383 protein-coding genes, 3 tRNA genes, 4 pseudogenes and 1 riboswitch (1 of these 391 cut by a window edge) are annotated in these 406,148 nt (G+C 71.4%); of the genes and pseudogenes, 237 read left to right on the top strand and 153 right to left on the bottom strand.

Going from position 1 to position 406,148, the window contains the following annotated elements; translation table 11 throughout:
* The first annotated feature begins 143 nt into the window (after positions 1–143).
* From ACGFIQ_RS13095 to truA, 40 genes are all read left to right on the top strand, one after another.
* Positions 144–4,031, top strand: a complete 3,888-nt coding sequence (locus ACGFIQ_RS13095) for a DNA-directed RNA polymerase subunit beta' (RefSeq protein WP_357080831.1) — start codon at positions 144–146, stop codon at positions 4,029–4,031.
* Positions 4,032–4,126: 95 nt separating this feature from the next.
* A complete protein-coding gene (locus ACGFIQ_RS13090; RefSeq protein ID WP_393243147.1) occupies positions 4,127–4,495 on the top strand; it encodes a hypothetical protein in 369 nt (122 codons plus the stop codon).
* A gap of 734 nt (positions 4,496–5,229) precedes the next feature.
* Positions 5,230–5,601, top strand: a complete 372-nt coding sequence (locus ACGFIQ_RS13085; protein ID WP_393243214.1) for a hypothetical protein — start codon at positions 5,230–5,232, stop codon at positions 5,599–5,601.
* 497 nt (positions 5,602–6,098) lie between these two features.
* On the top strand, positions 6,099–6,473 hold the full coding sequence (gene rpsL, locus ACGFIQ_RS13080; protein ID WP_007465318.1) for a 30S ribosomal protein S12: 375 nt from the start codon (positions 6,099–6,101) through the stop codon (positions 6,471–6,473).
* Between the two features lies 1 nt (position 6,474).
* The gene (gene rpsG / locus ACGFIQ_RS13075) at positions 6,475–6,945 is read left to right on the top strand and encodes a 30S ribosomal protein S7 (protein WP_030489583.1); all 471 of its coding nucleotides are present in this window, start codon (positions 6,475–6,477) and stop codon (positions 6,943–6,945) included.
* Between the two features lie 74 nt (positions 6,946–7,019).
* A complete protein-coding gene (fusA, locus tag ACGFIQ_RS13070; RefSeq protein WP_357080824.1) occupies positions 7,020–9,116 on the top strand; it encodes an elongation factor G in 2,097 nt (698 codons plus the stop codon).
* A 212-nt stretch (positions 9,117–9,328) separates the two neighbouring features.
* Positions 9,329–10,522 carry an elongation factor Tu gene (tuf, locus tag ACGFIQ_RS13065; protein ID WP_110563098.1) on the top strand — a complete coding sequence of 398 codons (1,194 nt, stop codon included), beginning with the start codon at positions 9,329–9,331 and terminating at the stop codon, positions 10,520–10,522.
* 350 nt (positions 10,523–10,872) lie between these two features.
* A complete protein-coding gene (gene rpsJ, locus ACGFIQ_RS13060; RefSeq protein WP_007073037.1) occupies positions 10,873–11,181 on the top strand; it encodes a 30S ribosomal protein S10 in 309 nt (102 codons plus the stop codon).
* Positions 11,182–11,192: 11 nt separating this feature from the next.
* Positions 11,193–11,858, top strand: coding sequence for a 50S ribosomal protein L3 (gene rplC / locus ACGFIQ_RS13055; RefSeq protein ID WP_393243144.1), 666 nt, complete (start codon positions 11,193–11,195; stop codon positions 11,856–11,858).
* On the top strand, positions 11,855–12,505 hold the full coding sequence (rplD, locus tag ACGFIQ_RS13050) for a 50S ribosomal protein L4 (RefSeq protein WP_110563096.1): 651 nt from the start codon (positions 11,855–11,857) through the stop codon (positions 12,503–12,505). The genes rplC and rplD overlap by 4 nt, the downstream gene beginning before the upstream one ends.
* Positions 12,502–12,804 (top strand): 50S ribosomal protein L23, encoded by a 303-nt coding sequence (rplW, locus tag ACGFIQ_RS13045; protein ID WP_007465304.1) that lies wholly within the window; start codon positions 12,502–12,504, stop codon positions 12,802–12,804. Before rplD ends, rplW begins: the two co-directional genes overlap by 4 nt.
* A 12-nt stretch (positions 12,805–12,816) precedes the next feature.
* Entirely contained in the window at positions 12,817–13,656 is an 840-nt protein-coding gene (gene rplB / locus ACGFIQ_RS13040; RefSeq protein WP_110563095.1) for a 50S ribosomal protein L2, read from the top strand.
* Between the two features lie 12 nt (positions 13,657–13,668).
* Positions 13,669–13,950: a 30S ribosomal protein S19 gene (gene rpsS / locus ACGFIQ_RS13035; RefSeq protein ID WP_007465299.1), complete on the top strand. Its 282-nt coding sequence runs from the start codon at positions 13,669–13,671 to the stop codon at positions 13,948–13,950.
* A gap of 41 nt (positions 13,951–13,991) precedes the next feature.
* Positions 13,992–14,450 carry a 50S ribosomal protein L22 gene (gene rplV, locus ACGFIQ_RS13030; RefSeq protein ID WP_007465297.1) on the top strand — a complete coding sequence of 153 codons (459 nt, stop codon included), beginning with the start codon at positions 13,992–13,994 and terminating at the stop codon, positions 14,448–14,450.
* Positions 14,450–15,319 carry a 30S ribosomal protein S3 gene (gene rpsC, locus ACGFIQ_RS13025; RefSeq protein WP_393243142.1) on the top strand — a complete coding sequence of 290 codons (870 nt, stop codon included), beginning with the start codon at positions 14,450–14,452 and terminating at the stop codon, positions 15,317–15,319. Before rplV ends, rpsC begins: the two co-directional genes overlap by 1 nt.
* A gap of 3 nt (positions 15,320–15,322) precedes the next feature.
* Complete coding sequence (rplP, locus tag ACGFIQ_RS13020; protein ID WP_053653940.1) at positions 15,323–15,748, top strand: 50S ribosomal protein L16; 426 nt, start codon at positions 15,323–15,325, stop codon at positions 15,746–15,748.
* Positions 15,748–15,984: a 50S ribosomal protein L29 gene (gene rpmC, locus ACGFIQ_RS13015; RefSeq protein ID WP_007465283.1), complete on the top strand. Its 237-nt coding sequence runs from the start codon at positions 15,748–15,750 to the stop codon at positions 15,982–15,984. The genes rplP and rpmC overlap by 1 nt, the downstream gene beginning before the upstream one ends.
* Positions 15,981–16,259, top strand: coding sequence for a 30S ribosomal protein S17 (gene rpsQ / locus ACGFIQ_RS13010; protein WP_030489590.1), 279 nt, complete (start codon positions 15,981–15,983; stop codon positions 16,257–16,259). Before rpmC ends, rpsQ begins: the two co-directional genes overlap by 4 nt.
* 97 nt (positions 16,260–16,356) lie before the next feature.
* The gene (gene rplN, locus ACGFIQ_RS13005; RefSeq protein WP_007465279.1) at positions 16,357–16,725 is read left to right on the top strand and encodes a 50S ribosomal protein L14; all 369 of its coding nucleotides are present in this window, start codon (positions 16,357–16,359) and stop codon (positions 16,723–16,725) included.
* Entirely contained in the window at positions 16,722–17,042 is a 321-nt protein-coding gene (gene rplX / locus ACGFIQ_RS13000; RefSeq protein ID WP_172899047.1) for a 50S ribosomal protein L24, read from the top strand. The genes rplN and rplX overlap by 4 nt, the downstream gene beginning before the upstream one ends.
* Positions 17,042–17,608: a 50S ribosomal protein L5 gene (rplE, locus tag ACGFIQ_RS12995; RefSeq protein ID WP_110563094.1), complete on the top strand. Its 567-nt coding sequence runs from the start codon at positions 17,042–17,044 to the stop codon at positions 17,606–17,608. The genes rplX and rplE overlap by 1 nt, the downstream gene beginning before the upstream one ends.
* A 1-nt stretch (position 17,609) precedes the next feature.
* Entirely contained in the window at positions 17,610–17,795 is a 186-nt protein-coding gene (locus ACGFIQ_RS12990) for a type Z 30S ribosomal protein S14 (RefSeq protein ID WP_007465272.1), read from the top strand.
* 116 nt (positions 17,796–17,911) lie between these two features.
* A complete protein-coding gene (rpsH, locus tag ACGFIQ_RS12985) occupies positions 17,912–18,319 on the top strand; it encodes a 30S ribosomal protein S8 (RefSeq protein WP_007465270.1) in 408 nt (135 codons plus the stop codon).
* 16 nt (positions 18,320–18,335) lie between these two features.
* Complete coding sequence (rplF, locus tag ACGFIQ_RS12980; RefSeq protein WP_266246314.1) at positions 18,336–18,878, top strand: 50S ribosomal protein L6; 543 nt, start codon at positions 18,336–18,338, stop codon at positions 18,876–18,878.
* Positions 18,875–19,264, top strand: a complete 390-nt coding sequence (gene rplR / locus ACGFIQ_RS12975) for a 50S ribosomal protein L18 (protein ID WP_151488126.1) — start codon at positions 18,875–18,877, stop codon at positions 19,262–19,264. The genes rplF and rplR overlap by 4 nt, the downstream gene beginning before the upstream one ends.
* Positions 19,265–19,297: 33 nt before the next feature.
* A complete protein-coding gene (gene rpsE, locus ACGFIQ_RS12970) occupies positions 19,298–19,912 on the top strand; it encodes a 30S ribosomal protein S5 (protein WP_007465263.1) in 615 nt (204 codons plus the stop codon).
* Entirely contained in the window at positions 19,912–20,094 is a 183-nt protein-coding gene (rpmD, locus tag ACGFIQ_RS12965) for a 50S ribosomal protein L30 (RefSeq protein WP_007465262.1), read from the top strand. Before rpsE ends, rpmD begins: the two co-directional genes overlap by 1 nt.
* Positions 20,094–20,537, top strand: a complete 444-nt coding sequence (gene rplO, locus ACGFIQ_RS12960; RefSeq protein ID WP_357080805.1) for a 50S ribosomal protein L15 — start codon at positions 20,094–20,096, stop codon at positions 20,535–20,537. The genes rpmD and rplO overlap by 1 nt, the downstream gene beginning before the upstream one ends.
* 233 nt (positions 20,538–20,770) lie before the next feature.
* On the top strand, positions 20,771–22,099 hold the full coding sequence (secY, locus tag ACGFIQ_RS12955) for a preprotein translocase subunit SecY (RefSeq protein WP_393243139.1): 1,329 nt from the start codon (positions 20,771–20,773) through the stop codon (positions 22,097–22,099).
* Positions 22,100–22,753: an adenylate kinase gene (locus tag ACGFIQ_RS12950; protein WP_007465256.1), complete on the top strand. Its 654-nt coding sequence runs from the start codon at positions 22,100–22,102 to the stop codon at positions 22,751–22,753.
* A gap of 87 nt (positions 22,754–22,840) precedes the next feature.
* Positions 22,841–23,692, top strand: coding sequence for a type I methionyl aminopeptidase (gene map / locus ACGFIQ_RS12945; protein WP_393243137.1), 852 nt, complete (start codon positions 22,841–22,843; stop codon positions 23,690–23,692).
* Positions 23,693–23,854: 162 nt separating this feature from the next.
* A complete protein-coding gene (locus ACGFIQ_RS12940; protein ID WP_393243135.1) occupies positions 23,855–24,406 on the top strand; it encodes a DUF1707 domain-containing protein in 552 nt (183 codons plus the stop codon).
* A 311-nt stretch (positions 24,407–24,717) separates the two neighbouring features.
* The gene (gene infA / locus ACGFIQ_RS12935; protein WP_007073013.1) at positions 24,718–24,939 is read left to right on the top strand and encodes a translation initiation factor IF-1; all 222 of its coding nucleotides are present in this window, start codon (positions 24,718–24,720) and stop codon (positions 24,937–24,939) included.
* Between the two features lie 91 nt (positions 24,940–25,030).
* A complete protein-coding gene (rpmJ, locus tag ACGFIQ_RS12930; RefSeq protein ID WP_043965539.1) occupies positions 25,031–25,144 on the top strand; it encodes a 50S ribosomal protein L36 in 114 nt (37 codons plus the stop codon).
* Positions 25,145–25,409: 265 nt separating this feature from the next.
* On the top strand, positions 25,410–25,790 hold the full coding sequence (rpsM, locus tag ACGFIQ_RS12925; protein ID WP_030329917.1) for a 30S ribosomal protein S13: 381 nt from the start codon (positions 25,410–25,412) through the stop codon (positions 25,788–25,790).
* Positions 25,791–25,877: 87 nt separating this feature from the next.
* Complete coding sequence (gene rpsK, locus ACGFIQ_RS12920; protein WP_030329919.1) at positions 25,878–26,285, top strand: 30S ribosomal protein S11; 408 nt, start codon at positions 25,878–25,880, stop codon at positions 26,283–26,285.
* Positions 26,286–26,298: 13 nt separating this feature from the next.
* Entirely contained in the window at positions 26,299–26,925 is a 627-nt protein-coding gene (gene rpsD / locus ACGFIQ_RS12915) for a 30S ribosomal protein S4 (protein ID WP_030489600.1), read from the top strand.
* A 98-nt stretch (positions 26,926–27,023) separates the two neighbouring features.
* Positions 27,024–28,046, top strand: a complete 1,023-nt coding sequence (locus tag ACGFIQ_RS12910; RefSeq protein ID WP_007465227.1) for a DNA-directed RNA polymerase subunit alpha — start codon at positions 27,024–27,026, stop codon at positions 28,044–28,046.
* Between the two features lie 34 nt (positions 28,047–28,080).
* The gene (rplQ, locus tag ACGFIQ_RS12905; RefSeq protein WP_357078696.1) at positions 28,081–28,638 is read left to right on the top strand and encodes a 50S ribosomal protein L17; all 558 of its coding nucleotides are present in this window, start codon (positions 28,081–28,083) and stop codon (positions 28,636–28,638) included.
* A 68-nt stretch (positions 28,639–28,706) separates the two neighbouring features.
* Positions 28,707–29,537 (top strand): tRNA pseudouridine(38-40) synthase TruA, encoded by an 831-nt coding sequence (truA, locus tag ACGFIQ_RS12900; RefSeq protein ID WP_393243133.1) that lies wholly within the window; start codon positions 28,707–28,709, stop codon positions 29,535–29,537.
* 22 nt (positions 29,538–29,559) lie between these two features.
* Here the strand turns inward: truA and ACGFIQ_RS12895 are convergent, their stop codons facing one another.
* On the bottom strand, positions 29,560–30,618 hold the full coding sequence (locus ACGFIQ_RS12895; protein WP_393243132.1) for a hypothetical protein: 1,059 nt from the start codon (positions 30,616–30,618) through the stop codon (positions 29,560–29,562).
* A 103-nt stretch (positions 30,619–30,721) separates the two neighbouring features.
* Here ACGFIQ_RS12895 and ACGFIQ_RS12890 point away from each other — a divergent pair, with 103 nt between their 5' ends.
* The 3 genes from ACGFIQ_RS12890 to ACGFIQ_RS12880 are packed head-to-tail and all read left to right on the top strand — an operon-like array spanning position 30,722 to position 34,046.
* A complete protein-coding gene (locus ACGFIQ_RS12890) occupies positions 30,722–31,327 on the top strand; it encodes a class I SAM-dependent methyltransferase (RefSeq protein WP_393243130.1) in 606 nt (201 codons plus the stop codon).
* A gap of 40 nt (positions 31,328–31,367) precedes the next feature.
* Positions 31,368–33,047 carry an ABC-F family ATP-binding cassette domain-containing protein gene (locus ACGFIQ_RS12885; protein ID WP_393243128.1) on the top strand — a complete coding sequence of 560 codons (1,680 nt, stop codon included), beginning with the start codon at positions 31,368–31,370 and terminating at the stop codon, positions 33,045–33,047.
* Positions 33,048–33,083: 36 nt separating this feature from the next.
* Positions 33,084–34,046, top strand: a complete 963-nt coding sequence (locus tag ACGFIQ_RS12880) for an aldo/keto reductase (protein WP_393243126.1) — start codon at positions 33,084–33,086, stop codon at positions 34,044–34,046.
* Positions 34,047–34,277: 231 nt separating this feature from the next.
* On the opposite strand, the gene ACGFIQ_RS12875 is transcribed toward ACGFIQ_RS12880, so the two are convergent.
* On the bottom strand, positions 34,278–34,805 hold the full coding sequence (locus ACGFIQ_RS12875; protein ID WP_393243125.1) for a hypothetical protein: 528 nt from the start codon (positions 34,803–34,805) through the stop codon (positions 34,278–34,280).
* Positions 34,806–34,876: 71 nt separating this feature from the next.
* Complete coding sequence (locus ACGFIQ_RS12870) at positions 34,877–40,720, bottom strand: ThuA domain-containing protein (protein WP_393243123.1); 5,844 nt, start codon at positions 40,718–40,720, stop codon at positions 34,877–34,879.
* A 310-nt stretch (positions 40,721–41,030) separates the two neighbouring features.
* A riboswitch (TPP riboswitch) is annotated at positions 41,031–41,140 on the top strand.
* On the opposite strand from ACGFIQ_RS12870, the gene thiE reads away from it, so the two are divergent.
* From thiE to thiC, 7 genes and pseudogenes are all read left to right on the top strand, one after another.
* Positions 41,135–41,761 carry a thiamine phosphate synthase gene (thiE, locus tag ACGFIQ_RS12865; protein WP_393243121.1) on the top strand — a complete coding sequence of 209 codons (627 nt, stop codon included), beginning with the start codon at positions 41,135–41,137 and terminating at the stop codon, positions 41,759–41,761. (Overlaps the previous riboswitch by 6 nt.)
* Positions 41,758–43,029 (top strand): glycine oxidase ThiO, encoded by a 1,272-nt coding sequence (gene thiO, locus ACGFIQ_RS12860; RefSeq protein ID WP_393243212.1) that lies wholly within the window; start codon positions 41,758–41,760, stop codon positions 43,027–43,029. The genes thiE and thiO overlap by 4 nt, the downstream gene beginning before the upstream one ends.
* Complete coding sequence (gene thiS / locus ACGFIQ_RS12855; protein ID WP_357521764.1) at positions 43,020–43,220, top strand: sulfur carrier protein ThiS; 201 nt, start codon at positions 43,020–43,022, stop codon at positions 43,218–43,220. The genes thiO and thiS overlap by 10 nt, the downstream gene beginning before the upstream one ends.
* Positions 43,217–43,996, top strand: coding sequence for a thiazole synthase (locus ACGFIQ_RS12850; RefSeq protein ID WP_357078728.1), 780 nt, complete (start codon positions 43,217–43,219; stop codon positions 43,994–43,996). The genes thiS and ACGFIQ_RS12850 overlap by 4 nt, the downstream gene beginning before the upstream one ends.
* A 119-nt stretch (positions 43,997–44,115) precedes the next feature.
* A pseudogene (locus ACGFIQ_RS12845) lies at positions 44,116–44,791 on the top strand (thiamine phosphate synthase).
* An 82-nt stretch (positions 44,792–44,873) separates the two neighbouring features.
* Positions 44,874–45,659: a bifunctional hydroxymethylpyrimidine kinase/phosphomethylpyrimidine kinase gene (thiD, locus tag ACGFIQ_RS12840; protein WP_393243118.1), complete on the top strand. Its 786-nt coding sequence runs from the start codon at positions 44,874–44,876 to the stop codon at positions 45,657–45,659.
* A 17-nt stretch (positions 45,660–45,676) separates the two neighbouring features.
* Positions 45,677–47,269 carry a phosphomethylpyrimidine synthase ThiC gene (thiC, locus tag ACGFIQ_RS12835; RefSeq protein WP_393243116.1) on the top strand — a complete coding sequence of 531 codons (1,593 nt, stop codon included), beginning with the start codon at positions 45,677–45,679 and terminating at the stop codon, positions 47,267–47,269.
* A gap of 160 nt (positions 47,270–47,429) precedes the next feature.
* Here thiC and ACGFIQ_RS12830 read toward each other — a convergent pair whose 3' ends face one another.
* The 4 genes from ACGFIQ_RS12830 to ACGFIQ_RS12815 all read right to left on the bottom strand — a co-directional run bounded on the left by ACGFIQ_RS12830 (position 47,430) and on the right by ACGFIQ_RS12815 (position 53,165).
* Positions 47,430–51,044 (bottom strand): hypothetical protein, encoded by a 3,615-nt coding sequence (locus tag ACGFIQ_RS12830; protein WP_393243114.1) that lies wholly within the window; start codon positions 51,042–51,044, stop codon positions 47,430–47,432.
* Between the two features lie 77 nt (positions 51,045–51,121).
* On the bottom strand, positions 51,122–51,430 hold the full coding sequence (locus ACGFIQ_RS12825; RefSeq protein ID WP_007465195.1) for a cupin: 309 nt from the start codon (positions 51,428–51,430) through the stop codon (positions 51,122–51,124).
* Positions 51,427–52,377: an LLM class F420-dependent oxidoreductase gene (locus ACGFIQ_RS12820; RefSeq protein ID WP_393243210.1), complete on the bottom strand. Its 951-nt coding sequence runs from the start codon at positions 52,375–52,377 to the stop codon at positions 51,427–51,429. The genes ACGFIQ_RS12825 and ACGFIQ_RS12820 overlap by 4 nt, the downstream gene beginning before the upstream one ends.
* Positions 52,378–52,379: 2 nt before the next feature.
* Positions 52,380–53,165 carry an ABC transporter ATP-binding protein gene (locus tag ACGFIQ_RS12815; RefSeq protein WP_393243112.1) on the bottom strand — a complete coding sequence of 262 codons (786 nt, stop codon included), beginning with the start codon at positions 53,163–53,165 and terminating at the stop codon, positions 52,380–52,382.
* 270 nt (positions 53,166–53,435) lie between these two features.
* Between ACGFIQ_RS12815 and ACGFIQ_RS12810 the strand changes: the two genes are divergently transcribed.
* Both ACGFIQ_RS12810 and ACGFIQ_RS12805 read left to right on the top strand, forming a co-directional pair.
* A complete protein-coding gene (locus ACGFIQ_RS12810) occupies positions 53,436–54,464 on the top strand; it encodes an ABC transporter substrate-binding protein (protein WP_393243110.1) in 1,029 nt (342 codons plus the stop codon).
* Positions 54,465–54,679: 215 nt separating this feature from the next.
* Positions 54,680–55,420: pseudogene (locus tag ACGFIQ_RS12805) on the top strand (ABC transporter permease); the annotation flags it as partial.
* Positions 55,421–55,567: 147 nt separating this feature from the next.
* On the opposite strand, the gene ACGFIQ_RS12800 reads toward ACGFIQ_RS12805, so the two are convergent.
* Complete coding sequence (locus ACGFIQ_RS12800; protein ID WP_393243108.1) at positions 55,568–56,746, bottom strand: ABC transporter substrate-binding protein; 1,179 nt, start codon at positions 56,744–56,746, stop codon at positions 55,568–55,570.
* A 444-nt stretch (positions 56,747–57,190) separates the two neighbouring features.
* Here ACGFIQ_RS12800 and ACGFIQ_RS12795 point away from each other — a divergent pair, with 444 nt between their 5' ends.
* From ACGFIQ_RS12795 to ACGFIQ_RS12780, 4 genes are all read left to right on the top strand, one after another.
* Complete coding sequence (locus tag ACGFIQ_RS12795) at positions 57,191–60,307, top strand: nitrate- and nitrite sensing domain-containing protein (RefSeq protein ID WP_393243106.1); 3,117 nt, start codon at positions 57,191–57,193, stop codon at positions 60,305–60,307.
* Positions 60,304–60,711, top strand: a complete 408-nt coding sequence (locus ACGFIQ_RS12790) for a roadblock/LC7 domain-containing protein (RefSeq protein ID WP_007465177.1) — start codon at positions 60,304–60,306, stop codon at positions 60,709–60,711. Before ACGFIQ_RS12795 ends, ACGFIQ_RS12790 begins: the two co-directional genes overlap by 4 nt.
* An 87-nt stretch (positions 60,712–60,798) precedes the next feature.
* Positions 60,799–61,164, top strand: a complete 366-nt coding sequence (locus ACGFIQ_RS12785) for a DUF742 domain-containing protein (protein WP_007465174.1) — start codon at positions 60,799–60,801, stop codon at positions 61,162–61,164.
* Positions 61,145–61,768, top strand: coding sequence for an ATP/GTP-binding protein (locus ACGFIQ_RS12780; protein ID WP_184178649.1), 624 nt, complete (start codon positions 61,145–61,147; stop codon positions 61,766–61,768). The genes ACGFIQ_RS12785 and ACGFIQ_RS12780 overlap by 20 nt, the downstream gene beginning before the upstream one ends.
* A 69-nt stretch (positions 61,769–61,837) precedes the next feature.
* Here the strand turns inward: ACGFIQ_RS12780 and ACGFIQ_RS12775 are convergent, their stop codons facing one another.
* From ACGFIQ_RS12775 to ACGFIQ_RS12755, 5 genes are read right to left on the bottom strand one after another with little or no spacing between them, the layout of a single operon-like run.
* Positions 61,838–62,926 carry a uroporphyrinogen-III synthase gene (locus ACGFIQ_RS12775; RefSeq protein WP_393243104.1) on the bottom strand — a complete coding sequence of 363 codons (1,089 nt, stop codon included), beginning with the start codon at positions 62,924–62,926 and terminating at the stop codon, positions 61,838–61,840.
* Positions 62,926–63,273 carry a nitrite reductase small subunit NirD gene (nirD, locus tag ACGFIQ_RS12770; protein WP_393243102.1) on the bottom strand — a complete coding sequence of 116 codons (348 nt, stop codon included), beginning with the start codon at positions 63,271–63,273 and terminating at the stop codon, positions 62,926–62,928. The genes ACGFIQ_RS12775 and nirD overlap by 1 nt, the downstream gene beginning before the upstream one ends.
* Entirely contained in the window at positions 63,270–65,807 is a 2,538-nt protein-coding gene (gene nirB, locus ACGFIQ_RS12765) for a nitrite reductase large subunit NirB (RefSeq protein WP_393243100.1), read from the bottom strand. The genes nirD and nirB overlap by 4 nt, the downstream gene beginning before the upstream one ends.
* Positions 65,804–67,243 carry an FAD-dependent oxidoreductase gene (locus tag ACGFIQ_RS12760; RefSeq protein WP_393243098.1) on the bottom strand — a complete coding sequence of 480 codons (1,440 nt, stop codon included), beginning with the start codon at positions 67,241–67,243 and terminating at the stop codon, positions 65,804–65,806. The genes nirB and ACGFIQ_RS12760 overlap by 4 nt, the downstream gene beginning before the upstream one ends.
* Complete coding sequence (locus ACGFIQ_RS12755; RefSeq protein WP_393243096.1) at positions 67,240–69,375, bottom strand: molybdopterin oxidoreductase family protein; 2,136 nt, start codon at positions 69,373–69,375, stop codon at positions 67,240–67,242. The genes ACGFIQ_RS12760 and ACGFIQ_RS12755 overlap by 4 nt, the downstream gene beginning before the upstream one ends.
* Positions 69,376–69,614: 239 nt before the next feature.
* Between ACGFIQ_RS12755 and ACGFIQ_RS12750 the strand changes: the two genes are divergently transcribed.
* The 9 genes from ACGFIQ_RS12750 to ACGFIQ_RS12710 all read left to right on the top strand — a co-directional run bounded on the left by ACGFIQ_RS12750 (position 69,615) and on the right by ACGFIQ_RS12710 (position 77,364).
* The gene (locus tag ACGFIQ_RS12750; RefSeq protein ID WP_393243094.1) at positions 69,615–70,310 is read left to right on the top strand and encodes a class I SAM-dependent methyltransferase; all 696 of its coding nucleotides are present in this window, start codon (positions 69,615–69,617) and stop codon (positions 70,308–70,310) included.
* Between the two features lie 89 nt (positions 70,311–70,399).
* Positions 70,400–70,657: a DUF6364 family protein gene (locus ACGFIQ_RS12745; protein WP_088950199.1), complete on the top strand. Its 258-nt coding sequence runs from the start codon at positions 70,400–70,402 to the stop codon at positions 70,655–70,657.
* Positions 70,647–70,940, top strand: coding sequence for a hypothetical protein (locus tag ACGFIQ_RS12740; RefSeq protein WP_151488090.1), 294 nt, complete (start codon positions 70,647–70,649; stop codon positions 70,938–70,940). Before ACGFIQ_RS12745 ends, ACGFIQ_RS12740 begins: the two co-directional genes overlap by 11 nt.
* A 144-nt stretch (positions 70,941–71,084) precedes the next feature.
* Positions 71,085–72,467, top strand: coding sequence for a nitrate/nitrite transporter (locus tag ACGFIQ_RS12735; protein WP_393243092.1), 1,383 nt, complete (start codon positions 71,085–71,087; stop codon positions 72,465–72,467).
* Between the two features lie 209 nt (positions 72,468–72,676).
* Positions 72,677–73,120: a 50S ribosomal protein L13 gene (gene rplM / locus ACGFIQ_RS12730; RefSeq protein ID WP_053653864.1), complete on the top strand. Its 444-nt coding sequence runs from the start codon at positions 72,677–72,679 to the stop codon at positions 73,118–73,120.
* Between the two features lie 20 nt (positions 73,121–73,140).
* The gene (gene rpsI, locus ACGFIQ_RS12725; protein WP_393243090.1) at positions 73,141–73,626 is read left to right on the top strand and encodes a 30S ribosomal protein S9; all 486 of its coding nucleotides are present in this window, start codon (positions 73,141–73,143) and stop codon (positions 73,624–73,626) included.
* A 118-nt stretch (positions 73,627–73,744) separates the two neighbouring features.
* Entirely contained in the window at positions 73,745–75,100 is a 1,356-nt protein-coding gene (gene glmM / locus ACGFIQ_RS12720; protein WP_393243088.1) for a phosphoglucosamine mutase, read from the top strand.
* A gap of 162 nt (positions 75,101–75,262) precedes the next feature.
* Positions 75,263–75,622 carry a hypothetical protein gene (locus ACGFIQ_RS12715; RefSeq protein WP_393243086.1) on the top strand — a complete coding sequence of 120 codons (360 nt, stop codon included), beginning with the start codon at positions 75,263–75,265 and terminating at the stop codon, positions 75,620–75,622.
* Positions 75,622–77,364 (top strand): caspase domain-containing protein, encoded by a 1,743-nt coding sequence (locus tag ACGFIQ_RS12710; RefSeq protein ID WP_393243084.1) that lies wholly within the window; start codon positions 75,622–75,624, stop codon positions 77,362–77,364. The genes ACGFIQ_RS12715 and ACGFIQ_RS12710 overlap by 1 nt, the downstream gene beginning before the upstream one ends.
* A gap of 124 nt (positions 77,365–77,488) precedes the next feature.
* On the opposite strand, the gene ACGFIQ_RS12705 is transcribed toward ACGFIQ_RS12710, so the two are convergent.
* Positions 77,489–78,235 carry an ABC transporter ATP-binding protein gene (locus ACGFIQ_RS12705; protein ID WP_393243082.1) on the bottom strand — a complete coding sequence of 249 codons (747 nt, stop codon included), beginning with the start codon at positions 78,233–78,235 and terminating at the stop codon, positions 77,489–77,491.
* Between the two features lie 2 nt (positions 78,236–78,237).
* Positions 78,238–81,063, bottom strand: a complete 2,826-nt coding sequence (locus ACGFIQ_RS12700) for an FtsX-like permease family protein (protein ID WP_393243080.1) — start codon at positions 81,061–81,063, stop codon at positions 78,238–78,240.
* A 74-nt stretch (positions 81,064–81,137) separates the two neighbouring features.
* Here ACGFIQ_RS12700 and ACGFIQ_RS12695 point away from each other — a divergent pair, with 74 nt between their 5' ends.
* A complete protein-coding gene (locus ACGFIQ_RS12695; RefSeq protein ID WP_393243078.1) occupies positions 81,138–81,788 on the top strand; it encodes a PadR family transcriptional regulator in 651 nt (216 codons plus the stop codon).
* A gap of 126 nt (positions 81,789–81,914) precedes the next feature.
* On the opposite strand, the gene ACGFIQ_RS12690 is transcribed toward ACGFIQ_RS12695, so the two are convergent.
* The gene (locus ACGFIQ_RS12690; protein WP_393243076.1) at positions 81,915–83,108 is read right to left on the bottom strand and encodes a pyridoxal phosphate-dependent aminotransferase; all 1,194 of its coding nucleotides are present in this window, start codon (positions 83,106–83,108) and stop codon (positions 81,915–81,917) included.
* A gap of 182 nt (positions 83,109–83,290) precedes the next feature.
* Here ACGFIQ_RS12690 and glmS point away from each other — a divergent pair, with 182 nt between their 5' ends.
* Positions 83,291–85,204, top strand: a complete 1,914-nt coding sequence (glmS, locus tag ACGFIQ_RS12685) for a glutamine--fructose-6-phosphate transaminase (isomerizing) (protein ID WP_393243074.1) — start codon at positions 83,291–83,293, stop codon at positions 85,202–85,204.
* Between the two features lie 4 nt (positions 85,205–85,208).
* Here glmS and ACGFIQ_RS12680 read toward each other — a convergent pair whose 3' ends face one another.
* A complete protein-coding gene (locus ACGFIQ_RS12680) occupies positions 85,209–86,816 on the bottom strand; it encodes an alpha/beta hydrolase (protein WP_393243072.1) in 1,608 nt (535 codons plus the stop codon).
* Positions 86,813–87,109 (bottom strand): hypothetical protein, encoded by a 297-nt coding sequence (locus tag ACGFIQ_RS12675; RefSeq protein ID WP_393243070.1) that lies wholly within the window; start codon positions 87,107–87,109, stop codon positions 86,813–86,815. The genes ACGFIQ_RS12680 and ACGFIQ_RS12675 overlap by 4 nt, the downstream gene beginning before the upstream one ends.
* Positions 87,110–87,283: 174 nt before the next feature.
* Between ACGFIQ_RS12675 and ACGFIQ_RS12670 the strand changes: the two genes are divergently transcribed.
* From ACGFIQ_RS12670 to ACGFIQ_RS12625, 10 genes are all read left to right on the top strand, one after another.
* Positions 87,284–87,652, top strand: a complete 369-nt coding sequence (locus ACGFIQ_RS12670; RefSeq protein WP_357078810.1) for a holo-ACP synthase — start codon at positions 87,284–87,286, stop codon at positions 87,650–87,652.
* Positions 87,653–87,707: 55 nt separating this feature from the next.
* Positions 87,708–89,177: an NAD(P)H-hydrate dehydratase gene (locus ACGFIQ_RS12665; RefSeq protein ID WP_393243068.1), complete on the top strand. Its 1,470-nt coding sequence runs from the start codon at positions 87,708–87,710 to the stop codon at positions 89,175–89,177.
* An 80-nt stretch (positions 89,178–89,257) separates the two neighbouring features.
* A complete protein-coding gene (gene alr / locus ACGFIQ_RS12660; protein ID WP_393243066.1) occupies positions 89,258–90,376 on the top strand; it encodes an alanine racemase in 1,119 nt (372 codons plus the stop codon).
* Between the two features lie 114 nt (positions 90,377–90,490).
* Positions 90,491–91,594, top strand: coding sequence for an alpha/beta fold hydrolase (locus ACGFIQ_RS12655; RefSeq protein WP_393243064.1), 1,104 nt, complete (start codon positions 90,491–90,493; stop codon positions 91,592–91,594).
* Positions 91,591–92,073 carry a tRNA (adenosine(37)-N6)-threonylcarbamoyltransferase complex ATPase subunit type 1 TsaE gene (tsaE, locus tag ACGFIQ_RS12650; protein ID WP_184178621.1) on the top strand — a complete coding sequence of 161 codons (483 nt, stop codon included), beginning with the start codon at positions 91,591–91,593 and terminating at the stop codon, positions 92,071–92,073. Before ACGFIQ_RS12655 ends, tsaE begins: the two co-directional genes overlap by 4 nt.
* 65 nt (positions 92,074–92,138) lie before the next feature.
* Positions 92,139–92,840 carry a uracil-DNA glycosylase gene (gene ung / locus ACGFIQ_RS12645; RefSeq protein ID WP_393243062.1) on the top strand — a complete coding sequence of 234 codons (702 nt, stop codon included), beginning with the start codon at positions 92,139–92,141 and terminating at the stop codon, positions 92,838–92,840.
* Between the two features lie 136 nt (positions 92,841–92,976).
* Positions 92,977–93,654 carry a tRNA (adenosine(37)-N6)-threonylcarbamoyltransferase complex dimerization subunit type 1 TsaB gene (gene tsaB / locus ACGFIQ_RS12640; protein WP_393243060.1) on the top strand — a complete coding sequence of 226 codons (678 nt, stop codon included), beginning with the start codon at positions 92,977–92,979 and terminating at the stop codon, positions 93,652–93,654.
* Complete coding sequence (gene rimI / locus ACGFIQ_RS12635; RefSeq protein WP_393243058.1) at positions 93,651–94,133, top strand: ribosomal protein S18-alanine N-acetyltransferase; 483 nt, start codon at positions 93,651–93,653, stop codon at positions 94,131–94,133. The genes tsaB and rimI overlap by 4 nt, the downstream gene beginning before the upstream one ends.
* Positions 94,126–95,172, top strand: a complete 1,047-nt coding sequence (gene tsaD / locus ACGFIQ_RS12630) for a tRNA (adenosine(37)-N6)-threonylcarbamoyltransferase complex transferase subunit TsaD (protein ID WP_030330026.1) — start codon at positions 94,126–94,128, stop codon at positions 95,170–95,172. Before rimI ends, tsaD begins: the two co-directional genes overlap by 8 nt.
* A 14-nt stretch (positions 95,173–95,186) precedes the next feature.
* Positions 95,187–95,441, top strand: a complete 255-nt coding sequence (locus ACGFIQ_RS12625; protein WP_053660576.1) for a hypothetical protein — start codon at positions 95,187–95,189, stop codon at positions 95,439–95,441.
* A 23-nt stretch (positions 95,442–95,464) separates the two neighbouring features.
* On the opposite strand, the gene ACGFIQ_RS12620 is transcribed toward ACGFIQ_RS12625, so the two are convergent.
* The 8 genes from ACGFIQ_RS12620 to ACGFIQ_RS12585 all read right to left on the bottom strand — a co-directional run bounded on the left by ACGFIQ_RS12620 (position 95,465) and on the right by ACGFIQ_RS12585 (position 103,065).
* Positions 95,465–96,205: a DUF4142 domain-containing protein gene (locus ACGFIQ_RS12620; protein ID WP_393243056.1), complete on the bottom strand. Its 741-nt coding sequence runs from the start codon at positions 96,203–96,205 to the stop codon at positions 95,465–95,467.
* Between the two features lie 151 nt (positions 96,206–96,356).
* Positions 96,357–96,653 carry a DUF1707 domain-containing protein gene (locus ACGFIQ_RS12615; protein WP_357078842.1) on the bottom strand — a complete coding sequence of 99 codons (297 nt, stop codon included), beginning with the start codon at positions 96,651–96,653 and terminating at the stop codon, positions 96,357–96,359.
* 19 nt (positions 96,654–96,672) lie between these two features.
* Positions 96,673–97,854 (bottom strand): ROK family protein, encoded by a 1,182-nt coding sequence (locus ACGFIQ_RS12610; RefSeq protein WP_393243054.1) that lies wholly within the window; start codon positions 97,852–97,854, stop codon positions 96,673–96,675.
* A 22-nt stretch (positions 97,855–97,876) separates the two neighbouring features.
* Positions 97,877–99,139 carry a sugar ABC transporter permease gene (locus tag ACGFIQ_RS12605; protein ID WP_393243052.1) on the bottom strand — a complete coding sequence of 421 codons (1,263 nt, stop codon included), beginning with the start codon at positions 99,137–99,139 and terminating at the stop codon, positions 97,877–97,879.
* Positions 99,136–99,954: an ATP-binding cassette domain-containing protein gene (locus ACGFIQ_RS12600; protein ID WP_393243050.1), complete on the bottom strand. Its 819-nt coding sequence runs from the start codon at positions 99,952–99,954 to the stop codon at positions 99,136–99,138. The genes ACGFIQ_RS12605 and ACGFIQ_RS12600 overlap by 4 nt, the downstream gene beginning before the upstream one ends.
* A 115-nt stretch (positions 99,955–100,069) precedes the next feature.
* Entirely contained in the window at positions 100,070–101,164 is a 1,095-nt protein-coding gene (locus ACGFIQ_RS12595) for a sugar ABC transporter substrate-binding protein (protein WP_393243048.1), read from the bottom strand.
* A 178-nt stretch (positions 101,165–101,342) separates the two neighbouring features.
* Positions 101,343–101,822: a Cys-tRNA(Pro) deacylase gene (ybaK, locus tag ACGFIQ_RS12590; protein WP_393243046.1), complete on the bottom strand. Its 480-nt coding sequence runs from the start codon at positions 101,820–101,822 to the stop codon at positions 101,343–101,345.
* A gap of 46 nt (positions 101,823–101,868) precedes the next feature.
* Complete coding sequence (locus ACGFIQ_RS12585) at positions 101,869–103,065, bottom strand: methyltransferase domain-containing protein (RefSeq protein WP_393243045.1); 1,197 nt, start codon at positions 103,063–103,065, stop codon at positions 101,869–101,871.
* Positions 103,066–103,324: 259 nt separating this feature from the next.
* On the opposite strand from ACGFIQ_RS12585, the gene groES reads away from it, so the two are divergent.
* The 4 genes from groES to ACGFIQ_RS12565 all read left to right on the top strand — a co-directional run bounded on the left by groES (position 103,325) and on the right by ACGFIQ_RS12565 (position 107,721).
* Complete coding sequence (gene groES / locus ACGFIQ_RS12580) at positions 103,325–103,639, top strand: co-chaperone GroES (RefSeq protein WP_030330046.1); 315 nt, start codon at positions 103,325–103,327, stop codon at positions 103,637–103,639.
* A 70-nt stretch (positions 103,640–103,709) separates the two neighbouring features.
* On the top strand, positions 103,710–105,350 hold the full coding sequence (gene groL / locus ACGFIQ_RS12575; RefSeq protein WP_393243043.1) for a chaperonin GroEL: 1,641 nt from the start codon (positions 103,710–103,712) through the stop codon (positions 105,348–105,350).
* Positions 105,351–105,477: 127 nt separating this feature from the next.
* Positions 105,478–107,208, top strand: a complete 1,731-nt coding sequence (locus ACGFIQ_RS12570; RefSeq protein ID WP_393243041.1) for a molybdopterin-dependent oxidoreductase — start codon at positions 105,478–105,480, stop codon at positions 107,206–107,208.
* A 231-nt stretch (positions 107,209–107,439) separates the two neighbouring features.
* Positions 107,440–107,721, top strand: coding sequence for a hypothetical protein (locus ACGFIQ_RS12565; protein ID WP_393243039.1), 282 nt, complete (start codon positions 107,440–107,442; stop codon positions 107,719–107,721).
* 343 nt (positions 107,722–108,064) lie between these two features.
* Here ACGFIQ_RS12565 and ACGFIQ_RS12560 read toward each other — a convergent pair whose 3' ends face one another.
* Both ACGFIQ_RS12560 and ACGFIQ_RS12555 read right to left on the bottom strand, forming a co-directional pair.
* Positions 108,065–108,625, bottom strand: a complete 561-nt coding sequence (locus ACGFIQ_RS12560; protein WP_393243037.1) for a hypothetical protein — start codon at positions 108,623–108,625, stop codon at positions 108,065–108,067.
* An 847-nt stretch (positions 108,626–109,472) separates the two neighbouring features.
* Positions 109,473–109,856, bottom strand: coding sequence for a WhiB family transcriptional regulator (locus ACGFIQ_RS12555; RefSeq protein ID WP_357067606.1), 384 nt, complete (start codon positions 109,854–109,856; stop codon positions 109,473–109,475).
* Positions 109,857–110,109: 253 nt separating this feature from the next.
* On the opposite strand from ACGFIQ_RS12555, the gene ACGFIQ_RS12550 reads away from it, so the two are divergent.
* The gene (locus tag ACGFIQ_RS12550) at positions 110,110–110,922 is read left to right on the top strand and encodes a response regulator transcription factor (protein ID WP_393243035.1); all 813 of its coding nucleotides are present in this window, start codon (positions 110,110–110,112) and stop codon (positions 110,920–110,922) included.
* Positions 110,923–110,934: 12 nt separating this feature from the next.
* Here ACGFIQ_RS12550 and ACGFIQ_RS12545 read toward each other — a convergent pair whose 3' ends face one another.
* A complete protein-coding gene (locus tag ACGFIQ_RS12545; RefSeq protein WP_393243033.1) occupies positions 110,935–111,354 on the bottom strand; it encodes a DUF5319 domain-containing protein in 420 nt (139 codons plus the stop codon).
* Positions 111,355–111,540: 186 nt separating this feature from the next.
* Between ACGFIQ_RS12545 and guaB the strand changes: the two genes are divergently transcribed.
* From guaB to ACGFIQ_RS12525, 4 genes are all read left to right on the top strand, one after another.
* A complete protein-coding gene (gene guaB, locus ACGFIQ_RS12540) occupies positions 111,541–113,103 on the top strand; it encodes an IMP dehydrogenase (protein WP_357526305.1) in 1,563 nt (520 codons plus the stop codon).
* 30 nt (positions 113,104–113,133) lie between these two features.
* Positions 113,134–114,252 (top strand): GuaB3 family IMP dehydrogenase-related protein, encoded by a 1,119-nt coding sequence (locus ACGFIQ_RS12535; RefSeq protein WP_393243031.1) that lies wholly within the window; start codon positions 113,134–113,136, stop codon positions 114,250–114,252.
* Positions 114,253–114,400: 148 nt separating this feature from the next.
* The gene (locus ACGFIQ_RS12530; protein ID WP_393243029.1) at positions 114,401–115,816 is read left to right on the top strand and encodes a M1 family metallopeptidase; all 1,416 of its coding nucleotides are present in this window, start codon (positions 114,401–114,403) and stop codon (positions 115,814–115,816) included.
* A gap of 98 nt (positions 115,817–115,914) precedes the next feature.
* Positions 115,915–117,369 carry a M1 family metallopeptidase gene (locus tag ACGFIQ_RS12525; protein WP_393243027.1) on the top strand — a complete coding sequence of 485 codons (1,455 nt, stop codon included), beginning with the start codon at positions 115,915–115,917 and terminating at the stop codon, positions 117,367–117,369.
* A 6-nt stretch (positions 117,370–117,375) separates the two neighbouring features.
* Here ACGFIQ_RS12525 and ACGFIQ_RS12520 read toward each other — a convergent pair whose 3' ends face one another.
* Entirely contained in the window at positions 117,376–118,491 is a 1,116-nt protein-coding gene (locus ACGFIQ_RS12520; protein ID WP_393243025.1) for an LCP family protein, read from the bottom strand.
* Between the two features lie 202 nt (positions 118,492–118,693).
* On the opposite strand from ACGFIQ_RS12520, the pseudogene ACGFIQ_RS12515 reads away from it, so the two are divergent.
* Both ACGFIQ_RS12515 and guaA read left to right on the top strand, forming a co-directional pair.
* Positions 118,694–119,013 (top strand): annotated as a pseudogene (locus ACGFIQ_RS12515) (GMC oxidoreductase); the annotation flags it as partial.
* A 21-nt stretch (positions 119,014–119,034) separates the two neighbouring features.
* Positions 119,035–120,591, top strand: a complete 1,557-nt coding sequence (gene guaA, locus ACGFIQ_RS12510) for a glutamine-hydrolyzing GMP synthase (RefSeq protein ID WP_357067627.1) — start codon at positions 119,035–119,037, stop codon at positions 120,589–120,591.
* A gap of 7 nt (positions 120,592–120,598) precedes the next feature.
* On the opposite strand, the gene ACGFIQ_RS12505 is transcribed toward guaA, so the two are convergent.
* Positions 120,599–121,006 (bottom strand): PspC domain-containing protein, encoded by a 408-nt coding sequence (locus ACGFIQ_RS12505; protein ID WP_393243023.1) that lies wholly within the window; start codon positions 121,004–121,006, stop codon positions 120,599–120,601.
* A gap of 143 nt (positions 121,007–121,149) precedes the next feature.
* Between ACGFIQ_RS12505 and ACGFIQ_RS12500 the strand changes: the two genes are divergently transcribed.
* From ACGFIQ_RS12500 to ACGFIQ_RS12490, 3 genes are all read left to right on the top strand, one after another.
* A complete protein-coding gene (locus ACGFIQ_RS12500; RefSeq protein WP_393243021.1) occupies positions 121,150–122,100 on the top strand; it encodes an NUDIX hydrolase in 951 nt (316 codons plus the stop codon).
* A gap of 751 nt (positions 122,101–122,851) precedes the next feature.
* Positions 122,852–123,847 (top strand): NUDIX hydrolase, encoded by a 996-nt coding sequence (locus ACGFIQ_RS12495; RefSeq protein WP_393243208.1) that lies wholly within the window; start codon positions 122,852–122,854, stop codon positions 123,845–123,847.
* 347 nt (positions 123,848–124,194) lie between these two features.
* A complete protein-coding gene (locus tag ACGFIQ_RS12490; protein ID WP_393243019.1) occupies positions 124,195–125,133 on the top strand; it encodes a CDP-alcohol phosphatidyltransferase family protein in 939 nt (312 codons plus the stop codon).
* Positions 125,134–125,190: 57 nt separating this feature from the next.
* Here the strand turns inward: ACGFIQ_RS12490 and ACGFIQ_RS12485 are convergent, their stop codons facing one another.
* The 3 genes from ACGFIQ_RS12485 to ACGFIQ_RS12475 form a co-directional block, all read right to left on the bottom strand.
* The gene (locus ACGFIQ_RS12485) at positions 125,191–126,444 is read right to left on the bottom strand and encodes a phosphatidylserine decarboxylase (protein WP_393243017.1); all 1,254 of its coding nucleotides are present in this window, start codon (positions 126,442–126,444) and stop codon (positions 125,191–125,193) included.
* A 170-nt stretch (positions 126,445–126,614) separates the two neighbouring features.
* A complete protein-coding gene (locus ACGFIQ_RS12480) occupies positions 126,615–127,265 on the bottom strand; it encodes a hypothetical protein (RefSeq protein WP_393243015.1) in 651 nt (216 codons plus the stop codon).
* On the bottom strand, positions 127,262–129,025 hold the full coding sequence (locus ACGFIQ_RS12475; RefSeq protein WP_393243013.1) for a PspC domain-containing protein: 1,764 nt from the start codon (positions 129,023–129,025) through the stop codon (positions 127,262–127,264). Before ACGFIQ_RS12475 ends, ACGFIQ_RS12480 begins: the two co-directional genes overlap by 4 nt.
* 156 nt (positions 129,026–129,181) lie before the next feature.
* On the opposite strand from ACGFIQ_RS12475, the gene ACGFIQ_RS12470 reads away from it, so the two are divergent.
* The 7 genes from ACGFIQ_RS12470 to ACGFIQ_RS12440 all read left to right on the top strand — a co-directional run bounded on the left by ACGFIQ_RS12470 (position 129,182) and on the right by ACGFIQ_RS12440 (position 137,443).
* Positions 129,182–130,447: a PspC domain-containing protein gene (locus ACGFIQ_RS12470; RefSeq protein WP_357067640.1), complete on the top strand. Its 1,266-nt coding sequence runs from the start codon at positions 129,182–129,184 to the stop codon at positions 130,445–130,447.
* Between the two features lie 2 nt (positions 130,448–130,449).
* On the top strand, positions 130,450–131,136 hold the full coding sequence (locus ACGFIQ_RS12465; RefSeq protein ID WP_357067889.1) for a response regulator transcription factor: 687 nt from the start codon (positions 130,450–130,452) through the stop codon (positions 131,134–131,136).
* Between the two features lie 579 nt (positions 131,137–131,715).
* The gene (locus tag ACGFIQ_RS12460) at positions 131,716–133,353 is read left to right on the top strand and encodes an ABC transporter substrate-binding protein (RefSeq protein WP_393243011.1); all 1,638 of its coding nucleotides are present in this window, start codon (positions 131,716–131,718) and stop codon (positions 133,351–133,353) included.
* Positions 133,354–133,501: 148 nt separating this feature from the next.
* Positions 133,502–134,428, top strand: a complete 927-nt coding sequence (locus ACGFIQ_RS12455; protein WP_393243009.1) for an ABC transporter permease — start codon at positions 133,502–133,504, stop codon at positions 134,426–134,428.
* On the top strand, positions 134,421–135,383 hold the full coding sequence (locus ACGFIQ_RS12450) for an ABC transporter permease (protein ID WP_393243007.1): 963 nt from the start codon (positions 134,421–134,423) through the stop codon (positions 135,381–135,383). The genes ACGFIQ_RS12455 and ACGFIQ_RS12450 overlap by 8 nt, the downstream gene beginning before the upstream one ends.
* 25 nt (positions 135,384–135,408) lie before the next feature.
* Positions 135,409–136,437, top strand: coding sequence for an ABC transporter ATP-binding protein (locus tag ACGFIQ_RS12445; RefSeq protein ID WP_393243206.1), 1,029 nt, complete (start codon positions 135,409–135,411; stop codon positions 136,435–136,437).
* Positions 136,430–137,443, top strand: coding sequence for an ABC transporter ATP-binding protein (locus ACGFIQ_RS12440; protein ID WP_393243005.1), 1,014 nt, complete (start codon positions 136,430–136,432; stop codon positions 137,441–137,443). The genes ACGFIQ_RS12445 and ACGFIQ_RS12440 overlap by 8 nt, the downstream gene beginning before the upstream one ends.
* Positions 137,444–137,546: 103 nt before the next feature.
* Here ACGFIQ_RS12440 and ACGFIQ_RS12435 read toward each other — a convergent pair whose 3' ends face one another.
* Positions 137,547–137,942, bottom strand: coding sequence for a chorismate mutase (locus tag ACGFIQ_RS12435; RefSeq protein WP_393243003.1), 396 nt, complete (start codon positions 137,940–137,942; stop codon positions 137,547–137,549).
* Between the two features lie 278 nt (positions 137,943–138,220).
* Here ACGFIQ_RS12435 and pcrA point away from each other — a divergent pair, with 278 nt between their 5' ends.
* Positions 138,221–140,626: a DNA helicase PcrA gene (pcrA, locus tag ACGFIQ_RS12430; RefSeq protein ID WP_393243001.1), complete on the top strand. Its 2,406-nt coding sequence runs from the start codon at positions 138,221–138,223 to the stop codon at positions 140,624–140,626.
* A 70-nt stretch (positions 140,627–140,696) separates the two neighbouring features.
* On the opposite strand, the gene ACGFIQ_RS12425 is transcribed toward pcrA, so the two are convergent.
* Together ACGFIQ_RS12425 and ACGFIQ_RS12420 are read right to left on the bottom strand one after the other, a co-directional pair.
* Positions 140,697–141,467, bottom strand: a complete 771-nt coding sequence (locus ACGFIQ_RS12425; protein WP_393242999.1) for a M23 family metallopeptidase — start codon at positions 141,465–141,467, stop codon at positions 140,697–140,699.
* A gap of 263 nt (positions 141,468–141,730) precedes the next feature.
* Positions 141,731–142,438 (bottom strand): M23 family metallopeptidase, encoded by a 708-nt coding sequence (locus ACGFIQ_RS12420; protein WP_393242997.1) that lies wholly within the window; start codon positions 142,436–142,438, stop codon positions 141,731–141,733.
* Positions 142,439–142,926: 488 nt separating this feature from the next.
* Between ACGFIQ_RS12420 and ACGFIQ_RS12415 the strand changes: the two genes are divergently transcribed.
* The 3 genes from ACGFIQ_RS12415 (at position 142,927) to sucD (ending at position 145,868) form a co-directional block, all read left to right on the top strand.
* Positions 142,927–143,331 (top strand): cobalamin B12-binding domain-containing protein, encoded by a 405-nt coding sequence (locus tag ACGFIQ_RS12415; RefSeq protein WP_088987674.1) that lies wholly within the window; start codon positions 142,927–142,929, stop codon positions 143,329–143,331.
* Positions 143,332–143,799: 468 nt separating this feature from the next.
* Positions 143,800–144,978: an ADP-forming succinate--CoA ligase subunit beta gene (gene sucC / locus ACGFIQ_RS12410; RefSeq protein WP_393242995.1), complete on the top strand. Its 1,179-nt coding sequence runs from the start codon at positions 143,800–143,802 to the stop codon at positions 144,976–144,978.
* A 2-nt stretch (positions 144,979–144,980) separates the two neighbouring features.
* Positions 144,981–145,868 carry a succinate--CoA ligase subunit alpha gene (gene sucD, locus ACGFIQ_RS12405; RefSeq protein ID WP_393242993.1) on the top strand — a complete coding sequence of 296 codons (888 nt, stop codon included), beginning with the start codon at positions 144,981–144,983 and terminating at the stop codon, positions 145,866–145,868.
* 73 nt (positions 145,869–145,941) lie between these two features.
* Here sucD and ACGFIQ_RS12400 read toward each other — a convergent pair whose 3' ends face one another.
* Positions 145,942–146,208, bottom strand: a complete 267-nt coding sequence (locus ACGFIQ_RS12400; protein ID WP_393242991.1) for a DUF4190 domain-containing protein — start codon at positions 146,206–146,208, stop codon at positions 145,942–145,944.
* 197 nt (positions 146,209–146,405) lie between these two features.
* On the opposite strand from ACGFIQ_RS12400, the gene ACGFIQ_RS12395 reads away from it, so the two are divergent.
* Entirely contained in the window at positions 146,406–147,728 is a 1,323-nt protein-coding gene (locus tag ACGFIQ_RS12395; RefSeq protein ID WP_393242989.1) for a DUF6350 family protein, read from the top strand.
* A gap of 110 nt (positions 147,729–147,838) precedes the next feature.
* On the opposite strand, the gene ACGFIQ_RS12390 is transcribed toward ACGFIQ_RS12395, so the two are convergent.
* Positions 147,839–148,384 carry a DUF4190 domain-containing protein gene (locus tag ACGFIQ_RS12390; RefSeq protein WP_393242987.1) on the bottom strand — a complete coding sequence of 182 codons (546 nt, stop codon included), beginning with the start codon at positions 148,382–148,384 and terminating at the stop codon, positions 147,839–147,841.
* A gap of 288 nt (positions 148,385–148,672) precedes the next feature.
* Here ACGFIQ_RS12390 and purN point away from each other — a divergent pair, with 288 nt between their 5' ends.
* Both purN and purH read left to right on the top strand, forming a co-directional pair.
* A complete protein-coding gene (gene purN / locus ACGFIQ_RS12385; protein WP_393242985.1) occupies positions 148,673–149,293 on the top strand; it encodes a phosphoribosylglycinamide formyltransferase in 621 nt (206 codons plus the stop codon).
* Complete coding sequence (gene purH, locus ACGFIQ_RS12380) at positions 149,290–150,861, top strand: bifunctional phosphoribosylaminoimidazolecarboxamide formyltransferase/IMP cyclohydrolase (protein WP_393242983.1); 1,572 nt, start codon at positions 149,290–149,292, stop codon at positions 150,859–150,861. Before purN ends, purH begins: the two co-directional genes overlap by 4 nt.
* A 136-nt stretch (positions 150,862–150,997) precedes the next feature.
* On the opposite strand, the gene ACGFIQ_RS12375 is transcribed toward purH, so the two are convergent.
* The 5 genes from ACGFIQ_RS12375 to ACGFIQ_RS12355 all read right to left on the bottom strand — a co-directional run bounded on the left by ACGFIQ_RS12375 (position 150,998) and on the right by ACGFIQ_RS12355 (position 156,899).
* On the bottom strand, positions 150,998–152,029 hold the full coding sequence (locus ACGFIQ_RS12375; RefSeq protein ID WP_393242981.1) for an ABC transporter ATP-binding protein: 1,032 nt from the start codon (positions 152,027–152,029) through the stop codon (positions 150,998–151,000).
* A complete protein-coding gene (locus tag ACGFIQ_RS12370) occupies positions 152,010–153,041 on the bottom strand; it encodes an ABC transporter ATP-binding protein (protein WP_393242979.1) in 1,032 nt (343 codons plus the stop codon). The genes ACGFIQ_RS12375 and ACGFIQ_RS12370 overlap by 20 nt, the downstream gene beginning before the upstream one ends.
* 7 nt (positions 153,042–153,048) lie before the next feature.
* Entirely contained in the window at positions 153,049–154,005 is a 957-nt protein-coding gene (locus ACGFIQ_RS12365; RefSeq protein WP_393242977.1) for an ABC transporter permease, read from the bottom strand.
* Between the two features lie 152 nt (positions 154,006–154,157).
* Positions 154,158–155,096, bottom strand: a complete 939-nt coding sequence (locus ACGFIQ_RS12360; RefSeq protein WP_393242975.1) for an ABC transporter permease — start codon at positions 155,094–155,096, stop codon at positions 154,158–154,160.
* A 201-nt stretch (positions 155,097–155,297) separates the two neighbouring features.
* On the bottom strand, positions 155,298–156,899 hold the full coding sequence (locus ACGFIQ_RS12355) for an ABC transporter substrate-binding protein (protein WP_393242973.1): 1,602 nt from the start codon (positions 156,897–156,899) through the stop codon (positions 155,298–155,300).
* A gap of 446 nt (positions 156,900–157,345) precedes the next feature.
* On the opposite strand from ACGFIQ_RS12355, the gene ACGFIQ_RS12350 reads away from it, so the two are divergent.
* Together ACGFIQ_RS12350 and ACGFIQ_RS12345 are read left to right on the top strand one after the other, a co-directional pair.
* On the top strand, positions 157,346–158,206 hold the full coding sequence (locus ACGFIQ_RS12350; RefSeq protein ID WP_088950132.1) for a bifunctional methylenetetrahydrofolate dehydrogenase/methenyltetrahydrofolate cyclohydrolase: 861 nt from the start codon (positions 157,346–157,348) through the stop codon (positions 158,204–158,206).
* 137 nt (positions 158,207–158,343) lie between these two features.
* Positions 158,344–159,294, top strand: a complete 951-nt coding sequence (locus tag ACGFIQ_RS12345; RefSeq protein WP_393242971.1) for a malate dehydrogenase — start codon at positions 158,344–158,346, stop codon at positions 159,292–159,294.
* A gap of 237 nt (positions 159,295–159,531) precedes the next feature.
* Here ACGFIQ_RS12345 and ACGFIQ_RS12340 read toward each other — a convergent pair whose 3' ends face one another.
* Positions 159,532–160,341, bottom strand: a complete 810-nt coding sequence (locus ACGFIQ_RS12340; RefSeq protein WP_393242969.1) for an MBL fold metallo-hydrolase — start codon at positions 160,339–160,341, stop codon at positions 159,532–159,534.
* Between the two features lie 138 nt (positions 160,342–160,479).
* Here ACGFIQ_RS12340 and ACGFIQ_RS12335 point away from each other — a divergent pair, with 138 nt between their 5' ends.
* Positions 160,480–161,697, top strand: coding sequence for an NADP-dependent isocitrate dehydrogenase (locus ACGFIQ_RS12335; RefSeq protein WP_393242968.1), 1,218 nt, complete (start codon positions 160,480–160,482; stop codon positions 161,695–161,697).
* Positions 161,698–161,995: 298 nt separating this feature from the next.
* Here the strand turns inward: ACGFIQ_RS12335 and galT are convergent, their stop codons facing one another.
* From galT to cysC, 3 genes are all read right to left on the bottom strand, one after another.
* A complete protein-coding gene (galT, locus tag ACGFIQ_RS12330; protein ID WP_393242966.1) occupies positions 161,996–163,072 on the bottom strand; it encodes a galactose-1-phosphate uridylyltransferase in 1,077 nt (358 codons plus the stop codon).
* A complete protein-coding gene (locus ACGFIQ_RS12325) occupies positions 163,069–163,893 on the bottom strand; it encodes a DeoR/GlpR family DNA-binding transcription regulator (protein WP_393242964.1) in 825 nt (274 codons plus the stop codon). The genes galT and ACGFIQ_RS12325 overlap by 4 nt, the downstream gene beginning before the upstream one ends.
* A 111-nt stretch (positions 163,894–164,004) precedes the next feature.
* The gene (gene cysC / locus ACGFIQ_RS12320; RefSeq protein ID WP_393242962.1) at positions 164,005–165,534 is read right to left on the bottom strand and encodes an adenylyl-sulfate kinase; all 1,530 of its coding nucleotides are present in this window, start codon (positions 165,532–165,534) and stop codon (positions 164,005–164,007) included.
* A gap of 203 nt (positions 165,535–165,737) precedes the next feature.
* Between cysC and ACGFIQ_RS12315 the strand changes: the two genes are divergently transcribed.
* The 5 genes from ACGFIQ_RS12315 (at position 165,738) to ACGFIQ_RS12295 (ending at position 169,911) form a co-directional block, all read left to right on the top strand.
* Positions 165,738–166,652: an ABC transporter ATP-binding protein gene (locus ACGFIQ_RS12315; RefSeq protein ID WP_357067697.1), complete on the top strand. Its 915-nt coding sequence runs from the start codon at positions 165,738–165,740 to the stop codon at positions 166,650–166,652.
* Entirely contained in the window at positions 166,645–167,550 is a 906-nt protein-coding gene (locus ACGFIQ_RS12310) for an ABC transporter permease (protein ID WP_393242960.1), read from the top strand. The genes ACGFIQ_RS12315 and ACGFIQ_RS12310 overlap by 8 nt, the downstream gene beginning before the upstream one ends.
* A complete protein-coding gene (locus ACGFIQ_RS12305; RefSeq protein ID WP_393242958.1) occupies positions 167,550–168,461 on the top strand; it encodes an ABC transporter ATP-binding protein in 912 nt (303 codons plus the stop codon). Before ACGFIQ_RS12310 ends, ACGFIQ_RS12305 begins: the two co-directional genes overlap by 1 nt.
* Before the next feature lies 1 nt (position 168,462).
* Positions 168,463–169,173: an ABC transporter permease subunit gene (locus tag ACGFIQ_RS12300; protein WP_357067703.1), complete on the top strand. Its 711-nt coding sequence runs from the start codon at positions 168,463–168,465 to the stop codon at positions 169,171–169,173.
* Between the two features lie 93 nt (positions 169,174–169,266).
* Positions 169,267–169,911 (top strand): hypothetical protein, encoded by a 645-nt coding sequence (locus ACGFIQ_RS12295; protein WP_393242956.1) that lies wholly within the window; start codon positions 169,267–169,269, stop codon positions 169,909–169,911.
* A gap of 46 nt (positions 169,912–169,957) precedes the next feature.
* Here the strand turns inward: ACGFIQ_RS12295 and valS are convergent, their stop codons facing one another.
* The 8 genes from valS to ACGFIQ_RS12255 all read right to left on the bottom strand — a co-directional run bounded on the left by valS (position 169,958) and on the right by ACGFIQ_RS12255 (position 181,228).
* The gene (gene valS / locus ACGFIQ_RS12290) at positions 169,958–172,576 is read right to left on the bottom strand and encodes a valine--tRNA ligase (RefSeq protein ID WP_393242954.1); all 2,619 of its coding nucleotides are present in this window, start codon (positions 172,574–172,576) and stop codon (positions 169,958–169,960) included.
* Positions 172,577–172,632: 56 nt separating this feature from the next.
* On the bottom strand, positions 172,633–174,513 hold the full coding sequence (locus ACGFIQ_RS12285; protein ID WP_393242952.1) for an ABC transporter ATP-binding protein: 1,881 nt from the start codon (positions 174,511–174,513) through the stop codon (positions 172,633–172,635).
* On the bottom strand, positions 174,510–176,363 hold the full coding sequence (locus ACGFIQ_RS12280; protein ID WP_393242950.1) for an ABC transporter ATP-binding protein: 1,854 nt from the start codon (positions 176,361–176,363) through the stop codon (positions 174,510–174,512). Before ACGFIQ_RS12280 ends, ACGFIQ_RS12285 begins: the two co-directional genes overlap by 4 nt.
* A gap of 36 nt (positions 176,364–176,399) precedes the next feature.
* Positions 176,400–176,909, bottom strand: coding sequence for a methylated-DNA--[protein]-cysteine S-methyltransferase (locus ACGFIQ_RS12275; RefSeq protein WP_393242948.1), 510 nt, complete (start codon positions 176,907–176,909; stop codon positions 176,400–176,402).
* Positions 176,906–178,438 carry a DNA-3-methyladenine glycosylase 2 family protein gene (locus tag ACGFIQ_RS12270; protein ID WP_393242947.1) on the bottom strand — a complete coding sequence of 511 codons (1,533 nt, stop codon included), beginning with the start codon at positions 178,436–178,438 and terminating at the stop codon, positions 176,906–176,908. The genes ACGFIQ_RS12275 and ACGFIQ_RS12270 overlap by 4 nt, the downstream gene beginning before the upstream one ends.
* A gap of 77 nt (positions 178,439–178,515) precedes the next feature.
* A complete protein-coding gene (locus ACGFIQ_RS12265; RefSeq protein WP_393242945.1) occupies positions 178,516–179,931 on the bottom strand; it encodes an FAD-binding protein in 1,416 nt (471 codons plus the stop codon).
* A gap of 245 nt (positions 179,932–180,176) precedes the next feature.
* Positions 180,177–180,722 (bottom strand): hypothetical protein, encoded by a 546-nt coding sequence (locus ACGFIQ_RS12260; protein ID WP_393242943.1) that lies wholly within the window; start codon positions 180,720–180,722, stop codon positions 180,177–180,179.
* Positions 180,719–181,228 carry a SigE family RNA polymerase sigma factor gene (locus ACGFIQ_RS12255; protein WP_393242941.1) on the bottom strand — a complete coding sequence of 170 codons (510 nt, stop codon included), beginning with the start codon at positions 181,226–181,228 and terminating at the stop codon, positions 180,719–180,721. Before ACGFIQ_RS12255 ends, ACGFIQ_RS12260 begins: the two co-directional genes overlap by 4 nt.
* Positions 181,229–181,369: 141 nt before the next feature.
* On the opposite strand from ACGFIQ_RS12255, the gene ACGFIQ_RS12250 reads away from it, so the two are divergent.
* Positions 181,370–181,888 carry a hypothetical protein gene (locus ACGFIQ_RS12250; protein WP_393242939.1) on the top strand — a complete coding sequence of 173 codons (519 nt, stop codon included), beginning with the start codon at positions 181,370–181,372 and terminating at the stop codon, positions 181,886–181,888.
* Between the two features lie 119 nt (positions 181,889–182,007).
* Entirely contained in the window at positions 182,008–182,742 is a 735-nt protein-coding gene (locus tag ACGFIQ_RS12245; protein WP_393242937.1) for a Type 1 glutamine amidotransferase-like domain-containing protein, read from the top strand.
* A gap of 24 nt (positions 182,743–182,766) precedes the next feature.
* Here ACGFIQ_RS12245 and ACGFIQ_RS12240 read toward each other — a convergent pair whose 3' ends face one another.
* The gene (locus tag ACGFIQ_RS12240) at positions 182,767–183,336 is read right to left on the bottom strand and encodes an exonuclease (protein WP_393242935.1); all 570 of its coding nucleotides are present in this window, start codon (positions 183,334–183,336) and stop codon (positions 182,767–182,769) included.
* Between the two features lie 96 nt (positions 183,337–183,432).
* Here ACGFIQ_RS12240 and ychF point away from each other — a divergent pair, with 96 nt between their 5' ends.
* Positions 183,433–184,518 carry a redox-regulated ATPase YchF gene (gene ychF, locus ACGFIQ_RS12235; protein ID WP_357558408.1) on the top strand — a complete coding sequence of 362 codons (1,086 nt, stop codon included), beginning with the start codon at positions 183,433–183,435 and terminating at the stop codon, positions 184,516–184,518.
* Positions 184,519–184,704: 186 nt separating this feature from the next.
* Here ychF and ACGFIQ_RS12230 read toward each other — a convergent pair whose 3' ends face one another.
* Both ACGFIQ_RS12230 and ACGFIQ_RS12225 read right to left on the bottom strand, forming a co-directional pair.
* Complete coding sequence (locus tag ACGFIQ_RS12230) at positions 184,705–185,049, bottom strand: hypothetical protein (RefSeq protein WP_393242933.1); 345 nt, start codon at positions 185,047–185,049, stop codon at positions 184,705–184,707.
* A gap of 646 nt (positions 185,050–185,695) precedes the next feature.
* Positions 185,696–187,177, bottom strand: coding sequence for a hypothetical protein (locus tag ACGFIQ_RS12225; protein ID WP_393242931.1), 1,482 nt, complete (start codon positions 187,175–187,177; stop codon positions 185,696–185,698).
* 148 nt (positions 187,178–187,325) lie between these two features.
* Here ACGFIQ_RS12225 and ACGFIQ_RS12220 point away from each other — a divergent pair, with 148 nt between their 5' ends.
* Complete coding sequence (locus tag ACGFIQ_RS12220) at positions 187,326–187,592, top strand: hypothetical protein (protein ID WP_393242929.1); 267 nt, start codon at positions 187,326–187,328, stop codon at positions 187,590–187,592.
* A gap of 144 nt (positions 187,593–187,736) precedes the next feature.
* Here ACGFIQ_RS12220 and ACGFIQ_RS12215 read toward each other — a convergent pair whose 3' ends face one another.
* Positions 187,737–188,336 carry a nucleoside monophosphate kinase gene (locus ACGFIQ_RS12215; protein ID WP_393242927.1) on the bottom strand — a complete coding sequence of 200 codons (600 nt, stop codon included), beginning with the start codon at positions 188,334–188,336 and terminating at the stop codon, positions 187,737–187,739.
* Between the two features lie 190 nt (positions 188,337–188,526).
* The gene (locus ACGFIQ_RS12210; protein WP_393242925.1) at positions 188,527–189,180 is read right to left on the bottom strand and encodes a phosphotransferase; all 654 of its coding nucleotides are present in this window, start codon (positions 189,178–189,180) and stop codon (positions 188,527–188,529) included.
* A 162-nt stretch (positions 189,181–189,342) separates the two neighbouring features.
* Between ACGFIQ_RS12210 and ACGFIQ_RS12205 the strand changes: the two genes are divergently transcribed.
* From ACGFIQ_RS12205 to ACGFIQ_RS12195, 3 genes are all read left to right on the top strand, one after another.
* Positions 189,343–190,491, top strand: coding sequence for a helix-turn-helix domain-containing protein (locus ACGFIQ_RS12205; RefSeq protein WP_393243204.1), 1,149 nt, complete (start codon positions 189,343–189,345; stop codon positions 190,489–190,491).
* Positions 190,492–190,662: 171 nt separating this feature from the next.
* Positions 190,663–190,830 (top strand): hypothetical protein, encoded by a 168-nt coding sequence (locus ACGFIQ_RS12200; protein WP_393242923.1) that lies wholly within the window; start codon positions 190,663–190,665, stop codon positions 190,828–190,830.
* Positions 190,820–192,010 carry a helix-turn-helix domain-containing protein gene (locus tag ACGFIQ_RS12195; protein ID WP_393242921.1) on the top strand — a complete coding sequence of 397 codons (1,191 nt, stop codon included), beginning with the start codon at positions 190,820–190,822 and terminating at the stop codon, positions 192,008–192,010. Before ACGFIQ_RS12200 ends, ACGFIQ_RS12195 begins: the two co-directional genes overlap by 11 nt.
* 25 nt (positions 192,011–192,035) lie before the next feature.
* On the opposite strand, the gene ACGFIQ_RS12190 is transcribed toward ACGFIQ_RS12195, so the two are convergent.
* Positions 192,036–192,410: a VOC family protein gene (locus tag ACGFIQ_RS12190; RefSeq protein ID WP_393242919.1), complete on the bottom strand. Its 375-nt coding sequence runs from the start codon at positions 192,408–192,410 to the stop codon at positions 192,036–192,038.
* A 116-nt stretch (positions 192,411–192,526) separates the two neighbouring features.
* Here ACGFIQ_RS12190 and ACGFIQ_RS12185 point away from each other — a divergent pair, with 116 nt between their 5' ends.
* Genes ACGFIQ_RS12185 through ACGFIQ_RS12175 form a run of 3 tightly spaced genes read left to right on the top strand, consistent with a single transcriptional unit; the run spans position 192,527 to position 193,778 of the window.
* On the top strand, positions 192,527–192,985 hold the full coding sequence (locus ACGFIQ_RS12185; RefSeq protein WP_393242917.1) for an SRPBCC domain-containing protein: 459 nt from the start codon (positions 192,527–192,529) through the stop codon (positions 192,983–192,985).
* The gene (locus ACGFIQ_RS12180) at positions 192,982–193,332 is read left to right on the top strand and encodes an ArsR/SmtB family transcription factor (RefSeq protein ID WP_393242915.1); all 351 of its coding nucleotides are present in this window, start codon (positions 192,982–192,984) and stop codon (positions 193,330–193,332) included. The genes ACGFIQ_RS12185 and ACGFIQ_RS12180 overlap by 4 nt, the downstream gene beginning before the upstream one ends.
* Positions 193,333–193,334: 2 nt before the next feature.
* On the top strand, positions 193,335–193,778 hold the full coding sequence (locus ACGFIQ_RS12175) for an SRPBCC domain-containing protein (RefSeq protein WP_393242913.1): 444 nt from the start codon (positions 193,335–193,337) through the stop codon (positions 193,776–193,778).
* A gap of 168 nt (positions 193,779–193,946) precedes the next feature.
* On the opposite strand, the gene ACGFIQ_RS12170 is transcribed toward ACGFIQ_RS12175, so the two are convergent.
* The 3 genes from ACGFIQ_RS12170 to ACGFIQ_RS12160 all read right to left on the bottom strand — a co-directional run bounded on the left by ACGFIQ_RS12170 (position 193,947) and on the right by ACGFIQ_RS12160 (position 195,635).
* A complete protein-coding gene (locus ACGFIQ_RS12170) occupies positions 193,947–194,678 on the bottom strand; it encodes a class I SAM-dependent methyltransferase (RefSeq protein WP_393242911.1) in 732 nt (243 codons plus the stop codon).
* Between the two features lie 234 nt (positions 194,679–194,912).
* Positions 194,913–195,275 (bottom strand): PH domain-containing protein, encoded by a 363-nt coding sequence (locus ACGFIQ_RS12165; protein ID WP_203147864.1) that lies wholly within the window; start codon positions 195,273–195,275, stop codon positions 194,913–194,915.
* A 51-nt stretch (positions 195,276–195,326) separates the two neighbouring features.
* Positions 195,327–195,635 carry a pterin dehydratase gene (locus tag ACGFIQ_RS12160; RefSeq protein ID WP_393242909.1) on the bottom strand — a complete coding sequence of 103 codons (309 nt, stop codon included), beginning with the start codon at positions 195,633–195,635 and terminating at the stop codon, positions 195,327–195,329.
* 183 nt (positions 195,636–195,818) lie between these two features.
* On the opposite strand from ACGFIQ_RS12160, the gene ACGFIQ_RS12155 reads away from it, so the two are divergent.
* The gene (locus tag ACGFIQ_RS12155) at positions 195,819–196,259 is read left to right on the top strand and encodes a (deoxy)nucleoside triphosphate pyrophosphohydrolase (protein ID WP_393242907.1); all 441 of its coding nucleotides are present in this window, start codon (positions 195,819–195,821) and stop codon (positions 196,257–196,259) included.
* A gap of 261 nt (positions 196,260–196,520) precedes the next feature.
* Here the strand turns inward: ACGFIQ_RS12155 and ACGFIQ_RS12150 are convergent, their stop codons facing one another.
* From ACGFIQ_RS12150 to ACGFIQ_RS12125, 6 genes are all read right to left on the bottom strand, one after another.
* Positions 196,521–197,582 carry a succinate dehydrogenase/fumarate reductase iron-sulfur subunit gene (locus ACGFIQ_RS12150; protein WP_393242905.1) on the bottom strand — a complete coding sequence of 354 codons (1,062 nt, stop codon included), beginning with the start codon at positions 197,580–197,582 and terminating at the stop codon, positions 196,521–196,523.
* The gene (locus ACGFIQ_RS12145) at positions 197,579–199,507 is read right to left on the bottom strand and encodes a fumarate reductase/succinate dehydrogenase flavoprotein subunit (RefSeq protein WP_393242903.1); all 1,929 of its coding nucleotides are present in this window, start codon (positions 199,505–199,507) and stop codon (positions 197,579–197,581) included. Before ACGFIQ_RS12145 ends, ACGFIQ_RS12150 begins: the two co-directional genes overlap by 4 nt.
* A gap of 12 nt (positions 199,508–199,519) precedes the next feature.
* Positions 199,520–200,326, bottom strand: a complete 807-nt coding sequence (locus ACGFIQ_RS12140) for a hypothetical protein (RefSeq protein WP_393242901.1) — start codon at positions 200,324–200,326, stop codon at positions 199,520–199,522.
* 229 nt (positions 200,327–200,555) lie between these two features.
* Complete coding sequence (locus ACGFIQ_RS12135; protein WP_393242899.1) at positions 200,556–201,962, bottom strand: TldD/PmbA family protein; 1,407 nt, start codon at positions 201,960–201,962, stop codon at positions 200,556–200,558.
* Between the two features lie 58 nt (positions 201,963–202,020).
* On the bottom strand, positions 202,021–203,457 hold the full coding sequence (locus ACGFIQ_RS12130; protein ID WP_393242897.1) for a TldD/PmbA family protein: 1,437 nt from the start codon (positions 203,455–203,457) through the stop codon (positions 202,021–202,023).
* A 32-nt stretch (positions 203,458–203,489) separates the two neighbouring features.
* Entirely contained in the window at positions 203,490–204,041 is a 552-nt protein-coding gene (locus tag ACGFIQ_RS12125; protein WP_393242895.1) for a Uma2 family endonuclease, read from the bottom strand.
* Between the two features lie 499 nt (positions 204,042–204,540).
* Here ACGFIQ_RS12125 and ACGFIQ_RS12120 point away from each other — a divergent pair, with 499 nt between their 5' ends.
* The 6 genes from ACGFIQ_RS12120 to ACGFIQ_RS12095 all read left to right on the top strand — a co-directional run bounded on the left by ACGFIQ_RS12120 (position 204,541) and on the right by ACGFIQ_RS12095 (position 211,129).
* Positions 204,541–205,611, top strand: coding sequence for an ABC transporter ATP-binding protein (locus ACGFIQ_RS12120; RefSeq protein ID WP_393242893.1), 1,071 nt, complete (start codon positions 204,541–204,543; stop codon positions 205,609–205,611).
* Entirely contained in the window at positions 205,608–206,636 is a 1,029-nt protein-coding gene (locus tag ACGFIQ_RS12115; protein WP_393242891.1) for an ABC transporter ATP-binding protein, read from the top strand. The genes ACGFIQ_RS12120 and ACGFIQ_RS12115 overlap by 4 nt, the downstream gene beginning before the upstream one ends.
* Positions 206,633–207,640: an ABC transporter permease gene (locus ACGFIQ_RS12110; protein ID WP_393242889.1), complete on the top strand. Its 1,008-nt coding sequence runs from the start codon at positions 206,633–206,635 to the stop codon at positions 207,638–207,640. Before ACGFIQ_RS12115 ends, ACGFIQ_RS12110 begins: the two co-directional genes overlap by 4 nt.
* 10 nt (positions 207,641–207,650) lie before the next feature.
* Positions 207,651–208,637: an ABC transporter permease gene (locus ACGFIQ_RS12105; RefSeq protein WP_357526204.1), complete on the top strand. Its 987-nt coding sequence runs from the start codon at positions 207,651–207,653 to the stop codon at positions 208,635–208,637.
* 141 nt (positions 208,638–208,778) lie between these two features.
* Positions 208,779–210,521, top strand: a complete 1,743-nt coding sequence (locus ACGFIQ_RS12100) for an ABC transporter substrate-binding protein (protein WP_393242887.1) — start codon at positions 208,779–208,781, stop codon at positions 210,519–210,521.
* Between the two features lie 236 nt (positions 210,522–210,757).
* Entirely contained in the window at positions 210,758–211,129 is a 372-nt protein-coding gene (locus ACGFIQ_RS12095) for a DUF805 domain-containing protein (protein WP_393242885.1), read from the top strand.
* Positions 211,130–211,174: 45 nt separating this feature from the next.
* Here ACGFIQ_RS12095 and ACGFIQ_RS12090 read toward each other — a convergent pair whose 3' ends face one another.
* Positions 211,175–212,350, bottom strand: a complete 1,176-nt coding sequence (locus ACGFIQ_RS12090) for an NYN domain-containing protein (protein WP_393242883.1) — start codon at positions 212,348–212,350, stop codon at positions 211,175–211,177.
* A gap of 159 nt (positions 212,351–212,509) precedes the next feature.
* Here ACGFIQ_RS12090 and ACGFIQ_RS12085 point away from each other — a divergent pair, with 159 nt between their 5' ends.
* The 6 genes from ACGFIQ_RS12085 (at position 212,510) to ACGFIQ_RS12060 (ending at position 216,885) form a co-directional block, all read left to right on the top strand.
* Positions 212,510–213,490 carry a sensor histidine kinase gene (locus ACGFIQ_RS12085; RefSeq protein WP_393242881.1) on the top strand — a complete coding sequence of 327 codons (981 nt, stop codon included), beginning with the start codon at positions 212,510–212,512 and terminating at the stop codon, positions 213,488–213,490.
* Entirely contained in the window at positions 213,487–214,131 is a 645-nt protein-coding gene (locus ACGFIQ_RS12080) for a response regulator (protein ID WP_393242879.1), read from the top strand. Before ACGFIQ_RS12085 ends, ACGFIQ_RS12080 begins: the two co-directional genes overlap by 4 nt.
* 60 nt (positions 214,132–214,191) lie before the next feature.
* Entirely contained in the window at positions 214,192–214,689 is a 498-nt protein-coding gene (locus ACGFIQ_RS12075; RefSeq protein WP_393242877.1) for a response regulator transcription factor, read from the top strand.
* A 71-nt stretch (positions 214,690–214,760) separates the two neighbouring features.
* Positions 214,761–215,474 carry a hypothetical protein gene (locus ACGFIQ_RS12070; protein WP_393242875.1) on the top strand — a complete coding sequence of 238 codons (714 nt, stop codon included), beginning with the start codon at positions 214,761–214,763 and terminating at the stop codon, positions 215,472–215,474.
* 131 nt (positions 215,475–215,605) lie between these two features.
* Positions 215,606–216,250: an alpha/beta fold hydrolase gene (locus ACGFIQ_RS12065; RefSeq protein ID WP_393242873.1), complete on the top strand. Its 645-nt coding sequence runs from the start codon at positions 215,606–215,608 to the stop codon at positions 216,248–216,250.
* A 95-nt stretch (positions 216,251–216,345) separates the two neighbouring features.
* Complete coding sequence (locus ACGFIQ_RS12060) at positions 216,346–216,885, top strand: AAA family ATPase (RefSeq protein ID WP_393242871.1); 540 nt, start codon at positions 216,346–216,348, stop codon at positions 216,883–216,885.
* Positions 216,886–217,007: 122 nt separating this feature from the next.
* Here the strand turns inward: ACGFIQ_RS12060 and ACGFIQ_RS12055 are convergent, their stop codons facing one another.
* Positions 217,008–217,475 (bottom strand): nuclear transport factor 2 family protein, encoded by a 468-nt coding sequence (locus ACGFIQ_RS12055; protein ID WP_393242869.1) that lies wholly within the window; start codon positions 217,473–217,475, stop codon positions 217,008–217,010.
* 226 nt (positions 217,476–217,701) lie between these two features.
* A complete protein-coding gene (locus tag ACGFIQ_RS12050; RefSeq protein WP_393242867.1) occupies positions 217,702–218,445 on the bottom strand; it encodes a helix-turn-helix domain-containing protein in 744 nt (247 codons plus the stop codon).
* A gap of 52 nt (positions 218,446–218,497) precedes the next feature.
* Between ACGFIQ_RS12050 and ACGFIQ_RS12045 the strand changes: the two genes are divergently transcribed.
* The 3 genes from ACGFIQ_RS12045 to ACGFIQ_RS12035 are packed head-to-tail and all read left to right on the top strand — an operon-like array spanning position 218,498 to position 219,925.
* Entirely contained in the window at positions 218,498–218,761 is a 264-nt protein-coding gene (locus ACGFIQ_RS12045; RefSeq protein ID WP_393242866.1) for a hypothetical protein, read from the top strand.
* Positions 218,751–219,731 (top strand): helix-turn-helix domain-containing protein, encoded by a 981-nt coding sequence (locus ACGFIQ_RS12040; RefSeq protein ID WP_393242864.1) that lies wholly within the window; start codon positions 218,751–218,753, stop codon positions 219,729–219,731. Before ACGFIQ_RS12045 ends, ACGFIQ_RS12040 begins: the two co-directional genes overlap by 11 nt.
* Positions 219,635–219,925 carry a hypothetical protein gene (locus tag ACGFIQ_RS12035; protein ID WP_393243218.1) on the top strand — a complete coding sequence of 97 codons (291 nt, stop codon included), beginning with the start codon at positions 219,635–219,637 and terminating at the stop codon, positions 219,923–219,925. The genes ACGFIQ_RS12040 and ACGFIQ_RS12035 overlap by 97 nt, the downstream gene beginning before the upstream one ends.
* A 29-nt stretch (positions 219,926–219,954) precedes the next feature.
* Here ACGFIQ_RS12035 and ACGFIQ_RS12030 read toward each other — a convergent pair whose 3' ends face one another.
* Complete coding sequence (locus tag ACGFIQ_RS12030) at positions 219,955–220,410, bottom strand: SgcJ/EcaC family oxidoreductase (protein WP_393242862.1); 456 nt, start codon at positions 220,408–220,410, stop codon at positions 219,955–219,957.
* A 117-nt stretch (positions 220,411–220,527) separates the two neighbouring features.
* On the opposite strand from ACGFIQ_RS12030, the gene ACGFIQ_RS12025 reads away from it, so the two are divergent.
* On the top strand, positions 220,528–221,016 hold the full coding sequence (locus ACGFIQ_RS12025; protein ID WP_393242861.1) for a MarR family winged helix-turn-helix transcriptional regulator: 489 nt from the start codon (positions 220,528–220,530) through the stop codon (positions 221,014–221,016).
* 63 nt (positions 221,017–221,079) lie between these two features.
* Here ACGFIQ_RS12025 and ACGFIQ_RS12020 read toward each other — a convergent pair whose 3' ends face one another.
* From ACGFIQ_RS12020 to ACGFIQ_RS12000, 5 genes are all read right to left on the bottom strand, one after another.
* A complete protein-coding gene (locus tag ACGFIQ_RS12020) occupies positions 221,080–222,066 on the bottom strand; it encodes a MerR family transcriptional regulator (protein ID WP_393242859.1) in 987 nt (328 codons plus the stop codon).
* A 131-nt stretch (positions 222,067–222,197) separates the two neighbouring features.
* Positions 222,198–222,581 (bottom strand): PIN domain-containing protein, encoded by a 384-nt coding sequence (locus ACGFIQ_RS12015; protein ID WP_393242857.1) that lies wholly within the window; start codon positions 222,579–222,581, stop codon positions 222,198–222,200.
* Positions 222,578–222,826 carry a type II toxin-antitoxin system Phd/YefM family antitoxin gene (locus tag ACGFIQ_RS12010; protein WP_393242855.1) on the bottom strand — a complete coding sequence of 83 codons (249 nt, stop codon included), beginning with the start codon at positions 222,824–222,826 and terminating at the stop codon, positions 222,578–222,580. Before ACGFIQ_RS12010 ends, ACGFIQ_RS12015 begins: the two co-directional genes overlap by 4 nt.
* Positions 222,827–222,927: 101 nt before the next feature.
* A complete protein-coding gene (locus ACGFIQ_RS12005; protein ID WP_393242853.1) occupies positions 222,928–223,848 on the bottom strand; it encodes an alpha/beta fold hydrolase in 921 nt (306 codons plus the stop codon).
* Positions 223,849–223,973: 125 nt separating this feature from the next.
* Positions 223,974–226,118, bottom strand: a complete 2,145-nt coding sequence (locus tag ACGFIQ_RS12000; RefSeq protein WP_393242851.1) for a prolyl oligopeptidase family serine peptidase — start codon at positions 226,116–226,118, stop codon at positions 223,974–223,976.
* An 86-nt stretch (positions 226,119–226,204) separates the two neighbouring features.
* Here ACGFIQ_RS12000 and mshB point away from each other — a divergent pair, with 86 nt between their 5' ends.
* The 3 genes from mshB (at position 226,205) to ACGFIQ_RS11985 (ending at position 228,332) form a co-directional block, all read left to right on the top strand.
* Positions 226,205–227,338: an N-acetyl-1-D-myo-inositol-2-amino-2-deoxy-alpha-D-glucopyranoside deacetylase gene (gene mshB, locus ACGFIQ_RS11995; protein WP_393242849.1), complete on the top strand. Its 1,134-nt coding sequence runs from the start codon at positions 226,205–226,207 to the stop codon at positions 227,336–227,338.
* 14 nt (positions 227,339–227,352) lie between these two features.
* Positions 227,353–227,802, top strand: a complete 450-nt coding sequence (locus ACGFIQ_RS11990) for a hypothetical protein (protein WP_393242847.1) — start codon at positions 227,353–227,355, stop codon at positions 227,800–227,802.
* Positions 227,803–227,867: 65 nt separating this feature from the next.
* On the top strand, positions 227,868–228,332 hold the full coding sequence (locus ACGFIQ_RS11985; protein ID WP_393242845.1) for a hypothetical protein: 465 nt from the start codon (positions 227,868–227,870) through the stop codon (positions 228,330–228,332).
* A 915-nt stretch (positions 228,333–229,247) separates the two neighbouring features.
* Here the strand turns inward: ACGFIQ_RS11985 and ACGFIQ_RS11980 are convergent.
* The gene (locus ACGFIQ_RS11980) at positions 229,248–230,285 is read right to left on the bottom strand and encodes a GNAT family N-acetyltransferase (RefSeq protein ID WP_393242843.1); all 1,038 of its coding nucleotides are present in this window, start codon (positions 230,283–230,285) and stop codon (positions 229,248–229,250) included.
* 79 nt (positions 230,286–230,364) lie between these two features.
* On the opposite strand from ACGFIQ_RS11980, the gene fdxA reads away from it, so the two are divergent.
* The gene (gene fdxA / locus ACGFIQ_RS11975; RefSeq protein WP_091422126.1) at positions 230,365–230,691 is read left to right on the top strand and encodes a ferredoxin; all 327 of its coding nucleotides are present in this window, start codon (positions 230,365–230,367) and stop codon (positions 230,689–230,691) included.
* On the top strand, positions 230,688–231,797 hold the full coding sequence (dapC, locus tag ACGFIQ_RS11970) for a succinyldiaminopimelate transaminase (protein ID WP_393243202.1): 1,110 nt from the start codon (positions 230,688–230,690) through the stop codon (positions 231,795–231,797). Before fdxA ends, dapC begins: the two co-directional genes overlap by 4 nt.
* A gap of 46 nt (positions 231,798–231,843) precedes the next feature.
* Here the strand turns inward: dapC and ACGFIQ_RS11965 are convergent, their stop codons facing one another.
* Complete coding sequence (locus tag ACGFIQ_RS11965; protein ID WP_393242841.1) at positions 231,844–233,685, bottom strand: M48 family metalloprotease; 1,842 nt, start codon at positions 233,683–233,685, stop codon at positions 231,844–231,846.
* Between the two features lie 231 nt (positions 233,686–233,916).
* Here ACGFIQ_RS11965 and ACGFIQ_RS11960 point away from each other — a divergent pair, with 231 nt between their 5' ends.
* From ACGFIQ_RS11960 to ACGFIQ_RS11950, 3 genes are read left to right on the top strand one after another with little or no spacing between them, the layout of a single operon-like run.
* Positions 233,917–234,936 (top strand): prephenate dehydrogenase, encoded by a 1,020-nt coding sequence (locus ACGFIQ_RS11960; RefSeq protein WP_393242839.1) that lies wholly within the window; start codon positions 233,917–233,919, stop codon positions 234,934–234,936.
* A 10-nt stretch (positions 234,937–234,946) separates the two neighbouring features.
* Positions 234,947–235,594, top strand: a complete 648-nt coding sequence (locus ACGFIQ_RS11955; RefSeq protein WP_393242837.1) for an SIMPL domain-containing protein — start codon at positions 234,947–234,949, stop codon at positions 235,592–235,594.
* On the top strand, positions 235,594–236,241 hold the full coding sequence (locus ACGFIQ_RS11950; RefSeq protein WP_393242835.1) for a nucleoside/nucleotide kinase family protein: 648 nt from the start codon (positions 235,594–235,596) through the stop codon (positions 236,239–236,241). Before ACGFIQ_RS11955 ends, ACGFIQ_RS11950 begins: the two co-directional genes overlap by 1 nt.
* 81 nt (positions 236,242–236,322) lie before the next feature.
* On the opposite strand, the gene ACGFIQ_RS11945 is transcribed toward ACGFIQ_RS11950, so the two are convergent.
* On the bottom strand, positions 236,323–236,880 hold the full coding sequence (locus tag ACGFIQ_RS11945; protein WP_393242833.1) for a sugar O-acetyltransferase: 558 nt from the start codon (positions 236,878–236,880) through the stop codon (positions 236,323–236,325).
* Positions 236,881–237,021: 141 nt separating this feature from the next.
* Here ACGFIQ_RS11945 and ACGFIQ_RS11940 point away from each other — a divergent pair, with 141 nt between their 5' ends.
* On the top strand, positions 237,022–240,372 hold the full coding sequence (locus ACGFIQ_RS11940) for a S8 family serine peptidase (RefSeq protein ID WP_393242831.1): 3,351 nt from the start codon (positions 237,022–237,024) through the stop codon (positions 240,370–240,372).
* A 51-nt stretch (positions 240,373–240,423) separates the two neighbouring features.
* Here the strand turns inward: ACGFIQ_RS11940 and dapD are convergent, their stop codons facing one another.
* Positions 240,424–241,383, bottom strand: a complete 960-nt coding sequence (gene dapD, locus ACGFIQ_RS11935) for a 2,3,4,5-tetrahydropyridine-2,6-dicarboxylate N-succinyltransferase (protein ID WP_357067850.1) — start codon at positions 241,381–241,383, stop codon at positions 240,424–240,426.
* Between the two features lie 78 nt (positions 241,384–241,461).
* Here dapD and dapE point away from each other — a divergent pair, with 78 nt between their 5' ends.
* From dapE to ACGFIQ_RS11895, 8 genes are all read left to right on the top strand, one after another.
* Positions 241,462–242,535: a succinyl-diaminopimelate desuccinylase gene (gene dapE, locus ACGFIQ_RS11930; RefSeq protein WP_357067852.1), complete on the top strand. Its 1,074-nt coding sequence runs from the start codon at positions 241,462–241,464 to the stop codon at positions 242,533–242,535.
* Between the two features lie 389 nt (positions 242,536–242,924).
* Complete coding sequence (locus ACGFIQ_RS11925; protein ID WP_393242829.1) at positions 242,925–243,788, top strand: TIGR00730 family Rossman fold protein; 864 nt, start codon at positions 242,925–242,927, stop codon at positions 243,786–243,788.
* The gene (locus ACGFIQ_RS11920; RefSeq protein WP_393242827.1) at positions 243,788–244,333 is read left to right on the top strand and encodes a TIGR00730 family Rossman fold protein; all 546 of its coding nucleotides are present in this window, start codon (positions 243,788–243,790) and stop codon (positions 244,331–244,333) included. The genes ACGFIQ_RS11925 and ACGFIQ_RS11920 overlap by 1 nt, the downstream gene beginning before the upstream one ends.
* A 270-nt stretch (positions 244,334–244,603) precedes the next feature.
* Positions 244,604–248,353 carry an ATP-dependent helicase gene (locus ACGFIQ_RS11915; protein WP_393242825.1) on the top strand — a complete coding sequence of 1,250 codons (3,750 nt, stop codon included), beginning with the start codon at positions 244,604–244,606 and terminating at the stop codon, positions 248,351–248,353.
* Positions 248,354–248,362: 9 nt separating this feature from the next.
* Complete coding sequence (locus tag ACGFIQ_RS11910; protein ID WP_393242823.1) at positions 248,363–251,797, top strand: ATP-dependent helicase; 3,435 nt, start codon at positions 248,363–248,365, stop codon at positions 251,795–251,797.
* 226 nt (positions 251,798–252,023) lie between these two features.
* Positions 252,024–252,227, top strand: coding sequence for a cold-shock protein (locus ACGFIQ_RS11905; protein ID WP_007464836.1), 204 nt, complete (start codon positions 252,024–252,026; stop codon positions 252,225–252,227).
* Positions 252,228–252,449: 222 nt separating this feature from the next.
* Positions 252,450–253,763 carry a DEAD/DEAH box helicase gene (locus tag ACGFIQ_RS11900; protein ID WP_393242821.1) on the top strand — a complete coding sequence of 438 codons (1,314 nt, stop codon included), beginning with the start codon at positions 252,450–252,452 and terminating at the stop codon, positions 253,761–253,763.
* Between the two features lie 187 nt (positions 253,764–253,950).
* Positions 253,951–254,151, top strand: a complete 201-nt coding sequence (locus ACGFIQ_RS11895; RefSeq protein WP_393242819.1) for a hypothetical protein — start codon at positions 253,951–253,953, stop codon at positions 254,149–254,151.
* A 107-nt stretch (positions 254,152–254,258) separates the two neighbouring features.
* On the opposite strand, the gene ACGFIQ_RS11890 is transcribed toward ACGFIQ_RS11895, so the two are convergent.
* The 4 genes from ACGFIQ_RS11890 to ACGFIQ_RS11875 are packed head-to-tail and all read right to left on the bottom strand — an operon-like array spanning position 254,259 to position 257,408.
* Positions 254,259–254,687 (bottom strand): RrF2 family transcriptional regulator, encoded by a 429-nt coding sequence (locus ACGFIQ_RS11890; RefSeq protein WP_393242817.1) that lies wholly within the window; start codon positions 254,685–254,687, stop codon positions 254,259–254,261.
* A gap of 3 nt (positions 254,688–254,690) precedes the next feature.
* Entirely contained in the window at positions 254,691–255,575 is an 885-nt protein-coding gene (locus tag ACGFIQ_RS11885) for an ABC transporter permease (RefSeq protein ID WP_393242815.1), read from the bottom strand.
* Positions 255,565–256,344 carry an ABC transporter ATP-binding protein gene (locus tag ACGFIQ_RS11880; RefSeq protein ID WP_393242813.1) on the bottom strand — a complete coding sequence of 260 codons (780 nt, stop codon included), beginning with the start codon at positions 256,342–256,344 and terminating at the stop codon, positions 255,565–255,567. Before ACGFIQ_RS11880 ends, ACGFIQ_RS11885 begins: the two co-directional genes overlap by 11 nt.
* Positions 256,341–257,408 (bottom strand): ABC transporter substrate-binding protein, encoded by a 1,068-nt coding sequence (locus tag ACGFIQ_RS11875; protein WP_393242811.1) that lies wholly within the window; start codon positions 257,406–257,408, stop codon positions 256,341–256,343. Before ACGFIQ_RS11875 ends, ACGFIQ_RS11880 begins: the two co-directional genes overlap by 4 nt.
* A 231-nt stretch (positions 257,409–257,639) precedes the next feature.
* Between ACGFIQ_RS11875 and ACGFIQ_RS11870 the strand changes: the two genes are divergently transcribed.
* The 3 genes from ACGFIQ_RS11870 to nudC are packed head-to-tail and all read left to right on the top strand — an operon-like array spanning position 257,640 to position 261,258.
* Positions 257,640–258,950 carry a M16 family metallopeptidase gene (locus tag ACGFIQ_RS11870; protein ID WP_393242809.1) on the top strand — a complete coding sequence of 437 codons (1,311 nt, stop codon included), beginning with the start codon at positions 257,640–257,642 and terminating at the stop codon, positions 258,948–258,950.
* Positions 258,947–260,302 carry a M16 family metallopeptidase gene (locus tag ACGFIQ_RS11865; protein ID WP_393242808.1) on the top strand — a complete coding sequence of 452 codons (1,356 nt, stop codon included), beginning with the start codon at positions 258,947–258,949 and terminating at the stop codon, positions 260,300–260,302. Before ACGFIQ_RS11870 ends, ACGFIQ_RS11865 begins: the two co-directional genes overlap by 4 nt.
* Entirely contained in the window at positions 260,299–261,258 is a 960-nt protein-coding gene (nudC, locus tag ACGFIQ_RS11860; protein ID WP_393242806.1) for an NAD(+) diphosphatase, read from the top strand. The genes ACGFIQ_RS11865 and nudC overlap by 4 nt, the downstream gene beginning before the upstream one ends.
* 129 nt (positions 261,259–261,387) lie before the next feature.
* Here the strand turns inward: nudC and ACGFIQ_RS11855 are convergent, their stop codons facing one another.
* The 3 genes from ACGFIQ_RS11855 to ACGFIQ_RS11845 form a co-directional block, all read right to left on the bottom strand.
* Complete coding sequence (locus ACGFIQ_RS11855) at positions 261,388–261,663, bottom strand: hypothetical protein (protein WP_393242804.1); 276 nt, start codon at positions 261,661–261,663, stop codon at positions 261,388–261,390.
* A gap of 211 nt (positions 261,664–261,874) precedes the next feature.
* The gene (locus ACGFIQ_RS11850; protein WP_357524815.1) at positions 261,875–262,114 is read right to left on the bottom strand and encodes a DUF397 domain-containing protein; all 240 of its coding nucleotides are present in this window, start codon (positions 262,112–262,114) and stop codon (positions 261,875–261,877) included.
* Between the two features lie 73 nt (positions 262,115–262,187).
* On the bottom strand, positions 262,188–263,168 hold the full coding sequence (locus ACGFIQ_RS11845; protein ID WP_393242802.1) for a helix-turn-helix domain-containing protein: 981 nt from the start codon (positions 263,166–263,168) through the stop codon (positions 262,188–262,190).
* Positions 263,169–263,386: 218 nt separating this feature from the next.
* Here ACGFIQ_RS11845 and ACGFIQ_RS11840 point away from each other — a divergent pair, with 218 nt between their 5' ends.
* Positions 263,387–264,691, top strand: a complete 1,305-nt coding sequence (locus ACGFIQ_RS11840; protein ID WP_393242800.1) for an MFS transporter — start codon at positions 263,387–263,389, stop codon at positions 264,689–264,691.
* A 67-nt stretch (positions 264,692–264,758) separates the two neighbouring features.
* Here the strand turns inward: ACGFIQ_RS11840 and ACGFIQ_RS11835 are convergent, their stop codons facing one another.
* Positions 264,759–265,001, bottom strand: coding sequence for a mycoredoxin (locus tag ACGFIQ_RS11835; protein WP_393242798.1), 243 nt, complete (start codon positions 264,999–265,001; stop codon positions 264,759–264,761).
* Between the two features lie 92 nt (positions 265,002–265,093).
* On the opposite strand from ACGFIQ_RS11835, the gene ACGFIQ_RS11830 reads away from it, so the two are divergent.
* The 3 genes from ACGFIQ_RS11830 (at position 265,094) to ACGFIQ_RS11820 (ending at position 268,123) form a co-directional block, all read left to right on the top strand.
* Positions 265,094–267,256: an ATP-dependent DNA helicase UvrD2 gene (locus ACGFIQ_RS11830; protein ID WP_393242796.1), complete on the top strand. Its 2,163-nt coding sequence runs from the start codon at positions 265,094–265,096 to the stop codon at positions 267,254–267,256.
* Between the two features lie 122 nt (positions 267,257–267,378).
* Complete coding sequence (locus ACGFIQ_RS11825) at positions 267,379–267,627, top strand: hypothetical protein (protein WP_393242794.1); 249 nt, start codon at positions 267,379–267,381, stop codon at positions 267,625–267,627.
* 130 nt (positions 267,628–267,757) lie between these two features.
* Entirely contained in the window at positions 267,758–268,123 is a 366-nt protein-coding gene (locus ACGFIQ_RS11820) for a WhiB family transcriptional regulator (RefSeq protein WP_328420094.1), read from the top strand.
* Between the two features lie 307 nt (positions 268,124–268,430).
* Here the strand turns inward: ACGFIQ_RS11820 and ACGFIQ_RS11815 are convergent, their stop codons facing one another.
* The 3 genes from ACGFIQ_RS11815 to ACGFIQ_RS11805 all read right to left on the bottom strand — a co-directional run bounded on the left by ACGFIQ_RS11815 (position 268,431) and on the right by ACGFIQ_RS11805 (position 271,272).
* Positions 268,431–269,777, bottom strand: a complete 1,347-nt coding sequence (locus ACGFIQ_RS11815; protein ID WP_393242792.1) for an ABC1 kinase family protein — start codon at positions 269,775–269,777, stop codon at positions 268,431–268,433.
* Entirely contained in the window at positions 269,774–270,886 is a 1,113-nt protein-coding gene (locus ACGFIQ_RS11810; RefSeq protein WP_393242790.1) for a hypothetical protein, read from the bottom strand. The genes ACGFIQ_RS11815 and ACGFIQ_RS11810 overlap by 4 nt, the downstream gene beginning before the upstream one ends.
* Positions 270,887–271,101: 215 nt before the next feature.
* A complete protein-coding gene (locus tag ACGFIQ_RS11805) occupies positions 271,102–271,272 on the bottom strand; it encodes a DUF5679 domain-containing protein (RefSeq protein ID WP_167457767.1) in 171 nt (56 codons plus the stop codon).
* 513 nt (positions 271,273–271,785) lie between these two features.
* Here ACGFIQ_RS11805 and ACGFIQ_RS11800 point away from each other — a divergent pair.
* Together ACGFIQ_RS11800 and ACGFIQ_RS11795 are read left to right on the top strand one after the other, a co-directional pair.
* Positions 271,786–272,316, top strand: a complete 531-nt coding sequence (locus ACGFIQ_RS11800) for a M48 family metallopeptidase (protein WP_357524826.1) — start codon at positions 271,786–271,788, stop codon at positions 272,314–272,316.
* Between the two features lie 192 nt (positions 272,317–272,508).
* On the top strand, positions 272,509–273,117 hold the full coding sequence (locus ACGFIQ_RS11795) for a hypothetical protein (protein ID WP_393242788.1): 609 nt from the start codon (positions 272,509–272,511) through the stop codon (positions 273,115–273,117).
* Between the two features lie 62 nt (positions 273,118–273,179).
* On the opposite strand, the gene ACGFIQ_RS11790 is transcribed toward ACGFIQ_RS11795, so the two are convergent.
* Positions 273,180–274,466, bottom strand: a complete 1,287-nt coding sequence (locus tag ACGFIQ_RS11790) for a zinc-dependent metalloprotease (protein ID WP_393242786.1) — start codon at positions 274,464–274,466, stop codon at positions 273,180–273,182.
* 115 nt (positions 274,467–274,581) lie between these two features.
* On the opposite strand from ACGFIQ_RS11790, the gene ACGFIQ_RS11785 reads away from it, so the two are divergent.
* The 6 genes from ACGFIQ_RS11785 to ACGFIQ_RS11760 all read left to right on the top strand — a co-directional run bounded on the left by ACGFIQ_RS11785 (position 274,582) and on the right by ACGFIQ_RS11760 (position 280,642).
* Complete coding sequence (locus tag ACGFIQ_RS11785) at positions 274,582–275,595, top strand: PDZ domain-containing protein (protein ID WP_393242784.1); 1,014 nt, start codon at positions 274,582–274,584, stop codon at positions 275,593–275,595.
* Between the two features lie 96 nt (positions 275,596–275,691).
* Positions 275,692–278,706, top strand: coding sequence for a UPF0182 family protein (locus ACGFIQ_RS11780; protein WP_393242782.1), 3,015 nt, complete (start codon positions 275,692–275,694; stop codon positions 278,704–278,706).
* 187 nt (positions 278,707–278,893) lie between these two features.
* Positions 278,894–279,403, top strand: a complete 510-nt coding sequence (locus ACGFIQ_RS11775; RefSeq protein ID WP_393242780.1) for a SigE family RNA polymerase sigma factor — start codon at positions 278,894–278,896, stop codon at positions 279,401–279,403.
* A complete protein-coding gene (locus ACGFIQ_RS11770) occupies positions 279,393–280,280 on the top strand; it encodes a hypothetical protein (RefSeq protein WP_393242778.1) in 888 nt (295 codons plus the stop codon). Before ACGFIQ_RS11775 ends, ACGFIQ_RS11770 begins: the two co-directional genes overlap by 11 nt.
* A gap of 84 nt (positions 280,281–280,364) precedes the next feature.
* Positions 280,365–280,438: transfer RNA gene (locus ACGFIQ_RS11765), tRNA-Met, on the top strand.
* Positions 280,439–280,568: 130 nt separating this feature from the next.
* Positions 280,569–280,642, top strand: a tRNA-Met gene (locus tag ACGFIQ_RS11760).
* Between the two features lie 119 nt (positions 280,643–280,761).
* On the opposite strand, the gene ACGFIQ_RS11755 is transcribed toward ACGFIQ_RS11760, so the two are convergent.
* A complete protein-coding gene (locus tag ACGFIQ_RS11755) occupies positions 280,762–284,520 on the bottom strand; it encodes a S8 family serine peptidase (RefSeq protein ID WP_393242777.1) in 3,759 nt (1,252 codons plus the stop codon).
* A 182-nt stretch (positions 284,521–284,702) separates the two neighbouring features.
* Between ACGFIQ_RS11755 and ACGFIQ_RS11750 the strand changes: the two genes are divergently transcribed.
* On the top strand, positions 284,703–284,957 hold the full coding sequence (locus tag ACGFIQ_RS11750) for a hypothetical protein (RefSeq protein ID WP_393242775.1): 255 nt from the start codon (positions 284,703–284,705) through the stop codon (positions 284,955–284,957).
* 61 nt (positions 284,958–285,018) lie between these two features.
* Here ACGFIQ_RS11750 and ACGFIQ_RS11745 read toward each other — a convergent pair whose 3' ends face one another.
* Positions 285,019–286,350, bottom strand: coding sequence for an ABC transporter substrate-binding protein (locus ACGFIQ_RS11745; RefSeq protein WP_393242773.1), 1,332 nt, complete (start codon positions 286,348–286,350; stop codon positions 285,019–285,021).
* 138 nt (positions 286,351–286,488) lie between these two features.
* On the opposite strand from ACGFIQ_RS11745, the gene ACGFIQ_RS11740 reads away from it, so the two are divergent.
* On the top strand, positions 286,489–287,322 hold the full coding sequence (locus ACGFIQ_RS11740) for a phosphoribosylaminoimidazolesuccinocarboxamide synthase (protein ID WP_393242771.1): 834 nt from the start codon (positions 286,489–286,491) through the stop codon (positions 287,320–287,322).
* A gap of 12 nt (positions 287,323–287,334) precedes the next feature.
* On the opposite strand, the gene glpK is transcribed toward ACGFIQ_RS11740, so the two are convergent.
* Positions 287,335–288,819: a glycerol kinase GlpK gene (gene glpK / locus ACGFIQ_RS11735; RefSeq protein ID WP_393242769.1), complete on the bottom strand. Its 1,485-nt coding sequence runs from the start codon at positions 288,817–288,819 to the stop codon at positions 287,335–287,337.
* A gap of 102 nt (positions 288,820–288,921) precedes the next feature.
* Between glpK and ACGFIQ_RS11730 the strand changes: the two genes are divergently transcribed.
* The gene (locus ACGFIQ_RS11730) at positions 288,922–289,860 is read left to right on the top strand and encodes a ribose-phosphate pyrophosphokinase (RefSeq protein WP_357524846.1); all 939 of its coding nucleotides are present in this window, start codon (positions 288,922–288,924) and stop codon (positions 289,858–289,860) included.
* A 277-nt stretch (positions 289,861–290,137) separates the two neighbouring features.
* On the opposite strand, the gene ACGFIQ_RS11725 is transcribed toward ACGFIQ_RS11730, so the two are convergent.
* Positions 290,138–290,593 (bottom strand): ATP-binding protein, encoded by a 456-nt coding sequence (locus tag ACGFIQ_RS11725; protein WP_393242766.1) that lies wholly within the window; start codon positions 290,591–290,593, stop codon positions 290,138–290,140.
* A 119-nt stretch (positions 290,594–290,712) separates the two neighbouring features.
* Between ACGFIQ_RS11725 and macS the strand changes: the two genes are divergently transcribed.
* A complete protein-coding gene (gene macS, locus ACGFIQ_RS11720) occupies positions 290,713–291,846 on the top strand; it encodes a MacS family sensor histidine kinase (RefSeq protein ID WP_393242764.1) in 1,134 nt (377 codons plus the stop codon).
* Between the two features lie 14 nt (positions 291,847–291,860).
* Entirely contained in the window at positions 291,861–292,514 is a 654-nt protein-coding gene (locus tag ACGFIQ_RS11715; protein WP_393243200.1) for a response regulator, read from the top strand.
* 4 nt (positions 292,515–292,518) lie between these two features.
* Here the strand turns inward: ACGFIQ_RS11715 and ACGFIQ_RS11710 are convergent, their stop codons facing one another.
* From ACGFIQ_RS11710 to ACGFIQ_RS11700, 3 genes are all read right to left on the bottom strand, one after another.
* Positions 292,519–293,091, bottom strand: a complete 573-nt coding sequence (locus ACGFIQ_RS11710; RefSeq protein WP_099848385.1) for a DUF5709 domain-containing protein — start codon at positions 293,089–293,091, stop codon at positions 292,519–292,521.
* Between the two features lie 80 nt (positions 293,092–293,171).
* Positions 293,172–293,942: an ATP-binding protein gene (locus ACGFIQ_RS11705; RefSeq protein ID WP_393242762.1), complete on the bottom strand. Its 771-nt coding sequence runs from the start codon at positions 293,940–293,942 to the stop codon at positions 293,172–293,174.
* Positions 293,943–294,001: 59 nt separating this feature from the next.
* The gene (locus ACGFIQ_RS11700; protein WP_393242760.1) at positions 294,002–295,000 is read right to left on the bottom strand and encodes an SDR family oxidoreductase; all 999 of its coding nucleotides are present in this window, start codon (positions 294,998–295,000) and stop codon (positions 294,002–294,004) included.
* Positions 295,001–295,223: 223 nt separating this feature from the next.
* Here ACGFIQ_RS11700 and ACGFIQ_RS11695 point away from each other — a divergent pair, with 223 nt between their 5' ends.
* On the top strand, positions 295,224–296,423 hold the full coding sequence (locus ACGFIQ_RS11695) for a glycosyltransferase (protein ID WP_393242758.1): 1,200 nt from the start codon (positions 295,224–295,226) through the stop codon (positions 296,421–296,423).
* On the opposite strand, the gene ACGFIQ_RS11690 is transcribed toward ACGFIQ_RS11695, so the two are convergent.
* From ACGFIQ_RS11690 to aroA, 4 genes are all read right to left on the bottom strand, one after another.
* Entirely contained in the window at positions 296,381–297,304 is a 924-nt protein-coding gene (locus tag ACGFIQ_RS11690) for a hypothetical protein (protein ID WP_393243198.1), read from the bottom strand. The genes ACGFIQ_RS11695 and ACGFIQ_RS11690 overlap by 43 nt on opposite strands.
* 59 nt (positions 297,305–297,363) lie before the next feature.
* The gene (hisN, locus tag ACGFIQ_RS11685; RefSeq protein WP_393242756.1) at positions 297,364–298,182 is read right to left on the bottom strand and encodes a histidinol-phosphatase; all 819 of its coding nucleotides are present in this window, start codon (positions 298,180–298,182) and stop codon (positions 297,364–297,366) included.
* Between the two features lie 28 nt (positions 298,183–298,210).
* The gene (rsgA, locus tag ACGFIQ_RS11680) at positions 298,211–299,221 is read right to left on the bottom strand and encodes a ribosome small subunit-dependent GTPase A (RefSeq protein WP_393242754.1); all 1,011 of its coding nucleotides are present in this window, start codon (positions 299,219–299,221) and stop codon (positions 298,211–298,213) included.
* 193 nt (positions 299,222–299,414) lie between these two features.
* Positions 299,415–300,713: a 3-phosphoshikimate 1-carboxyvinyltransferase gene (gene aroA / locus ACGFIQ_RS11675; protein WP_393242752.1), complete on the bottom strand. Its 1,299-nt coding sequence runs from the start codon at positions 300,711–300,713 to the stop codon at positions 299,415–299,417.
* Positions 300,714–300,815: 102 nt separating this feature from the next.
* Between aroA and ACGFIQ_RS11670 the strand changes: the two genes are divergently transcribed.
* From ACGFIQ_RS11670 to rsrA, 5 genes are all read left to right on the top strand, one after another.
* Positions 300,816–301,526: an SOS response-associated peptidase gene (locus ACGFIQ_RS11670; RefSeq protein WP_393242750.1), complete on the top strand. Its 711-nt coding sequence runs from the start codon at positions 300,816–300,818 to the stop codon at positions 301,524–301,526.
* Positions 301,527–301,722: 196 nt separating this feature from the next.
* Complete coding sequence (locus ACGFIQ_RS11665; RefSeq protein WP_357066666.1) at positions 301,723–302,115, top strand: WhiB family transcriptional regulator; 393 nt, start codon at positions 301,723–301,725, stop codon at positions 302,113–302,115.
* Between the two features lie 51 nt (positions 302,116–302,166).
* Complete coding sequence (locus ACGFIQ_RS11660) at positions 302,167–302,784, top strand: alpha/beta family hydrolase (protein WP_393242747.1); 618 nt, start codon at positions 302,167–302,169, stop codon at positions 302,782–302,784.
* Positions 302,785–303,019: 235 nt separating this feature from the next.
* Positions 303,020–303,844: a sigma-70 family RNA polymerase sigma factor gene (locus ACGFIQ_RS11655; RefSeq protein ID WP_393242745.1), complete on the top strand. Its 825-nt coding sequence runs from the start codon at positions 303,020–303,022 to the stop codon at positions 303,842–303,844.
* 1 nt (position 303,845) lies between these two features.
* Complete coding sequence (gene rsrA, locus ACGFIQ_RS11650) at positions 303,846–304,133, top strand: mycothiol system anti-sigma-R factor (RefSeq protein WP_030336658.1); 288 nt, start codon at positions 303,846–303,848, stop codon at positions 304,131–304,133.
* A gap of 121 nt (positions 304,134–304,254) precedes the next feature.
* Here the strand turns inward: rsrA and ACGFIQ_RS11645 are convergent, their stop codons facing one another.
* A complete protein-coding gene (locus ACGFIQ_RS11645; RefSeq protein ID WP_369814844.1) occupies positions 304,255–304,329 on the bottom strand; it encodes a 50S ribosomal protein bL37 in 75 nt (24 codons plus the stop codon).
* 220 nt (positions 304,330–304,549) lie between these two features.
* On the opposite strand from ACGFIQ_RS11645, the gene ACGFIQ_RS11640 reads away from it, so the two are divergent.
* Positions 304,550–304,771 (top strand): biotin/lipoyl-binding carrier protein, encoded by a 222-nt coding sequence (locus ACGFIQ_RS11640; protein WP_357067195.1) that lies wholly within the window; start codon positions 304,550–304,552, stop codon positions 304,769–304,771.
* Complete coding sequence (locus tag ACGFIQ_RS11635) at positions 304,768–305,277, top strand: GNAT family N-acetyltransferase (protein ID WP_393242743.1); 510 nt, start codon at positions 304,768–304,770, stop codon at positions 305,275–305,277. The genes ACGFIQ_RS11640 and ACGFIQ_RS11635 overlap by 4 nt, the downstream gene beginning before the upstream one ends.
* Before the next feature lie 37 nt (positions 305,278–305,314).
* Here the strand turns inward: ACGFIQ_RS11635 and ACGFIQ_RS11630 are convergent, their stop codons facing one another.
* Positions 305,315–305,890, bottom strand: coding sequence for a TetR/AcrR family transcriptional regulator (locus ACGFIQ_RS11630; protein WP_393242741.1), 576 nt, complete (start codon positions 305,888–305,890; stop codon positions 305,315–305,317).
* 112 nt (positions 305,891–306,002) lie between these two features.
* On the opposite strand from ACGFIQ_RS11630, the gene ACGFIQ_RS11625 reads away from it, so the two are divergent.
* A complete protein-coding gene (locus tag ACGFIQ_RS11625; protein ID WP_393242739.1) occupies positions 306,003–307,589 on the top strand; it encodes an MDR family MFS transporter in 1,587 nt (528 codons plus the stop codon).
* An 84-nt stretch (positions 307,590–307,673) separates the two neighbouring features.
* On the opposite strand, the gene ACGFIQ_RS11620 is transcribed toward ACGFIQ_RS11625, so the two are convergent.
* Entirely contained in the window at positions 307,674–309,506 is a 1,833-nt protein-coding gene (locus ACGFIQ_RS11620; RefSeq protein WP_393242737.1) for a tetratricopeptide repeat protein, read from the bottom strand.
* Between the two features lie 184 nt (positions 309,507–309,690).
* Between ACGFIQ_RS11620 and ACGFIQ_RS11615 the strand changes: the two genes are divergently transcribed.
* The gene (locus tag ACGFIQ_RS11615; protein WP_357554952.1) at positions 309,691–310,722 is read left to right on the top strand and encodes an SIS domain-containing protein; all 1,032 of its coding nucleotides are present in this window, start codon (positions 309,691–309,693) and stop codon (positions 310,720–310,722) included.
* Positions 310,723–310,747: 25 nt separating this feature from the next.
* Positions 310,748–312,340, top strand: coding sequence for a histidine kinase N-terminal domain-containing protein (locus ACGFIQ_RS11610; RefSeq protein ID WP_393242735.1), 1,593 nt, complete (start codon positions 310,748–310,750; stop codon positions 312,338–312,340).
* 257 nt (positions 312,341–312,597) lie between these two features.
* On the opposite strand, the gene ACGFIQ_RS11605 is transcribed toward ACGFIQ_RS11610, so the two are convergent.
* Complete coding sequence (locus tag ACGFIQ_RS11605) at positions 312,598–314,124, bottom strand: glycosyltransferase family 39 protein (protein WP_393242733.1); 1,527 nt, start codon at positions 314,122–314,124, stop codon at positions 312,598–312,600.
* Positions 314,125–314,160: 36 nt separating this feature from the next.
* Positions 314,161–315,186, bottom strand: a complete 1,026-nt coding sequence (locus ACGFIQ_RS11600) for an aldo/keto reductase family protein (protein ID WP_393242731.1) — start codon at positions 315,184–315,186, stop codon at positions 314,161–314,163.
* A 62-nt stretch (positions 315,187–315,248) separates the two neighbouring features.
* On the opposite strand from ACGFIQ_RS11600, the gene ACGFIQ_RS11595 reads away from it, so the two are divergent.
* From ACGFIQ_RS11595 to ACGFIQ_RS11575, 5 genes are all read left to right on the top strand, one after another.
* Positions 315,249–316,160, top strand: coding sequence for an ArsR family transcriptional regulator (locus tag ACGFIQ_RS11595; RefSeq protein ID WP_393242729.1), 912 nt, complete (start codon positions 315,249–315,251; stop codon positions 316,158–316,160).
* 293 nt (positions 316,161–316,453) lie between these two features.
* Positions 316,454–318,166: a nitrite/sulfite reductase gene (locus ACGFIQ_RS11590; RefSeq protein WP_393242727.1), complete on the top strand. Its 1,713-nt coding sequence runs from the start codon at positions 316,454–316,456 to the stop codon at positions 318,164–318,166.
* Positions 318,163–318,324: a hypothetical protein gene (locus ACGFIQ_RS11585; protein WP_393242725.1), complete on the top strand. Its 162-nt coding sequence runs from the start codon at positions 318,163–318,165 to the stop codon at positions 318,322–318,324. The genes ACGFIQ_RS11590 and ACGFIQ_RS11585 overlap by 4 nt, the downstream gene beginning before the upstream one ends.
* Positions 318,321–319,082 (top strand): phosphoadenylyl-sulfate reductase, encoded by a 762-nt coding sequence (locus ACGFIQ_RS11580; RefSeq protein WP_393242723.1) that lies wholly within the window; start codon positions 318,321–318,323, stop codon positions 319,080–319,082. Before ACGFIQ_RS11585 ends, ACGFIQ_RS11580 begins: the two co-directional genes overlap by 4 nt.
* Positions 319,064–319,876: a sirohydrochlorin chelatase gene (locus ACGFIQ_RS11575; protein ID WP_393242721.1), complete on the top strand. Its 813-nt coding sequence runs from the start codon at positions 319,064–319,066 to the stop codon at positions 319,874–319,876. Before ACGFIQ_RS11580 ends, ACGFIQ_RS11575 begins: the two co-directional genes overlap by 19 nt.
* Before the next feature lie 69 nt (positions 319,877–319,945).
* Here the strand turns inward: ACGFIQ_RS11575 and ACGFIQ_RS11570 are convergent, their stop codons facing one another.
* A complete protein-coding gene (locus ACGFIQ_RS11570) occupies positions 319,946–320,203 on the bottom strand; it encodes a WhiB family transcriptional regulator (RefSeq protein ID WP_088950012.1) in 258 nt (85 codons plus the stop codon).
* A 449-nt stretch (positions 320,204–320,652) separates the two neighbouring features.
* Positions 320,653–321,603: a diacylglycerol/lipid kinase family protein gene (locus tag ACGFIQ_RS11565; RefSeq protein WP_393242719.1), complete on the bottom strand. Its 951-nt coding sequence runs from the start codon at positions 321,601–321,603 to the stop codon at positions 320,653–320,655.
* Between ACGFIQ_RS11565 and ACGFIQ_RS11560 the strand changes: the two genes are divergently transcribed.
* Complete coding sequence (locus ACGFIQ_RS11560; protein WP_357554788.1) at positions 321,602–322,036, top strand: hypothetical protein; 435 nt, start codon at positions 321,602–321,604, stop codon at positions 322,034–322,036. The two genes, ACGFIQ_RS11565 and ACGFIQ_RS11560, sit on opposite strands and share 2 nt — an antisense overlap.
* A 24-nt stretch (positions 322,037–322,060) precedes the next feature.
* Here the strand turns inward: ACGFIQ_RS11560 and ACGFIQ_RS11555 are convergent, their stop codons facing one another.
* From ACGFIQ_RS11555 to sodN, 3 genes are read right to left on the bottom strand one after another with little or no spacing between them, the layout of a single operon-like run.
* Entirely contained in the window at positions 322,061–322,468 is a 408-nt protein-coding gene (locus tag ACGFIQ_RS11555; protein ID WP_355031264.1) for an ATP-binding protein, read from the bottom strand.
* The gene (locus tag ACGFIQ_RS11550; protein ID WP_393242716.1) at positions 322,465–323,067 is read right to left on the bottom strand and encodes a GNAT family N-acetyltransferase; all 603 of its coding nucleotides are present in this window, start codon (positions 323,065–323,067) and stop codon (positions 322,465–322,467) included. Before ACGFIQ_RS11550 ends, ACGFIQ_RS11555 begins: the two co-directional genes overlap by 4 nt.
* Positions 323,064–323,468, bottom strand: a complete 405-nt coding sequence (gene sodN / locus ACGFIQ_RS11545) for a superoxide dismutase, Ni (RefSeq protein ID WP_393242714.1) — start codon at positions 323,466–323,468, stop codon at positions 323,064–323,066. Before sodN ends, ACGFIQ_RS11550 begins: the two co-directional genes overlap by 4 nt.
* Positions 323,469–323,552: 84 nt before the next feature.
* Between sodN and ACGFIQ_RS11540 the strand changes: the two genes are divergently transcribed.
* The 3 genes from ACGFIQ_RS11540 (at position 323,553) to ACGFIQ_RS11530 (ending at position 326,285) form a co-directional block, all read left to right on the top strand.
* Positions 323,553–323,903, top strand: coding sequence for a S24 family peptidase (locus tag ACGFIQ_RS11540; protein WP_393242712.1), 351 nt, complete (start codon positions 323,553–323,555; stop codon positions 323,901–323,903).
* 142 nt (positions 323,904–324,045) lie between these two features.
* A complete protein-coding gene (locus ACGFIQ_RS11535; RefSeq protein ID WP_393242710.1) occupies positions 324,046–325,224 on the top strand; it encodes an NADP-dependent malic enzyme in 1,179 nt (392 codons plus the stop codon).
* Positions 325,225–325,322: 98 nt separating this feature from the next.
* Positions 325,323–326,285, top strand: a complete 963-nt coding sequence (locus tag ACGFIQ_RS11530; RefSeq protein WP_393242708.1) for a zinc-binding dehydrogenase — start codon at positions 325,323–325,325, stop codon at positions 326,283–326,285.
* A gap of 20 nt (positions 326,286–326,305) precedes the next feature.
* On the opposite strand, the gene ACGFIQ_RS11525 is transcribed toward ACGFIQ_RS11530, so the two are convergent.
* Both ACGFIQ_RS11525 and ACGFIQ_RS11520 read right to left on the bottom strand, forming a co-directional pair.
* Positions 326,306–327,271: an alpha/beta hydrolase family protein gene (locus ACGFIQ_RS11525; protein ID WP_393242706.1), complete on the bottom strand. Its 966-nt coding sequence runs from the start codon at positions 327,269–327,271 to the stop codon at positions 326,306–326,308.
* A 98-nt stretch (positions 327,272–327,369) separates the two neighbouring features.
* The gene (locus ACGFIQ_RS11520) at positions 327,370–328,419 is read right to left on the bottom strand and encodes an aldo/keto reductase (protein WP_393243195.1); all 1,050 of its coding nucleotides are present in this window, start codon (positions 328,417–328,419) and stop codon (positions 327,370–327,372) included.
* A 91-nt stretch (positions 328,420–328,510) separates the two neighbouring features.
* Here ACGFIQ_RS11520 and ACGFIQ_RS11515 point away from each other — a divergent pair, with 91 nt between their 5' ends.
* Together ACGFIQ_RS11515 and ACGFIQ_RS11510 are read left to right on the top strand one after the other, a co-directional pair.
* Positions 328,511–328,948 carry a MerR family transcriptional regulator gene (locus ACGFIQ_RS11515; protein ID WP_393242704.1) on the top strand — a complete coding sequence of 146 codons (438 nt, stop codon included), beginning with the start codon at positions 328,511–328,513 and terminating at the stop codon, positions 328,946–328,948.
* A 23-nt stretch (positions 328,949–328,971) separates the two neighbouring features.
* Positions 328,972–329,145: a hypothetical protein gene (locus ACGFIQ_RS11510; RefSeq protein ID WP_357066716.1), complete on the top strand. Its 174-nt coding sequence runs from the start codon at positions 328,972–328,974 to the stop codon at positions 329,143–329,145.
* Positions 329,146–329,205: 60 nt separating this feature from the next.
* Here ACGFIQ_RS11510 and ACGFIQ_RS11505 read toward each other — a convergent pair whose 3' ends face one another.
* From ACGFIQ_RS11505 to ACGFIQ_RS11475, 7 genes are all read right to left on the bottom strand, one after another.
* Positions 329,206–330,321, bottom strand: a complete 1,116-nt coding sequence (locus tag ACGFIQ_RS11505) for an acetate/propionate family kinase (RefSeq protein WP_393242702.1) — start codon at positions 330,319–330,321, stop codon at positions 329,206–329,208.
* Positions 330,318–332,387, bottom strand: coding sequence for a phosphate acetyltransferase (gene pta, locus ACGFIQ_RS11500; protein ID WP_393242700.1), 2,070 nt, complete (start codon positions 332,385–332,387; stop codon positions 330,318–330,320). Before pta ends, ACGFIQ_RS11505 begins: the two co-directional genes overlap by 4 nt.
* A gap of 103 nt (positions 332,388–332,490) precedes the next feature.
* The gene (locus tag ACGFIQ_RS11495) at positions 332,491–332,676 is read right to left on the bottom strand and encodes a DUF6104 family protein (protein WP_110561692.1); all 186 of its coding nucleotides are present in this window, start codon (positions 332,674–332,676) and stop codon (positions 332,491–332,493) included.
* 174 nt (positions 332,677–332,850) lie between these two features.
* Positions 332,851–336,624, bottom strand: coding sequence for a multifunctional oxoglutarate decarboxylase/oxoglutarate dehydrogenase thiamine pyrophosphate-binding subunit/dihydrolipoyllysine-residue succinyltransferase subunit (locus ACGFIQ_RS11490; RefSeq protein ID WP_393242698.1), 3,774 nt, complete (start codon positions 336,622–336,624; stop codon positions 332,851–332,853).
* A 276-nt stretch (positions 336,625–336,900) separates the two neighbouring features.
* Positions 336,901–337,713 (bottom strand): ABC transporter permease, encoded by an 813-nt coding sequence (locus tag ACGFIQ_RS11485; protein WP_393242696.1) that lies wholly within the window; start codon positions 337,711–337,713, stop codon positions 336,901–336,903.
* Complete coding sequence (locus tag ACGFIQ_RS11480) at positions 337,710–338,645, bottom strand: ABC transporter ATP-binding protein (RefSeq protein WP_393242694.1); 936 nt, start codon at positions 338,643–338,645, stop codon at positions 337,710–337,712. Before ACGFIQ_RS11480 ends, ACGFIQ_RS11485 begins: the two co-directional genes overlap by 4 nt.
* Before the next feature lie 144 nt (positions 338,646–338,789).
* Positions 338,790–339,437 (bottom strand): hypothetical protein, encoded by a 648-nt coding sequence (locus tag ACGFIQ_RS11475; protein WP_393242692.1) that lies wholly within the window; start codon positions 339,435–339,437, stop codon positions 338,790–338,792.
* Between the two features lie 160 nt (positions 339,438–339,597).
* Between ACGFIQ_RS11475 and ACGFIQ_RS11470 the strand changes: the two genes are divergently transcribed.
* The 9 genes and pseudogenes from ACGFIQ_RS11470 to ACGFIQ_RS11430 all read left to right on the top strand — a co-directional run bounded on the left by ACGFIQ_RS11470 (position 339,598) and on the right by ACGFIQ_RS11430 (position 348,625).
* A complete protein-coding gene (locus ACGFIQ_RS11470) occupies positions 339,598–340,419 on the top strand; it encodes a GNAT family N-acetyltransferase (protein ID WP_393242690.1) in 822 nt (273 codons plus the stop codon).
* Positions 340,416–341,360 (top strand): lysophospholipid acyltransferase family protein, encoded by a 945-nt coding sequence (locus tag ACGFIQ_RS11465; RefSeq protein ID WP_393242688.1) that lies wholly within the window; start codon positions 340,416–340,418, stop codon positions 341,358–341,360. Before ACGFIQ_RS11470 ends, ACGFIQ_RS11465 begins: the two co-directional genes overlap by 4 nt.
* 148 nt (positions 341,361–341,508) lie before the next feature.
* Positions 341,509–342,333 (top strand): DUF4097 domain-containing protein, encoded by an 825-nt coding sequence (locus ACGFIQ_RS11460; RefSeq protein ID WP_393242686.1) that lies wholly within the window; start codon positions 341,509–341,511, stop codon positions 342,331–342,333.
* Positions 342,330–342,941, top strand: coding sequence for a helix-turn-helix transcriptional regulator (locus tag ACGFIQ_RS11455; RefSeq protein ID WP_393242684.1), 612 nt, complete (start codon positions 342,330–342,332; stop codon positions 342,939–342,941). Before ACGFIQ_RS11460 ends, ACGFIQ_RS11455 begins: the two co-directional genes overlap by 4 nt.
* 86 nt (positions 342,942–343,027) lie before the next feature.
* The gene (locus ACGFIQ_RS11450) at positions 343,028–343,729 is read left to right on the top strand and encodes a response regulator transcription factor (RefSeq protein ID WP_355033347.1); all 702 of its coding nucleotides are present in this window, start codon (positions 343,028–343,030) and stop codon (positions 343,727–343,729) included.
* The gene (locus tag ACGFIQ_RS11445) at positions 343,726–345,282 is read left to right on the top strand and encodes a sensor histidine kinase (protein ID WP_393242681.1); all 1,557 of its coding nucleotides are present in this window, start codon (positions 343,726–343,728) and stop codon (positions 345,280–345,282) included. Before ACGFIQ_RS11450 ends, ACGFIQ_RS11445 begins: the two co-directional genes overlap by 4 nt.
* A 62-nt stretch (positions 345,283–345,344) precedes the next feature.
* Positions 345,345–347,051 (top strand): trypsin-like peptidase domain-containing protein, encoded by a 1,707-nt coding sequence (locus ACGFIQ_RS11440; protein WP_393242679.1) that lies wholly within the window; start codon positions 345,345–345,347, stop codon positions 347,049–347,051.
* A 134-nt stretch (positions 347,052–347,185) separates the two neighbouring features.
* Positions 347,186–347,409, top strand: a pseudogene (locus ACGFIQ_RS11435) (BON domain-containing protein); the annotation flags it as partial.
* A 160-nt stretch (positions 347,410–347,569) separates the two neighbouring features.
* Positions 347,570–348,625, top strand: a complete 1,056-nt coding sequence (locus tag ACGFIQ_RS11430) for a glycosyltransferase family 4 protein (RefSeq protein WP_393242677.1) — start codon at positions 347,570–347,572, stop codon at positions 348,623–348,625.
* A gap of 63 nt (positions 348,626–348,688) precedes the next feature.
* Here the strand turns inward: ACGFIQ_RS11430 and ACGFIQ_RS11425 are convergent, their stop codons facing one another.
* The gene (locus ACGFIQ_RS11425) at positions 348,689–350,281 is read right to left on the bottom strand and encodes a protein kinase (protein ID WP_393242675.1); all 1,593 of its coding nucleotides are present in this window, start codon (positions 350,279–350,281) and stop codon (positions 348,689–348,691) included.
* A gap of 165 nt (positions 350,282–350,446) precedes the next feature.
* Between ACGFIQ_RS11425 and ACGFIQ_RS11420 the strand changes: the two genes are divergently transcribed.
* The 7 genes from ACGFIQ_RS11420 to ACGFIQ_RS11390 all read left to right on the top strand — a co-directional run bounded on the left by ACGFIQ_RS11420 (position 350,447) and on the right by ACGFIQ_RS11390 (position 358,935).
* Positions 350,447–351,280 carry a patatin-like phospholipase family protein gene (locus ACGFIQ_RS11420; protein ID WP_357066752.1) on the top strand — a complete coding sequence of 278 codons (834 nt, stop codon included), beginning with the start codon at positions 350,447–350,449 and terminating at the stop codon, positions 351,278–351,280.
* Positions 351,280–352,296, top strand: coding sequence for a 1-acyl-sn-glycerol-3-phosphate acyltransferase (locus ACGFIQ_RS11415; RefSeq protein WP_393242673.1), 1,017 nt, complete (start codon positions 351,280–351,282; stop codon positions 352,294–352,296). The genes ACGFIQ_RS11420 and ACGFIQ_RS11415 overlap by 1 nt, the downstream gene beginning before the upstream one ends.
* 9 nt (positions 352,297–352,305) lie before the next feature.
* The gene (gene cutA / locus ACGFIQ_RS11410) at positions 352,306–352,626 is read left to right on the top strand and encodes a divalent-cation tolerance protein CutA (RefSeq protein ID WP_357066756.1); all 321 of its coding nucleotides are present in this window, start codon (positions 352,306–352,308) and stop codon (positions 352,624–352,626) included.
* A gap of 48 nt (positions 352,627–352,674) precedes the next feature.
* Positions 352,675–356,151 carry an SCO7613 C-terminal domain-containing membrane protein gene (locus tag ACGFIQ_RS11405; RefSeq protein ID WP_393242670.1) on the top strand — a complete coding sequence of 1,159 codons (3,477 nt, stop codon included), beginning with the start codon at positions 352,675–352,677 and terminating at the stop codon, positions 356,149–356,151.
* Positions 356,152–356,290: 139 nt separating this feature from the next.
* Positions 356,291–357,340 (top strand): fatty acid desaturase family protein, encoded by a 1,050-nt coding sequence (locus ACGFIQ_RS11400; RefSeq protein WP_393242668.1) that lies wholly within the window; start codon positions 356,291–356,293, stop codon positions 357,338–357,340.
* A 150-nt stretch (positions 357,341–357,490) separates the two neighbouring features.
* The gene (locus tag ACGFIQ_RS11395; protein ID WP_393242666.1) at positions 357,491–357,784 is read left to right on the top strand and encodes a 4a-hydroxytetrahydrobiopterin dehydratase; all 294 of its coding nucleotides are present in this window, start codon (positions 357,491–357,493) and stop codon (positions 357,782–357,784) included.
* A complete protein-coding gene (locus ACGFIQ_RS11390) occupies positions 357,781–358,935 on the top strand; it encodes an FHA domain-containing protein (RefSeq protein ID WP_393242664.1) in 1,155 nt (384 codons plus the stop codon). Before ACGFIQ_RS11395 ends, ACGFIQ_RS11390 begins: the two co-directional genes overlap by 4 nt.
* Before the next feature lie 109 nt (positions 358,936–359,044).
* On the opposite strand, the gene rocD is transcribed toward ACGFIQ_RS11390, so the two are convergent.
* The 5 genes from rocD to ACGFIQ_RS11365 all read right to left on the bottom strand — a co-directional run bounded on the left by rocD (position 359,045) and on the right by ACGFIQ_RS11365 (position 363,334).
* Entirely contained in the window at positions 359,045–360,259 is a 1,215-nt protein-coding gene (rocD, locus tag ACGFIQ_RS11385) for an ornithine--oxo-acid transaminase (protein ID WP_393243193.1), read from the bottom strand.
* A complete protein-coding gene (gene ddaH, locus ACGFIQ_RS11380) occupies positions 360,259–361,074 on the bottom strand; it encodes a dimethylargininase (protein WP_393243191.1) in 816 nt (271 codons plus the stop codon). The genes rocD and ddaH overlap by 1 nt, the downstream gene beginning before the upstream one ends.
* Positions 361,075–361,699: 625 nt before the next feature.
* Positions 361,700–362,635, bottom strand: a complete 936-nt coding sequence (locus ACGFIQ_RS11375) for a thrombospondin (RefSeq protein WP_393242662.1) — start codon at positions 362,633–362,635, stop codon at positions 361,700–361,702.
* 244 nt (positions 362,636–362,879) lie between these two features.
* Positions 362,880–363,167 (bottom strand): hypothetical protein, encoded by a 288-nt coding sequence (locus ACGFIQ_RS11370; RefSeq protein WP_393242660.1) that lies wholly within the window; start codon positions 363,165–363,167, stop codon positions 362,880–362,882.
* The gene (locus ACGFIQ_RS11365; RefSeq protein ID WP_393242658.1) at positions 363,164–363,334 is read right to left on the bottom strand and encodes a hypothetical protein; all 171 of its coding nucleotides are present in this window, start codon (positions 363,332–363,334) and stop codon (positions 363,164–363,166) included. Before ACGFIQ_RS11365 ends, ACGFIQ_RS11370 begins: the two co-directional genes overlap by 4 nt.
* A 225-nt stretch (positions 363,335–363,559) precedes the next feature.
* On the opposite strand from ACGFIQ_RS11365, the gene ACGFIQ_RS11360 reads away from it, so the two are divergent.
* The 3 genes from ACGFIQ_RS11360 to ACGFIQ_RS11350 all read left to right on the top strand — a co-directional run bounded on the left by ACGFIQ_RS11360 (position 363,560) and on the right by ACGFIQ_RS11350 (position 365,828).
* Positions 363,560–364,447 (top strand): helix-turn-helix domain-containing protein, encoded by an 888-nt coding sequence (locus ACGFIQ_RS11360; protein WP_393242656.1) that lies wholly within the window; start codon positions 363,560–363,562, stop codon positions 364,445–364,447.
* The gene (locus ACGFIQ_RS11355; RefSeq protein ID WP_393242654.1) at positions 364,440–364,640 is read left to right on the top strand and encodes a DUF397 domain-containing protein; all 201 of its coding nucleotides are present in this window, start codon (positions 364,440–364,442) and stop codon (positions 364,638–364,640) included. The genes ACGFIQ_RS11360 and ACGFIQ_RS11355 overlap by 8 nt, the downstream gene beginning before the upstream one ends.
* Positions 364,641–365,018: 378 nt before the next feature.
* Positions 365,019–365,828: an Fpg/Nei family DNA glycosylase gene (locus ACGFIQ_RS11350; protein WP_393242652.1), complete on the top strand. Its 810-nt coding sequence runs from the start codon at positions 365,019–365,021 to the stop codon at positions 365,826–365,828.
* On the opposite strand, the gene ACGFIQ_RS11345 is transcribed toward ACGFIQ_RS11350, so the two are convergent.
* Entirely contained in the window at positions 365,798–365,923 is a 126-nt protein-coding gene (locus tag ACGFIQ_RS11345; RefSeq protein ID WP_393242650.1) for a hypothetical protein, read from the bottom strand. The two genes, ACGFIQ_RS11350 and ACGFIQ_RS11345, sit on opposite strands and share 31 nt — an antisense overlap.
* Before the next feature lie 101 nt (positions 365,924–366,024).
* Positions 366,025–366,885, bottom strand: a complete 861-nt coding sequence (locus ACGFIQ_RS11340) for an aminoglycoside phosphotransferase family protein (RefSeq protein ID WP_393242648.1) — start codon at positions 366,883–366,885, stop codon at positions 366,025–366,027.
* A gap of 185 nt (positions 366,886–367,070) precedes the next feature.
* On the opposite strand from ACGFIQ_RS11340, the gene ACGFIQ_RS11335 reads away from it, so the two are divergent.
* The 4 genes from ACGFIQ_RS11335 (at position 367,071) to ACGFIQ_RS11320 (ending at position 370,850) form a co-directional block, all read left to right on the top strand.
* A complete protein-coding gene (locus tag ACGFIQ_RS11335) occupies positions 367,071–367,946 on the top strand; it encodes a TIGR03619 family F420-dependent LLM class oxidoreductase (RefSeq protein WP_393242646.1) in 876 nt (291 codons plus the stop codon).
* Entirely contained in the window at positions 367,943–368,368 is a 426-nt protein-coding gene (locus tag ACGFIQ_RS11330) for a nucleoside deaminase (protein ID WP_357066782.1), read from the top strand. The genes ACGFIQ_RS11335 and ACGFIQ_RS11330 overlap by 4 nt, the downstream gene beginning before the upstream one ends.
* A gap of 266 nt (positions 368,369–368,634) precedes the next feature.
* Positions 368,635–369,900: an AGE family epimerase/isomerase gene (locus tag ACGFIQ_RS11325; protein WP_393242644.1), complete on the top strand. Its 1,266-nt coding sequence runs from the start codon at positions 368,635–368,637 to the stop codon at positions 369,898–369,900.
* The gene (locus tag ACGFIQ_RS11320; protein ID WP_393242642.1) at positions 369,897–370,850 is read left to right on the top strand and encodes a carbohydrate kinase; all 954 of its coding nucleotides are present in this window, start codon (positions 369,897–369,899) and stop codon (positions 370,848–370,850) included. Before ACGFIQ_RS11325 ends, ACGFIQ_RS11320 begins: the two co-directional genes overlap by 4 nt.
* A 184-nt stretch (positions 370,851–371,034) precedes the next feature.
* Here the strand turns inward: ACGFIQ_RS11320 and ACGFIQ_RS11315 are convergent, their stop codons facing one another.
* From ACGFIQ_RS11315 to ACGFIQ_RS11305, 3 genes are read right to left on the bottom strand one after another with little or no spacing between them, the layout of a single operon-like run.
* Positions 371,035–372,048, bottom strand: coding sequence for a LacI family DNA-binding transcriptional regulator (locus tag ACGFIQ_RS11315; protein ID WP_393242640.1), 1,014 nt, complete (start codon positions 372,046–372,048; stop codon positions 371,035–371,037).
* Between the two features lie 26 nt (positions 372,049–372,074).
* Positions 372,075–373,454: an FAD-dependent oxidoreductase gene (locus ACGFIQ_RS11310; RefSeq protein ID WP_393242638.1), complete on the bottom strand. Its 1,380-nt coding sequence runs from the start codon at positions 373,452–373,454 to the stop codon at positions 372,075–372,077.
* Positions 373,455–373,478: 24 nt separating this feature from the next.
* Positions 373,479–374,615 carry a glutamate--cysteine ligase gene (locus ACGFIQ_RS11305; RefSeq protein ID WP_393242637.1) on the bottom strand — a complete coding sequence of 379 codons (1,137 nt, stop codon included), beginning with the start codon at positions 374,613–374,615 and terminating at the stop codon, positions 373,479–373,481.
* A 152-nt stretch (positions 374,616–374,767) separates the two neighbouring features.
* Here ACGFIQ_RS11305 and ACGFIQ_RS11300 point away from each other — a divergent pair, with 152 nt between their 5' ends.
* Both ACGFIQ_RS11300 and ACGFIQ_RS11295 read left to right on the top strand, forming a co-directional pair.
* A complete protein-coding gene (locus tag ACGFIQ_RS11300; protein WP_393242635.1) occupies positions 374,768–375,061 on the top strand; it encodes a DUF6412 domain-containing protein in 294 nt (97 codons plus the stop codon).
* A 101-nt stretch (positions 375,062–375,162) separates the two neighbouring features.
* Positions 375,163–375,909: a YidC/Oxa1 family membrane protein insertase gene (locus ACGFIQ_RS11295; protein ID WP_393242634.1), complete on the top strand. Its 747-nt coding sequence runs from the start codon at positions 375,163–375,165 to the stop codon at positions 375,907–375,909.
* Between the two features lie 4 nt (positions 375,910–375,913).
* Here the strand turns inward: ACGFIQ_RS11295 and ACGFIQ_RS11290 are convergent, their stop codons facing one another.
* Both ACGFIQ_RS11290 and ACGFIQ_RS11285 read right to left on the bottom strand, forming a co-directional pair.
* Positions 375,914–376,585 carry a DedA family protein gene (locus ACGFIQ_RS11290; RefSeq protein WP_393242632.1) on the bottom strand — a complete coding sequence of 224 codons (672 nt, stop codon included), beginning with the start codon at positions 376,583–376,585 and terminating at the stop codon, positions 375,914–375,916.
* 58 nt (positions 376,586–376,643) lie between these two features.
* Entirely contained in the window at positions 376,644–377,258 is a 615-nt protein-coding gene (locus tag ACGFIQ_RS11285) for a DUF1349 domain-containing protein (protein WP_393242631.1), read from the bottom strand.
* Positions 377,259–377,315: 57 nt separating this feature from the next.
* Here ACGFIQ_RS11285 and ACGFIQ_RS11280 point away from each other — a divergent pair, with 57 nt between their 5' ends.
* Positions 377,316–378,968 carry an alpha-amylase family protein gene (locus ACGFIQ_RS11280; protein ID WP_393243189.1) on the top strand — a complete coding sequence of 551 codons (1,653 nt, stop codon included), beginning with the start codon at positions 377,316–377,318 and terminating at the stop codon, positions 378,966–378,968.
* Positions 378,969–379,028: 60 nt separating this feature from the next.
* On the opposite strand, the gene ACGFIQ_RS11275 is transcribed toward ACGFIQ_RS11280, so the two are convergent.
* A complete protein-coding gene (locus ACGFIQ_RS11275) occupies positions 379,029–382,757 on the bottom strand; it encodes a S8 family serine peptidase (protein ID WP_393242629.1) in 3,729 nt (1,242 codons plus the stop codon).
* A 172-nt stretch (positions 382,758–382,929) separates the two neighbouring features.
* Between ACGFIQ_RS11275 and fabG the strand changes: the two genes are divergently transcribed.
* Positions 382,930–383,688, top strand: coding sequence for a 3-oxoacyl-ACP reductase FabG (gene fabG, locus ACGFIQ_RS11270; protein ID WP_393242627.1), 759 nt, complete (start codon positions 382,930–382,932; stop codon positions 383,686–383,688).
* Between the two features lie 84 nt (positions 383,689–383,772).
* Here fabG and ACGFIQ_RS11265 read toward each other — a convergent pair whose 3' ends face one another.
* The 3 genes from ACGFIQ_RS11265 to ACGFIQ_RS11255 all read right to left on the bottom strand — a co-directional run bounded on the left by ACGFIQ_RS11265 (position 383,773) and on the right by ACGFIQ_RS11255 (position 385,053).
* Positions 383,773–384,189: a hypothetical protein gene (locus ACGFIQ_RS11265; RefSeq protein ID WP_393242625.1), complete on the bottom strand. Its 417-nt coding sequence runs from the start codon at positions 384,187–384,189 to the stop codon at positions 383,773–383,775.
* On the bottom strand, positions 384,182–384,574 hold the full coding sequence (locus ACGFIQ_RS11260) for a hypothetical protein (protein ID WP_393242624.1): 393 nt from the start codon (positions 384,572–384,574) through the stop codon (positions 384,182–384,184). The genes ACGFIQ_RS11265 and ACGFIQ_RS11260 overlap by 8 nt, the downstream gene beginning before the upstream one ends.
* Before the next feature lie 116 nt (positions 384,575–384,690).
* Positions 384,691–385,053 (bottom strand): cupin domain-containing protein, encoded by a 363-nt coding sequence (locus ACGFIQ_RS11255; protein ID WP_393242622.1) that lies wholly within the window; start codon positions 385,051–385,053, stop codon positions 384,691–384,693.
* Positions 385,054–385,245: 192 nt separating this feature from the next.
* Here ACGFIQ_RS11255 and ACGFIQ_RS11250 point away from each other — a divergent pair, with 192 nt between their 5' ends.
* Positions 385,246–386,154, top strand: coding sequence for a Gfo/Idh/MocA family protein (locus tag ACGFIQ_RS11250; RefSeq protein WP_393242620.1), 909 nt, complete (start codon positions 385,246–385,248; stop codon positions 386,152–386,154).
* A gap of 73 nt (positions 386,155–386,227) precedes the next feature.
* Here the strand turns inward: ACGFIQ_RS11250 and ACGFIQ_RS11245 are convergent, their stop codons facing one another.
* Positions 386,228–386,419 carry a DUF2795 domain-containing protein gene (locus tag ACGFIQ_RS11245; protein ID WP_393242618.1) on the bottom strand — a complete coding sequence of 64 codons (192 nt, stop codon included), beginning with the start codon at positions 386,417–386,419 and terminating at the stop codon, positions 386,228–386,230.
* 128 nt (positions 386,420–386,547) lie between these two features.
* Here ACGFIQ_RS11245 and ACGFIQ_RS11240 point away from each other — a divergent pair, with 128 nt between their 5' ends.
* On the top strand, positions 386,548–387,804 hold the full coding sequence (locus tag ACGFIQ_RS11240) for an erythromycin esterase family protein (protein ID WP_393242616.1): 1,257 nt from the start codon (positions 386,548–386,550) through the stop codon (positions 387,802–387,804).
* Between the two features lie 31 nt (positions 387,805–387,835).
* On the opposite strand, the gene ACGFIQ_RS11235 is transcribed toward ACGFIQ_RS11240, so the two are convergent.
* From ACGFIQ_RS11235 to ACGFIQ_RS11225, 3 genes are all read right to left on the bottom strand, one after another.
* Positions 387,836–390,076, bottom strand: a complete 2,241-nt coding sequence (locus tag ACGFIQ_RS11235; RefSeq protein ID WP_393242614.1) for an MMPL family transporter — start codon at positions 390,074–390,076, stop codon at positions 387,836–387,838.
* Positions 390,076–390,663, bottom strand: coding sequence for a TetR/AcrR family transcriptional regulator (locus ACGFIQ_RS11230; RefSeq protein ID WP_393243187.1), 588 nt, complete (start codon positions 390,661–390,663; stop codon positions 390,076–390,078). The genes ACGFIQ_RS11235 and ACGFIQ_RS11230 overlap by 1 nt, the downstream gene beginning before the upstream one ends.
* A gap of 100 nt (positions 390,664–390,763) precedes the next feature.
* Positions 390,764–391,195 carry a helix-turn-helix domain-containing protein gene (locus ACGFIQ_RS11225; protein ID WP_357066816.1) on the bottom strand — a complete coding sequence of 144 codons (432 nt, stop codon included), beginning with the start codon at positions 391,193–391,195 and terminating at the stop codon, positions 390,764–390,766.
* Positions 391,196–391,274: 79 nt separating this feature from the next.
* Here ACGFIQ_RS11225 and ACGFIQ_RS11220 point away from each other — a divergent pair, with 79 nt between their 5' ends.
* The 5 genes from ACGFIQ_RS11220 to ACGFIQ_RS11200 all read left to right on the top strand — a co-directional run bounded on the left by ACGFIQ_RS11220 (position 391,275) and on the right by ACGFIQ_RS11200 (position 397,079).
* A complete protein-coding gene (locus tag ACGFIQ_RS11220; protein WP_393242612.1) occupies positions 391,275–392,738 on the top strand; it encodes an MFS transporter in 1,464 nt (487 codons plus the stop codon).
* 32 nt (positions 392,739–392,770) lie between these two features.
* The gene (locus ACGFIQ_RS11215) at positions 392,771–393,730 is read left to right on the top strand and encodes a DNA polymerase domain-containing protein (RefSeq protein WP_393242610.1); all 960 of its coding nucleotides are present in this window, start codon (positions 392,771–392,773) and stop codon (positions 393,728–393,730) included.
* 71 nt (positions 393,731–393,801) lie between these two features.
* Positions 393,802–394,251, top strand: a complete 450-nt coding sequence (locus ACGFIQ_RS11210; protein WP_393242608.1) for a helix-turn-helix transcriptional regulator — start codon at positions 393,802–393,804, stop codon at positions 394,249–394,251.
* Positions 394,252–394,256: 5 nt separating this feature from the next.
* The gene (locus ACGFIQ_RS11205; protein WP_357554848.1) at positions 394,257–394,667 is read left to right on the top strand and encodes a VOC family protein; all 411 of its coding nucleotides are present in this window, start codon (positions 394,257–394,259) and stop codon (positions 394,665–394,667) included.
* Positions 394,668–394,697: 30 nt separating this feature from the next.
* Complete coding sequence (locus ACGFIQ_RS11200; RefSeq protein WP_393242606.1) at positions 394,698–397,079, top strand: ATP-binding cassette domain-containing protein; 2,382 nt, start codon at positions 394,698–394,700, stop codon at positions 397,077–397,079.
* Positions 397,080–397,089: 10 nt separating this feature from the next.
* Here ACGFIQ_RS11200 and ACGFIQ_RS11195 read toward each other — a convergent pair whose 3' ends face one another.
* Positions 397,090–397,548 (bottom strand): hypothetical protein, encoded by a 459-nt coding sequence (locus tag ACGFIQ_RS11195; RefSeq protein WP_393242604.1) that lies wholly within the window; start codon positions 397,546–397,548, stop codon positions 397,090–397,092.
* A 45-nt stretch (positions 397,549–397,593) separates the two neighbouring features.
* Positions 397,594–398,019, bottom strand: a complete 426-nt coding sequence (locus ACGFIQ_RS11190; protein WP_393242602.1) for a VOC family protein — start codon at positions 398,017–398,019, stop codon at positions 397,594–397,596.
* Positions 398,020–398,131: 112 nt separating this feature from the next.
* Here ACGFIQ_RS11190 and ACGFIQ_RS11185 point away from each other — a divergent pair, with 112 nt between their 5' ends.
* Positions 398,132–399,100, top strand: a complete 969-nt coding sequence (locus ACGFIQ_RS11185) for a helix-turn-helix transcriptional regulator (RefSeq protein ID WP_393242600.1) — start codon at positions 398,132–398,134, stop codon at positions 399,098–399,100.
* 94 nt (positions 399,101–399,194) lie between these two features.
* Here the strand turns inward: ACGFIQ_RS11185 and ACGFIQ_RS11180 are convergent.
* The 4 genes from ACGFIQ_RS11180 to ACGFIQ_RS11165 form a co-directional block, all read right to left on the bottom strand.
* A tRNA-Arg gene (locus ACGFIQ_RS11180) sits at positions 399,195–399,266 on the bottom strand.
* A 92-nt stretch (positions 399,267–399,358) separates the two neighbouring features.
* A complete protein-coding gene (locus ACGFIQ_RS11175) occupies positions 399,359–400,051 on the bottom strand; it encodes a winged helix-turn-helix domain-containing protein (RefSeq protein WP_393243185.1) in 693 nt (230 codons plus the stop codon).
* Between the two features lie 326 nt (positions 400,052–400,377).
* Complete coding sequence (locus tag ACGFIQ_RS11170) at positions 400,378–401,049, bottom strand: DUF305 domain-containing protein (protein ID WP_393242598.1); 672 nt, start codon at positions 401,047–401,049, stop codon at positions 400,378–400,380.
* 8 nt (positions 401,050–401,057) lie between these two features.
* Positions 401,058–401,870: a DUF3105 domain-containing protein gene (locus tag ACGFIQ_RS11165; protein ID WP_393242596.1), complete on the bottom strand. Its 813-nt coding sequence runs from the start codon at positions 401,868–401,870 to the stop codon at positions 401,058–401,060.
* Positions 401,871–401,967: 97 nt separating this feature from the next.
* Between ACGFIQ_RS11165 and argS the strand changes: the two genes are divergently transcribed.
* The 3 genes in view from argS to ACGFIQ_RS11150 are tightly spaced (at most 8 nt apart) and all read left to right on the top strand, a layout consistent with a single transcriptional unit that may run on beyond the window.
* A complete protein-coding gene (gene argS / locus ACGFIQ_RS11160; protein ID WP_393242594.1) occupies positions 401,968–403,635 on the top strand; it encodes an arginine--tRNA ligase in 1,668 nt (555 codons plus the stop codon).
* 1 nt (position 403,636) lies between these two features.
* Positions 403,637–405,022 (top strand): diaminopimelate decarboxylase, encoded by a 1,386-nt coding sequence (gene lysA / locus ACGFIQ_RS11155; protein WP_393242592.1) that lies wholly within the window; start codon positions 403,637–403,639, stop codon positions 405,020–405,022.
* A gap of 8 nt (positions 405,023–405,030) precedes the next feature.
* Positions 405,031–406,148 carry the 5' portion of a homoserine dehydrogenase gene (locus ACGFIQ_RS11150; protein WP_393243183.1) on the top strand. Its footprint extends 193 nt past the window's final position, so 1,118 of the gene's 1,311 nt are visible here — the first part of the coding sequence; it begins with the start codon at positions 405,031–405,033; its stop codon lies beyond the right edge, outside the window.

Below are 406,148 nucleotides of genomic sequence, written 5' to 3'. Positions count from 1 at the left end.
GCGGTTGTGGGGGGGCCGGGGGGGGGGCGGGGGGGGTGGGGGGGGGGTGTTTTTGTGTGGGGGGGGGGGGGGGGGGGGGGGGGCCCCCCCCCCCCCGACCCCACCCGAGAATTAGCAGTACAGACGACGACATAGGGGACATAGTGCTCGACGTCAACTTCTTCGACGAGCTGCGCATTGGTCTCGCCACCGCCGACGACATCCGTCAGTGGTCGCACGGCGAGGTCAAGAAGCCTGAGACGATCAACTACCGCACCCTGAAGCCGGAAAAGGACGGGCTCTTCTGCGAGAAGATCTTCGGTCCGCAGCGGGACTGGGAGTGCTACTGCGGTAAGTACAAGCGCGTCCGGTTCAAGGGCATCATCTGTGAGCGCTGCGGCGTCGAGGTGACTCGCTCCAAGGTCCGTCGTGAGCGGATGGGGCACATCGAGCTCGCCGCTCCGGTGACCCACATCTGGTATTTCAAGGGCGTGCCGAGCCGGCTGGGCTACCTGCTGGACCTCGCCCCCAAGGATCTCGAAAAGATCATCTACTTCGCCTCGTACGTCGTGACGAGCGTGGACGCGGAGTCGCGTCACCGTGACCTCTCGACGATCGAGAACGAGATCCTGGCCGAGAAGCGGCAGTCCGAGAACAGCCGCGACTCGGAGATCGAGAAGCGGGCCGCCAAGCTCGAGGCCGACTTGGCCGAGCTGGAGGCCGAGGGTGCCAAGGCGGACGTCCGGCGCAAGGTCAAGGAGGGCGGAGAGCGCGAAATGCGCCAGATCCGCGACCGGGCCCAGCGCGAGATCGACCGCCTGGACGAGGTGCTGGACACCTTCCGCAAGCTGGAGCCGAAGCAGCTGGTCACCGACGAGCTGCTCTACCGCGAGCTGCGCGACCGGTTCGGTGAGTACTTCACCGGTTCGATGGGCGCGGAGGCGATCAAGGCGCTGGTCCAGAACATGGACCTCGACGCCGAGGCCGAGAGCCTGCGGGAGACCATCCGGTCCGGCAAGGGCCAGCGGAAGATCCGGGCGCTCAAGCGGCTCAAGGTCGTCGCGGCGTTCCTGAACACCCGCAACTCGCCGCTCGGCATGGTGCTGGACTGTGTCCCGGTCATCCCGCCGGACCTGCGCCCGATGGTGCAGCTCGACGGTGGCCGCTTCGCGACCTCGGACCTGAACGACCTGTACCGCCGCGTGATCAACCGGAACAACCGCCTCAAGCGGCTGATCGACCTCGGCGCGCCCGAGATCATCGTCAACAACGAGAAGCGGATGCTCCAGGAGGCCGTCGACGCGTTGTTCGACAACGGCCGTCGCGGCCGGCCGGTCACCGGTCCGGGTAACCGCCCGCTCAAGTCGCTGTCCGACATGCTCAAGGGCAAGCAGGGCCGGTTCCGCCAGAACCTGCTGGGCAAGCGCGTCGACTACTCCGGCCGTTCGGTCATCGTGGTCGGCCCGAAGCTCAAGCTGCACCAGTGCGGTCTGCCCAAGCAGATGGCGCTGGAGCTGTTCAAGCCGTTCGTGATGAAGCGGCTGGTCGACCTCAACCACGCACAGAACATCAAGTCCGCCAAGCGGATGGTCGAGCGTCAGCGCCCGGTCGTGTGGGACGTGCTGGAAGAGGTCATCGGCGAGCACCCGGTGCTGCTCAACCGGGCGCCGACCCTGCACCGCCTGGGCATCCAGGCCTTCGAGCCGCAGCTGGTCGAGGGCAAGGCGATCCAGATCCACCCGCTGGTCTGCACCGCGTTCAACGCCGACTTCGACGGTGACCAGATGGCGGTGCACGTGCCGCTGTCCGCCGAGGCTCAGGCCGAGGCACGGATCCTGATGCTGTCGTCGAACAACATCCTCAAGCCGGCCGACGGCAAGCCGGTCACCATGCCCACCCAGGACATGGTCATCGGTCTCTACCACCTCACCCACCTCACCGCCGGTGAGAAGGGCGAGGGCCGGGCGTTCAGCTCGGACGCCGAGGCGCGGATGGCCTTCGACAACGGCGAGCTGCACCTGCAGGCGCCGGTGAAGATCCGCCTGCGTGCCGTGGTCGGTGTCGACAACGGCGCCGGTGCCGAGACGTGGACCGCCCCGGAGGGCTGGGTCGAGGGTGACCCGCTGACCGTGGAGACCACCCTGGGTCGGGTGCTGTTCAACGAGACGCTGCCGCAGGGCTACCGCTTCGTGAACTACGAGATCCGCAAGGGTCAGCTCTCCGCGATCGTCAACGACCTCGCCGAGCGCTTCCCCAAGGTGGCGCTGGCCGCCACCCTGGACGGGCTCAAGGAGGCCGGTTTCCACTGGGCCACCTGGTCCGGCGTGACGATCGGCATGGAGGACGTCATCGCTCCGCCGCGCAAGGCGGAGATCCTGGCGCGGTACGAGAAGGAAGCCGACCAGATCGACAAGCAGTACCAGCGTGGTCTGATGACCGCCGAGGAGCGTCGCGGCGAGCTCATCACGATCTGGACCAGGGCGACCAACGAGGTCGCCAAGGAGATGGACACCGCGCTGCCGCAGGAGAACCCACTGTGGAAGATGATCAATTCGGGTGCCCGCGGTAACCTGCTCCAGCTCCGCCAGATCGCCGCGATCCGTGGTCTGGTGGCCAACCCGAAGGGCGAGATCATCCCGCGGCCGATCAAGGCCAGCTACCGGGAGGGTCTGTCCGTGCTGGAGTACTTCATCTCCACGCACGGTGCTCGTAAGGGTCTCGCCGACACCGCGCTGCGGACCGCCGACTCGGGTTACCTGACCCGTCGTCTGGTGGACGTCTCGCAGGACGTCATCATCCGCGAGGAGGACTGCGGCACCGACCGGGCGATCCCGATGCAGATCGGCGAGAAGCTCGACGGCAAGCTCGTCGTCCACACCCACGCCGAGACCAGCGTGCACGCCCGGACCCTGGCCGACGACATCAAGGGGCCGGACGGCACCGTGGTGGCCGAGCGCGGTCAGGACATCAACTCCATCGGGGTCGACAAGATCGTCGCCGCTGGCGTGGAGACGGTCCGCGTGCGCAGCGTGCTCACCTGTGAGTCGAAGCTGGGCGTCTGCGCGGCCTGCTACGGCCGGTCGCTGCCGACCGGCAAGTCGGTCGACATCGGCGAGGCGGTCGGCATCATCGCCGCCCAGTCCATCGGTGAGCCCGGTACGCAGCTGACGATGCGTACCTTCCACACCGGTGGTGTCGCGGGTGAGGACATCACCCAGGGTCTGCCGCGTGTGCAGGAGATCTTCGAGGCTCGGGTCCCGAAGGGTAAGGCGCCCATCGCCGACACCCCGGGTCGGATCCGGATCGAGGACGGCGAGCGCTCGCGCAAGATCATCGTGGTGCCGGACGACGGCAGCGAAGAGATCGTCTACGACAAGATCTCGAAGCGGGTCAAGCTCCGTACCCACGACGGCGGTCACGTCGCGGTCGGCGAGAAGCTGACCGAGGGCACCATCGACCCGCACGAGCTGCTGCGGATCATGGGTCCGCGGGCGGTCCAGGTCCACCTGACCAGTGAGGTCCAGGAGGTCTACCGCTCGCAGGGTGTGCTCATCCACGACAAGCACATCGAGATCATCATCCGCCAGATGCTCAAGCGGGTGACGGTCATCGACTCCGGCTCGACCGAGTTCCTGCCGGGTGTGCTCGTCGACCGGGCCCTGTTCGAGTCGGAGAACCGCCGGCTCGTGTCGGAGGGCGGCGAGCCCGCCGCCGGTCGTCCGGTGCTGATGGGTATCACCAAGGCCTCGCTGGCCACCGACTCCTGGCTCTCGGCGGCCTCCTTCCAGGAGACCACCCGGGTGCTGACCGACGCTGCGATCAACTCGCGCAGCGACTCGCTGGTCGGCCTCAAGGAGAACGTGATCATCGGAAAGCTCATCCCGGCCGGTACGGGCATCAGCAAGTACCGCAACGTCCGGGTGGAGCCGACCGAGGAGGCCAAGGCCAAGGTCTACTCGATGACCGGGTACCCGGAGACCGACTACGGCTTCGGGCCGGCCAGCGGGCAGGCTGTGCCGCTGGACGACTTCGACTTCGGGTCGTACCGCTAGGCACCAGGCGCACGACGAGGCCCCCGGCATCCGCCGGGGGCCTCGTCGTATCCCGGACCCACCCAGCCCTGGTCCGAGTTCGGCATGATGGGGAGATGACGACCGCACCCGGGCAGGTGTCCGTCGCGCAGCAGGGGCTGCGCCACCCGTTGGATCCGGATCCGGCCCGTGCCACGAAGGCTCGGGCGGTTTTTGCTCTCGGGCTGCTCGGCCTGCTGACCGGGTTGTTCATCGGCGGGGTGGTGCCGGCGACGGTGGCGCTGCAACTGGCCCGGCAGGCGCGCCGTGAGGCGTACTCCTCGGGGGGTTTCCTGACCGGCGGCGTCTGGCTGCGGCGCGGCGAGTGGATGGCGTGGGCCGGCCTGGTCCTGGTCGCGGTCAGCGTGGTGGCCATGGTGGTGATCGGCGTGGTGCGGTTGGCCGGCTCGCCGTTCGGCCACGACTACCCGGCGAACATGGACTGAGCCACCGCGCCCGGCACGGGCGCCGGCGCTCTCGGCGGTAGCCTGGCCGGTGTCCGTCGCGCGGGGTGGCGGCCTTTCGACAGGAGAACCTCGTGACGGATCCGGCGCGGCCCCCTGCGGACGAACCGGCCGACCAGCCGCCTGCGCCGGCACCGGCCGACCAGCCGCCTGCGCCGGCACCGGCCGACCAGCCGCCTGCGCCGGCACCGGCCGACCAGCCGGTTGCGCCGGCAACGCCGAGTGACTGGGCGCAACCGGGCCCGAGCAGCGAGCCGCATCCCCCCGCGTCCACGCCGGAGTGGGGCAGGCCGCACCCCGGCTGGGGTACGACGAGTCCGTCCGGCTCCGGTCAGCCCGACCAGCTCTCCGGGGTGCCCACCCCGACACCGCCGGGGTGGGGTGCGCCGTCGTCCGGGGCTGGTGTGCCGCCGGGTTGGGGTGCGCCGTCGTCTGGGCCTGGTGTGCCGCCGGGGTGGGGTCTGCCGCCGTCTGGGCCTGGTGTGGCACCGGGTTGGGGTGCGCCGTCGTCTGGGCCTGGTGTGGCACCGGGATGGGGTGCGCCGTCGTCTGGGCCTGGTGTGCCGCCCGGTTGGGGTGCGCCGTCGTCCGGGGCTGGTGTGCCGCCGGGATGGGGATCGCCGTCCGGTCCCGCACCTGCCGGGGCGGGAATGCCGGGCTATCCGGTGCCGCCGCCCACCGACGACCAGCGTCGGCCGCCGAAACGGGTGGAGGCGGTGCCCGGTACGCCGTTCGGCATCGTGCACCTGGACGTGGCGCCGGTCACCTCCGGGTTGTCCATCGGGTCGCTGGTGGCCGGGGTCGCGTCGGTCCTGGTGTCGCTGTTGGTGATCTGCTTCGGGGTCGCCTTCGCGAACGACGGCGGGGCCTGGGCCTCCGGGGCGTTCGCCGCACTCGGGCTGCTGGCTGGCGGGGCGGCCGTCGTCACCGGCCTGCTCGGTCAGCGGCAGATCCGCCGTCCGGTCGCGCCCCCCGCGGTCCGGTTCACCGGCCGCGGGCTCGCGCTGGCCGGGATCAGCTGTGGCGCGGCGGGAGCCCTGCTCAGCATCCTGGGTCTGGGCCTGGCGCTGCTTCTCGCCCTGACCTGAGGCAGGTCGCCGTCCGGCCCGGGCTCTCGCCCTCCGGCCGCTGCCCCACTCGGGGGCGACGGGTGGTCCCGCGGGGAAGCCGGTACACTTGTGTTCGTAGGTGCCCATCGCGGGCGACGGGGCAGGACGAGATTCGACCGGCGGGTGTGCAACAGTCGCCGGGCCCTTCCGTTTTGACCTGGGCGGTTGTGGTAGGTACTCTTTCCCCTTGTGCCCGGGCATGCCCGGGCAACTCGTGCGTGCGCTGTTTCCGGATCCCGGGCGGCGGCACGGCAAGCCAAGGATCCGGGGCGGGGCGACCCGCGCGCCGGTGACACAAACCCGATCGCACGCGCAAGCGTCCGCAACGGGACCGTGGGCAGGGCGACACGCCCGACCGCGGGTGCCGGGGTATCCGTGAGGTGACCCTGGTCGGAATGTAGGAGAGCCGGTCAGCAGGCCGGTTAACGAGCAGACGGCGCGGCCGCGAATGCGGCCGAAGGGAGCGGAGAAACCCGGTGCCCACCATTCAGCAGCTGGTCCGAAAGGGCCGTCAGGCCAAGACGACCAAGACCAAGACCCCGGCGCTCAAGGGGTCTCCCCAGCGGCGCGGCGTGTGCACCCGCGTGTACACCACCACCCCGAAGAAGCCGAACTCGGCGCTGCGCAAGGTCGCTCGTGTGAAGCTCAGCAGCCAGATCGAGGTGACCGCCTACATCCCCGGCGTCGGTCACAACCTGCAGGAGCACTCGATCGTGCTCGTCCGCGGCGGTCGGGTGAAGGACCTCCCCGGCGTGCGTTACAAGATCGTTCGCGGGTCGCTGGACACCCAGGGTGTCCGCAACCGCAAGCAGGCGCGCAGCCGTTACGGCGCGAAGAAGGAGAAGAGCTGACATGCCGCGTAAGGGACCCGCTCCGCGGCGGCCACTGGTCGCTGACCCGGTGTACAACTCGCCGCTGGTCACCCAGCTGGTGAACAAGATCCTGCTGCGCGGCAAGCGCCAGCTCGCCGAGACCATCGTGTACGCGGCCCTTGAGGGCTGCCGCGAGAAGTCCGGCACCGACCCGGTCGTCACCCTCAAGCGGGCGATGGACAACGTCAAGCCGACCCTCGAGGTGCGCAGCCGTCGTGTCGGTGGCGCCACCTACCAGGTGCCGGTCGAGGTCCGCCCGACCCGGGCGACCACCCTGGGCCTGCGCTGGCTGGTCACCTACTCCCGCGCCCGGCGCGAGAAGACCATGGTCGAGCGGCTCATGAACGAGCTGCTGGACGCGAGCAACGGCCTCGGTGCCGCCGTCAAGCGGCGCGAGGACACGCACAAGATGGCCGAGTCCAACAAGGCCTTCGCGCACTACCGCTGGTAACACCCTGGTTCCGGCGCCTCCGGGCGCCGGAACCGCCACCAGTTGAGTCGAGACGACGATAAGTAGGGATTGAAGTGGCCGCCGCAGACGCGCTCGCCAAGGTACGCAACATCGGCATCATGGCGCACATCGATGCCGGTAAGACCACGACCACCGAGCGAATCCTGTTCTACACCGGCATCACGTACAAGATCGGTGAGGTTCACGAGGGCGCTGCCGTCATGGACTGGATGGAGCAGGAGCAGGAGCGTGGTATCACCATCACCTCCGCTGCTACCAAGTGTGAGTGGAAAGACCACACGATCCAGATCATCGACACGCCCGGTCACGTCGACTTCACGGTCGAGGTCGAGCGGTCGCTGCGGGTCCTGGACGGTGCGGTCGCGGTTTACGACGGTGTCGCCGGCGTGGAGCCGCAGACGGAGAACGTCTGGCGGCAGGCCGACAAGTACAACGTCCCGCGGATGTGCTTCGTCAACAAGCTCGACCGGACCGGCGCCGACTTCTTCCGCTGCGTGCAGATGATGATCGACCGGTTGAACGCCACCCCGCTGGTGCTCCAGATCCCGATCGGGCTCGAGGGTGACCACATCGGTGTCGTCGACCTGATCGGCATGCGCGCGCTCACCTGGCGCGGGGAGACCCAGAAGGGTGAGGACTACGCGGTTGAGGAGATCCCGGCCGAGCTGGCCGACTCCGCGGCCGAGTGGCGCGAGAAGCTGATGGAGACCCTCGCCGACGTCGACGACGCGGTGATGGAGAAGTACCTGGAAGGCGACGAGATCTCCGTCGAGGAGATCAAGGCCGCCATCCGGCGTGCGACCATCGCCGGCAAGGCCAACCCGGTGCTGTGCGGCTCGGCGTTCAAGAACAAGGGCGTCCAGCCCATGCTCGACGCCGTGGTCGACTTCCTGCCGTCGCCGCTGGACGTTCCGGCGATCGAGGGTACGGCCACCGACGGCGAGACCCCGCTGCTGCGCAAGCCGTCCAACTCGGAGCCCTTCTCCGGCCTGGCGTTCAAGATCCAGACCGACAAGCACCTGGGCAAGCTCACCTACGTCCGGGTCTACTCCGGCACGCTCGATTCCGGTTCCCAGGTGGTCAACTCCACCAAGGACCGCAAGGAGCGGATCGGCAAGATCTACCAGATGCACGCCAACAAGCGGGAAGAGCGTCCGTCGGCGCAGGCCGGTGACATCATCGCCGTGCAGGGTCTCAAGCAGACCACCACCGGCGACACTCTCTCCGACCCGGCGAACCCGGTGATCCTGGAGTCGATGACGTTCCCGGAGCCGGTCATCTCGGTGGCGATCGAGCCGAAGACCAAGTCCGACCAGGAGAAGCTGGGCACCGCGATTCAGCGCCTGGCCGAGGAGGACCCGACCTTCCGCGTCCAGCTGGACGAGGAGACCGGTCAGACGGTCATCTCCGGCATGGGTGAGCTGCACCTGGACATCCTGGTCGACCGGATGCGCCGCGAGTTCAACGTCGAGGCGAACGTCGGTAAGCCGCAGGTGGCGTACCGCGAGACCATCCGCCGCAAGGTGGACAAGGTCGAGTACACCCACAAGAAGCAGACCGGTGGTTCCGGCCAGTACGCCCGCGTGATCGTGAGCGTGGAGCCGCTGCCGCTGGACAACGAATCGCCGACCTACGAGTTCGCCAACGCGGTCAGCGGCGGCCGGATCCCCCGGGAGTTCATCCCGTCGGTGGACGCCGGTGCGCAGGACGCGCTGCAGTACGGCATCCTCGCGGGCTTCCCGCTGGTCGGTGTGAAGCTGACCCTGCTGGACGGCCAGTACCACGAGGTCGACTCGTCGGAAATGGCATTCAAGATCGCCGGCTCGATGGTGATGAAGGACGCGGCCCGCAAGGCCGACCCCGCGTTGCTCGAGCCGATGATGGCCGTTGAGGTCACCACTCCTGAGGAGAACATGGGTGACGTCATCGGCGACCTCAACTCCCGCCGCGGCATCATCCAGGCGATGGAGGAGCGCAGCGGCGCCCGCATCGTGAAGGCTCTGGTGCCGTTGTCGGAGATGTTCGGCTACGTCGGCGACCTGCGGTCGAAGACCCAGGGCCGGGCTAGCTACAGCATGCAGTTCGACTCCTACGCCGAGGTTCCGCAGAGCGTCGCGAAGGAGATCATCGCGAAGGCAACGGGCGAGTAACGCCCTGAGCAGGTGATTCGTGGTTGGTCGCGGGAGGTTCAACCCGCCCGCGGCCACCACGATCGGATCGCGTGAGACCGGGCCTGTAGGCTTCATCGCCGCAGAACCCACAATGGCTTCCCGGCCGTCAGGCCGGAAAGGCTGTCGACAGAGTCCTAAGCGCCGACCGGCGCGCCGGGCGTACGAACCAAGAAGTCCACAGGAGGACACCAGTGGCGAAGGCTAAGTTCGAGCGGACTAAGCCGCACGTCAACATCGGCACCATTGGTCACATCGACCACGGTAAGACGACGCTGACGGCGGCCATCACCAAGGTCCTGCACGACCAGTTCCCGGACCTGAACCCCTACACGCCGTTCGACGAGATCGACAAGGCGCCGGAGGAGAAGGCCCGCGGCATCACGATCTCGATCGCGCACGTCGAGTACCAGACCGAGGCGCGGCACTACGCGCACGTCGACTGCCCCGGCCACGCGGACTACATCAAGAACATGATCACCGGTGCCGCGCAGATGGACGGCGCGATCCTGGTGGTCGCGGCGACCGACGGCCCGATGCCGCAGACCCGCGAGCACGTGCTGCTGGCCCGTCAGGTTGGTGTGCCGTACATCGTCGTGGCGCTCAACAAGAGCGACATGGTCGACGACGAGGAGCTCCTGGAGCTCGTCGAGCTCGAGGTCCGCGAGCTGCTCTCCTCGCAGGAGTACCCGGGTGACGACCTGCCGGTCGTTCGGGTCTCGGCGCTGAAGGCCCTCGAGGGTGACCCCGAGTGGACCGGCAAGCTGCTGGACCTGATGACCGCTGTCGACACCTCGATCCCGCAGCCGGAGCGCGAGGTCGACATGCCGTTCCTGATGCCGGTTGAGGACGTCTTCACGATCACCGGTCGTGGCACCGTCGTCACCGGTCGCGTGGAGCGCGGCGTTCTCCTGCCGAACGAGGATGTCGAGCTCGTCGGTATCAAGGAGAAGAGCTTCAAGACCAAGGTCACCGCGATCGAGATGTTCCGGAAGACCCTGGACGACGCTCGCGCAGGCGAGAACGTCGGCCTGCTGCTGCGTGGCACCAAGCGCGACGAGGTCGAGCGCGGCATGGTCGTCGTGAAGCCGGGCTCGAACACCCCGCACACGGAGTTCGAGGCGACGGTCTACATCCTCTCCAAGGAGGAGGGCGGCCGGCACACCCCGTTCTTCCAGAACTACCGCCCGCAGTTCTACTTCCGGACCACGGACGTCACCGGTGTCGTCACCCTCCCCGAGGGCACCGAGATGGTCATGCCGGGTGACAACACCACCATGTCGGTGAAGCTGATCCAGCCCATCGCCATGGAGGAGAACCTCAAGTTCGCGATCCGCGAGGGTGGCCGCACCGTCGGCGCCGGGTTCGTCACCAAGATCATCAAGTGAACTAGGTAACCCCGATTAGACCCGCCGCCGGTCGTGCGGCATACTAGTCAGGTTGCGTAACGACAGTTCGTCGCCTGTGTTCGGCATTCGCTGAACCTCCGGGTGGCGAGGCAGTCGAGCGTGGGGTGGTTGGCGGCCCAGTCGCCAACCACCCTCGCACGGCGTTCAGGTCGCGGTAATGCGATCGGCGCCTTGACCCACCGCGCGGTCAGCACCACTCCGGAACCACGGGGCGGAGCCCGGCCCGAGGGCGCGACACGCCCGACCGCGGGGGTCGGCGAAGTGGGCCTGTGCCAGCCGGTACAGGCGCCCGCAACACAGCGGCATCGAGAGAAGGAACAGAAGCCACCATGGCGGGACAGAAGATCCGCATCCGGCTCAAGGCCTATGACCACGAGGTCGTCGACTCCTCGGCTCGGAAGATCGTCGAGACGGTGACGCGCACCGGGGCGCAGGTCGCGGGCCCGGTGCCGCTGCCCACGGAGATCAACCGTTTCTGCGTTATCCGCTCGCCGCACAAGTACAAGGACTCGCGCGAGCACTTCGAGATGCGCACGCACAAGCGGCTGATCGACATCATCGACCCGACCCCGAAGACGGTCGACTCGCTCATGCGCCTCGACCTGCCGGCTGGCGTCGACATCGAGATCAAGCTGTAGGGACCGGACAAATGGACAGGCAAGTCAAGGGGATCCTGGGCGCCAAGCTCGGCATGACCCAGGTCTGGGACAACAACAAGGTTGTCCCCGTGACCGTGGTCGAGGCCGGCCCGTGCGTCATCAGCCAGGTTCGTAGCGCCGAGAAGGACGGTTACTCCGCGGTCCAGCTGGCCTACGGCACCATCAACCCGCGCAAGGTCAAGAAGCCGATCAGCGGGCACTACGCCAAGGCGGACGTGGCGCCGCGCCGGCACATCGTCGAGCTGCGCACCACGGACGCGGGGGAATACTCGCTCGGGCAGGAAGTCACTGTCGAGGAGTTCCCGGCCGGCCTCACCATCGACGTGACCGGCAAGACCAAGGGCAAGGGCTTCGCCGGTGCGATGAAGCGGCACGGCTTCCACGGTCTGGGCAGCAGCCACGGTGTCGAGCGCAAGCACCGCTCGCCCGGTTCCATCGGCGCCTGCGCCACCCCGGGTCGTGTCTTCAAGGGCACCCGGATGGCCGGCCGGATGGGTGGCGTTCGCTACACCGTGCAGAACCTGACCGTCCAGGCGGTCGACACGGAGAACAACCTCCTGCTCGTCCGGGGTGCCATTCCTGGCCCCAAGGGCGCGCTGGTTCTGGTCCGTACCGCGGCCAAGATCAAGGTGAAGAAGGGCGGTGCGGCCAAGTGACCACCGTTGACGTGCGCACCGTCGAAGGCACCACCAGCAGCTCCGTCGAGCTGCCGGCGGACATCTTCGACGTGCAGGCCAACGTCGCGCTGATGCACCAGGTCGTGGTGGCCCAGCTCGCGGCGGCCCGACAGGGCACGCACAAGACCAAGACCCGCGCCGAGGTCGCTGGTGGCGGCAAGAAGCCGTACAAGCAGAAGGGCACCGGTCGCGCCCGGCAGGGCTCGATCCGCGCGCCGCAGTTCGCCGGCGGTGGCGTCGTGCACGGTCCCGTGCCGCGCGACTACAGCCAGCGGACCCCGAAGAAGATGAAGGCCGCCGCTCTGCGGGGTGCCCTCTCCGACCGGGCCCGCGCCGGGCAGGTGCACGTCGTCGAGGCGTTCGTCTCGGGCGAGAAGCCGTCGACCAAGGCGGCCCTGGCCACGCTGACCAAGCTCACCGAGGCCCGTCGGGTCCTGGTCGTGCTGAGCAGCACCGACGAGCTGAACTGGGTGTCGCTGCGCAACGAGCCGCGCGTGCACCTGATCGAGTCCGGCCAGCTGAACACGTACGACGTGCTGGTGGCCGACGACGTGGTCTTCACCAAGGACGCCCTGGACGAGTTCCTGGGCGTGCCCGCCGAGACCACCGAGGAGGGTGGCAAGTGAGCACGATCGCCGACCCGCGCGACATCATCGTGGCGCCGGTCGTCTCGGAGAAGAGCTACAGCGAGCTGAACCGGAACTGGTACACCTTCCTGGTGCACCCGGACGCGAACAAAACCGAGATCAAGATCGCTATCCAGCAGATCTTCAACGTCCGCGTCCTGACGGTCAACACGCTCAACCGCCAGGGTAAGCGCAAGCGCACCAAGACCGGCTTCGGTCAGCGCAAGGCGACCAAGCGGGCGATCGTGAAGCTGGCTGACGGTGACCGCATCGAGGCCTTCGGCGGCCCGGTCAGCTGAGGGGTGTAGACAATGGCTATCCGTAAGTACAAGCCGACGACGCCGGGCCGACGTGGCTCGAGTGTCGCTGACTTCGCCGAGATCACCCGGTCCACGCCGGAGAAGTCGCTGCTGGTTCCGCTGCCGAAGAAGGGCGGGCGTAACGCCCACGGCCGGATCACCACGCGGCACCACGGCGGCGGTCACAAGCGCCAGTACCGTCTGATCGACTTCAAGCGGGTCGACAAGGACGGCGTGCCGGCGAAGGTCGCTCACATCGAGTACGACCCCAACCGCACGGCGCGCATCGCGCTGCTGCACTACGCCGACGGCGAGAAGCGGTACATCATCGCGCCGAAGGACCTGAAGCAGGGCGACCGCGTCGAGTCCGGTCCGGGCGCCGACATCAAGCCGGGTAACAACCTGCCGCTGCGCAACATCCCGGTCGGTACCACGATCCACAACGTGGAGCTGCGTCCGGGTGGCGGGGCCAAGCTGGCCCGTTCCGCCGGTGTCGGCATCCAGCTGCTCGGCCGTGAGGGCGCGTACGCGACCCTGCGTATGCCGTCCGGCGAGATCCGGCGGGTGGACGTGCGCTGCCGCGCCAGCGTCGGCGAGATCGGCAACGCCGACCAGTCGAACATCAACTGGGGCAAGGCCGGCCGCATGCGGTGGAAGGGCAAGCGCCCGACCGTCCGTGGTGTCGCCATGAACCCGGTCGACCACCCGCACGGTGGTGGTGAGGGTAAGACCTCCGGTGGTCGCCACCCGGTCAACCCGCAGGGTAAGCCCGAGGGCCGCACCCGCCGTAAGGGCCAGCCGAGTGACCGGCTGATCGTCCGCCGTCGCTACGCCACGCGTAAGCGCGGCTGAGGGAGATAAGACATGCCTCGCAGCCTGAAGAAGGGCCCGTTCGTCGACGACCACCTGCTCAAGAAGGTGGAAGTTCAGAACGACAAGGGCTCCAAGAACGTGATCAAGACCTGGTCGCGGCGCTCGACGATCATCCCCGAGATGCTGGGGCACACGATCGCCGTGCACGACGGACGCAAGCACGTCCCGGTGTTCGTGACCGAGGCGATGGTCGGGCACAAGCTCGGCGAGTTCGCGCTGACCCGCACTTTCAAGGGTCACGAGAAGGACGACCGGAAGAGCCGTCGGCGCTGACGCCGCGGGCATACGGATAGAGGGAACAAGGGGTTACAGCGATGCCAGGAAAGGGCGACGCTCCGGTGCTTCCGGGCGCGCGGGCGGTTGCGCGGCACGTGCGCATCTCGCCGATGAAGGCGCGCCGGGTGGTCAACCTCGTCCGCGGCCTGCCCGCGAAGGAGGCGCTAACGGTGCTGCAGTTCGCGCCGCAGGCTGCGAGCGAGCAGGTGTACAAGGTGCTCGCTAGCGCGATCGCCAACGCGGAGAACAACGAGCGGCTGGACCCCGACGCGCTGCTCGTCAGCGAGGCCTTCGTGGACGAGGGCCCGACGATGAAGCGGTTCCAGCCGCGGGCGCAGGGTCGGGCGTACCGAATCCGCAAGCGCACCTGCCACATCACCGTGGCGGTCGAAGCGGTCGCGCCGGCAGCGCCGAGGAAGGCCGCGGCGAAGAAGGCCGCCCCGGCCACGGAGGCCGCACCGGCCGAAGCGCAGAGCAAGACGGAGGACGCCGAGTAATGGGTCAGAAGGTTCACCCCACTGGGTTCCGGCTCGGCATCTCGACCGACTGGAAGTCCCGCTGGTTCGCAGACAAGCTCTACAAGGACTACATCGGCGAGGATGTCAAGATCCGCCGCATGATGTCCAAGGGCCTCGAGCGTGCCGGGATCTCCAAGGTCGACATCGAGCGCACCCGCGACCGGGTCCGGGTCGACATCCACACCGCCCGGCCGGGCATCGTCATCGGCCGTAAGGGTGCGGAGGCCGACCGGATCCGCGGCGAGCTCGAGAAGCTCACCGGCAAGCAGGTTCAGCTGAACATCATCGAGGTGAAGAACCCCGAGTCGGACGCTCAGCTCGTCGCGCAGGGCGTGGCCGAGCAGCTGTCCAGCCGGGTCAGCTTCCGTCGGGCGATGCGCAAGGCCATGCAGTCGGCGATGAAGAACCCGGTCTGCAAGGGCATCCGGGTTCAGGTCTCGGGTCGCCTCGGCGGCGCCGAGATGAGCCGGACCGAGTTCTACCGTGAGGGCCGGGTTCCGCTGCACACGCTGCGGGCCAACATCGAGTACGGCTTCTTCGAGGCCCGTACCACGTTCGGCCGGATCGGTGTGAAGGTCTGGATCTACAAGGGCGACGCCGTCCCGGGCCGGGAGGCTCCGGCCGAGGCCGGTCCGTCCCGCCCGCGTCGTGGTGAGCGTGGCGACCGTCCCGAGCGTCCGCGTCGTGGCCGGTCGGGTTCGTCCGGCACCACGGCCGGTGGCACCGAGGCCGGGCGGGCTGCTGCGACCACCATCGCGCAGCAGGCCGAGACGCCGAGTGGCGAGCCGGTCGACAGCGCAGCTGTCGCGGTCGCGGCTGCTCCGGCAGAAACGCAGCAGGAGGGCTGACAGATGCTGATGCCGCGCAAGCCCCCGAAGGGCTTCCGCAAGCCGCACCACCCGGACCGCAGTGGCGCGTCCAAGGGTGGTAACCGGGTGGTGTTCGGCGAGTTCGGGATCCAGGCTCTCGAGCCGGCGTACGTGACGAACCGGCAGATCGAGTCGGCACGTATCGCGATGACTCGCCACATCAAGCGTGGTGGCAAGGTCTGGATCACGATCTTCCCGGACCAGGCCCTCACCAAGAAGCCTGCCGAGACCCGGATGGGTTCCGGTAAGGGTTCGCCCGAGTGGTGGGTCGCCAACGTCAAGCCGGGGCGGGTTCTCTTCGAGATGTCCTTCCCCAACGAGCAGACCGCGCGAGAGGCCATGCGTCGCGCGATCCACAAGCTCCCGATGAAGTGCCGCATTGTTACGCGCGAAGTGGGTGAATCCTGATGGCAGCGGGCGTTAAGGCGACCGAGCTGCGTGAGCTCTCCGAAGAGGAGCTGGTCACGAAGCTGCGGGAGGCCAAGGCGGAGCTGTTCAACCTCCGCGTGCAGGCCGCAACCGGGCAGCTGGACAACAACCGGCGGTTGCAGGTCATCCGTCGGGAGATCGCCCGGATCTACACGATCATGCGTGAGCGCGAGCTGGGGCTCTCGGCCGCGCCGACTGAGGTGACTGCATCATGACCGAAGAGACCGCCACCGCCGCCGCGCGGTCGCGCCGCAAGGTCCGCGAGGGCCTGGTGATCAGCGACAAGATGGACAAGACCGTCGTCGTCGAGGTCGAGGACCGGGTTCGGCACGCGCTGTACGGCAAGATCATGCGCCGTACGGCCAAGCTGAAGGTGCACGACGAGCAGAACGCCGCTGGCACCGGTGACCGGGTTCTCATCATGGAGACCCGGCCGCTGAGCGCCACGAAGCGTTGGCGGATCGTGGAGATCCTGGAAAAGGCCAAGTAGCGAAGGCTCGAGCTCGCCCGGCGTTGCGTCGGGCGTAGGTTCCGCCAGGCTCCGGCCGCTACGGCGGCCGGAGAACCGGCAGACATAGGAGATAGACGTGATTCAGCAGGAGTCGCGACTGCGCGTCGCCGACAACACGGGTGCCCGGGAGATCCTGTGCATCCGGGTTCTCGGTGGCTCGGGTCGGCGCTACGCGAGCATCGGCGACGTCATCGTGGCCACGGTCAAGGACGCCATCCCGGGTGCCGGTGTGAAGAAGGGCGACGTCGTCAAGGCTGTCGTCGTTCGCACGGCCAAGGAGAGGCGTCGGCCGGACGGCTCGTACATCCGCTTCGACGAGAACGCCGCCGTCATCATCAAGGACGGCGGGGACCCGCGTGGTACCCGTATCTTCGGCCCGGTGGGTCGGGAGCTGCGGGACAAGCGGTTCATGAAGATTATTTCCCTCGCGCCGGAGGTGTTGTGACCGTGAAGGTCAAGAAGGGCGACACGGTCGTCGTCATCGCCGGCAAGGACAAGGGTGCCAAGGGCAAGGTCATTCAGGCCTACCCGCGGCAGGACAAGGTCCTGGTCGAGGGCGTGAACCGGGTCAAGAAGCACACCCGCATCAGCACCACCCAGCGTGGCGCCAAGACCGGCGGCATCGTCACTCAGGAGGCCCCGATCCACGTCTCGAACGTGCAGGTCCTGGACTCCGACGGCAAGCCGACCCGCGTCGGTTACCGGATCGACGACAACGGCCAGAAGGTCCGCATCGCGCGTAGCACCGGTAAGGACCTGTGATGACCACGGCTACCGAAAAGACCCTGCCGCGCCTCAAGGAGCGGTACCGCAACGAGATCGTGGCCCAGCTGCGCGAGCAGCGCAGCTACGGCAACCCCATGCAGGTGCCGCGGCTGGTCAAGATCGTCGTCAACATGGGTGTCGGCGAGGCTGCTCGCGACGCCAAGCTGATCGACGGCGCGGTCCGCGACCTCGCCACGATCACCGGCCAGAAGCCGCAGGTGCGGCGGGCGACCAAGTCCATCGCGCAGTTCAAGCTGCGCGAGGGCATGCCGATCGGTGCGAAGGTGACCCTTCGTGGCGACCGGATGTGGGAGTTCCTGGACCGGCTGCTGTCCATCTCGCTGCCGCGTATCCGCGACTTCCGCGGTCTGGACGGGCGCAAGCTGGACGGGCACGGCAACTACACGTTCGGTCTGACCGAGCAGTCGGTGTTCCACGAGATCGACCAGGACCGGATCGATCGCCAGCGGGGCATGGACATCACGGTGGTCACGACCGCCACGACCGACGACGAGGGCCGGGCGCTGCTCAAGCTCCTGGGCTTCCCGTTCAAGGAGAACTGAGATGGCCAAGAAGGCGCTGATCATCAAGGCGGCCGCGAAGCCGAAGTTCTCGGTTCGCGCGTACACCCGCTGCCAGCGGTGCGGGCGTCCGAAGGCGGTCTACCGCAAGTTCGGGCTCTGCCGGGTCTGCATCCGGGAGATGGCTCACCGCGGTGAGCTGCCGGGCGTGTCCAAGGCTTCCTGGTAAGGGCGACCGCGTCCCGGCCGTCGGCCGGGAACTCCTGCACCGATTAGGTATTGCTCTTCGCCGTAGGCCCGGGGCTGATGCCCCGGGAACCCCGGCGAGAAAGGCTGACGAAATCCATGACGATGACCGACCCGATCGCAGACATGCTCACGCGTCTGCGTAACGCCAACCAGGCGTACCACGATCAGGTGAAGATGCCCTACTCCAAGATCAAGGCGAACATCGCCGAGGTCCTGAAGGCCGAGGGTTACATCGCCACCTGGTCGGTCGAGGAGCCCGAGGAGGGTGCCGTCGGCAAGCGACTGGTCGTCGAGCTGAAGTACGGCCAGAACCGCGAGCGGAGCCTGGCCGGCATCAAGCGCGTGTCCAAGCCCGGTCTCCGGGTGTACGCCAAGTCGGACGGGCTCCCGCGGGTGCTCGGTGGGCTGGGCGTGGCGATCATTTCGACGTCCCAGGGGCTGCTGACCGACCGGCAGGCCCGCAAGCGGAGTGTTGGCGGGGAAGTCCTCGCCTTCGTCTGGTAACGGGAGACTGGTAGAAATGTCGCGAATTGGACGTAAGTCGATCCCGGTACCAGCCGGCGTCGACATCACGATCGACGGGCAGACCGTCAAGGTCAAGGGCCCCAAGGGCCAGCTTGAGCACACCCTCGCCGAGCCGATCACGGTCGAGCGGGCCGAGGATGGGCAGCTCAACGTCAACCGGCCGAACGACGAGCGCAAGGCCAAGGAACTCCACGGCCTGAGCCGTACGCTGGTTGCCAACATGATCGTCGGGGTCACCGAGGGCTACCGCAAGAGCCTGGAGATCGCCGGCACCGGTTACCGGGTCACCGCCAAGGGTTCGGACCTCGAGTTCGCGCTCGGGTTCTCGCACCCGGTGGTCGTCCCCGCCCCGGCGGGCATCACCTTCACGGTGGAGCGGCCGACCCTGTTCCACGTGGCTGGCATCGACAAGCAGCAGGTCGGTGAGGTCGCCGCCAACATCCGGAAGATCCGCCCGCCGGAGCCCTACAAGGGCAAGGGCGTGAAGTACCAGGGCGAGGTCATCCGCCGCAAGGCCGGAAAGGCAGGTAAGAAGTGAGCGCCACGCTGCTCAAGCGCCGCCGCGGCGTCGCCGCCAAGCGCGCCGTTGGGCGTGCGCGTCGGCACTTCCGCGTCCGCAAGAACGTCAGCGGTACGTCCGAGCGTCCGCGCCTGGTCGTCACCCGTTCGCTGCGGCACATGGTCGCCCAGATCGTCGACGACACCAAGGGCCACACCCTGGCGTCGGCGTCGACCCTGGACGCCTCGCTGCGCGGTGCGGAGGGCGACAAGAGTGCCCTCGCCGGCAAGGTGGGCGCGCTGCTCGCCGAGCGGGCCAAGGCCGCCGGCGTCTCCAAGGTCGTCTTCGACCGCGGCGGCAACCGGTACGCGGGGCGAGTCGCCGCGCTTGCCGACGCCGCCCGCGAAGCCGGGCTCGAGTTCTAACAACCCCGTCACGAGAGATAAGGAAGGCTGCTGATGCCAGGTCAACAGCGCCGTGGCGGCGGGTCCGGTGGCAACGAGGGTGGTCGCCGCGACAACCGCCGTGAGGGCGGCCGCGGAAACGCGCCCGTCGAGAAGACCCCGCACCTTGAGCGGGTCGTCGCGATCAACCGCGTCGCCAAGGTCGTGAAGGGTGGTCGTCGCTTCAGCTTCACCGCCCTGGTGATCGTGGGCGACGGCGACGGCACGGTCGGCGTGGGCTACGGAAAGGCCAAGGAGGTGCCCGCGGCCATCGCCAAGGGTGTCGAGGAGGCCAAGAAGCACTTCTTCAAGGTTCCGCGGATCGGTCAGTCGATCCCGCACCCGGTGACGGGTGAGGACGCCGCTGGCGTCGTGCTGCTCAAGCCGGCCTCGGCCGGTACGGGTGTCATCGCCGGTGGTCCGGTGCGCGCCGTGCTGGAGTGCGCCGGGATCCACGACGTGCTCTCGAAGAGCCTCGGCTCCTCGAACCCGATCAACATCGTGCACGCCACCGTGGCGGCCCTGAAGGGGCTTGAGTCCCCCGAGCAGGTCGCGGCGCGTCGTGGCCTGCCGGTGGAGGACGTCGCGCCGGCCGCCATGCTGGCGTCGCGTGCGGGGGTGGCGCGCTGATGGCACGCCTGAAGGTCACCCAGCTCCGGTCCGGTATCGGGACCAAGCACAACCAGCGTGAGTCGCTGCGTTCGCTCGGTCTCAAGCGGATCAACGACGTGGTGGTCAAGGAGGACCGGCCCGAGATCCGCGGCATGATCTTCACTGTGAGCCACCTCGTGAAGGTCGAGGAGGTCGAGTAATGACGATCAAGGTGCATCACCTGCGCCCGGCGCCCGGTTCCAAGACCGCGAAGACCCGTGTGGGTCGCGGTGAGGGTTCCAAGGGCAAGACCGCTGGTCGCGGTACCAAGGGCTCCAAGGCCCGTAAGAACATCTCGGCGGCGTTCGAGGGTGGGCAGATGCCCATCCACATGCGCCTGCCGAAGATGAAGGGCTTCAAGAACAGGTTCAAGGTGGTCTTCCAGGTGGTCAACCTGGACCGACTGGCTGAGCTGTTCCCGAATGGTGGTCAGGTCGGCCCGCTGGAGCTCGTCGAGTCCGGCGCGGTCCGCAAGGGTCACCCGGTCAAGGTCCTCGGCACCGGGGACCTCGGCGGTGTGTCGCTCCAGGTGTCCGCGCACGCGTTCAGTGCGTCGGCCAAGGAGAAGATCGCTGCTGCCGGCGGCTCCGCCACCGAGCTGTAAGGCGTACGACCCATGGCGCCCGTCCAGTTGTGAGTAACTGGCGGGCGCCATGGTCTGCCTGGGCTTCGTGCACCCGGTAATATCGGAATCGATTTATGTAGTCGGGCACATCTGCCCGGACCGGGGTGGGGCTGTTAGAGTCCCATCCCAGCCATGGATTGCGGGCACTCGCCCGTGATCCACCCCCACCCGCCAGGGTTCACCGGCGGCCCGCCTCGCGCAGGAGGAAGAAGTTGCTGTCCGCCTTTCTCAGTGCGTTCCGTACGCCTGACCTGCGCAAGAAGCTGCTGTTCACAGTAGGCATCATCGCGGTCTACCGGCTGGGTGCGACGCTCCCCAGCCCGGGCGTCTCGTACGGCAACGTGCAGAAGTGCCTCGACTCCATCTCGGGTGACACGACGGGCCCGCTGAATCTGCTCAACCTCTTCTCCGGCGGGGCGCTGCTCCAGCTCTCGGTCTTCGCGCTGGGCATCATGCCCTACATCACCGCGTCGATCATCCTGCAGCTGCTGACCGTCGTGATCCCGCGCCTGGAGCAGCTCCGCAAGGAGGGCCAGGCCGGTCAGGCGAAGATCACGCAGTACACCCGCTACCTGACTCTCGGTCTCGGTGTGCTGCAGGCCTCGGCGTTCGTGGCGCTGGCCCGCTCGGGGCAGCTGTTCCAGAACCGCTGCGACCAGTTCCCGATCATCCCGACCGGCACCGGCATCCCGGACTGGCTGACCCTGACCATCCTGGTCATCACGATGACCGCCGGCACCGGCATGGTCATGTGGCTCGGTGAGCTGATCACCGACCGGGGCGTCGGCAACGGCATGTCCGTCCTGATCTTCACCTCGATCGCCGCTCGGCTGCCCGGCGAGGGCTGGAACATCAAGCAGAGCCAGGGCTGGGGCAAGTTCGCCCTGGTCATCGCGCTGGTCCTGGTGGTCATCACCGCTGTCACCTTCATCGAGCAGGCACAGCGTCGGATTCCGGTGCAGTACGCCAAGCGGATGATCGGCCGACGGATGTACGGCGGCACGTCGACGTACATCCCGCTGAAGGTCAACCAGGCGGGTGTCATCCCGGTCATCTTCGGCTCGTCGCTGCTCTACCTGCCGCAGTTGGCTCTGCAGTTCTTCGACCAGAACGACCCGGGCAAGACCCAGGCGTGGATCCAGAACAACCTGGTCAACCCGAGTAGCCCGATCTACATCGCGGTCTACTTCCTGCTGATCATTTTCTTCACGTACTTCTACGTCTCGATCACGTTCAACCCGACCGAGGTCGCGGACAACATGAAGAAGTACGGCGGGTTCGTCCCGGGCATCCGCCCGGGCAAGCCGACCGCCGACTACCTGGACTTCATCCTCAGCCGGATCACCCTGCCGGGAGCGCTCTACCTCGGCATCATCTCGATCCTGCCGAACTTCTTCTTCATCTGGCTGGACGACCAGCAGTACCAGAACTTCCCGTTCGGTGGCACCGCTGTGCTCATCATGGTCGGCGTCGGTCTGGAGACCGTGAAGCAGATCGAGAGCCAACTCATGCAGCGGAACTACGAAGGGTTCCTGCGGTAGATGAGACTCGTTCTGGTTGGCCCGCCGGGTGCGGGTAAGGGCACGCAGGCAGAGTTCGTCGCCGCGCACCTGTCGGTACCCAAGATCTCGACCGGAGACATCTTCCGCTCGAACGTCACCCAGGGCACGCCGCTCGGCGTCGAGGCGAAGCGGTACATGGACGCAGGCGAGCTGGTTCCGGACGAGGTCACCATCAACATGGTCCGGGACCGGCTGGCCGAGCCCGACGCCAGCGAGGGCTTCCTGCTCGACGGTTTCCCGCGGACCACTCCGCAGGCGGCCGCCCTGGACAAGCTCCTCGCCGACCTGGGCACCGCGCTGGATCTGGTCCTGGAGCTGGTGGTCGACGACGACGAGGTGATCCGGCGGCTCTCCGGTCGGCGCACCTGTCGGGGCTGCGGCAAGATCTGGCACGTCGAGTTCGACGCCACCACCCGGCCGGGCATCTGCGACAGGTGTGGCGCCGAGCTGTTCCAGCGCGACGACGACAAGCCGGAGACGATCGCCACCCGGCTTCGTGAGTACAGCGAGAAGACCGCGCCCCTGGTCGACTACTACGGCGCCCAGGGCAAGCTGGTCGGGATCGACGCCACCGGCCCGGTGGAGGACGTCACCACCCGGGCCATCGACGCACTGCGGTCGTACGGCGGCTGAGGTCCCGCCGGACCACGGCGGATAGAGTGCGAACAGCGGGGTACGCCTGACGTGCCCCGCTGTTCGGCAACGAAAGGTAATCGCTCCATGCGTCGTCCCCAGCTGGACATCCAGCTGAAGACCCCGGACCAGATCGAGAAGATGCGGGCCGCCGGGCTGGTGGTGGCCGAGGCGCTTCGCCGCATGCGGGAGGCCGTAGCCCCCGGTGTGAGCACCGCCGATCTGGACGCCATCGCCGAGTCGACAATCCGCGAGGCGGGTGGTGTCCCGTCGTTCAAGGGCTACCACGGTTTTCCGGCGTCGATCTGCTCCTCGGTCAACGAGCAGATCGTGCACGCCATCCCGTCGCCGGGGCAGGTGCTCCAGGCCGGTGATCTGATCTCCATCGACTGCGGTGCGGTGCTGGACGGGTGGCACGGCGACTCCGCCATCACCGTCGGGGTCGGCGACGTCGACCCGGCACTGCTGAAGATGGCCGAGGTCGCCGAGGACGCGATGTGGGCCGGCATCGCCGCCGCCGCCCGCGGTGCGGCCAGCGGCAAGGGCCGACTCACCGACATCTCGCACGCGGTGGAGACGGCTGTCCGTAAGGGCGGCCGGTACGGCATCGTCGACGGCTACGGCGGGCACGGCATCGGCACCGAGATGCACCAGGACCCGCACGTGCTCAACCACGGCCGGCCCGGCAAGGGCCCGCGACTGGTCCCCGGCATGGCGTTGGCCATCGAGCCGATGATCACGATGGCGTCCCCGCGTACCGTCGAGTTGGCCGACGGTTGGACGGTCGTCACCCGGGACGGCTCGGTGGCCGCGCACGTCGAGCACTCGATGGCCCTGCTGCCCGACGGCGTCTGGGTGCTCACGGCCTTCGACGGCGGCCGCGCCCGGCTGGGCGACCTGGTGACCGCCCGTCAACCAGCAGCCTCAGCCGCCCCCTAACCCCCAACCCACCCCACCCATCGGCCCCGCCCACCCACCCCCTCGCCGCGCGTTGATCATGGGGTTGTCGTCGTGACACGCCGGAGACGGTGGCGATAACGTCATGATCGACCGGATTCCCGGGTAGGCCGTGAGTTGCGCAGCGGTGGCATGCTTGCCGGCATGGACGGGCGTGACGGGATGCGGGCCGCGGACGCGGACCGTGCGGTGGTTGCCGACCGGTTGCGGGTTGCCCTCGACGAGGGCCGGTTGGATCTGCACGAGTACGACGAGCGGTTGCAGCGGGCCTACGCGGCGCGCACGTACGCCGACCTGGAGGCCCTGCTCACCGACCTGCCCCCGGTGGCGCCGGCGCAGCGGTCGGGCCTGGCACCGGCCACCGGGCCGACGGTGAGCCTGCTGGGTGACCAACTCGGCCCGGCCTCCACCAGGGGCGCCACGGCCCGCTGGTTGGCCGAGGTGTGGTTCCCGTACCTGCCGGTGATCGCCATCGTGGTGGCCATCTGGGCGGTGACGTCGCTGTTCAGCCGGGATCTGCTCTACTTCTGGCCGGGCTGGGTGGCGGGGCCCTGGGGCGCGGTGCTCGTGGTCCGCACGGTCTCCGGGCTGGCCGCCAAAGAGCCCCAGCGTCAGGCCATCAAGCGCCAACGCCGCCGAGAGCGCAAGAAAGCAAAGCGCGCCACCAAACCAGACAACCCCCCACCAACCCCCTAGCCCCCACCCACCCCGTTGATCATGAAGTTATCGCCACCGGTGCCGGCGTGTCGTGACAACAACGTCATGATCAACGGGGTGGGGACGGGGCCGTTTGGGGCGCCGCACCGGGGGGTGGGTGGCCGGTTTGGCGGCGGAGCGCAGGTCGGCGTACACTTTCAGATCGGCGCACAGCGTCCACTCCGGCATGCCCACCCTGCGCTTCGGTGGGAGCTGGAGCCGCGGCTGGCGCGGTCTTCTGATTCTGATCAGATTTCCGTGTAAGACGTTGTGGGCCGCCCGGAGCAATCGACGTCAGGACAGCGGAGGACATGCCGAAAAAAGACGGAGCCATTGAGATCGAGGGTCGGGTCATCGAGCCCCTGCCGAACGCCATGTTCCGGGTGGAGCTCGCGAACGGCCACAAGGTGTTGGCTCACATCAGCGGCAAGATGCGGCAGCACTACATCCGCATCCTTCCGGAGGACCGGGTCGTCGTCGAACTCTCGCCGTACGACCTGACCCGCGGGCGCATCGTCTACCGCTACAAGTAGTCCTGACGACGGCCGGGAAGTCCCGTGTCCGTCTTCGACGTCCGGTCTCGCGCATCGCGCGTCCCCGGGCCAGATGGGAAGTAAGGCAACCGTGAAGGTCAAGCCGAGCGTCAAGAGGATCTGCAACAAGTGCCGGGTTATCCGCCGGCACGGCCGGGTCATGGTCATCTGCAGCGACCCGCGCCACAAGCAGCGCCAGGGCTGACTCAGCCCGTCCGGCCGTAACCGGCCGGGTGGCGTTGGTCCGGGCAGATCCCCAGCGACACACACATCACACATGCTCGTCCCAGCCGCGAGTGGTACGCGAGTCGTACTCCTGCGTGGCTGACCCCCGGTCGGAGGCCGGGGCCCGCTCGGGCAGCGACCGATCCCGGTCGCCGGCGCTCACGGCGTCGGAAAGACGGGACGGCCGGTAGCGGGGTGGGACGGGTCCACACCTCCGCCACACATCACGAGGAGTACGCCCGCACATGGCACGTCTAGTCGGCGTGGATCTCCCCCGCGAGAAGCGGTTGGAGATCGCGCTCACCTACATCTTCGGGGTCGGTCGTACCCGCGCCCTGGAGACACTCGCCGCCACCGGCATCTCGCCGGACAAGCGCGCTCGGGACCTCACGGACGAGGAGCTCGTGCAGCTCCGCGACCACATCGAGGGCAACTACAAGGTTGAAGGCGACCTGCGCCGCGAGGTCGCCGCTGACATCCGCCGCAAGGTTGAGATCGGCTGCTACGCCGGCATCCGGCACCGCCGGGGCCTGCCCGTGCGTGGCCAGCGGACCAAGACCAACGCACGGACCCGTAAGGGCCCGAAGCGGACCGTCGCCGGCAAGAAGAAGCCCGGCAAGAAGTAGTTCTTGACCGGATGACGGGGTCGGCCGCCGCCGAGGCGGGTCAGGCCGCAACCCGATCCGGAAAGTCAACTAGGAGCGCACAGACTTATGCCACCGAAGGCTCGTGCCGGAGCCGCTGTAAAGAAGGTCCGGCGCAAGGAACGCAAGAACGTCGCCCACGGGCAGGCGCACATCAAGAGCACGTTCAACAACACCATCGTGTCCATCACGGACCCGACCGGTGCGGTCATCTCCTGGGCCTCCGCTGGCCAGGTGGGCTTCAAGGGCTCCCGCAAGTCGACTCCGTTCGCCGCGCAGCTGGCCGCCGAGGCTGCCGCGCGTCGCGCCATGGAGCACGGCATGCGCAAGGTCGACGTGTTCGTCAAGGGCCCCGGCTCCGGCCGGGAGACCGCCATCCGTTCGCTGCAGGCCGTGGGCCTCGAGGTCGGCCAGATCGCCGACGTCACCCCGCAGCCGCACAACGGATGTCGTCCGCCGAAGCGTCGCCGGGTCTGAGAGGTAGAGAGAGATGGCTCGTTACACCGGTGCAGACTGCCGCCGTTGCCGGCGGGAGAAGATGAAGCTGTTCCTCAAGGGCAGCAAGTGCGATGGTCCGAAGTGCCCGTTCGAGTCCCGGCCGTTCCCGCCCGGGCAGCACGGCCGCGGCCGCACCAAGGAGACGGAGTACCTGCTCCAGCTCCGTGAGAAGCAGAAGGCCCGTCGGGTTTACGGCGTGCTGGAGAAGCAGTTCCGCGGTTACTACGAGGAAGCCGTTGGCAAGCAGGCCAAGACCGGTGAGGTCCTCCTGCAGATCCTCGAGTCGCGGCTGGACAACGTCGTTTACCGGGCCGGCTACGCCCACTCGCGGGACATGGCCCGCCAGCTGGTCAAGCACGGTCACTTCACGGTGAACGGCAAGAAGGTCGACATCCCGTCGTACCGCGTCAAGGAGCACGACATCATCGAGGTTCGGGGCAAGAGCAAGGAGCTCACCCCGTTCATCGTCGCGCAGGCTCAGGCCGGCTCGAAGACGGTTCCGGCGTGGCTTGAGGCCATCCCGAGCCAGATGAAGGTGCTCGTGCACTCCCTCCCGGCCCGGCAGGTCATCGACACGCAGGTCCAGGAGCAGTTGATCGTCGAGCTCTACTCCAAGTAGTCCGAGCTCGTTCGGTGGCCCGCCCCTCGGGGCGGGCCACCGGAACAGTTTGTGTCGTGGGCGTCAAATAGCGGGCGCCCCGGAAGAGAAGAGAAAAGATGCTCATCAGCCAGCGACCCTCCCTCTCCGAGGAGTCGATCAACGAGACCCGGTCCCGGTTCGCCATCGAGCCGCTGGAGCCGGGCTTCGGCTACACCCTGGGTAACTCGCTGCGGCGTACGCTGCTGTCGTCGATCCCGGGCGCGGCCGTCACCTCGATCAAGATCGACGGTGTGCTGCACGAGTTCACCACGATCCCCGGTGTCAAGGAGGACGTGGTCGAGCTCGTCATGAACATCAAGGAGCTGTGCGTCAGCTCCGAGCACGACGAGCCGGTCAGCATGTACCTGCGCAAGCAGGGCCCGGGCGACGTGACCGCGGGCGACATCCAGCCCCCGGCCGGCGTCTCGGTGCACAACCCGGATCTCAAGCTCGCCACCCTCAACGGCAAGGGCCGGCTCGACATGGAGCTGACCGTCGAGCGGGGCCGGGGCTACGTGACGGCGGCACAGAACAAGCAGTCCGGCGCCGAGATCGGCCGGATCCCGGTCGACTCGATCTACTCGCCGGTGCTGAAGGTGACGTACCGCGTCGAGGCGACCCGTGTCGAGCAGCGCACCGACTTCGACCGGCTGATCATCGACGTCGAGACCAAGCCGTCGATGGGTCCGCGTACCGCGCTGGCCTCCGCCGGTTCGACGCTCGTGGAGCTGTTCGGGCTGGCCCGGGAGCTGGACGAGACCGCCGAGGGCATCGACATCGGGCCGTCCCCGCAGGACGCCCAGCTGGCGGCGGACCTCGCTCTGCCGATCGAGGAGCTGGACCTCACCGTCCGCTCCTACAACTGCCTCAAGCGCGAGGGCATCAACTCCGTTGGTGAGCTCATCGGGCGTACCGAGGCCGACCTCCTCGACATTCGCAACTTCGGTCAGAAGTCGATCGACGAGGTCAAGATGAAGCTCGCCGGGATGGGTCTCGGGCTGAAGGACTCGGCTCCGAACTTCGACCCGGCGCACGTCGTGGACACCTTCGGCGAGGCCGACTACGACACCGACGACTACCGCGAGACCGAGCAGCTCTAGTCCGCGCTGCCGCCACAACTGAGGAGCACCAAAAATGCCCACGCCCACCAAGGGCCCCCGCCTCGGCGGCAGCCCCTCGCACGAGCGGCTGATGCTGGCCAACCTGGCGACCGCGCTGTTCCAGCACGGGAAGATCCAGACCACCGAGACGAAGGCCCGGCGGCTGCGCCCGCTGGCCGAGCAGCTCATCACCAAGGCCAAGCGCGGTGACCTCGCCTCGCGGCGTCGGGTGCTGGGTGTCGTCAAGGACAAGGACGTGGTCTACGCCCTGTTCGACCAGATCGCGCCTCGGTACTCCAACCGCCCCGGCGGTTACACCCGGATCGTGAAGACCGGTCCGCGCAAGGGTGACAACGCGCCGATGGCCATCATCGAGCTGGTGGAGGAGCTTCAGGTCGCCGAGCCGAAGGTGAACAAGAAGACCGCCGCCCGCAAGGCCGCGCAGCAGGACAAGGTCGAGGCGCTCGCCCCGGCCGACGAGGCTCCGCAGTCGGCGCAGACCGACCAGGACTCCGAGGCGCCGGTGTCGGCGTCCGGTGACACCGACGCCGCCCGCGAGGACAGCGACGAGGCCACCGAGAACAAGGCCTGATCAAGGGCAACGTCGGGCCCGGCACCCCCATCGGGGTGCCGGGCCCGACCCATGACAGGAGGTACGAGGTGGACGAGCGGATCCGGCTGCGGCTGGACGTCTCGTACGACGGCACGGGCTTCTCCGGCTGGGCACCCCAGCCGACGCGGCGCACCGTCGCGGGGGTGCTCGTCGAGACCCTGGACCTGATCCTCGGTGCCGGTGCGGTCACCGGGCTGACGGTCGCCGGTCGCACCGACGCGGGTGTGCACGCCACCGGGCAGGTCTGCCACCTGGACCTACCCGTCGACGTGTGGCGGGAGCACGAGGGGCGACTGCTGCGCCGCCTGGCCCGGCTGCTCCCCACCGACGTCCGCGTACGCGCGATGACCGAGGTGCCGGCCGACTTCGACGCCCGGTTCTCGGCCACCTTTCGCCGCTACGAGTACCGGGTCACCGATGCGCCCTTCGGCGCGGAGCCACTGCGCCGGCACGAGGTGCTGGCGTGGCCGAAGCCGCTCGACCTGGCCGCACTGAACGCCGCCGCGAGCGGCCTGGTCGGCGAGCACGACTTCGCCGCGTACTGCCGGCGCAAGGAGAACGCGACCACCTTGCGCGAGGTGACCCGGCTGGACTGGCGTCGCGACCCGGACGGCATCCTGGTCGCCACCGTGCAGGCCGACGCGTTCTGCCAGGCGATGGTGCGCAGCCTGGTGGGGGCGATGCTGGTGGCCGGGGACGGCCGCCGCCCGGTCGAGTGGCCGGGCAGCCTGCTCACCCGACAGGACCGCTCCAGCGAGGTGACTGTGGCTCCCGCGCGTGGGCTGACCCTGGTCGCCGTCGGCTACCCCGCCGATCCGACCGAGTACGCGCGCCGCGCCGACCTCACCCGTCGACTGCGGGTCCCGATCGAGGGTTGACCGCCGGCCGGGTGCCGGAGGCTCACTCGCCGGGCAGACCGCCGTCGTCGCCGCTGGCGGAGGATTCCGGCGTCGGCTGGGCGGCGGTGCCCCCCTCGGCACGCTGTTGCAGAACGCCCCGGCTGAGGTGCAGTTCGAGCATGTCGAACAGGATCTCGCGGACCGTGGCGTCGCCCGCCTTGATCGTCGCCCCGTCCTCGCGGACCACAAGCGCGTACGCCACGTAGTGGCCGCGTACCTGCCAACCGACCCGGGCGGGGGCGCTGCTCAGCACGTCGGTGCCGGCACCGGCGGCGAGGCCACGGAAGCGGCCCTTCCGCTCGTCGAGGAGGGGGCGGATCCGGTCCCGGGCCCGTTCCGCGCTGACCTTGTCGGTCAGGTTGAACAATCCGGCGGTGACCAGGTGGTCGCCATTCGGCGTACGCAGCGTGGCCCGGACGACCTGGTTGCAGCCGAGGAGGGCCAGCAGGTCGGCGACCTCGCCGGTGGCGGCGACGGCGCAACTGCCGCTGGACTGGGTCTTGAGCACCTGGTAGCTCGGCTGGCCGGCGGTGAGCGTCAGCTCCTTGCCGGGGAAGAGTTCCTTGGCGGTGAGCGGGGCCCGGTCGGATTCTCGGGAGTCGAGGGCCAGCCGCTCCGGCGTCGCGGACGTCGGTGCGCCGGTCGGCTGGGATGTGGGGCTGGCCGCGGGTTGCTCGTTGCGGTCGATCAACGCGGCGGCGCCGAGGCCGCAGAGTGCGAGCAGCACCAGGACGGCCGCGCCGCCGACAACCACCTGCCACAGCCGGCCACCGCCGCGTCGGGAGCTGGGCTCCGACGCCGTGGCCGAGGTGTAGACCTGGCTGCGGGACGCGGCAGACGGAACGTCGACACGGGTCGGCGGCGCAACGTCGGCACGGGTCGGCGGCGACTGCGTCGACGGCAGGGAGAGCTGGTTCGGTCGGGGCAGCGACGGCGCGGGGAAGCGTGACGGAGAGGGCCCGGCCGGCGGGGGCGGACCGGCGCCGAACACCGACAGATCGGACCCGGGCTCCGGGTACTCCTCGAAAGCGTCCTCATCGGACTCGTACCGATACACCATGTGGCCCAGAGTAGGAGCGATTGTCCCTTTAGGGGGTAATATCGGGGAAATGTGCGCGTGGGCCGTGTCCTGGCCGCCCCAGGTCGGTGCGAGAATTGCCGGCGTGACCGGCGACCACTACTTCACCGCTCGACCCGCCAGCGACGCTCCGCCGCGCGAGGTCGAGTTCTCCGTCGCCGACCGCGACTACCGGCTCGTCTCCGCCGGCGGCGTGTTCTCCGCCAGTCGGCTCGACCCGGGCACCGCGGTGCTCCTGCGCAAGGCCGACCTGCCCGCCGCCGACACCGCCGGTGACCTGCTCGACCTCGGCTGCGGGTTCGGCCCGATCGCGTGCGTGCTGGCCGACCTGGCACCGGCGAGCACCGTCTGGGCGGTCGACGTCAACGCCCGTGCCCGCGAGCTGACCGCCGCCAACGCGGCCAGGGTCGACGCGGCCGACCGGGTCCGGGTCCACGCGCCGGACGACGTGCCGGCGGACCTCCGGTTCGCCCAGATCTGGTCCAACCCGCCCATTCGGATCGGCAAGGACGAGCTGCACGAGCTGCTGCTGCGCTGGCTGCCCCGACTCGCACCGGGCGGCGTCGGCTGGCTGGTCGTCGCCCGGCACCTCGGTGGCGACTCGCTGCAACGCTGGCTCACCGAGCAGGGCTGGCAGGTCGAGCGGTACGCCAGCCAGAAGGGCTTCCGGGTGCTGCGGGTCACCCGGTAATTGGATGTCCCTCCCGCCCGTACTGGGGCAGGATCCCGGCGTGGGATACGTGGATGTGGCAGCGGTCGGGCACATCCTGCCCGACGGTCGGGAACTCTTCGCCGACGTGTCGTTCCGGGTGGGCGAGGGCAGCAAGGTCGCCCTGGTCGGGCCGAACGGCGCGGGTAAGACGACGCTGCTGAGGATGGTCGCCGGTGATCTGCCGGTGCGCAGCGGCGCCATCGCGCGGGCCGGCGGCCTGGGCGTGATGCGGCAGTTCATCGGCATGATCGGCGACGAGTCGACGCTCGCGGACCTGGCGTTGTCGCTGGCCCCGCCCTCGCTGCGGGACGCCGGCCGGCGACTGGCCGAGACCGAGGCGGCCATGCGGGCCGCCGAGGCCCACGGCAAGTTCAGCAACGCCGCCGGCAAGGCCCAGTTGGCGTACGCCGACGCGCTGGGGGCCTGGGGCGAGGCCGGCGGGTACGACGCCGAGGTGCTCTTCGACACCGTGGCGACAATCGTGCTCGGCCAGCCCTGGGACGCCGTACGGGACCGGCCGGTGCGTACCCTCTCCGGCGGTCAGCAGAAACGCTTCGCGTTGGAGTTGCTGCTGCGCGGCCCGGACGAGGTGCTGCTGCTCGACGAACCGGACAACTTCCTCGACGTGCCCGGCAAGCGGTGGCTGGAGGCGCGACTGCGCGAGTCGACCAAGTCGGTGCTCTACGTCTCGCACGACCGCGAGTTGCTGGCCCAGAGCGCCGACCGGGTGGTGGCCGTCGAGGGCGGCAGCGCCTGGGTGCACCCGGGCGGCTTCGCCAGCTGGCACGAGGCTCGGGTGGCTCGGCACGCCCGCCTCGACGAGCTGCGTCGGCGCTGGGACGAGGAGCACCAGAAGCTGCGCGAGCTGATGCTGATGTACAAGCAGAAGGCCGCGTACAACGACGGGTTGGCCTCGCGTTACCAGGCCGCGCAGACCCGGCTGCGTAAGTTCGAGGAGGCCGGGCCGCCGCCCGTACCCCCGAAGGACCAGGACATCCGGATGCGGCTCAGCGGCGGGCGGACCGGCAAGCGCGCGGTCGTCTGCGAGCAGCTGGAGCTCGACGGCCTGACCTTCCCCTTCGACCTGGAGATCTGGTACGGCGACCGGGTGGCGGTGCTCGGCGCGAACGGCACCGGCAAGTCGCACTTCCTGCGGCTGCTGGCCCGGGGCGGCACCGACCCCGACCCGGCCAACGGGCCGGTCGACGGGGCGGGCGCGCTCGCGCCGGTGGCACACGACGGCGCGGCGCGGCTCGGTGCCCGGGTCCGCCCCGGGCACTTCTCCCAGACCCACGACCGGCCGGAGCTGATGTCGAAGACGCTCGTCGAAATCCTGTGGCGGGGTGACGAGCACCGCACCGGGATGGATCGGCAGGCGGCGATGGGGGTGCTCAGCCGCTACGAGCTGGCCGCGCAGGGCGACCAGCGCTTCGGCACGCTCTCCGGCGGGCAGCAGGCCCGGTTCCTGGTGCTGCTGCTGGAGCTGTCCGGGGCGACGCTGCTGCTGCTCGACGAGCCCACCGACAACCTCGACCTGGCCAGCGCGGAGGCCCTCGAAGCGGGACTGAACGCGTTCGAGGGGACGGTCATCGCGGTCACCCACGACCGCTGGTTCACCCGCTCCTTCGACAGGTTCGTGCTGTTCCGAGGCGACAGCGAGGTGGTGGAGACCCCGGAGCCGGTCTGGGACGTGGGCTGAGCGGTCCGTGGGTCCGCCGCGGCCGACCGGCATAGGGTGGATCGCGTGACTGACATGACCTATCGCCGGCTGGGCGACTCCGGGCTCGTGGTGTCCGTGGTCGGCATCGGCTGCAACAACTTCGGCCGCAAGCTCGACCTCGACGGCACCCGCGCGGTGGTGGACGCCGCCCTGGACGCCGGAATCACCCTCTTCGACACCGCCGACATCTACGGCGAACCGCAGGGCGGCTCCGAGGAGTTGCTCGGGCAGGCGCTCAAGGGCCGCCGGGACGACGTGGTGGTGGCCACCAAGTTCGGCATGGACATGAACGGCCTCAACGGGCCGGACTTCGGGGCCCGGGGCGCGCGGCGCTACATCGCCCGCGCCGTCGAGGCGTCGCTGCGCCGGCTCGGCACCGACCACATCGATCTCTACCAGATGCACGAGCCCGACCCGGGCACCCCGATCGACGAGACCCTCGCCGCCCTGGACGACCTGGTCCGCGACGGCAAGGTGCGCTACCTGGGCAACTCCAACTTCGCCGGCTGGCAGATCGCCGACGCGGACTGGGTGGCCTCGTCCAACGGCCGGTCCCGCTTCATCAGCGCGCAGAACCACTACAGCCTGTTGGAGCGTTCGGTGGAGGCCGAGGTGATCCCGGCCTGCGAGCGGTTCGGCCTCGGCATGCTGCCGTTCTTCCCGCTCGCCAACGGGCTGCTCACCGGCAAGTACAAGCGCTCGGGGCAGCCGCCGGCCGGCAGTCGGCTCTCCGGCGGTGGCCGGTACGCCGAGCGGCTCGCCGCGGCCGACTGGGACACCATCGAGGCGATCGAGGCGTACGCGGCCGAGCGGGGTGTGAGCATGCTCCAGGTGGCGATCGGTGGGCTGGCCGCCCAGCCGGCGGTGACCTCGGTGATCGCCGGTGCCACCACGCCCGAGCAGGTACGCGCCAACGCCGCCGCCGGCACCTGGGAGCCCAGCGACGAGGATCTGGCGGCACTGCGCGCCGTCCTCTGAGCGAGCCGCGACGCACGCGGCGGCCTGATCCGTGCGGCACCCGGTGATCCACTCGCGTTTCTTGAAACCGGGGTGACCCGCGGCCCGGGAAGCCCCGATTTTCAGGGATACCGAGTCGATCACGGGCCGGGCGCGGCGGTCACGGCCCCGCGCGGGGGTCACGGCCGCGCGCGACGGCGACGGGCCGGGCCGCTCGTGGCGGCCCGGCCCGTCTGGTGAAACGCCTGTCGGTCAGGTGGTGCGGCGGCGGCCGAACAGCATGGCCACCCCCATCGCCGCGGCGACCAGCACGAGGCCGGCCGCGGCGAACGGCCACCAGCCGGCACCCGCGCCGCTTCCGCCGTCAGCCGGTTCGTTGACAGCTACCGGCTTGGGCGGCGGAGGTGACTGCGCCGGGCGGGCCTGCACCGTGGCGGTGGCCTTGGCCGGCAGGGGAGCGGGGGAGTCCACAGTCACCTTCCACGTGCCGGCGGAGAGCACCGGGCCGCTGCTGTAGAAGCCCTGCCCCTCGGGCTGCGGCTCCAACTGCACCGGCCCGACCTTCTGCCCGTCCGGGCCGGTGGCGGTGAGCACCAGGCGCACCACCCGGTCCAGTCGCCGGCCATCGGCGTAGGTGGCCTGGATGGTGACCCCCTGAGCCCCGTCGCCGGCCACCGTCAGTTTGAGTTTGTCGGCCCGGGCGGCCGCCGGGGCAGCGGAGAGCAGGGTCAGGGCCAGCCCGGCGAACACGGCGGCCAACACCTTGCGGATACCCGTCACGGACATCTCCTCGCTACGAATGGGGGAGGCCCCTCCCCGACGCCGTGGCGTCGGGGAGGGGCCTCGTCGGATCAGAGCTGGCGACCGGGTGCCAGCCGGGTGGCATCGCCACCGAGCCGCCCGGTGCCCTTGACCGATTCGCCGTCGTTCGCCTTGACCCCGGCCGTGCTGGCCGCGCCGCCGAGTCGAACGATCATCGCGTCGGTGTCCCGCACCAGGACATCCCGGACCTCCGCCTCAGCCACCAGGGTGGCGTCGGCGGCGAGCGTGCGGAACGCGGTCAACTGCTTGATCGCCTTGTTGTCGTTGCCGGCCGCCTCGGCCTGACGGGCCGCGTCGAGCTTCGCCGTCAACTGCTTGTGCGCCTTGGCCGAGAGCCGACCCGTCGCCTTGAACCGGTCCAGCAGGTTCTGCATGTCCCGGAACGAGGTGGTGACGAAGAACCGGACAGTCGAGGTGGTCTCGTTGCCCGCCTTGTCGGTCGCGGTCACGGTCAGCTCGTGCAGGCCGAGTGGCAGCTCGTACATGGCCTGCAGAGTGCCGCTGGCGTACGCCTGGCCGTCCAGCTTGCCGACCACTGTCGCGATGCCCGAGGTCGGGTCGACGGCCTGCCAGGACACCCGGACGTCCTGGCTGTCCCCGTAGAGCTGGCCGTCGGCGATCCCGGACACCAGCAGCGTCGGCTTGGTGCCGTCGATCTTCAGGATCGCCGACTTGAGCGTCTCGACGTTGCCCGCCTTGTCGGTCGAGCGGTACAGCAGCTCGTGCTGCCCGTCACCGGTCACCTCGACCGGCGTCGTGTACGGCGTCCACGCGCCACCGTCCAGCGACCACTCCACCGTCTTGCTGCCGGAACCGGCGTCGGTCGAGGTCAGCACGACGGGGATCGTCCCGTTGTGCCAGCCGGCGTCGTTCGCCGGAGCGAACGTCGCCGAGGTCACCGGCGCGGTGGCGTCGATCTTGGCGGAGACGGTCTTCGTCTCCTCCACGTTGCCGGCCTTGTCGGTCGAGCGGTACCGCAGCTCGTGCTCGCCGTCGCCGGTGATGGCCACCGGTGCGGTGTACGCCGTCCAGGTGGTGGCCCCGTCCAGCTGGTACTCCGTACCGGCGATGCCGCTACCGCCGGCCTCGTCGGCGGCGGTGAGCGTGACAGTCACCGGCCCGGTGTACCACCCCTCGGTCGGGGTGCCGGAGACCGCCGCGGTGGTGACCGGCGCGGTCTCGTCGGCCACCTCCGTGCTGAGCCGGAAGTAGTCGAACGAGGCGGTCTTCGACGCCGTCTGGTTGGCGCCGAGGGTGAACAGCCCGACCTTCGGGGTGGCCCCGACGGCGCTGTTGGTCAGCGCCTCCAACGCGGTCCAGGTCGTGCCGTCCGCCGAGTACGACGCCGTGAACGTGTTGCCCGTGCGGGCCAGCCGCAGGTGCCACACCGCCGAGGTGAGGCTGGTCGCCTCCGGCTGCGGGGTCTGCACCACCCCGGCGATCTCGCTGCGGAACTCGATCCGCCGCGTCACCGCCTGGCCGGCCTGGTTGTCCGCGATGAAGTCCAACTTCAGGTAGTTGTCGTCATCCGCCTGCACGAGCAGACCGGCCTGCTGGTACTGCTCGTTCAGCAGGCTGCCGTCGACCTTCGTCTCCAGGGTCCAGTCGCCGGACGGCGCGGTCTGGAGGATGAAGTTCTTCGGCCCGGTGTTGTCGGTGCCGTAGATGTCACCGTTGGGCACGTCGATCCGCAACGCGCCATCGGTGACCCGGTAACCGGCGGTGTCCTCCCGCGTGATGGCGTCCCACCGGCACTTGTCCAGCGAACTGCCGGTGAACTCGTCCGACGGGTCGACCGGGCCGGCCGGGGCGTCCGGCGTGACCACGAACGAGTCGAAGGCCGCGTCGACAACAGGTGCCTCGGTGCCACCGTTGAGGGCGAAGACCCCGATCCGCGGGTTGGTGATGCCGGCGAGCGCGGCCGAACGGCCGACCGGGGTGAAGGTCTGCCCGTCGCCCGAGGCGGACGCGGTCAGGTTCGTCCCGTCGCTGGTGATCCGCAGGTACACGGTGTCACCCGCCGGTGCGTTGGTGGCGTCGGCGGCCTCGTTGCGAGGCGTGGCCGCGGTCTCCCGGATGAACTCCACCCGCCGGCTGCCGTTGTAGAGCAGGTCCACCTTGGCGTAGTTGTCGTCGTCGCCGTACACCAGCAGGCCAGCCTGCTGGTAGTTGGCCGTCACCGGGAGGGTGACCTTGGTGGTCATCTCCCAGGCGCCGGTCGGAGCCGCCTGGAGCACCAGGTTGGTGGCGTCGTTGCGAGCCCCGTAGAGGTCACCCACCCCGGTGGGCAGCCGCAGCGCGCCGCCACTGAGCGAGTAGAGCTGGTTCTCCCGGACCACGCTGGTCCACCGGCCCTTGTCCAGGGTGTTGCCGTTGAAGTCGTCCGAGCGCGCCCCGAGGCAGGACGTGTCCGGAGCGTCCACCCGCACCGGCACCGTGGTGTACGCCTTGGCGCCCTTGCTGTCGGTCACCGTGAGGGTGGCCGTGAAGGTGCCCGCGTTGGTGTACGTGTGGCTGGCGTCCAGGGTGGTCGCCGTGCCTCCGTCACCGAAGTCCCAGGCGTACGTCAGCGGGGTGTTGCCCTCGGCGTCGGTCGCCGTGCCGTCGAAGGCGACGGTGACCGGCGCGGTGCCGGTGGCCGGGGTGGCCGTGGCACTGACCGCAGGCGGCGCGTTCTCGGTGACACCGCGGCCGACGAAGTCCATCCAGTTGACGTTGAACAGCGAACCTGTTCCGCCGTTCGGGTCGCGGGCCACGAAGAACAGCGAGCCGCTCGCGGCACCGGTGACCGGCGCGCTCACGTCCGTGTACGTCTGCCACGCGCCTGTCGTCGGCACGACGGCCGTGGCGACCACCGGTCCGTCGACCGCACCGGCGCGGACCTCGATCCGACCGCCGGCGGCGGCCGAGGCGGCCCGGAACCGGATCTCGGTGATGTTGGTCAGGTCCGCCGGAGCGACCGACCACCAGTCACCGTCCTCGATGAACGCGATGCTCTGGCCGCCACCGGCGGTGTCGGCCGCGGCCTCCCGCTGCACGCCGGCGTCTCCGCCGCCGGTGCTCACCGGCGTCCGGCCGGTGGCCGTGAAGTACTCGGCCTGCTTCTGCTTGGGCTGCAGGATCTCGATCTGCCGACCGGTGAGCGCACCCGCGCCGCCGGCACCACCCTCGTCGGTGTAGGTGGCCTCGAAGACCGCGAACACGTTCGCCTCGGCGCCGTGCCCGGAGGCGAGCGACGTCTGGACGGTGCCGGTGCAGCCGGTGTGCTGCTCCAGCGGGTGGGCGTGCTCGTCGTGACCGAGCAGCACCTGGAGGTTCACCTTGGCGCAGTCGATCTGCCCGTCCTCGGGGTCGGTCACCTTGATCGTGTACTTGACCTGGTCACCCCAGTTGAAGAAACCACCGTCCGGCGGGAACTCGATGGTGACCGTCGGTGCGGTGTTGCCCACGGTGATCGGCACGTTGCCCACCGCGGTACGGCCCTTCGCGTTGGTCACGGTGAGCTGGGCGGTGTAGTTGCCCGGCGTCACGTAGGTGTGCGTCGGGTTCGCCTCGGTGGAGGTCTGCCCGTCGCCGAAGGACCAGGCGTAGGTGAGCGCGCCACCGTCCGGGTCCCGGGAGCCGTCGCTGGAGAACGTGACGGTCAACGGCGCCGGACCCCAGCTGGGGTTGGCGGACGCTGCCGCGATCGGCGCGCGGTCACCGGCGGTGTAGTCGATCCGGTAGATGCCGGAGTTGTCGTTGTTGCCGCCGAATCCGCTGCCCCACTCGATCAGGTACAACGCGCCGTCCGGACCGAACTCGAAGTCCATCGGCCGGATCATGCTCATGCCGGTGAGCAACTGGTTGATGTCCACAAGCGACTTGCCGTCGGCGGTCACCTGCATCGTGTACATCTTGTTCTGGTTCCACTCGCCGAGCAGCGCCTTGCCGTCGTAGTAGGCCGGCCACTTGCGGGTGGAGTTGAGGTTGGGGTCGTACCGGTAGGCCGGGCCGCCCATCGGCGCGCCGCCGCCACCGATCTCCGGGTACCGCGCGTCACCGGCGTAGCCGTAGTCGACGGTGGCCGGGACGACCGGGGGGAGGTTGGTCAGGCCGGTGTTGTTCGGCGAGTCGTTCACCGGTGCGGCGCAGTCGAACTTCGCCCCGCTCGGGCCGGACGGGAACGTGTAGTCGTTGTACGCCTCGTTCGTGCCCGTGCAGTACGGCCAGCCGTAGTTGCCGGGGGTGACGATGTTCCACTCGACCAGACCGCGGGGGCCCCGGGTCGGGTTGTTCGCGTTGGCGTCCGGCCCGTAGTCCCCGACGTACAGCGTGTCGGTCTTCGGGTCCGTGCCGATCCGGAACGGGTTGCGGAAGCCCATCGCGTAGATCTCGGGACGGGTCTTCGCGGTGCCCGGCGCGAAGAGGTTGCCCGTCGGAACGGTGTACGTCCCGTCGTCCTCCGGGTGGATCCGGATCACCTTGCCGCGCAGGTCGTTGGTGTTCGCCGACGTGCGCTGCGCGTCGTAGTCCTGGCGGCCCGGGCGCTCGTCGAGCGGCGAGTACGCGTTGGACTCGAACGGGTTGGTGTTGTCACCGGTGGCCAGGTAGAGGTTGCCGGCGCTGTCGAACGTCATGCTGCCGCCCGCGTGGCAGCAGGTGTTGCGCTGCGTGTCGACCCGCAGCACCTGCTTCTCGCTCGCCGGGTCGATGGTGTCGCCGGTCACGGTGAACCGGGACAGCAGGTTGCGCGTGACGTTGTCGTTCGGGGCGTAGTAGAGATACACCCACTTGTTGGTGGCGAAGTCCGGGTCGAGCCGGATGCCGATCAGACCGTCCTCGTTGCCGGTGAAGACATCCAGGTCGACGGCGGTGACGGTGCTGCCGGTGTCCGGCTTGATGATCTGCACCCGGCCGTCGCGCTCGATGTAGAAGACCCGCCCGTCGGGGGCGATGTCCAGCTCCATCGGGTTGCTGGTGTTGCTGTCCAGGGCGATCTTCTCGAAGTTCGAGGTCTTCGTGGCACCGCAGTCGGCGTCCGCGACACCGGCCGCGGTCCGGATGCCGCCGAGCAGGTGGGACAGGAACTCGGGCTCGGCGAACGACTCCCGCGTGTGCCCGCCACCGGTGTACCAGGAACGACCGCCGTCGAAGTCCTGACACCAGGAGGTCGGGTGGTCGGCGCCCATCGCGCCCGCCCCCGGGGTGTAACTCTTCTCGTCCAGGCTGGCCAGCACGTGCACGTCCGGCCGCGGGTTGGTCTGGAAGTTGTACCACTCGTCGAACCGGGACCAGCGGTCCGGCAACTCGGCAGTGGACGGGTGGGCGTGGTCCTCCACCTTGACCGTGGCCTGCTGGTTCTGCGGGTGGTTGGCGAAGTACGCGCCGACCAGGTCGCCGTACCAGGCCCAGCTGTACTCGGTGTCCGACGCGGCGTGGATGCCGACGTAACCGCCCCCGGCCTTCACGTAGCGCTCGAACGCCGCCTGCTGCTCGGCGTTGAGGACGTCACCGGTGGTGGAGAGCCAGATCACGGCCTTGTACTTCGCCAGGTTGGCGTCGCTGAACGCGGCGCCGTCCTCGGAGGCGTCCACGGTGAACCCGTTGGCGGCGCCGAGCTGTTGGAGGGCGGCGACACCGGTGGGGATGGAGTCGTGCCGGAAACCGGCAGTCTTGGAGAAGACCAGGACCGAGAAGGGATCGTCGGCGGCCTTCTGGGGCGCCTTCGGCGCCACCTGGGTGACCGGGGTTCCGGCCGCTGCCTCCCGTGGGGGGACCTGTGCGGCGGCCGGTGCTGCCTGCGCGGGCGTGCCGAACAGGGTGGTCGAAGCGAGGGCCAGGGAGATGAGGGTTGCGGTGATGGGTACGCGGGCACGACGAGAACGGGACACGCCGCCTCCTGTGTCGTAGTGACGGAGATCGCGGGAGTCGGCTCGCCGAAGGCCGTCCCTGATGGAGTCGGTGGTCACACCCTGCGAGGGCGCCCCCACCGACATTTTGTCGAATCGCTGAACAAATTAATTCGACTGGTTCAATGTCCGGCAAGATGCCGGCGGGTAACGGTTCTGCAACGGCAGGCGACATTCCGAACAGGACCGTATGAACCGCCCCACAGATCTAGCTCGATTCGGTGCGTTCCGGCCCACCGGCCGCCGCCGAGCCCGCCTTGGCAGACCGGCGGATCTGTCGTACGGTGACACGCAAGTAACCCACGGGAGCCCGGTGTACCGGGCTGAGAGGGGGGCTGACAGCCCCCGACCGTCGAACCTGATCCGGGTAATGCCGGCGCAGGGAGGAGAGTTGCCGTGCCGTCCCTGGGGCGACTGCATCTGATCACCGACACCCGACCCGGTCGGGACCCGCTCACCGTGGTCCGGGCCGCCCTCACGGTGGCCCGCGCCGACCTGGTCGTACAGGTCCGGGTGGAGGACTCCGCCACCGACCGCGAGGCGTACGACCTGGCCCGGCGGGTGCTGGCGCTCTGCCTGCCGTACGAGGCGACCTGCCTGGTCAACGACCGACTGCACGTGGCGTTGGCGGTGGGTGCCGCCGGCGGCCACGTCGGAGCCGACGACCTGCCGGTCACCGCCGCCCGTCGGGTGCTCGGCCCCACCGGCGTGCTGGGAGCCACCGCCCGCGCGCCGGAAACGGCGACCGCGGCAGTCGCGGCGGGAGCCAGCTACCTGGGCGTCGGGCCGTGCCACCCCACCAGCACCAAGTCCGGCCTGCCGGACCCCATCGGGCCCACCGGGGTACGCGCCGTCGCCGACGCCGTCGACGTGCCGGTCATCGCGATCGGTGGCGTGACCGCCGCCCACGTCCGGGAGCTGCGGGCCGCCGGGGCGTACGGGGTGGCGGTGGTCGGCGCGCTCTCCGCCGCCGCCGATCCGGCGCAGGCGACCGCCACGCTGATCGAGGCCCTGACGTGCTGACCGGCCGGTCGGACTCGGCGTCGTCCGACGACCGGGTCCGGCCGGACGTGGCGGTGATCGGGGCCGGGCCGATCGGGTTGGCGATCGCCTGGCGCTGCGCCGCGCGAGGGCTGCGGGTGGTGGTGCACGATCCGGCACCCGGCTCGGGGGCGTCGGCGGTGGCCGCCGGCATGCTCGCCCCGGTCGCCGAGGCGTACTTCGGTGAGCGGCAGCTGACCGAACTGCTGCTGGCGTCCGCCGCCCGCTGGCCCACGTTCGCCGCCGAGCTTGCCGACGCGACGGGCGTCGACATCGGCTACCGGACCGAGGGCACCCTGCTGGTCGGGTTGACCCGCGACGACCTGGCCGAGGCGCGCCGGCTGTGGGCGTACCAACAGGGGTTGGGTCTGCCGGTGACCCCGCTGCTCCCCAGCGAGCTGCGCGACCTCGAACCTGCCCTCGCCCCCCGGGTGCGCGGCGGCGCGCTCGCGCCGACCGACCACCAGGTCGACCCCCGGCTGCTGGTGCCGGCGCTGCGCACGGCCGCGCAGCGAGCCGGCGCGGTGCTGGTGTCGCAGGCGGTCACGCGGCTGTCCGATGTGGATGCCTCGGTCACCGTGGTCGCCGCCGGCTGCGGGGCCGCCGCACTCACCGGCCTGCCCGTGCGACCGGTGAAGGGCCAGATCCTCCGGCTGCGCGCGCCCGACGGCGTCGCGCCGGGCTTCCGGCACGTGATCCGGGGGTACGCCGACGGCGAACCGGTCTACCTGGTGCCCCGCCCCAACGGCGAGGTCGTGCTCGGCGCGACTGTCGAGGAACGATCGGACACCACTGTCACCGCCGGTGCCGTGCAGCGCCTGCTCCGCGCCGGAGTCGACCTGGTGCCCGAGCTGGCCGAGTACGACCTGGTCGAGGCGGTCGCCGGGCTGCGGCCGGGCACCCCGGACAACGCACCGATCCTCGGGCCGCTGCCGGGCCGACCGGACGTCCTGGTCGCCACCGGTCACCACCGGCACGGCATCGTGCTCACCCCGGTCACCGCCGACCTGATCACCGAACTGGTACGCGCCGGCGAGCCCGATCCGCTGCTCGCGCCCTTCCGACCGGACCGGTTCGTCGGCGCGGCGGCGGACGGCAAGCCCTTGCGGTTCGTTGGCGAGCCGTTTCGGTTCGTCGGCGCGGCGGCGGACGGCAAGCCCTTGCGGTTCGTCGGCGAGCCGTTTCGGTTCGTCGGCGCGGCGGCGGACGGCGAGCCCGAAACGACGATGAAGGGGGACCTGTGGAGTTGACGGTGAACGGGGCTGGGCGAAGCGTCCCGGGTGAGGTGTCGGTGGCCGACCTGGTCCGTGACGTCGCGCCACAACCGCGTGGGGTGGCGGTCGCGGTCAACGGCGAGGTGGTGCCCCGGGCGGGTTGGGCGACCACGGCGTTGCGCGACGGTGACCGGGTCGAGGTGCTCACCGCGGCGCAGGGCGGGTGAGCGGGGTGTCGTTCGAGTTGGGTGGGGAGACGTTCACCTCGCGGCTGATCCTCGGCACCGGTGGTGCCGCCAATCTGCACGTGCTGGAGCAGGCGATCCGGGCGTCCGGCACCGAGCTGGTCACGCTGGCGCTGCGTCGGGTGGACACCGCCCCGGGCACGGCCGGCGGGCTGCTGGACCTGCTGGACCGGTGCGGGGTACGCCTGCTGCCGAACACCGCCGGCTGCCACACCGCGACCGAGGCGGTGAAGGTGGCCCGGCTGGCCCGGGACGCGTTCGACACCGACTGGGTCAAGCTGGAGGTGATCGGCGACGAGCGGACGCTGCTGCCCGACGGGGTGGAGTTGCTCCGCGCCGCCGAGGAGTTGGTCGCCGACGGTTTCACCGTCCTGCCGTACACGAGTGACGACCCGGTGCTCGCCCGCCGGCTCGCCGACGTGGGCTGTGCCGCGGTGATGCCGGCCGGCTCGCCGATCGGCTCGGGGCTGGGCATCGGCAATCCACACCACATCCGGCTCATCCGCCAGGGTGTCGACGTGCCGGTGATCCTCGACGCCGGCATCGGCACCGCCTCCGACGCGGCCCTGGCGATGGAGTTGGGCTGCGACGGGGTGCTCCTGGCCAGCGCGGTGACCCGGGCCGCGGACCCGGTGGCGATGGCCACCGCGATGCGGTACGCGGTCGAGGCCGGGCATCTCGCGGCCGGCGCGGGCCGGATCGCCCGCCGCTTCCACGCGCTGGCGTCCACCCCCGACGAGGGAAGACCCAACCTGTGACCGCCCCACCGCCACCGCCACCGCCACCACCGCCGCCGCCACCGTCACCGCCGCCGGTAGATCTTGGAAGCAAACTGCCCCTGGAGGGGCACATTCCTTCCAAGATCTCGTTGGGGGCCGTGCCGTCGGGGGTTGTCGTCCTCACCGATCGGTTGGTCGCTCCTGGTGGGCTGGACCTGGTTGTCGCGGGAGCGGTGGCCGGGGGAGTGCGCTGGGTGGTGCTGCGGGAGAAGGACCTGCCCCGCGCCGAGCGCGCCGCCCTCGCCACCGACCTGCGCGCGATCCTCGCCGACGTCGGTGGAACCCTCGTCGTGGCCGGGCCCGACCCGCTCGGCGGCGACGCCGTGCACCTGCCCGCCGCCGGTCCGTACCCGCCGCCGACCCACCGCCTGGTCGGCCGCTCCTGCCACGACGAGACCGAGCTGAACCGCCTGACCACCGAGCACTACGCCACCATCTCCCCGGTCTACCCCACCAGAACCAAGCCCGGGTACGGCCCACCCCTGGCCACCGAAGGGCTGCGCAAGCTGATCAGGATCAGCCACGTACCGGTACTGGCCCTGGGCGGTATCGAAACCCCGGAACAGGTAACCGCCTGCGTGGAGGCGGGAGCCGCAGGGGTGGCAGTGCTGGGCACGATCATGCGCGCAAAAGACCCCACCGAAACAGCGGCGAGCCTGACCAGCGCCTATGCCGAGGCGGTCACCCCCAAGCTCGCAAAACCCGGCGCGGGGTCAGCCAGGTCTCCACGCACGGGGCTGCGGCCGACAGTGCCCACGCAGGGATCAAGCCTGACCGCCCGGAGTGGGCACTGTCGGCCGCAGCCCCAAACCGCAACCACAAACGCCCCGCCCCCAACCGCAACCAAGGAGGAGAAGTGACCCCGAGCACCATCCTCACCATTGCCGGCTCCGACTCCGGCGGCGGCGCGGGCATCCAGGCCGACCTCAAGGTCTTCGCGGCGCTCGGCGCGTACGGCACGAGCGTCCTCACCGCGGTCACCGCCCAGAACACCCGGGGCGTCGACGCCGTGCTGCCGATGCCGCCGCGCACGGTGACCGAGCAGCTGGACAGCGTACTCATGGATTTCACCGTGCGCGCGGTCAAGACGGGGATGCTCGGCACCCCGGCGGTCGCGGACGTGGTCGCCGAGGCCGCCCGGGACGGCCGGCTGCCGCAGCTCGTCGTCGATCCGGTGCTTGTCGCCACAAGTGGACACCGGCTCGGCGTGGTCAGTGCGGTGGAGCGGCTGCTGCCGTACGCCAGGGTGGCGACGCCGAACTGCGCGGAGGCCGCGGCGATCACCGGACGCCCGGTGGACGACGTGGCCGGGATGGTCGTGGCCGCCGAGGCCCTGGCATCCGGCGGCCCGGAGTACGTCGTGGTCACCGGCGGTGACCTGGGCGGCGGCGAGGCGGTCGACGTGCTGCACGGCGCCGACGGGACCACCCTGCTGCGCGCCCCCCGGGTGGACACCCGGCACACCCACGGGACCGGATGTTCGTTCTCGGCGGCGATCGCCGTGCGGCTCGCCCTCGGCGATCCGGTGCCGGCCGCGGTGGGGGCCGCGAAGGAGTACGTGCTCCGTGCGCTGACCGGCGCACGGAGTTGGGAGCTGGGCGCGGGACGTGGACCGCTGGATCACTTCGGCTGGTCCGCCTGATCACCAAGGGAGTTGTCATGCAGGCACGAGGCAAGGTGTACGTCGAGGGTTCGCGGCCCGACGTCCGGGTGCCGTTCGCGGAGGTGGGGCTGACCGGGGATCTTCCGCCGGTGCGGCTCTACGACACGTCCGGCCCCGGGTCGGACCCGGAGGTGGGGCTGCCGCCGCTGCGCGGGCCGTGGATCGCCGAGCGGGGTGACGTGGCCCCGGTGCGAGGTGCGGGTACGCCACTCGCCGGTGTGGACGGACGTCGTCCCACCCAGCTCGCGTACGCGCGGGCGGGTGTGGTGACGCCGGAGATGGAGTTCGTGGCGATCCGGGAGAACGTCGACCCGGAGCTGGTCCGGGCCGAGATCGCCGCCGGTCGGGCGGTGTTGCCGCTCAACGTCAACCACCCGGAGTGCGAGCCGGCGATCATCGGAAAGGCGTTCCTGGTCAAGGTGAACGCCAACATCGGCACCTCGGCGGTCAGCTCGTCGGTCGCCGAGGAGGTGGAGAAGCTGACCTGGGCCACCCGCTGGGGCGCGGACACCGTGATGGACCTGTCCACCGGCAAGCGGATCCACGAGACCCGCGAGTCGATCGTACGGAACTCGCCGGTGCCGATCGGGACGGTGCCGATCTACCAGGCGCTGGAGAAGGTCGGCGGCGACCCGGTGAAGCTGAGCTGGGAGGTGTTCCGGGAGACCGTGATCGAGCAGGCCGAGCAGGGCGTGGACTACATGACGGTGCACGCCGGGGTGCTGCTGCCGTACGTGCCGCTGGCCGTGGACCGGGTCACCGGGATCGTCTCCCGGGGCGGCTCGATCATGGCGGCGTGGTGCCTGGCGCACCACGAGGAGAACTTCCTCTACACCAACTTCGAGGAGCTGTGTGCGCTGCTCGCGCGGTACGACGTGACGTTCTCCCTCGGCGACGGGCTGCGGCCCGGCTCGATCGCGGACGCCAACGACGAGGCGCAGTTCGCCGAGCTGCGCACGCTCGGTGAGCTGACCAAGGTCGCCTGGGCGTACGACGTGCAGGTGATGATCGAGGGCCCCGGTCACGTGCCGATGCACAAGATCAAGGAGAACGTGGACCTCCAGCAGGAGTGGTGCCACGAGGCGCCCTTCTACACGCTCGGGCCGCTGACCACCGACATCGCGCCCGCGTACGACCACATCACCTCGGCGATCGGCGCCGCGATGATCGGCATGTTCGGCACCGCGATGCTCTGCTACGTCACCCCGAAGGAGCACCTCGGCCTGCCGGACCGGGACGACGTGAAGGCAGGCGTGATCGCGTACAAGATCGCGGCCCACGCGGCGGACCTGGCCAAGGGGCACCCCGGCGCACAGGCCTGGGACGACGCGCTGTCGAAGGCGCGGTTCGAGTTCCGCTGGGAGGACCAGTTCAACCTCTCGTTGGACCCGGAGACCGCGCGTTCGTACCACGACGCGACGCTGCCGGCCGAGCCGGCGAAGACAGCACACTTCTGCTCGATGTGCGGCCCGAAGTTCTGCTCCATGAAGATCACCCAGGAGCTCAAGGAGTACGCGGCGCGCGGCATGAAGGACAAGTCGGAGGAGTTCGTCTCCGGCGGCAGCCGGGTCTACCTGCCGCTGGCCTGACCAGTCTCGCGGGCGCGCGTGACAGTTCCCTCACGCGCGCCCCGGATGATCCACTCGGGTTCACTGATATCGCGGTATCCGGGCGGCCGGGACAGCCCGACATCAATGAACCCGAGTGGATCAGGTGCCCCGAGCAGTGGCTGACCCACCGGCCGGCGGGTCAGTCGCGGTGGTGTCGGCCGGTGGAGCGCAGCGAACGTCGGCCGCTGTCCTGCTGCGGCTCGTTGTCCGACACCGGCTTGCCCAGACCGGCGACCCAGTCGACGAACTCCTCGTCCTGCGTCGGCAGGGCCTCCGTCGCGTCCGACGCGTCGGGATTCTTCTCCTCGGCCCGGGACCGGTTGCGGCGGAACAGACCGCCGAGCCGCCCGCGCCGGGAGGGCTGCTCGGCCACCGTCGCGGACGTCGCCGCGGCACGTGTGGCGTCGGTGCTCGCCGGGTCGCCGGTGCCTGCCTTGTCGCCGGTGTCGCTGTCGCTGTCAGTGGCGGTGGTGCTGCCGGTGCCAGTGGCGGTGGTGCTGCTGGCGCTGGTGCCCATGCCGCTGCCGGCGCTGGTGCCGGTGGCGGTGGTGCTGCCGGCGCTGGTGCCCATGCCGCTGCCGGCGCTGGTGCTGGTGCCGGTGGCGGTGGGCGCGCCAGCCCGGTCCGGCACGGCCGGAGGTTCCGTCGAGCCCGGGTGTCTGGCCGCACCGGCCAACTCGCTTGCCGTGGCCGGGCCGGTCGGTGCCGTCCGCGCTGCCGAATCGTCCGGCGACTCCGGCGACTCCGTCGGGTCGGTGCGGCGAGAGGTGTCGAACGCGTTCCAGGTGGCAACCCGGCTCAAATCCGGCAGCGGCACCCGGTGCCGGGCCCTCGGGGTCTGCCCGGTCGACTCGTCCGGTCCGGTCGGCGGCTCCGCTGCCGTCGGCCCCGGCTCGGATGCCTGCGGTGGCACCGTCCAAGCCGGGGTGACCGGCCAAGCCGACGGCGCAGGTGTCCACCGGACCGCGTCCGGGTCGCTGGCGGCCGTGACCCCGAAGAACCCACCGGTCTGATCGTCCTCGGTGGTGCGCCGCGCGCTGCTCGTCTCGCCAGCCCTCGCGGCCGCCGATTCGACGGCCGGGTCGGCCGGCCGCGCCGTGGAACCAGCGCCGGCGCCGTCCGGGGTACGCGACGGAGCGTCCGCCGCCGCCTTGGTGTCGGCCGGGGTGGCCGCTGCGCCTGCCGAACCGGTGGTGGGTGTTCTGGTCGGACCGGTGGTGGTCGGCGTGGGTGTTTTGGTCGGGCCGGCGGTGGTGGTGGGGGTGGGTGTTCTGGTTGGGCCGGCGGTGGTGGGGGCGGGTGTTCTGGTTGGGCCGGCGGTGGTGGTCGGGGTGGGTGTTCTCGTCGGGCCGGCGGTGGTGGTGGGGGTGGGTGTTCTCGTCGGGCCGGCGGTGGCGGTGGGCGTGGGCGTTCTGGTCGGGCCGGTCGTGGTGGTCGGGGTGACGGGGGTTCTTGTCCGACCGGTTCCGGTGGTCGGGGCTGCTGCGCTCGCGGGGACTGCGGGGGCCTCGGTGACCGGGCCGGACTCGGAGCCCTGGCCCTCTGTGTCGGGCGCGGCGGTGCCGGCGGCCGTGTCGTCGGTGCTCGCCGACTCCGATGCCGGCGCACCGTCGGCCGGATTTGTGGTGGCCAGCGGGCCGGCCTTCGGCTTACGGGCTCGGCGGGGCTTGACCGTCAGCGGCGCATCCACTCCGTCTGTGCTGGTCCCGTGCGCGCTGGCCCCGTCCATGTTTGCTCGGCCCGCGCTGACCTCGTCCGCACCGGCTGTCCCCGTGCTGGCGGCAACCGCACCGGTGGGATCCGTGCTGAACTTGTCCGCACCGGATGTTCCGGTGCTGGCGGCGGTCACGCCGGAGGCTTCCGTGCTGGCGGCGGTCGCGCCGGCCGTCCCCGTGCTGACTTCGTCCGCACCGGTAGTTCCCGTGCTGGCGGCGGTCGCGCCGACGGGTTCCGAGCTGATTGCGCCTGCGCCGGCTGCCGCCATGCTCCTTACGGCCGCGCCGGCTGCTGCCGTGCTGCCCGTGCCCGTGCTGCCCGTGCTGCCCGTGCCCGTGCTGCCCGTGCTGCCCGTGCCCGTGCTGCCCGTGCTGCCCGTGCCCGTGCTGCCCGTGCCCGTGCTGCCCGTGCTGCTCGTGCCCGTGCTGACGGTGCCGGCGCTGGGTGCCTTCGAGCCGGTCGGAGCGGCACCGGTCGGGGTGGTGGTGCGCCCGCCGGTCTGCCTTGCGCTGGTGCTCGCCGCGGTGCTGCCGGTCGGCTCGTCGGCCGTCGGACCAAGTGTCGGAACGGCGGCGTCGGCGCGTCCGGCCGCGGTGCTGGTCGAGCTGGTGCTGGTCGAGCTAGTGGCGGTCGTGCTGGTGGCGGCGGGTTTGGCCGGGCGCGTGGTCTCGGCTGGGGAGATGACATCATCCCGGCTCAACGAGGGCATTTGCCGTCTGGGGGTGAACTCACCGGTCGGATCGGTCAGCCAGCTCGCGGGCTTCGCCGGAGCGGCGGGAGTCGCACCGTGCTGGCCGCTCGCGGTGGTCGCCGGCCAGTCCCAGTGTGCCGGGACGGTGCGTACACCATCGGAGCCGCCGGCGGCACGCGGACCTGGCGCGGCGCCGGCCAGCTCTCCGCCGGCCAACTCCTCGGCCGGCGACCCGACCGCTGCCGACTCGACCGTTGGTGACCCGACCGTTGGTGACCCGAAGGCTGGTGACCCGGCGGCTGGCGACCCGACCGTTGGTGACCCGAAGGCTGGTGACCCGACGGCTGGCGACCCGGCGGGCTCTGGCGCGTCGGTCCGGTTGGCGGTGGCCGCGTCGTTCGCCGGGCTCGCCGACGCGTCGTTGGGTAGGGCCGGGCCGGTCGGCAGCGCGCCCAGGATGTCGGTGGGCTCGATCGCCGCGGATTGCGCGGTGCGGGCGCGCGACGGCCAGCGCAGCAACGCGGCGGCGGCCGCGCCGAGCGCGCCGGCGAGGATCGCGATCAGTGCCCCGTAGTACGGATTCACCTGGTAGCGGTCCACCGAGTCGCCCGGGCCGGCGGTCAGGTAGGCGAACGCCACAAGCACCGGACCGGCCACCCCGGTCGCCCCGCTGATCAGGGGTTCCTGCCCCCGCCAGCGAGCCAACCCGGCGGTCGCGGCACCGGCCAGCAGCGCCACGATGGGCAGCAGGAGCAGTGCCAGCCGTTGCGCGGCGGCGTCGTCCAGCCAGCTCGGCTCCAGCACGCCGAGCCGGACGGTCGGCAGCGGCCCGGCCGTGCCGAGCGACGGCAGGACGGAGATCAGCGCCAGCAGCCAGACCGCGCCGGCCACCGCCGCCATGTTCCAGCCCAGCTCGGGCCGGAGCTGGACGGCGATCGCCGCGCCCGCTCCGATCACCGCGCCGAGTACGGCGCAGATGCCCACCGCCCAGACCGGGTCAACGGAGATCAACTCCGCGGCGCGGGCGGGCTGCATGCAGAGCGGGGCGATGACGACGGCGCCGAGTGCCGCCGCGCCGCCGATCGCCAACTGCCGGCGGGTGCTGGCTGCCGGAGCGTCGCCGCGAGCGAGGCGTCCGGTCAGGACAGCGCCGACGACTGCGGCGTTCGCGGCGAACCAGCCGACCCAGACGAGCTGGGCGGGCCACTGGTTGACGGTCGTACCGGTGAAGGCGCCGGTCAGTCGGACGATGCCGAAACCGTACGCGACGCCGAGCTGGCCGGCCCCGGCCAGCACGCTCACCCCGAGCGCCGTGAGCAGCAGTCTGCCCCAGGTCCGAAAGGCCATGTCCGGCACGTTACGCACCCCGTACACCGGACCGCCACCGGCGCGCCGCGCGGCGCGCCGGCTCGCGTTCGGCGGGTCTACTTGAGTTCGACCAGTCGAGCCAGGTAAGTCGTGTCTCCGACATTGGTGAGCATGTGTACGGCTCCCGGGTCCCGGTAGACCACTCCGCCGGTGGGCTCGTCGGCGTCGATCCGGGTGCCGTCGATGGTCTGCACGACGTTCTTCGCGCCCTCGATCGCCACCACCAGGTACGGGTGATCATGCCGGTGCAGCGGCTGCCGCTCACCCGGCTCGAGCCGGATGTGCCAGACCCGGACCCGGTCGTTCTCGTACACGATCTCCTGGCCCACCGGCCCGAGTTCGGTTCCGTCGATCACGTCGGTCATCGGTCTCCGTCCAGTTGCGGGAGGACCTCGGCGGCGATCAGCTCGAGGTGGTCGAGGTCTGCGAAGTCGATCAGGCGCAGGTGTACGCGGGTGGCGCCGATCGCGGCGAACTCGCCGATCCGCTGCGCGAGCTGAGCGGGCGAGCCGACCACCGGGTCCTCCGGCGGCAGCGCGCTCTTCTCGTGCAGGGGTGCGGCCCGCCGCTGGGCCTCGGCGTCGGTCCGGCCGATGGCCACGACGAGCCCGGCGGAGAGCACCAACGGCGCTCGACCGGACTCCGTCCGACCGGTGCGCTCGCACGCCTCACGCACCCGGTCGAACGCCTTGGCGGTGTCCGCCACGGACTTGAACGGCATGTTGAACTCGTCGGCGTACCGGGCGGCCAGCTCGGGGGTGCGCTTGGGGCCGCGCCCGCCCACGATGATCGGCGGCCCGGGCACCTGCACCGGCTTGGGCAGGGCCGGCGCGTCGACCAGGCGGTAGTGGTCGCCGCTGAAGCTGTAGGTCGCACCGACCGGGGTCCGCCACAGCCCGGTGATCACCTCAAGCTGCTCGGCCAGCCGGTCGAAGCGTTCGCCGACCGGCGGGAACGGAATGCCGTACGAGGTGTGCTCGCGCTCGTACCAGCCGGCGCCGATGCCCAGGTCGACCCGGCCGCCGCTCATCTGGTCGACCTGCGCGACCAGCACCGCGAGAGGGCCGGGCAGGCGGAAGGTGGCCGACGTCACCAGGGTGCCGAGCCTGATCCGCTCGGTCTCCCGGGCCAGCGCGGCGAGGGTCAGCCAGGCGTCCGTCGGGCCGGGCAGGCCCGGGTCGGCGCCCATCGACTGGTAGTGGTCGGCGCGGAGGAAGCCCTCGTAGCCGCACGCCTCGACCAGCCGGGCGAACCGGAGTTGCGTGTCGTAGGTGGCGCCACGGTTCGGCTCGGTGAAGACCGACACCCGCATGCTCATCGTCCTTCCACGCCGGCCGCGGCCGGCTGGTCGCGTTCCATCAGCAGTTCGTGGAGGTCGGCGCTGACGCGGGCGACGTCGGCCAGGTGGGCGTTGCGGCCCAGGGTGCGAGGGCGGGGGATGGCGACGTCCACCACCTTGCGGATCCGGCCGGGGCGGGGGCTCAGCACGACCACCCGGTCGGCGAGCAGCACCGCCTCGTCGATCGAGTGGGTGACGAAGACGATCGTCGGCTTGTTCTCCATGTGCACCCGCTGGAGTTCGCCGGAGAGTTCCTCGCGGGTGAGCGCGTCCAACGCGGAGAACGGCTCGTCCATCAGCATCACCCGGGGCTCACCGATCAACGACCGGCACAGCGACACCCGCTGTTGCATGCCGCCGGAGAGTTCGTGCGGGAGCCGCTTCTCGAACCCGGCCAGCCCGGCCACGTCGAGCAGTTGCCGGGCCCGCTCGCGGTGCTTGGCGCGGCTCCAGCCGAAGATCTCCACCGGCAGCAGGACGTTGTCCAGCACGGTGCGCCAGGGCAGCAGCGCCGGCTTCTGGAACAGCATGGCGATGTCCTGGCGGGGACGGGAGATCGGCGTACCGGCCACGGTGATCTCACCGGCGGTCAGCGGGAGCAGCCCGGCGATCAACCGCAGCAGTGTGGACTTGCCGCAGCCGGAGCGACCGAGCACGGCGACGAATTCACCCTCGGCGACGTCGAGGTCGATGCCCCGCAGCGCCTCCACCCGGCCGGATCGGCCCTCGAAGGTACGGGACACCCCGGTCAGTCGGATCATCTCCGGCGCACCTCCGCTGAGTGGTCGGTCAGGAATCCGACAAAGGCTAGCGGCGTGTCTGCCTATCGAACAGTCCGGGGTGGTCATGAGGTTGTTTCCGATCCGCAACCCGATACGCCTGGCGTCGCAACTGTGCCTTTCTCGTACGCTGTGCCCGCGAAGAGTCCCCCCACGACGGCGGCGCCCGGCTTCCACCCCTCCCGCCGGCCCGTCATGACAACCCCCTCCGGCGGCCTGTCGGCCCCGGTTGGAAAGGACATGGTGCTACTGATGAGAAGGCTGACCCGTACGGTCGCTACGGCCGCGCTGGCCACCGCCCTCGCTCTCGTTTCCGCCTGCAGCAGCGGGTCGGACTCGTCTGACGCCAAGGGCGGCAAGGGCGGGGAGCTGGAGAAGGTGACCTACCTCACCTCCTTCGGCAACTTCGGCCGTGACTCCTACGCCTGGGTGGCGAAGGAGAAGGGCTTCTTCAAGGACGCCGGCTTCGACGTCGAGATCAAGCCTGGTCAGGGCACCGGCGGCGTGATCCAGACCATCGTCGGTGGCCAGGCCCAATTCGGCCCGGTCGACCTCACCGGCAGTCTGCTCCAGGTCGGCAACGGCCAGGCGAAGGACTTCACCGTGGTGGCCGCGATCCAGCAGCGCACCATGGCCGGCATCGCCTCGGTCGAGGGCAAGAACATCGCCTCGCCGAAGGACCTGGAGGGCAAGAAGCTCGCCGACACCCCCGGCTCGGTGGTCCGCAACCTCTTCCCGACGTACGCCCGGCTCGCCGGTGTGGACGCGAGCAAGGTGACCTGGGTCAACGGTGAGGCGCAGGCCCTGATCGGCACGCTCGCCTCCGGCGCGGTGGACGGCATCGGCCAGTTCGTCGTGGGCCAGCCGACCATCGAGGTGGTAGCCAAGAAGAAGGCCGTCATGCTGCCGTACAGCAACGTGATGCAGGACCTCTACGGCAACGTGCTGATCACCTCCTCGAAGATCGCCAAGGAGAAGCCCGAGATGGTGAAGCGGTTCACCACGGCGCTGCTCAAGGGCCTGGAGTACAGCCTGGCCAACTCCAAGGAGGCCGGCGAGATCCTGAAGAAGAACGTCGACGCCGCCAACCCGGTCGCCGCCGCCGCCGAGCTGGAGCTGATGGCCGCGTACGTCCGGTCCGGCAACACCGGCACCGCGCTCGGCACCCTGGACAGCGGCCGGGTCGCCAAGAGCATCGCGATCCTGCAGGGCGCCGGCGCGCTCAAGCAGAACATCACCCCCGAGCAGATCATCGACTTCAGCCTCGCGCCGAAGGCCTGATCGTCCGGTCGTCACCCGGGGGTACGTCTCGCCGAATTCCGGTGGGCGTACCCCCGTCGCTCGTCGGCCCCCGGGGGCCGTGGGATTTCGAGGAGGACAAGATGACCGACGTCCGGTCGGTGGACCCGGCGGTGGCGGCATCCCCACCCATGGGTGTCGGACCCGAGTCGGGGCGGGCAGGTCGAGGCGCCGGTCTCCGGGCCGGGGCGGCGCTGCTGCCCGCGGCCGGCCTCCTGGTCGCCCTGGCGGCGTGGTGGCTGATCGCCCGGCTGGAGCTGGTCCACCCCGCGGCCCTGCCACCGCCCGGCGACGTGCTCACCGCGTTCGCCGACAAGCCCGCCCAGATGCTGGAACACACCTGGGACACCCTGCTGGAGATCCTTGTCGGCTTCGCGCTGTCGGCGGCGGCCGGCATCCTGATCGGACTCTCGCTGGCCAGCTCCCGAACGGTGGAGCGAATGTTCACCCCGCTGTTGGTCGCGGTGAACGCGGTGCCGAAGATCACGCTGGGCCCGCTGTTGGTGGTGGCGCTCGGCTGGGGTCAGAGACCGATTCTGACCATGGTGTTCCTGCTCTGCTTCTTTCCGATCGTGCTCTCCACCGCGACCGGGCTCACCACCACGCCGGCCGACCTGGCCGAGCTGGTGCGTTCCTGGAACGCCTCCCGTTGGCAGGCGTTCCGCAAGGTGCGCTTCCCGGCCGCGTTGCCGCAGATCTTCGTCGGGCTCAAGGTGGCCATGCCACTGGCCGCGATCGGCGCGGTGATCGGTGAGTTCCAGGCCGGCGAGAGTGGCCTCGGCTACGTCATCACGCAGTACGCGGGCGTCGGCGACACCGCCACCGCGTGGGCGGCGATCATGTTGGTGGCGTTGGTGAGCATCGTGCTCTACTCGGCGCTGGTGCTGACCGAACGGATCGCCCTGCCCTGGGTCCGCGAGACCACCAGTAGTCGCTGACCGCACAGGAAACGCGAAGGGCCGGCCCCCATCGGGAGGCCGGCCCTTTCTCGATCGACTCGGTTTCTGTGACGTCGCGGTTTCTGGATTGCCGCGATATCAATGACGTCGATTTGATCATGCCGTAAGCGGTGGCCCGGAGGCCCGTTATCCCGCGAGGCGCCAGCGACCGTTGCGGGCCACCAGTGTGGTGAGCGCCTGCGGCATCAGACCGCTGTGGTTGTCCGGCGTCATTCGGATCGGGCCCGACAGGCCGTCCATCTGGGACGTTTCGAGCACGTCCCGAATGCCGGTACGGTTCACCTCCCCGGCCTCGCCACCGGCGCGAAGTTCCGCGTCGGCGATCAGCTGCATGGCGTCCGCCGCGAAGGACGAGGACCCGTTGTACCCGCCGTAGCGTGCGGTGTAGTCCTGGAACCACTGCCGCCGTGCCGCCTTGGCCGGGGTCGTCGCGATCACGTCGTCGATCACCATCGTCTGGGTGAAGATCAGCGTGGCCCGCTCGGTCGCCCTGGCCGCCGCGCCGAGGAAGAGGTCACCGGCCGCACCCGCGTCGAAGAAGAGGGACCCGCGGAAGGTGGTCTGCTGAGCGCTTGTGGCGGCAAGTGTCGCCTGCTCCGGCGGCGTCCAGAAGACCAGCGCGTCGAGCTTGGTCGCCGTGAGCTGTTGGATCTGCTGGCTGACGTCGGTGTCGGTGGTCTTGGCCTGCTGCTCGCGGAGCGTGATGTTGGCCTTGACCAACTCACTCCGCAGTGCGGCTGCGCCCTCCCGGCCATAGTCGTCGTCGCTGAAGAGCGCACCCACCTTACGGATGTTGTTGCGACGCAGTTCCGTGGTCAGTGCGGCAGCGCTGTCCGGGGCGTTGGGGCCGAGCTTGAACACGAAGCGCCGTTCGGCCGCCGGGCTGGCGATGGCGCCGGAAGCGGCGAGAGCAATGGTGGGAATCCGCTTCTCGTTGATGGTCCCAACCGCACCGACCGCGCATTCGTTACAGCCACCCATGATGATGGCGCTGACCCGAGAATCGCCGCTTAGGTCGACGATGTTGCGAAGTGACTCGGCCGGGTCGGAACGGTTGTCCTTCACCTTCAGCTCGATCTTCCGGTTGTTCAGTGCCCCGGAGGCGTTCAACTGGTCCCTCTTGAGTTCCAGCGCGCGCTGGTATGCCCGCCCGACGGGGGCGGCGGCGCCGGAGAGTTCGAGGTCGGCAGCGATCACGATCGGACTCGTGTCCTGCTCCGCCCCGCCGAACTGGCAGCCGGTCAGCGTGGTGGCCACTACGGCCGATGCGAGCGCCGCGATGGTCGCGGAGCGGATGGGGCTCAACTCAGTCCTCCAGGTGCGGGCGCGGGCGCTGCCCGGTCACCGCCGCTAATCCGTCCTCAGTGGAAGACGGGATCTCCTCTGCCGTACGGTGTGCGCGAAGCCTGCAAAACCTTGCCAATGGCCGGCGCTGTGGTCAAGCGCGGACCCCGGCAGCATTTTCGGGACGGCCATCCCACATGCTGGGGTAACGCAATGTTTGCAAAAGCTCACTTTGCATACACGCGTGACCACTCAGGAGTTACATGCCCTGTTCAGGGGCTTGCGGAAATGAAGGTATCAGTTGCCCGGATCACGGGATGCGCTCCGTCCGACCGTTTCCTACCTCACTGCGGCTTCCCAAACAGGATCTTCTCTGATGAAATCGCGGCCGTGCCGCGCGTGGTCCCCTCCGCTTACGGCATGGCTCGGCGGGTCAGGTGGGGAAGAAACGACGGAGGCGATGTCGTGAGCACCGGACCGACGACCCTGCCCGCGCTCGGCGACAGCGCTCGGCCCACCCGCCGGCGGATGCCGAGACTGCGCGACGCCCGGATCCGGTCCAAGCTGGCGCTGATCCTGGTCGTCCCGGTGGCGGCGGTGATCGCGCTGGCCACGGTCCGGCTGATCTCCGTTGGCGAAGGTGCCTTCGACGCCACCCGAGCCCGGTCGCTGACGGCCCTCTCCATCGACGTCAGCGCTCTCACCCAGGACCTGCAGGCCGAGCGGATGGCCGCCGCGGCCTACCTGGCCACCCCGCAGCAGCCGGCCGACGCGTACAACCTGCGGGTCCGCCAGACGCAGCAGAAGGTGGACGAGTACCGCGCCGAGCGGGGCCGGATCGGCGAGGTGCCGGCGGCCCTGCGGGACCGGCTGGCCACCATCGACGACCACCTCGCCACTCTGGACGGCACCCGGCAGAAGGTGCTGGACCGCCGGCAGATGGCGGTCGCCGAGGCGGTGCTCCGCTACGGGGTCATCCTCACCGACCTGGTCGCCTACGGCGACGGCCTGGCCCAGCTGCCCGGCGACGAGAGCCTGTCGGACAGCCGCCGCGCGGTCTCCGCGTTCGCCCGCGCCAAGGCCTCCGTCGCCGAGGAGGAGGCGGTCGCCTTCACCGCGCTGACGGCGGGCCAACTCGACTCGGAGCAGTTCTCCTCGTTCGTGGCCACGCTGACCAGTCAGCAGGAGGCCCTGGTCGCCTTCTCCCTGGCCGCCGACCCGGTGCAGCGCGCACTGGTCGACAGCACCGTCTCCGGTGACGCGGTCGGCCTGGCCGACCGGGTCGCCAACGACATCACCCGGTCGGTCGGGCAGCGCCCGCTGGTCACCGCGCAGGACGCCACCGCCGCCATCGGCGCCGTCAACGACCTGATGCGCTGGGCCGAGATCCAACTGCAGGACCGACTGCTCCAGCAGGCCGACCAGGCCCGCTCGGACGTCATCCGGCAGGCCGTGATCGAGTCGATCCTGGTGCTGCTGACCCTGATCATCGCCGTGTCGCTGGCCGTGGTGCTGGCCCGCTCGCTCAACCACTCGCTACGCCGGCTTCGTGAGGGTGCCCTCTCGGTGGCCAACCACGACCTGCCCGACGCGGTGCGACGGCTGCAGACCATGGGCAGCGTGGGCGACGGCGGAGTGGAGGAGATCGTCCGCCAGGTGCGCGACCCGATCCAGCTCAACAACCGCGACGAGGTCGGCCAGGTGGCGTTGGCCTTCAACGTCGTCCACCGCGAGGCGGTGCGGGTCGCCGCCGAGCAGGCCGCGTTGCGTACCAGCGTCTCGGCGATGTTCCTCAACCTGGCACGTCGTAGTCAGACCCTGGTCGACCGGATGATCGGCGAGCTGGACGCGATCGAGCGCGGCGAGGAGGACCCGAAGCGGCTCGCGCAGCTCTTCGAGCTGGACCACCTGGCCACTCGAATGCGCCGCAACGACGAGAACCTGCTGGTCCTGGCCGGCGCCGACTCCGCAGTGCCGCGCCGCGACGACGCGCTCGTCGTGGACGTGCTGCGCGCCGCCCAGTCCGAGGTGGAGCTCTACAACCGCATCGAGTTCGGCACGGTGGACACCGACATCTCGGTGGCCGCGCACGCCGTCAACGACGTGGTACGCCTCGTCGCCGAACTGCTCGACAACGCCACCCGGTTCTCACCACCGAACACCACGGTGGTCGCCGACGGCCGCCGGATCCGTGACTACGTCCTGATCCAGATCGAGGACCGTGGGCTCGGCCTCACCGACGAGCAGCTCGACTCGCTCAACCGCCGGCTGGCGGCCCCGCCGAGCGTCGACGTCGCCGCGTTCCGGCTGATGGGTCTGGCCGTGGTCAGTCGGCTCGCCTCCCGCTACGGCATCCGGGTGGAGCTGCGTCGCAACGTCGAGGGCGGCACCGTCGCCCAGGTGACGTTGCCCGCCACCACCGTGGTGCTGCCCAGCAGCCGGGGCCGTGACCAGGTGCTCACCCGGCCGCGTCAGCCGATGGCCGTGGAGCAGACGCCGCTCACCCCGGCCGGTCACAGCGAGCAGTTCGCCGGTGCCGCGACCGCGGCGGCGACCCTGCCCGACCAGTGGCGCACCAACACGCCGGCTCCGACCCAGTGGCAGTCGCCGCTGGACTCGCGGGACACCACCCCCGCCGTACAGGCGGGTGGCTTCGGCGTCACCCGCTCGCCGGCACCTGCCGCCCCGACACCCGTCGCCCCGCTCCCGCCGGCGCGGCCCGCGTTCGGCACCAGCACGGGTGCCTCGGCGGGCGGCCCGACCGTGGCCTACCCGACCATCGATCCGCTGCCCCGGCGCGGCGCGACCGCGGAGACCGCGGACGGGCGTGGCCTCCCGGGTCTGCCGGTCGGCCCGGTCGCCGGCGCCGGCGCGGTGGCACCGCCGCCCGCGCCGTCGGTGCCCGCCGCACCGGTCACGAACCGGCCCGACTTCCCGGCCGAGGCGCCGATCTTCCGGGAGATGGAGGCGGTCTGGTTCCGGTCGCACGGCGACGACGCCACCGCGATCTTCACCCGGCCCACGTTCGACGAGCCGCCAGCGCCAGCCGCCCCGGCCGACGCCGGCATGCGCACGGGCGGCGGCCAGCGGAGTGCCGCGCCCGCGCCCACCACGGCACCGGCCCGACCGCCCCTGCCGACCCGCACCCCGGGCAGCTCCAACACCGACGGCACCACCACGCCGGGCACCGGGGGCCGTGGCAGTGCGACCTCCGGCGGGCTCGGCACCCCGCCGTCGTACGCGCCGCCGCCGGCAGCCCGGCCGGCACCGGCCGCTCCCGCCGCGCCTACCGCGCCCCCCGTGGACCCGGATGCCTGGCGGACGGCGGCGGACGAGGGCTGGTCCCGGGCCAGCCGGGCCGCCGAGCCGGCCCCCGCCGGGACCACCCGCTCCGGGCTGCCCAAGCGGGTGCCGCAGGCGCAGCTCGTGCCGGGTGGCATCGAACCGAAGAGCGGCCGGGACCGCAGCCGGCGGACCCCCGATGAAGTACGCGGTCTGTTGTCGGCCTACCACCGCGGTGTACAACGTGGTCGGACGGCCGGAACGGACCTGAACAGCACCTCGACCAAGGAGAGCCGATGAACAGGCCAGCTGCCATGCAGGACATGGGTTGGCTGCTCACCAACTTCGCCGACAGCGTGGCGGGCATCGCCCACGTGGTGGCGGTGTCCGCCGACGGGCTGCTGCTCGCGTCCTCCCGGGATCTACCGGGGGACCGGGCCGACCAGCTCGCCGCGATCACCTCCGGCGTGGTGAGCCTGACCGAGGGCGCTGCCCGGATGTTCAGCGCGGGCGGGGTGTTGCAGACAGTCATCGAGATGGACAGCGGATACCTCTTCCTGATGTCGATCAGCGACGGGTCGTCGATGGCCGTGCTGGCCGCGCGCAGCTGCGACGTGGGCCAGGTGGGTTACGAGATGGCACTGCTGGTCGAGCGGGTGGGTGCCGCGCTGGTGCCGCTGCCGCGGGACGCGGTGCGCTCGTAGCACCGAGAAAACGGCGCACAGCCGCGCGCCGAGTCAGGAACGGGAGGCGGCACACCGGCTCCGCAGGGGACGAGGAGGTGATCGGGGATGGACCAACGGCGCGCTGACCCGCGTGGCGCGCTGGTGCGTCCGTACGCGGTCACCCGGGGTCGTACCGAGCCTCGGCAGGACATCGCCCTCGAGGCAGTCCTCACCGCGTCTCCCACCCAGGTTGCCGAGTCCCGCTTCGCCGGGCATGACAAGCACCGCATCGCCACGGTCTGTGAGGGCCGAGCACAGTCGCTGGCGGAGATCGCCGCGTACACCCGGATGCCGCTGGGCGTCGCCCGGGTGTTGGTCGCCGACATGGTGGCCGAGAGCCTGCTGACGTTACACACTGCTGCTCCCGCCGAGGGGTTCGAGGAGCGGATGGAACTGCTTGGAAGGGTGCTAAGTGGACTTCGCAGGCTATGACCCCGCTGGGGGGCGGCCAGGCCGGGGAATCGTCTCCGCGAAGATCGTCGTCGCGGGCGGCTTCGGCGTCGGCAAGACGACACTGGTCGGGGCGATCTCCGAGATCACACCGCTGACCACCGAGGCGTTGATGACCGCGGCGGGTGTCGGCATCGACGACCCGTCCAAGGTGCCGGGCAAGGAGACCACCACGGTCGCCATGGACTTCGGCCGGATCACCATGGCCCAGGACCTGATCCTGTACCTCTTCGGTACACCCGGTCAGACCCGGTTCTGGTTCATGTGGGACGAGATCATCCGAGGTGCGGTGGGTGCCGCCGTCCTGGTCGACACGCGCCGGATCACCGACGCGTTCGCCCCGCTGGACTACTTCGAGAACCGCAACCTGCCGTACGTGGTGGCGCTGAACCGGTTCGACGGTGCTCCCCAGTACGAGCTGGAGGAGGTCCGCGAGGCACTGGCCATCTCGCCGCAGGTGCCGCTCGTGATGACCGACGCCCGGCACCGGGACTCGGTCAAGCAGGTGTTGGTGACTGTCGTCGAGCACGCCATGCTGCGCCTCCAGGCGGAGCACGGGCGAGGCTTCCCCACGCCGGTCGGCTGACGCGTGGCGTCACGGCCGGCACCCACGGCCGGCCGTGACACACGCGCTAGCGCCTCGATGAAACAGGCGCTAGTCGACGCGGAGCCGGTAGCCGCGCTTCACGATTGTCTGCACCACGCGCGGCGCGCGCAGGCCAGCCCGGAGGCGGGCCACCGCCATCTCCACGGCATGCTCGTCCGCGCCCCGGGGCAGCGTCCGCAGCAGCGCTGTGCGGGACAGCACCCGGCCGGGGGACTGGGCCAGCGCCCGCAGCACCGCCATCGGGGCGGGGGCGAGCGGCCGCAACTCGCCGTCGATCACCGCGGCGTGCCCGCGCAGCGTGAGCAGGTGCCCGCCGGCCTTGAACGTCACGGTCCGGCGGGGCAACTCGTCGACGATGGTCCGCACCAGAGCCCCCAGTCGGGCCCGGCCCGGCGCGCTCACCGGCACCCCGTAGCGCAGCAGCGGCTCGGCGGTCACCGCGCCGACGCAACTGGCCAGGACGTCACCGCGGAACGCGGACACCACCGCGTCGGTGCGGTCCCCGGCCGCGCGCAGGAGTGCCTCGGCCGCGGGTGCCGAGGTGAATGTCACCGCGTCCACCAACCGGCCGGTGATCAGGTCGATCAACCGGTGCAGCGGCGCCGGGTCGGTCGGCGGGGCCCACCGGTAGACCGGTACCTCGATCACCGTGGCGCCGGCCGCCTCCAACGCGAGAGTGCACTCGGGCTGCCGCTCACCGTGCAGCTGCATGGCGATCACCTGCCCGGCCACGCCGCGTCGGCGCAGGTGGTCGACGACCTCCTCGCAGCTCTCCGAGGCCGGTGACCACTGGTCGTGCAGACCGGCCGCACGAATCGCGCCGCGCGCCTTCGGGCCGCGGGCCACCACGTACGAGTTGGTCAGCACCGAACGCAGCGGCTCCGCCAGCCCCCAGCCCTCGGCCGCCTCCAACCACCCGCGCATGCCGATGCCCGTGTTGGCCATCAGGATGTCCGGCGGTTGGTCGAGGCAGGCGCGGGTCGCCTCGCGTAGCTCGGTGTCGTCGGACAGTGGCACGATCCGCAGTGCCGGGGCGAGCACCACCCGCGCACCCCGCCGTTCGAGCAGCGCCGCCAACTCGTCGCGCCGCCGGTCGGCGGTCACCCCGATGGTGAAGCCCGCCAGTTCTTCGCGCATCAACCCTCCTGTCGCAGCCGCACCTCGACCAGCCCGTCGCGGCAGCGCACGTCGTGCCGCCGCACGGTAACCCCCGGCAGGTCGAGGCAGTCCCCGCTGCGCAGGTCGTACACCTGCTTGTGCAGCGGTGAGGCGACCGTCGGCACCCCGCCACGGCTGCCGACGATGCCCCGGGACAGCACGTACGCCCCGGAGACCGGGTCGCGGTTGTCGATCGCGAACAGCCCGTCCGTGGTTCGGAAGATGGCGACCTGCACCCCGTCGACCAGGGCGGCGACGCCCCGGTCCGGGTCCAACCGGTCGAGGAGACAGACGGTGGTCCAGGTCAGCGTGATGGTCTGGGTCATCGCCGTACCTCCGGTAGGCCGAGGGTGACCGGTTGCCGACGGTGCCCGTCGGTCGGCTCGGATCCGGTCGGGGGGTGGTCGCGTACGGGCACCGGCTGGCCGCGTTCCCGGCCGAAGGTGATCGACGGGTCGGGCACGTCGGGAGCGTTGACGAAGGAGGTGTAGCGGCGCAGCCGATCCGGGTCGTCGAGCACGTCGCGCCACTCGTCGGAGTACGTCGCCACGTGCCGGGCCATCGTCGCGTCCAGCTCGGCGCAGAGCCCCAGCGAGTCGTCCACGATCACCGCGCGCAGGTGGTCCAGGCCGCCCTCCATCGCCTCGATCCAACCGGCGGTGCGTTGCAGCCGGTCGGCGGTGCGGATGTAATAGATCAAAAATCTATCGATTAGTCGAATCAGGGTTTCTGTCGACAAATCAGTGGCGAACAGGTCGGCGTGCCGGGGCCGGAAGCCGCCGTTGCCACCGACGTAGAGATTCCAGCCGGTCTCGGTGGCGATGATGCCGAAGTCCTTGCTGCGTGCCTCGGCGCACTCGCGGGCGCAACCGGAGACCGCGGACTTGAGCTTGTGCGGGGCGCGCAGCCCCCGATAGCGCAGCTCCAGCGCGATGGCCAGCCCCACCGAGTCCTGTACGCCGTAGCGGCACCAGGTCTCACCCACGCAGGACTTCACCGTGCGCAGCGCCTTGCCGTACGCGTGGCCGGACTCGAAACCGGCGTCCACCAGCCGCCGCCAGATCTGCGGCAGCTGCTCCACCCGGGCACCGAACAGGTCGATCCGCTGCCCGCCGGTGATCTTCGTGTAGAGCTGGAAGTCCCGGGCGACCTCGCCGATGACGATCAGCTTCTCCGGGGTGATCTCGCCGCCCGGGATCCGGGGCACCACCGAGTAGCTGCCGTCGCGTTGCAGGTTGGCCAGGAAGTGGTCGTTGGTGTCCTGCAACGACGCCTGCTCACCGTCGAGCACGTGCCCGCTGCCCAGCGACGCGAGGATCGACGCCACCACCGGCTTGCAGATGTCGCAGCCGCGCCCCCGCCCGTGCTCGGCGATGAGCTGGGAGAAGGTGCGGATGCCGCGCACGCGGACGATCTCGAACAGCTCCCGTCGGCTGACGTCGAAGTGCTCGCAGAGGGCACTGGACTGCACCACCCCGGCCGCGTCCAGCAGCTGCTTGAGCATCGGCACACAGGAGCCGCAGCTCGTGCCGGCCCTGGTGCACGCCTTCAACGCCGGCACGTCGGCGCAGCCGCCCGCGATGGCGTCGTCCACGTCGCCCCGGGTGACCGCGTTGCAGGAGCAGACCTGGGCGGTGGCGGGCAGCGCTCCGGCGTCCGCGCCGCCGCCCTCGGGGGCGAGCAGCGCCAGTGGAGCGGCCGGCAGCGGGCCACCCACACTGGCCCGCAGCGTCGGGTACGCGCTGGCGTCACCCACCAGCACCCCGCCCAGCAGGGTGTGCGCGTCGTCGGAGAGGACCAGCTTCGCGTAGACCCGGGTGGCCGGGTCGGTGAACGTGACGTCCAGGCAGCCCGGGGTCGTGCCGTGGGCGTCACCGAACGAGGCCACGTCGACGCCGAGCAGCTTGAGCTTGGTGGCGGTGTCCGCGCCCGGGAAGGTCGCCGCGCCACCGACCAGCCGGTCGGCCACCACCTCGGCCGTCGCGTACCCCGGCGCGACCAGCCCGTGGCAGGTGCCGTCGACCGCCGCGCACTCACCGACCGCCCAGATCCGCTCGTCGGCACTGCGGCACGTCTCGTCGACGAGCACCCCACCGCGCGGGCCCACCGGCAGACCGGATGTCCGGGCCAGCTCGTCGCGTGGCCGGATGCCGGCGGCCACCACCACCAACTCGGCGTCGACCGCGCTGCCGTCGGAGAGTTCCAGGGCGGCGACCGCGCCGTCCGGGCCGGGCCGGATCGCCGTGGTGGCCACTCCGAGATGGGTTCGCACGCCCAGGTCGTCGACGTAGCGGCGGAGCATCGCACCGCCGGCCTGGTCCACCTGCACAGGCATCAAACGGGGCGCGAACTCGACCACGTCGGTGCTCAGACCGAGCAGCCGCAGGGCGTTCGCCGCCTCCAGACCGAGCAGCCCACCGCCGATCACCGCGCCGACCCGCCGGCCCCGCGCGTACTCCCGGATCGCCGCCAGGTCGTCCAGGGTCCGGTAGACGAAGACCCCGGGCAGGTCGGCCCCGGGCACCGGCGGCACGAACGGGTACGACCCGGTGGCCAACACCAGCGCGTCGTAGCGGTATTCACCCAGGGCGGTGGTCACCACCTGCCGCTCCCGGTCGAGGGCGGTGACCGGCTCACCGAGGCGCAGCCGCACCCCCTCGTGCGGGGTGTGCACGTTGAGCTCGTCCTCGCTCACCCCGTCGAAGTACGCCGAGAGCCGCACCCGGTCGTACGCCGGACGCCCCTCCTCGGCCAGCACGGTCACGCGCCAGTGCCCCTGCGGGTCCCGGGCGTGCAGCGCGTCGACGAAACGCTGCCCGACCATGCCGTTGCCGATGACGACCAGTTCGCCGCCGTTCATCGCGTCACCTCCACCGATTCCGCCTGGCTGAGCCAGTCGACGATGCCGCCCACCGCGTCGCGGCAACCGCCGCATCCGGTGCCGGCCCGGGTCGCGGCCGTCACCGCGTCGACCGTGCGGGCCCCGGAACGCCAACTGCGCACCAGAGCGCCCTTGCTCACCGAGTTGCACTGACAGACCGTGGCCCCGTCCGGCATCAGTGCCGGTGTCGCGGCCGGTGTCGCGCCAACCGTGCCGAGTGCCCGGCCCAGCAGGAGTGCCCGCCGGTCGGTCGGCACCGGGTGGCCGCGGTCGAAGAGTTGGATCACCGTGCCGACGGCCGGGTTGTCGCCGAGCAGGATCGCCCCGACCAGCCGCTCGTCCTGGATGCGCAACCGGGCGTACGTGCCCCGGCTCGGGTCGGCGAAGGTCAGCTCCTCACCCGGCCCGCCGCCCACCGCGTCACCCATCGACGCGAGATCGATCCCGGCGGCCTTGAGCCGGGTCACCACCGGCCGGGGTCGGTAGCGGGCCAGCGGGTCCGTCCCGGTGAGCACGTCGGCGAGCACCCGGGCCTGGGCCCAGGCGGGTGCGACAAGCCCGGTGAGCACGCCGTCGTGCTCGGCGCAGTCGCCGATCGCCGAGATGGACCGGTCGCTGGTGCGGAGCCGGTCGTCCACGATCACGCCACGGCCGACGCTCAGCCCGGCCGCCTGCGCCAGGGCGGTGTCCGGGCGGACGCCGCAGGAGAGCACCAGCAGGTCGGCGTGCAGTGTCCGGCCGTCGGCCAGGTCGAGGCGGACGCCTGTGGCGTCCGCGGCCACGCCGATCGCCGGCACCGCCAGTTGGATGGTGACGCCGAGACCGGCGAGCGTGCCGGCGAGCACCGCACCGGCCGCCGGGTCGAGCTGCCGTTCCATCAGGTGCCCGCGTGGGTGCACCACGGTCGTGGTCAGCCCGCGGGTGGCCAGGCCGCGCGCGGCCTCCAACCCGAGCAGGCCACCGCCGAGCACCAGCGCGCTGCGGGCGCCCTCCGCCGCGGCGAGGATCCGTCGGCAGTCGTCCAGGGTACGGAAGGGGACCACCCGCTCCGGCAGGTCGGCCGGGTCGAGGCCGGGCAGTGGCGGCACCACCGCCCGCGCCCCGGTGGCCAGCACCAGGTGGTCGTAGCCGATGCGTTCGCCGTCGGCGGTGTGGACCTCTCGGGCGGACCTGTCGACCCCGGTCACCGGTACGCCGGTGCGCAGGTCGATGCCGTGCCCGGCGGCCTCGGTCAGCTCCACGTCCGGCTCGTCGACCCGGCCGGCCAGCAGGGTGGAGAGCATGATCCGGTTGTACGCCCGGTGCGGCTCCGCCCCGAGGACTGTGACCTTCCGGTCGCCCTCCCGGGCGTGCAGCTCTCCGGCGAGGCGGGCACCCGCCATCCCGTTGCCGACGATCACCACCCGGGCGGTCATGCCTTCTCCACCCGGACCGCGCAGATCTTGAACTCGGGCATCCCGGAGATCGGGTCGACCGCGTCGTTGGTCACCGAGTTGGCTCGCCCGGCCCCCGCGTAGTGGAACGGGGCGAACACCGTGTCCGGTCGGATCCCGGCGCTGAGTCGGGCCGGTGCGCACAACTCACCTCGGCGCGAGGTGACCCGCACCGGGTCTCCGTCGTCGACGCCCAGCCGGGCGGCCAGGTCGGGGTGCAGCTCGACGAATGCCTCACCGGCGGCGCGGCGTAGCGCGGCCACCCGGCGGGTCTGGGTGCCGGACTGGTACTGCGCCAGCACGCGGCCGGTGGTGAAGTGCAGCGGGTACGCGGCGCTGACCTCCTCGGCGGCGGGCCGGTGGTCGACGGGGTGGAACCGGGCTCGGCCGTCCGGGGTGGCGAACCGGTCGGCGAAGAGCCGTGGCGTGTCCGGCCCGTCCTCGGTCGGGCAGGGCCAGTAGACGCCGTCGTCGGCGTCGATCCGGGCCCAGCTGATGCCGGCGTAGTCGGCGGCCCCGCCGGCCGAGGCGCGGCGCAACTCGGCGAAGACGGCGGCCGGGTCGGCTGGGAACCGCGCCGCCGCGACGTCGGTGTCCGTCGCTTCGGCGGCCGCCAGCCGGGCCGCGAGGTCGGAGATGATGGCCAGGTCGGTCCGGACGTCCGGCGGGGGCGGGCGGAGCGCGCGCCGACGCAGCACCCGACCCTCCAGGTTGGTCATGGTGCCGTCCTCCTCGGCCCACTGCGCCGTGGGCAGCACCACGTCCGCGAGCGCGGCCGTCTCGGAGAGCAGCAGGTCCGCGACGACCAGCAGGTCGAGGTCGCGCAGCCGGCTCTCGATCCGTGCCGCCCGGGGGGCGGAGATCACCGGGTTCGAGCCGAACACCAGCAACGCCCGGGGGCCGGCGGGTGTGCCGAGCGAGTCGAGCAGTTGGTAGGCCGGCACACCCGGACCGGGCAAGTCGTCGGCCGGCACCCCCCAGACGCCCGCCACGTGCTCGCGGGCCACCGGGTCGTCGATCTTCCGGTAGCCGGGGAGCTGGTCGGCCTTCTGCCCGTGCTCCCGCCCGCCCTGGCCGTTGCCCTGGCCGGTGAGACAGCCATAACCCGAACCGTCGCGGCCGGGCAGACCGAGGGCGAGGGCGAGATTGACGTACGCGCTGACCGTGTCCACGCCCTTGGCGTGCTGCTCGGCACCCCGGGCGGTCAGGATGATCACTCGGCCGCCGGTGCCCAGCGCGCGGGCGGTCGCCTCCAGGTCGGCCACCGGCACTCCGGAGAGTTGTTCCGCGCGGGCCGGCCACCAGGCGGCGACGCTGCGGCGGACCGCCTCGAACCCGGAGGTGCGTTCGGCCACGTACTCCCGGTCGACCCAACCCTCGGTGAGTGCGATGTGCAGCAGTGCGTTGGCCACCGCGAGGTCGGTGCCGGGCAGTGGTTGCAGGTGCAGGTCGGCCTGGCGGGCGGTTGCGGTGACCCGGGGGTCGACGACGATCAGCTGACCCCCGTTGCCGCGCTGCTCGGTGAGCCAGCGCACCAGCGGCGGCATGGTCTCCGCCGGGTTCGCGCCGACCAGCAGCAACGTGTCGGCCCGGCCGAGGTCGGAGAGCGGGAACGGCAGCCCTCGGTCGACGCCGAAGGCGCGCATCCCGGCGGCTGCCGCCGAGGACATGCAGAACCGTCCGTTGTAGTCGATGTGCCGGGTGCGGAGCCCGATCCGGGCGAACTTCCCCAACGCGTACGCCTTCTCGTTGGTCAGGCCGCCGCCGCCGAAGACGGCGACCGCGTCCCGGCCGGCGTCGTCCTGTACGGCGCGGATGCCGGCGACGACCCGATCGAGGGCGACGTCCCAGCTTGCGGGGTGCAGCGCACCGGTGGCGGGGTCGCGCACCAGGGGGGTGGTCAGTCGCTCCGGGTGGTCGAGCAACTCGGCGGAGGTCCAGCCCTTCTGGCAGAGCCCGCCCCGATTGGTGGGGAACTGGCGGGGATGGACAGTCACCCCGGTGTCGTCCTCGCGTAGCACCATGCCGCACTGAAGCGCGCAGTACGGACAGTGCGTCGCCACCTGCCGGGGTGTGGACCCCGGTCGAGTTGCCGACCGTGCACCGTCTGTCATGTCGGCAAAGCGTGCCGCCAGGCGGTTTCCGGCCCGGGTCCCTTCTGTTTCGGTCCTGTCAAGTGGGGCTCACACCGCACGGGGGCAGCGGACGTGGCGGATGGGTGGTGTCGGCCGACCTGCCGTTCGCCGTCCGTGGCCCGAGCCGGCCCACGTCCCACGCAGCGGGCGGTGGGGTGCTTGTCCCGCTCGCCTCGCTTACTATATGGGAAAATCGTCTCATTAAATGGGAGTCCGCGATGAGTGTGGTGGACGTCTTCGACGCCGTGGCCGGCACCTACGACGAGGAGCGTCGGCGGCTGATTCCCTGCTTCGACGCCTTCTACGGCACCGCCGTCCAGGTGGCCGCTCCACCGCTGCGCGCCGCGCTCGCCGCCGGGCGTACCCCGGAGGTGTTGGATCTGGGCGCCGGCACCGGCCTGCTCTCGCTGCTGCTCGCCGCGGCGGTGCCCGGAGTCCGGCTGACCCTGGTGGACGGAGCGCCGGCGATGCTCGCGCGCGCCACCGAGCAGCTGCGCGACCGGGACGTGCCGCACCGGTCCGTGTTGGCCGACCTGTCCGGCGAGCTGCCGCCGGGCCGGTACGACGCGGTGGTCAGCGCGCTGGCGATCCACCACCTGGACGACGCCGGCAAGCAGGCGCTCTACCGGCGGGCCGCCGCCGCACTGGCACCGGGCGGGGTGTTCGTCAACGCCGAGCAGGTCGCCGGGCCGACCCCGGAGCTGGAGCGGCGCTACGACGAGGTGTGGATGGAGCGGATCGCCGAGCTGGGCGCGTCCCCCGAGGAGATTGCCGCCTCCCGGGGGCGGATGCGGCACGACCTGCCGGCGACCGTCACCGACCAGTGCCGGTGGCTCGCCGAGGCCGGTCTGGTCGACGTCGACTGTTACTTCAAGGAGTGGCGCTTCGCGGTGTTCGGTGGCCGGGCCCGGTGAGAGCTGCCGGTATGGGCGTTTGGACACCGGTGGTCGAGTCGGGGCGTACCGGATGACTGACGGTCATACCGCTGGGTAGTCTCAGCGGCATGACTGCCAAGGTGACTCTGTCGTTTACCGACGAGACGATCGAGGAGGCGCGGCGGTTCGCCAAGCGCGAGGGGCTGTCCCTCTCCGCCTGGATGGACCAGGCCGCCCGCGAGAAGGCGCTGCGCGAGGTCTTCACCGCGCACGCCGCAGCCGTGGGCCGCGCCGGCCTGGACCTGGAGTCCGCCGCTCTCGCCGACGCCCGCGAGGTGGGCATGGTCAACGACCTGCTCTCCGGCGGACGACCGCGTGCTGCGTAGGGGAGAGGTCTGGCGCATCGAGGGCGCCCGGGAACGCCTCGGCCTCGTGATCAGCTCGGACGTCTACAACTCCACAGACGTGCCCATCGTGATCGTGGTCGAGGTGGTCGAGGAGTCGCTGCTGCGCGACTCGCCGCTCGCCGTGTCGATGGGCCGGTACGTGGTGATGCCCGACCGCATATCATCGCCGATGAAGAAGTGGTTCACCGACTGCGTGGACGTCGCCGACACCGACACCATGCTCCGGGTCGGCCGCGCGCTGCGCATCCTCCAACAGCTCTGACCGCGGGCCCGGGTGGCACGCGCTCACCATCGCCACCGGCCCGTCGTGCGGTCCCCGTTTCCGGGCCGACCCAGGACGGGCACTGCCAGGTAATCAGGCGTTCCTAGCGTTTCTCCTCGTCACATCGACGAGAAGGAGCCGCCCGTGAGCACGCTCACCAGCACCGCAGCCACCGCCGCGCCGCCGGCCGCCACCGCGCGCGGGCGGCGGCTCGACGACTGGCGTCCCGAGGACCCCGACTTCTGGCGGACGACCGGCGCGCCGATCGCCCGGCGCAACCTCTGGGTCTCGATCTTCGCCGAGCACGTCGGCTTCTCGGTGTGGAGCCTCTGGTCGGTGACGGTGCTCTTCCTCGGCCCCGCGTACGGCATCGACCCGGCCGGGAAGTTCCTGCTCACCGCCATCCCGGCGGCGCTGGGGGCGGTGCTGCGGCTGCCCTACACGCTGGCGGTGGCCCGCTTCGGCGGCCGGCGCTGGACGATCATCAGCGCGCTCCTGCTGCTCGTGCCCACGGTGCCGATGACGGTGCTGCTGGAACCCGGGGTGTCCTACTCCACCCTGATGGTGCTCGCCTGCCTCACCGGCGTCGGTGGCGGCAACTTCGCCTCCTCGATGGCGAACATCAACCTGTTCTACCCGCAGCGGCTGAAGGGCCGGGCCCTCGGGCTCAACGCCGGGGGTGGCAATCTCGGCGTACCCGCGGTGCAGTTGGTCGGCCTGGCGGTCCTCGCCACCGCCGGTGCCGCGTACCCCCGGTTGGTGCCCGCGGTCTACCTGCCGCTGATCGTGCTGGCCGCGCTGGCCGCGGCCCGCTGGTTGGACACCGTGCCCGGGGCGCGCAACGAGCCGGGCGCGCTGCGCGAGGCGGCCCGCGACCCGCACACCTGGGTCATGTCGCTGCTCTACATCGGCACCTTCGGCTCGTTCATCGGGTTCGGGTTCGCCTTCGGCCAGGTGCTCCAGCTCCAGTTCGCCGAGCGGTTCCCCACCCCGGTCGACGCGGCCTGGCTGACCTTCCTCGGCCCGCTGATCGGCTCGCTGATCCGGCCGCTGGGCGGGCACCTCGCCGACCGGCTGGGCGGCTCCCGGGTGACCTTCTGGAACTTCGTGGCGATGGCCGTCGGCGCGGGCACCGTCCTGTACGCGGCCCGGGAGCGCTCGTTCGGGCTCTACCTGGCCGGGTTCCTCGCCCTCTTCGTCTTCTCCGGCATCGGCAACGGCTCCACCTACAAGATGATCCCGGCGATCTTCCGGGCCCGGGCGGCGGAGTCGGTGGCCGACGGCCGGCGCGATCCGGAGGCCGCCGCCCGTTGGGCACGGCGGATGACCGGCGCGTTGATCGGCATCGCGGGTGCGATCGGCGCCTCCGGTGGGGTGCTCGTCAACATCGCGTTCCGCCAGTCGTTCCTCAGCTCCGGCAACGCCGACGCCGCCTACGTGGCCTTCATCGGCTGGTACGCGCTGTGCTTCGCGGTCACCTGGGTCGTCTACCGTCGTCCGGGTGCCGACCGGCTCGCCGAGGTGTGAGCTGGGCCACGGTCGGCGGGTCGCCGGGCGGCACCGCACCCCCGTTTTGACCTGCGGACACCGCGCCGGGTATCGTTGCCTGCTGTTGTACGACATCCAGAGGCGTGCCCTATCAGGTACGCTTGGTCGTTCGTGCGCGCTGGTCCGGCCTGCAAGATCTGGTCACCTCGGCGCGCGACCCCAGACCGACGACGAGACAAGGTAGACCTGTGCGTACGTACAGCCCGAAGCCGGGTGAGATCGAGCGTCAGTGGCACGTCATCGACGCCTCTGATGTCGTGCTGGGCCGCCTGGCCACCCACGCCGCCACGTTGCTGCGTGGTAAGCACAAGCCGACTTTCGCGCCGCACGTCGACACGGGCGACTTTGTCGTCATCGTGAACGCGGGCAAGGTTGCGTTGACCGGCAACAAGCGCCAGACCAAGGTTGCTTACCGCCACTCCGGTTACCCGGGTGGTCTGAAGCAGATCGGCTACGACGAGCTGCTGACCAAGCGCCCCGAGCGGGCCATCGAGCTGGCTGTGAAGGGGATGCTCCCGCACAACAAGCTCGGCCGTCAGCTGATCAAGAAGCTGAAGGTGTACGCCGGTGCCGAGCACCCGCACCTCGCGCAGCAGCCGGTGCCGTTCGAGATCAAGCAGATCGCGCAGTGAGCGCGGGCGAAGGAAGCAGCATGACCGACATCACCACCGAGACCGAGGTTGCCCCGGAAGCCCCTGAGGCACCTGAGGCCACCGAGGCGCCCGCGCCCGTCGCCCGCGCGCCTCGTGGTGACCGGCCGATCCAGACCGTGGGCCGCCGCAAGGAGGCCATCGTCCGGGTTCGTATCGTCCCGGGCACCGGCAAGATCACCTGCAACGGCCAGGACCTCGAGGCGTACTTCCCGAGCAAGGTGCACCAGCAGCTCATCAAGGACCCGCTGGTCACCGCCGAGAAGCTCGAGCAGTTCGACATCATCGCCAACCTGCGTGGCGGCGGCACCACCGGCCAGGCCGGTGCGCTGCGGCTGGGCATCGCCCGGGCGCTGATCGTCAACGAGCCCGATGACCGCCCGGCCCTGAAGAAGGCCGGCTTCCTCACCCGGGACGCCCGGGTCAAGGAGAGCAAGAAGTACGGCCTCAAGAAGGCCCGTAAGGCTCCCCAGTACTCGAAGCGCTGATCTTTTCCAGCGCGTTGTACTTCTGACGGACGGCCGGTTCGCCTCCCCCCGATTCGGGGGAGGCAGCCGGCCGTTTCGCTTTCTCCACTTCGGCAGCGCACCACGGAGGTTGGCGGGTATGGGTCGGTTGTTCGGCACGGACGGCGTACGCGGGCGGGCAAACGCGGATCTCACCCCGGAGTTGGCGCTGGCGCTCGCGGTGGCCGCCGCGCACACGCTCGCCGAGACGGACCGCAGCCATCCGCCGCTGGCCGTCGTGGGCCGCGACACCCGGGCCAGTGGCGAGATGCTGGAGGCCGCCGTGGTCGCCGGCCTGACCAGCGCCGGTGCCAACGTGGTGCGGGTCGGCGTGCTGCCCACCCCCGCGGTGGCGTTCCTCACCGCCGAGGCCAAGGCCGACCTCGGCGTGGTGCTCTCCGCGTCGCACAACCCGATGCCGGACAACGGCATCAAGCTCTTCGCCGCCGGCGGGCACAAGCTGCCCGACGAGATCGAGATGCGGATCGAGGCCGCCGTGGAGGCCAACGCCACCACCGCCTGGGATCGGCCGACAGGTGCCGGCATCGGCCGGGTGCACGACCTGCTCGACGGTGCCGACCACTACGTCCAACACCTGGTCGGCTCCGTGCCGCACCGGCTGGACGGGATCAAGGTCGTGGTCGACTGCGCCAACGGTGCCGCCGCCGAGGTCGCCCCGGTCGCCTACCGGGAAGCCGGCGCGGAGGTCGTGGCGATCCACGCCGAGCCGAACGGGCTGAACATCAACGACGAGTGCGGCTCCAATCACATCGAGGCGCTGCGCGAGGCCGTGGTCGAGCACGGCGCCCACCTGGGCATCGCCCACGACGGTGACGCCGACCGGATCGTGGCGGTCAGCGCCGACGGCGACGAGGTCGACGGCGACCAGGTGATGGCGATCCTCGCCCTGGCCATGCGGGATGCCGGCACGCTCACCCAGGACACCCTGGTCGCGACCGTGATGAGCAACCTCGGCCTGCGACTGGCCATGTCCGCGCAGGGCATCCGGCTGATCGAGACCAAGGTCGGCGACCGGTACGTCCTGGAGGCCCTGCGCGCCTCCGGGCTGGCGCTCGGCGGGGAGCAGAGCGGCCACATCGTCATGCCCGCGCACGCCACCACCGGCGACGGGGTGCTCACCGGCCTGCACCTGATGGCCCGGATGGCCGCCACCGGCCAGTCGCTCGCCGAGTTGGCCTCGGTGGTTACCAAGCTGCCCCAGGTGCTGATCAACGTGCCGGTCGGCGACCGGACCGTCGGCGCCGCCGCACCGGCCGTCCGCGCCGAGGTCGAGCGGGCCGAGGCGGAGCTGGGCGAGACCGGTCGGGTGCTGCTGCGCCCGTCGGGCACCGAGCCGCTGGTCCGGGTGATGGTCGAGGCGGCCACCGAGGCGACGGCCCGTGCGGTCGCCGAACGGATCGCCGAGCTGGTCCGCACCGCGAGCCCCGTCGCCTGACCCCCGAGCTGTCAGAGGGCGGTTCGGTAGCTTTCGTCCGTTGTGGGTTTGGGCTGGCAGGTGAATGTGAGCGGTGGTCGTAACCGGGCGCGGATTGTCCTGTCCTAGATCGGACATCGCTCGGTGCACTGCTGTGATCGGCGCGCACTTAGGCTTCGCACCGTGAGTTCTGGAAGGATCGAAGTCGACGGGCGGGACGGCGACCTCGAGGCGCTGTTGGCCTGGCTGCGGGACGAGCCAGACCTGCGTGGCCGCCTGCGGCTCGAGGCAGCGGGCGCACGGCCGGACGCGATGGGCGCCGCCAGCGACATCATCATTCAGCTCGGTGCTGCCACGGCCGGTGCGGGTGCGGTGTCGGCCGCCGTGGCGCGGTCGGTGACGGTGTGGCTGACGCAGCGCCGAGCGGACATCACGATCACCGTGACCGGGCCGCGGGGGCGCAAGGTGACGATCAACGCCAAGCGGGTCGCCGATCCCGAGGCACTGCTGAAGGATGTCCTCGGTGGCGGCACGGAGCAGTAGTGCGGCTGCCTGATCCGCGTCGGTCCCGGGCGGTGCTGATCGGAACCGGTACGTATCGCTCGGCTGAGCTGGCCGACCTGCCGGCGGTGCGCAACAACGTGGCGGATCTGGCGGTGACTCTGACGGATCCGGCGCGCGGGGCGATCTCGCCGGATCGGTGCACGGTCGTCACGGATCCGGCGGACCCGCGCGGTGTCTACCGGCTGCTGCGGGACGCCGCGCAGTCCGCAGAGGACACGCTGCTGGTCTATTTCGCGGGCCACGGGCGCACCGGTACGCGCAACGAGCTGTATCTCGGGTTGGCCGATACCGACCCGGACGAGCTGCGGGTCAGTGCGCTGCCGTATGACCTGATCCGCGACATCCTGGTGGAGAGTCCGGCCGCCAACCGGATCGTCATCCTGGACTGCTGTTTCAGCGGCCGGGCGGTGCAGGACATGGCGGGCTCGGACGAGACGATCCTCGGCCAGGTCGGGATCGAGGGCACCTACGTGCTGACCGCCACCTCGGCGAACGCGGTGGCGCTGGCACCGCTCGGAGCGCGGCATACGGCGTTCACGGGGGCGCTGCTCGATCTGTTGCGCGAGGGGGTTCCCGGCGGACCACCACTGCTGACCTTCGGCGCCGTCTACCGCCAGCTGCTGCACGCCGCCGCCAGTCGGGGCATTCCGGCCCCGCGGCAGCGCGGCACCGGCACCGTCGACCAGCTCGCCCTGGCCCGTAACCCGGCGAACGACGGCGACCCCGTCGCGCCGGTCGCGCCGGTCGCGCCTCCACCGCCGGCTGGCGGGTCGCTACATCGCACCCGGGCGCCATCCCCGGCCGCCCTGCGCGGACTCCTCGCCTGGCTGTGTCTGGCTGCCACACTGCTCTACGGGCTCGCGCCAGCGGTGATACGCCTGATCGCCCTGCTGCTGGGCGCGCAAGATCTGCCGAATCTGTTCGCCGTGGACAGCACCGCCGACGTTGCCATGCGTGCGGTGAGCCTCTTCGACCAGCCGATCATCACCGCGGCCGCCGGCCTGGTGGCGTTCCGCGCGCTTCGGGAGACCGAGGGGCGGGCATTAGCGGGCGCCGGTCTTCTGCTCGGCTTCGGGGCCTACGTGGCGGTGCGGATGCCCGTCCGGCTGCACGGCTCCTGGACATCGCTGGAGGCCTACCTGACGCTGGCCGGCGACCATTCTTCCTGGTGGTCACCCTGGATGGGCGTCGTGGGGCCCAGGGAGCAGCCGCACTACACCATCTTCTCCATCCTCAGGCCGCTGGACTCGTGGGCCTCCGTGTTCGGGATGCTTCTGTTCGCGGTCGCCGCGGTCGTCGCCGTCGCCGTGTGTGTCAGGGACCCGGCCCAGGTGTCTCTGGCCCGCCCGTCGCGGCTCGGCCGGGCCGCCGTGGTCGTCGCCGCCGGCCTAGTCGGCGCGGTCGCCTACCTCTGGCCGTTCAACGCCCTGCCGGGGGACGACGCCAGCTTGCTGACGGGTCAGCTGGGCACGTCTATGCTCATCCTCCTGCTGCCGTTCCTGCGGGTGACCCTCCAGCCCGGCACCCTTGCCGGCGGGCTCGTCGCCGGCTGGGTGGCCGTCCTGCTGACGGTGGTCGTCGCACGGGTCTCCTGGGCGCCGCCCTCCCGGTGGACCTACACGAGTGCTGCCACTTGGACCTGCACGGCGATCATCGTGGCGGTCGGGGTGCTCGTGACGGTGCTGGCGAGCCGGGACCGCCCCGCAGCGGATCAGCGGTAGGACGAGCGCACCCCGGCGAACCGCTTCTTGGTCACCCAGGGCCCGCCGCCTGTTGCTACCGTCCTGCTGTGCGACTTGACGCCCGGTGGTTGGCGCGCGGCTTAGCGGTGGACTCGGGGTGCTGTCAGAGTCGTAGCCGGGCCGCCCGCTCGTACGTGTCGGCCGGGTCCTCGCCGTCGGTGAGGTCGAGATCCTCGACCACCCGACCGTCGGCGAGCCTGATCAGCCGGTCGCAGCGGGCGGCGATGGCCTGTTCGTGGGTGGCCAGCAGAATGGTCATGCCGTGCCGGTCCCGCAGGTCGAGCAGCAGATCGAGGATCTGCCCGCCGGTGGCGGAGTCGAGGTTGCCGGTGGGCTCGTCGGCCAGCAGCAGGCCGGGTGCGCCCATCAGGGCGCGGGCGATGGCGACCCGCTGCTGCTGACCGCCGGAGAGCTGCGCCGGCAGGGCCCGCTCGCGTCCGGCCAGGCCGACCGCGTCGAGCAAGTCCCGGGCTCGTGCCGCGTGGTCGGCCCGCCCGCGTTGCGGCAGCACCGGGGCGATCACGTTGTCCAGCACGGTCAGCGCCGGTAGGAGGTGGTAGCGCTGGAAGACGAACCCCACCCGCTGCCGGTACCGGGCCAGCGCGGCGCGGCGCAGCGCCGTGATCTCCACGTCGTCGACCGTGACGGTGCCGCTGTCGGCCTGCTCGATGGCGCCGATCAGGTGCAGCAGGGTCGACTTGCCGGAGCCGCTGGGCCCGGTCAGCGCCACCACCGACCCGGCCGCGATCTCCAGCGAGACGTCGTCGACCGCGGTCAGGTGCTCGTCGCCGGTGCGGAACCGCCGATGCAACCCGCGCATCCGGACCGAGCTGCCGGTCGTTGCCTCCATCGTCACTCCTCCGCGAGTAGCCGTGCGGTCGGGAGCCGGCGCAGCAGTGCGGCCGGCACGAGCGCCGCGAGGCAGGTGACCAGCACCCCGCCGAGCGCCACCGCGGCAGCGACCAGGACCAGCGCGACCGGCAGACCACCGACCAGCCAGGCGGCCCCGGCGAGCCCGATCCCCGCCCCGGCCACTGCCCCGAGCGCGCCGATGAGGAGCCCCTCGTAACCCACCAGGCGGCTCAGCGCCGCATCGGTCCATCCGATCGCGCGCAGCGTGGACAACTCCGCGGCGCGGTCCCGGACGTTCAGGTACAGCACGTCGGCGACGGCGCCCGCGCCCAGCAGGACGGTGACGACCGCGGCCAGAGTGTCCGCACTCCGCACGTTCATCGAGACGGTGTCGCCGAGCAGATTGCCGACGATCGCGCCCCGGAAGGCGTAGGCAGCGGCGCTGACCAGGGTCAACGCGGCCAGCCCGATGGCCAGCGCGCCGGCCCCGAGCAGTGTGCGCCCCGGCGTGCGGACCAGGTTGACCAGGGCCATCCCGAACAGGCCGCGGGGCCGGCGGACCCAACCGGCCGGGGCCACCAGGGGCCGCAGCGCGGCGGCGGGGTGGGCACCCGCTGCCCGTAGCGCCGGGATCAGGCCCGCGACCAGCGCCAACAGCAGAGCCACCGGTACGGCGAGCGCCGCCTGCCGCCAACCGATCCCGATGTCCAGTGCGGTGGCCAGCGGGAACGCCAGCCCGAGGGCCAGCACGCCGGCGGCCAGCCCCAGCGTGGCCACCTCGCCGAGGATCAGCGCCGCGATCCGGCGTGCCGACCACCCCAGGCAGGAGAGCACCGCCAGCTCGGGACGCCGGTCCCGGACGGCGGCGGAGACCGCGTTGCCGAGGAACAGCCCACAGACCACAAGCACCAACCCGAAGAGTACGAGGCTCTTGCGGTCGACGGCCCTGGTGATGACCGAGGCCACCCCGAGGGCGGACCACCGCTCGTTCAGCCGCAGCTCGGGCCGGCCGAACGAGCCGGCGGGCAGCTCCACGGTCTGCGGCGCGGGCGACGAGCCGAAGGTGAGATCGACGTCCAGCCCGGTCGTGTCGGCGATCCGCTCGGCGATGAGCCGGACCCGCTCGGCGGACCCTTCGGTGTAGCCGGCCACGTCGCCGACCCGGACCCGGACCGCGCTGATCGGCGCCGTCCGGGCGGGGGAGGTGCTGCCCTCCAGCAGCTTCGGCACCGCGGCCAGGGTGGTGAGCAGCAGTGGTGGCGAGGAGAGGTAGCCGGCCGGGTTGCCGCTCGGCTCCAGCGGCTGGCCGCCCAGCGCCTGACGGCTGCTCTCGTCGGCGCCATCGGTGCGGGGCGGTTTGTAGGTTTCCAGCGGCACCCGGGACAGCTCGCTGAACCCGCGCAGCTTCTCCGGATCGAAGATGCCGACGGTCCGCCAGTCCAGGAACTGGGAGAGGGCGCCCGGCGGCTGCATGGGGACCGCGGTCAGTGGGCGGAAGCCGTTGTCGTCGGCCGACCACGGACGGCCGCTGAAGCTGTAAAAGTTCTCGCCCGCGTAGGCCGCGTGATCGGACTTCGGCCGCGTGACAGCACGGAGGGTGCCGTCGGGAAGTCGGTCGTACTCCGTGGCACCCGCTTGCATGATCGTCTGCAACTCACCCCGGCAGCAGCCGGTCTCGGAGATCCCCTCGGCGAGCAGGTCGCTATACCCGGCGGCCAGCGTGTACTCCGCCGTCCCGACACGGACCCCGGTGGCGTCGTCCAGCGTCTGTTCCAGGTCGGGGATGCCCAGCCCGGCGGGCCGCGCCTGCGGCAACCGGGTGAAGGCGGACCGCACGGCGACGTCGAGGTAGGGGCGGCTCGTGGTCAATACCGGGATGGACCGCTCGGGCGCATACGGCGGGCGGTGGGTGTCGGTGGCCGTGTCGTCGGGCCGCAGAGGGCGGCCCTCGGTCACCGCGTCGTCGAGGCCGACGAGGCGCTGCTCCGCGTCCGGGTCGACGGCGGCCAGTAGGAACTGCACAGTCACCCGGTAGGTGGCCACCAGTCGGTCGGTGGCGACGCGTTCGAAGCGACCGGACTGCCAGCGGTCCTCCTCGAAGCGCCCGTCAGGAAGCAGCCGGACGGTGTCGACGCTCCAGCTCTCCCGTTCGGAGACCCATCCGTTCCCCGATTCCGGGGCCAGGTGTGGGTCGCAGATCGGCTGGCTTCGGCCGTCCGGCAGCACCTCCCGTGGGACATCCCCGCACTGCATGTCGTACGGGTACATCCGGCCGTCCGAGTACGGGATCGAGGAATCGTTCGGGGTGTATTTTCCCTCGGGGTTGAGCAGGGGGCGCTTGGTCACGTACACGTAGCGTGGGCGGCTCGGGGCGGTGGAGAGCCCGCGCTCGGCGGTGAAGGTGGGATCGAGTCGGATGACCTGCTGGTCAAGGGAACGGTCGACCGCGTCGGTCAGGTCGAACCGGACCGACACCGAAGACGTGGAGTAACCCAGCATGGCGATCGGCGCGGCCACGTCGACACCGCCGACCTGCTTCACCTGCTCGTACTGCGCGGGAGTGATGCCGCCGAACAGACCGGAGAGGTAGTTCGGGCGGACCAGCCCACGCTCGGCCTCCAGCGGCGTGCGCGTCCCCGGCGGACGGACCAGGATGTCGTAGGCGGCCCGGGCGTTGCGCTCCACCGCACCTGTGACTTTAAGGCGGGAGGTGGTGGTGGCACCGGTCAGGACGACGAAGCCGGTGGTCGCCACCAACACGCCCGCCAGCAGTGCCACCGACCGGCCGGCACGGCCGCGTAGCTGCGCCCAGATGAACCCGAGCATGTCGCGCCTCCCCGTGTGCTACCCCACACTCTGCGCGTTACATTGTCACAATTCAAGACCTGGCCCGTTGGTCAGTGGAATCGGAGGAGACGGTGGCCATCCAGCACGCGGTTCTGGCGCTGCTCGCACGCGGCCCGAGCTACGGCTACGAGCTGAAGGGCGCCTTCGAGGCCGCCACCGGTCCACAGTGGGGGCCGCTCAACATCGGCCACCTGTACCAGATCCTCGACCGGCTCTCCCGGGACAGCCTGGTGGTCGCCGAGCGACAGGCCCAGGCGGTGAAACCGGACCGGGTCGTCTACCAGATCACCGCCGCCGGTCGGGCCGAGCTCGCCCGCTGGCTCGACGAGCCGAGCCCGCGCAGTGGCGGTTTCCGGGACGACTTCTTCCTCAAGGTCACCGCCGCCGCCCGATCGGGCTCCGCGCAGACCGTGCGCACCGTGCTCAGCAACCAACGCGGGCACCTGCTGCGCGAGCTGCGCAACCTCGACGGGCTGCGCCGCAAGGCCGGTGACCCGGTGGTCGGGCTGCTGCTCGCCGCGGCGAGCCGGCACGTCGAGGCCGACCTCGCCTTCGTCAACGACGCCGAGGCGGTGCTGCTGGCCGACGGTGGCACGCTGCTCGCCACCCTGGCCGTCGCGCCGCCGGAGATCGCTGCGTCCGTCGCCGACGTCGCGTCGCCCGCGGTGCCGGACGCCACCGGCCCCGCCCGTGCGGCCGGGTGACCGCGCCGGCCGGCACCGCGCCGGTCGGTGGCGCTCACGCAGCCCGTGCGGCCGGGTGACCGCGCCGGCCGGCACCGTGCCGGTCGGTGGCGCTCGCGTAGCCCGTGTGACCGGCGACCGCGTCGGTCAGTGGCGTTCGCGCAGCCCGCGCAGCCGGCTGACCGCCTCGGTCAGCACCTCGGGGCGCTTGCAGAAGGCGAAGCGGACCAGCCGCCGGCCCGCCTCGACGTCGTCGTAGAAGACCTGCGTCGGCACGGCCACCACGCCGCAGCGCTCCGGCAGCGAGCGGCAGAACTCCACCCCGTCGGAGCCGCCGAGGGCGGTGATGTCGGCGGTGACGAAGTATGTCCCCTCCGAGTCGAGCACCTCGAACCCGGCGTCGGTGAGACCGCCGACGAGCTGGTCACGCCGCTGTTGGAGGCTGTCCCGGAAACCGGTGTAGTAGTCGTCCGGCAGGGCCAGCGCCACGGCGACCGCCGGTTGCAGTGGGGCCGCGTTGACGTAGGTGAGGAACTGCTTCACCCGCAGCGCCGCCGAGACCAGCGCCGCCGGGCCGCTCGCCCAGCCGATCTTCCAGCCCGTGCAGGAGAACGTCTTGCCGGCCGACGAGATGCGCAGCGTCCGCTCCCGCATCCCGGGCAGGGTGGCCAGCGGCACGTGCGGGTTCGCCGCGTCGGTGAAGACCAGGTGCTCGTACACCTCGTCGGTGACCGCGTAGGTGTCGTGCTCCTGGCACAGCTCGGCGACCAGCGCCAACTCCGCCGGGGTGAACACCTTGCCGGTCGGGTTGTGCGGTGAGTTGAGCAGCACCAGGCGGGTCCGCGGGCCGAACGCCGCGCGTAGTGCCGCCGGGTCGAAGGCGTACCGGCCGTCGGCCGTGGGGCGCAGGGTCACCGGTCGTCGGACCGCGCCGGCCAGTGCGATCGAGGCGGCGTACGAGTCGTAGTACGGCTCGAAGCAGACCACCTCGTCGCCCGGTTCGCACAGGGCGAGGATGCTCGCCGCGACCGCCTCCGTCGCGCCGGCGGTGATCACGATCTCGCCGTCCGGGTCGTACGACAGGTCGTGGAACCGCAGTTGGTGGGCCGCGACGGCCGCGCGTAGGGCGGGAATCCCCGGGCCGGGCGGGTACTGGTTCTGCCCGCCGCGCAGCGCCTCGACGGCGGCGGCCAGCATCTCCGGTGGGCCGTCGGTGTCGGGGAAACCCTGACCGAGGTTGACCGCGCCGGTCCGTGTGGCGAGCGCGGACATCTCGGCGAAGATCGTCGTACCGAACGGCCGCATCCGGGCCACCAGCGGGTCGAGATCGGTGCTCGTCACCTGCGCCAGCCTACGGCCACCACCCGCGCGAGGCCCAGCCCCGCCCGGCGAGGCTGGGCGTGATGGGAGCCGGGAAGCTCGTCCCGTTGTGACCCGCCGACGCCCCGATCGCTCAGATTCCGTGATTGATAACCCGACTTTCGAGCACCCATGATGAGTGAAACTGGGTTAGGCTGCGGGCCATGTGTGGAATCGTGGGATACGCGGGCGCGCGCCCCGCACTGGGGATCGTGCTCGACGGGCTACGGCGGCTGGAATACCGCGGCTACGACTCGGCGGGCGTCGCCATCGTCTGCGACGACCAACTGCTGACCGAGAAGAAGGCCGGCAAGCTGGCCAACCTGGAGAAGCTGCTGTCCGAGCGGGCCGCCGACGACCCGACCTCCTGCGCGGCCAGCCCGATCGGCATCGGTGACGGCACCACCGGCATCGGGCACACCCGGTGGGCCACCCACGGCGGGCCGACCGACCGCAACGCCCACCCGCACGTCGCCGGCGACGGACGGGTCGCGGTGATCCACAACGGCATCATCGAAAACTTCGCCAAGCTCCGTGGCGAGCTGGAGGCCGACGGCGTCCAGTTCACCAGCGACACCGACACCGAGTGCGCCGCGCACCTGCTCGCCGCCGCGCTGGCCGACCTGCGCGCCGCCGGCCAGCCGGACGGCCCGCAGTTGCTCGCCGCCGGGATGCGCGTGGTCTGCCAGCGACTGGAAGGCGCGTTCACCCTGCTCGCCGTCGACGCCTCCGTGCCCGGCGCGGTCGTCGGCGCCCGGCGCAACTCGCCACTCGTGGTCGGCCGGGGTGAGGGGGAAAACTACCTGGCCAGCGACGTGGCCGCGTTCATCGAGCACACCCGGGAAGCGGTGGAGCTGGGCCAGGACCAGATCGTCCTGATCACCGGCGACAGCATCGAGATCACCGACTTCGACGGTCAGCCCGCCGCCGGCAAGGACTTCCACATCGACTGGGACTCCTCGTCGGCCGAGAAGGGCGGCTACGACTGGTTCATGCTCAAGGAGATCGAGGAACAGCCGCAGGCCATCGCCGACACACTGCTCGGCCGGCTCACCGAGACCGGTGAGATCGCCCTGGACGAGGTCCGCCTCAGCGACCAGGATCTGCGCGACGTCGACAAGATCTTCATCGTGGCCTGCGGCACGGCATACCACGCCGGCATGGTCGCCAAGTACGCCATCGAGCACTGGACGCGGATCCCCTGCGAGGTGGAGCTGGCCAGCGAGTTCCGCTACCGCGACCCGGTGCTCGACCGGTCCACGCTGATCGTGGTGATCTCGCAGTCCGGCGAGACGATGGACACCCTGATGGCGCTGCGTCACGCCAAGGAGCAGAAGGCCCGGGTGCTGGCGATCTGCAACACCAACGGCTCGACCATCCCCCGTGAGTCGGACGCCGTGCTCTACACCCACGGCGGGCCGGAGATCGCCGTCGCGTCGACCAAGGCGTTCCTCACCCAGGTCGTCGCCTGCTATCTGATCGGCCTGCACCTGGCCCAGGTGCGCGGGATCAAGTTCGCCGACGAGGTGGGCGCGGTCGTCGCGCAGTTGCAGGAGATCCCGGGCAAGCTGCGGGAGCTGCTCGACCGGATCGAGCCCGTCCGTGAGCTGGCCCGGGAGCTGAAGGCCGAGCCCACCGTGCTGTTCATCGGCCGGCACGTCGGCTACCCGGTGGCCCTGGAGGGCGCGCTGAAGCTCAAGGAGTTGGCGTACATGCACGCCGAGGGCTTCGCCGCCGGCGAGCTGAAGCACGGCCCGATCGCCCTGATCGACGAGGGCACACCGGTGATCTGCGTGGTGCCCTCGCCGGTTGGCCGGGGCATGCTGCACGACAAGGTCGTCTCCAACATCCAGGAGGTCCGGGCGCGCGGTGCGCGGACCATCGTGATCGCGGAGGAGGGTGACGAGGCAGTCGTCCGGTACGCCGACCACCTGATCTACGTGCCGCGTACGCCGACCCTGCTGGCCCCGCTCGTCACCACTGTGCCGTTGCAGGTGCTCGCCGCCGAGATCGCCGCCGCCCGTGGGCACGACGTGGACCAGCCCCGCAACCTGGCCAAGTCGGTCACCGTCGAGTAGGCCCTCAGCCACCCGGAACGACCTGGCCCAACACGACCCGGGCCATCCCGTCCAACGCGGGATTGCCCGGGTCCCAGTAACCGCTGTGCCCGCCGCGCCCGCTGGCGAAGACCCGACCACCGAACCCCGGGTCCGACGGGTCGTGGCCGAACCACAGCTCGTGCGAGACCCGGTCGGGCCAGCCCAGCACGGCGGCCAGTTGGGCCGCGCTCAGCGGGGTGCGCAGGCCCAGCTCGTCCACCGGGCGGGCCTTGCGGATCACGTCGTCGGGGGCCTTGCTCGCCCAGACCTCCCCGGGTGGCACGCCCAGCTCGGCGGCGTGCGACGCACCGACCCCCGGCGAGCCGACGAAGACCAGCGCGTCGGCGGCCAGCCCGTGCTCCCGGGCGGCCGTCCCGACCACCAGCGACCCGTAGCTGTGCCCGAGCACGGTCTGCCGGGCCGGCGGGCCCTCGTGGCTGACCCGCAGCCCCTCCTGGAAGCGGTGCAGCGCCGGGCCGGCGTCGCGGGCCTGGCGTGCCGAGGCGGCTTCGGTCAGGAAATCCGGGGCGTCGTAGTCCAACCAGAGCACCGCCGCGCTGCGCTCACCCGGCGCGAGCGCGACGCACCGGTCCAGCACGCGCGCCGCCCTGCCCAACTGACCGGGAGCGTCGCCGAGACCGGCGGTCGTCCCCGGCACGTGGGTCAGCACCCGGTCGGCGTGGTCCGGGTCGCCGAGCGCCAGCACCACCCGACCCTCACCGGCCGGATCCAACCCGAGCAGGTACGCCCGCGGCTCGCCCCCTGCGGTCAGCCGCCCGGCCAACGTGTCCAGACCGGCCAACCGCCCGGCCAGCCCGTGCAGGCGGACCGCCGCGCGTGGCCCCGGCGGCACCCGGGTCAGCAACCGTCGCCGCTCCGCCAGCAACTCCGCGCGCCAGACCCCGAGCCGCAACCGGTTGGCCTGGTCCCGGGCGGCGACCGGCACCCCGTCCAACCGGCCGACAAGAGCACTCTCGTGCCCGATCAGCCACCGGCGCTGCGCCGGCGTCAACCCGGACCACCAGGCGCGGACCAGCGCCGGTGCGGCACCGGCCGCCGGCCGACCCGGTGGTGGCGGGGATGCCCAGCCGGAGGCGGCGGCCCGGGCCAACTCGTCCAGTCGGTCGGCGGCGACCCGGTCTGCCGCCCCGGCCTCGTCGAGCGCGTCGCGTAGAGCAGCCGCGACCCGAGCCGCCGCCACGCCGGCCCGCTCGGTGGGCCGGACCCGGGCGGGATCGACGTGCACCCCGCCCGACCGGTCCACCACCAGCCCGCCCGCGTCCGCCAGGGCGACCGCCTCGGCGAGCCGCGCCTTCGCGGCAGTCAGTCGGCCGGCCAACTCGGCCAGCACCTGGTCGACCTCGATCAGTGCGGGCACGATCGAGGTCAGCTCGTCACGCAGACCGGCGAGCCGGGCGTCCGCCGCCGTGGCCGCCGCACCGGACCAACCGCCCCGCAGCCGCGTGCCGGCCCCACCCAGCTCACCGACCCGTCGGTCGACCGGCCCGGTCAGGCCGGCCCACGCGGCACCGGCGGACCGCCAGCCACCCGGATCGGCAGCCCACAGTTGCCGGTAGCCGACGCCGCTCAACGGGGCAGCGCGGCGAACCGGTCGGCGGCCCGGTCGTCCACCGTCTCGTACGCCTCGGCCGCCGCCCGGACCCCACCGGAGGTCGCCGCGACCCGGGCACCCAGGCGGCAGAACCAGGCGTGCCCGGCCGCCTCCAGCCCGGCCAGCGCCGCGCCGGCTCGCCACCCCGGCGCGGCCACCAGCAGCCCGGGCACCCGCGCGAGGCCCAACGCCAGCCGGTGTGCCTCGTCGTCGAGCGCGCCGGCGACCGCCCGCAGCTCCTCCGGCCGGACGGCGAACAGCTCTTCGGTCATGACCACACCCCCGTGCACGATCGGTATCGACGCGCTGACGCTAGGCGCGCTCGGCGGCCCGGGCGGTGCCCTGTGGACGGCGGGCGGTGGGCCGTACCCCGGCTTGTCCACAGGCGTTGCCCACCGCGAACCCGACGGCTAATCTGCGGCCCCGGCCGCCGGTAGGGTGGTGTGGTGATCGTCGCTGTCGGCATCGACGTCGTCCTGGTCGACCGGTTCGCCGGAGCCCTGGCCCGGACGCCGCTGCTCGCCGACCGGCTCTTCACCACCGCCGAGCGGCACACCCGCTCCGGCAGCCCGCGCCCACCGGAGTCGCTCGCCGCGCGGTTCGCCGCCAAGGAGGCCGTGGCCAAGGCGCTTGGCGCTCCGGCCGGGCTGAGCTGGCACGACTGCGAGATCATGGCCGACCCGGACGGCCGTCCCTGGCTGGCTGTCGCCGGCACCGTCGCGGCGGCGGCCGAGGCGCGGGGGGTCAACCACTGGCACCTCTCGTTGTCGCACGACGGCGGGATCGCATCGGCGATGGTGGTCGCGGAACGGTGACGTCGACCGGGCGGGCCAGTCGGGTCCACCCGTGAGCGGATGGGGACACGGTGGCATGAGATCGGTGTGGCGGGTGGCCGACGTACGGGCGGCCGAGGCGGGGCTGATGGGCACGCTGCCGGAGGGGACGCTGATGCAGCGGGCCGCCGCCGGGCTGGCCCGCAGGGCCGCGCTGCTGCTCACCGAGCGCGGCGGGGTCTACGGCGGCCGGGTGCTGCTGTTGGTCGGCTCGGGCGACAACGGCGGCGACGCATTGTACGCCGGGGAGCGACTGGCCCGCCGGGGTGTCGACGTGTCCGCGCTGCTCCTCACCCCCGGGCGGGCGCACGCGGCGGGGCTGGCCGCGCTGCGGGCCGCCGGTGGTCGACTTGTGGACCAGCCCAGCGGCCCGGTCGACCTGGTTCTCGACGGCATCGTCGGCATCGGGGGCACCGGCGGGCTGCGGGCGGGTGCGGACGAGGTGGTCCAGCGGCTCGGTGAGCTGCGCGGGCGCGACGGCAACCGTGCCACGGTGCTGGCGGTGGACGTGCCGAGCGGCGTCGCGGTGGACACCGGGCACGTGCCGCTGGTCGCGTCCGGCCGACCGTCCGCGGTCCACGCCGACGTGACTGTGGCGTTCGGCGCGCTGAAGCCCGCCCTGGTGGTCGGGCCGGCCGCCGCCCTGGCCGGGCAGGTGGAGCTTGTCGACATCGGGTTGCGGCAGTGGTTGCGGGGCACCCCGGCGCTGCTGGTCACCGAGTGGTCCGACGTGGTCGACTGGTGGCCGAAGTTGGGCCCCGCGTCGGAGAAGTACACGCGGGGCGTGGTGGGCGTCGCGACCGGCTCGGCGACCTACCCGGGTGCGGCGGTGCTCTCCGTGGGCGGCGCCCTGGCCGGGCCGACCGGCCTGGTCCGCTACGCCGGTGGCGCCCGCGCCGAGGTGCTGCACCAGCACCCCTCGGTGATCGCCAGTGCGCGGGTCGCCGACGCGGGCCGGGTGCAGGCCTGGGTCTGCGGCTCCGGGCTGGGCACCGGCGCGGAGGCGGCGGCCGAGTTGCGCGCCGTGCTGGCCACCGCGGTGCCGGTGGTGCTCGACGCCGACGCGTTGACCCTGCTGGTGGACGGCTCGCTCGCCGACCGGCTGCGGGGTCGGGACGCGCCGATCGTGGTCACCCCGCACGATCGTGAGTTCACCCGGCTGTGTGGCGAGGAGCCCGGCGCCGACCGGGTCGGCGCCGCGCTGCGGCTGGCCGCCTGGATGAACGCGGTGGTGCTGCTCAAGGGTGACCGCACGGTGATCGGCACGCCGGGCGGTCGGGCGTACGTCAACCCGACCGGCTCCCCGGCGCTGGCCACCGGGGGTACCGGCGACGTGCTTGCCGGGCTGCTCGGCTCGTTGCTGGCGGCCGGAGTGCCCGCCGATCGGGCCGCGGCCGCGGCCGCGTACCTGCACGGGCTCGCCGGTCGGGAGGCGGCCCGGGGTGGGCCGGTGACCGCGCCCGACGTGGTGACCGCCCTTCGCCCGGTTGTCGCCCGGCTGGGCTGATCGGGCCGTTCCGCTCGGGTCGGGGTCCGGGGCCGTGCGTCGCCGCCCCCGGTGATCACGGCGGAAAGTAGGCTGGGCGTATGTGGCAGGCCGAGGTACGCGTCGATCTTGACGCGATCCGCGAGAACGTGGGCAGACTCCGCTCCGGCACCACCGCCGAGCTGATGGCGGTGGTGAAGGCAGACGGGTACGGCCACGGCATGCTCCCGGCCGCTCGCGCGGCCCTCGACGCCGGTGCGGACTGGCTCGGTGTCTGCACCCTCGACGAGGCGCTCACCCTGCGCCGGGCCGGCGTGACCCAGCCGGTGCTGGCCTGGCTGCTCGCGCCCGGCCTGCCGCTGCACGAGGGGGTCAGCGCCGGGGTGGACCTGAGCGCGGCCAGCCTGTCGCAACTGGACGAGATGATCGAGGCGAGCCGGCTCGCCGGGCGCCCCGTCCGCCTGCACCTGAAGATCGACACCGGACTGTCCCGGGGTGGGGCGACGGTCGCCGACTGGCCGGCGCTGCTGGACGCCGCCGCGAAGGCGCAGGCCGACGGCCTGGTCGAGGTGGTCGGCGTGTGGAGCCACTTCGTGTACGCGGACCTGCCCGGCCACCCCACCATCGACCGTCAACTGGCCGTCTTCCACGAGGGGCTGGCCATGGTCGAGCGGGCGGGGCTGCGACCGCGCTGGCGACACCTCGCCAACTCGGCGGCCACCCTGACCCGCCCGGACACCCACTTCGACCTGGTCCGCCCCGGCCTGGCCATCTACGGGCTCTCCCCGGTGGCCGGTGAGACGTACGGGCTGCGGCCGGCGATGACCGCCCGCGCCCGGGTGATGCTCACCAAGCGGGTGCCCGCGGGTACCGGGGTCTCCTACGGGCACACCTACACCACGCAATCCGACGCGAACCTGGCCGTGGTGCCGCTCGGCTACGCCGACGGGGTTCCCCGGCACGCCTCCAACACCGGGCCGGTGCAGCTCGGCGGCGTACGGCGGACGATCTCGGGGCGGGTCTGCATGGACCAGTTCGTGCTCGACTGCGGCGACGACCCGGTGGCGGACGGCGACGTGGCGACCCTCTTCGGCAGCGGTGCCGACGGCGAGCCGACAGCCGACGACTGGGCCGAGGCGGTCGGCACGATCAACTACGAGATCGTGACCCGGTTCGGCAGCACGCGGGTGCCCCGGGTGTACGACGGCGAGCGGCCGTGAGCGCGAGGAGTGAGCCGGGGTTGCGAGCCCCGCAGTCGCGAACCGAGGTGGCGCCGTGAGCGCGAGGAGTGAGCCGGGGTTGCGAGCCCCGCAGTCGCGAACCGAGGTGGCGCCGTGAGTTATCGCATTCCGCGTCCGCGGACCGCGGTGGGCCGGGTCGCCGGGATCGTCGGCGCCGCGGTGGGGGTGGCCGCGGCGGGCCTGGCGGCCGGGGTGGCGACCGAGCGCACCCTGGTCCGCCGGCTCAAGGCCGACCCGGCCGACCGCTACGCACACGAGGCGTTCGGCGAGCAGCGGTACGACGAGGCGTTCCGCCTGGCGTTGCCGGACGGCACGGACATCCACGTCGAGGTGGTCGAGCCGACCCGGCCGGTGCCGGGGCACCCGACGGTGGTGTTGGTGCACGGCTTCTGCCTCGACATGGGCACGTTCCACTTCCAACGTCAGATGCTCGCCGCTCGCGGGGACTACCGGATCGTGGCGTACGACCAGCCCGGTCACGGTCGGTCCGGCCGGCTGGAGACCGGGGAGTACGACCTCACGGTGCTCGGCCGGACACTGCGCGAGGTGATCGACCGCACCGCCCCGGGCGGGCCGCTGGTGCTTGTCGGCCACTCGATGGGCGGCATGACCATCATGGCGTTCGCCGAGTTGTTTCCCGAGCTGTTCGGTGACCGGGTGGTGGGCACCGTCCTGATGGCCACCTCGGGCGGGCTCGTCGCGGAGACCAAGCTGGTCGCGCCCGCGCTGCTCGGCCGGGTCGGCGGCCCGGTGCTCTACATGGTCAGCAACGCCACCCGCTACGGCGGGCCGGTGATCGACAAGGCCCGCAAGTCGACGTCGAACGTGGCCTGGCTGCTGACCCGCAAGTACGGCTTCGGCACCCGCAAGCCCAGCCCGGCGCTGGTGTCCTACGTGGAGACGATGAATTCTCGGACGTCGGCCGACACGGTGACCCGCTACCTGCGGACCCTGGCCACCCACTCGCGCTTCCCGGCTCTGGCGGCGTTGGCCGCGACGCCGGTGCTGGTGGTGGTCGGCGACAAGGACATGATCACCCCGGTGGTCCACTCCGAGGAGATCGTCCGGCGGCTGCCACACGCCGAGTTCGTCAAGATCAAGGACAGTGGTCACGTGGTGATGCTGGAGCACGCCGACGAGGTCAATGCCGCGCTCGCGCGGTTCCTGGAGTCCCTGGGGAAACCGGAGGAACGGTGAGTCACGTCGTCAAGCTGCCGACCGTCGAGGACACTCGGGAGTTCGGCCGACGCCTGGCCGGGTTGCTGCGGGCCGGCGATCTGGTGTTGTTGACCGGCCCGTTGGGCGCCGGCAAGACCGCGCTCACCCAGGGCGTCGGCGCCGGGCTCGGTGTCGTCGGCGACATCACCTCGCCAACCTTCGTGATCGCCCGGGTGCATCGCCCCGATCCGGCCCGGGGTGGCCGGGTCGCTCTGGTGCACGCCGACGCGTACCGGTTGGGTGATGCCACCGACCCGCGCGCCGAGATCGACGACCTGGACCTCGACGCCTCGGTGGACGATTCGGTGACGGTGGTGGAGTGGGGTGAGGGCCTGGTGGAGCAGTTGGTCGACGCGCACCTGCGGGTCCGCATCGACCGCCGCGACGACGACACCCGGATCGTCGAGTTGGACCCGATCGGTGGCGACTGGGCCCGGCGACTCGCCGACCTGGGCTAGCCCGGCGGCTGTCGTACCCGATGCCTAGAGTGCGGGGGACCGACCCGCGCTGTGAGAGGTTCCTGATGCCCGACGACGCCCCCGCCCTTGACCTGTTGGCCCTGCTTCCGGAGCAGTGGCGTGCCGTGCTCGCCCCCCACCTGGACGCCGCCCGCACCACCGCGCTCGGCGACTTCGTCGCCCGGGAATACGCGACGCAGACCGTCTTCCCGCCCCTGGAGGACCTGTTCTCGGCCTACCGGCTGTGCCCGCCGCAGAGCACCCGGGTGCTGATTCTCGGGCAGGACCCTTACCACCGGGCCGGGCAGGCACACGGGTTGAGCTTCAGCGTCCGTGACGGTGTGCCGGTGCCGCCGTCGTTGCGCAACGTCTTCAAGGAGTTGGGCGAGGACGTCGGCGTTCCCAAGCCGCGCAGCGGCAACCTCGACGGTTGGGCCGCCCAGGGCGTGCTGCTGCTCAACGCGGTGCTGACCGTGCGGCAGGCCACCCCGGGCTCGCACGCCAACGCCGGCTGGGAGGAGTTCACCGACGCGACGATCAGGGCACTTGACGCGTCCACGGATCGGGTGGTCTTCCTGCTCTGGGGTGGCTACGCCCGCAAGAAGGCGGCCCTGGTCACCAATCCGCAGCACGTGGTGCTGGAGGCCGGCCACCCCAGCCCGATGAACCCGCGCGGCTTCCTCGGCAGCCGCCCGTTCAGCGCCGCCAACAAGGCGCTCGCCGACGCCGGCCTGCCCACCATCGACTGGGAGCGCACCGCCGGCTGACCTCCGCCGTCGACGGCTCGCGGCTCGCCGCTCGTCGCGCCGCCCCGGCCGGAACGTCCCCGAGAGCGGCCGGGGCGTAGAGGTCGAGGGCGGGGCGTGACCGGGGCGCGGGGCGAGGCCGCTAGGCTGGCTTACCGTGCTCGTACTCGTGGTGGACAGCTCGACCCCTGCGGTGACCGCGGCGTTGGTGGAGGTCTCGGCGGACGCTGTGGTGTCCCGGGCGCACCGGTGCACGGTCGATGCCCGCGCGCACGGCGAACTGCTCGCCCCTCAGGTGGACGCGGTCCTCGCCGACGCCGACGCGCGCCCACGTGACCTGAGCGCCATCGTCGCCGGGCTGGGCCCGGGTCCGTTCACCGGGCTACGGGTCGGCCTGGTCACGGCCGCGACGATGGGCCAGGTGCTCGGCATCCCCACGTACGGCGTCTGCTCGCTGGACGGGATCGGCTACCCGGCGGCGTCCGGTGAGCCGGTGTTGGCCGCCAGCGACGCCCGGCGCAAGGAGCTGTACTGGGCCGTCTACGACGGTGCCGGCCAGCGGATCGTCGGCCCTGAGGTGTCGACGCCGGCGGTGGCCGCCGCGCGCGCCCGGGAGTTGGGCGCGACGATCGCGGTCGGCGACGGCGCGCACCGGTACGCCGAGACTCTGGACCTGCCCGTCCGGGTCGAGCCGCGGTACCCGGACGCCACCGTGTTGGCGCTGCTGGCCGCCGAGCGGATCCGGGCCGGCGCGTCCGGCGAGCGGCTCACCCCGCTCTACCTGCGCCGTCCGGACGCCGTGGCGGCAACCGGCCGCAAACCGGTCCTGCCATGACCGGGGTACGACTCGAACCGTTCCGCTGGTGGCACATCGACGACGTGCTGCCGATCGAGGCCGACCTCTTCGGCGCCGAGCAGTGGTCGCCGGCCATGTTCTGGAACGAACTGGCCAACGGGCACCACTACCGGGTCGCCGTCGACGCGGACGGCTCGGTGCTCGGTTACGCCGGGCTCGCCGGTGTCCCGCCGGGCGAGGTGTGGGTGCAGAACATCGCCGTCCGCCGGGACGTGCAGCGGCGCGGCGTGGGCCGCGTCCTGCTGGAGGAACTGCTCGCCGAGGCGGCCCGGCGCGACGCCCGCAGCACCCTGTTGGAGGTCGCCGTGGACAATGCAGCGGCCCAGCGGCTCTACGCGACGTACGGGTTCGAGCCGGTCGGGGTGCGGCGCGGCTACTACCAACCGAGCAACACCGACGCGCTGGTCATGCGGCGCGACGCCGAGCCGACCGGGGACGGATCACACGACAATGGCTGACGAACCGCTGATCCTGGGTATCGAGACCTCCTGCGACGAGACCGGCGTCGGCATCGTGCGGGGGCACACCCTGCTGGCCGACGCGCTCGCGTCCAGCGTCGAGGAGCACGCCCGCTTCGGGGGCGTGGTGCCCGAGGTGGCCAGTCGGGCACACCTGGAGGCCATCGTGCCGACCATGGACCGGGCCCTGACCGAGGCCGGCGTCACCCTGGCCGACATCGACGCCATCGCGGTCACCTCCGGGCCCGGGTTGGCCGGCGCGCTGCTGGTCGGTGTCGCCGCCGCGAAGGGGTACGCGCTCGCGGCCGAGAAGCCCGTCTACGGCGTGAACCACCTTGCCGCCCACGTCGCGGTGGACACCCTCGAACACGGCCCGCTGCCCGAGCCCGCCATCGCGCTGCTGGTGTCCGGCGGGCACTCGTCCCTCCTGCTCGTCGACGACCTGGCCCGGGGAGTCACCCCGCTGGGCGCCACCATCGACGACGCGGCCGGCGAGGCGTTCGACAAGGTCGCCCGACTGCTGGGGCTGCCGTTCCCGGGTGGGCCGCCGATCGACCGGGAGGCCCGCGCCGGCGACGCCGCCTCGATCGCCTTCCCGCGCGGGCTGACCGCCGCGAAGGACCTCGCCGCCCACCGGTACGACTTCTCGTTCTCCGGCCTGAAGACGGCGGTGGCCCGGTGGGTCGAGGCGCGTCAGCGGGCCGGTGAGCCGGTGCCGGTGGCCGACGTGGCGGCGTCCTTCCAGGAGGCGGTCTGTGACGTGCTGACCAGCAAGGCGCTCGCCGCCTGCCGTGCGCAGGGCATCGAGACCCTGGTGATCGGCGGGGGAGTGGCGGCGAACTCGCGGCTGCGGGCGATGGCCGAGCAACGGGCCGAGAAGTACGGCATCCAGGTGCGGGTGCCCCGGCCGAAACTGTGCACCGACAACGGGGCGATGGTGGCGGCGCTCGGGTCACACCTGGTCGCCGCCGGGGTCGCGCCCAGCCGGCTGGATCTGCCGGCCGATTCGGCACTGCCGTTGACCACGGTCAGCGTGTGACGGGAGCGCCGGACATGATCGTGCGGATGTGGGAGGCACGCGCCGAGGCGTACGGGGTCGCCGACCTGATCACCTGGGTGTGCGACACCGCCCTGCCCGAGTTGGAGCACGATCCACTTCACGTGTCCAGCGAGGTCTTCTCCTCCACCGACCACCGCGTGGTGGTCATCTCCAAGTGGCGCAGCAACCCGCGCCCGCTGCCCGATCCGCCCGCCCTGCTGGTGGCCCGCGCCCCGCACTCCTGGGACTTCACCCAGGTCGACCGCTGACGCGGGCCACCAACGAGGGGCGGTCAGCCGCGGCGCAGCATCCGGTACGTGGCGATTCCGCCGGTGCCCAGCGCGGCGAGGAAGACCAGCCAGACGACTGTGCTGCTGACCCCGACCTGTGGGCCGGAGTTCGCGGCGGCGGCGGCCAACAATCCGTCCTCGCCGGGGGCGGGCAGCGCGGCCGGCGGCAGCTCCGGCCAGCGGACCAGCCCGGTGCTCTCCAGCATCTGCATGTGGTGCTGGACGAACGCGTTGGCGTCCTCGCAGAGCTTGCGGACTGTGGCGTCCCGGGTGCTGGCCCGGACCGCGCCGATCACCGGGAAGATCTTGCCGTGGGCGACCCGGAGCCGGGTGACGAAGATCTGGTCGAACCGGGCGCCGGAGGCCTTCTGCATCTCGGCCAGCCAGCCCTTCTGCTCGGCCGTCGGCTCGCTGGGGATGCTCGCGCCCAACTTGTTTGCCGCGTCCACAGTGAGCTGGTCGAGCCGCTGGTGCTCGCTGGCGATGCCCGCGCCGATCTCCCGGACCTTGGCCGACTGCCCCTTCTCGGCGGCCATCTGGCCGGCGGGCATCTCCCACAGCCCGGCCAACCGGACCCCGTTGAGCAGCGTCATGTCGGCGGCGTTGAGCTGCTGACCGCCGGCCGGTGCGGCGACGGCCACGCCGGGCAGGACACCGACCGCCGCGATGATCGCGATGAGCAGCAGCGCCGCTCGATGGGTCCGGTTGCCCAGTCGGTGGTGGGCGGATCTGAGCGGTGCCATGTCTGTGGGGCCTCCTCGGTCCGGACCGAAACGCGTCTGGACCGGGCAGCCACGTCCCTCCAGGCTGCCCGTCCGCCCACTGGTACGGACTGATCGCGCGATCAGTTCATCTGAAGGGCGACGCGGATCAGCGGGAAGCGGGTCGAGCCGATCAGCGGGTGACGGCGAGGAAACCGCCGAGCAGCAGCAGAGTGAGCGCGGCGGCGGCGAAGAGCATCAGCAGCTCCCGACGACCGTGCTCGACGGGGTCGGCACTGCCGGCCGGGGCGGGCAGGGGTGGCAGGTCGCGGGTCAGCGCGGCCAGGTCACCGAGGGTGCGGGCGGTCCACACCGCACCGGCCCGATCGGAGAACTCGTCGAGGGTCAGTCGGCCCGCCGCGGTGTGCCGGTGCAGCTCGGCGACCACCCGGTTGCGGTCGTCGTCGGAGGCGCGCAGCTCGACATCCACGCTGGACAGCGTACGCGGATCAGCCCACATCGAGGGGGTCGGCGAGGAGCCGTTCGAAGGCCAACTCGGCGGCCCCGAGCAGGGGTGCGTCCTCGCCCAACTTCGGCGTACGCAGCCGGACGTGCTCCAGGCAGGCGGCGAGCGCGTTGGAGTTGAGTCGGCTGCGGACCTGGGCCGCCGAGGCGAGGTAGAGGTGGCGCATGGTGCCGCCGAAGATGACCATTTCCGGGTTGAAGACGTTCACCAGGTTGGCCAACCCGAAGCCGAGCCAGTCACCGGCCTGGCGGACCGCGGTCTGGGCGCGGGCATCGCCCCGGTCGGCGGCGTCGAAGACGGCCAGCAGCGCGTCGGGACCTCGGGCGTCGGAGCGTCCGGCGGCGCGGAGCAGGCCATGCTCGCCGATCTCGGTCTCCCAGCAGCCCCGCGAACCACACTGACAGGGCCGCCCGTCGACGACCACCTTCATGTGGCCGACCTCGCCGCCGTACCCACCGTGCCCGGTCAGCCGACGCCCGCCGGCGATGATGCCGGCACCTACGCCGACGTCGCCGTACAGGTAGATGACGTTGTCGCAGCCGGCTGCCACACCCCGTGCGTGTTCGGCGAACGCGGCGACGTCCGCCACGTTGCCCACCGTGACCGGCACCCCGATGCCCAGTTCGGCGGCGAGGGTCGCGCCGATCGGCTCGTCCACCCAGCCGGTGGTGGGGCCGAGTCGCACCAGGCCGTCGTCGCGGCGGACGATGCCGCAGACCGCGACGCCGGCGCCGACGCAGATCGCGTCGTGCGGCACCGTCTGCTGCATCTCCTTGAGCGCGCCGGCCAGCAGCGGCGCGGCCTCCGCGGCCTGCAGGCCGCGCGGTCGGTCCAGGTCGCGGCGGTCCAGGACCGCGCCACCCAGCCCGATCCGGGCCGCCCGCAACCGGTCCACCTCGACGGAGTACGCGTACGCGTAGACCCGGGCCGACTCGGGCCGGACGACCAGTGACGGTCGGCCGGCCCGGCCGGTCTCCTTTGGTGCGCCCTCGCTGACCAGCCCCACCGCGGACAGGTCGGCGGTGAGCGCGCCGATGGTGCTGCGGTTGAGGCCCAGCGTGGTGGTCAGTTCGGCGCGTGTCGTCGCCCCGTGGACGTGCACGTGCCTCAGCAGGGCCCCGAGGTTCTGCCGTCGGACGTGATCCTGGCTCGGTCCTGGGCGCATCCTGGTGCTACCTCCCGCGCGGCTAGCGGGTGCCGGTGGCTGCCGCGCGGCGGCGGGAGAGTGCGTCGACGCTGGCGGCGAGCAGCAGCACAATGCCAGTTACCACGTACTTGACTCCCGCGCTGTAACCCATCAGGCCCATTCCGTTCTCGATGACCGCGACCACCGCGCCGCCGAGGACGGCGTCGAGGACGCGGCCCTTGCCGCCGAAGAGGCTGGTGCCGCCGATCACCGCCGCGCCGACCGCGTAGAGCAGTACGTTACTGCCCCCGGTGTTGGGGTCGACCGAGTTGGCTCGGCTGGCCGCCACGATGCCGCCGATGGCGGCCATGGACGAGCAGATCACGAAGACGGAGATCCGGATCCGGTCGACGCCGATGCCGGCCCGGCGGGCCGCTTCCCGGTTGCCGCCCACGGCGTAGATGTGCCGGCCGTAGCTGGTGCGTTGGAGCACGAAGGTCCAGATGACAAGCAGCACCGCGATGATCGGCACCACGATCGGCACACCCTTGAGCGAGACGATGAGGACGTTGCGGCTGCGCTCCAGGTTGAGCACGTACACCGCGGTGCCGAGGATGACGGCGAGCCCGCCGATCCGCAGCGCCACCACCGCGATCGGGTCGGTGATCAGACCGCGGGCCGACCGGTTGCGGTGGCGCAGCAGCTGCACCGCCGCGTAGCCGACGACGGCGACAGCGGTCAGCGCCCAGCCCAGGACGGGGGCGAGGTTGCGGTTGGCGATGGCGACCAGCACCTCGTCGCGGACGGAGATGTTGGTGCCCTCCTGCACGAGCAGCAACACGACGCCCTGGAAGGCGAGGAAGCCGGCGAGAGTGACCACGAAGGACGGAATGCCGATCTTCGCGACCAGCAATCCGAGCGTGGTGCCGATGACCACACCGGTGGCGATCGCGGCGAGCACGGCGACCCACCAGGGGTAGCCGAGTACGGTGACCACATTGGCCAGCACTGCCGCGCAGACGCCGCTGGCGAAGCCGGCGGAGAGGTCGATCTCGCCGAGCAGCAGCACGAAGACCAGGCCCATCGCGATCAGTGTGACCGCCGCACCCTGGGTGAAGAGGTTCGCGAAGTTGCCGGCCGACAGGAACGACGACGGCCGCATGATCGCGAAGACGGTGCAGAGCACGATCAGGCCGAGCACGGCGGGGAGCGCGCCGACGTCGCCGCCGCGTACCCGGCTGACGTAGTTGCGGACGTGGCCCCCGACGGTCGGCGCCGGTGTGACGGCCGCGGGGCCGTCCTTCCGCACGGCGGTGGTGGTCATCGGGCGCCTCCTGAGATCGAGTCGGCCGGCTGCGGGCCGTCGCCGTTGCTGCCCGGGTCGGTGGCGAGGCCGAGCCCGCCCGAGCGCCCGGCGGTGATCAGCTCGACCACCTGGGCATGCGTGATGTCGGTGGTCTTCACCTGGGCGACCATCTGGCCGAGGTACAGCGCGGCGATCCGGTCGGAGACGGCGAAGACGTCGTTCATGTTGTGCGAGATGAGCACCACGGCCAGGCCGTTGTCGGCGAGACGGCGGACCAGTTCGAGAACCTGGGCGGTCTGTGCCACGCCGAGCGCCGCGGTCGGCTCGTCCAGGATGACGAGCTTGCTGTTCCACAGCACCGCCTTGGCGATGGCCACGGTCTGGCGCTGACCGCCGGAGAGGCTGGAGACGTGTTGACGCAGGGAGGTGACGGTGCGGATGGAGAGCCCGGCCAGCGTCTCGGCGGCGAGCTGCTCCATGCTCGGCTCGTCCAGGACGATGCCGCTGTGCTTCTCCCGGCCGAGGAACATGTTCTGCACGATGTCCAGGTTGTCGCAGAGCGCGAGGTCCTGGTAGACGACCTCGATGCCGAGCGTGGCGGCGTCCCGGGGACTGCCGATGTGCACCGGTTCACCGTTGAACAGGATCTCGCCGGCGTCGGTGGGGTGGATGCCGCTGATGCACTTCACCAGGGTCGACTTGCCGGCGCCGTTGTCGCCGACCAGCGCGGTCACTTCGCCCGGGTGGACGGTCAGGGCGACGTCGCGGAGCACCTGGACGGGACCGAAGCTCTTGTCGATCCCGCGGAGTTCCAGCAGGGGGGTCGCGGACACGGGGTGTCTCCTTCGCGAGGGAGGTCGGGGCCCGTCCGGCGGGCGCCGCCCGGCACGGGAGGGGTGCTCCCGTGCCGGGCGGCGATGGTCGTCCCGGCGGGTACTGCGGCGTCGGTCAGCTGATGCCGGCTTCGCCGCAGAGCTTGGCGTACGTCCCGGTGCAGATCTGCTCCTTGGTCACGTAGCCGTCGGCGATGACGTCCTTGACGTTGTCCTTGTAGATGGCCTTCGGGGTGAGCAGCACCGAGGGGACGTCCCGGCCACCCTCCGGGTCCTTCACCGTCTGGCCGGTGTCCTTCTTCTCGCCCTTGGCCAGCGCGATGGCCAGGTCCGCGGCGGCCTTGGCCTCTTCCCGGACCGCCTTGTAGACGGTCATGCACTGGTCACCGGCGAGGATGTTCTGCAGGCCCTCCACGCTGGCGTCCTGCCCGGTCACCGGCACCTTGCCGTTGATCTTGTTCTTCTTGAGGATCGAGATGGCGGCGTTGCCGAGAGTGTCGTTGGCGGACAGCACGCCGTCGATCTTGCCCTTGGTCGCGGTGAGCTGCTGCTCGAAGATGGTCGCGGCGGTGGGGCCGTCCCAGCCCGGCACGGCGTCGTCCGGGCCCTTGGTGTACTCCTTGGAGTCGAACTTCGGCTTGAGCACCGAGTCGTAGCCGGCCTTGAACAGGGTGGCGTTGTTGTCGGTGGGGGAGCCGTTGAGGTACGCCACGACCGGGTTCTTGGCGCCCTTCTCGGTCAGGCACTTCGCCAGACCCTCGCCCTGGAGCTTCCCGACGGTCTCGTTGTCGAAGCTGACGTAGTACTGGGCGGAGCCGCCGAGGGTGAGCCGGTCGTAGTCGATGGTGGCGACGCCCTGCGACTTGGCCTTGTCGAGCACGGCCTTGCCGGTGCCGGAGTCCAGGTTGACGATCATCAGGGCGGTGACGCCGCTGGTGATCATCTGGTCGGCGATGGTCTGGAAGGCGGCCTTGTCGTTCTGGGCGTTCTGGATGTCGTATTGGACGCCGGCAGTCTTGAACGCCTCTTCCAGGAAGCGGCGGTCCGCCGTCTCCCAGCGGGGGGAGGACTTGCTGTCCGGAAGGATCACGCCGATCTTGGGAGTCTTTTTGGAGTCGGCCGAGCCGGTGCCGGAGTCGTCGCTGCAGGCGGTCAATCCGCCGGTTGTGAGCAGGCCCACGGCGGCGATGGTGAGGATCCCCTTACGCATGTGCAGGGTCCTTTCGGGGGTGGGGAGGTGGTGTTTTTGTTGTGTCCGGCAACGTATTTCGCGTCACACCGGCTCCACAAGACCGCGTAGGTGCCAAGTTTGTTGGAGGCGATAACAATTCAGCAACGCAACTGTTACTCCCCGGGTATCCCACGGTGAGTCCCCGTAACGACTGTCGTCAGCGGGTCTGCAACGACGCGGTGCGGGCGTCGGTCAGCGCCACCAGATCCGCCGCGGCCAGTTCGAGTTGCAGGCCGCGCCGACCAGCCGAGACGTAGATCGTCGGAAGATCCAACGCGGATTCGTCGAGCACGGTCGGCAGTCGCCTGCGCTGCCCGAGCGGGCTGATCCCACCGCGTACGTAGCCGGTGGCCCGCTCGGCGACCGCCCGGTCGGCCAGCGCCGCCCGCTTGCCACCGACCGCCGCCGCGAGCGCCTTGAGATCCAGCTCGCCGGTGACCGGCACGACCGCCACGGTGAGCGCGCCGTCGACCTCGGTCACCAACGACTTGAAGACACGCTCCGGTGCCACGCCGAGCGCCACCGCCACCAGCGCGCCGTAGTTCGGGGCGTCCGGCGACACCCGGTAGGGGTGCGTGCGGTGCGCGACTCCGCGCTTGACCAACAGTGCCGTCGCCGGGGTGCCCTGTCCTGCCACACCAGCGAAGCTAGTCGACCGGCCGGCCGAGGGCTTGACACGCGCCCTACTCGACCGGCCGACCGATCAGCACGGTCGGTGCGCCGGCGACCCGGGTGAGCACCAGGCTCGCCGCCGCGTCGCCGGCCAGCCGCAAATCCCGGCGCAGTTGCTCCGGGGTGAGCGCGGAACCCCGCTTGAGGATCTCCACCCGGCCCACCCGGCGCTCGCGCAGCAGCGCCCGCAGTCGCTTGAGCGAGAACGGCAGCACGTCGGTGATCTCCAGGCAGCGCGCGTACGGGGTGCGGGTCGGCTGGTCCGCGTAGAGGTAGGCGATGCTCGGGTCACCCAGGTTGGCGTCCAGTTCGGCGGCCAGTTCGGCGACGAGGTGCGCGCGGATGACCGCCGCGTCCGGGTCGTACAGGTAGCGCCGGGGTGGCCCGACCGACGCCTCGTCGGCACCCGAGCCGGTGAGCTGGTGGCGGTGGGTCTCGGCGCCCTCCTGGCGGTAGAGGGTGGCGCGGCGGGGCACCTCCGCCAACTCTCCGCACCAGAGCGCGGCCTCGACCAGGTCGCCGTCCACACCGACCCACTCCGCCTCCGCACCGACCGGGATGAGCGCGTGGTCCAGGCCCGGCGCCACCTTCACCACGGTGCGCGGCACCCGCTCGGCCAACCCGGTGACGAAATCCCACGGTGGCGAGAAGGCGCGCGGGTCGAAGATCCGCCGACCGGTGCCGCTGCTGCGGCGGGCCGGATCGCAGAAGACCCCGTCGACCCGGGACACGTCGAACGCGGTGGCATCCCCGCACTCGACGGTGAACAGCTCGGCCAGCCCGGCCGCCGTGGCGTTGGCGGCGGCCATCGCCGCGGTCACCGGGTCGGCCTCCACCCCGTACACCCGGATGCCGGCACGGGCGGCGGCCAGCGCGTCCGCGCCGAGGCCGCACCCGAGGTCGGCCAGGGTGCGCACGCCGGCCGCGGACAGCCGTGCGGCTCGACGGTCGGCGACCACCCGGCGGGTGGCCTGCTCCAGGCCGGGGCGGGTGAGGAACATCCCGGCGGCGACCGGGCCGAACTTGCCGGCCGCCCGGTGCCGCAGCTCGGCCTGGGTGAGCGCCGCCGCGGCCAGCGTCGGCGGAACCCCGGCCGCGCGCAGCGCCGACGCCGCGGCCAGCGGATCACCGCCGGCCAGACCGGCCGCCGTCGCGAGCGCGGCCGACCCCTCGGGGGTACGCAGCGCCGCCAGCTGATCGAGATCCACCCGGTCATTGTCCTGGTGGACCCGGAAATCCGGGCTGGCGGGGCGCGACTCGCTGGCACTCTCCTTGACGGAGTGCTAGCCACGGAATAACCTGCGATTAGCACTCTCACCCTGAGGGTGCCAGCTTCCGGGTCTCGCGACCCGGGTGCGCACGCCAGGCGGACCGGCACCCGCGACGACGGTCCCGCCCGGTGGCATGAGGCAGATTGACGCTGGTTGGCCCCGCTGGCCAGCAACGAAACCAGTACCCCAGGAGGGTATGCCCGTGACTACCGCGACCAAGGTTGCGATCAAGCCGCTCGAGGACCGCATCGTGGTCCAGGCGAACGAGGCTGAGACCACCACGGCGTCGGGCATCGTGATCCCCGACACCGCCAAGGAGAAGCCGCAGGAGGGCACCGTCCTCGCTGTGGGCCCGGGGCGCGTCGACGACAACGGCAACCGGGTTCCGGTTGACGTGCAGGTCGGCGACACCGTCCTTTACTCGAAGTACGGCGGCACCGAGGTCAAGTACGCCGGCGAGGAGTACCTGGTGCTCTCCGCCCGCGACGTCCTCGCGGTCATCGAGAAGTAAGCAACCGATCAGTTCCATTGCCCCGGTCCGGCTCGCCGGGCCGGGGCAATGGCGCTTCGAAGGGACATTAATGGCGAAGATCCTGAGCTTCTCGGACGACGCCCGGCACCTGCTGGAGCACGGTGTCAACGCCCTCGCGGACGCGGTCAAGGTCACCCTCGGCCCGCGCGGGCGCAACGTCGTCCTGGACAAGAAATTCGGTGCGCCGACGATCACCAACGATGGTGTGACCATCGCCAAGGAGATCGAGCTCACCAACCCGTACGAGAACCTTGGCGCGCAGCTGGTCAAGGAGGTGGCGACCAAGACCAACGACGTCGCCGGTGACGGCACCACCACCGCGACCGTGCTGGCCCAGGCCATGGTTCGCGAGGGCCTGCGCAACGTGACCGCCGGGACCAACCCGGCCGGCCTCAAGCGGGGCATCGACGCGGCGGCCACCAAGGTCTCCGAGGCGCTGCTCGGCCGTGCCGCGGAGGTCACCAGCAAGGAGTCGATCGCGAACGTGGCGACGATCTCCGCGCAGGACGCCACGATCGGTGATCTCATCGCCGAGGCGATGGAGCGGGTCGGCCGCGACGGTGTCATCACCGTCGAGGAAGGCTCCATGCTCACCACCGAGCTGGACGTGACCGAGGGTCTCCAGTTCGACAAGGGCTTCATCTCGCCGAACTTCGTCACCGACCTGGAGAGCCAGGAGTCCGTCCTCGAGGACGCGTACATCCTGGTCACCACCCAGAAGATCTCGGCGATCGAGGAGCTGCTGCCGCTGCTGGAGAAGGTCCTGCAGAACAGCAAGCCGCTGCTGATCATCGCCGAGGACGTGGACGGCCAGGCGCTCTCCACCCTGGTGGTCAACTCGCTGCGCAAGACCCTCAAGGTCTGCGCGGTCAAGGCCCCGGGCTTCGGTGACCGGCGCAAGGCGATGCTCCAGGACATCGCGATCTCCACGGGCGCCGAGCTGGTCGCCCCGGAGCTGGGCTACAAGATCGACCAGGTTGGCCTGGAGGTGCTCGGCACCGCTCGGCGCATCGTGGTCGACAAGGAGAACACCACGATCGTCGACGGCGGTGGCCAGAAGGCCGACGTCGCCGACCGGGTGGCCCAGATCCGCAAGGAGATCGAGGCCTCCGACTCCGACTGGGACCGGGAGAAGCTGGCCGAGCGGCTGGCGAAGCTCTCCGGTGGCATCGCCGTCATCAAGGCTGGCGCGGCTACCGAGGTCGAGATGAAGGAGCGCAAGCACCGCATCGAGGACGCCATCGCGGCGACCAAGGCCGCGGTCGAGGAGGGCACCGTCCCCGGCGGCGGCGCCGCCCTGGTGCAGATCCGCTCGGTGCTCGACGACGACCTGGGCTTCACCGGTGACGAGAAGGTCGGTGTCTCGGTCGTGCGCAAGGCGCTCGTCGAGCCGCTGCGCTGGATCGCCCAGAACGCCGGTCACGACGGTTACGTCGTGACGCAGAAGGTCGCCGACCTCGACTGGGGCAACGGCCTCGACGCCGCCAAGGGCGAGTACGTCGACCTGGTCAAGGCCGGCATCATCGACCCGGTGAAGGTGACCCGCAACGCGGTCACCAACGCCGCCTCGATCGCCGGCCTGCTGCTCACCACGGAGAGCCTCGTGGTGGAGAAGCCGGAGCAGGCCGAGCCGGCCGCCGGCGGCGGCCACGGCCACGGCCACGGCCACCAGCACGGCCCGGGCTTCTGACCCGGTAGCTGAACCGGGGCACACCGCCGTACGGCGGTGTGCCCCGGTTCGCTCTTTGAGCCGGTAGGTCATTACCGAACGCTGACGTTGCTGGCTACCGGGCAAGATGATCGCGCACACTGGGCCGATGAGCACCACGTCGCGGCGGTACGCCGCGCTGGCCGGGGTCACCGCCGCCGCCGTCGCGATCGGAATCGCCGAACCGGTGGCCGTGCTGACCGGCCCTCGGTCGGCGCCCCTGGTCGCGGTCGGCGGGGTGGTCGTCGACGCCGTCCCCGAGTCGCTGAAGCAGTTCGCCATCGACGTCTTCGGCACCGCCGACAAGATCGCACTGCTGGTCGGCACGGGCCTGCTGCTCGGAGCGTTCGCCGCCCTCTTCGGTGTGCTGGCCGTCCGCCGGCTGGCACTCGGCCTTGCCGGCATCGCCGCGTTCGGCGTCATCGGCGTGGCCGCCGCCCTGACCCGCTCCGGTGCCGACGCGGCCGACGCGCTGCCGTCACTCGTCGGTGCCGGCCTCGGCGCCCTGGTGCTCTGGCTGTTCATCGCCGGCCCGTTCGAACTGGACCCCTGGTCCTGGTCACCACCCACACCGATCGTGCCGCCGGCCGGGTCGGTGCCGCCTGCCGGGCCGGCGCGGGGGGCGGAGGCCGAGCCGTCCTCGGCGGCCTCGCCGACGTCCGAGAGCCTGCCGGCCGCTTCGGTGTCGCCGGTTGGTCCGGTGACGCCCGCTGCGCCGGTGCCGGTGGCTCCGGGCGGGCAGTCCGCAGCGGAGGAGGCTACGGGCGTCGACCCGGAGTCGCGGCGACGGTTCCTCACCGGCAGCGGAGTGCTGCTCGGCACCGCCGTGGTGGCCGGTCTCGGTGGGCGCTGGCTGGCCGGCCGGCGCGGCGTGTCCGCCGCCCGCGACGCGATCCGCCTGCCCGCGCCGGTCGCCCCCGCACCGGCCCTGCCGGCGGGCGCGGACCTCTCGTTGACGCAGCTCGCGCCGTACGTCACCCCGAACTTCGGTTTCTACCGGATCGACACCGCGCTTGTGGTGCCCCAGGTCGACCCGGACACCTGGCGGCTGCGGATCCACGGGCGGGTCGGCACCGAGCGCACCTACAGCTACGCGGATCTGCTGGCCCGGCCGCTCGTCGAGCGGTACGTCACGCTTGCCTGCGTCTCCAACGAGGTGGGCGGGGACCTGATCGGCAACGCCCGCTGGCTCGGCGTACCCCTTCGGGAGCTGCTGGACGAGGTCGAGCCGGACGGCGATGCCGACCAGGTCGTCGGCCGGTCGGTCGACGGCTGGACCTGCGGCACCCCCACCGCCGCGCTGCGCGACGGGCGGGACGCGCTGTTGGCGGTCGGCATGAACGGGGAGCCACTGCCGGTCGAGCACGGCTTCCCGGTCCGGATGGTCGTGCCCGGCCTCTACGGCTACGTCTCGGCCTGCAAGTGGCTGACCGAGCTGGAGCTGACCCGTTTCGCCGACTTCGACGCGTACTGGGTGCCGCGCGGCTGGTCCGCCCAGGGCCCGATCAAGACCCAGTCGCGGATCGACACACCCCGGGGGCGTAACCGGCTGACCACCGGCCCGGTCACGGTCGCCGGTGTGGCCTGGGCGCAGCACCGGGGCATCAGCCGGGTCGAGGTACGCGTCGACGGCGGCCCCTGGCAGCAGGCGACGCTGGCCCCGACCGTGTCGGTGGACACCTGGGTGCAGTGGTCCTGGCGCTGGGACGCCACGCCGGGCGAGCACCGACTCCAGGTGCGCGCCACCGACGCGACAGGCGAAACCCAGACCGAGCGTACGCAGGGCGTCGCCCCGGACGGCGCCACCGGCTGGCACACGGTCACCGTCACCGTCCGCTGAGCGGGCGGCGCCGTTCCTCGCGCGCCGTGCGTCCTGGACGACCGGAGTACGCAGACTGGCGTATCCCCGATGACGTCGCCGGGCGGACGCGGACCGGACCGTACCGGGACAGGGGGAAGTCATGACTGTCACCGCACGGACGTTCACCATCGCCGGCCTCGTCGTCGGCGCCGCGGGCATCGGCGTGCTGTGGGCCGCCGGCGTCGAGTTTCCCGTCGCCGTACCGCCCGGATGATCATCCTGTTGGCTGGCGCCCTCTTCGTCGCGTTCGCACCGTGGCGCTGGTCGCCCGCGGTGGGCGCGCTGCTGGGTCTGTTCGTCGCCGTCGGGTTCGCGATCAGCCCGACCGGGGTGGACAACCTGCTCGGGCGGCACGGCGCCGACGTGGCGAGCGGACAGTTGATCCAACTGATCGGGGTGCTGACCGCGCTGGTCGCCGGGGCGCTCGCCACCAACGCCGCCCGTCGGATGCCACAGAGTCACCCATCCCGGCGGCCGGGGTTCACTCACTGAGGTCGTCGGCGAGCAGATCCATCAGCGGGCGTCGGGGGCGGGTCGACTGCTGCGGCCTCGACGCCACCAACCCGAAACCAACCTCCTGCACCCTCGCCGGAGGCGAGATCTTGGACAGTTTCCGTTTCGCGAGAACTGTGCTGTCCAAGATCTCGGAGCATCCGGTTCTTGGGCGGGGGTGGTTGCGGGCAGCGGGCAGCGGGCCGCAGACCGTCATGCGGTCAGACCCGGGAACGCCGCTGGCCGGCACCCCGAGTTGTGGGTGCCGGCCAGCGGTCGGTGTCGTGCGGTGGTGCGGTGGTGCGGTGGTGCGGTGATGCTGGTCGTGTGGTGGTGTGGTGGGTCAGCTGTTCCAGTGCTGGTTGACGAGGTCGGTGGCCTGCTGTTCCCACTGGGCGTACGCGTCGGGGTACGCGGAGACCTGCACGGTCTGCGCGGCCTCGGTCAGCGGCATGTCCTGCCAGCCGTCGACCTGCTTGAGGCCCTTGAGGAACGCGGTGGTGGAGTAGGCGGGGTCGGTGATCTGTTCCGGGGTGCCCCAACCGCTGGACGGGCGCTGCTGGAACAGGCCCAGCGAGTCGTGGTCGTTCATGTCACCCAGGTGACCCAGGTTCTCCAGCTTCGACTCCTGCAGGCTCGTCGCGATCGAGATGACCGCGGCGCGCTCGGGCAGGCCGGCCTTCTTCGTCGCGGCGATGATCGCCTTGACGTTGGCGGTCTGCTCGTCGTTGAGGGTGATCCGGGACTGCTCGCCCTGCGGCTTCGGGGCGGTGCTCTGCACGGCGGCGGCGACGGGCTTGGCGTCGACCGGGTTGGCGTGCGCGGCGATCGGACCGGCGAACACACCACCGGCGAACGCCAGACCAGCAACCGACAGGACACTCTTACGCATGATCGTGTTCATGGGGGTAGCTCCTTCGGGGGTAGGACACCCACTGCCGCCAAGGGGGAACGGTGACGGTGGGTGTGAGCACCTCGTCCGGCGCTGCACAAACAGACGGGGAAAAGTCTGGGGGTGGCGCCTGCGGGCCGGGTTGGGCTGCGGGCGTCGGGGGTCGGCGACCTGCGAGCGGGGGCTCGTGGCGCCGGGGTCCAGGTGTAACGACCGGGGGGCCGGGGTCATTCCGGGTTGGCCCACCTGCCGGCACCCTCGTCGGGGCGGTGCGGTCGTTCGCCGGGACTGCAACGACCGGCGGGCCGGGGTCGTTCCGGGGTTGGCCCATCGCGCGGCACCCTCGTCGGGGCGGTGCCTGCGGTCGTTCGTGGGGACTGTAACGACCGGGCCCGGGTCGGCATTCCGACCTGCCGGGCCTGCATCCCACACCCCTGCGGGTCGGGCGGCGGGCCGGTGGTGCTGCGATCGTCAGGGTGTGTAACGACCCCGACCCGGCCACGATTCCGGCCCACGGGTGTGACCGGTAACTGGACAAACCTCGCGTAACATGCAAAGCCTGGACTCTGCGTCGAGCCCGAACCTCCCAGGCAGGACAAAAGCCCCAAACCTCTGGTCGTCGCTCACCTTTCGGGTCTCGCACTCGGCTTGATCCTCCCGGGTTTCATGAAATCGGGGTGTCCAGGTGGGCGGGATGCCCCGATTTCATGAAACCCGAGTCGATCAAGCCGGCGCAGCGCGACGGCGGTGGCGGCGTTGAGGGTGGCGCGTGGCGGCGTTGAGGGTGGCGCGTGGGATGCGGCCATGGCACACGAAACCGCGCCTCCGGGGCGGAGGCGCGGTTCGGGGACGTGTGGGGTCAGGCGACGTTGCGCTGGGCCGGGACTGTCGACTTGTGTGGGCGGCCCAGTCGGGCTTCCAGTCGTGCGACGTCGACCCGGGCGTGCCGGCGGTCGGCCAGGTCCTCCCAGCCGACGGCGAGCAGCCGGAGCCGTTCCGACTCGCTGAAACCGCCCCATACGCCGTACGGCTCGCGGACGGACAGGGCGTGCGCGGCGCACTCGGCCCGGACCGGGCAGGCGCGGCAGACCGACTTGGCGGAGGACTCCCGACGCAGTCGGGAAGAGCCTCGCTCGCCGTCGGGGTGGAAGAACTGGGCGCTGTCCCGGCCTCGGCAGGCACCGAGTCGCTGCCAGTCCCAGAGGTCGACGATGGGTCCGGGCAGTCTACGTACGTTCGACATCAGCACCCCTCCTCCCGCGCGGCTCCGCGAGAATCCATGTGGCCGGCATCCGGGCGGCGGGCCGCGCAGGCGCACCGTTCCCGGCCTGGACCCCCCGGTACCCGGGCCGTCGTCGCCTCACACTTCTGTGATCGAAAACGTCCTAGAAATTGCGGCCTTTGCACCAATTGTCGGAAAAGTTCGAAGGATTGCCGGGAACCTCCTCCCCAGCCGACCCCGTCATGGTCTGCTCGTTGGCGGAGAGGAGACCACAGTGCGTACCGTTCTTGTGTGCGTTCGGACACCACTCGCGGCCCAGCACCTTACTTCTGCTGCCGCGCGACTGGGGTTGTCCGCGATCGTTCGTACCGCCGTCTCCGATCCCGAGGTGATGCTGCGGCTCGCCGAGCGACCGGCCGACGTGGTGCTGGCCGACACGGCCCTCACCCGGCCGGACAGCGCCGGCTTCGTCCGTCGGGTGCTTGCCCGTGCGCCGCAGGCCGCGGTGCTGCTGCTCGGCACCGAGGAGTCCGAGGCGGCGGCGGCCACCATCAGCGCTGGGGCCCGGGGTCTCATCCAGAATGTCGACCATGATTTGACCAGCGCGGTGGCGAAGGCGCTGCTGCTGCTCACGGCCCCCGGACGGGCCTCGCGGCAGCGGATCACCGATCCGGCCCGGGACGCCGCGGCGGTGGGCGGTTCGGGTCGCTCCGGGCCGTCGCCGCGTGGCTCGGCCGAGCCCGGCTGGACGGGCACGCCCGGCGAGGGGCAGGCGGGTGTGCCGTCGGTGCCGGTGCAGCGGGGTGACGACGAGGCCGAGACCGGCGAATCGGCGGCCGATCAGGCCGATCCGACCCGGCCCGGCCCGAACACCCGGCCCACCCGGGCGTCGATCGGGCTCACCGAGCGAGAGCTTCAGGTGCTGCTCGGCATGGCCGAGGGCAAGAGCAACGCGGAGATCGGCCGGGAGTTGTTCGTGTCGGAGGACACCGTCAAGACACACGCCCGCAGGTTGTTCCGCAAGCTTGGCGCTCGCGACCGGGCGCACGCGGTGGCCGCGGGCTTCCGGGCCGGCCTGGTCGCCTGAGGCGCGCCGCCGTCACTCGGCGGCGGTCGGGGTGCCCGGCTCGTCCTCGGTGCCCTCGCTCAGGGTGTCGTGCACCCCGTCCGCGTAACCCCGGGCGTAGTCCCAGGTCACGTAGTGGTCCGGGTCGGGGTCGTACGCGGGCTCGTGCACCCGGGGGCGACCCGAGTTGAGCAGGTGTCGCAGGTTGCCGCGGAGCAGGTCCCAGTCGAAGTAGTGCGGCTCCCGGCAGTCCTCACATTCGATCACCAGCCCGCGGACCCCGATCGGGGCCAGCAGAGCCTGGTAGATCTCCAGGTCAGCGAGGTCTTCCAGCACATCCTGCCGCTCGACGTCGGTCAGCGGATCCGGCGTCGCGTCGTCGCCCGGGTCATCCAGATCCGCTGTCGGATCGGCCGGGTCGCCGTTGAACGGGTCGATGGGCTCGTCGTGCACCCCCTCACCGTAGACCCAACGCGGTGCGAACGTCCGCCCCCCGGCCTCGGCGCCGGCCCGGCCCGCCACGGACGAGTCGCCCAGCTCACTGGGTACGATGAGGCGACGTGCCGGCACCGTGGTGCGCTCCGGTGCCCGTCCGCGCCACCTCGCTGAAGCCCATCCGAGCAGCTCAGGGGAGCAATCGTGGAAAATTCGCCCAGCAACGATCTTCCGGCCGGCGTCGAGCACGCCGACCTGGGCGGCCACCTGCCCGAGCTGCCGGCCGGCTCTGCCCGCGTGGTTCCGCTCGGGCTCACCTTCGACGACGTGCTGTTGCAGCCGGGCGAGTCGGACGTGGTGCCCAGCCGGGTCAACACCCGGACGAAGCTCACCCGCAACGTCGAGTTGTCCATTCCGCTGCTGTCCAGCGCGATGGACACGGTGACCGAGGCGCGGATGGCGATCGCCATGGCCCGCCAGGGCGGCATCGGCGTGTTGCACCGCAACCTCTCGCTGGAGGACCAGGCGCTCCAGGTCGACCTGGTCAAGCGCTCCGAGTCCGGCATGATCACCAACCCGGTGACCGCCAGCCCGAACGACACGCTGCGCGAGGTCGACGAGCTGTGTGGGCGTTACCGCATCTCCGGCGTGCCGGTGGTGGACGGCGACGGCCAGCTGGTCGGCATCGTCACCAACCGGGACATGCGGTTCGTCTCCGAGCCGGACACTCCGGTCCGCGAGATCATGACCCACACCCCGCTGATCACCGCCCGGGTCGGTGTGAGCAAGGACGACGCCCTGGCGCTGCTGCGCCAGCACAAGGTCGAGAAGCTGCCGATCGTGGACGACTCGGGCCGGCTGCGTGGCCTGATCACCGTGAAGGACTTCACCAAGAGCGAGCAGTACCCGGACGCCAGCAAGGACGACGCCGGCCGCCTGCGGGTCGCCGCCGCCATCGGCGTGGGCGAGGACGCGTACAAGCGGGCCCGCGCCCTCGTCGACGCGGGCGTCGACGTGCTGATCGTGGACACCGCGCACGGTCACCAGCGGGCCGTGCTGGACATGGTCCGCCGGCTCAAGGCCGACGTCACCGTCGACATCATGGGCGGCAACGTGGCCACGTACGCCGGCGCGAAGGCGCTCGTCGACGCCGGCGCCGACGGCGTCAAGGTGGGTGTCGGGCCGGGCGCGATCTGCACCACCCGGATCGTCGCCGGGGTGGGCGTGCCGCAGGTGACCGCGATCATGGAGGCGGCTCGGGCCGCCCGTCCGGCCGGCGTGCCGGTGATCGGCGACGGCGGCATCCAGTATTCCGGTGACATCGCGAAGGCCCTGGTGGCCGGCGCCGACACGGTGATGCTCGGCAGCCTGCTGGCCGGTTGCGAGGAGAGCCCCGGTGAGCTGATCTTCGTCAACGGCAAGCAGTTCAAGACCTACCGCGGGATGGGGTCGCTCGGCGCGATGCAGTCCCGGGGCCAGGCCAAGTCGTACAGCAAGGACCGCTACTTCCAGCAGGACGTGCTCAGCGACGACAAGCTGGTCCCCGAGGGCGTGGAGGGCCAGGTGCCCTACCGGGGGCCGCTCTCCCGCGTGGCCCACCAGTTGGTCGGCGGTCTGCGACTGGCCATGGGGTACGCCGGTGCGGAGAACATCCCCGATCTGCACCGCCGGGGCCAGCTCATCCGGATCACCGCGGCCGGGCTGAAGGAGAGCCACCCGCACGACATCCAGATGACCGTCGAGGCGCCCAACTACCACACCCGCTGACCCACCACCCCCAACCACCTGGAGTCCCCCATGCGTGACGTGGTCGAGATCGGGCTGGGCAAGACCGCGCAGCGCGGCTACCACCTGGACGACATCGCCATCGTGCCGAGCCGCCGCACCCGGGACGTCGACGACGTGTCGACCTCCTGGCAGCTCGACGCGTACCCGTTCGGCATTCCGTGCGTCGGCCACCCCTCCGACGCCACTATGAGCCCGGCCTCGGCGGTGCGGCTCGGTCAGCTCGGCGGTCTCGGCGTACTCAACGTCGAGGGCCTCTGGACCCGCTACGAGAACCCGACGAAGGTGCTGGACGAGCTGGCCGGCCTCGACGAGGAGGCCCGCGCCACCAAACGGCTCCAGGAGGTGTACGCGGAGCCGATCCGCCCGGACCTGATCGCCGAGCGGGTGCGCGAGCTGCGCGCCGGTGGCGGCACGGTCGCGGTGCGGGTCTCCCCGCAGCACACGCTGGCGCTGGCCCCGGTGATCCTGGACGCCGGGGTGGACATCCTGGTCATCCAGGGCACCATCGTGTCGGCCGAGCACGTGTCGACCACCGACGAGCCGCTGAACCTCAAGGAGTTCATCGCCGACCTCGACCTGCCGGTGATCGTCGGCGGCTGCACGGACTACAAGACGGCGCTGCACCTGATGCGCACCGGCGCGGCCGGCGTGATCGTGGGCATCGGCGGCGACGAGTGGTCGACCACCGAGTCGGTGTTGGGCATCCGGGTGCCGATGGCCACCGCGATCGCCGACGCCGCGGCGGCCCGCCGGGACTACCTCGACGAGACCGGCGGCCGGTACGTGCACCTGATCGCCGACGGTGACATCCAGACGTCGGGTGACATCGCCAAGGCGCTCGGCTGCGGTGCGGACGCGGTGATGCTCGGTGAGCCGCTGTCGCTGTGCGACGAGGCGCCCGCCGGTGGTGCCTGGTGGCACTCGGCGGCGAGCCACCCGTCGTTGCCCCGCGGCGCGTTCGAGGTGGCCGGTGAGCCGCTCGGGTCGATGGAGGAGTTGCTCTTCGGCCCGGCGGACGAGGCCGACGGTCAGCTCAACCTGTTCGGTGGGCTGCGTCGGGCGATGGCCAAGTGCGGCTACCGCGACCTGAAGGAGTTCCAGAAGGTCGGCCTGGTCCTCGACCGCTGACCCCTGTCGCAGACACCGGAAGGCCGGCCCCGCGGTGCGGGGTCGGCCTTCCGGTGCGTTGCCCGGGAATCCAACGAAGGCCGCTCGTCGGGCCGGTGCCGCTGGCTACGCTCGTCCTGACCGGGGACCCCGCGCGGGAGGAGTCTGCATGGTCCGGACCGGATGGACACCCGCCGGCACCCGGCTCGCCGCCGCGCTGACCTGCGTCCTCGGGCTGGTGTTGGCCGGTTGTACGGGTGCGCAACCCGACGGGTTCCGACCGGGCGCGGCCGACGCCGGTGACCCGTACGTGCCGGGTCGCGGCAACGGCGGCTACGACGTCTCGCACTACGGCCTGGACGTCCGCTACGACCCGTCGACCGACCGGCTGACCGGCCGAGCCGTCATCACCGCCACGGCCACCCAGAACCTGTCCCGGTTCAATCTGGACCTGGCCGGTCTGGCCGTCAGCGCCGTCCGGGTGGGCGACGAGTGGGCCGAGCACCGTCGCGACGACGGCGAGTTGGTGGTGACCCCGCGCGACGGGCTTCCGCACGGCCAGCAGTTCACCGTGACCGTCGAGTACGCGGGCGTGCCCACCGCCGTTGTCGACGGGCCGTTGGGCAGTGGCGGCTTCCTGCACACCGCCGACGGCGCGGTAGCGCTCGGCCAACCCGACTCGGCCGCCACCTGGTTCCCGGTCAACGATCACCCGTCCGACAAGGCCAGCTTCGACCTGGCGGTGGCCGTCCCGGACGGGCTGGCCGCGCTGAGCAACGGAGTGCCCGGGCCGAAGAGCAGCGCCGACGGTTGGACCACCTGGCGCTGGTCGGAGCGCACCCCGATGGCCAGCTACCTGAGCACGCTGGTGATCGGCGACTACCGGGTGGAGACGGCCACGCACGCCGGCCGGCCGATGGTCACGGCGGTGGCGGCGAGCCTGCCCCCGGCCGGCGGCGCGGCCAGCTCCCTGGCCCGCACCGGTGCGATCGCCGACTTCCTGGCCAGCCGCTTCGGCCCGTACCCGTTCGACTCGTACGGTGGGATCGCGGTCGCCGACGACCGGATCGGGTACGCGCTGGAAACCCAGTCCCGCCCGGTCTACGGGCCCGCGTTCTTTCCCGACGAGCGTCCCAATCCGGGTGTCGTCGCGCACGAGTTGGCGCACCAGTGGTTCGGCGACAGCGTGTCGGTGGGCAGGTGGAGCGACATCTGGCTGAACGAGGGCTTCGCCAGCTACGCCGAGTGGCTGTGGGAGGAACACGACGGCGGTCGCACCGCCCAGCGCAACTTCGAGCTCCAGTACGCGGCCACCGACTGGTCGCAGCCGTCGGTCGAGCCGGGGCGGGAACGGATGTTCGGCGCGGCCGTCTACAAGCGCGGCGCGCTCGCCGTGCACGCGTTGCGACGGACCGTCGGTGACGACACGTTCTTCCGCATCCTGCGTACCTGGACCACGGAGCGGGCGGCGGCCAACGCGACCACCGGGGACCTGGTCGCACTGGCCGAGCGGGTGGCGGGTCGGCAGCTCCGACCGCTCTTCGACGCCTGGTTGGCGGGCGGGTCGGCGCCCACACTGCCGTGACGGCGCCGTGATGGCCTGTCGATATGCTGCCGCCCGGGGACGGCGGGGACAGGCCCGCTCGCGGCGAGCGGCGTAGGCCGGCACGGGGAGGGTGTGGGATGCGGGTGACGCGGCGCAGACTGCGGGTGGGCGCGGCTCTGCTGGTGGCCGGGGCACTCGTCCTTTCCGGATGCGACTCGACGGGCACCGAGGCGGCGCCGTCGCCGAGCGCGTCCCCCACGCCGTCGCGGACGTTCACCGCTGGCGCGCCCGGAGCCGGCGACGCCTACTTCCCGAGCTACGGCAACGGCGGCTACGACGTCGCACGGTACGCGGTCAAGGTGCGCTACGACCCCGCGAAGGACCACCTCGCCGGTACGGCCACCGTGCAGGCCACCGCGACGGCCGACCTGTCGACGTTCAACCTCGACCTGGCCGGCCTGACCGTCACCGCGGTCACCGTGGACGGCGCACCGGCAACCCACCGCCGGGAGCGCAACGAGCTGGTGATCAGGCCAGCCTCGGGCCTGGTCAACGGCAACGGGTTCGTCGCCGAGATCGCCTACGAGGGCGTGCCGAAGCCGCTGCGGAACGAGACCCTCGGCGAGGGTGGGTTCCTGCACACCCCCGACGGTGCCATCGCCCTGGGGCAGCCCGAGTCGGCGAGCACCTGGTACCCGGTCAACGACCACCCGTCCGACAAGGCGACGTACGACTTCGAGGTCACCGTCCCCGACGGTCTCACCGCGGTCAGCAACGGCGTACCCGGCGGTAAGGCCAGCAAGGACGGTTGGACCACCTGGAAGTGGTCGGAGAAGTCGCCGATGGCCAGCTATCTGAGCACGCTGGTGATCGGCCAGTTCCGGATCACCACGGCCACGCACCGGGGCAAGCCGGTCTACAGTGCCGTCGCGATCGCGGCCAACGGTTCCGCGGATTCGTCGATCGCCGAGACCACCAAGGTCGCCGACTACCTGGAGACGGTGTTCGGGCCGTACCCGTTCGACGCGTACGGCGGTGTGGTGGTCTCCGACAACCGGATCTCCTATGCCCTGGAGACGCAGAGCCGCCCGGTCTACTCCGCGGGTTTCTTCCGGCAGGGCGTGAACACCGAGGTGGTCGCCCACGAGCTGGCGCACCAGTGGTTCGGGGACAGCGTCTCCCTGGGCAAGTGGGAGGACATCTGGCTCAACGAGGGCTTCGCGACGTACGCGGAGTGGCTCTGGGCCGAGCACACCAGGAAGTCGACAGCCAAGGCGGCGTTCGACAGTCGGTACGCCGGGGCGTCCGCGAAGCTGTGGAAGACGCCGCCGGGCAAGCCGGGGGCGAAGGAGCTGTTCAGCGAGTCGGTCTACCAGCGCGGCGGCATGACTCTGCACGCCCTGCGGGTGGCCGTCGGTGACAAGGTGTTCTTCCAGATCGTCAGGGCCTGGGCCGCGGAGAAGCGCAACGGCACCGCCACCACTGCCGAGTTCGTGGCCCTCGCCGAGCGCGTCTCCGGCAAGCAGCTCGACGCGCTCTTCGACGCCTGGCTCTACGGCACCCAGCGGCCCGCCCTGCCCAAGCGGCTCTGACCGGGGTCAGTTCTTGACGACCAGGGCGGGGTGGGCCGCCAGGTAGGCGTCGGCGCGCCCGGCGCGGAGTTCGGTGAGGAACGTGCGGCCCTCCTTGGTCAGCTGTTCACCGCGGTAGGCGCTGCCCTTGCCGACACCGGAACCGGGCAGGCCGACGAGCGTGAAGCGGTCCTGCGGCACCCCACCCAGGGCGTACGCGAAGTCGACGATCCGAGGCCCACCCACGTACACGAGGGTGTCGCCGAGCGCGGCGACCACCTGGTCGACCCGCTCCGGTTGCCGGGCCAGGCCCTCGTCCAGGATCTTGCGGGTCAGTGCCCGGATCAGCTGCTGCTGGTGGCGCTGCCGGGCGTAGTCGCCGCCGGTGATGTAGCGCTGCCGCGCGTAGTCGAGCGCCTGCCAGCCGTTGAGGTGCTGGTTGCCCTTCTCGTAGACCTGCTGCGGCCCCTTGTATCCGCCGGGTGCGCTCTCCCGGTACTTGCCGTCCGGTCGGCGGTGCATCGAGGCGACCCGCTGGTCGACGTAGATGTCCACCCCGCCCAGTGCGTCGACCAGCCGGTCGAACCCGTTGAACGTGAGCACCGCGCCCGCGTCGATGCGCAGCCCGGTGTAGCCGCTGACCGTGCTGCGCAGCAGCTCGTACCCCTGGGCGGTGCTTGGTTGTTTGGGTTTGCCCGGCACCCGGCTACCGAAGCTCATGGCGTGCGTGAGCTTGGTCTTGCCGCCCTTGTAGCCGGCCTTCGGAAACGCCGGGATGTCCACCAGCAGGTCGCGGGGGAGCGAGAAGAGGTACGCCTGCCCCAGACCCCTGGGTACGTGCAGCACCAGCACCGCGTCCGCGTGCGGCTCCCACCCGGGCACGCTGACCCGGGTGTCCACCCCGACCAGCAGCAGGTTGAGCGGGCCGGTGATGTTCGCGCCCGGCGGTGGGCCGCTCGGACTGGGTGTGGGCGTGCCGACTGGCGACGGGGTCGGCGAGCCGGCCACCGGAGCGTCGGGTTTGCTGTCGCCGGTCAGTCGGGTGATCACCACCGCGCCGCCCGCGATCAACGCGACGGCGGCGAGAGCCGCCAGGCCCAGCAGCAACCACCGCCGGCGCGGTGCCATCGACCCGAGGATCATCTTGGATTCCTTCCACCCGTCGGGGGAACAACGCTCCGACAGGTACCCCGGGTTGCGGCCCGGGAGGTGTCGGGTCGGGTTGGCCGGTGCATGATCGCGCAGAACTGCCGCTGGCGCGACTGCTACTGGCGGGTAATGATGCCTCCATGCGGTACGACGTGGTCGTCATCGGGTCCGGCTTCGGCGGCAGTGTCACCGCGCGTTCGACATCCCGATGACCGCACACATCCTGGGCGGGGCGGTGATCGGGGCGACACCGGCCGACGGGGTGATCGACCCCTGGCACCGGGTCTACGGGCACCCGGGGCTGCACGTGGTCGACGGCGCGGCGGTCTCGGCCAACCTCGGCGTGAACCCCTCGCTGACGATCACCGCCCAGGCGGAACGGGCGATGTCCTTCTGGCCCAACAGGGGGGAGGAAGACCCCAGACCGCCCCCAGGCCCCCGTACCGCCGGCTGACCCCCGTACCCCCGAAAGACCCGGCAGTCCCGACGAACGCCCCGGGCGCGCTTCGGCCGTGACACTCGGTAGGCTTTGTGCACATGAGCCTGCCTCGCCCCGTCCTCGTGGTGGACTTCGGAGCCCAGTACGCCCAGCTCATCGCGCGCCGGGTCCGCGAGGCGAAGGTCTACTCCGAGATCGTGCCGCACTCGATGCCGATCGCCGAGATGCTGGCGAAGAACCCCGCCGCGATCATCCTCTCCGGTGGCCCGTCCAGCGTCTACGCGCCGGACGCGCCGCAGATCGACGCGGGCGTGTTCACCGCCGACGTGCCGGTCTTCGGCATCTGCTACGGCTTCCAGGCGATGGCCCAGGCGCTCGGCGGCACTGTCGCGAGGACCGGCAACCGGGAGTACGGTGGCACGCCGCTGCGCCCCCGCCTGCTCGACCCCGGTGTGCTGCTGCGCGACCTGCCGGCGGACCTGCCGGTCTGGATGAGCCACGGCGACGCCGTCACCGCGGCGCCCGAGGGTTTCACGGTGACCGCCGAGTCGGCGGGCGCTCCGGTGGCCGCCTTCGAGGACCTGGCCGGGCGTCGCGCCGGTGTGCAGTTCCACCCGGAGGTCGGCCACACCTCGCACGGTCAGGAGATGCTGACCCGCTTCCTGTACGACATCGCCGGCATCGAGCCGACCTGGACGCCCGAGAACATCATCGACGAGCAGGTTGCCCGGATCCGCGCCCAGGTCGGCGACAAGGAGGTCATCTGCGGCCTGTCCGGCGGGGTGGACTCCGCGGTCGCCGCCGCGCTCGTGCACAAGGCGGTAGGTGACCAGCTCACCTGCGTCTTCGTCGACCACGGCCTGCTGCGTGCCGGCGAGGCCGAGCAGGTGGAGAAGGACTACGTCGCCGCCACCGGCATCAAGCTGAAGGTGGTCGACGCGGCCGACCGGTTCCTCGGCGCGCTGGCCGGGGTGACCGACCCGGAGCAGAAGCGCAAGATCATCGGTCGGGAGTTCATTCGGGTCTTCGAGGCCGCGGCCCGCGAGATCGCCTCGCACGGCGACGTGGAGTTCCTGGTCCAGGGCACCCTCTACCCCGACGTGGTCGAGTCCGGCGGCGGCACCGGCACCGCCAACATCAAGAGCCACCACAACGTCGGCGGCCTGCCGGAGGACCTGAAGTTCGCGCTCGTCGAGCCGCTGCGCACCCTGTTCAAGGACGAGGTCCGCGCGCTCGGCCTGGAGTTGGGCCTGCCCGAGGCGATGGTCTGGCGGCACCCGTTCCCGGGCCCCGGCCTGGCCATCCGGATCATCGGCGCGGTCGACCAGCAGCGCCTCGACCTGCTGCGCGAGGCCGACCTGATCGCCCGCGAGGAGCTGACCGCCGCCGGCCTGGACCGGGGCGTCTGGCAGTTCCCGGTGGTGCTGCTCGCCGACGTACGCAGCGTCGGTGTGCAGGGAGACGGGCGCAGCTACGGGCACCCCGTGGTGCTGCGTCCCGTCTCCAGCGAGGACGCCATGACCGCCGACTGGTCACGACTGCCCTACGAGGTGGTGGCCCGGATCTCGACCCGGATCACCAACGAGGTGGCCGAGGTCAACCGGGTGGTGCTGGACGTGACGAGCAAGCCACCGGGCACCATCGAGTGGGAGTGACCGCCGCTCACGCGGCCGGCGGCAGGCTGCTGTCGTGCGGGTTGTGCGGCGGGCTCGCCGGCGCGGGGAACGGGGTCGTCGGCGGGTAGGGCGGCGTCGGGGCGTACCCCGGCATCGGCCCGCCCGGCGCGGGCCCGGCGGTCGGCGGCGGGCCCGCCTGCGGCGCGGCGCCCGCCGAGTGCGGCCAGGCCGGCGCGCCGGTGGGCTCCTCGGGCATCAGGAACCACATGATCGGGTACGCGAGCAGCGCGAGCCCGCCGGTGAGCAGGCCGGTGACCGCGAAGGCCACCCGGACCAGTGTGGGGTCGACGGCGAAGTAGCGGCCGACGCCGCTCGCGACTCCGGCCACCATGCGGTCGGTGGTGGGTCGACGGAGCTGCTTGTACGGGGCGCGGGGAGCGGTGGTGGATGTCATGACTCCACGGTCCGCGCCGGTGCCCGCCCCGCCCTCGGTGACCGCCCGGATCCTTACCCTGACCAATCCCTGATCGGGGCCAGACAGTCAGGAATCCGACTCTTTTCCGTCCCGGTAACCAGGCCGGGGGAGAATTTGCTTTCGTGACCACCTTGCTGGAGCCGCTCCGCAGGATCGCGGCATACGCAGTCTGTGCTGATTCGACAGGCCGATTCCTGCTGGTTCGCGCCTCGGAGCGTTCCGGCACCCCCGGCACGTGGTCCCTGCCCGGCGGGGCGGTCGACCACGGCGAGGACCCCCACCACACGGTGGTCCGCGAAACCGCCGCCGAGACCGGCCTCTCGGTCGCCGTCTCGGGCCTGGCCGACGTCCTCGCCGACATGCGGGCGCTGCCGGAGCGCGGCATCACCATCCACACCGACCGGCTGATCTACCGGGTGGCGGTCCGCGGCGGCACGCTCGCCGACCGGGTCGGCGAGCGCCCCACCGACCTGGCCCGCTGGTACACCCTCGACGAGGCGCGCGAGCTGCCGCTGCGCTCGTTCACCGCACGTGCCCTCGGGCTGCCCGCGTCCTCCGCCGACGTGGTCCCCGACGAGGCACCCGAATTCCCCTCCTTCTACGCGGTGCCCGGCCCCGACGGGCTGCACCGGGCGCAGCGCTTCGCCGCGTACGCGGTGTGCACCGACCCGGCCGGCCGAGTGCTGCTCACCAGGGTTTCCGACGGCTACCCGGGCGCCGGCTGCTGGCACCTGCCCGGCGGCGGCACCGACTACGGCGAGCAGCCCGGCGCGGCGCTGATCCGCGAATTGGTCGAGGAGACCGGGCAGACCGGGCGCCTGGTCGAGCTGCTCGGCGTGGCCAGCCACCGGGACGCCGCGTCGCTCGGCCCCGAGGGCTACCCGATCGACTGGCACGGGGTGCGTGCCTTCTACCGGGTCGTGGTCGACCAGCCCAACCCGCTGACCGTGGCCGACGTCGGTGGCTCCACCTGCGAAGCCCGCTGGTTCGCCCGCGAGGAGCTCGGCGCTCTCCCCACCCACCACCTCACGGAAGTGACAGCCGAAGCGGTCCAGGCCGCCCAGCTCACCTGATCCGCCGGCCCCGCTCCGCCTCGGAGCGGGTCGCACGGCCGGTGGCCTGGGTGGGCGCTTGGCCGGTGGTCTGTGCTTGCGCGGGCGGCTGTGGGCTGGGCGGGCGGTGGTGTGTGCTTGCGGCGGGCGGCTGTGTGCTGCGCGGGCGCTTGGCCGGTGGGGTGTGCTGCGCGGGCGGCTGGCCGGTGTTGTTGATGGGCGGGCGCTTGGCCGGCGGTGGTGCGTGCTGGGTGCGGGGTTGGCCGGCGGTGGTGCGTGCCGGCGGGAGGTCTCCGGCGGTGCTGCTCGCTGCGAGCAGCTCATCTGGCCGGGGTGCCAGGCGTCGGGAGTCGGGTGGTTCGGCGGCTGTCCAGACCTCCAAGGGACGCGGATCGCCGAGGAGTCCCAAGAAGTGGCACGGGCCGGATGATCGACTCCGTTTTCCTGATGTCGCGGTGTCCCAGCGCCCCGGATGCCCCGACATTCATGAACCCGAGTCGATCATCGCGAGAGCAGTCTCCTGCGCCAAAGCCGGCCAGTCACAGAGCGGACGTAGTGGCCAAAACGGACGCCCTCTGCGCGGACCTCCGGACTTCCTGCGTCGATCATGAGGTTATTGTCAGGACGCCCCGAGATGGATGGCAATAACCTCATGATCGACGGGCGGGTTGGCCGGGCGGGCTGGCCGGGCGGGCTGGCCGGGGCGGTTGGGCCGGGGCGGTTGGGCCGGGCGGTGGTCGGATGGGTTGGCGGGGGAGCGGGGTTGGTGGGGATGGACCTTTTGCGGCGGGTTGGCGTTTATGGCGTTTTGTGGGATTCGGGTCGGGTCCTGGTGGTCCGGGACGGGGTCGAGGGTGAGTTCCCGGGGATGTGGCGGCTGCCCGGTGGTTCTGTGGCGCACGCCGAGCACCCGGAGCACGCCGTGGTCCGTGAGTTCGCCGAGCAGGCCGGGTTGACCGTGGCGGTCGGCCGGCTCCGGGCGGTGGTCGCCGACGTGGTCACCTACCCGGAGGACGCCGTCGCTCTGCACACCGACCGGCTGCTGTTCGAGCTTGCCGCGCACGACGGCACACCGCACGACGCCGTTCGGCACGACGGCGCACCGCACGACGGCGCACCGCACGACGCTGTTCGGCGTGACGGCGCACCGCACGACGGCCTACTGCGCGACGGCGCCGGGGGTGGCGCGGTCGACGAGGTGCGCTGGCTCACCCTGGAGGAGGCGGCGCGGGTGCCGCTGACGCCGTTCACCGCCGAGGTGCTCGGTCTGCCGGTCACCCCGCTACCGCCCGCAACGCGGTCGGCTGAGTCGTTTCCGCCGGCGCATCCCGACCGCAGGCTGCGCTTCGGGGCGTACGGGCTGGTCACCGATCCGGCTGGGCGGATCCTGCTGACCGAGATCGCGGCCGGGTATCCCGGGGCTGGCCTGTGGCACCTGCCCGGCGGTGGGACCGATCATGGCGAGCAACCGGCCACCGGTCTGCTCCGGGAGTTGGTCGAGGAGGGTGGTCAGCGGGGCCGGGTGGGGGAGATCCTCGGTGTGGACAACCTGCACAATCCTGCCGCGCTCGGCCCGGAGGGCCGTCCTCTGGACTGGCATGGCGTACGGGTGATCTATCGGGTGCTGGTGGACGTACCCACTGCCGCGGTGGTCACCGAGTCCGCCGGAGGTTCGACGGCTCGGGCTGGATGGTTCACCCGCGAGCAGGCTCTCGACCTGCCGCTGAGCGAGATCGCTGCCTCGGCAATCGGACAGAGTGGCCGATAGCACTCCGCTCGATGAGCCGAGTTGGTGACCCTCCGGTACAGTCAAAGGCGGGAATGATGGAGGAAACGGGCGATGAAGCCCGGGATGGGAATAAGCGAGCGGTTCGCGCGGTTTAGACCAGTTATCAGCACCGCCGGCAGCTATCGCCAAGCCATGTCCCCCTATGCGATGGTGTACTCCGCGCAAAACGGCTGCCGGGCCACGCACGGTCCGGCACGAGACAGCCGGACACCCGCCCCGCGGCGGCCAGCCGATCCGGTGATGGAGGAAACGTGCCGAGAGCCCCATGGCGCCGGCGTCGTACTACTGACAGTCCGCGCCCCGCAGGGCGTCGCTGGGCGGGCCCGTTGCGCCGCAGCAGCACATTCGCCCGCCAGGTGCTGTTGGTCCGCGTCGGTCGCCGCGACGGCGACCTGCACGCGACCAACATGACCCCGACCGAGCATCGGTACGCCGACCGGCAGCGTCGCCGCTACGGCCTGGACCGGCTGAGCCGTCCGGCTCTGGGTGTCGGTCGAGCCGAGATCGAGGCGATCATCCCGGTCAGTCCGGCGATGCCGCCCATGACGCCCGTCGACGAGGCTTCGTCGCGGTCGATCCCACTGCTTCCCGGCGAGCGCACCATCGCCCGCCGGGTGAAGTTCGGTCTGGTCAACGCCTGCACGCTGGCCAGCCTGATGCTGGGCATGCTGGCCATCTTCCTGGCCATGCAGGGCGAGGTTCGTCTCGCCGCGCTCTGCCTGATCGCCTGCGTCGGCTTCGATGGTCTGGACGGCGCACTGGCCCGTCGACTGGGCGTGGCCAGCCCGTTCGGCGCGCAGATGGACTCACTTGCCGACATGTGCTCGTTCGGCCTTGCCGCACCGGTCGTGGTCTACGCCTCGCTCGCCGGCTCCGTTTCCACGGCCGCGGCTGCGGTGGCGTGCGCCCTGGTCGCGGCGTGTGCCGCGATTCGACTGGCCCGCTTCAACGTCTCGCCGAAGGACGGCCGTTTCTTCTGCGGGGTGCCCACCACGATGGCGGCTGCGGTGCTCGCCGTGACGGTGGCGATCGGCCTGCCGGTGCCCGGTGCCGTGCTGGTCGCCGGGGTCGCGCTGCTCGCCTTCGCGATGGTCTCCAGCTTCCCGTACGCCAAGCTCGCCCGCCTGGTGAAGCTGCCGCCGTGGCTGTGGCTGGCCCCGGTGATCGGTGCGCTTGTCGACATCCGGCTCACGTTCGCGCTGATCGTGGTGGGTTACCTGGTCAGCGGGCCGGTGCTCTGGCTGCGGCAGCGTCGTACCGCCTGATTTCGACATAAAGAACGGGGCGCCGCGGACAGCGGCGCCCCGTTCTTCGTCTGTGGGTCAGCGCCAGCGGGCGATCACCGTGGACCCGCCCACCACCTTGTCGCCCGGCCCGACCAGCGGGTCCGCGGCGTCGGCGGGGAGGTAGACGTCGGTCCGCGAGCCGAAACGGATCAGCCCGAAGCGCTCGCCCCTGGCCAGCAGCGCGCCGATCGGCGCGCGCTGCACGATCCGGCGGGCGATCAGCCCGGTGCGCTGCGCGACCACCACCGTGCCGCGGGCGGTGTCCAGCACCGTGTACGCCGCGACGTTGTGCTCGGCGTCCGGTTTCATCGCGTTGACGAAGCCGCCATCGGCGACGAAGTAGTCCACCACCTTGCCCGCGACCGGGGAACGGTTGACGTGTACGTCCAGCACCGACAGGAAGACGGCGACCCGCAGCCACTCGCCGTCGCCGAAACGCTCGTCGTGCAGCCGCTGCACCGACAGGACCTTGCCGTCCGCGCTGGCGACCACCGCGGTCGGGTCTTCCGGTACATCGCGTTCCGGGTCCCGGAAGAACGCGGCGACCGGCCCGGCGGCCAGCGCCGGCAGCAGCCAGAGCTTGGACGACGGACGCGCCACCCGGGCCAGCGCGGCAAGGCCCAGTGAGATGCCGGCAGCGGCCACGCCGTTGGAGTCGATGTGCATGCCGCGGGTCAGCGGCACGCTCGACGGCCGGTACGCGGGGGCCAACCTGTCTGCCGTGGCGGGACTGGCCGGGGTGAATCGCAGTCGGTAGACCCGGACCGGTGGTGAGTTGCGCAGCACCAGGTCGGCACCGACACCGTAGAGGGCGTCCTGCCGAGCCAGCTCCGCGGCGGCGCCGCTGGTCCGGCCGGGCGTGGCGGTGGTCGCCACGCTCAGCACCGCACCGTCGGACAGGTATTTGGCCAGGCCCTCGATGCCGCTGCGGGTCTCCTCGGCGGTGCCGCTGAAGACCTCGCCGGCGATGACGACCTCGGCGGCTTCGGCCTCGGCCAGGGAGTCGACGACGCCCACCCGGTCGGCGACCCAGCGGCCCTGGGCGTTGACGTGCTCGCGGAGCGCGGCAGCGCCGAACGGCTCGGCGGGCACCACGGTGAGCCGGTCACCGGGGAGCAGCGCCTCGATCGCCGCGGCCAGCACCGCGGACTCCGGGCCCGCCCCGACCAGCAGGGCGGCCTTGGGGTCGTTGATCCGGGCCAGCTCGGTGACGAGGGTACGGGCGGCTCGCTCGCCGATGCGGACCGGACCGGACCGGCCGGTCGTACGCACGGCGGGGGACTGGGTCATGTCGGGCGGGCTCCTGACGGGGGTAGAGACGGGAATCGCGGCGGGACCGCCATGGCGGGGACGGGCCGGCCGGCGGAGGCGAGATCTCCACCGGCCAGCATATGCGCCCGTCCGTGCCAGCGGCACCGCCGCGGTGCTGGAGTGGCCGAGGCCCGCCGGCACCCGAGGGGTCAGACCGCTCCGCGCCGACCCTCCCGCTCGTCCCCCGGCTCGTCGCCGACCGTGCTGGCTGCTGGCTGGTCGCCGACCGTGCTGGCTGCCGGCTGGTCGGGCCGGGTCGGCTCGTCCTCGTCCGACGGAGTCGTTCGGGTGACGACCCCGACGGTCGGCTCGTCGGAGTGGCCGGGGATCGGAACGGTCTGCGGCTCCGACGGCTGGTGGGCCAGCCAGGCCGGGTGGATCACGTCGGCGGTCGGCGCCTCCGGCGGTCGTACCTCGGTGGTCGACGGCTGTGGGGTCGCTGCCGGCGGGGCAGTGTCCCAGGTGGAGCGCTGAGCCTCCCAGACCGGCAGTGGCGGCCCGGAGGTCGGCGTGCCGGCACCGGAAACCGGAGCGGACGCGCCGGAGACGGGCGCGGTGGCCTCGGTGACGCCAGCCTCGGTGACGCCGGCCTCGGCGGTCTGCTTCGGCGGGCCCGACCGACCCGAGCGCAGTGCGCCGACCAGCCCGAAGACCCCGATCAGGATGAGGGCGCTGGCCAGGAACCAACCGACCGCCGGCAGTGCGAACCCGAGTATCTGGGCGAGCAGCCACCAGGCCGACAGCGCCAGGAACACGAGCCCGAAGGCGAACGACACCAGATCCGTGCGGTGAGCCTTCACCGGGTCACCTCCAGGTTGCCAGCGTTTACGTGGATGTACAGGCGCAGTTTGCCGCCGCCGGCACCGTCGACGCCGAGGTCGGTGGTCTCCTGTAGGCGACCGTCCAGCCCGCCGGAACGGTTGCCGAAGATGGTGGCGTCACCGGCGTTGACGTCGGCCACCGTGGTGACGTCCACATTCGGCGGGACGACCACCGTCGCCTTGCCGAAGTTGATGGCGACCGTCACCTGGCTGTCCCGTTTCGCGAAGTCGATCCCGCGCAGGTCGAGTACGGCGTCACCGAAGCTGTTCTCGTACCGGTCGGCCAGATCGCGGTAGTCCGTGGGTGCCCAGGTCACCGCGCCGTCGACCCCGCGGATCCGGTCGTAGGACTCGGCGACAGTCCCCGTGCCCAGCGCCGCCGCGGTCACCAGACCGAGCGCGATGAGCCAGCGGGCCCGCCCGAACCAGGTGCCGACCAGCAGACCCAGCCCGATCGTGGCCAGCGCCGCCGCGAAGTACGCCGAGGCGCTGATGGCGAAGACGTCGAGCAGGTCGAGCAGGGCGACCACACCGAGGGCCAGGAAGATCAGGGAGAAGGTCACCGCGCCGAGCGGAGAACGTTCCTTGGGGCGCTTCGGTGGCTTCGGTGGCTTCGGCGGACGGGCAGCGGCCGGGGCTGGCGAAGCATACGGGCCGTGCGGCGCGAACGGGGGACGGTATCCGGACGGTGGGGCGGCGGCCGGATAGCCGGGCGCGGCAGCGGGTGCGCCGGTCACCGGCGCCGTCGGCCACCCGGCGCTGGGCATGTGGGTGACCGGCCAGCCGGCCCCGGCAACAGTCGTGTCGGCCGGTTGCCCGGACACCGGCTGGGCCACGGCGGCCGGCGGTACGTCGTACGCCGGGGTGGTGACGGTGGGCGGCCCCGCCATGGTCGTGGCGGCGTACGCCGGAGCACCGCTGACCACCGGTGTGGTCGTGGCCGGCGGGGTGGTCGACGGCGGCACGTCGTACGACGGCGCGGGCCAGGTCACCGGCGGGACCGGGCCGGGCGGGTTGCCGGACGGTGCCGGCCCTCCCGGGGTGCCCGGCTGTGGGTCGCGGCTGTCCCGGTTGAGCAGCAGCGCGCCGGCGACCAGGATGGCCGCGCCGAGCAGCACCGCGCGGAAGGCGTCGGTGACGATGTAGCCGAAGCTGGCCGCGACCAGGATGCCCAGGATGATGACGGTCACCGGCGACATGCTGGAACGGCCGCGGCCGAGCATCGACTCGATCGGGGACGCGGTGTCGCCCTCGTTCGGGATGATCAACCAGGCGGCGACGTACACCAGGATGCCGATGCCACCGAAGAACCCGAGCACCGCGAGCAACACCCGCCAGAGCACCGGATCGGTGTTGGTGGCTCGCCCGATCGCCGCGCAGACACCGGCCAGATACCGCCCCTCGCGCGGCCGGACCAACCCGTACCGTGAGGTGAAACCGGTGCCGGTGAACGGCGGCGGCGCGGACGGACCCGGACCACCCGGCCCGGGTGGCGTGCCGCCGGCCCCGTAGCCGGTGCCGGCCGCGAACCCCGGGCCCGGGTAGTGGCCCCCGGTGGGCGGCGCGTAGCCGCCGGCTGGGTCGGCTGGCGTGCTGCCGGTGTCCGGGCCGGGGCCGGTGTACGGACCGAACGCGCTGGGCGCGGTCCATTCGGCGGGCGTCGCGGCGGGCGGGGGTGGTGCTGAACCACCCGGCTGTGCCGACCCCGGTCGGGGCGGCGGGGCAGTTTCCTCGGTCATGCTTCGATCCTGCTGCCCGGTGCGCCCGAGCGACCTCAGGACACGACCCTGACCCCACCCTGAGATCCGGCGGCCGGAATGTCGGGGGCGTCCCCGTGGTCGTGGGCGCCGCAGCGTGTGACGATCGGATCACCGACCCGCGCCACACCCGCCACCGTGACCAGGGAGCCTCCGATCAGCACCGTGACTCCGTCCCCGCGCCTCTACCGCGCCCCCGAGCACCGGATGGCCGCCGGCGTCGCCGCCGGTATCGCCGACCATCTCGGCATCTCGGTGCTGCGGGTGCGCGTCGCGTTCATGGTGCTGCTCGGCCTGAGTGGGCTCGGCCTGCTGCTCTACGCGGCCTTCTGGGCGGTGGTGCCGCTGCGGCCCGGCGACACCGCGGTGCCGCCCCGGCGCGACGTCGCCCAGCTTCTGCCGTTCGTGGGGATCGGGCTCGGTGTCCTGCTGATCCAGGTGATGGTCTTCGACTCGGTCGGCGCGGCCGGCACCGCCGGTTGGCTCGTGGCCATCATCGCGGTCGGCGCCGGGGTCATCTGGCACCAGTCCGCACCCGAACGGCGGCGGCAGTGGGGCGAGGCGATGCCGGTGCCCTGGCTGGGCGCGGTCGTCGAGGAGAGCGACCGGCGGGCGTTCGTGCTCCGGTTCATCGGCGGTGGGGTGCTGGTCGCGGTCGGCATCATCGGTGTCGCGGCGGTCTACTCGCCGGCGCAGAACTTCGACGCGGTGATCAACGGCGTGATCTTCGCGCTGGTCGGGCTGGCGGGGGTCGGCGTGGTCGCCGCGCCCGTGCTCTGGCGGACGTACAGCCAGCTCCGCTCGGAGCGCGAGGGGCGCATCCGTGAGCAGGAGCGGGCCGAGTTGGCCGCCATGGTGCACGACCAGGTGCTGCACACGTTGGCGCTGATCCAGCGCAACGCCAGCGACGTCAAGATGGTGCAGCGGCTGGCCAGGGGGCAGGAGCGTTCCCTGCGCAACTGGCTCTACAAGCCCACCGCGTCGCCGAACGAGCGCTTCGCCGCCGCGCTGGAGCAGGCCGCCGCCGAGGTCGAGGACACCTACGCGATCACCGTGGAGGCGGTCGTGGTGGGGGACCGGGAGACCGACGAGAAGGTCGGTGCGCTGGTCGCGGCCGCGCGGGAGGCGCTGGTGAACGCGGCCCGGCACGCCGGCGTGCAGACTGTCTCGCTGTACGCCGAGGTGGAGCCCGAGCAGGTAAGCGTCTTCGTCCGGGACCGGGGGAAGGGCTTCGATCCGGATACCGTGGAGGACCACCGGCACGGCGTACGCGGCTCGATCATCGGGCGGATGAAGCGGCACGGCGGACGGGCCGAAATCCGGTCCGGCCCGGGGGAGGGGACCGAGGTCCGGTTGATCCTGCCGATCTCCCGGGACTCGTCCGCAGCGGAGAGGAACAGATGACCATGGCCGAGCAGCCGACCGAGCACCTCGACCCGGCCCAGGCCCGCCCCGAGCGGCTCCGGGTGTTCCTGGTGGACGACCACGCCATGTTCCGGGCCGGGGTGCGCGCGGAGTTGGGCGCCCACGTCGAGGTGGTGGGCGAGGCGAGCACGGTGGCCGAGGCGGTCACCCGGATCGCGGCTGTCGGACCGGACGTGGTGCTGCTCGACGTGCACATGCCCGACGGCGGCGGGCGCGCGGTGCTGGAGGCGATGCGGCGTACGCACCCGCAGGTCAAGTTCCTGGCGCTGAGCGTCTCCGACGCGGCGGAGGACGTGATCGGGTTGATCCGTGCCGGTGCCCGGGGGTACGTGACCAAGACCATCTCCCCGGACGAGCTGGCCGCGGCGATCCGCCGCGTGGCCGACGGGGACGCGGTGTTCAGCCCACGGCTGGCCGGGTTCGTGCTGGATGCCTTCGCGGCCCGGCCGGACGCCCCGGTGGCCGACCCGGAGCTGGACCAGCTCACCAACCGTGAGCGGGAGGTGCTGCGGCTGCTGGCCCGGGGGTACGCGTACAAGGAGATCGCCAAGGAGCTGTTCATCTCCATCAAGACGGTGGAGACGCACGTGTCGAACGTGCTCCGCAAGCTGCAGATGTCCAACCGCTACGAGCTCTCCCGGTGGGCGGCGGATCGCCGGCTGGTGTGACCTCGCCTCGCCTGGGGCCGAGGATCAGACAGACGATCATCGCGCCCTCGTCCACCCAGCCGGTGATCGTGTCCGTGCAGCCGTAGTCGACCTGTCCGGATGGGTCGAAATGCGGGTGGTGTTGGACGTCCTATCGGGCAGAGGTGGGCCCGGGCCGGCTGACGGCCTGGGGCCGCTTCTTCGGGTGGCGCAACGTATTTCCTGCTCAGTGCGGCCCACGTCGACCGTTTTATGATCATTTTTCAAGTATCGGCGACGTGGCGCGCAACTAACGGCTTGATAACGGCACCTTCACGGAAGAGGCCAGTTGGTGTCACAGTGGCAGCACCTCACCATCGGTGTGTGGCACTCCGTACGGCCCATGACCATGTCCCCGCCCTTCGCGGCGGCTCGTGGCCGTGCCTTCTGCGTCGTGTCACGCCTCGTTGGCGGGGGAGCCCGGCGGATCGGAACATCAGGGGTGTCTCCAACTTCCCTGTGGTCCCGGCGACCCGCGCCCCGGGGTGGTCGGGCGGTGTCACCCCCAAACGTGCGTGAAACCCACGACGGAACCTGGTTAGAAAGAGGAGGCCCCTCGGAATGAGAGTCTCGAAGCGGGCGACGAGCGCGATCGCGCTCAGCGCGGCTGCCGCGCTTGTCGCGAGCGGTTGCTCGAGCGGTGGCGACGGCGATACTGCCGCCAGCGGCGACGGCGCGATTGTCATCCACGGTGTCCAGCCGGAGAACCCGCTGGTCCCGTCGAACACCACGGAGACCGGCGGCGGCAAGATCGTCGACTGGCTGTGGACCGGCCTGGTCGAGTACCCGAACGATGGTGGGGCCCCGCGTAACGCGCTTGCGGAGTCCATCAACACCACGGACTCCAAGGTCTTCACGATCAAGATCAAGAAGGGTACCAAGTTCCACGACGGTACCGAGGTGAAGTCGAAGAACTTCGTCGACGCCTGGAACTGGGCCGCCTACTCGCCGAACGGCGCGCAGAACGGCAGCTTCTTCTCCGACATCCAGGGCTTCGACCAGACCTACACGACGGACCCGGATGGCGCGGACGGCCCGAAGAAGGCCCCCGCCCCGGCCGCCGAGAAGATGTCCGGCCTGAAGGTCGTCGACGAGCAGACCTTCGAGGTCACCCTGGCGGCGCCGACCGCGGTCTTCCCGACCAAGCTCGGCTACGCGGCCTTCATGCCGCTGCCGGACGCCTTCTTCACCATGAAGCCCGAGGAGTTCGGCAAGAAGCCGATCGGCAACGGCCCGGTGAAGTTCGTGTCGTGGCAGGACAACGTCCTCGTCAAGCTGACGCGCTTCGACGACTACAACCTTCGCGACAAGATGAAGGTCAAGGACGTCGACGTCAAGCTGTACCAGGACGAGACGGCCGCCTACGCCGACCTGCTGGCCAACAACCTCGACTTCATGGAGGTTGTCCCCACCTCGGCGCTCGCCGGTGACAAGTGGAAGGCCGACCTCGGTGAGCGGGGCCGGAACACCGTCACGCCGACGACGGCGCTCATCGCGTTCCCGCTCTACGACAAGCGCTTCGAGAACCCGAAGCTGCGTCGTGCCGTGTCGCTGTCGATCAACCGGCAGGAAATCTCGGACAAGATCTTCTTCGGCACCCGTAAGCCGGCCGACAGCTGGGCGAACCCGCTGACCCCGGGCGCCAAGCCGGGCAACTGCACCGCCTGCAAGTTCGACCCGGCCACGGCCAAGACGCTGCTGACCGAGGCCGGTGGCTTCTCCGGTGAGATGGTCTTCTACTACAACTCGGACTCCAGCCACAAGGACTGGATGGACGCCGTTGCGCAGCAGATCAAGACCAACCTGGGCATCAACGCTCGGGCCGAGGGCGTGCCGACCTTCGCGGTCTTCCGCCAGAACGTCAACGCCCACTCGATGAAGGGCCCGTACCGCGCTGCCTGGCAGCAGGACTACCCGGACGTCGAGAACTGGATCAACCCGCTGTACGTCACGGGTGGCTCCTCGAACGACGGCCTCTACAGCAACAAGGAGGTCGACGCCCTGGCGAAGCAGGCCAGCGCCGCGCCGAGCCTGGAGGCCTCGCACGAGGCGTTCACCAAGGCCGTCGAGAAGATCGACCAGGACGTCCCGAGCATTCCGGTCTACTTCTACGGCCAGCAGTCCGGCCACTCGGAGAAGATCAAGAAGCTCGAGCTGAACAACGTCGGCGAACTCGACATCACCTCGGTCGAGCTCTGATCCGAACGGTCTGACCCCGGGTCGGGCTCGCCACATCCGGTGAGCCCGACCCGGGGCCGTTCCGCGAGTGGGTGTTACAACATCTCATTCGCACGTTGTCACCACCGTGTCGGCCGTCCGACGCGCCCCCTGTCTGGAGGACCACCCCATGGGCCGTTATCTGTTGAGACGGCTGCTCCAACTCGTGCCGGTCTTCATCGGTTCGACGTTCCTGATCTACTGGCTCGTCTGGGCCGTGCCGGGCGATCCCTTCGCCGGCAAGTGCGGCGAGCGCCGCTGCCCGGACCAGTACATCGCCTTCATGACCGAGAAGTACCACTTGGACCAGAACGTCTTCGTGCAGTACGCCAACTACATGAAGAACCTGCTCCAGGGTGACTTCGGTCAGACATTCTCGCAGCGCGACATCGGCGGCATCATCGCCACGGCGTACCCCAACACGCTGAAGCTGGCCCTGGTCGCGCTCGCCATCGAGGCCGTCATCGGCCTCGGCGCCGGTGTGCTGACCGGCCTGCGCCGCAACGGTTTCCTGGACAACCTGGTCCTGGTCTCCACCCTCTTCCTGCTCGCGCTGCCGGTGTTCGTGGTCGGCTTCGTGCTGCAGTGGCTGCTGGGCGTGCAGTGGAGCATCATCAAGCCGACCGTCTCGTCCGAGATGCGCTGGTCCGAGCTGATCGTGCCGGGCTTCGTGCTCGGTAGCGCGTCGGTGGCGTACATCGCCCGGGTGGCACGAACGAGCATCGCGGAGAACCGCCGCGCCGACTACGTGCGCACCGCCATCGCCAAGGGCCTGCCCATGCGGCGGGTCGTGGGCGTGCACCTGCTGCGTAACTCGCTCATCCCGGTGGTCACGCTGCTCGGCACCGACCTCGGCGCCCTGATGGGCGGCGCGATCATCACCGAGGGCATCTTCCAGATCAACGGCATCGGGCGCGAGGTCTACCGCGCGATCATCACCAAGGAGAGCGCCACCGTGGTCGGGATCGTGATCGTCCTGGTGGTCGTCTATCTCTTGATGAACCTGCTGGTTGACCTGCTCTACGCCGCACTGGACCCGAGGATCCGTTATGAGTGACCCGAGTACCGCATCGATTGTCAGCACCCCATCCGTGCAGCCGACCGACCCGGTCGCCCCCGCCGCGGGGCAGGGCAACGAGAAGCCACGTGGTCTGCTCGGTGACGCCTGGCGGGACCTGCGCCGCAAGCCGCTGTTCTGGATCTCGGCGACGTTCATCGTGGTCTTCCTGTTGATGGCGACCTTCCCGGGGCTGTTCGCTCCGGGCGGCGACCCGGAGACCGGCGCGCTGTCCCGCAGCCTCGTCAAGCCCAGCGGAGCGCACTGGTTCGGGTACGACCTGCAGGGCCGCGACGTCTACGCCCGGGTCATCTACGGTGCGCGGGCCTCCATCATCGTCGCCGTCCTGTCCGTGGTCGGCACCCTGCTTGTCGGTGGTGCCGTGGGCGTCATCGCGGGCTACCGCGGCGGTTGGGTGGACGGGTTGCTCAGCCGGATCGGCGACGTGTTCTTCGGCGTGCCGTTCGTGCTGGGTGCGATCGTCATCCTGACCACGTTCAACGGCTCGGGCACCAACAACGGCAAGGCCGAGATCATGGGCCTGGTGATCGCTTCACTGATCGTGCTGAGCTGGCCGGTCGTGATGCGCCTGATGCGGTCCTCCGTGCTCGCCACCAGGGAAGCCGACTACATCGTGGCGGCCCGCGCGCTGGGTGCCGGCACCGGCCGGATCATCCTCAAGCACCTGCTGCCGAACTGCCTGGCTCCGCTGCTGGTCTACGGCACGATCATGGTCGGCTCGTTCATCGGCGCCGAGGCCACCCTGTCGTTCCTGGGTGTCGGCCTGAAGTCGCCGGTGGTGTCCTGGGGCATCATGATCAGCGAGGGTAAGGATTTCATCCGGGTCGCACCGGGGCTTGTCTTCTTCCCCGCCGCGTTCCTCGTCACCGCAGTGCTGAGCTTCGTGATGCTCGGCGAGGCGGTCCGCGAGGCCCTCGATCCGAAACTCCGCTAGGGGAGATCCAGTGTCCGACATTCTCGTGTCCGAGCAGTCCGCGCCGGGACCCGGCGGGTCCGGACGTCCCTCCGGCCGGCTGCTCGAGGTCGACGACCTGCGGGTGGAGTTCCGCACCCGGGACGGCGTCGCAAAGGTCATCAACGGGGTCACCTACCACGTCGACGCGGGGGAGACCCTCGCCGTGCTCGGCGAGTCCGGCTCCGGCAAGAGCGTCACCGCGCAGACCATCATGGGCATCCTCGACACGCCTCCCGGCTTCGTCACCGGTGGGCAGGTCCGTTTCCACGGCAAGGACATGCTCCGCATGTCCGACGAGGAGCGCCGTCGCATCCGCGGCGAGGGCATCGCGATGATCTTCCAGGACGCGCTCTCCGCGCTGAACCCGGTGTTCACGGTCGGGTTCCAGATCGCCGAGCAGTTCCGGGTTCGGCGGGGCATGGGTCGCGCCGAGGCCAAGAAGCGCGCGATCGACATGCTCGACCAGGTCAAGATCCCGAACGCCAAGGGTCGGTTCAACAACTACCCACACCAGTTCTCCGGCGGTATGCGGCAGCGCGCGATGATCGCGATGTCGCTGGCGCTCGACCCGGAGGTGCTGATCGCGGACGAGCCGACCACCGCGCTCGACGTGACCGTGCAGGCCCAGATCATGGACCTGCTCGCCGAGCTCCAGCGTGAGCGGCAGATGGGCATGATCCTGATCACCCACGACCTCGGCGTGGTCGCCGACGTCGCGGACCGGATCGCGGTCATGTACGCGGGCCGGATCGTCGAGCAGGCCGACGTGTACGACCTGTACGCCAAGCCGGCGCACCCGTACACGTTGGGCCTGATCGACTCGATCCCGCGCCTGGACGAGAAGGGGCAGCAGCTCCGGACGATCAAGGGCCTCCCGCCGAACCTGATGAACATCCCGCCGGGCTGCCCGTTCAACCCGCGCTGCCCCATGGTTCAGCCGGTGTGCCGGGAGAAGATCCCGCCGCTGCTGCAGGTGGGCCCCGCCCGGGCCAGCGCCTGCCACTTCGCCGAGGAGCTGGTGAACCGTGTCTGAGAACATCCTCGAGGTCCGTGACCTGGTCAAGCACTACCCCGTCACGCAGGGTGTGGTGTTCAAGAAGACGGTCGGTCAGGTCAAGGCGGTGGACGGCGTCTCGTTCGGTCTGCGCGCCGGTGAGACGCTCGGCGTGGTCGGCGAGTCCGGCTGCGGCAAGTCGACCCTCGCCCGGGTGCTGATGAACCTGGAGAAGCCGACCGCTGGCAGCGTGATCTACAAGGGCCAGGACACCTCCAAGCTGTCCGGTGGGGCGCTGCGACGCCTCCGTCGGCAGATCCAGCTGGTCATGCAGGACCCGTACACCTCGCTCAACCCCCGGATGACCGTCGGCGACCTGCTCGGTGAGCCGTTCGAGATCCACCCGGAGGTGGCGCCGAAGGGCAGCCGTCGGGCCAAGGTCCGGGAGTTGCTGGACCTGGTCGGGCTCAACCCGGAGCACATCAACAGGTACCCGCACCAGTTCTCCGGCGGTCAGCGGCAGCGCATCGGCATCGCCCGCGCGCTCGCCCTGCGGCCCGAGATCATCGTCTGCGACGAGCCGGTGTCGGCCCTGGACGTCTCCATCCAGGCCCAGGTGATGAACCTGCTGGAGAAGCTCCAGAGCGAGTTGGGGCTCTCGTACGTCTTCATCGCGCACGACCTGTCGGTGGTCCGCCACCTCTCGGACCGGGTCGCGGTGATGTACCTCGGCAAGGTCGTCGAGATCGGCACCGAGGACGAGATCTACGAGCGGCCGACCCACCCGTACACCCAGGCTCTGCTGTCGGCGGTGCCGGTTCCGGACCCGACGCAGCGGAACAACAAGACGATCATCCGGCTCACGGGTGACGTGCCGTCGCCGATCAGCCCGCCGTCGGGCTGCCGGTTCCGGACCCGCTGCTGGAAGGCACAGGACATCTGCGCCGAGCAGGTGCCGCTGCTGGAGATCCGACGGGACTCGGACCACCCGAGCGCCTGCCACTTCGCGGAGCGGCGCGAGATCGTCGCCACCCACGAGGCCTGAGTCACCCGAGACCGCCTGCCGACGTCACCACGACGACGGCAGGCGGTTTCGTCTGTCCGTGGCCCCGGCCGGGCCGGCCCAGGCTCGCCACCGGCGAGGCGGCTCAGAGCGGGCCGCGGCCCGCGCGGAGCAGCAGCAGGGCCAACTGGGTGCCGTCGGCGCCGAGGGCGACCCGGAACCGCTCCAGGATCTTCCGCTCCCGAGAGAGCACCAGGCGCGTCCCGCCAGAGGCCATCCGGGTCGCCCCGACCTCCTGGGACAACGCGGCGCGCTCCTGCCAGAGGGCGATCATCGCATTGTCGATCTCGTCGATCCGTTCCCTGATCTGCACGATCCGCGCGGAGGCGGTTGGTTCCTCGGTGCCGGTCCGTGCCTCGACCGGCCCGGCGTTGTCGACCGCCGGGGGCGCGGACACCGCCGGCTCGCTCCCGTTCGGCACGGGCCGCTCCGCCTCGGGTCGGGTCGGGCCGCCGCTCTGCTCCATCACGTCTGTCATCATCGGGTACCTCTCGCACTGTGGTGCCCGGTGCCCGGAACCCGGGACGGAAAAAGCCCCGGACTCCAGGAGCCCGGGGCTTTTGCAGGTCTGAATCGATCAGGCGCGACCCACGGCAGCCGGACTCCCGGTGCCAAAGTAAAAGTGGTAGCGCGCAGCGATCACGTTGACGAGTATGCCCACGTCGGCACCTGCCGCGCAAGGATCCAACGGCCCCTTCCTCGCGGCGCGGCGCAGCGGGGCGGGGCAGTGTCTGACCGGCGGCATAGACTTGTCGGGCGATGCATCCTCTCTTCGACATTCCCGCGTCCCCGCCTGCGCCGGAGTCCGCGCCGGCCCGCCCGCACCGACCCGGGCCGGCCCCCGTGCGCCTCGATCCGCAGCAGCTGCTTGCCGGGCTGAACGGGCCACAGCGCGACGCGGTCACCCACGCCGGCTCGCCGCTGCTGATCGTTGCCGGCGCCGGGTCCGGCAAGACCCGGGTCCTCACGCACCGGATCGCCTACCTGCTCGCCGCACGGGACGTCCATCCCGGTGAGATCATCGCGATCACCTTCACCAACAAGGCCGCCGGCGAGATGAAGGAACGCGTCGCCGCGCTGGTGGGTCCCCGGGCCCGCCTGATGTGGGTGTCGACGTTCCACTCCGCGTGCGTCCGGATCCTGCGCGCCGAGCACGAGCACGCCGGCCTCAAGTCGACGTTCTCGATCTACGACGCGGACGACTCCCGACGGCTGATGCAGTTGGTCACCCGCGAGCTGGATCTCGACCCGAAGCGCTACCCGGCGCGCGGGCTGGCCGCCCAGGTCTCCAACCTCAAGAACGAGCTGGTCGACCCGGAGCAGTTCGCGGCGCGGGCCACCGGGCCCAACGAGCGGGCGTTGGCGGAGGCGTACACGCTCTACCAGCGCCGGCTGCGTGAGGCGCACGCACTGGACTTCGACGACCTGATCATGACGACGGTGCACCTGCTCCAGTCGCACCCGCACGTCGCGGAGAGCTACCGGCGGCGCTTCCGGCACGTGCTGGTGGACGAATACCAGGACACCAACCACGCCCAGTACATTCTGATCAAGGAGCTGGTCTCCGGCACCGAGGGGGTGGAGCCGGCCGAGCTGTGCGTGGTCGGCGACGCCGACCAGTCGATCTACGCGTTCCGGGGCGCGACGATCCGCAACATCCTGGAGTTCGAACGGGACTACGCCGACGCCCGCACGATCCTGCTGGAGCAGAACTACCGCTCCACCCAGACCATCCTCAACGCGGCCAACGCGGTGATCGACCGCAACACCTCCCGCAAGCCCAAGCGGCTGTGGAGCGAGGCCGGCGCCGGCGAGCAGATCGTCGGTTACGTGGCCGACACCGAGCACGCCGAGGCCGACTGGGTGGCCCGGGAGATCGACCGGCTTGTCGACGCCGACGAGACCCGCCCCGGCGACGTCGCTGTCTTCTACCGCACCAACGCACAGTCCCGCGTCTTCGAAGAGGTGTTCATCCGCGTCGGCCTGCCCTACAAGGTGGTCGGCGGGGTGCGCTTCTACGAGCGCAAGGAGGTCCGCGACGCCCTTGCGTACCTGCGTTCGGTGGTCAACGACGACGACACGGTGAGCCTGCGGCGGGTCCTCAACACCCCCCGCCGGGGCATCGGCGACCGGGCCGAGGCGTGTGTCGAGGCGCTCTCCAGCCGCGACCGGATCTCGTTCGGCGCGGCGCTGCGCCGGGCCCGGGAGGCGCCGGGCATCTCCAGCCGGGCGGCCAACGGCATCGGCGACTTCGTGGCGCTGCTCGACGGGGCCCGGGAGTTGGCCGAGACCGGCACGCCGGAAGAGGTGCTGGAGGCACTGCTGACCCGCTCGGGCTACCTCACCGAGTTGGAGGAGAGCCTGGACCCGCAGGACGCCGGCCGGGTGGACAACCTCCAGGAGTTGGTCAGCGTCGCCCGGGAGTACACCGAGCGGATCGAGGCGCTGGGCGAGGAGGGGGAGCGGGCCACCCTCGCCGGCTTCCTGGAGCAGGTGGCGCTGGTCGCCGACGCCGACCAGATCCCCTCCGACGACCCCGACCACCAGGGCGTGGTCACCCTGATGACGTTGCACACCGCCAAGGGCCTGGAGTTCCCGGTGGTGTTCCTGACCGGGCTGGAGGACGGCGTCTTCCCGCACCTGCGCTCGCTTGGCGACACCCGCGAGTTGGAGGAGGAGCGCCGGCTGGCGTACGTCGGCATCACCCGCGCCCGACAGCGGCTCTACCTCTCCCGGGCGGTGACCCGCTCGGCCTGGGGGCAGCCGTCCTACAACCCGCCGTCGCGGTTCCTGGAGGAGTTGCCGACCGAGCTGGTGCACTGGGAGCGCACCGAAGGGTCGTACACCTCGTGGGCTGGCGGGGGCGGCGGCGTCGGCGGCCGCGCGGACCGCGCGCCCGGCGCGCGTGGCAACTTCACCGGGGGTACGCCGAAGGCGGCCCAGTTGGCGCAACGGCTCGGCGTGGACGCCAGCCGGCTGACCACGGCCAGTGAGCTGCCGCAGGGGCCGAAGGTGTCGGCCGGCGACCGGGTCAACCACCAGCGGTACGGGCTGGGGCGGGTGCTGGCCGTGGAGGGGCACGGCCCGGGCGCCCGTGCGCAGATCGACTTCGGCGACCAGACCATGTGGCTGGTGCTCCGGCACGCCCCGGTCGACAAACTCTGACCGGCCCCGGATGACGGCAGGGTGGCCTCCGGTGCGACGGAGACCACCCTTGTCCGGATGTCGCGCTGGCTCAGCAGCCCAGGTCCACGCCGTGCGCCCGCATGAACGGGGCCGGGTCGATCTGGTTCCACATGCCCTGGTGCACCTCGAAGTGCAGGTGCGGGCCGGTGGCATCGCCGGTCGCGCCCTCGTACCCGATGACCTGACCGGCCTTGACCTTCTGGCCGACGGTCACCGCGATGCGGCTCTGGTGGGCGTAGTGGGTCAGGTACCCGTTGCCGTGGTCGACGAAGACGGAGTTGCCGTACCCGTCGGCGGCGTCACCGGCCTGGGTCACGGTGCCGGCGGCCGCGGCGCGGATCGGCGTGCCGGAGGGCAGCGCCAGGTCGATGCCGGCGTGCAGGGTCCCCCAGCGCTGCCCGTAGCAGGAGGTGACGGCGGCGCCCGGCATCGGGTTGACCCAGGCGGGGGTGGGCCTGGTGGTCTTCTTCGGCTTCGGCTTGGCCTTCGCGGCGGCCGTCTTCGCGGGTGCCGGGCTGGCGCTCGTCGCGGCCGGGCTGGGCGTGGGGCTGACCGAGGGGGTGACCGGCGTGCCCGACTCGCGAGCGGAGCGGTCGGCCCGGCTGGCGGCCTCGTTGCGGGCCTGCGCGTCGAGGGAGACGGCGGCGGGTGCCGGGCGGTCGCTGCCGGTGGTGGCGGCGACGACGCCACCGAGGCCGAGGGCTACCAGAGCGGCGGCACCGGCCACGATGAGGCGGTTGCGTCGGCCGGCGCGCCGCGGCTGCTCGGTCTGGGCGGTGTCGGGGGTGTTCTCGTTCTGGACGGGGCTGTCTTCCTGCACGGCGGACCTTCACAGTCGAGGGGCACTTGACCTCGAAATACTGGTGTCGAGCCGGGCCGGGGGCGGGATGGGGACCTGGTGGCCCGGCGCCGGACGGCGGCTCGCCTGCCCGGATATGACCCCTTCTGCGGCACTACGACCGGAAAAGTGATCATGCGGTACGGTGTCGCCGCTCACAATCTGCACTGTGACCTGGAAGACATCGCTCCACGAAAAACCGCCCGGATCGACAGATCCGGGCGGTCAACGGTCGGTACGTAGCGTCAGGAGCCGGCTACCTCGCTGTAGATTGCCTCGACTTGCAGCTTGATGTCCACTCCGCGGTCCTGGAGGAACGGCACCGGGTCGATCGGCTTGCCCTTGACATGGATCTCAAGGTGCAGGTGGGTGCCGTAGGCGTGACCGGTCTGGCCGACGAGGCCGAGTTGGTCGCCGGCCTTGATCTGCTGGCCTTCCTTGACACTGACCGCGGAGGAGTGGCCGTAGATGGCCTCGCTGCCGTCGGCGTGCTGCACGATCACGGCGTTGCCGTACCCACCGAACCAGCCGGCCTTGGTGACCAGCCCGTCGTGGATCGCGACGTAGGGCGTGCCCTCACCGGCGACCAGGTCCACGCCGGTGTGCATCTTGCCCCAGCGCATCCCGTAGGGGGAGTTGAAGTCGTAGCCCTGCAGCGGCAGCAGCCACACCTCGGGCTCGGCGCTGTCCTTGGTGCGGCTGTCCCGCGAGGCGCGGTCGGCGTTGTCCGCACGGGCCGCGGCGTCCTGGCTGGTGACCGACGCCTGCTTGAGCTCGTCGAGCACCGTCGGGCTGACGTCCTTGGCGTCCGGCAGGGCGCTCGCGCCGAGCGCGACGATGCCGGCCCCGACGAAGGCGGTGGTGACGACAGCGGCGTAACGGCTGCGCGGTGGGGTGGGCACACGGCGACGACCGCGATATCGATCGGGCTCAGACGACAGGCGCTGGCGCACGCACACCCTCCGTTGTCGGGGTTCCGAAGCGGCCGGTGGGCGTTCGTGAAGCTCCGGTGAACGTCCGCTGACCGCGTCGTCACCCGTCCATGGACCTGATGACAACCGTGGACACGTTAGCCAACCACCAGACGAGTCACAAGCTAGAGCGCGAAATTGGCGTGTCGATCTGTCCGTTTGCGTCCGTGATTGTCATGCATCGTGACGCCGAACGGTGCCCTTGTTGCTGCCCGTTCGTCGCCGAGCGTGACCGGTCCGGCGGAGTCGTCCGACTTGACTGCGGGCCGTGCCGCAACGCTGGACAACGCCGGATCGCTGGGCCGGGCGGTGCCGGATGGCCTCGGCGGGTCTCTTCGGGCTGCGCGGTGGTCGTACCGCGCGGTTGACTGGTCGCGGAGCCGGGTTCCAGCCCGGATTTCCCGGGTTGGGTCCGCCGGGTTACCGTTCGTTCAGGTGAAGGCCGTGGAGCCGGTGAAAGGTGTGCGCTGATGAGCTCTCGTATTCGGGTCGTCGTCGCCAAGCCCGGCCTGGACGGCCACGACCGGGGCGCGAAGGTCGTCGCGCGTGCCCTGCGCGACGCGGGGATGGAGGTCGTCTACACCGGCCTGCACCAGACCCCCGAGCAGATCGTGGAGACCGCCATCCAGGAGGACGCCGACGCGGTCGGCCTGTCCGTCCTCTCCGGTGCGCACATGACGCTCTTCCGGCGGGTGCTGGAGCTGCTCGGTGAGCGGGACGCCCGCGACATCGTGGTGTTCGGTGGCGGCATCATCCCGAACGGCGACATTCCCGAGTTGGAGAAGCTGGGCGTCGCCAAGATCTTCACGCCGGGCGCCACCACCCAGGCGATCGTCGAGTGGGTCCGCGAGAACGTCGCGCAGCCGGTTTCCTGAACCTCGTCGGAGCGGTCGGCGACAGCCTCGTCGCGGCGGTCTGCTCGGCGACCGGGGCGACCGGATTTGGGCACGGGGGAGGGGCCGGACGCACCCCTCACACGTCCGGCCCCTCTATGCACGATGCCCCGCCGCCACCCCTCGACCGACAGGGCATCGGCCGTCTCCCGTCATTGCGCTGTTCAGCGCTCCGACATCTGACTCAACGAGGCCCCTACGGCCGGGTTACGCAACCAGGGCAACATCGCCCGGACGGTGGATGCGGCCGGAGTCATGGCCGGAACCGGCCGCTGCCGATGTCCGGTTGTGCATTACCGCACACCGCGCACCCGCTCGGTTGCCGGCGGTGCCGACCTCGCTAGGCTGCGGCCAATGGCCTGTTTCAACTGATGACAGGCGTCAAACTGTTTTTTGAACGCTGGTGGCGGCGCGACGGCGCGCCGCGGAGACGGGACGGGACGCGCAATCGTGGACCTGTACGAGTACCAGGGGCGGGACCTGTTCGAGCGGCACGGCTTGCCCGTGTTGGCCGGCGGCGTCGCCACTACCCCGGAAGAGGCCCGTGCGATCGCCGAACGCCTCGGCGGTCGCGTGGTCGTCAAGGCACAGGTGAAGGTCGGCGGCCGAGGTAAGGCCGGCGGCGTCAAGCTGGCCGAGGGCGCCGAGGAGACGGTGGCCCGCGCCACCGACATCCTCGGCATGGACATCAAGGGCCACACCGTCCACAAGGTCATGATCACGGTGACCGCGGACGTGGCCGAGGAGTACTACTTCTCGTACCTGCTCGACCGGGCGAACCGCACCTTCCTCTGCATCGCCAGCGTTGCCGGTGGCATGGACATCGAGCAGGTCGCCGTCGACACCCCCGACAAGGTGGTGAAGGCCCCGATCGACGCCGTGCAGGGCGTGGACGAGGCCAAGGCCCGCGAGATCGTGACCGCCGCCGGGTTCCCGGCCGAGGTCGCCGACCAGGTGGTCGAGATCGCCGTGGGCCTGTGGCAGGCGTTCGTCGCCGAGGACGCCACCCTGGTCGAGGTCAACCCGCTCGCCAAGAACGGCGACGGCCGGATGCTGCTGCTCGACGCCAAGATCAGCCTGGACGAGAACGCCGCGTTCCGGCACCCGGACCACGAGGCGCTTGTCGACCAGGCCGCGGTGGACCCGCTGGAGCAGGCCGCCAAGGCCAAGGACCTCAACTACGTCAAGCTCGACGGCGAGGTCGGCATCATCGGCAACGGCGCGGGTCTGGTCATGTCGACCCTCGACGTGGTCGCGTACGCCGGTGAGCGGCACGGCAACGTCAAGCCGGCCAACTTCCTCGACATCGGCGGCGGCGCGAGCGCCGCGGTGATGGCGAACGGGCTGGAGATCGTGCTCTCCGACCCGGCCGTGAAGAGCGTCTTCGTCAACGTCTTCGGCGGCATCACCGCCTGCGACGAGGTCGCCAACGGCATCATCCAGGCCCTCGCCCTGCTGGAGCAGCGCGGCGAGCAGGTCACCAAGCCGCTCGTCGTCCGTCTCGACGGCAACAACGCCGAGGCCGGCCGGGCGATCCTGGACAGCGCGAACAACCCGCTCGTGCAGCGGGTGGACACCATGGACGGTGCGGCCGAGCGGGCCGCCGAGCTGGCAGCTGCGGGGGTCTGATCATGGCTATCTGGCTGACCAAGGACTCGAAGGTCATCGTTCAGGGGATGACCGGTTCCGAGGGCTCCAAGCACACCCGGCGGATGCTGGCCGCCGGCACCAACGTGGTGGGTGGCGTCAACCCGCGCAAGGCGGGCCAGACTGTCGACTTCGACGGCACCGAGCTGCCGGTCTTCGCGTCCGTCGCGGACGCGATGGCCGAGACCGGTGCCGACGTCACTGTCATCTTCGTGCCGCCGCAGTTCACCAAGGCCGCAGTGGTCGAGGCGATCGACGCCGCGATCCCGCTGGCCGTGGTGATCACCGAGGGCGTCCCGGTGCACGACACCGCGTCGTTCTGGGCGTACAACGTGGCGAAGGGCGAGCAGACCCGGATCATCGGGCCGAACTGCCCCGGCATCGCCTCGCCCGGCGCGTCCAACGCCGGCATCATCCCGGCCGACATCACCGGCTCCGGCCGCATCGGCCTGGTCAGCAAGAGCGGCACGCTGACCTACCAGATGATGTACGAGCTGCGCGACATCGGCTTCTCCACCTGCGTCGGCATCGGCGGTGACCCGATCATCGGGACCACCCACATCGACGCGCTGGCGGCCTTCGAGGCCGACCCGGAGACCGACGCCATCGTGATGATCGGTGAGATCGGTGGTGACGCCGAGGAGCGGGCCGCCGAGTTCATCAAGACCAACGTCACCAAGCCGGTGGTCGGCTACATCGCCGGCTTCACCGCTCCTCCCGGCAAGACCATGGGTCACGCCGGGGCGATCATCTCCGGCTCGGCCGGCACCGCCGAGGCGAAGCAGGCGGCGCTGGAGTCGGTCGGCGTCAAGGTCGGCAAGACGCCGACCGAGACCGCGAAGCTGATGCGGGAGATCATGTCCGGCAGCTGAGCCGGCCAGGCAACACCGAAGGGGGTCGACCGCAGCCGGTCGGCCCCCTTCGGCGTACGCGGTGGTGAGCTGGTCAGTCGTTGTTCCAGAACGGGTAGTTGCCGGTGGCGCGCAGGATCGCCCCGCCGATGATGTTGATCACGCCGAACACGATGGCGAGGTAGCCCAGCACCGGCGACTGCCCGTTGCGCCGGGCGTCGCGGATGGACAGGTAGCCGAAGATGATGCCCAGGATGCCGCAGCAGATCAGCCCCAGCACGATGCCCAGCACGCCCCAGAGCGTGGTCCGGTCCCGTCCCCGGGCCGGTGGTGGCGGTGGTGGCGGGTATGGCGTCGGCACAGCGTCCTCCGGGCGTTCGTCGGCGGCGGGCCGGCGGACCGCGACCGGCGGACCCGACCCGGGCGGCGGCGACTCGCGCCCCCTTCGGCCGAGGCTAGACCGGCCGGGGTGGCCGGGGCCCGGGTTCGGTCAACTCGCAGCCCTTCGGGCGGGTTATCGGACTGCCACGGCCCGCGCGACGTGCCAGAGTAGAGCGGATGTCCCCCGTCACCCCTGACCGTCCCAGCCGTCCCGGCGGTGTGCACGCCGACGACCGGCCGGTCGATCGTGCCGCACCGGCCCGACGGGTGCCCGCGCCCCGCGCGGGCGGGTCGCCACGCGGGCGAGCGCCGTTGCCCGTCGCCGCCGGGGTGGCGGCCGGTTGGGCTGCCCTCACCTCCTACCTGCCGGTCGCCATCGTCCTCGGCCTGGTGCACCTCGGCACGGATTCCAGCACCCTGACCAACACGCTGCGCACCGCTCTGGCCGGCTGGCTGCTCGGGCACGGTGTGGGGCTGCACACCGAGTCCGGTCCACTCGGGCTCGCCCCGCTGGCGCTGACCGTGCTCGCGCTCTGGCGGCTGACCCGGGCCGGAGTGCACGTCAGCCGCGCGATCGGCGCCCGCGACACCCGCTCACCGCGTCGGGCGCTGCTCGCCGCGGGCGCGGTGGGCATCGCGTACGCGCTGCTCGGCGCGCTCGCGGCGGTGCTGATCGGCGCCGACGGACCGGACGTGTCAGTGCTTCGGGCGGGGGTGACGTTCGCCGTGGTCGGCACACTCGCCGCGCTGGTCGGTGCCACCCGCATCACCGCCGTGACCCAGGTTGTCGTCGGCTGGCTGCCGGGCCCGGTGCGCGACGGCGTGCGGAGCGGCCTGGTGGCCGGGCTGCTGCTGCTCGGCGCGGGTGCCGGCGCGGCCGGCCTGGCGGTGGCCACCGGCGGCGGCGACGCGGCCGACATGATCGGCGCGTATCGGACCGGGGTCGCCGGCCAGGCCGGGATCACCCTGGTCAGCGTCGCGTACGCGCCGAACGCGGCGGTCTGGTCGGCCAGCTACCTGCTCGGGCCGGGTTTCGCGGTGGGCACCGACACCGCGGTCCGCACCAGTGAGGTGTCGGTCGGCGCGTTGCCGGCCGTGCCATTGCTCGCCGGCCTGCCGCGAGGCCCGGTGGACGGCTTCGGTGCTCTCCTGCTCGCGGTGCCGGTGCTGGCCGGGATGGTCGCCGGCTGGCTGCTCGCACGCCGGCTGGCTCGACTCGCCGGGCCGGAGCGGGCCCCGCATCGTTGGGCCGAGGTGTTGGCCCCTGCGGCGGTGGCCGGGCCGGTGGCCGGGGTGCTGATCGGCGTGGCCGCCGCGGTTTCCGGCGGGCCGCTCGGTGCCGGTCGGCTGGCCCAGGTCGGGCCGGTGGGCTGGCAGGTCGGGGCGGTGGCGGCGGGTGTCATCGCGGTCGGCGCGCTGCTCGGTGCCGCGGCCACCCGAGCGCTCACCCGCGCCCCCGCCCCGCAGGCCGCGAAGCCCCCGCGCGTGCCCCCGCGCTGAACGAACGAGCGCGGGGCGGCCGAGCGCGGGGCGGTCGGCGCGTGCCCTCGCGCTGGACGAGCGCGGGGCGCCCCGGACGAATCCGGAGCGCCCCGTCGACAACAGCCAGGTCAGGGCTGGGTGGGCAGGGTGACCTGTGCCACCACGAGCAGGATGATCAGCAGGATGCCGAGCACGACGCCGACCGCACCGCAGATCAGGCCGGCCTTGGCCTGCCCGGCGTTGTTGGCCTGGCCCTGGGCGACCTTCTGCTTGGCGAGGTAACCGGTGACCACGGCCGCGATGCCGACCGGGATGCCCAGGTAGAAGCAGCACAGCAGCGGGATCGACGCGATACCGAGGATCATCGACACCAGGCCGAGGGTGTTGTTCTGCCCCTGCGCCTGCGGGTACCCGGCGTTCGGGTACGCCGGGCCGGTGCCGTACTGCAGCGGCTGGCCGTACGGGTCCTGGTACGCCGGCGGCTGACCGTACGGCTGACCCGAGGTGGGCTGCTGGCCGTACGGAGCCTGCGGTGCCGCGTACGGATCCTGCTGGCCGTACGGCTGGCCGGAGGTGGGCTGCTGGCCGTACGGGGCGGCTGGCGGCGGAGGGGCGGTCGGGTCCTGGTTGGGCTGCTGGCCGTACGGGTCCTGACCGGGGTTACCGGGCTGCATTCGAAAAGCTCCTTGGACTGGTTCCGTCAGTTACTGCTGTTGTTTCCATCCATGATCGCGGTCAGTCCTCCCAAAGCCCAGTGCCGCAGCCGGAGGACATCTCTCCCATAGCGCGGGAAATGGCCCTTCTTGGCCTGTTCCGCGTGTCGGTGCAGTGACGGGCGTGGGTCGTGACGACGTTCGGCCCGAGCGAGCGGCAGCGTACCGGGTCGATGCTCGTCAGCACCGTCGACGATCGGCGCACCGCCCAGCGGAAGGGCATCCTGACCTGCCCGATAGGGTGGCCCGGTGACCGAGCCCGCGCCTGTCGCCCGCATCGTCGTCCTCGTCTCCGGCTCCGGGAGCAACCTTCAGTCGCTGCTGGATGCCGCCGCCGACCCCGCGTACGGCGCTCAGGTCGTCGCGGTCGGCGCGGACCGCGACGGCATCGCGGGCCTGGACCGGGCCGACGCGGCGGGGGTGCCGACCTTCGTCGAGCGGGTCCGCGATCACGACACCCGGGAAGACTGGGACGTGGCGCTCACCGCGCACGTCGCGAAGCACCAACCTGACCTGGTCATCTCCGCCGGTTTCCTCAAGTTGGTCGGCCCGCACTTCCTCGCCGCCTTCGGCGACCGCTACCTGAACACGCACAACACGCTGCTGCCGGCGTTCCCCGGCATCCACGGCCCCCGCGACGCTCTCGCCTACGGCGTGAAGCTCACCGGGGCCACCCTCTTCTTCGTCGACGCCGGCATGGACACCGGGCCGATCGTCGCGCAGGTAGCGGTGCCGGTGCTGGACGACGACGACGTCGACACGCTCACCGAGCGCATCAAGGAAGCCGAGCGACGCCAGCTCGTCGAGCAGGTCGGTCGGCTGGTCCGCGAAGGCTGGACCATCACCGGAAGGAAGGTCACGGTTCCGTGAGTCCCACTCAGGACGGGCGCCGCCCAATCAGGCGGGCGCTGGTCAGCGTCTACGACAAGACCGGGCTGGTCGAGCTGGCCCAGGCCCTGCACGCGGCCGGTGTGGAGATCGTCTCCACCGGCAGCACGGCGGGCACCATCGCCGCCGCCGGTGTGCCGGTGACGCCGGTGGAGACGGTGACCGGTTTCCCCGAGGTGCTCGACGGCCGGGTGAAGACCCTGCACCCGAAGGTGCACGCCGGTCTCCTCGCCGACCTGCGCAAGGACACGCACGTCGCACAGCTCGACGAGCTGGGGGTGGCGGCGTTCGACCTGCTGGTCTCCAACCTCTACCCGTTCCAGGCGACCGTCGCGTCCGGCGCCGGCGTCGAGGAGTGCGTGGAGCAGATCGACATCGGTGGCCCGGCCATGGTGCGGGCCGCCGCCAAGAACCACGCCTCGGTCGCCGTGCTCACCGACCCGGCCGGTTACCCGGCGCTGCTCGGCGCGCTCAGCGAGGGCGGCTTCACCCTGGCGCAGCGCCGCGCGCTGGCCTCCCGCGCGTTCGCGGACATCGCCGAGTACGACGTGGCGGTGGCCCAGTGGTGTGCCCGGGAGCTGGCCCCGGCCGACGACTCCTGGCCGGCGTTCGCCGGGTCGGCACTGCGCAAGTCGACGGTGCTGCGCTACGGGGAGAATCCGCACCAGCCGGCCGCGCTCTACACCGACCCGGACGCCCCGGCAGGTCTGGCCCAGGCCGAGCAGTTGCACGGCAAGGAGATGTCGTACAACAACTACGTCGACGCGGACGCCGCCTGGCGTGCGGCGAACGACTTCGCCGACCAGCCGGCGGTGGCGATCATCAAGCACGCCAACCCGTGCGGCATCGCGGTGGGCGCGGACGTGGCCGAGGCGCACCGCCTGGCGCACGCCTGCGACCCGGTGTCGGCGTTCGGCGGCGTGATCGCGGTCAACCGGTCGGTCTCGGTCGAGCTGGCCCGGCAGGTCGCCGACATCTTCACCGAGGTGGTGGTCGCCCCCGGTTTCGACGAGGGCGCGGTCGAGGTGTTGCAGGGCAAGAAGAACATCCGGCTGCTGCGCGCGCCGGCCTGGACCCCGGCGCCGGTCGAGTGGCGGCCGGTGACCGGTGGCGTGCTGACCCAGGTCGCCGACCGGGTGGACGCCCCCGGCGACGACCCGGCCAACTGGAAGTTGGCAACCGGCGAGGCCGCCGACGAGGAGCTGCTGCGGGATCTCGCGTTCGCCTGGCGGGCGGTCCGCGCGGTGAAGAGCAACGCCATCCTGCTCGCCAGGGACGGCGCCACCGTCGGCGTGGGCATGGGTCAGGTCAACCGGGTCGACTCGGCGCAGCTCGCGGTCAGCCGCGCCGGCGCCGACCGTGCCCGCGGTTCGGTCGCCGCCTCGGACGCGTTCTTCCCGTTCGCCGACGGCCCGCAGATCCTCATCGACGCCGGCGTCCGCGCCATCGTCCAGCCGGGCGGCTCGATCCGCGACGAAGAGGTCATCGCGGCAGCCAAAAAAGCCAACGTGACGATGTACCTAACCGGAACCCGCCACTTCTTCCACTAACCCCCACCCCACCCCACCCCACCCCCGTTCGCGTCGATCATGGAGTTGTGGTGCCCCGCAAAAGGGGTGCCGGTCGATAAATCGGCCACCACAACTCCATGATCGACGTGTGAGGCGGGCGGGCGGGGCGGGCGGGTTAGGGGGCTGGGCGGAGTTCGGCGAAGTGGCAGGCGGACGGGTGGGGGTCCGCTGCCCTCGGGACCGTCTGGGGATCTTCGGTGGCGCAGATGTCCTGGGCCTTCCAGCAGCGGGTGCGGAAGTGGCAGCCGCTCGGCGGATCGGCCGGGCTGGGCACGTCACCGACCAGCCGGATCATGGTGCGCTGGTCGCGGGCCTCCGGGTCCGGCACCGGCACCGCGGAGAGCAGAGCCTGGGTGTACGGGTGGGTGGCCCGCTCGTAGATCTCGTCCTCGGTGCCGATCTCGACGATGCGACCGAGGTACATCACCGCGACCCGGTCGGCGATGTGCCGCACCACGGACAGGTCGTGGGCGATGAAGATGTACGACAGCCCCAGCTCGTCCTGGAGCTGCTTGAGCAGGTTGATCACCTGGGCCTGGATGGAGACGTCCAGAGCCGACACCGGCTCGTCGCAGACGATCACCTCGGGCCGCAGGGCGAGCGCGCGGGCGATGCCGATGCGCTGCCGCTGACCGCCGGAGAACTGGTGCGGGTACCTGTTGATGTGCTCCGGGTTGAGCCCCACCAGGTCGAGCAGCTCCTGGACCCGCTTCTGCTTGCTGCCCTTCGGAGCGGCATCCGAGTGGATCTCGAACGGCTCGCCGATGATGTCGCCGACGGTCATCCGCGGGTTCAGTGAGGTGTACGGGTCCTGCATCACCATCTGCATGTTGCGGCGTACCCGACGCAGCTCGCCCCCGGAGGCCTTGAACAGGTCCCGACCTTCCAGGGTGGCCCGGCCGGAGGTGGGCGTCTCCAGCCGCATCAGCAGCCGGGCGAGGGTGGACTTGCCGCAGCCGGACTCGCCGACCACGCCCAGCGTCTCGCCCCGACGCAGCTCGAAGCTCACCCCGTCGACGGCCTTGACCGCGCCCATCTGCCGCTGGAACAGGACGCCCTGCGTGATCGGGAAGTGTTTCACCAGGTTGTCGACGGAGAGGATCGTCTCGCCGCGGACCTTGGCGGGACTAGCGGGCGACGCTGTCATCACGGACCTCCTGCGCGAAGTGGCAAGCGCTGGTCCGGCCGTCGCCGAGGACCAGGTCGTGGGGTACGACGTCCACGCAGACCTGCTGGACGTACGGGCACCGCGGGTGGAACGGGCAGCCGGACGGGATGCGCATCAGGTTCGGCGGCAACCCCTTGATCGTCGACAGTTCCTCGCCGCGGACGTCCAGGCGCGGGATCGACTCCAACAACCCCTTGGTGTACGGGTGGGCGGGCGCCTTGTAGAGCGAGCGGACGTCGGCGTGTTCGACGATCCGGCCGGCGTACATGACCGCGATCCGGTCCGCGACACCGGCGACCACACCCAGGTCGTGGGTGATCAGGATCATCGCCATGTCGCGTTCCCGGCGCAGGTCGGCAAGCAGGTCCATGATCTGGGCCTGGACTGTCACGTCGAGCGCCGTGGTGGGCTCGTCGGCGATCAGCACCTTCGGGTCCAGCGCCAGGGCCATCGCGATCATGACGCGCTGCCGCATGCCGCCGGAGAACTGGTGCGGGTAGTCGCCGATCCGCTTGGCGGCTCCCGGGATCTTGACCAGGTCCATCAGCTCGATGGCGCGCCGCCGGGCGTCGGCCCGGGACATGCCGGCGCGTTGGCGCAGCGTCTCACCGATCTGCCAGCCGACCGGAAACACCGGGTTCAGGGCGGACAGCGCGTCCTGGAAGATCATCGCGATCTCCTTGCCGCGTACCTGCCGGCGCTGCTCCTCGGATTGGGTGAGCAGGTCCTGACCCTGGTAGAGGATCTGGCCGGAGCGGACGAACGCGGGCGGGGTGTCCAGGATGCCCATGATCGCCTGCGCGGTGACCGACTTGCCCGAGCCGGACTCGCCGAGCACGGCCAGTGTCTCGCCGGCGTCCAGGTGGTACGACACGCCGTTGATCACCTGGGCCACGCCCTCGTTGGTGCGGAACTCGACGTGCAGGTCCCGCAACTCCAGCAGGTGGCCGCCTTCGGGCGTGGCGGAGGCGGGTGTGGGTTGGACGGTCATGAGTGTCTCACCGCAGCTTCGGGTCGAAGGCGTCACGGATCGCGTCGCCGAGCATGATGAACGCCAGCACGGTCAGCGCGAGGAACGCGGACGGGACGATCAGCGGTGCCGCCGCCTCCCGCATGTGGATGCGGCCGGTGTCGATGTCCTGGCCCCAGGAGATGGTCGGTGCCTTCAGGCCGATGCCCAGGAACGAGAGCGTCGCCTCGGCCGCGATGAACGAGCCGAGCGCGATGGTCAGCACGACGATGACCGGGGCGAGCGAGTTCGGCAGGATGTGCCGCCACATGATCCGACCGTTGCCCGCGCCGAGCATCCGGGCCGCCGAGACGTAGTCCTGTTCCTTCGCGGTGATCACCGACGAGCGGACCACGCGGGCGGCGGTGGTCCAGCCGAGCAGGGCCAGCACGAAGACGACAGCACCGATCCGTGCCCACTGGCTGTCGCTGGAGACCCGCTTGAGCAGCACGATCGCGGCCAGCAGCAGCGGGATGCCGAGCACCACGTCGATCACGCGGGAGAGCACCGCGTCGACCCAGCGGCCGAAGTACCCGGCCAGCATGCCGATCACCAGCGCGATGATCCCGGTGCCGAGCGCGGCGAGCGCGCCGACCAGCAGCGAGGCCCGGGTGCCGTAGACCGCCCGGGAGTACGTGTCGCAGCCCTGGAAGTCGTACCCGAAGATGGCCCCGCCGGACGGCCCGGCGTGCTGCCGGGAGAGCAGGCAGTCGTTCGGGTTGTTGGCGGTGAACACCCCGGGGAGCAGCGCCATCAGGGTGAAGATGACGACAAGCGCCAGCGAGATCCAGAAGATCGGGTTACGGCGCAGGTCCCGCCAGGCGTCTCCGGCCAGGCTGCGGGGCTTGTTCGAGGCACCGACCTGGTTGGGTGTGCCCGGCTCACCTGAGGGCCCGCGCCGCGCGGCCTGGTTCTCGCTGGCCGCCACGGTCTCGAAGTCACTCATGCCTGCACCTCGCTGCGCTCGGCGCCGGCATGAGAGCCCAGGCACGCTGCGCTGTCGATTCGTTCGCTGCGCTCACTCATGCCTGCACCTCGCTGCGCTCGGCGCCGGCATGAGAGCCCAGGCACGCTGCGCTGTCGATTCGTTCGCTGCGCTCACTCATAGCGGATCCTCGGGTCGAGTACGGCGTACAGGACGTCCACCACCAGGTTCGAGACCAGGTAGACCACGACGAGCACGCTGACGATGCCCACCACCAGGGGGCCGTCCTCGGTGCGGATGCCGCGGAAGAGGTTGAAGCCCACGCCGGGGATGTTGAAGACGCCCTCGGTGATGATCGCGCCACTCATCAGGTTGCCCAGTTCCACACCGAGGAAGGTGACCACCGGGATCAGTGAGTTGCGCAGCACGTGGACGACGACGATGCGGCGCTTGACCAGGCCCTTGGACCGGGCGGTCCGGACGTAGTCGGCGCGCAGGTTCTCCGCCACCGAGGCCCGGGTGAGCCGCAGGGCGGTGGCCAGCGACAGCGAGCCGAGCACGATGCCCGGCAGCAGGAGCGCGTAGAACGTCGGGTCGGAGCCGGCGGTGGGTGGGAAGAGTTGCCACTTCACGCCCAGGAAGTACTGCGCCAGAGGCGCCAGCACGATGGTCGGGATGCCCAGCACCAGCAGGGTCAGCACCAGTGTCGAGTTGTCGAAGATGCTGGCCCGACGGATGCCGGCGAGCACACCGGCGGTGACCCCGAAGATGATCGCCACGGCGAGCGCGATGAGCGCGAGCTGGACGGTGACCGGCCAGGCCTGCTGGAGGATGTCGCCGATGTTCCGACCGGTGAGCGACTCGCCCAGGTTGCCCTGGAGCAGGTCCTTCACGTAGCCGAAGTAGCGGTAGAAGAAGCCACCGACGCCCGTCTGATCCAGGTTGTACTTCTCGGTCAGGTAGGCCCGTTGGGCCGGCGTCACCGGCCGCTCACCGGCGAGTGCCTGGATCGGGTCGCCCTGCCCGGCGAATGTCAGCGCGTAGACGATCAGGGTGGTCCCGAAGAACGCCAGGACCATCTGCAGTAGGCGCCGCAGGATGTAGCGGAACATGCTTAGCAGTCTCTCCGGAAATGTGCGAAAGGGTCGCAGGACGGCATCTCTGGTCGTACCCGAAATATCCGAGACGCGCCGTCCGGCCCGGGGAAGCCGGCACCACCGACGCCAAGTCCGCTACTGCGATGCGGCCCGGCCCGGTGGTGCGGTCCGGGCCACCCGGGCGTCGTCGCCCGGGTGGCCCGCACCATGGTCAGCTCAGCTGGCTGCTTCGATCTTGACGAGGTTGACCCGCTGGAACAGGTCCATCTCCACGTTCTTGACCTTGGACGAGTGGCCGAACACGTTCTGGCCGAAGCGGAGCGGGATCACCGGCATGTCCTTGGCCAGGATGTCCTCCGCCTGCTGGTACTTGGCGATCGCCTCGTCCTGCGTCTTCGCGGCGGAGCCCTCCTTGACCAGCCTGTCGAACTCCTTGTTGCTGTAGCCGTAGTAGTTCGACGAGCCGTTGGTGCTGTACAGCGGGCCGAGGTAGTCCTCCATGGTCGGGTAGTCCATGACCCAACCCATCCGGAACGCACCCACCGGCTGCTTCTTCTCGACCTTGGTGAGCAGGTCGGCGAACTTCGGCTCGGCCGAGCCGACGGCGTCCACACCCAGGTTGGCCTTGAGCTGGTTGACCGTGGCGTCGACCCAGTCCTTGTGCCCGCCGTCGCCGTTGTACGAGATGACGATCTTCGACGGGCCACCGGCGGCCTGGTAGAGCTTCTTGGCCTCGGCCGGGTTGAACTCGCCGGCCTTGCCCGCGGTGTTCTCCCGGTAGCCCGGCAGGACCGGCGAGACGAAGGAACGCGCCGGCGTCTGCGAACCCTTGAAGACCGACTTGGTGATCTCGTCACGGTCGATTGCCATCGAGATGGCCTTGCGCACGTCCGGGTTGGCGTAGTCCTTGTCGAACGTCGGGAACGCGAGGAACTGGAACGACGACATCGGGCTGGTCTGGTACCTGTCGCCCAGGTCGCTCGGCGCGGTGCTCAGGCTCTCGGTCGGGATCGTCGGCAGCACGTCGAGGTTGTCCGCCTGGACGTCCGCGTAGGCAGCGGTGAGCTGCTGGTAGATCCGGAACTCGATGTTCTTGACCTTGGGCTTCTCGCCCGGGTACGCGTCGTAGCGCTCGACGTCGATCTTGCTGTCGTGCTGCCAGGTGCCCTTCATCTTGAAGGGGCCCTGCCCGATCGGCGCCTGCTCGTAGGAGTCCTTGAGCACGCCCGGAGCCGAGAACGCGGCGTCCGGCATCGGGAAGAACGCGTTGTAGCCCAGCGTCGTCTTGAAGTCGATGTACGGCTCGGAGAGCGTCGCGGTGAAGGTGAGGTCGTCGACCTTCTTCAGGCCGGACATCTCCTTGGCCTTCGGCGTCTTGCCCTGCAGGTCCGCGTAGCCAGCGATCTTCTCGAAGAAGTAGTTGCTGTCCTGACCGTTGGGGGCGTACGCGCCGTAGTTCCAGGCGTTGATGTAGTCCTCGGACGTGACCTTCTCACCGTTGTGGAAGGTGAAGCCGTCCTTGAGCTTGATCGTCCAGACCTTGTTGTCGGACGAGGTGATCGACTGGGCGGCGACCTCGTACGGCTTGTTCTGGGCGTCGTAGTCGACGAGCGGGCTGAACAGGCCGGCGATCACCTGTGAACCGGACGTCTCGGTGGTGTTGGTGGGAACCAGGTGCTTCGGCTCGCCGATCTGGATGCTGACCGCCGAATTGCCGCTGCCGCTGGATCCACCGTCTCCGCCGCTGCCGCAGGCCGCGAGGCCCAGCGTCACCGCGAGCGGGAGGGCGGTCCAGGCGGCGAGTCTACGAACTCGCATTGTGCCTCCTCATCTCCTCACGCTGCGCAGTCAGGCCCGACGCTGGGTTACGCTGCGCAACAAGCGGCAACGGTAGGTCGGCGACGGGCCTTCGGCAACGAGGCGGTTGCGGGTGGGTAACGGTCCGGCACCGCCGGGCTTGTCGGGGACCGGCTTTTCTGCTAGCAGAATTCGACCTAAGTGCCCTCTGGCTGCACATATTCGCTCGTTCCGCGCGCACGCTGTGCCAGCCTCGGCTGTGCTGGCACCCTCTCGGCCAGTCGTCCGGTCTCGGCCTCGCCGCAGCGGCGTGTCTGGTTCGCCGGTGACCGAATCCACAGCCAGTGACTGAGAGTGACTAATGCCACGTCACGGAACGTCACGCGCGGTTGAGGGCGACCAGGTGGTGGCGACCGCTCAAGCGAGGTCGTCCGAACGGTGGGCGATGGCCGTGAGACGATCTGGTCGTGACGGCGACGCTTCTGGACGGCAAGGCAACCGCGGCGGAGATCAAGGACGAGCTGCGGATACGGGTCAAGGCACTCGCGGAACGCGGCATCACCCCCGGGCTCGGCACGGTCCTGGTCGGGGCGGACCCGGGCAGCCAGGCGTACGTCAACGGCAAGCACCGCGACTGCGCCGAGGTCGGCATCGCCTCGATCCGCCGCGAGTTGCCGGCCGACGCCACCCAGCAGCAGGTCGACGACGTGCTGGCCGAGCTGAACGCCGACCCGGCGTGCCACGGCTACATCGTCCAACTGCCGCTGCCGGCCCACCTCGACACCCAGCGGGTGCTGGAGTTGATCGACCCGGACAAGGACGCCGACGGTCTGCACCCGGTCAACCTGGGCCGGCTCGTGCTCGGCTACGACGGCCCGCTGCCCTGCACCCCACGTGGCATCGTCGAGTTGCTCCGTCGGCACGACGTGGCCCTGCGCGGCGCCACCGTCGCCGTGGTCGGCCGGGGCAACACCGTCGGCCGGCCGCTCGGCCTGCTGCTCACCCGCCGCAGCGAGAACGCCACCGTCACCCTCTGCCACACCGGCACCCTCGACCTCGCCTCGCACACCCGCGCCGCCGACATCGTCATCGTCGCGGCCGGCGTACCGGGCCTGCTCACCGCCGACATGATCAACCCGGGCGCGGTCGTGGTCGACGTCGGCATCACCCGCGTGATCGGCGCGGACGGCAAGGGCCGCTACACCGGTGACGTGGACCCGGAGGTGGCCGAGACGGCCGGCGCGTTGGTCCCCATGCCGGGCGGCGTGGGCCCGATGACCCGGGCCATGCTGCTCACCAACGTCGTGGAGCGCGCCGAGCGCGGCTGACTCGCCCGTCCGGTGTCGAACCAGGACTGCGGTGACGTTCGCCCCATCCCGGCGATGGCCGCCGCCCCTGGCCGGATGGGTGCCAGGATGACTGATACGGTCCGGAAAACCGACTGGTATCAGGGAGTGGGACGACCATGGGTAAGAAGGTCACTGTCGTCGGGGCTGGCTTCTACGGCTCCACCACCGCACAGCGCCTGGCCGAGTACGACGTCTTCGACACCGTAGTGATCACCGACATCGTGGAGGGCAAGCCCGCGGGTCTCGCACTCGACCTCAACCAGTCGCGGGCCATCGAGGGCTTCGAGACCAAGGTGGTCGGTGTGACCACCGGTGCCAACGGTGAGGGCTACGAGGCCATCGAGGGCTCCGACGTCGTGGTGATCACCGCTGGTCTGCCGCGCAAGCCCGGCATGAGCCGGATGGACCTGCTGGAGACCAACGCCAAGATCGTCCGTCAGGTCGCCGAGAACGTCGCCAAGTACGCGCCGAGCGCCGTCGTCATCGTGGTCTCCAACCCGCTGGACGAGATGACCGCCCTGGCGCAGCTCGCCACCCAGTTCCCGAAGAACCGGGTCCTCGGCCAGGCCGGCATGCTGGACACTGCCCGGTTCAGCAACTTCGTCGCCGAGGCACTGAACGTGCCGGTCGCGTCGGTACGCACCCTGACCCTGGGCTCGCACGGCGACACCATGGTCCCGGTGCCCTCGAAGAGCACCGTCAACGGCAAGCCGCTGCGCGACGCGATGCCGGCCGAGCAGATCGAGGAGCTGGTCGTCAAGACCCGCAACGGTGGCGCCGAGGTGGTCGCGCTGCTCAAGACCGGTTCGGCGTACTACGCCCCGTCCGCCGCCGCCGCCCGGATGGCGAAGGCCGTCGCCGAGGACTCCGGCGAGGTCATGCCGGTCTGCGCCTGGGTCGACGGCGAGTACGGCATCTCCGGTGTCTACCTCGGCGTCGAGGCGGAGATCGGCGCCGAGGGCGTCAAGCGGGTCGTCGAGACCGACCTGGACGCCGACGAGCGCGCCAGCCTCCTGGAGGCCGCCGAAGCCGTCCGCGCCAAGCAGGGCGACATCTCCAGCATGTAGTTCCCCCTCCCGAACCACCGCTGTCACGAAGGGCGCGCCGGCAACCCGGCGCGCCCTTCGCCGTCCAGCCCCAACCCGAACCCCGCCGGCCCGTCTGCCGCTCCGGAGGCAGCGCTTTCGCTGATGTTGCGGGGACCTTTGGTCGAGATCGCGCTCGATCCTGGTTGTAGTGGTCTCCTGGGCTGGGGTTGCCCCTACATCCAGGATCGAGGGGAATCTTGACCGGCCGACGGGTGGTCAACGGGGGTCGGGGTGGGACGTGAAGGGGGTGGCGAGGTGGGGGGTCGCCAGGACGGTGGGGGAGTGGGTGCGCAGGGCCGTCAGCCGGGAGGTGCGGGCTTGCTCCGGGTCTTCCTCATGGGCGTACGCCAGGTCGGGGTCGACGAGTTGCACGATGTGCACCAGCAGGTCCCCGGTGAGCAGCATCCGTTCGTCGGCCGAGGTCAGGAGCACCGACTGGTGGCCGGGCGTGTGGCCCGGGGCGGGCAGCAGACGTACCGCTGGGGTGAGGGCGGTCTCGCCGTCGACCACCCGGAGCTGGCCGGCGGCGCGCAGGGGCGCGATGAGGCCGGCCGGGAGCCTGGGATTGAGCGTCGCCGCCGCGTCGAGTTCGGCGCGCTGCAGCAGGTAGCTCGCGTTCGGGAAGTACGGCTGCCCCGGCGTGCCGGTGACCGCCCAGCCGATGTGGTCGCTGTGTAGGTGGGTCAGGACGACAGTGTCGACATCGGCGGGGTCGATGCCCGCGGCGGCCAGCTCGGCGGGCATCCGCCCCGGAACGGGCGCCCAGCTCGCGGCGGGTGCGTCGGTTGGGCCGATCCCGGCGTCTACCAGCGTGACCGGCCCGTCGCCGGCGCGGATCGCGAAGCTGCGGAACGGCAGCCACCACTGCCCGTCGGCGGTCACCGAGCCAGGGTCGCGACGGTCGGCCTCCGCCCAGTGCGCCGGCGTGGCCTGCGGAAACGCCTCCGCGCGGGGCTGGAAGAAGGCACCCGCACCGTCGGTGAGTGCGGTGACCGTGATAGACCCGAGGGTGCGGTTCAGTGGCATCGGACGATGATTCCAGGGCATTCCTGTTCCGCGCAGCTCGGTTTCGGTCGGCCGGTCGAGGCCGGCTGAGGGCTGCCGGCCCAATTGCAGTACGCTCGTACTGCTTGAGCACGTGTCCCCCGAGAGGAGCGCCGGCCGATGGCGAAGATCAAGGTAAACAACCCGGTCGTGGAGCTCGACGGCGACGAGATGACCCGGATCATCTGGAAGCAGATCCGGGAGCAGCTGATCCTGCCCTACCTCGACGTCGACCTGCACTACTACGACCTGTCGATCCAGCACCGCGACGAGACCGACGACCAGGTCACGATCGACGCCGCCAACGCCATCAAGGAGCACGGCGTCGGCGTCAAGTGCGCGACCATCACCCCGGACGAGGCCCGGGTGGAGGAGTTCGGCCTGAAGAAGATGTGGCGGTCGCCCAACGGCACCATCCGCAACATCCTCGGCGGCGTCGTCTTCCGCGAGCCGATCATCATGTCCAACGTGCCGCGGCTGGTCCCCGGCTGGACCAAGCCGATCATCATCGGCCGGCACGCCCACGGTGACCAGTACAAGGCCACCGACTTCGTCGTCCCCGGCCCGGGCACGGTGACCATCACCTACACCCCGGCCGACGGCGGCGCGCCGATGGAGATGGAGGTCGCCAACTTCCCCGGCGGCGGCATCGCCATGGGCATGTACAACTACGACGAGTCGATCCGGGACTTCGCCCGGGCCTCGTTCCGGTACGGGCTGGACCGCAACTACCCGGTCTACCTGTCCACCAAGAACACCATCCTCAAGGCGTACGACGGCCGGTTCAAGGACATCTTCGCCGAGGTGTTCGACGCCGAGTTCAAGGCCGAGTTCGACGCCGCCGGCATCACCTACGAGCACCGGCTCATCGACGACATGGTCGCCGCCGCGCTCAAGTGGGAGGGTGGCTACGTCTGGGCCTGCAAGAACTACGACGGTGACGTGCAGTCCGACACCGTGGCGCAGGGCTTCGGCTCGCTGGGTCTGATGACCTCGGTGCTGCTCTCCCCGGACGGCCGGACCGTCGAGGCCGAGGCCGCGCACGGCACTGTCACCCGGCACTACCGGCAGTACCAAAAGGGCGAGAAGACCTCGACCAACCCGATCGCGTCGATCTACGCCTGGACCCGGGGCCTGGCCCACCGGGGCAAGCTGGACGGCACCCCGGCGGTCACCGAGTTCGCCAACACCCTGGAGCAGGTCATCGTCGACACCGTCGAGGGCGGCCAGATGACCAAGGACCTCGCGCTGCTCATCTCGCGCGACGCCCCGTGGCTGACCACCGACGAGTTCATGAACGCGCTCGACGAGAACCTGGCCCGCAAGATCGCCGCCTGATCCAGGCGTACCGCGTCATCGGAGCCCGCCGGCCTCTCCGCCGGCGGGCTTCGGCGTGTCCGGGGCTGACGCGCCGGTCGGCGTCACTGCTGTCGGCGCGCCTCGTTGACCAGGATGGACGAGATGCCAGTCGCGTCCGAGGAAGGTTGACCACGGTCGACCCGCGGCACCCGTGCGCCGATCAGCCAGCCTTCCCGGCTGTGCCGTGCACAGCCAGCCGTCCCTTCCCTGCGGGGGGCCCTGTCCCGGGCCCCCCGCGCCCTGTTTTCGCGAAGGCCCCGCCGCGCAGCAGCGCGACTCAGACGGTGCGCAGCAGGTCGGCGGCGCGCTCGGGGGCGATGTCGTTGATGAAGACACCCATCCCGGACTCGGAGCCCGCCAGATACTTCAGCTTGTCCGTGGCCCGCCGGATGCTGAACAGTTGTAGGTGCAGGTAGCCCAGGTCGCGGTCGATGCGCACCGGAGCCTGGTGCCAGGCCGAGATGTACGGCATCGGCATGTCGAACAGGCCGTCGAATCGGCGCAGCAGATCCAGGTAGAGCGGTCCGAAGGCGTCCCGCTCGCTGTCGCTGAGCGCCGGAATGTCCGGTACCAGCCGGTGGGGCGCGACGTGCACCTCGAACGGCCAGCGGGCGGCCGCCGGGACGAACGCCGTCCAGTGCTCGTTCTCGGTGACCACCCGGTCGCCGGTGGTGCGCTCGGCGGCCAGCACGTCCGCGTACAGGTTGCCCCCGCCGGTCCGTTCCGCGTGCCGGCGTGCCGCGGCCAGCAGCGCGCGGGTGCGCGGCGTCACGAAGGGGTACGCGTAGATCTGCCCGTGCGGGTGGTGCAGCGTGACGCCGATCTCGACGCCCCGGTTCTCGAAGCAGAAGATCTGCTCCACGCCGGGCAGCTCGCCGAGCACCTCGGTGCGGTCGGCGAGCGCGTCCAGGACGGTGCGCACCCGACGCGGCGGCAGGCTGGCGAAGGATGCGTTGTGGTCCGAGGTGAAGCAGACCACCTCGCAACGGCCGACACCCGGTCGAACAGGGGTGAACGGGGTGATCTCGCCGGGCTCGTCCACCACCCGTCCGCTGAGCGACGGGAACCGGTTCTCGAAGACCACCACGTCGTAGTCGGGCGCGGGGACCTCGGTCAGCCGGTCACCCACCGACGGGTCGAGGGGGCACTCGTTCGCCGGCGGGAGGAAGGTACGGGTCTGCCGGTGCACGGCCACCGCCACCCACTCGTCGGTGAGCGGGTCGTAGCGCAGCTGGGACGCGGGGGGCGGCGGCGGCAGGTCGCGGCGGTCCGGCTGGTCGCGGACGGCGTCGTCGCGTTCGTCGAAGTAGATCAGCTCCCGGCCGTCGGCCAGGTCGATCGCGGTGCGTTTCACTGCGCCGCCCCCTCACTCGTCGGCGTGCGCGTCGCGCAGCCCGCCCCTGTCGCTTCTACCATGATCAATTCGCCCACGTGTTCGCCGAGTACCCGTCGTGCGGGCGGAGGCAACCGGTCGTCGCTGACCAGTACGTGTGCTGCTGCCAGCTCGACGATCGAGGAGATGCCCACCGTGCCCCACTTGGTGTGGTCGGCGAGCACCACCAACCGGTCCGCCGCGGCCACCAGTGCCCGGTCGGTCTCGGCCTCCATCAGGTTCGGGGTGGTGAACCCGGTCCGTTCGGTGATGCCGTGGACGCCCAGGAAGAGCAGATCCAGGTGCAGCGACCGGATGGCCCCGACCGCGAGCGGGCCGACAAGCGCGTCCGACGGCGTGCGTACGCCCCCGGTGAGCACCACCGTCTGGTCCGGTCGACCCGCGGCGTGCAGGATCTCGGCCACCGGCAGCGAGTTGGTCACCACGGTCAGGCCGGGCACGTCCACCAGCCTGCGGGCCAGCTCGGCGGTGGTGGTGCCGGCGGAGAGCGCGACCGCCGCGCCCGGCCGGACCAGGTGGGCGGCCCGGTCCGCGATGGCGGCCTTCTCCGCCAGTTGGCGGACCGACTTGGCGTGAAAGCCCGGTTCGTCTGTCGAACTCGGCCCGGCCGTCGTGGCGCCGCCGTGCACCTTGGCCAGCAGGCCACGCTCCTGCAGCGCCTCCAGATCACGGCGGATCGTCATGTCGGAGACACCGAACTCGCCGGCCAACTCGGTGACCCGGACGCCGCCGGTGGACCGGACCCGCTCCAGGATGGCCGCCTGCCGCTGCGGAGCGAGCATTCGCCGTGCCTCCCCTGGGGGTCCCCGACTCTCACGCGGTCAAACGTGTTCCAACAAAGACGAACACTAGCGCGTAGTGAGCGAAGGCCGAACGGGGGCCACGGAAACGACTCAGGTGGCAGCGATCTTCAGTTCCACCCAACCGGTCTCGGTCAGGTGGTGCAGCACGGCCTGCACCGCGTCCGGGATGCTGAGATCTGTGGTGTCCAGCACCAGGTCGGCGTCGGTCGGCTCCTCGTACGGGTCGTCGATGCCGGTCATCCCGGTGAGCAGGCCGGCACGCGCCCGCGCGTACAGGCCCTTGCGGTCCCGGCGCTCACACACCTCCAGCGGAGTGGCGACGTGCACCAGCACGAAGCCCGCCCCGGCCGTCAGGGCCATCTCGCGGGCGGTGGCGCGGGCCGCCGCGTACGGGGCGATCGGGCAGCAGATGGCCACCCCCCGATGCCGGGCGATCTCGGCGGCCGCCCACCCGATCCGCCGGACGTTGGTGTCCCGGTCGGCCTTGCTGAAGCCCAGCCCTGCGGTGAGCTCCCGGCGCACCACGTCCCCGTCGAGCAGGGTCACCGTGCGGTCGCCGCTCTCCCGCAACGCGTCGGCCAGCCCGCGGGCGATCGTCGACTTGCCGGAGCCGGAGAACCCGGTCAGGAAGACCACCAGCCCGCGGTGCCGACGCGGTGGCCGGGCCCGGGCCAACTCCCTCGCCACGGCCGGCGGGGTGTGCCACTCCGGCAGGGGAAAACCCCGGTCGAGCAGGTCGTCGATCTCCTGCTGGGTCAGCGCGAGCCGACGGTTGCGCGGTGGGATGTCCTCCCGCCAGCGCCACTGCCCGTCCCGGTTGTCGTACGCGAGCTCGCGCGGCACCAGCACCCGCAGCCCGGCACCGGAGAGCATCTCGCCGGTGGAGAGCAGGTGGGTGACCCCGTACGCGGCGGAGACCCGGGCGCGCAGCAACGCGTCGCTGATCTCCTCCCGTCGGTGCGACAGCGGCACCGCGATCACGGTGGCCGGCGGCATCCGGTCCCGGGCGGCGAAGATCGTGCGGACCAGTGCCTCCGGCGGGAGCCCACCGACGCCACCCTCACCGACCGGGATCATCACGAGCAGGTGCGCGGCCAGGGTGCGGGCGGCGTGGGCGATCTGCGCGAGTTGTGGACGGTGCAGCGGTCGGTCGGCGATGACTCCGAGCACCCGGCCCGGTGGCAGCAGCGCGCGGACCTCCTCCGGGCTGCGGCGCAGACGCTGGAACGGGCCGTGCCCACCGTCGCCGAGTCGACGGACCTGGCCGCCCACCCCGGCCACGCCCTCGCGTACCGGCCAGACGTCGGCCACGTCCAGGGCCGCCACCGGTGCGCCCTCGCCGTCGGTCAGCACCAGCGCCCGGCGGGCCGGGTCGTGCGGATCGAAGCCCTGGGCCAGCGCGGCCGGCACCTGGAGGGTCACCGCGACCTGCCACGGTGTGCCGTCGGCCAGTTGGCCCCGCCGGCTGACCGACACCAGGTCGGCGCGGGTCATGAAACCGCTCAGTGGGGCGTACGCACCGGTCAGCAGCAGCTCAAGATCAGCCAGCTCACCGGGACGCGGCGTGTACGCCGGCGCGTCCCGCAGCACCTCGTCGGGCAGCACCCAGCCGTTGCTCATCCACGCCCCCCACTCGCCGACCGGCACACAGTTTCGCAGCCGACCGTCGATCGGTCGAGGCCGCCACTCCACGACTCCGGTGGGCGGCCGTCCTCGGATCGACCTGACGGGCCCCACCCTAGGGGTCCGTCGGGGCAAGGATCAGGGGAGCACGGGGGGCGAGCCGCTGTTCGCGACGGGTGTCGACTCCCTACGCTGGCAGCGTGACACTGATCGCGACCCAGTCGCTCACCAAGACGTACGGAGGTCGGGTCACCGCGCTCGCCGACCTCACCGTCGCCGTCGAGCCCGGGATCATCGGCCTGGTGGGCGCGAACGGCGCCGGAAAATCCACGTTGATCAAGATTCTGCTCGGCCTGATCCCCCCGACCAGCGGTCAGGTCTCGGTGCTCGGCATCGACCCGTCCGCCGACCCGGCGGCGGTTCGTGCCCGCGTCGGCTACATGCCCGAGCACGACTGCCTCCCACCCGACCTGTCCGCCGCCGAGCTGGTCACCCACCTCGGCCGGATGAGCGGCCTACCTCGCACCGCCGCCCGCGAGCGAGCCTCGGAGGCCCTGCGGCACGTCGGGCTCTACGAGGAGCGTTACCGCCCGGTGGGCGGCTACTCCACAGGCATGAAGCAGCGCGTCAAGCTGGCCCAGGCACTGGTGCACGACCCCGATCTGCTGCTGCTCGACGAGCCGACCAACGGCCTGGACCCGGCCGGCCGGGACGCCATGCTGGCGCTGGTGCACCGGATCGGCACCGAGTTCGGCATCTCCGTGCTGGTCTGCTCGCACCTGCTCGGCGAGGTGGAGCGGATCTGCGACACGCTGATCGCCATCGACGGTGGCAAACTGCTGCGCGCCGACCACATCTCCGCGATGACGTCGGCCACCGACGTGCTCGCCGTGGAGGTCAGCGAGGGCACCGAGGAGCTCGCCGCCCGGCTCGCCGAGCTCAAGCTGCCGGTGGCACGGGACGGGCGACTGCTCCTCGTTCCACTGGCGGACGACGCCACCTACGACCTGATCCTCGGCGCGGTCGCCGAACTGGACCTGCCACTGCACCGACTGGACCAGCGCCGGCACCGGGTGGCCGAACTCTTCGCCACGAGGGAGCTCTCCCATGCCTGAGCCGACCGCAGCCGCCGTGCGCCCCGCACCGACAGGCGTCATCCACGACATCGGCTACCAGCGCTACGAGGGCCCGAGGCTGGGCCGCCGCCAGGTCTTCGGCGCCCTCTACGGGCACGGGGTGCGTACCGTGTTCGGGTTCGGGCGCAGCGCCAAGGCCAAGATCTTCCCGTGGCTGGTGGTCGGCATCGTCTCCCTGGTCGCGGTGGCCCTCGCGGCCATCCGCAGCCAGATCGGCGAGCCGGTCGCCACGTACGCCCAGTTCGCCGACTCGATGAGCTGGCTTGTCATCTTCTTCGTCGCGGTGGCCGCGCCCGAGTTGGTCTCCCGGGACCTGCGCAGCGGTGTGCTGCCGCTGTACTTCTCCCGACCGCTGCCACGCACCGACTACGCACTGGCCAAGCTGCTGGCGCTTGTCACGGCGCTCTGGCTGCTGCTCGGCGGACCACAGTTGCTGATGTTCCTGGGTGCCGCGTTCACCACCAAGGACGGGATGAGCGGGGTCTGGAACGAGCTGCTCGACCTGCTGCCCGGGCTGCTCTACGCCGGGCTGTGGGCGGCGGTCTTCGCCTCGATCGGGCTGCTGGTCGCCTCGCTGACCGGCAAGCGTGCCTTCGCCGCCGGTGGGGTGGTCGCGGTCTTCCTGATGACCACCCCGATCGTCGGGGTGCTGAGCATCCTGCCGTCGCGTGCCGCCAACGAACTTGCCGGCCTGGCCTCACCCACCACGCTGGTGCGGGGGACGGGCATCTGGGCGCTCGGCGACCTCCTCTTCGACGAGGGCGAGGCGGGCCTGTCGATCGGCGGGTTCGGCCCGGTCTACGCCCTGGCCGCGGTGCTGTTGGTCGCCGGCGCGACCGCCCTCCTGCTGGTCCGCTACCGGAAGGTCGCCTCCTGATGAGCACGCTGAGCCTGACCGGGGTGTCCCGGTGGTACGGCAACGTGGTCGCGGTCAACGACATCAGCATGGCCCTGGGGCCGGGCGTGACGGGCCTGCTCGGCCCGAACGGCGCCGGCAAGACCACCCTGCTGCACATGATGGCCGGTTTCCTGTCCCCGTCGCGCGGCACGGTCAACCTCGACGACCAGCCGACCTGGCGCAACCCCGACGTCTACCGGCGGCTGGGGCTGGTCAGTGAACGGGAGGCGGTGCAGGGCTTCCTCACCGCGTACGAGTTCGTGCTGGCCAGCGCGAAGCTGCACCGGCTGGCCGACCCGGCGGCGGCGGCCCGGCGGGCGATCGACCTGGTGGAGCTGGAGTCGGCACAGGACCGCCGGATCGGCACGTACTCCAAGGGCATGCGGCAGCGGGCCCGGGTGGCCGCCGCGATGGTGCACGACCCGCAGGTGCTGCTGCTCGACGAGCCGTTCAACGGGATGGACCCGCGTCAGCGGCTGCACATGATGCAGCTGCTGCACACGCTCGGCGACGCCGGCCGGACCATCCTGTTCAGCTCGCACATCCTGGAGGAGGTCGAGCAGGTCTCCGGGACGGTGCAGGTGATGGTGGCCGGGCGGTTGGCGGCCTCCGGCGACTTCCGGACCATCCGGCGGTTGATGACCAACCGTCCGCACGTGTTCGCGGTGCGGTCGACGAACGACCGGGCACTGGCCGTCGCGCTGATCGCCGAGCCGTCGGTCAGTGGGGTCGAGCTGGACCCCACGGGCCTGACCGTGCGGGCCGGTGACTACGGCGCCTTCACCCGGGCACTGCCCCGGATCGCGCTCAAGCAAGGCATCCGGGTGCGCCAGCTGGTGCCGTCCGACGAGTCTCTGGAGAGCGTCTTCTCCTACCTGGTGGAGGCCTGACATGTCGACAATTACCTGGATCACCGCACGCGGGCTGTTCGGCCGGCGTCGGTTCCTGCTGCTGCTCCCGTTGCCGTTGGTGCTGCTCGGCCTGGCCGTGCTCTGCCGGTCCCTGGGCGTGGACCCGGGCGAGTGGGGGCCGCCGGTGCTCGTCGGGCTCGGGCTGGCCGTGGTGCTGCCGGTGGTCGCGCTGATCATCGGCACGGGCGTGTTGGGCGCCGAGATCGACGACGGCACCGTGGTGCACATCCTGACCAAGCCGCTGCCGCGTTGGCAGATCGTGCTGCCGAAGCTCGCGGTGGCCGCCGGGGTCAGCGCGGCCACCGTCGCGGTGCCGCTCTACGTCGCGGGGGTGCTGGCCGATTCGGTACGCCTCGGTCTGGCGCTGGCGTTCGCGGCGGCGCTCGGCGCGCTGGCGTACTCGGCGTTGTTCCTCGCGCTCAGCCTGGTCACCAGGCGGCCGGTGCTGCTCGGCCTGGTCTACGTGTTGATCTGGGAGGGGCTGCTGGGCAACTTCGTCAGCGGCACCAAGGTGCTCTCCATCCAGCAGTACGTGATCGCCCTCGCCGACCGCCTCGCCCCCAGCGGGCTGTTGGAGACCACCGTCTCGGTGCCGGTGGCCTCGGTGATGACCGCGCTGGTCAGCGTCGGCTTCACCGTGCTGGCCATCGATCGTCTGCGGTCGTTCAGCGTGGCCGGCGAGACGAGCTGAGACCGGTGTGCGGCGGTGTTCCGGCCAGCCACCCTCCGGCGGTAGGGCTGGCCGGATGGACCGGTTACCCCGCTTCGGGCCAGTCTGGTGGGCGTGAGCGTCGAAGCGGAACGAACGTCGTTGGCTGAGCCGTACTCCCGGAGCAGCCGGCCGTGGTTGACCAGCCTGGCGGTCGCCGGGCTGGCCTGCGCCACGGTCGCCACGGCCGCCCAGGGCACCGGCCAGTTCCACTGGTGGGCGGTGTTCATCCTGATCCCGGGCGCGTTGCTGGCGGCCAGCGGCGGGCCGTTGCTGGCCCGGGGTGGTGGTCGGGCCTTCGGCGGTTACCTGCTCGCCTGCGTCGGCACCCTGGTGTTCACCGTGGGTGCGCTGCTGATGTTCGGCGTGATGGGGCGGGGTTGGCCGCTGATGGTGGTGCTGCCCTGCCTGGCGGTCGCCGGCACCTACGGCTGGCGGGCGGCCCACCCGCTGGCCCGCGGCCTGCACCGGGCGGTGGCCCTGCTCGCGCTGACCGGCGCGTTGCTCGGCCTGACCCTGCAACTGATCCGACTGGACGTGATCGACCTGGAGACCGGTTGGTGGGGCGCGTTCCTGATGCTGGCCGGGGCCATCGTGCTGGGCAACGCGGGTGAGCTGACCCGGCACCGGATGCCGTACCGGCTCCAGGCGATCACCCTGCTGGTGGGGCCCTCCGTGATCGCGATCCTGCTCGGGCTGCGCTTCCTGCGCGGCTGGTGACTCCCGTCCGCCGCCGCCCGAGGGGGGTGGCGGCGGCGGACGCGGATCAGAAGGCGCAGGCGATGACGAGCTCCGGGGTGCGGTCGGGGAGCAGGTCGAGCTTGCCGATCCGGCCAGCCGCCCGCAGGTCGTCGGCGACGAGGGTGAGCTGTTCCAGAAGCGCCGCCGGGCCGAGCGCCTCGGCCAGCGGCACCTCCGCCTTCATCGACAGCTTCCGCTCCGACTTGGCCCGCCGCACCTGGCTCAACGCGTCGCCGGCGAGCCGCAGCAACGCCGGCTCACCCGACCCCTCGATCGTCCGGGCCACCTCGTGGGTGGTGGGCCACGGCGCACGGTGCACCGAGCCGTACCGCCACCACGACCAGACCTCCTCGGTCACGTACGGCAGGAACGGGGCGAACAGCCGCAGCTGCACCGACAGCGCCGAGGCCAGCGCCGCCCGCGCCGAGTCGGCGCCCGCCCCGGTGCCGTACGCCCGCTCCTTGACCAACTCGATGTAGTCGTCGCAGAACCGCCAGAAGAACGCCTCGGTCGCCTGCAACGCCGCGGTGTGGTCGTACGCGGCGAGGGCGGTGCTCGCGGCGGTGACCACGGTGGTCAGCTCGGCGAGCATGGCCCGGTCCAGTGCGGTGGTCGCCGACAGCTCCAGGTCGCGGCGCGGCGTCAGACGCGCCGAACTGGAGTTGTCGTACGGGGCGCGCAGCGCGTCCGCCGCGCCCAGCCCGAGAACGAACTTGGACGCGTTGAGTAGTTTGGTGGCCAGCCGGCGGCCGATCTTGATCTGCGCCGGGTCGAAGGCCAGGTCCATGCCGGGCTTGCCGCTGGCCGCCCAGTAGCGCACCGCGTCCGAACCGTGCTGCTCCAACAGCGCCAGCGGGGTGACCACGTTGCCCTTGGACTTGGCCATCTTCTTGTGGTCCGGGTCGAGGATCCAGCCCGAGAGCACGGTGTCCCGCCAGGGCAGCACCCCGTGCTCGAAGTGCGAACGGACCACGGTGTCGAAGAGCCAGGTCCGGATGATCTCCTGCCCCTGCGGGCGGAGGTCCATCGGGAAGATCTGTGCGAACAGCTCCGGGTCGGTCTCCCAACCACCGACGATCTGCGGGGTCAGCGACGAGGTGGCCCAGGTGTCCAGCACGTCCGGGTCACCGATGAAGCCACCCGGCTTGCCCCGCTGCGACTCGTCGTAGCCGGGCGCCGGGTCGCTGGACGGGTCGACTGGCAGCGCGGACTCGTCCGGCGTGAGAGGGTGGGACCAGTCCGGCTCGCCAGTGTCGTCGAGCCGGTACCACACCGGCACCGGCACCCCGAAGAAGCGCTGCCGACTGACCAGCCAGTCTCCGGTCAGGCCGCCCACCCAGTTGTCGTAGCGGTGCTTCATGTGTGCCGGCACCCAGTGCAGCTCCCCGCCCCGGGTGAGCAGCGTGGCCCGCAGGTCGGCGTCCCGGCCGCCGTTGCGCAGATACCACTGTCGAGTCGAGACGATCTCCAGTGGGCGGTCGCCACGCTCGTAGAACTTGACCGGGTGGGTGATCGGGCGCGGGTCGCCGATCAGGTCACCGGTGTCGGCCAGCATCCCGACGATCTCCCGGCGGGCGCCGTTGACGGTCTGCCCGGCCAGCGCCGCGTACGGCTGTGCCGGCACCCCGGCCGGCGGCTCCGCGAGCAGCCGACCGTCGCGGCCGATGACCACCCGGGTGTCGAGGTCGAGATCCCGCCACCAGGTCACGTCGCTCAGGTCGCCGAACGTGCAGACCATCGCGACACCGGTGCCCTTGCCCGGGTCGGCGAGCGGATGGGCGCGCACCGGCACCTCGACGTCGAACAGCGGGCTGCGCACCGTCGCACCCACCAGGTCGGCGTACCGCTCGTCGTCGGGGTGACAGACCAGCGCGACGCAGGCCGGCAGCAGCTCGGGCCGGGTGGTGTCGATGAGCACCTCCCGCCCGCCCGGCCCGGCGAACCGCAGCCGGTGGTAGGCGCCGGGGCGCTCCCGGTCCTCCAACTCCGCCTGGGCGACGGCGGTGGCGAAGCCGACGTCCCAGAGCGTCGGCGCCTCCGACTGGTACGCCTCGCCGCGCAGCAGGTTGCGCACGAACGCCCGCTGACTTGTGGTGCGGGCGATCCGGCCGATCGTCGTGTAGGTCAACGACCAGTCCACCGAGAGCCCGAGCCGCCGCCACAGCGCCTCGAAGGCCTGCTCGTCGGTGACGGTCAGTCGTTCGCACAGCTCGATGAAGTTGCGCCGGGAGATCGGGGTGGGGTCGCGGCGCGCGGCATCGTCGACCGGGGCGGTCGGTGGCCGCCACGCCGGGTCGTACGCCAGCGCCGGATCGCAGCGCACCCCGTACACGTTCTGCACCCGACGCTCGGTGGGCAGGCCGTTGTCGTCCCAGCCCATCGGGTAGAAGACCACCTTGCCGCGCATCCGCTGGTATCGCGCGACGATGTCGGTGTGCGTGTACGAGTACACGTGCCCCATGTGCAACTCGCCCGATACGGTCGGCGGTGGCGTGTCGATCGCGTACACGTCCTTGCGCTGCCTTGAGCGGTCGAACGCGTACGTGCCCTCCTCCTGCCAGTGGCGTGCCCAGCTCTCCTCGAGCCCGTCCAGGGTTGGACGCTCGGGAACGCCGGCTCGGGCCGTCCTCGCCGTGTCGGTCATCCTGTGATCGTAGGCACCGGGGGAGGGTCCGGCCACGGAGTTGCGGCACCGCCGGCTCAGATCAGCGAGTCGCGCCACTGCCGGTGCAGGGCCGCGTACCGGCCGTCGGCCTCTGCCAGCACGGCGGGTGGGCCGTCCTCGACCACCCTCCCGTCGTCGAGGACGAGCACCCGGTCGGCGGTTTCCACGGTGGAGAGTCGGTGCGCGATGACCAGGGCGGTGCGGTCGCGCAGGATGGTGCCGAGTGCGCGCTGCACCAGCCGTTCGGTCGGCACGTCCAGCGACGACGTCGCCTCGTCCAGGATCAGCACGGTCGGGTCGGCCAGGAACGCCCGGGCGAACGCGACAAGTTGGCGCTGCCCGGCGGAGAGTCGGCCGCCGCGCCGGTGCACCTGGGTCGCGTACCCCTCGGGCAGGGCGGCGATGAAGTCGTGCGCGCCGATCGCCCGCGCGGCGGCCTGGACCGTCTCGTCGTCCGCGCCGGGGCGGCCGAACCTGATGTTCTCCGCGACGGTCCCACTGAACAGGTGGTTCTCCTGGGTCACCAACACCACGGCGCGGCGCAGGTCGGCGTCGCTCACGTCGCGCAGGTCGACCCCGTCGAGCCGGACCGTGCCGGTGTCCGGGTCGTGGAAACGGGCGACCAGCTTGGCGATCGTCGACTTGCCCGCGCCGGTGGGCCCGATCAGCGCCACCGTCTGCCCGGCCGACACGGTCAGCTCCAGCCCGTCGAGGATCGGGGTGCCGGCCCGGTAGCCGAAGGAGACCGCCCGGAAGGTCAACTCGCCGCGACCGGGCCCGGTCGGCAGCGGAGTGGGCCGGACCGGCTCGGCGACGGCTGGCCGTTCGTCGAGCACCCCGGCCAGCTTCTCCAGTGCCGCGGTGGCCGACTGGAGCGAGTTGTAGAACTGGCTCAGCTCCTGCATCGGCTCGAAGAAACGACGCAGGTAGAGCAGGAACGCGGCGAGCACGCCCACCTCGGTCTGCCCGTCGAGCACCCGCCAGCCGCCGTAGCAGAGCACCACCGCCACGGTGACGTTGCCGATCAGCTTGATCGCCGGCGAGTACGTGGCGATCAGGCGGAACGTGTGCAGGCTGGTTCGTCGGTAGTCGTCGCCGAGCGCCACGAAGATCCGTTGGTTGCGCGGCTCCCGACGGAACGCCTGCACCGCCCGGATGCCCCGCATCGACTCGACGAAGTGCACGATGACGAGCGCGACCGCGTCCCGGGTCCGCCGGTACGCGCTCGCCGACGACCGGGCGAACCAGCGGGAGAGCAAGAACAGGAACGGGAAGGCGAGCAGCGTCACGGCGGCCAGCGGCAGGTCCAGCCAGAGCAGGATGGCGGCCACCGACAGCATCGACAACCCGGCCATCACCAGGTTGTCGATCCCCCCGTCGACAAGTTCGGCGATCGAGTCGAGGTCGCTGGTGAGCCGGGAGACCATCCGACCGGAGGTGTACCGCTCGTGGAAGCCCACGGACAACCGCAGGAAGTGCCCGAACACGCGCTGCCGCAGGTCGAGCAGGACGGCCTGACCGATCCGGGCGGAGAGGGTGAGGAACCCGCGTCGGGCCGCGTACTCGGTCAACGTGGCGACCACGAACGCCGCGGCGACCGCGACCAGCGGGCGGGGGTCGCCGGCGCGCAGCGGCGCGATGGCCCGATCGATGCCGATCATGACCAGGTACGGCCCGGCCATCGCGGCGGCGTTCTGGGTCAGCAGCAGGCCGATCGCGGCGGCGAGTCGCCCCCGGTGTGGTCGGAGTTGGTCGGCGAGCAGAGTCCGGCTGAGCCGGCGCAGCCGGGCCACCGCCTCGGGTGCGGTGTCCTCGGCCCGACTCCGGTCGGCCTCCGGGTCCGTGGCGGTCCCGCGCCATCGGTTCAGCTCCGGTTCCTCCTCCGGCGGTGGGTCGGCCTGCTGCGGCACGGTCACGAGCGCACCAGCCCCCGTCCGTCGGAGGTGGACGGGCGCGGGCCGGCGTCGGCCGCCGGTGGGTGCCCGGTGGGTGGGTCGGCGGCCAGCAGCGCCCGGTACGCCGGAACTGTGGCCAGCAGGTCGGAGTGCCGGCCCACGGCGGTGATCCGCCCGTCCTCGAGCAGGGCGACCCGGTCGGCCAGGGCGATCGTCGACGGCCGGTGCACCACCAGCAGCGCGGTGCTGTCGCGCAACACCTGTCGCAGTGCCCCCTCGACAAGTGCCTCGGTGTGCACGTCGAGCGCGGACAGGGGGTCGTCGAGCACCAGCACCGCCGGCCGGCCGAGCACGGCCCGCGCCAACGCGAGTCGCTGCCGCTGCCCACCGGAGAGGGAGATCCCCTGCTCACCGACCCGGGTGGCCAACCCCCACGGCAGCTCGTACGCGAAGTCGGCCTGGGCCAGCGCGAGCGCCGCCCGGACATCGTCGTCGCCGGCGTCCGGGCGCCCCAGGGTGAGGTTCTCCCGCACCGACATGGAGAAGAGCGTGGGCTCCTCGAACGCCACCCCGACCAGCCGGCGCAGCGAGCCCAGCCGTAGTTCGCGCAGGTCGTGCCCGTCCAGGGTGATCCGGCCGGCGGTCACGTCCTGCAGCCGGGGCACCAGCGAGAGCAGCGTGCTCTTGCCGGAGCCGGTGGCACCGACCAGGGCGAGCGTCTCGCCCGGCTCGATGACCAGGTCGATCTCGCGTAGCACCGGCGCGTCGCCACCCGGGTAGCTGAACGAGACCCGCTCGATGCGGAGTTGGCCGTGCACGGCGTCGCGGGTCAGGGCGAGCGCGCCGGGAGAGTCCACGATCTCCGGTGGGGTGTCCAGTACCTCCTGGAGCCGGTCGGCTGCGGTGGCGGCCTCCTGACCGTTGGCGATGATCCAACCCAGCGACTGCACCGGCCAGATGAGCATCAGTTGCAGGCTGACGAACGCGACAAGCTCGCCGATGGTCAGCGCACCCTTCGCGGCGGCGGCCGCCCCGGTCACCAGCACCACGCCCAGGGTCATGTTGGGCACCAGGTCGAGCAGCGCCGAGGTGTTGGCCAGCAGCCGCGCCTTGCCCACGCCCGTGTCGTGTACCCGCTGTGCCCCCGCGGCGAAGCGGGCGGCCAGTTCCGGCCCCCGGCCGTACGCCTTCATGGTGCGCAGACCCTGCGCGGTCTCCTCGACCAGGGTCGCCACGTCGCCCTGCTGGTCCTGCATCCGCCGGGACGCGGCGTGGTAGTGCTGTCCGAACCGGCGGCTGATCAGCAGCAGCGGCACCGCGCTGGCCGCGACCAGCGCCCCGAGCATCGGGTGCAGGTTGAGCAGCAGCACGACCACGACCACGTAGGTGGTCAGGTTGAGTAGCAGGAAGAACACGCCGAAGGAGAGGAACCGGCGGATCACCGACAGGTCGCTGGTGATCCGGGAGAGCAACTGGCCGGACTGCCAGCGGTCGTGGAAGCTCGTCGGCAGCCGTTGCAGGTGGGCGTAGACGTCGGCGCGCAGTGCCGCCTCCATGCCCACGGCCGAGGAGGACTGCACCCACCGGCGGATGAAGATGAGCACCGCCTCGACGATGCCGAGCAGCAGCGCCAGGCCGCCGAGCTGGAACAGCCCGGCCGGTTCGTGTCGGGCCACCGGCCCGTCCACCACCCGCTGCACGACCAGCGGCACGGCGATTCCGGCCGCCGTGCCGGCCAGGCCCGCGACGAGCAGCCAGGCGAACTCGGCGGCGTACGGGCGCAGGTAGGGACGCAACCGCCAGAGGTTGTGCAACGGGTGCCGGGGCGCGGCGACCGGGGTGGCCGGGTCGCCGTCGCTCCGCAGAGGCATACCAGACGGTAGCGTCAATGGCGGGCGACGCCGGTGTCAGCTTGCCGTCAGGCGCCGTTCATGACCGAGAAGCCACGTCTTCACGTCCAGCCCCCAGCGGTACCCGCCGAGCGTGCCATCGGTGCGCAGCACCCGGTGGCAGGGCACGAACAGCGCCGCCGCGTTCCGGGCGCAGGCCGCCGCGGCGGCCCGCACCGCCGGTGGCCGACCGGCCAGCGCGGCGTACCCGGTGTAGGTGACCGGGGTGCCCGCCGGCACCTCGCGCAGCACCTGCCAGGCGTGCGCCATGAACTCCCCGCCGGTGCGCTGCCGCACCGGCACCGTGTCGATGGCGCTGAGGTCGCCGTCCAGGTAGGACCGGACCGCCGCGCTGACCGGGCCCAGGTCGGCCCGTTCGCGCACCGGTGCCCGCAGGGTCGGGTGGACCAGGGGCAGCAGCGCCGCCGGGTCCGGGGTGAAGCCGGCCGCTCGTACGTCGCCGTCCGGGCCGGCGAGGATGCTCAACGGGCCGGCCGGCGTGCTCATTACGGTGCTGTCGATGCTCATGCCGCTCTCCAGAGTCTCATCGTTGCGTAGGACCGCCAGGGACGCCAACGCTCGGCGTACCGGTCGAGGTTTGTCGGGTTGTCGGTCAGGCCGAGGGCGGCGGCGCCGCGCCGGACCGCGAGGTCGGTGCCGAGCAGGATGTCCGGGTCGCCGAAGGCGCGCATGGCCAGGTAGTTGGCGGTCCACGGACCGATGCCGGGCAACGCGAGCAGCCGCCGGGTTGCCTCCAACCGATCCACCGAAGCAGCCAGATCGACGGACCCGTCGACCACGGCCCGAGCCAACCCCCGCAAGGTCTCCCGCCGCCCCACCGGCATCCCAAACCCCGAATCCGGCAGGGCCAGCAGCTCCTCCGCGCCCAGGAACCCCCGCAGTCCCCCCGCAGTCCCCCGGCCCCGCCGCCCACCCGCTCTGCCCGGTTGATCATGGAGTTGTTGTCCCGACACGCCGGAGTCGGTGGCAACAACCTCATGATCAACGTGGTCATGGGTGGTTGGGGCGGACAGGAGGAGGCGGGTTAGGGTTTTTTGGGCGGAGGCCAGGGAGATTTGTTGGCCGATTATGGCGCGGACGGCCATCTCGAAGCCGTCCACCGCTCGGGGGACGCGGATGCCGGGTTCTGCCGCCACCGCCGGGGCCAGCGCCGGGTCGGCGGCCAGTGTGGCGTCGATGGCGGCCGGGTCCGCGTCCAGGTCGAGCAGCCGGCGACACCGGGCCACCGCGGGCGCCAGGTCACGGACGTCGGTCAACCGCAGCGTCGCCGCCACGTGCCCGGCCGCCGGGGTCAGCGCCACCTCGCCGGTGCCGTGCGGCAACCGCAAACCCCGGTGGTACGTCCCGTCGCGCACCTCGTCCACGCCGGGCAGCGCCCGCACCGCGAAGAAGTCCAGCAGCGCGCCGGCGTGCAGCGGCGGACGGTACGCGAGCCGGAGCGCGATGGTCCCCGCACCTGTCGACGCCTGCTGAGCGCCGCGAGTCGTCCGCAGGTCGGACGGGGCACTCGCGTACACCTCGCGGAGCGTGTCGTTGAACTGTCGGACGCTGCCGAACCCGGCGGCGAACGCGATCTCCGCCATCGAGAGGGTTGTGGTCTCGATCAGGATCCGGGCGGTCTGTGCCCGCTGGGCCCGGGCCAGCGCCAGCGGCCCGGCACCCATCTCGGCGCGCAGCATCCGGTGCAGGTGTCGTTCGGTGTAGCCCAGTCGGGAGGCCAACCCCGGTACGCCGTCGCGGTCGACCACCCCGTCGGCGATCAGCCGCATCGCACGGCCGACCACGTCCGCGCGGACGTCCCACAGGGGTGAGCCGGGCGCGGCGTCCGGCCGGCAGCGGCGGCAGGCGCGCAGCCCGACACCCTGCGCGGCGGCGGCGGACGGAAAGAACCGGACGTTCTGCCGCTTGGGTGTGATCGCCGGGCAGGACGGCCGGCAGTAGATGCCGGTGGACGTCACGCCCGTGTAGAACCAGCCGTCGAACCGTTGGTCACGACTGTCCACGGCCCGGTAGCAGCGCTCGAAGTCCAGCTCCATGTCACCGATCATGCCCCGCTCGACCCGCTGTCGGCCGGCGGGAATCGGACCTTGCCGTGCCGGTGAGCAGGGGCCCGTCAACGGGGACGACGGCGACGCCGATGAGGTTGGCCGACCCCGGTCGGCTGGCCGGCGCGACTCGGCTGCGCGGCGCGACTCGGCTGGGTGGCGCGGTGTGGCTGGCCGGTCAGCAGGGCGGACCGGAAGACGCCGTCCGGGTCGTACCGCTTCCACAGCCGCCGCACCCGGGCCCCGGTCTCGCCCGGGTAGATCCGGGCGAACGCGGCCGGATCCGGCCGGCTCTCGAAGTTGACGTACGCGCCGTCGGCCCGCGCCCCGACGGCCCGCCAGGCGGCGTCCAACGCCGCACCGCCCTGCGGTGGGAAAACCGAGGCGATGACAAGGGTGTCCTGGTGGCGATGGGAGTACGCGGTCGCGTCGGGAGCCACGTCGTTGACCGCCCCGCCCAGCGAGCGGAGCTGGACCACCGCGCGCCCCGGCCCGGTCACGGCTCGCATCACGGCCCGCGCCCCCGCGTCGTTCAGCCCGGTGAACAGGCCGTTGGTGGTGGTGCCACGCTGCTGGCCGACGTTGGGGTTGAGGTGCGCGGTCGGCACCAGCGTCGGGTAGGGCAGCAGGTCGGTGCGGTGTTCGAGCACCTTGCCGATGGCGAGCAGCGGCTCCACCGCGGGCCTGGCCCGGCGCAGGCTCTCGGCGGCCACCACGGCGGTGATGGACATGAGGGCCGAGCGCCCGTCCGCGAACACCATCGCCGCCGCGGACAACTCCCGTGGGGCCCGCGCGAGGTAGGCCGTCCATTCCCGGACGGTGCGCCCGTCCGGATGCGCCTCGACGACCACCTGCGTCACGCCGACGTTGCGTTGCTCGACGGCCTCGATCTCGAAGGCCACCACGATCCCCGCACCAGCTCCGGCACCACGCGCCAACCAGAACAGCTCCGGCTCGTGCGTGGCGTCCGCGCGTACCAGCGTCCCGTCGGCGAGCACCACCTCGACGGCGCGGACGCGGTCGATGGTAAGGCCGTGGGCGCGGACCAGCCAGCCGACACCGCCGCCGGTGGCCAGCCCGCCGACCCCGACGCCGCCGTAGTCACCCGAGCTGATCACCAGGCCGTACGGTGCCAACGCCTTCGCGACGTTCGCCCAGCGGGCACCGGCCTCGACCCGGACCAGTCCGGCCCGCTCGTCGAGCACCTGCACGCGGTTGAGCATGGACAGGTCGATGACCACGCCACCGTTGGTCGAGGAGGCCCCGGAGAGGCCGTGCCCGCCGCTGCGGACGGCGATCGGCAGCCGCTGCTCCCGCGCGTAGCGCAGCGCGTCGACCACCTGGGCGGTGGTCTTCGGCAGCAGCACGGCGGCCGGCGACGCCGTGGTGGTGTACGTGGAGCGCAGCTGCGCGTACCGGCGGTCGCCGGGTGTGACGATCTGCCCGGTGAGCGAGGTGGGCACCCGGGGCATGGTGGTGCTCATCGTCGCCCCCGCGGCTGGCCCGTCGGGTGTCCGAGATCGGTCATGGCCCAAGGATGGGCGGGCTGACCGGCCTCGGCAAACCCGGTGGGCGGGTGCCCGCTGGTGACGCAGCCGCGCTGCGCTCGCCGGTGCGGGGGAGGTGACAGGTATCTCCAGTCGGCCCCTGCTCCGGCGCTGCCGCCGGAGTGGGCCGCGGTGGGCCGGTCGGGCCGGGGCGAGGAAGCCGCCGACCTGACCGGTTTCGCTCAGCGCGACACAGTCGGGGTGGTCATCGGCTTGCCCGGCGCGCCGGGTGGGTTCAACGGCTCGCCCGGCGCACCGGGTGCGGTCGTCGGCGACGGATCACCAGGCGCACCGGGCACCCCAGGCGCACCGAGATCCCCGGGAGCACCGGGCATCCCCGGCGCATCGGCGGCAGCACCGGGCGCACCGGGCTTGCCGGGCGCGCCCGGCCGCGTCCCCGGGTCCTGTTTCGCGCCGCCGGGGCTCGGTACGACAGTCGCCACCACGGTCGGCGCGAACGACTCGGGCGCGGGCGGGCCGGGCACGGCCGCCGAACCCGCCGGGCTGGGCGCGGCCGGTGGGGCCTCGTCCGAGCCGGTCGAGGCGAGAGCGATCGGAGTGGCGATGAGGATCGCCGCGAGGGTGCCGACCGCCCCCATCGTCACCGTGGCGCGGCGCCGGTTGCGCACCCGCCGTTCCGCTCGGTTCAACTGGTCATGCACTATCGGTGCCTCCTCGGCCAGGTCGGTGAGGGTGCGGCGGATGAGGTGCTCGAAGGGATCGGTCATCGCCGTACCTCCAGCATTTCGACCTCCGGCAGCAGCTCGCGCAGGCGCGTGACCGCCCGGTGGGTACGGCTGCGTACCGTGCCCACGGAGCAGCCGAGCAACTCGGCGACCCGGGCTTCGGGCAGGTCCTCGTAGTAGCGCAGGACCACCACCGTCCGCTGGGTCGGTGGCAGGTGGCGCAGCGCGGCGCGCATCGCCAACCGCACGTCGGAACCACCGCTCGGATCGACGCCGACCGGTTCGTCCGCCGGGTTGAGCGGCGTCTCCCGCCACCGGCGCAGTCGTCGCCACCAGCTGATCTGCTCGCGGTACATCACCACGCGCAGATAGCCCTCGGGATCGGCGTGCCGGATGGACCCCCACTTCGGGATGGTCCGCGCCAACGCCGACTGGAACAGGTCCTCGGCGGCGGTGCGGTCCCCGGTCAGCAGGTACGCGACCCGCATCAGCGCCGGCGTCCGGTTGCCGACGAACTCGGCCAGCCGAGCCCGTTCGTCCTCGTCCACCCACCACCTCCGTTTCGTTGTCACAGATACAGACGCCGCAGGTCATCGTGGCTATCCGCGATCTGCCGGGTTTTTCCGCCCCGGAAGTGTCGGTCGTGGCGGGTAACGTCCGGCCACCAATTCAAGAAGGGGTGGCGCGACATGGCGAGCGTGGCGGGTTGGGCGGCGGCGTCGACACCGGGCACGTTCCCGCCGCTGCCCCGCGCGGTGGCGCAGTCCCTCTACCGCCGGATGCGGGCCGTCGCGCCCGCCGCCCGAGGCGCCATCGACCGGGACCGGGCGACCGACTCCGAGCGGGCCTTCGCCGACACCGCCTGCGGCCGGTTGGTCGGCTCCCTCGACGACGCGGGCCTGCGGGCGCTCGGCATGTGGACACACCACTGGTGCATGCGCTTCTACGACGACGACACCCGGGCCGGCCGACGGTTGGTTCGCGAGATCGCGGCTCGGCAGGGGCTGGGCTGGACGGCCGACGAGGTGCGCTGGATGCTGCGCGAGTCGTTGTCGGCCGGCCCGGCCGCCGCCGACCGGTTCACGCTGCCGCGGGCCGCCGCGGCCCAGCTGCCCGAGGCCGACCGACCGCTCGACGAGTTGCCCCCGGCCGCCCTTCAGCCCGAGGCCCACGTGCCCCACCAGCGCCGACCCGAACCCTTGCGTTGATCATGGGTGTTCGGTCGACAGACGGCTCGCCAACCCCATGATCACCGAATTGGGGCCGACGGCGTGCCGGCGGCGGCTGCGGCAGGATGGGCGGCGGACCACCGACGGAAGGACGCCCGATGCCTGCCAGCGCACCGACCATCCTCGCCACCAGCATGGGCTTCTTCCGCGGCGACCGAGGCCCCCACAACCTGCGTCCCAGCCCCGTGTTCGAGCTGGCGGCCGAGCTGGCCGAGGCCGGTCCACAGCCACGGGTCTGCTATCTCGGTCAGGCCATCGGGGACCAGCCCACCGTGCTGGGCGCCATCTACGGCGCGTTCGCCGACACCCGCTTCCGGCTGTCGCACCTCGCCCTGTTCCCCATGCCGAACGTCGAGGACATCCGCGCCCACCTGCTCGCCCAGGACGTGATCTGGGTCGACGGTGGCAGCGTGGCCAACCTGGTGGCCGTGTGGCGGGTGCACGGGCTCGACGAGATCCTGCGCGAGTGCTGGCAGGCTGGCGTGGTGCTGGCCGGGGTCTCCGCGGGCTCGATCTGCTGGCATGTCGGCGGCGCCACCGACAGCTTCGGCCCACGCCTGCGCGGCTTCACCGACGGCTTGGCCTGGCTGCCGTACGGCAACGGCGTGCACTACGACAGCGAGGGGCAGCGGCGTCCGCTCATGCACGAGCTGGTCGGCAACGGGACGCTGCCGACCAGTCACTGCACCGACGACGGGGGCGGCCTGGTCTACCGGGGCACCCGGTTGGTCGAGGCGATCGCGGACCGTGAGGGCGTGTCGGCGTACGAGGTCAGCCGTGGCGCCGACGGCAGCGTCCGGGAGGCGGTCATCGCCCCGCGCCTGCTCGACTGAGCGCCACGCCTGCTCGGCTGAGCGTCACGCCTCCTCGGCAGGCGTCCGGCGTCGGAGCACCGCGTCGAAGACCTGTGCCAGCTCGGCGGCGTCCTCCCCGGCGTGGTGCGTGTGCGGCACGTCGTGCAGGCCCAGCTCGTGCTTGATCCTGCCCTTGCGGGTCTGGACCCACTCGCTGCCGGTCAGCCCCATCCAGTAGCTGCGCAGATCGACACCCGAGCCGGTGGCACCGAACGGGCTGTGGCCGACGAAGCGGACGAAGTACCAGTGCACGAACATGCCGTCCCAGACGGCCGGGGCGGCGAGGAAGACCGGGCGGCCGATCCGTCGCAGCCCGTTGACCCAGGCCGCCGCGGCGGACATCGCCTCCTGCGCGGTGGGTGCCTCCCGCAGCAGGCGGTCCCGGTCCAGGCCGGAGACGGCAAGCGCCGCCGGCACGAAGTCGTCGGAGATCGGACGCAGCTCGGTGTAGAAGGTCAGGTCCGGGTGGCTGGCCACGGCCATGCCCAGCGAGATCATGCTGTACGGCCCGGGGATCGGTCCGTCCGCCTCCACATCGACGGCGATGTACAGCTCGGGCAACGTCGAGGTCATCCCACCTCCAACAGCGAGACGTCGGGTTCGGCAGGGTAGCAACGCTTGCCGGGTCCCGTCGCGACATAAACCGCACCCCGCGTAAGCTGGCTGGTCGTGAGTCTTTCCATCGGCATCGTCGGCCTGCCCAACGTCGGCAAGAGCACGCTTTTCAACGCGTTGACCAAGAACGACGTGCTGGCGGCGAACTACCCGTTCGCCACCATCGAGCCCAACGTCGGCGTGGTCGGTCTGCCCGACGAGCGGCTGGGCAAGCTGGCCGAGATCTTCTCCTCGCAGAAGGTGCTGCCGGCCCCGGTGTCGTTCGTCGACATCGCCGGCCTGGTCCGCGGCGCGTCGAAGGGGCAGGGTCGGGGCAACGCCTTCCTGGCCAACATTCGGGACGCCTCGGCGATCTGCCAGGTGGTCCGGGCCTTCTCCGACCCGAACGTGGTGCACGTCGACGGCAAGATCTCCCCGGCCGACGACATCGAGACGATCAACACCGAGCTGATCCTCGCCGACCTGCAGACCCTGGACAAGGCCCTGCCCCGGTTGGAGAAGGAAGCCAAGCTCCGCAAGGACCGCTTGGCCGCGGTCGCCGCCGCGAAGGCCGCGATCGAGGTGCTCGACGGCGGCACCACCCTCTACTCCGGGGCCGCCGCCGCCAAGATCGAGCTGGAGCACCTGCGCGAGCTGCACCTGCTCACCACCAAGCCCTTCCTGTACGTCTTCAACGTCGACGAGGCCGAGCTGGCCAACGAGACGTTCCTCGACGAGCTGCGCGCCCTGGTCGCCCCCGCCGAGGCCGTCTTCATGGACGCGAAGATCGAGTCCGAGCTGGTGGACCTGCCCGAGGAGGAGGCCCGCGAGCTGCTGGAGTCGATCGGGCAGAACGAGCCCGGCCTCAACCAGCTCGTCCGGGTCGGCTTCCGCACGCTCGGCCTCCAGACGTACCTCACGGCCGGCCCCAAGGAAGCACGCGCCTGGACCGTCCCGGTCGGCGCCACCGCGCCGGAGGCCGCGGGTGTCATCCACAGCGACTTCCAGCGCGGCTTCATCAAGGCCGAGGTGGTCTCCTACCACGACCTGGTCGAGCACGGTTCGATGGCGGCGGCCAAGGCGGCGGGCAAGGTCCGCATCGAGGGCAAGGAGTACGTCATGCAGGACGGCGACGTGGTGGAGTTCCGCTTCAACGTCTGAATCCAGCCTTTTACCGCAGGTCAGACGGTTGAGTCGTCGCCCTAGGGCACATTGGGGGCACAACCCCACGCGTCATCGAGGGCGCGGCGGGCGCGTTCCTCCGAGTCCGGCATCAGGTGGGCCGTACGTCGACAGGACGATCTCGGTTGTGCACGCCCGACGGCGGCTGCAGCACGGGTGGTACTTCTACCGCAGACGGTAGAGGTAGCTGCCTTCGTAGTTGCGTTCAACGTTCTCATGAGAGTCGACGTAGAACGAGGTACCGGCGAGCCAGTCGGCGGGATACCCGCTACGGGCGAGGATCGTCCGGAATTCTTGTTCAAGTCTTGCCGTCACACCGTTACTGGCGCAGCGTGCCACGTTGGCGTCTGTGTCGAAAAACAGCCGCACTGCCGCGTCGAAGTCGGTCGGGACAAACGGAACGACGAACTCCACGCGCACAAGCGGTACCTCGTTGGCCGTTGCCCAGGAGAGAAGCTCGCGCTTGGCGGTACCGAGGTGATCGAACTGCCTGCGACGGGTCGGGTCCACGTTGCCATCGTAGGCACGACTGTCGATTCGGGCTCGTGCCCCAGCCGCGTGAGTGTCACGCATCAAGTGAAGCCAACCTGTAACGCATCAAGCGGCGTACGACACCGAGCTGCCGGCGAAGTGGTTCAAAGTTTCTGTACGTCTTCAAGGCGGCCCTGAACGGGCCGCACGCGCCGCCGCCTGGGCGCGTGTCCGTCGCTCCGCTGGCGCTCCGACTCCGGCCACGCAACACGCCCGGCGGCTGGCGCGGAAGCGGGAAGCCCAAGGGGCCGCCGCAGCACGACAGGCCGTTGACCGGGGTGGTGGTGGGCCGGCAGCCGGCCGGGCCGCGCGGCCACGAGCCCGCGCGGCGTAGGGGAGCGCACGCCGGCCGCGTCGGCGAGCTGGCGGCGGTTGCGGGGGTTGCGGCTACTGCGCCTCCGGCGGGGGCGCTCGGGCTCCGAGATGGTTGCAACCCCGCCGGCGCGTTGCGGTCCGTGGGTGGTTGCGCGAGCCATCCCGTCTGCCCTCGACCCGGGCAAGCCGAGCAGACCACCGCCCGACCCGCCAGCGTCCGACCGTGCGTCAAGGCCGTCTTGACGTGGCGGGCCGGGCGGCGGCCCGCTCCCCAGGAGGGCGGGTCGACGGCAGACGGGATGGCAGGTTCTCAGGGCTGATCTTGCGATTGCTGAGGCTTGAACCCCATCCTCCGCCACGCGTCGCGAATCGGTTGCAGATTGTTGGAGAACATAGTGTCGCTCAAATCGATTGGGTCGCCATCGAATTCGATTCTCCTACCTGCCCTGCGATACGGCGAAATGAGGTACCGCCGGTTGCCATACGCGTCCTCCGCTACCACTGACAAGGCTTCGCGGCGATCGTCTTGGAGGGCAGGAGGAACGATAAACCCCTGCTCATCATGCACCAATCCCCCCTGCCAAGTGTCGCCAACCTCTACGAGCCCGTCGATGCCGCTCCGCTCAATGGCAGCCGCCAACTCGCGCATCAGAACCATCTTGTCTGGCCTGTCTCTTGCTTCCAGAGCTTCAGTGGCCACTTGCTCGTTGCCCTTGTAGAGAAGCACGTACCAGCCATGCCAGCGATCTTTTGCGAGAATCCTCCTGGCGTTGCTCATGCACCAGTCGGCCATGCTGGTAACCGAGTCCCAACCTTCCGGTGGTGGATCGGTCGAACCATACTTCCTCATGGACTTATTGAGCTGTTTGGCATTAGGGGAAAACGAGTATCTGTTGCCACCAACATCGGTAGCTCCGTTTGACAGCCTTAACCGACGGACTGCGTATTCGGTAGGGACCATGCAGGGCAACCTGCCGTGAGGCAGTCGTTCAACAACAAGATATCCCTCGTCAGATGACCCGAACGCCACCCCGTGTTCGATACCGAGGTTCTCGTGCAGGTCGTCCAGCATCACGGCCATGAAGCCATATGCTTCGGCACACGCATCGGCCAACTCTCGATCAGGCAGCGCCTTGTCAACCCACCTGCGCGTCAGCTCGATGTAGCCCTCCCTGACGAAGAAGTCTGGCAGACTCGCGAGTTCCTGCACTTGCTCCTTTGTGGAGGTGGCAGGCGGCACGTTGATTGATAGCTTTAGCCTCTGTTCACCGTCTGAACCCAGGATTGTGGCTAGCTCTTCAGGCGGGTCGCCGGTCCAATAGGCTGCGATCAGAGCGGCTCTGGCTTCAGACTCCGCATCCAAGTCACCCTGCTTTACCACCCGGTTGCGCGATTCAACCACCCAGCGCATAACGTGGCTCGCACGCATCTTCTCGCGCCATGGCTCATACCACGCATCGAAGCCTTCAATATTAGATTTCTCTGATTGCAAGATAAACGTTACGTTGCGCAGACTCTGAATGACAGTGTTTAGTTCTCGGCGGAAATGGCCAGGATGATGGTACTCGCGGGTGAGTGAATGCCACTGATCATGACAATCTTGCATCCGTTTGTGAGTCTTCGATATCGGGCAACCGGCACCGTTACTCAATTCGCTGGCGGCATGAAGCTGGCCAGTGATGTAACCGCTCGGGGCGCGGTGCTGGCGCTTCTTCCTCTTGCTTCCTGGCCTTGGGAACCTCACATGACCAGTATCCGTGGCCTGTCCAGCCGTTAGCGCCGCCGGCTGCATGGGCCGTCGATGGGCTGTCGAGCGATGACGAATGACGACCGACAACGACCAGCAGAGCCCGGAGAAACACCAGGTCAGCCGGCATTTGATGCGCCTGGCCTGGCGGGCGACGGACGAGTAGTCCTGTACGCCGGATATCCTGTCCGGTGTGGTCGATGACGGTAGAGATCGAGTAGCAGCGACCCAGGATGCGGTCGCGGTGGTCACCGCCTGGCTTGCACAGCGTCAGGGCGACGACCTGTATCACCAGCAGGTTGACCAGGTGATCGAGGAGCATGGCGAGTTGGGAACGCTCCGACTAGCTACGGGGCTCACGAACCTGTGCGGGTTCCTGGTCTACCGTCTGGCTCGCCTGCAGGGGCAGGATCCGGAGGAAGTCCTCCGCGATGTTGCTCGCCGCATCGCTTCCGCTTGAGGCTTGCTTGCGGGGCACATCCGGGGCACAAGACAGTGTGAAACGTTGACTACGGGTGGCGAACGCTGCGATCCCCGAACGGGCATTGAGCACCTACGCGACCACGTTGACGCAGGTAGCCGGACGGCAGCTCGCAGTTCCGCTTCAACGTCTGAATCTGGCCTGTTTCCGCAGGTCGGCAGTGATCGGAAGCAGCTTGGCCGCCATGTCCTCGTGGTCGCCAGAGCCACTGGCGGTCCACAACATGCCGCGAGTTCGGTAGTAATCGCGTAGCGGCTCGATCTGCTCCTGGTAGTTCTCCTGGTAGTGCGAGTGCATCAGCAGCAGTTCGTTGCCTCGCTCGGCTTGCTGCGGGTCCAGTTCTATCTGACGTTCTATTCGGCGGCGGACCATGAAGTCGAGTTCGTCCTTCGTCAGTACGAGTTCGATCACCGTGTCGGGCGCATGGCCGCTCTGCGCCAACAACTCCGCCTGAACGATCCTGCGCGGGTAGTTGCACAGCAGCCAGCCGCCATCCACGGCGGCCAGGGCGTCAGCGATGGCCTTCGTGGTCAGCTCATCCGGGATAAGGTGCCCGGTCTGCATGTACCGGTTCATCTGTTCGCCCAGCGGCGTCCGCAGTTGCACGTGCTCACGGCAGACGTTGCCTGGGCTGATGACCTGGAGGCCGGTCGCTTCTGCCAGAACCGCCGCAGCAGAGGACAGGTCGACCAACGGCCCGGCGATGAGGGCAACGTTCGGCATGCGTGCTCCCAGATGCTAGTAGCCGGCGAACGGCAGTGTGGGGCTCCGGGTTCGAACTGGGAGCTACGGTGCGCGTCATGGTAGGTGACGGGGTGCGCGAGATTCACGGCTTGACAGGGCACAGGACGTGCCGCCGCAGAGACACCCGCTGTAACCGCGAGCACGAGCGCCACGCGCCTCCGTTGGGGACTTACCAGTGGCCCGTGATGAGGACGGCAGCGGCGTCGAGTTGCTCCCGCTCACGTGTGGTGAGTGCCAGGTCGTTCCGCCGTACCGCCAAGGCCCGTTCCAGCACGGTCAGCAGGCTGCCGCCGACGCGGTCCAGGAAAGCATCCAACAGCGTTGCGGCCGGCGGGGCCAGAGAATGCTCACCATCGGCAGCCACCTGGGCGAGGATGACGGCTGAGAGCGCGACATCGAGGTCTGGCGGCCCCTCGGTGGCGTTGCGCCAGTCAATGAGGACCGGTCCCCGTGACGTCAGCATGACGTTGTCCGGGTGCAGATCGAGGTGCAGGATCCGGGCATCATCGGGCGCGCTGAGCCGGGGCGGCAACGCGTGCAGCCGGCGATGCAGACCCGCCAGACAGTCGGCCGCTGCCAGGGCATCGAGCTGACCGGCGATGAGCGCCGACAGCATGGTGCCCCCGTCCAGGCGTTCCATGACGAGATCGGTGCCGCGCGCCTCGTACACAACGGGCACCGGAAAACCCAGACCTCCCACGTACGCCATGACTGCCGCTTCGGCGGCCACGTCTCCACCCTTGCGGTAGCGCCGGAGGACGCGCCGATCGTCGATGGCGTAGACGTCAGCGTCCCGCCCCGACGCCAGCGGAACCGGATCCACCACGCCCCGACGGTAACCGAAGCAGTCATCCGCCCAACCCTTTCAAGCGCAGTCGCGGGTCACTGACGAGGATGTTTCTTCGGTGTACCGTCCGAAGTGCCAGCAGTTCACCACCTAGGAGTACCGCTGATGCCTCGCCGCCCGATACCTGACGACCCGTCGATCGGTGATCGCATTCGTGCTCGCCGCGAACTGCGCGGCTGGAGCGTGCGGTATGCCGCCAGCCGCGCCGGTATCTCGCACACGTCCTGGTCACGAATCGAGCGCGGGCAGCAGCGCACCGACCGGTACATGGTGGTTGACCTGGCCGCCGCTCTCGAATGCTCGGTGGCCGATCTGACCGGGCAGGCGTACACGCCGGCTGATCGGCAGCTCGATGCCGCTCGCATCGACGCGGAGCGGGTGTGGCGGATCATGATGGACACGCCGATGACCGGGCGTGCCGACTCCGCTGCGACGACCGAGCAGGTGCAGCGTGAGGCCGCTCTCGTGCGTGGCTTGTACGGGCGGTGTGACTATGCGGGTGCCTTGCGCCGGCTGGTCGATCTGGTGCCGACAATGCACAGTCTCACCGATCGGCGTGCAGCGCTCACCGAGATGGTGCCGGTATACGGCGTGGCGATGGGTTCACTCCTGAACGTCAGCTTCCCTGCTCACGCGTGGCTGGCCGCGGAGCGCTGCGCGCAGGCCGCGGGTCTGCTCGATGATCCGGTGGCCGCAGGGGTTGCGGCTGCCAACCGCGCCCGGGTTTCCGCGTACTCCGGGGCATTCGGGCCGGCGCGAACGCTCTGTGACGTGGCCGCCGCTGACCTCGCGGGCAGCGCGAGGGACGGGGCCTTAGACGTACTCGGCTTCCTGCACTTGGCGCGGGCGCTTCACCTCGCCGGCCTGCGCGACCACGCAAGCGCCGAGGGGCATCTCACCGAGGCCGCGCGGATCGCCACGCGCACCGGTGAGACGGAGAGCTGGGATCTCGCCTGGGGGCCACGGAATGTGGCGCTGTGGCGGATGGCCTTCGAACTCGACACGGGCCGCCCCGAAGCGGCGTTGGAGACGGCTGCGGGTGTCGAACTGGCGGGGCTGCCAGCGGTGCGGCAGGTGTATTTCTGGCTCGACATGGGTCGGGCCGCCGAGGCGGTGGGTCGGGATCGGGATGCGGTCCGGATGCTGCTCACCGCCGAGCGGGTCGGTCCGCAACATGCCCGGTCGTCAGCGGCAGCGCGGGAGACCGCGCGGGCGCTGCTGCGCAAGAGGGTTGCCTCGCCGGAGTTGCGGGGCCTCTGCGAACGAATGAGCCTGACCATCCAGTAGCAGGCAAGTAGTGGTGCGTAAGCGTTCCAGTCATCGCCCGTACTGTCCGTAGTGTCCCCATCACAGGGGTGCGGGCTGTTCGTGCAGCAGCCGCGGCGCGCCCCGAGTCCGGCGCGGCGGTCGTGCTCCTTCGGGACCACACCCGCCGCGCCCCGGAGCGAGGGGGTGCAGGTGGGCGGTACACGGCATGATCCAGGGTCCAGCCAGGGTGAGCAGGCGGAGGCCGCCGAGCGGGAGGCGGCGAAGGAGCGCCTGCTCGCCCAGGCCGAGGCGGAGCGGATACCGGTCGAGGAGACGACTCGGGCGGTGCCGGATCGGCGGTGGAGTCGTGAGCGGTGACCAACTGCCGATCGGGCGGCGGGTCGCCTACCTGCGTGTTCGGCGGAGGCTGTCGCAGCAGACTTTCGCCGACCGGCTCGGAAAGTCGAAGAGCTGGGTCGACAAGGTGGAGCGCGGGGTGCGGTCGCTGGAGCGGGTCTCGACGATCCGGGACATCGCCGCCGTCCTGCGGGTCGATGCCGCAGCGTTGCTCGGCCGGGATGCCCAACCGGTCGACGCGACCGGGCGGGCCGAGGGTGTCGCGCGGATCCGTTCGGCGCTGTCGACGTACGCGATGGCGCTTGGCCCTTCGGCGGCGGGCCGTGAGGTTCTGCCGGCTGATCGTCTTGCGCGGCAGGTGGGGCATGCGTGGGCCACCTTTCAGCATGGGCGGTATCCGCAGGTGGTCGACCTGTTGCCGAGGCTGTTGGTCGATGTTCAGCGTGCGCATGTCCAGGATTTCAGGGCTGGCCGGACAGCGCTGGTGGAGGCGTACCGGGTGACGGCGTCCGTGCTGGTGAAGCTCGGCGAGGCGAGCCTTGGTTGGTTGGCCGCCGATCGGGCGATGGCCGCCGCGACCGGTGACGGGGTGCTGGTGGCCGCGGCAGCGGTGCAGCTCGGCCAGGTGCTGCGGGCGTCGAAGCGGGCGCGGTCGGTGCTGCTGGCCGTCGCGTACCGGATCGCTCCTGATGATCGTGCGGAGGGCACGCCGCAGGAGCTGTCGCTGTGTGGGTCGCTGTTGATCCAGGCGGCGTTGATGGCCGCACGGTCCGGCGACGACCGAGCCGCCGTCGAGCTGCTGGACGAGGCGGCCGAGATGGCTGCTCAGGTGGGCGATGGGTGCGACCACCACCGGACCGCTTTCGGGCCGACGGCAGTCGAACTGGCCCGGGTCGCCGCGGCTGTCGACCTGGGCAACGGGCGCGACGCGGTGGCGCTGCACGAGGTGGCCACCAGGCGGGAAGGCTGGCGGTGGTTGCCCGCCGAACACCGCGCCGCGCACCTGCTCGACGCGGCCCGCGCCTACCTACTGGTCGACGACTCCGCCAACGCGGCACGGGTCCTGGTGCGGGCCGACAGCATCGCGCCCACAGAGGTGCGGCACCGACCGGCGGCCCGAGACGTGGTCGCACAGGTGGCCCGCGACCCGGACGCGCCGACGACGATCACCCACCTCGCCAGCGACCTCAGAGTCGTTTGAGCGGGGGTGCGGGTCCCGGACGCGATCAGCGCTCGGCCCAGGCGCCCAGCTCGTTGCCGCTGGGGTCGGTGAAGTGGAACCGGCGGCCACCGGGAAACTCGTACGGCCCCTTCACCACCTGGCCGCCGGCCTCCTTCACGGCCTGCACGGACCGGTCCAGGTCGCCTGAGTAGAGCAGCACCAGTGGGCCGCCCGCCTGGACGGTCTGGTCCAGGCGGAGACCGCCCACCTCGGGTGCGGCATCGCCGTGCGGGCTGCGGATGCCCGCGTACCCGGGGCCGTAGTCGTTGAACTCCCAGCCGAACGCGTCGGCGTAGAAGCGCTTCGCCTCGGCGAGGTCGGTCACCGTGAGCTCGACGTAGTCGATGGCGTGGTGCTGGTGCGGAGATGACTCAGACATGCGCGTCATCGTGCCCCTCGGGTACGACACGACCGCGACATGCAACGAAAGGTTGCGCGTGAAGTGGCAGGTGTCGTAGGTTAAGTGCAACCAAAGGTTGCGAAAGGTTGAGGCACATGGAGCAGGGAACCATCGAACGGGACATCCACGTCGACGCGTCACCCGAGGTGGTCTTCGAGGTGGTCAGTCAGCCCGAGCACATGCGGGAGTGGTGGCCCGACGACGCGCGGTTCGAGTCGGTCGCGGGCGCGCCCGGCGAACTGGTGTGGCGCAACGCCGACACCGGCGAGACGACGACCGTCGCGCTCGCCGTCGTCGAGGTCGACCCGCCGAAGCGATTCTCCTTCCGGTGGTGCTTCACCGAGGCGGACCGGAGTGGGTCGGCGCTGCTCGTCACCTTCGACCTGATCCCCACCGGCACGGGGACGCAGATCCGGATGACCGAGACCGGGTTCCGCGAGATGGGCTGGGAGGTCGCCGTCCTGGAGGCGCAGTACCAGGACCACGAGAACGGTTGGGACCACTACCTGCCCAGGCTGGGCGCGTACGTCGCGCGGCTGGTCGCCACGCCGTGAGCACCGTGGTCGACGACGAGCTGTGGTCGGCGATCGGCGACCCCACCCGACGTACGATGATCGATCTTCTGCTCTCCGACGGGCCGGGCACCGCGACGTCGCTGAGCAGGCGGCTACCCGTCACCCGGCAGGCCGTCGCGAAGCACCTGGCCGTCCTGGACCGGGTCGGACTGATCCACGCCGAGCCGGCCGGTCGTGAGCGCCACTACCAGGTCGACGAGGCGCAACTCGCCCGCGCCGTCGCGCAGTTGTCGGCGGTGGGCTCCAGCTGGGACGCCCGGCTCCGCCGGATCAAGCGCATCGCCGAGGCGATCGAGCGCACCCGCCACACCAACGAAGGAGACTGACAGTGGTCGACATCCTGCACCAGGTCGGCGTCGTCGCCGCACTCGACGACGTCTACCGAGCGGTGGCAACCCCCGAGGGCGTTGCCGGCTGGTGGTCGGTCGACACGACCGGCAAGAGCGAGGTCGGCGGCCGGTTGGCGGTCCGGTTCGGCGACGACCCCGGGTTCGACCTGGACATCCTTGAGCTGGACCCGGCCGGCCGGGTGCGGTGGCGGGTCATCGACGGCCCCGCGGAATGGGTCGGCACCGAGATCAACTGGCGTCTCGAACAGCGTGGCGAGTTCACCGTTGTCCAGTTCAGGCATGGGGGCTGGCGCGAGCCGACCGAACTCATGCACCAGTGCAGCACCAAGTGGGCGACATTCTTGCTGAGCCTCAAGGCGCTGATGGAGACGGGGCACGGTCGGCCGGCACCCGACGACGTACAGATCAGCGACGGGCACTGACCTCGGCGCCGGTCGGGCCGCCGGGGGTTCGCGCGCTCCGCCGCGAGATCGCGAACCCTCCGGCGACAGGCCGAGGGCCGGCGCAGATCGACTCCGGTTCCTTGAAGTCGGGGGGTCAAGGAGACCTCGACACCCCGGATTCCCGGAACCGGAGTCGACCAACCGCCGTTACTCCGCTCGGTAGACGGAGATGTGGGACGTGCTGTCGGCGGTGAACGGCCGCCGGTGCCAGTCGGCGTACCGCTCGGTGAGCCGGAGCCCTGCCTGCTGCGCCATCTCGTCGATCTGGTGCGGCCAGGCATACCGCATGGCGAACGGCTTCAGGTGCACACCGTCAGCGTCGAAGGTGATGGTCTGCCGGATGAAGGACTGCGCCGGTCGGTCGTACCGATGCAGTCGGATCGTCGCGGAGTCCTCGGTGACGCCCCAGACCTGGACCTGCTCGTCGGCGTCGAAGGTGCGCGGGTCGGGCACGAACGTCTCGATGACGAACGCCCCGCCCGGCGACAACACCCGGGCGACGTTGCGGAAACAGTCCGCCTGCCGCCCGGCGTCCACCAGGTTGAACAGCGTGTTGAAGACCAGGTACGCGAGCCGGAACTCACCCGTCACCGGTACGTCCGCCATGTCGGCGACGACCACCGGGATCCGGTCGCCGCCGGGCTTGGCCCGCATCTGCGCCACCATCTCCTCGGACGCCTCGACACCGTGCACGTCGAGACCGCGCTCGGCCAGCGGCAGCGCGACCCGACCGGTGCCGATCGCCAGTTCGAGAACCGGCCCACCGTCGGCCAGGTCGGCCAGGAAATCGACGGCTGGCACGGGGTCGGGGTTGCCGGGGCTGTCGTACCCGGCGGCCCACAGCCGGCCGAAGAGGCCGGGATCGTCGAAGACCGACATCAGCGGCCTCCGGGGTTGGTCAGGGGGTCAGTGGCGCGCTCCCGCGCCGGGGGAGTCGGAGCAGATCTGCTCACGAAGCCTCGATTCCTCAAGTCGGATGACGTTCGGTCGGAGGGGCTTCGTTGTGTTCGGCATGGTGGCTGCTCCCTTCGCGCGACTGTGGACCGAGCAGACCAGAGACGGCCGCGGCCCGGCAAGGCATATATGCCTTGCCGGGCCGCTGTGCTCGGGTGGTCAGGAGATGTGGTGCAGGATCACGTTGTGCACGTGGTGGCTCTTCTGCGCGCCACGGAACTCCACCTCGTAGGTGTGCGTCCCCACGTGGATCGCGATCGCCCCGGTGGAGAAGAACGAGCCACCCCAGGACTTGTTGCTGACCACACTCACGCTGGTGATCTTCGAGTACGGGATGCTGGTGATCGCGAACCGCTTCCCGACGAACGAGCGGTCCTGGATGATCACGCGACGGTCCGTCAGCCCGATGAACCCGGTGCCGGTGCCGACCGCGTCGTAGACGGCGATGATCTGCTCACCGTCGAGGAGGCCGCTCTCGATCTGCTGGACCTGCTCCTTGCGGTCGTACGCGATGTTCGCCATGGGTCCAAGGCTAGAAAACCGGTGCCAGCCCGCCGGCGAGAGCGACGGGCGTCAGGACTCGGTGACCGCCCGGTACGCGTCCTCGATGCGGGCGGCCAACAGGACCTCACCCTCGGACAGCGGCTCGCCGTTGCCATGCCCGACCCGGATCTGGGTGCTGTCGGGCAGGCGGCTGATCTCGGGACGCAGGTGCAGTGCGTCAGCGACGACCTTGACCCGTTCGGTCAGGGCGGCGTGTTGGCTATCGTCGATCGCGAGCGTCCGTCGGATCTGCTCGCCTTCGCGCGTCCAACCAGATAGCAAGGTCAACGCGTCGGAGAGATAATCGTGCTTGGCCCTGCTGTTGAACAGCACGCGCATCACCGCACCCCCCAAGCGCCGTTGTCGGCTCGTGGCCAAATCGTCGCCATCCCGTGTCTTGTCGGTGTCCTCTAGTCTGTCGCCGCTCGGAAGGGGTGTCCACGCCCACACTTCCGTGTTCTGTTGGCCTAGCGGACGGCTACGGTACCCAAACCGCCGATTGATCTGGCACCCTGGACGCCCGTGCGGACCGAACGGGCGAATGACGGCGGGCAGACCGAACGACGGGACCTGAAGGTGATCGTCGGTGCGGCGATCATCCGCGACGGGCGGGTGCTCGCGTGTGCGCGTGCCGCCCCGCCGGAGGTGGCGGGGATGTGGGAGTTTCCCGGCGGGAAGGTCGAGCCGGGGGAGACCGAAACCGACGCGCTGATCCGGGAGTGCGCCGAGGAGTTGGCCGTACGCGTCGAGGTCGGCGACCGGGTCGGCCGCAACGTCCGGATGGCGCACGGCCGTTCGGTGCTCAAGGTGTACGCCGCCCGACTGCTCGACGACGACCAGCCGCAGGCGCTGGAACACGAGGCGCTGCGCTGGCTCGCGGCCGACGAACTGGACTCGGTCACCTGGCTCCCCGCCGACACCCCCATCGTGGCCGCCCTCCACCGACTCCTCAAAACCCCCTAAAACCCCTCCGGCCCGCCCAGCTCCCGGCCCTCCGCCCCGGCCCTCCGCCCCGGCCCTCCGCCCCGGCCCCCAGCTCCCGTTGATCATGGAGTTATTGCCTGCTCGGCCCGGCGTGTCGCGACAATAACCCCATGATCAACGGGTCGGGTCGGGTCGGGTCGGGGCCGGGCGGGGCGGGGCGGGCGGGGCGGGGCCGGGCTGGGTGGGGGAACGGACGGGGGCCGCGGCTGTTGCCGCGGCCCCCGTCCTTCGTTGCGGGTTCTAGTGCTTGTCCTGGTCTGGGTGTGCGAAGTTGAGGTGCTCCGGGGGCAGCGGGAAGGTCACGTCGTCACCGAACGGTGACGGCGCGGCCGCCCGGTCGAACGTGAGCTCGGTCAGCGGCAGCTTGCCCCGGTCGTCGACCGCCGGAGCGGTCGGGTGAGGCACCTCCCGGTCCCAGTTCACGCCGCTCTGCGCCTGCGTCTCGGCCCGCGGGTCGTGGGAACCACCCGCGTGCGAGTGCACCCCACCCCGGGCGGAGCCGGCCGTCGCCGAGCCCGGACGGGCGGTGGTCACGCTGGTCTGGGGCGTCTCGCCCCGACGGAAGATCTTGCTACCAAGCCACACAAGGGGATCGTACCTGCGGTCGACGACCCGTTCCTTCATGGGGATGATCCCGTTGTCAGTGATCTTGATGTGCTCGGGGCAGACCTCGGTGCAGCACTTGGTGATGTTGCAGAAACCGAGGCCCTGTTCGGCCTGCGCGTACTCCTTGCGGTCGGTCCGGCTGTCCAGCGGGTGCATGTCCAGCTCGGCCGCCCGGATGAAGTACCGCGGGCCGGAGAACGCCTGCTTGTTCTCCTCGTGGTCGCGGATCACGTGGCAGACCGTCTGGCACAGGAAGCACTCGATGCACTTGCGGAACTCCTGCGAGCGCTCGACGTCGACCTGCTGCATCCGGTAGTCACCCGGGGCCACGTCCGCCGGCGGGGCGAACGCCGGGGTCTCCCGTGCCTTCTCGTAGTTGAACGAGACGTCGGTGACCAGGTCCCGGATGACCGGGAAGGTACGCAGCGGGGTGACCGTGACGGTCTCCTCGTCGCCGAAGGTCGACATCCGGGTCATACAGCCCAGCCGCGGCTTGCCGTTGATCTCCATGGAGCAGGAGCCGCACTTGCCGGCCTTGCAGTTCCACCGGCAGGCCAGGTCGGGGGCGTCGGTGGCCTGGAGGCGGTGGATGACGTCGAGGACGACCTCGCCCTCGTTCACCTCGACCATGTAGTCCTGCAGGTCCCCGCCGGTCTCGTCACCCCGCCAGATCCGGAACTGACGCTTCGCGCTCATCGGTTGTCCGCCTCTCCAGCGTCGGCAACGAGGGCGTCGAAGTCGGCGAGCTCCTCGTCGGTGAGGTACTTGGCCAGCTCGGCCCGGTCGAAGAGGCCGATCAGCTCCGGCCGCATCTTCGGCAGCGGCTTGCGGGTCAGGCGTACGGCGTCGCCGTCCAGCGAGCAGACCAGGTTGACCTGCCGCCACTTCGGCTCCATCGCCGGGTAGTCCTCCCGGGTGTGCCCGCCGCGCGACTCCTGCCGCTCCAGCGCCGCCTTCGCGGTGCACTCCGAGACGACGAGCATGTTGCGCAGGTCCAGGGCCAGGTGCCAGCCGGGGTTGTAGCGCCGGCCGCCGAACGCGCTCACCTTGGCGACCCGCTCGCGCAGCTCGGCGAGCCGTACCAGCGCGTCGGACAGCTCGCCCTCGCGCCGGATGATGCCGACCAGGTCCCCCATGACCGCCTGGAGGTCCTGCTGGAGGGTGTACGGGCTCTCGCCGGTGTCCCGCTGCAGCGGGGCGAGTGCGGTCTCCACGGCTGCCTCGACCGCGTCCACGGCCACCTTCGGCCGAGCGGCCAGCCCGTCGGCGTAGCTGGCCGCGTGCCCGCCCGCCCGCTTGCCGAAGACCAGCAGGTCGGACAGCGAGTTGCCGCCCAGCCGGTTGGAGCCGTGCATGCCACCGGAGACCTCACCGGCTGCGAACAGCCCGCGTACGTGGCCGAAGGCGGCACCCGAGTCCGGGTCGACCTCCACGCCGCCCATCACGTAGTGGCAGGTCGGCCCGACCTCCATCGGCTCGGCGGTGATGTCGACGTCGGCCAGCTCCTTGAACTGGTGGTACATCGACGGCAGCCGCCGGCGGATCTCGTCGGCCGAACGCCGGCTCGCGATGTCCAGGAAGACGCCGCCGGCGGGGGAGCCCCGACCGGCCTTGACCTCACTGTTGATCGCGCGGGCCACCTCGTCACGGGGCAGCAGCTCCGGTGGACGCCGGTTGTTGTCCGGGTCGGTGTACCAGCGGTCCGCCTCCTCCTCGGTCTCCGCGTACTGCTTGCGGAAGACGTCGGGGACGTAGTCGAACATGAACCGCTTGCCGTCGGAGTTCTTCAGCACGCCACCGTCACCACGCACCGACTCGGTGACCAGGATGCCCTTCACCGAGGGCGGCCAGACCATGCCGGTCGGATGGAACTGGAGGAACTCCATGTTGATCAGCGTCGCCCCGGCGCGCAGCGCCAACGCGTGCCCGTCCCCGGTGTACTCCCAGGAGTTCGAGGTGACCTTGTATGAGCGTCCGACACCGCCGGTGGCCAGCACGACGGCAGGCGCCTCGAAGAGGATGAACTCACCGGACTCGCGGTAGTAGCCGAACGCGCCGGCCACCCGGTCACCGTCGAGCAGCAGCTCGGTGATGGTGGTCTCGGAGAACACCTTGATCCGGGCGTCGTACGAGCCGAACTCCCGCTGGTCCTCCTGCTGGAGCGACACGATCTTCTGCTGGAGGGTGCGGATCAGCTCCAGGCCGGTCCGGTCGCCCACGTGCGCCAGGCGCGGGTACTCGTGGCCACCGAAGTTGCGCTGCGAGATCTTGCCGTCCTTGGTGCGGTCGAAGAGCGCACCGTACGTCTCCAGCTCCCAGATCCGCTGCGGCGACTCCTTCGCGTGCAGCTCGGCCATCCGGAAGTTGTTGAGGAACTTGCCGCCGCGCATGGTGTCGCGGAAGTGCACCTGCCAGTTGTCGCGGCTGTTCACGTTGCCCATGGCGGCTGCCGCGCCGCCCTCGGCCATCACCGTGTGCGCCTTGCCGAAGAGCGACTTGGAGATGATCGCGGTCTTCTTGCCGGCGAGCCGGGCCTCGATCGCCGCGCGCAGACCGGCGCCGCCGGCCCCGATGACGACGACGTCGTAGTGGTGTCGCTCGATGCGAGTGGTAGTGGTCATGTCAGGGGCCCTTTAGTTGATGAACCGCAGGTCGGAGAACCACTCGGCCGCGAGCGCCATGATGTAGAAGTCGGCCAGCGCAAGGGTGCCGAGGGTGATCCAGGCGAGCTGCATGTGCCGGACGTTCAACGCCGAGACGAACGTCCAGGCCTTGTACCGCACCGGGTGCTTGGAGAAGTGCTTGAGCCGGCCGCCGATGATGTGCCGGCACGAGTGGCAGGAGATCGTGTACGCCCAGAGCGCCACCACGTTGACCAGGAGGATGATGTTGCCCAGCCCGAAGCCGAAGCCCTCCGGCGAGTGGAAGGCGAGGATCGCGTCCCAGGTGTTGATCAGCGAGATGATCGCGGCGGCGTAGAAGAAGTAGCGGTGCAGGTTCTGGCCGAGCAGCGGGAAGCGGGTCTCCCCGGCGTACTCCTTGTGGCCGTCCGGGACGGCGCAGGCCGGCGGCGACAGCCAGAACGACCGGTAGTAGGCCTTGCGGTAGTAGTAGCAGGTGAGCCGGAACAACAGCAGGAACGGCAGGGTCAGCGCGGCATCCGGAATGACCCACCAGCCGGGCAGGAACCGGCCGAAGTGCGAGGCTGCCTCGACGCACCTGTCGGTCACGCACGGGGAGTAGAACGGGGTCAGGTAGTGGTACGCGTCGACCCAGTAGTTGTCATGCTGGAAAACCCGGACCGTCGCGTACGCCACCCAGGCGCTGAGCCCGATCACGGTGATCAGCGGAGCGAACCACCAGCGGTCGGTACGCAACGTCTTCGCCGCGATGGCGGCGCGCGCCCGCGCTTTCCGCGGCCTCGTTGCCGTTGAAGTCATTCGAGTCGTCTCCTCGACGGGCCCGTACGGGCGGGCTGATCTCTCTCCGGTCGGCACGCGGACCGGCAACCCGCACCCGCTGCCACGTCATGCGCACACCAACGACCACGCCGGATCGACCGACGCAGCTAAGTGACACACGTTACGCCGATCTCCCCGAGCCGTCCGCGCAAGGGAGTGTCCCGTGTGTCTGGCCTGCGGAAAAGCCGTGCCGCGCCGGTCGGGAACGTCACCCGGAAGCGCCTCCGGTGAAGTGCCAGGACGCCAGTCGCAGCGAGGGCGCGGCCCACCACGCACCGTCCACCCGATCCGGTTGGCGCACCGCCCGCGCGCCCAGCCCGAGCACGGCACCGGGGCCGAGCGCCCGCGGGTACGACTCGGTGAACCGCAGGTCGCGTACCGCACGCACGACCGTGCCGTCCTCGACGAGCCAGACGCCGTTGCGGGTCAACCCGGTGACGACGAGGCTCTTCGGGTCGAGCACCCTCGTGTACCACAGATCGGTGACCAGCAACCCTCGACGTACACCGGTGACCAGCGCGGCGGTGTCCGCGTCGACCACCGCTCCGGCCGCCGCGCCGGTGGTGCTCCGGCCGTTCGCGCTGGCCGGGCCGGCCACCGCGCCGGAGAGGCGCAGGTTACGGGCCATCGGGCCCCAGGTGGCGCCACCCGCGACCGCGTGCCCGGTCGACTCCGCACCCGCCGCGGCGGCGGTTCGCCGATCGTGCGCCACCGCCCGGGTGGTGCCCGACTCGACCAGGGTCAGCGCCCGTCGACCGGTGCCCTCCGCGTCGAACGGCAACCCCGACACGCCCAGCGGGTCGTCCACCAGGGTCACCGCCCGGTCGAACTGGGCCACCCCCGGCTCGGCGAACGACTGACGCTCGGCGTACCGCTTGCCGTTGAAGCCGTACCAGGAGAGATTCTGCAGCAGGTCCGCCACGGCGGCCGGCTCGAACACCACCTCGTAGTGCCCCGGTGGCAGCTCCACCGGGTCGGCCGCCGCCCGGGCCTTCGCCGCCGCCTGCGCGCCCAACTCGGCGCCGTCGAGGTCGGAGAGTCGGTGGGCGTGGCGTCGGGCCACCCCGTCCGCGCCGTCGCGACGCGCGATGCCGTCCATCGCCGCCTCCGCCGAGCGGCCGTACGCCGTGTGCCCGGCCGAGTTGGCGAACGCCGACGAGCGGAGCGCGGTACGGCAGTAACCGGCCGAGCTGAGGCCCCCGGCCGCCGCCACGAAAGCGCCGACCCGGTCGGCCCGCTGATCCGGCTCCGCGTGGGCGGTGGCCTCGTCGACCTCCGGCGCGTCCGGCATGGGCGTCGGCGGGGCCAGCCCCGGCCAGCCCGGGTCGGGCGGGCAGAGCCGCGCCGCCGCCAGGGTGCGCTCCACCAGAGCGCTCAATCCGTCGGCGGTGACCACGCTGCCGCTGCCGGCGGCGGTCCGACCGTCGACGTGCACCCGCAACCGGACCCCGACGGTCGACTCGGCCACGTTCTGGTGGATGGCCGAGTTGGCGAACCGGGTCAGCGCCAGATCCGCCCGCGTCACCACCGCCTCGGCCTGCGCGGCCGGCCCGCCGAGCCGCCGCACGAACTCCACGACCTGCCCAGCCAGCTCCGGCTCACTCCTCGCGCTCACGCAGGGCCACCTTTCGTTCGCGACTGCGGGGCTCGCAGGATCGGCTCACTCCTCGCGCTCACGCCGACACCCCCACCCGGACGTTCTTGAACCGGGCCGGCGCGGCCGGATGGCCGGTGTGGCCGATCTGGCCGGGCTGACCCTTGCCGCAGTTGGGCGTGCCCCAGGAGACCGTCTCGCCGGAGAGCATGTCCATCGAACGCCAGAAGAGCGGGCCGATCCCGGTGTACGTGGGATTGCGCAGCATCCGCCCCCGCCGACCCTTCTTGATCTCCCAGCCGACCTCGCACCCGAACTGGAAGTTGAGCCGCTTGTCGTCGATCGACCAGGACCGGTTGAGGTCCATCAGGACGCCGTCGTCGGTCGCCGCGACGATCTCCTCCAGGGTGTGTGGGCCGGGTTCCAGGCCGACGTTCGTCATCCGCACCATCGGCAGACGGGCCCACCCGTCGGCCCGTACGCTGCCGCCGTAGTCGAGGCTGGCCATCGCGGCCGAGTCCCGGCCGGCGAGCACACCCACCCAGCGACCGTCGCGGACCGCGTCCCGTTTGACCGCCGGGGAGCCCTCGTCGTCGAACCCGAAACTGCCAAGCGCGCCCGGGATCGTCGGATCGATGGTGATGTTCATCAGCTCGGAGCCGTAGCGCAGCGAGCCGAGCTGGGCCAGGTCCAGCCAGGACGTGCCGGCGAACGCCGCCTCCCAGCCGAGGATCCGGTCCAGCTCGATGGCGTGCCCGACCGACTCGTGGATCTGCAGGGCCAACTGCTCGCCGCCGAGGATCAGATCGGTCTCGCCGGCCGGGCAGGGTGGCGCGGTGAGCAGCGCCCGGGACTCCTCGGCGATCTGTGCGGCGTGCGCGGCCAGGTCGAGCGACTCGACCAACTCCCAGCCGGTGGTGCCGTACTGCCCCCGGTAGCTCGGCCAGGACCGGCGCTGCGTCTCGCCGTCGCCGATCGAGGTGGCCGAGATGCCGCCGCCGCACTCGCGGATCCGCTGGTCGATCCGATGACCCTCACTGGACACGAACCACTTCGTGGTGTCCCAGATCTGGTACAGGCCCTCGGCCAGGTCCGCGCCGTGCTCGGCCATCGTGCGGGTCGCGCCGACCAGCAGGTCGCCCTTGTCCGACAGGGGCACCCCGAGCGGGTCGATCTCGCAGCCGGAGGCCCAGGTCGCGGTGACCGCCTCGGCCGGCACCAGGTCGACAGGTGGGCCCGGCACGCGCGCGCTCGCCATGGCGGTCCGCGTGGCGCGCCGGCCGGCGTCGCGGGCGGCGGCGTCCGACAGATCGGGTACGGCGTAGAAGCCCCAACTCGCCCCGACCAACGCCCGGACACCGAGCCCGATGCTCTCGTCCTGGGTCAGCTCCTCCACGTCGCCGTTGCGTGCGGTCATCGACTCGTAGCGGCGGTGCATCACCCGGGCGTCGGCGTACCGGGCGCCCGCATCGAGGGCGGCCTGGACGGCGGCGGCGGCCGCGTCGAACTCGGTCATGGACCGACCCTAGGCCAGCCGACCGACACCCGTCAGGGGACGAGATCCTCCGGCCGAATCGTGGCCCGTACCGGCTCGGTCAGCTCCAGAGCCTCACCGCGCTTCGTCGTTGCCCGCTCCACGTAGTGGGCACCCTGTAGCTGGTGGAGCTTCACGGTCAGGCTCTCCTGCTCGACGAGCAGATACCACCCCACCCCTGCTGCGGCGTACAGGTGCGGCTTGAGCACCTGGTCGATGGTGGCGGTGTGCGGTGCGCTGACCTCACCGATCAGCAGGACCGCGTCCGCCGGCACGCAGGCCGCCGTAAGGTCCAACTCCGCCGTCACCACGAGGTCGGGGTTGAGGATCCGCGTAGGGTTCAGCCGCAGGTTGATCACCGGGAGCAGAGTGCGATTCGCTGCTGCGCAGCCGGGTTCCAACGCTGCCGCCAGACCACGGACGATCACCTGGTGTCGGACCGACGGCGATGGTCCGATGAGCAATCCGCCGTCGAGGAGTTCGATCCGCTGGGCCGTCTCACCGAGGGCGAGATAGTCCGACTCGGTCCAGGGCAGCGAGTGGTCAAGAACCTCGGCAGTATCCACCCGCCCAGCACAACTCGTTGCGATTCGCTGAGGTCGCACCCGACGTCCGAGAACGAGATGAGATGCCCGGTCAGACGGTGTGATCGGCAAGGTTGAGCTGCAAGATCGCGCTAGATCTTGGATGTAGTGGTATCGCGCTTCGGCGATGCCACTAGATCCTGGTTCGAGCGTGACCTTGGCGGCGGAGGGTGCCCCAACTCCACTTCCGGTCACTCGGGGGGCGGTGATCGTCGTCAAGATTCGCGCAGTATCGGGGATGTTGCTGCCTCCGCCGCGCCTGAGGCAGCAACTTCGGGGAAGTTGCTCAGATCTTGGCGCGGGGCGCGGGGTGCCCACCGTGAGGGCGCGGGACGAACGGTGGTGGATGGCGAGGTGACGGGGGGTGCGGGGCCGATGCGGACTCGTTACGCTCGGGCCCGCTGACAGGTACGGACTTTGTAGCTTATTTTCACCCTCAGGACTTTCATGTAAGTTCTCTTCGTCACTGAGGGAGGCGGCCGTGGACAGTTCGGATGCCTACCTGCGGGTGCGTGACCTGCGGGTCCGGTTCGACACCGAGGATGGCGTGGTGCGCGCGGTCGACGGGGTGTCGTTCGCCGTCGAGCGGGGCCGCACGCTCGGCATCGTCGGCGAGTCGGGTTCCGGCAAGAGCGTCACCTCGCTGGCCATCCTCGGCCTGCACGATCCGAAACGGACCACCGTCACCGGGGAGATCTCCGTCGGCGGCCGGCAGGTGGTCGGCCTCGCCGACGAGGAGGTACGCCGGCTGCGCGGCCGGGACATGGCGATGATCTTCCAGGATCCACTGTCGGCGCTGCACCCGTACTACACGGTGGGCCGGCAGATCGCCGAGGCGTACCGGGTGCACCACCCGAAGGCCAACCGGCGCGAGGCCCGCCAGCGGGCGGTGGACATGCTGGACCGGGTCGGCATCCCGCAGCCGGCACGCCGTTTCGACCAGTATCCGCACGAGTTCTCCGGCGGCATGCGCCAACGGGTCATGATCGCGATGTCCCTGGTCAACGACCCGGCGCTGCTGATCGCCGACGAGCCGACCACCGCGCTGGACGTCACCGTGCAGGCGCAGATCCTGGACCTGCTCGCCGATCTGCAGGAGGAGTTCCACTCCGCGATCATCCTGATCACCCACGATCTGGGCGTGGTCGGCCAGGTCGCCGACGACGTGCTCGTCATGTACGGCGGGCGCGCCGTCGAGCGGGGCAGCGTCGAGCAGGTGCTCCGCGCGCCGCAGCATCCGTACACCTGGGGGTTGCTCTCCAGCGTGCCGTCGCTGCACGGCGACGCGGACGCGGACCTGGTGCCGATTCCCGGCAACCCGCCCAGCCTGATCAACCTGCCGCCCGGCTGCGCGTTCCACCCACGCTGCCGGTACGCGGACCGCGTCGGCAGTCGATCCCGCGCCGAGGTCCCCGAGCTGCGTCCGGCCGGTGGGACCGGCCCAGCCGGCGTGGCGGGGGCGGCCGGCCACCTGGTGGCCTGCCACCTGAGCGCCGAGGAGCGCGCCGCGCGCTACGCCGAGGACGTCGCATCCGTGGGGGTGGCCCGATGACCGACGAACCACTGCTGCGGGTCCGCGGCCTGACCAAGCACTTCCCGGTACGCCAGGGGTTGCGCGCCACCGGCCTGGTGCGGGCGGTGGACGGGCTCGACTTCGACGTGCGCCCGGGGGAGACGCTCGGCCTGGTGGGGGAGTCGGGCTGCGGCAAGACCACCACCGGCCGGATGCTGGTGCGACTGCTGGAGCCGACGAGCGGCAGCATCGAGTTCGCCGGGCGGGACATCACCCACGCCGGCCGGCGGGAGTTGCGCCCGCTGCGGCAGGACTTCCAGATCATCTTCCAGGACCCGTACGCCTCGTTGAACCCTCGGCACACCGTGGGCCGGATCGTGGCGATGCCGTTGCAGGTCAACGGGATCAAGCCGCCCGGCGGCACCCGGGCGCGGGTGCAGGAGCTGCTGGAACTGGTCGGGTTGAACCCGGAGCACTACAACCGGTACCCGCACGAGTTCTCCGGCGGTCAACGTCAACGCATCGGCATCGCCCGCGCGCTGGCGCTGCGCCCCAAGCTGATCGTCGCCGACGAGCCGGTGTCCGCGCTGGACGTCTCGATCCAGGCGCAGGTCGTCAACCTGCTGCGTGACCTGCAACGGGAGCTTGGCCTGGCGTTCGTGTTCATCGCGCACGACCTGGCCGTGGTCCGGCACTTCTGCCAACGGGTCGCGGTGATGTATCTGGGCCGGATCGTGGAGATCGGCGACCGGGCGGACATCTACGAGCGTCCGCAGCACCCGTACACCCGGGCGTTGCTCTCGGCGATCCCGGACGTCACCCAGCTCGGCCCGGCGGGCCGGATCCGGCTGACCGGTGACGTGCCCACCCCGCTGGACCCGCCGTCGGGCTGCCGGTTCCGCACCCGGTGCTGGAAGGCGCGGGACATCTGCGCCACCGAGGAGCCCGCGCTGGTCCCGCGCGACGGCGGCAACCAGGCCACCGCCTGTCACTTCCCGGAAGAGGAAGCAGCCAGCACGAGTCCCGAAGTCGCCGCACCGATCGTCGAGGAGGTGCCGTCGTGAGCCTGTCCCCGGTGGAGGGTGTGGCGCTGGTCGAGATCGGGTCCGACCCGGACGCGACCACGCCCGCGGCGAAGGGTGTCGTCGGGCGTTCGCCCGGTCAGCTCGCCTGGCTGCGGCTGCGCCGGGACCGGACGGCCATGGTCAGCGGCGTACTCCTGGTGTTCTTCATGCTTGTGGGGTTGGCGGCCCCGCTGATCGAGATGGTCTACGGCGTGGGTCCGCGGGAGCAGTTCCAGAACCTGCTGGACGGCTTCGGCATGCCCCTGGGTTATGCCGGCGGGGTCACCGGTGAGCACTGGTTCGGCCTGGAGCCGGGGCTGGGGAGGGACATCTTCATCCGGTTGATCTACGGGCTGCGGACGTCGTTGTTCATCGCGTTCGCCGCCGCGTTGATCACCGCGACGATCGGGATCGTGCTCGGCGCGCTCGCGGGCTACCTCGGCGGCTGGCTCGACGCGGTGCTCAACTGGATCACCGACCTGACGCTGGCCATGCCGTTCCTGATCATCGCGCTGGCCCTCACCCCCACCATCACGCTGCGGTTCTACGGCGAGCGGGGGCAGGTGTCGTCCGCCTTCGGGGTGGGCGTGCTGATCGCCGTGTTCGCCATCTTCGGCTGGACCAGCACGGCACGGCTGGTCCGCGGGCAGGTGATCGCGCTGCGCGAGCGGGAGTTCGTGGAGGCGGCCAAGGCCAGCGGGGCCGGGCTGGGGCACATCATCTTCCGGCAACTGCTGCCGAACATCTGGGCGCCGATCCTGGTCTCGTTCTCGCTGGCGGTCCCGCAGTTCATCACCAGCGAGGCGGCGCTGTCGTTCATCGGTGTCGGCCTCAGCGACGAGACCCCGAGTTTCGGTCGGATGATCTACGACAGTCTGGACTTCCTCCAGACCGACCCGGCCTACGTGTTCTTCCCGGGCATCATGATCTTCGCGCTGGTGTTCGCCTTCAACCTCTTCGGCGACGCGTTGCGGGACGCGCTCGACCCGAAGTCGTCCCGGTAGGGGTGGGCTCATGTTCCGGTTCCTGATCAAGCGGCTCTTCTCGGCCACGCTGACCCTCTTCGCGGTGAGCGTGCTGACCTTCCTGATGTTCTTCGCCCTGCCGCGCGACCCGGTCAGCAGCATCTGCTCGAAGAACTGCAACCCGGAGCGTCTGGAGCGGGTCCGCGACGACCTGGGCCTCAACGACCCGCTGGTCAGCCAGTACGCCGGTTACATGAAGGGCATCGTCACCGGCCGGGACCTGGGCAGCGCCCAGGGTGGCCGGTGTGACGCCCCGTGCCTGGGCTGGTCGTACGTCAGCAACGAGGCCGTCTCGGACACCATCGCCCGGGTGCTGCCGGTGACGCTGAGCATCGTGATCCCGGCGGCCATCCTCTGGCTGCTGCTCGGGGTGGGCCTCGGCATGGTCTCCGCGTTGCGGCGTGGCACCTGGCTCGACCGGGCGGCCATCGGCTTCTCGCTGACCGGCGCGTCGCTGCAGCTCTACTTCGTGGGCGCGGTGCTGCTGCTGGTCTTCGTCTACAACCTGCGGCTGCTGCCGGTGCCCAGCTACACCTCCATCTTCGACAACCCGGCGAAGTGGGCAAGTGGGCTGGTGCTCGCCTGGGTGGCGCTGGCCTTCCTCTTCTCGGCGATCTACGCCCGGCTGTCCCGGGCGCAGATGTTGGAGACCCTGTCCGAGGACTTCGTCCGGACCGCGCGGGCCAAGGGCCTGGCCAAACCCACGGTGTACGGGCGACACGCGCTGCGCGCGGCGATCACCCCGGTGGTGACCATCGCCGGCCTGGACGTGGGCGGGGCGCTGGGCGGGACGGTGATCACCGAGACGACGTTCGGCATCCAGGGGCTGGGGCGTACGGCGGTGGACGCGGTGCGCGCGGGGGACCTGCCCACCATCATGGCCACCGTGCTGATCGCGGCCGTCTTCGTGGTGCTGGCGAACGTGCTCGTCGACCTGCTCTACGCGGCCATCGATCCACGGGTGCGGTTGCGCTGAGCCAGCTGTGAAGCGCGTGGTCGGTGGCGAAATTTATCGACAACTGTTACACAACTCGTAGGTTTTCTTCCTTACGATCCTCGGGACGTCGGCGGTTCTCGCCCCGACGAAACGCACGGCACATGGGTGAAGGGGGTATTCATGAGACCACGCGTGGTGGCCGCCGCGGGCGGCGCGATCGCTCTGGTGGTGGCATTGGGTGCGTGCTCGAAGAACACGGGCGAGGGCACCACCGTGGACGCCGACCGGCAGCAGACCGGGGTCATCGCGACCGACCCCAAGGACTCGCAGGGGCCGGCGGCCGAGGTGAGCGGCGCGGCGAAGGGCGGCACCTTCACCATCATCCGGGAGTCGCCGATCTCCCACCTCGACCCGCAGCGGACGTACTCGTTCGCCGGTCTGATGACCAACCCGCTCTTCGCGCGCTACCTGACCACCTGGAAGGACGACGGCAAGGGCGGCCTGGTCCTGGTGGGCGACCTGGCCGAGACGCCGGGCAAGAACGTCAACAACGACTGCAAGGTCTGGGAATTCACGATCAAGGACGGGGTGAAGTTCGAGGACGGCCGGCCGATCACCTCCAAGGAGATCGCGTACGGCATCGCCCGCTCCTTCGACCCGGACCTCTCCGGTGGCCCCACCTACATCCAGGAGTGGCTGGCCGACACCCCGCAGTTCGACACCAAGTGGGACTTCAAGAAGAACAAGACGTCGCTGCCGCCCGGCCTGAGCACGCCGGACGCCAAGACGCTGCGCTTCGAGTTCGCCAAGCCCCGCTGTGACCTGCCGTTCGCCGTCTCGCTGCCGACCACCGCGCCGCTGCCGGCCGACAAGGACACCGGCGTCGACCTGGACAAGCAGCCGTTCTCGTCCGGCCCGTACAAGGTCGCCAAGAACCAGGTCGGCGTGCAGATCACCCTGGACCGCAACCCCAACTGGGACCCGAAGACCGACCCGGTCCGGCACCAGTACCCGGACCAGTTCGTCTGGAGCTTCGGCCCGACCGCGGACGCCGCCAACAACCGGGTGATCGCCGACAACGGCGCCGACCAGAGCGCGCTCGCCTTCAACTCCGTGCCCGCCTCGCTTGTCGCCAAGGTGGCCGGTGACACCGTGCTCAAGTCGCGGACGATTCTCTCACCGACCCCGAGCGCCAACCAGCTCGTCATCAACAACCAGCGGGTCACCGACCTGAAGGTCCGCCAGGCGCTCAACTACGCCATCGACCGCGAGGGCTTCATCAAGGCGATGGGTGGACAGACCGTCGCCGCGCCGCTGACCACCCTCATGCCGCCGGCCACCATCGGCTTCAAGGCGTACGAGGCGTACCCGGCGGGCGCCAACGGCAACCTCGACAAGGTCAAGGAGCTGCTCGGCGGAAAGACGCCGGAGCTGGTCCTCGGTGTCGCCGACAACTCGACCGAGCAGCAGCAGGGCGCCCAGCTCAAGGCCAACCTGGAGCGCGCCGGCTTCAAGATCACGCTGCGGAACATCTCGGACGACGCGAAGCTCGACGAGATCAAGAAGAAGGACAACCCCTGGGACCTGTACATCGGTAACTGGGCGGCGGACTGGCCGAGCGGGGCGTCGATCCTGCCGGTGCTCTACGACGGCCGCACCATCAAGGCCGAGGGCAACAGCAACCAGTCGTACTTCAACGACCCGGCGATCAACACCGAGATGGACCGCATCCAGGCCATGCCCGCCGCCGACCAGGGCCCGGAGTGGGCCAAGCTCGACGAGCGGATCATGAAGGAGCACGCGCCGGTGGTGCCGCTCTTCGTCGACGTGGCCTACAACGTGCACGGGTCCAAGGCCGGCGGGATCTTCATCTCCAGCGTCTTCGGCTACCCGTCGTTCGTGAACGCGTACGTCAAGCCGTAAGTCACACCGCAGGCCAGAAGGGTCCCCTCCCGACAGCGTCGTCGGGAGGGGACCCTTCTGCTTCCGCCAAGACGCACATCGACACGACAGGCGCCCTGCCGGCCCGGACAAGTCGCGGACAGCGGCAGATGCGAGCGAACGAAAATCGAGGCTAATTTGCCGTTGACCTCGCGACATCGGTCTGCTTGGCTGCCTTCGCGATGACCTTGAGAACCCCTCAAATAACGGAGATATCCATGTCCTTCGGTGCCGCAATCAAGTCGGTTCTTAGCCAGTACGTCGGCTTCTCGGGCCGGGCTCGCCGGTCTGAGTACTGGTGGTTCACCCTGTTCACTGTTCTTGTCAGCATTGTCGCCGCCATCCTGGACAGCTCGCTGGGATTGACCTTCGAGGGCTCGTCGACCGGTGTCATCGGCCTTATCGCCACCCTGGTGCTGCTGCTGCCGTCGCTGGCGGTCGCGGTGCGCCGCCTGCACGACACAGACCGGACGGGGTGGTGGCTGCTGATCGCCTTGGTGCCGTTCGTGGGCGCCATCGTCCTGATCGTGTTCTTTGTTCTGGAGGGCACCCCCGGAGCGAACCGCTTCGGCCCCAGCCCCAAGCACTGACCGCTGTCCGCGCCCGGCGTCCCGTAGAACACCCGAACGCGTACGTCAGGGCGTAGCTCGATCGCCGGCAGGCAAGGGTCCCTTCCTGACATTCATGACGGGAGGGGGCCCTTCCCTTGTCGGATGGTCGGAGTCAGCTCCGGCAACTCCACGGTCCGGTCCGCAGTGTCGGCAGGTGCCGCGCCGGCGTAGGTGGTAGGTGACGGTGGCCGCGCCGAGCGCGACTCCCCAGAGCACCCAGGGCACGCTGGGAAGACGCAGGCCCCACCCCTCGTGGATGTCGAGGTCCCAGAGCATCATCAGCCCGGCCGGGATGAGGACGACGGCAACGAGGGACGCCGGAACGATCGCGAGTGCCGGCGGCACCGGTCTTCCGGCCTTGAACCAGATCCACCGGGGGTAGACCTCGCCCCACCGGCTGACCAGGCCGTGCGTGAGTACGCCACCCAGCATCGAGGCGATGGCGCAACCCAGCCCGATCCAGAGCATGCCGTCGGTGTCCTGCATCATCGTGAGAAAGTCCCGGCTGATGCCCAGAGGGTGGCCGAAGAACCAGGCCACTCTGGTGATCTCGTAGGGCAGTGGTGCCAGGCAGGCGATCACGACAGCCCAACGCCCCCACCGCAGCAGCGTCTGCTGGGACGGTCCGTCGCCCGTCGACCCGTGCCGACGGCCGCAGTGCTGACAAGCCGCACGGCTGCGGCGCTGGTAGGCCAGCGTGGCCACGGCCCACAGCACGCCACCGACGAACAGGATGATCAGGTTGTTCCGGTGCCAGTACAGGATGTCACCGATGCCGCCCTGCGGGCCGGGCACGCCGGTGAAGGCGAACACCAGCAGCAGCGGGGCGAACGCCAGCACGGCGATCATCGTGTAGTCGGGGATGATCATGGTGAGGCTGGCCGCCGCGATCCAGCCGAACGCGATCATCGCCGCCGACTGACCGCGAGAACCAGCGCCTCGTGCCATCGCCAGCCCGACAACAGCGCCGAGCAGGCCGAGCGCCGCCATGAGTGGCGCGGTGACCTCCACCGGGACGCCCTCCAGAATCGAGCCCGTCCTGTGGTCGTCGTCGATCGGCGCGAACGGGAACCCGTCACCGCCGGCCGTCCAGTACACGCCGAGCATGGCGTACGCCAGTGACCAGCCGGCCGCCGCGTACCCCGACCACGTCGGCCAGCGCTGCCACCACCTGATCCCGCCCCTTACCCCTTCAGACATGTCACTCCCCGTGAGAGCGCGGCGTCCGATCGCCGCTGCCTCACCAGCCTTGGCCACGCCGGGTGTACGCCACCATCTGCCGACGAGGCGAGGTCGAGCACGACCGCGGTGCCGTCCTACGCCGATCGGCATACGGCGATGCCGACCTAGGATCAGGTGATGATGCGACGGCACCTCGGCCGGATCAGCATGGCGGCCAGCGCCTGCACGTTGGGCGTGACGTTCGTGGGCGACCTCAGCGGTTCGCCGTACCCGTTCTTCCTGGTGATGGCCGTTCTCGCGGTGCTGTTGGCCATCGCGGTGCGGTGGGGACCACACCGGCACATCGCTCCTGCTGCCGGGCTCGCCGGGGTGGTGATGGCCCTGGTCCTCTGGTCGTTCACCGACGGCATGGCCACCGCGGAACGGATCGGCGCGGCAGCGATCTGGACGACGCCGGCACTTGTCGCGGTCGTCGGCGGTGGCTACCCACGGCTGATGCTGCACCGGCGGGCACTGGCCGTCGAGCAGGCCCAGCGTGCTCAGCGCCTGCAGATGGCGCGTGACCTGCACGATTTCGTCGCCCACGACATCAGCGGGATCGTGGCGCAGGCCCAGGCGGCCCGCTTCGTCGCCGCCAGCCAGCCGGAGGCGGCCGGCCCGGCGCTGGAGCGTATCGAGGCCGCGGGTCTGGCGGCGCTGACCACCATGGACCGGGTGGTCGGCATGCTGCACGGACCCGATGCCGGCACCGTGCGGCCGCTGCCCACGCTTGACGACCTACCGGGCCTGGTGGACCGGTTCCGCGCCGCGGGCCGGCTCGACGCGCACCTCGTCCAGGATCTCGCACCGGGCGAAGTGTCCCGCGACAGCGCCGCCGTGGCGTACCGGATCGTGGTCGAGGCCCTGACCAACGTCCGGCGGCACGCGTCAACGTCGACCCGGGTCGACGTGTCGGTCACCGGCGATGCCGCCGGCATCACGGTGCGGGTCCACAACGACACGCCGCTGCCGCCACCCCGGCAGCGGCGCGACCGGCACGGCGGGAGGGGCCTCGCCGGCCTACGGGAGCAGGTCGCCGCAGGTGGCGGCACGCTGTCGGCCGGCCCATGCGAGCGCGGCTGGGAAGTCGTCGCCGTCATCCCGTCGGTCCCGGCATGAACAGCACCCGCGTCCTGCTCGCCGACGACCAGCCGGACGTACGCAGCGGCTTCCGCCTCGTTCTGGACTCCCAGCCCGACATCACGGTCATCGGCGAGGCCGCCGACGGGACCACGGCCCTGGCCCTGGCGAGCAGGCTGCGGCCGGACGTCGTGCTCACCGACATCCGGATGCCCGGCATCGACGGACTGGAACTGACCCGGCTACTCACCGCCGCGGACATGCGGGTGGTCGTGGTCACCACCTTCGACCTCGACGAGTACGTGGACGCCGCACTGCGCAACGGCGCCTGCGGTTTCCTGCTCAAACGATCGGGGCCAACGCTTCTGGTCGAGGGCGTCCGTGCGGCAATGGCTGGTGACGCCCTGATCAGCCCCCAGGTCACCATCCGGCTGCTGCGAGCGGCCACCAGGGCCGACCAACCCCCGGTGCCCAACCCCCTGACACACCGCGAGATCGACATCGTACGGCTCGTCGCTCAGGGTCTGACCAACGCGCAGATCGGGGCCGAACTGTTCATCTCCGCCGGCACCGCCAAGACCCACATCGCGAACATCCAGGCGAAACTGGGGCTGCACAACCGGGTGGGCATCGCGGCCTGGGCATGGCGAGCTGGTCTGGCCGATCCGAGGGCCGGATAGGTCGAGAGTAGGAGTTCCCGGGCTAGGCTCGGCACGGTTCCTGACCTTGGGGAGTTGCCGATGCGCGTCACCGCCTGGCTCCGGTCACCGTCCATCCGTCGACGCCTGATCGTCGCTGCCGTGCTGGTCGGCTGTTTCGTCTGGGCGATGGTCATCGTCGGGCTGTCGTTCGCGATGGTGGAGCGCGGCAGCAGCCAGTGGTGGGTGATCCCATTCTTCGGCGCGTTCGTCTTGGCGATCGCGGTGCTGGCCGTCCGCTGGGTCCCCGCAGCCCCGTCCCGGTCCGACCCGGCACCGGCAACTCCTGCCGCACCCGTCGCCGCTCAGGGGCCGTCGCCGGTTGCGGTGCGGCGCCGGCTCGTCGAGCCGCTCAGCTCCCGCGAACTGGAGGTGCTGCACCACCTGGCGACCGGCCGCACCAACGCGGAGATCGCCAAGGGGCTCTTCGTCGCGACCGGCACAGTGAAGGCGCACCTCAACCACATCTTCCGCAAGCTCGACGCGACGAGCCGCCTACAGGCCGTCGCGCACGCCCGTGAGGCCGGTCTGCTGGACTAAACCCGTTGTAAACCAGCGGTAGACCGATCGGCAGATGCGCTCCCCGGCGGTCCTTCCTAACGTCCGCAGGCATGAAGCAGCGTATTGATCAGATTATGCCTTTCGTCCTCGCCGCGGTGTTCACGATCGTGGTGCAGGGACTGTCCCTGATGGAGTTTCTTCCACTGCCGGTCGCCCTGCTGATCGGAGCCGGATGGGCGGTTTTGATCGGGCTCGTCGCGCGCTGGGTCCGCCGCAGACCGGCATTGAGTGCCTGGGTCGAGGACGGCCTCGTGGCGCTGGGCTGCGTGACCATGGCGCTGTTCGCGTTCGGCGGCGCCATCGGGCTGGTGATGCTGGGCGCCGCACTGGACAGCTCCTCGATCACCGGCGAGACGATGGTGACGATGTTCCTGCCCAGCATCCCGATCGCGATCGCGGCGAACGTCCCCACCGAACTCGTCATCCTCCCAGGTCTGCTGGTCCTCGGATGGCGGCCCGGCACCCGTCGCATCCTCTTCGTCGCCGCGGCTGTCGTCTATTTCGTCCATCGGGTCTGGACCTACCTCGTGTTCGCCCCCGACCGCCTGGACTTCGCCGCGGCGGAGCGGTCCACGGCGGTACTGACAGCAGCGGAAAAGGACCAGTTCTCCGCCGCGCTGCACGTCGACGACCCCCGGTGGGTCCTCAACCTGTTGACTTTCGCGATCCTCCTGCTTTCCGCCTTCCTCTCCCGCCGCGGCCAGCTCGGCGGCCCTTCCCCGGTCGTGTCCCGGCCGTCGACGTCAGTGACGCTCCCTCGGTAGAGGGAGAGCGTTCGTCTCAGGTGGGCAGGAGTGCCGACCCGCCGACAGGGACCCTCGGCCTATGGCTGTCGATACGCTCCTCGGCGAAGCCGTGAGCGGTGGATGTCGTACCCGTGCGTAAGGCTTCGGGCATGGCGACTTTCGTTCTGATCCACGGCGGCGGGGGCAGCGCCTGGGACTGGCATCTCCTTGTCCCCGAGCTGACCAGCCGCGGCCACGACGTGGTGGTTCCGGAGCTGCCGATCGAGGACAACTCGGCGGGGTTCACCGAGTTCTGCCAGACCGTCGTCGACGCGATCGGCGACCGGCGCGACCTCGTGGTCGTCGGGCACTCGTACGGTGCGTTCACCGCGCCGCTGATTGCCGACAAGCTGCCGGTGCGGCTGATCGTCCTGCTCACACCGATGGTCCCCAAGCCCGGTGAGAGGCCCGGTGACTGGTGGGCCAACACCGGTTACCGCGGCACCGAAGGGCTCAGTGAGGAGCAGCAGTTCTACAACGGCGTGCCCGCCGACATCGTCGCGGAGGCACCCGCACACAGCCGGGGCCAGGTCAGCGCGGAAGGGGACCAGCCATGGCCCCTGGACACCTGGCCGGACGTGCCGACGAGAGTGCTCATCGCACGCGAGGACCGGTTCTTCCCGGCTGACTTCCAGCGCCGGGTGGCCGCCGACCGACTCGGCATCGTGCCGGACGAGATGGACGGCGGCCACGCGGTCTCGCTCAGCCACCCGAAGCAACTCGCCGACCGCCTGACCACGTATCCGCTGCCCTGAGGGCGGGCCACGGGCATCTCAGGGCGACGGAGATGGTTGCCTCGGCGGCATGAGTGGCTGTCAGCGATGATGGGGCGTTCGGTCGGAAGCGGGTGATGATGAGGCAACCAACACTGTTCCTGACCGTGGGGCTCCCCTGCACGGGGAAGACCACTGCCGCTCGGCGGATCGAGGTCGAGCAGAGAGCACTTCGTCTCACGAAGGACGAGTGGGTGAAGGCTCTCTACGGGCAGGAGAATCCGCCATCGGCTCAGGGCGTGATCGAAGGACTGCTCATCCAGATCGGGCTGCGGGCCCTCGACCTCGGCAACAACGTCGTGATCGACTTCGGCCTCTGGAGTCGGGACGAGCGCTCCGCGCTGCGGCAGGCAGCAGCGGACCTCGGCGCGGCGGTGGAGCTGCGCTACTTCGCACTCGCCCCGGCAGAGCAGCGCAGACGACTCGATCAGCGCCAGGCCGAAGCGCCACACACGACGTGGCCCATGTCCGACGAGGAGCTCGCCGAGTGGGCTGCCAGCATCGAGATCCCGACCCCCGGCGAGCTTGACGGCAGCGAACCCATCGATGACCCACCGGTTGGATTCGCCACCTGGGCCGAGTGGCGCACACACCGCTGGCCGCCGTCGGTCTTCTGACGCCTGCACCTCGCAGCGCTGCCCCGACAGCTCGTCGGCATGATCAAAGACCACGCCGGGCGTACTGGGCTTCTGACCCGCCTGCGGGTCGTCGCCGACGGACGCAGGACGTCGGACTCGGATCAGGGGTGGGCCGCGCCGTCAGTGGTGGTGCTTTCCTGCGGACGAAGCGCGCTCAGCAGACTGTCGAGCTGACCCCAGGCCCGCGCACTGGAGATGTGGTCGATGTAGTCACGGGACTCGATGATGAGCCCATCGCGGATACGCATCACGAAGACACACGGCACCCGGAACGCCTCGCCTGTCTCGTCGACCCGCCCCTGATAGGCGAACTCGGCGACGATCACCTCCGGGTCGGCGGTGTCATGAATCGTCACGTCGACCGGCTTACGGTTCAGCGTCCGGGCGACCGGAGGCGGCGCGGTGAAGTGCTCGTGCAGCTCACTGCGGCTGAGCAGCGGAGGCGGGTCGAGCGGGTGGAACGGATGCGTGACATGGGTTTCTTCGGCGTACAGGTCAGCCAGGTCTTCGTACGGACCGTCGCAGACACCGTTCACCAACCGGAGGAAGGTTTCGCGTGGGCTGCTCATGCCGGGCTTCCTCCGAATCGGTGGATGTCACCTGGGGCATGCCGGGGACCACATCCGGGAATGGCCGGCATCCCATCGACGGCACCCTACCGACCTCAGCCCTGATCTGACTGCCCCGAAGCGCGGACGTATCGAGTGCGGCCATGAGTGCGTGCAGCGACCTTCCGGCAGGCGCCGCCGGCGGAGTGGCACCCTGGCCGGGTGGGGCGGCCCTGGATGACCTGTCCTACTCGGGCGACCTGTTGTACTTGTCGAGCGTCGCCTTGGACGTGGAGGCATCCCGGAACGTCAGTTCCCAGGGGCCGGTGTTGACGTCCATGTCCTTGCCGAACCCGACCCATTTTCCGGCCATCCGCCGGCCGGTGGGCTCGACAAGTAGCTGGATTGCGCCGTGATACCGGGCTCCCCGGTAGTAGCCGGCAGGATCGGTCTGCTCCACCCAGGTGCCGGTGACCACGGCACCGTCCACGGTGAGATCCATCGACAGCGACGATGCCGCCGAGCCGGGCAGGCTGCGCACGGTCAGCCGGTCGCCGTGCTGGAGCACGACCACGAAGTGCTGCCCGGCGAATGATTCTCCCCGGCCGCTGGAGTGGAATTGGTAGCGGCTGAGCCAGACGCCCTCGTACGACCCGTGGACGGCAAGTGGCTTGGGCGTTGGTGTGGCCAGGTTGGACATGGGCGACGTCAGGTCGTGCCCGCCGTGTTGGTCATCGACTGCCTGGCCATCGGGTATCGCGGCGAAGCCGAGCAGGGAGACCGGCAAGCCGGTGACCACCTCCAGGGCGCGGGCGTACACGGGCCGTGGTGCCGCGATCGCACCGGACTCCCAGCGCTGCACGAGTCTCTTATTGGCGTCGTTGGGCTCGCCGACGCGGCGGCCGGCGGCCTGGAGCGCGCGGGCGAAGTCGTCCTGGCTCATACGCATCCCGGTGCGGACCGCGCGCAGGGCGGTGTTCGGGGCATTCATGTTCGCCACAATAGCGCTGTGTCGCCCCAATGTCGCCAGGAAAGTGACCGACATGTCGCACTCTGTGCCGTCGCGGCCAGCGACGGTCTGGCGTCACTGTGGACGTTACGCGACGGCTGAACTTGCCGATGTGCCAGCAGTGGAGGTGATGATGTCCAGTTCTGACGACGAGCCGGTCAGTCGCGGCGAGCAGATAGACGCCGCCGAACGGGAAGAGGCCAAACGTCGTTTGCTCGCGCAGGCCGAGGCGGAGCGGATACCGGTGGGCGAGACGACTCGGGCCGTGCCGGATCGGCGGTGGCGTGATGGGCGGTGAGCCGGTGCCGATCGGCCGTCGGGTGGCGTACCTGCGGGTGCGGCGGAGGTTGTCGCAGCAGTCGTTCGCGGATCGGTTGGGTAAGTCGAAGAGCTGGGTGGACAAGGTCGAGCGTGGGGTCCGGTCCCTGGAGCGAGTGTCGACCATCCGGGATGTCGCGGCGGTGTTGCGGGTCGACGTCGCGGCGCTGATCGGTCGTGATGTGCAGCCCGCCGGGGTGACTGAGCATGGTGCGGGTGTGGCGCGGATTCGGGCGGCGCTGTCGGCGTACCCGATGGCTTTTGGTAGCCCGGCGGGCCGCGAGTTGCTGTCCGCCGATCGGTTGGCGCGGGAGGTGCGGCAGGTGTGGATGACCTATCAGTACGCCCGGTATCCGCGTCTGGTCGAGCTGCTGCCTGCGGTGGTGACCGAGGTGCACCGCGCCCACGTGCAGGGCTCGGAGGTCGGGCGGGCGGCGGTGGTGGAGGTGTATCGGGTGACGGCGGCGTTGCTGGTCAAGTTGGGGGAGGGGAGCCTCGCGTGGTTGGCCGCTGATCGGGCGGTGTCGGCCGCCGCCGGTGACCGGGTGTTGCTGGGCTGCGCGGCGGTGCAGTTGGGGCAGGTGTTGCGGGCGTCGGCGCGGGCCAGGCTGGTGATGCTGGCCGCCGCCGACCAGATCGTCACTGACACGCCGGAGGGGTTGTCGCTGCGGGGGTCGCTGCTGGTGCAGGCCGCCCTGATCGCGGCCAGGGCGGGTGACGACCGGGCGGCCGGCGACCTGTTGGACGAGGCCGCCGTGCTGGCCGCCCGGGTGGGCGACGGCCATGATCATTGCTGGACGGCGTTCGGGCCGACCGCCGTCGAGCTGGCGCGCGGGTCGCTGCCGCCGTGGAGGTGGGCGACGGGTCGCAGGCGGTCGCTCGGCACGAGGAGGCGATCGGTCGGGACGGGTGGCGGTGGCTGCCGATCGAGCACCGGGCCGCGCATCTGATCGATGCGGCGCGTGCCTACCAGCTGTCGAACGATCCCACCAACGCGGGGCGGGTCCTGGTGTGGGCCGACAGCATCGCGCCCGCCGAGATCCGCCACCGGCCAGCCGCACGGGATGTGGTCGCACAGGTCGCCCACGATCCGGACGCCCCAGCCACGATCATCCAACTCGCCATCGGCCTCGGGGTGCTGTGAGAGTGGTCGTGAGCGTCCGGCCGCACGGCTTACGCTGTTGCCGCCGGTCGGGTGCCGGGAGCGAAGCGGAACTGCGCTGCCTCCATCAGTGAGCGCCTGCGGGTGTTGTGGAAGGCCGCGACCCGCCAGCCCTCTGGTTGGCGTACCAGGGTGTAGGTCTGGATTTTGGCGAGGGCGGGCCGGCGGCGGCCCTTGTAGGTGTCGCCCCGGCCGACCACGACCGCGATGTCGGGGCCGAGGAACGTGGTGCTGAGAGTTTCCGAGGCCATCCGGGTGCCCTTGGTGAAGGCACGGAACAGGGCACGGTGGCCCTCGGTGATGTCGGCCCGGCCGCGGTAGAGGGTGCCGACGAATGTCACGTACGACGCGTCCTCGGTGAAGGAGCGCCCGAACGCGTCGGCGTCGGCGGCGTCCCAGGCGCGCGCGATCGCGTCCATGACCTCGGCGATCGCCGCCAGGTCGGTGCCGCGGTCGGAGTGGCTCATCGGCTTTCCTTTCGGGTTGTCGCCGCCGATGCCTATATTGGCTTCGTGCAGACAGAGGTTGCACGCATGCAATATCTGCACGCATGCAGAGATTAGCGTAGAAGGAGCCGTCCCGCCATGACCGACGCCACGCCACCGTCCGGTCTGCCCGAGGGTGCCCACGAGTCGTTCCGGCGCTACCTCGACGCGGTCACCGCGCACACGCAGGCCGCTGCGGACGCGGCGGGGCTGCACACCACCGACTGGGCGGCACTCAGCGTCCTGAATCTTGCCGGCCGGCTGGCCTCCGGCGAGCTGGCCGAGCGCACCGGGCTCACCACCGGCGCGACCACCCGGTTGATCGACAGGCTGGAACGGGCGGGGCACGTGCGGCGAACCGCCGACCCGGCCGACCGGCGACGGGTGCTTGTGGAACCCGTGCCCACGCTCGACGTGGACACCATCGTCGGCCCGGCACGGCAGCGGCTGGGCGAGCTGTTCCAGCAGTACCGACCAGAGGAGTTGGCGGTGCTGTTCGACTATTTCGACCGCGCTGCCGATGCGCTACTCGCCGCCACCCGCGAGGTGCGCGCACATGCGGCCCACCGCAGTGGCCTTCGGTCCTGACCACGTCGGTCACGAGGATCCAGGACCAACGCCAGACAGTGGAGAGCGGGCGTACGTCGCCGGTCAGGGAGCCGGTGCGGCGGACGCGCGCAGTGCCGCGGCCAGCCACTCGTACGGGAATCGCTCCGGCGGTACGTCGTTCACGGCGGTGACCAACTCCACGTACCTGTCGAATGGTCCCTCCGGCGGCATGCGGTCCCACTCCGCGCCCTTGCGCATCTGGTCCGCGGCCTGGATCCGGAACTCGGGCGTGTCCGGTATCCCCGGGCTGTCCGGTGTCGCGAAGATGCCGGTCAACCACTCCATCCACGCCTCGGCGATCTCCCGCCCCCTGGGTGAGTCCGGCGGCACCTGCTCGCGCGCCGCGTCCAGCACCGGCTGGCCGATCGCCGCGCCCGCTTCCAGGGCGTCCAACATCGGCGACGAGGTCATCAGCGGCCCGGCCCCGGTGGTGCACGCCTCGTGCAGCTCACGGCGTACGGCCTGCCGGACCTCGGTGTCCCGGACCAGCTCCGCCAGCTCGATCCACGCCTCCAACTGGGTCGCGGTGGGATGGTCGGGCAGCTGCGGACGGGCCGCCCGCCACCAGTCGACCATCCGCTCCGGCGGCTCCCAGCCGGTGGTGACCTCGGCCCAGAACTCGTCGATCAACCTGTCGCGTTCCTCGTCCGGCATGCCGACCAGCTTGTGCATCAGCGTGACCTGCTCGGCCGTGGAGTCCTGCCGCAGAATGGCCGACAGCACCGCGCGACGGCTGCGCAGGCGTGCCTCCTGCCGGGCCAGCAGGGCCAGGTGGGTGGCGGCCAGGTCGCGCAGTGTCGCCTCGCCGGCCAGCACCCGCCGAATCTCGTCCAGGCCGGCGTCGAGTTCCCGTAGCGTCCGAACCAGTTCCAGTCGGGCGATGGCCGCCACGTCGTACAGGCGGTGGCCGGCCGGGGTGCTGGCGGCCGGCGTGACGACACCGGCGTCCGCGTAGTACCGGACGGCGCTGACGCTCAGGCCGGTCCGCCGGGCGACGTCTCCGATGGGGTACAGCTCGTTCTCGTCCACGACGCCCACTATGCGATCTCAAGCGGCTTGAGACGCAAGCCCCTGGTGCCGCGGGAGATGGCCGCGCACGGTCGTCCTCAACTTGCGATCAACCTCGGGGTGCGGTGCGCATGAGGGCCCCAAGGTGAAGGTCAGATTGCGTGGATCGTGATGAGGTCTTCGAGGCCGGCGAGGTCGTCGGCGTTCCGGGTGTAGACGGCGGCGTCATGGGCGTGTGCGGTTGCGGCGATCAGTAGGTCCATCACCCTGGCACGCGGCTGACGGCCGATCTCAACGACGCGTGCCGCCAATCGCGCATAGCTGTCGGTGATGGCTTCGTCGATGGGAAGCGGATCAAATCGGCGTTGGATTGCGCTCAGTCGCGCCAGACGAAGTGCTCTCGCTTCGGCCGTCTTCGCAACGAGGACACCGAACTGGAGCTCGGCGAGGCTGACGACGCTGATGGCCAGTTCGCCAGGAATCGGGGTTACGTCGGTAGCGATGAGGACGCTGGTGTCGAGGATGCCGCGACTCACCGCTCAGCCCACGGATCGGTGATGGTGTCGTCGAGCAGGTCCCGATCGTCTGCCCATCCTGGGTCGGCTGGTTGGTCGAACACGCCGGCGAGATCGTCCCATTCGCGCCAGGTTCGAGGACTGACCGGGCCGAGCACGGCAGCCGGTCGGCCGGCGACGGTGATCGTCACGCGTTCACCCGCTTGCGCTCTGCGCACCAGGTCGCTGGCGTTCTGCCGCATCTCCCGCAGGCCAACTTCATGCATGGGCCCTACGGTAGCACTTGTGCTACCTTCCGTCGAAGGTCGTTGGCCTCACGCATCGGCTGACGCGTCCCGCAGCGGGAACGTGCGCCGGCTGCCCGGCGTCAAAAACGACCGATCGAGCGGTCCAGGAAGTCGTGGATCATCGGCGCGGCGACGTCGAGTTTGTCTTCCAGCAGGAAGTGGCCGGTGTCGAGCAGGTGGAACTCGGCCGACGGCAGGTCCTCGCGATAGGGGTGGGCGCCAGCGGCCGGGAAGACCGGGTCGTTCTGGCCCCAGATGACGAGCGTCGGTGGCTGGTGGTCGCGGAAGAAGGCGTGGAACTTCGGGTACAACGTGACGTTGCTGCCGTAGTCGTAGAACAGATCAAGCTGGATGTCCGCGTTGCCGGGGCGGGCGAGCTGCGCGTCGTCGTGGGCCCACCGGTCGGGGTCGAGCCGGCTGAGGTCCTTCACCCCCGCCGTGTACTGCTGCTTCACGGTGTCGGGGTTGAGAATGAACGCGATGGCCTGGCGGCGCTCGTCGGTCTTCTCGGCCCAGTAGGCCTTGATCGGATCCCAGAATGCGCTCAGGCCCTCTTCGTACGCGTTGCCGTTCTGCACGATGAGCGCGCTGACCCGTTCGGGCCCCTTGAGGGCCAGCCGATAGCCGGTCGGTGCCCCGTAGTCGAAGCAGTAGAGCGCGTACCGATCCACGCCGAGCTGGCCGAGCAGCCCTTCCATCAGGTCGGCGAAGTTGGCGAACGTGTAGTCGAACGACGACCGGTCCGGGCTGGCGCTGTGGCCGAAACCCGGGAAGTCCGGTGCGATCACCCGATACCGGTCCGCGAGCAGGGGGATCAGATGGCGGAACTGCGAGGACGCCGTGGGAAATCCGTGCAGCAGCAGAAGGACGGGACCGTCGGCCGGCCCGGCCTCGCGATAGAAGATGTCGATTCCGTTCACGGTCGTCGTGCGAAAGTGCGTGACCGGAAACTCGCCTTCCTGAACGGCGGCGACCGAGGGTTTCTGCGCAATGCCCACCATGATGGAATCCTTTCGGCATAAGGGAAAGCGGTGCCACCCTGGGGAATCGCTCTGCCGGGTCCCGCTTCGGTCAGCATCGCATGCGACCGGGGTGCGGTATGCCGAAATCGTTTATCGAATGCTGCCTACAGCAAATGGGTACGGAGGAAATCGAGCTCCAGCGGAAGCAGTCGCTCGGCGGTGCCGTTCGCGGCCAGGTGGGTGGCCCCGGTCAGCGGCAGCACGGCGTGCGGCCGGCCGGTGCTCAGCAGGGCCGCGGAGAGCCGCAGCGTGTGCGCGGCCACCACGTTGTCGTCGGCGAGGCCGTGCACCAGCAGCAACGGGCGGGTCTGGTCCGGGCCGGTGACCGGCTCGGCGGCCAACTCGACGAGCGAGTGGTGCGCGTAGACGTCCGTGCCGTCCTCCGGCAACCCCAGATAACGCTCGGTGTACGCGGTGTCGTACAGCGCCCAGTCGGTCACCGGCGCACCCGCGATCCCGCACCGGAACAGCTCCGGGTGGCGCAGCACCGCCAACCCGGCCAGCCACCCCCCGAACGACCAACCGCGCACCCCCACCCGCCCCATGTCCAGGTCGGGGTGCTTCCCGGCGAGCGCGGTCAGGGCATCGATCTGGTCGGTGAGGACCACGTCGGCCACCCGCCGGTGGATCGCCTTCTCGAACGACGGGGCCACTCCCGGCGTACCCCGGTTGTCGATGGTGACCACCGCGAACCCGGCATCGGCCCACCACTGCCGCTCCAACCACGCGGCCCGCGCCGCCACGACCTCCTGGTGCCCCGGCCCGCCGTAGATGTCCAGCAGCACCGGCAGCCGCCGGCCCGTCACGTGGTTGTCCGGGTAGAGCACCGCCGCCGGCAACCGCCGGTCGGTCACCCGTTCCAGCAGCGGCAGCGGCGAGTACGGCGGGGTGGCCGCCAGCGACCGCAACTCGGCGATCTCCTGGTCGCCGCGCCGGATCCTCCACCGCACCCCGGCGTGGTCCAGTGACGCCATCCCGACGGCCAGCACGTCACCGCCCACGGCAGCGATGTGCCAACCCGAGTCGGTGGTGATCCGGCGCGCGTCCACCCCACCGCCGATGGTGGTGCGGATCCGGAACAGGTGCCGCTCGCTCGGCTCACCATCGCTGGCCTCGACCAGCAGGTCGGCCGGGCCGGACCCGGCCGACAGCCGACCCACCACCCGCCGCACGTACAGCGACGGCGGAGTGAGCAGGGTGCCGTCGGCGAACAGGCACCGTGCGTCGTACCCGTCGTGTGCCAACTCCCCGCCGACCAGCACCCGGCCGTCCGGCAGGTGCGCCGGGGTGCCGGCGATCGGCTCGACCCAGCGCGGATCGGCCAGCTCGGCGTGCACCTGCGTCTCACCCGTGCGGGGGTCGACCGCCAGCACCAGCCCGTGCTGCTGCGAGCGGCGCAGCACGGTGATCAACGGGCTGCCCTCGACCCAGTTGACCGAGGTCAGGTACGGGTAGGTCTCCCGGTCCCAGTGCACGTCGACCCAGCCGTCGTCGAGGTCCAGCAGGTGCAGGCTGACCTCCGCGTTCGGGCCACCAGCCCGGGGGTACGCGACGGCGGTCGGCGGGCTGCCCGGCTCGGCCGGGTCGTGCAGGTGCCAGCGGTCCAGGCGGGACTCGTCGACCCGGGCGGCGAGCACGGAGCGCCCGTCCGGCGCCCACCAGTAGCCACGGAACCGGCCGAACTCCTCCGCCGCGATGTGCTCGGCCAACCCCCAGCTCACCCCGACGTCCTCGCCGGCCAGCAGGGTGTCGGTGCCGTCCGCCTCGATCACCCGCAGCTCACCCCGGCGCACACCCTCGCCCGCGTCGGTCACGTACGCCAACCGTTGCCCGGTCGGGTCCGGACGTGGGTCCAGCACCGGACCGACGGCGGCCACCTCCACCACGTCGCCGTGCACCAGATCCGCCCGGAACAACCGCCCGGCCAGCGCGAACACCGCGATCCGACCGGCGGCGTCCAGCGCGTACGAGCCGATGCCGGCGGCGCTGAGCCGCAGCCGCTCGCGCAGCGCGCGTTCGCCAGGCGAGAGCGACCGGACGTCTCCGCCCTCGCCGAGCAGGGTCGCCGGGTCGGCGACCAGGCGTTCCTCGGCGGTGGCCACGTCCAGCAGCCAGAGCGCGTCCGCCGGATCCTCCGGACCGGCCGAGCGCAGGAAGATCACTCGGGAGCCGTCCTCAGCCACGGAGACAGCGCGCGGCGCGCCGTGGCTGAACCGGCGGGTGCGGGCGGCCAGCTCCGGAAAGTCCACAGACCAAATCGTAGAGCGGTACGCGAGGTGATGTGGCCGACCTGGGCGGACGCGTCAGCGTCGGCGGGCCCCGACTGCCGGTTAGAGTGACCGTCGTGACGACGCTGCCCGACCGACGCCTGTTGCTGGTCCACGCGCACCCCGACGACGAGTCGATCGGCACCGGCTCGACGATGGCCCACTACGCCGCCAACGGCGCCCACGTCACGCTGGTGACCTGCACCCTCGGCGAGGAGGGCGAGATCCACGTCCCGGCGCTGGCCCAGCTCGCCGCCGCCGAGGCCGACCAGCTCGGCGGGTACCGGATCGCCGAGCTGGCCGCCGCCTGCGCCGCGCTCGGCGTCAGCGACCACCGCTTCCTGGGCGGGGCCGGCCGCTACCGCGACTCGGGAATGATGGGGCTCGAAACCAACGAACACCCCCGCGCCTTCTGGCAGGCCGACCTCGACGAGGCTGCCGGGCACCTGGTGGAGATCATGCGGGAGGTACGCCCGCAGGTGCTGATCACGTACGACCCGGACGGCTTCTACGGCCACCCCGACCACATCCAGGCCCACCGGGTGGCGATGCGCGCAGTCGAGCTGGCCGCCGCCGAGGGCTGCGCCCCGCGGAAGGTCTACTGGACCGCCATGCCGCTCAGCGTCCTGGAAGCCGGCATGGCGCACTTCGCGGAGTCCTCCGACAACCCGTTCGGCGGCATCGCGGACATCGCCGACCTGCCCTTCGGGACTCCGGATGCCCAGATCGCCGCCCGGATCGACGGCACCGACGAGCACACGGCCAAGGAGGCCGCGATGCGGGCACACGCCACCCAGATCCCGGCCACCTCCTGGCTCTACTCGATCGCCGGCAACTTCGGCGGCGAGTTCATGGGCGTGGAGTTCTTCACCCTCGCGGTCGGCGAGAAGGGCCCGGGCTTCGGGCCGTACGGCTGGGAGGACGACCTCTTCGCCGGGCTCCCCGAGGAGAAGGCACCGACCGGTTCTGCGCTTGGGGCTGGTGCGGGCGGGTCTGCGGTCGGGGCTGGTGCGGACGGGTCTGCGGCTGGTGTGGGCGGGTCTGTGGTCGGGGCTGGTTCGGATCGCTCTGCGGCTGGTGCGGGTCGGTCTACGGCCGGCGTTGGTGCGGGCCGGTCTGCGGTCGGTGCTGGTGCGGATCGGTCTTCGGTCGAGGACGCCCCGGATGACCGGTCTTCGGTCGCGGCGGCGGCTCTTCGGTGACTCTGCCCGCGCCGATGACGGTTCTGGACGGCCAGGATGCCCCGCCCCCGGAGGGGCCGCCGCCGCGACTGCTGGACCTGGGCCTGCGAGTGGCCGGCGCGATCGTCGTGGTGGTCGCCGGAGTGCTGAGCGGGGTGCTCGAACTGCTGCTCGCCACGGTCCGCGTCGGCGGGCAGCTGATCGGCGTCTCGGCACTGCTCGCCGTCGGCGCCAACATCGCGTTGAGCTGGTTCGCGTACGCGGCGGTCGGCCGCAGGTGGGCGGTTGCGCTGCCGGCGGTGCCGTGGTTTGCGCTGATGGTGGTAGCCGCCATCCGGACCAACGAGGGTGACCTGTTGCTGGCCGGCGACAACTGGGTCGGCCTGGCCATAATCGTGGCCGGTGCGATGACCTTCGCCGTGATGGGCTTCCGGCAGATCCTCGCTCCGCCCGCCACGCTCGGGCTGATGACGCCACCCAGGTAAGGGTGGTAGATATTCCAGCCAGGGATCTGAGCCCCGCGACGGGGCGTACGGCAGGAGGGCTGGCGATGGACAGACGGTGGCGTGACATCGGCGTGCTCGTGGCAGCACTGTTCGCGGTCAACGTGGTCGCCCGGCTGATCATCCGGTTCGGCTTCGAGGATGACGACACCGTCGCCGACCGGGTGTCGCTGGCGATGTTCGCGGTGATCGGGCTGACCCTGGCCGTGGTCGCCTTCCGCTGGGGTCGTCGCCGGCCACTCGCGGACTGGGCGGCCGACATGGCCCTCGTGGTGCTCGCGGCAATGGTGTTGACCGTGCTGGTCGGGCCCCTCCTGATCGGTCACAACCCGTTCGCCGGGGGCGCGCCGACGTTCTTCGCCCAGATCTGGCTGTACCTGCTCGCCTCCGGCGCCGGCGTGCTGATCGGCTACCTGGTGCTCACCGCGCTGGGGCGTGACTACCGCTCCTGGCAGCTCAAGCGGTACGCCGAGGTCAAAGCCGCCAAACCCCGTCGCGTCGTCCGCCGCTGACCCGCCCAGAAGCCGAGACCGAGCGCGCCGCTCGGGTGAGTGGGCCGTGCGTCGTTCGGAAATTGGTTGTGCGTCCTCGGGCGAGTGGGGTCTATGCCGTTCGGGGTCTATGCCGTTCGGGGGTGTGTGCCTCTTCGGGCAGGCGGGTGGGTGTCCCTTCGAGCAGGCGGGTGGGGTGTCCCTTCGGGCAAGTGGGTGTCTGCCCTTTCGGCCAAGTGGGTGTGTGCCCCTTCGGTCAAGTGGGTGTGTGCCCTTCGGGCAAGTGGGGCGGACGCCGTTCGGGTGGTGGGGTGCGTCGTTGGGTGAATGGGGCGTGCGTGGCCGGGCAACTGGGGCCTAGGCCGTTGGGCCCGGCCAGGGTGCCGTAGCTGGCCGTGCCTCCGGGCTTGTGCGCGCGTGCATTGTTGGGCTCGCCGCTTGATCAACTCGTCTTTCATGAAGTCGGGCTGTCCCGGGTGAGCGGATGCCCCGATTTCCTGTTGATCAACTCGGATTTCGTCAAATCGGGGTGTCCTAGGCACGTAGATGCCGCGACTTTCTGAAAGTCGAGTCGATCACGGTGCCGGGCTCGCCAGGTGCCGGGTTGGCCACGTGCCGGGCTCGCCACGTGTGCTGGCTTGCCGCGCGAGTCTGGCCCGCGCGTGGCTGGCCCGCGTACGTGCCTGGCCCGGGCGTGCCTGGCCCGCGCACGTGCCTGGCCCGGGCGTGCCTGGCCCGGGCGTGGCTGGCCCGGGCGTGGCTGGCCCGCGTACGTGCCTGGCCCGGGCGTGGCTGGCCCGCGTACGTGGCTGGCCCGGGCGTGCCTGGCCCGCGTGTGTCTGGCCCACGCACGTGCCTGGCCGGTGCGCGTGTCTGGCCGGCCCGTGTGCCTGGCCCGCGGGCGTGTGCGGGTTCGTCCCTCCGTGCCGGTTGGGGTCAGTGCGGGGCGACTCGGGTCAGGTAGGTGTGGTGCGTGGTGAAGCCCAACCGCCGGTAGAGCGCGACCGCCGCCGTGTTGTGCTGCTCGACCTGGAGGAACGCATGCGTCGCACCGGCCGACACGCCCCAGGCGGCCAACTCGTGGATCACCCGGCTGGCCAGTCCCTGACGGCGGGCCACCGGCAGCACCTCGATCAGGCTGAGGCCCAGCCAACGCCCCTGGCCGGTCACCGTGCCTCGGCCGACCGCCACCAGCGTGCCGTCGTCGTACACGTGGGCGAAGCGAACCTGGCCCACGGCGGTGAGCACGTGCCGGGCGGCGTCCGGCAGGTCGCCCTTGCGGCCGGCCGCGACGGCCAGCCACTCCGCGCTCGGCGCGGCGACCAGCTCGACGACCGCACTGCTCCACGAATCGGCATCCGCAACGGCGGTGTCGGGCTGGCCGGCGGTTGCGGGAATGGGGCGGGCGACCGGTGCGGTGCCGGGCGGTGAGCTGGCCGCTGGCGCCGGTAGGGGGAGCGGCGCGGTCTGGACCAGCACCGGCGGGCGGGCGGCCCAGCCGCGGGTGTCCAACTCGGCGCCGACCGGGGCGGCGAGTGGCAGCGGTGTGTTGATGATCGGTGGTTGGCCCTTTTCGGCGTACCAGCGTTCGACCGCGTCCACGGCGGCGGGCAGCGGTCGGTCGGGGTCGCCGATCGGCAGCGCCGAGTTGGCCCGACCGGTCCAGCCGTCGGCGGCGCGGAGCAGCCAGTCACCGAGTTGGCCCCGGGTCGGTGCCGGCCAGGCCTCGTCGGCTGCCCGTTCCAACGCCACGACCGCCGCGGCGGTTGGCCGGCGGGTGGGTGGCACCCGCTTGGCGCGGTGGACCTGTGCCACCGGGACCCGCAGTTGGCCCTGCGCGGTGGAGAGCGTGAGATGAGTCTCGCTCAGCTCGACCAGCTCGCCGAGGGCATCGGAGAACAGTGGGCGGCCTTCGCGAATCCCCACAATCCGGCGGACTACGATTCGGTGTCCCACATCCTGTTGTCGGAGCACGATCGACCCCCTCCCCGGCGAGATACTAGGCTCTTACCGTCGCGGGTGATCGCGGCGTGTCTTGCGGAGGAGAAGACCGGTGACCTACATCATCGCCGAGCCGTGCGTGGATGTGCTCGACAAGGCATGCATCGAGGAATGCCCGGTCGACTGCATTTACGAGGGCAATCGGATGCTCTACATCCACCCCGACGAGTGCGTCGACTGTGGTGCCTGTGAGCCGGTCTGCCCGGTGGAGGCGATCTTCTACGAGGACGACGTCCCGGAGCAGTGGAAGGACTACACCGGCGCCAACTACGAGTTCTTCGAGGAACTGGGCTCGCCCGGTGGCGCCTCGAAGATCGGCAAGGTGGAGAAGGACGCCACCTTCGTCGCCGCGCAGCCGCCGCGCGGCGAGGGCCACTGAACCGGTCCGCGCCGGTCTCGTCGCGACTGCCCGAGTTCACCTGGGACACCCTGGACGCCGCGGCCACGCTGGCCGCGGCGCATCCGGAGGGCCTGATCAACCTCTCCATGGGTACGCCGGTCGACCCGGTGCCCGAGGTGATCCGGCGGGCGTTGGCTGACGCGTCCGATGCTCCCGGTTACCCGCTGACCGCGGGCACCTCGGCGTTGCGGGCCGCGATCGCGGCGTGGGTGTCCCGGGCCTGTGGCGCCGGGGTCGACGGTCTCGGTGTGCTGCCGACCATCGGCTCCAAGGAGATGGTCGCCTGGCTGCCGACCCTGCTCGGCATCGGTCCGGGTGACGTGGTGGTGGTGCCGTCGATCGCGTACCCCACCTACGAGGACGGCGCCCGGTTGGCCGGCGCGACTGTCGTGCGCACCGACTCGCTGACCTCGCTGGGGCCGACCCCGCGGGTCCGCCTGGTGTGGGTCAACTCGCCCGGCAACCCGACGGGTCGGGTGCTGCCCGCGGCGCATCTGCGCAAGGTGGTCGACTGGGCTCGGGAACGCGGCGCGGTGGTCGCCAGCGACGAGTGCTACCTGCCGCTCGGCTGGTCGGCCGACCCGGTTTCGGTGCTGTCGCCGCAGGTCAGCGGTGGCAGCTATGCCGGGCTTCTGGCCCTGCACTCGCTGTCCAAGCGGTCCAACCTCGCCGGCTACCGGGCCGGCTTCGTCGCCGGTGATCCGGCGCTCGTCGCCGAGTTGCTGAAGGTGCGCAAACACGCGGGGATGATCGTGCCCACTCCGGTGCAGGCGGCCATGGTGGCGGCACTGGAGGACGAGCGACACGCCGAGGAGCAGCGGGAGCGTTACCGCGCCCGGCGGGAGGTGCTCGCCGCCGCGTTCACCGGTGCCGGGTTCACCGTCGAGCACTCCGAAGCGGGTCTCTACCTCTGGCTCACCCGAGGTGAGGACTGCTGGCAGACCGTCGACTGGCTGGCTCGGCGCGGCATCCTGGTCGCCGCCGGCGCCTTCTACGGTCCCGGCGGCCAACAGCACGTACGGGCGGCGCTCACCGAGTCCGACGAGCACATCGCCGGGGTCGCGGCCCGCCTCGCCCAGGCCTGATCGTGCTCCGGGCGGCCGAGCCGTCGGCCCGACCGCCCGGACGGTGTCAGTCGGCGATCTGACGGAGGACCCGCAGCAGGGTGTTCCGGCTCTGCTTCTCCAGCAGTTCGCTGCCCATCAGCTCCTGCATGGCGACCACCCGGCCGTCGTGCAGGGTCACCTCGGCCTTGAGCGGCACCTCCCGCTTCACGTCCACGGAGACGACCTCCTCGTAGGGCAGGAACGTGTGCCCGGCCACCAGCTCCGCCATCGGCACCGAGCCGACAAGCGCGCGTAGCCGCTTCTCGCCCTGGCTGGCCTTGCCGGGGTTGACGATCAGGACCAGCCCCCGGTCGAGGACGAGCACGTCGTGCTCCGTACCGTCGATCTTGATGTTGGCCAGTCCGCCGATCAGGCCGGCGTCCCGCCCGGAGACCCGGTCCTCCACCACCGTCGCGCCGGTGGGGTCGATGCCCAGCTCGGCCAGGCGGGCCAACGCCACGTCCAGGGTCTGCGGCGCGACGGCCAACTTGGCGATCTCGGCGAGGTCCCACGGCTGCCCCTGCGGCCCGACGAGCTGCGCCGGACCGGACCAGGAGAGCTGCCAGTGCGCCTGGCCGGAGCGGACGGCCGCGTTGTCGAGCAGCGTCTCCATCGGCCCGGCGAAGCGGGCCGCGGCCTCCTCGTGGGTCGCGTCGCCGAAGAACTGCTCGGCGAACTCCCCCAACCGGCCGGAGCGCACCAGGTCCAGCACCGTCGTGAGGCCCGGCTGGGACACGCCGGTGAACCGCCCCGCGGCCCGGTAGATGCCGTCCGCCCGCTGTTGCACGACGGCCGCGACCGACGCGGCGGTGAACTGCGCCCAGGGCAGCACCTGGCGGCGTCCGTGGTCGACGACGATCCCCTGCAACTGCCGTCCGGCGGTGGCGATGTCGGCGAGCAGCAGCGCGGCAGGCCGCTCGTCCGGCGCGACAGCCCCGGCCGGCAGGGCCGCCATCGCGGCGACCCGGACGCCGATCGGCGGGTGGGTGTCCCACGGCGAGGGATCCCGGTCGGGGGCGTTCTCCCGCATCTCGGCGATCTCGTCCCGCCGGGCGTGCAGCAGTTGACCGAAGCCGCCGAAGAGGTCGTCCGGCGCCAGCTCGGCGGACCAGCCCGGCTCGACGTACCGACGCGTGAAGAAGCCCCAGGCCGCGTCGAGCGCCGGCAGGGTACGCAGCGCGGAGGCCGCGGCGTCGTGCCCGGCCAGCAGCACCGAGGAGCGGTCGGCCTCCAGCTCCTGCCGCCGGGACGCGGCGTTGTCCACCATCAGGTAGAGCTTCGCGTAGCCCTTGAAGACCCAGCCGATCGGGTTACGCGGGCTGATCTGCTCCAGCGTCTCCGCGATCGCCAACCGGCCCCGGTAGGCCACCCCGCCGAGGCGGGTGTGCTTGCCGGAGTAGTGGCCCAGCTCGTGCGCGAGGACCGAGCGCAGCTGGTCGGTCCGCATCGCCTGGAGCAGCGGCAGCCCGACGTACAGGGCGCGCCGTCCGCCGACCAGGCCGAGCAGTCTGCTCTGCTCGGCGACCGCCGCGTTCACCTCGGGCACCAGCCGGATCTCGTCCGGGGCGCGGGTGCCGACCGCGGTGGCCAGCTCGCGCACGGTGGCCCAGAGGCCCGGCGCCTCGCGCTCGGTGAGGATCAGGCCGGGTGCCGGCTCGTTCCTCGTACGGATCGCGCGCCACAGCCCGACGGCCACCGCGCCCAGCGCGATGACCAGGGGCAGCAGCAGCTTCCCGGTGACGATCCCGTTGGTGTGGTCGAACAGCCAGACGCCGAGCGCGATGACGGCGGCGAGCTGGAGGAGCGCGACGACGTAGAAGCCGATCAACATGACCACCGAGGCGAGCGCCCGGTATGTCGCGGACATTTCGTTTCCTTCCCGCTGTAGCCCGCGTCGACGTGGCGGGCGGCGGAGCGGACCGTACGACGCTGATCTGAACCGGACAACCCCCTTCCGGTCCGGCCTCGGTCAGATCTACGATCTTGCGGTTCGTGACCGGGGGAGGACTGACCGGCGCGCGGGCCGGCCTCGGACGATATCCTCGGCCGGGCCCGGTCGGGGCGCATCGGCCCCCAGCAGGAACGTCGAGGTGTGCGGATGGTGGACAGGCCCGGCGCGCGGGTGCGGGCGGCGGTGGTCGGCACCGGTCTGATCGGAGGCTCCGTGCTGCTCCGGATGCACGCCGCGGGCATCGACGTGACCGGGTGGGATCCGGACGAGGCCACCCGGCGGGAGGCCCGCCGGATCGGCGTACCCGCTCCGGACCGGCTGGTCGAGGCGGTGACCGATCGGGACGTGGTCTTCCTCTGCGGGCCGTTGCCCACCCTGCCGGCGACGCTCGTCGAGGTGGCGGCGGTGACCGGTGAGCGGTGTGTGCTGACCGACGTCGGCAGCACCAAGGAGGAGGTGGCGGCGTTCGCCGCCGCACAGGGGCTGACGCACCGGTTCGTGCCCGGCCACCCGATGGCCGGCACCGACCGGGCGGGCCTGACGGCCGCGGGGTCGGACCTGCTCACCGGCGCCGCCTGGGTCCTGTGCCCGGCGGCCGGGGCGGCCACGGCCGCGTTCCGCTGGCTGGCCGAGCTGCTGGTGGACCTCTTCGAGGCCCGGGTGGTGCCGATGTCCGCGGCGGAGCACGACTCGGCCGCCGCCCTCGCCTCACACGTGCCGCACCTGCTGGCCGGCGCACTGGCCGGTGCCGTGCAGCGGGCGCCACTGCGCGACGCGATCCTCGCGCTCGCCGCGGGCAGCTTCTCCGACGGCACCCGGGTCGCCGGCACGCCCGCCGACCGGACCGCCAACATGCTGCTCGGCAACCGGGACCGGGTGCTGCGCGAGCTGACCGAGGTCACCGCGTTCCTGGACGACCTGACCGCCGCGTTGCGCGCTGGCGACGCACCGGCGCTCACCGCGCGCTACGACGAGGCGCGCACCTCCCGCGCGGCGCTGCGTGACCGTCGGTTCGACGCGTACGACAGGCAGTTCCCCCTCGGCGGTGACCACACCGCCGAGGTGTCCTGGCTGCACGAGTTGGGGGTGGCCGGCGGTCATCTGACCGGTCTGCGCGTCGGCGTCGAGACCGTCTCCTACGCGGCGCGGCGGCCTGCGGCTGACTAGGCTGAGGGGCATGGCGGCGGACAGTCCGGTGGTGCAGGTGCGCGGCGAGGCGTACCGGGAGGTGCCGCCCGAGCTGGCCCGGTTCGCGGTCACCGCGACCGCGCGGGACCGGGATCGGGAGACCACCCTGACCAGGCTGGCCGAGCGTGCCGCCGCCATCCGGGTGCTGCTGGACGGCTCCGGGCCGGCGGTGGCGCGGCGGGAGACCGGCGACCTGCGGGTGCGACCGGAGACCCGTCGCTCGGGCGAGCGGGTCGTCGCCTGGCACGGCAGCGTGACCACCACGGTCACCGTCACCGACTTCACCGCCCTCGGCGAGCTGATGCTCCGGTTGGCCGACCAGGATCAGGTCGAGGTGGCCGGGCCCTGGTGGGAGCTTCGCCCGGACAGCCCCGCCCACCGCGAGGCCCGACACGCCGCGATCCGCGACGCGCTGGTGCGGGCCCGGGAGTACGCCGAGGCGCTCGGTGCCCAGGTCACCTCGTTGCTCGAGCTGGCCGACTCCGGGCCGGCCGACCGGCCGATGTTCGCCCGCGCGGCGTTCGCCGGGAGCGGCGCGGGCGGTGGCCCGCCGGAGCTCGAGTTGGACCCGCAGCCGCAGACCGTCCAGGCGGCCGTGCAGGCGCGGTTCACGATCAGCACGCCGGTCCTCGACTGATGCCACCGGCTCTGGTGCTGTCCGTCGACGCGTTGGTGCAGCGCGCGCTGGCGTTGGCCGCGGCGGGCCCGCGACAGCTGCTGGGCATCGCCGGCGCGCCGGGGGCCGGGAAGTCCACGCTTGCCGAGCAGGTCGTGGCCGCCGTGGGGTCGACCGCCAGGCTGGTGCCGATGGACGGCTTCCACCTGGCGCAGGCGCAGCTGGTGCGGTTGGGTCGCGCGGAGCGCAAGGGCGCGGTGGACACCTTCGACGCCAACGGGTTCGTCTCGTTGCTGCGTCGGTTGCGTCGGTTGGAGCCCACCTCGGTGTACGCGCCGGAGTTCCGCCGGGAGTTGGAGGAGCCGGTGGCCGGGGCGATCGAGGTGCCGCCGTCGGTCCGGCTGGTGGTGACCGAGGGCAACTATTTGCTCCTGCCGGACTTCCCGTGGCAGGAGGTGCGCACGCTGCTGCACGAGGCGTGGTTCCTCGATCTGGACGCCGACCTGCGCCAGCGTCGGTTGACCGCCCGACACGAGGCGTTCGGGCGGTCGCCGGAGCAGGCACGCGAGTGGACGCTGGGCAGTGACGAGGCCAACGCGGCCCTGATCACCCCCACCGCCGACCGGGCCGACCTGGTGGTCCGCCTGCCCGAGCCGCCGGCCGTCTGACCGCCGCCGCGGCGGCGATCGCGGCGTACTCCGGCCGTCTGACCTGCCGGTTGCCTGGCCAGGCGGCCGGCGTTGGTGCGGTCAGCCCAGTTCGCGGACCGGCCGGGCGGGGTTGCCGACGGCGACCACGTTGGCGGGCAGGTCCCGGGTCACCACCGCACCCGCGCCGACGACGGTGTTGGCGCCGATCGACACGCCGGCCAGCACGATGGCGCCGCCGCCGAGCCAGACGTTGTCGGCGAGGGTGATCGGTTTGGCGGCCTCCCACTTGTCGCGGCGTGGCCCGGGCTCCACCGGGTGGGTCGGCGTGAGTAGTTGTACGTTCGGTCCGATCTGGACGTCCGCGCCGATGGTGATCGGCGCGACGTCGAGGAAGACCGCGTGGTAGTTGACGAAGCTGCGGGGCCCGATCCGGATCTGCCAGCCGTAGTCGCAGTAGAACGGCGGGCGGATCCAGGTGTCGTCGCCCATGTCGCCGAGCAGTTCGCGCAGCGCCCCCAGTCGCGCCTGCGGATCCGCCGCGGGGCTGGTGTTGAAGCGCTCCATCAGCCGGGCGGCCCGGTCCAGGTCGGCGATGATCTCGGGGTCGTCGGCGAGGTAGGGCTCACCGGCGAGCATTCGGTCCTTCATGGAGGTCACCCGGTCGATGATGCCCGTCGACCCTGCCGGGGGTTGGCAGGTCCGTCATATTTTCGACCCCTTTATTGCATACCGGGTATGCAATACTGGCGGCGGTCTATGCACGTCTCATGGATATAAACGTCCACGAAGGAGGAACCGTTGCATCGACGCAGCAGAATTTCCGTCGCCGTCACGGCCGTCGCAGCCCTCGTGCTGGGCACGCCGGCGACCGCGGTGGCCAGCCCACCCACCACCACGACCGCCCCCGACGCCGCCCCGCGTACCGCGACCGGCATCCCGAAGACGGTCACCCTGCTCACCGGTGACCGGGTCACCGTCTCCGCGTCCGGGGCCGCCGCCGTCCGTCCCGGCCCTGACCGTGCGCACCTGCGCTTCCTCACCAGCCGCGAGCGCGGTCAGCTCACCGTGCTGCCGGAGGACGCCCTGCCGCTGATCCGCGCCGGCCGGGTCGACAGGCGACTGTTCGACGTGACCGGCCTGATCGCCGCCGGTTACGACGACGCCCGCCGCGACAGTCTGCCGCTGCTGGTGTCGTACGGCTCGACCGGCACCGCCAGGCGTGCCCCGGCCGCTCTGCCCGGCACGCGGGTGACCCGCGACCTGCCGGCGATTCACGGCGCTGCCCTGAGCAGCGACAAGTCCTCTCTCGGCGCGGTCTGGGCGACCGTCGCCACAGGTCCCGCCGGGGCCCGCCTCGACGCGGCAGGGGGCGTCGAGCGGATCTGGCTGGACGGTCTTCGCCGGCCGACCCTCGACCACAGCGTGCCGCAGATCGGTGCGCCCACAGCCTGGGCGGCCGGGTTCACCGGCGCGGGAGTGTCAGTCGCGGTGCTGGACACCGGCGTCGACGCGACCCACCCGGACCTCGCCGGCAGGGTGGCCGAGGCGCGCAACTTCACCGAGGCCGCCGACGGCCGGGACACGGTTGGCCACGGCACCCACGTGGCCTCGACCATCGCGGGCACCGGCGCGGCCTCCGGCGGCAAGTACCGGGGTGTGGCGCCGGACGCGACGCTGCTGGACGGCAAGGTCTGCGAGGACCAGGGCTGCCCCGACTCGGCGATCCTCGCCGGCATGCAGTGGGCCGCCGTGGAGAAGAAGGCCGACGTGATCAACATGAGCCTCGGCGGCTGGGACACCCCGGAGGTCGACCCGCTGGAGGAGGCGGTGCAGACCCTCACCGCCCAGACCGGCACCCTCTTCGTCATCGCCGCCGGCAACGACGGCGCGGACGGCTCGGTCGGCTCCCCGGCCTCCGCCGACGCCGCGCTCGCCGTGGGCGCGGTGGACCGCGACGACGACCTGGCCGAATTCTCCAGCCGGGGCCCGCGGGTCGGCGACGAGGCGCTGAAGCCGGACATCACCGCGCCCGGCGTCGACATCGTCGCCGCGCGCTCCGCCAACGGCGTCATCGGCGATCCGGTGGGGGACCGCTACGTCACCCTCTCCGGCACCTCGATGGCCACCCCGCACGTGGCCGGGTCGGCCGCGCTGCTGGCCCAGCAGCACCCCGGGTGGCGGGCCGACCGGCTCAAGGCCACCCTGATGGCCGCCGCCAAGCCGCATCCGGACCAGACCGCCTACCAGCAGGGCGCCGGGCGGGTCGACGTCGCGCACGCGATCACCCAGCAGATCACCAGCGACCCGGTGAGCGTCTCGTTCGGGCGTACGCTCTGGCCGCACGGTGACGACACCCCGATCACCCGCACGGTGACCTGGCGAAACGACGGTCCGGCCCCGGTCACCGTGGACCTGAGCGTCGAGGGCGCCGGCCCCGGCGGTCGCGCGCTGCCGGCCGGTCTGTTCGCCCTGGGTGCCAACCAGCTCACCGTGCCGGCGGGCGGCACCGCCGCCACGACCGTCACCGCGGACACCCGGCTCGGCGACGCCGACGGCTACTGGACCGGGCGGATCGTGGCCCGGTCCGGTGCGGCGGTCGCGGTCACCCCGCTGGCCGTGCACCGGGAGGTGGAGAGCTACACGCTCACCGTGGAGCACCTGAACCGCGCCGGTGCCCGCACCCCGGACCACTGGACCATCCTGGTCGGGATGGACACCTTCGGCTCATGGAGCCTCGCCAGCTCGGACGGGGTGGCCACCGTGCGGCTGCCCAAGGGGCACTACGGCCTGAGCGGCCTGGTCTACGAGCCCGGCCCGGAGGACGAGCCGCGCGGGATGTCCATGTTGGCGCAGCCCGTACTGACCGTCGAAGGGGACACCCGGATCGTCGTGGACGCCCGTCAGGCCAGGCCGGTACGGACCACCATTCCGGACCGGACCGCGGTCTCGGAGCTGATCGACGTCAGCGGCAACTTCACGGCCGACGACGGCAGCGGGTACACCGTCGGACTCTGGACGGACACGTTCGACGACCTGGCCAGCGGTCACATCGGCAAGCCGGTCTCCGCCGACCGGTTCGTGGCCACCGTCAGCAGCCAGTGGATCAAGCCGGACACGGCCGACAGCCCGTACCTGTACGCGCTTGCCGAAGCGATCCCGGGCCGCATGCCCACCGGGTTCGTCCGCGACTACGCCCGACGGGACCTGGCCACCGTCGTGCACCGGTTCCGCGGCGGTGACCCGGGCACCGAGGCCGAGCGGGTGGTGTTCCCCGTGCTGGAGTACAACGTCGGCGGCGCCGCCCTGGGCCTGCCCACCACAGTGCCCGGCCAGCGGGTCGAGTACTACAACACCAAGAACGTGAAGTGGGAGTCCGAGATCTACTTCGGAACGCGGGACGAGGACGGCTGGTTGAACGCGAATGCCGCGCTCTTCTCCACCCCCACCGCGTACCGGGCCGGGCGGACGGTGACGGAGACCTGGAACCAGGCCCCGTACGGACCGTCCTTCCCGAACCCGAGATGGCCGCACCAGAGCGTCACCCGGGTCGGCGACGCCATCCTGGTCGACGTGCCGCTGTACAGCGACGCGGCCGGGCATCCGGGCGGCTCGCTGAGCGACAGTGACCACACCAAGCTCTGGCGCAACGGCAAGCTGGTCGGCGAGAACGAGTACGCCGGCTACGGGGAGTTCACCGTGCCGCCGGGCGCGGCGGACTACCGGCTCGTCACGTCGTCGAAGCGGAGCTTCACCGACCTGAGCACCGAGGTCGAATCCGGCTGGACCTTCCGGTCGCGGCACGTCGCCGGTGACACGCCGGCCCGGCTGCCCCTGTCGGTGGTGCGTTTCGCGCCGCCGTTGCGGGTCGACAACAGCGCTCCGGCCGGTCGGGACTTCGTCGTCCCGGTGCGGGTGCAACGGCAGCCCGGCGCGCCTGCCGCCCGGGTGGAGAAGATCACTGTCGACGTCTCCTACGACGGCGGGAAGACCTGGGGCAGGGCGAAGCTGGCCCGGACCTCCGCCAACGGCTGGTCGGCCACGTTGCGGCACCCGGCCGGCACCGGCCACGTGTCGCTGCGGGCCACCGTCCGGGACACCGCGGGCAACACGGTGACCCAAAAGATCATCCAGGCGTACCGGTTGCGCTGAGGCGTACCCCGTCCGGGTCCGCGGCCGAGCGCCGCGGACCCGGCGGGTTCGTCAGTCGTTGGCGTGCAGGGCGGCGTTCAGCTCGATGCCCCGGCCGGTACGCGGCCGGGCCTCCAACGCCCCGGTCACCGAGTTGCGCCAGAACAGCAGGCCGTCTACGCCGGACAACTCCCGGCCCTTGACCACCCGGCCGTCCGGGAGAGTGATCTTCGACGCGGCGGTGATGTAGCAGCCGGCCTCGACCACGCAGTCGTCACCGAGCGAGATCCCGACGCCGGCGTTCGCGCCGACCAGGCTGCGCTCGCCGATGCTGACCCGGTCGGTGCCGCCACCGGAGAGGGTGCCCATGATGGAAGCGCCGCCGCCGATGTCGGAGCCGTCGCCGACCAGCACGCCCTGCACGATCCGCCCCTCGACCATCGAGGTGCCGACGGTGCCGGCGTTGAAGTTCACGAAACCCTCGTGCATCACCGTGGTGCCGGCGGCCAGGTGGGCGCCCAGGCGGACCCGGTCCGCGTCGGCGATCCGCACCCCGGAGGGCACCACGTAGTCGGTCATCCGGGGGAACTTGTCCACCCCGTACACCGCCAGATGGCGGCCGGCCGCACGCTCGATCACCCGCAGCTCGTCCACCCGCTCCGGCGGGCACGGCCCGGCGGACGTCCAGGCCACGTTGGCCAGCTTGCCGAAGATGCCGTCGAGGTTGAGCTGGTTGGGTCGCACCAGGCGGTGCGAGAGCAGGTGCAACCGGAGGTACGCGTCGGGGGCGTCCTTGATCGGGTCGTCGAGCGAGCCGATCACGGTGACCACCTGGACGGTACGCAGACCGGGCAGAGGCCGGTCGCCGAGCGCCGCCGGAGGCAGGTCGAGCACGTCCGACTTGTCCTCACCGGCGACCAGCGGCAGCTCACCCAGGCCCAGCTTGCCGGTCGGGTACCAGGTGTCGAGCACCTGCTCATCTGCCGTGACCGTGGCCAGGCCAATGCCCCAGGCGGAATCTGCGGACGTCACTGTTGCACCTCTCGGTCGTGGCCGGGCCGGCCTCAGCTCACTCCTCGCACGGACAGACCTGAAGGTACCGTGCGAACCATGGAGAACCCGCTGACCCCCGAGGTCCTCGCCGATCCGGTGCAGCTGACCCGCGCTCTGGTCGACATAGAGTCCGTATCCCTGAACGAGAAGGTGATCGCCGACTGTGTGGAGGAGGTGTTGCGGGGCGTACCGCACCTGACCACCCACCGGCACGGCAACACCGTGATGGCGCGTACCGACCTCGGTCGGTCGCAGCGCGTCGTGTTGGCCGGGCACCTCGACACGGTGCCACTGAACAACAACTTCCCGTCGACCATGCGCGGCGACCTGATGTACGGCTGCGGCACCTCCGACATGAAGTCCGGCACCGCGTACGCGCTGCACCTGGCGGTCACGCTGCCCGAGCCGCGCTACGACGTGACGTACTTCTTCTACGAGGCCGAGGAGATCGAGTCGCGGTACAACGGGCTCAACCTCGTGGGCCAGGCGTACCCGGAGTGGCTGGAGGCGGACTTCGCGGTGCTGCTGGAGCCGACGTACGGCATCGTCGAGGCGGGCTGTCAGGGCACCATGCGGGCCATCGTGACGACGACGGGGGAACGGGCGCACGCGGCGCGCTCCTGGCACGGCGTGAACGCCATCCACGCCGCCACCGAGGTGCTGCGGCGTCTCCAGACGTACGAGGCGCGTCGGGTCACCATCGAGGGCTGCGACTACCGCGAGGGCATGAACGCGGTACGGATCATCGGCGGTGTCGCCGGCAACGTGATCCCCGATCGCTGCGAGATCGAGGTCAACTACCGGTACGCGCCGGACCGCGACCCGGCGGCCGCGGAGGCGCACCTGCGGGAGGTGTTCGCTGGCTTCGACCTGGCGGTGACCGACGCGATGGCCGGTGCGGCCCCGGGCCTACAGGCGGCCCCGGCGCAGGAGTTCCTGGCGGCGGTGGGCGCGGCGCCGATCGGCAAGCTGGGCTGGACGGACGTGGCCCGGTTCGCGGCCATGGGCATCCCCGCGCTGAACTTCGGCCCGGGCGACCCCAACCTCGCCCACCACAAGGACGAGCACGTCGAGATCAGCAAGATCCGCGACGGCGCGGCAACCCTGCACCGCTGGCTGGCCCCGGCCTGACTCCGGCCTGGCCGGTATCGCGCTCGGCCGGTGTCACCCCGGTGATCAAGAGGTTTGCGTCAGCCGGGCCCGTTGTCGGCGACGCAAACCTCTTGATCAGCTCCCGAGGGAGTGGAGGCCGCGGGGGAGACGAGGGCGGGATCCTGCGCTCTGCTGCGGCGGCGTTCAGCCACCACGTCTCGGATCCGTCGCTGCATCTGGCGACGGATCCGGATCATCTCGCTGTTACTGATCACGCTGTCTCCTCCCCCGAAGGCGCGCGCCGGGCATACCCGGTATGTGAATAGTAAGACGTACGGGGAAGCGGAATAGTTGCCCATGATCCCGAACTATTTCTCGGCGTCCCCGCCCCGCACACCTGCGCGGTGCCGCTCCACTACGGTTGCTCCATGAGCCAGAGCAACGGGCGGGAGGCCGGTCGCGGTCCAGGGCAGGAGCGACACCGGGGCGCGGTCACGCTGCGCCGAGGGTCGATCCCGAGCAGCACCGCCGACCAACGCTTGCTGGATTCGCGTGGGCGCGGCGACTGGAAGACCAAGGACGCCTGGCGCGCGCTGCGCATCCTCTCCGAGTTCGTCGAGGGTTTCGACACCCTCGCCGACCTGCCGCCGGCGGTCAGCGTGTTCGGCTCCGCACGCAGCGGCCCGGCCAGCGCCGAGTGCCGGTTGGCCGAGCAACTGGGCGGCGCGCTCGCCCGGGCCGGCTACGCGGTGATCACCGGGGGTGGGCCGGGGGTGATGGAGGCCGCCAACCGCGGCGCCAGTGAGGCCGGTGGGCTCTCCGTCGGGCTCGGCATCGAGCTTCCGTTCGAGCAGGGCCTCAACGAGTGGGTCGACCTGGCCATCGACTTCCGCTACTTCTTCGCCCGCAAGACGATGTTCGTCAAGTACGCGCAGGCGTTCGTCGTGCTGCCCGGTGGGTTCGGCACCATGGACGAGCTGTTCGAGGCGCTCACCCTGGTGCAGACCGGCAAGGTCACCCGGTTCCCGGTGGTGCTGATGGGTGTCGCCTACTGGCAGGGCCTGCTCGACTGGATGCGCGACACGATGGCCGCCGACGGCAAGATCGGACCGGTCGACCTGGACCTGATCTGTCTCACCGACGACGTCGACGCCGCGGTCCGGTACATCGTCGAGGCGGAGGCCGCACTCTCCGTGGAGCAGGAGGCGGTCCGCGACGAGGCCGTCGCGCGTACCGGGGCGGACCAACAGGCCGCCGCCGCGCAGGCCGCCGACCAGCCACGGGACAACTGATGGCCGCGATCTGCGTCTTCTGCGCCTCCTCCCGCACACTGGACCAGCGCTGGTTGGACCTGGCCACCGAGACCGGTGTGGAGCTGGCCCGACGCGGCCACACGCTGGTCAGCGGCGGCGGCTGCGTCGGCATGATGGGCGCGCTGGCGGACGGCGCCCGCTCCGCTGGTGGGCGCACCCTGGGGGTGATCCCACAGTCACTCGTCGATCTGGAGGTCGCCGACCCGGCCTCGGACGAGCTGCTGGTGACCGACTCCATGGCCAGCCGCAAGACCCTGATGATCGACAAGTCGGACGCGTTCCTCACCCTGCCCGGCGGGTTGGGCACCCTGGACGAGCTGTTCGAGGTCTGGACCACCGCGACCCTTGCCCTGCACACCAAGCCGATGGTGCTGATCGACACCGACGGCTTCTACCGCCCCCTGCTGGACTGGCTGGACGGCCTGGCCGACCAGACCTTCCTCAAGACCGCCGGCCGCGACCTCCTGCAGGTGACCACCACAGTCCCCGAAGCCCTGAACGCCCTAGAGTCCCACCTAACCTGACCTGACCCCCGCCCCGCCCCGCCCCGGTCCCCGCCCCCCTCCCGTCCCCCGTTCGCGCGGTGATCATGGAGTTAGCGGTGCCGCTGTCGGCGTGTCGCGCCGCTAACCCCATGATCGACAGGGGTGGATGGGGTGGATGGGGTGGATGGGGTGGATGGGGTGGATGGGGTGGATGGGGTGGTGGGTGGTGCGGGGGTGGGGGATTGGGTGGTGGGTGGTGCGGGGGTGGGGGATTGGGTGGGTGTCGTATGGGTCTGATGGGATGAGCTGATGCAGGCGTACCGGTTGGTGCGGCGGTCCGCAGGGCCGCCGCGGGGGGACGGGGCGACGCCTGACAGCGCTTCCGTGCCCGCCAGCGGCGGCACGTCCAGGGGCGGTGTCGGCGCGTCGGCGGGGCCCGATCGCGGGGCCGGGCCCGAGCTGACGGTCGGCGGCACCGGTTGGCGGGTCGACGCGGTGCAGGCCGAGGTGGTCGGGCACACCGACGGGCCGATGCTCGTGCTCGGTGGGCCGGGCACCGGCAAGACCAGCACCCTGGTCGAGGCGGTCGCCGCCCGGGTGACCGAGGGGGTCGACCCGGAACGGATCCTGGTGCTGACCTTCGGCCGTCGCGGGGCCACCGCCCTGCGCCAGCGCATCGAGGCCCGGGTCGCCCAGGACGGCCACCGGGTGCTGCGCGAGCCGCTGGTGCGCACCTTCCCGGCGTACGCCTTCGGTCTGCTGCGCCGTGCCGCCGCCGAACGAGGCGAGCCCTCGCCCCGGCTGCTGACCGGCCCCGAGCAGGATCTGATCATCCGCGAGCTGTTGGACGTGGTGGGCGAGGAGCCCGAGGACGACCCGGTCGGTTGGCCGACCGACCTGCGCCCGGCCCTGCGGACGCGGGCCTTCGCCGGCCAACTGCGTGACCTGCTCATGCGCGCCGCCGAGCGCGGCGTGGGCCCGGTCGAGCTGGCCCGGCTGGGTGCGAAGCTCGGCCGCGCCGACTGGCCGGCCGCCGCCCGCTTCCTGCGGGAGTACGTCGCCGTGCTCGCGCTGCGCGACGTCAGCAACCGGGGCTCCATCGCGTACGACCCGGCGGAGCTGGTCCGGGCGGCCACCGGGCTGCTGCGCGACGACGAGGAGTTGCTGGCCGCCGAGCGCCGTCGGATCGCGCACGTGTACATCGACGAGTTGGCCGACACCGACCCCGCACAACTGGAGCTGCTCTCGGTGATCGCGGGCGGAGGCAAGTCGCTCGTCGCGTTCGCCGACCCGGACTCCTCCACATACGCCTTCCGCGGCGCCGACCCGGCCGGGGTGACCACGTTCACGCACCGCTTCCGGACCGCCTCCGGCGCGCCGGCCGCGCAGGTGCTGCTGAGCACGTCGTACCGGGCCGGGCCGGGTCTGCTCGCGGCGATCGCCCGGCTGGGCCGCCGGCTGCGTGGCCCGGCCGCGCACCGTCGACTGCACCCGCTGCCGGACGCGCCGCCCGGGACGGTCGAGGTGCACACGTTTCGTTCGGCGACAAGTGAGGCCGCCTGGTTGGCCCACGCGCTGCGCTCGGCCCACCTGCTCGACGGCGTGCCCTGGTCGCGGATGGCGGTGCTGGTGCGGTCCACCGCCCTGCAACTGCCCACCCTGCGACGGGCGCTGCACGCTGCCGGCGTCCCCACCGTGGTGCACGGCGAGGACCTGCCCCTGCACCTGCAACCGGCGGTGGCACCGCTGCTGCTCCTGCTGCGCTGCGCGCTCGAACCGGACCGACTGGACGAGGAGGCGGCGGTCGCGCTGCTGCACTCCCCGCTCGGCGGGGCCGACCCGCTGGCCGAGCGGCGGCTGCGGCAGGGCCTCCGGGCACTCGCGCTGGCCGGCGGTGACCGCCGCCCGTCGGGTGAGCTGATCGTCGAGGCCCTGCGCGACCCGGAGGAACTGGCCGACATCGAGCGCCGCTGGGCCGAGCCGGCGCAGGCGGTGGCCGGTCTGCTGGCCATTGCCCGGGAGACCGCCGCCCGGCCGGGGTCGACCGCCGAGGACGTGCTCTGGGCCGTGTGGAGTGCCAGTGGGCTCGCCGAACGCTGGGCGGGTGCGATCAACCAGGGGCGGCCGGCGGCCGGCGAGGGCGACCTGGCCCGGCGGCGGCGGGCCGAGGCGGCCGACCGCGACCTCGACGCCGTGCTCGTGCTCTTCGACGCGGCGGCCCGGTTCACCGACCGGCTGCCCGGCGCCCGCACCGAGGTCTTCCTCGACCACGTGCTCGCCCAGGACCTGCCGGCCGACACCATCGCACCGACCGCCGACCGGGGCGCGGCGGTGCGCCTGCTCACCGCGCACGCCGCGAAGGGCCTGGAATGGGACCTGGTCGCGGTGGCCGGCGTGCAGGAGGGCATCTGGCCGGACCTGCGACTGCGGGGCAGTCTGCTCGGCTCCGAGCGGCTGGTCGACGTGCTGGCCGGCCGGTCTGTCGACGGTGCCACCAGGGCGAACGTGGTGGGCCAGACCTCGGCGTTGCTGGACGAGGAGCGCCGGCTCTTCCACGTCGCGATCAGCCGGGCCCGGCATCGGCTGCTGGTCAGCGCCGTGGCCTCGGCCGCCGTCGGCGGTGACGACCACGAGGAGCAGCCGAGCCGGTTCCTGCACGAGCTGGGCCCCTCCACGCCGCCCGCACCGCCGAGCGGTGCCGGACCGGCCGACCCGACCGTGCCACCGGGTCCGCGCACCGCCCCGCCGGCCGGGGGCCCCGCCGGCAACCCACCAGACGCCACGCCCGCCGGGGACGGCACGCCCGAAGGCGTGACCGGCGGGACGAGCGCTGCGACCGGCGGGACGAGCGCTGCGACCGGCGGGACGAGCGCTGCGACCGGCGGGACGAGCGCTGCGACCGACGGGACGAGCGCTGCGACCGGCGGGACGAGCGCTGCGACCGGCGGCGGGACGAGCGGCGCGAACGGCGGCGGATCCGACGGCACGACTGGCGGCGGGTCCGGGGACGACGAGGAGCCGGACCGTCCCGGGGCACTGCCGGTGACCCGTCCGCCGCGGGCGCTCACCCTGCCGGCGTTGGTGGCCGAACTGCGTACCGCCATCACCGACCCGGCCGCTCCGGCGGCCCGGCGGCGCGCGGCGGCGGCCGAGTTGGCCCGGCTCGCCGCCGCCGGGGTGCCCGGTGCGCACCCGGACGACTGGTGGGGGTTGCGTGCGCTCTCCGACGACCGGCCGCTTGTCGACGACGGGGAGCCGGTGCGGGTCACCCCGTCGGCCATGGAGAGCGCACTACGGTGCAGCCTGCGGTGGTTGCTGGAACGGCACGGCGGCAGCGGCCCGACCAGCACGGCGCAGGGGGTGGGCAACCTGGTGCACGCCGCCGCGATGCTCGCCGAGGACGCCAGCGCCGACCGGGGTGCGCTGCTCGACTACGTGGCGGCCCGGTTCGACGCGATCGAGCTGGCCGCCCGCTGGATGGCCGGCCCGGAACGGGACCGCGCCGAGGCGATGGTCGACAAGCTGTTGCGCTGGCTGGCCACCAACCCACGTCGGTTGCTCGCCATCGAGCACGAGTTCGCGGTCCGACTGGACGACCCGAATCGGCCGGTCGACCTGACCGGTCGGGTCGACCGGCTGGAGATCGACGAGGCCGGCCGGCTCGTGGTGATCGACCTGAAGACCGGCAAGTCCACCGCGGTCACCGGCACCGAGTTGGCCGAGCACCCGCAGCTCGGCGCGTACCAGGCGGCGGTGGAGGCGGGGGCGTTCGCCGAGTTCGGCGACGAGTCCGGCGGCGCGGCGCTGGTGCAGCTCGGCACCTCCGCGAAGGATGCCCGGGAACAGAACCAGCCGGCGGCGGGCGAGGGTCCGGCGGCCGGCTGGGCGACCGCGCTGGTCCGGCGCACCGCCGATACGATGGCAGCCGCCACGTTCGCCGCGGTGGCCAACTCGAAGTGCCGGGTCTGCCCGGTCCGCACCAGCTGCCCGGTCTCCGGGCAGGGGCGTCAGGTCGTCGAGCCGCCGACCGTCCGGCGCACCCGTGAGGGCGAGGAGTGAGAAGGCACCGTGAGCCAGCCCACCCTGTTCGGCGCGGGCCCCACGCCGGCGCCCCGGCTGGCGGACTCCGGCCCCCGGTACACGCCCGTGGAGCTGGCCAAGCTGCTGCGGTTGCCGGCGCCCACCCGGGAGCAGGCCGCGATCATCGCCGCCCCGGTGGAGCCGCTGCTGGTGGTCGCGGGAGCCGGGTCGGGCAAGACCGAGACGATGGCCGCGCGGGTGGTCTGGCTGGTGGCCAACTCGTACGTGCGCCCGGAGCAGATCCTCGGGCTGACCTTCACCCGTAAGGCGGCCGGCGAGTTGGCCCACCGGGTCCGTACCCGACTCGACCAGCTGATCCGCCGACTCGGCCGGCAGGGCCGGGACCCGCTGGACGACCCGCTCGCCGGTGAACCCACAGTCTCCACCTACCACTCCTACGCGGGGCGGATCGTCACCGAGCACGGGCTGCGGTCCGGCTACGAGCCGTCGACCCGGCTGCTCACCGAGGCGTCCCGCTGGCAGTTGGTCGACCTGCTGGTGCGCAACTACGACGGCGACATGTCCGAGGTGGACCGGATGCCGAGCACCATCACCGACGCGGTGCTGGCACTCGCCGGAGAGCTGGACGAACACCTGGTCGCGCCGGACCAGCTGGCGGCCTGGACCGGTCGGTTCTTCGCCGAGGTGCAGTCCCGGCCGGGCCGGGTGTACGCCGACGTGCGCAAGGCGCTCACCCTCCAACAGACCCGGCTGCGCCTGCTGCCGCTGGTGCGGGCGTACGCCCGGCGCAAGGAGGACTTCGAGGCGATGGACTTCGCCGACCAGCTCGCCCGGGCGGCCCGGGTGGCCCGCGATCACCCGGGGGTCGGCGAGATCGAGCGGGACCGTTTCCGGGCGGTGCTGCTCGACGAGTACCAGGACACCAGCCACGCCCAGGTGGTGCTGCTCAACGCCCTGTTCGGGGGTGGGCACCCGGTGACCGCGGTGGGCGACCCGTGCCAGTCGATCTACGGCTGGCGGGGGGCCAGCGCCGGCACCCTGGACCGGTTTCCCACCGAGTTCGCCCGCGCCGACGGTGAGCCGGCCCCGGCGCTGGGGCTCACCACGAGCTGGCGCAACCGTCCGGAGATCCTCCGGGTGGCGAACGCTCTGTCGACTCCGTTGCGGGCGGCCGGCGCCCGGGTGCCGGAGCTGCGCTCGGCGTTGACCGTCCGCGACCCGATCCCGCACCGCAGCCCCGGCGGTGCGGCCGGCGGCACGGTGCACTGCGCGCTGCTGCCCACGTACGCCGACGAGGCGGACTGGATCGCCGACAGTGTGCTGGCCGCCTGGCGGGGGGCGGCCCGGATGCCCGGCGCGGCCCCCGAGCACATCCCGGTGGCGCAGCGCCCGACCACCGCCGTGCTGGTCCGGGTCCGCAGCCAGATTCCGGCGATCGAGTCGGCGCTGCGCGAGCGCGGTCTCCCGGTGGAGGTGGTGGGGCTCGGCGGCCTGTTGGACACTCCCGAGGTACGCGACGTGGTCTGCACGCTGCGGGTGCTGGCCGACCCGACCGACGGGGCGGCGCTGCTGCGGTTGCTCACCGGCGCCCGTTGGCGGATCGGCCCGCGTGACCTGGTGGCGTTGCACCGGCGGGCCCGAGCCATCGCCAACGCCCGCCGTCAGGTGGCCGCCGACGAGACCGCGGAGATCAGTCCTGATCTGCTGGACGAGGCGACCCTGGTGGAGGCGTTGGCCGATCTCGGCCCGGCGCAGGCGTACTCGGCGGAGGGCTTCGCGCGGCTGCGCGCGTACGGCATGGAACTGGCGCTGTTGCGGTACCGGCTGGACCAGGCGCTGCCGGACCTGATCGCGGACATCGAACGGACCATCGGCCTGGACGTGGAGGTCGCGGTGCGGGCCGGCCGTGACGGCGCCGGCGACGCCGGCCTCGCCCGAGGGCACCTGGACGCCCTGGGTGACGTGGCGGCCCGCTTCAGCGGGGAGACGCCGGGCGCGACGCTGTCCGGGTTCCTGTCCTACCTGGCCGCCGCCGAGGACGAGGAGCGCGGTCTGGCGCCGGGCGAGGTCGAGGTGGTGGAGGGTGCGGTGCAGGTGGTCACCGCACACGCCGCCAAGGGCCTGGAGTGGGACGTGGTGTCGGTGGCCGGGCTGTGCCGTGGGTCGTGGCCGGGGCCGGTGCGCAACTCCGACCACTGGTTGGGCGGGCTCGGGGTGCTGCCGTTCCCGCTGCGGGGCGACGCCGACGGGTTGCCCGAGTTGGCGCTCGACGAGGCGGCCGACCAGCGGGCGGTGGCGCGGGCGGTGAACGACTTCACCGACGCCTGGCGGGCACACGACGAGCGGGAGGAACGCCGGCTGACGTACGTGGCGGTCACCCGGCCGCGCCGGCTGCTGCTGTGCTCCGGCTACTGGTGGGGGGAGGGCACGAAGCGAGCCCGCGGTCCGTCGGTCTTCCTGCGCGAGGTGTACGACGCCTGCCTCGACGGTGGGCCGGGGCACCTGGTCGACGCGTGGGCGCCGGAGCCCACCCCGGACGCCACCAACCCCACGGCCGAGGTGGTGCTCCGCGCGGAGTGGCCGGCCGACCCACTGGGTGGCCGTCGACCGGAGTTGGCCGAGGCCGCCGGGCTGGTGCGCCGCCTGATGACCGACGGCCCGACCGCGGTGGCTGTCGGGCCGGTGGCTGGCGGGCCGGTCGTCGCCGGGCCGGGCGGGTCGGTGGTCGCCGGGCCGGTGGGATCGGTCGAGGCGGAGGTGGACCCGGAGGTGGCGCGCTGGCAACGCGAGGCGGATCTGTTGCTGGCCGAGCGGGCCGAGCTGACCCGGCTCTCCGGTGCCGTGGAGGTGGCCCTGCCCGGGCAGTTGAGCGTCACGCAGCTGGTGGCGTTGCGGCGCGACCCGGCGGCGCTGGCCCGTACGCTGCGCCGCCCGGTGCCGGCCGAACCCAACCCGTACGCCCGCCGAGGCACCGCCTTCCACGCCTGGCTGGAGCAGCGCTTCGGCGCGGATCGCCTCCTGGACCTGGACGAGCTGCCCGGTGCGGCCGACGCGGATGCCGCGCCCGACGAGGCGCTTGTCGAGCTTCAGGAGCGGTTCCTGGCCAGCGAGTGGGCCGACCGGGCACCGGTGGAGGTGGAGGTGCCGTTCGCCACGGTGATCGGCGGCGTCGTGGTGCGGGGGCGGATGGACGCGGTGTTCGCCCGGCCGGGTGGGCGGTTCGACGTGGTCGACTGGAAGACCGGCGCGCAGCCCGTCGGGCCGGCGGCGGAGGTGGCCGCCGTGCAGTTGGCCGTGTACCGGTTGGCCTGGGCGGAGCTGGCCGGCGTGCCGGTGGACCGGGTGGGCGCGGCGTTCCACTACGTCCGGCACGGGGTGACGGTCCGCCCCGCGGATCTGCTGGACGTGACGGGGCTCACCGCCATGATCGCCCAGTTGCCCGAAGATTCCGCCCAACATTGACCGCTCGCGGGAAAACCATGATAGGTTGAACGGGTTGCAGTTTTGGTTACCAGAGACTCTGTGTGCGCCTGGCGGGATTGTGGCCCCAGGCGCTCTTTGTTGTGTCCGGAGTTCTCCGGGCGGGGCGACCAGAAGCGACAGGCGATTCGCGCATCCCCGCGCGGAGCGCTCCTCTTCGGGCACGCAACACGTGCGTGTCCGACGTTCCGTCAAGGAGACGAAACACATGGCTATTGGCACCGTGAAGTGGTTCAACGCTGACAAGGGCTTCGGCTTCATCACCCCGGACGGCGGCGGCGCTGACGTCTTCGCCCACTTCTCGGCGATCCAGTCCTCCGGCTACCGGAGCCTGGACGAGAACCAGCGGGTCGAGTTCGAGGTGACCCAGGGCCAGAAGGGCCCGCAGGCGGAGAACATCCGCCCGCTCTGATCTTCGGATCGGTCAGCATTACCTGTCGCGCCCTCCGGGTGTGACGGTGACGGGACCGGCCCGCCTCGCCACCGCCTGCACACGCGGGCGGCGGCCCGGCGGCGGGCCGGCCCGTACTCCAATCGGTTCGTGCTTGTGAGTCCTGGCTGCCCTGTGCCGCCGGTGACAGCGCCGACGTCGGCGCCCTCCCTCGACACGTGCCGCGTCGAGGAAGGCTTCCGCATGACCACAGTTATTCCTTCGTTCGCTCATACCGGTCTGGCGCCGGCGCTGCTCACCGCGCTGACCGCGCAGGGCATCACCGAGCCGTTCCCGATCCAGACGGCGACGCTGCCCGACTCACTCGCCGGCCGGGACGTGCTGGGCCGGGGTCGTACCGGCTCCGGCAAGACGCTCGCCTTCGGGCTTCCGCTGCTGTCCCGCACCGCCGGCCGTAAGGCCCGGCCGGGTCGCCCGTTGGCCCTGGTGCTGGTGCCGACCCGTGAGCTGGCCCAGCAGGTCACCACCGCACTGTCCCCGTACGCCCGCGCTGTCGGGCTGCGCTGCGCCACAGTCGTCGGCGGGTTGTCGTTGCAGCGGCAGGCGGATGCCCTGCGGGCCGGCGCCGAGGTGGTCGTCGCCACCCCCGGCCGGCTGCACGACCTGATCAACCGGGGCGACGCCCGGCTGGACCAGGTCGAGATCACCGTGCTGGACGAGGCCGACCAGATGGCCGACATGGGCTTCCTGCCGCAGGTCACCAAGCTGCTGGAGCAGGTCGCGCCGCAGGGGCAGCGGATGCTCTTCTCCGCCACCCTGGACGGTGGTGTGGACCGGCTGGTCCGCCGCTTCCTGAGCAACCCGGTCACCCACTCGGTCGACCCGGGCACCGCCACGGTCACCGCGATGACCCACCACGTGCTGCACGTCGACGCCGTGGACAAGCCCGACGCGCTGACCCGGATCGCCGCCCGTGAGGGCCGCACCATCCTGTTCATGGGCACCAAGCACCGCGCCGACCGGCTCGCCCGGCAGTTGCTGTCCAAGGGTGTACGCGCGGCCGCGCTGCACGGTGGCAAGTCCCAGCCGCAGCGCACCCGCATCCTGGAGCAGTTCCGCAACGGCCAGGTGACCGCTCTGGTGGCCACCGACGTGGCGGCCCGGGGCATCCACGTCGACGGCCTGGACATGGTGGTCAACGTGGACCCGCCGACCGAGGCGAAGGACTACCTGCACCGGGGCGGCCGGACCGCCCGGGCCGGCGAGTCCGGTTCCGTGGTCACCCTGGTCCTGCCCGAGCAGCGCCGGGACGTGTCGCGGCTGATGGCGGTCGCCGGCATCCGACCCGAGTCGGTCCAGGTGCGTCCTGGCGACGGGTCGTTGGCCCGGGTCACCGGTGCCCGCGAACCGTCCGGTGTGCCGGTGACGATCGTCGCTCCGTCGGCGCCCGCCGGTCGGGTCCGCACCGGTGGCGCAACGGTCACCGACGGCGCCGCCCGCCCGGCCCACCGCGCGTCGGGCCGGTCCCGCCGTCCGCGTCGCCCGCGTACCGTCTGATCTTTTACGCTTCGACCGACCCGCCCCGCTTCGGCGTGGCGGGTCGGTCTGTCTGCGGACCGACCAAACCGTTCAGTCGGTAATCAGCCTCGGCTGGGTCGGCTGGCCGATTGTGCCCTGGCTGTCCGTGGTCGAAGCTGGCCAGCGGGGTACGTCGGGCGGGGGGCCCGACGCGGGAGGGATGGCCATGGCGGGCGAAGCCGGCTCGGGTGCACTGCACGAGCTGATCCTGGTGGTCGCGGTCGCGCTTGCCGGTCTGTTGCTCGCCATGGTTGCGGCCTTCGCACCCTGGCATGCCACCCTGGCGGGCGACGCTCCCGCTGGCCTGGTGGAACTGCACAGCCCTGACGATCCGGGCTCCGGCTCGGTGGTCGCACACGTGGGCTGAGCGGTGGCCGGCCGACCGGTGCCGGCGGAGGGGCAGGCCCGGTCAGGAACGGTACGAAGGGTGGTCGGGGCGGCGGGGCGCCGACCCGACCACCTCGCCTCCGCCGCTCAGCTGGTGGGGGCGTGGTCCGTCGAGTGGTGGGTGAGCAGGTTGGCCAGGGTGGTGCTGTCGACCACCGTGGCGATCGCCCCGTGCACCGCCAGCCAGACGTCGGTCAACCCCGCGGCCACTCCGTGGTAGCCGGCGCGTTCGGCCGGCAGGCCGCGCACCGTGGTGAGCGACCCGCCGACCGCGCGCAACACGTCCCCGACGGTGATCTCGTCGGCTGGGCGGGTCAGCTCGTACCCGCCGTCAGCGCCACGATGACTGTGCAGCAGACCTGCTCGGCGCAGGTCGAGCAGGATGCCCTGGAGGAAGCTGAGCGGGATGTCCTGAACCTCGGCGAGGCTGGCCGCCTTGACCAGCTCGCCGCCGCCACCGGCGGCGACGGCGAGCATCGCCCGGAGCGCATAGTCGCTGCGCGCGGAGACGTACACCGGTCAGTTGCCCGCCTGGTCGAGCACGCCCCAGCGGCGCCGGATCGCCTTGTCCGCGGCACCGAAGGCGGCGTCCACGCCGAGACCGAGCACCAGGATGACGATCATGGTGGAGAGCAGCCAGGGTGCGTCGGACAGCTCGCGCGAGTAGGTCAGTTGGGCGCCGAGCGAGGTCTGTGAGATGCCGACCACGATCAGCTCACCGGCCATTAGGCTGCGCCAGGAGAACGCCCAGCCCTGCTTCAGGCCCGCGACGATCGCCGGCAGGGCGGCCGGTGCGATGACGTACCGGTAGAGGTTGAGCCCTCGGGCACCCAGGTTGCGGCCGGCGCGCAGCAGCAGTGGCGGCACGTAGTCCACACCGGAGATCACCCCGTTGGCGATGGACGGCGCGGCGCCGAGCACCACCACGAAGAAGATCGCCTTCTCGCTCAGCTCGAACAGCAGGATGGCCAGCGGGAACCAGGCGATCGACGGCATGGTCTGCAACGCCGTGATCATCGAGCCGATGGCGGCCCGGAGCACCTTGGACCGGGCGACCGCGAGGCCCAGCAGCAGGCCGACGGCGACCGAGAAGACGTACCCGACGGCGGCCCGGCGCAACGTGGTGACCAGGCCCTCCCAGAGCTGTGGGCCCTGGGCCTGGGCGATCAGCTCACGGCCGACCTCCAGGGGGCCGGGCAGCGAGTACGGCGGCTTCCAGCCCGACCAGACCACGAGCTGCCAGGCCAGGATGGCGATGGCCAGCGCCGCCAACTTGGGCCAGGTGGCCGCCCAGAAGCGCGCACCCCGGGAGACCTCCTTGTCTCGGCCGGCGATGTCCAGCGCGTCCAGGCCGGAGATCTGCGCGTCGGTACGCGCCGAGTCGGTGAGGGTGTCACTGGCCATGGCGGCCCACCTCCGTACGGAGCCGCTCGGTGACCTCGGCGGCGATGGCGGCGACCTCGGGGGAGTCGATCCGCCGTGGGCGCGGGATGTCCACCTCGGCGGAGTAGATGATCCGGCCGGGGCGGCTGGAGAGCAGGATGATCCGGTCGGCCAGCCGGGCGGCCTCGCGGACGTTGTGCGTCACGAAGAGCACCGAGAGCTGGCGTTCGGACCAGATCCGTTCCAGCTCGTCGTGCAGGATGTCGCGGGTCATGGCGTCCAGTGCGCCGAACGGCTCGTCCATCAGCAGCACCGGAGTGTCCAGGGCCAGCGTGCGGGCCAGAGCGACCCGCTGGCGCATTCCGCCGGACAGCTCGTGCGGACGCTTGCGGCCGAAGTCGGCCAGGTGCACCGTGCGCAGCAGCTCGGCCACCCGTTCGCGGCGCTCGGCCCGGGGCATCCTGCGCAGTTTGAGCGGCACCTCCACGTTGCCCTCGACGGTCAGCCAGGGAAACAGCGCCGGCTCCTGGAACATCAGCCCGGGGTTGGCGTCGCCGGCCAGCCCGATCTGCCCGCCGCTGGGTCGGTCCAGCCCGGCGACCAGGTTGAGCAGGGTGCTCTTGCCACACCCGGATGCGCCCACCAGGCAGACGAACTCGCCGGGCGCGACGTCCAGCGACACACCGTCGAGGGCCAGGACGGCGTTCGCGCCGCGTCCGTACACCTTGGTCACGCCGGAGAGCGCGACCGCGGTGGTCGCGCCCTGCGGCGTCGTCGTGGTCGACGTCATGGCTGGACGACCTCGGGCTTGCCGACCGCCTTGAGGGCGTTGTTGAGGTACGTCAGGTCGTACAGGCCCTTGAGGTCGACCGGGTCGGTCAGCTTGACCTCGACGGCGTGGTCGAGGCCCGCCTTCAGGGAGGAGGGGATCGGGTCGTTGGTGAACTCCAACGTCGGCCACGCCTGCTTGATCAGCTTCAGGTCCAGCGGCTTACCGGTGATCTGGCCGATCGCGTCGGAGATGGCCTGCTGGGCCTCCTCGGGCTTGCTGTTGACGAACTCGTTGGCGGCCACCTGGCCGTCGACCAGCTTCTGCACCACGTCCGGGTGCGCCTTGAGGAACTTCGTGCTGACCAGCAGGTTGGTGATGACGAACTTCTTGTCCGGCCACAGGTCGCGCTCGTCGACCAGCACCTTGCCGCCGGCGTTGACCAGGCGGGAGACGAACGGCTCGGGCACCCAGGCGCCGTCGATCGCGCCGCTGTTGAACGTCTCGACCGTCTGGGCGTTCTCCTGGGGCACGATCTTGACGTCGCCGCCACCCTCCTTGGTGGTGGTCAGACCCTGCTGCTTGAGCCAGTAGCGGATCGCCACGTCCTGGGTGTTGCCCAGCTGCGGGGTGGCGATCTTCTTGCCCTTCAGGTCCGGCGCGCCCGTGATGCCGGGCTTGACGACCAGGGCCACGCCGCCGGAGGCCGCGCCGGAGATGACGCGGACGGCTTCGCCCTTGGACTTGGAGAAGGCGTTGACCGTCGGGTTCGGACCGATGTAGGTGGCGTCCAGCGCGCCGGAGAAGATGGCCTCGATGGCGGCCGGGCCGGCGTTGAAGGTCTTCGGGTCCAGCTTGACGTTCGTGCCGAGCTTCTCGGCGAAGATGCCCTTCTGCACGCCGACGACCGCCGGCGCGTGGGTGATGTTGGGGAAGTAGCCGAGACGCAGCGTCACCGGGCCGCCGGAGGCGCCACCGGAGCCATCGCTGTCGTCTCCGCACGCGGCGGCGCTGCCCACGGTCGCCGCCCCGAGGGCGGCCAGGGTGGCCAGGGTGACCAACCGGCGCAAGGGGAGCCGTCTCATCGTCCATCCAATCCGCAGTATTCCTACTTAGTTGGTAGGAAGAGTGGGCCAGGGCAAGGCCAGCGTCAAGGCTCATCCACATGCCGGGAAGGGGCGTCTCAGTCATGTCGGTATTTCCTACCAGTTTGCTGGGGTAGTTGGCACTCGGTGCTCGGCAGAGAGGTGCCGCGCTGGTGGGCAGCTACGCCGAGGTCGCCGGTGGCGGGGTGTCGACACGCTAGGGTCGACTCCGTGGTTGCCCGGAGATCCAGAATTCCAGCGACGAAGTATCCGGTCGAGCGGTTCACCCTCGACAACGGCCTGCGGGTGGTGCTGACCCCTGATCGCAGCGCCCCGGTGATCGGGGTGGCGGTGGTCTACGACGTCGGCATCCGCTCCGAGCCGGAGGGGCGCACCGGCTTCGCCCACCTCTTCGAGCACCTGATGTTCCAGGGTTCGGAAAATCTGGAGAAGCTGGCCCACTTCCGGCACGTGCAGGGGGCGGGTGGCACGTTCAACGGCTCCACCCACCTGGACTACACCGACTACTTCGAGACGCTGCCGAGCAACGCGCTGGAACGCGCGCTGTTCCTGGAGGCGGACCGGATGCGCGGCCCCCGGCTGACCGAGGAGAACCTGCGCAACCAGGTCGACGTGGTCAAGGAGGAGATCCGGGTCAACGTCCTCAACCGGCCGTACGGCGGTTTTCCCTGGTTGACCCTGCCGCCGGTCATGTTCGACACCTTCCCGAACGCGCACGACGGCTACGGCTCCTTCGACGACCTTGAGTCGGCGACGGTCGCCGACGCCGCGGACTTCTTCCGCCGCTACTACGCCAGCGGCAACGCCGTGCTGGCCGTCAGCGGCGACATCGACGTGGCGGAGGCGACCGAACTCGTCACCCGGCACTTCGGCGACGTGCCGGCCCGACCGGCACCGCTTCGGCCCGACTTCACCGAGCCCGACCTGACCGCCGAGCGGCGCACCTCGTACACCGATGCCCTGGCGCCGCTGCCGGCGGTCGCCGGGGCCTGGCGGGTGCCCGACCCGGTCACCGACTTCGCCGGCTACCTGCCCTACGTGGTGCTGGCCGAGGTGCTCACCGACGGTGACGCGTCACGGCTGGTGGAGCGGCTGGTGCAGCGCGACCGCACGGTGACCAGCCTCGGCGGGTACCTCGGTTTCATGGGCGACCCGTTCGACGTCCGCGACCCCACCGCGCTGCTGTTGCAGGCGCACCTGCCGCCCGGGGGAGACGTGGACAAGGTGCTGCGCACCATCGACGAGGAGTTGGACCGGCTGGCCACCGACGGGCTGACCGACGGTGAGCTGGCCCGCACCCAGGCCCGGATGGCGACCCACCTGCTGCGCGACACCGACGCGGTGCTCGGCCGGGCGCTGCGGATGGCCGTGTTGGAGCAGCAGCGCGGCGAGCCGGGCCTGCTCAACGAGCTGCCCAGGCTGGTCGGTGAGGTCACCGAGGAGCAGGTCCGGGCCGCCGCGGCCACCCTGCGCCCGGAGCGCCGCGCCGCGATCGAGGTCATTGCCGGAGGTGCCCGATGACTGCTGCTACTGCTACCACCACGGCTCCCGTCGGGCCGCGTACGCTGCCTCCGCTCGGGCCCACCCGCAAGCTCAAGGTGCCCAGGCAGGCCGAGCGCACGCTGCGCAACGGCCTCACCGTGATCGCCGTACGCCGGCCCGCCGTGCCGCTCGTCGAGCTGCGGCTCTGGGTGCCGTTCGGCCGGGTCCACCTGGCCCGCGGCGCGATGCTCTCGCAGACCATGCTGTCCGGCACCGAGTCGATGACGAGCGTGCAGATCGCCGCCGAGTTGCAGAAGGTGGGCGGCGGGCTGTCCGCGGGCGTCGACCCGGACCGGCTGATGCTCTCCGGCGCCGGCCTGGTCACCGGCCTGGACCGGATGCTGGAGCTGTTGGCCGAGGTGCTGACCGGCGCCAGCTACCCCAGCGACGAGGTGGCCACCGAACGGGACCGCCTCGTCGACCGAATCCAGGTGGCGCAGAGCCAACCGTCGCACCTGGCCCGGGAGGCGCTGCTGAAGCGGATCTACGGGCGACACCCGTACGCGACGCAGACCCCGGAGCCCGGCCAGATCCGCGCCGTTCGACCGGCGGCGCTACGCAGCCTGCACGCCGAGCGGGTGCACCCGGCCGGCGCGCAGCTGGTGGTGGTCGGCGACGTGCAGCCGGAGAAGGCACTGGACGCGGCCGAGCGGGCGCTGGGTGGCTGGGCCGGCGCCGGGCGTGTCGCCGAGCTGCCGGCGACCCCGCCGCTGGAGCCGGGGCCGCTGCTGCTCGTCGACCGGCCCGGCTCGGTGCAGTCGTCGTTGCGGATCGCGCTTCCGGCCGTGTCCCGCACCGATCCGGACCACGCCCCGCTGCAACTGGCCAACCTGATCTTCGGTGGCTACTTCTCCTCCCGCTGGGTGGAGAACATCCGCGAGGACAAGGGCTACACGTACGGCCCGCACTCGGGCATCGAGCACTCGGTGGCCGGGTCGGTGCTCGTCGCCGCCGCCGACGTGGCCACCGAGGTCACCGGTCCGGCGTTGCTGGAGACGACGTACGAGCTGGGTCGGTTGGCGTCGCTGCCGCCGAAGCCCGAGGAGTTGGAGCAGGCCCGCCAGTACGCCCTGGGCACCCTCCAACTCGGCATGTCCACCCAGGCCGGGTTGGCGGCGTTGACGAGCGCGTACGCGGGCAACGGGCTGCGTCTGGACTTCCTCGCCGAGTACGCCGCGAGGTTGGCGAACGCGAGCATCGACGACGTCGCACGGGTGGCGGCCCATTACCTGGCGCCGGCTCGGGCGGCGATCGTGGTGCTCGGTGACGCCGAGCGGGTCACGCCGGGGCTGGCCGCGCTGACCACGATCCGTACCGAGCCGGTGTCATGAGCGGCGAGGTCGCGCCGCCGTTGGCCCGGTCCACGCTGGATCGGGCGGCCCACCGGCGGGGTGACCCGCAGTGGTTGACCGAGGCGTGGCTGCGCGCCCGGGTGCTGGTGCTCGACTCGTCCGACGAGGGCCGGGCGCTGGCCCGTGCCGACACGTCACCTCCGGCGCTCGTGCTGTTCTCCTCGGCCGACGTGCCCGCCGGGTCCGAGTCGACGGCGATGTTCCTCGGCGTCGAGCCGGACGGGGTGCCGGTCTTCGCGGTCGACGCGCCGCTGCCGCAGTTGCCGGGGACCCGGGCGGTCAACCTGCGCGAGGTGGGTCACCTGCTCGCCGACCGGGAGGCCGGCATCTTCACCACCGCGTTGGCGCTCGTCAACTGGCACACCCGGCACGGCTACTCGGCGAGCACCGGGGCGCCGACCGCCATGGACGAGGCCGGTTGGTCCCGGGTGGACCGCAACGGTGGGCGGGTCTGGCCGCGTACCGATCCGGCGATGATCGTGCTGGTGCACGACGGCGTGGACGGTCCGGACGGGCGCTGCCTGCTCGGCAACAACGCCAGCTGGGCGGGCACCCCGGATGGCCGGCGGTACTCGTGTCTGGCCGGCTATGTCGAGCCGGGCGAGTCGGCGGAGGCCGCCGTGCTGCGCGAGGTCCGCGAGGAGGTGGGCATCGAGATCGACCACATCGGGTACGCGGGCAGCCAGGCCTGGCCGTTCCCGGGCTCGCTGATGCTGGGCTTCCTGGCCACCGCGGACCCCACCGATCCGGTGCGGGTCGACCCGTCCGAGATCGCGTACGCCCGGTGGTTCTCCCGCCGGGAGATCGGGGCGGCGCTGGCCGGGCGGACCGTCGACGTGGGCGACGGTGCCCGGCTGATCCTGCCGCCACCGTCGTCGATCGCCTTGTTTCTCATCCACCGCTGGCTGGACGGCTGGGCGGACGCCGGCCGCTGAGCACGGTCCCGGCCCGTGGCCGCCGTTGCCGCGACGGTCACAGGCCGGGAACACGGGCCGTCGTGGTCGGCGGGTGCGAGAAACGCGGCGGGGGAGCCGGTCCGACCACGACGGACGTCCGGGGTGGTGTCAGGTGCCGAGGCGGCCCGGTCTGCTGCGGAAGGCGGGTCGGGGCTCGCTCAGCGGCAGAACCTTGACCCGTTGCTTGCCGGCGCGGACCGCGCCGACCGTGGCCAGGGCGCGGGCCAGCAGGAGTGCGGCGTCCCGGTCATCGGCGTGCACGATCTGCCGTCGCGGCTCGGGCGCGGTCGTCTCGTCGCGGAGCAGGTGACCATCCACCCAGGCGGCGGCGATGTCCCCGTCGGCGACGGAGCGGATGTCGGTGCGAACGATCAGGAACCGCATGAGGGTCTCCGGATGAACCGCGACGGATGAGCCAGTGTGGAAGTTCCACGGACTCGACGGTCATGTTACGCCGCGTGGTCGTTCCAGCAACGCAAACTCGCCTATCGGTCCTGAGCCTCGTCCGATCATCCGATGCCTGGTCAGCGGGCCTACGCGCACAACGAGACGGGGCCGTCGGCGGTATGCCGACGGCCCCGTCCCGATCACCGGGTCAGTTCAGATCGAACTGGCCACCCTTCGCTCCGGCGATGAATCCGAGCCAGCCGGCCCGATTGAACAGCAGCACCGGGCCGCCTCGGTCCTTGCTGTCGCGCAGCGCGACGGCGGACGGGCCGGTGCCCAGTGGGGCGACCTCCACGCAGTTGGAGGTCTGGCTGCGTGTGCTGGTACGCCACGGGGCGTCCGCCAACGAGCGGGCGGAGGCGGACAGCGTCGTGCGGATGTCGTTCATGGCTCTGCTCCTGTGTGAACCGATCCGATGGGACGAGTGGTGCCGCACGTCCCGACGGATGGGCCCCCGTGGATCACCGGTCCGTCAGCCGCCCCGAGTCACGGCGGCGTTGGGTCGGCGCCGTTGTCGGCCCGAACGCCACTGTGGATGGGGGCACCGCCTCGGTCAGCCGTCCCGTCGACTCGATCAGCCAGGAGAGGGTTTCCGACTCGGTTAGTGCCGCCGTGCATAGCCACTCGAACACCACTTTATAGCTATTTAGTGTGATTGCCTCGGTCGACATGACGTCGGTGAACCCCCCTTCGATGGCCAATGTCTCCGGATCGAGCGGATCGGCGAACCGGTAGACGGAGAACGCGGTCGGCGGAAGGTAGAAATTGCCGACCGGTGTGTCCCGGAGCAGCACGTGCAGCGTCACGTTGGGCAGCAGGGCCAGCTCGCAGAGCTGGACCAGTTGCTCGTGCAGCACCTCTGGCGGCCCGGCCCGGTTGCCGAGGGCCGCCTCCTCCAGGACCGCGGTGTAGCGCGGCGCGTGCGGCTCCCGGGTCAGCAGCAGCTGACGGGCCATCCGGGCCTGCACCTCGGTCTCGGGCTCGTCGCCGGGCTCCGGTTCACCGGCTCCCGTGCCCACCTCGCGGGCCGAGACGATGCGGACCCTCGCGTACCCCGGGGTCTGCAACAGGCCCGGCACCAACACCGGGTTGTACTCGCAGATCTCCGCGCAGCCGGCCTCCAGCTCGGCCCAGCTACGCTGCTGCTGCGTCATCACCGGGAAGTTCTTCAACCAGCCCCGCATGTCGCCGGCCTCGCCGGCGATGCCGAGCAGTTCCGCGTGCACTGCCTCGTCGGCTCCGTACAGGTCCAGCAGAACGCCGACATCCTGTGGGTCCGGCCGGCTACGGCCGTTTTCCAGGCGGGACAGCTTGGATGCGGACGCCCAGCCGATCCTCTCGATGACCTGATCACCGGTGAGGCCCGCGGCCTCGCGTAGGCGGCGCAGTTCTATGCCCAACCGTCGTCGACGCATGATCGGGCTGGGTGCGGCAGGAGGCACAGTGTCCTCTTTCCCGTCGACCGCCGCAGACGCGACGGTAACTGTATGAAATTCGCCCCCCACGGCCAGTATGGACGGCGCGACCGGCGTCGGAGGTTCCGGCGGGGGCGTGTCTTGCGAAAAATGGACCACGGGAACGCCGGACGACGACGGACCTGCGGTCGCAGCCCCGTCGACCCATGCCCACCCCGGGCACGCCATCCCCGCCGGAGGGACCCATGCGCACCGTCCTGCGCCGACCCGACTTCCGCCTGCTCTTCGGTGGCCTGCTGGCCAGCATGACCGCCGAGTCGATCCTGCTGCTCGCGCTCGCCATCTGGGTCAAGGATCTGACCGGCTCCAACGGGCTCGCCGGCGGCACGATCTTCGCCGTCGTCGCCCCGATGACGCTGGCACCGGTGATCGGCTGGTTCGTCGACCGCCACCCACGCCGGCCGTTCTTCGTCGCCGCCAACGTGGTCACCGCGGCGCTGCTCACCCCGCTGTTCACCGTCGCGGACGCCGATGACGTCTGGATCGTCTACCTGGTGGCGGCCCTGTACGGGCTGTCGTCCGTCACGCTCGGCGCGGCGCTCAGCGGGCTCATCCGGGAGTTGGTGCCGGTCGAGCTGCTGGCGGAGGCGAACGGCGCGTTGCAGACCGTGCGTCAGGGCATGCGGCTGGTCGGTCCGTTGGCCGGCGCGGCGCTCTACGCGGCGCTCGGTGGGTGGGCGTTGGCCGGGGTCGGCATGGTCGGATTTCTGACCGCGGCGGCCGTGGTGACCGCGTTACCCGCCCCGCAACAGGTGCCCTCGGCCACGCGACTGCGCTGGCCGGCCGAGATGGGCGCCGGTCTGCGGCACCTGGCCGGCGAGGCGGCGCTGCGTCGGGCGCTGCTCGGCTACGGGCTCGGATCGCTGGTGATGGGCTTCAGCGAGTCGCTCATCTTCGCCTACGTGGACCAGGGGCTGCACCGGGACGCCGCCTTCGTGGGGGTGCTGGTCACCGTGCAGGGCGTGGGCGGGCTGTTCGGCGGGCTCTGCTCACCGGTGCTGGTCCGCCGGCTCGGAGAGGTCGGCACACTGGCCGCCGGGGTCGCCTTCTTCTCCCCGGCCGCGCTCGCCCTCGCGTACCCCGATCTGCGGCTGGCGTTCGTGGCGGTGCTGCTGGCCGGCATCTCCCTGCCCCTGACGATGGTGGGGCTGCACACGCTGATCCAGCGTCGGACCCCGCCGACGCTCGTCGGCCGGGTCGCCGCGGCCACCCAGGCGGTGGTCAGCGGACCGCAGGCGTTCTCCATCGGGGCGGGCGCGTTGCTCGTCGGTTTCCTGGACTACCGGGTGCTGTTCGCGCTTGTCGGGATGGCCACCCTGGCGGCCGGCACCTACCTCTGGCGGGGCCGGCACCTGAGCGCGCCGCCCGGCACCCGCCCGCCACCGCCGCCGACCCGTCCGACCCTGCCGAGGGTCCCGGCGCCCCGACGACCGGTCGAGGACGCCGACCGGTCGGTCGCCACCGGCACCCACCGGCCGCCGCCCGGGTGACGGATACCGGACACGACGAACGGCCGCCCCGACTGGGGCGGCCGTTCACCGACAGGGACCCGGCCGGTCAGGCGCCGAGGGTCTCCAGGTGTTGCTTGACCTGGGTGATCGAGGGGTTCGTCAGGGCGCTGCCGTCGGCGAAGCGCAGCGTCGGCACCGTCTGGTTGCCGCCGTTGACGCTCATCACGAACTCGGCGGCCTTCGGGTCCTGCTCGATGTCGACCACCTCGTACCCGATGCCCTCCCGGTCGAGCTGCGACTTCAGCCGGTGGCAGTAGCCGCACCAGGGGGTGGAATACATCGTCAGCATCCTCGGATCCTCCAACTCCTCCGGCCGCGGCTTGCGGATCAAGCCGAGGCTGTTCGCTGCAACGCTCGGGGGAGCTGAGATGATTCCTGGTTGTGGTGGTTCACTCAGCGTCGGAACAGGTGCTCGCCGGGCTGGACCCGGAGCAACGCTCCGCGGTGACCGCACCCGCCGGCCCGGTCTGCATCCTGGCCGGCGCCGGCACCGGCAAGACCAGGGCGATCACGTCCCGGATCGCCCATCGGGCGCTCTCCGGCGAGATCTCCCCCCGGCACGTGCTCGCGGTCACCTTCACCGCCCGTGCCGCCGCCGAAATGCGGAGTCGGCTCACCGTCCTCGGGGTGGGCGGCGTGCAGGCGCGCACGTTCCACGCCGCCGCGCTGCGCCAGGTGCGGTACTTCGCGCCCCGGCTGCTGGCCGGCCGCGCCATGCCCGAGCTGCTGGACAGCAAGGTACGGCTGGTCACCCTCGCCGCGGCCCGAGTCGGCCTGCGCACCGACCGGGCCGCCGCGCGCGACCTGGCCGGCGAGATCGAGTGGGCCAAGTCGTCGCTCGTCGAGCCGACGGACTACGTGGTGGCCGCCGCCCGCGCCCTGCGCGACACACCGCACGAGCCGGCGAAGGTGGCCGACGTGTTCACCGCGTACGAGCAGCTCAAACGCTCCAACGGCGTGATCGACTTCGAGGACATGCTGCGCGCCGCGGTGTGGGGCATCGAGGAGCACCCGGACGTCGGCGAGCAGATCCGCGGCCAGTACCGACACTTCGTGGTCGACGAGTACCAGGACGTCAACCCCCTCCAACAGCGGTTGCTCGAAGCCTGGCTGGCCGGCCGCAACGACCTCACCGTGGTCGGTGACGCCAGCCAGACGATCTACTCGTTCACCGGGGCGACCTCGGCGTACCTGGTCGACTTCCCCCGCCGGCACCGGGGCGCCACAGTGGTCCGGCTGGTCCGCGACTACCGCTCCACCCCGCAGGTGGTCGGGCTGGCCAACGCGGTGATCGCCCAGGCCCGGGGCACCGAGGCGCGGCTGCGACTGGAGTTGAGCGGGCAGCGCCCAGCCGGCCCCGAGCCGGACCTGCGGATCTTCACCGACGAGCCGGCCGAGGCGAACGCGGTGGCGGCGCGCTGCCGGTCGCTCATCGACGCCGGCACGCCGGCGAAGGAGATCGCCGTGCTGTTCCGGGTCAACGCGCAGTCCGAGGCGTACGAGAAGGCGCTCACCGAGGTCGGCGTCCCGTACGTCGTGCAGGGCGCGGAGCGCTTCTTCGAACGGACCGAGGTGCGCCAGGCGATGATCGCGCTGCGTGCTGCGACCCGGTCCATCCCGGGGGAGACACCGCTGCCGGCCGCCGTCGTGGAGGCACTCACCGCCGTCGGCTGGGCCCCGGACGCACCCCCGGCCGGTGGCGCCGCCCGCGAGCGGTGGGAGGCGCTGTCCGCGCTGGTCCAGCTCTCCGAGGAGTACGCGGCCACCCCCGAGGTGGTGCCGATCGGCGAGGCCGCCTCGGTGGAGCGCCCGGTCACCCTCACCGACTTCACCGAGGAGTTGGCCCGCCGGGCCGCCCAGCAGCACGTACCGACGGTGGACGGGGTGACCCTCGCCTCACTGCACTCGGCCAAGGGGTTGGAGTGGGACGCGGTCTTCCTGGTCGGGCTCGCCGAGGGCACCCTGCCGACCACGTACGCCAAGACCGTCGAGCAGGTCGAGGAGGAACGCCGACTGCTCTACGTCGGCATCACCCGCGCCCGGCAGTGGCTCTGGCTGTCGTACGCCGCGGCGCGCTCGCCGGGCGGACGAGCCCGGCGGCCGTCGCGGTTCCTGCCCCAACTGGACCGCTCCGGCGGCACCGAACGGGCGACCGGCACCGGTCCGGCCCGCCGCCCCGAACGGCGGCGCACCCAGATCGTCTCCTGCCGGATCTGCGGCGCCACCCTGCTCGCCGGCCCGGACCGCAAGCTCGGTCGCTGCCCCACCTGCCCGTCCGACATCGACGATGAGCTGCACGAACGGCTGCGCGAGTGGCGGCAGCGGGTGGCCGGGGCGCAGAAGGTCCCGGCGTACGTGGTCTTCACCGACGCGACACTCGTCGCGCTGGCCGAGCGGCGGCCCGGCCGGCCCGAGGAGTTGATCGCCATCGCCGGTATCGGCCCTCGCAAGCTGGGCCTCTACGGGGAGTCGGTGCTGGCGTTGGTCGATGGCGCGGGGGTGGACGACGTCTGCCCGGAGAAAACTTTCGAAATCGAGTCGTAAATTCGTTTGCCCTCGCCCCGGCGCGAGGAATAGCCTCAGGACACACCACGCGAGCGGCGCCATTCCGGCTGCTCACGGGGTTGGTCCAGTCGATTCCGAGGAACGTGAGGGAGGTGGGTCCCGTGAAGATCTTCACTTATGAGCGTCTGGCGGCGATGCCGTCTGTCTGCGCTCCGCTGTCGGCTGTCCGGGTGGCCCTTGCGGCCGCACGACCGTCGGTTCCGCAGGTGCACCAGGTTCAGGCCGAGCTGATCCTGGCCGTCGCGCCAACCGGAGTCGATGGGACCAGTGGCTTCACGGGCATGGACATCCAGGGCGTCAAGAAGCGCACCAATGTCCGCGGCGTTCCACCTCGAGGTAAACCGGTCTGACCATCAGACACCGGCTCACCTCGAGGCCGCGGAACCCGCTTACCGGGATCCGCGGCCTCAGTTTTTTGCCCCGCCGAAGTACGTCGGAATGCGATCCACGAGATCGATGTGAGAGAGAGGTGACCGGGAGATGAGTCTGGCGTTGGCCCCCCTCGACGTGAGTGTCGAGATGGAGGCGAACCTGCCCTGCCGGAAGTTCGACCCCGACCTGTGGTTCTCCGACTCGCCTGCCGAACTCGAACTGGCCAAGTCGCTCTGCGGGGACTGCCCGCTGCGCGTCGAGTGCCTGGCCGGGGCGGTGGAGCGGGCGGAGCCGTGGGGCGTCTGGGGCGGCGAGATCTTCGAGCGTGGCGCGGTCGTCCCGCGTAAGCGGCCCCGTGGCCGTCCGCGTAAGGAGGACGTCGCCCGTGACGCCGAGCTTCGGGTCGAGGCCGAGGCGCGCCTGGCGGCCAGTGGGCTGTCCGAGGTGCGCGGCGCGGTCCGGCTGGCAGCCTGACATGTTCCCCACCCGTACCAACTACGCCGGTGTCACACCGGCAGTGAGCGAGAAGACGATGTTCAACCTTCCGAGTGGGGCCTTCGAGATGCAACTACTTCACGAAGCGTTGTCCCGGGCTCGAATGCGCCGGCCTCAGGCCGGTCGTATCACCACGAGCACTGAGGCAACCCGTTCCGCCCGTACCGTCGCCATGAGCAGCCGCAACCAGACGGCTCGCGACCTGGGCGTTCTCTAAATCCACCCCGCGCAGAAGGGCGGGTGCCGACCGGCACCCGCCCTTCGTCACGTCCTCAGCCCGGTGGGCTCACGCCACGGGGGCGAAACCGGGCAGCCAGCGTTCCAGGATGCTGCGGTACGGGGCCTTCGCCTCCAACTGGCAGAGCACCCCGATCGACCCGAGCGTCACCCGGTGGATCAGCAGGTACGACGGCGGCAGGTTGAGCTGCCTGCTCAGCTGGTACGTGGGGGAGCGGGGGCTGGCGAGTCGACCCGCCTCGCCCCGCAGCCAGGCCCGGGTGAACCGGAACCCGTCCGCCGCGATGGGCTCCAGCATCGGACGGATGAAGTCGAGCACTCCCTCGGCGTCGATCTCCTCCGCGGAGCCGATGAACCCCTCCGACCGCAGCCCGGCAACCACCTCGTCGGCGTCGCCCCGCAGGGCCAGGGCGGCGATGCGACCGATCGGCTCCGGCGTGCCCTCCGGCATCCGGGCCACCGCACCGAAGTCGATCACCCCGAGCCGGCCGTCGGGCAGCAGCCGGAAGTTTCCCGGGTGCGGGTCGGCGTGCAGCAGCCCCGCCCGCTGCGGCGCGGAGAGGTGCAGGGTGGCCATCAACCGGCCCGCCTCGTCCCGCTCCTCCTCGGTGCCCTCGCGGATGATGTCGGCCAGCGGGGTGCCCGTCACCCACTCGGTGACCAGCACCCGGGGCGCCGCGTTGATCACCTTCGGGATGTAGATCTCCGGGTCGTCGGCGTACGCCTCGGCGAAGGCGCGCTGCGACTCGGCCTCCAGCTCGTAGTCCAATTCCTCGGTGATGCGTTCGCGCAGCTCGACCAGGAGCGGCTTGACGTCCAGGCCGGGCTGGATGGCCCGGAACATCCCACCCAGGCGGGAGAGCTGCTTGAGGTCGGAGAGCAGTGCCTCACCCGCGCCCGGATACTGGATCTTGACGGCCACGTCCCGGCCGTTCGGTGCGCCCGACTCGTCGACCCCCGGCTCCCGCCACCGCGCCCGGTGCACCTGACCGATGCTGGCGGCGGCGGCCGGGGTGTCGTTGAACTCGACGAACAGCTCCCGCCAGTCGGGACCGAGCTGCTCGGCCAGCACCTTGTGCACGCTGGCGACCGGCAGCGGTGGCGCCGCCTCCTGGAGCTTGGTGAGCGCCTGGCGGTAGGGCGCGGCGATCTCTTCCGGCAACGCGGCCTCGAAGACCGACAGCGCCTGGCCGAACTTCATCGCCCCGCCCTTGAGCTGGCCCAACACGCTGAACAGCTGCTCGGCGGTGCGCTGCTGGATCTCCGCGGAGATCACGTCGGAGGCGAGCCCGGTGACGCGCTTTCCCATGCCGAGAACGGTCCGGCCGGCGAAGCCGAGCGGCAGGGCGGCGAGCTTGGCGGTGCGGGACACGGCGCGGCGCGGGATGTCGGTCACTCGGTCATTGTTACCGACCGGAGGGCCCCGCTGCTGCTCTGCGGCCGGGCTGGTGCGGACACTCGCCGCCGCGAGCACGCACACGCCGGGTGTGGCGGCCAGCCCCGACGACGGAAACGACCCGCGCCAGTGATCTCCATGGCCCCACCCAGCGTCTCCGGCTGCCCGCCGTCGAGCTGTGCCAGTGCCTCGGCGAGCGCGTACCCGATGGCCGCGAACAGCGTCCCGGTCGCGACGACGGTCACCGGGTCGGCGGCGGCGATCTGGGCGGCGAGCCGCGGCCAGTCCGGGTCGCGGTCCGCCCGGTGCAGTTCGACGCAGTGCAGGCAGGGCCCGGCGGGTGGGCAGACCAGCGGCCCGATGACCGGTACGCCCTCGCGCAGGGTGACCAGCAGGTGCGGCTGCCGCCGTTGGGCGAGACCGGCGGCGAGCAACGCGGGTGGCCGGTCCGTGCCGAGTTGGATCACCAGGTCCACCCGTCTGGCCCGGATCGGCTGGGTGCCCGTACCCGGCGCGACGCGGTCGACCGCGGCCCGCACCGCCGGTGCCAGCGGCTGGCCCAGCTCGGTGGCGGGAATGCCGGTCCCGACCAGGTCGACGGCGCGCACCGGGCCGGTGAGCAGTGGCACCACCTGCCCGACGCCGGACTGGGCCAACGCCACCGTCAGCGGCCCGCCGAGCGCCCCGGCGCCGCTGAGCACGACTCGGGCGGTCCGCCGCCGGCGCAGCACCTGGGCGGGGGTGCCGGGCAGCCGAGCGGCGGCCAGGGCCAGCGCGCCGGCCTCCGCGGTGAGCCGGGCGCGGACCGGGCCGGCCAGGTCACGGGGGAGCAGGCTGTGCGCGGGCACCAGCAGGCCGGCCGTACGCAGGGCGTCGAGCAGAGTGCGCGCGTCGTCGATGGTGACCTGGGCGGTGGCCGCCTGAGCCAGCACGGCCCGCTCGCTGTGGGTGCCGTCGAGCAGGTCGAGCAGGTGGGCGGCGCGGGGATTGGCCAGTTCCAGCAGTACCGCCGGCCCGGGGCCGACGCCGAGTTGGAGGGTGTGCCGGTCCCGCCAGAGGCGGTGGAGGCCGGGCAGCAGCGTGGGGCGGGGCAGTACGGTGCGACTCATGGTCACGAATTGTGATCACGCATTCGCGTTGGGTCGACGGTTGTCCACAGGCGCGCGAGCCTCTGTCCAGCGTTGTCCACAGGCTTCGCCGAGTTATCCACAGGCTGCCAACGAGGCGGTCGGTCACCCGACAGGGCCCCCGCAGCCCGCCGACCTTCCAGACGCCACGGGGGCGGGGCGGCCACCGGCCACCCCGCCCCCGTCACTCGTACGGGTCAGACCTTGGCCTTACCCAGGATGCGGTTCACTGTTGTTCCGCATACCGGACACTTGCCCTTGGCCATGTTCATGCCGGTCTTCGAGACCTCGACGTGCCCCTCGAAGTCCCGCTTCTCCTTGCACTTCACGCAGTAACCGTTGTAGGTCGTCTGGGCCTGGTCGGCCACGGTGCCCTCCTCGTCTCGTCCGCCGGTCGATGCCGTCCCGGCGGGTTGCCCGGCGGCGGGCCACACGGGGCGCCGGCGCTGGGTCTCACTCCACGGCCACCTTCGTGACCGCTGGTCCGCGGACCCTACCCAGGTCTGGGTAGTTCCATGTCAGCTGTGCATCGACACTGTGAGCAAGTCGACGTCGAGAGTGTGCATGGCGAAATAGGTCGGATAAGTCAGTTTGGCGGGGACACGCCGACCAAACCCCCACAGCCACCCGTGCGAGTGCCCCCACGGCGGCATCCGGCAGCGTGATCACCTACGGTGGAGAGGTGCCGCGCACCGGTGCCGTCGGTGATCACCAAGGGTGACGAGACGGTGCGATGACGTTGCGGTCAAGAAATTTTCGGGACACCTGACGACCAATCACCATTTTCCGGGCGGGTGTCGTGTGGTTGACTCTTGCGGACCCCTGGTCAGAGGGCATTAGCTTTCCTTCGTGACAGGTAGCCGAGGCTGCGCGGGCCAGTGATGGCGGGGACGCGCAAGCCGGTCGTCGAGGTACGGCGCAGCCAGCGTCGGCGACGCACGGTGTCTGCGTACCGTGACGGCGAGCGCGTCGTCGTCCTCATTCCGGACCAGTTCTCCCGTGCCGAGGAGAGCGAGTGGGTCGACCGGATGCTCGCCCGGCTCGCCGCCCGGGAGGGGCGCCTGGCGCGCTCCGACGCCGAGCTGCTGGCCCGCGCCACCCGGCTCATCGACCTCTACCTCCCCGGGTACGCCACGAAGGCGGTGCCGGCCAGCGTCCGATGGGTCACCAACCAGAACGGCCGGTGGGGCTCCTGCACGCCTGCCGACCGCAGCATCCGGATCTCGCACCGCGTCCAGGAAATGCCCGACTGGGTGATCGACTACGTGCTGCTGCACGAGTTGACGCACCTGATCGTGCCCAGCCACAACGCCCGGTTCTGGGCCCTGGTCGGTCGCTACCCCAAAGCGGAACGCGCCCGTGGCTACCTCGAAGGTGTCGCCGCCGCCTCCTGCGCCCCGGTCCCGACCTGATTCCACGGCCCGCCGAGCCGCCGGCCGCCGTCTGAGGCGCGTGATACGCCTAGATCCACTCGCCTTCCTGAATACCGCGCTATCCAGGTCGTCGGGACACCGCGACTTCAATGAACCCGAGTCGATCATGTGGTCGAGCCGCGTCAGGGTGGGGTGGGGTGGCCGTACGGGGCAGGGCGCTAGTGTCGGGGGATGGCACGACGGGTGGTGGTGGCGTTGCTCGGGCCGGTGCACTGGTCGCCGCCGGGCGTCGACCGGGCGGATTGGCGCGCGGCTCTCGCGGAGGACGTCATCGACCTGCTCGCGACTCTCAACGAGGTGGAGACCGCGGTCGCGGTGACGCCGGCCGATCGTGCTGTGGCCGACGCGCTGGTGTGGCCCGGCACCGTCGTGTACGAGGTGGCCGAGCCGACGCCGAATGCCGTGTTCGCCGCGTTGGAGGGTTACGACCAGGCAGCCGTGCTCGCCGGCGACGTGCCTGACCTGCCCGCACTGACCGTCGGCAAGTTGCTGCGCCCGCTCACCACCCGACCGGTCGCGGTGGCTCCGGTCGAGGGCGGCGGTCCCGGCCTACTCGGGGTGGCTGTGCGGCTGCCGGTGCCGAGCTGGCTCCCCGCGCTCGACCTGGATACGACAGTGGCGGCTGACGTGCGCTCCGGTGCCGCCGCACCGGGGGACGTGGCGGTCACCACCGGGTGGCGGCGGCTGCGCGGCCCGGCTGACCTGGCGACGCTGGACCCGGCCTTCGAGGGTTGGGAAGCGACCCGCGCTCTCCTCTCGGGCTCGCGCCGACCCACCTGAGCAGCCATCCGCGCCGCCGGGTGCCCGCTGCCGATCGGGGCGGGCACCCGGGCGCTGGCGCGTCAGGGCTTGGCGTCGCCCTCGTCGGTGTCGTCGGGCTGGCCCGGGGCCTTCTCCTCCGCGCCGCCGGGTGCGCTGAAGTCGAAGCTGTCCAGCTCGCTCAGGTCCATGTCGTTCATGGCGAAGGCGACCGGGTCGGCGAAGTCGTCGTCCGAGGGGAGCAGGTCCGGGTGACCCCAGACGGCGTCGCGGCCCTCGATGCCGCGGTGCTCGGTGAGCGCGGCCCAGAGCGCCGCGGCCTCGCGCAGTCGGCGCGGGCGCAGTTCCAGGCCGACGAGTGCGGCGAAGGTCTGCTCGGCGGGGCCGCCGGCGGCACGGCGGCGGCGGAACGCCTCGCCCAACCGGACGACGTTGGGCAGCCGGTCGCTGGCGGCGCTGTCCACGACGTGGCAGACCCAGCCCTCGACCAGGGCGAGTGCGGTCTCCAGTCGGGCCAGGGAGGCCTTCTGCGCCGGAGTGTCCTCCGGGGTGAAGATGCCCTCCAGGGCGATCGCCTGCATCGACTCCGGGTCGGTCGGGTCGACCCGGCCCATCGCCTCCTCGATCGCGTCCCGGTTGACCCGGATGCCCGAGGCGTACATCTCGACGGCGCTGAGCACATGCCCGCGCAGCCACGGGACGTGCTGGAACAGCCGCTGGTGGGCGGCCTCGCGCAGCGCCACGTAGAGGCGGACCTCGTCCTCGGGAAGCTCCAGGCCCTCGCCGTACGCGCGGATGTTGGCTGGGATCAGCGCGGCCGTGCCGGCCGGGCCGAGCGGCAGCCCGATGTCGCCGGCGGAGAGCACCTCCGCGGCGAGCGAACCGAGGGCCTGGCCCAGCTGACCGCCGAAGAGCGCGCCGCCGAGGGTGGCCACCATCGACTGCATCGGCCCGAGCTGGGCGCGCGCCTCCGGTGGCACCAGGTCGCCCATCGCGCCGACCATCCGGCTGGCGACCGGGTCGCACAGCTTGCGCCACACGTCAAGCGTCTTGAAGATCCACTCATTGCGGTTCCAGGCGACAGGTGACTGGATGCCCGACGGCCATGCCGAGGCCGGCTCCAACCACAGGTCGGCCAGGCGCAGCGCCTCCTCGACGGCGTTGCGCTCATACGGTGACACCGCCGGGTCGCCGGCGGCCGCGAGCTGGCTGGCCGCTACCTGCCGGGCCAGGTCCCAGTTGACCGGACCACTGCCCGGCGCGGAGAGCAGGTGCTGCAACTGCGACATGAACTGCTGCATCTGCGCGGGATCGTTGGGGTCTGGTGGTTGCCCACCCGGGAGCGCGAAACCGAACGGAATATCAGGCACGACGTCTACGGTACGCGGACCGCGCCCCAGGTCGCCGCCGCTGGCGTTGCGCTGAGGGCGAAGTCGCCAGACGCATTCGGCAGGAGGCGCCCGGCCGGTCGGTACGCTCTGCGGCATGAGACGTCGTGGCCTGACGGTCCTGCTCGGTGCCCTGTTCACCGCCCTGCTGAGCATCGGGGTGCTGCGGGTGCCGATCCCGTACGTGGTGCTCGGTCCGGGCCCGACGGTCAACACCCTCGGCACGGCCGACGGCAAGGAGGTCATCCAGGTCTCCGGACGGGAGACCTCGACCTCCGCGGGCCAGTTGCGGCTGACCACGGTGGGGGTGCAGCCCACGGTGCGGCTGCGCGGGGCGATCGCCGGCTGGTTCTCCGACGACGAGGCGGTGGTGCCGCGCGAGCTGGTCTACCCGCCGGGAGAGTCGACCGAGCAGGTCGAGCAGCGCAACGCCGAGGACTTCAAGGCGTCGCAGACCAGCGCGGAGACCGCCGCGCTGCGGGAGTTGGGCTTTCCGGTGCAGGTGGTGATCAAGACGGTGGCCGGGGACGGCCCGGCGGCCGGGACGCTGAAGGCCGGCGACGTGATCACCTCCGTCGACGGTCAGCCGGTGCCGGTGGCCGCGAAGGTCACCGAGCTGGTTCGGGCCAAGCCGGCCGGTACGGCGTTGACGATCGCCTACACCCGCGACGGCGCGCCGGCCACGGCGACTGTGACAAGTCGTGAGCAGGACGGCCGACCGCGGATCGGCGTCGAGATCGATCAGCAGCAGCCGCACCCGTTCACCCTCGGCATCGACCTGGAGGACATCGGCGGGCCGAGCGCCGGTCTGATGTTCGCCCTGGGGATCGTCGACAAGCTGACCCCGGCCGATCTCACCGGCGGCCAGATCATCGCCGGCACCGGCACCATCGACGACGAGGGCACCGTCGGCCCGATCGGCGGGATCGCCCAGAAGCTGGTCGGCGCGAAGCGGGCCGGCGCCAAGGTCTTTCTGGTACCGGCGGACAACTGCGCCGAGGCCGTCCGCAATCCGCAGCCGGGTCTGCCGTTGTTGCGGGTGGGTTCGTTGGACGAGGCGATGACCGCTCTGGACACGTTGCGCGCGGGGGGTCAGCCGACCCGCTGCTGACTGGTGTGACCGTGCCCCGACACGCTCAGGAACACCCCGTACTCTGGGTGCCTGGTCGGAGCCGATCACATCGAGCGTGCGGAGCCAACAGTGGTCATGCGTAGCAGCAGCCCCCTTCCGAGGATGAGCCGGCGCGGGCGCGTCACCATCGCTGTCCTGGTCGGGGTGTTCGTGCTCTTCACCCTGCTCGGCTGGGGTGTCCAGGCGTGGACGGACTGGCTCTGGTTCGACGAGGTCCGCTATACCGAGGTCTTCACCGGTGTCCTGCTGACCCGGCTGGTGCTCTTCCTCGCCATCGGGCTCGGCATGGCGGTGGTCGTCGGTGGCAACCTCTGGCTGGCCCACCGGTTGCGCCCGCGACTGCGTCCGCACTCGGTGGAGCAGGCGACCCTGGAGCGCTATCGGATGGCGCTCAGCCCGCGACTCGGCACCTGGATCACGCTTGTCGCCGCGGTGGTCGGGCTGTTCGCCGGCCTCTCCGCGCAGAACCGGTGGAACCAGTGGCTGCTCTTCCGCAACGGCGGTGACTTCGGGATCAAGGACCCGGAGTTCGGGGTGGACATCGGCTTCTACGTCTTCCAACTGCCGTTCTGGCGTTACCTGCTCGGTGTCGCCTTCACCGCGGTGGTGCTGGCCGTGATCGGCGCGCTGGCGGTGCACTACCTCTTCGGTGGGGTCCGTCTGCAGGGCGTCGGTGACCGGATGAGCAACGCCGCCCGCGCGCACCTGAGCAGCCTGGTCGCGGTGTTCGTGGTGTTGAAGGCCATCGCGTACGTGCTGGACCGGCGGGCGATGCTGTTGGAGTACAACGAGGGGGCCAAGCTGTACGGCGCCGGCTACGCCGACGTCAACGCGTTGCTGCCGGCGAAGGAGATCCTGGCCTACATCTCGATCGTGGTGGCGATCGCGATCGTCGTGTTCTCCAACGCCTGGATGCGCAACCTGGTCTGGCCGGGGATCTCGCTGGCGCTGCTCGGTGTGTCCGCGGTGGCCATCGGCGGCATCTACCCGTGGGCGGTGCAGACGTTCGAGGTCAAGCCGAGCGCCAAGGACAAGGAAGCGCCGTACATCCAGCGCAGCATCGACGCGACGCGTGCGGCGTTCGGGCTGGGGGCCACCGAGACGACCGCGTTCGCGGCGAACAACTCCACCCCACCGGCGAACCTGGCCACCGACACCTCGGTGGTGTCGAACGTGCGGCTGCTCGACCCACAGTTGGTCAGCGAGACGTACACGCAGCTCCAGCAGGTGCGTGGCTTCTACGACTTCGGCCCCAAGCTGGACATCGACCGCTACGGGGTGAACGGGAAGGTCTCCGACTACGTGGTCGGCGTCCGGGAGATCAACTACGGTGAGTTGACCGACCAGCAGAACACCTGGATCAACCGGCACACCGTCTACACCCACGGGTACGGGCTGGTGGCCGCCCCGGCCAACCAGGTGGTCTGCGGCGGGCAGCCGTTCTTCGTCTCCGGCTTCCTCGGCGAGAAGACCCAGGAGGCGTGTTCCTCGCAGACCGAGCAGATCCCGGCCACGCAGCCGCGGATCTACTACGGCGAGCGGATGGCGCCCGACGACTACGCGATCGTCGGTCAGGCCGACCCGAACAAGAAGGCCGAGTTCGACAGGCCGGTCGGCGAGGGCGGGGGCGAGTCCTACACCTACACCGGTGAGGGCGGCGTCGAGATCGGCTCCTTCACGCGGCGGCTGCTGTACGCCATCAAGGAGCAGGAGTCGAACTTCCTGCTCTCCGAGGCGGTCAACAAGGACTCCAAGCTGCTCTACGTGCGTAACCCGCGGGACCGGGTGGAGAAGGTCGCGCCGTTCCTCACCCTGGACGGCGACCCGTACCCGGCGGTGGTCGGCGGTCGGGTGCAGTGGATCGTCGACGGCTACACCACGGCCGCCACCTACCCGTACGCCGAGCGGGTCAACCTGCAGACCGAGACCACCGACGAGTTGACCAACCGGGGCACCTTCCAACTGGCCCGGGAGAACGTCAACTACATGCGCAACTCGGTGAAGGCCACCGTCGACGCGTACGACGGCACCGTGAAGCTCTACGAGTACGACGACACCGACCCGGTGCTCAAGGCCTGGAACAAGGCGTTCGGCGGTGACCTGATCCAGCCGAAGGCGGACATCCCGGCCGAGCTGACCGAGCACCTGCGCTACCCGGCGGACATGTTCAAGGTGCAGCGCAACCTGCTCACCAAGTTCCACGTGACCAATCCGGGTGACTTCTACTCCGCACAGGACTTCTGGCAGGTGCCCAACGTGCCGGACTCTCCGGACAGCGGCCAGAAGCAGCCTCCGTACTACCTGTTCACCCAGTTCCCAGGGCAGGAGAGCCCCCGCTTCCAGCTCACCGCGGCGGTCACCCCGAACGGCCGGCAGAACCTGGCCGCGCTGATCTCCGGGTCGTACATCAACGGGCAGCCCCGGCTGGAGGTGCTGGAGTTGCCGGATCAGACCCGGATCTCCGGCCCGGTGCAGGTGCACCAACAGATGACGAACAACGCCAACATCCGCCAGCAGCTCACCCTGCTCTCCAGCAACCAGGCGCAGGTGCAGTTCGGCAACCTGCTCTCGCTGCCCTTCGCCGACGGCATGCTGTACGTCGAGCCGGTGTACGTGAAGAGCAACCAGCAGGACGCGTACCCGCTGTTGCAGAAGGTGCTGGTCTCCTACGGTGACGGTGGCTCCTTCGTGGCGCTCGCCGACAACATCAACGACGGCATCAAGCAGTTGGTGGAGCAGGGCAAGAAGGCCGGGCAGGGCACGTCGCCGCCACCGACCACCGGGGGCAACCCGTCAACGCCGACGACCCCCACGCCGACGCCGAGCGCCGGCACCGGCACCCCGCCACCGACCGGTCCGTTGGCCACCGCCGCTGACCGGGTGCAGAGCGCGATCACCGAGGTCCGGGCCGCGCAGACGTCTGGTGACTTCGAGCGGTACGGGCGCGCGCTCAAGGCGCTGGACGAGGCGCTGACCGCGTTCCAGCAGGCGCAACAGGCCGCGAACCCGACCGGAGCGCCCAGTGGCAGCGCGGCACCGAGCGGCGGCGCGTCACCATCGCCCAGCGGCAGCCCGAGCGCGGGCGGCTGACCGCAGTCCTCGGCTGCGACTCTCGGAGCCCCCGTCGTCGGACCCTCCCGGTCCGCACGACGGGGGCTTCGCCGTCGTCCGGCCGGCTGCCCGCCCGCCGCCGCGCCGAAAAAGGTTCGACCGACCGCAACCTGTGACACCGGCCCGCCGTCCTCAAGTCGACGGTGTGCGACGAGGGGGAACAGTCTTGCGGGACGCGCAGAGCTTCGATGACTTCTACCGCGGCACGGCGCGGCGGATGGCGAGGTACGGCTATGCGGTCGCCGGCGATCACAACGAGGCGCAGGACCTGGTGCAGGAGGCGTACACCCGGGCCTGGCGGCACTGGGGGCGGCTGGCGGCGCATCCCGCCCCGGAGGCGTGGCTGCGGCTGGTGGTCGCGCGGTTGGCGACCGACCGCTGGCGGCGGCTGCGCGGCCTGCGCGGGGCGTTGCGGTTGGCGTGGCCCCCACCGGTGGCCCCGCCGCCCAACGAGGACAGCGTGCTGCTGCTCCAGGCGCTGCGCCAGGTGCCGGCGAACCACCGGCAGGCGCTGGCCCTGCACTACCTGTTCGACATGCCGGTGGAAGAGATCGCCCGCGAGGTCGGCGCGCCCGTTGGCACGGTGAAGTCCTGGCTCTCCCGGGGCCGGGCCCGGCTCGCCGCGCTGCTGCCCGATCTCGCCAACGTGGAATTGGAGACCAACGATGTCGCGTGAACTCTCCGAGTGGTATCGGCGCCTCGCCGCCGACGCCGACGCCGGTGACCTGGGCGTACCCGACATGCTGCGGCTGCGTGCGGACCGGCGGGCCCGGCTGCGTGCGGCCGGGGGTGCCCTCGCCGCGGCGTTGCTGGTGGGCGGCGTGGTGATCGGCACTCAGGTGGTCGCCATGCCGACGCCCGTCGCCCCGCCGGCTGGCACACCGACGATTCCCGCGCCGGACGTGACTGCCGGGTCGCCGTCGCCGTCCGCCACGCCAGGCCGGCCCCCGGGTACGACCCCCGAGTCTCCGCGTGTTCCTGGCGGCATTCCGGATCGGGCGTTCTTCACGCTCGCGCCGGCCAACCAGACCGGCATCGCGCCGGACTACCGGGACGTGGCCGCGTTGCCGGGCCTGTGCGGTGCCCACATCCCGAGCGAACCGATCCTGCACCGGCGTACCCGGTCGTTGGTCTACAAGCTGCCGAAAACGCCCCAGGGGAACGACCCGGACGGCACCTACGCACACTCCATCGCCGTCTACCGGCCCGGGCGAGCCACAAACGTGCTGGAGGAGCTGCGGCAGGCGGTGCGCGACTGCCCCGAGCAGCCGGCACTGCGTCTCCAGGTCCCCCCGGTGCCGAGTAGGCAGCGGCTGCTCAGTGACGTCGGGTACGGCGACGAGTCGGTGCTGTTCGAGCTGCGGAAGCCGGCTCAGGACCGCAACGGCGACCCGACCGGCGGGGAGGAGGTCCGGCTGGTCCGGGTGATCCGGGTCGGCGACGTGGTGACCATCCTCTGGGAGAAGGGCTGGGAGACCGGGTCCAGCCCGCGTACACAGGTCGACGCGGACAGTCGCCGGGCGGTCGCCGCCATCGAGGCATGGCTTGGTTGACGTCGCTGTGTCGGGCTGCGATCCGGCGGATTCGGATGTCGTTTTGCGGGGCCCGGGGGTGGTGCGCTACGGTTAGCGAGCCGACGCGGGGTGGAGCAGCTCGGTAGCTCGCTGGGCTCATAACCCAGAGGTCGCAGGTTCAAATCCTGTCCCCGCTACAAAGTGAAGCCCGTCTCCCGCACCTCGGGGAGGCGGGCTTCTTCTTGTGCGGACGGCGGCGCACCCACGACGGGTGCCGACCCCCGGCTGATCATCGCTGATCGGGATGGGTTAGGGTTAACCAGTCGACGCGGGGTGGAGCAGCTCGGTAGCTCGCTGGGCTCATAACCCAGAGGTCGCAGGTTCAAATCCTGTCCCCGCTACAACCGGCAGTGCAACAGGTCCGGCCCCCACCCGTGGGGGCCGGACCTGTTTGTTGCCCCCGACCTGGTGAGGGTCCCCGTGGGACCGGCACCTCGCGGGTGCCGGCCCCACCCGGTTGTTACCGGAGGCCGAAGGCCCGGGTGACGCTCTGGGTGACGCCGTCGCCGCTGCGCTGCCTGGCGGTGACCCGGATGGACACGAAGTCGGCCCGGTGCGGCGCGTTCAGGTGCGCCTGCCAGGTGCCCCTCTTCTCGGTCAGGCCCTGCCGCTGCCAGGTCACCCCGTCGTCGTAGGAGACCTCCAGCGTGAGCGAGGACACCGCGTCACGTGCCGCGGTGCTGCCCACCACCACTGGCGTGATGGAGAAGTCGGTCCTGCGCGTCGCTCGGCCCGCGGCGTCCACGTCCGTTCCGTAGTCCAGTTGGACGAGCGGGATGGCCTGCACCTCCGTGGTGCCACCGGAGACGAAGCGCCACTCGGTGTGCGTGGCTGTCGAGTACGGGCTGAACTCGGGCTTGCCCGTGGTCTCGACGACCAGCCGGTACGGCAGTTTCTCCGGCGACAGGTCACCCGCGCCGACCTTCGGCCAGCCGTCGAACCGGGTCAGCTCCCTGTCGCCCTGATAGAAGGTGACGACCTGCGGCATGGCGGCCCCGCCGCTGTGCGCGGCCCCCGCGTCGCCGAACCCCTGGATGTACGCGCTCATGGCGGTCTCACCGCGGAACGGGATCTCGGTGCTGAGCAGGCGTGGCCGGGTGATGGGCCCGAACCAGCGGTCCTGCTGGACGCTGCCCGGCCGGTAGGCGATCGCCTCCGTGTTCGACCGCGCCCAGTCGGCGACGTCGGCGTACTGCATCCATTTGATGCCGTCGCCGGCGGAGACCCAGTCGGTCCGCGGCCCGGGTGCGACCGGCTCGAACGGGAACGAGCGGGCCGCCGCGTACTCGTAGGGCGGGAAGTCCGTCCGCGTCTCGCTGGACTGCTTCCCCGGCGGCGGGGCGAAGGTCAGGTCGATCCGGGCGAGGTCGCGGGGGCCGGTCCGGGCGGACGGGTCCCTGGGCACCCCGCCATTGTGGTAGTTCACCAGGTCGTACAGGTATTTCGGTGCGGGGTGGGCCGTCACGGCCAGCCGTACCGTGTGGCGCCCGGCGGCGGCGATCTTCTGGATCAACGCCTCGCCCTCGTCCAGGCTCACCGAGGCGACCGCGATCGGGCCGGTCGTCACGGCGTCGGGGCTGCCGTACCAGTCGCTCCGGCGGCCCTCGCGGTCGTTGACCACGACAAGCATCGCCGCACCGGCCGCGTGCGCCGACGCCGCCTGGTCCGTGGGGGGCACCGAGTCGTTGGCGCGTACGACCACGGCCCTGCCACGGACGGACCGGCCGGCGTAGTCGCTGGTCGCGCCGTTGCCCGCGAAGACGGCGTCGAGGCGGGCGGTACCGTCGGCCAGCGGCCGTGCACCGGGCTGCACGAGGGGATCGCTGACGCGTCGGCCGCCGTAACTGATCTCCAACGGCGTCTGCACGGCGCGGATCCTGGTGGTGAGGACGAAGCTGCCCTTCGTCACCCGGTCCTTGGTCGGGAGGGCCCACAGGCTGTCGTAGGTCGCACCGGGCCAGAAGGTCTCGCGCAGGGCGGTCCAGTCGGTGGGCGTCGGCTCCGGCGAGGTGAAGGAGCGGTAGACGTCGATCCTGGTGTTGGTGACGGCGGTCGGCCGGGGGGTGGCCACCTTCACCTCGCGTGCCTTCGAGGCGTCGAGCTCCACGACCCGGTTGGTCGACAGGTCGACCTCGGGAGCCGTCAACATCGCCAGCCCGAGAGAGCGGGGTCCGTTGCGGCCCTGCACGTCGGCGGCGGTGACGACCGTGTAGGAGCCGGGAGCCCAGCGGCTGGTCAGCTTGCCGTCCGGCACCCACACGAAGGTGGAGCCCTCGTCGGCGCTGACGATCTCGACCTCGCCGCTCATGGGTCGGCCGGCGCGGTCCTTCAGGTGGATGGTGAGGTCGTACCTCTTCGCCTCGACGACGACCCCGACAGCCGTGTGTACCTCGCCGGTCGCGGAGCGGGCCGTGACCTGCGCCGAGTACCGGCCCGGCGGGAGACCCCCGGGGTTCACCACGACGTCGACGGTCGAGGTTCCGTTCGCCGGCACCGTCACGCGGTCGGTGGCCGCGGTGAACGCCTGCGCGGGGGAGGTGCCACCGTCGACGGACAGTGCCAACGGGACCGGGGTCGCCGTGGTGTTGGTGTAGGTGATCTTCCGCGTGATCGGCCGCTGTGGCGTGCCGGAGGACGACCTGACCAGCCCGGCGTCCACCGAGCCGGTCGCGATGACCTGGTCCTGGTGGTAGGCGCCGGCCACGTTCAACCGGCCACTGCCCGCCTGGTAGGCGCTGTAGTCGGGCGTCCGCACGCTGGTGCTCATCAGCGCGTCCTTGATCTGCTGCCCACTCCACGTCGGGTGTTTCTGGACCAGCAGGGCTGCCGCCCCGGCGACGTGCGGCGCCGCCATGGAGGTGCCGCTGTCGGTCTGGTAGTAGCCCTCGCCCCAGGGGATGTGCTGCGAGCGCGCCGCCAACACGTCCACCCCGGGAGCGGTCAGGTCGGGCTTCAGAGCCTCGTCGATCATCCGCGGCCCGGCACTGGAGAAGTCGGCCAGGTGGTCGGAGCCGTCCACCGCGCCGATGGTGAGTGCGGCGTCCGCGGTGGCCGGTGCCCCGAGGGTGTACGGGTCGGGACCGCTGTTGCCGGCGGCGACGACGAAGAGCGCGCCGGTCTCGGCGGTCAGCTGGTTCACGGACTGGCTCAGTGGATCGTCCTGGGTGTGCCACGCGCTCACACCGAGGCTCATGTTGACCACCCTGGCGCGCTCGGTGCGCGTCGCCCACTCCATCCCCGCGATGATCCCGGAGATGGACCCGCTGCCGTTCTGGTCGAGGACCTTGCCCACCACCAGGTCGGCGTCGGGAGCGACGCCGCGTTCCTTGCCGCCGGAGGCGGCACCGGTGCCGGCGACGGTGGAGGCGGTGTGGGTGCCGTGCCCGTTGCGGTCGATGACGTCCTGGCCGGGGATGAAACTGCGGGACGCGACCACCCGGTTCACGAGATCCGGGTGGGTCGTGTCCACCCCGCTGTCCAGGACGGCGACCCGGACACCGCGGCCGGTGCCTCCCGCGGCCCAGGCCGCGGGCGCGCCGACCTGCGCGGTGGTGTCGGCGAGGGACGCGTTCGCCTTGCCGTCGAGCCAGACCTTGTCGACCCCGGCGGTGAAGGCCGGCGTGGACGGGGCAGCACCGCGCCCGGTCGGTGCCGGTCCGCTGGTGAGGGCCGACCAGAAGTCGGCGGACGTGGACCGGTTGGCACGGATCGCCTCGCCCCGGACGGACGGAAGCTCCAGTGTGGTCCGCGCGCCCGGCAGCGTGGTGCCGGCCCGCAGCGTCGCCGAGCCCGTCGTGCGGGTGACGATCAGGGGGAGTTCGCTGGTCCGCGCGTCGTCGTAGCCCTGCGCGATCAACCGGGTGACGTCGAACAGTTGCTTGTCGAGTCGACCGGTCGCCAGGTAGGGCATGGCCTCGTCGGGATACACGTAGGTGTCGCCGCCCTCGGTGGCGACGCGTACCGGGCCGGTGGCGCCCGGGGCGCGTGTGACGTCCACCGCGGGGGCCGCGCCGTCGACGCCCGGGGTCACCGTCACCCGGTCGCCGGTGATCAGCGTGACGGTGACGGGTGCGGGCGGCGTGTTGCCGGTCGCGGCGGGTGGTGTCGGAGGGGGCGGGGACGGTGGGGCCCCGTGGGCGGTCGTCGGGGTCAGAAGAGCGGCGACGAGGGTGACGCCGACCGCTGTTGCCGCAGATCTTCGGGTGAGAGAGAGCCGCACATCGCCTCCAGGGTTGACCATGCGCGAATCTGATCACCCCTGGAGATTCATGTAAAGATCATCATCTTTGCCGGCAGGTTGCGGGCACGTTGCGTGCGGTCCGGGGTGCTCCGGACGATCTCGGTCCCTGCTTCGGCGTGGACCGACGTGCCCAGGTTGCGTCCTTCAGCGAGGATGGGCACATGTCTTCTTTCGGTAAGTGGTGGGGCCGGCTGAGCACGGTCCTCGGTGCGGCCGTACTGGCGGTCTTCGTGCCCGTCGCGGCGTGGGCGTCCACGGGCACCGGCGAGGTGGTGGTGGAGGCCGCACGGCGGCGGTCCCGAGGCGCCGGCGGCTTCGGCATCCTCGGCCTGCTCTGCTGCCTGGTGGTGGTCGGGGTCATCGTGTTCCTGGTGCTGCGTCTGACGCGCAATCGTCGCAACGGTCCGCCGCGCTGACCCAGCGGGGCGTCTCGGTCGGTCGGTCGACGGCGGCGGGCCGTCGGCCGACCGTCAAGGGTCACGCTGCCAGTGTGGCGTTGGCCTGGGAGAGGAAGCGCGAGGTGGCCGCCCGGGTGCCGGCCCGCTTGACGCGGATGCTCTCCGCGGCGGCGACCAGCAGGGTACGCACCCTGGCGTGCCCCTTCGACGGTGGTGCCGGTGCGGGCCCGAGTTGGTCGGCGAGGCTGGCGCCGAACGCGGCGGCGCGCTGCTGGGCCGGGTCGGTGATGCTGCCCTCGGTGTAGCGGCGGACGGCGAGGCTGGCGTTCAGGCCGCGTTCGTGGCCGAGGACGGTGCCGGCCTCTCCGTTCGTGGTCAAGAAGTTGATCACGTCGGTGACGGTGTCCGGGTGGCGGGTGCCCCGGAACGCGGCCCAGTACATCGACGCGCGCGCCCACTGCGCGGCCGGTGGCCCGGGGAGGCCGACCACGCCCAACTCGGCCTTGGTGAGCCGCTGCAACTCCGGTAGTTGATGGGACCAGGCGAACGACGCGGCGGTCATTCCGGTCACCACCAACTGCCGGTTCAGCTCCCTGCTGTCGACCTGCTCGACAAGCGCGGCACCCGGTGTGGCCCGCGCGGTGCGGGCCCGCTGCCACAGCTCGAACCACGCGATCAGCTCGTCCGCGCCGAAACCGAGCTGGTTGCCCCGGTAGAATTCGCCACCCTGCGACCGCAGCCACAGCCAGAGCGCCCGGTGGTCACCGGACGCGTCCACGGTGCCGGCCACCTGACCTTCGCTGGTCTCGGTGACCTGCTCCGCCCAGGCGATGTAGTCGGCCCAGGTCATTCCGGCCCGGGGCTCCGGCACCTTCAGGTCCCGCAGCAGGTCCCGGTTGAAGACCACGGCGGCGTGGGTCTGCCCGCCGGCCACCGCCATCGTCCGCCCCTGGACCGTGCCGTAGCGGATCAGGCCCTCCGGCAGGCTCCGCAGATCGAGGTGGTGGTCGGCGACCCGGTCGGTGAGGTCGAGGATGATCTGGCGTTGGGCGTACTCGGTCAACACCGCGTCGTCGATCTGGATCAGGTCCGGTACGTTCCCGCCGGCCGCCTGGGTGGCCAGTCGCTCGTAGTAGCCGTCGGCGCCCTGCCAGGTGACCCGGAAGGTGACCCGGGGGTTGCGATCCGAGTAGAGCCGCAGCACCTTCTCGGTGAGCTCGGCCCGTTGGGTCCCGCCCCACCAGAAGACCGACAGCTCGACCGGCCCGTCCTGGGTCGACGTGTCGGCCCCGTCGCTGCAACCGGCCAGCCCAGCGGACGTGAGCAGGGGTGCGCCGAGCAGCGCGGTGAGCAGTCGGCGTCGGCCCGGGTCGGCGCCGAGGCGGTCGATCGGCTGTGGAACAACGGGCACGGGGGTCTCCTGGACCTGCGGGAGTACGGCGGCACCATTCACGCAGGGAGCGCACGAAGGTGTCAACGTCCGTCCGGTCAGCCCCCGGCGCGGGTGGTCGAATCGGGCCCCCCGATGTCGCGTGGTGTACTAGGGCGCGTGGAACTTCTGCACTCGGGCAAGGTTCGGGACGTCTACGCCGACGGCGACGACCTGATCCTGGTCGCCTCGGACCGCATCTCGATCTACGACGTGGCGCTGCCGACGCCGATCCCGGACAAGGGTCGCCTGCTCACCGCACTCTCGCTGTGGTGGTTCGAGCAGCTCGCCGACCTGGTGCCGAACCACGTCATCTCGGCCACCGACGTGCCCGCCGAGTTCGCCGGGCGGGCGATCCGCTGCCAGCGGCTGGAGATGCTCCCGGTCGAGTGCGTCGCTCGCGGCTACCTGACCGGCGGCGGCCTGCGGGAGTACGAGAAGACCGGCGCCGTCTCCGGCGTGGCACTGCCCCGCGGGCTCGGTGAGGCGTCGATCCTGCCCGAGCCGATCTTCACGCCGTCGAGCAAGGCGCCGATGGGTGAACACGACGAACCCATCACGTACGACCAGGTGGTGGACAAGGTGGGCCAGGCCACCGCGGAACGACTGCGGCAGATCACCATCGACGTCTACCGGCGCGGGGCCGAGCTGGCCGCCGACCGGGGCATCCTGATCGCCGACACCAAGATCGAGTTGGGTTGGGCGCCGGACGGCACCCTGGTCCTCGCCGACGAGCTGCTCACCTCCGACTCGTCGCGGTTCTGGCCGGCCGAGTCGTACCAGCCGGGCCGCGTGCAGTTCTCCTACGACAAGCAGTACGTGCGGGACTGGGCCACCGCCGGCGGCTGGAACAAGCAGGCCCCGGCGCCGGACGTGCCGGACGAGGTGGTCGAGGCGACCCGCGCCCGCTACGTCGAGGTGTACGAGAAACTGACCGGCAACCGCTGGGAGTGAGCGCCGGGCCGTTCAGTCCACCCAGTCCAGGGTGCGTTGCACGGCCTTGCGCCACTGGCACAGCTCCTTCTCGCGCAGCTCCGGGGCCATCGCCGGCTCCCACTGCGCGTCGGAGCGCCACTGCGCCCGCAGGGTGGCCAGATCCGGCCAGAAGCCGACCGCCAGACCGGCCGCGTACGCGGCGCCCAGGCAGGTGGTCTCGGTGATCCGGGACCGGATCACCGGCACGTCGAGCACGTCCGCGAGGAACTGCATGAGCAGCCCGTTGGCGGTCATCCCACCGTCCACCCGGAGTCGGCGCAGCGCCACGTCGGAGTCGGCGTCCATCGCGTCGACCACCTCGCGGGTCTGCCACGCCGACGCCTCCAGCACCGCCCGCGCCAGGTGCCCCTTGGTGACGTAGCCGGTCAGGCCGGCGATCACACCACGCGCGTCGCTGCGCCAGTGCGGGGCGAACAGCCCGGAGAACGCCGGCACGACGTAACAGCCGCCGTTGTCGTCCACGGTGCGGGCCAGCTCCTCCACCTCCGCGGCCGTGGAGATCAGCCCGAGGTTGTCCCGCAGCCACTGCACCAGCGAGCCGGTGACCGCGATCGCGCCCTCCAGGGCGTACGCCGGAGGTTGGTCCTTGATCTGGTAGGCGACCGTGGTGAGCAGGCCGTGCGTGGACGGGACCGGGCTGGCCCCGGTGTTGAGCAGCAGGAAGCTGCCGGTGCCGTAGGTGCACTTCGCCTCACCCGGCTGGAAGCAGGTCTGCCCGAACAGGGCGGCCTGCTGGTCGCCGAGCGCGCTGGCCACCGGCACCCCGGCGAGCACCCCGGTGGCGTGGCCGTACACCTCGGCGGAGCAGCGGATCTCCGGCAGCATCCCCGCCGGGACGCCCATCGCGTCCAGCAGGTCCGGTGCCCAGTCCAGGGTGGTGAGGTCCATCAGCATGGTCCGGCTGGCGTTCGTCACGTCGGTGACGTGCGCGCCCGTCAGCTTCCAGATCAGCCAGCTGTCCATGGTGCCGAAGAGGACCTCGCCGCGCTCCGCACGCTCGCGCAGGCCGTCGACCTCGTCGAGCAGCCAGCGCAGCTTCGGCCCGGCGAAGTAGGTGGCCAGCGGCAGGCCGGCGCGGGCCCGGAACCGCTCCTCGCCGTACGCCGAGGCCAGCTCGCGCAGCAGCGACCCGGTCCGGGTGTCCTGCCAGACGATGGCGTTGGCCACCGGGCGGCCGGTGGCCCGGTCCCAGACGACTGTGGTCTCCCGCTGGTTGGTGATGCCGACGGCGGCCAGCCCGGTCGCGTCGGTGCCGGCGGCTCGCAGGGCCTCGGCGACCACCTGCTGGACGTTGTCCCAGATCTCCTCGGCGTCGTGCTCCACCCAGCCGGGGCGGGGGAAGATCTGCCGGTGTTCGCGCTGGGCCACGGCGACGATCTCCCCGGCCCGGTCGAAGACGATGCACCGCGAGGAGGTGGTGCCCTGGTCGATGGCGGCGACGTACGCAGGGGTCACCGCAGCACCGTACCCGGACCGGCGGTGCGGTGCGACTGTCGTCACGGCCAGTCTCGGCCCGCCACCCTTCACCGTCGGCCGCTTCGCCTACGATGTGCGAACGTGCGCGACATCGCCGTTTTCAGTGGAACCGCCCATCCCGACCTCGCTGCCGAGATCTGTGCCCACCTCGGGGTGCCGCTGCACCCGGTGCGGGTTTCCCGATTCGCGAACGACTGTCTGGAAGTGCAGTTGCAGGCCAACTGCCGGGAGCGTGACGTCTTCCTGATCCAGCCGCTGGTGCCGCCCGTCCAGGAAAACCTGGTCGAGTTGCTGTTGATGATCGACGCCGCCCGGGGCGCGTCCGCCGGCCGGATCACCGTGGTGTTGCCGCACTACGCGTACGCCCGTTCCGACAAGAAGGACGCGCCGCGGATCTCGATCGGCGCTCGGCTCGTCGCCGATCTGCTCACGTCGGCCGGTGCGGACCGGGTGCTGGCGATGACGCTGCACTCGCCGCAGGTGCACGGCTTCTTCAGCGTTCCCGTGGACCACCTGCACGCGTTGCGTGAGCTGGCCACCCACTTCCGGCGCTACGACCTGAGCGACACCGTGGTGGTCTCACCCGACCTGGGTAACGCCAAGGAGGCGGCGGCCTTCGCCCGGCTGCTCGGCACGCCGGTCGCGGCCGGTGCGAAGCAGCGGTTCAGCGACGACCTGGTCAAGATCAGTGCGGTGATCGGCGAGGTGACCGACCGGGACGTCATCGTGCTGGACGACGAGATCGCCAAGGGCAGCACGGTTGTCGAGTTGATGGAGCACCTGCGCGGCCTGAAGGTCCGCTCGATCCGGCTCGCCTGCACGCACGGGCTCTTCTCCGGTGACGCGTTGCAGCGGCTCAGCGACCAGGACGGCGTCCTGGAGATCGTCTGCACCAACACGGTGCCCATCCCGGCCGCGAAGCGGGTCCCCGCGCTGGAGGTGCTGTCGGTGGCCCCCGCGCTGGCCGAGGCGATGCGCCGAATCCACAACGGAGAATCCGTCTCCGCCCTCTTCGCCTGACCAGCCCTTCGTCCGTCACCCCGCGCCCGCGCGCCCCTCGTCCGCGCGATCTTGCGGTTCCTGTCGCGAGATAAGGGATGTTCCGCTCATTCTGACCGCCGAAACCGCAAGATCGCCGAAACGCCCGGGCTGGCGTGCGTCGATCATGCAGTTGTGGTGCCTCGCATAAGGGGCACATGTGTAGCTGTCGCCCACCACGACTCCATGATCGATCGGCGGGGCGGGGCGGGGCGGGGTGGGGTGGGGCGGGGCGGGTGGGGCCGGGGCGGGTGGGGGTTTAGTGCGGGGTGGGGTTTTGGGTGGTTAGGCCTGTGGTGATGCGGACTGTGGTGCCGGCGGTGCTGGTGACGACCTCCATCGCGTCGGTCAGCTCGCGGGCCAGCCACAGGCCCCAGCCGCCGGCGGTGTCCGGGGTGGGTCGACTGCGGTCGCCCAGCCGCTGCGGGCTGATCCCGTGCCCGTGGTCGGCGACCTCGCACACCAGCAGGTCCGACTCGTGCCAGAGCCGCAGCCACCCCCGGCCGCCGCCGTGCCGCACCGCGTTGGTGATCAGCTCGTTGGTCGCGAGCACGAAATCGTCGAGCCGTTGGCCGGTGAGCCCGGAGGCATGCGCACAGGAGGTGACCGAGTGTCGAATCTCGGTCACCTGGGCCTGGTCGAAGGCATCGGCGATCAGGAGGGCAGGTTCGATGGGCACAACCGTACGCGGTGCGTGCGGGTCTGCATTCGTCATGGCCCCGTCCCGGCGGCGGATCTCAGAGTATTTCGCGGCTTTTCTACCGTACGTCAGGGTTTCCCGAACCGCACTCGCTGCTCGCCGCGCCACTTGCCGCGTGTGGCATCGTGACCGCCATGCCGTCGCCGCCGGGTGGGTTCGAGGTGCCACTGTGGCGTGCGCTCGCGGTGTTCCGGATGGCGTCCCTGGCGTACGTCTGCGTGCTCGCCGTGCGCGACGCCGACCGGTACGCCCACCCGTACGCCGTCGCCGCCCTGGTGTTTGTCATGATCATCTGGACCGGGGTGACAGCGATCGGATACGCGCGGCCGGCCTGGCGGCGCTGGCCGCTGCTGCTGGCCGATCTCGGGGTGGTGTTGGCCATCGTGCTGGCCACCCCGTGGGTGGTCGGGCGGACGGCGCTCACCCACGGCGTACCCACCATGGGGGTCGCCTGGATGGCCGGCCCGGTGCTGGCCTGGGCCGTCTCCGGCGGCCGGCGGCGGGGCACGGTCGCGGCGCTGCTGGTCGCCGGCGCGGACCTGGCCACCCGGGAGCGGATCGGCCAGTCGTCGTTCACCGGGGTGATCCTCATGCTGCTCGCCGGAGTGGTCGTCGGGCACGTGGCCCGGCTCGCGGCGGACGCCGAGGAACGACTGCAACGCGCGGTGGAACTGGAGGCCGCCACCCGGGAACGGGAACGACTGGCCCGCAACATCCACGACTCGGTGCTCCAGGTGCTGGCGCTGGTGCAGCGGCGTGGCGCTGACCTGCCCGGCGAGGCTGGCGAGCTGGCCCGGCTGGCCGGCGAGCAGGAGGCCGCGTTGCGGGCGCTGATCGCCGGTGGCGGCCCGGCCACCGCCAGCCTCCCGGCCGGCCCGGAGGCGGTGGACCTGCGAACCCTGCTCAGCCGGTACGCGTCGTCGGCGGTGGCGCTCTCCGCCCCGGCCACGCCGGTCCCGCTGCCGCGCCGGGTGGCCGGAGAATTGGCCGCCGCGACCGGCGCGGCCCTGGACAACGTGGGCCGCCACGCCGGTGGGCGGGCCTGGGTGCTGATCGAGGACGAGGGGGCGACGGTGACCGTGTCGATCCGCGACGAGGGGCCGGGCATCCCGGCCGGCCGGCTGGCCGAGGCCGCCGCTCAGGGCCGGCTCGGCGTGACCCAGTCCATCCGGGGGCGGGTGTCCGACCTGGGCGGGACCGTTCGGATCGTGTCCGCCCCCGACGCCGGCACCGAGATCGAGCTGACCGTGCCGAGGGCAGTGCGGTGAACCAGACCCGCGTCATGGTCGTCGACGACCATCCGATGTGGCGGGAGGGGGTCGCCCGCGACCTGACCGAGGCCGGCTTCCTGGTGGTGGCGACAAGCGGCGAGGGACGACAGGCCATCCGGGTGGCCGCCGCCGCCCGGCCCGACGTCGTCGTCCTGGACCTGCAACTGCCGGACATCTCCGGCGTCGAGGTGATCCTGGGGCTGCGCGCGGCACTGCCCGACGTGCGGGTGTTGATGCTCAGCGCCAGTGGCGAACAGCAGAGCGTGTTGGACGCGGTCAAGGCCGGTGCCACCGGTTACCTGGTGAAGTCGACAGCGCCCGCGGAGTTCCTCGACGCGGTCCGCAGCACCGCGGCCGGCAACGCGGTCTTCACCCCCGGCCTCGCCGGGCTCGTCCTCGGCGAGTACCGGCGGCTGGCCGCCGGGCCGGGGCAGGGCACCGACCCGGCCGGCGGCGCGGAATCCGCGACGCCCCGGCTCACCGACCGGGAGACCGAGGTGCTGCGGTTGGTGGCGAAGGGGATGTCGTACAAGCAGATCGCTCAGCGGCTCGGGCTGTCGCACCGCACCGTGCAGAACCACGTGCAGAACACCCTGGGCAAGCTGCAACTGCACAATCGGGTCGAGCTGACCCGTTATGCCATCGAGCGCGGCCTGGACGCCTGAGAGGTCAGACCGAGCGCGGCGGCTCCGTCTCGTGGATGGCCAACTCTTCGGCGGTCGCCCCGCCGCCGGCGGAACCGGCGTCGTACGCCACCGAGTCGGTCTCCTGGTCGGTGTGCGCCCCCTCGTCCGGCTCCACCAGCCGACCCACCGTGGCGTCGGCCACCGTGCCGAGCTGACCGTGGTCGTAGAGGGAGACCGGCGAGTTCGGGTCCGAGGTGGGCCCCGGGTCCATCACGTCGGCGTCCAGCTGGGCCTCCGCGGCGGCTTCCAGATTGTCCGCCTCGAAGGCGATCTTCGGGTCGATCGTTCCGGCCAGCGGGTCGTCCGCCGGGCGCTCGTAGACCTCGCGGTCGAGCTTGTAGTCCAACGACTCACCGTCGAGCTGCTCCTCGGCGGTCGTCCCGAACCGGTCCACCGCCACCGGCGTCCGGTCGCCGGGGAGCTGGGCCGGGTCCGGGCCGTCCGCCTCGCGCCCGGTGAGGACGTCGTCGTTGGCGGTCGAGTCGTCATCGGCGGTGTCGGGCAGACCTTGCGCCTCGGTGTCGGACACGGGGGTCGGGTACTCGTTGTCGCGCATGTCTGATCACTACCCGCTGCCCTCCCGCCGTAACCGGGGCACCGCTGGCTCGAAACCGGCACCGACGGCGAAACGTCCCGTCAGCCGAAAGCCTCGGCCTCGTCGTCCGGGTGCAGGACGCACCAGACGACCTTGCCGTCCGGAAGTGCGCTGCTGCCCCAGCGACGGGCCACCGTGTCGATCAGCAGCAGGCCCCGGCCGCCGACCCGGGTCGGCGGTGACAAACCGGCGAACGTCGGCCGACGCGAGGAGTAGTCGCGGACCGCCAGGTGCAGGGCGCCGTCCTGCGCGGCCAGCCGCACGGTCATCGGGGTCCGGGCATGCGCCACCACGTTGTTGACCATCTCGGTGATCGCGATGCCCGCCGGGTCGACGAGTGTCGGCATGCCCCAGGTGCGGCAACCGGTGGTGACCAGCTCCCGGGCCTCCCGGGCGGCCACCACTGTCGCGGCCAGTTCGGCGCTGAGCACCCCGGCCAGCGGCACCGCCGCGACCGCGGCCAGCGCGCCGTCCAGCGTCGGCCAGGCCGGCACGCCGGCCGTCGTGCTCGACCAGGCCGACCCGCCGGTCAACACGGTGGCCGCCTGGTCGGGCCGGTCGACGCTCGGGTCGCACAGCAGCAGATCCGCGTCCGGCCAGTCGGCGACCTCCCGCCGAACCTCGGCGAAGACATCCCAGGCCCGCGGCTCGTCGACCCGCAGTCCGGTCACGTCGACCACCACCTGGCCCGGACGGTCCCAGAGACAGGCGAGCAGCGCGCCGCGTACCACCTCGGCCCCGGCGACGTCGAGCGTGCCCGTCAACCGGACCACCGCCGACGAGTCGTCGATGTTCACCAGACAGCTCGACATGATCGCCCCAGTGTGCGCGTCGGTGACGGTTCGCGCATTCGGGCGGTCGATGCCGGTCATCAGCGGACCAACCGGGAACGGCGGTTGATCGCCGCCATCGTGCCGACCGCGGTGCCGGCGGCGGCGAGGCCGAACGCGGCAGTTATCCGCACCAACTGGCGCCGCCGACCGTGCCAGCCGCCGTCCCGTTGGGCCTGTGCGTCGGCGTGGAAGACGTTGCCGCTGCTGTCCACCCGCGCTCCCGGGCCGAACTGGGTGCGCTGGGCGTACCAGCCGAGGGTGCGCTCCACCAGCGCGGGCGCCAGCCGCCACTGGAGGCCGAGCAGGCGGGCGGCCCCGCCGGCGTACGCCTCGCGGCGGGGCCGGCGCAGCAGCCGCACGATGGTCTCGGCGACCACCTCCGGCGGATAGATCGGGGGTGGCGGCACCAGTTCGCGGCCGGTGTAGTTGGCCGCGTGCCGGAAGAACGGGGTGTCGATGGTGGCCGGCAGCACGGTGCAGACGGAGATCTGACCGCGACCGGTGACGCGCAGCTCCTGTCGGACCGTGTCGGCCAGCCCGCGGATGCCGTGCTTGGTGGCGTTGTACGCCGACTGGTACGGCATGGCCACCTCGGCCAGCACCGAGGCGTTGTTGACGAGCACCCCGCCGCCGGCCGCGCTCAGGTACGGCAGTGCGGCCTTGATGCCGTGCACCGCGCCGAGCAGGTTGACCTCCAGCACCCGGCGGAACTCGGCGACCGGGATCTCGTCGAACAGACCCACCGCGCTCACCGCCGCGTTGTTCACCCAGGCGTCGATCCGGCCGAACTCCGCCGCCGCCCGGTCGGCCAGCCGTCGCACCGACTCCAGGTCGGTCACGTCGGTCGGCACGACAAGCGCCTGACCGCCCAACTCGACGCAGCGCAGCGCGACCTGTCGGAGGGCCGCCTCGCTGCGGGCGGCCAGCACGACTGCCGCACCGCGGCGGGCCAACGCGTACGCGGTCGCCGTGCCGATCCCGCTGGACGCGCCAGTGATCACCACGGTCGAATCGTCGAGGCTGCGGGTCAGCGGCATTCCTCAGCGGTACCCCCACCCGGGCCTGGTCATGCAACGTACCCGTTGTCGATCTTCGCAACCCGCGGGTGACGTGGCCACTGTGATTGCCGTGGCGCAAGCGTCGGTGGCACTCGCGGGGACTGTTCCCGATCTGCCAGGTTTCGACTCCGGCTCCCGAGGTTAATGGGACGCTCTGAAACGGGAGGACCACCGCCGAGGAAAGATCGCAGGGAGGTGACCCATGCGCGTCGGCCTCGTCTGCGCGCACGCCAGCTCGTACCGCCACGCCGACGGCCCACCGGTCGGCACCCGCCAGCACATCGCACGGGTCGCCGCCGAGTTGGCCGAGCGAGGCCATGACGTCCGGCTCTACGAGCGCCGGGACGCCCCAGGGCTGCCGGCGATCGTCGACATCGACGGCTACCAGGTGCACCAGGTGCCGGCCGGCCCGCCCAACCCACTACCCACCGCCGAGCTCATCCCGCACGTGACCGAGTTCGGCCGCTGGCTGGCCGAGGAGTGGTCCGGCGCCTGGCGGCCCGAGGTGGTGCACGGGCACTACTGGGTCGGTGGCCTGGCCGCCGCGCACGCCGTCCGGGAGACCGACATCCCGGTGGTGCAGACGTTCCACTCGCTCGGCGTCGAGCAGCTACGCCACCTGGGCGGCCACTACGACGGGCCGGGGGAGCGGATCACGCTGGAACGCGCGCTGACCCGCGCGGTCGACATCGCCGTCGCCCAGTCGAACGACGAGGTCGACGAGCTGACCCGGATGGGTCTGCAACGCAGCTCGGTCGCGTTGGTGCCGGCCGGGGTGGACATCGAGCAGTTCCAACCCGACGGGGAGGCGGCACCGCGCGAACAGCGGGCCCGGATCCTGTCGGTCGGCTCGCTCGCCGCCGGGCACGGCCAGGAGGACCTGATCCGGGCCATGCGACTGGTCGGTGACGCCGAGCTGGTGATCGCCGGTGGCCCGCCGGCCGACCAACTGGCCAACCACGCCGAGGCACGACGGCTGCGCGAGCTGGCCGAGCAGGTCGGCGTCGTCGACCAGGTACGCCTCGTCGGCGCGGTGCCGCACGACCAGATGGCAACCTGGTACCGCTCGGCGGACGTGGTCGCCTGCACACCGCACTACTCCTCCGCCGGGCGGGTCTCGCTGGAGGCGATGGCCTGCGGTGTGCCGGTGATCGGCTACGCGATGGGTGGCCTGGCGGACGCCGTCGTCGACGAGGTCACCGGCCGCCTGGTGCCCCCCGGCGACGTACGGGCGCTCGGCGTCTCGCTGCGCCGGCTGCTCGCCGACAACGCCGGCCGGTTCGCGTACGGGCACGCCGCGGTGGACCGGGTGCGCAGCAGCTACACGTGGGAGCGCACCGCCGGCGCGTTGGAGCGCCTCTACGAGCGGGTGGTGAGTCGCCGCAAGCCGGTCGAGGCCTGAGCGGGCCGTTCGGGCGGCCCGGTGTCTGCGCCGGACCGCCCGACGACCACCATGGCCTGGTCGCGACGGTGCGCCACCGCGCGTTGCTGCTGCGGCGCGGCGTAGCGGGTCAGCCCGATCACCGCGGCCAGGGTGACCAGGAATCCAGCCGCGGCCAACCACTCCCGCCCCGGCCAGATCTTGTCGTTGAGCAGCAGCAGACCGACGATCGCGGCCGGCACCGCGCCGGCGGCGTCCATCGCGGCGACCGCGGCGGTCGTCGAACCGCGCTGCATGGCCAGCCCGAGCAGGAGCTGACCGACGATCGAGTGGGCGATCAGCAGGTAGAACAGCGGGTGGGCGAGGAACGCCTCGGCGGACGACGCGGACGCCAGTGGCCGGGCGGCGACCGCCGCGGAGCTGAACGCCAACCCGGCCAGCGAGCCGAGGGCCACCGAGCCGGGTGCACCGTGCAGCCGGACGGCGAACACCCCGAGCACCGCGATGACACCGAGCGCCACCAGCAGGGCGATCGACCCGGCGGTGCCGAGCTGCTTCGACGGCGCCGGGCGGGCGGCCAGCACCAGGGCGGTGATCCCGGCGAAGAGCAGGGCCAACAGCACCACCTCCGCCACCGGCAGCCGCCACTTGAGCACCAGCACGCCGAGGATGGCGGTCACGCCGAGCCCGGCCGCGACGCTCGCCTGCACCAGGAACAGCGGCAGGTCCCGTCGGGCCAGGAAGGCGAGCACGAACCCGCCGATCTGGCAGCCCAGGCCGACCAGGTACGTCCGGTGCCCGGCGAGACGCAGCAGCAGGCCCGGGTCGAAGGTGTGGTGGACCGTGGTGCGGGCCGCGGCCACCGACTGGAGCAGGTTGGCGAAGCCGTACGCGACGATCATCGCCGCGAGGAAGCACCAGCCGGAGGAGACCACCTGGCGAGGATAGAGGTTGGCGACGGTCAGCGCTCGGCTGGTCGATCGAGCCGGGCGAGGATGTCGGCGTGCAGCACACCGTTGGTGGCCACCACGCTGCTCTCGGTGCCCGGCTCGCCGGCCGGGGCCGGCCGGCCGGACAGATCCGTGACCGTGCCACCCGCCTCGGTGATGATCGGCACCAACGCCGCCACGTCCCACAGCGACAACTCCGGCTCGGCCATCACCTCCAGTGCGCCCTCGGCCAGCAGCATGTAGCCGTAGAAGTCGCCGTACGCCCGACTGCGCCAGGTGGCCCGCATCAGGTCGAGCATCGCGTCGAGTCGCCCGGCGTCCTCCCACCCGGTCAGCGACGAGTAGCAGAGGCTGGCGTCCGCGACGTCGCGGACCGCGGACACCCCGATCCGCTCGCCGCTGGCGGGGCCGGGACCGGCGTACGCGCCCGCGCCCGCGCCCGCCCACCAGCGCCGACCCAGCGCCGGTGCGGACACCACACCGACCGCCGGCAGGTCACCGTCGTAGAGCGCGATCAGGGTGGCCCAGACCGGCACGCCACGGACGAAGTTCTTGGTGCCGTCGATCGGGTCGATGATCCAGCGGCGGCCGTCCGGGTCGCTGGCCGGCTGTGCGCCGTACTCCTCGCCGAGCAGCCCGTCGGTCGGCCGGTGCTCGGCCAGCAGGGCGCGGATCTCCCGCTCGACGGCGGTGTCCGCGTCCGAGACGGGGGTCAGGTCGGGCTTCGCCTCCACCCGTAGGTCGAGCGCGCGGAACCGGGCCGTGGAGATGGCATCGGCCCGGTCGGCGAGCAGGTGGGCGAGGGCGAGATCGTCGGCGTACCCGGTCATGCCGGCAACCTAGCCGACGCCCGACGGGTCACTCGTCGGGCCCGCGCCGGTCACCCTCGCCGGGCCCCCGCTGGTCACTCTCGCCGCGCGAGTCGCCCTCGCCGGCCCGGGAGGCGAGCAACCGGCGGTACGAGGCCAGCCGGCGCGGGTCGGCCTTACCGGCGGCCACCCACGCGTCCAGCCCGCAGGCGGCCTCGTCGGCGGTGTGCTGGCAGTTGGGCGGGCAGTCGACGGTGCCCTCGACCAGGTCGGGAAAGCCGTGCAACAGGCTGTCGGCCGAGACGTGCGCCAGCCCGAAACTGCGGATTCCGGGCGTGTCGATGATCCAACCGGGATCGGTGTCGACGCCGGGCACCGGTGGCAGCCGCAGCGCCACCGCGCTCGTGGAGGTGTGCCGGCCACGGCCGATCGCGCTGACCACGCCGACCGCGCGCAGCGCGTCCGGGACGAGGCGGTTGACGAGTGTCGACTTGCCCACCCCGGAGTGCCCGACCATGACCGACACCTTGCCGCTGAGCAACGCGCGGAGCGCGCCCAGGTCGGCGTCGGGACGGTTGAGCACGTACGGCAGCTCCAGCTCGGTGTAGTAGCCGAGCACCTCCTCCGGCCCGGCCAGGTCGGCCTTGGTGAGGCAGAGCAGCGGCTCGACGTCCGCGTCGTACGCGGCCACCAGGCAGCGGTCGATGAACCCGGTGCGCGGCGGCGGGTCGGCCAGCGCGCTGACGATCACCAGCTGGTCGGCGTTGGCCACCACCACCCGTTCCAGCCGGCCCTCGGCGGTGGTCTCGTCGTCGTCGGCGGTGCGGCGCAGCACCGAGCGGCGTTCGGCGATCCGGACGATGCGGGCGAGGGCGCCCTCCGCCCCGGACGTGTCCCCGACCAGGCTGACCCGGTCGCCCACCACCACCGACTTGCGGCCCAGCTCGCGGGCCCGCATCGCGGTCACCGTGGGCAGCTCGGCCCCCACCACGCCGCGCTCGGCACCGGCGAGCACGCACTGGTAGCGCCCCCGGTCGACGGCGATGACGAAGCCGTCCACCGCGTCGCTGTGCTGGGGTCGGGTGCGCGTACGCGGGCGCGACGACTTCCCGGGCCGGACCCGTACGTCGTCTTCGTCGTACTCCCGCCGTTTGGTCGCCAGGACCTGTCCTCTTCTCGCGTCAGCTCTTAGCGAGCGTCCGGAAACCCCGCAGCCTGGACTCCGCCTCGCTCGCTGCGGGGTTTCCGGACGCTCACTTTCCGGTCACCATCGCTGACCATAGTGCCGGGAACTCGGGCATGGTCTTGGAGGTACACCCCACGTCGTCGACCTCGATGCCGGGAACGGCGAGCCCGGCCACCGCGGCGGCGTGTGCCATCCGGTGGTCGTGGTAGGTGCGGAACACCCCGCCGCGCAGCGGCCGGGGCCGGATCTCCAGCCCGTCCGGCGCCTCGGTGACGTCCGCCCCGAGCGCGGTGAACTCGCGCGCGAGCGCGGCGAGCCGGTCGGTCTCGTGGCCGCGGATGTGCCCGACGCCGGTGAACACCGACGGCGAGTCGGCAAGCATGGCCAACGCGGTCAGCGCCGGGGTCAGCTCGCTGACGTCGGAGAGGTCGGCGGTCAGGCCGTGCACCACGCCGGTGCCGCGCACGGTCAGCCCGTTGGTGGTGAGGGTGACCTCGCCGCCCATCCGCTGGAGCAGTGAGCGGAGCTGCTCGACCGGCTGCGCGCTGCTGTGCGGCCAGCCCTGCAGGGTCACCTCGCCACCGGTGACCAGGGCGGCGGCGAAGAACGGCACGGCGCCGGAGAGGTCCGGCTCGATGTCCCAGCCGCGCCCGGTGAGCGGGCCGGGCTCGACGGCCCACACGTCGGGGGTGCTGTCGTCGACAGCCGCGCCGGCGGCCCGCAGCATCCGCACCGTCATCCGCAGGTGCGGCGCGGAGGGCACCGGCGGGCCGACGTGGCGGACCACGACGCCCCGGTCGAAGCGTGGGGCGGCCAGCAGCAACGCGGAGACGAACTGGCTGGACACGGACGCGTCGAGCACCACCTCCCCACCGGGGACCCCACCGGTGCCGAACACGGTCAGCGGCAGGCTGCCGGTGCCGGGGACGTCGATCCGGACGCCCAGCGAGCGCAGTGCGCCGACCAGTGGGCCGAGCGGCCGGGTGCGGGCATAGGGGTCGCCGTCGAAGGTGACCTGCCCGTCGGCCAGGCCCGCCACGGGTGGCACGAAGCGCATCACGGTGCCGGCCAGCCCCACGTCGACGTGGGCGGGGCCGGCGAGTGGGTGCGGCCGGACCAGCCAGCGCTCGTCGTCGCTGATCGACACGTGCGCGCCCATCGCCCGCAGACCGGCGGCCATCAACTCGGTGTCCCGGGCGCGCAGCGGCCGGGCCAGCGTCGACGGCCCGGCGGCCAGCGCGCTGAGCACCAGGGCGCGCGCGGTCATCGATTTGGAACCGGGCAGGCGCAGCGCCGTCGACACCGGGTCGGATGCGGTCGGTGCGGTCCACGGCTGTGGCGGCCGGGTCGCGGTCAGATTCCCCACGGTTACATTCTGCCGCGTCGGCCGGTCGGCGGCGGGAGGCGGTCGTCGTACTCCCGTTTGGCGGGACAGCCGACGGGGCTCCGACGCGTTAGCGTGTGGCCCATGTGCGGCAGGTACGCGACGACTCGGAGCTCCGGCGAGCTGAGCGCGCTGTTCGAGTCGTCCGACGACTCCGACGGCCCGCTCCGACCCGATTACAACGTCGCGCCGACCGACCCGGTGCCGCTGGTCCGGGTCAGCCCCGAGGGGCACCGCAGCCTCTGCGTCGGTCGCTGGGGTCTGCTGCCGCACTGGTCCCGGTCTCCCGCCGGGGCCGCCCGCATGATCAACGCGCGGGCGGAGACGGTGGCCACCAGCCGGGCGTACGCCGGGTCGTTCTCCCGGCGTCGCTGCCTGGTCCCGGCCGACGGCTGGTACGAGTGGGTCCGTCGGCCCGACGGTGGGCGGCAGGCCTACTTCATGACCCCGCGCGACGGCTCGGTGCTCGCGCTGGCCGGCATCTGGTCGGTCTGGGAGTCCGACGCCGAGACCCGGCTCACCTTCAGCGTGCTGACCACCGCGGCGCTCGGCGACCTGGCCGAGGTGCACGACCGGATGCCGGTGCTGCTGCCGTCCGAGCGGTGGTCGTCGTGGCTGGCGCCGACCGAAGAGCCGGAGCGGCTGCTCGTGCCGGCGTCGGCGGAGTGGCTCGCCGGCCTGGAGATCCGCCCGGTCGGGGCCGCGGTGGGTGACGTCCGCAATGACGGGCCGCAGTTGACCGCCCGCGTGTCGGTGGCGCCGACGGTGACGCCACAGGAGCTGACCCTGTTCTGAGATCGGTGCACATCGTCAGGTGCCGATTTGCCAGGGTTGCGCGCGATTCGTCTCCTGGCTGTTCAGTCATGTTCCCGGCAGACCCTTGTCCCGGTGTTCTGAAGTGCGATAGAACACAGCGCCGGTAGTGGCAGTCGATTCGCACGGGGCGAACGACGTTCACTGATCTTGCCGGTCCCACGGGGGAGGTGGGTGGATGACACGGGCGCGTATGCCTCGCCCGCACGAGGTGGCTGCGGCGCGGCGAGATCCGCGACTGCTGCGGGCCGTGCGGGACCGACGACAAGACGACGCGTGGCGCACCAGAGGCACCTGTCAGAGCGTCGATCCGGAGACGTTCTTTCCGGCACCGAACGAGCCGGCGGACGCCGCCGTCGCGCTGTGCCGCAGTTGCGACGTGCAGGGGTCCTGTCTGGCCTGGGCCCTCGACGTCGGTGACTGCCACGGCGTCTGGGGTGCCACCACACCCCGCGAACGGCGGGCGATGCTTGTCGCCTGGCGTGGCGAGGTCGATCCGGACCCGGACGCCGTCGACGACGCCGGCCCGCCGGTGCGGGATCGCCTGCTCACCCTGGTCCCGTTGAGCTGATCAGCCACCCGACCCGCACCCGCCGCCGGCCAGGCGGCGCAGAATGGGTCGGTGCTGCCCAGCGACGAGATCGACACCCCGCGCGGTTCGGCGCGGGTCGACACCGACCTGCCGGCCCGTCGGGCCACCGCGCTGCTCGTGCTCGGGCACGGCGCGGGCGGCAGCGTCGACGCCCCTGACCTGCTTGCGGTCCGGGACGCGTCGGTCGCGGCCGGCCTGGCGGTGGTCCGGGTGACCCAGCCCTACCGGGTCGCTGGTCGACGTGCGCCGGCACCGGCGGGTCACCTCGACGAGGCCTGGACGGCGGTGCTCGCCGTGCTGCGGGAAAGGCACGCCGACGTGCCGACGGTCCTGGTCGGTGGTCGTTCCAGTGGCGCTCGGGTGGCCTGCCGGACGGCTCGTGCGGTGGGCGCGGCCGGCGTGGTCGCGTTGGCCTTCCCGCTGCACCCACCCGGGCGGCCGGAGCGCACGCGCGCCGCCGAACTGGCCACCGGTCTGCCGACGCTTGTCGTCAACGGAGACCGGGACCCGTTCGGGACACCGGAGCCGGGGCCGACCGTGCAGGTGGTGACCCGTCCCGGGGAGACGCACGACCTGCGGCGGGATCCGGCCGGCACCGCCGCCATCGTCCGAGCCTGGCTGCGTGCCCAGGGCTGGGCACCCAACTGATCCGGCCGACCCCGGCGCGCCCGGACGACCGTTTCCGCTGCCCGGCGCTGGTCGTTGCATCCGTTGGTGCCGCCGGCCCGATCCGGACCGGCGACACCAGTCCTCCCAGGCCCTTCCTGGTCCCAGCGCCGGCCCCCGTCGGGGCCGGGACCAGGAACGGGAGGCCAGCCGGAATGCCCCGGTGGTCATCTCGCGTTACAAACCCCGGACGAGTTTTCTGCGAGGGGGGTGACCGGTGCCAACCGAGACACGGAGCCTGGAACGGGACGGACGGGACGCCCGGCAGCTGAAGCGGCTGCTGGATGGCCCGGAGTGGCCCGCGCCGGCGGGACCGGGCGGGGTGGGTGCGGTGAGCACGGGCACACCGGCCGGAAGTGAATCTGCGGGCAGGTCCGTGCGCGTATCCTCGGCGGGAAAGCATCCGACGCGAGGGGATGTGCGGTTGACCACCGAGAAGACGGACGAGCGCAGGGCCCGATTCGAGCGGGACGCGATGCCATTCGTCGATCAGCTCTACGCTGCTGGGCTGCGGATGACACGCAACCCGGCGGATGCCGAGGACCTGGTCCAGGAGACCTACCTGAAGGCGTACGCGGCCTTCCACCAGTTCGAGCAGGGCACGAACCTGAAGGCCTGGCTGTACCGGATCCTGACCAACACCTACATCAACTCCTACCGCAAGCGGCAGCGCCAGCCGATCCAGGCGCCTACCGAGGAGATCACCGACTGGCAGCTCGCCGAGGCCGAGTCGCACACCTCCAGTGGGTTGCGCTCGGCCGAGACCGAGGCGCTCGACCGACTGCCGGACAGCGACGTCAAGGAAGCCCTCCAGCAGTTGCCGGAGGAGTTCCGGCTGGCCGTCTACCTGACCGACGTCGAGGGCTTCTCGTACAAGGAGGTCGCCGACATCATGGGTACGCCGATCGGCACGGTGATGTCGCGTCTGCACCGGGGGCGTCGTAATCTGCGCAAGTTGCTTGAGCGCTACGCCGGGGAGCGGGGCTTCAGTGCGGCCCGCTCGTCGAAGGGCTCGACCGCCGCCGCCGGCCGGGAGGTGTGACGTGAGCTGTGGGGAGCCGCACGAGACGGATTGCCGCGAGGTGCTCGCGGAGGTCTACCTCTACCTGGATCTCGAGTGCGCCGACGAGCGGCGCTCGCTGATCCGGCACCACCTGGACGAGTGCGGGCCCTGCCTGCGCGAGTACGGGCTGGAGCAGGAGGTGCGGGCGTTGGTCGCTCGTTGCTGCGGCAACGAGACCGCGCCGGACGAGCTGCGCGAGCGGCTGCGGGTCAAGCTGACCGAGCTGGTGGTCTTCGAGACCAGTGACTCCCGCGAGCTGGCCGACTGAGCGTCGGCGCGGCACAGTGTCAACACCGGTGGCCCGGGTCGATGTCGACCCGGGCCACCGGTGTGTCCGGCGTCGGCCGGGTCCAGCTGATCGGCGACGGGCCGCCGGCCCGTCGACCCGTTCAGGAGTTGGGACGCTTGCCGTGGTTCGCGGCGCTCTTCTTACGAGCCTTCTTCTTCCGGGACTTCTTCGCCATGCTGACCTCCTCGTGTTGGGTCGGAGCCGTGCTGCCCACGACCTCGGCGCCGGTGCACCCACCGGCGGCCCGGCAACGGGTCCGACCCGCTGATGGTAGTGCGGTCGGCACCCGTCGCCTTCCCCAGGGCGGGTGCGCCATCCGACCGGGCCGCTGCGCACCCGGGGCCGGTGGCCGCATGATTGGATACGTCGGCAGGCACATCGCGAAAAGGGAGGGCCTGGACATGGCCGAGGAGATCCGCGCCGAGATGGTGGCCAACGTCTGGAAGGTCGTCGCCACGGCAGGTGACACGGTGACCGAGGGCGACACCCTGGTGATCCTCGAGTCGATGAAGATGGAGATCCCGGTCGTCGCCGAGTCCGACGGTGTGCTCGAACAGCTCGTGGTCCACGAGGGCGACGTCGTGCAGGACGGCGATCTCATCGCGGTGATTGCTTGACCGGGACGCGGGTCCGTCGGGCCGAGGCGGCCGACTTCCCGGCGGTGGCCCGGCTGACCGTGGCCGCGTACGAGGCGGACGGCCAGCTCAAGGACGAGCACTGGTATGCCGAGGCGCTTGTCGACGTGTCGACCCGGGCCACCAGTGGCGAGGTGCTGGTCGCGGTCGACGAGGTGACCGAGGCGGTGCTCGGCTCGGTGACCTTCACGCTGCCGGGCACCCCGTTCGCCGAGCTGTGCGGGCCGGGCGAGGCGGAGTTCCGGATGCTCGCTGTCGATCCGGGCACGCAGGGGCGGGGCGTCGGCGCCGCCCTGGTCGAGGCATGTGTCGACCGTGCGACCGAGTTGGGTTGCTCGGCGGTGGTGATCTGCGTACGGGCCGGAATGGCCGATCCCGCGCACCGGCTCTACGCGCGGCGCGGGTTCGTCCGCGCGCCGGAGAAGGACTGGGCGCCGACATCGGGAGTGCAGCTGCTCGGCCTGCGCCTGGAGTTGACGCGCGGCTGAGCCGCCGACCGTCGAGCCCGGGCCGCGACCGTCCGGATCAGGCGTCGGGCCGCGTGCCGATGGCGGCCAGCAGCTCGTCGGCCACCTCCAGGGCGAGCTTGCGGCGTTCGTCGTCGCTGATGTGGGGCGTACGGACGGCGAACCAGCTCGTGTGCACCGCGAAGATCGACAGCGCGGCGCGAAGTTGGGCGGCGGGGGAGTCGTCGCCCCGGCAGAGCGCGTCGGCCAGCTCCAGCATCCGACCGCGCATCTGTTGGCCGGCGGAGAGGCTCTTGAGTGCGGTCTGGTTCTGCTCGAAGAAGCGCATCACCGACGGCTGGGCCCCGTCGAACATGGTGTCGGCGTACCGGGAGATCAACTCGCGCCGGGTGTCCAGGGTGGCGGGCTGGGTGGCGGCCCAGGTGATCAGTGCGTCCATCCCCTCCAGCCGGTCCTCGACGAAGCTGGCGACGATGTCGTCCTTGCTCTTGAAGTGGTAGTAGAGCGCGGCCTTCGTGACATTGAGGCGCTCGGCGATCTCCCGTAGCGAGGTCTTCTCGTACCCCTGCTCGGTGAAGAGCTCGAGCGCGACGGCCTTGATCCGCTCTCGCGTCCCGCCTGTGCTCTCCCTCACCCACGCCCTCCAATTGACTTGACCGTTGCTTCCTACCCTACTTACCGTGCGGCTAGTAAGGTGACTAGCCGGGCGGCAAGTAAGTATGGCAATTCTCAGGGAGAGCTTACCCATGACTCAGGCAACCCAGGCCGGCGTGCGACCCAACAACATTCGGGTCGTGCTGTTCGGGCTGATGATCGCGATGATGCTCGCGATGCTCGACAACATGATCGTCAGCACCGCGCTGCCGCGGATCGTCGGCGAGTTCGGTGGCCTCAACCACTTCACCTGGGTGGTCACCGCGTACGTCCTGGGCACCACCGTCTCGACCCCGATCTGGGGCAAGCTCGGTGACCTCTACGGCCGCAAGTCGGTCTTCCTGACCTCGGTGGTCACCTTCCTCGTCGGCTCCGCCCTCTGCGGCATGGCCGGCTCCGGGATGCTCGGCGGCCCGGAGGACGGCATGGTCCAGCTCATCGCCTTCCGTGCCGTGCAGGGCCTCGGCGCCGGTGGGCTCATGGTCGGCGTGATGGCGATCATCGGTGACCTGGTCCCGCCCCGCGAGCGTGGGCGCTACCAGGGCATGATCGCCGGCATCATGGCCATCGCCATGGTCGCCGGCCCGCTGGCCGGTGGCTTCATCACCGACCACCTGTCCTGGCGGTGGGCGTTCTACGTGAACCTGCCGCTGGGTGGGATCGCGCTGCTCGTTCTGATCACCACGATGCACCTGCCGAAGTACCGCACCGAGCACCGGATCGACTGGCTCGGCGCCGGGCTGCTCTCGGTCGGCATCACCGCGATCGTGCTCATCACCACCTGGGGCGGCAACGAGTACGACTGGACGTCGCCGCAGATCCTCGGCCTGGCCGTGCTGGGCGTGCTCGCGCTCGTGGCGTTCGGCCTGGTGGAGCGCCGCGTCCAGGAGCCGATCCTCCCGTTGGCGCTCTTCGCCAACCGCAACTTCGCGCTGATCTCGGTGGTCGGCTTCCTGCTCGGTTTCGCGATGTTCGGCGCGATGAACTTCCTGCCGCTCTACCAGCAGACCGTGCAGGGGGCGTCGGCGACCAACAGTGGTCTGCTGCTGCTGCCCCTGATGTTCGGCATGCTCGTCGTCTCGCTGTTCATCGGCCGGGCGATCACCAAGAACGGCAAGTACCGGGCGTACCCGATCATCGGTGGCGTCGTGATGACCGCGGGCATGGCGCTGCTGTCCATGCTCGACACCGACACCAGCAAGCTGATGTCCTCGCTGTACATGGTCGTGCTCGGCGTCGGCATGGGCTTCCTGATGCAGACGTCGATGCTGATCGCGCAGAACAGCGTCGAGCAGAAGGATCTCGGCGCGGCGAGCGGCGCGGCGACGTTCTTCCGGTCGATCGGCGGCTCGTTCGGCATCTCGCTGTTCGGCGCGATCTTCGCCAACCGGCTGGCCGACTCCGCCGCGGGCGCGGCCTTCGGTGGCGAGTCCGGCGGCAGCATGGACCTGGAGAAGCTCAAGCAGTTGCCGGCCCAGGCGCGTGAGCTGGTGCTCGGTGGTCTCTCCGACGCGATCTCACACGTGTTCCTGTGGGCGGTGGTGTTCACCATCGCGATCCCGGTGCTCGCCTGGTTCATCAAGGAGATCCCGCTGCGCACCGCCAACGAGGCGCCGCCGCAGGCCACTCCGGAGGAGGACGCCGAGGTCGCCCTCGGCAAGGCGGCCCCGGTCGCCTGACCCCCACCCGCTCTCTCCCCGCGCCGCGCCAGCCCCGACGGGCCGGCGCGGCGCGCTGCTCTCCGCGCTGTCAGGCGCTGCGGGTTAGGGGCGGCGGGCTGTCAGGCGTTGCCAGAGGCGGCGGAGGGGATTGCGGGGGCGGGGGAGGTTGGGGGATCGCGTACCGAGTAGTTGGGTGGCCAGCGCCGCGGTGCCCTTGTCCAACTCTGGGACGGCGAGCGCCAGGTGGGCCAGCGAGGCGGCGATCGGGACCGGTCGGGCCCGCGCGACGTCGGCCGCGTCGGCGAGTCGTTCCGCCACCACCCGGGCCACGTCCGACCGCACCGAGGGGTCCACCCAGGCGGCCGTGACCAGGGCGAACAACGCCGCCTCGGTGACCCAGTCCTCGACGTCCCAGATCAGGTCGAGCAGTACGCGGCGCCGGGTGGAGCCCTCCCACGGCTCGTCGGTGCGGTGGTGCAGCAGCCCCAGGCAGGCCCAGACCTGCACGCCACGGACCCAGATCGACGGGTCGTGGGCGGCCAGCAGTCGACCCACCGCGTTGGCCGGCGCCGCCGGCGGGTGCACCAGCAGGCCGAGCAGGTCCGCCACGTCGAGGCCGGCGAGACCCACCGCCGCGTCGTACGCCGCCGGTGGGTGCGGCCACGCCGGGTGGGCGAGCTGACCGATCCGTTCGACAGCCGTCGCCGAGGGCGCCGGCAGCGCGGGCGTGGGTACGTTCTCCGCGTAGTGCCACAACCGCTGGGCGGACGCCCGCCGGGGCTCGCGCGGGTCCGGATCGGGCGTGCCCACGACGTCGATCCGCAGCCCGGGGGCGGTGGACGTCGCCGTCCGGACGGCGCTGGGCGGGGCCGCGGCGGCCAGGCGTACGGCGTTGCCGGAACCGTTGTCGTCATCGGCCACCGCCTGGCGCATGGCGTCGACGAGCGGGCCGCCGGCCGGGGTCAGTTGGCCGAGCCACGGCCGGCCTCGACAGCACTGGGCCAGGTCACCATGCTCGTGGCTGTCGTCGGGGTGGTCGCGTACGAAGTCGGCGAGCGCGACCAGGTGGGCCAGGTCGCCGTCGCGCAGGTGCCGCAGACGGTGGGCGGTGTGCACCGCGCAGTCGAACGACGGGTCGCGCGCCAGCGCCCGCTCGGTCCACTCCAGTGCCTCGTCGAGGCGGCCGATGTCGGCCAGGGTGCCGGCGATGTCCGCGTAGATCGCCAGGTCGTCGGGGTCCAGCTCGACGGCCCGACCGAGGGCGGCCAGGCCGTCGCGGGTCCGGCCGGCGCTGCGGTACGCGTACCCGAGCCAGACCTCGCCCATCTTCGAGGGTTGTGCGCGTACCCCTCGGGTGGCCCAGCGCACGGCCAGCGTGGCTTCGCCGAGACGCCGGGCCAGCGCGGACGCCGCACCGAGCAGCAGGCCGTGCTCGGGGTGGACGGTGACCGCGTTGCGGGCCAGCGTGAGGTACGGCGTGAGGGCGCCCCGGTCGACCCGCGGCACCGGGTCGGGCAGCGCGGCGCAGACCTGCATGAGGACGCGGGCGACGTGCTCCGGGTTCAGCCGTTCGGCCAACTCGGGGGCGGTGACCCAGGGCACTGCGGCCCACTCGGTGCCGGGCGCGTACGTGGTCGCCGCGCCCAGCAGCTCCAGCCCTTCGGCGGGACGGCCGGCGGTGGCGAGCAGATGGGCGCGGGCGACGACAGCGCCCACGAAGGTGTGGTGGTTGATCGGGAAGAGGTCGAGGCCGCCGCCGCTCGCCGCGGCGAGCCGGGCCAGCGTCTCGTGGACCTCCGGGAGGGTGGGGGCCCGCGCCAGCGCCCCGGCGAGGTGACCGGCGGCGTGGTGCAGGTCACCCTCGTCGAGTGCCAGCCGGGCCAGCGCCAACTCCTCCGTCACGGAGAGCGCGGGGTCGTCCGTTCCCTCGGGCACGTCGTCCTCTCGTCGCTGGGCTGGGTGCAACACGCCAAGCTTAGTTGATATTGAGATCAACTGGTGATCATCTGCGCACTCCTGCTCGTTCGTTTACTGAGATACCGTTAAACGTGCAAGACTGAGCAAGAATCGCGCGGCAACCGCGCAGGGGAGGGTTTCCGTGACACGTGCAGGGGCCGGCATGGCCGCCGACATCGACGAGCAGCCCGCTGGCTACGCCCGCCTGCTCTCGACCGCCAACGCCGCCGAGATCGCGCGAGTGGCGGCGGTCATCGCCGAACGTCGCCCCCGACACGTGGTCTTCACCGCCCGGGGCACCTCCGACCACGCGGCGCTCTACGGGGCGTACCTGACCGAGATCCGGCTCGGCCTGCCCGCCGGGCTCGCCTCGCCCAGCTCGGTCACCCTGTTCGGGGCCCGGCCCGACCTGTCCGACGCGCTCGTCGTGGGGGTCAGCCAGAGTGGCGGGTCGCCCGACCTGGCCGAGGTGTTGCGCGCCGCCCGCGCCACCGGGGCGCTGACCCTCGCGGTGACCAACGCGCCAGACTCGCCGCTGGTGGACGTGGCCGAGCTGAGCGTCGACATCGCCGCCGGGCACGAGCGGGCCGTGGCCGCCACCAAGACCTACACCGCCGAGCTGCTCGCCCTGCTGATGCTCGTGGAGGGGATCCGGGCCGGTGACGGCGTGCTCCCCGCGGCCGAGCGGGAGGCGCTCGACGCGCTGCCCGAGTTGGCCGCCCGCACCCTCGCCGACGACACCCCGGCCCGGCTCGCGCCGCGCTACCGGTTCGCCCGCCAACTGGTCACCACCGGCCGGGGGTACGCCTACCCGACAGCCCGGGAGGCCGCGCTGAAGCTGATGGAGACCTCGTACCTGCCGGCGCTCGCCTTCTCCGGCGCCGACCTCCTGCACGGCCCGCTCGCGATGACCGACCCGGAGGTCCCGGTGCTCGCCGTGGTCGGCTCCGGCCCCGGTGGCCGCTCGATGGGTGAGGTGCTGCCCCGCCTCGGCGAGCGCCGCGCCGACGTCGTGGTGGTCGGCTCGGCCGACGTGCCGGGCGCGACCCGGCTGGCCGTCCCCGAGGTCGACGAACGGTACGCGCCACTGTTGGACATCCTGCCGTTGCAGCGGTTGGCGCTGGCCCTGGCGCTCACCCGAGGTGAGGACCCGGACGCGCCGCGCGGCTTGAAGAAGGTCACCGCGACGATGTGAGGCACGGCGTGGCACCCTGGTCACCGTGTCCACGCTGCGCGACCTCGCCGAGGAGCACACCCATCTCCGTCCGGCCGACATCGATCACCTGCACCGCATCGCCGGCGACTGGCAACTGCTGGGCGATCTCTCCTTCGCTGACCTGCTGCTCTGGGTGCCGGTCGACGCCGACGGCACGTTCCTGTGCGTCGCCCAGGTCCGCCCGACCACCGCACCGACCGCCTACCAGGATGACCAGGTGGGGCGGATCGTCGGCGGGCCGGAGGTGGCCCACCTGGGGGTGGCGTACTCCCAGGGCCGGATCTGGCGGGAGGGCGACCCGGTCTGGTATGGCGACGTGCCGGCCCGGCACGAGGCGATCCCGGTCCGGCTGCGTACTGCCGAGGGTGAGGCCGGCGAGGTGATCGCCGTGGTGGGTCGGGACACCAACCTCTCCACCGCCCGTACGCCCAGTCAGCTGGAACTCAACTACCTGACCACGGCCGACGACCTGGCGCAGATGATCGCGGACGGCACGTTCCCGCCGCCGCGGCACCCGGGCGAGACCACGTCGGCGCCCCGGGTCGGCGACGGCCTGGTCCGGCTCGACGCCGGCGGCAAGGTCACCTACGCCAGCCCGAACGCGCAGTCCGCGTACCGCCGACTGGGCTATGCCTCGCACCTGGTGGGCGAGGACCTGGCCGCGCTGCACCGCCGGCTCGCCGGCGATCCGCTGGACGGCACCGAGGCGGCGAACGGCATCCTGGCGGCGCTGCGCGGTGAGGCGCCGCCCCGTCGGGAGATCGACGCCCGCGGCGCCACGATGCTCACCCGGGCGCTGCCGCTGATGCCCGCCGGGGTGCCGATCGGCGCGCTGGTGCTGGTCCGGGACATCACCGAGGTTCGCCGCCGGGATCGAGCGCTGATCACCAAGGACGCCACGATCCGGGAGATCCACCACCGGGTGAAGAACAACCTCCAGACCGTCGCCGCGCTGCTGCGGTTGCAGGCCCGCCGGGTGGCCATGCCGGAGGCCCGCGTCGCGTTGGAGGAGTCGGTCCGCCGGGTCGCCTCGATCGCCCTGGTGCACGAGACACTCTCCATGTCCAGTGACGAGGCTGTCGAGTTCGACGGCATCGTCGACCGGGTGGCCAGCGCGGCGACCGAGGTCGCGGCGACCGAGGTGAGCGTCGGCATGCGGCGGCGGGGCAGCTTCGGTGTGCTGCCGGCGGAGATCGCCACCTCCCTGGTGATGGTCCTCAACGAGTTGCTGCTCAACGCCGTCGAGCACGGCTTCCCGCCGGCCGACGAGACGGACGACGCTCCGACACCCGCCGCCTCGGGCATGGTGCCGGTCGCCGTTGCCGAGATCGACCCGTCGGACCGGCCGGAGGTGGTGGTGTCGGCGCACCGGTTCCGCAAGATGCTGCACGTCTCGGTGACCGACAACGGGCGCGGGCTGCCACCGGACTTCGACGCCGAACGCGGCAGCCGCCTCGGTCTCCAGATCGTCCGGGCCCTGGTCACCGGGGAGCTGCGCGGCACCATCGAGCTGCGTGCCGGTGCCACCGGTGGCACCGAGGCCGTGTTGGTCGTCCCGCTGGCCCGCAACGCCCACGACGGCCGCTCACCGGGCTGAGCCGCCTGAGCCCCCTGAGCCGCCTCGTGCCGGGCGGGTCCGCTCCGGGGGAGCGGGCACCAGAACGAGCCTGATGCCGGTGAGTCATCAAGATGACTCACCGGCATCACACTGATCGAGGCGGGTGGGCCGGGAGTCGGCCTGCCCGGGGCCGGTCGGGTCGGCGGCCGGAGGGACTGGTCGGCCGGAGGGACTGGTCGGCGGTCGGAGGGACTGGTCGGCGGTCGGAGGGTCCGGTCAGCGTTCGGAAGGTCAGGTCAGCGTTCGGAGCGGCTGGTCAGCAGGGCGACGGTGAGGCCGGGGCGCGGCCAGACCTGGGCGACGGTGAAGTCCGCGCGCAGGGCGTCGCCCTTGGGGCCGGTCACGGCGGACAGCGGCTCGGCGTGCCGGCCGGACACAACGAGCCAGACCCGCGTCGTACCGGCCAGGCACTGCGCCGGTTGGGGGCACTCGGCGGCCCACAGGTCGCCCCGGCGGACCTCGTCCTCGGTGACCAGCACGTCGCGCGGTGGGTCGTCGAGGTGGTATTCGATGCCGAGATCGAGAAAGAGCCAGCTCTGCCGGGGGGAGTAGACCACCGCGTCGCCCGGCCGCTGACCGTCGGCGATCACCCGGGCCGCACCCGCGTAGTCCACCGGCGCGCTGCGCGGCCACTCGTGGGTGCGCCGCAGCGCCGCCTGGTCGGGAAGGCCGAGCAGCCCGGCCAGCACCACCACGGCGAGCCCGGCCGGCACGGATACCGCGGCCAACGCCGCGCCCGCCAGCAGGCAGGCGAAGGGCACCACGAAGACCAGGTACCGGGGCACCCACAGCGGTACGACCTCGCCGGCGGCGAAGAGCAGCAGCACGGGCAGCAGCACCGCGCTCACCGGCAGCACGGCACGCCGCCCGAGCCGGGCCGCACCCAGCGCGGCTACCCCGACCAGCAGGCCACCCACCACGCTGCTCTGTGCCACCCCGCCGGGCAGCGCGGTCAGGTCGTCCAGGCGGACCAGGTGGACCCAGTTGAGCTGCCGGGACCGCTGTGCACGGGCCTTGAGCAGCAGGGGGGCGACAAGCAGCGCGACCGGCACCACGGAGACCACCCACCGCCACACCCGCCGGTCCCACGCGGCGCCGTGCTGGTCCCGCGCGGCGTCCTGCTGGTTCCGGCTGACGACGCCGGCCGTGGCCGGGCCGCGCCACCAGGCGAGCAGGACGACCAGGCCGTGCGCGGCGAGCAGGGTGAGCGCGATCAGGTGGATGAGTCCGAGAGCGGCGACGGCGGCGGCGTACCCGGCCCAGCGGGCCCAACTCGGCCGGCGCAGTGCGGCCACCAGCAGCAGGGTGGCGAGCACCGCGAGCATGGTGGCCAGCGCGTACGGTCGGGCCTCCTGCCCGTAGCGGGACGTGCCGGGGAGGACCGCGAACAGCAGCCCGGCGAACAGGCCGGTGCGCCGGTCGACGAGCCGCGCGCCGAGCACGGCGAGCAACCCGGCCGCCACGGTCATCGCCAGCACGGCCGGCACGCGCAGGGCGATCGTGGAGTCGCCGACGAGCGCGGTCCAGCCGTGCATCAGCAGGTAGTACGGCCCGGTGGCGGCGTCGATGGTGCCGGCCAGCCGGGCCAGGTCCGCGGGCGACCGGCTGGCCGCGCTCCAGGTCGCCAACTCGTCGCGCCAGAGCTGGGCGGAGCCCAGCCCGGTCACTGTCACCGCCAGGGTCAGCAGCGCCGGGGCGAGCCAGACCGGTACGCGGCGCAGGTGCTCCCACGCCGCCCCGGTCGACTCGGACAATCTGCCCACGGTTCGAGCCTGCCACGGCCGTGCCGTTCGTGGGCGTCAGCCGGCCGCAGGCGCTGGGCGCCAGGCGGGCGGCACGTCGTTCGGCCGGGCCGTCTTCGCCGGATCACGCTCGACGAGGTCGCCGAGCACGGTATCGATGCGCGCCATCAGCTCGTCGTCCAGCCAGACCGCGGTGGCGGCGGCCGTCTCGGCGAGCTGCGCCGGTCGGGACGCGCCGACGATCGCGCTGGCCACTGTCGGCCGGTGCAACACCCAGGCCACCGCCAACTGGGCCATCGTGCAGCCGGCGGCATCGGCGATCGGCCGGAGCTGGCGGACCCGGGAGAGCAGCAGATCCGAGGAGTAGCGGGCGATGAACGACCCGCCGAAGCCGTCGGTGGCCCGGGAGCCGGCGGGCGGACGCTGGCCGGGCTCGTACTTGCCGGTCAGCACGCCCATCGCGAGTGGCGCCCAGGCGAGCTGACCCAACCCGAGTTCGGCGCTGGCGGGCACCACCTCGGCCTCCGCCACCCGCCACAGCATCGAGTACTGCGGCTGGTTGGCGATGAACGGGACGTGCAGGTCGGCGGCGAGCCGCAGGCCCGCACGCAGTTGCGCGGCGGTCCACTCGGAGGCGCCGACGTAGAGCACCTTGCCCTGGCGGACCAGGTCGGCGAAGGCGAGCATCGTCTCCTGAAGCGGCACGCTGTCGTCGTACCGGTGCGCCTGGTAGAGGTCGACGTAGTCGGTGCCCAACCGACCCAGCGAGGCGTGGCAGCTCTCGATGATGTGCTTGCGGGACAGCCCGGAGTCGTTGGCGCCCGGCCCGACCGGCAGGAACACCTTCGTGCACAGCTCGATCGAGCTGCGCCGGACGCCGCTCAGTGCCCTGCCGAGCGCCTCCTCGGCCCGCCCCTGGGCGTACCGGTCGGCGGTGTCGAAGGTGGTGATGCCCGCGTCCAGGGCGGCGGCCACGCACGCGGCCGCCGCGTCGTCGTCGAGCTGGTTGCCGTGGGTGACCCAGTTGCCGTACGCGACCGCGCTCACGCGCAGGCCCGACCGGCCGAGTTGCCTGTATTCCATTCCCGGATCCTCGGCCGGTCGCGCGCTGTCGCCGAACCGTTCGAACGTGGTCGAATCTGTCGGTGATCGAGGTTCGGTTCACGCCTGACGACCTGAGTCGGGTCCGGTTCGTGCACTCGCCGCTAGCCGAGTTGGTGGCCAGCTCCTGGGCACTGCGAAAGCCCGCGAAGTACTGGATGCACCGCCCGTGGCGGGAGCGTGCCGAGCGGCTGCTGCCCGGCGCGGGCCTGGAGCCGCTGTTGGCGGTGCTCAGGTCGTCCAACGGGTACGTGCCGGACTTCCTCACCCCGATCGGGGTGGCCCCGAACCTGACGGCCGAGCTGCGGGCGGTCGCGAGCACCGACCCGAGGCGGGTACGGCGGCAGCTGGACCGGGCCGGCGCGCCGAGGCTGGCCCCGGACGAGCTGGTGGCGCAGCTACGCCGATACTTCGCCCTGCTGATCGCGCCGGACTGGCCCCGGCTGCGGGCGCTCGCGCTGGCCGACGTCCGGCGGCGGACGCTCCTCGCCGCCGAGCAGGGCGGGCGCACCCTGCTCCGCGAGCTGCACCCGCTGATCCGCTGGGACGGCGCGGCGCTGCGGGTCGCCGTCGGCACCACCCGACCGGCCGGTCTGGACGACCGCCCGTGGACGCTGCTGCCCACCTCGTTCGCCGGGCCGACGGTGCACGCGATCATGGAGGGGGACGCCGGCCCGGCCCTCTGCTATCCGCCCGCCGGTCTGGGTGGGCTGTGGGCCTCGCCGCCGCCCAGCGCCGCGCTCGGTGCGCTGCTCGGCAGCACGCGGGCGGCGGCGCTGTCCCTGCTCGACACGCCGCTGAGCACGGGTGAGCTGGCCGCGATGTTGGGCCTCGCGGCGGCGACCGCGTCGCACCACCTCACCACACTGCGGGACAACGGCCTGGTCGTCGGCGTACGACAGGGGCGAGTGGTGCGCTATGCCCGAACTGTCCTCGGTGACCAGCTCGTCGGCTAACCCCTGGCCCGTGATGTGGGATCCAGCACGTGGACATTGGCCGGGGCTCATGTCGTGTGGCAGCATGGTCGGCATGACCGCCGCTGTCGTCCGCCGCTTCGTGGCCCGTCGCCACGTCGATTACGGCCGCGTGCGCAGCGCGATCTGTCCGGCTTCCTGACGACGCCCGACCAATCTGTCTCGGGTGCGCTCCGCGCCGGCTGTCTCAGACACCGTTGTCCCGCCCGCTTCCGCCGGGCCGGCCGTCGCGCCCCGCCTGCTTCGAGGCACCGCAGACAACGGAGGACGCCGCGATGGCGGTCAGCAGCACTCCTGCCCGTTCCGAGGACCCGACGACCCGCCCGGCCCGGGCGCCGCGCCGGCCACGGGGTGAGGGTCAGTGGGCGCTCGGCCACCGCGAGCCCCTCAACCCCAACGAGCGGATCAAGAAGGACGACGACCCGCTCAACGTCCGGGCACGTATCGAGAACATCTACGCGCACGGCGGCTTCGCCTCGATCGACCCGCAGGATCTGCGCGGCCGGTTCCGCTGGTGGGGCCTCTACACCCAGCGCAAGGCGGGCATCGACGGCGGGCGCACCGCCGTGCTGGAGCCGCACGAGCTGGAGGACGAGTTCTTCATGCTCCGGGTCCGCATCGACGGCGGTCAGCTCAGCCTGGCCCAGCTGCGGGTGATCGCGGACATCTCCCGGGAGTTCGCGCGGGACACCGCCGACATCACCGACCGACAGAACATCCAGTACCACTGGATTCGGGTCGAGGACATGCCGGAGATCTGGCGCCGGTTGGAGTCGGTCGGCCTGCAGACCACCGAGGCGTGCGGCGACTGCCCGCGGATCGTGCTGGGCAGCCCGGTCGCCGGGGTGGCCCGCGACGAGCTGCTCGACCCGACCCCGGCGATCGACGAGATCGTCTCCCGGTACGTCGGTGACAAGCAGTTCTCCAACCTGCCCCGCAAGTTCAAGACGTCCATCTCCTGGCTGGTGGACACCCCGTACGAGTCCAACGACATCGCCTTCCTCGGTGTCGACCACCCGGAGCACGGGCCGGGCTTCGACGTCTGGGTCGGCGGGGGTCTGTCCACCAACCCGATGCTCGCCAAGCGGCTCGGCGTCTGGGTGCCGCTGGCCGAGGTGCCGGACGTGTGGGCCGGGGTGGTCGGCATCTTCCGCGACTACGGCTACCGCCGGCTGCGCAACCGGGCCCGGCTGAAGTTCCTGGTGGCCGACTGGGGTGTGGAGCGCTTCCGCGAGGTCCTGGAGAAGGACTACCTCGGTCGTACGCTGCTCGACGGGCCGGCGCCGGTCCTGCCGTCGAAGCCGGTCGACCACGTGGGCGTGCACGAGCAGTCGGACGGGCGAAACTACGTCGGCGCCGCGCCGGTGGTGGGACGGGTCTCCGGCGGTCAGCTCGCCCAGCTGGCCGACGTGGTCGAGGCGCACGGCAGCGACCGGGTGCGGCTCACCCCGTACCAGAAGCTGCTGGTGCTCGACGTGCCGTCGGAGCGGACGGAGTCGCTTGTCGACGCGCTGCGCGGCATTGGCCTGGAGGCCCGGCCGTCAGCGTGGCGACGCGGCACGATGGCGTGCACCGGCATCGAGTACTGCAAGTTGGCAATCGTCGAGACGAAGGCCCGCGGCGAGGAGTTGGTGGCCCGGCTGGAGCAGCGGCTGCGTGACTTCGACGCGGACATCTCGATCCACATCAACGGCTGCCCCAACGCCTGCGCCCGCACCCAGGTGGCCGACATCGGGCTCAAGGGGCAGCTGGTGGTCGGTCCCGATGGCCGGCAGGTGGAGGGCTTCCAGGTGCATCTCGGCGGCGGGCTGGGCATGGCCCAGGGGCAGACGGCCGGCTTCGGTCGCAAGCTGCGCGGGCTGAAGACCACCGCCGAGGAGCTTCCGGAGTACGTGGAACGGCTGGCCACCCGCTTCCTGGCCGGCCGGAGCGAGGGCGAGACCTTCGCCAACTGGGTGATCAGAGTCGACGAGGAGGCACTGCGGTGAGCAGCGAGAACCGAGCGGCACCTCTGTACTGCCCCTACTGCGGCGAGGAAGACCTGCGGCCGAACGAGGCGGGCCACGGCGCCTGGGAGTGCCACGCCTGCACCCGGGTCTTCTCGGTGAAGTTCACCGGGCTGCTCTCGCGGGCGGTGACCCGATGAGTCTCGTCTCCGCAGCGAGCCTGCGCCTGGTCGGGCCGGGTGCGACGACGAAGGCCGACGCCGCCCGACGCGACCCGGACGAGCTGCGGGTGCTGGCCGAGCAGGCGGCTCGCGACCTGGAGGGCGCCCCGGCACTGGAGATCGCCCGCTGGGCGGCGCAGACCTTCGGCGACCGGTTCTGCGTCACCAGCTCGATGGCCGACGCCGTGCTGGCCCACCTGGTGTCCCGGGTGGCCCCGGGGGTGGACGTGGTCTTCCTCGACACCGGCCTGCACTTCCCCGAGACGCTTCGGGTCCGCGACGAGGTGGCCCGGACGCTTCCGGTGAACGTCCGGTCGATCCGTCCCCGGCTCACCGTCGGTCAGCAGGACGGCCAGTACGGCCCCCGGCTGTTCAACAAGTCGCCGGACGACTGCTGCCAGCTGCGCAAGGTGGAGCCACTGGAGCGGGCGCTGACCGGGTACGACGCCTGGGCCGCGGGCCTGCGCCGGGACGAGTCGCCGACCCGGGCCAACACGCCGGTGGTGACCTTCGACGCGCGGCGCGGCAGGGTGAAGGTCAACCCGATCGCGGCGTGGTCGCAGAAGGACGTCGACGCCTACATCGCCCGCTTCAACGTGCCGGTGAACGAGCTGTTCAAGCAGGGGTACGGGTCGATCGGCTGCTGGCCGTGCACCCGGCGGACCAAGGCCGGCGAGGATGCGCGCGCCGGCCGGTGGGCCATGTTCGAGAAGACCGAGTGCGGGCTGCACGTCTGACCTCGCCGGCAACGGCCCCGACCGGCCCAGGGTCGGCCGGCGGGGCGGAGCCGGTGGTGCTCGTCGCACACGGCAGCCGGGATCCGCGAGCGGCCGACGCCACCCGGGCACTGGCCCGGGCCGTGTCGGCGGCCCGGCCGGGCACCCCGGTGTGGGCGAGCTGGCTGGACCACACCGAGCCGGGGCCGACCGAGGTGCTGCGGGGGCTGGCGGCAACCGGTCACCCGCGGGCGGTCCTGGTGCCGCTCCTGCTGACCGCCGCGTACCACCATCGGGTCGACATTCCGGCGGCGGTCACCGCGGCGGTGCGGGCCGAGTCACCGCTGGCGGTACGCGTGACCGACGTGCTCGGCCCGGCGGACGGGACTGTCGACCCAGGGCTGATGGCGGGGCTGCGCCGTCGGCTCGCGGAGGCACGGCCGGGCCGCTTCGACGCGCTGGTGTTGGCGGCGGCGGGCACCAGGGACGCGCGGGCCCGCCGTTCGGTGGGCCAGGTCGCGGACGCGCTCGGCGCGGAGTTCGGGGTGCCCTGCCGGGTGGCGTACGCCTCGGCGGCTCCACCGGCGGCCGGCGTGGCGGTGTCCCGGCTGCGGGCGGCCGGCGCACGGCGGGTCGCGGTGTCCGCGTACTTCCTGGCACCGGGTCTGTTCCACGACGCGGTGACCGAGGCGGCTCGGGCGGCCGGTGCGGTGGCGGTGTCCGCCCCGTTGACCGACGCACCGGAGATGGTCGAGGTGGTGCTGCGCCGGGTCGACGACGGGTCGTCCGGCCGCGTCGTGGCGCCGGCGGGCTGAAACCGGTACCGGACAGCGGTACGCCCCGGTGGGCGAACCCACCGGGGCGTACAGCGGTGTCGTTGGGGATCAGGCGGAGTGAGCGCGCAGCACGCGGAGGCCGCCGCGCCGCTTGACGGCCCGCCGTTCCTCTTCGCTCATCCCGCCCCAGACGCCGGCGTCCTGACCTGACTCGAGCGCCCACTGCAGGCACTGGTCGGTCACGGAGCAGCGCCTGCAGACGGCCTTTGCCTGCTCGACCTGCAGCAGAGCCGGTCCAGACGTCCCGATCGGGAAGAACAGCTCCGGGTCCTCGTCGCGGCAGACACTATGGTGACGCCAGTCCATGGCGGCAACACTCCTCATTCTGGATGGGTGGCGAACAATTGCTTGTCGTGCTTTTCCTATATGCATCCGCAGTGCCGATGGTGACAGTTAGCGTCCGTCCATTCGGCAGTGCGTGAGCAGGCGTTCAGCGCCGGGGACCTGCTGGAACAGCTCAACCTGACGAGCATATCCAGGCAATGTCCCGGTAACTCAAGTCCGCTTGTGAATACTTTCACGAACGCTCGTGATGTCAAGGGTGACGCTCGGAAAAACTCCGGGCGGTGAGCAAGCCCACAGCCCCTTTGTCCGGTTTTCGGGGCCTTCCCGATTACCCGCCGTGCCACAGTCGAGGATCAATATAGTACAGTCCGCGTGACATTGCTGACATTTCCGGCACCTGCCCCTCGGTGTGGCGGTGACCCGTCGATGCGGTTGCGGCCACCGTGTCGACCTAGGGCAGTACCCGAGACCTAGCAGATTACTCTCAGTGCGGCGGGAACGGAGGTGAATCTGACTTTCTCCCGCTCGCCGAGATAGTCCCCGTCCAGCTGAAACGCCTGCGGACGGCTGGAGAGCAGGGTGAACTCCGGCGTGTCATGGAGTCGTAACACCTGTCGACCGCGCGGATCCGGCTGCCGGGAGAAGAACTGCGTCACTGTCCGTGTTGTGCTAGCCACCCGGAGCTGACGTAACGCCAGCACATCCAGCCCGAGATCGAACGACGCGGCGGGGTTCGGGTTGACCTCCCGGTCGCCCAGGTACGTCCAGGGCGCCGTGTTCTGGATGATGACGGTGGCCAGCTCGGCCTCGGCCGCCTCGCCCGGACGCTCCAGGCTGATCGCCGGGTGCCGCCGGTCCGAGGCGAGGAAGTACTGGTTCATGATCGAACGCAGATAGAGCGTCGGCGTGGACACCCGACCCTTCCGCCGGGCCTGCTCCACCCGGTGGATGACCGCGGCGTCCAGACCGAACCCGGCGCAGAAGGTGAAGTAGCGGTCGTCCGCGCGGCCCAGCCCGACCGTTCGGCTCCGACCCAGCCGCAACCCTTCGAGGATCATGCTGGTCGCCTCCGGCCACTCCCGGGGCAGGCCCAGCGCGCGGGCGAACACGTTCGTCGAGCCACCCGGCACGGTCGCCAGCGCGGGCAGCCGCTCGGCCATTGGCGCGTCGTCGGCGCGGGGCGGCGGGTCGGCCGTCATCAGGCCGTTCACCACCTCGTTCACGGTGCCGTCGCCACCGAGGGTGACAACCAGGTCGACGCCCTCAGCGGCGGCCTCCCGCGCCAACGCCATGGCGTGCCCACGCCGGCGGGTGTAGCGCACGCTGAGGTCGACTTCGCTGCGCAGCGCCCGGACAAGCACGTCCCGGCTGCGTTCGCTGGTGGTGGTGGCCTTTGGATTGACCACCAGGACGGCGCGCATGGGCGGCACTGTACCTCTCGGTAGCCCGGGTATCGTGGCGCGCGTGACCATCGACTCGGCCCCGTTTCCCGTCACGCTCCGCTGGGCGGTGCGGCTGCTGTGGGCGGAGGCGGTCGCCGTCGGGCTGATCGCGGCATGGCTGGTCTGGGCGGACCTCACGGCCACCACCACCGATCTGGCGTCGGCGTTGCTGGTGACCGCGTTCGCCATCGGGGCCGCCGTCGTGCTCTGGGCGCTGGGCCGGGCGCTGTCGCGCCGAAAGGCCGGCGCCCGCGCGCCCGCGATCGTGCTTCAGCTGATGCTGCTGCCGATCGGGTGGTTCATGATCCAGGGTGGGCTGGGCTGGCTGGGCGTGCCGCTGATGGCGCTCGGTCTGGGCGTGGGCTGGCTGCTGGTCAGCCCACCGACGACCCGGGCGCTCGGCTTCGAGTGACCCCGCCGGCGTGCGCCGAGCCGGTCAGTAGCCGCCGGAGCGGCGGGTCAGCAACGCGATCGTGGCCCGACCGTCGACGGCCGTGGCGGACGCCGACGTGGTCAACGCGGTGAGCACCTTCCAGGCGAAGGACGACTCGGCGGGCAGCGTGGCTCCGCGCACGGTCGGCACGGTCACCTCGACTGTCAACGCGTCCTCGGTGACCGCGAAGCGGCACTCCAACTCGGCGTCGCGGGTGGCGATGGCGAGCAGCATGGCGCACGCCTCGTCGACCGCGATCCGCAGGTCCTCGATCTCGTCGAGCGCGAACTGCAACCGGGCCGCGAGACCGGCGGTGGCGGTGCGGAGCACGCCGAGGTAACCGCCGTCGGCGGGCACCGTGAGGTGCACCACGTCGTCGTCGGTCGCTGGCTGGCCAGTCAGTTGAGTCACGCCTCATCCCCCCGGTCGGGGACTCTACCCGGTCGGTCGCCGGTACGCGTGTCAGCGGTGGCGGCATGATCGGCCAGGTCGCGGAGCGCGTCGCCACCGAGCCGATAGGGGACCCACTCGCTCATCGGCTGCGCGCCGATCGAGGCGTAGAAACCGGCGGCCGGGTTCCAGTGGATCATCCACCACTCCAGTCGCCGGTAGCCGCGTCGTACGCAGATCTCGGCCAGGGTGGCGAGCAGCAGCCGACCCGCCCCGGTGCCCCGTGCGGCCGGCCGCACGTAGAGGTCCTCCAGGTAGATGCCGTGCACGCCGGCCCAGGTGGAGAAGTTGAGGAACCACAGCGCGAAGCCGATCGGCTCGTCCTGCTGATCGACCGCGACGTGACCGAAGAGCGCCGGAGCAGGCGCGGGGCTGGACGCGTCCGGGGCCGCACCGCCGTCTGGAGCAGCCGGGAACAGGGCCGAGGTCAACTGCTCGGCGGTGAGGTGGCACTGGTCGGGGGCCCGCTCGTACTCCGCCAGTTCGTGAACCATGGCGACGACGGCCGGCACGTCCTCGGGACGTGCCGGCCGGATCGTCGGAGTGACCGGTGGGGTCACGCCTTCTTGGTCTCCCAGAAGATCTTCGCGATCTCGTCGATCTTCGCGAGCAGTTTGTCGGCGGTGGCCGGGTCGAGGCTGCCCTTGACGCCACTGGCGCCGGCGAGCTTGGTGGCCTCGTTGAACAGGCTGTGCAGGTTCGGGTACTTCTCGAAGTGCGGCGGCTTGAAGTAGTCGGTCCACAGCACCCACAGGTGGTGCTTGACCAGCTCGGCGCGCTGCTCCTTGATGATGACGGCGCGGGTGCGGAACTCCGGGTCGGTGTTCGCCTGGTACTTCTCGCAGATCATTTTGACCGATTCGGCCTCGATCCGGGCCTGGGCCGGGTCGTAGACGCCGCACGGTAGGTCGCAGTGAGCGCTCGCGGTGACGCGGGGCGCAAGGATGCGCAGAAATCGCATCGGGATCCTCCATGGGAAGTTTGCGATGATCAAAGGCGACATTACTCCTGGGGATGCTCCCCTCACCGGGTGGAGGTGAAACCAATGGGTGCCGATCACCCGGCGGAGGCGGCTCGGCTGCGGGGGCCGTTGACCGCCGTTCTGGTGGTTGGCCCGTCCATGGCACCCACCCTGCGGCACGGCGACTCGGTCCTGGTCCGCCCCGGTGACCGGCGGATCCGACCCGGGGACGTGGTGGTCGCGGTCTTCCGGAGCCGTCCCGACCTGCTGGTGGTCAAGCGGGCGGTCCGGAAACAGGACGGCGGCTGGTGGCTGCGCGGGGACAACGACCTGGTCACCGACGACTCCCGGGCGTACGGGGTGGCCGACGTGCGGGGGCGGGTGCTGGTCCGCTACTGGCCACGCCCCGGCCGGGTGCGCCGTCGTTGGATATGACCCTGCTCACACCCGAAGGTAGGGCCGACACTATGCTCGGAAGTGACCGGGTGACCCCCTGCACCGCGCGCCACCGCTCGCCGCCCACCTCGCGGCCGGGCCGGCCCGCTCCGTCTGCTCGACAGATCCTGGAGTCACCACCATGTCTTCGTCCACCATGGACCCCGCTGATCCCGTCTTCCTGCTGCACCGGGGCGGCAAGATGGCCGTCACCTCGACCGTGCCGCTCACCAGCCGGGAGGATCTCTCCCTGGCGTACACCCCGGGGGTGGCGCGGGTGTGCGAGGCGATCGCCGCCGATCCCGCCCTGGTGGACGACTACACCTGGGTGTCACACACCGTCGCGGTGGTCACCGACGGCTCGGCGGTCCTCGGGCTCGGCAACATCGGCCCGCGCGCCGCGCTGCCGGTGATGGAGGGCAAGGCGGTGCTGTTCAAGCAGTTCGGCGGGGTGGACGCCGTGCCGGTCTGTCTGGACACCCAGGACGCGGACGAGATCGTCGCCGTGGTCCGGGCGCTGGCCCCCTCGTTCGGTGGGATCAACCTGGAGGACATCAGCGCGCCGCGCTGCTTCGAGATCGAGCGCCGGCTCGACGAGGCGCTGGACATCCCGGTCTTCCACGACGACCAGCACGGCACCGCGATCGTGGTGCTCGCCGCGCTGCGCAACGCCGCCACCCTGCTCGACCGCAAGCTCGGTGACCTGCGGGTGGCGGTGAGCGGCGCGGGCGCGGCCGGGGTGGCCGTGACGAAGATGCTGATCGCCGGGGGCGTCAACCCCGACCAGGTGGTGGTCTGCGACTCCAAGGGGATCATCGGCCGGCACCGCACCGAGTTGACCGGCACCAAGGCCGAGTTGGCGGCGGGCACCAACGCGGACGGCCGCCACGGCGACATCACCGAGGCGCTGCGCGACGCGGACGTGCTGATCGGGGTCTCCGGCGGGCAGATCCCCGAGGCGGCGGTGGCGGGGATGGCACCCGGCGGCATCGTGTTCGCGCTGGCCAACCCGACCCCGGAGGTGCACCCGGAGGTGGCCGCCCGGCACGTCGCGGTGGTCGCCACCGGGCGCAGCGACTACCCCAACCAGATCAACAACGTGTTGGCCTTCCCGGGCGTGTTCCGCGGTGCGCTGAACGCCGGCGCGACCCGGATCACCGAGGCGATGAAGGTCGCCGCCGCGGACGCCATCGCCGGTGTGGTGGCCGAGTCGCTGACCGCCGACGCGATCGTCCCCTCGCCGCTGGACCCGCGCGTCGCGCCGGCCGTCGCCGAGGCGGTCGCCGAAGCCGCCCGCCGCGACGGCGTCGCCCGCCGGTAGCCGCGGCCTGCGCGCACGCGTGGGCCGGGGGCGCTCCGGCGCAGCATGCGCCGCCGGCCTACGCGCACGGCTTCTTAACGAGCCCTCAGCTTGTTACCGTGCCGATCATGCGTGCTGCCTTTGCCTCCCGCTTCGACGACGCCGACCCGCTCGCCGCGCTCACCGTCGGCGAGCGGCCCGAGCCGACCCATCCGGCTGACGACTGGGTGACCGTGCAGGTGCGAGCCACCTCGCTCAACCACCACGACCTCTGGTCGCTGCGCGGGGTGGGGCTCGCCGAGGCCCAGCTGCCCATGATCCTCGGCTGCGACGCGGTCGGGCTGGACCCGGAGGGCCGCCCGGTGGTCGTGTACCCGGTGGTGGTCACTCCGGGTGACCCGCGCGGGGTCTCCATCCTCTCCGAGCACTTCGCCGGGACGCTCGCCGAGCGGGTGGCCGTACCCCGGTCGAATCTGATCCCGCTGCCCGACGGCATGGCGGCGACCGACGCGGCGTGCCTGCCCACGGCCTGGCTGACGGCGTGGCGGATGCTGACCACCAAGGGCCGCGTCGCGGACGCCGACAGCGTGCTGGTCCAGGGCGCGGGCGGTGGCGTCGCCACCGCGGCCGTCGCGCTCGCCGTCGCGATGGGCAAGCGGGTGTACGCGACAAGCCGCGACGCGGTCAAGCGGGACCGGATCTCGGCCCTCGGCGCCACCGCCGTGGAACCCGGTGCCCGGCTGCCGGAACGGGTCGACGTGGTGATCGAGACGGTCGGCGCGGCCACCTTCGACCACTCGCTGAAGTCGGCGGCGCCGATGGCCCGGATCGTGGTCTCCGGCGCGACCGCCGGGCACGAGCCGTCGGTCAACCTGCGTCGGGTCTTCGCGATGCAGTTGGAGATCCTGGGCACCTCGATGGGTACGCCGGGCGAGTTGTACGAGCTGCTGGCGTTCTGCTCGGACAACGAGGTGCGCCCGGTGGTGGACAGCGTCGTTCCGTTCAGCCAGGTCGAAAATGCCTTCGCCCGCCTGCACTCCGGCGATGCCTTCGGCAAGGTCGTCATCGACCACACCGCCTGACGCCCCCGGGGGCGGGGGCGTTACAGGTGGTCGTCGAGGGTGGCGATGGCACCGCGGGTGGCGTCGGTGGCGATGCGCTTCTTGGCCGCCGGGTCGCCGTAGAGCGACCAGCGCAGGAACTCGACAGACGTGTCCGAGACGACTCGCAGTGCGGCCTTGTCCCTGAGCATCGTCCGCCCGTGGTCGCCCCTGGGCAGGCTCAGCATCGCCTTGGGCCAGGGCACCTTGTCGTACGCCGCCTTGCCCGCCGCGTAGTCGACCACCTCGTCCAGCTCGCCGTGCACGAACAGCTGTGGCGCGGACGCGCCGGCGAACGCGGTGCCCACGCCGAGGGCCGTGCCGGCGAACACCACTCCCGCGTCCAGCCGCTTGTCCCGGCTGGCGGTGAAGAGGCCGATGGTGGTCACCCCGCCCGCCGAGTGCCCGGCCGCGGCCACCCGCTCGCCGTCCAACCGGCCGCGCAACGAGTCGCCGGCCGTGCCGTCCAGCGCCAACACCTGATCCAGCGCGTACGACACGTCGGCCGGCTGGTTGAGCACGTCGAGGACGTTGTTGTCGCCACCGGCGGAGGTGTGCGGGAACGTCGGCGCGGCCACCACGAAACCCGCCGCCGCCCACCGGGTCAGCAGCGTGGCGTAGTCGTCCGGCCGCCCGCCCAGCCCGTGGCTGAACATCACCACCGGAAACCGGCCCTCGGCTGCCGTCGCGGACCGTCTGGCCGCGCCGCCGGACTCCCCGGCCGCCGGGTACCAGAGCGTCGTCGGCAGCGCCCGGCCGTCCCGGTTCAGCTTCAGTTGGCGTACGCCGACCGCGAAGCTGCGTTGCGGGGCCTTGCCGGCGGGAACCTTCGGAGTCGGTGTGGCGACGGGCGGGCGTTCGACGGGTGGCTGCCGGTCCTCGGTCTTCCGGGCGTCGGTGGAACAGCCGACCAGACCGGCCAGCAGTACGGCGCCGGCCAGCAGTGCCGGGGTGACGCGACGGGACATGAATCCGATTGTGCCTCGCCCACCGGACCTGCCCGGTGCGTTCTGGCGCGGTGTGTCCATTCGATCACCCGACGTCGCACGGCCGGCACCGGGCGTACTCAGGCTGCGGCGCGTTCGGCGAGTGGGCGCCGCCGCCGTGCGGTGTCGGTCAGTGCGCGGAGTGGGAAGGCGGCGTTGGGGTTGTACCGGTTCGTCCCGGGCGGCACGATCTCGTCGATCCGGTCGAGGGTCGCGTCGTCCAGGGTGAGTGTGGCGCCCGTGAGCAGATCCTCCAGTTGCGGCAGGGTGCGCGGTCCGATGATCGCCGAGGTGACGGCCGGGTGGGCCACGGTGAAGGCGATGGCGAGCTGCGGAAGCGTGCAGCCGAGACTGGCCGCGAGGTCGACGAGCTGCTCGACGGCGTCGAGCTTCGCGGCGTTCTCGGCGATGGTGGGGTCGAACTGTGCCGGACGCAGGGCGGCCCGCCCGGTCGTCAGGTCGACGGGCTGGTCCCTGCGGTACCTCCCGCTGAGGAACCCGAAGGCGAGCGGGCTCCAGACCAGCACTCCCATCCCGTAGCGCTGGCAGACCGGGAGGGTCGCGGCCTCCACCCCGCGGGCCAGGATCGAGTACGGCGGCTGCTCGGTGCGCAGCCGTCCGAGGCCGCGACGCTCGGACACCTGGTGCGCCTCGACGATCTCCTCGGCCGGGAACGTCGAGCAGCCGAAGGCGCGGATCTTTCCGTCGCGGACAAGGTCGGTGAGCACCGAGAGTGTCTCCTCGATGTCGGTAGCGGGGTCGGGGCGGTGGATCTGGTAGAGGTCGATCCAGTCGGTGTTCAGACGCCGCAGGCTGCCCTCGACCGCCTTCAGGATCCACCGCCGCGAGTTGCCGCCCTGGTTGGGGCCCTCGCCCATCGGAAAGTGCACCTTGGTGGCCAGTACGACGTCGTCGCGGCGCCCCCGCAGCGCCTTGCCGACGATCTCCTCGGACTCCCCCTGGCCGTACATGTCGGCGGTGTCCACCATGTTGATGCCCTGGTCGAGCGCGGTGTGGATGATCCGGGCGCAGTCGTCGTGGTCGGGGTTTCCGACGGCACCGAACATCATGGTCCCGAGGCAGTGGGTGCTCACCTCGATGCCGGTGCCGCCGAGGGTGCGATAACGCATGTCGATGTTCTCCTCGATGCTCCAGTAGTGATCACCTGGCACCGTAGGAGCTGGAGTCGGCTCTAGGTCAACCCTCGTTACCCTGCTCGGCATGGTTGAGGTCACCGAGACTCTGAGCATCGGACAGGTCTCCGAACGCACCGGTCTGAGCGTGCACACGCTGCGCTTCTACGAGCAGGAGGGCGTTTTCGTCAGCCCGGTACGCCGCGGGTCCACCGGACGTCGTCTCTACAGCCAGGACGACGTGGACTGGCTGACCGTCTGCGTCATCCTCCGCGCCTCCGGTATGCCACTGCCGGCGCTGCGCCGCTACACCGAACTCGTCCGGGAAGGCGCGGGCAACGAGGAGGAGCGACTCGCGCTCATGCGTGAGCACCACGGGCGCGTCACGGACCAGATCGACAGGCTCACCCAGAGCCTGGATCTGATCACCTTCAAGGTCGGGGTGTACGAGGACCTGCTCGACGAGGCCCGGCCCTCGGTCGAGCCAGGTCGTCCGCGTCAGTGGGCCGGGGGCGATGCCGGGTGACCAGCTTCGCTAGGGTCACCGACATGCCTGAGAACTACACGGATCCCAGCGGCAACACCGAGGCGTTCCGCGCCTTCAACCAGACGCCGGAGACCGCGGCGCCGACGGAGACCCCGTCCCGCCTGCCGCTCATCATCGGTGCGGCAGTGGTCGTCGTGGTGCTGGTGGCACTCGTCGCCTGGCTGGCGACCGGCTGATCGAGTCGCACCGACTCGCGCGCACCCTCGGGCCTCCCGGGGGTGCGCGCCTGCGTGGCGTCAGGCCGCCCCGACCACGTCCCGGGTCTGCCGGGCGATCTCCCGCTCCTCGTCGGTCCGGATGACACAGACGCTCACCTCGGCGCCCTCGGGCGAGATCAACCGGTCGCCCGCGCCGTCGTTGCGGGCGTCGTCCACGGTGATGCCGAGCCGGTCCAGACCGGCCAGGACGGCAGCCCGGACGGGCGCGGAGTTCTCGCCGACCCCGGCGGTGAAGGCGATCGCGTCGACGCGGCCGAGCAGCGCGTAGTACGCCCCGACGTACTCGGTGATCCGCCGGCAGTACACGTCGAAGGCCAGCGCCGCCGCCCGGTCACCGGCCGCCCGACGTTCGAGCACCTCGCGCATGTCGTTGGCGCCGGTCAGCCCCAACAGGCCGCTGCGGTGGTTGAGCAGGTCGTCGATGTCGTCCACCGACAGCCCACCCTCCCGGCGCAGGTGGAAGATCACGGTCGGGTCCACGTCGCCGCTGCGGGTGCCCATCACCAGCCCCTGCAACGGGGACATGCCCATCGAGGTGGCGACGCTGCGACCGTGTGCCACCGCGCACGCGCTGGCCCCGTTGCCCAGGTGCAGGGTGATCGTGTTGACCTGCTCGTACGGGCGGCCCAGCAGCTCGGCGGTGCGCCGGGACACGTACGCGTGTGAGGTGCCGTGGAAGCCGTACCTGCGGATGTCGTACCGCTCGGCGGTGCCCCGGTCGATCGCGTACGTCGCGGCGGCCTCCGGCAGGGTGTGGTGGAACGCGGTGTCGAAGACGGCGACCTGCGGGACGTCCGGCAGTGCCGCGCGGGCCACCTCGATGCCGGCCAGGTTGGCCGGGTTGTGCAGCGGGGCGAGCGGCACCAGATCCTTGATCGCGGCCAGCACCTCGTCGTCGACGAGCACCGGTGCGGCGAACCTCCGGCCGCCGTGCACCACCCGGTGCCCCACCGCGGTCAGCCCGGTCAGGTCCAGACCGTCCAGGATCTGCCGGACCGCACCGGCGTGGTCCGCCGGGCCGCCACCGGGCTCACCGACCCGCTCGACGGTGCCGTGGTCGAGCACCCGGTCTCCGTCGTAGTGGCGCCACTTCACCGACGACGACCCGCAGTTGAGCACCAGCACCCGACTCACGAGGGCTCCTCAGTTGCCGCCTGGATGGCGGTGATCGCCACCGTGTTGACGATGTCCGGCACTCCCGCGCCGCGGGACAGGTCGTTCACCGGCCGGCGCAGGCCCTGCATGACCGGGCCGACGGCGACCGCCCCGGCGGAGCGCTGCACCGCCTTGTACGTGTTGTTGCCCGTGTTCAGGTCCGGAAAGATGAAGACGGTGGCCTGACCGGCGACCGGGCTGCCGGGCAGCTTCGTGGCCGCCACCGCGGGGTCGATCGCCGCGTCGTACTGGATCGGCCCCTCCACCAACAGGTCGGGCCGGCGCTCCCGGACCAGGGCGGTGGCCATGGCGACCTTCTCCACGTCCGCGCCCGCGCCGGAGCTGCCGGTGGAGTACGACAGCATGGCCACCCGGGGTTCGATGCCGAACCGGGCGGCGGTCTCGGCCGACGAGATCGCGATGTCGGCGAGCTGGGGGGCGTCCGGGTCGCGGTTGACCGCGCAGTCGCCGTAGACCAGCACCCGGTCGGCGAGCAGCATGAAGAAGACGCTGGACGCCACCGACACGTTCGGCACGGTACGGATGACCTCGAACGCCGGTCGGATCGTCGCGGCGGTGGTGTGCGTCGCGCCGGAGACCATGCCGTCGGCCCGTCCGGTCGCCACCATCAGCGTGCCGAAGTAGTTGGGCTGGGCCACGATGTCGTACGCCAACTCGGCACTGACGCCCCGGTGGGCGCGCAGCCGCGCGTACTCGGCGGCGAAGTCGTCGCGCCACCCGCTGGTGACCGGGTCGACGACGCTCGCGTCACCGAGGTCGATGCCCAGCTCGCGGGTGCGTCGGGTGATGTCGTCCGGCCGGCCGAGCAGGGTCAGCTCGGCGACGCCCCGGCGCAGCAGGATCTCGGCCGCGCGCAGGATCCGCTCGTCGGCGCCCTCCGGCAGCACCAGGTGCCGCGGCTTCGACCGGGCCCGGTCGATCAGCTCGTTCTCGAACATCAGCGGGGTCACCCGCGTCGACCGGCTGACCCGCAGCCGGCGGGCCAGGTCGTCGGTGTCCACGCAGCGCTCGAACGCCCCCAGTGCCGCCTCCACCTTGCGCGGGTTCGCCGTGCTGGGCCGGCCCTCGATCCGACTGGACGCGGCCACGGTGTCGTAGCTGTCGAGACGCACGGAGAGCACCGCCAGCCCGGTGTTCAGGCCCTCCACCAGCCGCATGACCCGGGGGTCGGGCTGTTCGCCCAGGGTGAGCACCAGCCCGGCCACCGACACCTGCCCGGCCACGTGCGCGGCACTCGCGGCCACCAGCAGGTCGGCCCGGTCTCCGGGGGTGATCACCAGGGCGCCCTCGGTGAGGTGGCCCAGCAGCGTCGGCACATGCGCCGCGCCGACCACGAAGTCCAGGACGTCCCGACCGAGCGCCGCGTCGTCCCCGGCCAGCAGGGTGGCGCCGAGCGCCGTCGCCACCTCGGCCACCGTCGGCGCCGACACGCTCGGCACCTCCGGGATGGCGTACGCGGGGACCGGCAGGTCGGGCAGCGTCATCGGCTCGGTGACCCGGTTGGCGATCACCGCGAGCACCGTCGCGCCCAGGTCGGCCAGATCGTGGTACGCCCCGCGCACGGCCGCCGCCACCGCCGACGGCTCCTGCCCGAAGCCGTCCACCACCGGCACCACCACGCTGCCGAACTCGGTGGCCAGCCGGGCGTTGAAGGCCAACTCACGGGGGTGGGCCGGGTCGCCCGGGTCGTCGAAGTCGCTGCCCACCACGACCACCGCCGGGCACTGCCGCTCCACCGCCCGGTACCGCTCGACGACCGTGGAGATCAGCTCCTCGCGCCGGCCGTCGGCGACGAGCGCCGCGGCCTGGGAGTAGCTCGCCCCGGCCAGCTCGGCGATCGGCAGTTCGACCCGGTACCGCTCGCTGAGCAGGGCGAGGATCGGGTCCGGACCGGAGTCGGAGACCAGCGGCCGGAACACGCCGATCCGCCCCACCTGACGGGACAACAACTCCGCCAGCCCGAGGGCAACCGTCGACTTCCCCCCACCAGACCCCACGCTGGTCAGATACACACTGCGAGCCACGCCCCCACCCTAGAAGATCGCGCCCCCCAAAACCCCGCCCCCACCCACCCGGCCCCGCCCGCCCCCGCCCCGCCCGCCCCGGTGACCATGAGGACGGACGGGGTTAGGCGTCGTCGTCGTCTGGGTCGTCCAGGCGGGCCAGGTAGGTGGCCAGGCGTTCGATGGGGGTTTCGAAGTCGGGGTTGAGGTCGACGAAGTCGCGTAGGCGTTCACCCAGCCACTCCAGGGTCACCTGCTCTTCGCCCCGGCGCTCGACGAGCTCCTCGATGCCACGGTCGGTGAAGTACATGGGTACGTCCTCGTGCTCGGCCCGGGTCGGCCCGGGCGGGTTCGGATGGTGGGTGCGTGGGCGGTCGACCGGCCACCAGGCGGGCCGGCGCGGGGTGGACCGGGCGGGACCGACGCGAGCCGGGGCAGGACCGCTGTGAAACGGCCCTGCCCCGGCTCGCGTGGTGCGGTCAGGTCACGGGCGGGGGAGAGCCGCCTCGATCAGCGCGTTCTGCTCGACCTCGTGGGTCTTGGCCGAGCCGACCGCCGGAGCGGCCGCGGCCGGGCGGGAGATCCGCCGCAGCCGGACGTCCGTGAGGTGCTCCAGCAGGTTGAGCGCGACGAACGACCAGGCGCCCTGGTTGGCCGGCTCCTCCTGCACCCAGGCGAAGTCCTCCGCGTTCGGGAACTGCCCGAGGGCGGCCCGGATCTCCTCCACCGGCAGCGGGTACAGCTGCTCGATGCGGAGGATCGCGGTGTCGGTGACGCCGCGCTCCTGCCGGGCCTGGAACAGGTCGTAGTAGACCTTGCCGGAGCAGAGCAGCACCCGCTTCACCGCCTCCGGTGCCGGGGCGGCCGGGTCGCGCAGCACCGGCTGGAAGGTGCCGGTGGTGAAGTCCTCCACCGAGGAGACGCAGAGCTTGTGCCGCAGCAGCGACTTCGGTGTGAACACCACGAGCGGCTTGCGCTTGGGCGACAGGGCCTGGCGGCGCAGCAGGTGGAAGTAGTTCGCCGGGGTCGTCGGGATGGACACCCGCATGTTGTCCTCGGCGCACATCTGCAGGAACCGCTCCGGCCGGCCGGAGGTGTGGTCCGGGCCCTGGCCCTCGTGGCCGTGCGGCAGCAGCAGGGTGATGGCGGAGCGTTGGCCCCACTTGACCTCGCCGGAGGAGATGAACTCGTCGATCACCGACTGGGCGCCGTTGACGAAGTCGCCGAACTGGGCTTCCCAGGCGACGAGGGCGTTGATGTTCTCCACCGAGTAGCCGTACTCGAAGCCCATCGCGGCGTACTCGCTGAGCAGCGAGTCGTGCACGAAGAACCGGGAGCGTTCGCCGTCGCCGGTGAGCGACTTCAGCGGCAGGTAGTCGTCGCCGGTGCGGGAGTCGACCACCGAGGCGTGCCGCTGGACGAACGTGCCGCGCCGCGAATCCTGCCCGGCCAGCCGGACGGTGACCCCGTCGTGCAGCAGCGCCCCGAGCGCGATGATCTCGCCGAAGCCCCAGTCGATGTTGCCCTCGGTGGACATCTTGGCCCGCCGGTCCAGCAGTTGCTGGATCCGCTTGTGCGGGGTGAAGCCCTCCGGGAGGTTGATGTGCGCCTCGCCGATGGCCTTGACCACCGACGCGTCGGTGGCGGTGTCGACCTGCGGCTCCGGCTCCTCCTCGCGACGCGGCCGGTTGAGCTGCCGTGGTGCCGAGGCGGCGTCCCGGGTGGCCTTGAAGACCTTCTCCAGCTGCGCCTGGTAGTCGCGCAGCAGCTCCTCCGCGTCCTCCACGGTGATGTCGCCGCGACCGATCAGCTCCTCGGTGTAGAGCTTGCGCACCGAGCGCTTCGAGTCAATGATCTTGTACATCTGGGGGTTGGACATCGACGGGTCGTCGCCCTCGTTGTGCCCGCGCCGGCGGTAGCAGACCATGTCGATCACGACGTCCTTGTTGAACGTCTGCCGGTACTCGAAGGCCAGCCGGGCCACCCGGACCACGGCCTCCGGGTCGTCGCCGTTCACGTGGAAGATCGGCGCCTGGATCATCCGGGCCACGTCGGTGCTGTAGAGGCTGGACCGGCTGTACTCCGGGGCGGTGGTGAAGCCGACCTGGTTGTTGACCACCACGTGCACGGTGCCGCCGGTGCGGTAGCCGCGCAACTGCGACAGGTTGAGCGTCTCGGCGACCACGCCCTGCCCGGCGAACGCGGCGTCACCGTGCACCGCCAGCGGCAGCACGGTGTAGCCCTCCAGCTTGAGGTCGATCCGGTCCTGCTTGGCCCGGACGATGCCCTCCAGCACCGGGTCGACGGCCTCCAGGTGCGACGGGTTGGCCACCACCGACACCTTGACCGCGTGCTCGCCGTCGGGGGTGGTGAACTTGCCGTTCTGGCCGAGGTGGTATTTCACGTCGCCGGAGCCCTGCGTCGAGCGTGGGTCCAGGTGACCCTCGAACTCCGAGAAGATCTTCTCGTACGGCTTGCCGACGATGTTGGCCAGCACGTTGAGCCGACCCCGGTGCGCCATGCCGATGACGACCTCGTCCAGGCCGTTCTCGGCGGACGACTCCAGCACCTCACCGAGCAGCGGGATCAGCGACTCGCCGCCCTCCAGCGAGAAGCGCTTCTGGCCCACGTACTTGGTCTGCAGGAAGGTCTCGAACGCCTCGGCGGCGTTGAGCCGGTTGAGCACGTGCTTCTGCTCGTCGGCGGACGGCTTCTCGTACTTGCGCTCGATCCGTTCCTGGATCCAGCGCCGCTCCTCCGGGTCCTGGATGTGCATGTACTCGATGCCGACCCGGCGGCAGTAGGAGTCACGCAGCACGCCCAGGATCGAGCGCAGCTTCATCCGCTGTCGGCCGGCGAAGCCGTTGACCGGGAACTCGCGGTCCAGGTCCCAGAGGGTGAGCCCGTGCTGGAGGACGTCCAGGTCGGGGTGCTTGCGGATCTTGAATTCCAGCGGGTCGGTGTCGGCCATCAGGTGGCCGCGCACCCGGTACGCGTGGATCAGCTCGTGCACCCGGGCGGTCTTGTTGATCTGACCCTCGGAGTTGACCGCCACGTCGCGCATCCACCGCACCGGCTCGTACGGGATGCGCAGCGAGGTGAAGATCTGGTCGTAGAAGCCGTGCTCGCCGAGGATCAGCTCGTGCATCACCTTGAGGAACTCGCCGGACTGCGCGCCCTGGATGATCCGGTGGTCGTACGTGCTGGTCAGCGTGATGATCTTGCTGACGGCCAGCTCGGCCAGGGTGGCCTCGGACATGCCCTGGTAGGGAGCCGGGTATTCCATCGCTCCCACGCCGATGATCGCGCTCTGCCCCTGCATCAGGCGCGGCATCGAGTGCACGGTGCCGATGCCGCCCGGGTTGGTCAGCGAGATCGTGGTGCCGGAGTAGTCCTCCATGGTCAGCTCATTGCGCCGCGCCCGCCGGACCACGTCCTCGTACGCCTGCCAGAACTGCCGGAAGTCCATCTGCTCGCAACCCTTGATGGAGGGGACCACCAGGTTGCGGGTGCCGTCCGGCTTGGCCAGGTCGATCGCGATGCCGAGGTTGACGTGCGCCGGGCGGACCATCGCCGGCTTGCCGTTGGCCTCGGCGAAGGAGTTGTTCATCTCGGGGTGCTGGACCACCGCCCGGACCAGCGCGTACCCGACCAGGTGGGTGAAGCTGACCTTGCCACCGCGCCCCCGGGCGAGGTGGTTGTTGATCACGATGCGGTTGTCGACGAGCAGCTTGGCCGGGACCGCGCGCACGCTTGTCGCGGTGGGCACGCTCAGCGAGGCGTCCATGTTCTGGACGATCTTCGCCGCGACACCCCGCAACGGCGTGGTCTGCGGGCCGTCGGCGCTCGGCGCGGCGGCCGGCTTGGCCGGGGCGGCCTTCGCCGGGGCGGCCTTGGGCGCGGCCGGCGCGGCGGGCTTGGTCGGTGCCGACTGCGTGGCGGCGGGCTTGGCCGGTGCCGGCTGCGCGGCGGACGGCTTGCTCGCGGTCGCCGGCGGTGTGGCGCTCGGCTGGCTGACCGTGGCGGCTGCCTCCGGCTGCCCGTCCGGCTCGGGAGCGGCGGCCGGCTTCTCCGACGACTCGGCCCCGCCTGGCGTGGCCGCGCCGGGCGCCGGCCGGTAGTCGGCGAAGAAGTCGTGCCAGGCCGAATCGACGCTCGATGGGTCGGCGAGGTACCGCTGGTACATCTCCTCGACGATCCACTCATTCGGGCCGAAACCCGCCAGTGGGTTCTCCTGCGAAGTCTGCTGGGTCGACACGGCCGGTAATCGCCTCTTTCACGCGGGTTTGTGTGGCACGCGGTGTGTCCCTCGTGCCCGATTAGGAGCACGGACTGGACGGCTCCCAGGCTACGCCGTACCGATCCCGCAGGCATTTCAGCCTCGGTCCCGTGGCCGGTTTCACAGAAGATGCCAGAAGTTCAGCAACCGCTGCGCGGCTGGTGAGGGACTGGTAACGCATGGTCGCCCGCGAGGGCGGGGCACCGACCCCGGAGCGGCAGGCCGGTCGCCGCCGTCCCGGGGTCGGATTCGCCGTCAGGCGATGTCGCGCCGTCGGGTGATCAGGACTCCGACGATCCCGGTGACCAGCGCGTAGCCGACCAGCACCAGGGCACCGACCCACCAGGACGGGGTGAACTCGGAGGTGCCCTCCGTGATCATGACCTGGGACGCCACCGCGGGCCAGACCACCTGCCACTTGAGCACCGCCTGGTTGTCGAGCAGGTTCGACAGGAGCAGGAACAGCAGACCCACCACCTGCGTACCGATCAGGTAGAGCACCGCCGCCGTGATCACCGCTCCGAGCTGGTTGGTGATCAGCGTGCCGATGCCCACCCCGAGGATCGTCCAGATGGCGTAGGCGAGCAGGTTGAACAGCAGTGCCCGCTGCACCGGCCACTCACCGAGCTGGGTGCCGTAGTCGTTCAGGGACAGGAAGATCGAGCCGGCGGCCAGGTCGATGAGCGTGGTCGCCAACCAGAACATGAAGCCGAGCAGGCTGGCGGCGACGAGCTTGCCGACGATGACCGACGTACGCCGGGGAGTCGTCAGGAACGTCGTGGTCGCGGTCTGGTGGAAGAACTCGTTGGTGACCATCAGGATGCCGATGAGCATCACGAACATCAGCCCGAGGTACTGGCCCGAGGTGTAGAGGTTCGCCGCCTGCGCCGGTGCGGTCGCCTGCTCGGCGCTGACGCCGATGTTGTCGGCGTCGCCACCGAGCGCCGTGACGAGCAGCCACGCGTTGATCGCGAACGCCAGGGCGATCGAGAGGAACGCGCCGAGGGCCAGCCACCACCAGGTGCTGGTGGTACGGATCTTGAGCAGTTCGGCTCGGACCAGGTTCATCGGATGCCCGCCTTTCCGGCCGTCAGCTCCAGGAAGACCCGTTCCAGGTCGGGTCGTTCGGTGGTCAGTTCGTGCAGCTCGACACCGGCGGCCAGGGCGGCCCGGCCGATCGTCGGGGCGTCCACCCCGGCGACCAGCAGCACGCCCTGCTCGTCGGTGTCGACGGTCGCCGACTGCGCCTTCAGGGCCGTGACCAGCGCCTCGGCCTGCGGCGTGCGCACCCGCACCCGGGCGCTCTGCGCCATCGAGCCGAGGACCTGCTCGACCGGTCCCTGCCGGACCAACTGACCGGCCGCGATGATCACCACGTCGTCGGCGAGCAACTGCATCTCCGAGAGCAGGTGGCTGGAGACCAGCACGGTGCGGCCCTCGACGGCCAGGTTCTTGAGGAACCCGCGCATCCACCGGATGCCCTCCGGGTCGAGCCCGTTGGCGGGCTCGTCGAGGATCAGCACGCGGGGGTCGCCGAGCATCGCGGCGGCGATGCCGAGCCGCTGCTTCATGCCCAGCGAGTAGCCCTTGAACTTGCGCTTCGCCGCCGGGGTCAACCCGACCAGGGCCAGCGCCTCGTCGGCCCGCTGCCGGGGCAGCCCGGCTGCCGCGCAGATGACCCGCAGGTGGTTGATGCCGGTGCGGCCCTTGTGCGCGCTGGAGGCTTCCAGCACCGCGCCGACGTGCCGCAACGGGTCCGACAGGTCGGTGTACCGGTGGCCGCTGATGGTGGCCGTACCGGCAGTCGGCGTGACCAGGTTCAGCAGCATACGCAGGGTGGTGGTCTTGCCAGCGCCGTTCGGGCCGAGGAAGCCGGTCACCCGCCCCGGTGCCACGGTGAAGGACAGGTTGTTCACCGCCCGCACGTTCTTGTACTGCTTCGTCAGACCGGACACCACGATCTGACCGTCGCTGGTGGGGCTTCGCTGCCCGTCAGTCATCGTTCTCCTCCCGTGTACGGCGTCGAGGTACGCCGTGGCACAGCGTGACGGCCCGGGGCAACAAGGTCAATCAGGCGCGGTCCGTATGTTCGCCTCCGTCGCAGGGCGGAGGCGACTCCACCCTGCGGACGACGGGCCGGGGGCTCAGCGGGCGATCCAGGTCGCCCGGGCCGCGCCGAGCAGCGCACCGTCCGGGCCGTACAGACTGGTGTGCACGAGCGCCTTGCGCCCATCGACGCTGAGTAACGCCCCGGTCACCACGCAGTCGTCGCCCGGGTCCGGCAGCGCCGTGACCACGGCGGCGATCCGACCCAGCAGGTACGGGCGGCCGGGCGCGAGCACCGTCCAGCCGCCGGGGCAGTCCAACGCCGCCCAGACCGTGGCCGCGCCGACCTGCGCGGGCGCCCGGAACGGCGCTGCGGTCCGCCCGTCCGGCAGCCGACCGGGAAAGATCCGCAACCCGTCGGTCCGCTGCGGCCCGCACACATAACAACCCGGAAACGGATGTTCGACCAGGCCGGGATAGCGGGTCGCCGCGGCCACCGCGGTCTCCAGGTCGACCGGGGGTACGACGGCGTCGACCACCCCGGCGGGGCGCACCTCGGCCACCAGCTCGCCGGCCGGGTCCCGGACCTCGTCGCCGACAAGTGTCAACTCGGTCTCCAACGGCGGTGGCCGGCGCAGCGTCACCTCGACCGGGCCGGTGCCGCCCGCCTCGGCGGCGAACACTCCCGCGCTCCAGCCGCCGTTGCCCGAGCCGGCGGGCCCGTTGTAGCGGGACTCGATGCGCATCGTCGACCTCCGAAGGGGGGCGGGCCGGCGCCTTCGCCGGTCGCTCCGGCAGCCTCGCACGCCCACCGCGGGGTGCGGCCAGCGGTCTCGCCTGCCGCCGTTCATCCGATCGACACCGGTGGTCCCCGTGAATGGCAACCCGGGCATTTACACAGATCCCATGGCCGTTCTGCATGCCGCTGGCGCACCCTTGACGACCAGCGGATACACCCTGCTGATCGCCGACGACCCCACCCAGGTCGCGGCCGCGCAACGCCTGCGCCACGAGGTGTTCGCCACCGAACTCGGCGCCACCCTCCTCCCCGGCGCGGCCGGGCTGGACGTGGACCCCTTCGACGCGTACTGCGACCACCTGATCGTCCGCGAGGACAGCACCGGCGAGGTGGTCGGCACGTACCGGCTGCTGCCGCCGGGGCGCACCGACCGGCGGTACGCCGAGGCCGAGTTCGACCTAAGCGCGCTCGATCCGCTCCGTGACGACCTCGTCGAGGCGGGTCGGTCCTGTGTGCACCCGGACCACCGCTCCGGCGCGGTGATCAACCTGATGTGGGCCGGCATCACCCGGTACCTGCACCTGCGGGGCTCCCGGTGGCTCGGCGGCTGCGCCTCGGTGCCGGTGGACGACGGCGGGCGGACGGTCGCCGGCGTGTGGGCCCAGGCGCAGGCCCGGCACCTGTCGCCGCCGCCGCTGCGGGTCCGCCCGCTGCGACCCTGGTTCGCCAACCCGGCCGCGGCCCTCGCCCCGGCCGCGGCCCCTGCCCCGACCGCTGCCGCCTCCGCCGCTGCCCCCTTCGCCGCCGATCCGGCCGGGCGCGTCGCGGTACCGCCGCTGCTGCGTGGCTACCTCCGGCTCGGCGCGTGGATCTGCGGCGAGCCGTCGTACGACCCCGACTTCGGGTGCGCGGACTTCTACGTGCTCTTCTGCCTGGACCGGATGAATCCGCGTTACCTGCGGCACTTCCTCGGCGGGGCGGAGCAGTGACCGCCGTACCGAACGACCTGTGGCGGCCCTCGTCGGGTTGCGGCGACGACTGTCTGCCGGCGGACGGCGAGGTGCCCACGGTGCCGGTGGCCCGTCGGGTGCTCCGGCTGGTCGCCGTGACCGGCATGCTGCTGGCCGGTGTCGGCCTGGTGGTGCTGCTGCCCGTGCTGCCGACCCAGGAACGCCAGGCGGCGGTACGCGGCTGGGCCCGGGCCACCGCGCGTGCCTTCGGCGTCCGGCTGGTGATCCGGGGCCGGCTGCCCCGACGACGGGCGCTGCTGGTCGCCAACCACGTCTCGTGGCTGGACGTCATCGCGGTGCTGGCGGTAGCGCCCACCCGGATGGTCGCGAAGCGGGAGATCCGCTCCTGGCCGGTGGTCGGCCTCCTGGCCGCGGCGGCGGGGACCGTCTTCGTGGACCGCTCCCGGCCGCGGGCGCTGCCGAACATGGTCGGCCGGGTCGCCGACACGCTGCGCGCCGGCCGGTCGGTGGCGGTCTTTCCGGAGGGTACGACCTGGTGTGCCGGTGACGGTGCCGCCGACTGCCGCCCCGGCGGTGGTTTCCGGCCCGCGACGTTCCAGGCGGCCATCGACACGGGCAGCCCGGTGGTGCCGCTGCGGCTCGCCTACCGCTGCGCGGCCACCGGTACGACCACCACGGCCGCCGCCTTCCTCGGTGCGGACACGCTGCTGCGATCGGTGGCCCGGGTGGTCGCGGTGCGGGAACTTGTGGTGTCGGTGACGATCACCGCCGCTCTGCACCCGGCCCGTGCCGCCGACCGGCGGTTGCTGGCCCGGGCCGCCGAGTCGGCCGTACACCTGTTACCCGCGGCGGATGCGGTGACCCGGGCCCGGCTGCGTCCGGTGCCCGCGGCGACCCCGGCCGTCGCTGCGCCCACGGCGACGCCGGTCTTCGGTGGCGGGCTGGATCTGGCGGCCTGAGGGGGAGTGGTGGCCGGCTCGCGGAGGCACACCCGGCCGTCGGACGGATGCCACCAACTCGCGACCTGTCTTGTGCTGTCGCGATGTATCGCGTTACTGTCTGTTCGTCGGGCGCGCGTCGGCGCGCCGTCGAGAGGGAGGGCGCGCCATGGCCGGATGGACTGTCGAGAGCCCGCGACGGCTCACCCTGGACGGGCCGGTCACCCGCCTGGACGTCCGCCTGGTCAGCGGACGGCTCAACGTGGTCGCCGCCGACGGCCCCGCCCGGATCGACGTCACCCAGGTCGGCCGTCGGCCGGTTCTGATCGAGCACTCCGACGGACGGCTCAGCATCCGGCAGGAACGCGGCCGGAGCTGGTCGGACGTCCTGCGGTGGTTCCGCATGATCCACCGCTATCCGAAGGTGGACGTCTCCGTCGCCGTGCCCGCCGACGTCCTCGCCGACCTGGGCCTGGTCGCTGGCTCGCTTGTCGCCTCCGGCCTGCGCCAGCAGACCACGGTCCAGGTCACCGCCGGCCAGATCACCCTCATGGGTCTACGGGGCACCACCAGCGCGCACATCACCTCCGGCCCGGTGGAGGCGCTCGGCGTCCGCGGTGACCTCACCCTGGAGACGGTCTCCGGCGAGGTGATCATCGCCGACAGTGCCGCCGACCGGGTGCGGGCGCAGACCGTCTCCGGCGCCATCACCTGTGACCTGGACAATCCCCGGCGCAGCGAGATCCGGCTGACCACCGTCACGGGCAGCATCACCGTCCGGGTCCGCGAGGACAGCGACCTCGCCGTCGAACTACAGACCGCCGCCGGGCGGATCACCAGCGGCTTTCCGCAGGTACGCACCCCGCCGTTCCCGCCGTCCAGCGGCGCGGGTGTGCTCGGCGCCGGCGACGGTAAGCTCTGGGCTTCCACGACCTCGGGGAGCATCGCCCTGCTCGCCCGAGCTGTCGACCACGACGGGGAGGAGCTGCCGTGACCGCCGTGTTCAGCCACGGGCGGCTCCGGCTCTACCTGCTCAAGTTGCTCGACGACGGCCCCAAGCACGGCTACGAGCTGATCCGCCTGCTGGAGGACCGTTTCCTGGGGCTCTACGCGCCCAGCGCCGGCACCATCTACCCCCGCCTGCAACGGCTCGAGGTCGAGGGCCTGGTCAGCCACACCGCCGCCGGTGGCCGCAAGACGTACGACATCACCGACGCCGGTCGTGCGGAGCTGCGCCAGCGGGCCGGCGAGTTGGCCGCGCTCGAAGCGGACATCACGGCCTCGGTGGCCGACCTCTCCAGCCTGGCCGGTGAGATCCGCAGCGAGGTACGCGGCTCGGTTCGCGACCTCAAGCGGGAGCTGAGCGAGGCCACCCGGCAGACCCGGCGTACCCGGTGGGAGGCGCCCGGCTGGTCGCCCCGGCCAGAGTCGGACGCCGGGCCGAACGCCGAGTTGCTCGACGAGCTGGACCAGCGGTTGGCCGCGTTCACCGCCGAGGTGGGCCGGCTCGTACGCGCCCGGCGGTTCAACGAGACCCAACTGCGCACCGCGATCCGGTTGCTCGACGGCGCCCTGGACGGGCTGCGCCGCCTCCTGCGGTGAGCACGATCGCCGTACGGTCGCGACTCACAGGGTTTTTCCAGGAAGTGTCCAGCGCCGGTGCAGTGAGGTCACCGATGATTGGGCCCATGCCCGCTACCCAGACCGAGGCGCGACTTCTCGTCGTCGAGGACGACCCCAACATCCTCGAACTACTCTCCGCGAGCCTGCGCTTCGCGGGCTTCGACGTGGCCACCGCGACCAGTGGGAGCGCGGCACTCAACGCCGCCAAGGACCACCGGCCCGACCTGGTGGTGCTCGACGTCATGCTGCCGGACCTGGACGGCTTCGAGGTCATCCGCATGCTGCGCGAGGGCGGCACGCGTACCCCGGTGGTCTTCCTGACCGCTCGGGACGCCACCGACGACAAGATCCGTGGGCTGACCCTGGGTGGCGACGACTATGTCACCAAGCCGTTCAGCCTGGAGGAGTTGACCGCCCGGATCCGGGCCGTGCTGCGCCGCACCACGACCGGCGGGCAGGCCCCGTCCCGGCTCACCTTCGCCGACCTGGAGTTGGACGAGGAGACCCACGAGGTGCACCGGGCCGGCCAGCGCGTGCAGCTCTCGCCGACCGAGTTCAAGCTCCTGCGCTACCTGATGCTCAACGCCAACCGGGTGCTGTCCAAGGCGCAGATCCTCGACCACGTCTGGAACTACGACTTCCGTGGTGACGACAACATCGTCGAGTCCTACATCTCCTACCTGCGGCGCAAGGTCGACACCACCCAACCCCGGTTGATCCACACGCTGCGTGGCGTCGGGTACGTCCTGCGCAAGCCGGCGGCGTGAACACGGTCCAGCAGGCGAAGGGACGGCTGCGGGGCGTACCGCTGCGGGTCAAGCTGGTCACGTCGGTGCTGGCGCTCGTCGCCGTCGCGCTGCTGGTGATCAGCTCGCTGACCGCCTACTTCCTGCGCAACTACCTGGAGGGCCAGGTGGACGGGCAGGTCCGCTCCGCCACCCAGGGTCTCGGGCAGGCGCTCCCGGGTCTGCGCAGCGGCGAGATCAGGGCGATGCTGCCCAGCGACTACGTCGTGTCGGTGGCCGACGAGACCCAGGTCTACCGGGCGATCTACGACTACAAGAGTCTCGATCCCGAGCAGTTGCCCACCCTCCCGACGAGCGTGGACGGCTTCGAGGATTCGGAGGGGGAGCCGAAGACCGTCGTCTCGCACGACGGCCGTACCCGGTGGCGGGTCTACTTCGCGGCCCAGCCGGACGGCTCGGTGCTGGCCGTGGGTCAGCCGCTCACCGAGGTCGACCGGGCGGTGAAGCAGCTCGTCTGGATCGACCTGCTGGTCGGCGGGTCGGTGCTGATCCTGCTGGCGTCGGTGGGCGCGGCGATCGTCCGGACCAGCCTCAAGCCCCTGGTGGAGATCGAACGCACCGCCGCCGCCATCGCCGGCGGCGACCTGACCCAGCGGGTGCCCGACCCGGAGCAGGGGCAGGAGCATCCGACCTCGGAGCTGGGCCGGCTCTCCCGTGCGCTGAACGCGATGCTCACCCAGATCGAGGCGGCGTTCACCGCCAGAGCCGCCTCGGAGATGTCCGCCCGCTCGGCGGAGAGCGCCGCCCGGGACGCCGCCTACGCCGCCCAGGCGTCCGAGGTGCGGGCAATCCGCTCGGAGGAGCGGATGCGGCAGTTCGTCGCGGACGCCTCGCACGAGCTGCGGACCCCGCTGACCACCATTCGCGGCTTCGCCGAGCTGTACCGGCAGGGCGCGGCCCAGGAGCCGGAGCAGATTGCCGGCCTGCTGCGCCGCATCGAGGACGAGGCGTCCCGGATGGGGCTGCTAGTGGAGGACCTGCTGCTGCTCGCCCGGCTGGACCGGGAGCGGCCGCTCTCGCTGACTCCGGTGGAGTTGCCGGTGCTCGCCTCCGACGCGGTGCAGGCCGCCCGGGTGATGGCCCCGGATCGTCGGATCGAGTTGGAGATCGAGCCCGGGTCGGGTCCGCTCGTCGTCTCCGCTGACGACGCTCGGTTGCGTCAGGTGATCGGCAACCTGGTCACCAACGCGCTGACCCACACCCCGCCGGACGCCGAGATCCGCGTGCGGTTGCGGGCCGAGCCGGGGAGCCGCGCCGTCGTGGAGGTGGCCGACACCGGTCCCGGCCTCTCGTCGGAGCAGGCCGAACGGGTCTTCGAGCGGTTCTACCGGGCCGACGCGGCGCGTACGCGGCGGGCCGACGGCAACACCGGCACCGGCCTTGGCCTGGCCATCGTGGCGGCGCTTGTCGCCGCGCACCACGGCTCGGTCGAGGTGGCCGAGACACCCGGTGGTGGAGCCACCTTCCGGGTCCGGCTGCCGCTGTCGCCACAGTCGGAGGAAGCGGGCGAGTGACTTTCAGCCAACTTCCAGGACGGTTCCAGGTTGATTGCAGTGCCCAGGGAGAAGGTAGAGGCATGACCGAGTACGAGTCCGACCCGCAGCGCCGGCCGGCCCCCACCGACGCCGAGCCGTCGCACCCCACCGCCGAGCTGCCGCGCGACGAGCGCGCGCAGTCCGACTCCCCGACCACTCCCATTTCGGTTGTCTCGACCACCGGTGACGCGCACTCCACCGGTGACCCGGCGACCACCCGTGACACGGAGACCACCGCGGTCACGCCGACCGTCGCCGGTACCGAAGCCGCACCCGCCGCCTACGCCGGGCAGCCGGCCAGCACGCCGCCGGCGACCGGGTACGAGCCGCCGGCCGCCACGCCCACCGCGCAGCCCACCGGGTACGAGCCGCCCACCGCCACGCCCTCCGCGCCGCCGTACCCGGTCTCCGGCTACCCGGCCCCAGGCCAGCCCGGCTATCCGCAGCCGAATGCCGGCCGGTACCCCGGTGCTCCCTGGTACGCGGGCCAGCAGTCCGGCTGGGCCGGCGGGGGACAGCCGGGCATGGCGTACCCGCCGCACCAGCAGCACGGCCAGCACACTCAGCACCCCGGGCAGCACGCTCAGCACCCCGGGCAGCACCCGCAACACCCCGGGCAGCACCCGCAACACCCCGGCCAGCCGATTCCGCCGTGGGGCCCGCAGGTCGCGCCGCCCGCCAGCGGCCCCCGGCCCGGCCGGATCGCCAAGTTCGCCGGCGCCGGCGTCGCGGTGTTCGCGCTGATGCTCGGCTCCGGCGTCGCCGGTGGGGCCCTCGCCCTCGCCCTCGACGGTGACAGCGGCGGCGTCACCCGCACCTACACGGCGGCACCGGTGCTCAACAGCGCCGACCTGCCGAAGATCGCCGCGTCCGTGCAGGACAGCGTCGTCTCCATCACCACCGGCAGCGGCGAGGGCTCCGGGGTGGTGCTCACCAACGACGGCTACGTGCTGACCAACAACCACGTGGTCGCCTCCGCCGGCGGTGACACCGTCCAGGTGGTCTTCGCCGACGGCACGAAGGCGCCGGCGAAGATCATTGGCACCGACCCGAAGACCGACCTGGCCGTGATCAAGGCCAACGGGGTCACCGACCTCAAGCCGGCCAAGTTCGGCGACAGCGACGCCATGCAGGTCGGCGACCAGGTGCTCGCCCTGGGCAGCCCGCTCGGCCTGCAGGGTTCGGTGACCTCGGGCATCCTCAGCGCCCGGGACCGCACCATCCGGGCCGGCGACGGCCAGCAGCAGGACCCGAGCCAGCAGAGCCAGCCGGTCAGCTCGATCTCCGGTCTGCTCCAGACCGACGCGCCGATCAACCCGGGCAACTCCGGCGGTGCGCTTGTCAACACCCGGGGTGAGGTGATCGGCGTCAACACCGCCATCGCCACCTCCGGGCAGAGCACCGGCAACATCGGCGTCGGATTCGCCATCCCCAGCAACAAGGCCAAGGACGTCGCGGGCAAGCTGCAGCGCGGCGAGAAGGTCAGCCACCCCTCCCTCGGGGTGGGCGTCAACCAGGCCGAGGGTGGCGGCGCGCTCGTCGCCTCGGTCACCCCGGGCAGCCCGGCCGAGAAGGCCGGCCTCCAGCGTGGCGACGTCGTCACCAAGTTCGGTGACAAGCCGGTCAACGACTCGGACGACCTGGTCGGCGCGGTGCAGGCCGGCAAGGTCGGCGACCGGGTCGAGGTGCAGTACAAGCGAAACGGCGTCGAGAAGTCGGCAACCGTGACGCTCGCCGAGACGTCCTGACAGATATCCACACCTGCCTCCTCCCTCCGGCGGCGGGTGGCGGGGCCGAGGGGGTCGGCTCCGTCACCCGCCGCTCTTTTCCGCCCGGACGGCGGTTCACCCGGATCGGGTGAACCGCCGTCACCCGTTCACCCGAACGCCTGGACGTCACAGTCGCCAACGGCTGGCTGATGCTGCGCGGTGCTGTCGAGTTCGGCTGGCAACGCCGCGCCGCCGAGGGCGAGGTGCGCCGGCTCGCGACGCGTTGGTCCTCGCTGGGGTGGTCCGGTCCTGGTGGGAACGCGACCAGGTCGAGCGGGTCGCCTGGTGCGCGCCGGGCGTGCGGGTGGTGCACGACCAACTCCTGGTCGGCGGGTGAGCGTCCGCTTGTCCGGTTTACCCGGGACGCCACCGGGAACCCGCCGCCGACCTCACCCGCCGGCCGGCGGGTGACGCCGCACGGGGAGCAACGGGGAGGACTCGTGGCCGTGAACCACCCGACTGCGGGCCGCCCTCCAGGGGGGTCTCTGCGTATCGCGATGGTGGTTCCGCCCTGGTTGTCCGTGCCGCCGCCCGGTTACGGCGGCCTCGAACAGGTCGTCGCCGCACTGGTGGACGAGTTGAGCAGGCACGGGCACGCGGTGACCCTGTTCGGCGCCGGCAGCCACCACGGCACCGCCGCCGACGGCTTCGTCTCGACGGTGCCCGAGGTCCAGTACGAGCGGCTCGGCGAGTCACTGCCCGAGCTGGCCCACCTGGCCCGGGTGAAGCGGCTGATCACGGCGGCCGACTTCGACGTGATCCACGACCACACCACGATCGGCCCGCTGCTCGCCGGTCGCCGGGCCGTACCGACGGTTGCGACAGTGCACGGCAACCCCGTGGGGGAGTACGGCGACGTGCTCAGTGACATCGACGCCGGGGTGGCCCTGGTGGCGATCTCACACGCCCAGCGCCTGCTGAACCCCGGTCTGCCCTGGGCGGGCACTGTGCACAACGCGTTGGACGCCCACGACCTACCGCGCAAGACCGAGCCCGGCCCGGGGCCGGTGCTGTGGCTGGCCCGCTTCAGCCCGGACAAGGGCCCGGACATCGCCATCCAGGCGTGCCGGGAGGCCGGGTTGCCCCTGCTGCTGGCCGGCAAGTGCAACGAGCCGGCCGAGCGCCGGTACTACGAGCAGGTCGTCGAGCCGCTTGTCGACGAGAACGTGACAGTCGTGCTCAACGCCGACCGCGCCGAGACGCTGCGGATGCTCGTCGACGCCCGTTGCCTGATCATGCCGATCCAGTGGGACGAGCCGTTCGGCATGGTGATGCTGGAGGCGATGGCGACCGGGACACCTGTGGTCGCGCTCAACCGGGGCGCGGTGCCGGAGCTGGTCCAGCCCGGGGTGACCGGGCTGGTCTGTGCGCGCCCGGAGGAGCTACCCGCGGCCCTGCGCGCGGCCCAGCGGCTCGACCCGGCCGACTGCACGGCGCACGTGGCCCGGAACTTCTCGGTCGAGCGGATGGCGGACGGCTACGCGGAGATCTACCGGCGCTTCGCCACCAGCGGGTACGACGTGCGCGAGTCGGCCCGGGTCTCGGCCCGCTGACCGGCTCGCTGGCCGGCCTGCCGCGACGCTCGCTGACCGGTCTGCCGCGACGTCGTCGCCCGGTCAGACCCGGGCCATGCCCAGTTCGGCGATGGCGACGTCGAGTTGCCTCGCGTACGCCGGACTGATGCCGCCCTCGCCGAGGCGGACCGCGACCTTCTGGCGCAGCCGGGCCACCGGTGGTGCCAGCTCGTCGCGGCCGGAGCTGACCCGAACGGTCAGGTTGCGGAGTTCGTTGCGCAGGTCGAGGCCGACGTCGTCGCGGATCTCCCCGGCGCTGAGCCCCGCGGAGATCAGCTCGTCGACCCGGTTGGCGGCCTCGACGAGGGTGCCCGGACCCGAGGTGGGTGACGCGGTCGGCGGCCCCGCTGGAGGTGCCGTCGTCGGCGCGGACGGCGCGGTGGTCGCCGGGGTGGGCGCCGGAGTCGTCACCGGGCCTGCCGGGGGCTGCGCTCGCCGCGTGGGCTGCTGGTCGGGCAGCAGGGCCACCCCGATCAGCGCCGCCGCGACCGCCAGGACCACGGGCACGAGCAGCAGCGCCAGCCGCCGTCGCGACCACTTCGACCCGGCCGCCGTCCCTCCGCCCGAGGTCGCGCCGTCCGGGGTCGCTCCGTTCGGGGTCGCGCCGTCCGGGGTCGCTCCGCCTGGGGTCGCTCCGTCCGGGGACCATCCATTCGGGGGTGCTCCGCCCGATGCCCATCCGTGCGGGGTCGCTCCGCCTGGCGCCCATACGTTCGGGGTCCCTTCGGCCGGCGGGACGGTGACCGGCTGCGGTGGCAGGGGCTGGGTGGGCATCCGGACGGTCGTGGGTGACGGGTCGGCCGGTGCCAACTGGTCGCGTAGCGCGGTGGCGACCTGACGGGCGGTCGGCCGGTCGGCCGGGTCGCGGGCGAGGCTACGCAGGCAGATCCGGGCCACCGCCGGGGGCAGCTCCGGCAACTCGGCAAGCGTCGGCGCCGGGCCGTTGGCCAGCGCGGCGCTGAGCTGCTCCCAGGTCTCCGCCGGGTAGGGGACCCGGCCGGTGAGGGCCTCGTGCAGCAGGACGCCGAGCGAGTACACGTCGGTGGACGGCTGGGCCGGCGCGCCGTCGAGTCGTTCCGGTGCGACGTACGCCGGCGTGCCGAAGGTGCCGCCGTCCTCGTCGTCGTCGGGGGTGCCGATTCGGGTGGCGATGCCGAAGTCGAGCACCTTGACCCCCGACCCGGTCATCATCACGTTGGCCGGGGTGATGTCCCGGTGCACGATGCCGAGTCGGTGCGCGGCGGCCAGCGCGTCCGCGACCTGGGCGGCCACCTGGACCGCCTCGACCCACGGCAACGGCCCCTCGGTGAGTCGCAGCTCCAACTCCTCGCCGCTGAGCAGCTCCATCACCACGAACGAGGTGATCGAGCCGTCCGGGGCGACCGTCTCACCGTAGTCGTGCACCGAGGTCACGTGCGGGTGCACCAACTGGGCGGCGGCTCGGGCCTCCTCGCGCACCATGTCCCGGAAGCGGGCGTCGGCGGCCAACGAGGGGGCGAGCACCTTGAGCGCGACGACCCGGTCCAGCACCTCGTCGCGGGCACGCCAGATCACGGACATGCCGCCGGCGCCGATCTGGTCGAGAAGTCGATATCTGCGGGCCAGCAATCGGCCCGCATGCAGTGCTGCCTTCACCGATCGCACCTGCCTCAGGGGTGGGAGCGGTATCAGGCTGCGCGAATGTGTCCTGCCTGTCAACGCCGTTGCCGCCTCCGGTCGACGGACGGTGCCTGGCGTGCGCCGACCGTCCAACGACGGCGGCTGGCCGGTCGGCTGCGGGGCCGTGCCAGGATGAGAGACATGGCGGGGGGACCTGTGGCGTTCGTGCTCGGCGGCGGTGGAGTGCTGGGCGCGGTCGAGGTGGGCATGCTGCGCGCGCTGTTCCGCGCCGGCATCCAGCCCGACATGGTGCTCGGCACCTCGATCGGCGCGGTGAACGGCGCGCTTGTCGCCGCCGACCCGTCGGAGGCGGTGACCGACCGGCTGGTCCGGCTCTGGGCCTCGCCGGAGGCGAGCGAGGTGTACGGCGACTCGGTCGCCCGCCAGTTGCGCCGCTTCGCCGCCCGCACCCACCTGCACTCGCCCCGACCGCTGCGCCGCCTGTTGGAGACCGAGTTGGGGGTGGACACCACCTTCGCCGATCTGCGGGTGCCGTTCCGCTGCTGCGCCGCGCACATCGAGCGGGCCGCCGAGCACTGGTTCGACACCGGTCCGGTGGTGCCGGCGGTGATGGCGTCGGCCTCGGTGCCGGGCCTGCTCCCACCCATGGAGATCAACGGCGCGCACTACGTGGACGGCGGCATCGTCAACTCCATCCCGATCGGCGAGGCGGTGGCCGTCGGCGCCCGCCGGATCTACGTCCTGCAGGTGGGTCGGATCGAACGGGAGCTGACGCCGCCCCGGCGGCCGTGGGAGATCGCGCAGGTCGCGTTCGAGATCTCCCGCCGGCACCGCTTCTTCCGGGAGATGGCCGCGCTGCCCGAGGGGGTGGAGGTGCACGTCCTGCCGACCGGAGGGCTGAACCCGCGAGACGACACCCCGTGGGCGTACCGGGACATGGCGGCGGTGGGACGGCGGATCAGCCGGGCGTACACCGCCTCCCGGCGCTACCTCGCCACCCACCTGGAGCGGTGATGCCGCTGCCTCCCAGGTGGCTTCGCCGGTTGCTGATCGCTCCCGCCGTGGTGGTGCTCGCCTTCGTCGTGGTCACCACGTTGCCGGTCTGGGCGTTCCTCGCCGCAGCCGCGTCGCCGCTGGTCCCGGGTCGGTTGCGTCCGTTGCGGCTGCTCTGGATCGGCTGCGTCTACCTGGTCTGGAACGCCGCCGCGCTGCTCGCGCTCTTCGTGCTCTGGGTCGTCTCCGGCTTCGGCTGGCGGGTCCGGTCCCCGGCCTTCCAGCGTGCCCACTACGTGCTGGCCGGCTGGTTCCTGCGGGTGCTGTTCTGGCAGGCCCGGTGGACCCTGCGGTTGAGCATCGACGTGGTCGGCACCGACCCGGACACGGCGCTGCCCGGCCGGCCCGAGTTGGTGCTCTGCCGGCACGCCGGGCCGGGCGACTCGTTCATCCTGATCCACGGCCTGGTCAACTGGTTCAAGCGGGAGCCACGGATCGTCCTCAAGGACAGCCTCCAGTGGGACCCGGCGATCGACGTGCTGCTCAACCGGCTGCCCAACCGCTTCATCGCGCCGACGCCGGAGCGCGGCGAGGAGACGGTACGCCAGGTCGGGCACCTGGCCACGGGCCTGGACGACAACGACGCGTTCGTCATCTTTCCCGAGGGCGGCAACTTCACCCCCAAACGGCGGCTGCGCGCCATTGCCCGGCTGCGTTCCCTCGGGCTGGAACGGATGGCCCTGCGCGCCGAGCGGATGCGCCACGTGCTCGCCCCGCAGCCCGGCGGGATGCTCGCCGCGCTGGACGCCGCCCCGGACGCGGGGGTCATCTTCGTCGCCCACACCGGCCTGGACCGGATGCTCACCGTCGCCGACGTGTGGCGGGAGTTGCCGATGGACAAGCGGATCGTGATGCGGTTCTGGTCGGTGCCGCCGGAGGACGTGCCGACCGGCCGGCAGCAACGCATCGACTGGCTGTTCGACTGGTGGGCCCAGATCGACACGTGGATCGCGTCTCATCGGGACAATGCCGCGTAGGGTGCGGGCGTGGATCAGATCTGCGTGGTGACGACTGTGGTGGACGCGCGTTCGGTCGCCGACGTGCTGGCGGCCGCGGCCGTTGCGGGCCGGCTCGCCGCCTGTGCACAGGTGGGTGGTCAGGTGGACAGCACCTACTGGTGGCGGTCGGGGGTGGAGACCAGCTCCGAGTGGTCGGTGCAGTTCAAGACCGCACCGGATCGGCTGGCCGCGTTGGTGGACCAGATCCGGGTCAGCCATCCGTACGAGGTGCCGGAGATCCTGGTGTCCAGGGTGGACAGTGGTGACCCCGCGTACGCCACCTGGGTATTCGAGCACACCCGACCCTGAGTACGCGGACTCTGGGCCAGGCCCCGGTCCGCTTCCGATGATGACCGGGTGGATGACACCCGCTATCCCTGCCCGGCCTGTGGTGCCCCGGCCGATCTGAGTGCCGGCTGCACCGGCTGCCGGCGTGCGCCCGATCCGATCGCCGCCGAGGTGTTCCTGCTGGGCCGGGAGGTCGCCCGGCTGGAGCCGGAGGTGGAGCGGGCCCGCCGCGCGTACGCCGAGCTGGCCGGACGCCTGTCGGCCACGTCGCGGCGGCGGGCCGAGCTGGCGGCTGTCGTGCGCGCCGGGTTGGCTGCCTCCGTGGTGACGCGCCAGGCGTCGCTCGTCGGGCCGGTGGCGTCCGCTGGGCCGGTCGGCACGGCGGGTGCGGCACCGGGTGCGGCGGAGACCTCCACCCGGACCGTCCAGGGTGTGCTCTTCGTCCTCGGTGGACTGCTGCTGGGCACGGCCGCGGTGGTGTTCACCGCCGTGGCCTGGGCGGCGGTGGGTGTCGCCGGGCGGGCATCGATCTTGGCCGCGGTCACCGCGCTTCTGCTGGGCGTACCGCTGCTGGTGGTCCGTCGGGGGTTGCGCGGCACGGCGGAGACGTTCGCCGCGGTCGGGTTGCTGCTCGTGGTGCTTGACGGTTACGCGGCCTGGTCGGTGGACCTGGCCGGGGTGGCCGGCTGGCCCGGCAGCCGGTACGCCGCGCTGGTCGGGGGGGCCAGCGCGGCGGTCGCCGTGGCGTACGGCAGGTGGAGCGGGTTGACCGGGCCCTGGTTCGCCGCGCTGGTGGCCGCCCAGCCGGTGGTGCCACTGCTCGCCGTCGGGGCCGAGCCGGATGCGGCCGGCTGGGCGCTGGTCCTGCTCGCCGTGGCGCTGCTGGACCTGGCCGTGCTGGTGGCGCTGCGCGGCCGGGTGGGCGTGGCACCGCTCGTCGGCCGGGTGGTGGCGGCGGTCGGTCACGTCGCAGCCCTGGTGGGTGCCGCCAGTTGTGCCCTGGTGCCGCTGGTGGTCGGGCGGGCGGCGGGTTCGCCGTTACTGGCCGGGGTGCCGCTGTTGCTTGTCGCACTGACCGGGTTCGCTGCGGCCCGGTTGGTCGGCGGACGGGCGTTGCGGGCGGTGGCGGGCGGGTTGCTGGTGCCGGTGCTCGCCGCAGCCCTGCTGCGCCCGGTGGTCGAGCTGCGGCCGTCCCTGCTGCTGATCGCGGCGGCGACGGTAGCCCTCGTGCTGGCCGGGGCGGTGCGGCTGCTGCCGGGCGCGGCCGGGGCGGAGCTGCCGGTGCGGGAGCCGGTCGGGGCGGAGCGTCCCGCCGAGGTCGGGTCGGTGGTGCGCGGTGCCGGCGGTTGGCGTACCGGCCCGCGTGCCGGTGCGCTGCTGGTCGCGGCCGTGACGGCCCAGGTGGCCGTCCTGATCACCGCCGTGCTCGCGGTCGCCGCCGTGGGCCGCTCGCTGCCGCCGTGGCGTGGGGCCGGGACGGGTCCGGACCTGGACTGGGGCTGGCAGCTGGCACCCGCCGTGGCGTTGGCGCTCGGCGCGACGGCGCTGCTGCTGCCCCGGAAGGTGCGGGCGGTGCTCGCCACGGCCGGCGCGGTGGCGGTGCTGCTCGCCCTGCCCGCCGGTTGGGCGGCCCCCTGGCCGGCGGTGGTGGCCGTCGACCTGGTCGGCGGGGTCGGGCTGCTGGGCGCCGTGCTGGCGCGTCCGGCGACCCGCCCCGCCGCGCTGCTCACCGGCGCGCTCGGTGGTGCCGTCCTGCTCGGGCACGGGCTGCTGGTCTCCCTGGCCGCCCCGACCGGTGCCCTGGTGGCGCTCGGCTGCATCGTCGGGGTCGGGCTGGCCCTGGCCGTACGACGGGGTGTCGGACCGTACCGTCCGGTGGCCGGCGTGGGGCTGCTGGTCGCGCAGCTCGCGCTGCCCGGGGTCGTCGCGGTGGCGCTGTTCGCCGCGGGTGCGCCACCCTGGTGGCAGGCACGGCTGGCGCTGGCCGCCGCCGGGCTGCCGCTGGTCGCGGCACTCGCGGTGCGTCGCCACCGGATCGAGCTGACCGGGTACGCGGTGGTCGGCGCGGTGGTCGCGGTGATCGTGCCCGGACTCACGCCGTTGGTCGTGGCGGGGGACGAACCCCTTCCGCTGTACGCCGCACTGGCGACGCTCGGCGTCGCGCTCGTCGCCCGGTGGGAGCGGCCGGCGGCCGGCGACCAGGAACCGGCCCGGCGGGCCGTGCTGCTGGCGGCGGGGGGCCTGCTGGCGGCGGTCGCGGTCCTGGCGGCCCTGCCGACGGTGTGGGGCGCGCTCGTGTCGCCGTACGGCTCGGAGCGGGTGTGGTCGGGGGTGCCCACGCTGGTCGCCGACCCGATGGCGCTTGCGCGCGGGTTGGCGCTGGCCGTGCTGGCGCTGGCCGTCGTGTTGGCCGGTCGGGGGATCCGCGCCCGGGTGCTGCCCGCGCTGCCGTTCGTCGCGGCGGCCCTGCCGGTGCTGCTCGTCGCGATCGGCACGCCGTGGCCGGTGCTGCCGGCGGTTGTCCTGCTCACCGGGCTGGCCGCGCTGCTGTTCGCCGCCTTGGCGGCGCGCCCGGCGTTCGCACCGATCGCCGTACCGGTGGGTGCGGTGCTGACCACCTCCGGTGTGGCGGGGCTGCTGGCCACCCGGGCGGGGACGCTCGCCGCGGAGGGAGTGCTGCTGGTGGCGGCGGTTGTCGTCGCCGTCGGGGCGCGGGTGGTCGAGGTGCGGGTGGCGGGTTGTCTGGCCGGGGTGGGCGCGGCGTCCGCGCTGGCGGTGACCGCCCCGCTCGCCGGTGGGCAGCCACTGCGGGCGGCGGCGTACCCGCTGTTGGCGGTGGCCGCCCTGGTGCTGGCCGTCGCCGCGGTGGCCTCGCCGCGAGACCGGGTCGGGCGGGTGCTGGACGCCGCCGCGCAGGCGGCGGCGCTGGTGGCGGCCGCGCTGGCGGTCGAGGTGGCGCGGCACCTCGCCACCGTCTGCGTGCTCTGGGGAGCTGCCGTCGCGCTGCGGCTGCTGCGCCGGGGTGAGCCGGCCGGCCGGCGGTGGGCGTTCGCCGGCGTCGCCGCCGGCAGCGAGTTGCTCGGGGCGTGGGTCCTGCTGGCCGCCGGTGGCGTGACGGTGCTGGAGGCGTACACCCTGCCGGCCTCGGCGCTCGCCCTCGGCGCGGGCCTGCTGGCGCTGCGCTCCCGCCCCGGGCTGACCAGTTGGCCGGCCCTCGGCCCGGGGTTGGTCGCGGCCCTGCTGCCGAGCCTCGTGTCGGTGCTGGCCGGGGCGGACCCGCAGCCGTGGCGGCGACTGCTCCTCGGCGCGGCGGCCCTGGGTGCGGTGCTGGCCGGCGCGACCCGCCGGTGGCAGGCGCCGGTGCTGCTCGGCGGTGGGGTGCTGGCGCTGTTGGCGCTGCACGAGGTGGCCCGAGGGTGGGACCTGCTGCCCCGGTGGATCTACCTCGGGGTGGGCGGGCTGGCGCTGGTCGGGCTCGCCGCGACCTACGAGCGGCGGCGGCGTGACCTGGCTCGGTTGCGGGCCACGGTGGCCCGGCTGGGCTGAGCCGCAACACGATCGGGGGTAGTGCCCGCCCTACCCCCGATTCGGGGGTTGCCAGGGTTACTCAGCGCTACTGCTGACCGGAGACTTGACAGTAGGCCCGAACCACCCCGGTTCAGGCACAAGCGGATCGGGAGCAGTAATGGCGCTCGGAGCGGTGGCGGAACCGCCGGTACGACGGCGAGGCAGTGACTACGCACAGTTGTCCCGACGGATCAGCCAGGCGGGCCTGCTCGAGCGGCGCCCGGGCTGGTACGTCACCCGCATCACGCTCACCCTCGGCGGCTTCGTGGCCGGCTGGGTCGCCGTTTTCCTGCTCGGCGACTCCTGGTGGCAGCTGCCGCTCGCGGCGGTGATGGCGGTCGCCACCACCCAGGTCGCGTTCCTCGGGCACGACGCCGGTCACCGACAGATGTTCCGACGCCGGGGCGCCAGCGAGTTGGTGGGGCTGTTCGCCGGCAACGTGGCGGTGGGGATCAGCTACGGCTGGTGGGTCGACAAGCACAACCGGCACCACGCCAACCCGAACCACGAGGACGAGGACCCGGACGTCGGCGCGGGCGCGCTGGTGTGGACGCACGAGCAGGCGCTGGAGACCCGTGGGTTCGGCCGCTGGATGGCGCAGCGGCAGGCGTACTTCTTCTTCCCGATGCTCCTGCTGGAGGGTCTGAGCCTGCACGTGGCGAGCATCCGGGCGATCGTCGGCCGGGAGGACGGCAGGTACGCCGTCCCGATGCGGCACCGGGCGATCGAGGCCGCGCTGCTCGTCGCGCACACTGTCGGCTACGTGGCGCTGCTGCTGGCGGTCATGTCGCCGGTCAAGGCGCTGCTCTTCGCCGTCGTGCACCAGGCGCTGTGGGGCCTCTACATGGGCTGCGCGTTCGCACCGAACCACAAGGGCATGCCGATGCCGACCGCCGAGGACGAGCTGGACTTCCTGCGTAAGCAGGTGCTGACCTCCCGCAACGTGCGCGGCAGCCGCCTGGTGGACACCACGCTGGGTGGGCTCAACTACCAGATCGAGCACCACCTCTTCCCGAACATGCCCCGGGCCAACCTGCGCCGGGCCCAGCCGATCGTGCGTGCCTACTGCGTCGAGCAGGGCATCCCGTACGCCGAGACCGGGCTGATCGAGTCGTATCGGCAGGCGCTCGGCCACCTGCACGAGGTGGGCCGGCCGCTGCGCGGCTGACACGATACCGATCGGTGGGGCGGCAGCTGATGATGCCGCCCCACCGTCGCGTCTGGGCAGGATGATCGTGACGGTTGGCTGGCCTGGGGTGGAGTTGGTGGCACGGTGGCGCGTCCAGCTCGTTCGCCGCGCCACCGGTAGGGTCTGCTCATGGCAGACCTGCTCACCGCGGACGCGGTGCGAGAAGAGCTGGGCCGGTTGCCCGACTGGTCGGGCGACCCGACCGGCATCGGTCGTACGGCTCAGCTCGGCAGTTTCCCGGCCGCCATCGCGGTGGTGGACCGGGTGGCGGCGGTGGCCGAGGAGCTTGACCACCATCCCGACATCGACATCCGATGGCGGACCCTGACCTTCCGCTGTGTCACGCACTCGGCCGGTGGGGTCACCCACCGGGACGTCGAGCTGGCCGCGCGGATCGACGACATCGTCCGGAGTGCGGCATGAGATTCGAGATCAGCAAGGTGTTGGACGCCATCGAGGGCCGGGTCTGCACGGACCCGTCGCTGGCCCGGGCGGTGCTCGACCTGGCCGAGGTGATCCGCTACCAGGACATCGACGGTGGCCGGCCGGCCAGCCTGCTCCGGCTCGGCATGGTCATCGACGCGCTCTCCCGCGAGTTGGAGGAGGACAGCGTCCAGGTCTACGCAATCGTGCACCGGGCGTTGCTCTCCGACGCCGACCTCACCTCGAACGAGCGGATGGTGGTGCGCCGCTGGGCCGACGACGGGCTGGTGGAGGTGCTCGACAATCCGGGCGACCGGATGTTGGAGGTGGCCGACCTGCTCGGGTTGCCGGTGCTCAGCCGGGTCCGCTTCGACGGGCTGCGCGGGCGGTTCCCGTGGCTGGTCGAGCAGCCAGGTCGGGTGGTCGCCCCGGTGCCGGGCGCCGGTGGGCCGGTGTTCATCGCGCACGTCGGCGGCGGGCACGCCCCGGTCGCCGGCAAGCGCTCGCCGACCGGGGCGAAGCTGCTGGCCCGCCAGTGGCGCTGCCCGGAGTCGGGTTGCGCCCTGTTCGGCGGCGGTGGTGGGGGTGGCGCGTTCGCCGACCTGGCCGGGGGCGCCGACCGCAGCCCGGCCGCGCAGCCACCGCCCGCGCTGCGCAACGGTGTGCCGACCTGCCCCCGACACGGCGTACGCCTCGGCGACGGCGGGCCTCGGCCGCGCAGCGAGGTGCTCGCCGTACGCGTCGGCGGCCTGGTCCGGCGGCGGTTCGTGCTCACTGAGGAGCAGCCGATCGTGGCCGGCCGGGCTCCCGAACAGGACGGCGGGATCATGCTCGGCCAGTGGCTCAACGACGAGGCCCGGCGGTGGATCAGCCGCGGTCACGTCCGCTTCGAGCTGCGGGTCGGCGAGGTCATCGTGACCGACGTGAGCACCAACGGCTCCGGCATCCGACCGGCCGGGTCGATGAACGAGTCGGACCGCATCCCGCTGGCCCCGCAACAGTCCCGGGTGCTCGGCGAGAACGACATGGTGGAGCTGTACCCCGGAGTGCAGATCGGCCGGGCCGAGGAGCTGCCGACCGGCGCTCCCTTCACCCCCACCTCGGTGATGGCCGAGGCCCCGACGATGGCCATGCGCCTACCCCGCCCCTGACAACCCAGCGCTGGCCGCGGCGCGCCAACCCCGGTTGATCATGAAGTTATTGCCACGACACGCGCGGCAGCGGGCAATAACCTCATGATCAACGCGAGGAGGCGGCGGGTCAGCCGGCCAGCACCTCGGCCAGCTTGGACACCGCCAGGTCGATCTCCTCTTCGGTGATCACCAGGGGCGGGGCTAGCCGGATGGTGGAGCCGTGGGTGTCCTTGGCGAGCACGCCACGCTGGGCGAGCCGCTCGCACGCCTCCCGCCCGCTCATCAGCGTCGGGTCGATGTCCAGACCGGCCCACAGGCCGCGGACGCGTACCCCGACCAGACCCTTGCCGACCAGCCCTGCCAAGCCGGCCCGCAGCCGCTCGCCCAGTTCGGCCGAGCGGCGCTGGAACTCGCCGGTGGCCAGCAACCGGACCACCTCGATCGCCACCGCGCAGGCGAGCGGGTTACCGCCGAAGGTCGAGCCGTGCTGGCCGGGCTTGAGCACGCCGAGCACGTCGGCGTTCGCGGCCACCGCGGAGACCGGGATGATGCCGCCGCCGAGCGCCTTGCCGAGCAGGTACATGTCGGGCACGACGCCCTCGTGGTCACAGGCGAAGGTCTTGCCGGTACGCCCCAGACCCGACTGGATCTCGTCGGCGATGAACAGCACGTCGCGCTCGGTGCAGACCTGGCGTACACCCGGCAGGTAGCCCTCGGGCGGCACCACCACGCCCTGCTCACCCTGGATCGGCTCCAGCAGCACGGCCACCGTGTTCTCGTCGATCGCGGCGGTCAGCGCGTCCAGGTCGCCGTACGGCACGACCGTGAAACCCGGGGTGTACGGCCCGAAGTCGGCGCGCGCGTCCTCGTCGGTGGAGAAGCTCACGATGGTGGTGGTCCGGCCGTGGAAGTTGCCCTCGGCGACCACGATGTTGGCCTGCCCGGCGGGCACGCCCTTGACCTGGTAGCCCCACTTGCGGGCCACCTTGATCCCGGTCTCCACCGCCTCGGCGCCGGTGTTCATCGGCAGCACCAGGTCCTTGCCGCACAGCTCGGCCAGCTCCCGGCAGAAGTCGGCGAACTGGTCGTGGATGAACGCGCGGCTGGTCAGCGTGAGCCGGTCCAGTTGCGCGTGCGCGGCGGCGATCAGCTGCGGGTGCCGGTGGCCGAAGTTCAGGGCCGAGTAGCCGGCGAGGCAGTCCAGGTAGCGGCGCCCGTCCACATCGGTGAGCCAGGCACCCTCCGCGGACGAGATCACCACCGGCAGGGGGTGGTAGTTGTGCGCTGTCCAGCGCTCGGCGTCCCGGACCGCTTCCGGCGTCCGCAGGATGTCATCCACGATCACTGGCTTGCCTTTCCCTGACGGAGTCGCAGCGTGCAGCACTTCGGTCCGCCGCCGGCCTTGAGCAGCTCGGACAGGTCGACACCGATGGTCTCGTAGCCCCGGTCGCGCAGCTTGGCGGCCAGGTCGGTGGCCTGCGCGGGCAGCACCACGTGCCGTCCGTCGCTGACCGCGTTCAGCCCCAGCACCTCGGCGTCGGCCATGGTGGCATGCACCGCGTCGGGGAAGAGCCGGCGCAGCACGGCCTGGCTGCCGGGGGAGAACGCCTCCGGGAGGTACGCCACGGTCCGTTCGTCGAGCACGGTCAGCGCGGTGTCCAGGTGGTAGAAGCGCGGGTCGACCAGTTGCATGGTGATCACCGGGTAGCCGAAGACCTCCTGCAACTGGGCGTGCGAGGAGTGCGCCGTGCGGAAGCCGGTGCCGGCCAGCAGGTGATCGCCGGCCAGCAGGACGTCGCCCTCACCCTCGTTGACGTGCTTCGGGTCGTACATCTCGAAGCCGGCGTCCTCGAACCAGGCCCGGTAGGCCGGTGCCTCGTCGGCGCGCTGCGGGTCGCGGAACTGCACGGCCATCGCCTTGCCGTCGATGACGGTGCCACCGTTGGCGGCGAAGACCATGTCGGGCAGGCCGGGCACCGGAGTGATCTCCTCGACGGTGTGGCCCAGGTCAAGGTACGTCTGGCGGAGCTGCTCCCACTGCCGGACGGCGAGCGCGGCGTCGACCGGGGCGCTCGGGTCCATCCAGGGGTTGATCGCGTAGTCGACGGCGAAGTACGTCGGCCGGCACATCAACAGGCGCTGGCTGGTGGCGTCCATCGTCATTAGTCCTGCTCCCAGGGTCGGGCGCGCCCGGCCACCGTGGCCCACGGGCTGGCGCCGTTGCTCAACGCTATGCGGCCCTGGCGGCAGGATCCACCACTGAGAGTTGCGCAGACCGAACATTCGTTGCGTCTAGGCGGTGTGCAGTCGCGAATCGTTGCGTCGTGGGTTGCGCGAGCTGTGATTCGTGTTCTGGGCCACCGCCGCAAGGTGGGGGCCTTGGCCGCCTTTGCTCTGCACCCGTTCCTCTTGGTGGGCCTTGGCCACTTTCGCTCTGCGCCCGCTCCTCCTGGTGGGTGGCCATAGCCAGCCTTTGCTCTGCACCCGCGGAGGCGCCAGCTACAGATTGTGAGTGTCGCCTCGGCGGGTGCAGAGCAAAGGTGCCACGCAGGGGTGGCCGGTCCGCTGCCGGCGGGTGGGGTCGCCTGGCGGGCCAGCGAGCCATCCCAAGAGGAACGAGCCATCCCAAGGGGCGCCGCCTGACCCTGGAAACACTTCAGGGGCGGCGAACCGCCGCCCCTGAAAGGGTGTCGCCCGGCCGGTGAACCACCGGATCAAGTCGGGCGGCCGGCGAACCGCCGGCTTGTCGCCGGTGCATCACCGGCGAGCGGAACAGTGCCCGCTAGAAACGGTCGACAAACTGTGAGTCAAGCCACTCCCGGAAGCGCTGCACCCAGTCGCCATCCGTGGTTGGCCAGTCGAACTGCCCGGTCATCGCGAGCACCCCGATCACCACCGCGGCCAGCCCGATCAGCACACCGAAGAGCGCGTCGGTCTTGCCTGCGACGTGCCGGCGGCGGGTGGCCATCAGGCCCAGCACCGCGAGCACCGCGCCGAAGGCGCCAAGCCCGATGCCGTACCCGGCCAGAGTGCCGGTCAGCACGAACAGCGCACCGGCGACCGAGACGATCAGGCCAAGGGTGGCGAGCAGGCTGGCCCGCGGCTTCGGGCCGCGCGTCGCCGGCGGCTCGGGCGTGGTCACGCCCGGGGCCGGGTCGACCGGACGGTCGGTGGTGACCCGGTCCGTCGTGTCGGACCGGCCAGTGGTGCTGTCGAGATCGGCGTCCCGCTCGGCGGTGCGGGCCACGGTCGGGGCGGTGCCGGTGCGGGTCTCGGTCTCCACCGGGCGGGCGGTGTGGGTCCGGGTCTCCGCCGGGCGGGCGGTGCGGGGCTCGGTGTCCACCGCGGTGCCGGTGCGGGGCTCGCTGTCGACCGGGCGGGCGGTGCCGGTCGCGGTCGTCACCGGGCGGGCGGTGCCGGTCGCGCTGTCGACCGGGCGGGCGGTGGCGGCTCGGGCCACCGCGGCCCGCTCGGCGGCACGCCGCTCGGCCTCGCCGAGCTGCCCGTTGGGCGCGTTGGGCGCGGTGGCGCTGCGGTACGTCGTCTGGTCGGCGTCCCGGTCGGTGATCACCGGTCGGCCGGTGAGTCCGTCGGACCGGCCCGTGTCGGTCGCCGCCGTGCTGTCCCGGTCAGCGCCCGGGATGTCGCGGCCGTCGAGGTTCTCGTCCCGCGTCGGTGCCGGCTCGGACCGGCGGGACAGCGAAGGAATCCTGACCACTACACACCTCCTGATAAATGCGTGGTGGCCGTCGGAGAGGGTGGCACCCACGCGGTACCGCCCTCAAATACCCACCTGGGCGTTTCCTGACACCAATCCCGGGTACGGGGTCACCACGTCGGGCCGCGACCGACGCTCGGAGGTGACCGGCGTGCGGCGGTCGCCGGCGGTGACCGACTCGGTTTGCAGGAAGTCGGCGTGTCCGACTCATCGGGACACCCCGGTTTCCCTGAGGCCGACTCGATCAGCGCCGGGCCGACTTGCCGGACGTGGGCCTGGGCCCGGATCTGCCCGGCGTGGCCGGGGGCGCGGCGCGGAGCAACCGCACTCCGGCCTGCTGCACGTACACCTCCCGCTTGTCGACGGCCAGGCCCTTGTCGTCCAGGACGTAGCCCGTCAGCCAGACCCACCCGTGGTACGTCGGGCGCGTATCGGCGCTGACCAGTCGAAGGCGTAGCGCCCGATCGCCGGCGAACTGCACCGAGCACGCCGCGCCGATCAGCAGCAGGTCGCCGGGCTTCCAGCCGGTCATGTCGGCCAGTGGCCGCGGTTGATCGGGATGCGGTGGCGAACCCGGCAGGGCAGGTCCGCGCCGCAGCGGCACACGGTGCGCCAGCGCACCCAACTCCACGCCGGCCGGTGTCGACGGGCGAGGGTCAGCGCGGTGACCAAGAGGTATTCGTTGTACGAGACGCGCATCGCGGTGTCCTTCCGAGGAATGGCGTCACACCGGCCTTGTGCTGACGCTATTCCCGAAGCTGTTTTCCGGGAGGTGCCAACGCGTGACAGCATGTTCCACGCTGGCCACCTTGTGCAATCCACACCGCCGTCCTAATGTCAGACCACATTGACGCACGAGGAATGGAAAAGAAATGCGTGCGAGGCGAAACAATCGGTGTTGCAGGAGGGACGCGGTGATGTTGCATGACGGATGAAACAAGCGGGTCCACGGTCCCTCGACGGCAGCTCGGCCGGCTGCTCACGCAGCTCCGCGAGGACGCCTCGGTGTCGCTGGACGCCGTGGCCGAAGCACTTGACTGCTCACGGCAGAAGGTGTGGCGCATCGAGAAGGGGCTGGTCCCGGTGCGTGTGGTGGACGCCCGCGCGATGTGTGTTCTCTATCGGGTGCCCGACGACATGGGCGAGATCGTCGCCGGGCTCGCGAAGGAGACTCGCGCCCGGGGTTGGTGGCATTCGTACGGCGATGTCGTCCCGCCATGGTTCTCGCTGTACGTCGGCCTGGAATCGTCCGCCGCCGCGCTGCGTCAATATGACGCCGAGTTAATCCCCGGGCTCCTGCAAACCCGCGAGTACGCCAGCGAGTTGTTCCGCCGGAAGAACCCGACCATGCGCGCGGAGGATCGGGAAAAGTTGGTGGAGGTCCGGCTGCAACGGCAGGGCATCCTCGTGCGCCGGCTGCCCGCCGCGCCCACCCTGCGGGTCGTCCTGAGCGAGGCCGTGCTGCTGCGCACCATTCCCGACCGCGGGGCGATGGTTCGGCAGCTACGCCACCTGCTCGACCTGGCCGCACTGCCGACCGTGAGTCTGCGGGTCCTGCCGCTCGCCGCCGGTCCGCCGTTGGCCAGCGAGACCGGCACCTTCGTCCTGCTCGATTTCCCACAGGCTTTCGGGAGAGCGTCGACCGAGCCGACCACCGTCTACGTCGAGAACATCACCGGCGCGCTCTATCTGGACAAGCCGGCCGAGGTGGCCGCCTACGAACATGTCTGGTCGGACCTGGAAGCCCTCGCCCTGAGTGAGGCAGAATCAGAGAAAATGATCACTTCGATCATCGAGGAGCATCATGACTGACCTTGCCGGTGCGACCTGGCGCAAGAGCACCCGCAGCGGCGGCAGCGGCGGCAACTGCGTCGAGGTGGCCGACAACCTGCCGGGTGTCGTGGGCGTACGGGACAGCAAGGACCCGACCGGTCCGGCGCTGGCCTTCGCCCCGGCCACCTGGGCCGCGTTCGTGGGCGGCGTCAAGGGGCAGCGCCGGGGCTGACCACGCCGTCCCGGGCGCCCTCCCGCCGTGATCGACTCGCCTTCCTGAAAACCGGGGTGTCCCGCTCACCAGAACACCCCGATTTTCAGGAAGCCGAGTCGATCAAGCGCGGCGGTGCCTGGCCTGGCGGTGCCTGGCCTGGCGGTGCCTGGCCTGGCGGTGCCTGGCCTGGCGGTGCCCGGCCCGGCGGTGCCTGGCCTGGCGGTGCCTGGCCTGGCGGTGCCCGGCCCGGGGGTGCTCCCGAGGCGATCGGTGCGGCGCACGGCCCGAGGCGATCGGCCCGGCGGTTTCCGGCCCGGCGGCGCTCCCGAGGCGATCGGCGCGGTGCATGGCCTGAGGCGATCGGCGTCTCGGCGTGGGTGGCTATCCTTGGCACCCGTGCCAGAGGGACATACGATCCACCGCCTGGCGGCCCGGCACGCCGAGCTGTTCGCCGGGGACAAGGTGCACGCCGCCAGCCCGCAGGGGCGCTTCGCCGACGGTGCCGCCCGGCTCTCCGGGACGGTGCTGGAGGGCACCGAGGCGTACGGCAAGCACCTGCTGCACCACTACGCCGGTGAGCTGACTCTGCACGTACACCTTGGGCTTTATGGGAAGTTCACCGACGGCGCGGGGGAGCCGCCGGAGCCGGTTGGCCAGGTGCGGCTGCGACTGGCCAGCGATCGGCACTGGCTGGACCTGCGCGGGCCCACCGCCTGTGAGCTGATCACTCCACCCGAGGTGGCCGCGCTGCGGGCCCGCCTCGGGCCGGATCCGCTGCGCACCGACGCGGACCCGGAGCGGGCGTACCGCCGGATCTCGCGCAGTCCGACGCCCCTCGCGGCGCTGCTGCTGGACCAGTCGGTGGTGGCCGGCACCGGGCTGATCTTCGTGACCGAGGCGCTGTTTCGGGCCGGGTTGTCGCCCACGATGCCCGGCCGCCGGCTGACCCGGGAAGGCTGGGACGCGCTCTGGGTCGACCTGGTCGCCCTGATGCGGCTCGCGGCCGAGCACGGCCGGATCGACACCGTGCGCGACGCACACCTGCCGGAGGCGATGGGCCGGGCGGCGCGGGTGGATCGGCACGGCGGTGAGGTGTACGTCTACCGCCGCCCCGGTGCGCCCTGCCACGTCTGCGGCACCGAGGTCAGCCGTGGCGAGCTGGCCGGGCGCAACCTCTACTGGTGCCGCACCTGCCAGGTCGGCTGAGCCGGTCGCGTCGCCACCGCCGCCACCGCCGCCACCAGCGCCACCACCACCGCCGCCACCGCGGGCGCCACCGCCGCCGCCCGCCCTGCCCCCATGATCGTGCTGGAACAAGGATGTAGTGGCCTCGCGGAGCGGGCAGACCACTACATCCTGGATCGAGCGTGATCAAGGAGGGTGCACGGGACCGATCGATCGATCAGTCGAGTAGCCAGCGGACCACCTCGATCTGGTGCGGAAAGACAAGCTCGTTGGCGACGCTCCAGGCCAGCGTGTGCCCGATCGCCCAGCCCCGCACCCGCTCCCGGTCCAGCCCGAGGTCGGTGGTGAGCCGGTGCAGCCGATGCCGGACAGCGGCCGGCGAGTGGCCCAACTCCGGACCGCGCACCATCGACACGACCGAGAACTCGCGTTCGCCGGTCAGCGGCTTCGGATCGATCGCCAGCCACGGCTCCCGGTCGGCGGCGAGCACGTTGCCGGCGTGCAGGTCCTGGTTGACCAGCACCTGCTCGCCCTGGCTCGACACCAGGGCGGTGAGCAGGGCGAGCGCCGCGTCCAGCAGCCGCCGCTCGTATGGCCGGCCGGCCCGTTCCCACGTGCTCGGCATCCGGTCGATCCAGCCGGCGGCCTCCTCGGCGAGCGGGGTGAACGGCGCGCCGGCCGGTCGCCAGAGCCGGGGCAGGAGCCTGGTCACCACGTCCAGCGCCTGGTCCATCGGCAGCTCGTGCAGCGGACTGCCGGGCCGGCAGCGCTCCACCAGCAGGGCGCGGCGTGCCGGATCGTGCGCGAGGAGCCGGATCGCGCCGTCGCCAGCCCACTGGGTCAGCGCGTTGGCCTCGTGCCGGCTGTCGTCGTCCGGGTACTGGAGTTTCAGCACCGCCGCCGTGCCGTCCGGCAGGTCCGCCGGGAGTGCCAGCGAGGCGTACGCCTGCCGGAAGGGTGGGCCGAGTCGCAGCGACCACTGCTCGGCGCACTCCGCCAACCACGTCGGGAGGGCGGCGAGCCAGGCCCGGCCGGTCGGTGTCGCGCCCACCCAGCCAAGCCCCTCGGGTAGTTCCATCCGGCCATCCTGGGGCAGGGCGTTCATCCGCCGGGCCGGACCGGGCCGGCGGCCGGCGCGGGCCGCGATCGGGCAAGGCTCGACAAGGTACGCGGCCCCCACCGGCCGGCCGATCCGCGCCCAGGGTCAGCACAGGCGAGGATCATGGTGTTCACACGCCGGTCCACAGTGGCTAGCGTAAGCCCGTGCAGATTGGCGTGAACGTACCGAACTTCGGCCCGGGCACCGACCCCGACGTGCTGCGACGGTGGGCGCAGACGGTCGAGGGTCTCGGGTTCGACCTGCTGATGGTCTCCGACCACATCGCGGTGACCCCGGACGTGGCCGAGCAGTATCCGGCGCCGTTCTACGAGCCGTTCACCACGCTGTCCTGGTTGGCCGGGGTGACCCACCGGGTCCGGCTGGGCACCACGGTGCTCATCGTCCCGTACCGGCATCCCCTGCTCACCGCCCGGATGGCGGCGAACCTCAACCGGCTCAGCGGCGGCCGGCTCGTCCTCGGCGTCGGTGTCGGCTGGGCCCGGCAGGAGTTCGAGGCGCTCGGCGTGCCGTTCCAGCGGCGCGGCGCGCTGACCGACGACTACCTGCGCGCGATGCGCGCCGCCTGGCAGAACGCCGACGACTACGACACGGGTGCGATCCCGATCTGGGTCGGCGGCAACAGCGATGCCGGCATGCGCCGCGCCGTTCGACTCGGAGACGCGTGGCACCCGCTGCGCCTCACGCTCGGCGAGCTCACCGACGCGGCCGGACGGCTCACCACCATCGCCGACGACCTGGGCCTCCCCGTGCCCGCGCTGATGCCGCGCATCGCACTCCAGGAAACCCGCGACCCGGTCACCGGCCCCGACCGGCTCGCCGGTGTGGGCACCATCGAGCAGATCACCGCCGACCTCGACCAGATCCGGTTGCTCGGCGCGCAGACGGTGGTGCTCGACCCGTTCAGCGGCGACCTCGCCGAGATCCACCAACCCGAACGCGCCTGGCAGACCCTCGCGGCCGTGGCCGCGTACCGCAAGACGGCCGTGGCCGCGTACCGCAAGACCCAGGAGGTCCGATGACACCCGACGACGAAACGTTTCTCCGCCGCGCCGTGGCACTCGCCAGCCAGGCCGGAGCATCCGGCGAACGGCCGTTCGGCTCGTTGCTTGTCGGGGCGGACGGCACCGTCCTGATCGAGGACCACAACACCGTGGTCTCCGACGCGGACATCACCGCACATCCGGAACTCAAGCTGGCCCGCTGGGCCGCTCGGGAACTCTCTCCCGAGGTGGCCGCCGGCACCACCATGTTCACCAGTTGCCAACCCTGCCCGATGTGCGCGACGGCGATCGACAGGTCCGGGCTCGGACGGGTGGTGTACGCCCTGTCCAGCGAGCAGTTCGAGGAGGTCAAGCCGGCCACCCCGCCGCTGCCTCCGGTGCGTTACGAGGGGCCGGCGCTGTTCGACGAGGCGCGTCAGCCGATCGACGACTACTACTGACCGCAGCGGTTGGGGGAGGGCGCTGACCACGTCCTGACGGCTGCTGCGGCGGCGGTGCGGTGTGACGCAGACGGAATTGACAGTTGACCGGCCGCCGGAGCAGGGTTGAGAAGTGACAACGATGTCAACGGGCAAAAGGGAGGAAAGCTCTTCCCGCCGCACGTGTCGCTTCGTGGCGTACCGTTGACGGTTTTGCGGCGCGGACCCGGTCCGTGCGCCGATCCTGGCCATATGTCCCTTCCCTACTCGACGGTGACCCAGCTGAGATGACCGACGTACCCCGATCCGACGCCCTGACGACCCCCGCTCCGGCCGGGTCACCCGACCTGCCCGACCTGGACGACTTCCTCGCCGACCAGACCCACACCCTGCGCGACACGGCCCGCCGCGCGGTCCGGCCGGAGGGCGGCTTCTGGTGGTTGACCGGCGACCGCACCCCGGACCGTGGCGAAGCGGTGTACACCTGGATCACCTGCCGGATGACCCACGTCGCCGCCCTCGCCCACCGCAACGGTGACCCGGACGCCGCCGCCCTCGTCGACCACGGAATCGCCGCGCTCAACACCCTGCTGCGCGACCACCGGTTCGGCGGCTGGTTCAGCGCCGTGGACCAGCAGGGAGCGCCAGTCGACGACCACAAGGCCGGCTACGACCACGCGTTCGTGCTGCTCGCCGCATCCAGCGCCGCGCGTGCCGGACGACCCGGCGCCCAGGAGTTGCTCGCCGACGTGCTGACCGTGGTGCGGGACCGGTTCTGGGACGACGAGGCGGGCGCGGTCCGCGAGTCGTGGAATCGGGACTGGACGGTCACCGAGGACTATCGCGGGGCGAACAGCAGCATGCACATGGTCGAGGCGTTCCTCGCCGCTGCCGCCGCCACCGGCGACGCAAGCTGGGCCGACCGCGCCCTGCGGATCGCCACCCACCTGGTGCACACCGAGGCCGCCCGGCACGACTGGCGGCTGCCCGAGCACTTCACCGCCGACTGGACGCCGCTGCTCGACTACAACCGGGACCAGCCCGCCGACCCCTTCCGGCCGTACGGCTCGACGATGGGCCACTGGTTGGAGTGGGCCCGGCTGCTGCTGGAGTTGGAGGCGGTCCTGCCGCAGCCACCAGACTGGCTGCTCGCCGACGCCCGCACCCTGTTCGCCGCCGCCGTGCGCCGTGGCTGGGCGGTCGACGGCGCCGACGGCTTCGTCTACACGATCGACTGGGACGACCGGCCGGTGGTGCGTTCCCGGATGCACTGGGTGCTCGCCGAGGCCATCGGCGCGGCGATCACCCTGCACCGCCGCACCGGCGACGACGTCTACGCCGACTGGTACCACGTCTTCTGGGCGTACGCGCGCCGCTACCTCATCGACGGCACCGGATGGCGGCACGAGTTGGACGCGCGAAACCTGCCCGCCGACACGGTCTGGCACGGTCGGCCGGACGTCTACCACGCGTACCAGGCCGTGCTGCTGTCACGCTCGGCCAACGGGCTCGGTGGCCCCGGCCCGCTCGCGCCCGGCGAGGTGACCGCATGATCGTGGTCGCCGGCGAGGCGCTCATCGACCTGGTGGTCACCGCCGACGGGCAGCGCGCCGTGCCGGGTGGCTCCCCGGCCAACGTGGCGCTCACCCTGGCCCGGCTCGACCAACCGGTACGGCTGCTGGCCCGGCTCGGCACCGACGAGTACGGTCGGCAACTCGCCGCGCACCTGAGCGCCAACCGGGTGGACCTGGACTGGGCGGTCCGCGCCGCGGAACCCACCTCGGTGGCGGTGGCCACGTTGAACGCCAGCGGGCAGGCCAGCTACGAGTTCCGGCTGGCCGGCACGGCGGACTGGCAGTGGACGCCGCGGGAGCTGCCCGACCTGGCCGGGTCAGCGGCGACCGCACTGCACACCGGGTCCCTCGCGCTCGCGCTGCCGCCCGGGGCCCAGGTGCTGGAAGACCTGCTCGCCCGCGAACACCGCCGCGACGGGCTCACCGTCTCGATCGACCTCAACCTGCGACCCAGCATCGTCACGGACCGAACGGCGGAGCAAGCCAGGGTACGCCGCCAGGTGCCCCTCGCGAACCTGGTGAAGGCCAGCGACGAGGACCTGGCCTGGCTCTACCCGGACCGGTCGGTGGGCGACGTGCTGGCCGAGTGGCGCGAGGCCGGGGTGTCCTGCGCGGTGGTGACCCGGGGTGGTGAGGGCGCCTGGTTGCTCGCCCCGAACGGATCACTGCACGAACAACCGGGGGTACGCACCACAGTCGTCGACACCGTCGGAGCGGGTGACTCGTTCACCGGCGGTCTGTTGGCCGCTCTGGCCGATCTCGACGCGCTCGGCGACCGCCCGGCCGACCGACTCGCCGCGGTGACCGAGCAACAGTGGGGCACGGTGCTCCGCCAGGCGGCGACGGTGGCCGCGCTGACCTGCGCCCGCCAAGGCGCGGACCCACCCCGCCGAGCAGAGGTCCAACCCCTCCTCAACCCAACCCCGTAAAACCCCGGACCCGCCCCCGCCCCACCCGGCCCGGCCCAGGCTCGCCGGGTCGATCATGGACTTGTGGTGCCTCACAAACGCCGCGAAGTGCAGTCAAACGCCCACCACAACTCCATGATCGACCGGGTGGGGGTGGGCGGGGCGAGCGGGCGCGAAGGTGCGGGGGCGCGGGGGGCGGGGGCGGTTAGGTTAGGCCTCGTTTGAGGAGCTTGGTGGGGAGGACTGTGGTGGACGGGGGTGTGTCGTCGCCGGCTACTCGTTGGAAGAGGCGCTCGGTGGCGACTCTGGCCAGCTCCCGGGTGTCGTAGGCGACCACGGTCAGTGGCCGGGGCATCAGGTGGGACAGTTCGAAGTCGTCGAAGCCGACGAGGGCGGCGTCACTGCCTCGGCGGTGCAGCTCCTGGAGGGCGCCGACGGTGAGCCGGTTGTTGGCGCAGAAGAAGGCCGTCGGCGGGTCCGGCAGGTCGAGCAGCGCGGCGACGGCCCGACCGGCCTCCTCGGGGGCGATGAGCCGTTCGCGGACCAGCGAATCGTCAGGTGCGACCCCGGCCGCGGCCAGCGCCGCCCGCGCCCCGGTCAGCCGCTCGCGCATCGTGGGCACGCTCGGCGCGCCGAGCAGCAGGCCCACCCGGCGGTGCCCCTCGTCGAGCAGTGCGCCGACACCGGCGTGGCTGCCGCCCCGGTTGTCCAACAGCACCGCGTCGGCGTGCAGCCCCTGCGGCGGCCGGTCCAGGAAGACCACGGGCATTCCCAGCTCGACCTCGCGACGCAGGAACGAGTGGTCGAGACCCGCCGGCACCACCAGCAGCCCGTCGACCCGACGCTGGGTGAAGTCCTGGAGCAGGGCGCGTTCCCGTTCCGGGTCCTCCTCCGACGAGGCGGTGATCAGCATGGTGCCGTGGGCGGCCGCGATCTCGGCGGCAACGCTGGCGATCGTCGCGTAGAACGGGTTGGCGATCTCCTCGATGAGCAGCCCGACCGTGGCGTTGAGCTGCCGGGACCGCAGGTTGCGGGCGATGTCGTTGCGGCGGAAGCCCAGCTCGGCGATGGCGGCCAGCACCCGGTTGACCAGTTCCTGCCCCACCGGCTCGTCGTTGACCACCCGGGAGACCGTTTTCAGGCTGACCCCGGCGTGCCGGGCCACGTCGACCATCGTCGGGCGCCGACGCACCGTCGGCCGGGTCGGGGTCTGGGTCACGGGTCGTCCTCCACGGCGGGCGCCGGTCAGCGGTCGGGGGCGGCGAGCGCGTCGACCGCCTTGCGCGCGGCGACGAGCACCGGGTCCCACACCGGCGCGTACGGCGGAGCGTAGCCCAGGTCCAGTGACGTCATATCGTCCACCGTCATGCCGTTCCAGAGTGCGACAGCCAGCGTGTCGATACGTTTGGCCGCCTCGGACCAGCCGACGATCTGCGCGCCCAGCAACCGGCCGCTGGGCCGCTCGGCGATCAACTTGACGGTCATCGGCCGGGCACCGGGGTAGTAGCCGGCCCGGTTCGTCGACTCGGCGATCACCGAGACGAAGTCGAAGCCGGCCAGGGTGGCCTCCTCCTCCCGCAGGCCGGTGCGCCCCACCTCCAGGTCGCAGACCTTGGTCACGGCCGTGCCGATCACCCCGGCGAAGGTGGCGTACCCGCCGCCGATGTTGATCCCGGCCGCCCGGCCCTGCTTGTTGGCGTGCGTGCCCAGCGGCACGTGCACCGGCATCCCGCTGACCCGGTGCAGCGTCTCCACGCAGTCGCCGGCAGCCCAGACACCGGACAGCCCGGCCACCCGCATCCGGCGGTCCACCCGGATACCGCCGCTCGGGCCGATCGGAAACCCGGCAGCCTTGGCGAGCGCGGTGTTCGGGCGTACTCCCAGGCCCAGGACCACGACGTCGGCCGGTATCGGCCCCTCGGCCGTGACCACCGCGGACACCCGGCCGTCCCGCTGCTCCAGGCCGGTCACCGGCAGGTCGGTGCGGATCGTGACACCCAGGCCGCGCATCGCCTCGGCGACCAGCTCGGCCATGTCGCCGTCGACGGTCGCCATGGGCTGCGAACCGGCCTCGACCAGGGTCACCGACAGGCCGCGCTGGATGAGCGCCTCGGCCATCTCGACGCCGATGTAGCCGCCGCCGACCACCACGGCCCGACGCGGCTGCGGCTCAGCGTCGAGCCAGTCGCGCAGCGCCGCCCCGTCGTCGAGGGTCTGCATGCCGAACACGCCGCCCGCGTCGGTGTCCGCCCAGGGCGGTTTCATCGGCACCGCACCTGTGGCGTACACCAGGTCGTCGAAGCGCTCGCGGACCTCGCCGCCGCCCTCCAGGTCCCGGGCCACCACCTCGCGGCGGTCCAGGTCGATGGCGGTGACCTCGTGGCGCATCCGGACGTCCATCGCGTACGTCGTGCGGAACGTCTCCGGATCCCGGGCGATCAGCGCCTCCGGGCCGGACACCAGGCCACTGATCCAGTACGGGATGCCGCACGCCGAGTAGGAGGTGAAGTGGCCCCGCTCGAAGACCACGATCTCCAGGTCGGCACGGTCCCGGCGGCGTCGGGCCTGGGACGCCGCCGACATTCCGGCGGCGTCCCCGCCGATGACGATCAGCCGTTGCGCCACGGGCTCATCCTGTCACGACGGTGTTCAGCCACGGGTCTGCCGTGCGACGTCCTGCACGACGTCGGTGAGTTGGCCGGTGCGCTGGTACACCGCGCGCTGCCGGGCCGCCCCGCTGCCGTGCCGGCGCAACCCGCCCAGCAGGTCGGTGACCTCGGCCCAGTCGCCGTGCTGTTCCAGCGCCGGCCGCAGCCGCTCGACGAACCGGTCCAGCAGTTCCCAGGCCGGGCGGACCTCGCCGGTGGTGACGTCGACGGCGTCGCCTTCCAGGCCGTCGTGCGCGGCCCGCCAGTGCGCGCCGACCAGCAGGTGGTGATCGGTCCGCAACGCCGGGCGGTCGGCCTCGACGTCCGCCCTGGCGGTGGCCACCAGGGCCCGGACCAGCGCGGCGACCAGCACCGCGTCGTCCACCGACGGGCAGACGTCGCCGATCCGCAGCTCCACGGTCGGGTACTTCGCCGACAGTCGGGCGTACCAGTAGAGCATCCCCTCGTCGAGCATCACCCCACTGGAGATCAAGTGACTGATCAGCCGCTGGTAGTGCTCGTGCGACTCCAGGAACGGCGTCGGCGCCACCGACGGCCAGCGCTCCCACTCCACCGAGCGCCAACTGGCGTAGCCGGTGTCCTCGCCCCGGGCGAACGGAGAGTTGGTGGTCATCGCGTGCAGCATCGGCAGCCAGGGGCGTACGTGGTTGAGCACCTGCACACCGGTCTCCGGATCGGGAACGCCGACGTGCACGTGCATGCCGTTGTTGCCGGGGCCGGGAACGAGCAGCCGGAACCGCTCGATCATCCGGTCGAAGCGGGGCTTGTCCACCACCGGTGGCACCGGGCCGTCCACCGGGCCCGTGCCGATGGCGAGCAGGCGTACGCCGGCCCGCTCGGCCGCGTCGGCGAGTGCCCGACGGAGTACGCCGAGGGAGTGCCGGATCGACGACAACTCCAGGCCGGGCGGGCTGCCGATCTCGATCTGACTGGTCTGGAACTCCCGCTCCACCTGCCCGCGAAGTTCGGCCGGCACCTGCTCCATCACCAGGTCGACGGCCGGGACCGCGGCCCCGGTGTGCGGGTCGACGAGCAGGAACTCCTCCTCGACACCCACGGTGAGCAATCCGGTCGCCCCAGCCATCTCGCTGGGCGCCTCCGCCACCTGACCGGTCATCGACACCACCGTCCGTTCCTACCGCTCGCGGTCCATCCGCGTCGGTCCGCTGCTGGTTACCCAACGTGGCGATGCCGGGAAACGTGGCGGTGGCCTGGGGCGTGCCGCCGGTTTCGCCGGGATGACGTGACAGCGGGTCCTATGCTGGGCCCGTGCCGGTGCCACTGGGGTTTGTCGGGGTCGCGTGGGTGTCCGCGTTCGCCCAGCTCACCCTGCTCGCTGGCCGTCCGACCGACCTGCTGGCCGGTGCCGCGCTGACCGCCCTGGTGCTGCTCGCCGTGGTGCTCGCGGCGCGGGTGCTCGGCCGCTCGGGTGTGCCGGGCACCGGGCCGCGCTGGGCCGGGTTGCGAGCCCGCTCCCGTGCTCGGCGGGTGCCCCGGCAGATCGACCCGGACGCCGCCGGTCGCCCACGTCCCCGTGCCCCCGGGCTCGGATCGGCCGCGTAGCGTCACGCCGCCGCGCGGCCGATCCCGCCGTCACCGGCCCCCCTGTCGAGCGGACACCGCCCGGGGTTGGGCCCCACCGGAATCGGACCGAGGGGTTTCCCATGCTTGCCTTCGCACCACTGCACGACGCTGTCGCCGCTGCCGGCACCGCGCTGTCCTGGCTCACCGAGCTGCTCGAACCGTTGTCCGGCGGCATGGCGACAGCCGCCGCCATCGTGCTGTTCACCATCGCCGTCCGACTGCTGATCTCGCCGCTCACCGTCGCGCAGGTCCGCGGCGAGCGACGCCGCGCGGCGCTCGCCCCGCAGGTGCGTGACCTCCAGCGGCGGTACGCCGACGACCCGGCGACGCTTCAGCGCGAGGTGTTCGCGTTGTACCGCAGTGCCGGGGCCAACCCGATCGCCGGCTGTCTGCCGTTGCTGCTCCAGGCGCCGTTCCTGCTGGTCCTGTACCGGCTGTTCACCACGAGCGAGGGTGGCACGGGGCTGCTCGACGAACGGCTCGCCGGGGTGTCACTGGGCCACCATCTCAGCGACGGTGTGACCGGGGCGGCCGGCCCGCTCTTCGCCGTACTGCTGGCCGTGCTGCTGGCGGTGGCCTGGTGGTCGGCGCGGCGGGCCCGGCGGGCGTCGGCGGCCGTCGGCACGGTGGCCGGCACCCCCACCGACGGGCCGGGCGCGGCCGTGCTCGGGCGACTGCTGCCCCTGCTGCCGTTCACGACGGTGCTGGTGGCGCTGGTGCTGCCGCTCGCCGCGGTCATCTACCTGGTGACCACGAGCGTGTGGTCGGCCGCCGAGCAGGCGGTGCTCCGCCGGCCGCAGGCGGTGCCGTCGCCGGCCGACCGGTAGCCGATCACCGACCGGCGGTCACCGACCGCCGGTCGTCGCGCTCCCGACGCTTGCGGACCTTGCGGATCACCCAACTGACCACCATCACCACGAAGACCGCGCCGATCGCGTAGTTGAACCAGTCGCTGTAGCGCTCGATGTCCTGCCAACGGCGCCCGAGCGCGTAACCGGCGCCGACGATGAGTGCGTTCCACACACCGCTGCCGATGGTGGTGAGCAGGATGAACTCGCCCAACGGCATCCGGTTGGCCCCGGCCGGCACGGACACCAGGCTGCGGACCACCGGCACCACCCGGCCGATCAGCACCGCCCACCGGCCGTGCCGCTCGAACCACCTGTCGGCCTTCTCCAGGTCGTCGCTGTCCACCAACGGGATGTGGTCCAACCAGCGCTTGAGCCGTTCCTCGCCGAGCGCCGCGCCCAGCCAGTAGAGCACCAGCGCGCCGACCAGCGAGCCGACCGTCGCGGCGAACACCACGAGGAAGACGTTGAACTTGCCCTCGTGGGCCAGGAAACCGGCGAGCGCCAGCACGATCTCGCTGGGGATCGGCGGAACGATGCTCTCCAGCGCCACCAGCAGCGCCACGCCGACCGGCCCCATCGCCTCGATCACCGAGGCCACCCAGCCGGTCAACCCGGTGAAGTCGGACGGGTCGCCAGCCTGGGCGTACGCCATTGGTCGTCCTTCCGGTCGGCTGTCGGGGATCGGATGGTCTTACCCGATAAGGCGATTGCTACACCTCGGGGTGCAGCGCGGCGTCCGCCGGGCCCTGCCGCCACCCGGTGAACACCACGCTCAGGCCGGCGCGTGACGGCGCGCAGCAGAACGGGCCCGCCACGGCCTCGGCCGCCGGGTCCAGCGGGGCGAGCCGGACCAGTCGCCACGGCTCGTCGTCGGCGCGGGCACGGACGGTCAGCGCGTCGCCGGCCCGGCTGACCCGCACGGTCACCTCCCGGCCCACCCACTGCGGCACCGGCGCCACCGACCAGTCGGAGAACTCCCGGGTCACCACCGCGCCGAGCTGCGCCGCACCGTCGCTCACCTCGACGCCGGCCTTGGTCCAGGTCCGTTCGTCGACGCGGACGAGCGCACCGGCCTGGTCGAACTGCGCCGAGAAGTCGAGCCGGAAACTCACCTCCATGGCGGTGCCGACCGGCAGCGGTGCCAGCAGGGCCGGGCCGTTGTCGTGCACGAAGCCGTAGCTGGTCCGCCGCCAGAAGTCGCTGTCCGCCGCCGGCTCGACGACGAGCGCACCGGCGGGGCCGTCCTCGACGCGTACCGGTGGGTGCAGCCACCGGCCCGCGGACCAGTCCAACGGTGTGCTCGGCGGTACGAGGTCGTTTCCCATGACAGGCACGATAACCAAGGGTTTGCCGCGGTGATCGATCGGAGAAGTCTCTCCCGCATGGGTGACCGCTGGTATTCCGAAGCCGTCGTGTACTGCCTCGACATCGACACGTACGCCGACTCCGACGGCGACGGGGTCGGTGACATCCGTGGGCTGATCGGGAGGTTGGACTACCTGGCCCGGCTCGGGGTGACCTGCCTGTGGCTGCACCCGATCCACCCGTCGCCCAACCGCGACGACGGCTACGACGCCACCGACTTCTACAACGTGGACCCGCGCTTCGGCACCCTCGGCGACTTCGCCGAGCTGCTGCACCAGGCACAGAACCGGGGCATCCGCGTGATCATCGACCTGGTGGTCAACCACACGTCCGACGAGCACCCGTGGTTCCAGTCCGCCCGCTCCTCGCCGGACTCGCCGTACCGCGACTGGTACGTGTGGTCCGACACCGAGCCGGACGACCGGCACCAGGGCATGGTCTTCCCGGGCGAGCAGGACGAGACCTGGAGCTACGACCGGACCGCCAAGGCATGGTTCTACCACCGGTTCTACAAGTTCCAGCCGGACCTCAACTTCGCCAACCCGCAGGTCCGGGCCGAGATCAAGAAGATCATGTCGTTCTGGCTCCAGCTCGGCGTCTCCGGCTTCCGGATGGACGCGGTGCCGTTCATCATCGAGCTGACCGAGCCGGGCAACCCGAACTCCCCGAAGGACTTCGAGTTCCTCACCGAGATGCGCCAGCACGTGCAGTGGCGGCGCGGCGACGCCGTCCTGCTGGCCGAGGCGAACGTCGAACCGGACCAACTGCCGACGTTCTTCGGCGACACCAGCGGGTCGGGCAACCGCATCCACATGCTCTTCGACTTCATGCTCAACGGGCGACTCATGCTCGCCCTGGCCCGCGAGGACCCGGAGCCGCTCATCGACGCGTTGCACGACACCCCGAAGTTGCCGGTCGGTGGGCAGTGGGCCACCTTCCTGCGCAACCACGACGAGATCGACCTGTCCCGGCTCACCACCGAACAACGCAACCAGGTGTACGCGCAGTTCGGCCCGGACGAGACCATGCGCATCTACGACCGGGGCATCCGCCGCCGGCTCGCCCCGATGCTCGGCAACGACCGGCGACGCATCGAGCTGGCGTACGCGTTGCAGTTCTCCATGCGCGGCACGCCGGTGCTGCGCTACGGCGAGGAGATCGGGATGGGCGAGGACCTGTCGCTGCCCGGCCGGGAGGCGATCCGTACCCCGATGCAGTGGTCGTACAAGCCGAATGCCGGCTTCTCCACGGCGGAGGAGGAGAAGCTGGTCCGACCGGTGATCGACAAGGGTGAGTTCGGCTACCAGAACGTCAACGTCACCGCCCAGCGCGGTGACCCGAAGTCGCTGCTCGCCTGGTTCGAGCGCATGATCCGTACGCTGCGGGAGGCCCCGGAGATCGGCTCGGGCTCGACCACCCACATCGACGTGGCGATGCCGGCCGGAGTGCTGGCGCACCGGGCGGACGGCCCCACCGGGACCATGGTCTTCGTGCACAACCTCGGCACCGACGACGTCGAGGTGGACCTGAGCAGTCTCGAACCGGAGGCCGACCTGCCGGTCGACGTGCTCACCGACCGTGGCTACGGCGAGCTGGGCAAGCTCGGCGCGGTGAAGGTCTCCGGCCACGGATACCGGTGGATCCGGCTCCGCCGGGGCCCCGGCTACTGACGGACGAGGGGACCGCGCCGATCGGCGCGGTCCCCTGTCACGCGAGCATCGTTGCGCCGATCAGCGCACCCCGAAGGCGCGGAGCACTGTCTGCTTGACCGAGTTGCCCGAGCCGTCGCTGGCGTCGGCCCGCAGGGACACGTACGTCGCGCCCTTCGGCGCCCGCACCTTAGCCGTCCAGGACCCGTCCTTCGCACGGTCCAGCGCCTGCTTCTGCCAGTGCGCGCCATCGTCGTACGAGATCTCCAGGCGGACCGGCCGGATGCTGCCGCAACCGGTGGCGCCGGGCAGATGCGCGGCGGCGACGGTCAGGTCGGTCCGGCCCTTCGCGGTGCCGGCGGCGTCGGTGTCGACCCCGTAGTCGAGCTGGAGCAGCGGCAGGACGCTCGACTCCACCCCGGCGGCCGGTGCCTTCGACCGGAACGTCCACTCGGTGGTGGTGCTTGTGGAATACCGGCCGACGGTCGGGTCCTGGGTGGTCCCCACCACCAGGCGGTACGGCCGGTCGGCCGCGCTCGGCGCGGTGCCGCTGATCCACGTGCTGGTGCTCTCGCCGAGCAGCGTCGGGCCCTGGTAGAGCTTGTTGGTCTGCCCTGCGGCGCTCATCGCCATGCCGACGTGGTCGGCGCCGCCCCAACCGGGCACGTCGAGGTTGAGCGTGTCGCCGGTGCGGGTGGGCAGTTTGAAGTTGTTGTTCAGGTGCGGTCGTTCGATCGGCTCGAAGAACTGCTCGGTGCCCCTGCTGCCGGCGCGGAAGCTGGTCCGGGGGTCGATCTGGTACGTCGCGGAGTCGAGGTACGCCTCCTGACCCCAGGTGTACAGGTCGCCGGTGGACACCCAGTCGGTGCGGACCGCGGCGAGCGGACGGTTGCTGGTCTGGCCGATGCCCCAGTTGTTGTACGACGGCCAGTCGAACCGGAACTCGCCACCCCGCGCCTGCGGCGTGGGAACGTTGAAGCCGACGTCGATCCGGGCCAGCGTCTTCGGGGTCTCGGCCCGGCTGAGGTCGCGCGGAATCCTGTTGTGGTATGCCTGGACCAGGTCGTACACGTAGTCGGCGACCGGCTGCGAGACCACCTCGACAGTCGTGGATCCGCGCTGGATCTGCCGGATCAACGCCTCACCCTCGTCGGTGCTGAGCATCGCCACCTCGATCGGGGTGGGGGTGAAGAAGTCGACCCGGTAGTCACGGACCTCGCGCCAGGGGAAGTCGTTGACCACCAGCATCATCTTCGCCCCGGCGGCGGTCGCCGCGGCGGCCTGCTCGGAGTCGCTGACCGCCCAGTTGCGCCGGACGACTGCCACCGCGCCCCGGGCGTTCAACCCGGCGTAGTCGCTCGCCGCACCGTTGCCGGCGAAGACCGTCGGCAGGGTCCACCTGCCCTTCGGCAACTGGGTGGTGCCCTGTTGACGCACCACGTCGTCGAAGTTCACGGTCGTGGTGCCGACGGTCAGCACCGGCTGCTCCTTGCGCCACCGGGCACCGACGTAGAAGTCGCCGTGTCGCACGTCCCTGCTGGTGGGTTGCGCCCAGAAGCTGTCGAAGAAGACGCCACCGGCGATGAACGAGCGCCACCGGCCCTCGCCCTGGGACCGGTAGTAGTCGAACCGGGTGAAGGTGTCGGCGGTCTGCTGCGGCACCGACGACTCGACCCGACGGGCCGACTTGCCGTCCAACCTGACAGTGGTGTCCGCGCGCAGGTCGATGTCGGGGTTGCCGAGCAGCGCCACGCCGAGCGAGTTCGGGCCGTGGCTGCCGGTGACGTTCAGGAAGCTCATTGCCGAGTAGACGCCCTCGGGCAGGTAGAGCTGCGCGGTGCCGTTCGCGTCGGTCTCCACGAAGGCCGGCTCGTAACTGCCCGGCTGGCCCAGCTCGATCATGCCGGGGGCCGGCTTGCCGGCCCGGTCGGTCATCTCCAGGCGGAGCAGGTGGTACGGCGTGAACGTGCCGACCGCGACGGCGGTGCGGGCCAGCACGGCCCGGTCCGGCCCGATGGCGACGACCTGACCGGTGTACCGGCTGCCGGCGCTGGCCCGGGAGGTGTCCGTGGTCAGCGTGACCGTGGCGGTGCCGTTCGCCGGCACGGTGAGCTGCGTTGCGGACAGGCGGAACAACCCGGCCGGCACGCCCGGCGCGTCCACCGACACGCCCAGCGTGATCGGTTGGCCGGTGGTGTTGGTGTACGTCACCGGGTGGGTGGCTTTCGTGGTGTCCTTGCCCACGCTGGTGGAGACGGTGCCGGTGGCGACGATCGGGGCGCGGACCGCGGCGGCGACGTCGACCCGGCCGGTGCCGGCCTGGAAGGCGTCGTACTGCGGTGTGGCCTTGGTCGTGCTGACCAGGGCGTCCTTGAGTCGCTGACCCGTCCAGCCCGGATGCTTCGCGGCGAGCAGGGCGGCGGCGCCGGCCACGTGCGGCGCGGCCATCGAGGTGCCGTCCATGCTCTGGTACGAGCCCTCGCCGGGCGCGTACTGGGAGCGGGCCGCGAGCACCCCGACGCCGGGCGCGGTCAGCTCGGGCTTGATGGCCTCGTCGCTGATCCGGGGGCCCTGGCTGGAGAACGGGGCGAGCTGGTCGGCACCGTCGACCGCGCCGACGGTCAACGCCGCGTCGGCCGCGCCCGGTGCGGAAACACTGCCGGGCAGGCCGGCGTTGCCGGCGGCGATGACGAACAGGGCACCGGTCTCGGCACTGAGCGTGTTGACCGCCTGGCTCATCGGGTCGGTGCCGTCGCTGGGCTGGTTGGAGCCCAGGCTCATGTTGACGACGCGGGCGTCGGCCTCCCGGGCCGCCCACTCCATGCCGGCGAGGATCCAGGAGTCCATCCCGTAACCGTCGTCGCTGAGCACCTTGCCGATGGCGAGCCGGGCGTCGGGGGCGACACCCTTTTCGTGGCCACCGGAGGCGGCGCCGGTGCCGGCGATGGTGGAGGCGACGTGGGTGCCGTGCCCGACCCGGTCGGTGATCTCCTCGCCCGGCACGAACACGGCGGACGCGCTGATCCGGTCGGTCAGGTCCGGGTGGGCCGCGTCGATGCCGGTGTCCAGGACGGCAACCCGCACGCCCGTACCGGTGTCGCCGCCGGCCCAGACTCCGGGAGCGCCGATCTGCGCGGTGGTGTCGGCGAGGTCGGCGCGTACCCGCCCGTCCAGCCAGATCTTGGCGATCCCGCCGGAGAAGCGTCCCTTGTCGTCGGTCGCGACTGTCGCCTTCGCGGTGGGAGCGGCCGTGATGGCGGCCCAGAACTCGTCGGCCCGGTCGCGGTCCTCGCGCAGCGCGGCACCCGAGATGCTGCTCAACGTCCGGGTGCGGGTCGCGCCGGCGGGTGCGGTGGTGGCCCGCAGGCCGGCTGCACCGGCGTCGTACGAGACGATCAGCGGCAGGTGGTCGACCTGCTTGTCGTCGTAACCGTCGGCGATCAGCCGGGTGACGTTGAACAACCGCTTGTCCAGGGTGTTCGCGGCCACGTAGGGCAGCACCGACTGGGGGTAGACGTACAGGTCGGCGCCGGCCTCGACCACCCGCACCGGGGTCGAGGCGCCGTCTGGACGCCGTACGTCGAGGGTGCTGCCGTTGGCGTTCTGGCGGGTGGTGACCGTGTCACCGGTGATCAGGGTGACCGAGTGGGTGCCGGGTGGGGTGGGCAGACTGGTCGCGGGGGCCGGGTTGGCGCCGGGATCGGCCGGGGCTCCGGGTGCGGCGGCCAGGGCGGGGGATCCACCGGTCGCCGCGAGGGCCGTGGAGACCACGGCGGCGAGCCAGGCTCCACGGGTACGCGAGAACGTCACGTGATGTCGTTCCTTACCTCGTCGTCTGTTCGCTGGCGGGTGACAGCTATCGCGACGCTACGCGCGGAAGATCATCTCGTATAGATCCATGGATCAAACCAAGGTCGACACCGATAACTAGCAGTGGAAGGTTAAGCTCCTCCGATCGACCCCACGTTACCGGGAGGTAATCATGTCGGAGGAGCCCCGCGTCGCCATCGTCACCGGAGCCGCACGCGGTATCGGCGCGGCCACCGCCCGGCGGCTGGCCGCCGACGGAATGGCCGTCGCCGTGGTCGACATCGACCAGGCGGCCACCAAGGAGACGGTGGACGCCATCTCCGGTGCCGGCGGGCTGGCACTCGGTGTGGGTGCCGACGTGTCCGACCGTGACCAGGTCGAGGCGGCGGTGTCCCGGATCGCCGCCGAGTTGGGCGCTCCCACCGTGCTCGTCAACAACGCAGGTGTGCTCCGCGACAACCTGCTGTTCAAGATGACCAACGCCGACTGGGACACGGTGCTGGGGGTGCACCTGCGGGGCGCGTTCCTGTTCAGCCAGGCCGCGCAGAAGCACATGGTGGACCGCAGGTGGGGGCGGATCGTCAACCTCTCCAGCACGTCCGCCCTGGGCAACCGGGGCCAGGCGAACTACGCCGCCGCCAAGGCCGGCCTCCAGGGCTTCACCAAGACGCTCGCCATCGAGCTGGGGCCGTTCGGGGTGACAGTCAACGCGGTCGCACCCGGGTTCATCGTCACCGACATGACCGCGGCCACCGCCGCCCGGATGAATGTCGACTTCGAGGACCTCAAGAAGCACGCGGCGGCCGAGATCCCGGTGCGTCGGCCGGGGTTCCCGGAGGACGTCGCCCACACCATCTCGTTCCTGGCCAGCGAGGGTGCCGGCTTCGTCTCCGGTCAGGTCATCTACGTCGCGGGCGGCCCCCGGGACTGACCCGTACTCCCGACGAGGGCGCTCCTTCGCGAAGGGGTGCCCTCGTCGCCGCGTCAGGCGGCGGTGCCGCGGGTGCCGGTCGCGTCAGGCGGCGGTGCCGCGGGTGCGCCAGAGCCAGATCAGGCCGAGCACCGGCAGCACCAGCGGGATGTAGCCGTACCCGCTGCCGAACTGCGACCAGACCGTCTCGTCCGGGAAGAGCTCCCTGTCGACAAGGCTCAGGATGCCGACCGCGACCACCCCGACCAGCTCCACGGAACAGCACGCCAGCGCGACCCGTCGGCCGGTGTGCCCGGCGCGGGCCAACCCCACCGCCGCCACGATGTAGATGAGTGCGGCCACCCCGGACAGCAGATAGGCCACCGGCGCCTCGTCGAACTTGGTGGCGAGCTGTAGGCCCGCCCGACTCGTCGCCGCGATGGCGAAGAGCAGGTAGACCGCGATCAGCAGCCGACCCGGGCCGGTGTTCGTCGCGCGGCCAGCCGGTCGGGTCTCACCCACCGAGCACCTCCCAGGTCTGCTGCAACCGGACCACCACCACCGGGGTGACCAGGCAGACCGCACAGACGATCGCCGAACCCCAGCGGGTCGGCTCCATCCGGGCCAGCACCCACGCCAGCGGCGGCAGGCAGACAAGCGTGACCAGGTAACCGAAGAAGGCGCCTGGCTCACCGGGCCGGTCCCCGCCGCCGACCGCGACCAGGGCCAGCACGCCCACCACGAGCAAGGCCACTTCGAGTACGGCCAGGCCGATGAACTGCACCCGGTCCGGCGGCCGTTGGCGCACCGCCGCCACCAGCGCCCACACCGCCACGAGCAGCGACAGCACGATCGACACCGTCGCGACGATTCCGTCCACCGGTGAGTCGGTGCTCACGCTGGTCACCGGGCCTGCCCGGTCGTTGCCTCGGTCACCGGCACAGCCTACTAACCGCCGTAGTAATCGGATGACCCTGCCTCGCCGGGCGGCCGCCGAGGGTGTCCGTAACGCCCCGGGGGACCTCAGTCGCTGTCCGGCAACCAGTAGACCGAGACGGCCAGGAGCGGCTCCGGTCCGTCGTTCCGGATCTGATGCTGCACCCCGCTGTCGAACGCCACGACGTCCCCGGACCGCAGCACGCTCGTCCGGTCGCCGAAGGTCAACGTTCCGGTGCCGGACACGATGATCCACACCTCGCGCGATCGGTGGACATCGACGTCGCTGGAAGTGCTCGGGGCCACCGACCAGCGAGCAACCTCGAACGGCGCGGGCGCTGCCGACGGAAACGGCAGCAGCGCGAGGTGCACGGGCCCGCCCTCGGCGAAGTCGTACGAGTGCGCGAAGGCGACGGGACCGCTGGTCAGTGCTGAATCGATACTCGCCATGCCATCGAGACTGCCCCGTCGAACCTGCCGCGTCTGGCGGCATTCGGACACGGCGTTGTCGAGGGCGGGCCCGTGGAAACAGGGGTGGGCAGCGTCGATTGGTCGAACCCGCCGCCGTCGTGGCAGGTGGGACGACTAGCGTGGATCACGGCCGTGGCGTTGCCACGGGGTGGGGAAACAGCGGAGGTACACGTGCTGCGGTTCGGTTTGTTCGGCACCGGTCACTGGGCGATCGAGACGCACGGGAAGGCGTTGCACGCACATCCGGACGCGGAACTGGTCGGGGTGTGGGGGCGTAACCCGGAGCGGGCCTCCGCGCTGGCCGAGCGGTACGGGGTGCCCGCCTACGCCGACGTCGACGCGTTGATCGAGCAGTGCGAGGCGGTCGCCGTCGCGCTGCCGCCGGACATCCAGGCCGACATCGCGACCCGGGCGGCCACCGCCGGGCGGCACCTGTTGCTGGACAAGCCGCTGGCGCTCAGCGTGGCAGACGCCGACCGCGTCGTGGCCGCCGCCGAGGAGTCCGGGGTCGCCTCGGTCGTCTTCTTCACCCAGCGCTTCCAGCCGAACGTGACGGCCTTCCTCGCCGCCACCGCCGCCGTCGGCGGCTGGCAGCACGGCCGCACCACCGCCTTCGCCTCGATCTTCCAGGACGGCAGCCCGTACGGCGGCTCGTTGTGGCGCAGGGAGCACGGCGCGCTCTGGGACATCGCCCCGCACGCGCTCTCCATCCTCCTTCCGGTGCTGGGCCGGGTGACCCAGGTCGCGGCGATGGACGGACCGAGCGGGATGGTGCACCTGTTGCTCACCCACGAGGGAGGAGCCACGAGTAGCGCCTCGCTGTCCCTGGACGCCCCGACCGAGTCGATGGCCCGGGAGTTCGTCTTCTACGGCGAGAACGGCATCGAGACCGTGCCGTTCGGCGAGAACGACGCCGCAACAGCGTTCGGCGTCGCCATCGACCAGCTCGTCGAGCAGGTGCGAGCCGGCACGCGCGACCACCGCTGCGACGTCCGCTTCGGCCGTGAGGTCGTCGGCATCCTGGCCGCCGCCGAAACCGCCCGCACCGAATCCCGCACCATCCCCATCCCAACCCCCTAACCAACCCGGTGATCATGAGGTTAGCGGCGGCGACACGCCGAGCCGGACGGCGCTAACCTCATGATCACCGAGGTCAGGTGGGGGTGGTCAAGGCGGCGTTCAGTTCGTCTGGTGAGTTGAACTGTTCGGGCGGTAGTGCCTGCAACATCTGCAACATTTCCGTGCTGGCGCCGTTCTCCTGGCCCCAGCGGATCAGGTCCTCCCGGGAGACCGGGTAGTCGAGTCCGGCCAGGTACTCCTGCAACTGAACGCCGGTGACGGTCATGTCGGCCGGCTACCCGCTCGCGGTGGCCGTACACCGGCTCGGTCGGCACCCACGACGGCCCGGCGGGCGGCGTGTCGGCCCGCGGCGCGCCCACGGTTTGTCCCCGTGGGGGTCGGGTAGCCGCTGGCATGCTGGTTCAGCGGCTCGGCGCGCCGAGCGACTTCGACCCGTTGCTGGAGCGCGTTCGGGACGCCCGGGTGGTGATGATCGGCGAGTCCACCCACGGCAGTTACGACTACTACCGGCTGCGTGAGCAGCTCACCCGTCGGTTGGTCGCGGAGTGCGGCTTCTCCTTCGTCGCGGTGGAGGGTGACTGGCCGGACTGTGACCGGGTGCACCGTTCGGTGACCGCCGCGCCGGGCGGCGCACTCCAACCGCAGCTTGCGCTGGACCAGTTCCAGCGGTGGCCGACCTGGATGTGGGCCAACGCGGAGGTGGCCAGGTTCGCCAGTTGGTTGCGGGCCTGGAACGTGGAGCGGCCGCAGGAGCAACGCGCCGGGTTCCACGGGCTCGACGTGTACAGCCTCTGGGAGTCGATGCAGGCGATCTTCGACTACCTGGGGGAGGAGGACCCGACGTCGCTGGAGGCGGCGCAGGACGCGTACCGGTGCTTCGAGCCGTACGGGAAGAGGGTCGAGGAGTACGGCGCGGCCAGCCGGTTCGTCTCCGCCCGTTGTGAGGAGGAGGTCGTCCGGCTGCTCGCCCGGACCCGTGAACATGCCCTCTCCGACGGCCCGGACCGCTTCTCGGCCTGGCAGAACGCGGAGGTGGTGGCCGGCGCGGAGCGGTACTACCGGGCGATGGTGGCCGGCGGGCCGGACTCGTGGAACATCCGCGACACCCACATGCAGGACACCCTGGACCGGCTGCTGGACCGTTACGGCCCGGACGCCCGGGGCATCGTCTGGGCGCACAACACGCACGTCGGGGACGCGCGGGCCACCGACATGGCCGCGGACGGGATGGTCAACATTGGTCAGTTGGCCCGGGAACGGCACGGCGACGACGCGGTGGCGCTGATCGGCTTCGGCAGCTACCGGGGCACGGTGATCGCCGCACCCCGGTGGGGTTCGCCGCCCGAGCCGATGGTGGTGCCTCCGGCCCGTGCGGGGTCGATCGAGCGGCGGCTGCACGAGCTGATGCCGGACCGGGCGGTGCTGATCTTCGGCGGTGACGACCAGCCCGGCTGGGTGACCGACACCGCCGACCATCGGGCGATCGGGGTCGTCTACGACCCGTCCTTCGAGTCCTGGGGCAACTACGTGCCCACCCGGCTCGGCGACCGCTACGACGCGTTCATCTGGTGCGACGAGACAACCGCTCTGCACCCGCTGCCGGTCCCGGCCGCCTCCGGCGAGATGGAGACCTACCCGGCCGGCGTCTGACGGGATCGGCCGGCCGGGTGGGGTCCCGGGGTCAGACGTGGGTGGGGGTGCGGTCCTCCAGGTGGGTGCGGAGGCCTTCGCCCTCGATGTCGACGTTCGGTAGGGCGCGGTTGAGCCAGCTCGGAAGCCACCAGGCGCGGTCGCCCAGGAGTGACATCACCGCCGGGACGATCGTCATCCGGACCACGAACGCGTCGATGGCGACGCCCACCGCGAGCGCGAAGCCCATCGACTTGATCACCGGGTCCTCCAGGAAGACGAAGCCCCCGAAGACCGACATCATGATCAGCGCGGCGGCGGTGACGACCCGGGCGCCGTGCCCCATGCCGCTGATGGTGGCCTGCCGGGCGGACTTGCCGTGCACGAAGTCCTCCCGCATGCGGGACACCAGGAACACCTCGTAGTCCATGGCGAGCCCGAACAGGATGCCGATCAGCAGGATCGGCAGGAAGCTGATCAGCGGGCCCGGCGTGTCCAGGCCGACCAGGTCGGCGAGGTGCCCCTGCTGGAAGACCGCCACCGTGATGCCGAACGTGGCCGCGACGGTGAGCAGGAAGCCCAGCGCGGCCTTGACCGGCACCAGCAGCGAGCGGAACACCAGCATCAGCAGCAGCACCGAGAGCCCGACCACCAGCAGCAGGTAGACCGGTAGCGCGTCGGAGAGCTTCTCGGAGACGTCGATGCCGATCGCGGTGGCACCGGTGAGTAGCACGTCCGCGTCGCGGATCCCGCCCACCGCGTCGCGGATGTCGTGCACCAGGGTTTCGGTGGCCTCGTCGGTCGGGCCGGTCTTGGGCACCACGCCGAGCAGCGCGGTCCGACCGTCCGGGCTGAGCTGGGGCGGCGCCACCGCGAGGACGTTCTTGGTGCGCTGCAGCAGTGCGGTGACCTGCGGCACGGCGGTCGCGGTGGCCTGTGGCGTGTCACCGGCGACCACCACCGCGAGCCGGCCGGTGAAGCCCGCTCCGAAACCCTCGACGGTCAGGTCGTTGGCAACCCGGGCGGGTGAGCCGACGGCGGCCGTCGCGGCCCCCGGCAGGGCCAGCCTCATGTCCGGCGTGGGCAGCGCGAGCAGGCCCAGGCCGAGCAGACCGACCAGGATGACGGGTACGCGGAAGCGGGTGACCAGCCGTGCCCAGCGGAACCCGAACCGGGACTCGTCCTCGGCGGCCGGCCGGTCGGTGCCGCCGGAGTGGTCGGCGACGGCGCTGGTGTCGGTGCTGGTGCCAGCGCTGGTGTCGGTGCCGTCGGTGGTGACCGCGCGCAGTCGGCGGGGGAGCACCCGGCGACCGGCGAAGCCGAGCAGTGCCGGCTGGAGGGTGATCGCGACGAGGACGGCGACGGTGACCGTGCCGGCGGCGGCGAGACCCATCACGGTGAGGAACGGGATGTTCACCACGGCCAGTCCGGCCAGTGCAATGACCACCGTCGCGCCCGCGAAGACCACCGCGGACCCGGCGGTGCCGACCGCTCGGCCGACCGCCTCCTCCGGGGACAGGCCTTCGAGCAGGTTCTGCCGGTGCCGGGAGGTGATGAACAACGAGTAGTCGATGCCGACGGCGAGGCCGAGCATCAGCGCCAGGATCGGCGCGGTGCCTGTCAACTCGATGACGCCGCTGAGCGCGAACAGGCCGGCCATGCCGACGCCCACGCCGATCAGCGCGTTGAGCATCGTCATTCCGGCGGCGACGAGTGAACCGAACGTGATGATCAGGACGATCGCGGCGACGAGTACGCCGAGCGCCTCGGTGGAGCCGATCTCCGGCTCACCACCCAGCACCTCGCCACCCGGGGCCACCTGCCAACCCTTCGCCTCGGCGGCGGCGCCGACCTCCTCGTACGCGGTGCGCTGCTCGTCGGTCACCTCGTCGCCGCCGCTGGCGAACTGGACCTGGACCAGCGCGTACCGGCCGTTGGGCGAGACCGCGCCGACCTGGAGCGGGTTGACCGCGCCGACCACGCCGGGCAGGGACGAGGCCTCCTGGACCAGCTCCCGCACCACGGCCTGGCCCTCGGGGGTGGCCAGTTGGCCGTCGGCCGGCGCCTTGACCGTGATGGTGCCGGTGGCGCCGCTGGCCGCGGGGAACTGCTCGGCGAGCAGGTCGAGCGCCCGCTGGCTCTCGGTGCCGGGCATCGTGAAGTTGCTCGCCGTCGGGCCGCGCAGGGTCGCCGCGGCCAGGCCGGCGATGACGAGTACGACGAGCCAGAGCGCGACGACGAGTCGTCGCCGGCGCAACGCGCCCCGGCCGAGCCGGTAGAGCAGGGTGGCCATCAGGAGTCCTTGTCCTCGGTCGTGGGTGCTGGGTGCTGGGGTGACTCGACGGGCTCGACGGCCCGCCGGACGAGGGTGAGCAGGGCGGGGCGCAACTCGTCGTCGGGCATGTCGACGAATTCGGCGCACGCCTCGGAGATGCCGGCGAGCAGCACCAGCGCGGCGATCCGGGCGCCGGGGCGGTCGGAGTGCCCGGCCAGCGCGTCGCGCAGCCGATCCGAGATCTGCTGGATGTGCGCGAAGGCCGGCTGGCACAGCAACTCGGGGAACTCGCCGCGCAGCACCGCGATCTCCCGCCGGAACCGGACCGCGAGGTCGACGAAGCCGATCGCCGCGACCTCCTGGGCGGGTGCCCCGGTCAGGCCGGTGAGCCGGTCGTCGAGGTCTCGCAGCACACCGATCGCGGGAGCCATCAGCTCGGCGAGCAGGGCTTCCTTGTTGGCGAAGTGGTAGAGCACGGTGGCCTTGGAGCAGCCGACCTCGCCGGCGATGTCCTGCAGCGAGGTGCCCCGGTAGCCGGTGACCGCGAACCGTCGCGCCGCCGCGGCGAGGATCTCACCGTGCGTTTCGGACACCGCTCTGGCCATCATTGGTCCACCTCCGTGAACCAGCATGCCTGACCGATCGGTCAGATCCTGACCGATCGGTCAGACTCCTGCGGTGGCGTTCCCCACATCCGGGGTTGGTTTACTCGGCGTGCTCGGCGTCGTACCTGGTCCGCGCCTCGGCGATGGCCCGACGGTGCCGCTCGGCCCAGGCGGTCAGCGCGACGAGTGACTCGTACAGCTCCAGGGCCATCGGGGTGGCGGTGTATTCGACCTTGGGCGGAACTGTCGGGTAGACCCGGCGGTGCAGCAGGCCGTCCCGTTCCAGGTTGCGCAGCGTCAGGGTGAGCATCCGGCGGCTGATCCCCTCGATGTGCCGCTCCAACTCGGTGAAGCGCACCGGCCCGTGTGAGGCGGCCACCAGAACGCCGATGCTCCACTTGCCGCCGACCCGGTCGAGCACCTGGCGGACGGTGCACGCCCGAGCCTGACCCGGGGTGAACGGCACGTTCTCGGCCGTGCACGTCACCTCGGCCTGGACCAGCGCGGACACATCGCTGTTCCTCTGGGACATATCAGTGCCTCCTTCCGCTCCGGTTCATGGTCACAGACGATGACCTCGGTAACAAACCGTGCACCAAGGAGGGGGTTTCATGGACCGCGTCGTCCCGTCCCGCTGGCCAGCGCTGCTCGTGCTCTGTGCCGGCAGCCTGATGATCATCCTGGACGGCACAGTCGTGGCGGTGGCGCTGCCCGCCGTACAGCGCGACCTGGGCTTCACCGCCGCCGGCCTGGCGTGGGTGGTCAACGCCTACCTGGTCGCGTTCGGCGGGCTGTTGCTGCTCGCCGGCCGACTCGGCGACCTGCTCGGCCGACGGGGGGCCTTCCTGGCCGGCGTCGCGCTGTTCACCCTGGCCTCGTTGGCCTGCGCGGTCGCCACCGGGCCGGCCCTGCTGGTGGCCGCCCGGTTCGGCCAGGGCGTCGGTGGGGCGCTGGCCATGGCGGTCAGCCTCGGCATGATCGTCCGGCTCTATCCCGAGCCGGCCGAGCGCGCCCGCGCGATCGCCGTCTTCAGCTTCACCGGAGCGGCCGGCGCGTCGGTCGGCACCGTCGCCGGTGGGGTGCTCACCGACGCGGCCGGGTGGCGGGCGATCTTCCTGGTCAACCTGCCGATCGGTGCGGTCATCCTGCTCGCGGCCGTCCGCCGGCTCCCCGCCGAACGGGGTGTCGGCCTGCGGGCCGGCCTGGATCTGCCCGGCGCGCTGCTGGTCACCGCCGGTCTGATGGCCGCCGTGCTGGGCATCGTGGGGACCGGCGAGCACGGCTGGACCAGCCCGCGCACCCTCGGCGCGGCGGCCCTCGCGGTGCTGCTGCTCGGCGGGTTCGTGCTCCGCCAGCGGGTTGCGGCGACCCCGCTGTTGCCGGGTCGGGTGCTGCACGTCCCCGGTCTGGTGGCGGCGAACGCCGTGCAGTTCCTCATGGTGTCCGCGTACTTCGGCTTCCAGTTCCTGCTCGCCGTGGAGCTGCAACTGGTGCTCGGGCTGGACGCGGCCACGACCGGCTGGGCCTTCCTGCCCACGCCGGTGGTGATCGCGGTGGTGTCACTCGGCCTGGCCGGTCGGCTGATCGCCCGCTGGGGCGCCCGGAGCGTGCTGCTGGCCGGGCTGGGCCTGGCCACCGTCGGCTTCCTGCTGCTCGCCCGGCTGCCCGCCGACGGGGCGTACCTCGTCGACGTACTCCCGGCGATGTTGGTCTTCGGGATGGCCGGTGGTCTGACCCTGCCGGCGGTCACCACCCTGGCCATGGCCGGCGCGACCGACACGGACGCCGGGCTCGCCTCCGGCCTGGCCAACACCACCCAGCAGGTCGGTGGGGCGGTCGGCCTGGCCGCGCTGGCCACCCTGGCCGCCGCCCGCAGTGACAGCCTGCGGGCCGCCGGTTGGGACGAGACGGCCGCGTTGGCGGGTGGCTACCGGGTGGCGTTCGCCGTGGCCGCCGGCCTGGTGGTCGCCGCGTTGCTGGTGGCATTGACCACGCTGCCCGGCACCCGACCCGCCCGAACCGGCCGGCAGGGTGAGTTGACCGCCGACACCGAGCCGGTCGGCAGGGCAGGTTGACCGGGGGGCCGTGGGGCCGCGAAGGTGGTCGGGTGAGCGAGGCTGACGAGACCCGGGACGGCGTGGCCCTGACCAACCTGGACCAGCCGCTGTCCGACCGCGACGACGCGACCAAGCGCGACCTGGTCGACTACCTCGACGCGGTCAGCGGGCGGATCCTCCCGCAGGTGCGGGGCCGACCACTGTCGGTGATCCGGGTGCGTCCCGGCCAGCCGCCCTTCATGCAGAAGAACCTGCCCCGCTACACCCCGGACTGGGTCCGCCGGGTGCCGGTCTGGGCGGAGGCGTCGCACCGGGAGATCTCGTACGCCCTCTGCGACGACCGGCGCACCCTGCTCTGGTTCGCCAACCAGCGCGCGGTGGAGTACCACCCGACACTGGCCACCGCGGCGGATCCGCAGCGCCCGACACACCTGGTGCTCGACCTGGACCCGCCGGAGGGCGACGGCTTCCGGGCAGCCGTCGCCGCGGCCCTGCTGGTCCGCCAGGCACTCGCCGACGCCGGCCTGGCCGGTGCGGTCAAGACCAGCGGGGCCAAGGGCGTGCACGTGTTCGTCCCGGTGGCCGACGAACCCACGGCGGAGGAGTTGGCCGCCGCCACCCGGGCGCTGGCCGTCCGCGCCGAGCGGCTCGACCCGGCGTTGGCCACCACGGCGTACATCAAGGAGGACCGGGGTGGCCGGGTCTTCGTGGACGCCACCCGCGCGGGCGGGGCGACGGTGGTGGCCACGTACAGCCCGCGGCTGCGCCCCGGGATGCCGGTGTCCTTCCCGGTCGACTGGGCCGACCTGACCGAGGTGACCCCGGCCGACTTCACCATCCGGACCGCGCCGGCGCTGCTCGGCGACGGCGACCCGTGGGCCGCGCTGATGCCGGCGCCGCAGCCGCTCCCGGCCGACCTGGTCGCCGAGGGCCGGACCATCCCGGTGGCCCGGGTGCAGGCCATGCACGAGGGCAAGCGCCGGGCCCGCGCCCGCCGCGAGGCCGGCTGACCGGGCTCGTCGGCCTGCGCCCGCGCCCGGCGAGCGGTCGATTGTCGGTGGGCTGTGGCACGATTTTCCAGGTGAGCAGCAAACCCGACGCGACCCGGCGACTGGACGACCTCGCGCGGCTGCGCCGCGTCCGCGACCGGATCGACCGGGAGTACGCGTCTCCGCTCGACGTCGAGGCGCTCGCCCGGGGCGCGCACATGTCGGCCGGGCACCTCAGCCGCGAGTTCCGGCTCGCCTACGGCGAATCTCCCTACAGCTACCTGATGACGCGGCGCATCGAGCGCGCGATGGCGTTGTTGCGTCGGGGCGACCTCAGTGTCACCGATGTCTGTTTCACGGTCGGCTGCTCGTCGTTGGGCACCTTCAGCACCCGCTTCACCGAGCTGGTCGGCGTGCCGCCGAGCGTCTACCGGCGGCGGGCGGGGCAGTCGACGGCGGGGATGCCGTCCTGCGTGGCGAAACAGGTGACCAGACCGATCAGGAATCGAGAAGCGCAGGTCACGGAGCCACAACTAGCGTGACGGCCATGGACATCACCATTCACTCGAGCTTCCTCCCGCACCTCGACCCCGATGCCTCGCTGGCCTTCTACCGCGACGTCCTCGGCTTCGAGGTCCGCCTCGACGTCGGCTACGGGGGGATGCGCTGGATCACCGTCGGGCCGGCCGGCCAGCCCAGCACGGCCATCGTCCTGCACCCGCCGGCCGCCAGTCCCGGCATCACCGACGACGAGCGCCAGACCATCCTCGAACTGGTGGCCAAGGGCAGCTACTTCGGCGTCAACCTGGCCACCGCCGACCTCGACGCCACCTTCGCCAAACTGGAGGCCAGTGACGCCGAGGTCGTCCAGGAGCCAACCGAGCAGCCGTACGGCGTGCGCGACTGCGCCTTCCGCGACCCCGCCGGCAATCTGATCCGCATCCAGGAAGTGCGCTGACCCGTCCAACCCCGGCCAGATGGAGACCTGATGAGCACGGCCACCCCGCCGTCCACGCCGCACGTCGCGGACAGCCACGATCTGATCCGTGTGCAGGGCGCACGCGTCAACAACCTCAGGGACGTCAGCGTCGAGATCCCGAAGCGACGGCTGACCGTGTTCACGGGTGTCTCCGGCTCCGGCAAGAGCTCGTTGGTGTTCGGCACCATCGCCGCCGAGTCGCAGCGGATGATCAACGAGACCTACAGCGCGTTCCTGCAGGGCTTCATGCCGACGCTGGCCCGGCCCGAGGTCGACCTGCTGGACGGCCTGACCACGGCGATCATCGTGGACCAGGAGCGGATGGGCGCCAACTCCCGGTCCACGGTCGGCACCGCCACCGACGCCAACGCGATGCTGCGCATCCTGTTCAGCCGGCTCGGTCAGCCGCACATCGGCTCGCCCAACGCCTACTCGTTCAACGTCCCCTCGGTGAAGGCCACCGGTGCGATCACCGTCGACCGTGGCGTCGGCAAGACGAAGACCGAGAAGGCGACATTCACCCGGCTCGGCGGGATGTGCCCGCGCTGCGAGGGCATGGGTTCGATCAACGACATCGACCTGTCGGCGCTGTACGACGACAGTCTCTCGCTCAACGAGGGCGCGATCACGATCCCGGGCTACAGCATGGAGGGCTGGTACGGCCGGATCTTCCGTGGCTGCGGCTACTTCGACCCGGACAAGCCGATCGGCAAGTACACCAAGCGGGAGCAGCACGACCTGCTCCACCGGGAGCCCACCAAGATCAAGATCGATGGGATCAACCTGACGTACTCGGGCCTGATCCCGTCCATCCAGAAGTCCTTCCTCGCCAAGGACATCGACGCGTTGCAGCCGCACATCCGCGCCTTCGTGGAACGGGCCGTGACCTTCACGACCTGCCCCGACTGCGACGGCACCCGGCTCAGCCAGGAGGCCCGGTCGTCGAAGATCCAGGGAAAGAACATCGCCGACGCCTGCGCCATGCAGATCAGTGATCTCGCCGCCTGGGTCCGGGGGATCAGGGAGCCGTCGGTGACCCCGTTGCTGGCGGGGCTGCAACACCTCCTCGACTCGTTCGAGAAGATCGGGTTGGGCTACCTGTCGCTCGACCGGCCGTCGGGCACCCTGTCGGGCGGCGAGGCGCAGCGCACCAAGATGATCCGCCACCTCGGCTCGTCGCTCACCGACGTCACCTACGTCTTCGACGAGCCCACGATCGGGCTGCACCCGCACGACATCCAGCGGATGAACGAGCTGCTGCTCCAACTGCGCGACAAGGGCAACACCGTGCTGGTCGTGGAGCACAAGCCGGAGGCCATCGCCATCGCCGACCACGTCGTCGATCTCGGTCCCGGAGCCGGCACGGACGGCGGGACGATCTGCTACGCGGGCACCCTGGAAGGCCTCCGCGCCAGCGGCACCATCACCGGCCGCCACCTCGACGACCGGGCGGCCCTCAAGGAGACGGTGCGTACGCCCACCGGCAAGCTGGAGATCCGTGGCGCGACGGCCAACAACCTCCAGGACGTCGACGTCGACGTCCCGCTCGGGGTGCTCGTCGTCGTGACGGGTGTCGCCGGCTCCGGCAAGAGTTCACTCGTGCACGGCTCGATCCCCGCCGGTGCCGGTGTGGTGTCGATCGACCAGGGCGCGATCCGTGGCTCACGGCGGAGCAACCCGGCCACGTACACCGGACTGCTCGATCCGATCCGTAAGGCGTTCGCGAAGGCCAACGGTGTGAAGCCGGCGCTGTTCAGCGCCAACTCCGAGGGCGCGTGCCCGAGCTGCAACGGCGCGGGTGTCATCTACACCGACCTGGGGATGATGGCCGGCGTCGCCGCACCCTGCGAGGACTGCGAGGGCAAGCGGTTCCAGGCGTCGGTGCTGGAATACCGCTTCGGCGGTCGCGACATCAGCGAGGTGCTCGCGATGTCGGTGACCGAGGCCGAGAAGTTCTTCGGCGCCGGCGAGGCGCGTACGCCGGCCGCGCACGCCATCCTCGACCGGCTCGCCGACGTCGGGCTCGGCTACCTCAGCCTGGGCCAACCGCTCACGACCCTCTCCGGCGGCGAGCGGCAGCGACTCAAGCTGGCCACCCACATGGCCGAGAAGGGTGGCGTCTACGTCCTCGACGAACCGACCACCGGCCTGCACCTGGCCGACGTCGAGCAACTGCTCGGCCTGCTGGACCGCCTCGTCGACGCCGGCAAGTCGGTGATCGTCATCGAGCACCACCAGGCGGTCATGGCGCACGCCGACTGGCTCATCGACCTCGGTCCCGGTGCCGGCCACGACGGTGGTCGGGTCGTCTTCGAGGGAACACCCGCCGACCTCGTCGCCGCCCGTTCCACACTCACCGGCGAGCACCTGGCGGCGTACGTGGGCAGTTGACGGCCGACGTTCACGCCACCGGCGGTCGGGCGTGCCGTGCCGTCGTGGTGGCGAGGACTCCGCAGGTGGCGGTGATCAGACCGAGGGCTGCGGTGCTCGGGTTGACGTACCCGGGCACTGACGAGGTGATGTAGGTACTGCCACCGCTGAGGCGGCACTCGAAGCGCAGCGGCAGGAGGCTGACGTCGTACCCGTTGACCTGGCTCGCCCGCTGCGGCCCGGCCTCCCGACAGGGTTCGATCGGGAAGGAGCCGGCGCCACCGTCCTCCGCCCGTAGCACCGCGTAGCCGAGGTGGAGCAGACCCCAGGCGTACACGGCGACGGCGCCCGCGCCGGCGAGAAGGGCCGCCGCCCGCAGCCAACCCGACCGTTCGCTGCTCCGGAACACCGTGCGGAGCCCACGAACGGTGAGGGTCGTCGCGAGGACGGCCCCACCCAGCGCGGCGAGGAGCAACACGAGAAACAGCATGCCGACATTCTTGATCTTGTTCGATCGTCGACGCCAGTGGGGTGGTCAGGCGGGACTGTTGGCGACCGCGACGTCGAGCACCCAGGTGATGCCGAACGGATCGGTGAGCATGCCGTAGAGGGGCGCCCAGCCGGCAGGTGCGAGGTCGACCACGATTGTCGAGCCCTCACTGAGCTTCTTCCAGTAGCCGGTGATCTCGTCGGCGTCCCCACCCCGGACCGAGACGAAGAACGGGCTCTCGCCCTGGCTCCACGGTCGCACGGACGGCACGTCGTACGCCATGATCTGGAAGCCCTCGGCGGACGTGACCTGACCCCACATGACCTGGTCGGCCTCGGCCGGGTCCTGCACGCTGTGGGCCTCGGCGTAGGTCACCGCGACGAGGTCCCCGCCGAACACGGACCGGTAGAACTCGAGAGCGGCCCGCGCGTTGCCGCGGAGGTTGATGTGCGCGACGGTGTTGATGCTCATTGCTGCTCTCCTGCTACGTGTCGTCAACCCCGTGGCTGCTGCCCGGGGACGAGGGAACGATGACAGCGGTAGCGGTCAGGTTGTGGCCGCTACCTGCGGGAAGATCGGAGGCATGCCCAAGACTTCGGCGCGACTGCTGGCGTTGCTCTCGCTGCTCCAGGCGCGCCGCGACTGGCCGGGCGGCCTGCTCGCCGAAAGGCTGGACGTCAGCCCCCGCACCGTGCGGCGCGATGTCGACAGGTTGCGCGAGCTCGGCTACCCGGTCAGGGCCGTCAAGGGCCCGGACGGCGGGTACCGGCTGGACGCCGGCGCCCAACTGCCACCGCTGCTGTTCGACGACCAACAGGCGATCGCCATCGCCGTCGCGCTCCAACTGGCCCCCCTCTCCGGAGCGGGCATCCAGGAGGGCGCCGCGCGAGCGCTGCACACCATGCGGCAGGTCATGCCCAGTCGGCTGCGGCACCGCATCGACACCCTGCGGGTCACCGCCGTCGAACAACCCACCACCCGCCCGGACCCCCCGGTCGACAGCAGTGTGCTGACGGCCATCGGGACGGCCGTGCACGCCCACGATGTCCTGCGCTTCGACTACGCCTCGGCGACGTCCGGCAGCCACGCGCCACCCCGCCGCGTCGAGCCCCACCACCTCGTCACCTGGAAGGAACGCTGGTACCTCGTCGGCTGGGACCTCGACCGTGGCGACTGGCGAACGTTCCGGGTCGACCGCATCAGTCCGCGTACCCCGACCGGGCCGCGCTTCGCCCCCCGACGGCTCCCCGCGACAGACGTGGCCACCTTCGTGACCGCCCGATTCCGAGGGTCCACCGACGCGTCGGCGTGGCCCTGCCTCGGTGAGGTCATCCTCGATCTTCCCGCCGCCGTGGCCGCCACGTACACGCGCGACGGGCTCGTCGAAGAACTCGGCCCGGACCGGTGCCGACTCGTGCAGGGCTCCTGGTCCTGGACCGGCCTCGCAGCCGCCCTCGGCAGGTTCGACGCCGATATCGAGGTTGTCGGGCCCGCGGAGCTCCGGGCCGCCTTCGCAGGTCTCGCCCGCCGCTTCGCCAACGCGGCAGGATGACCCCCGGTTGCGGCGGCTACGGCCAGCGGGAATGCGAAAACCGGGCGCGGAGAGCCAACATGCTCCTGCGCCCGGCCTGATTTCCTGGCAAGTGTGCCCCCGGCAGGATTCGAACCTGCGCCCCCGCCTCCGGAGGGCGGTGCTCTATCCCCTGAGCTACGGGGGCTCAGCGACTGGAGAAGACTAGCAAACCTCCCCTGCGTACGCCGAATCGGTATCGGGTGAGCCGATCGTGTCGGCGACCGGCCCACCCTGCGCTCAGGCCGCGACCGCCCGCCCACAACTGGGCAGCGGGTGCAGGACGATTCGCCGCGGCAGCCGGCGTGGCCACTCGTTGCGCGGCCAGGAGCCGTCCACGATCAGATGCACTGTGCGCTGCTCCGCACCGCTGAGCCGCAGCACGAAGTCGCGGGGGAGCGGCGGGTCCACGGTCGGCGTGGTGATCATGAAGCGCACCCGACCGCGGGACGAGACCGCGGAGATCACGTCGGCTGCCGGCATGGTGCCGCGCAGCCGCACCCGACCGATCCAGTAGACCTCCGCGAGGTGCTCCTGGGCGGCCCGGGTGATCGCCGGGTACTCGCTGCGCACCCAGCGCTCGACCGCGCTGACGCAGAGCCCGCAGGCGCGCTCGCGCGGCTCGCGCGGACCCAACCCCCAGGCCCGCAGGTACGCCCCGACCGCGCCCACGTCCGACGGCAGAGAGAACCGGCGCGTGATGAGCGTGGTGAGGCTCTGCCTGGTCCACAGCTCTTCGTCCAGGCCGAAGTCGTCGGGGTGGACGCCCCGCAGTGTGTCGATCAGTTCGAGTTCCTGTTCGCGGCTGAGCATTCCCGGCTCGCCCTGCCGCTGTCCGCGACGGACGGCTGCCACCGCCCCGTCACCGCCGATGGTGTGGCGTCGGCACCAGCTGGTGACCGAACGCCGTGCGTCTCTGAGTGCAACCCCCACGTCTTGGGCAACGAGCACGAATCGCAACTGGTCACGATATGTGCGGAGAAAACTCTCTAAGCAACGTAATCGCCTGTCCCGGTCAAATACCCCAGACCAGACACAGGCGACATTCATCCGCAATCCACCAGGTGCGGGTGTTGATCGACTCGGGTTTCTGAAAGTCGGGGTGTCCCGGTCGCGTGGACAGCGCGGTTTTCATGAAGCCGAGTCGATCATGCACCGGGAGCCGGGGCGCCAGGGGTGCCAGGGGATATGGGACGGGCCCGCGCCTGCGCCGATGAGCGGCGGTGGCGCGGGCCCGGGTGCGGCCGTCTTGGCTGGGGCTAGCCCCTGGCCGCCTGTGCCTGGAGCTGCCGGAGGTTGTTCAGCTCGGTCTGCTGGGTGGCCTTCATGGTCTTCGCCACCCGCACCACCTCGGCGTTGTCGGTCTCGTCGAGCGCCGCGTCGATCATGTGGATGCCGCCGAGGTGGTGGTCGTACATGAGGGTCAGGAACTGCCGGTCGACCTCGATGCCCCGCGCGTCGCGCAGGGCGGTCATCTGCTGCGGCGTGGCCATCCCCGGCATCAGCCCGTCCTTGAGGCGGGCCCCGTCGGACATCCACGACATCGCCGGCTGCGACCCGGTCGGGCTCAGACCCCATTCGCGCAGCCAGGTCTGCATGGCGCCGATCTCGCCCTGCTGACCGGTGGCGATGTCGACTGCGATCTGCCGCACCTCGGGAAGGGTCGCCGACCGGTACGCGATCAGGCTCATCTCCACCGCCTGCGCGTGGTGGGTGGTCATGTCCCGGGCGAAGCCCGCCTCGACCGACGCGTCACCGGGTCGGGTGAGTCGCGGGGTGAGCAGGCCGCCGGCGTAGCCGAGGAGGAGCCCCACCACCACCATGACGGCGAGCGCCAGCACGCCGTAGCGCGACGCCGGGGCCCGGCCGTCCTCGTCCGGGACGGCCGGGGTGTCGTCGTACTCGCTGTCGGTGGTGGCGGGGGCGGTCATCGGCGTCCTTACTGCTGGGGTGGCTGCTGCTGCTCATCACGCGGCGTGGTGCCGGTGGCGGTGATGCCGGTGTTGCACAGCGCCGTCGGGCCCTCGACGGAGGCGTTCACCCGCAGGTCCTTGATGAAGTCGTCGATCCGCGAGTCGTCGGCGTTGTCGAGCTTGAGCTGGTAGCCCCACGCCTGCAGCGAGATCGGCTTGTCCAGGCCCTCGTACGGGCTCATCATCATCTTCTCGACGCCGCGCACCTTGCCGGCGAGCTTGGCGACCTGGTCGGCGGGCAGGTCGGGGCGGTAGGTGATCCACACCGCGCCGTGCTCCAGGCTGTGCACCGCGTGCTCGTTGGCGATCGGGGCGTCGTAGACGTCGCCCATGCAGTTTTGCCAGGCGGCGTTGTGCACGCCACCCACTGGCGGGGAGTATTTCCAGGTCAGCGGGCCCGCCTTGTGTGACTCGTACTTCAGGCTCTCCCCGTCGGTCTTGCGGATGTTGACGATGCCGTCGATGGAGTTGGCCCGCTTGTCCCACGGCTTGGCGCCCTGGAACGTCGCGTAGGCGCCGTAGCCGATGATGCCGGCCGCGAGCACGCCCACCGCGACGAAGAGCGCGATCGGGCCCCAGGCGCGGCCCTGGCTCACCTTGACCGGGGTGACCGGCTTGCGCGGGCCCTTGCCACCTGCCCGGGGCGTGCCCGCTGGCTTGCCCGCCGGCTTGCCGGAACCGGCCTTGGCGCCGGACGCCGGCCGGCCCGCGGCCGGCTTCTTGCCGGTGCTGACCACGGTCGGGCGGCGCTCAGGGCCACCCGGGGTGCTGATGCTCATCGTGCCTCGTCAAGTCGGTCGGTCAGGGGAGTGGCGGGCCGGATGACGCGCAGGGGAGCCGCCGAGTGCCCGAGTCTACCCCCGATAACATGGTTGGGTGACTCCTGCAGAACTAGCCTCGGTCGTCCTTGCCGCCGCCCACGCCGTCTTCGAGCAGCGTGGGCTGGACCGCGCCGCGTTGCCGGCGAGCACGGTGGTGGAGCGACCGCGCAACCCCGAGCACGGCGACTACGCCTCGACGCTCGCTCTGCAGTTGAGTAAGAAGGTGGGCGTTCCGCCCCGGGAACTGGCGACTGCGCTGGCCGACGAGCTGGGTCGGGCAGCAGGTGTCAAATCGGTGGAAATCGCCGGTCCGGGCTTTCTGAACATCCGGCTCGACGCGGCCGCCGCCGGTCAGCTCGCCCGGGTGATCGTCGAGGCCGGCGCGGAGTACGGCCGCAGTGACCGGCTCGCCGGCGAGAGGATCAACCTGGAGTTCGTCTCGGCCAACCCGACCGGGCCGGTGCACATCGGCGGGGTCCGCTGGGCGGCCGTCGGTGACGCGTTGAGCCGGCTGCTGCGGGCCACCGGCGCCGACGTCGGCACGGAGTACTACTTCAACGACGCCGGTTCGCAGATCGACAGGTTCGCCCGTTCGCTGCTCGCCGCGGCCAAGGGTGAGGCGGCGCCGGAGGACGGCTACGGCGGGGCGTACATCGCCGAGATCGCCACCGAGGTGCGGGCCCGCCGGCCGGAGGTGCGGACCCTCGACGACGACGTCGCCCAGGAGGTCTTCCGGGTCGAGGGCGTCGCGCTGATGTTCGACGAGATCCGCTCCTCGCTGCGCGACTTCGGGGTCGAGTTCGACACCTACTTCAACGAGAAGGACCTGCACGACCGGGGCGAGTTGGACCTCGCGTTGAACCGGCTGCGCGAGCAGGGGCACCTCTACGAGTCCGAGGGCGCCACCTGGCTGCGCACCACCGACTTCGGCGACGACAAGGACCGGGTGCTGCGCAAGTCCAACGGCGAGTGGACGTACTTCGCCGCGGACTGCGCCTACTACCTGGACAAGCGCGAGCGCGGCTTCGAGCGGGTCGTGATCATGCTGGGTGCCGACCACCACGGCTACATCGGCCGGATGAAGGCGATGGCCGCCTGCTTCGGCGACGACCCGGAGCGCAACCTGGAGATCCTCATCGGGCAGCTGGTCAACCTGCTGCGCGACGGCGCGCCGATGCGGATGAGCAAGCGGGCCGGCACGGTGATCACCCTGGAGGACCTGGTCGAGGCGATCGGCGTGGACGCCTCCCGGTACGCGTTGGCCCGCTACTCCAGCGACTCCCCGATCGACATCGACATCGAGCTGTGGACCAGGGCGACCCGCGACAACCCGGTCTACTACGTGCAGTACGTGGCCGCCCGGACGGCGGGCGTGGCCCGCAACGCCGCCGAGGTGGGGCTGGTCCCGGGCGACGCCGACGCGTTCCGCCCCGAGCTGCTCGATCACGAGAAGGAGAACGAACTCCTCAAGGCGCTCGCCGAGTTTCCCGCCGTGGTGGCGACGGCCGCCGAGCTGCGGGAGCCGCACCGGGTGGCCCGCTACCTGGAGGAGGGCGTCGCCGCCTCCTACCACCGCTTCTACGACAACTGCCGGGTGCTGCCGCTGGGCGACGAGGAGGTCACCGACCTGCACCGCGCCCGGCTCTGGCTCAACAACGCCACCCGCACGGTGATCGCCAACGGGCTGCACCTGCTGGGCGTCTCCGCACCGGAGAGGATGTGACATGAGGGCTCACGAGGCGGGTGCGCTGCACGCGGACATCAACAACCGGGGGCCGGCCTGGCTGCGTACCCCGGAGGATGTCAACGCCCTGTTGCCGGCGCTGTGGCCGCGGTCGGTGACGCGTGGCGCGGACGGCGCGGTCGCCGTCGCGGGCCTGAGCGTCCGCGACATCGCGGCCGAGTTCGGCACCCCGGTGTACGTCCTCGACGAGGCCGACCTGCGGTCGCGCTGCCGCGACTTCCGGGCGGCCTTCCCGACCGAGGACATCTTCTACGCGGGCAAGGCGTTCCTGTGCCGGGCGGTGGTCCGGATGATCGCCGAGGAGGGGCTGCACCTGGACGTCTGCACCGGGGGTGAGCTGGCCACCGCGCTGTCGGCCGGCATGCCGCCGGAGCGGATCGGCTTCCACGGCAACAACAAGTCGGTCGCCGAGCTGTCCCGGGCGCTGGACGCCGGGGTGGGGCGGATCATCGTCGACTCGTTCACCGAGATCGACAGGCTCACCGCGCTGGCCCGGGAGCGGGGGGTCCGGCCCCGGGTGCTGGTCCGGGTCACCGTCGGCGTCGAGGCGCACACCCACGAGTTCATCGCCACCGCCCACGAGGACCAGAAGTTCGGCTTCTCGCTGGCCGGCGGTGCCGCCGCGAACGCCGCGTTCAAGATCCTCGACGAGGGTGTGCTGGAGTTGCGCGGTCTGCACTCGCACATCGGTTCGCAGATCTTCGATGCCAGTGGCTTCGAGGTCTCGGCCCGCCGGGTGCTCGCCCTGCAGGCCCAGATCCGCGACGCGCGCGGGGTGGAGCTTCCCGAGCTGGACCTGGGCGGCGGCTTCGGCATCGCGTACACCACCCAGGACGACCCGGCCACCCCGCAGGATCTGGCCAAGCGACTGCGCAAGATCGTCGATTCGGAGTGCGCGGCGGAGAACCTGGCCGTGCCGCACCTGTCGATCGAGCCGGGGCGGGCCATCGTCGGGCCGGCCGTGTTCACCCTCTACGAGGTCGGCACGGTCAAGGAGCTCGACGGCATCCGCACGTTCGTCAGCGTCGACGGCGGGATGAGCGACAACATCCGCACCGCGCTGTACGACGCGTCCTACTCGGCGACGCTTGCCTCCCGGGCGTCGGGCGCGCAGCCGTTGCTCGCCCGCGTGGTGGGAAAGCACTGTGAGTCTGGGGACATCGTGGTGAAGGATGAATTCCTGCCCGCCGACGTGCAGCCCGGAGATCTTGTGGCGGTGCCCGGCACTGGTGCGTACTGCCGGAGCATGGCCAGCAACTACAACCACGTGCCCCGGCCACCGGTTGTCGCGGTGCGCGACGGCCAGGCGCGTCTGATCGTCCGGCGGGAAACCGAAGAAGACCTGCTCGCATTGGATGTTGGATGACGTCACCTGTGCGCTTGGCGCTGCTCGGTTGTGGCACTGTCGGCCAGGAGGTGGTCCGGCTGCTGCACGAGCAGTCGGCCGACCTCACCGCGCGGATCGGCGCTCCACTGGAGATCGCCGGCATCGCCGTCCGTCGGCTCGGCCGCGATCGGGGTGATCTGCCCGTCGACGAGGCCCTGTTCACCACCGACGCGCTCGGCCTGATCAAGCGCGACGACGTGGACGTGGTGATCGAGGTGGTGGGCGGCATCGAGCCGGCCCGAGGCTGGCTGGTCGAGGCGCTGCGGGCCGGCAAGAGCGTGGTCACCGCCAACAAGGCGCTGCTCGCCGAGGATGGTGTGGCCCTGCACGAGGCGGCGGCCGAGGGCGGCGGCGACCTCTACTACGAGGCGTCCGTGGCCGGCGCCATCCCGCTGCTGCGCCCGCTGCGCGAGTCGCTGCACGGTGACCGGATCAACCGGGTCACCGGCATCGTCAACGGCACCACCAACTTCATCCTCTCCGCGATGGACGCGACAGGCGCCGGGTTCGCCGAGGCACTGGAGGAGGCAACCTCCCTGGGGTACGCGGAGGCCGACCCGACCGCCGACGTGGAGGGCTTCGACGCCGCGGCGAAGGCGGCGATCCTCGCCTCGCTGGCGTTCCACACCCGGGTCGGCGCCGCCGACGTGCACCGTGAGGGCATCACCGAGGTGACCGCCGCGGACATGGCCAGCGCCCAGGCGATGGGCTGCACGATCAAGCTGCTCTGCATCGCGGCCCGCGGCGTCGACCGCACCGGCCGGGAGACCGTCAGCGTTCGGGTGCACCCGGCGATGATCCCGCGCAGCCACCCGCTGGCCAGCGTCGGCGACGCGTTCAACGCGGTCTTCGTGGAGGCGGACGCGGCCGGGCAGCTGATGTTCTACGGTCGGGGCGCCGGGGGTGCGCCGACCGCCAGCGCGGTGCTCGGTGACGTGGTCGCGGTGTCCCGCAACCGGCTCGCCGGGGTGCGCGCGGCCAGCGAGAGCGCGTACGCGGACCTGGCGGTCCGGCCGATGGGCGAGGCGTTGACCCGCTACCACGTGAGCCTCGACGTGGCCGACCGTCCCGGTGCGCTGGCCTCCGTGGCGAACGTGTTCGCCCG

The organism is Micromonospora sp. NPDC048898 (assembly GCF_043198035.1).
Classification (GTDB): domain Bacteria; phylum Actinomycetota; class Actinomycetes; order Mycobacteriales; family Micromonosporaceae; genus Micromonospora.
Note: the sequence above shows the minus strand (reverse complement) of the source record. Positions and strands in the feature narration are given on the sequence as shown.

Bases quoted from the DNA above. Each gene is read 5' to 3' on its own strand.
- ACGFIQ_RS13090 (WP_393243147.1), top strand. From the start codon at position 4,127: ATGACGACCGCACCCGGGCAGGTGTCCGTCGCGCAGCAGGGGCTGCGC.
- rpsG (WP_030489583.1), top strand. From the start codon at position 6,475: ATGCCGCGTAAGGGACCCGCTCCGCGGCGGCCACTGGTCGCTGACCCG.
- rpsJ (WP_007073037.1), top strand. From the start codon at position 10,873: ATGGCGGGACAGAAGATCCGCATCCGGCTCAAGGCCTATGACCACGAG.
- rplC (WP_393243144.1), top strand. From the start codon at position 11,193: ATGGACAGGCAAGTCAAGGGGATCCTGGGCGCCAAGCTCGGCATGACC.
- rplB (WP_110563095.1), top strand. From the start codon at position 12,817: ATGGCTATCCGTAAGTACAAGCCGACGACGCCGGGCCGACGTGGCTCG.
- rpsS (WP_007465299.1), top strand. From the start codon at position 13,669: ATGCCTCGCAGCCTGAAGAAGGGCCCGTTCGTCGACGACCACCTGCTC.
- rplV (WP_007465297.1), top strand. From the start codon at position 13,992: ATGCCAGGAAAGGGCGACGCTCCGGTGCTTCCGGGCGCGCGGGCGGTT.
- rpsC (WP_393243142.1), top strand. From the start codon at position 14,450: ATGGGTCAGAAGGTTCACCCCACTGGGTTCCGGCTCGGCATCTCGACC.
- rplP (WP_053653940.1), top strand. From the start codon at position 15,323: ATGCTGATGCCGCGCAAGCCCCCGAAGGGCTTCCGCAAGCCGCACCAC.
- rpmC (WP_007465283.1), top strand. From the start codon at position 15,748: ATGGCAGCGGGCGTTAAGGCGACCGAGCTGCGTGAGCTCTCCGAAGAG.
- rpsQ (WP_030489590.1), top strand. From the start codon at position 15,981: ATGACCGAAGAGACCGCCACCGCCGCCGCGCGGTCGCGCCGCAAGGTC.
- rplE (WP_110563094.1), top strand. From the start codon at position 17,042: ATGACCACGGCTACCGAAAAGACCCTGCCGCGCCTCAAGGAGCGGTAC.
- ACGFIQ_RS12990 (WP_007465272.1), top strand. From the start codon at position 17,610: ATGGCCAAGAAGGCGCTGATCATCAAGGCGGCCGCGAAGCCGAAGTTC.
- rpsH (WP_007465270.1), top strand. From the start codon at position 17,912: ATGACGATGACCGACCCGATCGCAGACATGCTCACGCGTCTGCGTAAC.
- rplF (WP_266246314.1), top strand. From the start codon at position 18,336: ATGTCGCGAATTGGACGTAAGTCGATCCCGGTACCAGCCGGCGTCGAC.
- rpsE (WP_007465263.1), top strand. From the start codon at position 19,298: ATGCCAGGTCAACAGCGCCGTGGCGGCGGGTCCGGTGGCAACGAGGGT.
- rpmD (WP_007465262.1), top strand. From the start codon at position 19,912: ATGGCACGCCTGAAGGTCACCCAGCTCCGGTCCGGTATCGGGACCAAG.
- rplO (WP_357080805.1), top strand. From the start codon at position 20,094: ATGACGATCAAGGTGCATCACCTGCGCCCGGCGCCCGGTTCCAAGACC.
- ACGFIQ_RS12950 (WP_007465256.1), top strand. From the start codon at position 22,100: ATGAGACTCGTTCTGGTTGGCCCGCCGGGTGCGGGTAAGGGCACGCAG.
- map (WP_393243137.1), top strand. From the start codon at position 22,841: ATGCGTCGTCCCCAGCTGGACATCCAGCTGAAGACCCCGGACCAGATC.
- ACGFIQ_RS12940 (WP_393243135.1), top strand. From the start codon at position 23,855: ATGGACGGGCGTGACGGGATGCGGGCCGCGGACGCGGACCGTGCGGTG.
- infA (WP_007073013.1), top strand. From the start codon at position 24,718: ATGCCGAAAAAAGACGGAGCCATTGAGATCGAGGGTCGGGTCATCGAG.
- rpsM (WP_030329917.1), top strand. From the start codon at position 25,410: ATGGCACGTCTAGTCGGCGTGGATCTCCCCCGCGAGAAGCGGTTGGAG.
- rpsK (WP_030329919.1), top strand. From the start codon at position 25,878: ATGCCACCGAAGGCTCGTGCCGGAGCCGCTGTAAAGAAGGTCCGGCGC.
- rpsD (WP_030489600.1), top strand. From the start codon at position 26,299: ATGGCTCGTTACACCGGTGCAGACTGCCGCCGTTGCCGGCGGGAGAAG.
- ACGFIQ_RS12910 (WP_007465227.1), top strand. From the start codon at position 27,024: ATGCTCATCAGCCAGCGACCCTCCCTCTCCGAGGAGTCGATCAACGAG.
- rplQ (WP_357078696.1), top strand. From the start codon at position 28,081: ATGCCCACGCCCACCAAGGGCCCCCGCCTCGGCGGCAGCCCCTCGCAC.
- ACGFIQ_RS12895 (WP_393243132.1), bottom strand. From the start codon at position 30,618: ATGGTGTATCGGTACGAGTCCGATGAGGACGCTTTCGAGGAGTACCCG.
- thiC (WP_393243116.1), top strand. From the start codon at position 45,677: ATGCAGGCACGAGGCAAGGTGTACGTCGAGGGTTCGCGGCCCGACGTC.
- ACGFIQ_RS12830 (WP_393243114.1), bottom strand. From the start codon at position 51,044: ATGGCCTTTCGGACCTGGGGCAGACTGCTGCTCACGGCGCTCGGGGTG.
- ACGFIQ_RS12825 (WP_007465195.1), bottom strand. From the start codon at position 51,430: ATGACCGACGTGATCGACGGAACCGAACTCGGGCCGGTGGGCCAGGAG.
- ACGFIQ_RS12820 (WP_393243210.1), bottom strand. From the start codon at position 52,377: ATGCGGGTGTCGGTCTTCACCGAGCCGAACCGTGGCGCCACCTACGAC.
- ACGFIQ_RS12815 (WP_393243112.1), bottom strand. From the start codon at position 53,165: ATGATCCGACTGACCGGGGTGTCCCGTACCTTCGAGGGCCGATCCGGC.
- ACGFIQ_RS12810 (WP_393243110.1), top strand. From the start codon at position 53,436: ATGAGAAGGCTGACCCGTACGGTCGCTACGGCCGCGCTGGCCACCGCC.
- ACGFIQ_RS12790 (WP_007465177.1), top strand. From the start codon at position 60,304: ATGAACAGGCCAGCTGCCATGCAGGACATGGGTTGGCTGCTCACCAAC.
- ACGFIQ_RS12785 (WP_007465174.1), top strand. From the start codon at position 60,799: ATGGACCAACGGCGCGCTGACCCGCGTGGCGCGCTGGTGCGTCCGTAC.
- ACGFIQ_RS12775 (WP_393243104.1), bottom strand. From the start codon at position 62,926: ATGCGCGAAGAACTGGCGGGCTTCACCATCGGGGTGACCGCCGACCGG.
- nirD (WP_393243102.1), bottom strand. From the start codon at position 63,273: ATGACCCAGACCATCACGCTGACCTGGACCACCGTCTGTCTCCTCGAC.
- nirB (WP_393243100.1), bottom strand. From the start codon at position 65,807: ATGAACGGCGGCGAACTGGTCGTCATCGGCAACGGCATGGTCGGGCAG.
- ACGFIQ_RS12760 (WP_393243098.1), bottom strand. From the start codon at position 67,243: ATGACCGCCCGGGTGGTGATCGTCGGCAACGGGATGGCGGGTGCCCGC.
- ACGFIQ_RS12755 (WP_393243096.1), bottom strand. From the start codon at position 69,375: ATGACAGACGGTGCACGGTCGGCAACTCGACCGGGGTCCACACCCCGG.
- ACGFIQ_RS12750 (WP_393243094.1), top strand. From the start codon at position 69,615: ATGAGTGTGGTGGACGTCTTCGACGCCGTGGCCGGCACCTACGACGAG.
- ACGFIQ_RS12745 (WP_088950199.1), top strand. From the start codon at position 70,400: ATGACTGCCAAGGTGACTCTGTCGTTTACCGACGAGACGATCGAGGAG.
- rpsI (WP_393243090.1), top strand. From the start codon at position 73,141: ATGACCGACATCACCACCGAGACCGAGGTTGCCCCGGAAGCCCCTGAG.
- glmM (WP_393243088.1), top strand. From the start codon at position 73,745: ATGGGTCGGTTGTTCGGCACGGACGGCGTACGCGGGCGGGCAAACGCG.
- ACGFIQ_RS12705 (WP_393243082.1), bottom strand. From the start codon at position 78,235: ATGGAGGCAACGACCGGCAGCTCGGTCCGGATGCGCGGGTTGCATCGG.
- ACGFIQ_RS12700 (WP_393243080.1), bottom strand. From the start codon at position 81,063: ATGCTCGGGTTCATCTGGGCGCAGCTACGCGGCCGTGCCGGCCGGTCG.
- glmS (WP_393243074.1), top strand. From the start codon at position 83,291: ATGTGTGGAATCGTGGGATACGCGGGCGCGCGCCCCGCACTGGGGATC.
- ACGFIQ_RS12675 (WP_393243070.1), bottom strand. From the start codon at position 87,109: ATGACCGAAGAGCTGTTCGCCGTCCGGCCGGAGGAGCTGCGGGCGGTC.
- ACGFIQ_RS12665 (WP_393243068.1), top strand. From the start codon at position 87,708: ATGAGATCGGTGTGGCGGGTGGCCGACGTACGGGCGGCCGAGGCGGGG.
- alr (WP_393243066.1), top strand. From the start codon at position 89,258: ATGTGGCAGGCCGAGGTACGCGTCGATCTTGACGCGATCCGCGAGAAC.
- ung (WP_393243062.1), top strand. From the start codon at position 92,139: ATGCCCGACGACGCCCCCGCCCTTGACCTGTTGGCCCTGCTTCCGGAG.
- rimI (WP_393243058.1), top strand. From the start codon at position 93,651: ATGACCGGGGTACGACTCGAACCGTTCCGCTGGTGGCACATCGACGAC.
- tsaD (WP_030330026.1), top strand. From the start codon at position 94,126: ATGGCTGACGAACCGCTGATCCTGGGTATCGAGACCTCCTGCGACGAG.
- ACGFIQ_RS12625 (WP_053660576.1), top strand. From the start codon at position 95,187: ATGATCGTGCGGATGTGGGAGGCACGCGCCGAGGCGTACGGGGTCGCC.
- ACGFIQ_RS12620 (WP_393243056.1), bottom strand. From the start codon at position 96,205: ATGGCACCGCTCAGATCCGCCCACCACCGACTGGGCAACCGGACCCAT.
- ACGFIQ_RS12610 (WP_393243054.1), bottom strand. From the start codon at position 97,854: ATGCGCCCAGGACCGAGCCAGGATCACGTCCGACGGCAGAACCTCGGG.
- ACGFIQ_RS12605 (WP_393243052.1), bottom strand. From the start codon at position 99,139: ATGACCACCACCGCCGTGCGGAAGGACGGCCCCGCGGCCGTCACACCG.
- ACGFIQ_RS12595 (WP_393243048.1), bottom strand. From the start codon at position 101,164: ATGCGTAAGGGGATCCTCACCATCGCCGCCGTGGGCCTGCTCACAACC.
- groES (WP_030330046.1), top strand. From the start codon at position 103,325: ATGCCCGTGACTACCGCGACCAAGGTTGCGATCAAGCCGCTCGAGGAC.
- groL (WP_393243043.1), top strand. From the start codon at position 103,710: ATGGCGAAGATCCTGAGCTTCTCGGACGACGCCCGGCACCTGCTGGAG.
- ACGFIQ_RS12570 (WP_393243041.1), top strand. From the start codon at position 105,478: ATGAGCACCACGTCGCGGCGGTACGCCGCGCTGGCCGGGGTCACCGCC.
- ACGFIQ_RS12565 (WP_393243039.1), top strand. From the start codon at position 107,440: ATGATCATCCTGTTGGCTGGCGCCCTCTTCGTCGCGTTCGCACCGTGG.
- ACGFIQ_RS12560 (WP_393243037.1), bottom strand. From the start codon at position 108,625: ATGAACACGATCATGCGTAAGAGTGTCCTGTCGGTTGCTGGTCTGGCG.
- ACGFIQ_RS12555 (WP_357067606.1), bottom strand. From the start codon at position 109,856: ATGTCGAACGTACGTAGACTGCCCGGACCCATCGTCGACCTCTGGGAC.
- ACGFIQ_RS12535 (WP_393243031.1), top strand. From the start codon at position 113,134: ATGCGTGACGTGGTCGAGATCGGGCTGGGCAAGACCGCGCAGCGCGGC.
- ACGFIQ_RS12530 (WP_393243029.1), top strand. From the start codon at position 114,401: ATGGTCCGGACCGGATGGACACCCGCCGGCACCCGGCTCGCCGCCGCG.
- ACGFIQ_RS12525 (WP_393243027.1), top strand. From the start codon at position 115,915: ATGCGGGTGACGCGGCGCAGACTGCGGGTGGGCGCGGCTCTGCTGGTG.
- ACGFIQ_RS12520 (WP_393243025.1), bottom strand. From the start codon at position 118,491: ATGATCCTCGGGTCGATGGCACCGCGCCGGCGGTGGTTGCTGCTGGGC.
- guaA (WP_357067627.1), top strand. From the start codon at position 119,035: ATGAGCCTGCCTCGCCCCGTCCTCGTGGTGGACTTCGGAGCCCAGTAC.
- ACGFIQ_RS12505 (WP_393243023.1), bottom strand. From the start codon at position 121,006: ATGACATCCACCACCGCTCCCCGCGCCCCGTACAAGCAGCTCCGTCGA.
- ACGFIQ_RS12495 (WP_393243208.1), top strand. From the start codon at position 122,852: ATGGACCTTTTGCGGCGGGTTGGCGTTTATGGCGTTTTGTGGGATTCG.
- ACGFIQ_RS12485 (WP_393243017.1), bottom strand. From the start codon at position 126,444: ATGACCCAGTCCCCCGCCGTGCGTACGACCGGCCGGTCCGGTCCGGTC.
- ACGFIQ_RS12475 (WP_393243013.1), bottom strand. From the start codon at position 129,025: ATGACCGAGGAAACTGCCCCGCCGCCCCGACCGGGGTCGGCACAGCCG.
- ACGFIQ_RS12465 (WP_357067889.1), top strand. From the start codon at position 130,450: ATGGCCGAGCAGCCGACCGAGCACCTCGACCCGGCCCAGGCCCGCCCC.
- ACGFIQ_RS12460 (WP_393243011.1), top strand. From the start codon at position 131,716: ATGAGAGTCTCGAAGCGGGCGACGAGCGCGATCGCGCTCAGCGCGGCT.
- ACGFIQ_RS12455 (WP_393243009.1), top strand. From the start codon at position 133,502: ATGGGCCGTTATCTGTTGAGACGGCTGCTCCAACTCGTGCCGGTCTTC.
- ACGFIQ_RS12450 (WP_393243007.1), top strand. From the start codon at position 134,421: ATGAGTGACCCGAGTACCGCATCGATTGTCAGCACCCCATCCGTGCAG.
- ACGFIQ_RS12435 (WP_393243003.1), bottom strand. From the start codon at position 137,942: ATGATGACAGACGTGATGGAGCAGAGCGGCGGCCCGACCCGACCCGAG.
- pcrA (WP_393243001.1), top strand. From the start codon at position 138,221: ATGCATCCTCTCTTCGACATTCCCGCGTCCCCGCCTGCGCCGGAGTCC.
- ACGFIQ_RS12415 (WP_088987674.1), top strand. From the start codon at position 142,927: ATGAGCTCTCGTATTCGGGTCGTCGTCGCCAAGCCCGGCCTGGACGGC.
- sucD (WP_393242993.1), top strand. From the start codon at position 144,981: ATGGCTATCTGGCTGACCAAGGACTCGAAGGTCATCGTTCAGGGGATG.
- ACGFIQ_RS12395 (WP_393242989.1), top strand. From the start codon at position 146,406: ATGTCCCCCGTCACCCCTGACCGTCCCAGCCGTCCCGGCGGTGTGCAC.
- ACGFIQ_RS12390 (WP_393242987.1), bottom strand. From the start codon at position 148,384: ATGCAGCCCGGTAACCCCGGTCAGGACCCGTACGGCCAGCAGCCCAAC.
- ACGFIQ_RS12375 (WP_393242981.1), bottom strand. From the start codon at position 152,029: ATGACAGCGTCGCCCGCTAGTCCCGCCAAGGTCCGCGGCGAGACGATC.
- ACGFIQ_RS12370 (WP_393242979.1), bottom strand. From the start codon at position 153,041: ATGACCGTCCAACCCACACCCGCCTCCGCCACGCCCGAAGGCGGCCAC.
- ACGFIQ_RS12365 (WP_393242977.1), bottom strand. From the start codon at position 154,005: ATGAGTGACTTCGAGACCGTGGCGGCCAGCGAGAACCAGGCCGCGCGG.
- ACGFIQ_RS12360 (WP_393242975.1), bottom strand. From the start codon at position 155,096: ATGTTCCGCTACATCCTGCGGCGCCTACTGCAGATGGTCCTGGCGTTC.
- ACGFIQ_RS12355 (WP_393242973.1), bottom strand. From the start codon at position 156,899: ATGCGAGTTCGTAGACTCGCCGCCTGGACCGCCCTCCCGCTCGCGGTG.
- ACGFIQ_RS12345 (WP_393242971.1), top strand. From the start codon at position 158,344: ATGGGTAAGAAGGTCACTGTCGTCGGGGCTGGCTTCTACGGCTCCACC.
- ACGFIQ_RS12340 (WP_393242969.1), bottom strand. From the start codon at position 160,341: ATGCCACTGAACCGCACCCTCGGGTCTATCACGGTCACCGCACTCACC.
- ACGFIQ_RS12335 (WP_393242968.1), top strand. From the start codon at position 160,480: ATGGCGAAGATCAAGGTAAACAACCCGGTCGTGGAGCTCGACGGCGAC.
- ACGFIQ_RS12325 (WP_393242964.1), bottom strand. From the start codon at position 163,893: ATGCTCGCTCCGCAGCGGCAGGCGGCCATCCTGGAGCGGGTCCGGTCC.
- cysC (WP_393242962.1), bottom strand. From the start codon at position 165,534: ATGAGCAACGGCTGGGTGCTGCCCGACGAGGTGCTGCGGGACGCGCCG.
- ACGFIQ_RS12310 (WP_393242960.1), top strand. From the start codon at position 166,645: ATGCCTGAGCCGACCGCAGCCGCCGTGCGCCCCGCACCGACAGGCGTC.
- ACGFIQ_RS12305 (WP_393242958.1), top strand. From the start codon at position 167,550: ATGAGCACGCTGAGCCTGACCGGGGTGTCCCGGTGGTACGGCAACGTG.
- ACGFIQ_RS12300 (WP_357067703.1), top strand. From the start codon at position 168,463: ATGTCGACAATTACCTGGATCACCGCACGCGGGCTGTTCGGCCGGCGT.
- valS (WP_393242954.1), bottom strand. From the start codon at position 172,576: ATGACCGACACGGCGAGGACGGCCCGAGCCGGCGTTCCCGAGCGTCCA.
- ACGFIQ_RS12280 (WP_393242950.1), bottom strand. From the start codon at position 176,363: ATGCCTCTGCGGAGCGACGGCGACCCGGCCACCCCGGTCGCCGCGCCC.
- ACGFIQ_RS12275 (WP_393242948.1), bottom strand. From the start codon at position 176,909: ATGAGCATCGACAGCACCGTAATGAGCACGCCGGCCGGCCCGTTGAGC.
- ACGFIQ_RS12270 (WP_393242947.1), bottom strand. From the start codon at position 178,438: ATGGAGCTGGACTTCGAGCGCTGCTACCGGGCCGTGGACAGTCGTGAC.
- ACGFIQ_RS12265 (WP_393242945.1), bottom strand. From the start codon at position 179,931: ATGAGCACCACCATGCCCCGGGTGCCCACCTCGCTCACCGGGCAGATC.
- ACGFIQ_RS12260 (WP_393242943.1), bottom strand. From the start codon at position 180,722: ATGACCGATCCCTTCGAGCACCTCATCCGCCGCACCCTCACCGACCTG.
- ACGFIQ_RS12250 (WP_393242939.1), top strand. From the start codon at position 181,370: ATGGCGAGCGTGGCGGGTTGGGCGGCGGCGTCGACACCGGGCACGTTC.
- ACGFIQ_RS12245 (WP_393242937.1), top strand. From the start codon at position 182,008: ATGCCTGCCAGCGCACCGACCATCCTCGCCACCAGCATGGGCTTCTTC.
- ACGFIQ_RS12240 (WP_393242935.1), bottom strand. From the start codon at position 183,336: ATGACCTCGACGTTGCCCGAGCTGTACATCGCCGTCGATGTGGAGGCG.
- ACGFIQ_RS12225 (WP_393242931.1), bottom strand. From the start codon at position 187,177: ATGCAGCCGGCGGCGCTAACGGCTGGACAGGCCACGGATACTGGTCAT.
- ACGFIQ_RS12215 (WP_393242927.1), bottom strand. From the start codon at position 188,336: ATGCCGAACGTTGCCCTCATCGCCGGGCCGTTGGTCGACCTGTCCTCT.
- ACGFIQ_RS12190 (WP_393242919.1), bottom strand. From the start codon at position 192,410: ATGTCTGAGTCATCTCCGCACCAGCACCACGCCATCGACTACGTCGAG.
- ACGFIQ_RS12185 (WP_393242917.1), top strand. From the start codon at position 192,527: ATGGAGCAGGGAACCATCGAACGGGACATCCACGTCGACGCGTCACCC.
- ACGFIQ_RS12170 (WP_393242911.1), bottom strand. From the start codon at position 194,678: ATGTCGGTCTTCGACGATCCCGGCCTCTTCGGCCGGCTGTGGGCCGCC.
- ACGFIQ_RS12165 (WP_203147864.1), bottom strand. From the start codon at position 195,275: ATGGCGAACATCGCGTACGACCGCAAGGAGCAGGTCCAGCAGATCGAG.
- ACGFIQ_RS12160 (WP_393242909.1), bottom strand. From the start codon at position 195,635: ATGCGCGTGCTGTTCAACAGCAGGGCCAAGCACGATTATCTCTCCGAC.
- ACGFIQ_RS12150 (WP_393242905.1), bottom strand. From the start codon at position 197,582: ATGAGCGCGAAGCGTCAGTTCCGGATCTGGCGGGGTGACGAGACCGGC.
- ACGFIQ_RS12145 (WP_393242903.1), bottom strand. From the start codon at position 199,507: ATGACCACTACCACTCGCATCGAGCGACACCACTACGACGTCGTCGTC.
- ACGFIQ_RS12140 (WP_393242901.1), bottom strand. From the start codon at position 200,326: ATGACTTCAACGGCAACGAGGCCGCGGAAAGCGCGGGCGCGCGCCGCC.
- ACGFIQ_RS12130 (WP_393242897.1), bottom strand. From the start codon at position 203,457: ATGACCGAGTTCGACGCGGCCGCCGCCGCCGTCCAGGCCGCCCTCGAT.
- ACGFIQ_RS12115 (WP_393242891.1), top strand. From the start codon at position 205,608: ATGACCGACGAACCACTGCTGCGGGTCCGCGGCCTGACCAAGCACTTC.
- ACGFIQ_RS12105 (WP_357526204.1), top strand. From the start codon at position 207,651: ATGTTCCGGTTCCTGATCAAGCGGCTCTTCTCGGCCACGCTGACCCTC.
- ACGFIQ_RS12100 (WP_393242887.1), top strand. From the start codon at position 208,779: ATGAGACCACGCGTGGTGGCCGCCGCGGGCGGCGCGATCGCTCTGGTG.
- ACGFIQ_RS12095 (WP_393242885.1), top strand. From the start codon at position 210,758: ATGTCCTTCGGTGCCGCAATCAAGTCGGTTCTTAGCCAGTACGTCGGC.
- ACGFIQ_RS12090 (WP_393242883.1), bottom strand. From the start codon at position 212,350: ATGTCTGAAGGGGTAAGGGGCGGGATCAGGTGGTGGCAGCGCTGGCCG.
- ACGFIQ_RS12085 (WP_393242881.1), top strand. From the start codon at position 212,510: ATGATGCGACGGCACCTCGGCCGGATCAGCATGGCGGCCAGCGCCTGC.
- ACGFIQ_RS12080 (WP_393242879.1), top strand. From the start codon at position 213,487: ATGAACAGCACCCGCGTCCTGCTCGCCGACGACCAGCCGGACGTACGC.
- ACGFIQ_RS12075 (WP_393242877.1), top strand. From the start codon at position 214,192: ATGCGCGTCACCGCCTGGCTCCGGTCACCGTCCATCCGTCGACGCCTG.
- ACGFIQ_RS12070 (WP_393242875.1), top strand. From the start codon at position 214,761: ATGAAGCAGCGTATTGATCAGATTATGCCTTTCGTCCTCGCCGCGGTG.
- ACGFIQ_RS12065 (WP_393242873.1), top strand. From the start codon at position 215,606: ATGGCGACTTTCGTTCTGATCCACGGCGGCGGGGGCAGCGCCTGGGAC.
- ACGFIQ_RS12060 (WP_393242871.1), top strand. From the start codon at position 216,346: ATGATGAGGCAACCAACACTGTTCCTGACCGTGGGGCTCCCCTGCACG.
- ACGFIQ_RS12055 (WP_393242869.1), bottom strand. From the start codon at position 217,475: ATGAGCAGCCCACGCGAAACCTTCCTCCGGTTGGTGAACGGTGTCTGC.
- ACGFIQ_RS12050 (WP_393242867.1), bottom strand. From the start codon at position 218,445: ATGAATGCCCCGAACACCGCCCTGCGCGCGGTCCGCACCGGGATGCGT.
- ACGFIQ_RS12045 (WP_393242866.1), top strand. From the start codon at position 218,498: ATGTCGCACTCTGTGCCGTCGCGGCCAGCGACGGTCTGGCGTCACTGT.
- ACGFIQ_RS12040 (WP_393242864.1), top strand. From the start codon at position 218,751: ATGGGCGGTGAGCCGGTGCCGATCGGCCGTCGGGTGGCGTACCTGCGG.
- ACGFIQ_RS12030 (WP_393242862.1), bottom strand. From the start codon at position 220,410: ATGAGCCACTCCGACCGCGGCACCGACCTGGCGGCGATCGCCGAGGTC.
- ACGFIQ_RS12025 (WP_393242861.1), top strand. From the start codon at position 220,528: ATGACCGACGCCACGCCACCGTCCGGTCTGCCCGAGGGTGCCCACGAG.
- ACGFIQ_RS12010 (WP_393242855.1), bottom strand. From the start codon at position 222,826: ATGCATGAAGTTGGCCTGCGGGAGATGCGGCAGAACGCCAGCGACCTG.
- ACGFIQ_RS12005 (WP_393242853.1), bottom strand. From the start codon at position 223,848: ATGGTGGGCATTGCGCAGAAACCCTCGGTCGCCGCCGTTCAGGAAGGC.
- ACGFIQ_RS11990 (WP_393242847.1), top strand. From the start codon at position 227,353: ATGACGGTTCTGGACGGCCAGGATGCCCCGCCCCCGGAGGGGCCGCCG.
- ACGFIQ_RS11985 (WP_393242845.1), top strand. From the start codon at position 227,868: ATGGACAGACGGTGGCGTGACATCGGCGTGCTCGTGGCAGCACTGTTC.
- ACGFIQ_RS11965 (WP_393242841.1), bottom strand. From the start codon at position 233,685: ATGTCCGCGACATACCGGGCGCTCGCCTCGGTGGTCATGTTGATCGGC.
- ACGFIQ_RS11960 (WP_393242839.1), top strand. From the start codon at position 233,917: ATGGTGGACAGGCCCGGCGCGCGGGTGCGGGCGGCGGTGGTCGGCACC.
- ACGFIQ_RS11955 (WP_393242837.1), top strand. From the start codon at position 234,947: ATGGCGGCGGACAGTCCGGTGGTGCAGGTGCGCGGCGAGGCGTACCGG.
- ACGFIQ_RS11950 (WP_393242835.1), top strand. From the start codon at position 235,594: ATGCCACCGGCTCTGGTGCTGTCCGTCGACGCGTTGGTGCAGCGCGCG.
- dapE (WP_357067852.1), top strand. From the start codon at position 241,462: ATGGAGAACCCGCTGACCCCCGAGGTCCTCGCCGATCCGGTGCAGCTG.
- ACGFIQ_RS11925 (WP_393242829.1), top strand. From the start codon at position 242,925: ATGAGCCAGAGCAACGGGCGGGAGGCCGGTCGCGGTCCAGGGCAGGAG.
- ACGFIQ_RS11920 (WP_393242827.1), top strand. From the start codon at position 243,788: ATGGCCGCGATCTGCGTCTTCTGCGCCTCCTCCCGCACACTGGACCAG.
- ACGFIQ_RS11915 (WP_393242825.1), top strand. From the start codon at position 244,604: ATGCAGGCGTACCGGTTGGTGCGGCGGTCCGCAGGGCCGCCGCGGGGG.
- ACGFIQ_RS11905 (WP_007464836.1), top strand. From the start codon at position 252,024: ATGGCTATTGGCACCGTGAAGTGGTTCAACGCTGACAAGGGCTTCGGC.
- ACGFIQ_RS11900 (WP_393242821.1), top strand. From the start codon at position 252,450: ATGACCACAGTTATTCCTTCGTTCGCTCATACCGGTCTGGCGCCGGCG.
- ACGFIQ_RS11895 (WP_393242819.1), top strand. From the start codon at position 253,951: ATGGCGGGCGAAGCCGGCTCGGGTGCACTGCACGAGCTGATCCTGGTG.
- ACGFIQ_RS11885 (WP_393242815.1), bottom strand. From the start codon at position 255,575: ATGGCCAGTGACACCCTCACCGACTCGGCGCGTACCGACGCGCAGATC.
- ACGFIQ_RS11880 (WP_393242813.1), bottom strand. From the start codon at position 256,344: ATGACGTCGACCACGACGACGCCGCAGGGCGCGACCACCGCGGTCGCG.
- ACGFIQ_RS11875 (WP_393242811.1), bottom strand. From the start codon at position 257,408: ATGAGACGGCTCCCCTTGCGCCGGTTGGTCACCCTGGCCACCCTGGCC.
- ACGFIQ_RS11865 (WP_393242808.1), top strand. From the start codon at position 258,947: ATGACTGCTGCTACTGCTACCACCACGGCTCCCGTCGGGCCGCGTACG.
- nudC (WP_393242806.1), top strand. From the start codon at position 260,299: ATGAGCGGCGAGGTCGCGCCGCCGTTGGCCCGGTCCACGCTGGATCGG.
- ACGFIQ_RS11855 (WP_393242804.1), bottom strand. From the start codon at position 261,663: ATGCGGTTCCTGATCGTTCGCACCGACATCCGCTCCGTCGCCGACGGG.
- ACGFIQ_RS11850 (WP_357524815.1), bottom strand. From the start codon at position 262,114: ATGAACGACATCCGCACGACGCTGTCCGCCTCCGCCCGCTCGTTGGCG.
- ACGFIQ_RS11840 (WP_393242800.1), top strand. From the start codon at position 263,387: ATGCGCACCGTCCTGCGCCGACCCGACTTCCGCCTGCTCTTCGGTGGC.
- ACGFIQ_RS11835 (WP_393242798.1), bottom strand. From the start codon at position 265,001: ATGCTGACGATGTATTCCACCCCCTGGTGCGGCTACTGCCACCGGCTG.
- ACGFIQ_RS11820 (WP_328420094.1), top strand. From the start codon at position 267,758: ATGAGTCTGGCGTTGGCCCCCCTCGACGTGAGTGTCGAGATGGAGGCG.
- ACGFIQ_RS11810 (WP_393242790.1), bottom strand. From the start codon at position 270,886: ATGAGTCGCACCGTACTGCCCCGCCCCACGCTGCTGCCCGGCCTCCAC.
- ACGFIQ_RS11800 (WP_357524826.1), top strand. From the start codon at position 271,786: ATGGCGGGGACGCGCAAGCCGGTCGTCGAGGTACGGCGCAGCCAGCGT.
- ACGFIQ_RS11795 (WP_393242788.1), top strand. From the start codon at position 272,509: ATGGCACGACGGGTGGTGGTGGCGTTGCTCGGGCCGGTGCACTGGTCG.
- ACGFIQ_RS11785 (WP_393242784.1), top strand. From the start codon at position 274,582: ATGAGACGTCGTGGCCTGACGGTCCTGCTCGGTGCCCTGTTCACCGCC.
- ACGFIQ_RS11780 (WP_393242782.1), top strand. From the start codon at position 275,692: ATGCGTAGCAGCAGCCCCCTTCCGAGGATGAGCCGGCGCGGGCGCGTC.
- ACGFIQ_RS11770 (WP_393242778.1), top strand. From the start codon at position 279,393: ATGTCGCGTGAACTCTCCGAGTGGTATCGGCGCCTCGCCGCCGACGCC.
- ACGFIQ_RS11750 (WP_393242775.1), top strand. From the start codon at position 284,703: ATGTCTTCTTTCGGTAAGTGGTGGGGCCGGCTGAGCACGGTCCTCGGT.
- ACGFIQ_RS11725 (WP_393242766.1), bottom strand. From the start codon at position 290,593: ATGACGAATGCAGACCCGCACGCACCGCGTACGGTTGTGCCCATCGAA.
- macS (WP_393242764.1), top strand. From the start codon at position 290,713: ATGCCGTCGCCGCCGGGTGGGTTCGAGGTGCCACTGTGGCGTGCGCTC.
- ACGFIQ_RS11715 (WP_393243200.1), top strand. From the start codon at position 291,861: ATGGTCGTCGACGACCATCCGATGTGGCGGGAGGGGGTCGCCCGCGAC.
- ACGFIQ_RS11710 (WP_099848385.1), bottom strand. From the start codon at position 293,091: ATGCGCGACAACGAGTACCCGACCCCCGTGTCCGACACCGAGGCGCAA.
- ACGFIQ_RS11705 (WP_393242762.1), bottom strand. From the start codon at position 293,942: ATGTCGAGCTGTCTGGTGAACATCGACGACTCGTCGGCGGTGGTCCGG.
- ACGFIQ_RS11700 (WP_393242760.1), bottom strand. From the start codon at position 295,000: ATGCCGCTGACCCGCAGCCTCGACGATTCGACCGTGGTGATCACTGGC.
- ACGFIQ_RS11695 (WP_393242758.1), top strand. From the start codon at position 295,224: ATGCGCGTCGGCCTCGTCTGCGCGCACGCCAGCTCGTACCGCCACGCC.
- ACGFIQ_RS11690 (WP_393243198.1), bottom strand. From the start codon at position 297,304: ATGATCGTCGCGTACGGCTTCGCCAACCTGCTCCAGTCGGTGGCCGCG.
- hisN (WP_393242756.1), bottom strand. From the start codon at position 298,182: ATGACCGGGTACGCCGACGATCTCGCCCTCGCCCACCTGCTCGCCGAC.
- ACGFIQ_RS11670 (WP_393242750.1), top strand. From the start codon at position 300,816: ATGTGCGGCAGGTACGCGACGACTCGGAGCTCCGGCGAGCTGAGCGCG.
- ACGFIQ_RS11665 (WP_357066666.1), top strand. From the start codon at position 301,723: ATGACACGGGCGCGTATGCCTCGCCCGCACGAGGTGGCTGCGGCGCGG.
- ACGFIQ_RS11625 (WP_393242739.1), top strand. From the start codon at position 306,003: ATGACTCAGGCAACCCAGGCCGGCGTGCGACCCAACAACATTCGGGTC.
- ACGFIQ_RS11615 (WP_357554952.1), top strand. From the start codon at position 309,691: ATGGCCGCCGACATCGACGAGCAGCCCGCTGGCTACGCCCGCCTGCTC.
- ACGFIQ_RS11600 (WP_393242731.1), bottom strand. From the start codon at position 315,186: ATGGAATACAGGCAACTCGGCCGGTCGGGCCTGCGCGTGAGCGCGGTC.
- ACGFIQ_RS11590 (WP_393242727.1), top strand. From the start codon at position 316,454: ATGGCGGTCAGCAGCACTCCTGCCCGTTCCGAGGACCCGACGACCCGC.
- ACGFIQ_RS11580 (WP_393242723.1), top strand. From the start codon at position 318,321: ATGAGTCTCGTCTCCGCAGCGAGCCTGCGCCTGGTCGGGCCGGGTGCG.
- ACGFIQ_RS11570 (WP_088950012.1), bottom strand. From the start codon at position 320,203: ATGGACTGGCGTCACCATAGTGTCTGCCGCGACGAGGACCCGGAGCTG.
- ACGFIQ_RS11560 (WP_357554788.1), top strand. From the start codon at position 321,602: ATGGGCGGCACTGTACCTCTCGGTAGCCCGGGTATCGTGGCGCGCGTG.
- ACGFIQ_RS11565 (WP_393242719.1), bottom strand. From the start codon at position 321,603: ATGCGCGCCGTCCTGGTGGTCAATCCAAAGGCCACCACCACCAGCGAA.
- sodN (WP_393242714.1), bottom strand. From the start codon at position 323,468: ATGCGATTTCTGCGCATCCTTGCGCCCCGCGTCACCGCGAGCGCTCAC.
- ACGFIQ_RS11540 (WP_393242712.1), top strand. From the start codon at position 323,553: ATGGGTGCCGATCACCCGGCGGAGGCGGCTCGGCTGCGGGGGCCGTTG.
- ACGFIQ_RS11535 (WP_393242710.1), top strand. From the start codon at position 324,046: ATGTCTTCGTCCACCATGGACCCCGCTGATCCCGTCTTCCTGCTGCAC.
- ACGFIQ_RS11525 (WP_393242706.1), bottom strand. From the start codon at position 327,271: ATGTCCCGTCGCGTCACCCCGGCACTGCTGGCCGGCGCCGTACTGCTG.
- ACGFIQ_RS11520 (WP_393243195.1), bottom strand. From the start codon at position 328,419: ATGCGTTATCGCACCCTCGGCGGCACCGGCATCGAGGTGAGCACCCAC.
- ACGFIQ_RS11515 (WP_393242704.1), top strand. From the start codon at position 328,511: ATGGTTGAGGTCACCGAGACTCTGAGCATCGGACAGGTCTCCGAACGC.
- ACGFIQ_RS11510 (WP_357066716.1), top strand. From the start codon at position 328,972: ATGCCTGAGAACTACACGGATCCCAGCGGCAACACCGAGGCGTTCCGC.
- ACGFIQ_RS11495 (WP_110561692.1), bottom strand. From the start codon at position 332,676: ATGTACTTCACCGACCGTGGCATCGAGGAGCTCGTCGAGCGCCGGGGC.
- ACGFIQ_RS11485 (WP_393242696.1), bottom strand. From the start codon at position 337,713: ATGAACCTGGTCCGAGCCGAACTGCTCAAGATCCGTACCACCAGCACC.
- ACGFIQ_RS11480 (WP_393242694.1), bottom strand. From the start codon at position 338,645: ATGACTGACGGGCAGCGAAGCCCCACCAGCGACGGTCAGATCGTGGTG.
- ACGFIQ_RS11475 (WP_393242692.1), bottom strand. From the start codon at position 339,437: ATGCGCATCGAGTCCCGCTACAACGGGCCCGCCGGCTCGGGCAACGGC.
- ACGFIQ_RS11470 (WP_393242690.1), top strand. From the start codon at position 339,598: ATGGCCGTTCTGCATGCCGCTGGCGCACCCTTGACGACCAGCGGATAC.
- ACGFIQ_RS11460 (WP_393242686.1), top strand. From the start codon at position 341,509: ATGGCCGGATGGACTGTCGAGAGCCCGCGACGGCTCACCCTGGACGGG.
- ACGFIQ_RS11450 (WP_355033347.1), top strand. From the start codon at position 343,028: ATGCCCGCTACCCAGACCGAGGCGCGACTTCTCGTCGTCGAGGACGAC.
- ACGFIQ_RS11440 (WP_393242679.1), top strand. From the start codon at position 345,345: ATGACCGAGTACGAGTCCGACCCGCAGCGCCGGCCGGCCCCCACCGAC.
- ACGFIQ_RS11430 (WP_393242677.1), top strand. From the start codon at position 347,570: ATGGTGGTTCCGCCCTGGTTGTCCGTGCCGCCGCCCGGTTACGGCGGC.
- ACGFIQ_RS11420 (WP_357066752.1), top strand. From the start codon at position 350,447: ATGGCGGGGGGACCTGTGGCGTTCGTGCTCGGCGGCGGTGGAGTGCTG.
- ACGFIQ_RS11415 (WP_393242673.1), top strand. From the start codon at position 351,280: ATGCCGCTGCCTCCCAGGTGGCTTCGCCGGTTGCTGATCGCTCCCGCC.
- ACGFIQ_RS11400 (WP_393242668.1), top strand. From the start codon at position 356,291: ATGGCGCTCGGAGCGGTGGCGGAACCGCCGGTACGACGGCGAGGCAGT.
- ACGFIQ_RS11395 (WP_393242666.1), top strand. From the start codon at position 357,491: ATGGCAGACCTGCTCACCGCGGACGCGGTGCGAGAAGAGCTGGGCCGG.
- ACGFIQ_RS11390 (WP_393242664.1), top strand. From the start codon at position 357,781: ATGAGATTCGAGATCAGCAAGGTGTTGGACGCCATCGAGGGCCGGGTC.
- ddaH (WP_393243191.1), bottom strand. From the start codon at position 361,074: ATGGACGCCACCAGCCAGCGCCTGTTGATGTGCCGGCCGACGTACTTC.
- ACGFIQ_RS11370 (WP_393242660.1), bottom strand. From the start codon at position 363,167: ATGACCGGCTGGAAGCCCGGCGACCTGCTGCTGATCGGCGCGGCGTGC.
- ACGFIQ_RS11365 (WP_393242658.1), bottom strand. From the start codon at position 363,334: ATGCGCGTCTCGTACAACGAATACCTCTTGGTCACCGCGCTGACCCTC.
- ACGFIQ_RS11360 (WP_393242656.1), top strand. From the start codon at position 363,560: ATGACGGATGAAACAAGCGGGTCCACGGTCCCTCGACGGCAGCTCGGC.
- ACGFIQ_RS11355 (WP_393242654.1), top strand. From the start codon at position 364,440: ATGACTGACCTTGCCGGTGCGACCTGGCGCAAGAGCACCCGCAGCGGC.
- ACGFIQ_RS11345 (WP_393242650.1), bottom strand. From the start codon at position 365,923: ATGGGGGCAGGGCGGGCGGCGGCGGTGGCGCCCGCGGTGGCGGCGGTG.
- ACGFIQ_RS11340 (WP_393242648.1), bottom strand. From the start codon at position 366,885: ATGGAACTACCCGAGGGGCTTGGCTGGGTGGGCGCGACACCGACCGGC.
- ACGFIQ_RS11330 (WP_357066782.1), top strand. From the start codon at position 367,943: ATGACACCCGACGACGAAACGTTTCTCCGCCGCGCCGTGGCACTCGCC.
- ACGFIQ_RS11325 (WP_393242644.1), top strand. From the start codon at position 368,635: ATGACCGACGTACCCCGATCCGACGCCCTGACGACCCCCGCTCCGGCC.
- ACGFIQ_RS11320 (WP_393242642.1), top strand. From the start codon at position 369,897: ATGATCGTGGTCGCCGGCGAGGCGCTCATCGACCTGGTGGTCACCGCC.
- ACGFIQ_RS11305 (WP_393242637.1), bottom strand. From the start codon at position 374,615: ATGACCGGTCAGGTGGCGGAGGCGCCCAGCGAGATGGCTGGGGCGACC.
- ACGFIQ_RS11295 (WP_393242634.1), top strand. From the start codon at position 375,163: ATGCTTGCCTTCGCACCACTGCACGACGCTGTCGCCGCTGCCGGCACC.
- ACGFIQ_RS11290 (WP_393242632.1), bottom strand. From the start codon at position 376,585: ATGGCGTACGCCCAGGCTGGCGACCCGTCCGACTTCACCGGGTTGACC.
- ACGFIQ_RS11285 (WP_393242631.1), bottom strand. From the start codon at position 377,258: ATGGGAAACGACCTCGTACCGCCGAGCACACCGTTGGACTGGTCCGCG.
- ACGFIQ_RS11280 (WP_393243189.1), top strand. From the start codon at position 377,316: ATGGGTGACCGCTGGTATTCCGAAGCCGTCGTGTACTGCCTCGACATC.
- fabG (WP_393242627.1), top strand. From the start codon at position 382,930: ATGTCGGAGGAGCCCCGCGTCGCCATCGTCACCGGAGCCGCACGCGGT.
- ACGFIQ_RS11255 (WP_393242622.1), bottom strand. From the start codon at position 385,053: ATGGCGAGTATCGATTCAGCACTGACCAGCGGTCCCGTCGCCTTCGCG.
- ACGFIQ_RS11245 (WP_393242618.1), bottom strand. From the start codon at position 386,419: ATGACCGTCACCGGCGTTCAGTTGCAGGAGTACCTGGCCGGACTCGAC.
- ACGFIQ_RS11240 (WP_393242616.1), top strand. From the start codon at position 386,548: ATGCTGGTTCAGCGGCTCGGCGCGCCGAGCGACTTCGACCCGTTGCTG.
- ACGFIQ_RS11235 (WP_393242614.1), bottom strand. From the start codon at position 390,076: ATGGCCACCCTGCTCTACCGGCTCGGCCGGGGCGCGTTGCGCCGGCGA.
- ACGFIQ_RS11230 (WP_393243187.1), bottom strand. From the start codon at position 390,663: ATGGCCAGAGCGGTGTCCGAAACGCACGGTGAGATCCTCGCCGCGGCG.
- ACGFIQ_RS11225 (WP_357066816.1), bottom strand. From the start codon at position 391,195: ATGTCCCAGAGGAACAGCGATGTGTCCGCGCTGGTCCAGGCCGAGGTG.
- ACGFIQ_RS11220 (WP_393242612.1), top strand. From the start codon at position 391,275: ATGGACCGCGTCGTCCCGTCCCGCTGGCCAGCGCTGCTCGTGCTCTGT.
- ACGFIQ_RS11205 (WP_357554848.1), top strand. From the start codon at position 394,257: ATGGACATCACCATTCACTCGAGCTTCCTCCCGCACCTCGACCCCGAT.
- ACGFIQ_RS11200 (WP_393242606.1), top strand. From the start codon at position 394,698: ATGAGCACGGCCACCCCGCCGTCCACGCCGCACGTCGCGGACAGCCAC.
- ACGFIQ_RS11195 (WP_393242604.1), bottom strand. From the start codon at position 397,548: ATGCTGTTTCTCGTGTTGCTCCTCGCCGCGCTGGGTGGGGCCGTCCTC.
- ACGFIQ_RS11190 (WP_393242602.1), bottom strand. From the start codon at position 398,019: ATGAGCATCAACACCGTCGCGCACATCAACCTCCGCGGCAACGCGCGG.
- ACGFIQ_RS11185 (WP_393242600.1), top strand. From the start codon at position 398,132: ATGCCCAAGACTTCGGCGCGACTGCTGGCGTTGCTCTCGCTGCTCCAG.
- ACGFIQ_RS11170 (WP_393242598.1), bottom strand. From the start codon at position 401,049: ATGACCGCCCCCGCCACCACCGACAGCGAGTACGACGACACCCCGGCC.
- ACGFIQ_RS11165 (WP_393242596.1), bottom strand. From the start codon at position 401,870: ATGAGCATCAGCACCCCGGGTGGCCCTGAGCGCCGCCCGACCGTGGTC.
- lysA (WP_393242592.1), top strand. From the start codon at position 403,637: ATGAGGGCTCACGAGGCGGGTGCGCTGCACGCGGACATCAACAACCGG.